Source organism: Nitratidesulfovibrio sp. (assembly GCF_040373385.1).
In the GTDB taxonomy this organism is placed as follows: Bacteria; Desulfobacterota; Desulfovibrionia; order Desulfovibrionales; family Desulfovibrionaceae; genus Cupidesulfovibrio.
Window position 1 is genome coordinate 115,147 of record NZ_JBDXXH010000003.1, and the last position, 449,905, is coordinate 565,051.

The 449,905-nt window shown below is 67.2% G+C and carries 351 protein-coding genes, 4 tRNA genes, 1 other RNA gene, 4 pseudogenes and 3 riboswitches (1 of these 363 cut by a window edge); of the genes and pseudogenes, 183 read left to right on the forward strand and 177 right to left on the reverse strand.

Annotated features, from left to right (window positions below; translation table 11 throughout):
• Positions 1-529: the final stretch of a selenocysteine-specific translation elongation factor gene (selB, locus tag ABWO17_RS06420; RefSeq protein ID WP_353116785.1), read on the forward strand. The gene continues 1,433 nt to the left of window position 1, outside the view; the window shows 529 of its 1,962 coding nt (coding positions 1,434-1,962); its start codon lies beyond the left edge, outside the window; it ends in the stop codon at positions 527-529.
• Positions 530-682: 153 nt separating this feature from the next.
• On the opposite strand, the gene ABWO17_RS06425 is transcribed toward selB, so the two are convergent.
• The 4 genes from ABWO17_RS06425 to ABWO17_RS06440 form a co-directional block, all read right to left on the reverse strand.
• Entirely contained in the window at positions 683-946 is a 264-nt protein-coding gene (locus ABWO17_RS06425; protein ID WP_353116787.1) for a hypothetical protein, read from the reverse strand.
• Positions 947-1,353: 407 nt separating this feature from the next.
• Positions 1,354-2,277, reverse strand: a complete 924-nt coding sequence (locus ABWO17_RS06430; RefSeq protein WP_353116789.1) for an ATP-binding protein — start codon at positions 2,275-2,277, stop codon at positions 1,354-1,356.
• Positions 2,265-3,464, reverse strand: coding sequence for a nucleotide-binding protein (locus ABWO17_RS06435; RefSeq protein ID WP_353116791.1), 1,200 nt, complete (start codon positions 3,462-3,464; stop codon positions 2,265-2,267). The genes ABWO17_RS06430 and ABWO17_RS06435 overlap by 13 nt, the downstream gene beginning before the upstream one ends.
• Positions 3,465-3,546: 82 nt before the next feature.
• Positions 3,547-3,912, reverse strand: coding sequence for a DUF5320 domain-containing protein (locus tag ABWO17_RS06440; RefSeq protein ID WP_353116793.1), 366 nt, complete (start codon positions 3,910-3,912; stop codon positions 3,547-3,549).
• Between the two features lie 270 nt (positions 3,913-4,182).
• Here ABWO17_RS06440 and ABWO17_RS06445 point away from each other — a divergent pair, with 270 nt between their 5' ends.
• From ABWO17_RS06445 to ABWO17_RS06460, 4 genes are all read left to right on the forward strand, one after another.
• Positions 4,183-5,661, forward strand: a complete 1,479-nt coding sequence (locus tag ABWO17_RS06445; RefSeq protein ID WP_353116795.1) for a sigma-54 interaction domain-containing protein — start codon at positions 4,183-4,185, stop codon at positions 5,659-5,661.
• A 294-nt stretch (positions 5,662-5,955) separates the two neighbouring features.
• On the forward strand, positions 5,956-6,387 hold the full coding sequence (locus ABWO17_RS06450; RefSeq protein WP_353116797.1) for a NifB/NifX family molybdenum-iron cluster-binding protein: 432 nt from the start codon (positions 5,956-5,958) through the stop codon (positions 6,385-6,387).
• A 4-nt stretch (positions 6,388-6,391) separates the two neighbouring features.
• Positions 6,392-6,790 (forward strand): NifB/NifX family molybdenum-iron cluster-binding protein, encoded by a 399-nt coding sequence (locus ABWO17_RS06455; protein WP_353116799.1) that lies wholly within the window; start codon positions 6,392-6,394, stop codon positions 6,788-6,790.
• Positions 6,791-6,792: 2 nt separating this feature from the next.
• Positions 6,793-8,226, forward strand: coding sequence for an iron-sulfur cluster carrier protein MrpORP (locus tag ABWO17_RS06460; RefSeq protein WP_353116801.1), 1,434 nt, complete (start codon positions 6,793-6,795; stop codon positions 8,224-8,226).
• Between the two features lie 120 nt (positions 8,227-8,346).
• Here ABWO17_RS06460 and pnp read toward each other — a convergent pair whose 3' ends face one another.
• From pnp to rimP, 9 genes are all read right to left on the reverse strand, one after another.
• Complete coding sequence (pnp, locus tag ABWO17_RS06465) at positions 8,347-10,620, reverse strand: polyribonucleotide nucleotidyltransferase (protein ID WP_353116803.1); 2,274 nt, start codon at positions 10,618-10,620, stop codon at positions 8,347-8,349.
• A 240-nt stretch (positions 10,621-10,860) separates the two neighbouring features.
• A complete protein-coding gene (gene rpsO / locus ABWO17_RS06470) occupies positions 10,861-11,130 on the reverse strand; it encodes a 30S ribosomal protein S15 (protein ID WP_353116805.1) in 270 nt (89 codons plus the stop codon).
• 22 nt (positions 11,131-11,152) lie between these two features.
• On the reverse strand, positions 11,153-12,079 hold the full coding sequence (gene truB / locus ABWO17_RS06475) for a tRNA pseudouridine(55) synthase TruB (RefSeq protein ID WP_353116807.1): 927 nt from the start codon (positions 12,077-12,079) through the stop codon (positions 11,153-11,155).
• Between the two features lie 5 nt (positions 12,080-12,084).
• Positions 12,085-13,077: a DHH family phosphoesterase gene (locus tag ABWO17_RS06480; RefSeq protein ID WP_353116809.1), complete on the reverse strand. Its 993-nt coding sequence runs from the start codon at positions 13,075-13,077 to the stop codon at positions 12,085-12,087.
• 321 nt (positions 13,078-13,398) lie between these two features.
• Complete coding sequence (locus ABWO17_RS06485) at positions 13,399-13,689, reverse strand: DUF503 domain-containing protein (protein ID WP_007526361.1); 291 nt, start codon at positions 13,687-13,689, stop codon at positions 13,399-13,401.
• A 123-nt stretch (positions 13,690-13,812) separates the two neighbouring features.
• Entirely contained in the window at positions 13,813-17,076 is a 3,264-nt protein-coding gene (infB, locus tag ABWO17_RS06490) for a translation initiation factor IF-2 (RefSeq protein WP_353116811.1), read from the reverse strand.
• Entirely contained in the window at positions 17,073-17,324 is a 252-nt protein-coding gene (locus ABWO17_RS06495; protein ID WP_353116813.1) for a YlxR family protein, read from the reverse strand. The genes infB and ABWO17_RS06495 overlap by 4 nt, the downstream gene beginning before the upstream one ends.
• Before the next feature lie 7 nt (positions 17,325-17,331).
• Positions 17,332-18,687: a transcription termination factor NusA gene (gene nusA, locus ABWO17_RS06500; protein WP_353116815.1), complete on the reverse strand. Its 1,356-nt coding sequence runs from the start codon at positions 18,685-18,687 to the stop codon at positions 17,332-17,334.
• Between the two features lie 23 nt (positions 18,688-18,710).
• Positions 18,711-19,379 carry a ribosome maturation factor RimP gene (gene rimP / locus ABWO17_RS06505; protein WP_353116817.1) on the reverse strand — a complete coding sequence of 223 codons (669 nt, stop codon included), beginning with the start codon at positions 19,377-19,379 and terminating at the stop codon, positions 18,711-18,713.
• A 443-nt stretch (positions 19,380-19,822) separates the two neighbouring features.
• Between rimP and flgF the strand changes: the two genes are divergently transcribed.
• The 11 genes from flgF (at position 19,823) to fliW (ending at position 32,448) form a co-directional block, all read left to right on the forward strand.
• Entirely contained in the window at positions 19,823-20,602 is a 780-nt protein-coding gene (flgF, locus tag ABWO17_RS06510) for a flagellar basal-body rod protein FlgF (protein ID WP_353116819.1), read from the forward strand.
• A 456-nt stretch (positions 20,603-21,058) separates the two neighbouring features.
• The gene (flgG, locus tag ABWO17_RS06515; RefSeq protein WP_353116821.1) at positions 21,059-21,841 is read left to right on the forward strand and encodes a flagellar basal-body rod protein FlgG; all 783 of its coding nucleotides are present in this window, start codon (positions 21,059-21,061) and stop codon (positions 21,839-21,841) included.
• Positions 21,842-22,042: 201 nt separating this feature from the next.
• Positions 22,043-23,083, forward strand: a complete 1,041-nt coding sequence (gene flgA, locus ABWO17_RS06520) for a flagellar basal body P-ring formation chaperone FlgA (protein WP_353116823.1) — start codon at positions 22,043-22,045, stop codon at positions 23,081-23,083.
• 54 nt (positions 23,084-23,137) lie between these two features.
• The gene (locus tag ABWO17_RS06525) at positions 23,138-23,854 is read left to right on the forward strand and encodes a flagellar basal body L-ring protein FlgH (RefSeq protein ID WP_353116825.1); all 717 of its coding nucleotides are present in this window, start codon (positions 23,138-23,140) and stop codon (positions 23,852-23,854) included.
• A gap of 650 nt (positions 23,855-24,504) precedes the next feature.
• Positions 24,505-25,629, forward strand: coding sequence for a flagellar basal body P-ring protein FlgI (locus tag ABWO17_RS06530; RefSeq protein WP_353116827.1), 1,125 nt, complete (start codon positions 24,505-24,507; stop codon positions 25,627-25,629).
• A gap of 207 nt (positions 25,630-25,836) precedes the next feature.
• On the forward strand, positions 25,837-27,564 hold the full coding sequence (locus tag ABWO17_RS06535; RefSeq protein WP_353116829.1) for a peptidoglycan DD-metalloendopeptidase family protein: 1,728 nt from the start codon (positions 25,837-25,839) through the stop codon (positions 27,562-27,564).
• Positions 27,565-27,568: 4 nt separating this feature from the next.
• Entirely contained in the window at positions 27,569-28,033 is a 465-nt protein-coding gene (gene flgN / locus ABWO17_RS06540; RefSeq protein ID WP_353116831.1) for a flagellar export chaperone FlgN, read from the forward strand.
• The gene (gene flgK / locus ABWO17_RS06545) at positions 28,034-30,142 is read left to right on the forward strand and encodes a flagellar hook-associated protein FlgK (RefSeq protein ID WP_353116833.1); all 2,109 of its coding nucleotides are present in this window, start codon (positions 28,034-28,036) and stop codon (positions 30,140-30,142) included.
• An 18-nt stretch (positions 30,143-30,160) separates the two neighbouring features.
• A complete protein-coding gene (flgL, locus tag ABWO17_RS06550) occupies positions 30,161-31,684 on the forward strand; it encodes a flagellar hook-associated protein FlgL (RefSeq protein WP_353116835.1) in 1,524 nt (507 codons plus the stop codon).
• Between the two features lie 12 nt (positions 31,685-31,696).
• On the forward strand, positions 31,697-31,936 hold the full coding sequence (gene csrA / locus ABWO17_RS06555; RefSeq protein ID WP_007526389.1) for a carbon storage regulator CsrA: 240 nt from the start codon (positions 31,697-31,699) through the stop codon (positions 31,934-31,936).
• Positions 31,912-32,448 carry a flagellar assembly protein FliW gene (gene fliW, locus ABWO17_RS06560; RefSeq protein WP_353116837.1) on the forward strand — a complete coding sequence of 179 codons (537 nt, stop codon included), beginning with the start codon at positions 31,912-31,914 and terminating at the stop codon, positions 32,446-32,448. Before csrA ends, fliW begins: the two co-directional genes overlap by 25 nt.
• Positions 32,449-32,604: 156 nt before the next feature.
• On the opposite strand, the gene ABWO17_RS06565 is transcribed toward fliW, so the two are convergent.
• Entirely contained in the window at positions 32,605-34,356 is a 1,752-nt protein-coding gene (locus tag ABWO17_RS06565; RefSeq protein ID WP_353116839.1) for a sigma 54-interacting transcriptional regulator, read from the reverse strand.
• Between the two features lie 324 nt (positions 34,357-34,680).
• Positions 34,681-37,290, reverse strand: a complete 2,610-nt coding sequence (locus tag ABWO17_RS06570; RefSeq protein WP_353116841.1) for a mechanosensitive ion channel domain-containing protein — start codon at positions 37,288-37,290, stop codon at positions 34,681-34,683.
• Positions 37,291-37,661: 371 nt separating this feature from the next.
• Here ABWO17_RS06570 and ABWO17_RS06575 point away from each other — a divergent pair, with 371 nt between their 5' ends.
• The 5 genes from ABWO17_RS06575 to ABWO17_RS06595 all read left to right on the forward strand — a co-directional run bounded on the left by ABWO17_RS06575 (position 37,662) and on the right by ABWO17_RS06595 (position 46,345).
• Positions 37,662-38,816 (forward strand): peptidase, encoded by a 1,155-nt coding sequence (locus ABWO17_RS06575; RefSeq protein WP_353116843.1) that lies wholly within the window; start codon positions 37,662-37,664, stop codon positions 38,814-38,816.
• 3 nt (positions 38,817-38,819) lie between these two features.
• Complete coding sequence (locus ABWO17_RS06580; RefSeq protein WP_353116845.1) at positions 38,820-40,127, forward strand: c-type cytochrome; 1,308 nt, start codon at positions 38,820-38,822, stop codon at positions 40,125-40,127.
• Between the two features lie 57 nt (positions 40,128-40,184).
• Positions 40,185-42,101, forward strand: coding sequence for a cytochrome c3 family protein (locus ABWO17_RS06585; RefSeq protein ID WP_353116847.1), 1,917 nt, complete (start codon positions 40,185-40,187; stop codon positions 42,099-42,101).
• 451 nt (positions 42,102-42,552) lie between these two features.
• Positions 42,553-45,585 carry a formate dehydrogenase-N subunit alpha gene (fdnG, locus tag ABWO17_RS06590; protein WP_353116849.1) on the forward strand — a complete coding sequence of 1,011 codons (3,033 nt, stop codon included), beginning with the start codon at positions 42,553-42,555 and terminating at the stop codon, positions 45,583-45,585.
• 7 nt (positions 45,586-45,592) lie between these two features.
• Positions 45,593-46,345, forward strand: a complete 753-nt coding sequence (locus tag ABWO17_RS06595; protein WP_353116851.1) for a 4Fe-4S dicluster domain-containing protein — start codon at positions 45,593-45,595, stop codon at positions 46,343-46,345.
• 144 nt (positions 46,346-46,489) lie between these two features.
• Here ABWO17_RS06595 and ABWO17_RS06600 read toward each other — a convergent pair whose 3' ends face one another.
• Positions 46,490-47,098 carry a TetR/AcrR family transcriptional regulator gene (locus ABWO17_RS06600; RefSeq protein WP_353116853.1) on the reverse strand — a complete coding sequence of 203 codons (609 nt, stop codon included), beginning with the start codon at positions 47,096-47,098 and terminating at the stop codon, positions 46,490-46,492.
• A gap of 414 nt (positions 47,099-47,512) precedes the next feature.
• Between ABWO17_RS06600 and ABWO17_RS06605 the strand changes: the two genes are divergently transcribed.
• The 4 genes from ABWO17_RS06605 to ABWO17_RS06620 are packed head-to-tail and all read left to right on the forward strand — an operon-like array spanning position 47,513 to position 54,215.
• Positions 47,513-48,199, forward strand: a complete 687-nt coding sequence (locus tag ABWO17_RS06605) for a TetR/AcrR family transcriptional regulator (protein WP_353116855.1) — start codon at positions 47,513-47,515, stop codon at positions 48,197-48,199.
• A 20-nt stretch (positions 48,200-48,219) separates the two neighbouring features.
• Positions 48,220-49,479 carry an efflux RND transporter periplasmic adaptor subunit gene (locus tag ABWO17_RS06610; protein WP_353116857.1) on the forward strand — a complete coding sequence of 420 codons (1,260 nt, stop codon included), beginning with the start codon at positions 48,220-48,222 and terminating at the stop codon, positions 49,477-49,479.
• Between the two features lie 18 nt (positions 49,480-49,497).
• On the forward strand, positions 49,498-52,698 hold the full coding sequence (locus ABWO17_RS06615; RefSeq protein WP_353116859.1) for an efflux RND transporter permease subunit: 3,201 nt from the start codon (positions 49,498-49,500) through the stop codon (positions 52,696-52,698).
• Positions 52,695-54,215 carry an efflux transporter outer membrane subunit gene (locus tag ABWO17_RS06620; protein WP_353116861.1) on the forward strand — a complete coding sequence of 507 codons (1,521 nt, stop codon included), beginning with the start codon at positions 52,695-52,697 and terminating at the stop codon, positions 54,213-54,215. The genes ABWO17_RS06615 and ABWO17_RS06620 overlap by 4 nt, the downstream gene beginning before the upstream one ends.
• 141 nt (positions 54,216-54,356) lie before the next feature.
• On the opposite strand, the gene ABWO17_RS06625 is transcribed toward ABWO17_RS06620, so the two are convergent.
• The 3 genes from ABWO17_RS06625 to ABWO17_RS06635 are packed head-to-tail and all read right to left on the reverse strand — an operon-like array spanning position 54,357 to position 60,045.
• Positions 54,357-55,031, reverse strand: a complete 675-nt coding sequence (locus tag ABWO17_RS06625; RefSeq protein ID WP_353116863.1) for a class I SAM-dependent methyltransferase — start codon at positions 55,029-55,031, stop codon at positions 54,357-54,359.
• Between the two features lie 27 nt (positions 55,032-55,058).
• Positions 55,059-56,483 (reverse strand): sigma-54-dependent transcriptional regulator, encoded by a 1,425-nt coding sequence (locus tag ABWO17_RS06630; RefSeq protein WP_353116865.1) that lies wholly within the window; start codon positions 56,481-56,483, stop codon positions 55,059-55,061.
• A gap of 10 nt (positions 56,484-56,493) precedes the next feature.
• Complete coding sequence (locus tag ABWO17_RS06635) at positions 56,494-60,045, reverse strand: ATP-binding protein (RefSeq protein ID WP_353116867.1); 3,552 nt, start codon at positions 60,043-60,045, stop codon at positions 56,494-56,496.
• Between the two features lie 571 nt (positions 60,046-60,616).
• Between ABWO17_RS06635 and ABWO17_RS06640 the strand changes: the two genes are divergently transcribed.
• The 12 genes from ABWO17_RS06640 (at position 60,617) to ABWO17_RS06695 (ending at position 77,629) form a co-directional block, all read left to right on the forward strand.
• A complete protein-coding gene (locus ABWO17_RS06640) occupies positions 60,617-60,904 on the forward strand; it encodes a phage regulatory CII family protein (protein WP_353116869.1) in 288 nt (95 codons plus the stop codon).
• A gap of 2 nt (positions 60,905-60,906) precedes the next feature.
• Complete coding sequence (locus ABWO17_RS06645; RefSeq protein WP_353116871.1) at positions 60,907-63,237, forward strand: ATP-binding protein; 2,331 nt, start codon at positions 60,907-60,909, stop codon at positions 63,235-63,237.
• A 58-nt stretch (positions 63,238-63,295) separates the two neighbouring features.
• Positions 63,296-63,748: a response regulator gene (locus ABWO17_RS06650; protein WP_353116873.1), complete on the forward strand. Its 453-nt coding sequence runs from the start codon at positions 63,296-63,298 to the stop codon at positions 63,746-63,748.
• A gap of 181 nt (positions 63,749-63,929) precedes the next feature.
• Positions 63,930-66,572 carry a PAS domain S-box protein gene (locus ABWO17_RS06655; protein ID WP_353116875.1) on the forward strand — a complete coding sequence of 881 codons (2,643 nt, stop codon included), beginning with the start codon at positions 63,930-63,932 and terminating at the stop codon, positions 66,570-66,572.
• 70 nt (positions 66,573-66,642) lie between these two features.
• Positions 66,643-68,442 carry a methyl-accepting chemotaxis protein gene (locus ABWO17_RS06660; RefSeq protein ID WP_353116877.1) on the forward strand — a complete coding sequence of 600 codons (1,800 nt, stop codon included), beginning with the start codon at positions 66,643-66,645 and terminating at the stop codon, positions 68,440-68,442.
• Between the two features lie 75 nt (positions 68,443-68,517).
• Positions 68,518-68,883, forward strand: coding sequence for a response regulator (locus tag ABWO17_RS06665; RefSeq protein ID WP_353116879.1), 366 nt, complete (start codon positions 68,518-68,520; stop codon positions 68,881-68,883).
• A gap of 158 nt (positions 68,884-69,041) precedes the next feature.
• Positions 69,042-70,418 carry an ATP-binding protein gene (locus ABWO17_RS06670; protein ID WP_353116880.1) on the forward strand — a complete coding sequence of 459 codons (1,377 nt, stop codon included), beginning with the start codon at positions 69,042-69,044 and terminating at the stop codon, positions 70,416-70,418.
• A 510-nt stretch (positions 70,419-70,928) separates the two neighbouring features.
• Complete coding sequence (locus ABWO17_RS06675) at positions 70,929-71,738, forward strand: HD-GYP domain-containing protein (protein WP_353116882.1); 810 nt, start codon at positions 70,929-70,931, stop codon at positions 71,736-71,738.
• Between the two features lie 269 nt (positions 71,739-72,007).
• Positions 72,008-72,466: an RrF2 family transcriptional regulator gene (locus tag ABWO17_RS06680; RefSeq protein WP_353116883.1), complete on the forward strand. Its 459-nt coding sequence runs from the start codon at positions 72,008-72,010 to the stop codon at positions 72,464-72,466.
• A 417-nt stretch (positions 72,467-72,883) separates the two neighbouring features.
• On the forward strand, positions 72,884-73,672 hold the full coding sequence (locus tag ABWO17_RS06685) for an RrF2 family transcriptional regulator (protein WP_353116885.1): 789 nt from the start codon (positions 72,884-72,886) through the stop codon (positions 73,670-73,672).
• 43 nt (positions 73,673-73,715) lie between these two features.
• On the forward strand, positions 73,716-76,253 hold the full coding sequence (locus tag ABWO17_RS06690; protein WP_353116887.1) for a PAS domain S-box protein: 2,538 nt from the start codon (positions 73,716-73,718) through the stop codon (positions 76,251-76,253).
• Complete coding sequence (locus ABWO17_RS06695) at positions 76,250-77,629, forward strand: response regulator (protein ID WP_353116889.1); 1,380 nt, start codon at positions 76,250-76,252, stop codon at positions 77,627-77,629. The genes ABWO17_RS06690 and ABWO17_RS06695 overlap by 4 nt, the downstream gene beginning before the upstream one ends.
• A 13-nt stretch (positions 77,630-77,642) precedes the next feature.
• On the opposite strand, the gene ABWO17_RS06700 is transcribed toward ABWO17_RS06695, so the two are convergent.
• The 11 genes and pseudogenes from ABWO17_RS06700 to tmcD form a co-directional block, all read right to left on the reverse strand.
• Positions 77,643-77,924 carry a type II toxin-antitoxin system RelE/ParE family toxin gene (locus tag ABWO17_RS06700; RefSeq protein WP_353116891.1) on the reverse strand — a complete coding sequence of 94 codons (282 nt, stop codon included), beginning with the start codon at positions 77,922-77,924 and terminating at the stop codon, positions 77,643-77,645.
• A complete protein-coding gene (locus tag ABWO17_RS06705; RefSeq protein WP_353116893.1) occupies positions 77,921-78,172 on the reverse strand; it encodes a CopG family ribbon-helix-helix protein in 252 nt (83 codons plus the stop codon). The genes ABWO17_RS06700 and ABWO17_RS06705 overlap by 4 nt, the downstream gene beginning before the upstream one ends.
• Positions 78,173-78,288: 116 nt before the next feature.
• Positions 78,289-80,358, reverse strand: a complete 2,070-nt coding sequence (locus ABWO17_RS06710; protein ID WP_353116894.1) for a hybrid sensor histidine kinase/response regulator — start codon at positions 80,356-80,358, stop codon at positions 78,289-78,291.
• A gap of 367 nt (positions 80,359-80,725) precedes the next feature.
• Complete coding sequence (divK, locus tag ABWO17_RS06715) at positions 80,726-81,121, reverse strand: DVU0259 family response regulator domain-containing protein (RefSeq protein WP_353117481.1); 396 nt, start codon at positions 81,119-81,121, stop codon at positions 80,726-80,728.
• A 300-nt stretch (positions 81,122-81,421) separates the two neighbouring features.
• Positions 81,422-81,670, reverse strand: a pseudogene (locus ABWO17_RS06720) (response regulator); the annotation flags it as partial.
• A gap of 37 nt (positions 81,671-81,707) precedes the next feature.
• Positions 81,708-82,625 (reverse strand): universal stress protein, encoded by a 918-nt coding sequence (locus ABWO17_RS06725; protein ID WP_353116896.1) that lies wholly within the window; start codon positions 82,623-82,625, stop codon positions 81,708-81,710.
• A gap of 5 nt (positions 82,626-82,630) precedes the next feature.
• Positions 82,631-83,197, reverse strand: coding sequence for a hypothetical protein (locus tag ABWO17_RS06730; protein WP_353116898.1), 567 nt, complete (start codon positions 83,195-83,197; stop codon positions 82,631-82,633).
• A gap of 85 nt (positions 83,198-83,282) precedes the next feature.
• Positions 83,283-83,729 (reverse strand): acidic tetraheme cytochrome c3 TmcA, encoded by a 447-nt coding sequence (gene tmcA / locus ABWO17_RS06735; protein ID WP_353116900.1) that lies wholly within the window; start codon positions 83,727-83,729, stop codon positions 83,283-83,285.
• Between the two features lie 20 nt (positions 83,730-83,749).
• Entirely contained in the window at positions 83,750-85,087 is a 1,338-nt protein-coding gene (gene tmcB / locus ABWO17_RS06740) for an electron transfer complex ferredoxin TmcB (protein ID WP_353116902.1), read from the reverse strand.
• A 126-nt stretch (positions 85,088-85,213) separates the two neighbouring features.
• A complete protein-coding gene (gene tmcC, locus ABWO17_RS06745; protein WP_353116904.1) occupies positions 85,214-85,873 on the reverse strand; it encodes a TmcC family electron transfer complex membrane anchor subunit in 660 nt (219 codons plus the stop codon).
• 21 nt (positions 85,874-85,894) lie between these two features.
• A complete protein-coding gene (gene tmcD / locus ABWO17_RS06750; RefSeq protein WP_353116906.1) occupies positions 85,895-87,250 on the reverse strand; it encodes an electron transfer complex subunit TmcD in 1,356 nt (451 codons plus the stop codon).
• A 633-nt stretch (positions 87,251-87,883) separates the two neighbouring features.
• Here tmcD and ABWO17_RS06755 point away from each other — a divergent pair.
• The 4 genes from ABWO17_RS06755 (at position 87,884) to ABWO17_RS06770 (ending at position 92,866) form a co-directional block, all read left to right on the forward strand.
• Complete coding sequence (locus ABWO17_RS06755; protein WP_353116908.1) at positions 87,884-89,290, forward strand: outer membrane homotrimeric porin; 1,407 nt, start codon at positions 87,884-87,886, stop codon at positions 89,288-89,290.
• Between the two features lie 527 nt (positions 89,291-89,817).
• A complete protein-coding gene (locus ABWO17_RS06760; protein ID WP_353116910.1) occupies positions 89,818-90,555 on the forward strand; it encodes a hypothetical protein in 738 nt (245 codons plus the stop codon).
• A gap of 220 nt (positions 90,556-90,775) precedes the next feature.
• Complete coding sequence (locus ABWO17_RS06765; protein WP_353116912.1) at positions 90,776-91,774, forward strand: GlxA family transcriptional regulator; 999 nt, start codon at positions 90,776-90,778, stop codon at positions 91,772-91,774.
• Between the two features lie 495 nt (positions 91,775-92,269).
• Entirely contained in the window at positions 92,270-92,866 is a 597-nt protein-coding gene (locus ABWO17_RS06770) for a DJ-1/PfpI family protein (protein ID WP_353116914.1), read from the forward strand.
• Positions 92,867-93,012: 146 nt separating this feature from the next.
• Here the strand turns inward: ABWO17_RS06770 and ABWO17_RS06775 are convergent.
• Together ABWO17_RS06775 and ABWO17_RS06780 are read right to left on the reverse strand one after the other, a co-directional pair.
• A tRNA-Glu gene (locus ABWO17_RS06775) sits at positions 93,013-93,089 on the reverse strand.
• A gap of 221 nt (positions 93,090-93,310) precedes the next feature.
• The gene (locus tag ABWO17_RS06780) at positions 93,311-93,874 is read right to left on the reverse strand and encodes a DciA family protein (protein WP_353116916.1); all 564 of its coding nucleotides are present in this window, start codon (positions 93,872-93,874) and stop codon (positions 93,311-93,313) included.
• A gap of 621 nt (positions 93,875-94,495) precedes the next feature.
• On the opposite strand from ABWO17_RS06780, the gene ABWO17_RS06785 reads away from it, so the two are divergent.
• From ABWO17_RS06785 to ABWO17_RS06815, 7 genes are all read left to right on the forward strand, one after another.
• Positions 94,496-97,036, forward strand: a complete 2,541-nt coding sequence (locus ABWO17_RS06785) for a methyl-accepting chemotaxis protein (RefSeq protein WP_353116918.1) — start codon at positions 94,496-94,498, stop codon at positions 97,034-97,036.
• A 165-nt stretch (positions 97,037-97,201) separates the two neighbouring features.
• The gene (locus ABWO17_RS06790) at positions 97,202-98,236 is read left to right on the forward strand and encodes a PstS family phosphate ABC transporter substrate-binding protein (protein ID WP_353116920.1); all 1,035 of its coding nucleotides are present in this window, start codon (positions 97,202-97,204) and stop codon (positions 98,234-98,236) included.
• Positions 98,237-98,327: 91 nt separating this feature from the next.
• Positions 98,328-99,572: a phosphate ABC transporter permease subunit PstC gene (gene pstC, locus ABWO17_RS06795; protein WP_353116922.1), complete on the forward strand. Its 1,245-nt coding sequence runs from the start codon at positions 98,328-98,330 to the stop codon at positions 99,570-99,572.
• 12 nt (positions 99,573-99,584) lie between these two features.
• Complete coding sequence (gene pstA, locus ABWO17_RS06800; protein WP_353116924.1) at positions 99,585-100,754, forward strand: phosphate ABC transporter permease PstA; 1,170 nt, start codon at positions 99,585-99,587, stop codon at positions 100,752-100,754.
• A 666-nt stretch (positions 100,755-101,420) separates the two neighbouring features.
• Positions 101,421-102,404, forward strand: a complete 984-nt coding sequence (locus tag ABWO17_RS06805; RefSeq protein WP_353116926.1) for an AAA family ATPase — start codon at positions 101,421-101,423, stop codon at positions 102,402-102,404.
• Positions 102,405-102,412: 8 nt separating this feature from the next.
• The gene (locus tag ABWO17_RS06810) at positions 102,413-103,945 is read left to right on the forward strand and encodes a DUF2201 family putative metallopeptidase (RefSeq protein WP_353116928.1); all 1,533 of its coding nucleotides are present in this window, start codon (positions 102,413-102,415) and stop codon (positions 103,943-103,945) included.
• 2 nt (positions 103,946-103,947) lie between these two features.
• Positions 103,948-104,406, forward strand: a complete 459-nt coding sequence (locus tag ABWO17_RS06815) for a hypothetical protein (protein ID WP_353116930.1) — start codon at positions 103,948-103,950, stop codon at positions 104,404-104,406.
• A 270-nt stretch (positions 104,407-104,676) separates the two neighbouring features.
• Here ABWO17_RS06815 and ABWO17_RS06820 read toward each other — a convergent pair whose 3' ends face one another.
• The 7 genes from ABWO17_RS06820 to kdpF all read right to left on the reverse strand — a co-directional run bounded on the left by ABWO17_RS06820 (position 104,677) and on the right by kdpF (position 114,287).
• Positions 104,677-106,185, reverse strand: coding sequence for a sigma-54-dependent transcriptional regulator (locus ABWO17_RS06820; RefSeq protein WP_353116932.1), 1,509 nt, complete (start codon positions 106,183-106,185; stop codon positions 104,677-104,679).
• A gap of 61 nt (positions 106,186-106,246) precedes the next feature.
• Complete coding sequence (locus ABWO17_RS06825; RefSeq protein ID WP_353116934.1) at positions 106,247-108,445, reverse strand: sensor histidine kinase; 2,199 nt, start codon at positions 108,443-108,445, stop codon at positions 106,247-106,249.
• The gene (locus ABWO17_RS06830) at positions 108,442-109,569 is read right to left on the reverse strand and encodes a universal stress protein (RefSeq protein ID WP_353116935.1); all 1,128 of its coding nucleotides are present in this window, start codon (positions 109,567-109,569) and stop codon (positions 108,442-108,444) included. Before ABWO17_RS06830 ends, ABWO17_RS06825 begins: the two co-directional genes overlap by 4 nt.
• A 26-nt stretch (positions 109,570-109,595) precedes the next feature.
• Positions 109,596-110,189 carry a potassium-transporting ATPase subunit KdpC gene (gene kdpC, locus ABWO17_RS06835; protein WP_353116937.1) on the reverse strand — a complete coding sequence of 198 codons (594 nt, stop codon included), beginning with the start codon at positions 110,187-110,189 and terminating at the stop codon, positions 109,596-109,598.
• Positions 110,190-110,202: 13 nt separating this feature from the next.
• Positions 110,203-112,260, reverse strand: coding sequence for a potassium-transporting ATPase subunit KdpB (gene kdpB, locus ABWO17_RS06840; RefSeq protein ID WP_353116939.1), 2,058 nt, complete (start codon positions 112,258-112,260; stop codon positions 110,203-110,205).
• 22 nt (positions 112,261-112,282) lie between these two features.
• Positions 112,283-114,031, reverse strand: a complete 1,749-nt coding sequence (gene kdpA, locus ABWO17_RS06845) for a potassium-transporting ATPase subunit KdpA (protein ID WP_353116941.1) — start codon at positions 114,029-114,031, stop codon at positions 112,283-112,285.
• A gap of 61 nt (positions 114,032-114,092) precedes the next feature.
• Positions 114,093-114,287 (reverse strand): K(+)-transporting ATPase subunit F, encoded by a 195-nt coding sequence (gene kdpF, locus ABWO17_RS06850; RefSeq protein WP_353116943.1) that lies wholly within the window; start codon positions 114,285-114,287, stop codon positions 114,093-114,095.
• Positions 114,288-114,609: 322 nt separating this feature from the next.
• Between kdpF and ABWO17_RS06855 the strand changes: the two genes are divergently transcribed.
• The 6 genes from ABWO17_RS06855 (at position 114,610) to ptsP (ending at position 124,789) form a co-directional block, all read left to right on the forward strand.
• Positions 114,610-115,551 (forward strand): ArsR/SmtB family transcription factor, encoded by a 942-nt coding sequence (locus tag ABWO17_RS06855; RefSeq protein WP_353116945.1) that lies wholly within the window; start codon positions 114,610-114,612, stop codon positions 115,549-115,551.
• A gap of 357 nt (positions 115,552-115,908) precedes the next feature.
• Positions 115,909-117,348: an adenosylhomocysteinase gene (gene ahcY, locus ABWO17_RS06860; protein ID WP_353116947.1), complete on the forward strand. Its 1,440-nt coding sequence runs from the start codon at positions 115,909-115,911 to the stop codon at positions 117,346-117,348.
• Positions 117,349-117,599: 251 nt separating this feature from the next.
• Entirely contained in the window at positions 117,600-119,849 is a 2,250-nt protein-coding gene (locus ABWO17_RS06865; RefSeq protein WP_353116949.1) for a methyl-accepting chemotaxis protein, read from the forward strand.
• A gap of 273 nt (positions 119,850-120,122) precedes the next feature.
• Complete coding sequence (dhaK, locus tag ABWO17_RS06870) at positions 120,123-121,187, forward strand: dihydroxyacetone kinase subunit DhaK (protein WP_353116951.1); 1,065 nt, start codon at positions 120,123-120,125, stop codon at positions 121,185-121,187.
• 419 nt (positions 121,188-121,606) lie between these two features.
• The gene (dhaL, locus tag ABWO17_RS06875) at positions 121,607-122,239 is read left to right on the forward strand and encodes a dihydroxyacetone kinase subunit DhaL (protein ID WP_353116952.1); all 633 of its coding nucleotides are present in this window, start codon (positions 121,607-121,609) and stop codon (positions 122,237-122,239) included.
• 3 nt (positions 122,240-122,242) lie between these two features.
• On the forward strand, positions 122,243-124,789 hold the full coding sequence (ptsP, locus tag ABWO17_RS06880) for a phosphoenolpyruvate--protein phosphotransferase (RefSeq protein ID WP_353116954.1): 2,547 nt from the start codon (positions 122,243-122,245) through the stop codon (positions 124,787-124,789).
• A 454-nt stretch (positions 124,790-125,243) separates the two neighbouring features.
• On the opposite strand, the gene flgM is transcribed toward ptsP, so the two are convergent.
• Positions 125,244-125,555, reverse strand: coding sequence for a flagellar biosynthesis anti-sigma factor FlgM (flgM, locus tag ABWO17_RS06885; RefSeq protein WP_353116956.1), 312 nt, complete (start codon positions 125,553-125,555; stop codon positions 125,244-125,246).
• Positions 125,556-125,601: 46 nt separating this feature from the next.
• The gene (locus tag ABWO17_RS06890) at positions 125,602-126,018 is read right to left on the reverse strand and encodes a DVU0524 family FlgM-associated protein (RefSeq protein WP_353116958.1); all 417 of its coding nucleotides are present in this window, start codon (positions 126,016-126,018) and stop codon (positions 125,602-125,604) included.
• Positions 126,019-126,491: 473 nt separating this feature from the next.
• Here ABWO17_RS06890 and ABWO17_RS06895 point away from each other — a divergent pair, with 473 nt between their 5' ends.
• A complete protein-coding gene (locus tag ABWO17_RS06895; RefSeq protein ID WP_353116960.1) occupies positions 126,492-127,157 on the forward strand; it encodes a Maf family nucleotide pyrophosphatase in 666 nt (221 codons plus the stop codon).
• Between the two features lie 78 nt (positions 127,158-127,235).
• Positions 127,236-127,760, forward strand: coding sequence for a phosphatidylglycerophosphatase A family protein (locus ABWO17_RS06900; RefSeq protein ID WP_353116962.1), 525 nt, complete (start codon positions 127,236-127,238; stop codon positions 127,758-127,760).
• Between the two features lie 354 nt (positions 127,761-128,114).
• Here ABWO17_RS06900 and ABWO17_RS06905 read toward each other — a convergent pair whose 3' ends face one another.
• From ABWO17_RS06905 to hmcA, 10 genes are all read right to left on the reverse strand, one after another.
• The gene (locus tag ABWO17_RS06905) at positions 128,115-128,843 is read right to left on the reverse strand and encodes a LysE family translocator (RefSeq protein ID WP_353116964.1); all 729 of its coding nucleotides are present in this window, start codon (positions 128,841-128,843) and stop codon (positions 128,115-128,117) included.
• Between the two features lie 471 nt (positions 128,844-129,314).
• Positions 129,315-129,710, reverse strand: a complete 396-nt coding sequence (locus tag ABWO17_RS06910) for a response regulator (RefSeq protein WP_353116966.1) — start codon at positions 129,708-129,710, stop codon at positions 129,315-129,317.
• A 166-nt stretch (positions 129,711-129,876) separates the two neighbouring features.
• On the reverse strand, positions 129,877-130,329 hold the full coding sequence (locus ABWO17_RS06915; protein WP_353116967.1) for an Rrf2 family transcriptional regulator: 453 nt from the start codon (positions 130,327-130,329) through the stop codon (positions 129,877-129,879).
• A 185-nt stretch (positions 130,330-130,514) separates the two neighbouring features.
• Positions 130,515-130,901 carry a response regulator gene (locus ABWO17_RS06920; protein ID WP_353116969.1) on the reverse strand — a complete coding sequence of 129 codons (387 nt, stop codon included), beginning with the start codon at positions 130,899-130,901 and terminating at the stop codon, positions 130,515-130,517.
• A gap of 179 nt (positions 130,902-131,080) precedes the next feature.
• A complete protein-coding gene (gene hmcF / locus ABWO17_RS06925) occupies positions 131,081-132,472 on the reverse strand; it encodes a sulfate respiration complex iron-sulfur protein HmcF (RefSeq protein ID WP_353116970.1) in 1,392 nt (463 codons plus the stop codon).
• A 52-nt stretch (positions 132,473-132,524) separates the two neighbouring features.
• A complete protein-coding gene (gene hmcE, locus ABWO17_RS06930; RefSeq protein ID WP_353116972.1) occupies positions 132,525-133,205 on the reverse strand; it encodes a sulfate respiration complex protein HmcE in 681 nt (226 codons plus the stop codon).
• A 223-nt stretch (positions 133,206-133,428) separates the two neighbouring features.
• Positions 133,429-133,566: a sulfate respiration complex protein HmcD gene (gene hmcD, locus ABWO17_RS06935; protein ID WP_015946222.1), complete on the reverse strand. Its 138-nt coding sequence runs from the start codon at positions 133,564-133,566 to the stop codon at positions 133,429-133,431.
• Positions 133,567-133,585: 19 nt separating this feature from the next.
• The gene (hmcC, locus tag ABWO17_RS06940; RefSeq protein WP_353116974.1) at positions 133,586-134,752 is read right to left on the reverse strand and encodes a sulfate respiration complex protein HmcC; all 1,167 of its coding nucleotides are present in this window, start codon (positions 134,750-134,752) and stop codon (positions 133,586-133,588) included.
• 1 nt (position 134,753) lies between these two features.
• Positions 134,754-135,872 (reverse strand): sulfate respiration complex iron-sulfur protein HmcB, encoded by a 1,119-nt coding sequence (gene hmcB / locus ABWO17_RS06945; protein ID WP_353116976.1) that lies wholly within the window; start codon positions 135,870-135,872, stop codon positions 134,754-134,756.
• Positions 135,873-135,893: 21 nt separating this feature from the next.
• The gene (gene hmcA / locus ABWO17_RS06950) at positions 135,894-137,564 is read right to left on the reverse strand and encodes a sulfate respiration complex hexadecaheme cytochrome HmcA (RefSeq protein ID WP_353116978.1); all 1,671 of its coding nucleotides are present in this window, start codon (positions 137,562-137,564) and stop codon (positions 135,894-135,896) included.
• Positions 137,565-138,351: 787 nt separating this feature from the next.
• Here hmcA and ABWO17_RS06955 point away from each other — a divergent pair.
• A complete protein-coding gene (locus ABWO17_RS06955; protein ID WP_502914883.1) occupies positions 138,352-139,200 on the forward strand; it encodes a sugar phosphate isomerase/epimerase family protein in 849 nt (282 codons plus the stop codon).
• Positions 139,201-139,325: 125 nt separating this feature from the next.
• Here the strand turns inward: ABWO17_RS06955 and ABWO17_RS06960 are convergent, their stop codons facing one another.
• The 3 genes from ABWO17_RS06960 to ABWO17_RS06970 form a co-directional block, all read right to left on the reverse strand.
• Positions 139,326-140,351 (reverse strand): MBL fold metallo-hydrolase, encoded by a 1,026-nt coding sequence (locus ABWO17_RS06960; protein ID WP_353116980.1) that lies wholly within the window; start codon positions 140,349-140,351, stop codon positions 139,326-139,328.
• Between the two features lie 266 nt (positions 140,352-140,617).
• Positions 140,618-142,018, reverse strand: coding sequence for a sigma-54-dependent transcriptional regulator (locus ABWO17_RS06965; protein ID WP_353116982.1), 1,401 nt, complete (start codon positions 142,016-142,018; stop codon positions 140,618-140,620).
• Positions 142,015-144,897: a c-type heme family protein gene (locus ABWO17_RS06970; protein ID WP_353116984.1), complete on the reverse strand. Its 2,883-nt coding sequence runs from the start codon at positions 144,895-144,897 to the stop codon at positions 142,015-142,017. The genes ABWO17_RS06965 and ABWO17_RS06970 overlap by 4 nt, the downstream gene beginning before the upstream one ends.
• Before the next feature lie 561 nt (positions 144,898-145,458).
• Here ABWO17_RS06970 and ABWO17_RS06975 point away from each other — a divergent pair.
• From ABWO17_RS06975 to ABWO17_RS07010, 8 genes are all read left to right on the forward strand, one after another.
• Positions 145,459-146,568, forward strand: a complete 1,110-nt coding sequence (locus ABWO17_RS06975) for a YeiH family protein (protein WP_353116986.1) — start codon at positions 145,459-145,461, stop codon at positions 146,566-146,568.
• Positions 146,569-146,593: 25 nt separating this feature from the next.
• Positions 146,594-146,989: a biotin/lipoyl attachment domain-containing protein gene (locus tag ABWO17_RS06980; RefSeq protein WP_353116987.1), complete on the forward strand. Its 396-nt coding sequence runs from the start codon at positions 146,594-146,596 to the stop codon at positions 146,987-146,989.
• 262 nt (positions 146,990-147,251) lie between these two features.
• Complete coding sequence (locus ABWO17_RS06985) at positions 147,252-147,731, forward strand: universal stress protein (RefSeq protein ID WP_353116989.1); 480 nt, start codon at positions 147,252-147,254, stop codon at positions 147,729-147,731.
• A gap of 824 nt (positions 147,732-148,555) precedes the next feature.
• Complete coding sequence (locus tag ABWO17_RS06990) at positions 148,556-149,674, forward strand: branched-chain amino acid ABC transporter substrate-binding protein (RefSeq protein ID WP_353116991.1); 1,119 nt, start codon at positions 148,556-148,558, stop codon at positions 149,672-149,674.
• 102 nt (positions 149,675-149,776) lie between these two features.
• A complete protein-coding gene (locus ABWO17_RS06995) occupies positions 149,777-150,685 on the forward strand; it encodes a branched-chain amino acid ABC transporter permease (protein WP_167122166.1) in 909 nt (302 codons plus the stop codon).
• A gap of 276 nt (positions 150,686-150,961) precedes the next feature.
• Positions 150,962-152,209, forward strand: a complete 1,248-nt coding sequence (locus ABWO17_RS07000; RefSeq protein ID WP_353116993.1) for an ABC transporter permease subunit — start codon at positions 150,962-150,964, stop codon at positions 152,207-152,209.
• On the forward strand, positions 152,209-153,021 hold the full coding sequence (locus ABWO17_RS07005) for an ABC transporter ATP-binding protein (RefSeq protein ID WP_353116995.1): 813 nt from the start codon (positions 152,209-152,211) through the stop codon (positions 153,019-153,021). Before ABWO17_RS07000 ends, ABWO17_RS07005 begins: the two co-directional genes overlap by 1 nt.
• On the forward strand, positions 153,014-153,718 hold the full coding sequence (locus tag ABWO17_RS07010) for an ABC transporter ATP-binding protein (RefSeq protein WP_353116997.1): 705 nt from the start codon (positions 153,014-153,016) through the stop codon (positions 153,716-153,718). The genes ABWO17_RS07005 and ABWO17_RS07010 overlap by 8 nt, the downstream gene beginning before the upstream one ends.
• 424 nt (positions 153,719-154,142) lie before the next feature.
• On the opposite strand, the gene ABWO17_RS07015 is transcribed toward ABWO17_RS07010, so the two are convergent.
• The gene (locus tag ABWO17_RS07015; RefSeq protein ID WP_353116999.1) at positions 154,143-155,453 is read right to left on the reverse strand and encodes a LeuA family protein; all 1,311 of its coding nucleotides are present in this window, start codon (positions 155,451-155,453) and stop codon (positions 154,143-154,145) included.
• Positions 155,454-156,100: 647 nt separating this feature from the next.
• On the opposite strand from ABWO17_RS07015, the gene nifH reads away from it, so the two are divergent.
• From nifH to nifB, 10 genes are all read left to right on the forward strand, one after another.
• Positions 156,101-156,931, forward strand: a complete 831-nt coding sequence (nifH, locus tag ABWO17_RS07020; RefSeq protein ID WP_007526558.1) for a nitrogenase iron protein — start codon at positions 156,101-156,103, stop codon at positions 156,929-156,931.
• Between the two features lie 57 nt (positions 156,932-156,988).
• A complete protein-coding gene (locus ABWO17_RS07025) occupies positions 156,989-157,339 on the forward strand; it encodes a P-II family nitrogen regulator (protein WP_353117001.1) in 351 nt (116 codons plus the stop codon).
• Entirely contained in the window at positions 157,336-157,710 is a 375-nt protein-coding gene (locus tag ABWO17_RS07030; protein ID WP_015946242.1) for a P-II family nitrogen regulator, read from the forward strand. The genes ABWO17_RS07025 and ABWO17_RS07030 overlap by 4 nt, the downstream gene beginning before the upstream one ends.
• Positions 157,711-157,872: 162 nt before the next feature.
• Positions 157,873-159,507, forward strand: coding sequence for a nitrogenase molybdenum-iron protein alpha chain (gene nifD, locus ABWO17_RS07035; protein WP_353117004.1), 1,635 nt, complete (start codon positions 157,873-157,875; stop codon positions 159,505-159,507).
• Positions 159,508-159,528: 21 nt separating this feature from the next.
• Positions 159,529-160,905 (forward strand): nitrogenase molybdenum-iron protein subunit beta, encoded by a 1,377-nt coding sequence (nifK, locus tag ABWO17_RS07040; protein ID WP_353117006.1) that lies wholly within the window; start codon positions 159,529-159,531, stop codon positions 160,903-160,905.
• Positions 160,906-161,186: 281 nt separating this feature from the next.
• Positions 161,187-162,425, forward strand: a complete 1,239-nt coding sequence (locus ABWO17_RS07045; protein ID WP_353117008.1) for a NifB/NifX family molybdenum-iron cluster-binding protein — start codon at positions 161,187-161,189, stop codon at positions 162,423-162,425.
• Positions 162,426-162,449: 24 nt separating this feature from the next.
• Entirely contained in the window at positions 162,450-162,752 is a 303-nt protein-coding gene (locus tag ABWO17_RS07050; RefSeq protein WP_035068239.1) for a (2Fe-2S) ferredoxin domain-containing protein, read from the forward strand.
• A gap of 249 nt (positions 162,753-163,001) precedes the next feature.
• The gene (nifE, locus tag ABWO17_RS07055; RefSeq protein ID WP_353117010.1) at positions 163,002-164,426 is read left to right on the forward strand and encodes a nitrogenase iron-molybdenum cofactor biosynthesis protein NifE; all 1,425 of its coding nucleotides are present in this window, start codon (positions 163,002-163,004) and stop codon (positions 164,424-164,426) included.
• 10 nt (positions 164,427-164,436) lie between these two features.
• Positions 164,437-166,071 carry a nitrogenase component 1 gene (locus ABWO17_RS07060; protein WP_353117012.1) on the forward strand — a complete coding sequence of 545 codons (1,635 nt, stop codon included), beginning with the start codon at positions 164,437-164,439 and terminating at the stop codon, positions 166,069-166,071.
• 157 nt (positions 166,072-166,228) lie between these two features.
• The gene (nifB, locus tag ABWO17_RS07065; protein WP_353117014.1) at positions 166,229-167,512 is read left to right on the forward strand and encodes a nitrogenase cofactor biosynthesis protein NifB; all 1,284 of its coding nucleotides are present in this window, start codon (positions 166,229-166,231) and stop codon (positions 167,510-167,512) included.
• A 271-nt stretch (positions 167,513-167,783) separates the two neighbouring features.
• Here the strand turns inward: nifB and ABWO17_RS07070 are convergent, their stop codons facing one another.
• The 9 genes from ABWO17_RS07070 to ABWO17_RS07110 all read right to left on the reverse strand — a co-directional run bounded on the left by ABWO17_RS07070 (position 167,784) and on the right by ABWO17_RS07110 (position 179,115).
• Complete coding sequence (locus ABWO17_RS07070) at positions 167,784-168,494, reverse strand: ABC transporter ATP-binding protein (RefSeq protein WP_353117016.1); 711 nt, start codon at positions 168,492-168,494, stop codon at positions 167,784-167,786.
• Positions 168,481-169,206, reverse strand: a complete 726-nt coding sequence (locus ABWO17_RS07075; protein ID WP_353117018.1) for an ABC transporter ATP-binding protein — start codon at positions 169,204-169,206, stop codon at positions 168,481-168,483. The genes ABWO17_RS07070 and ABWO17_RS07075 overlap by 14 nt, the downstream gene beginning before the upstream one ends.
• Positions 169,203-170,303 (reverse strand): branched-chain amino acid ABC transporter permease, encoded by a 1,101-nt coding sequence (locus ABWO17_RS07080; protein ID WP_353117020.1) that lies wholly within the window; start codon positions 170,301-170,303, stop codon positions 169,203-169,205. The genes ABWO17_RS07075 and ABWO17_RS07080 overlap by 4 nt, the downstream gene beginning before the upstream one ends.
• An 18-nt stretch (positions 170,304-170,321) precedes the next feature.
• Positions 170,322-171,215 (reverse strand): branched-chain amino acid ABC transporter permease, encoded by an 894-nt coding sequence (locus tag ABWO17_RS07085; protein WP_353117022.1) that lies wholly within the window; start codon positions 171,213-171,215, stop codon positions 170,322-170,324.
• A gap of 57 nt (positions 171,216-171,272) precedes the next feature.
• The gene (locus ABWO17_RS07090) at positions 171,273-172,502 is read right to left on the reverse strand and encodes an ABC transporter substrate-binding protein (RefSeq protein ID WP_353117024.1); all 1,230 of its coding nucleotides are present in this window, start codon (positions 172,500-172,502) and stop codon (positions 171,273-171,275) included.
• 225 nt (positions 172,503-172,727) lie between these two features.
• Positions 172,728-174,029 carry a 4-aminobutyrate--2-oxoglutarate transaminase gene (gene gabT / locus ABWO17_RS07095; protein ID WP_353117026.1) on the reverse strand — a complete coding sequence of 434 codons (1,302 nt, stop codon included), beginning with the start codon at positions 174,027-174,029 and terminating at the stop codon, positions 172,728-172,730.
• A 739-nt stretch (positions 174,030-174,768) separates the two neighbouring features.
• Complete coding sequence (locus ABWO17_RS07100) at positions 174,769-176,520, reverse strand: sigma 54-interacting transcriptional regulator (RefSeq protein ID WP_353117028.1); 1,752 nt, start codon at positions 176,518-176,520, stop codon at positions 174,769-174,771.
• Positions 176,521-176,641: 121 nt separating this feature from the next.
• Complete coding sequence (locus ABWO17_RS07105; RefSeq protein WP_353117030.1) at positions 176,642-178,006, reverse strand: NAD-dependent succinate-semialdehyde dehydrogenase; 1,365 nt, start codon at positions 178,004-178,006, stop codon at positions 176,642-176,644.
• Between the two features lie 569 nt (positions 178,007-178,575).
• On the reverse strand, positions 178,576-179,115 hold the full coding sequence (locus ABWO17_RS07110) for a rhodanese-like domain-containing protein (protein ID WP_353117031.1): 540 nt from the start codon (positions 179,113-179,115) through the stop codon (positions 178,576-178,578).
• Between the two features lie 264 nt (positions 179,116-179,379).
• Here ABWO17_RS07110 and ilvN point away from each other — a divergent pair, with 264 nt between their 5' ends.
• The 4 genes from ilvN to ABWO17_RS07130 all read left to right on the forward strand — a co-directional run bounded on the left by ilvN (position 179,380) and on the right by ABWO17_RS07130 (position 183,408).
• A complete protein-coding gene (gene ilvN, locus ABWO17_RS07115; protein ID WP_035068250.1) occupies positions 179,380-179,862 on the forward strand; it encodes an acetolactate synthase small subunit in 483 nt (160 codons plus the stop codon).
• Between the two features lie 390 nt (positions 179,863-180,252).
• Entirely contained in the window at positions 180,253-181,227 is a 975-nt protein-coding gene (locus ABWO17_RS07120; RefSeq protein ID WP_353117033.1) for a phosphate acyltransferase, read from the forward strand.
• A gap of 86 nt (positions 181,228-181,313) precedes the next feature.
• Complete coding sequence (gene buk / locus ABWO17_RS07125) at positions 181,314-182,546, forward strand: butyrate kinase (protein WP_353117485.1); 1,233 nt, start codon at positions 181,314-181,316, stop codon at positions 182,544-182,546.
• Positions 182,547-182,847: 301 nt separating this feature from the next.
• Positions 182,848-183,408, forward strand: coding sequence for a TetR/AcrR family transcriptional regulator (locus ABWO17_RS07130; RefSeq protein WP_353117035.1), 561 nt, complete (start codon positions 182,848-182,850; stop codon positions 183,406-183,408).
• A 208-nt stretch (positions 183,409-183,616) separates the two neighbouring features.
• On the opposite strand, the gene ABWO17_RS07135 is transcribed toward ABWO17_RS07130, so the two are convergent.
• The 6 genes from ABWO17_RS07135 to ABWO17_RS07160 all read right to left on the reverse strand — a co-directional run bounded on the left by ABWO17_RS07135 (position 183,617) and on the right by ABWO17_RS07160 (position 193,113).
• The gene (locus ABWO17_RS07135; RefSeq protein ID WP_353117037.1) at positions 183,617-185,290 is read right to left on the reverse strand and encodes a DUF4139 domain-containing protein; all 1,674 of its coding nucleotides are present in this window, start codon (positions 185,288-185,290) and stop codon (positions 183,617-183,619) included.
• 346 nt (positions 185,291-185,636) lie between these two features.
• The gene (locus ABWO17_RS07140) at positions 185,637-186,026 is read right to left on the reverse strand and encodes a cupin domain-containing protein (RefSeq protein WP_353117039.1); all 390 of its coding nucleotides are present in this window, start codon (positions 186,024-186,026) and stop codon (positions 185,637-185,639) included.
• Positions 186,027-186,187: 161 nt separating this feature from the next.
• Positions 186,188-188,611 carry a penicillin-binding protein 1A gene (locus ABWO17_RS07145; RefSeq protein ID WP_353117041.1) on the reverse strand — a complete coding sequence of 808 codons (2,424 nt, stop codon included), beginning with the start codon at positions 188,609-188,611 and terminating at the stop codon, positions 186,188-186,190.
• Positions 188,612-188,622: 11 nt separating this feature from the next.
• Positions 188,623-189,462, reverse strand: coding sequence for a YkgJ family cysteine cluster protein (locus ABWO17_RS07150; RefSeq protein WP_353117043.1), 840 nt, complete (start codon positions 189,460-189,462; stop codon positions 188,623-188,625).
• Between the two features lies 1 nt (position 189,463).
• A complete protein-coding gene (locus ABWO17_RS07155; protein ID WP_353117045.1) occupies positions 189,464-191,233 on the reverse strand; it encodes an ArnT family glycosyltransferase in 1,770 nt (589 codons plus the stop codon).
• Between the two features lie 359 nt (positions 191,234-191,592).
• Entirely contained in the window at positions 191,593-193,113 is a 1,521-nt protein-coding gene (locus tag ABWO17_RS07160; RefSeq protein WP_353117047.1) for an aldehyde dehydrogenase family protein, read from the reverse strand.
• Between the two features lie 466 nt (positions 193,114-193,579).
• Between ABWO17_RS07160 and ABWO17_RS07165 the strand changes: the two genes are divergently transcribed.
• Together ABWO17_RS07165 and ABWO17_RS07170 are read left to right on the forward strand one after the other, a co-directional pair.
• On the forward strand, positions 193,580-194,971 hold the full coding sequence (locus ABWO17_RS07165; protein ID WP_353117049.1) for an NAD(P)/FAD-dependent oxidoreductase: 1,392 nt from the start codon (positions 193,580-193,582) through the stop codon (positions 194,969-194,971).
• Between the two features lie 306 nt (positions 194,972-195,277).
• Positions 195,278-195,505: a hypothetical protein gene (locus ABWO17_RS07170; RefSeq protein ID WP_015946262.1), complete on the forward strand. Its 228-nt coding sequence runs from the start codon at positions 195,278-195,280 to the stop codon at positions 195,503-195,505.
• Positions 195,506-195,689: 184 nt separating this feature from the next.
• Here ABWO17_RS07170 and ABWO17_RS07175 read toward each other — a convergent pair whose 3' ends face one another.
• Complete coding sequence (locus ABWO17_RS07175; RefSeq protein ID WP_353117051.1) at positions 195,690-196,559, reverse strand: hypothetical protein; 870 nt, start codon at positions 196,557-196,559, stop codon at positions 195,690-195,692.
• A gap of 566 nt (positions 196,560-197,125) precedes the next feature.
• Here ABWO17_RS07175 and ABWO17_RS07180 point away from each other — a divergent pair.
• The 9 genes and pseudogenes from ABWO17_RS07180 (at position 197,126) to ABWO17_RS07220 (ending at position 209,270) form a co-directional block, all read left to right on the forward strand.
• A tRNA-Glu gene (locus ABWO17_RS07180) sits at positions 197,126-197,202 on the forward strand.
• A gap of 437 nt (positions 197,203-197,639) precedes the next feature.
• Entirely contained in the window at positions 197,640-199,403 is a 1,764-nt protein-coding gene (locus ABWO17_RS07185; RefSeq protein ID WP_353117053.1) for a methyl-accepting chemotaxis protein, read from the forward strand.
• A 267-nt stretch (positions 199,404-199,670) separates the two neighbouring features.
• Positions 199,671-201,587 (forward strand): transporter substrate-binding domain-containing protein, encoded by a 1,917-nt coding sequence (locus tag ABWO17_RS07190; RefSeq protein ID WP_353117055.1) that lies wholly within the window; start codon positions 199,671-199,673, stop codon positions 201,585-201,587.
• On the forward strand, positions 201,584-203,032 hold the full coding sequence (locus tag ABWO17_RS07195; protein ID WP_353117057.1) for a sigma-54-dependent transcriptional regulator: 1,449 nt from the start codon (positions 201,584-201,586) through the stop codon (positions 203,030-203,032). Before ABWO17_RS07190 ends, ABWO17_RS07195 begins: the two co-directional genes overlap by 4 nt.
• 392 nt (positions 203,033-203,424) lie before the next feature.
• A complete protein-coding gene (locus ABWO17_RS07200; RefSeq protein WP_353117059.1) occupies positions 203,425-204,261 on the forward strand; it encodes a substrate-binding domain-containing protein in 837 nt (278 codons plus the stop codon).
• Between the two features lie 125 nt (positions 204,262-204,386).
• Complete coding sequence (locus ABWO17_RS07205; RefSeq protein ID WP_353117061.1) at positions 204,387-205,604, forward strand: alpha-hydroxy-acid oxidizing protein; 1,218 nt, start codon at positions 204,387-204,389, stop codon at positions 205,602-205,604.
• Positions 205,601-207,559, forward strand: a complete 1,959-nt coding sequence (locus ABWO17_RS07210; protein ID WP_353117063.1) for a cytochrome b/b6 domain-containing protein — start codon at positions 205,601-205,603, stop codon at positions 207,557-207,559. Before ABWO17_RS07205 ends, ABWO17_RS07210 begins: the two co-directional genes overlap by 4 nt.
• Before the next feature lie 285 nt (positions 207,560-207,844).
• A pseudogene (locus ABWO17_RS07215) lies at positions 207,845-208,120 on the forward strand (diguanylate cyclase); the annotation flags it as partial.
• Positions 208,121-208,190: 70 nt separating this feature from the next.
• Positions 208,191-209,270, forward strand: a complete 1,080-nt coding sequence (locus ABWO17_RS07220) for a diguanylate cyclase (protein ID WP_353117065.1) — start codon at positions 208,191-208,193, stop codon at positions 209,268-209,270.
• 37 nt (positions 209,271-209,307) lie between these two features.
• Here the strand turns inward: ABWO17_RS07220 and ABWO17_RS07225 are convergent, their stop codons facing one another.
• Positions 209,308-210,693: a UDP-N-acetylglucosamine 2-epimerase gene (locus ABWO17_RS07225; protein WP_353117067.1), complete on the reverse strand. Its 1,386-nt coding sequence runs from the start codon at positions 210,691-210,693 to the stop codon at positions 209,308-209,310.
• Between the two features lie 455 nt (positions 210,694-211,148).
• Between ABWO17_RS07225 and ABWO17_RS07230 the strand changes: the two genes are divergently transcribed.
• The 3 genes from ABWO17_RS07230 to ABWO17_RS07240 all read left to right on the forward strand — a co-directional run bounded on the left by ABWO17_RS07230 (position 211,149) and on the right by ABWO17_RS07240 (position 215,682).
• Entirely contained in the window at positions 211,149-211,931 is a 783-nt protein-coding gene (locus ABWO17_RS07230; RefSeq protein WP_353117069.1) for a hypothetical protein, read from the forward strand.
• A gap of 388 nt (positions 211,932-212,319) precedes the next feature.
• Positions 212,320-215,199, forward strand: coding sequence for a PAS domain S-box protein (locus tag ABWO17_RS07235; RefSeq protein ID WP_353117071.1), 2,880 nt, complete (start codon positions 212,320-212,322; stop codon positions 215,197-215,199).
• 309 nt (positions 215,200-215,508) lie between these two features.
• Positions 215,509-215,682 (forward strand): twin-arginine translocase TatA/TatE family subunit, encoded by a 174-nt coding sequence (locus ABWO17_RS07240; protein ID WP_353117072.1) that lies wholly within the window; start codon positions 215,509-215,511, stop codon positions 215,680-215,682.
• A 128-nt stretch (positions 215,683-215,810) separates the two neighbouring features.
• Here ABWO17_RS07240 and ABWO17_RS07245 read toward each other — a convergent pair whose 3' ends face one another.
• On the reverse strand, positions 215,811-216,947 hold the full coding sequence (locus tag ABWO17_RS07245) for a nucleoside recognition domain-containing protein (protein WP_353117074.1): 1,137 nt from the start codon (positions 216,945-216,947) through the stop codon (positions 215,811-215,813).
• A 632-nt stretch (positions 216,948-217,579) separates the two neighbouring features.
• Between ABWO17_RS07245 and ABWO17_RS07250 the strand changes: the two genes are divergently transcribed.
• Positions 217,580-218,806: a chemotaxis protein gene (locus ABWO17_RS07250; RefSeq protein ID WP_353117076.1), complete on the forward strand. Its 1,227-nt coding sequence runs from the start codon at positions 217,580-217,582 to the stop codon at positions 218,804-218,806.
• A 695-nt stretch (positions 218,807-219,501) separates the two neighbouring features.
• Here ABWO17_RS07250 and ABWO17_RS07255 read toward each other — a convergent pair.
• The 3 genes from ABWO17_RS07255 to ABWO17_RS07265 form a co-directional block, all read right to left on the reverse strand.
• On the reverse strand, positions 219,502-221,424 hold the full coding sequence (locus ABWO17_RS07255; protein ID WP_353117078.1) for a sigma-54-dependent transcriptional regulator: 1,923 nt from the start codon (positions 221,422-221,424) through the stop codon (positions 219,502-219,504).
• A gap of 108 nt (positions 221,425-221,532) precedes the next feature.
• Positions 221,533-222,825 (reverse strand): peptidase U32 family protein, encoded by a 1,293-nt coding sequence (locus ABWO17_RS07260; protein ID WP_502914885.1) that lies wholly within the window; start codon positions 222,823-222,825, stop codon positions 221,533-221,535.
• Positions 222,826-222,923: 98 nt separating this feature from the next.
• Positions 222,924-223,820 carry a PHP domain-containing protein gene (locus tag ABWO17_RS07265; protein WP_353117080.1) on the reverse strand — a complete coding sequence of 299 codons (897 nt, stop codon included), beginning with the start codon at positions 223,818-223,820 and terminating at the stop codon, positions 222,924-222,926.
• Between the two features lie 221 nt (positions 223,821-224,041).
• Here ABWO17_RS07265 and ABWO17_RS07270 point away from each other — a divergent pair, with 221 nt between their 5' ends.
• The 9 genes from ABWO17_RS07270 (at position 224,042) to ABWO17_RS07310 (ending at position 229,238) form a co-directional block, all read left to right on the forward strand.
• Positions 224,042-224,242: a Trm112 family protein gene (locus tag ABWO17_RS07270; RefSeq protein WP_007526635.1), complete on the forward strand. Its 201-nt coding sequence runs from the start codon at positions 224,042-224,044 to the stop codon at positions 224,240-224,242.
• 284 nt (positions 224,243-224,526) lie between these two features.
• Positions 224,527-224,940 (forward strand): Hsp20/alpha crystallin family protein, encoded by a 414-nt coding sequence (locus ABWO17_RS07275; RefSeq protein WP_353117082.1) that lies wholly within the window; start codon positions 224,527-224,529, stop codon positions 224,938-224,940.
• Between the two features lie 9 nt (positions 224,941-224,949).
• Positions 224,950-225,489 carry an Hsp20/alpha crystallin family protein gene (locus tag ABWO17_RS07280; protein WP_353117084.1) on the forward strand — a complete coding sequence of 180 codons (540 nt, stop codon included), beginning with the start codon at positions 224,950-224,952 and terminating at the stop codon, positions 225,487-225,489.
• 152 nt (positions 225,490-225,641) lie between these two features.
• A complete protein-coding gene (gene yfcE, locus ABWO17_RS07285) occupies positions 225,642-226,190 on the forward strand; it encodes a phosphodiesterase (RefSeq protein ID WP_353117086.1) in 549 nt (182 codons plus the stop codon).
• 87 nt (positions 226,191-226,277) lie between these two features.
• Positions 226,278-227,417, forward strand: a complete 1,140-nt coding sequence (locus ABWO17_RS07290; RefSeq protein WP_353117088.1) for a tRNA dihydrouridine synthase — start codon at positions 226,278-226,280, stop codon at positions 227,415-227,417.
• A 143-nt stretch (positions 227,418-227,560) separates the two neighbouring features.
• Positions 227,561-227,821 (forward strand): hypothetical protein, encoded by a 261-nt coding sequence (locus tag ABWO17_RS07295; protein WP_353117089.1) that lies wholly within the window; start codon positions 227,561-227,563, stop codon positions 227,819-227,821.
• Positions 227,802-228,272, forward strand: coding sequence for a hypothetical protein (locus tag ABWO17_RS07300; RefSeq protein WP_353117090.1), 471 nt, complete (start codon positions 227,802-227,804; stop codon positions 228,270-228,272). The genes ABWO17_RS07295 and ABWO17_RS07300 overlap by 20 nt, the downstream gene beginning before the upstream one ends.
• A gap of 149 nt (positions 228,273-228,421) precedes the next feature.
• Positions 228,422-228,784, forward strand: a complete 363-nt coding sequence (locus ABWO17_RS07305; protein ID WP_353117092.1) for a MerR family transcriptional regulator — start codon at positions 228,422-228,424, stop codon at positions 228,782-228,784.
• Positions 228,777-229,238, forward strand: a complete 462-nt coding sequence (locus ABWO17_RS07310; protein ID WP_353117094.1) for a carboxymuconolactone decarboxylase family protein — start codon at positions 228,777-228,779, stop codon at positions 229,236-229,238. The genes ABWO17_RS07305 and ABWO17_RS07310 overlap by 8 nt, the downstream gene beginning before the upstream one ends.
• Positions 229,239-229,431: 193 nt before the next feature.
• Here ABWO17_RS07310 and ABWO17_RS07315 read toward each other — a convergent pair whose 3' ends face one another.
• The 9 genes from ABWO17_RS07315 to ABWO17_RS07355 all read right to left on the reverse strand — a co-directional run bounded on the left by ABWO17_RS07315 (position 229,432) and on the right by ABWO17_RS07355 (position 238,945).
• Positions 229,432-229,968, reverse strand: a complete 537-nt coding sequence (locus tag ABWO17_RS07315; RefSeq protein WP_353117096.1) for a hypothetical protein — start codon at positions 229,966-229,968, stop codon at positions 229,432-229,434.
• A gap of 275 nt (positions 229,969-230,243) precedes the next feature.
• The gene (locus ABWO17_RS07320; protein ID WP_353117097.1) at positions 230,244-230,666 is read right to left on the reverse strand and encodes a VOC family protein; all 423 of its coding nucleotides are present in this window, start codon (positions 230,664-230,666) and stop codon (positions 230,244-230,246) included.
• A gap of 180 nt (positions 230,667-230,846) precedes the next feature.
• Positions 230,847-231,800, reverse strand: coding sequence for a serine O-acetyltransferase EpsC (gene epsC / locus ABWO17_RS07325; protein ID WP_353117099.1), 954 nt, complete (start codon positions 231,798-231,800; stop codon positions 230,847-230,849).
• A 200-nt stretch (positions 231,801-232,000) separates the two neighbouring features.
• Complete coding sequence (cysK, locus tag ABWO17_RS07330) at positions 232,001-232,933, reverse strand: cysteine synthase A (RefSeq protein ID WP_353117101.1); 933 nt, start codon at positions 232,931-232,933, stop codon at positions 232,001-232,003.
• Positions 232,934-233,230: 297 nt separating this feature from the next.
• Complete coding sequence (nifS, locus tag ABWO17_RS07335) at positions 233,231-234,433, reverse strand: cysteine desulfurase NifS (RefSeq protein WP_353117103.1); 1,203 nt, start codon at positions 234,431-234,433, stop codon at positions 233,231-233,233.
• A complete protein-coding gene (gene nifU, locus ABWO17_RS07340) occupies positions 234,430-235,275 on the reverse strand; it encodes a Fe-S cluster assembly protein NifU (protein WP_353117105.1) in 846 nt (281 codons plus the stop codon). The genes nifS and nifU overlap by 4 nt, the downstream gene beginning before the upstream one ends.
• A 353-nt stretch (positions 235,276-235,628) precedes the next feature.
• Positions 235,629-236,471 carry a DUF4422 domain-containing protein gene (locus ABWO17_RS07345; protein WP_353117107.1) on the reverse strand — a complete coding sequence of 281 codons (843 nt, stop codon included), beginning with the start codon at positions 236,469-236,471 and terminating at the stop codon, positions 235,629-235,631.
• Positions 236,472-236,700: 229 nt separating this feature from the next.
• Entirely contained in the window at positions 236,701-237,684 is a 984-nt protein-coding gene (locus tag ABWO17_RS07350; protein ID WP_353117109.1) for an HD-GYP domain-containing protein, read from the reverse strand.
• Between the two features lie 244 nt (positions 237,685-237,928).
• Positions 237,929-238,945: an HD-GYP domain-containing protein gene (locus ABWO17_RS07355; protein WP_353117111.1), complete on the reverse strand. Its 1,017-nt coding sequence runs from the start codon at positions 238,943-238,945 to the stop codon at positions 237,929-237,931.
• Between the two features lie 315 nt (positions 238,946-239,260).
• Here ABWO17_RS07355 and ABWO17_RS07360 point away from each other — a divergent pair, with 315 nt between their 5' ends.
• Positions 239,261-240,844: a methyl-accepting chemotaxis protein gene (locus tag ABWO17_RS07360; RefSeq protein WP_353117113.1), complete on the forward strand. Its 1,584-nt coding sequence runs from the start codon at positions 239,261-239,263 to the stop codon at positions 240,842-240,844.
• A gap of 278 nt (positions 240,845-241,122) precedes the next feature.
• On the opposite strand, the gene ABWO17_RS07365 is transcribed toward ABWO17_RS07360, so the two are convergent.
• The 8 genes from ABWO17_RS07365 to ABWO17_RS07400 form a co-directional block, all read right to left on the reverse strand.
• Positions 241,123-241,605, reverse strand: a complete 483-nt coding sequence (locus tag ABWO17_RS07365; protein WP_353117115.1) for an amphi-Trp domain-containing protein — start codon at positions 241,603-241,605, stop codon at positions 241,123-241,125.
• Between the two features lie 65 nt (positions 241,606-241,670).
• Complete coding sequence (locus tag ABWO17_RS07370; RefSeq protein ID WP_353117117.1) at positions 241,671-242,888, reverse strand: GAK system CofD-like protein; 1,218 nt, start codon at positions 242,886-242,888, stop codon at positions 241,671-241,673.
• Between the two features lie 12 nt (positions 242,889-242,900).
• Complete coding sequence (locus ABWO17_RS07375) at positions 242,901-244,040, reverse strand: HprK-related kinase B (protein ID WP_353117119.1); 1,140 nt, start codon at positions 244,038-244,040, stop codon at positions 242,901-242,903.
• Positions 244,037-244,999 carry a GAK system ATP-grasp enzyme gene (locus tag ABWO17_RS07380; protein WP_353117121.1) on the reverse strand — a complete coding sequence of 321 codons (963 nt, stop codon included), beginning with the start codon at positions 244,997-244,999 and terminating at the stop codon, positions 244,037-244,039. Before ABWO17_RS07380 ends, ABWO17_RS07375 begins: the two co-directional genes overlap by 4 nt.
• The gene (locus ABWO17_RS07385) at positions 244,981-246,741 is read right to left on the reverse strand and encodes a PhoU domain-containing protein (protein WP_353117123.1); all 1,761 of its coding nucleotides are present in this window, start codon (positions 246,739-246,741) and stop codon (positions 244,981-244,983) included. The genes ABWO17_RS07380 and ABWO17_RS07385 overlap by 19 nt, the downstream gene beginning before the upstream one ends.
• A 188-nt stretch (positions 246,742-246,929) precedes the next feature.
• Positions 246,930-247,202: an amphi-Trp domain-containing protein gene (locus ABWO17_RS07390; protein WP_353117125.1), complete on the reverse strand. Its 273-nt coding sequence runs from the start codon at positions 247,200-247,202 to the stop codon at positions 246,930-246,932.
• Positions 247,203-247,556: 354 nt separating this feature from the next.
• The gene (locus tag ABWO17_RS07395; protein WP_353117127.1) at positions 247,557-248,918 is read right to left on the reverse strand and encodes a hypothetical protein; all 1,362 of its coding nucleotides are present in this window, start codon (positions 248,916-248,918) and stop codon (positions 247,557-247,559) included.
• Positions 248,902-249,621 carry a GAK system XXXCH domain-containing protein gene (locus ABWO17_RS07400; RefSeq protein ID WP_353117129.1) on the reverse strand — a complete coding sequence of 240 codons (720 nt, stop codon included), beginning with the start codon at positions 249,619-249,621 and terminating at the stop codon, positions 248,902-248,904. The genes ABWO17_RS07395 and ABWO17_RS07400 overlap by 17 nt, the downstream gene beginning before the upstream one ends.
• Positions 249,622-250,345: 724 nt before the next feature.
• Here ABWO17_RS07400 and ABWO17_RS07405 point away from each other — a divergent pair.
• Positions 250,346-251,530: a PDZ domain-containing protein gene (locus ABWO17_RS07405; RefSeq protein WP_353117131.1), complete on the forward strand. Its 1,185-nt coding sequence runs from the start codon at positions 250,346-250,348 to the stop codon at positions 251,528-251,530.
• A 148-nt stretch (positions 251,531-251,678) separates the two neighbouring features.
• Here the strand turns inward: ABWO17_RS07405 and ABWO17_RS07410 are convergent, their stop codons facing one another.
• The gene (locus ABWO17_RS07410; RefSeq protein ID WP_353117133.1) at positions 251,679-253,313 is read right to left on the reverse strand and encodes a glutamate synthase-related protein; all 1,635 of its coding nucleotides are present in this window, start codon (positions 253,311-253,313) and stop codon (positions 251,679-251,681) included.
• 567 nt (positions 253,314-253,880) lie between these two features.
• On the opposite strand from ABWO17_RS07410, the gene ABWO17_RS07415 reads away from it, so the two are divergent.
• On the forward strand, positions 253,881-254,297 hold the full coding sequence (locus tag ABWO17_RS07415) for a secondary thiamine-phosphate synthase enzyme YjbQ (protein ID WP_353117135.1): 417 nt from the start codon (positions 253,881-253,883) through the stop codon (positions 254,295-254,297).
• 52 nt (positions 254,298-254,349) lie between these two features.
• On the opposite strand, the gene ABWO17_RS07420 is transcribed toward ABWO17_RS07415, so the two are convergent.
• The 5 genes from ABWO17_RS07420 to ABWO17_RS07440 all read right to left on the reverse strand — a co-directional run bounded on the left by ABWO17_RS07420 (position 254,350) and on the right by ABWO17_RS07440 (position 258,953).
• Complete coding sequence (locus ABWO17_RS07420) at positions 254,350-255,333, reverse strand: hypothetical protein (protein ID WP_353117137.1); 984 nt, start codon at positions 255,331-255,333, stop codon at positions 254,350-254,352.
• Positions 255,334-255,536: 203 nt separating this feature from the next.
• Positions 255,537-256,247 carry a flagellar brake protein gene (locus tag ABWO17_RS07425; protein WP_353117139.1) on the reverse strand — a complete coding sequence of 237 codons (711 nt, stop codon included), beginning with the start codon at positions 256,245-256,247 and terminating at the stop codon, positions 255,537-255,539.
• Positions 256,248-256,353: 106 nt separating this feature from the next.
• Positions 256,354-256,824, reverse strand: a complete 471-nt coding sequence (gene rnhA / locus ABWO17_RS07430; RefSeq protein ID WP_353117141.1) for a ribonuclease HI — start codon at positions 256,822-256,824, stop codon at positions 256,354-256,356.
• 99 nt (positions 256,825-256,923) lie between these two features.
• Positions 256,924-257,445 (reverse strand): TPM domain-containing protein, encoded by a 522-nt coding sequence (locus tag ABWO17_RS07435; protein WP_353117143.1) that lies wholly within the window; start codon positions 257,443-257,445, stop codon positions 256,924-256,926.
• A gap of 113 nt (positions 257,446-257,558) precedes the next feature.
• On the reverse strand, positions 257,559-258,953 hold the full coding sequence (locus tag ABWO17_RS07440; RefSeq protein WP_353117145.1) for a phosphomannomutase/phosphoglucomutase: 1,395 nt from the start codon (positions 258,951-258,953) through the stop codon (positions 257,559-257,561).
• An 83-nt stretch (positions 258,954-259,036) separates the two neighbouring features.
• Here ABWO17_RS07440 and hflK point away from each other — a divergent pair, with 83 nt between their 5' ends.
• Both hflK and hflC read left to right on the forward strand, forming a co-directional pair.
• Positions 259,037-260,230, forward strand: coding sequence for an FtsH protease activity modulator HflK (gene hflK / locus ABWO17_RS07445; RefSeq protein ID WP_353117147.1), 1,194 nt, complete (start codon positions 259,037-259,039; stop codon positions 260,228-260,230).
• A 1-nt stretch (position 260,231) separates the two neighbouring features.
• Entirely contained in the window at positions 260,232-261,086 is an 855-nt protein-coding gene (hflC, locus tag ABWO17_RS07450; protein ID WP_353117148.1) for a protease modulator HflC, read from the forward strand.
• Positions 261,087-261,200: 114 nt separating this feature from the next.
• Here hflC and ABWO17_RS07455 read toward each other — a convergent pair whose 3' ends face one another.
• Positions 261,201-261,323: a hypothetical protein gene (locus ABWO17_RS07455; protein ID WP_353117150.1), complete on the reverse strand. Its 123-nt coding sequence runs from the start codon at positions 261,321-261,323 to the stop codon at positions 261,201-261,203.
• A gap of 148 nt (positions 261,324-261,471) precedes the next feature.
• Between ABWO17_RS07455 and ABWO17_RS07460 the strand changes: the two genes are divergently transcribed.
• The 5 genes from ABWO17_RS07460 to ribB all read left to right on the forward strand — a co-directional run bounded on the left by ABWO17_RS07460 (position 261,472) and on the right by ribB (position 270,278).
• Positions 261,472-262,167, forward strand: coding sequence for a LexA family transcriptional regulator (locus tag ABWO17_RS07460; RefSeq protein ID WP_353117152.1), 696 nt, complete (start codon positions 261,472-261,474; stop codon positions 262,165-262,167).
• A gap of 267 nt (positions 262,168-262,434) precedes the next feature.
• Positions 262,435-264,351, forward strand: coding sequence for a response regulator (locus tag ABWO17_RS07465; protein ID WP_353117154.1), 1,917 nt, complete (start codon positions 262,435-262,437; stop codon positions 264,349-264,351).
• 247 nt (positions 264,352-264,598) lie between these two features.
• The gene (locus tag ABWO17_RS07470; protein ID WP_353117156.1) at positions 264,599-266,884 is read left to right on the forward strand and encodes a PAS domain-containing sensor histidine kinase; all 2,286 of its coding nucleotides are present in this window, start codon (positions 264,599-264,601) and stop codon (positions 266,882-266,884) included.
• 258 nt (positions 266,885-267,142) lie between these two features.
• Entirely contained in the window at positions 267,143-268,609 is a 1,467-nt protein-coding gene (locus ABWO17_RS07475; protein ID WP_353117158.1) for a sigma-54-dependent transcriptional regulator, read from the forward strand.
• Positions 268,610-269,119: 510 nt separating this feature from the next.
• Positions 269,120-269,278: riboswitch (FMN riboswitch) on the forward strand.
• A 220-nt stretch (positions 269,279-269,498) separates the two neighbouring features.
• Positions 269,499-270,278, forward strand: coding sequence for a 3,4-dihydroxy-2-butanone-4-phosphate synthase (gene ribB, locus ABWO17_RS07480; RefSeq protein WP_353117160.1), 780 nt, complete (start codon positions 269,499-269,501; stop codon positions 270,276-270,278).
• A gap of 247 nt (positions 270,279-270,525) precedes the next feature.
• Here ribB and ABWO17_RS07485 read toward each other — a convergent pair whose 3' ends face one another.
• Positions 270,526-272,151, reverse strand: coding sequence for a YhjD/YihY/BrkB family envelope integrity protein (locus tag ABWO17_RS07485; RefSeq protein ID WP_353117162.1), 1,626 nt, complete (start codon positions 272,149-272,151; stop codon positions 270,526-270,528).
• Positions 272,152-272,289: 138 nt separating this feature from the next.
• Here ABWO17_RS07485 and ABWO17_RS07490 point away from each other — a divergent pair, with 138 nt between their 5' ends.
• Both ABWO17_RS07490 and ABWO17_RS07495 read left to right on the forward strand, forming a co-directional pair.
• A complete protein-coding gene (locus tag ABWO17_RS07490; RefSeq protein WP_353117164.1) occupies positions 272,290-273,555 on the forward strand; it encodes a lytic murein transglycosylase in 1,266 nt (421 codons plus the stop codon).
• Positions 273,556-274,028: 473 nt separating this feature from the next.
• The gene (locus ABWO17_RS07495) at positions 274,029-278,048 is read left to right on the forward strand and encodes a PAS domain S-box protein (RefSeq protein ID WP_353117166.1); all 4,020 of its coding nucleotides are present in this window, start codon (positions 274,029-274,031) and stop codon (positions 278,046-278,048) included.
• Between the two features lie 61 nt (positions 278,049-278,109).
• Here ABWO17_RS07495 and ABWO17_RS07500 read toward each other — a convergent pair whose 3' ends face one another.
• From ABWO17_RS07500 to rfbC, 9 genes are all read right to left on the reverse strand, one after another.
• Positions 278,110-279,195 carry an amino acid ABC transporter permease gene (locus ABWO17_RS07500; RefSeq protein ID WP_353117168.1) on the reverse strand — a complete coding sequence of 362 codons (1,086 nt, stop codon included), beginning with the start codon at positions 279,193-279,195 and terminating at the stop codon, positions 278,110-278,112.
• A 105-nt stretch (positions 279,196-279,300) separates the two neighbouring features.
• Entirely contained in the window at positions 279,301-280,167 is an 867-nt protein-coding gene (locus ABWO17_RS07505) for a transporter substrate-binding domain-containing protein (protein ID WP_353117170.1), read from the reverse strand.
• A 154-nt stretch (positions 280,168-280,321) separates the two neighbouring features.
• Positions 280,322-281,272, reverse strand: coding sequence for an amino acid ABC transporter permease (locus ABWO17_RS07510; RefSeq protein ID WP_353117172.1), 951 nt, complete (start codon positions 281,270-281,272; stop codon positions 280,322-280,324).
• A 130-nt stretch (positions 281,273-281,402) separates the two neighbouring features.
• Positions 281,403-282,656, reverse strand: coding sequence for a menaquinone reductase integral membrane subunit QrcD (gene qrcD / locus ABWO17_RS07515; protein WP_353117174.1), 1,254 nt, complete (start codon positions 282,654-282,656; stop codon positions 281,403-281,405).
• Between the two features lie 9 nt (positions 282,657-282,665).
• Positions 282,666-283,433 (reverse strand): menaquinone reductase iron-sulfur cluster-binding subunit QrcC, encoded by a 768-nt coding sequence (gene qrcC / locus ABWO17_RS07520; protein ID WP_353117176.1) that lies wholly within the window; start codon positions 283,431-283,433, stop codon positions 282,666-282,668.
• 12 nt (positions 283,434-283,445) lie between these two features.
• The gene (gene qrcB, locus ABWO17_RS07525) at positions 283,446-285,521 is read right to left on the reverse strand and encodes a menaquinone reductase molybdopterin-binding-like subunit QrcB (RefSeq protein WP_353117178.1); all 2,076 of its coding nucleotides are present in this window, start codon (positions 285,519-285,521) and stop codon (positions 283,446-283,448) included.
• A gap of 12 nt (positions 285,522-285,533) precedes the next feature.
• Entirely contained in the window at positions 285,534-286,169 is a 636-nt protein-coding gene (gene qrcA, locus ABWO17_RS07530) for a menaquinone reductase multiheme cytochrome c subunit QrcA (protein ID WP_035068301.1), read from the reverse strand.
• A gap of 165 nt (positions 286,170-286,334) precedes the next feature.
• Positions 286,335-287,828, reverse strand: a complete 1,494-nt coding sequence (locus ABWO17_RS07535) for a mannose-1-phosphate guanylyltransferase/mannose-6-phosphate isomerase (RefSeq protein WP_353117181.1) — start codon at positions 287,826-287,828, stop codon at positions 286,335-286,337.
• Entirely contained in the window at positions 287,825-288,415 is a 591-nt protein-coding gene (gene rfbC / locus ABWO17_RS07540) for a dTDP-4-dehydrorhamnose 3,5-epimerase (protein ID WP_353117183.1), read from the reverse strand. The genes ABWO17_RS07535 and rfbC overlap by 4 nt, the downstream gene beginning before the upstream one ends.
• Before the next feature lie 298 nt (positions 288,416-288,713).
• Here rfbC and ABWO17_RS07545 point away from each other — a divergent pair, with 298 nt between their 5' ends.
• The 3 genes from ABWO17_RS07545 (at position 288,714) to ABWO17_RS07555 (ending at position 291,019) form a co-directional block, all read left to right on the forward strand.
• Positions 288,714-290,363, forward strand: coding sequence for an ATP-binding protein (locus tag ABWO17_RS07545; protein WP_353117185.1), 1,650 nt, complete (start codon positions 288,714-288,716; stop codon positions 290,361-290,363).
• A gap of 94 nt (positions 290,364-290,457) precedes the next feature.
• Positions 290,458-290,802 carry a YnfA family protein gene (locus ABWO17_RS07550; protein WP_353117187.1) on the forward strand — a complete coding sequence of 115 codons (345 nt, stop codon included), beginning with the start codon at positions 290,458-290,460 and terminating at the stop codon, positions 290,800-290,802.
• A gap of 125 nt (positions 290,803-290,927) precedes the next feature.
• Positions 290,928-291,019 (forward strand) — tRNA-Ser (locus ABWO17_RS07555).
• 173 nt (positions 291,020-291,192) lie between these two features.
• Here ABWO17_RS07555 and ABWO17_RS07560 read toward each other — a convergent pair.
• Together ABWO17_RS07560 and ABWO17_RS07565 are read right to left on the reverse strand one after the other, a co-directional pair.
• The gene (locus ABWO17_RS07560; protein ID WP_353117189.1) at positions 291,193-292,311 is read right to left on the reverse strand and encodes a glycosyltransferase family protein; all 1,119 of its coding nucleotides are present in this window, start codon (positions 292,309-292,311) and stop codon (positions 291,193-291,195) included.
• A gap of 173 nt (positions 292,312-292,484) precedes the next feature.
• Positions 292,485-294,302 (reverse strand): PAS domain-containing protein, encoded by a 1,818-nt coding sequence (locus ABWO17_RS07565; protein WP_353117191.1) that lies wholly within the window; start codon positions 294,300-294,302, stop codon positions 292,485-292,487.
• A 151-nt stretch (positions 294,303-294,453) separates the two neighbouring features.
• Between ABWO17_RS07565 and ABWO17_RS07570 the strand changes: the two genes are divergently transcribed.
• On the forward strand, positions 294,454-295,695 hold the full coding sequence (locus ABWO17_RS07570) for an OmpP1/FadL family transporter (RefSeq protein ID WP_353117193.1): 1,242 nt from the start codon (positions 294,454-294,456) through the stop codon (positions 295,693-295,695).
• 301 nt (positions 295,696-295,996) lie between these two features.
• Here the strand turns inward: ABWO17_RS07570 and ABWO17_RS07575 are convergent, their stop codons facing one another.
• The gene (locus ABWO17_RS07575; RefSeq protein WP_353117195.1) at positions 295,997-296,761 is read right to left on the reverse strand and encodes a SagB/ThcOx family dehydrogenase; all 765 of its coding nucleotides are present in this window, start codon (positions 296,759-296,761) and stop codon (positions 295,997-295,999) included.
• 413 nt (positions 296,762-297,174) lie between these two features.
• Between ABWO17_RS07575 and ABWO17_RS07580 the strand changes: the two genes are divergently transcribed.
• From ABWO17_RS07580 to ABWO17_RS07590, 3 genes are all read left to right on the forward strand, one after another.
• Positions 297,175-298,920 (forward strand): methyl-accepting chemotaxis protein, encoded by a 1,746-nt coding sequence (locus tag ABWO17_RS07580; RefSeq protein WP_353117197.1) that lies wholly within the window; start codon positions 297,175-297,177, stop codon positions 298,918-298,920.
• 257 nt (positions 298,921-299,177) lie between these two features.
• Positions 299,178-299,612 carry a multiheme c-type cytochrome gene (locus tag ABWO17_RS07585; protein WP_502914894.1) on the forward strand — a complete coding sequence of 145 codons (435 nt, stop codon included), beginning with the start codon at positions 299,178-299,180 and terminating at the stop codon, positions 299,610-299,612.
• 223 nt (positions 299,613-299,835) lie between these two features.
• Positions 299,836-301,857 carry a methyl-accepting chemotaxis protein gene (locus ABWO17_RS07590; protein WP_353117199.1) on the forward strand — a complete coding sequence of 674 codons (2,022 nt, stop codon included), beginning with the start codon at positions 299,836-299,838 and terminating at the stop codon, positions 301,855-301,857.
• A gap of 458 nt (positions 301,858-302,315) precedes the next feature.
• Here ABWO17_RS07590 and ABWO17_RS07595 read toward each other — a convergent pair whose 3' ends face one another.
• From ABWO17_RS07595 to ABWO17_RS07610, 4 genes are all read right to left on the reverse strand, one after another.
• Complete coding sequence (locus ABWO17_RS07595; RefSeq protein WP_353117201.1) at positions 302,316-304,076, reverse strand: 4Fe-4S binding protein; 1,761 nt, start codon at positions 304,074-304,076, stop codon at positions 302,316-302,318.
• 16 nt (positions 304,077-304,092) lie between these two features.
• Positions 304,093-305,052 carry a DUF362 domain-containing protein gene (locus ABWO17_RS07600; RefSeq protein WP_353117202.1) on the reverse strand — a complete coding sequence of 320 codons (960 nt, stop codon included), beginning with the start codon at positions 305,050-305,052 and terminating at the stop codon, positions 304,093-304,095.
• A gap of 422 nt (positions 305,053-305,474) precedes the next feature.
• The gene (locus tag ABWO17_RS07605) at positions 305,475-305,804 is read right to left on the reverse strand and encodes a hypothetical protein (RefSeq protein WP_353117204.1); all 330 of its coding nucleotides are present in this window, start codon (positions 305,802-305,804) and stop codon (positions 305,475-305,477) included.
• A gap of 473 nt (positions 305,805-306,277) precedes the next feature.
• Positions 306,278-306,589, reverse strand: coding sequence for a hypothetical protein (locus ABWO17_RS07610; protein ID WP_353117206.1), 312 nt, complete (start codon positions 306,587-306,589; stop codon positions 306,278-306,280).
• A 620-nt stretch (positions 306,590-307,209) separates the two neighbouring features.
• Here ABWO17_RS07610 and lepA point away from each other — a divergent pair.
• The 4 genes from lepA to ABWO17_RS07630 all read left to right on the forward strand — a co-directional run bounded on the left by lepA (position 307,210) and on the right by ABWO17_RS07630 (position 312,970).
• Positions 307,210-309,015, forward strand: coding sequence for a translation elongation factor 4 (gene lepA, locus ABWO17_RS07615; RefSeq protein WP_353117208.1), 1,806 nt, complete (start codon positions 307,210-307,212; stop codon positions 309,013-309,015).
• A gap of 590 nt (positions 309,016-309,605) precedes the next feature.
• Entirely contained in the window at positions 309,606-310,202 is a 597-nt protein-coding gene (lepB, locus tag ABWO17_RS07620; RefSeq protein WP_353117210.1) for a signal peptidase I, read from the forward strand.
• Between the two features lie 334 nt (positions 310,203-310,536).
• Positions 310,537-312,252: a YifB family Mg chelatase-like AAA ATPase gene (locus ABWO17_RS07625; protein ID WP_353117212.1), complete on the forward strand. Its 1,716-nt coding sequence runs from the start codon at positions 310,537-310,539 to the stop codon at positions 312,250-312,252.
• 82 nt (positions 312,253-312,334) lie between these two features.
• Positions 312,335-312,970, forward strand: a complete 636-nt coding sequence (locus tag ABWO17_RS07630) for a hypothetical protein (protein ID WP_353117214.1) — start codon at positions 312,335-312,337, stop codon at positions 312,968-312,970.
• 25 nt (positions 312,971-312,995) lie between these two features.
• On the opposite strand, the gene ABWO17_RS07635 is transcribed toward ABWO17_RS07630, so the two are convergent.
• The 19 genes from ABWO17_RS07635 to ABWO17_RS07725 form a co-directional block, all read right to left on the reverse strand.
• The gene (locus tag ABWO17_RS07635) at positions 312,996-313,619 is read right to left on the reverse strand and encodes a hypothetical protein (RefSeq protein ID WP_353117216.1); all 624 of its coding nucleotides are present in this window, start codon (positions 313,617-313,619) and stop codon (positions 312,996-312,998) included.
• A gap of 89 nt (positions 313,620-313,708) precedes the next feature.
• Entirely contained in the window at positions 313,709-316,141 is a 2,433-nt protein-coding gene (locus tag ABWO17_RS07640) for an ATP-binding protein (protein WP_353117218.1), read from the reverse strand.
• A 596-nt stretch (positions 316,142-316,737) separates the two neighbouring features.
• Positions 316,738-317,226: a TadE/TadG family type IV pilus assembly protein gene (locus ABWO17_RS07645; RefSeq protein WP_353117220.1), complete on the reverse strand. Its 489-nt coding sequence runs from the start codon at positions 317,224-317,226 to the stop codon at positions 316,738-316,740.
• 18 nt (positions 317,227-317,244) lie between these two features.
• On the reverse strand, positions 317,245-318,579 hold the full coding sequence (locus ABWO17_RS07650; RefSeq protein ID WP_353117222.1) for a vWA domain-containing protein: 1,335 nt from the start codon (positions 318,577-318,579) through the stop codon (positions 317,245-317,247).
• The gene (locus tag ABWO17_RS07655; protein WP_353117224.1) at positions 318,530-318,988 is read right to left on the reverse strand and encodes a TadE/TadG family type IV pilus assembly protein; all 459 of its coding nucleotides are present in this window, start codon (positions 318,986-318,988) and stop codon (positions 318,530-318,532) included. Before ABWO17_RS07655 ends, ABWO17_RS07650 begins: the two co-directional genes overlap by 50 nt.
• A gap of 102 nt (positions 318,989-319,090) precedes the next feature.
• Positions 319,091-320,254 (reverse strand): tetratricopeptide repeat protein, encoded by a 1,164-nt coding sequence (locus ABWO17_RS07660; RefSeq protein WP_353117226.1) that lies wholly within the window; start codon positions 320,252-320,254, stop codon positions 319,091-319,093.
• A gap of 123 nt (positions 320,255-320,377) precedes the next feature.
• Entirely contained in the window at positions 320,378-321,358 is a 981-nt protein-coding gene (locus ABWO17_RS07665) for a type II secretion system F family protein (RefSeq protein ID WP_353117228.1), read from the reverse strand.
• Between the two features lie 11 nt (positions 321,359-321,369).
• On the reverse strand, positions 321,370-322,335 hold the full coding sequence (locus tag ABWO17_RS07670) for a type II secretion system F family protein (RefSeq protein ID WP_353117230.1): 966 nt from the start codon (positions 322,333-322,335) through the stop codon (positions 321,370-321,372).
• A gap of 31 nt (positions 322,336-322,366) precedes the next feature.
• A complete protein-coding gene (locus ABWO17_RS07675; protein WP_502914887.1) occupies positions 322,367-324,280 on the reverse strand; it encodes a TadA family conjugal transfer-associated ATPase in 1,914 nt (637 codons plus the stop codon).
• Between the two features lie 2 nt (positions 324,281-324,282).
• Positions 324,283-325,734 (reverse strand): response regulator, encoded by a 1,452-nt coding sequence (locus ABWO17_RS07680; protein WP_353117232.1) that lies wholly within the window; start codon positions 325,732-325,734, stop codon positions 324,283-324,285.
• A gap of 12 nt (positions 325,735-325,746) precedes the next feature.
• On the reverse strand, positions 325,747-326,067 hold the full coding sequence (locus tag ABWO17_RS07685) for a hypothetical protein (protein ID WP_353117234.1): 321 nt from the start codon (positions 326,065-326,067) through the stop codon (positions 325,747-325,749).
• Positions 326,064-327,551, reverse strand: coding sequence for a type II and III secretion system protein family protein (locus tag ABWO17_RS07690; RefSeq protein WP_502914888.1), 1,488 nt, complete (start codon positions 327,549-327,551; stop codon positions 326,064-326,066). The genes ABWO17_RS07685 and ABWO17_RS07690 overlap by 4 nt, the downstream gene beginning before the upstream one ends.
• Positions 327,548-328,372 carry a Flp pilus assembly protein CpaB gene (gene cpaB / locus ABWO17_RS07695; RefSeq protein WP_353117238.1) on the reverse strand — a complete coding sequence of 275 codons (825 nt, stop codon included), beginning with the start codon at positions 328,370-328,372 and terminating at the stop codon, positions 327,548-327,550. Before cpaB ends, ABWO17_RS07690 begins: the two co-directional genes overlap by 4 nt.
• Positions 328,373-328,384: 12 nt before the next feature.
• Positions 328,385-328,975, reverse strand: a complete 591-nt coding sequence (locus tag ABWO17_RS07700; protein ID WP_353117240.1) for an A24 family peptidase — start codon at positions 328,973-328,975, stop codon at positions 328,385-328,387.
• 213 nt (positions 328,976-329,188) lie between these two features.
• Positions 329,189-329,365: a Flp family type IVb pilin gene (locus ABWO17_RS07705; protein WP_353117493.1), complete on the reverse strand. Its 177-nt coding sequence runs from the start codon at positions 329,363-329,365 to the stop codon at positions 329,189-329,191.
• A 42-nt stretch (positions 329,366-329,407) separates the two neighbouring features.
• Entirely contained in the window at positions 329,408-329,584 is a 177-nt protein-coding gene (locus ABWO17_RS07710; RefSeq protein ID WP_353117242.1) for a Flp family type IVb pilin, read from the reverse strand.
• A gap of 52 nt (positions 329,585-329,636) precedes the next feature.
• Complete coding sequence (locus tag ABWO17_RS07715; protein ID WP_353117244.1) at positions 329,637-329,813, reverse strand: Flp family type IVb pilin; 177 nt, start codon at positions 329,811-329,813, stop codon at positions 329,637-329,639.
• Between the two features lie 472 nt (positions 329,814-330,285).
• Positions 330,286-331,881 (reverse strand): sigma-54-dependent transcriptional regulator, encoded by a 1,596-nt coding sequence (locus ABWO17_RS07720; protein ID WP_353117246.1) that lies wholly within the window; start codon positions 331,879-331,881, stop codon positions 330,286-330,288.
• A gap of 370 nt (positions 331,882-332,251) precedes the next feature.
• Positions 332,252-332,872, reverse strand: a complete 621-nt coding sequence (locus tag ABWO17_RS07725) for a tetratricopeptide repeat protein (protein ID WP_353117248.1) — start codon at positions 332,870-332,872, stop codon at positions 332,252-332,254.
• A gap of 223 nt (positions 332,873-333,095) precedes the next feature.
• Between ABWO17_RS07725 and ABWO17_RS07730 the strand changes: the two genes are divergently transcribed.
• The 6 genes from ABWO17_RS07730 to ABWO17_RS07755 all read left to right on the forward strand — a co-directional run bounded on the left by ABWO17_RS07730 (position 333,096) and on the right by ABWO17_RS07755 (position 339,253).
• On the forward strand, positions 333,096-333,692 hold the full coding sequence (locus ABWO17_RS07730) for a hypothetical protein (RefSeq protein ID WP_353117250.1): 597 nt from the start codon (positions 333,096-333,098) through the stop codon (positions 333,690-333,692).
• A gap of 486 nt (positions 333,693-334,178) precedes the next feature.
• Positions 334,179-335,306, forward strand: a complete 1,128-nt coding sequence (locus ABWO17_RS07735; protein ID WP_353117252.1) for a branched-chain amino acid ABC transporter substrate-binding protein — start codon at positions 334,179-334,181, stop codon at positions 335,304-335,306.
• 292 nt (positions 335,307-335,598) lie between these two features.
• Positions 335,599-336,504, forward strand: a complete 906-nt coding sequence (locus tag ABWO17_RS07740; protein ID WP_353117254.1) for a branched-chain amino acid ABC transporter permease — start codon at positions 335,599-335,601, stop codon at positions 336,502-336,504.
• Positions 336,501-337,496: a branched-chain amino acid ABC transporter permease gene (locus ABWO17_RS07745; RefSeq protein WP_353117256.1), complete on the forward strand. Its 996-nt coding sequence runs from the start codon at positions 336,501-336,503 to the stop codon at positions 337,494-337,496. The genes ABWO17_RS07740 and ABWO17_RS07745 overlap by 4 nt, the downstream gene beginning before the upstream one ends.
• Positions 337,493-338,260: an ABC transporter ATP-binding protein gene (locus ABWO17_RS07750; protein ID WP_353117258.1), complete on the forward strand. Its 768-nt coding sequence runs from the start codon at positions 337,493-337,495 to the stop codon at positions 338,258-338,260. The genes ABWO17_RS07745 and ABWO17_RS07750 overlap by 4 nt, the downstream gene beginning before the upstream one ends.
• A gap of 276 nt (positions 338,261-338,536) precedes the next feature.
• Positions 338,537-339,253 carry an ABC transporter ATP-binding protein gene (locus ABWO17_RS07755; RefSeq protein WP_353117260.1) on the forward strand — a complete coding sequence of 239 codons (717 nt, stop codon included), beginning with the start codon at positions 338,537-338,539 and terminating at the stop codon, positions 339,251-339,253.
• A 226-nt stretch (positions 339,254-339,479) separates the two neighbouring features.
• Here ABWO17_RS07755 and ABWO17_RS07760 read toward each other — a convergent pair whose 3' ends face one another.
• Positions 339,480-339,884: a response regulator gene (locus ABWO17_RS07760; protein ID WP_353117262.1), complete on the reverse strand. Its 405-nt coding sequence runs from the start codon at positions 339,882-339,884 to the stop codon at positions 339,480-339,482.
• A gap of 518 nt (positions 339,885-340,402) precedes the next feature.
• Here ABWO17_RS07760 and purT point away from each other — a divergent pair.
• Complete coding sequence (gene purT / locus ABWO17_RS07765) at positions 340,403-341,584, forward strand: formate-dependent phosphoribosylglycinamide formyltransferase (protein ID WP_353117264.1); 1,182 nt, start codon at positions 340,403-340,405, stop codon at positions 341,582-341,584.
• A 324-nt stretch (positions 341,585-341,908) separates the two neighbouring features.
• Positions 341,909-343,069, forward strand: coding sequence for a tRNA guanosine(34) transglycosylase Tgt (gene tgt, locus ABWO17_RS07770; protein ID WP_353117495.1), 1,161 nt, complete (start codon positions 341,909-341,911; stop codon positions 343,067-343,069).
• Positions 343,070-343,343: 274 nt separating this feature from the next.
• Here tgt and ABWO17_RS07775 read toward each other — a convergent pair whose 3' ends face one another.
• Positions 343,344-345,401: a sensor domain-containing diguanylate cyclase gene (locus ABWO17_RS07775; RefSeq protein ID WP_353117266.1), complete on the reverse strand. Its 2,058-nt coding sequence runs from the start codon at positions 345,399-345,401 to the stop codon at positions 343,344-343,346.
• A gap of 677 nt (positions 345,402-346,078) precedes the next feature.
• Between ABWO17_RS07775 and ABWO17_RS07780 the strand changes: the two genes are divergently transcribed.
• Positions 346,079-348,430: a thioredoxin domain-containing protein gene (locus ABWO17_RS07780; protein WP_353117268.1), complete on the forward strand. Its 2,352-nt coding sequence runs from the start codon at positions 346,079-346,081 to the stop codon at positions 348,428-348,430.
• Positions 348,431-348,691: 261 nt separating this feature from the next.
• Positions 348,692-348,782: riboswitch (glycine riboswitch) on the forward strand.
• A 3-nt stretch (positions 348,783-348,785) separates the two neighbouring features.
• A riboswitch (glycine riboswitch) is annotated at positions 348,786-348,882 on the forward strand.
• 663 nt (positions 348,883-349,545) lie between these two features.
• On the opposite strand, the gene ABWO17_RS07785 is transcribed toward ABWO17_RS07780, so the two are convergent.
• Entirely contained in the window at positions 349,546-350,559 is a 1,014-nt protein-coding gene (locus tag ABWO17_RS07785) for a TIGR02117 family protein (protein ID WP_353117270.1), read from the reverse strand.
• Positions 350,560-350,829: 270 nt separating this feature from the next.
• Here ABWO17_RS07785 and ABWO17_RS07790 point away from each other — a divergent pair, with 270 nt between their 5' ends.
• On the forward strand, positions 350,830-351,231 hold the full coding sequence (locus ABWO17_RS07790; RefSeq protein ID WP_353117272.1) for a hypothetical protein: 402 nt from the start codon (positions 350,830-350,832) through the stop codon (positions 351,229-351,231).
• A gap of 259 nt (positions 351,232-351,490) precedes the next feature.
• Here the strand turns inward: ABWO17_RS07790 and ABWO17_RS07795 are convergent, their stop codons facing one another.
• The 3 genes from ABWO17_RS07795 to ABWO17_RS07805 all read right to left on the reverse strand — a co-directional run bounded on the left by ABWO17_RS07795 (position 351,491) and on the right by ABWO17_RS07805 (position 355,808).
• Positions 351,491-353,389, reverse strand: coding sequence for a diguanylate cyclase (locus tag ABWO17_RS07795; RefSeq protein WP_353117274.1), 1,899 nt, complete (start codon positions 353,387-353,389; stop codon positions 351,491-351,493).
• 258 nt (positions 353,390-353,647) lie between these two features.
• Positions 353,648-354,340 (reverse strand): MgtC/SapB family protein, encoded by a 693-nt coding sequence (locus tag ABWO17_RS07800; RefSeq protein ID WP_353117276.1) that lies wholly within the window; start codon positions 354,338-354,340, stop codon positions 353,648-353,650.
• A gap of 199 nt (positions 354,341-354,539) precedes the next feature.
• Complete coding sequence (locus ABWO17_RS07805) at positions 354,540-355,808, reverse strand: BPL-N domain-containing protein (RefSeq protein WP_353117278.1); 1,269 nt, start codon at positions 355,806-355,808, stop codon at positions 354,540-354,542.
• Between the two features lie 179 nt (positions 355,809-355,987).
• Between ABWO17_RS07805 and ABWO17_RS07810 the strand changes: the two genes are divergently transcribed.
• A complete protein-coding gene (locus tag ABWO17_RS07810; RefSeq protein WP_353117280.1) occupies positions 355,988-358,639 on the forward strand; it encodes a valine--tRNA ligase in 2,652 nt (883 codons plus the stop codon).
• A gap of 128 nt (positions 358,640-358,767) precedes the next feature.
• Here the strand turns inward: ABWO17_RS07810 and ABWO17_RS07815 are convergent, their stop codons facing one another.
• A complete protein-coding gene (locus tag ABWO17_RS07815) occupies positions 358,768-358,965 on the reverse strand; it encodes a hypothetical protein (RefSeq protein ID WP_353117282.1) in 198 nt (65 codons plus the stop codon).
• 14 nt (positions 358,966-358,979) lie between these two features.
• Positions 358,980-360,443, reverse strand: coding sequence for a hypothetical protein (locus ABWO17_RS07820; RefSeq protein ID WP_353117284.1), 1,464 nt, complete (start codon positions 360,441-360,443; stop codon positions 358,980-358,982).
• 183 nt (positions 360,444-360,626) lie between these two features.
• Here ABWO17_RS07820 and ABWO17_RS07825 point away from each other — a divergent pair, with 183 nt between their 5' ends.
• The 5 genes from ABWO17_RS07825 (at position 360,627) to ABWO17_RS07845 (ending at position 365,394) form a co-directional block, all read left to right on the forward strand.
• A complete protein-coding gene (locus ABWO17_RS07825; RefSeq protein WP_353117286.1) occupies positions 360,627-361,079 on the forward strand; it encodes a DUF3795 domain-containing protein in 453 nt (150 codons plus the stop codon).
• A gap of 221 nt (positions 361,080-361,300) precedes the next feature.
• A complete protein-coding gene (gene cobA / locus ABWO17_RS07830; RefSeq protein ID WP_353117288.1) occupies positions 361,301-362,812 on the forward strand; it encodes a uroporphyrinogen-III C-methyltransferase in 1,512 nt (503 codons plus the stop codon).
• A gap of 457 nt (positions 362,813-363,269) precedes the next feature.
• Positions 363,270-363,704 (forward strand): MOSC domain-containing protein, encoded by a 435-nt coding sequence (locus ABWO17_RS07835; RefSeq protein WP_353117290.1) that lies wholly within the window; start codon positions 363,270-363,272, stop codon positions 363,702-363,704.
• A gap of 64 nt (positions 363,705-363,768) precedes the next feature.
• The gene (gene purN / locus ABWO17_RS07840) at positions 363,769-364,452 is read left to right on the forward strand and encodes a phosphoribosylglycinamide formyltransferase (protein WP_353117292.1); all 684 of its coding nucleotides are present in this window, start codon (positions 363,769-363,771) and stop codon (positions 364,450-364,452) included.
• Between the two features lie 330 nt (positions 364,453-364,782).
• Positions 364,783-365,394, forward strand: coding sequence for a LysE family translocator (locus ABWO17_RS07845; RefSeq protein WP_353117294.1), 612 nt, complete (start codon positions 364,783-364,785; stop codon positions 365,392-365,394).
• A 185-nt stretch (positions 365,395-365,579) separates the two neighbouring features.
• Here ABWO17_RS07845 and ABWO17_RS07850 read toward each other — a convergent pair whose 3' ends face one another.
• Complete coding sequence (locus ABWO17_RS07850) at positions 365,580-368,072, reverse strand: sensor histidine kinase (protein WP_353117296.1); 2,493 nt, start codon at positions 368,070-368,072, stop codon at positions 365,580-365,582.
• The gene (locus ABWO17_RS07855; protein ID WP_353117298.1) at positions 368,069-369,277 is read right to left on the reverse strand and encodes an ABC transporter substrate-binding protein; all 1,209 of its coding nucleotides are present in this window, start codon (positions 369,275-369,277) and stop codon (positions 368,069-368,071) included. Before ABWO17_RS07855 ends, ABWO17_RS07850 begins: the two co-directional genes overlap by 4 nt.
• Positions 369,278-369,496: 219 nt before the next feature.
• On the opposite strand from ABWO17_RS07855, the gene amrA reads away from it, so the two are divergent.
• The 9 genes from amrA to ABWO17_RS07900 all read left to right on the forward strand — a co-directional run bounded on the left by amrA (position 369,497) and on the right by ABWO17_RS07900 (position 380,856).
• A complete protein-coding gene (gene amrA, locus ABWO17_RS07860) occupies positions 369,497-370,252 on the forward strand; it encodes an AmmeMemoRadiSam system protein A (RefSeq protein WP_502914889.1) in 756 nt (251 codons plus the stop codon).
• 288 nt (positions 370,253-370,540) lie between these two features.
• The gene (locus ABWO17_RS07865; protein WP_353117299.1) at positions 370,541-371,707 is read left to right on the forward strand and encodes an MFS transporter; all 1,167 of its coding nucleotides are present in this window, start codon (positions 370,541-370,543) and stop codon (positions 371,705-371,707) included.
• 58 nt (positions 371,708-371,765) lie between these two features.
• Positions 371,766-372,308, forward strand: coding sequence for a hypothetical protein (locus ABWO17_RS07870; protein ID WP_353117301.1), 543 nt, complete (start codon positions 371,766-371,768; stop codon positions 372,306-372,308).
• Positions 372,309-372,315: 7 nt separating this feature from the next.
• The gene (locus ABWO17_RS07875) at positions 372,316-373,227 is read left to right on the forward strand and encodes a universal stress protein (RefSeq protein ID WP_353117303.1); all 912 of its coding nucleotides are present in this window, start codon (positions 372,316-372,318) and stop codon (positions 373,225-373,227) included.
• A 3-nt stretch (positions 373,228-373,230) separates the two neighbouring features.
• Complete coding sequence (locus ABWO17_RS07880; protein WP_353117305.1) at positions 373,231-375,762, forward strand: PAS domain-containing sensor histidine kinase; 2,532 nt, start codon at positions 373,231-373,233, stop codon at positions 375,760-375,762.
• Positions 375,740-377,914, forward strand: coding sequence for a sigma 54-interacting transcriptional regulator (locus tag ABWO17_RS07885; protein WP_353117307.1), 2,175 nt, complete (start codon positions 375,740-375,742; stop codon positions 377,912-377,914). The genes ABWO17_RS07880 and ABWO17_RS07885 overlap by 23 nt, the downstream gene beginning before the upstream one ends.
• A 449-nt stretch (positions 377,915-378,363) precedes the next feature.
• Positions 378,364-379,185: an ABC transporter substrate-binding protein gene (locus tag ABWO17_RS07890; protein WP_353117309.1), complete on the forward strand. Its 822-nt coding sequence runs from the start codon at positions 378,364-378,366 to the stop codon at positions 379,183-379,185.
• 175 nt (positions 379,186-379,360) lie between these two features.
• Positions 379,361-380,056, forward strand: a complete 696-nt coding sequence (locus tag ABWO17_RS07895; RefSeq protein WP_353117311.1) for an ABC transporter permease — start codon at positions 379,361-379,363, stop codon at positions 380,054-380,056.
• Positions 380,053-380,856: an ABC transporter ATP-binding protein gene (locus ABWO17_RS07900; RefSeq protein WP_353117313.1), complete on the forward strand. Its 804-nt coding sequence runs from the start codon at positions 380,053-380,055 to the stop codon at positions 380,854-380,856. The genes ABWO17_RS07895 and ABWO17_RS07900 overlap by 4 nt, the downstream gene beginning before the upstream one ends.
• Positions 380,857-381,302: 446 nt before the next feature.
• On the opposite strand, the gene acs is transcribed toward ABWO17_RS07900, so the two are convergent.
• The 7 genes and pseudogenes from acs to ABWO17_RS07935 all read right to left on the reverse strand — a co-directional run bounded on the left by acs (position 381,303) and on the right by ABWO17_RS07935 (position 390,955).
• Positions 381,303-383,468: an acetate--CoA ligase gene (acs, locus tag ABWO17_RS07905; protein ID WP_353117315.1), complete on the reverse strand. Its 2,166-nt coding sequence runs from the start codon at positions 383,466-383,468 to the stop codon at positions 381,303-381,305.
• Positions 383,469-383,470: 2 nt separating this feature from the next.
• Positions 383,471-383,902: pseudogene (locus ABWO17_RS07910) on the reverse strand (LytR/AlgR family response regulator transcription factor); the annotation flags it as partial.
• Between the two features lie 486 nt (positions 383,903-384,388).
• A pseudogene (locus tag ABWO17_RS07915) lies at positions 384,389-384,712 on the reverse strand (LytR/AlgR family response regulator transcription factor); the annotation flags it as partial.
• Positions 384,713-385,300: 588 nt separating this feature from the next.
• A complete protein-coding gene (locus ABWO17_RS07920) occupies positions 385,301-387,091 on the reverse strand; it encodes an amino acid ABC transporter permease (RefSeq protein WP_353117317.1) in 1,791 nt (596 codons plus the stop codon).
• Positions 387,092-387,282: 191 nt separating this feature from the next.
• The gene (locus ABWO17_RS07925; RefSeq protein ID WP_353117319.1) at positions 387,283-388,110 is read right to left on the reverse strand and encodes a transporter substrate-binding domain-containing protein; all 828 of its coding nucleotides are present in this window, start codon (positions 388,108-388,110) and stop codon (positions 387,283-387,285) included.
• 177 nt (positions 388,111-388,287) lie between these two features.
• Complete coding sequence (locus ABWO17_RS07930) at positions 388,288-389,019, reverse strand: amino acid ABC transporter ATP-binding protein (RefSeq protein ID WP_015946413.1); 732 nt, start codon at positions 389,017-389,019, stop codon at positions 388,288-388,290.
• Between the two features lie 547 nt (positions 389,020-389,566).
• On the reverse strand, positions 389,567-390,955 hold the full coding sequence (locus ABWO17_RS07935) for a sensor histidine kinase (RefSeq protein ID WP_353117321.1): 1,389 nt from the start codon (positions 390,953-390,955) through the stop codon (positions 389,567-389,569).
• A 703-nt stretch (positions 390,956-391,658) separates the two neighbouring features.
• Between ABWO17_RS07935 and ABWO17_RS07940 the strand changes: the two genes are divergently transcribed.
• Both ABWO17_RS07940 and ABWO17_RS07945 read left to right on the forward strand, forming a co-directional pair.
• Positions 391,659-392,672 carry a tetratricopeptide repeat protein gene (locus tag ABWO17_RS07940; RefSeq protein WP_353117322.1) on the forward strand — a complete coding sequence of 338 codons (1,014 nt, stop codon included), beginning with the start codon at positions 391,659-391,661 and terminating at the stop codon, positions 392,670-392,672.
• A gap of 226 nt (positions 392,673-392,898) precedes the next feature.
• The gene (locus tag ABWO17_RS07945; RefSeq protein ID WP_353117324.1) at positions 392,899-393,231 is read left to right on the forward strand and encodes a PilZ domain-containing protein; all 333 of its coding nucleotides are present in this window, start codon (positions 392,899-392,901) and stop codon (positions 393,229-393,231) included.
• Positions 393,232-393,434: 203 nt separating this feature from the next.
• Here ABWO17_RS07945 and ABWO17_RS07950 read toward each other — a convergent pair whose 3' ends face one another.
• From ABWO17_RS07950 to ABWO17_RS07980, 7 genes are all read right to left on the reverse strand, one after another.
• A complete protein-coding gene (locus tag ABWO17_RS07950) occupies positions 393,435-394,379 on the reverse strand; it encodes a YceI family protein (protein WP_353117326.1) in 945 nt (314 codons plus the stop codon).
• A gap of 137 nt (positions 394,380-394,516) precedes the next feature.
• On the reverse strand, positions 394,517-395,488 hold the full coding sequence (locus tag ABWO17_RS07955) for a pirin family protein (protein ID WP_353117328.1): 972 nt from the start codon (positions 395,486-395,488) through the stop codon (positions 394,517-394,519).
• A gap of 303 nt (positions 395,489-395,791) precedes the next feature.
• On the reverse strand, positions 395,792-396,115 hold the full coding sequence (locus ABWO17_RS07960; protein ID WP_353117330.1) for a hypothetical protein: 324 nt from the start codon (positions 396,113-396,115) through the stop codon (positions 395,792-395,794).
• A gap of 314 nt (positions 396,116-396,429) precedes the next feature.
• Positions 396,430-397,629, reverse strand: coding sequence for an aminopeptidase (locus ABWO17_RS07965; protein WP_353117332.1), 1,200 nt, complete (start codon positions 397,627-397,629; stop codon positions 396,430-396,432).
• 593 nt (positions 397,630-398,222) lie between these two features.
• Positions 398,223-399,977, reverse strand: coding sequence for a tetratricopeptide repeat protein (locus ABWO17_RS07970; protein WP_353117334.1), 1,755 nt, complete (start codon positions 399,975-399,977; stop codon positions 398,223-398,225).
• Entirely contained in the window at positions 399,978-400,568 is a 591-nt protein-coding gene (locus tag ABWO17_RS07975) for a hypothetical protein (protein ID WP_353117336.1), read from the reverse strand.
• Positions 400,569-400,632: 64 nt separating this feature from the next.
• Complete coding sequence (locus tag ABWO17_RS07980) at positions 400,633-401,103, reverse strand: AraC family transcriptional regulator (protein WP_353117338.1); 471 nt, start codon at positions 401,101-401,103, stop codon at positions 400,633-400,635.
• 315 nt (positions 401,104-401,418) lie between these two features.
• Here ABWO17_RS07980 and ABWO17_RS07985 point away from each other — a divergent pair, with 315 nt between their 5' ends.
• On the forward strand, positions 401,419-401,694 hold the full coding sequence (locus ABWO17_RS07985) for an HU family DNA-binding protein (protein ID WP_007526990.1): 276 nt from the start codon (positions 401,419-401,421) through the stop codon (positions 401,692-401,694).
• Between the two features lie 165 nt (positions 401,695-401,859).
• On the opposite strand, the gene ABWO17_RS07990 is transcribed toward ABWO17_RS07985, so the two are convergent.
• Complete coding sequence (locus ABWO17_RS07990) at positions 401,860-402,237, reverse strand: helix-hairpin-helix domain-containing protein (RefSeq protein ID WP_353117340.1); 378 nt, start codon at positions 402,235-402,237, stop codon at positions 401,860-401,862.
• An 84-nt stretch (positions 402,238-402,321) separates the two neighbouring features.
• Positions 402,322-403,680 carry a glycerate kinase type-2 family protein gene (locus ABWO17_RS07995; protein WP_353117342.1) on the reverse strand — a complete coding sequence of 453 codons (1,359 nt, stop codon included), beginning with the start codon at positions 403,678-403,680 and terminating at the stop codon, positions 402,322-402,324.
• Positions 403,681-404,097: 417 nt separating this feature from the next.
• On the opposite strand from ABWO17_RS07995, the gene ABWO17_RS08000 reads away from it, so the two are divergent.
• Together ABWO17_RS08000 and ABWO17_RS08005 are read left to right on the forward strand one after the other, a co-directional pair.
• Complete coding sequence (locus tag ABWO17_RS08000) at positions 404,098-404,652, forward strand: BON domain-containing protein (RefSeq protein WP_353117344.1); 555 nt, start codon at positions 404,098-404,100, stop codon at positions 404,650-404,652.
• A gap of 90 nt (positions 404,653-404,742) precedes the next feature.
• Positions 404,743-404,901: a rubredoxin gene (locus ABWO17_RS08005; protein WP_035068411.1), complete on the forward strand. Its 159-nt coding sequence runs from the start codon at positions 404,743-404,745 to the stop codon at positions 404,899-404,901.
• A 298-nt stretch (positions 404,902-405,199) separates the two neighbouring features.
• Here ABWO17_RS08005 and ABWO17_RS08010 read toward each other — a convergent pair whose 3' ends face one another.
• From ABWO17_RS08010 to ABWO17_RS08020, 3 genes are all read right to left on the reverse strand, one after another.
• Complete coding sequence (locus ABWO17_RS08010; RefSeq protein WP_353117347.1) at positions 405,200-406,303, reverse strand: pyridoxal-phosphate-dependent aminotransferase family protein; 1,104 nt, start codon at positions 406,301-406,303, stop codon at positions 405,200-405,202.
• A 337-nt stretch (positions 406,304-406,640) separates the two neighbouring features.
• Positions 406,641-407,597 carry a glutamate racemase gene (gene murI / locus ABWO17_RS08015; RefSeq protein ID WP_353117349.1) on the reverse strand — a complete coding sequence of 319 codons (957 nt, stop codon included), beginning with the start codon at positions 407,595-407,597 and terminating at the stop codon, positions 406,641-406,643.
• Positions 407,588-408,481: a pyridoxamine kinase gene (locus ABWO17_RS08020; RefSeq protein WP_353117351.1), complete on the reverse strand. Its 894-nt coding sequence runs from the start codon at positions 408,479-408,481 to the stop codon at positions 407,588-407,590. The genes murI and ABWO17_RS08020 overlap by 10 nt, the downstream gene beginning before the upstream one ends.
• Before the next feature lie 279 nt (positions 408,482-408,760).
• Between ABWO17_RS08020 and ABWO17_RS08025 the strand changes: the two genes are divergently transcribed.
• A complete protein-coding gene (locus ABWO17_RS08025) occupies positions 408,761-409,375 on the forward strand; it encodes a hypothetical protein (protein ID WP_353117353.1) in 615 nt (204 codons plus the stop codon).
• 113 nt (positions 409,376-409,488) lie between these two features.
• Here ABWO17_RS08025 and ABWO17_RS08030 read toward each other — a convergent pair whose 3' ends face one another.
• Positions 409,489-410,442, reverse strand: a complete 954-nt coding sequence (locus ABWO17_RS08030; protein ID WP_353117355.1) for a sulfite exporter TauE/SafE family protein — start codon at positions 410,440-410,442, stop codon at positions 409,489-409,491.
• Positions 410,443-410,773: 331 nt separating this feature from the next.
• Here ABWO17_RS08030 and ABWO17_RS08035 point away from each other — a divergent pair, with 331 nt between their 5' ends.
• The 6 genes from ABWO17_RS08035 (at position 410,774) to ffs (ending at position 416,613) form a co-directional block, all read left to right on the forward strand.
• Positions 410,774-411,862, forward strand: a complete 1,089-nt coding sequence (locus ABWO17_RS08035) for a TOBE domain-containing protein (protein WP_353117357.1) — start codon at positions 410,774-410,776, stop codon at positions 411,860-411,862.
• 279 nt (positions 411,863-412,141) lie between these two features.
• Positions 412,142-413,446: a histidinol dehydrogenase gene (gene hisD / locus ABWO17_RS08040; RefSeq protein ID WP_353117359.1), complete on the forward strand. Its 1,305-nt coding sequence runs from the start codon at positions 412,142-412,144 to the stop codon at positions 413,444-413,446.
• A 282-nt stretch (positions 413,447-413,728) separates the two neighbouring features.
• On the forward strand, positions 413,729-414,625 hold the full coding sequence (locus ABWO17_RS08045; RefSeq protein WP_353117361.1) for a phosphoribosylaminoimidazolesuccinocarboxamide synthase: 897 nt from the start codon (positions 413,729-413,731) through the stop codon (positions 414,623-414,625).
• Between the two features lie 130 nt (positions 414,626-414,755).
• A complete protein-coding gene (locus ABWO17_RS08050; RefSeq protein WP_353117363.1) occupies positions 414,756-415,520 on the forward strand; it encodes an enoyl-ACP reductase FabI in 765 nt (254 codons plus the stop codon).
• Between the two features lie 885 nt (positions 415,521-416,405).
• Positions 416,406-416,497: transfer RNA gene (locus tag ABWO17_RS08055), tRNA-Ser, on the forward strand.
• A 20-nt stretch (positions 416,498-416,517) separates the two neighbouring features.
• Positions 416,518-416,613, forward strand: an RNA gene (gene ffs, locus ABWO17_RS08060) — signal recognition particle sRNA small type.
• Positions 416,614-416,828: 215 nt separating this feature from the next.
• On the opposite strand, the gene ABWO17_RS08065 is transcribed toward ffs, so the two are convergent.
• From ABWO17_RS08065 to mnmL, 4 genes are all read right to left on the reverse strand, one after another.
• Positions 416,829-417,296 carry a DUF3010 family protein gene (locus tag ABWO17_RS08065; RefSeq protein WP_353117365.1) on the reverse strand — a complete coding sequence of 156 codons (468 nt, stop codon included), beginning with the start codon at positions 417,294-417,296 and terminating at the stop codon, positions 416,829-416,831.
• 81 nt (positions 417,297-417,377) lie between these two features.
• Positions 417,378-417,707, reverse strand: coding sequence for a hypothetical protein (locus ABWO17_RS08070; protein ID WP_353117367.1), 330 nt, complete (start codon positions 417,705-417,707; stop codon positions 417,378-417,380).
• A gap of 8 nt (positions 417,708-417,715) precedes the next feature.
• Positions 417,716-418,360: a methylated-DNA--[protein]-cysteine S-methyltransferase gene (locus ABWO17_RS08075; protein WP_353117369.1), complete on the reverse strand. Its 645-nt coding sequence runs from the start codon at positions 418,358-418,360 to the stop codon at positions 417,716-417,718.
• Positions 418,361-418,654: 294 nt separating this feature from the next.
• A complete protein-coding gene (mnmL, locus tag ABWO17_RS08080) occupies positions 418,655-419,764 on the reverse strand; it encodes a tRNA modification radical SAM protein MnmL/YtqA (RefSeq protein ID WP_353117371.1) in 1,110 nt (369 codons plus the stop codon).
• An 81-nt stretch (positions 419,765-419,845) separates the two neighbouring features.
• On the opposite strand from mnmL, the gene ABWO17_RS08085 reads away from it, so the two are divergent.
• The 13 genes from ABWO17_RS08085 (at position 419,846) to ABWO17_RS08145 (ending at position 432,388) form a co-directional block, all read left to right on the forward strand.
• A complete protein-coding gene (locus ABWO17_RS08085; RefSeq protein WP_007527040.1) occupies positions 419,846-420,886 on the forward strand; it encodes a rod shape-determining protein in 1,041 nt (346 codons plus the stop codon).
• A gap of 85 nt (positions 420,887-420,971) precedes the next feature.
• Complete coding sequence (mreC, locus tag ABWO17_RS08090) at positions 420,972-422,015, forward strand: rod shape-determining protein MreC (protein ID WP_353117373.1); 1,044 nt, start codon at positions 420,972-420,974, stop codon at positions 422,013-422,015.
• Between the two features lie 136 nt (positions 422,016-422,151).
• Positions 422,152-422,622, forward strand: coding sequence for a DEAD/DEAH box helicase family protein (locus tag ABWO17_RS08095; RefSeq protein WP_353117375.1), 471 nt, complete (start codon positions 422,152-422,154; stop codon positions 422,620-422,622).
• A complete protein-coding gene (mrdA, locus tag ABWO17_RS08100) occupies positions 422,606-424,861 on the forward strand; it encodes a penicillin-binding protein 2 (RefSeq protein WP_353117377.1) in 2,256 nt (751 codons plus the stop codon). Before ABWO17_RS08095 ends, mrdA begins: the two co-directional genes overlap by 17 nt.
• Positions 424,858-425,973 (forward strand): rod shape-determining protein RodA, encoded by a 1,116-nt coding sequence (gene rodA, locus ABWO17_RS08105; RefSeq protein WP_353117379.1) that lies wholly within the window; start codon positions 424,858-424,860, stop codon positions 425,971-425,973. The genes mrdA and rodA overlap by 4 nt, the downstream gene beginning before the upstream one ends.
• Before the next feature lie 59 nt (positions 425,974-426,032).
• On the forward strand, positions 426,033-426,374 hold the full coding sequence (locus tag ABWO17_RS08110; RefSeq protein WP_353117381.1) for a bactofilin family protein: 342 nt from the start codon (positions 426,033-426,035) through the stop codon (positions 426,372-426,374).
• Between the two features lie 186 nt (positions 426,375-426,560).
• Positions 426,561-426,977 (forward strand): F0F1 ATP synthase subunit B, encoded by a 417-nt coding sequence (locus tag ABWO17_RS08115; RefSeq protein ID WP_353117383.1) that lies wholly within the window; start codon positions 426,561-426,563, stop codon positions 426,975-426,977.
• A gap of 39 nt (positions 426,978-427,016) precedes the next feature.
• Complete coding sequence (locus ABWO17_RS08120; protein ID WP_353117499.1) at positions 427,017-427,586, forward strand: F0F1 ATP synthase subunit B; 570 nt, start codon at positions 427,017-427,019, stop codon at positions 427,584-427,586.
• On the forward strand, positions 427,583-428,134 hold the full coding sequence (gene atpH / locus ABWO17_RS08125; protein ID WP_353117385.1) for an ATP synthase F1 subunit delta: 552 nt from the start codon (positions 427,583-427,585) through the stop codon (positions 428,132-428,134). Before ABWO17_RS08120 ends, atpH begins: the two co-directional genes overlap by 4 nt.
• Positions 428,135-428,138: 4 nt before the next feature.
• The gene (gene atpA, locus ABWO17_RS08130) at positions 428,139-429,647 is read left to right on the forward strand and encodes a F0F1 ATP synthase subunit alpha (protein WP_353117387.1); all 1,509 of its coding nucleotides are present in this window, start codon (positions 428,139-428,141) and stop codon (positions 429,645-429,647) included.
• A gap of 14 nt (positions 429,648-429,661) precedes the next feature.
• Entirely contained in the window at positions 429,662-430,540 is an 879-nt protein-coding gene (locus ABWO17_RS08135) for a F0F1 ATP synthase subunit gamma (protein WP_353117388.1), read from the forward strand.
• A 17-nt stretch (positions 430,541-430,557) separates the two neighbouring features.
• On the forward strand, positions 430,558-431,973 hold the full coding sequence (gene atpD / locus ABWO17_RS08140; protein ID WP_353117390.1) for a F0F1 ATP synthase subunit beta: 1,416 nt from the start codon (positions 430,558-430,560) through the stop codon (positions 431,971-431,973).
• A 10-nt stretch (positions 431,974-431,983) separates the two neighbouring features.
• Entirely contained in the window at positions 431,984-432,388 is a 405-nt protein-coding gene (locus tag ABWO17_RS08145; protein WP_353117392.1) for a F0F1 ATP synthase subunit epsilon, read from the forward strand.
• 330 nt (positions 432,389-432,718) lie between these two features.
• Here ABWO17_RS08145 and ABWO17_RS08150 read toward each other — a convergent pair whose 3' ends face one another.
• Positions 432,719-432,955 carry a hypothetical protein gene (locus ABWO17_RS08150; protein WP_353117394.1) on the reverse strand — a complete coding sequence of 79 codons (237 nt, stop codon included), beginning with the start codon at positions 432,953-432,955 and terminating at the stop codon, positions 432,719-432,721.
• A gap of 591 nt (positions 432,956-433,546) precedes the next feature.
• On the opposite strand from ABWO17_RS08150, the gene ABWO17_RS08155 reads away from it, so the two are divergent.
• On the forward strand, positions 433,547-433,894 hold the full coding sequence (locus ABWO17_RS08155; protein WP_190244760.1) for a DVU0772 family protein: 348 nt from the start codon (positions 433,547-433,549) through the stop codon (positions 433,892-433,894).
• Positions 433,895-434,093: 199 nt separating this feature from the next.
• Here the strand turns inward: ABWO17_RS08155 and ABWO17_RS08160 are convergent, their stop codons facing one another.
• Positions 434,094-435,083, reverse strand: a complete 990-nt coding sequence (locus ABWO17_RS08160) for a DMT family transporter (protein WP_353117397.1) — start codon at positions 435,081-435,083, stop codon at positions 434,094-434,096.
• Positions 435,084-435,461: 378 nt separating this feature from the next.
• On the opposite strand from ABWO17_RS08160, the gene ABWO17_RS08165 reads away from it, so the two are divergent.
• The 6 genes from ABWO17_RS08165 to mnmA all read left to right on the forward strand — a co-directional run bounded on the left by ABWO17_RS08165 (position 435,462) and on the right by mnmA (position 444,396).
• Positions 435,462-436,406 (forward strand): LysR family transcriptional regulator, encoded by a 945-nt coding sequence (locus tag ABWO17_RS08165; protein ID WP_353117399.1) that lies wholly within the window; start codon positions 435,462-435,464, stop codon positions 436,404-436,406.
• A gap of 366 nt (positions 436,407-436,772) precedes the next feature.
• Positions 436,773-438,686 (forward strand): molecular chaperone DnaK, encoded by a 1,914-nt coding sequence (gene dnaK, locus ABWO17_RS08170; protein ID WP_353117401.1) that lies wholly within the window; start codon positions 436,773-436,775, stop codon positions 438,684-438,686.
• 410 nt (positions 438,687-439,096) lie between these two features.
• Positions 439,097-441,112 carry a type 1 periplasmic-binding domain-containing protein gene (locus tag ABWO17_RS08175; protein WP_353117403.1) on the forward strand — a complete coding sequence of 672 codons (2,016 nt, stop codon included), beginning with the start codon at positions 439,097-439,099 and terminating at the stop codon, positions 441,110-441,112.
• A gap of 24 nt (positions 441,113-441,136) precedes the next feature.
• Positions 441,137-441,424, forward strand: coding sequence for an Asp-tRNA(Asn)/Glu-tRNA(Gln) amidotransferase subunit GatC (gatC, locus tag ABWO17_RS08180; protein WP_353117405.1), 288 nt, complete (start codon positions 441,137-441,139; stop codon positions 441,422-441,424).
• A gap of 377 nt (positions 441,425-441,801) precedes the next feature.
• Positions 441,802-443,307, forward strand: a complete 1,506-nt coding sequence (gatA, locus tag ABWO17_RS08185; RefSeq protein ID WP_353117407.1) for an Asp-tRNA(Asn)/Glu-tRNA(Gln) amidotransferase subunit GatA — start codon at positions 441,802-441,804, stop codon at positions 443,305-443,307.
• A gap of 45 nt (positions 443,308-443,352) precedes the next feature.
• On the forward strand, positions 443,353-444,396 hold the full coding sequence (gene mnmA / locus ABWO17_RS08190) for a tRNA 2-thiouridine(34) synthase MnmA (protein WP_353117409.1): 1,044 nt from the start codon (positions 443,353-443,355) through the stop codon (positions 444,394-444,396).
• Between the two features lie 189 nt (positions 444,397-444,585).
• On the opposite strand, the gene ABWO17_RS08195 is transcribed toward mnmA, so the two are convergent.
• From ABWO17_RS08195 to ABWO17_RS08215, 5 genes are all read right to left on the reverse strand, one after another.
• On the reverse strand, positions 444,586-445,023 hold the full coding sequence (locus ABWO17_RS08195; RefSeq protein WP_353117411.1) for a response regulator: 438 nt from the start codon (positions 445,021-445,023) through the stop codon (positions 444,586-444,588).
• Positions 445,024-445,252: 229 nt separating this feature from the next.
• Positions 445,253-445,549 carry a phage regulatory CII family protein gene (locus ABWO17_RS08200; protein WP_353117413.1) on the reverse strand — a complete coding sequence of 99 codons (297 nt, stop codon included), beginning with the start codon at positions 445,547-445,549 and terminating at the stop codon, positions 445,253-445,255.
• A 176-nt stretch (positions 445,550-445,725) separates the two neighbouring features.
• Complete coding sequence (locus ABWO17_RS08205) at positions 445,726-447,321, reverse strand: sigma-54-dependent transcriptional regulator (RefSeq protein ID WP_353117415.1); 1,596 nt, start codon at positions 447,319-447,321, stop codon at positions 445,726-445,728.
• Between the two features lie 19 nt (positions 447,322-447,340).
• Positions 447,341-448,906 carry a sensor histidine kinase gene (locus ABWO17_RS08210; protein WP_353117417.1) on the reverse strand — a complete coding sequence of 522 codons (1,566 nt, stop codon included), beginning with the start codon at positions 448,904-448,906 and terminating at the stop codon, positions 447,341-447,343.
• A 210-nt stretch (positions 448,907-449,116) separates the two neighbouring features.
• Positions 449,117-449,905 (reverse strand): helix-hairpin-helix domain-containing protein (locus tag ABWO17_RS08215; RefSeq protein WP_353117419.1); only part of this gene is annotated, 789 nt, incomplete at its 5' end.

Below are 449,905 nucleotides of genomic sequence, written 5' to 3' on the forward strand. Positions count from 1 at the left end.
GCCGGGCATGGCGCGCGGGGCGCTGTCCGCCGGGTGGGGCCGGGGGCTGCACCCCAAGCTGGTGCACTTCATCATCGAGCGGCTGCTGAAGGCGGGTGAACTGGTGGCCGAGGGCGACGTGCTGCGCCTGCCGGGGCACAAGGTATCGCTGGCGTCGGACCAGGAGGGGTTGCGCGCCAAAATCCGCACCGCCTACGCGGAAGGGGGCAGCAGTCCGCCCAACGTGAAGGATGTGCTGGAACCGCTGGGGCTGGAATTCAAGGAAGCGGCGGCGGTGTTCAAGCTGTTGCAGGACGCCGGGGAACTGGTGAAGGTGAAGGACGGGCTGTACTTTCCCGGCCCGGTGGTGGCGGACCTGAAGGCCCGCGTGGCCGCGTGGTTCGACACCCACGACGACCTGGACCCGGCGGGCTTCAAGGAACTTTCGGGCGGCCTTTCGCGCAAGTACGTGATTCCGCTGCTGGAATACTTCGACAAGGAGCGCGTGACCATGCGCGTGGGGGACAAGCGGCAGTTGCGGGGGCGGTAGCCCCCACCCGCTTCTGGTGCATGTTTGAAAAACACGGTCTGCACCGCTTTGCAGCATGACGGGCATGCGGGTGGCAGCCTTCTGTGCGGTATGAAAAAACGCCGCCACCGGTTGATTCCGGTGGCGGCGTTTTGCCACTTTGATGGCGAAAACTCAGAACAGCAGCGCGCGCAGGCTGCCCAGCAGGCCACCAAGGGTGCCCTGCGAGGGACCGGCCATGCCGGGCGGTGGCGGCAGCACCACATCCCCGGCGTCGGGGTCGGGCTGGGCAGCAAGACGCTGGCGCAAGGCCGTGTAGGCCTGCTCCAGACGCTCTTCCTCGATGCGGCGTTTGCGTTCGGCTTCGCGCATGGTGCGCTCGTGGCGTTCCATGGCGTCCTGGTGCCGTTTCAGCAGATGTTCGACATGGTCATGCATCACGGACCTCGCTGTGCCCGGTTCCCGCTGGCAGGCCCCCCCGGCGATGACGTGCTGGGTCATTCTTCCTGTGCGCAGGTCGCGAATATCTTTAGAAAATTGTAGACAGTTATATAGCGCCGCCGCGCATTTTCTGTCAATCGCAACTACGGCGCGGGGAAAGAAAAAACCTGCCGCCAGATGCATGCGCCGTCGCTTTTCATGTCATGTCGAGGGGATTCGGCAAGATGGCACGACCGCCCCGTGACCGGCGCACGACGGGTGTCGCCACTGCCGGTCGCGGGCAAGGTATCGAGGTGTGCCATTTCGCACGATGGTGGTGTGCGCGGCGCAGCCGGGTGCGCGGTCCGGCGGTTTGCTGCCGGGTTCTGCCCGCCCGGCTGGCCTGGCCGGGCGGGCGAACGCGGTCAATCGCCGGGGGCGTCCGCAAGGGCGTGCAGCCTGCTCCACACCGCGCGGAACAGGGCGCCTTCGGCATGGGGCGCGAATTCCGGCACGGAAAGTCCGGCGAACTGCGCGGCCATGAATACCGGCGAATGGGGCAGGCTGCCGAGCAGCGGCAGCGCGTGGTCGGCGCAGAATGTTTCGATGTGGCGGGCCATGCCGGTGTGGATGTCCGCCTTGTTCAGCAGTACGGCTGCGCGCACGCCGAAATGGAGGGTCAGGGCGTGCACCCGTTCCAGGTCGTGCAGGGCCGATACCGTGGGTTCCGTCACCAGCAGGGCCGTATCCGCCCCGGCCAGCGAGGCGATGACCGGACAGCCCACCCCCGGCGAACCGTCGATGAGCACGGTGTCCGCGCCCAGCGATTCGGCGATTTCGCGGGCGCGGGTGCGCACCGTGCTGACCAGCTTGCCGGAATTTTCCTCGCCGATGCCGAGTGCCGCATGCACCATGGGGCCGAAGCGGGTGTCGGAAACGTACCATTCGCCGCAGTGCCGCTCGTCCAGCGCCACGGCCCCTTCGGGGCAGACATGGGCACAGGCGCCGCAGCCTTCGCACATCTCGCGCGTCACCCGTGGCGGCGCATCCAGGGCGCCATAGTGGCAGGCAGCGGTGCAGGTGCCGCAGCGGATGCAGAGGTCGGCGTTGATGCGGGCCAGCACGCCGCTGTGAAAATCGTGCCGCTCGCGCACCACGGGGGCCAGCAGCAGGTGCAGGTCCGATGCATCCACGTCGCAGTCGGCCAGCACCAGCGCGGGCGGGTGCGGCCCGTCTTTCCGCGCGACCATCGCCGGGGCGGCATCCGCGTGGGCCACGGCCGCCAACGCCGCCGTGACGCTGGTCTTGCCCGTGCCTCCCTTGCCGCTGATGACCACTATCTGCCGCATGTCCGCTCCTTCTCGCTCGTGATGTCTCCGGCCGCATCGGCCTTTCCTGTCGGATCGGCCATCTTGACCGGACTGCCTGTCTCTACCGGACTGGCCACTGCGGCAAGCCCCATGCCGTCCCATGGTCGGCGCGGTTCGTCCGCCCCCCTGGCCATGGCCTCCAGCGCATCCGCCAGCCCGGCATAGGCCGCGTGGACCTCCGGGGCGGCGTCGTGCATCAGGCTGCCCGTGGCCCCGCATTCCGCGGCGGCGCGGCTGAAGGGGATGACGCCCAGCAGGGGTACGCCTTCGCGCGCGGTCCAATCCCTGACGGGGTCCCGCACGGGGTCGCCCGCCGCCGGTGGGGCGCCGGGCAAGTCCATCGCACTCCCCATTCCGGCCCGGTTCAGCACAACGGCATGGGGCAGGCGCAGATGTCGCGCAAGGTTCACGGCCAGACGCAGGTCGTGCAGCCCGAAGGGCGATGGCTCGGCCACCAGCAGGAGCAGATCGGCGTCGTGCACGGCGTTGATGGCGGCGCAGGCGACGCCCGGCGGGCAGTCGCGGATGACGAAGACGCACGGCGCCTGCGCGGCCCCGTCCCGTGCGGCAGGCCCGCCTGGTGCCCCGACTGGTGCCCCGGAGGGTGGCACGACCGGGGGCGGCACGTCCTTCACCGCCTTGATCAGCGGGGTGGCCATGGCCTCGCCGATGCGCAGCACCCCGTCGCGAAAGCGCAGGACAGGCACTGCGCCGGGGTGCGCGGTGTCCCTTTTCACCGTGTCGGCGCCGTTGCCCATGGCTGGCCGGATGCTGGCGATGCCGCCGCGCACCTCGCCCACCAGGCGCGTGGTGGAGGTCATGGCGCCCGTGGGGCAGACCAGCGCGCACAGGCCGCAGCCATGGCACAGGTCCGGAAAGTCCAGAACCGCATCACCCATGAACGCCAGCGCCTTGAAGCGGCAGGCATCCACGCAGCGGCGGCATGCCCCGCCAAGGCACAGGGTTTCGTTCACCCTGGGCACGGGCAGGGTGCATTGTTCGCGCGTTTTCCATTCCACGGGCAGGAACAGGTGCGCGTTGGGCTCCTCCACGTCGCAGTCGGCAAGCGCCACGTGGTGGCCCCGCGCGGCAAGCAGCGCGGCAAGGTTCACGGCCACGGTGGTCTTGCCCGTGCCCCCCTTGCCGCTGGCAATGGCCAGTTTCATGCGGCCTCCGTCGCCGTGACGAGTACATGCAGGCCGCCGGGGACGGCGTTTCCCGGGCGGCCTGTCCGATTGCAGGGGGCGGTCACTGGTCGTTGCCGGTGGCTGGCGGATTGGCCGGGCCGCGCCCGCCACCGGATCCGGCACGCCGGCCTTGCCCTCTACCCAGCCCCCTACCCTGACCGGCGCCCCTGCCGAAGCCCCTGCCGTAGCCGGGACCGTAGCCGGGACCGTTACCCAGGCGCAGGGCGTCGATGGCGTCCCGCGCCGTGTCGAGCACGTTGCCGAGGTTTGCGGCAAGCTCGGCCAGGGCGGAATCTTCCGCCTTGTCGCCGTCGGCCATGGGCGGGCCTGCCTGCCCGCGCTGCGCCCGTGTCGCCCCGCAGCGGCCCATGCCGCGTCCGGTTCCGGGGCCGTGCCCCATGGGGCCTGTTCCGTTCATGCCTGGCATATGCGCCTCCTGGTTGCAGGTGAAACAGTGGCCACGCGGCCACACCAGCCTGTGAGCACGAACCGTTCCAGCCCGTGCCCGCCAATGATGCCGGGTAATTAGGAGGGCCCGGAATCGTGCGGAGAAAAAGCAGGCGCAAAACGCGCCCACATGATATGCGAGTGCTTGCTTACCTTGCGCGCCGCCATTCCGGCGTTGCCCCACCAGATGCCCCCCCAGCCCCCCCCAGACGCCGCCAAGACGCCACCCAGTCGGGAAAAGGAGCGGACCATGGCCCTGCCGCGTGACATATCCTGCGAGACCATCATGGAAAGCGTGGCCGACGGCGTGTTCACCGTGGACCTCGACTGGCGCATCACCTCGTTCAACCGGGCTGCGGCGGAGATCACCGGGGTGCCCCCGCACGAGGCCCTGGGCAGGCGCTGCCGCGACGTGTTCCATTCCAGCATCTGCGACGGGGCCTGCGTGCTGCGGGCCTGCATCGAACAGGATACGCAACTGGGCAACCGCTCGGTGTTCATCCTGCGTCCGGATGGCCGCAAGGTGCCCGTGAGCATCAGCGGCGCGCCCCTGCGTGACCGGCGCGGCAGGCTGATTGGCGGGGTGGAGACCTTTCGCGACCTTTCCGCGCTGCACCTGATGCGCAAGCAACTGGACGGCCAGCACACGGTGGAGGACATCGTCACCCGCAGCGCGGCCATGATCCGCCTGCTGGGCATCCTGCCGCAGGTGGCGGCCAGCGACGCGCCTGTGCTGGTGCTGGGCGAATCGGGCACCGGCAAGGAACTGTTCGCGCGCGCCATCCACAACCTCAGCCCCCGGCGGGGCAGGCCCTTCGTGGGGGTGAACTGCGGGGCGCTGCCGGAACACCTGCTGGAATCGGAACTGTTTGGCTACAAGGCCGGGGCGTTCACCGACGCGCGGCGCGACAAGCCGGGGCGCTTTGCCCTGGCGGACGACGGCACCATCTTTCTGGACGAAATAGGCGACATGCCCCTGCCATTGCAGGTGAAACTGCTGCGGGTGCTGCAGGAGAAGGTGTACGAGCCGCTGGGCGGGGTACGCCCCCAGGCTGCGCCTGCGCGGGTCATCGCCGCCACCAACCGCGACCTGGAACGCATGGCGGGCGAGGGGGGATTCCGCAGCGACCTGTTCTACCGGCTCAACGTGGTCATGGTGCGCCTGCCCGCCCTGCGCGAACGGCCGGAAGACATCCCCCTGCTGCTCGATCACTTCGTGGCGCAGCGCAACCTGCTGAGCGGCAAGGAGATCGAGGGCGTGTCCGAGGACGTGCTGCACCTGCTGCTGCGCTACCCCTTTCCCGGCAACGTGCGCGAGATGGAGAACATCGTCGAGTATGCGTTCATCCTGTGCCCGCGCGGGTTCATCCAACTGGAACACTTGCCGGAATACCTGCTGGGGGCGCAGACCCCGCCCGTTTGCCAGCCTGTAGGGCAGCCGGGCGGGACTGCGGGGACTGCGGGCCCTGCGGGGACTGCGGACCCTGCGGGGCTGGTGGCGGCGGTTGCGGCGGGGCCGGGATGGACCACGTCCGCCCAGACCGTGCCTGCCCGACCCACACCCGCCCAGGCCGTGACAAGCAGTCCGCGCACCATGGCCGCCGCCAAACTGAACGCGGCGCGCGAGGCCCTGCGGCGGCATGGCGGGCGGGTCATGGCTGCCTGTCGCGAGTTGGACATTTCCAAGGATACCCTGCGGCGCATCCTGAAGGGCGGCGGGGCGGACTGAGCAGCAGGCGGCGGAAGGAGCCGGGCCGGGGAAATGCCCGGACCCTGCTGCGGCACCATGTGGTGATATGCCGTGACGGGGCGGATGGCGGAATGCTGTCCTGCCGCCGCAGAAGGGCAACGGGCGTGTAATGCGCCCGTTTTTTCGTTGCGGGCGTGTTTTGCGCCTATGGCGTGGGTTGGTTGCGAAGGTTCCGAGATGCCCCTTTCTGGCAAAACGCTGTGATTGCAGCATATTCTTGAATGGCATCATGCATGCTTGATGGGGGCACGACCGCCGCGCCGTGGGGACACCATGAATGCCCATGTCTGCCTTGCCTGCTTCGAGGATCGCCTTGCCACGCTGCTGGAAACGGCCGCCGAACTGCGCTGCGTGCGCATGACCGGCGGCGTTCCGGCGGAACGGACCGTCCTCCCCGTGCCGGATGGCGGACCCGCGCCGCTCATCAACGTTCTGTCGCGCCATGGGGTTTCCCTGCTGGTGTGCGGGGGCATCCGCCCCTGCTGGCAGAGCGCCGTGGAGATGGCCGGGATCGCCGTCCTGCCGTGGCTATCGGGCAGCGAGGCGGACGTGCTGTCCGCCCTTGTCCGGGGCAGGCCGGACGCACTTGCCATGCCCGGATGCCGCCCGCTTCCGGGCTGGGGTAACGGGCCACGGCGCGGCGGTACGTGCAACACAACGGACGCGGTCTGCTTTCGGCGGCGGCGTCGCAACGCAGGAGAATGACAGCATGCAGGTTCTCATCACCGTGCAGGACGCAGCACCGGGCACTCCGCCCGGCGCGGCGGGGGGCGACGCCCTTCTCGATGCCCGTCTGGACCCGCGCTTCGGGCGCGCGCAGGGCTATCTGCTGTGCGATACGGTCACCGGGGTGGTGCGCAGGCTGGATGCGGCCTCCAACATGTCCCTGGCCCAGGGCGCGGGCATTCAGGCCGCGCAGGCCGCTGCCGATGCCGGGGCACAGGCCGTGATTACCGGTCATGTGGGACCCAAGGCCTTCACCGCACTGCGCCGGGGCGGCATCGCCATCTATCTTTCAACGCACGCCACCGCGCGCCAGGCCCTGCGGGCCATGGCGGACGGCAACCTGGCCCCGGCGGCGGAGCCGGACCGGGAAGGGCACTGGTAACCATGGATACGGACACCCACGAACAGGAGCAGCGTTGCGGCTGCGGCGGGGCCGGTTGCGGCGGCGAACAACACGTCGAGGCCACCGGCGGCTGCACCGGATCGGGCTGCGGCGGGCACGGCGACCATGGTGGTCGGGACGGGCATGCCGGGCATGATGCCACCGGGCTGGGCGACGGTACCGAAACCCCGGTACGCATGGCCGGGCGGGTAGGTGCCAAGCTGGTGGTGCTGAGCGGCAAGGGGGGCGTGGGCAAGAGCACCGTGGCCGTGAACCTTGCCGTGGGGCTTGCCCGCACCGGGCGCAAGGTGGGCCTGCTGGATGTGGACGTGCACGGTCCCAGCGTGCCGCGCATGCTGGGGCTTGGCCGGGCCAGGCCCGTGGCGGGCGAAGGCTGGATGGCCCCGGTGAGCGCGGGGCCGAACCTGCGGGTGATGTCGCTGGGGTTCTTTCTGCCCGACCCGGAAGTGCCGGTAATCTGGCGCGGCCCGGTGAAGATGGGCATGGTGCGCCAGTTTCTGGTGGACGTGCGCTGGGGCGATCTGGACGTGCTGGTTGTCGACTGCCCGCCCGGCACCGGGGACGAGCCGCTTTCGGTGCTGCAACTGCTGGGAGAGGACGCGCATGCGGTCATCGTCACCACGCCGCAGGGCGTGGCCGTGGACGACGTGCGGCGATCCGTGGGGTTCTGCCGTCAGATCGGCAACCCCATCCTGGGCATCGTCGAGAACATGGGCGGCTACGTGTGCCCGAAATGCGGCGAACTGACCCCGCTGTTTCCCCCTGGGGGCGGCGAGCAACTGGCGCGTGAGACCGGCGTGCCGTTCCTGGGCAGCATTCCCCTGCACCCCGACCTGACCAGTGCCGGTGATGCCGGACGCAGCCTGCTGGACGGGGAGCCGGTAGCCGGGCAGGAACCGGAGCATCCGGTGATCCGGGCCTTCGGTCCGGTGGTGCGAGCCGCCGTGGGGGTGTGCCCGCTTGTGCGGGCAACTGCGGCGGAAACAGCAGCGACTGCGAAAACTGTGGAAACTGTGGAAACTGCGGGAAATGGGGCCAACGACAACGGCGGCCATGCGCCGCAAGGGATATCGGACATGAAAATCGCCATTCCGCTGGCGGCAGGCAAGCTGTGCCAGCACTTCGGCCATTGCGAGCAGTTTGCCGTGCTGACCGTGGACCCCGGCAGCGGCACCGTGACGGGGCAGGAACTGCTGACGCCTCCGCCCCACGAGCCGGGTGTGCTGCCCGCATGGATCGCGGACACGGGAACCCGGCTGGTCATCGCCGGGGGCATGGGCGCACGGGCCCGCCAGTTGCTGGAGGAGCGCGGCGTACAGGTGCTGGTGGGCGCTTCCGCCGCAGATCCGGCAGACCTTGTGGCGGCGTGGTTCGGCAACAGTCTGGAGCTTGGCGCGAATACGTGCGACCACTGATGTCAGGCCGCCGGGCCGTGCGGGCGTTCCCCCTGCCAGGGCGGGCGGCACGGCAATGAAAACGGGCGCGGGGATATCCCCGCGCCCGTCTGTATTGCGCTCTGCTGTGTTGCGGCTCGCCTAGCGGCGGTCGCCACCACGGCCACCACGGTCGCCGCCACGGCCACCGCGATCGCCGCCACGGCGGTCGCCGCCACGGTCGCCACGGCCACCGCGATCGCCACGGTCACCGCGATCACGCGGCGGGCCGGAGGGGCGGGCGGTGTCTTCGGGGTTCCATTCGATGCCCTGTTCTTCCAGCAGCACGGCCTTGCGGCTGGCGCGGATGCGGTCGCCGTTGATCTCGATGACCTTCACGGTCATGTCTTCGCCAAGGCGCGCCACGTCGCCAGCCTGTTCCACGCGGTTGGTGTCCAGCTGCGAGATGTGCACCAGGGCTTCGAGGTTGGGCAGGATTTCGACGATGGCGCCGATTTCCAGCACCTTGCGCACCTTGCCCACGTAGTTCTTGCCCAGGTCCGCGCGCTGGTCGTAGTACTGCACCATTTCGCGGGCCATTTCCATGGCTTCGAAGGTGGGCGCGAAGATGGAGACCTTGCCGCTGTCCTCGATGTCGATGGACGCGCCGGTGGCAGCGGTGATGGCCTTGATGTTCTTGCCGCCGGGGCCGATGATGATGCGGATGACGTCGGGGTTGACGAACACCTCGGCATGCTGCGGCGCGTACTTGGACAGTTCCGTGCGGGGGGCTTCCAGCACCTTGGCCATTTCGGCCAGGATGTGCAGGCGCGCTTCGCGGGCCTGGGTCATGGCGCGGGCCATGACTTCGGTGGGCAGGCCGGTGATCTTGATGTCCATCTGGACGGCGGTGATGCCTTCGGCAGTGCCCGCGATCTTGAAGTCCATGTCGCCGAGGGCGTCTTCATCGCCAAGGATGTCGGTGAGCACCAGGTACTCGCCTTCTTCCTTGATCAGGCCCATGGCCACGCCGGCCACCGGGGCGGTGACGGGCACGCCCGCGTCCATCAGCGAAAGGCTGCCGCCGCACACTGCGGCCATGGACGAGGAGCCGTTGGATTCCATGGTTTCCGCCACCACGCGCAGGGTGAAGGGGAAGGAATCGTCAACGGGCAGCACCGGCTTCAGCGCCTTTTCGGCAAGGGCGCCGTGGCCGATTTCGCGGCGGGACACGCGCGACATCTTCACTTCGCCCACCGAGTAGGCGGGGAAGTTGTAGTGCAGCATGAATTTCTTGGTCACGTCGCCCACCAGCGAATCCATGCGCTGGCTGTCGGTGGAGCTGCCAAGGGTGGCCACCACCAGCGACTTGGTTTCGCCGCGCGCGAACAGGGCGGAACCGTGGGCGCGGGGCAGGAGGCCCGCTTCGATGAGGATGGGGCGCACGGTCTTGGTGTCGCGACCGTCGATGCGGGTGCCTTCCTTCAGGATGCGGCGGCGCACCAGCACCTTTTCCAGGGCGCTCAGCATGTCGCCCACTTCGCGGCCAAGGTTGGCGTTCTCGGCCAGGGCCGGATCGGCCAGCAGGGCTTCGAGCACTTTTTGCTTCACGGCCTTGCGGGCGTCCTTGCGGGCCATCTTTTCGGGGATGCGCAGGGCGGCGTCCAGTTCGGTGGTGGCCAGTTCGTCCACGCGGGCCTTCAGCTCGGTGTTTTCCACCGGGGGAGTCACGGCCATCTTGGCCTTGCCCACCAGTTCCACCAGCTTGAGCTGGGCGTCGATGAGGGGCTGGATTTCCTTGTGGGCCCATTCCAGGGCGGCCACGATGACGTCTTCGGGCACGAACTGGGCTTCGCCTTCCACCATCACCACGGAGTCGCGCGAGGCGGCGATGACGATGGCGAGATCGCTGCCTTCCATTTCCTTCAGGGTGGGGTTCAGCACGAATTCGCCGTTCACACGGCCGATGCGCGCGCCCGCCACCGGGCCTTCGAAGGGAATGGGCGAAATGGACAGCGCGGCGGAGGCACCGGTAAGGGCCAGCACGTCGCTGTCGTTTTCCTGGTCGGCGGAGATGACGTTGGCGAGAATCTGCACTTCATCGCGGAAGCCCTTGGTGAACAGCGGGCGCACCGGGCGGTCGATGAGGCGCGAGACCAGGGTTTCGCGTTCGCTGGGGCGGCCGATTTCGCGGCGGAAGAAGCTGCCGGGGATGCGGCCAGCGGCGTACATCTTTTCGGAATAGTCCACGGTCAGCGGGAAAAAGCCCATGTCGCGTTCCATGGGCTGGGTGCACGCGGTGACCAGCACCACGGTGCCGCCGCACTGCACCCAGACCGCGCCGTGCGCCTGATTGGCGAGACGGCCGGTCTCAAGGATGATTTCTTTTCCGCCGACCATGGCGGAGACGCGGGTAGCGTTGAAAACGCTCTGCATTGTTGCATTCCTCTTCGGTTCAGCGAAGGGGATTCCGGGGAGAAGACCATGGCGTGCGGACTTGACGTGCGGACCTGGCGTGACGGATTGCCGTCATGGCTTGTCCGGCGCCAGCGTATCGGCTGCCGCATGGCACTCTTCCCGGACCCCCCTTCACGCTGCGTGTTGGGGGCGACTCGGCGCCCATGCGCATCGCGCGGGGCCCGCCGTCACGCGACGGCGAACCCCGCCGATGGCGGATTACTTTCTGAGGCCCAGCTTTTCGATCAGCGCACGGTAGCGCTGAACGTCCTTGGCCTTCAGGTACTTGAGGAGCTTGCGACGCTGACCGACCATCTTCAGCAGGCCGGTGCGCGAGTGAAAGTCCTTCTTGTGAGCCTTGAAGTGCCCGGTGAGCTGTTCGATGCGGGCGGTGAGCAGCGCAACCTGCACTTCGGGCGAACCGGTGTCGCCTTCGTGCTTGGCGTGCACATCAATGATGCTCTTCTTCTGATCGACGTCCATGACCACAGCTGTATCCTCCAGGTGGATGTTACTGGCTCCACAGTCCCCGAAGCACGGTCCAGACCGGCTGCGCGTTCACGATGCGCGTCTCGGCCAGGGCCACGGGCGTGTCGTCCGGAGCGAGCATGATGGCCTTCAATCCTTCCGCGAATGGCAGTTCCGCCATGGCTTCGGGAATGTACGGCACGGTCATTCCGTTGCGCACCCCGGCTTCCTGCGCCGCGCTGATGCGCAGCTTGGGCCAGTGGGGCAGGGCACGCGTGACGGGTATGACCCGCTCCGGCAACCGCTCGGGCTCGGCGAGCACGGCATCAAGCTCGTGCGCCTCGTCAATACCGAACGGGTGACTGTACTCCCGGGTCAGTTCCGTAAGCATGGCGCCGCACCCTAAACGCATCCCCAAGCTGTGGGCCAGGGACCGTATGTAGGTGCCGGAACTGCACGTTACCCGGAAGGTCGCGGACGGCAGGTCGCACGATACGACCTGTGCCCGCGAAATTTCGACGGTCTTCGTCTTTACCGGCGTCTCGCGCCCGGCACGGGACAGCTTGTAAAGGGGCTGCCCCTGGTGCTTGGCGGCGGAGTAAGGCGGCACTTCCTGTTCGGTGCTGCCCAGCCAGTTTTCCACCTCGCGCCGGATGTCGTCCGGGGTCACGTGGTCGTACGGGGCGGTGGCCGTCACGCTGCCTTCCGCGTCCCACGTGTCGGTGGTGGTACCAAGGCGAAGGGTGCCAAGGTACACCTTTTCGCCGTCGGCCATCAGGTGGCCGGAAATCTTTGTGGCGTGCCCCAACAGCACAAGGAGCACCCCCCTCGCCATGGGGTCGAGGGTGCCCGCGTGTCCGATCTTTTTCTGGCCAAGCCGCTTCACCCTGGCGATGCACTGGGCCGAGGTGGGGCCCTGGGGCTTGTTCAGCACCAGAAGGCCATGCTGCTGCTCTGGCAGGACAGCCATATACCTTATGCCTCTTTGCCGCAGGGTGCAAGCTGCGCGGGAATGGCCGCCAGCACGGCCCGCGCGGCCTCGTGCGGCTGCATGTCCAGTTCCGCCCCGGCGGCATTGCGGTGGCCGCCGCCGCCGAAGGACGCCGCCACCACGCGCACATCATCGGTGCCACTGGAGCGCAGGCTGATCTTGCTGCGGCCCGCGCCGTCGCCGCGCACCATCAGCGATACCCGCACCCCGGCAAGGCGCCGCAATTGAGAGGCGTAGCCTTCCAGATCGTCCTTGTCGGCCCCGTGCAGCGCGAACATGTCGTCGGTGATCACTGACACCGCCACCGCGCCGCCGCAGTGCAGTTCTATGCCCTGCATCAACGCGCCCCACAGCCGCATGCGGCCGATGGACCAGTTGTTTTCCAGCCGGTCGTGGAACAGGCCGGGCGCAAGCCCCAGCCGCACGATTTCCGCCGCCAGTTCCAGCAGTTCGCCGCTGGTGCTGCCGTAGCAGAAGTTGCCGGTGTCCGTGCAGATGCCAAGGTACACCGCCTCGCCCAGCGGGCCGGAAAGCGGCACGCCCAGTTCGCGTGCCAGCATGCCCGCCATCTGGCAGGTGGCCGCCAGGTGCGGCTCCACCCAGTTGCCCACCGTGCCGAACATGGGATTGCCGAGGTGATGGTCGATGTTCACGCTGCGCAGTTCCGGCAACCTTCCCTGCAGGTCGCCGCCCACGCGGTGCGCGTCGCCGCAGTCCAGAATCACCGCCAGGCGCGGGGTGAAGCCTTCCAGTTCCGCCCAGGTGCGGGCAACCGGGCCGCCCATGTCCACCCAGCCATACTGCTGCGGCACCCCGCTGGTGTTGTACAGCCGGAACCGCTTGCCAAGCGCGCGCAACATGTGCGCCACCGCCGCCATGGACCCCACGGCGTCGCCGTCCGGGTTGGCGTGGCTGGCCACAAGGATGTCGTCCTCTGCACGGAGGATGGCTGCGATGCTTGCTGCGGTATCTGTCATGGTGGGGTTCCTGCGGGGGGCGTTTTCAGGGGAAGAGCCGGGGAGGGGACCTTTTGCGGCAGCCGTCATGTAAGCGCTTGCGCGAACATTACGGAGGGCGTCCGCAGAGCGTGAAAGGGTCTCCCTCCCCGGCCCCCTCCCCCCCAAACTTTTCAAAGGGGGGGCGACGTTGCCCCAGCGGGGGCACCTGTCTTTAGCGCGGCGGGATTTTCGTTTGCTGGCAAGGAAAACAAGACAGCCGGGAGGGAACGTACTCTTTGGTACGTGACCGATCCGGGTGGCGACGTTTGACGCAGCCAGCAGGCGAAGGGCCCGTCGCGCCTATTCGGCGGCGAAAAATTCTATGTCGCTATACACCATCTCTTCGGGGCACACCGCTTCCATCATGGCCAGGCACTTGTCGAGCCGACTTTGCAGGTGCCGCTCGCTGTTGCTTACCGAAACCACGGCCAGCGACAGCCGGGTCAGGGAATCCTGGTTGCGCACCTCGGCGATGGACACGTTGAAGGTGTTGCGGACCTTCGTCTTCAGGCTGCTGGCGATGCGCCGCTTCCCTTTCAGGGAATCGTTGCCGTGCAACTCGAATTCCACCGTGAGCACGCCGATGATCATGGGGGTGCCGCGCCGCGTGGCGCATCGTTGACAAATCCTGCGGGCAAATCCCGCGCCGGTAAATCGGCAGGGCAGGAGGCTTGCGCCCCCTGCCCGCCGAAGGCATTCGTGGTCTGTCTATCCTTACAGCGTGGCGGCTTCTTCGACCATCTCGAAGGCTTCGATGATGTCGCCTATCTTGATGTCGTTGAAGTTTTCAAGGCCAACACCGCATTCGTAGCCCTTCATGACTTCCTTCATGTCGTCCTTGAAGCGCTTGAGGGACGTGATCTTGCCGGTGTAGACCACCACGCCGTCGCGCAGCAGGCGAACCCCTGCGTTGCGGGTGATCTTGCCGTCGGCAACATGGCAGCCCGCGATGGTGCCCACCTTGGGCACGCTGAAGGTCTGCCGCACTTCCACCTGACCCAGGTACACTTCGCGCTGCACCGGGGCGAGCATGCCTTCCATGGCATTCTTCACTTCATCCACAAGCTTGTAGATGATGTCGTAGAAGCGGATGTCCACGTTCTCCTGCTCGGCGATGTCCTTGACCTTGGCGGTCGGACGGACGTTGAAGCCGATGATGATGGCGTCGGAGGCCGATGCCAGCAGGATGTCGGATTCGGAGATGGCCCCGGCACCGCCATGGATGATGTTGATGCGTACCTTTTCGGTGCTGAGCTTGCGCAGCGCTTCGGAAATGGCTTCCAGCGAGCCCTGCACGTCGGCCTTGACGACAAGGTTGAGCACCAAGGCTTCCTGGTCGTCGACGCGGCGGGACAGGAACGTTTCCAGGGTAACCTTGGATTCGCGGGCCAGTTCCTTTTCGCGCTGCTTCACGGCGCGGGTTTCCGCGATGCGGCGGGCGAGCTTTTCGTCCGTCACGCACACGAATTCCTCGCCCGCTTCGGGCACGCCCTCGAAGCCCTGCACTTCCACCGGCATGGCGGGGCCGGCTTCCTTTACCTTCTTGCCCTGGTCGTTGAACATGGCGCGCACGCGGCCGCTGAACACGCCGCACACGAAGGTGTCGCCCTGGCGCAGGGTGCCTTCCTGGATCAGTACGGTGGCCACGGGGCCACGGCCCTTGTCCAGCTTGGCTTCCACGATGTGGCCACGGGCGGGCTTGTCGGGGTTGGCCTTCAGCTCAAGGATTTCGGCCTGCAAGGCCAGCAGTTCCAGCAGTTCGTCAAGGCCCTGGCGGGTCTTGGCCGACACATGGCTGAACACGGTATCGCCGCCCCAGGCTTCGGACACCAGGCCCAGCTCCGACAGTTCGCGCTGCACGCGGTCGGGGTTGGCGCCTTCCTTGTCCATCTTGTTGACGGCGACCATGATGGGCACGCCAGCGGCCTTGGAGTGGTTCACCGCTTCGCGGGTCTGCTCCATGACGCCGTCGTCGGCGGCCACCACGAGCACGACGATGTCGGTCACCTGCGCGCCACGGGCACGCATGGCGGTGAACGCTTCGTGGCCGGGCGTGTCAAGGAACACGATCTCACCCTTCTTGGTGGTCACGTGGTACGCGCCGATGTGCTGGGTGATGCCGCCCGCTTCGCCCATGGTAACGTTGGTCTTGCGGATGGCGTCGAGCAGCGAGGTCTTGCCGTGGTCGACGTGGCCCATGATGGTGACCACGGGCGGCCGATGCTGCAAGGTTTCGGGCGCGTCTTCTTCCTTGGGGATCAGGTAGTCGTCTTCCGAGAAGCCCACCTTTTCCACTTCGTAGCCGAATTCCGAGGCCACCAGGGTGGCGGTTTCGATGTCCAGCGACTGGTTGATGGTCGCCATGACGCCGAGACCGAACAGCACCTTGATGATTTCGGTGGACTTCAGACCCATCTGGTGGGCCATGTCGGCCACGCGGATGGCTTCCTCGACCTTGATCTTGCGCTTGGCGGCCTTCAGCGGCTGGGTGGCGGTGGCGGGCTTCATGTCGCGGCCCTTGCGCCCCTTGCCGCGGCGGGAACCGCCACGCGGGAAATCGTCGTCCTCGCGGCCACGCGGAGCGCGGTCGGCACCGGCCTGGAAGTCCACCGTGCGGCGGCCCTTCAGGCGCTTCTTCTTGCTCTGGCCTTCGTCGCCGCCAGCCGGGGGCTGGCCGGCGCCGGGCGCACCCGGGCCACCGGGACCCGCCGGGCGGGGACCGTAGCCGGGGCCACCAGGCCCACCGGGACGAGGACCGCCGGGACCACCCGGACGGTAGCCGCCGGGGCCGCCGGGGCCGCCAGGACCACCGGGGCGGGGGCCATAGCCGGGCCGATCGCCACCGGGACCACCGGGGCGGGGCGCATAGCCGGGCCTGTCGCCGCCGGGACCACCGGGACGGGGAGCGTAACCGGGCCTGTCGCCACCGGGACCGCCGGGGCCACCAGGACGGGGGGCATACCCCTGCCGGTCACCACCGTAAGCGGGACGGTCGCCACCGGGGCCGCCGGGGCCGCCGGAGCGGGGCTGGTAGCCCTGCCGGTCGCCGTAGGCGGGGCGATCACCCTGGCCGCCTTCACGCGGCGGGTACGGGCGCGGCGCAGGGGCCGAAGGATCGGGACGGGAAATGACGCGGACCTGCGGCCCGGGCACGTCGGGCGTGCGCTTCTTTTTCCTGCGGCGGTTGCCGTCGGCGTCGTCCTCGTCGCCGTCCACGCCTTCACCGCGCGGGGCGGCGTCGGCTGCCACGGGGGGCAGGATGGACGGCTGGGGGGTGGCGTCGGGCATGGCCGAAGCATCGGGCCGGGCCGGGCGGATGATGCGCGCGTTGGGAGCGGCGGGCTTTTCGGCCTTGGGCTCGGCGGCCTTGTCTGCCCCGGTGGGCACGGAGGCTGCCGGGGCGGCTTCTGCCGTGGCTTCGGCGGGCTTGTCCGCTCCAACGGGTCCGGCGGCCACGGGCGCAGCCTGGGGTGCCGGGGCAGCCTGCACGGGCTCTGCCGGTGCCTCTGCGACCGGTGCGGGCTCGTCGTGGCGGCGAATGATGCGCGCGGCGGGCGCGGCAGCACGTGCCTCGGGCGCCGCGGGGGCTTCGGCGCGGGCGGCACGGGTGGGCCGTTCGTCAGTCGCGGGCGGCGCGGGCGGCACGGGCGCTTCGGCCCTGGCGGCCACGGGGGCACCGGCATCGGCGGTCTCGGCTTCGCGCTCATCGGCACCACGACGCGCGGGGGCTTCGCCCTCTTCGCCGTCGCGGCGTCTGCGGCGCACGATGACGCCGGGCTGCACCACCTTGCGGTCAACGCCCGCTTCGGCGGTCTGGCCCTGATGGCGTTCGCGTACGCGGGTGACCTCGTCGGCGGTGAGCGTGGTCATCACGCTCTTGGCCGGTATGTCGAGATCACGCAGCGTGTGGAGCAGATCTTTGGTGGACACGCCCAGCTCCGTGGACAGGTCCTTCACCCTGGTCTTGTCGTCGGTCATTCCTGAACCCCCTTGCGCTTCCTTCGCCAGCCTCCGAACTTCCGGAATCGCTCCCGGCATTCGGGGCTTTCGCATACGTAGAACCCGCGTCCAGGCAGTATCTGCCTTTCATCCGGAACGGGGCTTACCCCCGCCCCGGCGGTGTCCGTCGGGGGGACGTACCGCAGAAGCTCGCGCTTTGCAAAGCGGCGCCTGCATATGACGCAGGTGCGTAATGGTATGTGCTTCCCGCGGATGGCGTCATCCATCCGCGTACTATTCTTTCGCTTCGGCTTCGGTTCCTTCGCCCTGGTCCTGTGCGGATTCCTGCACGGTGTCCTGCGGGGTCTCGGGGGCGGCTTCCGCCTCCGGCCCGGCTTCCGCGTCGGCCTCGTCCTGCACCTGGGGCGCAAGGAAGTTGATGGCCGCGCGCAGGTCCGCGATCTTGCCGGGCGCAAGGCCCAGCGCCGAGGAAAGTTCCTCGTCGTCGGCCTCGCGCAGGCGTTCGATGGACTGGAACCCTGCCGCGATGAACTGTTCGATGGAGATTTCGGCGACGCTGGCGATCTGTTCGAGCCCGCGTCCGATGGCGTTGGCCTCGTTGTAGCGGGTTTCGGTGTAGATATCTATCTTCCAGCCCAGCAGCTTCGCGGCCAGCTTCACGTTCTGGCCCTTGCGGCCGATGGCGTTGGTAAGCTGGTCGTCCGGCACGATGACTTCGAGCAGGTTCTCTTCCTCGTCCACCACGATGCGAGAAATCACCGCGGGCGACAGGGCATTGCGGGCGTAGGTGGCGATGTCCGGGCTCCAGACCACGATGTCGATGCGCTCGCCGCGCATTTCCTGCACGATGTTCTGGATGCGCGAACCGCGAATGCCGACGCACGCGCCCACCGGATCCACGTCGCGGTCGCGCGACATGACGGCGGCCTTGGCGCGGCTGCCGGGGTCGCGGGAAACGCCCATGATCTGCACGGTGCCGTCGTCCACCTCGGGCACTTCACGGCGGAACAGGGCCGCCATGTAGTCGCGGTGCGCGCGGGAAACGATGACCTGCGGGCCGCGTCCTTCCTTGCGCACGTCGATGAGGATGGCCTGCACCCGGTCGCCGCGCTTGTAATGTTCGCGCGGGATCTGTTCTTCCTTGGGCAGCAGCGCTTCGGTGCGGCCAAGGTTGATGATCCACCCGGCCTTGTCGCGGCGCTGGATGATGCCGCTGACAATCTCGCCCCGGCGGTCCTTGTATTCCTCGTAGATGATCTCCTGCTCTGCGTCGCGCATGCGCTGGATGATCACCTGCTTGGCCGACTGGGCGGCGATGCGGCCAAGATCCTCGATCTTCACGCGAAAGCCCATTTCGTCGTCCAGCTGTACGCTGGGGTCGTGGGCGCGCGCGTCCTCGAGCGAAATTTCGCTGTTGGGGTTCTCGACCTTCGTCACGACGATCTTGAACTGATAGACGTCGATTTCGCCGGTCTCGTCATTGTAGCTGACTTCGGCGTCCATCTCGTCGCCGAACTTGCGGGCCACGGAGGTGCGGACGGCTTCCTCCAGGGTGTCGATCAGCATGTCGCGGTCAAGGCCCTTGTCCTTGCTGATCTGGTCGATGGCCTTCTTGAGTTCCAGGCTCATGGGTACTCCTCCGGATCGGTGGCCTAGTCCGTGGTGTCGTCGTGCGGCGCGCCGCCGCGTGCGGGCTTCTTGGGCTGCGCCTTCTTGCGCTGGCCGGTCTTGCCGCCGGGCTGGGGCCGGGTCGTGTCGGGAAAAATGTGAACGAGGTTCGCCTTCTTCACGTCGTCCCACGCCACGCTGAGGGGGGCGGGGTCTTCGTCGGGGCGGGGCGCGGTGTCGGGCAGAAAGGTAAGGGTGTCGTCTTCAACCCGCGTGATCACTCCCCGGAACTTGCGGCGGCCCGGCCATTCCGGGTGGGGCACCGCAAGGGTGAGTTCGATGGTGCGCCCCACGTAGGGGACCATCTGGGCGGCCTCGAAGAAGGGACGTTCCAGCCCAGGCGAGGACACTTCGAGCACGTAGGCGTCGCGGACCACGTCTTCCACGTCCAGGGCAAGGCCAAGCTGGCGCGAAAGGCGGGCGCACTGGTCTATCGTCACGTGTTCGGGGGTGGCGCCTTCGGCCGTTTCGGGGGCTTCGCCGTCGGCAGGCGTTGCTTCCGGGGCGGGCATGCCGGGCCTGGCGTCCACGTACACACGCAGCACCATGCGCCCCCCGTCAAGGATCTCGATGCCCCACAGGGCAATGCCCAGGGCGTCGGCCAGGGGCGTGGCGATGGCGGCGACGGCGTCGCGAAGGGGATGCGTGCTCATGATGCGGGGTAACGTCCGTTGTCGTGGGCGGCGGAGCCGCAGCAAAAAAAAAGGGGGCCGAAAGGCCACCCGGAATGGCCGCGTACGGCCCTCAGGATGTCGAAGCGGCGTTGCCGTGGAGCGGTAAGGCGTGGCGCTCCGTGAAGCGATTCCAGAGGAATATCGGCGGCCGCTTCTGTCAAGACGCGAATGTATAGTATGGACCCGGAGGTCTGTCAACAGGAGATGGCGCGGGGAGTGGCGCGGCTTGCGCGCGGTACGCGGTGCACACGGGAAAGCGGGCGGGGTGGATGACCGTCGTTGTTCCGTCGGTATGGCCCGTGCGTGGTGCGTGCAGGGCAGGGCGCATGCGTCGCCACGCACCGGAATGACGCATGTTTGCTGGTGTGGCCCATGCCTTGCAAAGCCACCGGCGCGGGCAGCATGCCCGCAAGGAGGCACGCATGCAAGAAGGCATGTTGTCGAGCCTGTTCGGCGCGCTCACCAACGAGCACCGCATGAACAACATCTCGAACAATCTCGCGAACGTGAACACCACGGGCTACAAGCGCGACGTCATATCCTTCAAGGATACCATGCAACTGTTCGCCCACGACCAGATCATGGAGCCCATAGCCAACGTGCGTTCGAAGAAGCTCTTTCCGGAGCCCATGCACGTGGCCAGGCCGCGCATAGCCGTGGCCCACACCGACTTCGAGCAGGGCAGCATGCGCTACACCGGCAACCCGCTGGACGTGGCCGTGTCCGGCAACGCCTTTTTCAAGGTGCGCACCCCTGAGGGCGAATTCTACACCCGCAACGGCAACTTCATCCAGACCGCCGACGGCCAGTTGGTGACCGCCATGGGCCACGCGGTGCAGGGCGACGGAGGCGACATAGCCCTGCCGCCCGGCGAGGAAGTGCAGATATCCGACGACGGGCAGATATTCGCGGGCGGCGCCCTGGTGGGCCAGTTGAACATGGTCACCGTGAACGACCTGACCGCCCTGGAAAAGCTGGGCGGCAACATGTACCGGCTGCGGCCCGGTTCCAACGCGGGCGAGGTGCCCGCAGAAGGGGCCTACGTGGCCCAGGGCTACCTGGAAGCGTCCAACGTCGAGGTGGTCTCCGAAATGGTGAACATGATCGAAGCCCAACGGCAGTTCGAAGCCTACCAGAAGGTGATGCAGACCACGGATTCCATAGACCGGGAGGCGACCCAGAAGGTGGGCAAGAAGGTCTAGGGCGTGGTTCCGAATTGTCCTTTCGCCCGTTGGCGTCCGACCCGAAGGGCGCGAAGCGTGGCCGTTGGACGAGTTCGCGAGTCCTACGGACATCGTGCGCAACGCGGTCAAACTTCGCCTGTCATGGCTTTGCTGTCCTTATCTGTAAGACTCGCGCTGTGCGCTCGCCTAACGGCTAAGGCTCGGTCGAATACAACAAGAGTACGCGCTGCGGTCCTCATCCGTAAAGTTCGCTTCGCTCACTTAACGGCTGAGGCACTCCCTCATGACAGGCTCGTTTTCCTCGCCAACGAACGAAAACCCTAATTCGGAACAAGAGCTTGATGCAGGCCGCCCTGTTGCCGCCCGCTGGAAAGCCCCGATTGCATCCGGCATCCGGTTTGCAAGCACCTGACCGGCGGGCAATCACCGCCGGACAACTGACGGAATCAACCTCCTTGCAAGGAGACAACGACCATGATGCGTTCACTCTGGACGGCCGCCACCGGCATGGTGGCCCAGCAGCTCAACATCGACGTGATTTCCAACAACCTCGCGAACGTGAATACCACGAGCTTCAAGAAAAGCCGCGCGGAGTTCGAGGACCTCATGTACCAGAACATGCGCATCGCCGGTGCCGCCACCGAGGGTGACAACCGCATTCCCACCGGCATTCAGGTGGGTATGGGCGTGCGTCCCACCACGGTGCACAAGTTCTTTACCCAGGGCGACTATTCCAACACCGGCAACTCGCTGGACCTCGCCATCGAAGGCGACGGCTTCTTTCTGGTGCAGGTGAACGGCGAAGACGCCTACACCCGCGCGGGCGCGTTCAAGCTGAACCAGGACGGGGTGGTGGTGACCGCCAACGGCTACACCCTGCAGCCGGAATTCACCGTGCCCGCCGAAACCAAGAACATCACGGTGACGGAAAACGGACACATCTCCGCCCTCGACACGAACGGTGACGCCCTGGCCGAGGCCGACATCCCCCTCTACACCTTCATCAACCCGGCGGGTCTCGATGCGCGGGGGCGCAACCTGTACGTCCCGTCCGAAGCATCGGGCGAGGCGGTGGAAGGGGTGCCCGGCGAAGACAACGTGGGCACCATTGCCCAGGGCTTTCTGGAAATGTCCAACGTCGAGGTGGTGGACGAGATGGTGAACATGATCGTGGGCCAGCGCGCCTACGAAATGAACTCCAAGGCCATCCAGACGTCGGACACCATGTTGCAGACTGCTGTCCAGCTGAAGCGCTAAGGGCTGCCTCCAAATGGTCCTTTCGCCCGTTGGCTGCGTCAAACTTCACCTGCCATTCCGGTCGAATACGATAAGAGTATACTCCCGTCATGGCAGGCTTGTTTTCCTTGCCAACGAACGAAAATCCTCATTTGGAGATCGCCCTAAGGGCGTGCGTTATCCCGCAGCGTGAACATTTCTGGAACTCCAGGGAGATATAGCATGATCCGCCGCCGCCATTCCGAATCCACCCGCCATTCCGCCGTCATGGTGTCCGCATTCGCCGGTCCCGTGGCCTGGCTGGCCGCGCTGGCCCTTGCCGTGGGGCTGCTGGCCTTCGGCCTTGCCCCGGCGCGGGCCGGTACCGCCGACGCGGGCTGGCGCATCCGGCTGCTGGACGCGGCCGTGGTGTCCGGCGCAACGGTGACCCTGGGTGAGATCGCGGAACCGGTGGGGCCCATCCCCCCGCAGACCTGGCGCGAACTGGCCGCCACCCCCCTGTGGCCGTCCCCCACCGAGCCGGGCCGCCCCATGAGCGTCAACCGTCCGCGTCTGCAACAGGCGCTGCGCGAGGCCCTGCGCGATACCGAATCCCTGTGCCTGTACCCCGGCACGCTGGTGCTCCAGCGCGGCGGCGCGGTACTGCGCGAAGGCGACCTGCGCGCCCTGGCCGTCAGAGCTCTGACGCCCGCCCTGGCCGCCATGCCCGGCGAGGCCTCCATGCAGGACTATCGCCTGCCGCCCTATGTCTTTCTGGCCCACCCGCAGCAGCAGGTGGTGGTGGAGAACACCCTGGCCGCCCCCGGTCGCAACACCCTGCGCTTTGCCGTGCGCGAGGTGGATGGCAGCACGGTGCGCAAGTTCACCGGTTCGGCCTTCGTGGATGTATGGGCCGATGTGCCCTGCGCCGCCCAGCCCGTGAACAAGGACGACGTGCTGACCCCCGACAGGATCACCCGCGTGCGCAAGAACCTGGCCTACCTGCGCGAGCCCGCGTGGGACGGGCTGGGCGGCCCGTGGCGCCTGACCCGCCCCGTGGGTGCCGACCAGGTGATCTACCAGAGTGATCTTTCCGGCGTGCCCACCGTGCGGCGCGGCAGCGTGGTGACCGTGTTGTACGATTCCGGATCCGTGCGACTTCAGGTGCAGGGCGAGGCCATGGCTGACGGCGGCCTTGGCGAGACCATTCCCGTGCGCAACATGCAAAGCAAGCGGCAGATCTATGCCGCCGTGAAGGATGGGGGGACGGTGGTGGTCCGCTAGGGCCCCCCTTAAGGGTAGAAGTTCGCCCCATCCGCAATTTCAAGGAGAACCGTCATGAAACGCAGACTGCTCGCCGCCGGGTGCGCCATGCTGCTGCTTTCCGGGTGCAATGCCGCCCGTCAGCAGCCTTCGCCGGTGCCGCCGGTCACCCAGCCGCAGGCCTATGCCGAGCCCGAGGACACGGCCGCCAACCCCGGATCGCTGTACAGCGAATCGGACTCGGAGTTCCTGTTCTCCGACAACCGCGCCCGCCGCGTGGGCGACATCGTGCTGGTCAAGGTGGTGGAAACCGACAAGGCCAAGAACAAGGCCGACACCACCGCCGACAAGACCTCCACCAACGAACTGGGTGTCAGCGCCTTTTTCGGCCAGTCCAGCGCGTCCATCAATCCCATGAATCCCGCTGGGGCCTTTGGCGGTGCGGTGGGGGCCAATCCCATCCTCGGCAGCAGTTCCACCTCCAAGCATTCCGCCACCGGCGAAACCAAGCGTGAAAGCACCGTCACCACCACCATCGCCGCCCGCGTGCTGCGCGTGCTGCCCGGCGGCCTGATGGAAGTGGAAGGCGCCCGCGAAACCCGCGTCAACGACGAGACGCAGTACATCGTGGTCAGCGGTCTGGTGCGCGCCCGCGACGTGGCCTCGGACAACTCCGTGACCTCATCGCAAATGGCCAACGCCCGCATCGAGTACTACGGAAAGGGCACCCTGGCGGACAAGCAGAAGCCGGGGTGGTTCACCCGTCTTATGGACAACGTCTGGCCTTTCTAGTGCGAACGCGGCGATTCCGCCCGCATGCATCGTCAAACATCGCCGCCGCCGGGGTCGAGTACCAAAGAGTACACTCCCCCGGCGGCGGCTCCGTTTTCCTTGCCTGCGAACGGACTTGCCGCGTTCGCGCTACGCGACGCGTGTGAGGACTGAAGACGCACACACCTTCGTCGTCGGCCCCACTTTCCTTGCCTGCGGGCCAGCCTGGCGCATTTCCTGTGCGTTGCCAGGCACGGCGATTCCGCCCGCATGCATCGTCAAACATCGCCGCCGCCGGGGTCGAGTACCAAAGAGTACACTCCCTGGGCGGCGGCTCCGTTTTCCTCGCCTGCGAACGGACTTGCCGCGTTCGCGCTATGCGACGCGTGTGAGGACTGAAGACGCACACACCTTCGTCGTCGGCCCCGCTTTCCTTGCCTGCGGGCGGAATCGCCGCCTTCGCACTGGCACGGTGTTGGCAATAGCCATGGGCAGCGCCGGAATACCGTCGGATACCCGTCGGTGCCGCGCCCTGCGGAATGCCTGTTTCTTGACCGTCAGCAATCCGCGCGCCCCATCCCTTCGCGCACGTCCGGCCCATGTCCGGCGCGCATTCGGGGGGGGGCCGCGTAACGGGCTGCCCCGTGCAGCCGGATTTTCGGAGAAATGCCATGTCGCCCAGTCTTCGTTTCCTCACTGCCCGTCTTCTGGTTGTTCCGCTGCTTGCGGCGCTGTGGCTGCTGGCCCTGCCGGGCGGCGCCGGAGCCGTGCGCATCAAGGACATCGCCAGCTTCGGCGGCGTGCGTGACAACCAACTCGTGGGCTACGGCCTGGTGGTGGGCCTGGGCGGCACGGGCGACAAGAAGGATTCCACCTTCACCATGAGTTCCATGGTCAACATGCTGGAACGCATGGGCGTGGCCGTGGACCAGACCAAGATGAAGCCCAAGAACGTGGCCGCCGTCATGGTCACCACCCGCATGCCCGTTTCCGCCAAGCCCGGCACCCGTCTGGACGTCACCGTGTCGTCCATGGGCGACGCCACCAGCCTTCAGGGCGGCGTGCTGCTGATCACCCCGCTGAAGGGCGTGGACGGCAAGGTGTACAGCCTGGCGCAGGGGCCGCTGGCCCTGGGCGGCTTTTCCGTCGAAGGGCAGGCCGCCCGTGCCCAGAAGAACGTGACCACCGTGGGCACCATTCCCGGCGGGGCCATCGTGGAGCGGGGCATTCCCTTCCAGTTCAACAGCCAGGATACGCTGACCCTGCACATGTCCAGCGCCGATTTTTCCACCACCATGCAGGTGGTGGAACGGCTGAACCGGGTCATGGGCGGCAGCTACGCCAAGGCCCAGGATGCCTCCACCGTGGCCCTGGACGTGCCGCCCGCCTACCGGGGCAACCTGGTGCCGCTGATGGCCTCCATCGAAAACATCGAGGTCACCCCCGATTCCCCGGCCAAGGTGGTGGTGGACGAGAAGACCGGCACCGTGGTGCTGGGGCGCGACGTGCGCATCTCTCGCGTGGCCGTGGCCCACGGCAGTTTGCAGGTCACCGTGCAGGAAGGCATGGACGTCTCGCAGCCCGGCCCGTTCAGCCAGGGACAGACCGTGGCCACCCCGCGCACCGACATCAACGTGCGTGAGGAAAACCGCCGTCTGATGCTCATGGAAGGCGCCACCTTGCAGGAACTGGTGGATGGCCTGAACGCCATCGGCGCTACCCCGCGCGATCTTGTTTCGATCCTGCGGGCCATGAAGACGGCGGGGGCTTTGCATGCCGACCTCGAAGTCATCTAGCTGCGGCACAAGGGCCTTTTTGCCTCTGCCGTCGTCAGAACGCTTTTTTGTTCCGGTCGGGTATCACAAAAGTACGCTCCCTCCACAAAAAGAGCGTTCTTCCTCGGCAGAGACAAAAAATCCTCTTGTGCCGGAGTCTCGCGTCGCCAATCGGATTGCCCGGTTGCAGAGGCATGAGGTTCCAGTTCAGCCGGAAGGACAGCAACCATGACCGCTCCCGTCGATCCCAAACTCGCCACCGCCGCCTCGGCCCAGCACGAGCTTACCCAGCGCAAGCTCGAGATGGATGCCCTGCGCAAGCGCCTGCGCACCGATCCGTCAAAGGAACAGAAGCTGCGCGAGGCGTGCGAGGGGTTCGAATCCATCTTCGTGCAGAAGATGTGGGAGCAGATGCGCGCCACCCTGCCCAAGGAAGGCTACCTGCACAGCAAGGAAGAAGAATTCTGGCAGTCCATGTTCGATCAGGAGCTTGCCAAAAAGATGACCTCCGCCGGGGGCATCGGGCTGGCCGACATGATCTACGAGCAGCTTTCCACCAAGCTTACCGACGCCAGCCGCACCACCGCGCCCAGTTCGGTACGTGAACCGGTGGCGGTGAAGCCGGTGTCGCTGGTGCCGCGCATGATCACGCCCGCGTCCGAAGGGGCGCACGGGGTCAGCGGGACAGGCGGGATAGGCGGGGCAGGCGGGGCCAGGGCCGATGCCGCGTCGTCCATGTACGAACCCGCCAGCCCCGAAGCACAGGTGGCGACGGATGCCCAGGCGCCGGGCGCGACCGGGACGGAAGCGAAGGCCGGTGCGGAAGGTCAGGCCGGGCATGCCATCGTGCGGCAGCATCTGGCCGAACTGGAACGTCAGGTCGCCGCCGCGCCCCCTGCCGGCGAGGCCAGCCAGGTGGTGGCAACCGTGGAGGTCGCACCGGCTGTGGCGGGCTCTGCGGGTGCCGCTGTCACAACCGGCGCAGCTGCCGCAACGGGCGCCGCCGCGGCCCCGTCCGCTGCGGTACCGGCTGCCGCCGCCGAATCCGGGCAGGCAGGCGCCGCTGCCTCCAAGGCCCAGCGGCGTGCCGCGCGCGGCCTGCCCGCCGCATCCGTGCCGGGCGAGAACACGCGCAAGGTGCGCAGTCCCATGCGTGATGCCCAGTTGGGTCCGCCCATCGTGCACCGCAGCGGTGCCATGAAGCGGGTGGCCTCGCCTGCGGCCACGCGCACGCTTGCCGTGCCCACGGGCGCGCCTTCGGCCGCCGAGTTGCAGGCGGGTGCCGCCGGGCAGGGTGCGCAGGGCGTGCAGACCCCCGTATCCGGCGATGGGGCAGTAGGCACGGCGTCCCCGGCATCCGGTGCGACGGCTCCGGCATCGGGCGCGGCCTCCCCGGCGGCCGCATCGTCAATTTTCCCGGCGACCCCGACCACGCCGACGACCGCGCCGACTACCGCGCCGACTACCGCGCCGATGTCCAAGGCGTCGCCCACGGGCGGCCCTGCGGTGGCCTCGGGCACGCCGGGTTCCATGGTCTGGCCGCATGAGGGGCGCATCGCCTCCGGCTTCGGCTGGCGCAACGACCCCATCACCGGCGAGCGGGCCTGGCATCCGGGCGTGGACATTGCCGTGACAGAGGGCGACCCGGTGCGCGCGGCATGGGACGGCAAGGTGGTCTTTGCCGGTGAGCGGGCCGACTACGGCAGGCTGGTGGTGCTGGAACACCCCGGCGGCTGGCGCAGTTTTTACGGCCATAACGGCAGCCTGGACGTGCGCGAGGGCGACGTGGTTCGGGCGGGCACGGAAATTGCCAAGGCAGGGGGGACGGGCCGCGTTGCCGGGCCGCATCTTCACTTCGAGGTGCGCCAGGGCGAGCTGGCGGTGAATCCGGAATACGCGGCGCGCAGCCTCGCTTCCGGGGGTGTCGCGGCACAACGGACCCGTACCGGAGGATAACCAGATGTACGATCAGATACGCGGCAATCTTGTCCGGCAGACCAAGGGGCTCGAGGTTCTGGCGCTGCTGCTCGAGGAAGAGTTTGCCCACCTGCGCGGGCGCTCGCCCGAGGCCGTGAGCGCCGTGGAGTTCTCCATCCACGAACTGATGCGCCAACTGGCCTGCGAACGCGTGGACCTGAAGGCGGTCATGCAGCGTACCCGGCTTTCGGAATACGCGGACATGCTGCCAGAGGAACAGGGCGAGGAAGTGCGCGCCCTCATCGCGCGCATCGACGCCCAGGAACAGCACTGCGCCCGCCAGGCGTCGCTGAACGCGGACCTGGCCCTGGCCCTGCTGGACCAGAGCCAGGAACTGCTGGACTTCCTGCATCGCCGCCTGGCTCCGCCCAGGCAGGAGACCTATGGCCGCAAGGGTGGCATGACCACCACGCGCTCAGAGGCCGCGCTTATCCGCGGGAGGCTGTAAATGGCCGGGATCACCTCGCTGCTCAACATGGGGCAGCTTTCGCTGCTGGCGAACCAGACTGCCATCCAGACCACGGGCAACAACATCGCCAACGTGAATACCGTAGGGTATTCGCGTCAGGCGGTGCGCTTCGAGGAATATCCCGCCCTCGACGGCTTTCCGGGGCAGATAGGCAATGGTGCGTACGCGGCAGAGGTGTACCGCTATTTCAATGGCTTCGTGGAAAAGTCGTACCTCGACAAGGCTTCGCAGCAGTCGCGCTGGGACGCGCAGTACGAAATGCTGCAAAGCGTGGAAAGCCTGTTCAACGAGTCGACCACCCCCGGCATCAACTCCGCCATGTCGCAGTTCTTTGCCGACTGGCAGGCCCTTTCGCAGCGGCCCGACGACAAGGCCAGCCGCGACGCGCTGCTTTCGCATTCCGACAACATGGTCAAGCTGCTCCAGAATGCCGAGTCCAACCTGCGCGTCATGCAGCAGCAGATGGACCAGTACCTGAAGCAGGAGGTTGACGAGGCCAACAGCCTGATCAAGCAGATCGCGGAGCTGAACCGGCAGATCGAAATGCACGACGAGCCGGGCAAGAACAACGCCAACACGCTCATCGACAACCGCAACCTGCTGGTGCGCGAACTGTCGCAGAAGCTCGACGTCGATGTCGTGGACAACGGCAGCGGCAGGTTCACGGTGGTCACCAAGGCCGGTCACACCCTGGTGGACGGGGTGAACGCCTTCTCGCTGGACTACCAGGGGCCGCAGTCGCAGCAGTCGCTGGTGCCCGGTTCGGATTTTGACGGCGAGATCCACTTCGACGGTTCGGACGAGTACGAATACACCCTCGACGTGGTGCAATCCGGCGCGGTGGCCAGCGGCGCGGGCGCGGCCATGTTCCGCGCCTCGCTGGACGGCGGCAAGACCTGGCTCAAGGACGAGAACGGCAATGACCGGTTGTTCGCCGCCCGTCCTGAAGACCAGAAGGTCAAGGTGCAGGGGCTGGACATCTATTTCAGCGGTGCCACCCAGGACCTTGAGGCGGGCGACCGCTTTACCGTCACCCCCAAAAGCGGCGTGTACTGGGTGACGCCCACCACCTCGCCCCTGAACATCTCGCCCCAGACCATGGCCGACGGTACCGACAATCCCCGGCGCATCACCGGCGGGACCATCGGCGGGTTCATGATCTTTCGCGATACGCAGGTGGGCCGCTACGTGGATCGCGTGAACGCCCTGTCGGAATCGCTGATCTGGGAAGTGAACCGCCTGCACAGCCAGGGCGCGGGGCTCGAGAACATGTCGGTCATGAGCGGCACCTACGGCGTGGCCGATCCGTCCATCGCCCTGGGGTCGGACAGTTCGGGGCTTGCCTGGTTGGACAAGCTGGAGGCGGGCAACTTCAGCATGTACGTCTATGATGCCGCCAGCGGCACGTATCTTTCCAACGCCTCCGGCCCGCTGGACTTCGACACCGCCACCCCGGGCATCCAGAACTTCGACCCTGCCGTGCATTCGCTGAACGACGTGCGCGATGCGCTGAACAACACCTTCGGCACCTACGTCACCGCAGACATCGTGGACAACAAGCTGGTCGTGCGCAGCAACGACGGCTACGAGTTCGGCGTGGGGGCGGATTCCGCCGGTCTGCTGGCGGGCCTTGGGCTGAACACCTATTTTCAGGGGTCGGACGCGTCCACCATCGCCGTGCGACCGGACGTGCGCAGCGACACCAATTTCATCAATGCCGGCAAGGTCAACGGCGGCAACGAGGCCAACGAGGGCGACAACGACACCGCCACGGCCATCGCCGGGCTGGCCACCAAGGAAGTGACAATCGCCACCACCTTCGAGCGGGCCAGCTCGCAGACCCTGTCGGAATACTACAGTGCCATCGTGGCCACCGTGGGCGCGGATACCGCCTCCACCAAGTTCAATGCGGCCTACACCGCAACCCTGGCCAAGGACCTGGACGAACGCCAGAGCGCATCGGCCGGGGTGAACCTGGACGAAGAGATGGCCAGTCTCGTCAAGTTCCAGCACGCCTACAAGGCGGCGGCCAAGCTGGTGACCACGGCGGACCAGATGATGCAGACGCTGCTGGGCCTCAAGCAGTAGCGACGGAAGGAGTCTCCCATGGCAGGACGTGTTTCGCAGCGGACCATGTTCGACAATTACATCTCGAACATGAACTATGCGCTGTCCAACCTCATGGAATCGAACATGCAGTCGGCCAGCCAGAAGCAGGTCAACCGCCCGTCCGACGATCCCGTGGGCATGGCCCGCATCCTGAACTACCGCGCCTCGCTGGCCACCAACGAGCAGTACCAGAAGAACGTGGGCCAGGCCGAAAGCTGGCTGAGCCTTGCGGACAAGACGCTGACCCAGGTCAGCACGGTGCTCACCCGCATCAAGGCGCTGGCGGAACAGGCGGCCACCGGTACGGTGAGCCCCGAGAACCGCAAGGAAATCAGCTACGAAATGCGCGAGCTGTACGGGCAGCTCATCAACCTTGCCAATACCGAGAACGAAGGCCGCCACATCTTCGCCGGGCACAAGATCGAGGACGCCGCCTACGTGGCGGGGCTTGCCGTCACCGCCAACGACCCGGCACTGTCGAACACCACGTTCACGGTGGAGGGCGGGGCCAGCAACACCATGGTGTTCCAGTTCCTGGAAAGCGGCACCATCGGTACCGACGCGCTGGACTACCGCTACTCCGAGGACGGCGGAACCACCTGGAAGACCGGCACCCTGGCCGCCAACGCCGCGCCGGTGATGCTGGGCGGGGCGCGCCTGACCATGTCGCCGGGGGCCACGGTGACTGCCGTGGATACCGCCAACGAGCACGAGACGGACAACGGCACCTGGCTGTACATTCGGCCGACAGCCATCTACAAGGGCGACGACATGAACTCTTCCGGCCTCACGGCCGAGAGGTACGGCGCCAACGACATCGCGGCCACGGCCGACGGTTCGTTCTCGCGCGACGTCATGGTGCGCATCGACCAGTCGGGCACGCTTTCCGGGGCCATCAGCTATTCGTACAGCATGGACGGCGGCTCCAGTTGGGTGCCCGCCACCGCTTCCGGCACGGGCGGCCCCGTGTCGCTGCTGGTGCCCGGCGGCTTCCTGACGCTGGCCTCCAACGGGGGCAACGCGCTGACGGCGGGCGACCAGTTCGTCATCAGGCCGCACCGCGCCTCTCTGGAGTACGAGATTTCGCCCGGCGAATACATGTCGGTGAACAACGTGGGCAAGGACATCTTCGGCGGCATGTTCCAGGCGCCGGGGCAGGCCAGTCCCACGGCGGTGTACGACGGCGACGGGCGCAACATGTTCGAGGTGGTGGGCAGGCTGATCGCCTACACCGAAACCAACAGCCAGACCGGCATCCAGGAGGCGCTGGACGAGTTGGGCACCGCCTCCAAGGTCATCCTGACGGCGGCGGCGCGCGTGGGCGGCAAGGAAAACCGGCTCGACGTGGTGCAGGGCATCCTGGAGTCGCAGGAAGACGACCAGACCATGCGCATGAGCAGCATAGAGGACGTGGACGTGGCCAAGCTGATGACGAAACTCGCGCAGCAGCAGTTGACCTACAACAGCGTGCTCAAGTCGTCCTCCATGATCATGCAGATGAATCTCACGAACTTCCTGTAAGGGCCGGGCCACATGCTCATACTTACACGCCGGCCGGGCGAAAGCCTGTACCTTGGCGACAACATTCGCATCACCATCCTTGGCATGCAGGGAAAGCAGGTCAAGATCGGGCTCGACGTACCCGGCGACATGGTCGTGTATCGAGAGGAAGTCTACCGGCGCGTCATGGAGGAAAACCGCATGGCGCTCGAAACCAGCAACGCTGACCTGCTCGCGGCGACACAGATATGGCACGACAGAACGAAAGAGTGATCCAGACCCGGCTTGGCCGCCAGAATGTGGCGCTGGACAAGGTGCTGTATTTTCCCCGGGGCCTCATGGGCTTCGAGGACAAGCACGAGTTCACGCTGCTGCAACTGCGCGAGGGTGCGCCCTTCCTGATCCTGCAAAGCATGGACGACCCGCGTCTGGGCTTGCTGGTGGGTGACCCGTACAGCTTCATCGAGGACTACCCCATCCGCATCGGCGATGCGGAGCAGAAACTCTTGCGGCTGCGCACCATCCGGCAGGTGGCGGTGCTGGTCACCGTGTCCATTCCGCCGGGGCGGCCCGAAAAGACGGCGCTGAACCTTACCGGCCCCATCCTGATCAACCACGAGGCCCGGCTGGGCCTGCAAGTGCCCCAGACCGACGGGCGCTTTCCCTCGCAGTACTACCTGCACGAGCAGGGCGGCTGCCCCACGGCGGGGCAGGCGCCGGAATCCGCCGGGACCGGGAACGGTGAGGAGCCGGAACCTGGCGGCGCGGCGGACGGCGGGGCGTAGGCCCGGCAGGTTCGAACCTCCGTACGGAAACAATGCATGCGAAAGGGCGGCCCCCATCAGGGGCCGCCCTTTCGCATGGCGACGAAAACACGGCAGGCACGAGTGGCACGGCAGGCTCCCGAAATGCCCGCGTGGCCGGTGGAGGAGGGGGTGCGTTCAGTCGCCCCGGCGGGCACGTTCCCCGGCCACCAGGCCGGAAAGCCCCATCTTGCGGATGCGGTAGCCCATCTGGCGGGGGGTGATGCCCAGTGCCGCGGCGGCGCGGTGCTGCACCCAGCCGTTGCGGCGCAGGGCGGCGATGATCTCGTTGCGCTCGATGTCGCGCAGGGTGGTGGGGTGCGCATCGTCGTGCGGGAGGGGGGCGCCGTGACCAGCGTGCGCATCATACGGTGCCGGACCGGCGTGGCCGGTGTCCGGATGGCCGTGGGCCATGGCGGGGCCGCCCGACATACCCCCCGACATACCCCCCGACAGGCCACCGGGCATGCCACCGGAGAGGGACGCATGCTGGGCCGGGTGTGCCGGTTGCGCGGGCTGCGCCGGGTAGGACCAGTCGGGCTGGGCGTTTTCCGAGGCGGAATGCTCCAGCAGCGGCTCCAGGAAGCGCCGGTCGATCTGGCCGGATTCGGACAGGATGGCCAGGCGTTCGATGAGGTTTTCCATCTCGCGCACGTTGCCGGGCCATTCGTGGCGGCGCAGCAGGTCCAGCGCGTCCGGGGCCAGGGTAATCACCCGGCGGTAGTCGCGCGCGGCCTTGGCCAGAAAATGGTTGAGCAGGCGTTCCACGTCGTCGGGCCGTTCGCGCAGGGCGGGCACCCGGATGGGGAACACGCACAATCGGTAGTACAGGTCCTGGCGAAAGCGCCCCTGTTCGGACAGCAGGGCCAGGTCGCGGTTGGTGGCAGCCACGATGCGCACGTCCACGCGGTGGGTCAGGTTGCTGCCCAGGCGCTCGAATTCGCGGTCCTGGATCACCCGCAGCAGCTTGGCCTGGATGGCGGGCGGCAGTTCGCCGATTTCGTCGAGAAAGATGGTGCCCCTGTGGGCTTCCTCGAAGCGCCCCGCGCGGACGTTGGCGGCCCCGGTAAACGCTCCCTTCTCGTGGCCGAACAGCTCCGCCTCCAGCAGCGTTTCCGGAATGGAGGCACAGTTCACCTTCACGAAGGGGTGCACCATGCGGTCGGAAAGGTTGTGCAACAGCCGCGCGATGAGCGTCTTGCCCACGCCCGATTCGCCCAGCAGCAGCACCGTGGCCTTGGTGGGGGCCACGCGCTCTATCTGGCGCTGCACGTCGAGCATGACCGCGCTGCGGCCCACGATGTAATCGCCCCGCTCGTCCAGTACCTGGGTGCGCAGCTTGACGTTTTCGCGGCGCAGGGTGGCCACCCGCTCGTTGAGCTGCTCGTTCAGGCTCAGGAACTGGGCCACCAGGGTGGCCACGATGCCCAGGAATTCCACGTCCTCGGAGGTGGAGACCTCGTCGCTGAACAGACGGTCCACGTTCAGCACGCCGATGGGGGTGCCCTGCTTCAGGATGGGCACGCCGAGGAAGGATATCTTGCCCTTTTCCACCTTGCGCGCGCCGGTGCGGTCGAGAAACAGCGGGTCGGTGCGCACGTCGCGCACGATGTACGGGCGGGCGGTCTGGAAGATGGTGCCCGTCACCCCTTCGTCCAGGCGGTATACGCCCCGTCCGCGTTCCGCCGGGGTAAGCCCGTGCGAGGCGGCAATGACCAGCTGCCCCGTTTCGCGGTCGGGCAGGGTGATGGTGGCGCGCTTCATGGAAAGGGTTTCCGAAAGCACGCGCAGAACCTCTTCGAGGGCCTGTTCGAGGTCCAGGGCCCGGTCGAAGACCTGGCTGATGGCGTAGAGGGCCTTGAGTTTCAGGCTTTGCAACGTGCACGGCATGCCGGATGCGTTGCAAGGATGGTTCCGCAGTGATCGTGCGCCCAAGGATGGAAAATCAGAAAACGATTTCAGATTGTTGCGTTGACCTTGCGGTGGGTGGAGCAGAATGTGTCGCAGGCTGTTTTGACAATTATCGAAAAAAACAAGCGCCGGGAATGACATTTTTGAAAAAGGACATTTCCGGCGCTTCATTGTGCGGGGTTCGGTGCTGTCGGTCGGTCAGGGGCGACACCGCAGGCGTCAGGCATGAGCCCCGCCGCCGGGGGCGTTGGCAATGCGTGGAGCCGCCGGGGGCGTCAGCAATGCGTGAAGCCGCCGCAGGCGTCAGGCCTCGAAGCGCGAGGCGTCGTCGTCAACACCGGGGCCGGTGGCTGCGGCCCCGGCGCGCGTGGCGTTCCGGTTATCCGCCATGCCTTGGGGGTTCGCCACGCCCCCTTCCGTCCACTGAGCGGGAGCGGCGGAGGCGGCGGGTGCCGGGGACGGGGAGAGCGCGGGCAGCCCTTCGATGCCGCGCACGTGCACGTCCATCTGCGGGAAGGATATCTCGATGGCGTTCTCGCGGAACAGGCGGTCGATGGTCCGGCGCAGGTCGGATGCCGTGGATACGCCGTGGTTCAGGTCGTCCACCCATACCCGCAGCACGAAGTCGAGGCTGCTGGGGCCGAAGTCCTGGAACAGCACGTTGGGCGCGGGGTCGCGCATCACGCGGGGGTGCTCGTCCGCCGCCAGCATGAGCAGTTCGGTCACCTTGTCGATGTCCGAGCCGTAGGCCACGCCGATGGTTATGTCGCGGCGCATGCGCATGCTGTTGCGGGTCCAGTTGGTGAGCCGGTTGGACACGAACTCCGCGTTGGGCACGAAGATCACGGCGTTGTCGAAGGTTTCGACGGTGGTCGAGCGGATGCTGATCTTGCGTACCGTGCCCCACGTCTCGCCGATCTGGATGATGTCACCCTCCAGCAGCGAGCGGCCGAAAATGAGGATGAGCCCGCTGAAGAAGTTGTTGAAGATGGTCTGCAACCCGAAGCCCAGCCCCACGCTGAGGCCACCGGCGATGACCGTGAGGCTGGTCAGGCTGACCCCCAGGGCATTCAGCACCACCAGGCCGAACAGTGCCCACAGGGCATAGGTCAGCCCGGTCTGCAACGGCGGGATCACCCCGCGCTCGACGCGGGGCAGGCGGGCGGGCAGGTTTTCCAGAAACGACGTACCCACGGCGATGGCCGAGCGGGTGAGGTAGAACAGCAGCACCAGGCCCAGCACCCGCAGCGAGTTGAACGACGCGGAGCCCACGTTGACGTTCAGTTCCAGCGCTTGGCGCATCATGTACGGCCCGCCGGGGAAGGCGGACATCCACGGCAGCAGGGTGGCGGCGGCCACCACCCACATGGCGGGCGCGCCAAGGCCCAGCACCAGGCCGCGCAACAGGGCGCGCATGCCCTTGTCCGGCAGGCGTTCCGCCAGCAGGGTCACGAAGGCAACCAGCACCGCGCCCAGTTGCAGGGCCACCGCCACGGCCAGCCCCACCAGAAAGAACGGAATGGCCAGCCGCGCCCAGCCGAAAACCGCCGCCAGCAGCGATACGACGCACAGGGCGGGCTCGCAGGCCAGCAACACCCTTTCCAGCAGGGGCAGCACGCGGGGCCTGCCGCGCCGGGCGCGCACGGCCAGCACCGCCACCATGCACAGGGCCCACGCCGGGGCCAGCAGTACGGCGGGCGGGTTCAGGAACAGCAGCAGCACCCCGGTGGCCGCCGGGGCGAACAACAGCGACAGGGGCGAGCGTTGCGGCAACCCGGCAAGGCCGGTGGCGCGCAGGCTCCAGACCAGGGTCAGTTCACCCCACAGCAGCATGAGGTGCGCGGGCACCACCACGGCCCGGTACACCTCGCCTCCGCGCGTCCACGAGGCAGAGTGCAGGGCGATGCCCACGGCGATCCACGGCCAACTGCGGGCGGCCACGTTGCGACAGCTTTCGGCCCAGCCGCCGGGCAGTTGGCAGCCGCGACGCAGGGTCAGCCGGCCCAGCAGGAACAGGGGCACGGCCAGGAAGGCGAAGCGCAGCAACAGCGCCCCCCAGTCACGGGGACTCTGCGGAAATTCCGTGGTCAGGCGGACTTCTGCCGTGTCCGACCAGGCGGACAGGTTGGCGGGCAGCGACTGCCACACCGAAAGATCCATCAGCGAACTGGAGGCCACCAGGTAGTAGGTGCGCCACAGCGCGGGCAGTTGCTCGTCGATCTGCTCCAGCGCCTGGGCCAGCTTGGCGCCCAACGCGTGCCCGGGGTCCAGGGCGCGGGCAAGGCGGGTGCGCAGGACCGTGAGGTTCTTGCGGCCCTCGGTGAGCTTGGCAAGGTATTCGGACAGATCCTTGGACAGCGCGCTGGACCGTTCCGTGGCCAGATGCTCGGACAATTCCTTGTCCAGCGCGTTGAAGTCGTCCAGACGCTGGCGCACGGCGGCATCGGTGGCCTCCATGGGGGCCAGTCGGCCTTGCAGGGTGCGCTGCACGCCCGCCAACTGGCGGCGGATGGCGGCCATTTCGCTGGGGTGGTTGCGGCTCAGCTGGTACAGCGCGAACAGGCGCTGGTAGTCGCGCTGCACGGCGGCTACCTGCGTATCAAGCGCCTTGGCCATGTCCGGCAGCGCCTTGCGCAGCCGGTCGGTTTCCTCCACCAGCGCGGTCAGTTCCTGGCCGCGCGTCTGCCAGATGAGGTCCATGGACTGTTGCCCGTCCGGTGCGTCGTCCTGTGCTTCTCGCGGCATGTCGCCCGCCAGAAGGGGCGCGGCGTCGGCGGCCAGCGCCGTGCCCGGGGCGATCAGGCCGGGGCACGCCGGGGCGAACCCGGCAAGCAGGGTCATGCCCAGTAGGGCCAGCAGGACGACCAGGCTGCGGGGGGAACGGAACGGAAGGCGTATGGAGGGGTGAAGCATGGTGGTCTGCATCCTGTGGAGTTGCTGTTCGCGGTGCCCGGTGCGGGGCAGGCATGAACCGGCATGAACCGGCGTGAACCGGCATGAACCGGACTTCACCCTATACGCCGCCCCGGCCCGTTGTTCAACGTGCGGATGGGGACCCGCCTCCGCGTGGGCTGATTTTTCGCCGGAACCGCTTGCCCGGTTAGGGAATTTGGGCAAGAATGCAAGCATTCACGTCTACCATCGTCCCTTTGGGCACGGGGCTGGCACGCCCTGCGCGCACCACGTGCCCGTCCCGAGCGGAAGGACCGCTTTGTTCCCGCCCGCCCGGCATGGCCGGAAGAATGGCGTGGGGCCATGGTTGGCGAACCCAGGAGGAAACCGGCATGACCCCGGCTTTGCCGCCCGCCGCGCTGGTGCCCGTGCCCGACCCCATACCGGGGCCGTGGGGGTGGTTTCAGGCGCTTCTGCTGCTCACCTTCGTGGTGCACCTGCTGTTCATGAACGTGGTGCTGGGCACGGCGGTGATCACCCTGTTCCGCTCGCTGCGCACGCCGTTTGCGCCCAATGACCAGATCAACACCGACATTCGCGAGACGGCGGCCTGGGTGCCGCGCGCCATGGCCCTGGCCGTGAACTTCGGGGTGCCGCCGCTGTTGTTCCTGCAGGTGCTGTACGGGCAGTTCGTCTATCCCAGCTCCATCCTGATGGCCACGTGGTGGCTGGGGATCGTGGGCTTCGTGATGATGGCCTACTACGGCTTCTACCTGTATGGCCTTGGGCACGCCGTGCTCGGCCCGCGCCGCACCCTGGTGGCGGGCATCAGCGTGGCGCTGCTGCTCGTCAACGCCTTCGTGCTCACCAACAACGCCACCCTCATGCTGGACCCGGCCCGCTGGACCGGGTACGCCGCCTCGCCGGGGGGCACCCTGCTGAACTGGGGCGAACCGTCGCTGGTGCCGCGCTACCTGCACATGGTTGTGGGCGCGGTGGCCGTGGGCGGGCTGTTCGTGGCCGGACGCGCGCAACTGCTGCTGCGGGCGGGCGGACCGGTGGCCTCCGGTCCGCAGGGGCCGCAGGACTGGGAACTGCGCATCACCGAGGGCCTCAAGTGGTTCACCCACGCCACCTACGCCCAGTTCGTGCTGGGCACGTGGTTTCTGCTCAGCCTGCCCGGCCCCATGACGCGCCTGTTCATGGGCGGGCACGGGCTGGCCACCGGCGCCTTCGTGCTGGGGCTGGCGGGCACGGTGCTGGCCCTTGTGGCCGCCCGGCAGCGCCGGGTATGGCTGGCCACCGGCGCCACCGTGGGCGTCATATTCCTGATGGCGGCCATGCGCGCCGTGCTGCGCGACGCCTGGCTGGCCCCGCACCTGGACGCGTCCATGGAAGCGGCGGCAGCAGCGGCGGCGATCCCTGTCGTGCCACCGATAGCCGGGCAGGACGGCGCGGCGGCATTGTTCGTGGTGTCGCTGGTGGCGGGCATCGCCGCCGTATGGTGGCTGGTGGTCATCGCCCGTCGCAGCGGGAAGGAGGCGTAGCCCATGCAGTACCCGGTCTGGCAACTGCCGGTGAACGGCGGCCTGCTCATCGCGCTGATTTCGGTCATCCACGTGTTCGTGGCCCAGTTCGCCGTGGGGGGCGGGTTCTTTCTGGTCATGGCCGAGCGCAAGGGCCACGCGGAAGGCAACAACGAGATATTGCAGTGGGTGAAGCGGCACAGCCGGTTCTTCGTGCTGCTCAGCATGGTTTTCGGCGGGGTGACCGGCGTGGGCATCTGGCTGATCATCTCGCTGGTCAGCCCGGCGGCCACCTCGCAACTGGTGCACCTGTTCCTGTACGGCTGGGCCACGGAATGGGTGTTCTTTCTGGGCGAGATAGTGGCGCTGCTGGTGTACTATTACACCTTCCAGCGCTGCCTGTCCGGCCGCATGAACAAGAAGGACCACATGACGGCGGGCTGGCTGTACGCGCTGTTCGCCTTCCTGTCGCTGTTCATGATCAACGGCATCATCGGGTTCATGCTCACCCCCGGCGAGTGGCTGCGCACCGGCAACTTCTGGGACGGGTTCTTCAACCCCACCTTCTGGCCCGCGCTGGTGTTCCGCTTTGCCTTGTGCCTGCTGCTGGCGGGGCTCTTCGCCATGGTCACGGCGCTGCGCATACCCCACCCGGCAACGCGCGAGGCCATGGTCCGCTGGTCGGCCAAATGGGTGTGCCTGCCGTTCATCGGGCTGCTGCTGGGCGCGGCATGGTATTTCACCGCGCTTCCCCCTGACCAGCAGGCCATGATCCTGCGCCGTACCGATGACATTCGCCCCTTCGCCCTGGCCTGGCCGGTGGTCACGCCGCTGCTGTTCCTGGGCGGGCTGGCCTTTTTCGTGAAGGCAAGCGGCAGGGCGCGGGCCGTGCTGGCGGGCGTGGTGCTGCTGCTGGGCCTTGCCCAGGTGGGGGCCTTCGAGTGGGTGCGCGAGACGGGGCGCCGTCCGTGGGTCATCCACGGGTACATGTATTCCAACGGGATACGCGCGGCGGACGTGGAGCGCATGCAGCGCGACGGTGCGCTGTCGCTTACCGCCTGGGCGGGCACGCGCGAGGTGACCGACGCCAACCGGTTGGACGTGGGCCGTTTCTTGTGGGCGCAACAGTGTTCCAGCTGCCACGGCATGGGCAACCCCATGCTGGACATGGTGCCGCGCGCGGCCAGACGCGGCGTGGCGGGCATGGAGGCGCAACTGGCCGGGCAGGGCAAACTGCTGCCCTACATGCCGCCCTTCTGCGGCACCCCGGCGGAGCGCAACGCGCTGGCTGTGTACATTGCCCATGAAGTGGATATTCGTTTGGCGCGCTAAGCCGCCCGGACCTGTATTTGTGAGCTTTCGGCAGCAACGACGCAGGGAGATGCGACGATGAACAAGACCGACAACCGCCTGACCGAAAACCTGTTCCGCGTGTGGCTGATCGTGGTGGCCGTGTTCGCGGTGGGCTTTCTGGGCGCGCAACTGTTCGCGCCGTCCATGCGGCCCGCCGTCAAGCAGGCAGGGACTGCCCAGACTGCTTCGGGCCAACCTGTTTCGGGCCAGACGGGCACGGCTTCACGCGTTGAGGGCGGCACCGGCTACGGGCAACTGGTCACCGACGTGCCCCCGTTCGACCCCGGCAAGGACGGGCACGTGCTGGTGGCGTGGAGCAGGCAGGGCATGCAGCACGTCACCGACGCGGAACCGGCATGGACCCTGCTGCCCCCCGGCTCCACCCTGCGGGCGCAACTGGTGCATCGCGGCCCCGGTCCGCAGGCCGTGACCGAGGGCGCCACCCTGACCTGGCGGCTGGATGGCGAGGCACCCCCCCCGGCAGCGCAGCCCGCCGCCGTGGCCGATTCCTCGCTCTCCCCTGCCGGGCAGGCCGCCACCACTCCGGTCACGAAACCGGCGGAAGGCACGCGGGGCAAGGCGCAGCAGCTTTCCGGCGAACTGAAGCTGGTGGAGGGCACCACCCTGTACGAGGCCACGGGCATTCCCGTGCTGCCGTACACGGGGACCGGCGGCGGGAACGGGTTCAACCCGTACCCCACGGTGACCGTGGAGGCGCGCGACGCCTCGGGCGCGTTGCTGGCCACCACCCGCTGCGTGTTGCCGGTGTCCACCGAGATGGGCTGCCGCAACTGTCACGGCGGCGAGTGGAAGGTGGGCGGCGTGGCGGGCATTTCTCCGGCCACCGCCGCCGACGTGCTGGAAGTGCACGACCGCATCAACGGCACGGACCTGGCCAAACGGGCCAAGTCCGGCACTACCGTGGTCTGTCGCGGTTGTCATGAACCGCCAGCCAAGGCCGACGCAGCCAAGGCCGACGCGGGCAAGCCCGTGCCCCCCGCCATGTCCGCCGCCATCCACGGCTGGCATGCCGCCTACATGGCCGGGCGCGGCGCCGACGCCTGCAATGCCTGCCATCCTTCCGCGCCCGACGGGGCCACCCGCTTCTGGCGCGACTACCACGTGACCAAGGGGCTGGACTGCACCCGCTGCCACGGGGCCATGGAAGACCATGCCCTGTCCCTGCTGCGCAAGGAGCAGGAGGCGGGCAACCCCGCCGCCGAACGGCTGATGGCGGCCATCACCCCCGTGGCGGTCAAGGATGCGAAAGACATCGCCCCGCGCACCCCGTGGGTGAACCTGCCGGATTGCGCGGGCTGCCACGACTTTGCCGAAAAGCCCAGGTCGTCCACCGCCAGCGCGTTCAACAAGTGGACCGCCGATGCCGCCGGGCTGTACGCCGAACGCACCGACGACACCACCATGCTGCGCTGCCCGGCCTGCCACGGGGCGCCGCACGCGGTGTACCCGGCGCGCAACCCGCTGGGGCGCGACCGCGACAACATTCCCCCCATGCAGTACCAGCAGTACGCCCGCGCCATGGGTGCCTCCGGCAACTGCTCCGTCTGCCACGGCGAGACGCCGGAATTCTCGGTGCACCACCCCCTGGTGGAGCGCAAGGCGGTCACTGTCACCGTGCCGCAAGGGGCGAAACTGGCCAAGCCCCGCGTGCCCTTCCCGCACGAGGCGCACACCCCCACTGTGGATTGCGGCACCTGCCACCACAAGGGCTACGTGGACGGCGGCCCCATGAAGTGCGCCAGCAAGGACTGCCATGACGTGGTGGTGGACGCCCAAACCGGCACCCCCAAGGATCGGGAGAACCCGCGCTACTTCCGCAACGCCTTCCACGGCGAAGGGCCCAGCTGCAACGCCTGCCACGCCAGGCTGCTGGCGGCGGGCAAGGCCGCGGGGCCGACGGAGTGCCGGGACTGCCACAAGCTGAAGTCGTAGGGCACTGCGGTCCTTTTGTCCCCTGCCTTCGTCAGAGCGCTTTTTTATTCCGGTCGAGTACCATCGAGGGCGCGCTGCGGTCGCCATCCGTAAGGCTCGTGAACTCGCCTAACGGCTGCCGCACACTCCCTTCATAAAAAAGCGCTCTTCCTTGGCAGGGAACAAAAATCCTCGCAGTGCCGACGAGGCCCACAGCCTGACCACATCATACCCACCGGGGCGCGCGGAACACATCGCGCGCCCCGTCTGTTTCGGGCGTCCGCCCGCCCCGTCATTCTGTCAAAAAAGACATATATGGCTGATAACGTGGAAGAAAGTGGCTTCCCATATCCGTGCGATGTGGTATGCAGGGAATGCTGGGCGCCAGCTTTCGCGGGGCGGCATGTCGTTTCCGCCCGCGCCCGGTGCGCATTTTCCGCGCGCAACCCGCATCCTTCGTCAGGAGGCACACATGAAAATGAACCGGCGGGGCTTCATCAAGCTCGCTGCCACGGGTGCCGTGGCCACTGCGTTCGGGGGGTTGGGCATCAGCCTTGCCCCGGTCGCGGTACACGCGGAAGGGTTGGCCATCGACAAGGCCACCCTGACCACCTCCGTATGCTGTTACTGTGCGGTGGGCTGCGGCCTGCTGGTCTGGACCGACCCCGCGACCGGGCGCACCATCAATATCGAAGGCAACCCGGACCACCCCACCAACGAAGGCACCCTGTGCCCCAAGGGCTCGTCCATCTGGCAGACCACGGAGCAGAGCCAGCGCATCACCAAGGTGCTGTACCGCGCCCCCGGCAGCGACAAGTGGGAGGAAAAGTCGTGGGACTGGGCGCTGCCGCGTATTGCCCGCAAGATCAAGGACACCCGCGATGCGTCGTTCGAGGACGTCAACGACAAGGGCCAGCCGGTCAACCGTACCCGCGCCATCGCCTCGGTAGGGTCCGCCGCCATCGACAACGAGGAGGGCTGGCTGTTGCAGGCCATGCACCGCTCCCTCGGCCTGGTGTACCTGGAGAGCCACGCCCGCATCTGACACAGTTCCACTGTGGGGGCTCTGGCAGAGTCCTACGGACGCGGCGCGATGACGAATCACTGGATCGACCTCAAGAACAGCGACGTGTTGCTGATCATGGGCAGCAACGCGGCGGAAAACCACCCCATCTCGTTCAAGTGGGTTACCCGTGCCCAGCAGCGCGGGGCAACGCTGATCCATGTGGACCCGCGTTTCACGCGCACCTCGGCCAAGGCCGACCTGTACGCGCCCATCCGCTCGGGCACGGACCTGGTGTTCTTTGGCGGGCTGATCAGGCACATCCTGGATAACGAGCTGTATTTCAAGCAGTACGTGGTGGATTACACCAACGCCTCGTACCTTGTGGGGCCGGACTACGACTTCAAGGACGGCCTGTTCTCCGGCTTCAACCCGCAAACGGCCAGCTACGACCGCAAGAAGTGGAATTTCGTCACCGACGACAAGGGCGTGACCCTGAAGGATCCCACCCTGAAGGATCCGCGCTGTGTCCTGCAAGTGATGCGCCGCCACTATGCCCGCTACGACCTGAAGACCGTGGTGAATGTCACCGGCATGCCGGAAGACAAGGTGCTTGCGGTATGGAATTCCTTTGCCGCCACGGGCAAGCCGGACAAGGCGGGCACCATCCTCTACGCCATGGGTCAGTGCCAGCACACCGTGGGCGTGCAGAACATCCGCGCCCTGTCCATGATCCAGATGCTGCTGGGCAACATCGGCATCGCGGGCGGCGGGGTGAACGCGCTGCGCGGCGAATCCAACGTGCAGGGCACCACGGACATCGCCCTTCTGTGCGACAACCTGCCCGGCTACCTGCCCATTCCCCGGGCCATCTGGGCCGACTACGACGCCTACGTGAAGGCGGGCACCCCGGTCACGGCGGATTCGCAAAGCGCCAACTGGTGGTCCAACCTGGACAAGTACGCGGCGTCCCTGCTGAAGGCCATGTACCCCACGGCGGACCACAAGGAAGCCTACACCTGGCTGCCCAAGATCGACGACACCAAGGTGGTGGAATACTCTTGGCTGTCGCTGTTCGAGCGCATGTACAACGGCGGCTTCAAGGGAGCGTTCGTGTGGGGGCAGAACCCCTGCGCGGGCGGGGCCAACGCGGGCAAGAACCGCAAGGGCCTGACCAACCTCGACTGGATGGTGGTGGTCAACCTGTTCGAGAACGAGACCTCGCTGTTCTGGAAAGGCCCCGGCGTGAACCCCAAGGACGTCAAGACCGAGGTGTTCTTTCTGCCTGCGTGCATGAGCGTGGAAAAGGACGGTTCGGTGGCCAACTCCGGCCGCTGGCTGCAATGGCGCGAAAAGAGCGCGAAGTTCATGGGCGATTCCATGAGCGACGGCGACATCGTCATCCGGCTGTTCGAGGAAGTGCGCAAGCTGTACAAGGCAGAGGGCGGCAAGTACCCGGAACCCATCCTGAACCTGGATACCGCCTACCTGAAGGACGGGGCGTACGACGCCAGTGCGCTGGCCAAACGGCTCAACGGCACCTTCATGAAGGACGTGACCATCGCGGGCAAGGAATGGAAGGCGGGCCAGCAGGTGCCCGGCTTTGCCGCGTTGCAGGCCGATGGCTCCACCGCGTGCGGCTGCTGGATATTCTCCGGCTGCTATACCGAACAGGGCAACATGATGGCCCGGCACGATCGCACCCAGACCCCGGAACAGGCGGCCATCGGCCTGTTCCCCAACTGGTCGTACGCCTGGCCCGCCAACCGGCGCATCCTGTACAACCGCGCCGGGGTGGACCAGACGGGCAAGCCCTTCGACCCCAAGCGCGCGGTCATTGCCTGGAACGGCGAAAAGTGGGTGGGCGACGTGCCCGACGGCGGGTGGAAGCCCGGCGAAAAGCTGCCGTTCATCATGGTGCGCGAAGGGCGCGGGCAGTTGTATGGTCCTGGCCGCGTGGACGGCCCCCTGCCGGAACACTACGAACCCTTCGAAAGCCCGCTGGCGGGCAACCCCCTGTCGTCGCAACGGGTAAACCCCACGGCCCTGCACTTCGCGCACGAGGAAAAGGCCGTGCGCGACCCGCGCTTCCCCTACGTGTGCACCACGTACCGGGTGACCGAGCAGTGGCAGTCCGGCACCATGACCCGCAAGACCGCGTGGCTGAAGGAAATGCAGCCCGACGGCTTCTGCGAGATGAGCCGCGAACTGGCGGCGCAACTGGGCGTGAAGAACGGTGACCAGGTGGTACTGGAATCGGTGCGTGGCAAGGTGCAGGTGGTGGCCATCGTCACCCCGCGCCTGAAGCCGTTCACCGTCATGGGCGAAACCGTGCATCAGGTGGGCATTCCCTGGCAGTTCGGCTGGGGCCAGAAGAAGAACGCCACGTTCGATTCGGCCAACCTGCTGTCACCTTCGGTGGGCGATCCGAACACGGGAATCCCGGAGACGAAAGTCTTTATGGTCAACGTCCGCAAGGCACAGCCCGGAAAGCAAGGGTAGGTGAGTCATGAGCGAGAACAAGGGCAAGACCTTCTTCATCGACCAGACCCGCTGCACCGCCTGCCGGGGCTGCCAGGCCGCGTGCAAGCAGTGGAAGAAGCTGGCCGCCGACGAAACCGTGAACACCGGCAGCTACCAGAACCCGCCGGACCTCAACGGGCACACCTTCAAGCTGGTGCGCTTCAACGAGGTGGAAGTGGACGGCAAGCTGAAGTGGGTGTTCTTTCCCGAGCAGTGCCGCCACTGCCTGGAGCCGCCGTGCAAGATGATGGCGGATGCCTTCATCCCGGACGCCATCATCCAGGACGAGGCAACCGGCGCGGTGATCTACACGGAAAAGACCAAGGACCTGGACTATCAGACCATTCGCGAGGCCTGCCCCTACGACATCCCCCGCAAGGAGGAATCCACGGGCCTGCTGACCAAGTGCAACATGTGCATCGACAGGGTGCGGGCGGGCATGCTGCCTGCCTGCGTCAAGACCTGCCCCACGTTCACCATGCACTTCGGCGACCGCGACGAGATGCTGGCCATTGCCCGCGCCCGGCTGGCCGAGGTGCAGAAGACATCCCCGGCGGCCCTGCTGGCCGATTCCGATCTTGTCCGGGTGCTGTACCTGTGCGAGGTGCACCCCAGCCATTACCACCATCACATGGTGGCGGACGCGGGAAGCGGAGCACAGGGGAAATTCGCGCAGGACCGCATCGGTCCGTTCAGCCGCAGGGCGCTGCTGGCCATGCGGCCGTTGCGCATGGGGTAGGGCCGTAGCCGGGGTGGCGGTGGCATCCGGTGCTCCCGGCGAATACGGGAAAAACAGACGGGCCGCCCGCATTGCGCGGGCGGCCCTTTGCATTGTCGTGCCGAAGGGCAGTTTCTGGTGACCGCCCGGAAAGCCTGCCGGTACCTACGCCGCGTAGGCGGCAAGAAAGGCGGTGACGGCGGCCTCCACGGCGTGCTCGGCCTCTTCGTCGCTCACTTCCGTCTTCACGCAGAGCATGACCGGCATCTGCACGGTGGACTGGCACAAGGCCAGAAAATGCTCGGCGGCCACCTCGGCGTCGGGAATGCGCAGTGCCCCCAGCGCATCCGCGCGGGTCAGGTATTCCGCCAGCAGACGCCTGCCACGCAGGATGCACGTTTCGTAGAAGATGCGCCCGATCTCCGGAAAACGCGGCGCTTCGTGGTACAGCAAGCGCAGCACGGCTTGCGGATCCTTGTCGGTGATCAGGTTGATGTACCGCTTGCCCAACAGGCGCAGTACTTCGCCCAGGTCGTCGGCATGGGGGGGCAGATCGAACACGGCGGCACCGCGTACCCGCACCCGGTCTTCCATGTAGGCTTCGAACAGAGCCTCCTTGCTGTCGAAATAGGCGTACAGGGTGCCCTTGGAGCCGCCAAGCGCGCTTGCGATGCGCGACATGGACGTTCCCTGGTAGCCATGTTCGAGAAACAGCGGCCCGGCGATTTCGAGAATTTCGGACCTTCGGTCTCGTGGGGGGCGGCCTAGCGCCATATGCGTCTCCTGCCTCGGTGAGGTTTTTCGCAACATAACCCGACATTGGGGGAGTTGACAGTCACGTTTTCTAACCGTACTGTACGGTCATTAAAGTATAGGCCACGAGGCGAAGAACGCAAGTCCGAATGCGCAAGATGCCGCACTTGCGTTACATCATGCTGAAACAAATGGTTTTTTTACGAAGTGCGCGCATCGCCAGGCTGCCAAAGCCGAAAGGATCCGGCGGCGGGCGGGCCTGATGCGGGCCTGATGCGGGCGTGATGCGGGCGTGATGCGCAACGGGTACCACGCAGGCCCGGCCATGACCGGGACCGGTTTCGATCACACTCCGTGGCGGGGTGTGATGATTTTTTGGATGGACATTCCCGGCACGGCGAGCCCGCGCGGTAGCGTCGTAAGGTGGGTCAAGTCATGTGCGACACGCAGGATACCGAAACGCGCACCCGGCTGCTGCACGCGGCCAGGGTGGTCTTTGCGTCCGACGGGTTGAAGCGGGCCACCATCCGCAAGATCAGCACGCTGGCGCGGGCCAACATCGCGGCGGTGAACTACCACTTCGGCAGCAAGGAAAATCTCTACGTGGCCGTGCTGCGCGACCATCTGGAGCAGAAGCTGCGGCGCAACCCGCGCGACGCGGGCGTCAGCAGCCTCACGTCTCCGCGCGGACGCCTGCGGGCCTACGTGCGCAGCATGCTGGCCCAGTTCGCCAGCGATGGCGATGCGGTGTCCGTGCGTCTTGGCAAGCTGCTGTCGCAGGAGTTCGTGCAGTCCTCGTCGCGGTATTTCCCTACGGTCATCGAGAACTGCTGCGCCCCCGCGCACGCCATGCTGCTGGACATCGTGCGGCAGCTTCTGCCCGGCTGCGACAGCCAGACGGTGTCGCGCTGCGCCGGGAGCATCGTGGGGCAATGCGTGCTGCATGCCCACGCCAGCGAAGTCATTCGTCTCATTTCACCCGACATGGTGCTGAAGCCCAGCAACGTCGAAGCCATGGCGGATTTCATCGTCGAGTTTTCCCTGGGCGGCATCGAGCGTCTTGCCCTTGGCCTGCCCGGTCACGCCCCCTCCCCCAAGTGGGAGCAACATCCAGAAGTTTGATGAAAGGTTCAGGAAAATCAATGAGCAACACAATGAGACACGCACTCATCGCCCTGTTTGCCGTGCTTGCGACGGCGCTTGCCGGTTGCGGCCAGGACAAGCCCGCCGCAGGCCCCGCCCCGGAACCGGAAGCCACGGTGATCACCATCCGCCCCCGCCCGGTGACGTTATCCACCATTCTGCCGGGGCGCACTGCGGCCCTGCTGGTTTCCGAAGTCCGCCCGCAGGTCGGCGGCATCATTCAGAAGCGCCTGTTCCGTGAAGGGGCGGACGTGAAGGAAGGCGAGGTGCTCTACCAGATCGACCCCGCCACCTATCAGGCCGCGTACGATAGCGCCAAGGCCGCGCTGGCCAAGGCCGAGGCCGCCGTGGAACCCGCCCGGCTCAAGGCCGAACGCTATGCGGACCTGGTGACGACCAACGGCGTGAGCCGCCAGGACAATGACGACGCCCAGGCCGCGTACAAGCAGTACGTGGCCGAGGTGGCATCGGCCAGGGCCGCGCTGGAAACCGCGCGCATCAACCTTGGCTACACCCGTGTTACCGCGCCCGTTTCCGGGCGCATCGGTCGCTCCTCCGTGACCCCCGGTGCCCTGGTCACCGCCAATCAGGCCGATGCCCTGGCCACGGTGCAGAAGACCGACCCGGTGTACGTGGACGTCACCCAGTCCACCGGCGAACTGCTGCGCCTGCGGCGTTCACTGGCCGACGGGCGGCTGCGCAAGGTCGGGACCGACGGCGCCAGGGTGAAGCTGCTGTTCGAGGACGGCAGCGCCTATCCGCTGGAAGGCGCGTTGCAGTTCTCGGACATCACCGTGGACCCGAACACCAGCGTGGTAACCCTGCGCGCCCTGTTCCCCAACCCGAAACGCGACCTGCTGCCCGGCCTGTATGTGCGCGCCGTGCTGGAAGAAGGCCAGGACGATAGCGCCATCCTGGTGCCGCAGGCCGCAGTGACCCGCGACTCCAAGGGCAATCCCGTGGTGCTGCTGGTCACCGCCGAAAACACGGTGGAGCGCCGCGCCATCACCGTGGACCGCGTGGTGGGCAGCGACTGGCTGGTGGGCGGCGGCCTTGCCGCAGGCGACCGGGTGATCGTGGAGGGCCTGCAAAAGGTGCGGCCCGGCGGCAAGGTGCGGGCCATCGAGGCTCCCACTGCCGACGCGCCTGACGCGTCTGCCGCGTCTGCCGCGTCTGCCGCATCTGGGCAGACGCCCGCGACCAGACAGGCCACCTCGCAGGCCGCAGGTACGGCGGCCACCCCCGCCGCGCGCCAGTAGGCGCGGGGAGCGAATACCATGTCCAGATTCTTCATCGACCGCCCGGTCTTCGCCTGGGTCATCGCCATCATCATCATGCTGGCGGGCGCCCTGTCGATACTGAGCCTGCCCATTTCGCAGTATCCGAAAATCGCGCCAACGTCGGTCACCATCAGCGCCTCGTACCCCGGCGCTTCCGCCAAGACCATGGAGGACACCGTCACCCAGGTCATCGAGCAGAAGATGAAGGGCGTCGACAGCCTGCGCTACATGGCATCCACCAGCGACTCCACCGGCCAGACCTCCATCACCCTGACCTTCGATGCGGATACCAACCCCGACATCGCCCAGGTGCAGGTGCAGAACAAGCTCTCGCTGGCCACGCCCCTGCTGCCGCAAGCCGTGCAGCGCCAGGGCATCACGGTGAACAAGAGCACCTCCAGCTTCCTGATGATCATCGCGCTGGCCTCGGACGATCCTTCCATGACCGGGCGCGACCTCAGCGACTACGCTGCCACCTACCTGCTGGACCCCATCAGCCGCGTGGACGGCGTGGGCGAAACCATGCTGTTCGGCGCCCAGTACGCCATGCGCGTGTGGCTCGACCCGCACAGGCTGCTGAACTACAAGATGACCCCGTCGGACGTCAGTTCCGCCATTACCGCCCAGAACGCCCAGTTGTCCGTGGGCCAGATCGGCGGCACCCCGGCGGTGCCGGGGCAGGGCATGAGCTTCACCATCCTGTCGCAGTCGCTGCTGCAAACCAGTGAGGAGTTCGAGAGGATCGTGCTGCGGGTGAACCAGGACGGTTCCACGGTGCGCTTGTCCGACGTGGCCCGCGTGGAACTGGGCAGCGAAAGCTACGATTCCGTTTCGCGCTTCAACGGCAAGCCGTCCACCGGCATAGCCCTCAAGCTGGCCACCGGGGCCAACGCCCTGGATACGGTGAAGCGCGTGCGCACCACCATGGAGGAACTGTCCAAGAACCTGCCCGAGGGCATCCACTGCGTCTTCCCCTACGACACCACCCCCTTCGTGCGGGTGAGCATCGAAGAGGTGGTCAAGACGCTGGCCGAGGCCATCGTGCTGGTGTTTCTGGTCATGTACCTGTTCCTGCAGGACATGCGGGCCACCATCATTCCCACCATCGCCGTGCCCGTGGTGTTGCTGGGCACCTTCGGCGCGCTGGCGGCCTTCGGGTTTTCCATCAACATGCTGACCATGTTCGGGGTGGTGCTGGCCATCGGCCTGCTGGTGGACGACGCCATCGTGGTGGTCGAGAACGTGGAACGCATCATGACCGAGGAGGGCCTGCCGCCCAAGGAGGCCACCCGCAAATCCATGGGCGAGATTACCGGGGCGCTGGTGGGCATTGCGCTGGTCCTTTCGGCGGTGTTCATTCCCATGGCGTTCATCAAGGGTTCCTCGGGGGTCATCTACCGCCAGTTCTCGCTCACCATCGTGTCGGCCATGACCCTGTCGGTCATCGTGGCCATCGTGCTCACCCCGGCCCTGTGCGCCACCTTCCTCAAGCCCATGCACAAGCACGAGCATCATGCACAGCGCGGGTTCTTCGGCTGGTTCAACCGCATGTTCGACCGCACCAGCCGGGGGTACCGCAACCAGGTTTCCGGGGTGGCCGGACGCGTGGGCCGGATGATGTGCATCTACCTCGTGCTGCTTGTCGGCGTGGGCTTCCTGTTCCTGCGCCTGCCCACATCCTTCCTGCCGGAAGAAGACCAGGGCACCATCTTCAGCCTGGTGCAACTGCCCACCGGGGCACCCCAGGAACGTACCCTGGAGGTGCTGCGCGAGGTGGAGCACCACTATCTGGTGGAGGAAAAGGAAACGGTGAATTCGTTGTTCACCGTGGCGGGCTTCAGCTTTGCCGGGCGTGGCCAGAACGCGGGCCTTGCCTTCGTGCAGTTGAAGCCGTGGGACGAGCGCAAGGGCGCGGGCATGAGCGCCGCCGCCGTGGCCGGGCGTGCCATGGGCGCCTTTTCGCGCGTCAAGAACGCCGTCATCTACGCCTTCACCCCCCCGGCGGTGACGGAACTGGGCAATGCCTCCGGCTTCAACCTGTTCCTGCAGGACCGGTCGGGCATCGGCCACGAGGCGCTGATGCAGGCCCGCAACCAGTTGCTGGGCATGGCCGCGCAGAATCCGGCCATCGCCGTGCTGCGCCCCAACGGCATGGAAGACACGCCGCAGTTCCAGATCGACATCGACCAGGCCAAGGCGGGCGCGCACGGCCTGTCCATGGCCGACGTGAACGACGCATTGTCCACGGCCCTTGGCGGCACGTACGTCAACGACTTCATCGACCGTGGCCGCGTGAAGAAGGTCTATTTGCAGGGTGATGCCCCGTTCCGCATGATGCCGGAAGACATCAACGACTGGCACGTACGTAACACCCAGGGCAACATGGTGCCGTTCTCGGCCTTTGCGTCCAGCCGTTGGACCTACGGTTCGCCGCGCCTGGAACGCTACAACGGCCTGCCCGCCGTGGAACTGCTGGGTTCTGCGGCACCGGGGCGCAGCACCGGCGACGCCATGCAGGCCATCGAGGAAATGGCTGCCAAGCTGCCTGCGGGCGTGGGCATAGAATGGACCGGCCTGTCCTACCAGGAGCGCATGAGCGGCTCGCAGGCCCCGGCGCTGTATGCCATCTCCATCCTGGTGGTGTTCCTGTGCCTGGCCGCGCTGTACGAGTCCTGGTCGGTGCCCACGGCAGTCATTCTGGTGGTGCCGCTCGGCATCATCGGGGCGCTTGCGGCCACCTACGGACGGGGGCTCAACAACGACGTGTTCTTCCAGGTGGGCCTGTTGACCACCATCGGCCTTGCGGCCAAGAACGCCATCCTCATCGTGGAGTTCGCCATGCACCTGGTGAAGGCGGGCAAGCCCCTGCTGGAGGCCACGGTGGAGGCGTCGCGGCTGCGGCTGCGGCCCATCCTGATGACCTCGCTGGCCTTCCTGCTGGGGGTGCTGCCCATGGCCATCAGCACGGGTGCGGGGTCCGGCAGCCAGCGGGCCATCGGCACCGGGGTCATCGGGGGCATGCTTTCGGCCACGGTGCTGGCGGTGTACTTCGTGCCGGTGTTCTTCGTGATGGTCTACAAGCTTGCCACACGCAGGCGAAAGGGCGCGAAACCGGGCAACCCGGATTCCGGAACGCCGGGCACCGCCCTGCCTTCCAACGACAATCCTGCCGGAACCCCCGGCGAGGTGACGCGATGATCCGCACCACATGCATGCGCAAGGCCGCCCGGCTGGCGGCAGCGGCGACGCTGGTCGCCCTGGCCGTCACGCCGCTGGTTGGCTGCTCGCTGATACCCGAATACCAACGGCCCGCGCCGGACATGCCCCCCGCCTGGAATGCGGGCGGGGCGGCGGGGCAAACCGCCCCTGCGGCCACCCTTTCCCCGGCCATTCCCCAGGACTGGCGGCAGGTGGTGGCGGATGCCCCCATGGCCCGACTGATCGACCTGGCGCTTGCCAACAACCGCGACCTGCGCGTGGCCGTGCTGCAAATCGAAAAGGCACGCGCCCAGCATGCCATCGCCCGGGCCGACCTGTTCCCGCACATCGACGCCACCGGCGGGGCGGACATGGGTCGCACCTCGGCGCCGCTGTCCTCCACGGGCGATGCGTACACCTCGCACACGTACAGCGTGGGCGTGGGCTTCAGTTCGTTCGAACTGGACCTTTTCGGCCGCGTGCGCAGCCTGAAGGAACAGGCTCTGGAACAGTACCTGTCCACCGATGCCTCTGCCCGCAGCGTGCAACTGACCCTGGTGGCCGAGGTGGGGCAGGCCTACCTGACCCTGGCCGCCGACCGCGAGAAACTGGACCTCGCCCGCGAGATACTGGAGACGGAACGTGCCTCGTTCGCGGTGGTGAAAAGCCGGTACGACAAGGGCATCGCCGGGGAACTGGACGTGGCGCAGGCCCAGACCACGGTGGATACCGCCCGCGTGAACGTGGCCACTGCCGAGGCCGCGGTGACGGCGGACGAGAACTCCCTGGCCCTGCTGGTGGGCGCGGCCCTGACGCCAGACCTGACCCCGGCCCGCAAACTGGCCGACGTGGCCCCGCTGACCGACCTGCCCGCCGGGCTGCCGTCGGAAGTGCTGGCCCGCAGGCCCGACGTGGTGGCGGCGGAGCACACCCTGAAGGCGGCCAATGCCAACATCGGCGCGGCGCGGGCGGAATACTTCCCGCGTATCGGACTGACCGCCAGTTACGGCAACGCCAGCACCGAAATGAACGACCTGTTCCGCGCGGGCTCGCGTACCTGGAGCTTCGTGCCCCAGGGCACCCTGCCCATCTTCCATGCCGGGGCCATTCGCGCCGGGGTGGAGTCGGCCGAGGCGGAGCGGGACATTCAGGTGGCCCAGTACGAGAAGACCGTGCAGACCGCGTTCAGGGAAGTTTCCGACGCGCTGGCGCAGGGCTCGTCGCTGACCACCCAGGCCGAGGCGCAGGCCTCGCTGGTGCGGGCTACGGCCAAGGCCTACGAACTGTCCACCCAGCGCTACGAGCGCGGCGTGGACGGTTACCTCACCAAGCTCGACGCGCAACGGTCCCACGCGAGCGCCCGGCAGAACCTGGTGTCCGTCCTGCTTTCGCGCCAGAGCAACCGCCTGACCCTGTTCAAGGCGCTGGGCGGCGGCTGGAATGGCGCACCCATGCCCGGTGCGGGCCATGCGCAGGTGAAGGAAACCGGCGCATCCGCATCCGCCGGGACCAACTGAGGGGTGACCGGCCGCCCCAGCCTGGTCACCCCCCGTCCGACCCCTCCTCCGGACGGTGCCCGGCGGTGCGTTACACGAAAGCCCCCGCGAATGTTCGCGGGGGCTTTCTCGTTTTTTACGGTTGCATGGGGTACGCCTTGCCTACCCCGCCTTGCGGACCACGAAGGCGCAGCGTCCCTTCTCCCTGCCGCCAGTGGGCAGGTTCATGAACTCGTGCAGCAGGATATGGCAGGAAAGCCCGCGCAGCATGTCGGCCACCTGCTCCGGCGGGTGCGAATCGTAAAAGAATTCCCGGTCGAACATGGTGTCAGTGAAGGCCGGGTGGGCGGACCCGCCCACGGTGAGCATCAGTCGTCCGCCGGGACACAGGGCCCGTACGGCCCCGGCCAGGATGTCCGCATGGCGCGCGCGGGGGATGTGGAACAGGCAGTCCCACAGGATGATGGCGTGGCAGGGTTCGTCGAAGGCGTAGGCTTCCAGGGCCGTGACCCGCCACCGGGCCTGAGGAAAGTGCTGGCGGGCCAGTTCGATCATGGCCGGGGACTGGTCGATACCCAGCACGTCGCAGCCACGGTGCAGCACGTATTCGGCCATGGGGCGCCCGGTGCCGCAACCGGCGTCCAGCACTAGCGGGCGTGTCGCCCGGTCATGGCCGGTGCCGGGGACGGCGGGGGCGATCCCTTCCAGCAGCAGGTCCAGGTAGACCTGCTCGCGGCCGTAGAAGGCATGACGCGTCGTGTTCCACTGCGGGGCCACGGCGTCGTACGAGGCCAAGTTCAGCGCGTCGGCGGGATGGGGTGTGGTGTCGTGCGGCATGTCGGGCAGGAGAGGGGGCGCCGGCGGCTAGCGCAGCTTGCGCAACAGCCGGTAGAACTGCGCGCGCGAAAGGCCCGAAAGCTGCTGGGCCTTGGTCATGTCGCCGCCCGCGTAGGCCAGCAGGTTCTGGAAATAGTCCACGGCGGCGCGTTCCAGCGCCACGTCGCGGTAGGTCATCCAGGTGGGGATGGACAGCCCGGCCAGGGGCAGGTCCGGCGAGTCGGGTTCGGCATGGCCCTCGCGTCCCGTGTGGGCGGGCCGCATGCCTTCGGCGGTGGCGCGCATGTGGCGCACCCGGATGTGCTCCGGCAGGTGTACCGGGTACAGGGTGCGTACGCCGCCCGCGAAGGCAATCATGGTTTCCACGGTATTGCGCAGTTCGCGCACGTTGCCCGGCCAGTGGTGGGCGCCAAGGGCCAGCAGCAGATCCTGGGTCAGGATGCGCGAGGGCAGGCTGTTGCGTTCGCAGTACTGGTGGACGAAATGCTCGGCCAGCGGGCGCAGGTCGCCCTCGCGTTGGCGCAGGGGGGGAAGGGCGATGTGCATGGCCCGTACCCGGTACAGCAGGTCCTCGCGGAATTCGCCCCGCCGGGCCATCAGCGCCAGGTCTCGATTGGTGGCGGCCAGCAGCCGGAAGTCGCACTCCACTTCCTTCCTGCCCCCCACGGGGCGAAAGCGCCGTTCCTGCAACACACGCAGGAAGGTTTTCTGCAGGATGGGGGGCAACTCGCCTATCTCGTCCAGAAACAGCGTGCCGCCCGAAGCCTGGCGGATCAGCCCTTCGGCATCGCGATCGGCCCCAGTGAAGGCCCCGCGCACATGGCCGAACAGCACGCTTTCGGCCAGGTTTTCCGGCAGGGCGGCGCAGTCCACCACCACGAAGGGACGCCCGGCCCGGTCGCTGTTCTCGTGGATGGCCCGCGAGGCAAGTTCCTTGCCGGTGCCTGTCTCGCCGGTGACCAGCACCGGCACATCGCTGTGCGCGGCCTTGGCCACCAGGTCCAGACATTCCATGAAGGCGGGGCTGGTGCCCACGAGACCGGCGGGGTTGAACTGCCGCCCCTGCTGGGCGGTGCGGGCCAGCTTTTCGTTGCGGAATTCCAGCGCCCGCAGGACTGCCAGGCGGATGGCGCTGACCGGGGCGCCTTTGGTGATGTAGTCCCACGCGCCGTTGCGCACGGCCATTTCGGCGGACTGCTCGGCGTCCGCGCCGGTGATGATGATCACCTCCGGCCGGGTGGGCGATGCCACGAAACGGGGCAGGGCCTCCAGCCCGTTGCCGTCGGGCATCATCACGTCCAGCAGCACCACGTCGCCGAAGCCCGCGTCCGCATGGGCCAGCCCGTCAGCCAGCGAGGCGGCCCGCAACGGGACGTGGCCCATGTCCTCGGCAAGGTCGGCCAGGGTTTCCGCCACCAGCGGATCGTCATCGATGATGAGGATTTCAGGCATCCCTGTAACGTTACGCCTTTTGCAGCGAAGAGAGCAAGTAATTCCGTAGTTCTTCTGTGGTGAATGGTTTCGAGATCAGGAGTAGTTCGCATTTTTCCAGTTCTTCTGCCGTGATGTCGTTCTGGTTGCCGGTGCACAGCACCAACGGCAGGGTGAACCCCCGTGCGCGGATGGCGCGCGCCAGTTCCGGGCCGGAACTGCCGGGCATGTGCAGGTCCAGCAGGGCCACGTCATAGTGGCCCGCCGCCAGCAGCCGCAAGGCGTCTTCCGCATCGCTGGTGCCCGTGGAACGATGGCCGAGGGCGTGCAGCATTTCTGCCACGGACTGGCGGAAATCGTGCTCGTCGTCCACCACCAGCACATGCAGTGGCGGTTGCCCGTGCCCGTCCGGAATATGGAAGGGAGCAGTCGGCGGGGAGGCATCGGCAGCGTCGGGCGGCGCGGCGGCCACCAGTTCCAGCAAGGGCAGCAGCACGTCGAAGCGCGCCCCCTGGCCCGGTTGGGAGTGGGCGCGCACCGTGCCCCCGTGCTTGCGGACGATGCCGTGCACCATGCTGAGGCCAAGGCCGGACCCCGTGCCCTGCGGCTTGGTGGTGAAGAACGGCTCGAAAACCCGTTCCAGTTGGGGGGCGGTCATGCCCAGCCCTGAATCGGCAACCGAAAGGCACGCGTACCGCCCGGGGGACAGTTCCGGGTAGCTGCGCAACACTTCGTCGCCGCCAAGGTTCAGCGTTTCCAGGGATACGTCCAGCAGGCCGCCGTCGGGCATGGCGTGCACGGCGTTGGTGCACAGGTTCAACAGGACCTGGTGGATCTGGGTGGCGTCGCCGTGCACCGGCAGCGCAGTGGCGGGCAGCAGGGTACGCAGGGTGACGCTGGCCGGAATGGACGGTTGGCCCAGGTGCAGGGCTTCGGCCACGGTGCGGCACAGGTCCATGGTTGCGTAGGGTTCGTCCGCAGGGCGGCCAAAGGCCAGCAACTGGCGCACCACTTCGCGCGCCCGCAGCGCGGCGCGCAGGATGCGGTCGGCGCGGGCGGCGGCCCTGCCGACCAGGCCCGTGTCGCGCAGCATCTCGATGTTGCTCATGATCACGCCAAGGATATTGTTGAAATCGTGGGCGATCCCCCCGGCCAGGGTGCCCACGGCCTCCATCTTCTGGGCCTGGCGCAGTTGCCGCTCCAGGGCCACCTCGTGGGCCACGTCCTCGGCCAGCCAGGCCACCCGGTGCACGCGGCCCGTATCGTCGGTGATGGGGTACAGGGAGTGGTCGAAAATGTAGATGCCCCGCGTATCGCGGAATGTGGCCGGGGTAGCCGTGGCCACCACGCTGGCCAGTACGTTGTCGCGTCTGCCGCGCAGGTCGTCGTCGGGAATGTAGTCCCGCAGCGAGTGCCCCAGCATGGCGTCGGGGGTGGTGCCCAGCCGCCCGGCGCCGGTGGCGTTGCAGGCCAGCACGCGGCCTGCGGCGTCGAGCAGGAAGGCGCTGAGGCGCGGTGCGTTGAGCAGGGCGCGCAGGTTGGCCTCGCTTTCGCGCAGCGACTGCTGCTGCATGATCCGGGCAAAGGCACTGCCGCCCTGGGCGGCCACGGCCTCCACATGGTGGCGGGCCGCCTTGTGTATGGCACCGGGCCCGCGCGTGCCCGCCAGCAGGCAGGCCACGGCCCGGCCCTCGTGCAGCACGGGCAGCAGGTGCGCGCAGCAGATGGACGAGGCGGAGGCCAGGGCGTCCAGTTCCGCGTCGCCGGTAAGCACGCAGCACGATTCCTGTTCCGGCGGGGTCTCCGGCACGGGTCGGCCCGCCGCCATCAGGCGCGCGGCGGGCGTGCCGGAGGGAAGGCGGCGCACCCTGTCCAGCACCGCCGGGGGGAACCCCTGCGCCGCCACCAGCCGCCATTCGTGCCGTGTTTCGCCGTTCGAAGCATCAGGCTTGGCGGGTACGCCGTGTTTACCGTGTGAGCTGGGCGAATCGGGCGAATCGGGAAGTTCCACTCGCAGCCAGGCCGCGCCCGCGTCCACGCTTTCGGCGCGCAGGGCGGTGCGCAGGCATAGCCCCAGACAGTCCTCCACCGTGGTGGTTATGCCGAGCGCCAGCAGCAGGTCCCGTTGCAGGCGCAGCAATTCATCGCGCTGGCGCTGGTCGGTGATGTCCTGAACCATGCCGTGCATCACCATCGGGGCCTTGTGGCCGGTGCGGGCCGGGGTGTCGAAGGTCACCTGCTGCCGGGCGTGGCGATATTGCCCCGCTCCCCCCCGGTAGCGGTACTCCACCAGCGTGTCGGCGCTGCGGGCCATGGCCCGGTGCAACTGTTCGGCGGTCCGCGACCTGTCTTCCGGGTGGATGTGCTCGAAGAACTGCGCGAACGAGGGCGCTTCCGCCACCACGGGAAAACCGAACATCCGGAACAGGTTGTCCGACCACTGGCCCTGCCCGGTTTCCAGATCGCGCCAGTAGCTGCCCAGCAGCCCGATGCGTTCGCCGTGTTCCAGCAGATCCCGGCTGCGGCGCAGGGCCTGTTCTGCCCGGCGGCGTTCGGCCACTTCGTGCCGCAGCAACTGGTTGGCGCGGCGCAACTGGGCGGTGCGCTTTCGGATGCGGTTGTCCAGGCCGCGCAGGGCCCGACGGGTGCCCTCGGCGTTGCGGGCCGCCTGCAATAGGTGCGCGGCGGTGTGGGCAAGCCCTTCCAGTTGCATGTCGGTTATGGGGTCCAGCGCGGGCAGGTGCACGCCCAGCACCCCGCCGGAAATCCCCTGGCCGATGCGGATGGCGTATGCGGTGAACATGCCGCAGTCGCAGGACAGGGGGGCGTCGGCCTCTGGCGTTGCGTGCAGCACCGGACGCCGGGTGCTGGCCGAGGCGGCGCGCCCCACCGGGCCGTGCCGGAAGGGGATGCGAAGGATGCGCGGGTCGGGCCGGACCTGATCCGCCGGGGTTGGCCGGCAGCAGGGCGAGGGAGGTTCCTCCACCACAAGGTGCAGGCAGATGGGGGGATTGCGTGGCGTAGTGGGGCATGGAGCCCCGGCATGGGGGCACTGGTCGCACCGGTCACCCTGCCGGGCCAGCCAGATGCGGCAGGACCCGGCACCGAAGATGGACAGGATTTCCCGCGCCAGCAGGCGCAGTTTTTCCTCTGGCGCACCGCCGTGGATGAGTGCGGCGCGCAGGTCGTTGAGCCGTTGCACCCGTTCCACGCGCTGCATGGAATCGTGCAGGGACGACACGTCGTGCACCACCGAATGCAGCAGGGCCCGGCCATGCAGCCATACCGGCCCGCTGTGCACCTCCACCTCGCGTGTCAGGCCCGACGCGACGCGATGGCGGAAGCGGAAGGCTGTGCGGTCGCGGCGAAAGGCCTCGGCCATGCACTCGGTCAGCTCGTGCTCGTCCTGGGTATTGATGGCGGAAATGGGCATGCCCGCCATGCGTTCGCGCGGGTGACCATAAAAGCGGCAGGCGGCGGGGTTGGCATCCACGATGGTGCCGTTTGCGGGGTCCACCAGCAGCATGGGGGCCACGCTGTGCTCGAAGAGCGGAATGGGGCCGCCCTGCTGGTCGGGGAGCACCCTGCGCGGTTGTTCGGCGGGCTGGGGGTTGGGGTCCGCACCTGCCTGTCCGCATTGCCCATCGTGCGTCTGTCCGGTCCGAAGGTCGGGGCCAGCCGGCTCTTCCGGTCTGGTCGCATTGCCCGGTCTGGTCGCATTGCCCGGTTCAGTTGAGTTGTCTTGTCCGGCCCGTTCGGGGGGCTCGCCGGGTGGAGTGTCGGGCGGGGGAGACTGGCGAGACTGGTGAGGCATGGGGGAAACCTCGCGGGGTGGCTGGAATTCCGTCCGGCGCCTTTTGGGCCGTGCCAGCCCGGTTTCCGCTGTCGCCGGGCATGGCTGGTGGATTCGGCAACGCGGTGGAGAATAGAGGTTGTCTCATCAGGCGATACGCAGTCTCGTTTCATGAGACACAAATCTCACCTCTGGATACAGGGTTAGAGATAGCCCTCCCCGTTGAAAAGGGCAACCCTAGTGGAAACAGCATGTTGCAAAAAATACAATCTGACGGAGTGTCCGCTTGCTCCGCCCCATGGTCCGGCATGGTTCTTGATATTCCCTTGGAACGAAGGCCAACGACGGCCAAGGAGGGAACATGTCCGAGAAGTGGATCACCAGAATGGTGCAGGGGGCGGTGCTCAGCAGCAGAAGCCAGGCGCGCGAAGTGGCGCGAACCATCGGCAAGCCCTATCCCACCCTGATGCGCGAACTGAACCCGTTCGACCTTGGGGCAAAGCTGGGTGTGGAAACGTTTTTTCAGATACTGCGCACCACCCGCGACGTGACGCCGCTGGAACAGATAGCGCAGGAACTGGGCTACCGGCTGGCCCCGGTGGATGGCGGCGAGGAGGACCCCGGACGCGGGGCGCACCTCGGACTGTAGGCATGCCATCCTTGGGGAACGACACGTCGGCTGGGTGGCGGCGACGAAGTACCCGGTCCGGCCCGGCCACCTTGGCGGGCATGGCGGGGGGGCTGGCGCGGTGCGCACTGGCCGCCGTGCCGGTGGTGCTGCTGTTGCTGCTGCCGCAGGGCCTCGGCACCCTCTGCGGCTGGCCGGGCCGGGCGGTCCTGCCCCTGGCCGGGACCGTATGGGCGGCCGAGGGCGGCGGGCGGCATGTCGGCGCGCAAACCCCGCCCGTACCAGAGCAACTCGCCGCTACCCAGGCATCACCGACGTTGCTCGACGCCGACGGATTGCCTGCCGATGCGCCGGAACTGCGCATCGGCCTGATCAGCACCTATCCGCCGCTCAGCTACATGGTCGAGGGGGTGCCCGCAGGGTTCGCGCGCGATCTGGCCGAAGCCGTGGCCCGGGCTGCCGGGCGGCGCGTGGCGATTCATGCCGACGATAGCGGCAAGGTGTTGCGGGCCGAGTTGAGCCAAGGCCAACTGGATGTGCTGGCCCTGGTGGCGGAAACGCCGGAGCGCCTGCAGCGGATGGAGTTCAGCGAGCCGGGCTTGGAGGTGGCCGAGCGCATTTATGTGCGGCGCGACGGCGCCGCGTACCCGCGTGGCGTGCCCGACCTTTCCGGGTTGCTGGTGGCCGTGGTGGAGAACCATTCCAGCCATCAGTACCTGCGGTCCATACCGGGGCAGCGTCTGCTGCCGGTAGCCACCCCGCTGGATGCAGTGATGGCCGTGGCCTGGGGCCGGGCCGATGCCCTGGTGGCCCCGGAACCCGTGGTGGAGCACATCATCCGCCGCCTGCCCACGGACGCTCCGTTGGCACCCTCCGGCCAGCCGTTGCGCACGCTGCGGTTTTCGTTCGGCATTGACAAGGGCAACACCGCCCTTGTGGTGGAGCTGAACGAGGCCCTCGGCAAGGTGCGCGCCTCGGGCGAGTACGACGTGCTGTACCGCCGCTGGTTCGGCGGCAACGTGCTGTCGCGCTACAGCGACCGCGAATTGCTGCTGGCCGGTGTGGCCTTCCTGCTGCTGGTGGTGTTCCTGGGGGCCTCGGTGCTCTTGCTGTGGCGTACGGCGCGTCTGCGCCGCGACGTGGAGGCGGGCACCGTGGCCACGCGCGAGGCGCGGGCGTCCATGCTGCGCGAGGCCATCAGCAGGCAGCGGGCCGAGCAGGAGGCGGAACGTTTCTTCGCCCTGTCGCTGGACCCGGTGGCCATCGTCACCCAGCAGGGCGCGCTGCGCCGGGTGAACCCTGCCTGGGTGCGGCTGTTCGGCTTTCTGGCGGACGAAGTGTCGGGCCATCCGTTTCTGGATTTCGTGCATCCGGATGACCGGGATGCAAGTCGCTCGTTGCTGATGGGGGGGGGCACCGGACCCGTGAGCGGGGCGGCCATCCCGGTGGAGAACCGCTTTCGCTGCAAGGACGGGGTGTACCGCTGGCTTGCCTGGACCTCGGTGGCCCTGCCCGAGGAAGGGCTGGCCTATGTGTCCGGCCGCGACGTGACCCAGCGCAAGGAGGCGGAACTGCATCTGGAGCGCCAGGCAGAGGAGTTGCGCCGTTCCAACGCGGAACTGGAGCAGTTCGCCTACATCGCCTCGCACGACTTGCAGGAACCGCTACGCAAGATCGCGAGTTTTCTCGACCTGCTGGCCAAGCGCTACGTGGGGCGGCTGGACAGCGACGCCGACGAGTTCATCGGTTTTGCCGTGGATGCCGCCCGCCGCATGAAGGACATGATTGAAGACCTGTTGGCCTATTCGCGGGTCAGCACGCAAGGGCGGGAGTTCGAGGACACGGACATGGAGACGGTGGTGGACACCGTGCTCTCGGACCTGGGTCTGCTGTTCGAAGAGGCCGGGGCCACGGTGGAGCGGGGGCCGCTGCCCATGATCCGGGCCGACCGGGTGCAGATGGAGCAGGTGCTGCGCAACCTGCTGGGCAATGCGGTGAAATACCGGTCGGAGGCGGCTCCGCACATTTCCATCGGGGCGGAGCGGGCCACGGGGGGCGGGCACCACGGAGGCGCGTGGAGCTTTCATGTGCGCGACAACGGCATCGGCATGAAGCCCGAGCATTTCGAGCGCGTCTTTCGCGTCTTCCAGCGGCTGCACGGGCCGGGTCGCTACCCGGGCACCGGCATCGGCCTTGCGGTGTGCAAGAAGATCGTGGAGCGGCACGGTGGCACCATCGAGGTGGAATCGGCACCGGGCAAGGGCAGCACGTTCCGGTTCGTGATACCGGACAGATTGGCCATGCCGGACATGCCTGGCACGCATGCCCGGCATGGCAGGCAGACCCCGCCGTAACAGCCGCCACCGCCAACGGGGTGGCATCAATTGAGCAAGACTGCACGGGAGGGAGTACATGAGCGGCATGTGTCAGGCAAGACTCATCGACATCCTGCTGGTCGAGGACGACCCCGGCGACGTGCGCCTGACGCGCGAGGCGCTGAAAGGCAATCGCGTATCCAACCGGCTGTTCGTGGTGGAGGACGGCGAGGAGGCCATGTCCTTCCTGCGGCGCGAGGACCAGTACGCCGACGCGCCCCGCCCCGATCTCGTGCTGCTGGACCTGAACCTGCCGCGCAAGAACGGGCGCGAGGTGCTGGAAGAGATCAAGAGATCGCCGGAACTGCGCTCCATTCCGGTGGTGGTGCTGACCACTTCGCGGCAGGAACGTGACATTCTGAGCGCCTACGATCTCAACGCCAACTGTTACATCACCAAGCCCGTGGGCTGGGAGCAGTTTCTGGAGGTGGTGGGGCAGATCGAGCATTTCTGGATGGGCATCGTGACCCTGCCCCAAAAGGGGGACTGAAGGGGGTTGAGGGGGCGGCAAGGCGGAGCGGACGCGAAGCCGCGCCATCATGGCCGCGTGAACTGCGGCCCCAGACCCGCCCAGACCCGTCCAGATCCGTCAGGCCCGCCCAGACCAACCCCCTGCGTGCCACGCACGCGGGGGGACAACCAAGTAACCCGGGAAGTCCCCCGGAGGCTTCATGGATCAGGGGATGGACCAGTGGCAGGTGCGCATACTGCTGTTCGAGGACGACCCCGGCGACGCCAGGCTGTTCAGCCTGCTGCTTGCCGGGTCGGGTCTGCGGCATGTCATCGAACGCGCGGAAACACTGGCCGAGGGGCTTGCCCGGTTGGATGGCGGCGCATTCGACGTGGCCCTGCTGGACCTCAGCCTGCCCGACAGCCAGGGCTGGGACACCCTGGCCAGCCTGGTCGCACATGCGCCTGAGCTGCCGGTCATCGTGCTGACCGGGCTTTCCAGCCCTTCCTTCGCCGAAGAGGCCGTGGCGCGCGGCGCCCAGGACTACCTGCGCAAGGGCGAGGTGGCCGAAGGCCTCATCGGCCGCACCATCCGCTACGCCATCGACCGCAAGCGGGCGGAGGGCGCGTTGCGCCAGCACCGTCAGCGGCTGGAAACCATCATCAGCGCCAACCCGGACGGCATGCTGGTGGTGGACGCCGACGCGCGGGTGCGCTTCGCCAATCCGGCGGCGCTTGCCATGCTGGGGCGCGACGCGCCCGACCTGCCCGACATGCTTGGCCATCCGTCGCCCGTGCCGGTGCGCGACGACGAACTGGACCTGTGCGGCGAGGGGGACACCCCCTGCCTGGTGGAGGTGCGCACCGCCCCGGTGACCTGGGATGACGGCCCGGCCACCCTGGTGGCCCTGCGCGACATCACCGCCCAGCGCCAGGCCGAACGCGCCCTGCGCGAGGCGGAGCTGCGGTACCGCACCATCTTCGAGCATTCGCAGGACGGCATATCCGTCTACGAACATCGCGACGACGGCAGTGCCCCCCGGTTGGTGGACTGCAACAGGGGCTACGAGCGCATGGCCGGGCGCACCCGCGACGACCTGCGCGCCATGGACGACGTACGCACGTTGCAGGTGTTGCTGGGCGGGCGCAAGGCACCCGATCCCTTCCGCGACGATGGCGGGCTGCGCGGTCCCCAGAGCGTCGTGTACTCGTGGCTGCGCCCTGACGGGCGCGAGAACTGGATAGAATCTGTGTCCGTGCCCGTGCGCGACGGCGACAAGGTGCTGGTTTTCGGCATCGGGCGCGACGTCAGCCGCCGCCGCAAGCAGGAAGAGGCGTTGCAGCAGAGCGAGGCGCGTTTTCGCGCCGTGTTCGAGCACGCCCCCCTGGGGGTGTTCATCACGGATCAGGACGGCAGCCTCGTCAAGACCAACCGGCTGTTCAACGTGCTGCACGGCTTTGCCGCTGCGGAACTGCCCCTGGGGCATTTTTCGGAACTGGTGCACGGTCACGAGGCGGGCGACGTGCGCGCACTGTTCGCGGAATTGCACCGGGGCGAACGCAACGGCTTCTTTCTGGAAACGCAGCATTCGCGGCGCGACGGCACGGTGTTTCCCGTGCGGCTGGCCGTGGCGGCCATCAGGGGGCGCAAGGGCGACCTGCAATACGCCGTGGGCATGCTGGAGGACATCAGCGAGCGCCGCGCCGCCGAGGCGGAACTGCAAGGCTACCGTGCCCGGCTCGAAAACATGGTGCTGGAGCGCACCCGCGACCTGGAACAGGCCCTGCGCACGGCGGAATCGCAGCGGGAGAAGATCGACCTTATCCTGCGTTCCGTGTCCGAGGGGCTGCTGGTGACCGACCCAGACCACCGGGTGACGTTGGCCAACCCGGCGGCGGAAGACATCCTGGGTCTTGCCGCCCCCGGTGACCTGGTGGGTGAAGGGGTGGCGGATCTCATCGAGGACGCCCCGCTGCGCAAGCGGCTGGTGCACTGCCTGGACGACACCATGGGCGGCGCGCCCTGCCAGTTCGGTTTTTCGCGTCCGACGGAAACGGGCGGCGTGCATCACTACACGGCCAGCACCTCCGAGGTGCGCGACGCGGGCGGCGTGCGCACCGGCGTGGTCACCGTACTGCACGACGTGACCAGCGAGCGCGAACTGGACCGCATGAAGAACGAATTCCTGACCACCGCCGCGCACGAACTGCGCACCCCGCTCACCACCATCCTGGGGTTTTCGGAACTGCTGGTCACCGGCGACGACATCCCCTCCGCAGAGCAGCGCCAGTACCTTGGCTACATCAACGAGCAGGCCGCGATGGTAACCGGCATCGTGGCGGACCTGCTGGACATTTCCCGCATCGAGATGGGCCAGGGCTTCAGCCTCAAGCGCAGGCCGTGCGACCTGGTGGCGTTGATCCGCCGCAAGGTGGCCGCGCACATCGTGGGCACGCGTCGGCATTCGTTCCGGCTGCTGCTGCCCGAAACGCCGGTTCCCGCCGTGGTGGACGCGGACAAGGTGGCCCAGGTGCTCGACAACGTGCTGAGCAACGCCGTCAAGTATTCCCCCGGCGGCGGCGTGGTCGAGGTGCGGCTGCGCCCGGGCCAGGGCGTGCACGAGGTCAGCGTGCGCGACAACGGCATGGGCATGAGTCCGGAACAGCTTTCGCGGGTGTTCGAGAAATTCTATCGGGGCGATGCTTCGAATACCGGCATACCCGGCACGGGCCTTGGCATGAGCATCGTGAAGTATCTCATCGAGGCCCATGGCGGAGAGGTGGCGGTGGAAAGCGCCAAGGACGTGGGTACCACGGTGCGCTTTACGCTACCGACCGGCCCGGTCGGCCCGACTGGTGCGTGAACGGGCATGGCTGCGGCTTGGGGTTCTGGAGAACTGGGGAATGGGGGCCGCGCGCCCCGAAGGAGATGCCATGACCGGTGAACGTGAACGGCGTGGAGCATTCGGCATCAAGGCCAAGATCATGGCCATCGCCATCCTGGGGCCGGTGTGCATCGCGGGCGTCATGGCCGTGCAACGCATCGCCGACATCCGCGAGGACGCGCACCAGGCCATCCTGCAACAGAGCCGGGCGGTGGTGCTCATGGCCGAGGCCGCGCGCGACGAGATGGCGCGCAAGCTTGAAGGGGGCCTGATTCGCCCGTTCGCGGAGCTGCCAGCCGACAAGGTGGTGGACGCGGTACCGGTGATTACCGCCATCAAGATGGCCAAGGCCAATGCGGAACAGTTGGGCTACGAATTCCGCGTGCCCAAGATGCATCCCCGCAATCAGGCCAACGAGCCCACGGAAATGGAACGGAAGGTACTGGAACAGCTTTCGTCCACGGGCCAGCAGGAACTGGTCCTGCGCGAGGCGGACCACATCCGGTATTTCCGGGCCATCCGCCTGACCCGCGAATGCCTGTTCTGCCACGGCGACCCCAAGGGCGAGCGCGACGTGGTGGGCGGCATCAAGGAAGGCTGGCGCGAGGGCGAGGTGCACGGCGCGTTCGAGATCGTTTCGTCGCTGGACGCGGTGAACGCCCATGTGCGGTCCGCCTCCCTGTCCGTGGCGGGCTGGGCGCTGGGCATCGTGATTGTGGTGGTGGCCTGCGCGTGGTTGCTGGCCAGCCGGTCCATCGCCCGCCCATTGCAGCGCATTCGCGACGTGGCAGGGCAGGTGGCTGCGGGCGACCTGACGACGGACGTGGAGGTGACCAGCCGGGACGAGGTGGGCAGCGTGGCCGAGGCCATCCGCATCATGACCGACAACCTGCGCCGGGTCATCGGCGAGGTGATGGAAACCACCCATGGCGTCACGGCGGGCAGCCGCGAACTGTCCGAGACGGCGGTGAACATGGCCCAGGGCGCCACGCAGCAGGCCAGCGCGGTGGAAGAGGTGTCCGCCTCGGTCGAGCAGATGACCTCGAACATCCAGCAGAACGCCGAGAACGCGGGCGAGACCGACCGCATCGCCCTGCGTTCGGCAGAGGACGCCCGCGAGGGCGGGCAGGCCGTGGCCCAGACCGTGCGGGCCATGAAGACCATCGCGGAAAAGATATCCATCGTGCAGGAAATCGCCCGGCAGACCAACCTGCTGGCGCTGAACGCCGCCATCGAGGCGGCCCGCGCGGGCGAGCACGGCAAGGGCTTTGCCGTGGTGGCCTCCGAGGTGCGCAAACTGGCCGAACGCAGCGGCACGGCGGCGGCGGAGATCAGCGAACTGTCCTCGTCCAGCGTGGCCCTGGCCGAGCGCGCGGGCAACATGCTGGGCACGCTGGTGCCCAGTATCCAGAAGACGGCGGAACTGGTGCAGGAGATCGCGGCGGGCAGCAAGGAGCAGAGCGTGGGCGCGGAGCAGATCAACAAGGCCGTGCAGCAGCTCGATTCGGTGATCCAGCAGAACGCCTCCGCCTCGGAAATGATGGCCGCCACGTCGGAGCAACTGGCCGGGCAGGCCACGCAACTGGCCCAGACCGTGGCGTTCTTCCGGCTGCCTTCGGGCGGTGGCGTGGCGCCCATGCCCCAGGCCAGGCCGGGCCAGTTTGGCCAGCCTGGCCAGCCGGTCCGCAAGGGAGGGCTGGAGAGACGCCGTTCGCAACGGGGGCACCCGCAGCCCGCCATCACCGAGGGTACGCTGCGTGGTGACCGCGCCGCCAGGGCGGGGAAGGCGGGCGTGACCCTGGACCTCGACGAGGCGGGCACGTCCGACGCCGACTTCGAACGGTACTGATGCCCATCGGCCCGGAACCGCATGCGTTCCTCCGGTCCGATACCCCGATTTTGCCGCATGCAAGGGGGAAGTGTCATGAAGCGGATACTCATCGCAGAGGACCAGTACGAGGTGCGCGAACTGGTGCAGGCCACGCTGCGAATTGGCAATTACCAGATATTGCAGGCTGAAAACGGCGTGCAGGCGGTGGAGATTGCCCGTCTGCATCGGCCCGACCTGATCCTGATGGACGTGATGATGCCCGGAGAGATCGATGGGTTGGAGGCCACCCGGCGCATCCGGGCCGACCCGGCCACGGCGGGCTGCCGGATCATCATGCTGACCGCCAAGGGTCAGACCCAGGACCGCGAGGAAGGCTTGCGCGCCGGGGCCGACGATTACTTTCCCAAGCCGTTCAGCCCGCTGGCGCTGATTCGCAAGATAGAGGAATTCCTGGGATGAACAGCGCGCAGGATGGCCCCCCCCGGGACACGCGGACCGGCGAGAGTCGCGGTGCCCTGCCCGGAGCCGGACCGGATGCCGGGCAAGGCGCCCTCTCCGGCAGCGCCCCCCCTGGCAGCGGCCACGAGGGGCAGGGTGCGGCACGGGGGCCGGACGGCGTGTCCGCCCATTCTCCTGCGCCTTCGGAACTGGCCGAGTGCGGCGAAGTGTCCATGCAGACGGTGCGTTACGCCGAAGACCTGGCGGCGCTGTACACCGTGGAGCGGGCTCAGCGCGCCGAATTGCAGGCCGTCAACGAACGGTTGCGCGCAGTCATCGATTCCATGGCCGACGGCATGCTTACGGTGGACGCGGCGGGCAGGGCGGTTACCGTGAATACGGCGGCCTGCGCCATGCTGGACCGATCCCCGGCAGAGGTGGAGGGCCGCCCGCTGGTGCAACTGCTGGGCGAGGCGGGCACGGCGGCGGTGCTGCCGGGGGGTGGGTACCGGGCCGACGCCTCCGGAAGCAGGGAACCGGACGGGGAGCCCGAGTCGAATGCGTACGGGCCGAACATGTACGGGCCGAACATGTACGGGCAGGACATGTACGGGGCACGGGTGGTGGAACTGGAATTGCCCTCGCCCGACGGCGTGGCCCGGCGGGTGGTGCGGGTGGCCACCTCGCCCATGCGCGACGGTGGTCGGGTGCTGGTGCTGCACGACATCAGCATGCAACGCCGGGTGCAACACCTGAAGCAGGATTTTCTGGCCATCATCTCGCACGAGATGCGCACCCCGCTCAATGGCATTCTGGGGCTTGGCGACGTGCTGCTGGACGAGGCGCGCCGCCGGGGCGATTCCGATGCCGAGGAATTGCTGGGCCATCTGTTGCAGGCCGCGCGGCGCATGCACGCCATGGTGCGCGAGGTGGTGCGCTTCGCCGAGGTGCAGGGTGGTCGGGTGGAAGCGTCGGACGCGCCCGTGGAAGTGGACCGGGTACTGGCCGGGGTGCTGGAGGAACTTTCCACCTTTGCCGCCGCGCAGGGGGTGGTGCTGGGGCCCATGCCGGTGGGGGCCGCGCAGGTGACGGTGCGCGGCAACGCGGGGCTGCTGCGCGAACTGTTCCTGCACGTGGTGCACAATGCCATCCGCTTCAACAGGCAGGGGGGCATGGTGACCCTGCGCTGCCGTCCACCGCGCGGCATGGCCGGAACGGGGGCTGGCGCGCAGGGCGGACCGAACGGGGCGGGCGGGGCGGACGGGTCGGGCTGCGCGTCCCGCGAGGTGCTGGTGGAAGTGGCGGACACCGGCATGGGCATTGGCGCCCAGGAACGCGAACGAGTGTTCGAAAGCTTTTACCAGGCGCAGGGGTACATGACGCGCAACCGCGAAGGGCTGGGCCTCGGGCTTACCCTGGCCCGGGCCATCGCCCGCCTGCACGGGGGAGATGTGACCCTGTCCAGCGAGGTGGGCCGGGGTACCACGGTGGCGGTGCGTCTGCCCGTCTGCGTGAGCATGCATGGCATGTCCGCACGGGATGCGGCCACAGGCTGATGTTTGGGGCGCGGCCCGAGTGCATGGGTGCCCCCCCGTGCGCGGGGCCGTTCGCCCACTCTGGGGCAGGACGGCGGACGGGGGTTTCGCCGTGCGGCCCACCCGCCCCGGAGCTGACCAACCCCCGCCCCAGGCCGCGCCGGGTCCCGCGCGAGCGCAAGCTCGAATCCCGGCGCGGCCACAGGGGAAGTGGGGGGAGTAGCCAAACGGATTGGCGGACCGGCGCGGCCGTCATGGTTCGTCACGCCGGGTCCCGCGCGAGCGCAAGCTCGAATCCCGGCGCGGCCACAGGGGAAGTGGGGGGAGTAGCCAAACGGATTGGCGGACCGGCGCGGCCGTCATGGTTCGTCACGCCGGGTCCCGCGCGAGCGCAAGCTCGAATCCCGGCGCGGCCACGGGGGAAGTGGCGGGAGTAGCCAACCGGACTGGCGGACCGGCGGCATGGAAGAGGCAAGAGACGCTCATCATCGCCCGGCCACGGGCAGCGGACACACAGCACGGGAGGACCGCATGACGCAGGATACCACGCACGACTCACGGCATCCCGAACGAAAACGCCTTGCCGAGGCGGCGGAAGACGCCTGTTCGGCCATGGAGGAAACGCGCGAGCAACTGCACCTGGCCCACGGCCAGTTGCGCGCCTTCGCGGACGACCTGAGCCGCACCGTGCTCGACCTGCGCACCTCGCGCGCCGAGTTGGAGCGCTCGTACATCGACACCCTGAACCGGCTCACCCTGGCAGCCGCCTACAAGGACGACGACACCGGCGACCACATCCAGCGCATGGCCTTCTACAGTGAGGGTATCGCCGCCGCGCTGGGCATGCACGCCGACGGGCTGCGCGACCTGCGCGTGGCCGCCCCCATGCACGACGTGGGAAAGATAGGCACGCCCGACGCCATCCTGCTGAAGCCGGGCAGGCTCACGCCGGAGGAATTCGCGGTCATGCGGCAGCATGCCCTCATCGGCGAAAAGATCCTGGCGGCCTCGTCGTCCCGGGTGGTGCGCATTGCCGCCGCCATCGCGGGCACCCACCACGAACGCTGGGACGGCAGCGGCTACCCGCGAGGTCTTTCGGGCGAGGGAATTCCGCTCGAAGGGCGCATCGTGGCCGTGGCCGACGTGTTCGACGCGCTGACCAGCAAGCGGCCCTACAAGCCCGCCTTCGGAATCGACAAGGCCCTCGGCATCATGCGCGAGGGGCGGGGCACCCAGTTCGATCCCCGGCCGCTGGACGCCTTCCTGGACATCGTGGGGGACCTGTGGGCCGCGCGGGATGGGGTAAGCTCCCACCTGCCTGCCGACAAGCATGCCGGATGAACGCCCTTCGGCGCGGATCGGGCCGCATTGCGCCGGGTGGCATGCGGGAAGCTGTTTCATGTGGTTTCTCTTGCGGGACATTGTTTCGGATTGGAAACATCCAGGATGAAAACAGTCCGATACAACAGTTCTCCGGCGTGCACGCCGCAATGCCGGAGTGTGCCGTTTCTTGCCAATGGTGTTGTATGCCGTGCAGGCATGGTGTAGGTGTACCGCAGTGGACGGGGCGCAACATCGCGCGCCGCCGCAACGGGAGACCCTGAAACGGCATGAAGCTTACCGCCAGAACGCGCTATGCGGCACGGGTGCTGGTGGCCCTTGCGGTGCATGGCACCGGAGGGCCGCTGACCACCACCGCGTTGTCGCGGTACACGGACATCAGCGTCCAGTTCCTGGAGCAGATTCTCAAGGATTTGCGGCGCGCCGGGCTTACAGCCAGCGCGCGGGGGGCCATGGGCGGCCACCGGCTTGCCCTGCCGCCCGGCAGGATCACCCTGGGTACGGTGGTGCGACTCATGGAGGGTGGCATCCGCATCGCGGAACATTGCGGCCTGGCCGACACCCCCGGCGACAGGCTGACCTGCCTTGGCTGGACGCGCGCCGCCGATGCCGTGGAATCCGCGCTGGATTCGATCACCCTGGATGATCTGGCCAACGGCCAGCCCGACCTGACGGAGCACGATCCATCCCACGATGGGCCCCCCCTCGCGGACAGGCCGGGTGTCTGACACCGCCCACTGACCACCGCATTTCGCCTGCATCCGCCACATTCGCATTTTTCCGATTCCTTCCAGAGACAATGGCGTCCCGTCCGTGCAGGCAGGGCGCCGTTTTTGTTGCATGCAGCAGGGTACCCCTGATGTGGCGTGCGGTGCTGCGTATGCGTACCTTGTCCGTAATGTGGATTTGCAGCGTGCCAATCCGTTCAATCCGGATTGCGGCAATGTGGAGTGAATACGTTAGTTGTATGGTGCTGTTGAATATACCATTGCGGTATGCTATGGTGCAAAAGTGCGCATGGAGTGTCCATTGCCGCCCTGCGTGCATGCGGGTGGCCGGATGCTGCGTGCGCGGGCGCGGCATGGCACGGGCGTGTGGGGCTTCGTGAAGGGTCGCGGCGTGATCGTCAACCGAGGGGGCAGGGCATGCGTTTGCTGACCAACAGTCGCTACGGCACGCGGATGATGCTGGATATCGCCCAGCACAGCCGTCAGGGGCCGGTGCTGATGCGCGACGTGGCGCGCCGACTGGATGTATCGCAGAAGTATCTGGAAAAGATCAGCCGTTCGCTGAAAGAGGCGGGCCTGCTGGTGAGCCAGCGTGGGCCCAACGGCGGGCACCGCCTGGGGCGCTCGCCCGACGACATTTCCGTGGGCGACGTGGTGCGCGTGCTGGAAGGCGGGGCGGAAATGGCGGGCTGCGGCCGCGACGAGGAACACTGTTCCCATGCCCCCGGCTGCCTGACGCGCATGGTCTGGAAGGAGTGCAGCCGGGCCATGTTCGACCGGCTGGACGCCATCACCTTTGGCGAACTGCTGCGCTACGTGGACCAGGGGGTGAAGTTCGGCGACTGGTGCCCCGGCACTGCGGCCGAGCATCGCCGGGAGGCGGAACAGGAACTGCGCGCGCTGGCCGGGCTTGCGGAGCCGTCCGGTCCTGCGGGGTCCATTGGATCGGCGGAATCCGCGGAACTGGCGGGACGGGCAGAACTGGTGCACTCGGCGGAATCCGATGGGCCGGAAAAATCCGTGCCCGCAAGGGGGGCCATATCGGGCGGCTGCCCCGCCCGCATGGTGCCCGCAACGCCCCGCGTGCCGATGTCCGTATCGGAACCGTGCGAACCGGAAGGGCCAGTTGGTCTGGACGGGCCGGACGATGCGGAGGGCCCCGGCTCCCCGCGCGCCCCACGCACCCGGCCGATCCGCGTGTCCTGACCGTGGGCCGGGGGCGTACGGTGCGGCAGCACAGGAGGCGGCCATGACCGTCGGCACGGGCGGCACACCCCACCCCGGAACGGGCACGGGCATCAACGCCGGTACAGGTTCTGGCGCCGGGATGGGCGCCGGGTCCGGCTCGGGTCCCGATCCTGCCGGGCGCCCCGGCAAGGAGGGACGGGGGCGGCGCTTGCGTGGCCTGCCGGGCACCAGCCTGGCCGCCAAGGTGGTGGCGGGCAGCGGCGTGGCGTTGTTCCTGGGGGTGCTGGTGCTGTCGCTGGGCAGCATTCGTTATCAGCGCGAACACCTGCACGACGAACTGGCCGCCGGTGGCGACCGCCTGGGCACCACCATCCGTCTTGGCGCGCGTTTCGCCATGATGCTGAACGCCCGCGACGAGATCAACCAGATCATCAGCGACGTGTCCCGCCAGAAGGACATCGTCTCCATCCGCATCTACAACAAGGAAGGCGTCATCAAGTTCTCGGGCAACCCGGACGAGGTGGAACGCCGCACCAACATCCGCGATGAGGCCTGCGCCGCCTGTCATCGCACGGCCCAGCCCCGCCAGTGGCTGGCCCTGCGCGAGCGTACCCGCGTGTTCACCGACACGGATGGTCGCCGCCTGCTGGGCAGCCTTACCCCCATCATGAACGAACCCGGCTGTTCGGGTGAACCCTGCCACTTCCACCCGGCGGACAAGCTGGTGCTGGGCGCGCTGGAGGTGGTGCTTTCGTTGCAGGACGCGGAAACCGAGGTGCTGTCCTTCCAGACCCGGGTGGTCACCCTGGCGGCGGCGGTGTTCTTGCTGGGCGCCACGGCGGTGCACCTGTTCATGCGCCGCTTTCTGACGCGGCCCGTGGCCCGGCTGATCGAGGGCACCCGTGCCGTGGCGCGCGGCGAGAAGGTGGACCTTTCCGACGTGCGCCAGCAGGACGAGATCGGCGAACTGGCCGGGGCCATCACCCGCATGGATCGGGACATTGCCCAGAAGCAGGCGGAGCTGAACCGCCAGCGCGACGAATACCAGCGACTGTTCGACCAGGTGCCCTGCTCCATCACCGTGCAGGACAAGAATCTGCGGCTGTTGCGCTACAACCGCATGTTCCGCGAGAACTTCACGCCCAAACCCGGCGACTTCTGCTTTCAGGCCTACAAGGGGCGCACCGGCAAGTGCCCCAACTGTGCCGTGGAAATGACCATGCAGACCGGCCTTGCCCATTGCAGCGAGGAAAGCGGGTTTCACACCGACGGCAGCCGGGCGCACTGGATTGTGCACACCTCGCCCGTGTTCGATGCCGAAGGGCGGGTGACCGCGGCCATGGAAATGACCCTGGACATCACCGACCGCAAGGAACTGGAAGAAAAGCTGCGCCGTTCCGAACTCAAGTATCACGCCATCTTCAACCATATCCCCAGCGCCGTGTTCGTGCTGGACCAGCAGAGCCTGGAGGTGGTGGACTGCAACTCCACGGCGGAGAAGGTCTACGGCTGGCCGCGCGACGAGATGAAGGGCCGCTCGTTCCTGGACCTGTTTCCCCCGGACGAGCGCGAACGCTATGCCTCGCAGTTGCGGGCCTTTACCGTGCTGAACCGCGCCCGCAACGTGGCGCGTGACGGCAGGCCCTTTCACGTGGACATCATGCTTTCCCCGGCGGAATACCTGGCCCGGCAGGTGCTGCTGGTGACCACCACCGACATCACCGAACGGCTGGAGGCCGAGCAGAAGGTGATCCAGGCGGGCAAGATGGCCACCCTGGGCGAAATGGCCACCGGGGTAGCCCACGAACTGAACCAGCCGCTGACGGTCATCAAGACCGCCGGGGGCTTTCTGCTGCGCAAGGTGACGCGGGGCGAACCCATCGACCCGGAAATCCTGGCCACCATGGCTCGCGAGATCGACGGCCATGTGGACCGGGCCAGTCGCATCATCGGGCACATGCGTGACTTTGGCCGCCGGTCGGACCTGGCGCTTGAGCGGGTGGACATCAACGCGGTGCTGCAAAGCGCCACGGAATTCTTCAGCCGCCAGTTGTCGCTGCGCGGCATCGACATCGACTGGCGGCTGGCCGAGTCGCTGCCCCCGGTCATGGCCGTGTCCAACCGGCTGGAGCAGGTGTTCATCAACCTGCTGCTCAATGCCCGCGACGCCATAGAGGACCGCAGCGAGAAGGAACCGGGCGCGCCGCGCCGCATCACCGTGGAGACGGTGGGCGACGACCGGCGGGTGACGGCGCGGGTGTGCGACACCGGCTGCGGCATACCCCCGGCGCTGTTGCCGCGCATCTTCGAGCCGTTCTTTACCACCAAGAAGGTGGGCAAGGGCACGGGGTTGGGGTTGTCCATCAGTTACGGGCTGGTCAAGGAGTTCGGCGGGTCCATCCAGGCGTCCAACCTGGCGGAGGGCGGGGCGTGCTTCACCCTGTATTTTCCGGTGACTTCGGGGGTTGCGGACTCGTCCGCGACAACGCCCGCGACAGCGACCACGACAGCGACCACGACAGCGACCACGACAACGCCCGCGACAGCGACCACGACAACTCCGGGGCCGGGTTTGCCCGGTGAAGGCGGCGCGGCATGAACGCACAGCCGCCCCTGCCGCACCAGCCACTTCTGCCACTCTTGTTGGTCGATGACGAGGAAGGCATCCGCACCGTGCTGGCGCTGCTGCTGGCCGACATGGGCTGCGCGGTGCGCACGGCGGCCTCCGGGGCGGAGGCGCTGGCCATGGTCCGGGCGAATCCGCCCGCCGTGGTGCTGACCGACGTGCGCATGCCCGGCATGGACGGCATAGACCTGCTGCGCGCGGTGAAGGCGGAATTTTCCGGGGTGGAGGTGCTGGTGCTGACCGGCCACGGCGACATGGAGCTTGCCGTGTCCAGCCTGCGCCATGGGGCGGGCGACTTTCTGACCAAGCCGGTGGCCCCGGAGGCGCTGGAAGTGGCGCTGGACCGCGCCCGCCAGCGCATGGCCCTGCGCGAGGCCCTGCGCCGTCATACCGAGGAACTGGAACAACTGGTGGCCCAACGCTCCCGCGAACTGCTGCACGCAGAACGGTTGGCCGCCGTTGGGGAAACGGCTGCGGGCCTGGCCCACGCCATCAAGAACATGGCGGGCGGGCTGGAAGGGGCCATGTTCGTGCTGGAAAAGGGGCTGGAACTCAACCGGCGCGACTATCTGGAGCAGGGCTGGCGCATGGTGCGCGACGACGTGGCGCGGGTGCGCGACCTGGCCATGCGCCTGCTGGACATGGGGCGGACAGCGGAACTTGCCCCGCGCCCGTGCGACCCGGATGGCCCCCTGCGCGATGTGGCCCGGTTGCTGGCCCCGCGCGCGGCGGCGGCCGGGGTGACGCTGGCGATGCAGGGCGGGGCCGGGCCGGACCCGGTCATGCTGGACCCGGACGCGGTGCACCGCTGCCTGATGGATCTGGTGGTCAACGCCATCGAGGCATTCGAGGAGGATGACGGGATGGGTGTCTCGGCCACTGGCGCATCTGGTGCCCCAGCGACGGTTGCGGACTGGATGGATGCCAGCGGCGGCGGGACGGCAGAAGCCTTCCCGGATGCGGCCCGCCGGGTGCTCCTGCGCAGCCGCCGGGTGGCGTTGCCTGACGCTGCGGGCGGGGATGCCGTGTCAGCAGAGGAGGCTGGGGCGGCCAGCGTGCCCGGCATCGAATACGTGGTGGAGGACAACGGTCCCGGTTTTCCGGAACAGGCCGGGCCAGCCGGGCAGGCCGGGTCAGCCAGGTCAGCCGGGCAGGCCGGGCAGGAGCAGGGGGGCAGTGCAGCCCCGAACGGCTTTGCCGCCTTCGTTTCCGCCAAGCCGGGCGGCAGCGGCGTGGGCCTCATGGCCACGCGCAAGCTGGCCCGCGAAATGGGCGGCGAACTGGAACTTGGCCCCGCCTCGCACGGGCGCGGCGTGCGGGCTGTGCTGCGGGTGCGGGCAGGGGAATAGCCTGTCGGGCGGCTTAGGCAGTGGGCCACGCCCTGCGGGTGTGCAGCACGCGGATGACCTCGATGTCGTTGGTTCCGGTGGCGGCGTACACGATGACATAGGGCAGGTCGGCAAGGCGCAGTTCGCGGGTGCCCGCCACGCGTCCGGGCTTGCCCCGCGCGGGCAGCGCGGCCAGCGACTCCACGGCGGCGACGATGCGCGCGGCCACGGAAGACGCGGCCTCCGGCGAATCCTGCCGGATGAAGCGTACCGCTTCCATCAGGTCGTCAGCGGCGGATTCCGCCCAGCGGATCACCGGACGGCCCGGTCAAGGTCAACGCCAAGCGCGGCAAGGCGGTCGCGGACGTCCCCGTGCGTAACGGCGCGCCCGGCGGCAAGGTCGGCCTGGCCCTTGCGGACTTCTTCATGGAACCACGTTTCGTGGGCCAGGTACTTGGCCAGCGCGTCCTGAATGATCCACGCCCGGCTGCGGCCCAGGGCTTGGGCCATGCCGTCGATGGAGGCAAGGGTAGCTTCGTCGAGCCGGATGGATGTGGGCTTCATGGCGTACTCCGTGTAGTCTTTGTGACTACATATGCCGCGCACGTCTGCCGCGCAAGCCCTCTTTGCACGCCATGACCTTTATGCCAGTGCGAAACGCCGCTTGTCCGCACTGGGAGTCATGCGTCGCTGGCGCGTTGTTCTTCCCCCTGTGCATCACCCCGCCGCACCGCTTCCGGCAGACGGCGCGGCAAGGAGACGGTGAAGGTGCTGCCCTCGCCGGGTTCCGAGGCCACGGCAATGTGCCCGCCATGCTGCCGTACCACCTGGCTGGCCACGAACAGGCCGATGCCCGTCCCGGCGCTGCCTTTGGACGAGAAGAACAGGGTAAACAGCTTTTCGCGGGTCTCGCGGTCCATGCCGGTGCCGTTGTCGATGATGGTGAAGGTCACCTCTTCCGGCGTGCCGCGCACCCGTAAGGTGACGACGTGGTCCTGCTTGCGGTTGTCCGCCGCGCAGGCTTCCACCCCGTTTTCCAGCAGGTTCACCAGTGCGGCTGACAGCGCCCCGGCGTCCGCCTCGAAGGTGCCGAGGTCCGCGATACCACCGCTTCCCGCTGATCCGGCCTGAGCCGTACCCGTGTTCTTGCCGACCTCCGCCCCCGTTTCCGCGTTCCCCGTGCTGTCTGCTTCCACCCCTGCTGCCGTAAAGTCCCGCACAAAGCGCACCCCGCGTTCCGTGGCCTTGGCTTCCACCAGGGTGGCGGTTTCCTCGGCAAAGGTGCGGGTGACCACCACTTCCCAGTTCAGCTCGCGGTTCTTGGCGTAGTACAAAAGGTCCAGCACCATTTTGCGCAGCCGGTCCACCAGGTGGCGGATGTCCTGGTGGCTGTCCTGCACCCGCGCCGCGTCGCCGCGCGCGATGCCGCTGCCAAGGCGGTACACCCCGCCGTCCAGCGCGGTGAGCAGCCCCTTGATGCCATGCGCCGTGGAACCCAGCAGCAGCCCCAGTTGCGAAAGCCGGTCCTGCAAACGGCGCAGTTCGGTAATGTCCGTGGACATTTCCATCACTTCGGTGATGGCGCCCTCCGCGTCGCGCAGGGGGGCTGTCCACACCAGCACGTTCACCTGCCGCCCGTCGCGTGCGGTGACCACGGTTTCCGCCTGATGGGGACGCCCGTCGTCAAAGGTGCGCCCGGCGGGGCAGCCGGAACAGGGGGCCAGGCGGTGGGCAAAGGCGTCGTGGCAGCGGCGGCCCGTGGGGTCGCCGAAATCCTCGCGGTATCTGCGGTTGGCTTCCACCACGCCGAAGTCGCGGTCCATCACCGCCACGTAGCAGGGCGATTCGTCGAACAACTGGCGGAACCGTTCGCGGGTCAGGCGCAGGTCTTCACGCAGGCGGCGCACCTCGGAGATGTCCACCGAAAGCTCCAGCACCAGTTCCACCTCGCCGTCGTTGCCGTAGATGGGCGCGGTGTTCACGATGACCGGGATTTCCTGCCCGTTCCTGCCCAGCAGCACCTCGTTCGAGCGAAAGCCCTCGCCCGTTTCCAGCACGCGCATCACCGGGCACAGCCGGTCGCCGGGGCCGCGCCCGGCGTAGGCCTCCCAACTGCGGCTGCCGATGCGGTGGCCCAGGCGTTCCTTGTACAACTGGTTGGTGGAGACGATTTCGAGGTCGGCATTGTGCACGGCCACGAAGCAGGGCAGTTCGTTGAACAGCCCGCCGTCGTCCAGCGCGCTGCACAAGGAACGGATGCCGCTGGCGATGCCGTCCATGACCTGCAACGCGGCCAACTGGCGTTCCGCCTCCACCAGCCGGGCCGACTGGTCGCGCACCATCTGTTCCAGGTTTTCGGTGTACCCGCGCAGGCGGCGGCGCATGGACATGCGTTCCTCGGCGCGGCGCAGGGCCACTTCCAGCATGTCGTCGTTGACGGGCTTGGTGAGAAAGTCGGTGGCGTCGCGCTTCAGGCTCTGGATGGCGAGATCCATGTCGCCGTGGCCCGTGAGCATGATGACCTCCACCTCCGGGTCGGCGGCCTTCAGGCGTTCCAGCAGGTCCAGCCCGGACAGGCCGGGCATCTTGATGTCGGTGAGCACGATGTCGGGCCTGTGCTCGGCAAACCGGGCAAGGGCCTCTTCGCCGCTGGCAGCGGTGGTCACGTCGTAGCCCGCGTCGGCAAGGGATATGCCGAGCACGGTGCGGATACCTTCCTCGTCGTCCACCAGCAGGATCGATGCGCCCATGCGCGGCTCCTCGGAATCCGGTTCACGGTCGGGGGCACGGTCCCTGTGTCATGTGTGCGTGCCCGGACGCGGCCATCGGGAAATGGAGGGGGAAGGCCCCGGACGTTGTCGCGCCGTGGGCGGGGTTGGGGCGGACGCCGCCCGTCCTGCATTGTTCCATGCTGTGCAAAAAAGAACAAGGGCGGGCCGCCGGGGAGGGCATTGCCCGCCCCGGCGGTACGTGGCGTGTGGCATGTGGCGCGACATGTCGGCAACAGGCGGTGTGCGTGGTCCGGCGGACGGCATGCGCTGCCGACGCAGACCGCGATGCCTGCCGCCAGCGACCTGCCGCCGCCCGATCCCCGCCGTGCGAGGGGCTACTGCCGCGCTACTGATGCGTTACTGGCACTTCCCCCGCCAGTTCCCCGCGCTTTTCCAGCGTTTCGCGGATGATTTCCAGCAGGCGGTTGGGGTCGAAGGGTTTCTTCAGCGACGCCACGGCGTTGCGGATGGCCAGATGGATGCCCGACAGCCCGCTGATGACGATGACCGGGGTGTCGCGGAAGGCGTCTTCCTTGGTCATCTTGCGGTAGAAGCGCGGCCCCCACTCGTTGGGCATTTCCAGGTCCAGCGTCACAAGGTCGGGCCGCTCGCGTTGCAGCACTTCCAGCGCCTCGCTGCCGTCCGAAGCGGAGCAGGTGGCGTACCCGTTGTCGGAAAGGATATCCACCATGTACTTCACGATGTAGGGGTCGTCGTCCACGACCAGTATCTTGTACGGCATGCGTTCATTCTCCTTGGCGTCGTGCGTGGCGGCGCGCGGTGACGCCGTTGCCTGCCCTGTCTTTCGGGATATTCCGTCCGGGGTCGACCCGGTTCCATCCTGTTCCGCCCGTTTTGCCCGTTCCGGTGGCCCTGCCGATCCGTTTCCCGTTCCGTCCAGCGCCCGGTGGGCCAGTTCCAGCAGCCTGTCGGGCCGGGGGGGCTTTTCCACATAGGCGAACGGCTCGTTCACCTCCGTGTTCCCGTCTCCGTCCGCAGCATGGCACATGGACAGTCCGTGGGCAAAGGTGGCCCCGCCCACGCCGGACAACATGATCACCGGGACGGAACGCAGGGCGGGGTCGGCCTGCATGGCGCGGTACATGGGCAGGCCCCCGCCGCCCGGCATCATCACGTCCAGCACCACCAGGTCAGGCCGCCGTCGCCGCGCCGTCTCCAGGCCTTCGGCGCCGTTGCGGGCGGCCACGGCCTCGTGCCCGTCGGTTTCGAACAGGGCCTTCAGGAAGAACCGGAACGACAGGTCGTCGTCCACCACCAGCACCAGCGCCATGGGCCTACCCGCTCGGTTGTTTTTTAGAGGGGCTGTCCTAGGCGACGCGTTCTTCGTGGGTCACGCTGGCCACCGGACAGGCGGAGCGCAGCACGACCTGCTCCACGGTGGAGCCGATTTCCGCGTCCTCGGCGGGAACGTCCCTGGCGTGGTGGGCCATGACGATAAGGTCCGCCTTGCGGTCACGGGCGTACTTCAGGATTTCCACATACGGCGTGCCTTCCCAGATTTCCACCTGGTAGTTGTCGTAGTCGGTCATCTTGCTCACGTACTTGTCCTGCATCTGCTTGCGCGCCCGTTCCAGCAGCCGTTCGATCTCGGCCTGGCTGGGGTACAGCCCCGAGCCGCCAAGGTCGCAGGCGTGGAACAGGTACAGCTTGGCACCCACCTCGCGCGCAGTCTTGTAGGCAAACTGGAAGGCTGCGTCGGCGGGCTTGGAGAAGTCGGTGCTGAACACGATGTTGGAGAACATGTGCCAGCAGGTGTTGCAGGGCCGGTTGACGATCAGCACCGGACAGCGCGCGGACTTGGACACCTTCTGCATGGTGTTGCCGATGATGGAGCGCACCCGTGATGCGGCGGCGTCTTCATCGCGCCCGTGCGCGCCCATGACGATCAGGTCCACCCCTTCCTGCCGGGCAAAGCGCAGGATTTCGGTGTGCGGCACGCCCACGGCCAGTTGCAGCGCGGCGTTGGGCGGGCCGAATTCCTTGAACTGGGCCTCGTAGACGTGCTTCAGTTCCTCGGTGACCCATTCGCGGTAGTCCGCGTCGGCCACTTCTTCCTCGCCCGACTTGAGGTCGCGCACATAATTTCCGAAACCGCGCGTGGGCACCCCCAGCACGTGGAAGACATACAGGCGCGCTTCGTTGCGCCTGGCCAGTTCGAAGGCCACCTTGGCCGCGTTGTCACATGCCGGCGAGGCCGACGTCGCAAAGAGGATCTTACCGAACATGGCGTTTACCTCCGTAGGCTACAGTGTCGGGCGCCACCCTGGAAGCCGAGCTCCCATGCGAGGCCCTCGATGACTTCGAACAGACTGAAGGTGGTCTCGCAGTCGAGCACCCGCGTCCTGTCCCCGAATACCACGTGTCGCAGGCCGCCCAGCGAGAGCGGCAGATCCAGAAGGGCATCGAGCGGGATGAACCTGATTTCGTGTTCCGTTTCGCCGTCGCGGCCGCAGGGGCTGTTGGCTCCCGGCGCCAGCGCCCGCAGCGAAAGGTAGATTTCCGCGCGCGGGCCGCCGGGGTAGCCGATAAGGTCCACCGTCTTGCGCAGTGCAAGGCCGGTCAGCCCGTCGGCACGGCAGCCTTCAGCGGGGCAGCGGTCGGCCTCGGCCACGGCGGCGGGCAGGAACGGGCCAAGGCGTTGCAGCTCGGCATGCCGGGTCAGCAGGGCGAAGAACGAGCGCAGCGTGCAGCCCGCGTCCAGCACCGCCGCCAGTCGCAGACAGGGCAGCGGGTCGGCGTGGGTGCTTCCGTCGGGCGCGCGGAGCGTTCCGTCGGGGGCAAGGTGCACGGTGTCCATGTCTTCTCCGGGGTGTTCTCCGTCCGGTGTGACGCGGGATGCCGCAGGGGGCCGGTTACCGTTGTTGCCGTTTCGCCAGGGCGCCTCAGGCTTTCGTGTGGCAGCCGCCGCAGGCCGTGGGGCCCTTGCCCTGCTCCCTGTGGCAGCCCATGCACTGGCGGTGATAGGCGCGCTCCAGCGGCGTGCCCTTGCCGGTCTTGCCGCCATGCGCGGAGTGACAGTCGGCGCAGGGGGTACCTTCGGACGTGGGGGCCGTGGCGTCGCGCCGTCCGTCCTCGGTGGTGCCGTGGTGGCAGGTGCCGCATTCGTCGATCTTGGCCTTTTCGTTGTGCGTGTCGTGCACGAACCGGGCGGCCGGGCGCGATTGCGGGGCCAGGGCCTCGGGCGCCAGATGCTTCATGTCTTCCTGGGCCGGGGCCATGGCCACGGGCGGCGACAGCAGGAACAGCAGCGCGGTGGCCAGGATCGCCGTCACGATCGCCAACTGGGTTGCCAGACGGGTCGCCTGCGGCAGGGAACGTGGTGCCTTCATGCGGGTGCTCCTTGCCGTGCCTACGCGGCGCCGGGCTTTTCCATGCAGTCGTAGATCAGGTCGCCCAGGAACTTGGTGTGCATGCCGAGCTTGTAGTGCTGGATGATGTCTTCAAGCCCGCCGTGGCAGTTGTGGCAGGGGGCCACCACCGTGTGCACGCCCGTGGCGGCAAGCTGGTCGGCCTTGGCCTTGTTGCCCGCCAGGCGCACGCCCTTGAAGGGCGGTCCGCAGTTGATCACCCCGCCGCCCGCGCAGCAGCACAGGTTGTGTTCTCGCGTGGGGGACATTTCCACCACGTTGGAGCACAGGGCGTGGGTAACCTCGCGCAGCTTGTCCATCAGGCCGCGCCCCCGGATGATGTTGCACGGGTCGTGGATGGTCACCGGCTCGTCGAACTTCTTGGCCAGCTTGATCTTGCCCTCGGTCAGCAGCTCCCAGAAGAATTCCACCGAATGCACGATGGGCACCGGGTGGTTCTTCCAGCCCAGCCAGCGGTTGCCCACGTCGTACACCGAGCGGAAGGCGTGCCCGCATTCACCCATGACGATGCGTTTCACCTTCAGCTTCTGGGCCATCTCGAAGTGGCAGCGCTTGAGCCGCCCCATCATTTCGTAGTCGCCGGTGAACATGCACATGTCGCTGTTGTCCCAGCCGGGGGACGAGGGCATGGTCCAGTCCACCCCGGCCTGGTCGAAGATCACCGCGGCCTGGTAAATGAGCTGGGTGCGGAACTTGGGCTCCGGCGCGATGACCGAGTACAGGAAGTCTGCCCCTTCCTTGTCGAAGGGGATGCGCAGCGCGGGAATTTCGCTGCGCGCCTCGTCTTCCTGCCACACCAGGCTGTCGATCCATTCGTCTTCCTTGACCCACATCTGGTTCATGGTGCCCGAATGGCTGTGCGCGGTGTCCTGGATGTACAGGGGCACCACGCCCAGGCGATGACAGATGCGCCGCACCAGGCTCATGACGTAGCCGGTGTCGATGCCCACGGGACAGTAATGCACGCAACGGCGGCACAGGTTGCATTCGGTGTAGGCGATCTGGGCCATGCCGTAGATGTCGTCCGGGTCCACCTTGCCGCCGGTGCGCAGCAGCTTCCACATGGTCTGTTCCATCTTGCCCACGGGCGAATAGGTGGGGTCGCCATCGTGCGAGATGCAGTAGTGGCAGGCGTCGGCGCACATGCCGCAGCGCATGCAGGTTTCATGGTAGACGGCCAGGCGCGCCCCGGCCTCGCCCTTGGTCACCGCCTTGACCACGCGTTCGATGCGTTCACGCGTCAGGGCGGCCACGCCCCGCACGAGGTTGGCGTCTTCTATGCGGCGTTCCGCTATGCCCGAGAATTCCGTTGCGCTCATGTGGTTGTCTCCCGTGGGATGGCGCCGCGCGCCCTTCCGATGAATCCGTCCGGTCCCTGTGCCCCTGCCCGTCCTGCATGTCCCGTGAGTCTGCCCGCAAGGTCGGCGTATCCGGCCTGCTTCGCCCTACCAGTCGGGGCAGTGGCGCACCCCGCCGAACTCCGAGCCCATGTAGGCCCTGGTGAAGGGCGAGAAGATGGCGTGCGACAGCCGGGTGAAGGGCAGGGCCATCAGCGTGGCCTCGCCCGACAGCACGTGCAGGGTGGACAGCAGCAGGTTGTCGCCGATCTGCTGCTTGGCCAGGAACGCGGTGATGCACGGCACGGCCACCAGCGCCAGTACCAGCCAGTCCATGGGCCGGGTGACGAAGCGGACAGTGGGAAGTTGCAGGCGTCTCCATGCAAAGAATCCGCACAGCAGGATGACCAGCACGGTCAGGGTGTCGGCCACGCCTTCCGGCAACGACCAGACGTTGACGCCGAATGCGTAATCCCACAGTACCGCGTGCCCCGGCGCGAAAAGCAGCAGCAGGCCGAGCGCGGTGTGGAAGGCGAAGGTGGCCACGGTGACGGCCGGGTTGGCCCGCCAGCCCAGGGTGGCGAACGGGGTTGCCCAGCGCGCCATGGAGCGCGCGGCAAAGCACACGTCCATGTAGGCCACGGCGTTCATGTCCTTCTTGCGGGCCAGTGCCCACATGGAGGCGATGCGCCAGGCCGACCCGCCCAGAAACACGGCCCAGGCAACCCAAGCCAGGGGACCCACGGCGAAATTGTAGAGTTGCTGCATTGCTGTGCCTCCGCTGGCCGATCAGGCCTTGAAATCGTCGGGAGTGGCCACCCACCGTTCGCACGCCCCGTCGCGGATGCCCCGCAACAGCACGCTGCCGGACGGGCAGCCGGAATCGGCGGGGCCGAACATCGGGTCCCACGCCGTGGTGAACGCATCGCGCCACGGGCGACCATCCAGCAGCACCGTTTCACGGCCCCGGTCCCGTACCCGCACCGCCACGTGCCGACCGCACGGGCTGAACACGGGCCGCCAGGCCATGTCCCACTTGCCGGGCCAGGCCACGCCGTCCACCACCACCTGCCAGGCGGTGTTGTCGTTGCTGGCCAGGGCCGCAGCGCGGGTGCCGTCGGGCGACAGGACAAGGTCGGTGACCACCGGGGCGCTGAACGGCCAGGGGGATGCGTCGCGGGCAACGGTGAAGCTGCCGTACCGGGGGGCCACTATGGCCCACAGATGCCGCCCGTCCGGGCTCCAGGCGGGCGCCCAACACTGGAAGAAGCGCGCTTCCCACAGCAGGGTGCCGTCCAGGGCCATGCCCCAGCGACCATCCTTGCGCACCGGGGCTGCCACGGCGCCGGTGGCCGGGTCGAAGCAGGGTTCCCACACGCAGGGGAAGGTGGCGGGCCACAGCGTGCCGTTGACGGCCACGGTGTATTCGGAATGGGAAAGGCGCACCTGCGCGGCCACCCGGTCGTTGCGGTTGTCGAACACGGGGGTCCACACGTTCATGAAGTTGCGGTCCCATGCCTCGCCGTCAACGGCCACACTGTAGACGCCCCTGGTAAAGGTCTCCAGGTCGGCCTGCCCCAGCGGCACGGTCTGCACCACGGCGGCGGTACGGCGACCATCGGGACTGAGGGCGAAGTTGTTGGCGTTCTCGTACAGCGTTTCCCACGGCTCGCCGTCCACGATCATGCCGTAGCGCATGTCCTGCTGCACGGCGGCGATCACCCTTCCGGCGGGCCCGTGCATGAGCGACCACACGAAACCGTATGTTTCCGGCCACGGTTCGCCGTCCACGGCCACGGTCCATTCCCCGTCCTGCTGCACGATGGCGGCAAGCCGGCCATCGGGCAGGAAGCGCGGCGACCAGACCTTGTCGAAGCCCGCATCCCAGACACCGTCGTCCACGCGCATGGTGAAGCTGTCATCCTCCTGCCGGACCACGGCTGCCACGTGCATGCCGTCGTGCGACATGAGCGGTTCTTCCTGCCATTGGTGGTCGGGCAGCGGCGCGAAGGACGACGCGATGACCCGCCTGCCCGGTTCCCAGTCGCCGGGGCCGGGCTGCGAAAGCCCCGTTGCGGCGTGCGCGTCGGGCGGCGCTTCCGGCTGGCCGGGGGCCGTTTGCGGGGTTGCGGTGGGTGTGGACATGCGAACCTCCTGTTCTGCGTTCGGCGTAGTTGCGTCGAAGGCAGGAGAATGATCGTTGCACTGTATTGTGGCGTCGCAAATGCGAATGTGTTTGAGGGGTATGTAGCACAGGAAAGACTACCGGGGAAGTGGTGTTGCAAAAAATAGTAGTCTACTGCTGAGGTAGATTTGATTGTATACCGCAATGGTAGAGTAGAAATGCAACCGATTTGGTAGAAAATGCATGCCGCTTTGCGTGTGTCATAATGCAACGTGCCAGTTGCTGGCGCAGTGCACGTGCGTGGCTGTGTGTCGGTATGAAACATAGTGTTTCGCAGGTGTGTCGAAATCGGAATGGCGCAGGGAAGGCCCGAACACGGCGGGGCGCACCGAAGCATGCCCGGTATGCTTTCCGTGGCGCCGGGCGGTGTGCCTGCTTGAGTGCTGCACGTGATGCCGGGCGTACAGGCGGAAGAGGGGGAGGCGGCGAGAGGCCGAAATGCTCCGGTAATGATGTTGACTATGAAAATCGTTTTCAGTATCTACGACGGAAACGTCCGTCGTACCCCCTGCGCGGCGCGACGTTGCACGGGGCCGCGCGCCATTACCGTCGCCCGGCCCGTACATATTCCTGTAAGGAAGGAAGGAGACGACATGAAACGTTTGATCACGTTGCTGCTGGGCGCGGCGCTGCTGTGCGGCGCCGTATCCCCGGCGGGCGCAGCCACCATCGAGGCCAAGGGCGAGTGGGCCTTCGATTTTTCGTGGACCGACGGCATGAACTACCGCTCCGCCGAAGACGGCGGGGACAGCGAAGATGATTTCGCGGCCCACCAGCGGCTGCGTACCCAGATCGACATCATCGCCAGCGAATCGCTGCGCGGCGTGGTGTTTCTGGAAATGGGCACCACCACCTGGGGTGCCGAAGACGGGGCGTTGGGTTCCGATGGCCGGTCGGTGAAGGTGCGCCGGTCGTATATCGACTGGGTGGTGCCCGATACCGAAGTGCAGGTGCGCATGGGCTTGCAGGGCATGGATATGCCCGGAGCCACCTTTGGCGCCAACCCGGTGCTGAGCGATGAAGACGTGGCTGCCCTGGTGCTGAGCTACGCCGTCAACGAAAACGTGGGCCTCACCGCCTTCTGGGCGCGCCCCTACGACACCAACTCCGGCAACTCCTCCGCCGACGGCAACGACTTCGACGAAGTGGACCTGTTCGGCCTGACCGCGCCGGTGACCCTGGACGGCGCCAGCGTGACCCCGTACGTCATGTACGCCTCGGTGGGCAAGGACGTGGACGGCACCGACACCACCTCGTGGGAGACGTTCCTGGACGGCATGCAGAGCCTGGGCGAGCGCACCGGCATGACCGGCGACGACACCACCATCCACAATGCGTGGTGGGGCGGCGTGGCCTTCGAACTGACCATGTTCGATCCCTTTGCCGTGAAGATGGACTTCACCTACGGCAACAAGGACGCCGACGAAGACTACGCCACCCGCGAAGGCTGGCTGGTTTCTGCCATGGTCGAATACAAGATGGAATCCGCCACCCCCGGCGTGTTCGCATGGTACGGCAGCGGTGAAGACGACGACATCGACAACGGCTCCGAGCGCATGCCTTCGGTTTCGCCCAACGCCTGGGCGCCCACCAGCTTCGGCTTCCCCGGTTCCGTCTTCAACCAGGACAGCCAGTTCGCCCTCAACGGCGCGGGCCTGTGGGGCATCGGCGTGCAGGTGGCGGACATCTCGTTTGTCGAAAACCTGTCTCACCTCGTCCGCGTCACCTACATGCGCGGTACCAACGATTCCGAACTGGTGAAGGATACTTCCGGTCTGGCCGATGAACTGGCCCCGGCACAGGGCGGCGTGTTCCTGACCGACGAGGACAGCGCCTGGGAAGTGAACTTCGACCACACCTACCAGATCTACGAGAACCTCACCTTCATCCTTGAAATGGGGTACATCCGCCTGGATCTGGATGAAGATGTCTGGGGCGCCGCAGGCGAAGACCTGAACGCCGCCAAGAAGCTGACCTTCAACCTGGTGTACGAGTTCTAGCCGTATCGTCCGGCGGCCGCGCGGCGTGACCGACGCAGGGAGCCGACCGCAAGGGCAATAGGGCCGCACCGGCAGTGCCGGGTGCGGAATGCAATGGGGGCATGACCTTTGGGTCATGCCCCCTTCATGTTTCGCCTCCCCCCTTTTTTTGAACAGGGATGATGGAACAATGGTGCGGCACGTCGCCGAAGGGTGGTGGGGCTGTACGGTGCTGACGTGCAGCGCATGTGCCGGGATATCGAAAACATGCGCCACTGGAGCGGCAATGCAGCGCAATTGCGGTGTACAATGCGGAAATCCGCGTGCTATGCCGAAGAGGATAGCCAAGGACAGGACGTGTCGTGCGCCGCAATGCGCGGTGCGCAATGCCCTGTCGGCGTGTTGCCTGATGCGTGGTGATGCGGGCGGAGGCATGCGGATGCGTGCCGATGTCTGCGGATGCGGTGATGGCGGTGCGTTTTCGGCACGCTTGCCGCGTTTTCCGGCGGGGTTGCACATGCCCCGCCTTTCGCAAAAGGTGCACCCCCATGCCCATCGACGGCTGGCTCGAGGCATTGCCCGGCCAGGCTGACGGCGTCGCGAATCGCGATGTGGCCCTTGACCTGGATATGTTCGCCATTCGCCCCCACCCGCTGCTGTCCACCCGCACGGTGCGTCATCAGGTAACCCGGCTCAGCACGCACCTGAATGCCATGGGTTCCGTGGATGATGGCCTGCGCCGCGCACTGATAGGCTATTCTCTGTATACCCGCCAGTTGGACATGGTGCAGCACCGCGCCACCAAGCCCATCTGCCGCGACGGCTGCGAACGCCCCCCGCTGGGCTGCTGCAACCGCAGTCACAACGTGGTGTTCAGCCTGTCGGACATCATGATGCAACACCCCACGGGGCTTGCCCTGCGCATGGGCGACGCGCTGGCCCGGTTGCAGGCAGAGGAGGGCGCCCACCACGCCCATGGCGCACCCATGGGCGAGCGGGGCTGCCCGTATCTGACGGCCACGGGGTGCACACTGTATCTCTTCAAGTCGCCGTTATGCGTGCACTACCTGTGCCCCACCGTGGCCGCCGCGCTGGAAGCGGCGCACGGGGCGGGGGCCGTGCCCTTCGTGGCGGGCATGCGCCGGGCAGCCAACCGGCAGTTGGAACGCAGCAGCGACTTCATGGAGCCCGGTCTGGTCGAGGCCGCGGTGGAGATGTTCGCGGCGGATGACGGGGAGGGACGCGGGGCGGAAAACTGGCCGGATGGCGGGGGGGACAACGCCTGAGGCGGGCTGACGTCTGAAAGGGGGGATGTGTCACCACGACCGGGCTTGCGCCGCGAGGAAGGCGTGGGGTCGTTTTGGCGGAAAATGCACGTTGCGTGACATTGCCGCCATGGCGGAGCACCGGTACACTGCACGGGTCAGGCCGAAGGCGTTGTCTTTCAGGCCCGTTGCCCTTCCGACCCGTTGTCGCTCCCTACGCAGCCATTCCCTGTGAGACCCCATGCCGCAGCCCGTACGCCACATCGTGTTCGTCCTCTATCCCGGTTTCGTGGGGTTGGACCTTGCCGGTCCGCTCGACGTGTTTTCCTGCGCCGCCCGGCTGGCCGAGCGGCAAGGTCGCCCCGTGCCGTACCGTTGCCATTTCGCGGCGCAGGCGGTGGGGCCGGTGGTTTCCGCGTCCGGTTTGTCCGTACTGGCGGATACGCCCCCCGATATGTGCGAAAAGGACCGTTCCGGGCCGGGCGGCTTTGCCCCGCATACCCTGGTGGTGCCCGGTGGCGTGACGCCGGGGCGGGAGGGGGACGCCCCGGACCTGTGCTGCATGGTGTCCGGACTGGCTGCCCGGTCCCGCCGCGTGGTTTCCGTGTGCACCGGCGCATTGCTGCTGGCCGCCTGCGGCCTGCTGGACGGGCGGCGGGCCACCACACACTGGCAGGCCTGCGCCCGGTTGGCCGCCTATCCGGCGGTGCGGGTGGAACCGGACGCCATCTTCGTGCGTGACGGCGGGGTGGTGACCAGCGCCGGGGTGACGGCGGGCATCGACCTGGCCCTGCATCTGGTGGAAGAGGACCTTGGCCCGGCCACGGCCATGGAGGTGGCCCGGCTGCTGGTGGTGTACCGGCGGCGGGTGGGCAACCAGAGCCAGTTCAGCGCGCCGCTGCGGGCACAGGCGCGGGCCGGGGCGCGTTTTGGCCCGCTGCACGCCTGGATGGAAGCGCGCCTTGGCGAAGATCTGGGCGTGGAGCGGTTGGCCGGGCAGGCCCACATGAGCCCGCGCCACTTCGCGCGGGTGTTCCCGCAGGAAACAGGCATGAGCCCTGCGCGGTACGTCGAGCAGTTGCGGCTGGACCGGGCGCGCGAACTGCTGGAATCGGGCGAGGCGCACATGCAGACCGTGGCCGTGGCGGCGGGATTCGGCAGCGAGGAGCGGCTGCGCCGGGCCTTCCAGCGGCGCATGGGGGTGACGCCCAGCCAGTACCTGGAGCATTTCAGCGGCTGACGCGGCGCGCCGGAGCCGTAAGTCCCGTTGAGGCTGTTGACAACCCCAAATTCTTGCGGGGGAGGGACCCTTTTGGAAAAGGGTCTCCTCCCCCGTACCCCTTCCTCCCAAAACTTTTATTTATGTTTTCAGTCTAGTACGAGGGCGTAAAAGATGGGGTTCCCAGGGGCGATAGCCGCCCTGCGATCGCCATCCGTAACACTCGAAGACTCGTATAACGGTTGCCGTCCTTGGCTGCCGGAGGCTTCCAAAAGCAGACCCTGTCAACAACCTGGTTCATTTTTCGGTGGCGCATGACGCCCCGCAGTTTCGCCCATGGCGTGAACTGCGGGGCGTGTGTCGTTGTGGCGGGCTGCTGCGCGTGTGCATTGTGGTGTGGTCCGCAACGCCATCCGGCGGCATGTGCCCTGTATGCACCCGGTGTGCAGCGGACGCCGGGGTTGCCCGGCACGTCGCCAACCGCATTAACCGCATCAATCACACCAAGGAGCACCCATGACCACGTACGGCCTGTACATTTACGAACAGGTGGCAGAGCAGGACTTCGTCGGCCCGCAGCAGGTGTTTGCGGCCTCGCGCCATATCGCGGGCGGCAGCGACACCATCGTGACCATTGCCGCGCGGGCCGAGCCGCTGCGGGGGGCCTGCGGCCTGCGCATGATTCCCGACCACACCTTTGCCGATGCGCCGCCTTTGGACGTGCTGGTGCTGCCCGGCACCGCCGACGTCGCCCGCCACGCCCTGTCCGACCCCGGCCTGCTGGACTGGGTGCGGGCGCAGGCCGCCACGGCGCGCTGGGTGACGGCAGTGTGCACCGGCACGCTGATCCTGCACGCGGCGGGCCTGCTGCGCGGACGCAAGGCCACCACCCACTGGGCCTATGCAGAGGAACTGGGCCGCGATCCGCAACTGACCCTGCTGCCCGACATGCGCTACGTGCGCGACGGCAACATCGTCACCTCGCAGGGGGTGTCGGCTGGCATCGACATGGCCCTGTGGCTGGTGGGACAGATGCATGACCCGGACCACGCCCGCGCCGTGCGCAGGCTGATCCAGTACGACCCGGCCCCGCCGTACACGGCGGAAGTGTAGGGGGGGATGCTGCGGCAGCCGCGCGAATTGCGCGGCTGCCGTGTCAAACGCCGCGCGCGAACAGTTGGCCACTGGCGGTCGATGCGCGCGGCAGGCACCCGAACGGAAAAAGGCGTACGCGGTTGCGTACGCCTTTTGGCTTGCGATGGCGTCCCCAAGGGGATTTGAACCCCTGTCGACGGCGTGAAAGGCCGTTGTCCTGGGCCAGCTAGACGATGGGGACACCCTAGTGCGCCTTGCGGCGCGGAAGAGACGGATACTCCGAAGGCGCGGGGTGCGTCAAGCGAAAAAGATGGCGGCGCGGCAAGAGAATGCGGAGAGGGCGGCGTATGGAGCCGAAACGCCGTTCCAGCCTGCACGGAAGTAGGAGCGACTGCCCCATGGGGGGGGCGGCAGTGCAGGCCATATCCGGCGTGCTCCGGCATATCCGGTGCTGTCGTCGCGTCAGCCCTGGCCGCCGCGTCCGTCTGGTCTGGCCGATCCGTCTGGTCTGGCCGATCCGTCTGGCTTCGCGGCGGCGTCGCCGATCTCGCGGAACATGCGCACGTAGCTGGCGTAGGCCCGGCCCACGGGCGATTCCGGGTCGAACGCGCCCAGCAATCCGCCCAGATTGTCGGGCCTGGGCGGCACGCGGGGCGGGGGGGCGCTGCGTGTCACGCGCACCTCGTCCAGCGGGGTGCGGCGTTGCAGCAGGTGCACCTCCACCCGTTCGAAGTACGGCCCGTCGGACACGTCGTCCATGAAGGCGTTGACCCGCTCCAGGATTTCCGGCGTCAGAAAGGTCAGGTCCTGCATGGCCATGTTGTCCTCTGCCCCCACCAGCAGGATGCGCTTGCGGTGGCCCAGCGGGTAGGCCAGCACGGCGATGTCCGTGCCCATGACCATGTCCCAGTTTTCCCACAGGCGCACAAGACGCATCCGTTCCGGTGCGCCGCGCCGTTCCAGAAAGCCGCGCAGGGCCTCGCCGATGGTCTTCACGATGACCTCCGGCGGGTGCGCACTGAGCATGCTGCGTCCGCTGCGCCCGTTGGGTGAGGCGCGCGGGCCGCGCGGGCCGCGTGGGGCGTGGCGGGGAAACGGGGAAAGCTGGTCGTCATGCGCGCGGTGTAGCACGTCCGGTCCGGAAACGCACCGGGCACGGGATGGGCGTTCCCGGCACGATGCGCTGGGGGGGGCGGTGCCGATGGGGTGCGCTTGGGTGTGGTCGGGCGGGCCGGATGGGCCGGTTGGCTCCGACAGGCCGGGCAGGCCGGGTGCCGTTGCGTCGTGCGCCACCGCAACGCAAATGCCACATGCGCCAATCCGTGGGGAACGCAGCGGAACAGCTCCATGTTACGGAAACGTGACGTCATCGTAACCTGATCTTCGTCCGCGTACCCCATGAATACGCCAGCCGCCGGGGAGGGTGGCGCGTCCCTGCCGCCAGACGGGCAGATGCCAGACAGGCAGATGCCGGACGGGCGGGCAGGGGGCAGCCGGGCAGACTGGCGCTTCGACGAGGCGGAGCGCAACCATGCGGATTCCGCGCCGACGCGCGTGCCCTGTGCATTTCCTTTCCCCCGTCCCTCCCCCCGGCCCGCATCCACGCCGCACAGGTTCATCCCACCGGCATACTTCAAGGACGGGCGCATGTTTTCCACCCTTTCGTTCCGCACCAAGCTCATCGCGGGCTCGCTGGCCATGGTTCTGGTGACCATGACGGCCATGCTGGTCACCAGCCTGGTGGATGCCCGGCGCGGCTACCTTGCGCAGGGGCGCGCATCGTTGCGCAACGTCTCGCAGATACTCATGGAATCCGTCAGATTTCAGGATACGTTGAATCGCAACAAGATCGGTTCGGACCTCAAGCTGATGCAGTTGCAGTTCGGCCTGGCGGGGTTTCCCATTCCCGAGATTTTCATGGAGGTGGAGGCCGAACTGCGCGATGCCGACACCGGCCAGCGGGTAAAGGCCACCCTGCCCGGCTTCAAGCTGGGTTCCGCCTACCTGCACGAAAACACGGACCTCGTGGATCGCATCCGCGACCTGGCCGGGGTGGGGGCCTCGGTACTGCAACTGCACGAAGGGCGGCTGGCCCGTGTCAGTTCCAGTGTGGCCGACCCTTCCGGCAGCGCCCGGTGGACATTCCTTGGCAAGGAACATCCCGTGACCAGGGCGGTGCTGTCCGGTAACGGCTTCACCGGCATCCTCAAGGTGGGCGGCGAATGGAACCTGGCTGCCTATGCCCCCATCAAGGGCATGGACGGCAGCGAGGTACTGGGCGCGGTGGAAGTGGCCCGCCCCCTGCTGACGCCGGAATTCGCCGCCGCCGTGGTGCGCCACAACGTGGGCGGCAAGGGACATTCGTTTGCCTTCGACGGGGCGGGCACCATCCTTATCCATCCCGACCCGGCCATGGTGGGCCGCAACGTTTTCGACCTGCCGTGGGGCGCGGCCCTGAAGCCGGGCGGCACGGCGCAGGCCCAGGCCGGCCCCGCCGCCAGTGCGGATAAGACCGGCCCCGCCGCCAGTGCGGACAAGGGCAGCTCCCGCGCCGTCATCTATACGGACAGCGGCGAGGAGTACGAAGCCTGCGCCGACCGCTACGCACCCTGGGACGTCACCGTCGTCACCACCGTCAGCCGCGCGGACCTGATGGAAGGCGTGGGCGAGCGGCTGTGGCGCGGTGCGGCCATTGCCGCCGCCGTGGCCCTGCCCGTGGCCGCGTTGGTCATCTGGTTGATGGTGCGCCAACTGATGGTGCCCATGCAGCGGCTGGCCACCCTGGCCCAGCAGGTGGCGCGCGGCAACTTCGACTACACCTTCGACTACGCGGCGGACGACACCATCGGGGCCACGGTGCGCGCCGTGCAGGCCATGGTGGGCGAATTGCGCATGCGCCTGGGCTTCAGCCAGGGGGTGCTGGACGGGGTGGTGGTGCCCTGCGTGGTGGTGGACCTTGCCAACAACATCACCCACGTCAACGCAGAGGCCCTGGCCGTGCTGCGACGCGGGGGCGCCCCGGCGGAATGGCTGGGCCGCCAACTGGGCGAGCTGGTGTACGGCAGCACCGCCGATGCCGCCCGGCCGGTGCTGACCCGGCGCAGCATGGAACGTCGCGACCGGGTGGCCGAGGACGTGGTGCTGGACCCGCAGGCCGACGGGCGAGAGGTGGTGCTGCACATGGTGGCCACGCCCATCTACGACCTGGACGGCGAACTGATGGGCGCCATCTCGCTGTGGGTGGACCTGACCCACGAGCGCGCCCAGCACGCCCGGCTGGATGCCCAGAACGCGGTCATCGCCGCCACCGCGCGCGAGGCGGAGAACATCGCCCGCCGGGTGGCCTCGTCGGCCCATGAACTGGCCGAGCAGGTGGCCCATTCCAGCGACGGGGCCGCCCGCCAGCTGGCCCGCGTGGACGAGGTAACCGCCGCCATGGACCGCATGAACCAGACCGTGGCCGAGGTGGGCCGCCGCGCTGCGCTGGCCGTGGACATGGCCGGGTCCACCATGAAAGTGGCCGAGGACGGCCGCGACGTGGTGCGCGCCTCCATGGATGTGATGCACAAGGTGCACGGCCAGGTGGAGCGGTTGCAGGAAAACGTGGCGGAACTCGGACGCGAGGCGGAATCCATCGGCCAGATCATGGGCGTCATCAGCGACATTGCCGACCAGACCAATCTGCTGGCGCTCAACGCGGCCATCGAGGCGGCCCGGGCCGGTGACGCCGGACGCGGTTTTGCCGTGGTGGCCGACGAGGTGCGCAAGCTGGCAGAAAAGACCATGAGCGCCACCGGTCAGGTGGGCGAGCGCGTCCGGGCCATCCAGCGGGCCACGCGCGGCTTTGTGGACAGTACCGCCACCGTGGCCGGGGCGGTGCGCGAAAGCGACGCGCTGGCCACCCGTTCCGGCGGGGCGCTGGACGACATCCTGGCCCGTATCGGCGATTCCGGTGGCGAGGTGCGGGCCATCGCGGCCATGGCAGAGGCGCAGACCCGTGGCGGCGAAGACGTGGTGCGCGCCGTGGCCGAAGTGGACGCCATCGCCCGCGAGACCGCCCAGGGCATGGCCGAATCGGCCGATGCCGTGGCCGGGCTTTCGCGGCTGGCCGGTGAACTGCAACACGTCATGGACGGCATGACCTGCGACGGCGATGGGGCAACCCACTGCGATGACGGGGAATCGTAAGCACTGCCTGCGCGCGGTGCCCTGTCCGGCACCGGGCGGTGTTCGCGACACAGGATTGTAACGGTTGTCACAACAGGTCGTAACCTGCGCTGGATAGTTTTATGGCGCGTTGACGCTGAATCGCACACAATTACCCCCAACAGGGAACCGTCAGGGAGGTTTGCAATGAAGTCGATCAAGAAAGTGGCGCTTGCCGCCGCGCTCGTACTGTCGCTGGCCGGTGTGGCCGAAGCGCGTGACCAGATCCGCATCGTGGGTTCCAGCACCGTGTATCCCTTCTCCAGCGCCGTGGCCGAAGAATTCGGCGCCACCAACAAGCAGTTCAAGTCGCCCGTGGTTGAATCCACCGGTTCCGGCGGCGGCCACAAGCTGTTCTACGCCGGTGTCGGCCCCGACACCCCCGACGTCACCAACTCTTCCCGCCGCATGAAGGTCGAGGAGCTGGAAACCAACGCCAAGAATGGCGTTACCGACGTCACCGAAGCCAAGATCGGCTTTGACGGCATCGTCATCGCGCAGAACATCGGCAACGCCGACATGGACCTTTCGCTGAAGGACCTGGCCCTGGCCGTGCTGGAAGAAGTGCCCGTGGACGGCAAGCTGGCGCCGAACCCCTACAAGACCTGGAAGCAGCTGAACCCGGCCCTGCCCGACCGCAAGATCGTCATCTACGGCCCGCCCGCCACCTCCGGCACCCGCGACGCCTTCATCGAAATGGTGGTCGAAAAGTTCACCGGCAAGGACGAGACCTTCAAGGCCGTGCTGGGCAAGGACGCCGCCTCGTACAAGAAGATCCGCCAGGACGGTCCCTACGTGCCCGCCGGTGAAAACGACAACCTCATCGTGCAGAAGCTGACCAAGGACACGGAAGCCGTGGGCATCTTCGGCTACAGCTTCCTGGCCGAGAACAAGGACCGCATCAAGGGTTGCACCGTGGGCGGCAACGCCCCCACCTTCGATGCCATCTCCTCGGGCAAGTACCCCATCTCCCGCGCGCTGTACTTCTACGTGAAGGACGCCCACATCGGGAAGATTCCCGGCCTGAAGGAATACGTGGATCTGTTCATGTCCGAAAAGATGATCGGCGACGCCGGTTACCTGAAGACCATCGGTCTCATCCCGCTGCCTGCCGCCGAACGCGAGAAGGTGCGCAAGGACGTGACCAGCCTCAAGAAGCTGACCGCCGAAGACCTGAAGTAGCAACAAGCCGCATGCGCCGGGGAAGGATGCCTCCTTCCCCGGCATTCACCATTTCCGGGGGGTGCGCGCCCCCCGGCCAACGGGAACGCACATGACCATGGGAAGCGCGTTGCAGATGGCCCTGATGGCCATATTGCCGCTTTCGGTGCTGGCGTACATGGCCGCACGCCGCAGGGCGGGGGCCGACAATGCGCGGGGCACGGAATTTCATTCGCCGCTCGTGTACTACGGGTGGTATTCGTTCCTGTGGGTGGCCCTGCCGTCCATGGGCCTGTTCGTGCTGGCGGGGCTGCTGCACCTGCTGCGCATCGCCACCGTGCCGGGGCCGGTGCTGGCGGGTGGGGGCGTGGCCCTGGCCGCATTCGGCCTGGTGTGGTCGCAACGGGCCATCGGGCGCGACTTCCGCGCCATCCATCAGGTGGAGGGCGTGGTGCGCTGGGCGCTCATCGGCGCCTCGTGCATTTCCATCCTCATCACCATCGGCATCGTGGTTTCGGTGGTGGTCGAGGCCATGCAGTTCTTTCGCATGGTCAACCTGTGGGACTTCCTGACCGGCACCAAGTGGAGCCCGGAGACGGCCTTCCTGATTTCCACGGGCAGGGCCGACGGCAGCGTGGCCACGCCGGAATTCGGCTCGCTGCCGCTGTTTGCGGGCACCTTCTACATCACCGTGGTGGCCATGCTGGTGGCCGTGCCCATGGGGCTGTTCGCGGCGGTGTACATGGCCGAATACGCCAGCCAGCGGGTTCGGCGGATCGCCAAGCCCGCGCTGGAAATCCTGGCGGGCATCCCCACCGTTGTCTACGGGTTCTTCGCGGCCATCACGGTCAGCCCGTTCATCGTGCACCTTGCCGAACTGGTGGGGCTGGAGGCGGAATACACCAACGCGCTGGCGCCGGGGCTGGTCATGGGGGTGATGATCATTCCCCTTGTCTCCTCGCTGTCGGACGACGTGATCAACGCCGTGCCGCAGGCCATGCGCGAAGGGTCGTACGCGCTGGGCGCCACCACGTCCGAAACCATCCGCAAGGTGGTGCTGCCCGCCGCGCTGCCGGGCGTGGTCTCCGCCGTGCTGCTGGCCGTGTCGCGCGCGGTGGGTGAAACCATGATCGTGGTCATGGCCGCCGGGCTCATGCCCAACCTGACGTGGAACCCGCTGAAGAGCATGACCACGGTCACCGTGAGCATCGTGGATTCGCTGACCGGCGACCAGGCCTTCGACAGCCCGCAGACCCTTTCGGCCTTCGGGCTGGGCTTTGTGCTGCTGGTGCTGACGCTGGTGCTCAACGTGGTGTCGCTGGTTGTCATCCGCAAGTTCCGCGAACAGTACGAGTAGGGGGGCACCGGCATGGCATCTTTGTTCGGCATCGATGAAAAGAAACTGCTGCACAGGCGGCGCGCGGCCGAAACGCGCTTTCGCCTGTGCGCCATCGCCGCGCTGTTTCTGGCCGGGGCGTTTCTGGTGTTCTTCCTGTTCGACATCGGACGCAAGGGGTACCCCGCCTTCCAGCAGGCGGAACTGCTGGTGACCGTGAACTACACGGCGGAGTCGCACGACAACCCCTATGCCGCCATGGACGCGGATACGGTGCAGATCGTCTCGCGCAGCTTCACCCGGCTCATTCCGTCCATGCTGGCCGAGAACAGCAGGCTTATCGGCACCTCGCAGCAACTGTGGGTGTTGGCCAGCGCGGACACCGACCAGTACATGAAGGGACGGCCCAACCGGCTGCGGCCCAAGCACCAGGCCCTGGTGGACACCATGCGCCAGGAGGGCAAGGCGCGCCTGGCCTTCAACTGGGGCTTCTTCGAAGCGGGCGATTCCAAGCTGCCGGAGCTTGCGGGCATCCGCGCGGCGACCATCGGCTCGCTGTACGTGCTGCTGATCACCCTGGCCATCAGCTTTCCCGTGGGGGTGATGTGCGCGGTGTACCTGGAGGAATTTGCGCCGGACAACCGGCTGACCCAGGTCATCGAGGTGAACATCAACAACCTTGCGGCCATCCCGTCCATTCTGTACGGGCTGCTGGGGCTGGCCATCTTCATCAACTTCATGGGGGTGGCCCGTTCATCGGCCATGGTGGGCGGCCTGACCCTGTCGCTGATGACCCTGCCCGCCATCATCATCAGCACGCGGGCGGCCATCCGCTCCATTCCCCCGTCCATCCGCGAGGCGGCACTGGCCCTTGGGGCCACGCCGTTGCAGGTGGTGTGGCACCATGTGCTGCCGCTGTCGCTGCCGGGCATCCTGACCGGCACCATCATCGGCCTGGCCCGCGCCATGGGCGAAACCGCGCCCCTGCTCATCGTGGGCATGATGGCCTACATTCCGGAGGCGCCGGAAAACTTCAGCAGCGCGGCCACGGTGCTGCCCGCCCAGATTTTCACCTGGGCCTCCGATTCGCAGCGGGCCTTTTCCGAGCGCACCGCCGCGGGCATCCTGGTGCTGCTGGTGCTGCTGCTGGGCATGAACGCCACGGCCATCTGGCTGCGCAACAAGTACGAGCGCAAGTGGTAGGGAACGGTGGCTGCGCCGCGTCGAAGCGTGGCGAGACGGAAAATGAAGCATGAAGACGGCGGCTCCGCGAGGGGCCGCCGTTTTTGTGCCCAGAGTGTTGGCTGGTTGGCAGGCTGGGCATTTGTTGTGTGAATCTGGTCGGGTGCAGGAAAGAAAATGTTTGGAGTGGCCGGTCCATTGCCGGTCCCTTGATCGTATCTGGGAGGGGTGGAGGGAGGTTCGTCCGCTTATGGATTGCCGGGATGGAGCCGGTAGCACATTTAGTTGACTTCGATTTTCAATTTCAATAAACAGGTTGGGTCGCCGACGAAGCCCACACCGTGTTGTTGACGCCGCCCCCCTGCGCCATGACCACGAGGTGACCTGATCGCGATCGGGCCGCAACCAGATCGCAAGTGGGTAGCAACCCCGTCGGCGGCACGCCTGCTCCGTGGCCGTTCCGCGTCTGCCTTCATCGGCGGAACGCGGCTGCGGCCCGGCAGGGCGGCGTGCCCGGCATGTGCCTTCCCCCACATGGTGTCCGTCCAATACGCCTCGCTGCGGGATTTGCCGGGTGCGCCGCGCCTTTCGGCGGGCCTGTGCCCGCCTTCCGTCAGGGTTCGCCGGGCCGCCAGCCCCGACCTGACCGGCCCGATCACACGCCATTCCTTCATCCCTGGAGCCTTCATGATTCCTTCCCAGATTGCCCGCGCCCTTGCCACGCTGGTGGCCATCCGCCGTCCCGTGTTCCTGTGGGGCGCGCCGGGCGTGGGCAAGAGCCGGGTAGTGGCGCAGGTTGCCCACGACCTTGGCATGGACCTGCGCGACATCCGCGCCGTGCTGCTGGACCCGGTGGATCTGCGCGGACTGCCCACCATCGACGCCGCAGGGCGTGCCCGGTGGTGTCCGCCTTCGTTCCTGCCCGACGATGGCCGGGGCATCCTGTTTCTGGACGAACTGAACGCCGCGCCGCCGCTGGTGCAGGCCGCCTGCTACCAGTTGATCCTGGACCGCCAGCTTGGCGAATACCGCCTGCCCGACGGCTGGGCCGTGGTGGCGGCGGGCAACCGCGAACAGGACCGGGCGGTAACCCACCGCATGCCCACCGCGCTGGCCAACCGCATGGTGCATCTGGACTTCGAGACGGACCTCGACGACTGGCTGGGCTGGGCGCAGTCCGCGAACATCCGCTCCGAGGTCACGGCCTTCCTGCGCTTTCGTCCGCGCCTGCTGCACGACTTCGACCCCGCCGTGGCCGACCGGGCCTTCCCTTCGCCGCGCACCTGGGAATACGTGTCCGACATGCTGGCCGCCGGACCGGACGAGGCCGTGGAATACGATCTGGTGCGCGGGGCCGTGGGTGAAGGTGCCGCCGCCGAATTCGCGGGCTTCCTGCGGGTGTGGCGCGACCTGCCCGAGCCGGGCGATGTGCTGGCCGCCCCGCACGACGCCCCGGTGCCCGACGAACCCGCCGCCGCCTATGCCATCTGCGAGGCGCTGGCCCGTCACGCCGCGCCCGACACCATGGAGGCGCTGGTCTGCTACGCTGATCGCCTGCCCGTGGAATTCGGCGTGCTGCTGATGCGCGATTCCGTGCGCGCCGACACCACGGTGGTGGAAACCCCGTCCTTCGCGCGGTGGGCGCAGGCCAACGCGCACGTGCTGCTGTGAGCGGGGCCGTGCACCCGGAGATTGCCGACTTCCGGCCCGGCAGGCGTGGCGTTGTGCCGTTGCCCGCAGACGTGTCGGGCGCATTGCCCGACGGGGGGGCGGGTGGTGTGGACGTCGTGCCCGTCGCCGCCGAGGACGTGGCCTCTTATCCGTCCGCTCCCGGCGCCCCCGAATCCCCTGTCCCTTCCGCCCCCGCCGAAAGGGCGCTGCAAACCGAGGCCCACGGGCGCATGCTGCGCGCCCGCGCCGCGCTGGTGCTGGACCATCCCTTCTTTGGCTCGTTGGCCCTGCGGTTGCACCTGAAGGCGGACCCGGCCTGCGACGGCCTGTGGACCGACGGCGTGACCCTGGGCTTCAACCCGCGCCGGGTGGCCGCCCTGCCGGACGCCATGGTCACGGCCATGCAGGCGCACGAGGTGCTGCATGTGGTCTGCGGCCATCACGTTCGCCGCCACGGACGCGACGAGGGCCTGTGGAACCGCGCCTGCGACTACGCGGTGAACGGCATATTGCTGGACGCGGGCTTCACCCTGCCCGCCGGGTTTCTGGATGCGCCGGAGCACCGGGGCCGCACGGCGGAAGACATCTACGCCGTGCTTTCGCGCATGCAGGAAGAAGAGAAGGGCGGCGGCACGGGCGACAAGGCCCAGGGCGAGGCCGAGGCCAGCGGGGCGCGCTCCGGCGCGTCCGGCGACCAGCCGGAAGACGCCCCGGCCACGCAGCGCCGCAGCGACCCGGAACAGGCCCCGCCGGAACTGCCGGAGGGCAACGACGCGGACGGGCGCGGCGGCGACCGCACGGGCGAGGGCGAAGGCCGCGACAATGTGGAAACGTCCTTTTCCGGCGAGGTGCGCGACCATCCCCAGTTGCAGGGGGGCGCGTCCGACGCGGCCCGCCGCCGGGCAGAGCGCGACCTGCGCATCGACCTCGGGCAGGCGGTGCAGGGGGCGCGTTTCATGGGCGACCTGCCCGCCGGGCTGGAACGGCTGGCCGGGCAGGCCCTGCACCCGCCGCTGGACTGGCGGACCCTGCTGCGCCGGTTCATCCGCCAGTGCACGGCCAACGACTATTCGTGGACACCGCCCAACCGGCGGTACGTGCACATGGGGCTGCACCTGCCGTCGCTGCGCTCGCAGGACCTGCCGGAGCTGGTGCTGGTCATCGACAGCTCCGGTTCGGTGGACGATGCCGCGCTGGCTCGCTTCTGCGGCGAGGTATCCGCCATATTGCAGGACTTCGACACCCGGCTCACGGTCATCTACTGCGATTGCGCCGTGCAGGAAGTGCTGCACCTGACCCGCTGGGACCTGCCCCTGCGCCTGACCCCGCGCGGGGGCGGCGGTACCGACTACCGCCCGGCCTTCGCCCGCGTGGATGCCGACGGCCTGCACCCGGCCTGCCTGATCTGCCTGACCGACCTTGAATGCAACCGTTTTCCCGCGCCGCCGCCGTACCCGGTGCTGTGGGCGTCCACCCGGTCCACCACGCCCGACGACGCCCCGCCCTTTGGCGAGGTGCTGACCCTGCATGAAGGAGCCTGACCATGCGCATCGAATGGCGCATCGACAAGCAGCGCGGCAACCTGCGCCCCGTGCTGCGCTACACCGTGTCCCTTGAACCGCACGAAAAGGCGCTGGCCGTGCCCCCGGTGCGGGTGCAGTCCACCATCCCCGAGCCGCCCGATTCGTGGCGGCCCCACTGCTACCCCGGCGAAAGCGAGCGCGCGGGCGAGGCCCCCAAGGGTGTGTACGTGCTGGATGCCCCCTCGCACGCGGGGCGCGAGGCGGAAACCACGCTGCGCCTGCCCTGGCGCGAGGACAACCACTACCCCGAGGTGGAGGCGTCGTTCGCCCTGCTGCGCGACGCCTGCGAGGCACAACTGACCAGCGCCCACGCCAGCGAACCCATGACCCTGCGCGGCGAACTGCGCGCCACGGAATCCATGCGCCGCCACGTGGCCCCGGCGGTGGTGGCGGAGCGGTTGTTGCGATTGGCCAGGTAGAGGCTGTTGAAAAGCCACACCGTTGCGGGGGAGGGACCCTTTTGGAAAAGGGTCTCCTCCCCCGGCCCCCTCCCCCCAAAACTTTTATTTGTATTGGCGGGTGCAATGCTCGAAGATTCGTATGGCAGTTGCCGTCGTTGACCGTAAGAGGCGCCCCGAAACAGGTTTTTCAGCAACCCTTGGTTCAGGTTGCCGTTTCGTCCGATGCAACCGGCGGGATCGGACGAAGCGAGCGAAAAGACGCCATTAGCTTCCAGAGCAGGGCCGCGCTTATTCCAGCCCCAGTTCCTTGCGCTTGCGCCACAGGGTCACGGTGGTGATGCCCAGAATGGCGGCGGCGCGCTCCATGTTGCGTTCCGTGGCCAGCACCCGGCGGATGTGCGCCTCTTCCAGTTCGCGCAGGGTGGGCAGGCGCGCGTCGTCCCCGTCGTCGCGCTGCGGCAGGCCGCCTGCGCCCAGCGGGGGTAGCCCTGCGGCGGCGCGCACTGCGTCGGGCAGGTCGGCCAGCCCCGGCTGCCGTCCGGCGGCCAGCAGGGCCATGCGTTCCATGGCGTTGCGCAGTTCGCGCACGTTGCCCGGCCAGCGGTGGGCCAGCAGGGCGTGCAGCACCGCCTGCGGCAGGGGGCCGGGACCTTCGCCCATGGCAGGTGTGCCGGGATGCCCTTCGGCATCTGGCCCCACGCCCGTCTCCACCCCCAGCCGCACCGACGCCGCGCGGAACAGCTTTGCCGCCAGCGGCGCAATGTCGTCGGGCCGGTCACGCAGGGGGGGCACCACACACTCGAACACGTTCAGCCGGTAGTACAGGTCTTCGCGGAACGCGCCTTCGCGGCACAGCCGGGCAAGCTCGCGGTTGGTGGCGGCGATGATGCGCACGTCCAGCCGTAGGGGACGGGTGCCGCCCACCCGTTCGATGACCCGGTCCTCCAGAAAGCGCAGCAGCTTGGCCTGCGATGCGGGCGACAGTTCGCCCACTTCGTCCAGGAACAGCGTGCCGCCCTCGGCCAGCTCGAACTTGCCTGCGTGGTCGCGCACCGCGCCGGTGAACGCCCCGCGCACGTGGCCGAACACCTCCGATTCGAACAGCGATTCCGCCAGCGCGGTGCAGGTCACCTCCACGAAGGGACGGCCAGACCGGGCGGAGCGGGTATGGATGGCCCGGGCCAGCGCGGTCTTGCCGGTGCCCGTCTCTCCGGTAAGCAGCACCGTGGCCTCGCTGGGGGCGATGCGCTCCACCAGCGCCTGCAAGGCCAGCGTGGCCGGGGCGGTAAGCCCCGCGAACCAGTCGCCGCCCGCGCCCGCCGCGCCCATTGCGCCCGCCGCCCGCAATCGGGCGTTTTCGCGGCGCAGGGCCACCACCGTGGCCACCTTGCCCACCAGATGCTCCAGTTGTTCCACCGAAAAGGGCTTGGGCAGGTAGTCAAAGGCCCCGGCCTTGATGGCGGCCACGGCGTTCTCGAACGAGGCGAAGGCGGTCATGACCACGCACAGGGCGTCCGGGACCAGTGCCCGGGCCTCGCGCACAAGGTCGATGCCGGAAGCCCCTTCCATGCGTACGTCGGTCAGCACGAGGTCGGCGGCCCGTTCGGACAGCAGGGTCAGTGCCTCTTCCGCGCCAGTGGCCGTGCGCACCGGGCATCCGGTGGCGGCCAGGGCCAGACGCAGGGTGGTCAGGATGCCGGGGTCGTCGTCCACCACCAGCACGTCCAGCGGGATGCGGGCGTGTTCGTTGATGGAGGCGGAGGCAGGCGCGGCATGTGGTTGCGGTGTGGAGGGCATGGCGTCCTTCATGGAATTGTGGGGTATGGCTGGCGGCTTGTGGTGGTCGGTGTTCCCGGCATCAGCCGATGTCCAGAGCGGAATCGTCCGCCGTTGCCGGGTCGCGGGACCGCTCGTCGGACGGCTTGCCGGGCGCGCTGTCCGTCTGGCCATCCGTCTGGCCGGGCATCCGATCATTTCGGGGTGGCAGGGGCAGGGTCACGGTGAAGCGCGAGCCGCGTTCCTCGCGCCGTTCATAGGCAATGTGCCCGCCGTGGGCATCCACGATGGAGCGGGTGATGGCAAGGCCAAGGCCATACAGGCCGCCGCGCGCGCCCGCAGCCGGGCCGTGCGCGAAGGGCTGGAACAGGCGCGCCTGCACGGCTTCCGGCAGGCCCGCGCCCTCGTCCTCCACCTCGATGACCGCGCGGCCCTGATGCTCGGTTACCCGTACCCGCACTTCGCCGTCCGTGGGGCTGGCGCGCAGGGCGTTGGCCACCAGGTTGGACACCACCCAGGCGAAGCGCTCCGCATCCAGCCGCACGTTCACGGGGGCCTCGCGGACATCCACGGCCAGGCGCACGCCGGTTTCGCGGGCCAGCAGCACGAAGGGCGTCAGCCAGCGGTCAAGCAGGGCGGGCAGGTCCGCCTCGTCCCGCGCCAGTTGCAGGGCGGATGGCGTCATGCGGGCGATGTCCATGAACTGCTGGGCCAGGGTGCGCAGGCGGGCGGCGTCCTCGCGCACCGTTTCCACCAGCAGCCGTCCCTCGGCGTCCAGATTGTCCTTGCGCCGGTCCAGCAGGTCCGCCGCAAGGCACAGCGACTGCATGGGGGTCTTCAGTTCGTGCGAGACCCAGTCCATCATTTCCGAGCGTAGCCCTTCGCGCCTGCGGGCTTCGGTGACGTCGCCCAGCAGGAACACCTGCCCGACGACTGAAGCGGGGGAAGAGGGGGACGCGGTCGGCGTGAACGAGGCGGATTGGGCGGATTGGGCGAATTGGGCGGATTGGGCTGACTGGGGGCGAGGGCCAGGCGTCCGCCCGTCCCCGCCAGCCTCTGCCGGCCCGTGGGCGTCGCCGCCCACCAGGTCCCGCCGCCGGGCCACGAACACCCGTTCCTCGCCGCCTTCGGTCAGGGTCACGTCGCGTTTGCCGTGCAGGCTGGCGTCCAGCGCCCCGCGCAGGGCCAGGTAGTTGGGCGCGGCGGTGGAAAGATCGGCCCAGGGCATGCCCAGCACCTGTTCGCGCGCAAGGCCGATGAGCGGCAGCATCCGTTCGCTGACGTGGGCCACCGTGCCTGTGCCGTCCAGCACCAGGATGGCGTCGTCCGCCGATTCCAGGATGACCTCCAGCTTGCGTTTCTCCGCTGTCAGGCTGCCCACGTTCAGGGCGTCCAGTTCGCTCAGGCGCCCCCACAGGCGTACCAGTTCGTCGAACAGCACGCGCACCTCCAGCGTCTGGGGCGGCGGCAGGTGCAGCGGCGCGCCAAGGCGGGGGCGTTCCTTGAACACTTCCGCCGCCCGGCGCAGCGGGTGCGAGACGCGGCCCGCAATACTGTCCGCCAGCAGCACCGCCCACAGCGTGCCCGCCAGAAACAGCGCCGCCGCGCCCAGCACGGTGGCGTCGCGCAGCAGGGCGTTGCGGTCCAGCCGCCGGAACATGCCGCGCTCGTTCACCTCCACCAGCGCGGCAAGGGCGGCGCGCAGCCGTGCATAGGCGGCGTCGATGGTATCGGGAGGGGGAACGACATTGGGCGCATCGGTGGCGAGGGATGGGGACGCCCCCCCCGTGGCCGCCCGGCGGAAGTCCACCCAGGCGGCGCGGATGTCCGCCAGCGCCTGCGGTTCATCGGGTTCGGTGATGTTGCGCTCCGCCTTGTCCAGCGCGGCCCCGAAGGCAGCGGCCCAGCCCGCGTCGTCCCGCTCCGGGTACTGGGCGGGAAAGCGCAGGCCGTTCATGGCCGTTTCCATTTCGCGCACCCAGGCGATGGAATCGTAGTTCATGCGTACCAGCAGGTTGGGCATGCGCCCGGCGGCGAAGACAGCGCCCACCAGCACGATGCCCAGCACCCCGAACAGCCCCACCAACCGCAGGAAGTCCCGCCGGATGCGCTTTTGCAGCGTGGGCAGGGTGGCGTGCGGCCCCGCGTGGGCGGCAGGGGGGGCCGGATCGTGCCCCGCGCCGGGGCTGTACCTGCCGGGAAGGTCCCCGCCGGAATCATCCGGATCATGCCCACTCGCAAGAGGCCCCTCCGTAAAGGACGCATACGGGCTGGCGCTCATGCAGCCTCCCTGGGGGTGGTGTTGACGATGTGCACGTCCACTCCCACCGCCTCGTGCAGAAAGTCGAGGATGAACGAGCCGCGCAGCCGCTCGCGCAGGGGCGACAGGCGCGATTTGCCGAACACCGCATGGCGCACGTTGCGCTCGCTGGCAAAGTTCACCAGCGCCTCGGGCACGTCGTGGCCTTCCAGTTGCACCACCTCCGCCCCCAGCAGTGCGGCCAGGCGCAGGTTGTTCTGCAGCACCCGTTGCAACCCCGCGTCGATGCGGACGGGGGTTTCGCTGGGGCGGCGCACGTACACCACATAGCACGGCGAACCGAACTGGCTGGCCATGCGCATGCCCCGGCGGATCAGGGTTTCCGCGTCGGTGGGGTCGGAACTCAGGGCCACCATGACCGCCTCCACGGCGTCTCCCGCCGCCTCGCGCGACAAGAGGCCCTGCTCGGTGATCTTGCGCACCTGGTCGCCCGACGCCTCGCGCAGGCACAGTTCGCGCAACAGCGAGAGGTTCTGGTAGGTGAAGAAGCCCACCAGCGCCCGTTCGGCCTGTTCCGGCCCGTATATCTTGCCCAGGCGCAGCCGTTCGCGCAGTTCCTCCTTGGTCACGTCCACGTTCACCACCTGGTCGGCGCGGTGCAGCACCGCGTCGGGCAGCCGTTCGCGCACCGGGATGCCGGTCACCGTCTCCACCCGTTCGGCCACCGATTCCAGGTGCTGCACGTTGAGCGTGGTGATGACGTTGATGCCTGCCTCCATGATGTCCAGCACGTCGCGGTAGCGCTTGGGGTTGGGCGAACCCGCCGCGTTGGTGTGGGCCAGTTCGTCCACCAGCGCCACCTGCGGGCGGCGGGCCAGCACGGCGGGCACGTCCACTTCGGGAAACTGGGCATCGCCCACCCGGCACATGCGGGGGGACACCATCTCCAGCCCGTCCATGAGGGTGGCGGTTTCCGGGCGGCGGTGAGGTTCGACGTAGCCAATGGCCACGTCGAACCCGGCCTGCCGCAGCCGGTGGCCTTCCTGGAGCATGGCGTAGGTCTTGCCCACGCCCGCCGCATAGCCAAGGTAGACCTTCAGCGATCCCTGACGTTTGCGGGCTAGCAGTTCCGCGAAACCTTCCATGTACCCTCCAACTGCCCGTACACGTCCTAGTTGCCTTCTGCGCGTCCACCCGCCAGAGCGTCCAGCGCCAGATTCAGGCGCAGCACGTTGACGCGCGGTTCGCCGAACAGGCCCAGTTCAGGCCCTTCCACGTGGGAGTTCACCAGTTCGGCCACCTTCTCCGTGGGCAGCCCGCGCGCGGCGGCCACCCGGGCCACCTGCATGCGCGCGCCCTCGGGGCTCACGTGCGGGTCAAGGCCGCTGCCCGAGGCGGTGACCATGTCGACCGGAATGGAAGCCTTCCACGCGGGGTTTTCCGCGCGCAGGGCGGTGGCGTCCGCCTGCATCCGGTCGGCCAGTTTCCGGCTGGTGGGGCCAAGGTTGGACCCGCTGGAGGCCGAGGCGTCATAGCCGTTTTCTCCGGCGGCGGAAAGGCGGGCATGGAAATACCCGGTCTCGGAGAACAGTTGGCCGATCAGTTCCGACCCCGTTACCCGCCCGTCGACCAGCACGGGCGATCCGTTGGCCTTGTGGGGCATGAGGGCCTGCGCCGCGCCGGTCACGAGCACAGGGTACGCGCCGCACAGCACGGCCGCAAGCAGCAGGGTGACGACCAGGGATTGTCTGGCGAGAGCGATCATAATGGACACTCCTTTACACCAGCCCAAGGGCGGTGATGAGCAGATCGATGCACTTGATGCCAATGAACGGGGCGATCAGCCCGCCAAGGCCGTACACCAGCAGGTTGGTGCGCAGGGCATGGGCCGTGGAGCGCGGGCGGTAGCGCACGCCGCGCAGGGCCAGGGGGATCAGCGCCACGATGATCAGCGCGTTGAAGATGACGGCGGAAAGCACCGCGCTTTCCGGGCTGGTCAGGCCCATCACGTCCAGCGCGCCGAGTTGGGGCAGCGAGGCCACGAAGATGGCGGGGATGATGGCGAAGTACTTGGCCACGTCGTTGGCCACGCTGAAGGTGGTCAGCGCCCCTCGGGTGATCAGCAGTTGCTTGCCGATCTCCACGATTTCGATGAGCTTGGTGGGGTCGGAGTCGAGGTCGATCATGTTGCCCGCCTCGCGCGCGGCCTGGGTGCCGGTATTCATCACCAGCCCCACGTCCGACTGGGCCAGCGCGGGGGCGTCGTTGGTGCCGTCGCCGGACATGGCCACCAGCCGCCCCCCCTTTTGCAGGTCCACGATGAGGTGCAGCTTGTCCTCGGGTTTGGCTTCGGCCAGAAAGTCGTCCACGCCCGCCTCGGCGGCGATGGCCTTGGCCGTCAGGCGGTTGTCGCCGGTGATCATCACCGTGCGGATGCCCATGGCCCGGATGCGCTCGAAGCGGTCGCGCATGCCCGGCTTCACCACGTCCTTCAGGTGGATGACGCCCAGCACGCCCATCTTGGTGGAGGCCACCACCAGCGGGGTGCCGCCATCGGTGGCGATGACGTCGGCCAGGCGCTGGGCCTCGGCGCGGCGTTCGGCAATGCCGGGCAACCCGAGACTGTCGGCCCAGGCCAGCACGGCGTCGGTGGCGCCCTTGCGCAGTTGTTCGCCCGGCAGGTCGATGCCGCTCATGCGGGTTTGCGCGGTGAAGGGGATGCGTTGCACTTCGCCGGGCGATGCGGGCAGGGTGGCCTCGCCGCCTTGCGCGCGGGCGAGGTCGACGATGGACCGGCCTTCCGGGGTTTCGTCGCCCGAGGATGCCTGCATCGCCGCGCGGACCATCGCCGCGCGCTCCACGCCCGGCAGGGGCATGAAGTCGGCGGCCATGCGGTTGCCCAAGGTGATGGTGCCGGTTTTGTCCAGCAGCAGCACATCCACGTCGCCCGCCGCCTCCACCGCGCGGCCCGACATGGCCAGCACGTTGCGGCGCAGCAGGCGGTCCATGCCCGCAATGCCGATGGCCGCCAGCAGCCCGCCGATGGTGGTGGGAATCAGGCAGACCAGCAAGGCTATCAGCACCACCACGCCTACGTTCACCCCGTGGAACAGCGCGAAGGGTTTCAGGGTGACCACCGCCAGCAGGAAGACGATGGTCAGCCCGGCCAGCAGGATGTTCAGGGCGATCTCGTTGGGGGTTTTCTGGCGTTCCGCGCCTTCCACCAGGGCGATCATCCGGTCCAGGAACGACTTGCCCGGCTCCTGCGTCACGCGGATCACCAGCCGGTCCGAGAGCACCGTGGTGCCGCCGGTGACCGCGCTGCGGTCGCCGCCGGACTCGCGCACCACCGGGGCCGATTCGCCGGTGATGGCCGATTCGTCCACGGCGGCGGCACCTTCCACCACGGTGCCGTCGGCGGGTATCACCTGCCCCGCTTCCACCACCACCAGGTCGGCGGGGACAAGGGCCGAGGCGGACACCTCTTCGGTGGTCCCGCCGTCGCGCAGGCGAAAGGCCGGGGTGTCACGCCGCGCGTTGCGCAGGGTGTCGGCCTGGGCCTTGCCGCGCCCTTCGGCCAGGGCTTCGGCGAAGTTGGCGAACAGCACCGTGGCCCACAGCCACAGGCTGATCTGGCCGCCGAAGGCCGCGCGGGCGGACCAGCCGTGCAGGACGAGATCGTGCAGGAAGGCAACGGTGGTCAGCAGGCTGCCCGCGCCCACCACGAACATGACGGGGTTTCTGGCGAGAAGGCGCGGGGCCAGCTTGCGGAAGGCGTCCGCCGTGGCGCGGCGGTACATGGAGGGGGCGTGCGATTGCGTGCGATTGCGTTTCATGACGGTGTACCTATGGGGTGGGCTAGAACAGCAGCCCTTCGAGCATTTGCAGGTGTTCCACGATGGGGCCCAGCGAGAGGGCAGGCAGGTAGGTCAGCGCGCCCACGATGAGGATGACGGAGGTCAGCAGCAGGGCGAAGGTGCCGCCCTCCACGGGAAACGAGGCGTCGGTGATGGGGCGCGGCCTGCGCGCGGCCAGCGAACCGGCCACCACCAGCATGGGCAGCATGACGCCAAAACGCCCGATGAGCATGGCCGCCGCTGTGGTCAGGTTGAATACCGGGCTGTTCACCGTCAGGCCGCCGAAGGCGCTGCCGTTGTTCTGCGAGGCGGACGTGTAGGCGTAGAGCAGTTCCGAGAAACCGTGCGCGCCCGCGTTGGCCAGGGCTTCCGGCCCCCAGCCCACGGCGGACAGGGCGGTGAAGCCCAGCAGGGGCATGGCGGGCAGCAGCAGCGCCGCCACGGACCAGGTGACCTCGCGCCCCTCGATGCGCTTGCCGAGGTAATCCGGCGTGCGGCCCACCATCAGCCCGGCCAGGAACACGGTAAGGATGATGAACAGCACCATGCCGTACAGCCCGGACCCCACACCGCCGAAGATGATTTCGCCAAGCTGCATGTTCACCAGGGTCACCAGCCCGCCGACGGGTGTCAGGCTGTCGTGCATGGCGTTCACCGCCCCGCACGAGGCGTCGGTGGTGATGGTGGCGAACAGGGAAGAGGCGAACACGCCGAAGCGCACTTCCTTGCCTTCCATGTTCGGGACAGGGGGCGCGGCGAGAGTCGGCGCGGAAACGGCGGGCGAACCGGTGGTCGCGGCTACGGCCTGCGCCATGGCCGGGGTGCCCCGGTATTCAAAGTGGGCGGTGAGCAGGGTGCCCGCCAGGAACACCCCGGCCATCACGCCCCACACCGTCCAGGCATGGCGGGGGCGGCGCACGGCGGTCCCCAGGGTGAACACCAGCGCGCTGGGCAGCAGGAAGATGGCCAGCATCTGGATGAAGTTCGAAACGGCCGTGGGGTTCTCGAAGGGATGTGCCGCGTTGGCGTTGAAGAACCCGCCGCCGTTGGTGCCCAGCATCTTGATGATCACCTGCGAGGCCACCGGCCCCACGGCAATGGTCTGGGTGGCGCCTTCCTGCGTGAGGGCAGTGAACGAGGCGGCGAAGGTCTGCACCATGCCCTGGCTCACCAGCACCAGCGCGCCCACCACGCAGAGCGGCAGCAGCACGTACAGGTTGGTGCGCACGAGATCCGTCCAGAAGTTGCCGAGCCCCTGAGCCTCGGCCCTGGCCACGCCGCGCACCACGGCCATGCATACGGCAATGCCCACGGCGGCGGAGATGAAGTTCTGGTAGGTCAGCGCCACCATCTGCGAAAGGTGGCTCATGGTCGCTTCACCGCCGTAGGCCTGCCAGTTGGTGTTGGTGACGAAGCTGACGGCGGTGTTCAGGGCGAGATCCCAGGACGGGGCCGGGAAGCCTTGCGGGTTCAGCGGCAGCACGTCCTGGAACAGCAGCACGCCGAAGGTCAGGCAGAAGCCTGCCACGGTGAAGCCCAGCACGCAGGCGGCGTAGCGCTGCCAGGTGTGGTCGCGGGTGGGGTCCACGCCCGCCGCCGCGTAGATCAGACGCTCCACGGGGCCGAGCAGGGGGTGCAGCCAGGTGCGGCCGCCTTCCAGCACGCGGTGGATGTAGCGGCCCAGCGGGGGCGAAACGGCGGCCAGTATGCCGAGGAACAGGGCCAGTTGCAGATAGTCGCGCGGGGTCATGATGGTCTCCGGTATGGGGCGGGGCCGACAGGGATGGGGAGCCGGTCCGGGGGGGATTCCGCTAAAATTTGTCGGGTCGAAACAACGCATAAACCAGATAGACGAACAGGCCCGCCGCAAAGGCGATGCCGATGGCGTCGTACAGTTCCATGGTGCGCTCCGGCGCGCCCGGCAGGGCGCGGGTGGAGGTGCGCGGGTGCCGCTTCTGCATGTGGCAGCGGTAGAAGGCGGACCCGGTCCGGCGGGTGCCGGACATCACCGGTAGAGCATGCGGCGTGCCAAGGGAGGTGAGGAGAGGGAAACGCAGCGGAAACAGTGGGCTGTGTAGCGGAGCACGAGTGGGGAAGGTGCGGAGGAAGGGGGTGCGGGATTACCTTTTGCAACGGAGATATTTCATTTTGTAATCCCGTGGTGATGCCCCGGCAATGAAAATGCGGGTGGGCGCGCGCTGTATGCGCCAGAGCGGATACTTGCAAATCAAGTTTTCTTGATGTATGGATATCAAGGCATCCGGAAACGGTGCCCGGCGCGTGAATAACCATGCGCCATGCTACAAGAAAACTTGCGCGGGAATCCCCATGTCGGCAGCTCTCGACTACTTCAAGGCCCTATCCGACGACACCCGAATGCGGCTCATGCACGTGCTGAACAAGCACGAGCTGAACGTGAACGAACTGGTTTCCATCCTCGAGATGGGGCAGTCGCGGGTGTCGCGCCATCTCAAGATACTGACCGGGGCGGGGCTGCTGGTTTCGCGCCGCGACGGGCTGTGGGTGTTCTACGCCGCCCCGGCGGAGGGCGAGGGCCGCGACTTTCTGGACGCGGTGGCCCCGTTCATCGCAGAGGACATGACCCTGCAGGGCGACATGGCCATGGCCGAGAAGATCATCGAGGAACGGGCGCTGAAGACCCGCCAGTTCTTCAACGCCATTGCCGAGGACTGGGACGAGCTGAACCGCGAGGTGCTGGGCGGCTTCGACCTGGCGGGCGCCGTGGCGGAGGCCATGCCTGCCCCCGGCGTGGATGGCGCGCCTGCCTGCCGCGTGGCCGTGGACCTGGGCTGCGGCACGGGCACCGTGCTGGAACGCATGTTGCCCCGCGCGCAAGATGTCATCGGCGTGGACGGTTCGCCGCGCATGCTGGAAATGGCCCGTCGCCGTCTGGCCGACGCCGGGGCGCGCGTATCCCTGCGCATCGGCGAACTGGACCATCTGCCCCTGCGCGACGGCGAGGCGGACTTTGCCTCCATCAACATGGTGCTGCATCACCTGTCGGAACCGGTTGCGGCCCTGCGCGAGATTGGCCGCACCCTGCGCACCGGCGGGCTGCTGTTCCTCAGCGATTTCGACCACCACGACAACGAACGCATGCGCACCGACTATGGTGACCGCTGGCTTGGTTTCGACCGGGCCGCGCTGACGGCCCGCCTTTCCGAGGCGGGCTTTGTCGTGCGCCGGGCCGACCTGCGCGAGGTGAGCAAGGGGTTGTCGCTGCACCTGATCGTGGCAGAGAAGGCGTAGCCGAGGGCGCTGGCCGCGCTTCGGCCCAGCAGGGCGGCAGGAATCGGCCATCGATCGACAACTATACTCCCGCAACACGCCGTCCACCGGTACAGTGGACAGGGCAGATTTCCGGGGCGTGCGCGCACCGTGCCGCCGCCCCGCGCATTACGGGCGTCACAAGGCTTTCATGTTTTGACGTTTTCCACGTGTCCCGGTGTACGGGCCGCGCAGGCGGCGTCCCGCGCTCCGCAGCGTACCGCCGCGACTCGGAAACCACCGGACCGCCGGGCGTTCCGGATGCACGCCGGGCCGCATCCGGCCTGCCGCACCCGGCACACCGCAACAGCAACCAAATCCTTCCCTACGGAGGCACAGATGACCGATGCCAAGCGGGCGCAAGCCCTGGACCTTTCCCTTGCCAACAAGGTGGCCGACATGGCCCTGGCCGACTTCGGCCACAAGGAAATGCAGCTTTCCGAGCGCGAAGTGCCGGGGCTGATGGAACTCATCCGCATGTACGGCGTCAGCAAGCCGCTGAAGGGCCTGCGGGTTACCGGTTCCCTGCACATGACCATCCAAACGGCCATGCTCATCAAGACGCTGTACGAGCTGGGCGCGGACATCCGCTGGGCCTCGTGCAACATCTTCTCCACCCAGGACCACGCGGCGGCGGCCATTGCCGATTCCGGCATGGCCAAGGTGTTCGCCTGGAAGGGCGAAACGCTGGAAGATTACTGGTGGTGCACCGAAATGGCGCTGACCTGGCCCGACGGCAGCGGCCCCGACCTGCTGGTTGACGACGGCGGCGACGCCACCCTGATGATCCACAAGGGCGTCGAGGTGGAAAACAACCCCGAACTGCTCAAGCAGGCCTACGACAACAAGGAATTCCAGATCATCATGGATCGCCTTGCCCTGGCCCATCAGAACGATCCGGGCCGCTGGCAGCGCGTGGCCGCCCGCGTGCGCGGCGTTTCGGAAGAAACCACCACGGGCGTACACCGCCTGTACCAGCTGGAGCAGGAAGGCAAGCTGCTGTTCCCGGCCATCAATGTGAATGATTCGGTGACCAAGTCGAAGTTCGACAACCTGTACGGCTGCCGCGAATCGCTGGCCGACGGCATCAAGCGCGCCACCGACGTGATGGTGGCGGGCAAGGTGGTGGTGGTGGCAGGCTACGGCGACGTGGGCAAGGGCTGCGCCCAGTCCATGCGCGGCTTTGGCGCGCGCGTGCTGGTGACCGAAATCGACCCCATCTGCGCCCTGCAGGCCGCCATGGAAGGCTACGAAGTGACCACCATGGAAAAGGCCGTGGAAGAAGGCGACATCTTCGTCACCGCCACCGGCAACTACAAGGTCATCACCGGTGCGCACATGGAGACCATGAAGGACGAGGCCATCGTCTGCAACATCGGCCACTTCGACAACGAAATCGACATGCACTACCTGGAAACCACCCCCGGCTGCACCTGCCTGAACATCAAGCCGCAGGTGGACAAGTGGACCCTGAAGTCGGGCCGCTCCATCATCGTGCTGGCCGAAGGGCGTCTGGTGAACCTGGGTTGCGCCACCGGCCACCCCAGCTTCGTCATGTCCAACAGCTTCACCAACCAGACCCTGGCCCAGATCGAACTGGCCACCAACCCCGACCTTGAACGCAAGGTGTACATCCTGCCCAAGAAGCTGGATGAACAGGTGGCCCGCCTGCACCTGGCCCGCCTTGGCGTTACCCTGACCACCCTGACCAAGGAACAGGCCGACTACATCGGCGTGCCCATGGACGGGCCGTACAAGCCGGGGCATTACCGCTACTAGGCCATTTTCCCGCAGTACATCTGAGCGCCCCCGGGTCTTGTACCCAGGGGCGCTTTTCGTGTTGCTGCCGCGCCTGCATGGTGTTGGGTCGGCAATCTTCTCGCCGGTGTGTCAGGCAGCGGCATACTGGCGCTGGCCGATGCCCAGCCATCCATGCCTGTTTGTTGCCGCTTATATAATGTCCGGCAAATTTCTCCTGTCGTAACGTAAGTGTACTGAAGTTCGCTTGCAATGCTGTGGAGGAATCTGTCATGCGCAGATCGGTCATCATCCGTCTCCTGTTCATCGTGGTCATTGGTCTGGTCGTGGAGGGTGGGGCGTTTCTCGGCTATGTCTCGTTCGATCTGACGCGTTTCGCCCGGAAACAGGCGGACCAGACGCGCGGAACAATCTATGAACATGAAAAGTATTCGCTGCGGGATATGGTGGATTCAGCATACAGCATCGTCGCAAAGTACCATGCGCAGTCGCAGGATGTCGAAGCGCTGAAGCAGCTGAAGGTACGTGAACTGAAACTGGTTGTGGATTCTGCTGTTTCCATGGCGCAGGCGCAGATTGCTGCCGCGCCTGCGGACCGCAGGGCGCAGGCGGCCAGGGAAATGCTGTCCGTGTTGCGGGGATTGCGCTTCGATGGGGGCAACTACGTTTGGGTCAACGATCTTGATACGGTGGTGCTCATGCATCCCGTGTCCCCGCAACTGGAAGGCAAGGGCCAGCACTCGTTGCGCGATGCCCACGGCAAGGCCATGTTCGACGAGTTCGTGGCAGTGGCGCGTGGCAAGGGTGAGGGCATGGTGGACTACATGTGGCCGAAACCCGGGCAGACCAACGCGCAGGTCAAGGTGTCATACGTCAAGCTGGTGCCCGAACTGGGTTGGGTCATCGGCGCTGGGGCCTACCTTGATGACATGACGGAGGAACTGAAGCGTGAGGCGTTGGAGCAGATCGGACGCATCCGGCTTTCGGACGGCAACTATTTTTGGGTCAACGACCTTGCTCCGCGCATGGTCATGCATCCTGTCAGGCCGGAGTTGGACGGTACAAACCTTGCCCAGACCGTGGATGCCGAGGGCAAGCATTTCTTTGTTGAAATGGCCGAAGTGGCGAAGACGCAAGGCGAAGGGACGGTCGCCTACCGGTTCGAAAAGCCCGGCAAGAGCGGCGTACATCCCAAATTGTCCTATGTGAAAGCGTTCAAGCCGTGGGGGTGGGTGATCGGCATGGGCGTCTACATGGACGAAGTGGACGCGCAGATAGTCGCCGAGCAATCCCGTTTCAATGCCGCCATACATGACCTCATGGGGCGTAGTGGCGTCATCGGGCTGTTCATTGCGGTCGGCATGGTCGGGCTTGTAGTGCTGTACATACAGCGGCGGCTCAGGCAGCCGCTGGGACAGGTGGTGGACTATGCCGGAAGAATCGCTTCCGGAGATCTTGATGCGTCCATAACCGGGCGTTTCCGAGGAGAAATGCTGCAACTTGCCGATGCCCTGCATGTCATGGTGACCAGCCTGAAGGAGCGCATGGAAGAGGCGCGACTGAAGGGCCAGCAGGCCGCAGAAGAAGCCGCCCGTGCCCGTGCGGCTACCGCCGAGGCAGAAGAGGCCCGGCGCAGGGCGGAACACGCCAAGGCCGAAGGCATGCTTGCGGCGGCGGGCATCCTTGACACCATCGTGTCTTCTCTGACGGAGGCATCCCGGCAGGTGGCGGATCTTTCGGCGGAAATAAGCACTGGGGCCGATGGGCAGCAGCACCGCATAACGGAAACCGCCACTGCCATGGAGGAAATGAACGCCACCATTCTGGAGGTTGCGGGCAATTCCGGCAGGGCCGCCGAAAACGCCGACCATGCGAAGGGCAGGGCGCAGGAAGGAGCGGACACAGCCAATGCTTCCGTGGCGGCCATAGAGGAAGTGCAGCACCTGGCTGTCACCCTCAAGGCCAACGTGGCGGAACTGGGGGCGAAGGCCGAGGCCATCGGCCAGATCATGAACGTGATCAACGATATTGCGGACCAGACGAATCTGTTGGCCTTGAACGCGGCCATAGAAGCGGCCCGCGCGGGAGAAGCCGGGCGCGGGTTTGCCGTGGTGGCGGACGAAGTGCGCAAGTTGGCAGAAAAGACCATGAGCGCCACGAAGGAAGTGGGTGACGCCATAGGGGCGATTCAGCAGGCCACGCGAGAGAATACCCGAAGCGTGGAGAATGCCGTGACTGCCGTGGACAAGGCGACGGATCTCGTGGTGCGGTCAGGAGAAGCCCTGCGCGAGATCGTGGTGCTCTCGGAGCAGTCGGCGGACAGGGTTCGTTCCATTGCCACGGCTGCGGAAGAGCAGTCCGCCGCCAGCGAGGAAATCACCCGTGCCCTCGACGAGATCCATGCCCTTTCGGGCCGGATTACCGGCGGCATCGGCCAGGCAGCGGACGCGCAGCAGGCGCTGAATCTGCAATGCGTGAAGCTTGCTGACCTTATCGAGAACATCAAGCGCGAGAACGGTTAACCGCAGGCTTGCCGACAGTGGACGGCGGGGGATTTCCCCCGCCGTCTTTCTGTTCGGGGCGGCTGCCCTTCCACATTTGACCGGAGCGGTGTGCTGCCGCGCGGGAAAGCACTGGCTGACTGGCTGGGACTGCCGCATCTGTGTGGCGAAGGTTGGCAAGGGGGGGCACAACCTGTCGCCACCTTCTTCCCTCTCCCCCGTTCCCACCGCCTCGGAAATCGCGTAGGGTCAGGCGTGACTGTCCCTAACGAGCAAAACCCACGAGGCATGACCATGAAGAAATTGATCAATGCAGTGGAAAACGTGGTTCGCGAACAGTTGCAGGGCATGGCGGCGGCGCATCCGGAACTGCGGGTGAACATCGACCCGCACTTCGTCTGCCGCAAGGAAATACCGCAAGGCAAGGTGGCCATCGTCTCTGGCGGCGGCAGCGGGCACGAACCCATGCACGGCGGCTTCGTCGGCCACGGCATGCTGGACGGCGCCTGCCCCGGCGAGGTGTTCACCTCGCCCACGCCCGACCAGATGTACGAGTGCGCAAAGGCCGTTGATCGCGGCGCGGGCGTGCTGTTCATCGTCAAGAACTACACCGGCGACGTGATGAACTTCGAAACCGCCGCCGAACTGTGCCACGCCGACGGGCTGAAGGTGCAGAACATCCTTATCGACGACGACGTGGCCGTAAAGGACAGCCTGTACACGGCCGGGCGGCGCGGCGTGGGCACCACCGTGCTGGCCGAAAAGATCGTGGGCGCGGCGGCGGAAGCCGGGTACGACCTCGACAAGTGCGCCGACCTGTGCCGCAAGGTGAACCAGTATGGCCGCTCCATGGGCATGGCGCTGACCCCCTGCACCGTGCCCGCCGCAGGCAAGCCCACCTTCGAACTGGCCGAGAACGAGATAGAGATCGGCATCGGCATCCACGGCGAACCGGGCACCCAGCGCGCCCCCATGAAGCCCGTGGACGAACTGGTGCAGATCATGACCACCACCATCATCGACGACCCGGCCTACACCCGCACCGTGCGCGAACTGGACCGCGCCAGCGGCCAGTGGGTGGACAAGACCCTGACCGATGCCCCCTTCGCCAAGGGCGACAAGGTCATCGCCTTCGTCAACAGCATGGGCGGCACCCCGGTCAGCGAACTGTACGCCGTGTACCGCAAGCTGGCCGACATCTGCGGGGCGCGCGGCATCTCCATCGTGCGCAACCTGATCGGCCCGTACATCACCTCTCTGGAAATGCAGGGCTTTTCCATCACCCTGCTGAAGGTGGACGACGAGATCCTGAAGTTCTGGGATGCCAAGGCTGTTACCCCCGGCCTGCGCATGGGCTAGGGGCGAGTGCGCTGCGGTCCTTTTGCCCTCTGCCTTCGTCGAAGTGCCATTTCATTCCGGTCACGTACGATAAGAGTACGCTCCCTTCATGAAAAGGCGCTTCTCCTCGGCAGAGAACAAAAATCCGCGCAGCGCGCGCGGAGTGCAGTGGCACAGCAAACGCCGATGGCCTTGGCGTAGCGCACGCAGAGAGTTGATGGACTCAGTGCAACGCATGTTGGAATGCTGCGAGCCCAAGCCAAACCAAAAGCTTACGCTACCGCAACCAGAACAGTTTCCTTACCGACCATGAATCCCGGTCCGGCGGATGGCATACCTGCCGTCCGCCGGACCGGAATCCGTACACGCGGACGGCGGTTCACGCCATTTCACTGGCGCGTCACGACCTTCGTCCACCATATTTCCACAAGGATGCCCCCATGCAGATCACCCGCGATCACATCCTCACATGGCTCGCCAAGCTGGGCGATATCATGCGCGACAACCGTACCTATCTCACCGATCTCGACGCCGCCATCGGCGATGCCGACCACGGCATCAACATGGACCGGGGCTTCAGCAAGGTGCAGGAAAAGCTGCCCACCTTCGCGGACAAGGACATCGGCGCGATTCTGAAGGATACCGGCATGGTGCTGCTGTCCACCGTGGGCGGGGCCAGCGGCCCCCTGTACGGCACCTTTTTCATGAAGGCGGGGCTCGCCGTGGCGGGCAAGGACGCCCTGGACGCCCCCGACGTGCAGGCTCTGCTGGACGCCGGGGTAGAGGGCGTGGTTTCGCGCGGGCGGCCCGTGCCGCACGACAAGACCATGTTCGATGCCTGGAAGCCCGCCATCGACGCCTACCGCGCTGCCGTGGCGGGCGGGGCCGACCTGCTGGCCGGGTTGGATGCCGCCGTGGCGGCGGCGGAAGACGGCATGCGCGCCACCATTCCGTTGCAGGCCCGCAAGGGGCGCGCCAGCTACCTTGGCGAGCGCAGCATCGGGCATCAGGACCCCGGCGCCACGTCCACGGTGCTGCTGCTGACCGCCCTGCGCGACGTGGTGCGGGGCTAACCCATGGTCGGCATTGTCGTCGTCACGCACAGCGCCGTGCTTGGGCAGGGCGTGAAGGAACTGGCGGAGCAGATGACGCAGGGCCGCGTGCCGCTGGCCGTGGCGGGCGGCATCGACGACCCGGAACACCCCATCGGCACCGACCCCATGCGGGTCATGGCCGCCATAGAAGCGGTGCAGCAGGGTGACGGCGTGGTGGTGCTGATGGACCTTGGCAGCGCGCTGATGAGCGCGGAAACGGCGCTGGACCTGCTGCCGCCCGAAGTGGCGGCGCAGGTGCGGCTGTGCCCGGCCCCGCTGGTGGAGGGCGTCATGGCCGCCGCCGTGCAGGCCTCCATCGGGGCGGACCTGGACACCGTGCTGCGCGAGGCGCTGGCGGCCCTGGCGGCAAAGGCGGAACTGCTGGGCATGCCCCTGCCGCAAGACGGCGGCGATGCTTCCGCCGGGGCGGCAGCCCCCGTGGCATCCCCGACGGCCCCCGCCCCGGATGACAGCCACGAGCTGACCCTGATGGTGCCCAACCGGCTGGGGCTGCATGCCCGCCCCGCCGCGCGCATCGTCACCGTGCTCGGCCCGTTCGGGGCCGATGTGCAACTGGTGCGCGGCGAGCGGGTGGTGTCCGCCCGCTCGGTAAACCGCATCGCCACGCTGGCCGTGCGCGGCGGCGATACGGTGACCTTCCGGGCCACCGGGGCGGATGCGGCCCAGGCCCTGAAGGCGCTGGCCGAGCTTGCGGCGGAAAACTTCGGCGATATCCCGGACGCAACCGGGTCGTCGGCCAGACCGGGCGGACAGGACGGACAGGGTACGCGGGGGAAAGCCGGTGCGGCGGGCGCGCCCGGCGCCAAGGGCGGGGTGCCTGCCTCGCCGGGCATTGCCGTGGGGCCGGCGGTCTGGCATCGCCCGGCATTCGACGCGCCGCCACAGGGACTGGTGGCCGGTGACCCCGCCAGCGAGGCCGCCCGGCTGGAAACCGCGCTGGATGCGGCCCGCCGCGAACTGGCCGCGCTGGAACGGCGCACCGCCGCCATGGCGGGCAAGCAGGAGGCGGAAATCTTCGTCATGCACCGCCTGCTGCTGGATGATGCCACCATCGCCGGGGATGCCCGGCAGCGCATAGCAGAGCGGCACGAACCCGCCGAAGCCGCATGGTACGCAGTGATCGACCAGGCGGCGGAAAGTTTCCGGCAACTGCCGGAAGGCTACATGCGCGAGCGCGCGGCGGATCTGGTGGACGTGGGCGCGCGCGTGCTGCGCCTGCTTACCGGTGCGCCGCCCTCCGGCCCGCGCCTTGACCGGCCTTCGGTGCTGCTGGCTGCGGACCTTGGTCCCTCGGACATGGCCCATCTGGACCCGGCGCTGGTGCTGGGCATCGTCACCATGCAGGGCGGGGCCACCTCGCACGCGGCCATTCTGGCCCGGTCCATGGGCATTCCGGCGGTGGCGGGCGCGGGCGCGCTGGCCGCCAACGTGGCCGATGGCATCACCGTGGCGCTGGACGGCACCACCGGAGAGGTCTGGATATCCCCCGCGCCCGACGTGCTGGCAACCATCGAATCCCGTCGGGCCGCGTGGCACGCCGCCCGGCAGGCAGCGCTGGCCGGGGCCTCCCGCCCAGCCGTGACGGTTGATGGCCGCCACGTGCACGTGCACGCCAACATCGGTTCTCCGGCAGACGCCGCCCCCGCCCTGCTGAACGGCGCGGAGGGCGTGGGGCTGTTCCGCACCGAGTTCCTGTTTCTGGACCGGGCCGCCGCCCCGGACGAGGAAGAGCAGCGCGCCGCCTACGTGGCCGCTGCCGCCGCCATGCCGGGCCTGCCGGTGGTGGTGCGCACCCTGGACATCGGCGGCGACAAGCCGGTGCCCTATCTGGCCGACCTTGCGGCGGGAGAGGACAACCCCTTCCTGGGGCTGCGCGGCATCCGCTTCTGCCTCGCCCGGCGCGAACTGTTCCTGACCCAATTGCGCGCCCTGCTGCGCGCCGCAGCCGAACATCCCCTGCGGATCATGTTCCCCATGGTGGCCCACCCCGGCGAACTGGCCGCCGCAAAGACCCTGCTGGAAGAAGCCCGCGCCGCGCTGGTGGCGCAAGGGCTACCCCATGGCCCGGTGGAGGTGGGCATCATGGTCGAGGTGCCCGCCGCCGTGGCCCTGGCGGATCAGTTGGCGCGCGAGGCCGCGTTCTTCAGCATCGGCACCAACGATCTTGCCCAGTATGTCATGGCCGCCGACCGGGGCAACGCCGCCGTGGCAGACCTGTCGGACGCGCTGCACCCTGCCGTGTTGCGCATGGTGCGCGACACCGTGGCGGCGGGCAATGCGGCAGGCATTCCCGTGGCCATGTGCGGCGAACTGGCGGGCAGCGCAGAGGCCATCCCGCTGCTGGTGGGGCTGGGGCTGGATGAATTGAGCATGAACGGACCGGCCATTCCGCGCGCCAAGGATGTGGTGCGCGGCTGCGACATGGCGGCCTGCGCCAGGCTTGCGGAACGGGCGCTGGATCTGCCCGATGCCGCTGCCGTGCGGCGGTTGCTGCGGGGCGGCGGGTAGCCACCTGGGCGGAACGTTGCGCCTTCGAATCGAAAGGTGCCGCACGGTGCATGCCGCGCGGCCCCTTGTGCGTGGCGTGCCAGGGGCGTGTCGAGCGCGTTCCCTGCGGCACCTTGCGCGTGCTTTCGGGCGGGGAACACAACGCGACAAGGCGGAACCGTCCGAAGACGACTCCGCCTCATCGTAGCATTCAAAGGCCGTGCGGCCTCGCACGGCCGGAAAGGCCGAACGACTGGTCCGTTGGATACCGTTGGATACCGTTGGACATCTTGGACAGCGCTGGACGGGGGCGGGCATGCATCCCTGCCCAGCTACCCTTCGCGGGTTTCCCCGATTGGGCGCAACTGGCGCAACTGGGGCAACTGGCGCAATCGACGCACAACCGGTCAGCGACTGCCGCACCCCGCGCAACGCAGGGCGGAAACAGGGGCTGGAGCAGGTCCGCCCGCTGCCGCTAGCCGAACAGGTCCTGCTCTTCCTTGAGCAGCTTTTCGGCCACGGTGCGCGAGTCCACCTGATACTCGCCGGATTCCACCTTGCTCTTCAGCGCGTCCACCTTTTCCTGACGCACGTCGGGTGCGGCAAGGGCGGCGGAATACGCTTCCGTGCGCAGCTTCGCCTCGTCGGAAAGGCTTACGCGGTCGCCCTGCGCAGAGGACGCTGCGTCGCTTTCCTTGCGGGCGGCGGTGCGCTTGGTCTGGAGCTCGGACTGTTCCAGCTTGGTCCTGTACGGATCCAGATTCTTGAGATAGTTCTTGATTTCCATGGTTACCTCCCCGGGGGAGCATACCGTTTACCGGAACGTGGACCGCCTAGAGCATGGTATCGTCCACCGTTTCGAGAGCAATGTGCCATAGCCGGTCCAGGATTCCCGCCTTCTCCGCTGGCGCTACCTCGACGGGGCCTTCCGGCCCGGCGCGGAACACCTGAATGTCCAGCTGCGTCGGAGGATACGTGAAGGTGAGCGTTTCTCCCAATTCCTGTTCCAGCTTCTGCCGAATCTCTCGTACGACGGGGTTGTCACTTCCCGCAAGCAGAAGATTTTCCATGATCTCTCGAGCCACCCGTTCCACCATGAATCTTCGCTTTACCTCGGGAGGAATGGCGCTTTCCTCCTCGCCCGACGCGAGACGCATGGCCTGCCGGTAGCGGGCCAGCCTGCGCGCGGTTACAAGCTGCTTGTCGTAATGAAGCAGCATGTTGCGAAGGTAAAACGAGTTCGTGGTCACGGTAGTCTCCCCTCGTATCGCCTATCGGCTACCCTGAGGGAAAACTTTAGGGGGCGGACGCATTTTTTCCGAAAAAAAATTCCGGCCAATGCGAAGAGGGAAGACCCGCCCATGCACTCACACCTCCTATCGGCGGCTGGCGCCGAAACATTAGGTGCTTTTGCGGTGTGACTGCATTCTTTCGGAGCAGGTAGGGAATACCCCCACCATGCATTGGGTGTCTTGCATGCATGTGGGGGGTCATGACTGCACTGTCGCATGGTAATGCGGGCACATGCATGCGGTACGGCTGTGAGTATGGCGTACTTGCGCCCGGCGTCGCCATGGGGCATGACACGCAAGGCGCGCCGCGCGCCACCCCCATTGGGGCCCCCATCGGGGTGCCTGGACCTTCCGGGTACGGCAGTTTTCCGGATTGGGGAATTTGCCGGGACAGGGCGTGGCCGTAACGTTCTTTTGGGAGCCGCAACCGCATGACCGATGTTTCCACGCAGGTGCCGCCGTGTCCGGCGGATTTCGCAGAACCGGCCGCGCCCGCAGGTCCCTTCCGGGCTGTGCTGCCCGTGGTGCTGGCCTCCGGCTCGCCCCGCCGCCGCGAGTTCCTGCATTCCCTCGGGCTGTCGTTCGAGGTGTACGGCAACGGCGCGGCCGAGCCCGATCCGCTGCCCGGTGAGCCACCGGCGGACTACGCATGTCGCGCGGCGGCGGCCAAGGCCGCCTCGGTGGCCGCGTTGCGCCCCGGCGGTGTGATTGTCGCGGCGGATACGGTGGTGGCCCTGCACGGCGAGATCATGGGCAAGCCGCGCGACCGCGCGGACGCCGTGCGCATGCTTTCCCGGCTGGCCGGGCATACCCACGAGGTGGTCAGCGCCTGTTGCGTGGCCCTGCCGGACGGCACCCGCGAAACCTTCCACGCCGCCACCCGCGTGACCATGTGGGATGCGCCCCCCGCCGCCCTTGCCGCCTATGCCGCCACGGGGGAACCCGACGACAAGGCCGGGGCCTACGGCATCCAGGGGGTGGGCGCGTTTCTTGTGGAATCCATCGACGGTTCATGGAGCAACGTGGTGGGGCTGCCGGTGGCGGAACTGGTCCGGTTGCTGCTGCGCCATGGGATCATCGAACCGGCAGGCAGCTGATGTGCGACAGGCGCTGCACCTGTGACGCGCACCGGCCATGTCCGGGAGCGCCTGACTGGAAGACTACGGAGTACACGCATGCACGCAACGCACGACAACGGGCCTGAACGCTGCACCCCCCCGCACGCACCGCAAGGTGTGGACAGACTGGCGCTGGAAGTGGCGAGGGTATGGTATGCGGGGCGCAGTCCCGTGGCCCCCGGTACCGTGGGCTCTGCCGTGGCCGCCCTGCTGGCACCCTGGCTGTTTCTGCCATTGCCGCCGGGGTGGCGCGTGGTGGTGCTGCTGGCGGTGTTTTGCGGCGGGGCCTGGGCTGCGGGCCGAGCGGCGCGGGTGCTGGGCCGGTGCGACCCCGGCAGCGTGGTCATCGACGAGGTGGTCGGGCAGTGGACGGCCATGCTGCCCTTTGCCACGCTGTCGCCGCTGGGTGTGCTGGCGGCCTTCGTGCTGTTCCGGGTGTTCGACATCCTGAAGCCCGGTCCGGTGGGGGCTTCCGAATCGTGGCTGGACGGCGGGCCGGGCATCATGATCGACGACGTGGTGGCCGGGGTCTGCGCGGCGGCGGTGCTGGCCGTGCTGCTGTGGCTGGGCCTGCCGGTCTGACGGCGAGGGGCGAAGCACAGCGAAGCCGGGCGGCATGGCCGGGTGGATCAGGAATGGTCTGGTGCCAGTGCCGGCGGGCTTGCCCGCCAAAGCACGGAAAATCTGACGGGCGTCACCGTGCGGTACGACGGCCCGCGCATCCGGAACCACCGGCTGCGCGGGCCGTTGTGCGTTGGTTGTGCCGTGTGCCGCGCGACCCGGTTTCATGCGACCTGGTTTCGCGCGGCCTGATCCGGGCGGCCCAGTTTTGCGCGATATGGTTCGCGCGGCATAGCCCAGGCGACATGGTTCGGGCGCTTTGATCCGGGCGGTCAGCCGCTCACAGGAGGCGCGCATGGCCGGTCTGCCAGCGGGTCAACCTCGTTCGGCCAGTGCCAGCCGTACGCCCAGGAACAGGAGCAGCGCGCCAAGACAGCGGTCGCCCCACCGGGCAAATCGGCCCCCCAGCGCCCCGGCTTGAAAGATGCTGCCCAGCCGGGCGGCGCCCCAGGCCACCAGCAGGTTCACCAGCGTGCCGTTGACGGTGAAGATGCACCCCAGCACCAGAAAGGCCAGGGGGGACGGGGGGGTACCCGCGCCGCCGCCATCCACGAACTGCGGCAGAAAGGCCAGAAAGAACAGCGCCACCTTCGGGTTCAGGGCGTTGGTCAGGAAGCCCTGCGCGAATACGGCGCGCAGGGGTGTCGGAGGGGGCTGGTCGGCGGAGGTTGCGTGCCGGGCACGCTCGCTCCGGGGCGCCGCGTTGCGGGCGGCGGTTTCCGCCGTACCCTTGCGGGCCAGCAGCATGGCGGCGCCCATGTACAGCAGGTAGGCCGCGCCCAGCAGCTTCACCACCGTGAAGGCCGTGGCCGATGTGGCCAGCACGGCGGACAGCCCGAAGGCCGCTGCCGCGATGTGCACGGAGCAGCCCGCACCGATGCCCAGGGCCGCCGCCACCCCGGCGCGCAGGCCGCTCGTGCCATACGCGCCACAGGTGCCACAGTTGGTAGACCGGGCGATGATGTACAGCATGTCCGGGCCGGGGGTGATGTTCAGCAACAGGCCCGAACCCACGAACAACCAGATGTCGTGTATGCCGTACATGGCGGTCCTCCGATGTTTTTGCCTTCATGCATCTCGGATGCGGCGTGCGTCAATCAGGGGGGCGTCAATCCGCCACCCGTCAATCCGTGGCGGGGCAACGCAGACGCATGGTGGTGCATTTTTGCCTTGTGGAAAATGTTACTTCTCAATGCAACATACTTGAATATAGAATAAAAGTAGCTTCATGAGGTGTGCGTTCAACGCGTGTGGGCGCAGTGCGAGCGATTCGAAATGCGCTTCAGGCAAAACGAAACGCACACAGTGTGCATAACCGTGTGCGCATCTTGTGTAACATCTCGAAATATGAACAATATCTGCGGGGATGCAGGGGCTCCGCCTTCGGACGCGGAAAAACCCGCGCGGCAGGGCCGGGCGGGGCATGTCGAGGTCGGTGTGGCGTGTTGCCGGGATGGGGGGGGCTGCGGGGCGGGAGGTTTGCCGGATGGTGGAACGGAAGGGCGGGCAGCCGGGCTATTCCGCCCGGATCAGCCCCAAGGTGCGCAGCTCAGCCAGCAGGCGGCCGAAGTCCAGCGGCTTTACCAGATAGGCGGAAATGTGCCCCTGCTCGAAGGCACGCAGGGCGATGGTGATGTCGGTGACGGCGGTGGTGACCAGCACGGGCACGCGGGGCAGACCGCGTTCGGTTTCCACGGTGCGGATGCGTTCCAGCACGGTCAGGCCGCTTTCGCCGGGCAGCATCAGGTCCAGCAGCACCACGTCGAAGGGGGCGTCGTCTTCCAGCGCCTGCAGGTAGGTCGAGAACGATGCTTCCGCGTCGTCCGCGCAGACGGTATCGAAGTGCGGGGTCAGCGTCAGGTGCAGCACGCGGGCGCTGAGGGCATCGTCTTCAACTATGAGAGCTCGCATGGGGCCTCCGGGCGGCGCGCAGTCTGCGCAACGCACGCCGTGCACGGGCGCGTTGCAGGATAACCCATGCAATGTAACGCGGAACGCCCCGGAAATGGAAGGATGATTTTGCGATGGCCCATGCGAGGGCGCACTGCAAACGGCGTCAGTGGAGACTGGGGGAGCCCTAATCCTGGGCGTGAGGCGAGATGTGGCAGGCGTTCTTGGGGCACAGGCTGGCGTCGCGCATCAGGTCGGCCAGGGTGAAGCTGTTGAGCTTCTTGTACATGGCGCGCGAGGCCTCGTCCCAGATGGTGCGCGTCAGGCACACGGCCATGCGCGGGCAGCAGGGGTTTTCTTCGTCGCAGGTGTAGGGGGCCAGCGATTCTTCCAGCGCGAACACCACGTCGCCCACGGGAATTTCCGTGGCGGGCTGGGTAAGCTGGTAGCCGCCGTGCGCACCCAGCGTGCTGCGGATGTAGCCCGCCTTGCGCAGTGCCCGGATAAGCTTTTCCAGGTACTTGACGGAAATGCCCTGCCGCTTGGCGATATCGCGGATGGACACGGGGGCTTCCGCTCCGTGCATGGCGATGTCGAGCAGCATGCGGGTGCCGTAGCGGCTGCGGGTGGTCAGTTTCATGCGTATGCCGTGTGGTTTGCGGCGGTGCCCGGTCGCCGGGTCGCTGCTCGTTTCATGCCGGGGCGTTGCCTGCCTGTCTGGCGATGAGCCTGTCTGCAATGTGTCTGTACGGTTGCCCGGCTACGGTCAGGCTCTCCCGCCGCGTGCCCGGTTGCCCGTTCGCCGGGAGCGTGGTTGTCCGCCCGCTATTCTCCCAAGGCGCGCCGCACGATGCCCAGCATCAGGTCGGGGTCGAACGGCTTGTCCACGGTGCCTACGGCGTTGGGCACCATCAGGTGCAACCCGCCAAGACCGGTCACCAGCACCACGGGTATGTGCGCGCCGCCGGGCAGGTCCATCAGTTCGCGGTACACGCGCGGCCCCCACTGGCGGGGCATTTCCAGGTCCAGCGTGACCAGGTCGGGCCGTCTGGCGCGCGCCATTTCCACGGCGTCGGGACCTTCGGTGGCGGCGTCGGCCCGGTAACCGCTGGTTCTGAACAACGATACGAGGTAGGCGGCGATGTCCGGGTCGTCTTCTACCACCAGAATGGCCTTGGCCGGGGTGTTCCGGGCCTGGGTGGCGTTGACCATGCGTCGCTCCGGGCCTCCGTTTGCGGGCCGCGCCGGGGCGCCTGTGCCATCGTGCGAGGGGGATGGGGGCGTTCCGGCGGCCGGGCGGGGGGTGGCTCTCCCCGCCCGGCGGCCATGCAGTGGCGTGCGCGGTGCGGGCCTTGCCGTAATGTCGTGCAAGGCCCGCGCCACGGCGCGTTCTATTCGTCTTCTTCCTGCGGCTTCAGGTGCTCGGGCACGATGACCATGCTGATGAGCAGCGGCTTCAGGAACGACCAGCGGATGCCGATCTCGTATTCTTCCTCAAGGTCGCGGATGGCGTCCCAGCAGTTGTGGCAGGGCGCCACCACCAGCTTGCAGCCGGTGGCCAGGATCTGGTCGCGCTTGGTTTTCAGCGCCACGTTGCGCTGGTGGCGGTAACGGCCAATGCCGTTGAACCCGCCCCCACCGCCGCAGCAGTAGTTGTGTTCGCGGTTGGGAGCCATTTCGTGGAAGTCTTCCGCGATGTAGCTCATGATGATGCGGGTGTGCTTGGCAAGGCCGTGGTTGCGCACGTAGTTGCAGGAATCCTGCAAGGTCACGGGTTCCTTGATGCGCTTTTCCGGGTCGATCTTCAGCTTGCCGGTGGTCAGCGCCTCGGACACCCATTCCACGTAGTGCAGGAAGGGCACCGGGGTCTGGCCGCTGGGCAGGCCGGCCCAGTAGGGGCCTTCGATGACCGTGGCGCGGTGCGCGTGGCCGCATTCGGTGCCGACGACGCGCTTGGGCCGCAGCTTTTCCACGGCGGCGTACACGCGCTCCACCTGCATCTTGCAGCCCGCCCAGTCACCGGCGAACATGGTCAGCGAGGTCTGTTCCCAGCCTTCGCTGGGCACGGTCCAGTTCTCGCCCGCCAGGTGGAACAGGATGGCGGCCTCGGCCAGGTCTTCAGGATAGTGCTTGGGTTCGCGGGCGTTCAGCACGTACATGGTATCCGCGTCTTCCTTGTCGACGGGGATTTCCAGGCCCGGCCATTCTTCCTGCTGTTCCTCGGCCATCCATTCGCAGGTTTCCACCCAGTCTTCGGTGGTCACGTCCATCTGCGCGCCGTACACGCGGTGCATGCCGGAGCCGATCTTCAGTTCCCACGGCACGAAGCCCTGGGAGAACAGCAGGCCGCGCAGGTAGCTGAACATGACGCCCATGTCGATGCCGTGGGGGCAGTACATGCCGCAACGGTTGCAGCAGGTGCACTGCGACCACGCCACTTCCATGGTGTGCATCATGAACGCGGTGTCCACCGCGCCCTTCTTGCGTACGATCTCGCCGAGGGTGGACTGGATCTTGTAGGCGGGCACCTGCTTGGGGTCGCGGTCGTTGACCCGGTACAGGAAGCAGCTGTCCGCACACATGCCGCAGTGGGCACAGATTTCCAGCCAGGTCTTGGTGCGCGACTGCAAGGTTTTCTGCAGGGTGGCCTTGAGGGCCTCCACATCAACCTCCAGCTCCGCCATTTCCTTGTAGTATTGTGCACCGCCCTTGTCGCCGAGCAGGGCCTTGAGGTCCGCTTCGGTGTTGACAGGGCGTCTGTTGCAGAACGTTCCTTCAGGCATGGGATGCTCCTTTCGTGTCCGTCACACGCAGATCATGGAACGGCCGGTGCCGCTACCAGGGGAAGGCCGCCCCGCGGCTGTAGCCGCCGCGCTTGATGGCGTAGTCCATGCCGATCTGGCCGCGCGACATGAAGAACAGCACGATGTGGGACAGCTTGGTGAACGGGGCCACGATGAGCAGCAGTTCGCCCGTGATGATGTGGGCGAGCAGCCACGTTTCGTAGTTGGCCACGTGCAGCCGGGCCACGAGGCCGGTGACGAACGGCGCCGCCGAAACGGCGAGGATGAACCAGTCGTAGGCGGTGGTGAGGATGCGCACCTCGGTGAGGGCGATGCGCCGCAGCGCTATCATCACTAGGCCGATGATGGCGGCCACGGTCAGCGCGTCGGCGATGCCCATGGGCAGTACCGGCAGGCTGAAGCCGAGCCGCTCGGCCAGGATGATGTTATGCCCGGCAAGGAACAGCGGCACCAGCACCGCGCCGATGTGGAACAGGAAGAAGGCCACTGCGAAGTAGGGCTGTTCGCGCCAGCTTTGCGTGCCGAACGGCAGCATCCACTTCAGGGCGGAATGGATGCCGCCCTTCAGGCCGTGCGCCAGGTGCGGGCCGTAGGCCACGCGGTCGAGCTGCCAGCTCAGGCCGCGCACATACCAGACCACGCGTGCCGCAAGGCCGCCGAAGAAGACCAGCAGCGCCACCCACAGCATGGGACCGGTGAGGAATGCGTACATGGTTTGCTCCTATGGCAGGCCATGTTTACAGGTGGATCTTTCGTCCGTTGGCGGCGTCAGGCTGCGCCTACCATCGCTTTGCTGTCATTATCCGTAAGGTTCGCTCAGCTCACCTAACGGCTAAGGCTCGGTCAAATACCATAAGAGTATACTCCCTCATGGCAGGCTTGCTTTCCTTGCCAACGAACGAAATCTCTCACTGTAAACACGCCCTGGTCACTGCTTAGTATTTGCGGATCTTCTTGTCGCGCCCGGTAAGGAACAGCCAGTAGCACACAAAGCCCACCAGTGTGGCACCCATCAGCAGATAGGTGATGTTCTTGGTGTGCAGCATGAATTCATGCAGGGTATGGATTTCCATAGCGTGCTCCTTGGCGGCCCTAGTGGGCGTCCTTGTAGTCGGGATGCTCGTACAGGACCGGCATGCGCGTGGCGATGAACCGGTAGACCGTGATGATGAGCGTCACGATGAACACCGAAACGCCGATCTCCATCCAGTGCGGGAAGTAGCGGTCGGCGGCGGGCAGGTTCCAGTTGAAGGCGACGAGCGAGACGTTGAAGCGGTTCATCACGATGCCGAGCACCGCGTTGATGGACGCGATGCGCACCAAGGTGACGTTCTTCTCGCGCACGCCAAGGGCGTACAGGAACGAGGGCAGCGCCACGAAACCGAACATCTCGACCAGGAACCAGGCCCCGTAGCCGGTGCCCAGGTAGGCCCAGTCGTTGTCCATGGCGATGTCCATGGTCTTGATGAAGAAGTACCCGGCAAGCACGAACGAGGCAGCCTTGCCGAAGCCAAAGATCACGCCTTCGGCCTCCTTCAGGTGGGTTTCGTCCATCTTGTGGTGCAGCCCGGCGTGGGCCAGGGTGCCTTCGAAGATGACCATGGAAAGGCCCGCCACCATGGACGAGATGAAGAAGAACACCGGCAGGAAGCTGGAGTACCACAGGGGGTGCAGCTTGCCGGGGGCGATCAGGAACAGCGCGCCCAGCGAGGACTGGTGCAGGGTGGACAGCACCACGCCGAAGATGGTCAGCATGATGGTCAGCTTGACGATGACGTTGCGCAGCTTGCGCAGGCCCAGCCATTCCAGCGCCGCCGGGGACCATTCCACGAACAGCACGGTAAGGTAGGTGGCCACGCACAGGCCCACTTCGAACAGCAGCGAGGTGGTGCCCTGCGAGAGCACCAGCGGGTAGGGCAGGCGCAGCGGATGCCCGAGGTCATAGTGCAGCGCCACGACCACGAAGAAGTAGCCGAGGAACGCGGTGGTGATGGCCGGGCGCACCGCAGAGTGGTAGCGCTTCATCCCGAACAGGTAGCACGAGGCCGAGGTGACGTAGCCGCCGGCGGCCAGGGCCACGCCGCACAGCAGGTCGAACCCGATCCAGATGCCCCACGGGTTGTTGTCGGACAGGTTGGTGACGGCCCCGATGCCCTGGGTGAAGCGGATGAAGGTGATCACCGCGCCCACGGCCAGGATGATGCCCGTGATGATGTTGCCGGGCGTGAACAGGCCGCTCTTGGTGTTGGCGTCATGCATGTTATGCATCCTCCTTGCCTTCGCCGTCGTCGCCACTTTCGGCGCTCTGGCCTTCGGCACGCAGGGCGGCGAACTTCTCTTCGAAGGCCTGCTCCGCCTGTTCGATGGCCTTCTTGACCTCGCGGGTCACGGCGGCGTCCTTCTCCTTGGCCGCCTTGGCCAGGGCGGTATCCATGGCCTTGGTCGCCTCGGTCTTGGCCTTGTCCAGCGCGGCCTGCACGGCTTCTTCGCGCTCTTCGGCCGCAACCTTTTCCTTGCGCTTGGAGATGGCGTAGGCCCCGGTCAGCAGCACTGGCCAGATGCCCACCACCATGGGCACGGAGCCCAAGGCCCCCGCCGTGTATTCCGGCGCGGACTTGGTGCCCATTTCCTGCTGGCCCACGGCCTCGAAGGGCACGCCAGCCAGATACATCCACGCGGTGCCGCCCATTTCCAGTTCACCGTAGACGTGGTCCTGGTAACGGCCGGGGTTGCTGCGGATGCGGTCGTGGGCGATGCGCACGAGGTCCTCGCGCTTGCCGAAGGTCAGGGCCTCCTTGGGGCAGGCCTCGACACAGCCGGGCAGCTTGCCTTCCTGGATGCGCGGGTGGCACATGGTGCACTTCTGGATCAGCGGGTCGAAGGCTTCGTCGTACTGGAAGGCGGGCACGTTGAACGGGCACGCGACCATGCAGTAGCGACAGCCCACGCACAGGCTGCCGTCGTAGGTGACGGAGCCGTCGGGGTTCTTGGTGAAGGCCTTGACGAAGCAGGCCGAGGCGCAGGCGGGTTCCAGGCAGTGGTTGCACTGCTGCTTGCGGAACACCGGATGGTCCAGGCCGGCCACGTTGTACTTGTTGACCACCGTCCAGTTGTTCGCGTCCGTGCGGCGCGATTTTTCAAGCACCGTCAGGTCGTCGAACTTCACCTTGGGCGCGGGCAGCTTGTTCACCTCGTTGCAGCCCTGCTCGCACTTGCGGCAGCCGATGCAGCGGGTGGTGTCGTGCAGCACCCCGTAACTGTCCTTGTATCCCTTGAAGCTCTGGTTGCCCGCCGCGACGGCCTTTTTCGCGCCTACAGCGCTCATGGCCGTGGAAACACCGGCGGTGCCCAGCAGGGTCAGGAATCTTCTCCTGTTCATGGATAACTCCTTACCGGTTTCCTATTTCGCGCGTTCCTTGTGACACTCGGCGCAGGCCGTATCCGCGGGCTTTTCCAGCTTCATGCGGTTGTGGCAGCCCATGCACTGCTGGTGGTAGGCAGCCTTCAGGCCGGGGCGGTCGCCCTTGGCGGCGTCGAAGGGCTGGCCATGGCAGCTGGCGCACTTAGGCGGCGTCTTGCTGAGGGGGCTGTTGTGATGGCAGCCCGCGCACACGGTGGCCTTGTCGGTGTGGAACGTGGCGGCCAGCTTGTCGTCGCCGATGGCGGCCATCAGGGTGTTGACGATCTTGCGGTGCGGCAGCTTCGAGGGTTCGTACTTGTCGGACAGCACGCCGATGGTCACGAACTCGGGGATGTCGTCGACGGACAGGGTGCCCTTGGTGGTGCGGCGGGCGGCCAGGGTGGCGGCGGCCACGTCGGCGCGCTGCTCCTTGGTTGCCTTCAGCAGGCCACCGTCGGCCACGGCCTTGGCGTCCATGCCCACCGGGTCGGCGTGGCACACCGCGCAGGCGGCTTCGGGCTGGGGCTTGGCACCGGTCTTCATGAAGCCGTGGCAGCCCGCGCAGGACGGAGCCTGCACCTTCTGGTTGTGGCAGCCCACGCAGCTCTTCATGGAATCGGGCTGGTGCATGGCCTTCTCGATCTGCACGAAGTTGCCGTCCTTCACGCCTTCCAGCGTGTGGCAGGTGGTGCAGTTGTCGATCTTCACGTGGTGGCAGGCGCGGCAGGTGTTGCTGGCCGCTTCGTGCACCTTGTGGTTGAAGGCCACGGGCTTCATGGAACCCTTCATGCCCTTGGGCGCATCCTTGGCACCGGGGCCCACTACGGGCAGGACCATGGCGGCATCGGGCTGGCCGCGTTCCAGGCGGGGCACGTCGCGCACCACCTTGAACTTGGCCTGCATGGCCGGGTCGTGGCAGCCCGCGCAGGAAACCGGGCCGCTATCGGCCTTGGCCGGGGCGGCGGCAACACTGCGGTGGCAGGTGATGCACTGGGTGTGCGCGGCTTCGCGCAGCGAAGGCTTCTTTTCCACGCGCGCATCGCCGTGGCAGGCGCGGCAGGAGTCTTCCTTGTTCTTGCCCCAGGAAAGCTTCTTGGCGGCTTCGTCGTACACGTGGTGACAGGCGCCGCAGTTCTTCTGCGGGTCGTTCACCGGCGCGATGGCCTTGGAGGCCACGTGGCGGTAGTGCAGCGACTTGTCGAGTCCGATCTGCTTCCACGAAGAGGCCATGGGCTTCGGGTTGTGGCACGAGCGGCATTCGCCGTCCTGCGGCCCGGTCTTCTTGCCCGCCTTGGCCTGCTCGGTGTGACAGCCGATACAGTTGGCGTGGTAGATATTCTTCAGGTCGGCGGCAGTGGTGTCCTCAAGGCGCATGAACTTGAGCGACATCTTGCCCTTGTCGTCATTCTTGTGGCAGGTGGCGCATTCCTTGCCGGGCGCGGCGGCCTTGGCCACGGCCTCGGAATGCCGATCGTGCGGGAAGGTGACCTTCGGCAACTCCAGGTCGCCGAATTTCGCCATGACGCCGATTTCCACCAGGTCGGCGCGCTGCTCGCCGGTGGAGCCGGGAAGGGGCTTCGTCGTGCCCCGCGCATCCAGTCCGAAGACCGTGACCGCAGCCACGGCGACCAGAGCTCCCGCCCATCGCAGCAGTGATTTCGCGTTCATCATAGTGGCAGTCCTTTGAAATGAGTGAAACGCTTCCTCTGACAACCCTCAGTCGGCGTGCCGCCAGCCGGTTCCCTGCGGCTTGCGCGGCGGCACGTTCGGACAGAGCCCTGCCACGAAACGGAACCGCGCCGATGCCCCCCATGCCGGGGCACCCGCGTGTGGTCCGAATCGTGGTTCCTCCCTGTGGCGTACGCGCTATCCTGGCGTGTGTCCTGTTATTCCGCATTGTTGCGGGCATCGTCAGAGGCACTCGCCGGGGTTTTTCCGGTCGTTGGCGTCGGCCGGAAGGCGCGCGAATACCCTACTTCTAGGGTATGGAATAATTCCTACCGGAGGGGTATGCGATTATCAAGGGTGCGTCAAGCACATTCTGCGGAAAATCGGGGTTGTCCGAAGGCTTTGAGGGTGCGTTGTTACTTGCTAAAATAACTGATTAAAATCGCGTCTGTAAGCGGTTGCAAACTGGCCTGTTTCAGTCCGGATTAAGGCGGTACGGGGCGTGAGGGGGACAGGGTGTTTTTGCGGATGCGCGGCGCAACAGGTCGACAGCGCGAAAAAAGAAGCAGGAGGTATGGAAACCGAGACAGGCCGCGCGAAAACGGGTTCCGGATGCCCAAAAAATGGGGTTCGGCTGCCCGGAACGGCAGATGGTGGGCGCAAAACAGGGCAGGGGCATTTTTTCGGCGGGCCGGTGGTGGCGTCCAGCGGCTTCCGCTCCGGCCCGGTCCCGCGATGCGTGGTTGGCCCCGTGCGGGCGCTGTGCTACACGCCCCCCATGCACACCTTCGTGAATCTTCCCCTCAGCTGGGTCGCGGGCGACCCCGCGTGGCTCAACCGTTTCGTGGCCGACGGGCTGGCCCCGGAACTGGGCATCGACACTTTCGCCGTACAGGAGTTGTCCGAGGACTGGCACCGCGACATCGCGCGCCGTCTGGCCGATGCCGGGCTGCCCTGCGCGGTGCACCTGCCGTTCTTCGACCTGCACCCCGGCAGCCTCAACAATTCCGTGCTGACCGCCAGCCGCGACACCCTGCGCCGCGCGGCGGAACTGGCCACCCTGTACGCCCCCCGCCACATGGTGGGGCATGCCGCCTTCGACCACAGCCAGCATGATGCGGCATTGGATGCGTGGCTGGAACGGGCCTGCGGCACCTGGGCGGCGGTGCTGGGCGCGTGCGACGCCCCCGTGCACATCGAAAATACCCACGAGCGCGACCCCGAGCCGGTGGCCGCGCTGGTCGATGCCCTGGTCCTCCAGTTCGGCGCCCGCGCGGGCATCTGCTTCGACGCCGGGCACTGGCACAGCTTCGCGCGGGGCGCGCAGCGGCGCGACATGCGGCGCTGGCTGGATGCCTTCGCCCCGCGCCTGGCGCACCTGCACCTACACGACAACGACGGCAGCGACGACCAGCACCTGGGCCTGGGCACCGGGACCATTCCGCTGGACGACCTGTTTGGCGGTCTCATCGCGCGCGGGCTGCACCCCACCGCCACCCTGGAGCCGCACGACGAGGCGTCCTTTGCCGTGTCCCGCGCCTGGCTGGCCGCGCGCAAGCACTACGCGGGCGTGCTGACGCCCCCGAACGCGCCCGTCGCAGCGCCCGCAGCCACTTCTGCGGACGCTTCGGGCGCGTGACGCGCGACGATCCTTCCGGTTCTCCACCCATTTCCAGCACCAACGCGCCGCCCGGTATCTGCCGGGCGGCGCGTTGCTCATTGCGGGCTCTGGGGATGAGGCAGGGCGGCTACCGCCCTCCTTGACTACAGCCCGTCGGCGTAATTCACGGGCAGCCAGGCGTAGCCGTCCTTGCCGCCATTCCTGGCCCGCACCCGACCAAGACCGGGGAAGGGCAGGTGCGACCCGGCCACCCAGCAGCCTTCGGCGGCCACCTGGGGCAGCAGGCGCAGGCGGGTGGCCACGGCGGCCTTCTGGTCCACGTCGAAGTCGATGGACACCTCCGGTCGGGCGAACTGCACCGGGGTGCTGTGGATGATGTCCGCCCAGAACAGCAGCGACGCTCCGCCCGAGGCCACGCGGAAGCCGCAGTGCCCCGGAGTGTGGCCGGGCAGGTCCACCGAGGTCACCTGCGGAACCTCGGGCAGGGGTGCGGTCCCTGGCACGAAGGTGTGCAGCCTGCCAGCATCCTTGTAGGGGGCCAGCGCCTTGCGCAGGGCCAGCAACCCGGCCTTGCGCCCCTCCGGTGCGGCGGCCAGGGTGGCGTCGCTGGTCCAGTAGTCCAGTTCCGGTGCGCTCACGTGCACGCTGGCATTGGGAAACACCCGTGCCCCGGCGGCGTCCACCAGGCCCAGCGCGTGGTCCGGGTGCAGATGCGAGAGCAGCACATGCTCGATGCGCTCCGGGGCGTACCCGGCCGCGCGCAGGTTGGTGGGCAGATGCCCGCCCCGTGCGCCGAAGAAGGCCCCCGCCCCGGTATCCATGAGCACCCGGCGCGTCCCGGCGTCCAGCAAAAAGCAGTTCACGTTGCTGGTGGCGGGCTGCCCGGCGGGGATGCCCGCATTCTCCAGCAGGGCGTCGATGTCCTTGCGGTCGGCCCCGTGCAGGATGGCTGGATCGAGTTTGCCGTGGGCGTCGAACAGCGCGAATACCGTCACGCCGCCCACGGGCAGGCGGAAGAAGCCGGGCACCTGCGTGCCGGGGGATGCGGGCGGCGAGGAGGATGCGCCGGTTCCAGTTCCACCCGTGGCGGCGTTGGCCGTGGTGGCGGGCAGGGTGGCCAGTGAGGCAACAGCCAGTATTGATTGCATGAAGCGTCTGCGGTCAAGCATGCGAGCCTCCGAATGGTTGGGGCGACGGATGGCGGGAACGCCTGCTGCTAACGGGATCGCCTGATGACAGGTGTGCCGGACGGCAGGGGATTTGGTGGCACGTCGCGGCAGGCGGGGTGGCAGGGGCGGGAGATGGGATACCCGTTGGTACAAGATAGCACTCGTAGGCGGGCAGGCAAGCAGGCACCGGCAGGATACCGGCCAGTGAAAGCAAGGGCGCATTGCGGGCTGCGGCGAAAGACGGCGGGCCGCGCCGCCCGCGCAATCTACTCCCTGCCTGCGCCGCCGATGCCGAGCCGCCGCAATATCTTCTGCAATGACACCCGCTCCAGCCCGGAAACCCGGGCCGCCTCCGAGATGTTGCCTTCGGTGCGCTCCAGCAGCCGCTCCACGTAGCGCCGGGTGAACTCGTCCACCACGTGGGCCTTGGCGTCCTTGTACGGGGTAAGCGCTGCCTCGGCCACGGGTGCGGCGCAGTCGGCGGGGCCGTCCACCAGCCGCAGGTGGGCCATTTCCACCGTGGGGCCGGGGCAGAACACCGCAAGCCGCCGGACGAAGTTCTGCAACTCGCGCACGTTGCCCGGCCATTCGCGCCCGCACAGGCAGGCCATGGCCTCTGGCGAAAGGCGCTTTGGGGCTATCTGCATTTCGCGGCAGGTCTGGGCCAGAAAGTGGTCGGCCAGCAGGGGGATGTCGTCGGCGCGGTCGCGCAGGGGCGGGGTGTGGATGGTCAGCACGTTGAGCCGGTAGAACAGGTCCTCCCGGAATTCCCCGCTCCTGATCCGCGCCTCGAGCGCCCGGTTGGTGGAGGCGATGATGCGCACGTCCACCTTCACCGTGCCGCTGGAACCCACGGGGCGGATCTCGTGTTCCTGCAATACCCGCAGCAGCTTGGTCTGGATGCCGGGCGAGATGTCGCCGATTTCGTCGAGCACGATGGTGCCCCCGGCGGCGGACATGAACAGCCCCTTGCGCGAACGCTCCGCCCCGGTGAACGCGCCCTTCACGTGGCCGAACAGTTCGCTTTCCAGCAGCTGGTCCGGAATGGCCGGGCAGTGCACGCTGACGATGGGCCGCTGCGTCCTGCCGGACAGGGCGTGGATGGATGCGGCCACCAGTTCCTTGCCGGTGCCCGATTCGCCCCGCACCAGCACCGTGTAGTCCGACGCGGCCACCGCCGCGATGGTTTCCTTCAGCCTGCGCATGGCCGGGGTTTCGCCTATCAGCGTGCGCTCCAGCCCCGTGCGCGACATTTCCTCGCGCAGTTGGCGGTTTTCGCGCAGCAAACGGCAGCGTTCCAGCCCCTTGGTCACGGCGCGGTACAGGTCTTCGCGCCGCACCGGCTTGGTCAGGAAGTCGTAGGCCCCGTTTTTGAGTGCCGTCACCGCCGTCTCGATGGTGCCGTGCGCGGTGAGCAGGATGACGCTGGGGGTGGCGTCCTGGGTCTGGGCGTGGGCCATCAGTTCCAGCCCGTCCATGTCGGGCATGCGCAGGTCGGTCAGCAACACGGCGGGGTCGCAACGGCCCAGCAGGTCCAGCCCGGCCCGGCCACTGGTGGCTACCAGTACCTCCGCGTCCGGAAAGCCCGCGCGCAGTTGGCGGGCCAGGCCGTTGGCGAAGTCCGCCTCGTCGTCCACCACCAGGATGGTCTCGTGGGGCGTGGTCATGCGTCGTGCTCCGTAAGCGGGGCCGGGTGCTCCCGGTCCGCCGCAGGCAGGTGAAGGGTGAATACCGCGCCGCGCGCCAATTCGGCCAATCCCGCCAGTTCCGTCAGTTCTGCCAGTTCCGCCAGTTCTGCCCGTTCCGCCAGTCCCGCCAGTCCCGTCAGTCCCGGCAGCCCTGCCAGTCCGGGGATGCGGCCCGGCGCATCGGGCGCATCAGGTGAATCAGGCGCGGACCCGACGGCGTGGCCGGATTGGTTGATCGGGGCATAATCGGTTTCGGCGGCCTCGGCGAAAAGGGCGGCCAGATCAACCCGGCAGGCCAGGCCGCCCATGGCGGCGGGCGCAAGGTCCGCCGGGGTCAGGTTGCGCGCCTCGATGCGCCCGCCCATGTCCCGCATGATGCCGAAGACCACGGCCAGGCCCAGCCCCGTGCCGCGTCCGGCGGCCTTGGTGGTGAAGAACGGGTCGAACAGTCGGGGCAGGTGCTCTTCCGGGATGCCGGGGCCGTTGTCGATGACGTGTACCACCACCTCGTCCTGTCCCGATGGGTCGGCCAGGCGGCGCGCGGACAGCACAACCACCCCGCGTCGCCGGGGGCGCCCCTCGTCCTCTGCGTCGCGCAGGGCCGGGGCGTCGCGCATGATCGGCCCGTCGGTTTCCACGGCATCCAGCGCATTGAGCAGCAGGTTGGTGAGAATCTGTTCCAGCCCGCTGCGATCGGCCAGCACCGGCGGCAGCGGGGCACAGCCGCCGCCTGCCGTTCCGTCCGGCGCATCGGGGGCGCCCGGCGCAACCGGCAGGTCGGGCACGATGCGCGCCCGCGCGGCCCGCGCCCTGGGCCGGAACACGTCCGCCAGGCCCGCCAGCACGTCGGCCACGTCGCAGGGGCCGCGTTCGGCTTGTTTGGGCCGGGCAAAGTCCAGCAGGTCGCGCACCACCTTCCGGGCCTGCTCGGTGTGGCGCATGATCACGTCGATGTCCGCCTGGGCCTGCCCGTCGGTGGCGGCGGCGCGCAGCAGGTCGGCGTAGCAGTGGATGACCCCCAGCGGGTTGTTGATTTCATGGGCCAGGCCTGCGGCCAGCTTGCCCACGGCCACCAGTTTTTCGTGCTGTTGGACGCGCTCCAGCATGCGGCGTTCGTCGGTGGTTTCGCGCAGGTAGGCCACGGTGCGCCCGCCCCGTTCCAGCCGCCCCCCCAGCGGGTAGGCGTTCACCGCGAAGGACCGCCCGTCGCGCAGGGTCACCGCGCGCGACACCGGGCCATCGCCCATGCGCGCGGCGATGTCCGCCGCGTCCAGCAGTTCGGCCAAGCCCGGCCCGCCGATGCCGGTGGCGCCCCCTTCTCCACCGTTCTCCCCGTCTCCCTTGTCTTCCTTGTTTGGGGCGGACGTCAGTGACCGGGTCAGCCGCCGGGCGGAACTGTTGGCCAGCACCACCCGGCCATCGCCGCCCAGCAGCAGCAGCGGGTCGGAAATGCCCTCGAAGATGGAATCCAGCAGGGCGTTCTGGCGCAGCAGGTTGTCCAGCGCGTCCAGGTTGTCCATGGCGATGCCAAGCTGCCGCCCCACGGCCTGGGCCAGGTCCGCCGTGCCGGGGCCGCTGGCGTGGTCCGCGTCCCAGAACAGGCACAGCAGGCCGCGCGTGGTGTCGCTGGTCTGCACCGGGATGAACCAGGCGCGCGCGGTCAGGCGCGGGGTGCCCTCCGCCGCCATGTCGTGCCAGTCGGGGGGCAGTTCCGGGCGCACCGCGCGGTCGGGCCAGGCGTGGAAGTCGCTGGCCGAGAGCACGCAGGCGTAGGCCGCCCGGTCCGCCCCGAAGCGCCGCGCAATGAGCGCCAGCGAGGCAGCCAGCAACTCGCCCTTGCCGCTGCTGCGGTTCAGGCGGTCCAGCAGACCCACGAACAGCTCCACGTCGGTTCGCCGGGCCGTGGCCTCGGTGGCAAGGTCCACGGTGCGTTCGTGCACCATGCCTTCCAGGTTGGCCGCGTAGTCGCGCAGCTTGGCCCGCGCCTCGCTCAGGTGCAGGGCCAGCGATTCCATGTCGCCCAGCAGGTCGTCGATGCCCACGTCCGGGTGGCCGCGCCGGGGCATGGTCATGTCCGCCTCGTCCGGGAAGTGGCGGCGCATCACCCCGCCCATGCGGCGCAGGTTGTGCACCACCAGCCGATTGAAGAACACGTGGATCACCGCGAACAGCACCAGCGCCCCGCCCGCGAACAGCACCCCGAACGACGTCACCGCATCGGTCATGCCGCTGACGGCCTGGTCCATGGGCAGGGCCACCATGGTCATGCCCGCAAGGTCGCCGGTCTTGCGCCAGAAGCCGCGCTCCGACCCGTACATGGCCAGCAGCACGGGCGGGGCCAGTTCCGGGTCGCCATGGCAGCGCAGGCACGAGGCTTCGAAACGCACCGGCTTTGCGGTGATGAACAGCCGTTCACCGTTTTCTTCGGTTACGTCCTCCACGCGGGTCAGTTCCGGGTCTTCGCGGAACCGTTCGATGAGGGCGCGTTCCAGGTCCGAGGCCTCGTAGGTGGGGTTGCGCGCGCCCACGGCCACACGCCGGTAGGTGAAGCGGTCGTGGGCCAGGTTGTTGTCGTTCATCACCGCGCGGGTGACGAACGAGGTGGACATGGCCTCGATGACGAAGGTGTCCTCGGAGAGGGTTCTATACATGGCAGGGCGCAGGGTGTTGCGCACGTAGCTCTGCACCGCCTCGGCCTGCGAGAGAATGAGCGCCGCGCGGTCGCGGGCCTCGTTTTCCACCAGCCGTTCGAGGTGCATGAACAACGACAGGGCAAAGAACCCGCCCAGACAGGCGAGGATGAGCAGAAGGCCCAGCAGGAAGCGGGCCTGCAACGAATGGGGCGTGAGTCGGATCACGTGGTTCCTTGCGCGGCGCATCAATACATGAAGGGGGCAGCGACAGGCCTGCTTCGCCAGTTCGGGCGGTTCCGTTCAGGTGGTTCGGCCAGGTGGTCCGGTGCAGGCGGGGCCTGTCCGGCGGTCGTTCAGGTTGGCATGCCCGCGCGGTTGGGCCGTCAGTGGCGCCGCATGGCCGATGTCTAGCACAGGCGGGGCAAAGGGCAACCTGCGTGCCGCAATCTGCGTTGCATCGGCTGCGGGTGCTGCCGCGAGTTAGCAGGCAGGCTCGTGCCAGACTTGCGCAACCTTCCGTAATTCATGATTCCGGATGCCTCCGGGCCAAATGGTCCGCGTCTTGCTGAAGGGGTGGGCACTATCCGGCGCCCGGCCACTGGTCGTGCACCGGCAAGGGACAAGGAAAAGGGACGATGCACCGGCGGGCCATGCCCGCGCCATGCCCACAGCATGCTCGCGTCATGCCCGCGTCATGCTCGCAGCATGTTCGCAAGATGGGCGCGGCGGGGTGACACGTCGGGGCATCCGTTCACAGGTCACGCAACCCCCAGGAGATGCAACGCAATGGAAGACAAGGGGCTTTTCGGTAAGATACTGGCCATCGTGCCCGGTCTCGCGGTGATGATCGGCACGCTGTACGTGCTGCGCGTGTACGTGGAGCCGTGGATGAAGGACGCCGTGGTGTTCGGCAGCAAGGGCTGGCTGGTGCAGGTGCTGAGCCTGAACTACATCCTGCTGTCCATCCTGACGGGCATGTTCTATCGCAACATCCTGTTCGGCGGAAAGATTCCCGCCTGGGCGGAGGAAGGCTTCCGCACCACCCGCCTGTTCATCAAGACCGGCGTCATCATGCTGGGTTCGCTGTACACCTTCGACAAGCTGCTGAAGGTCGGCGGCGTGGCCATCACGCTCATCGTGGCCTTCGTGTTCGGCACGGCCATCTTCGTGCTGTGGCTGGGCAAGCGCCTGGGCGCCGACCGTTCCGTCACCGCCACCATGGCCGCCGCCTGCGGCGTGTGCGGCGTTTCCGCCGCCGTGGCCACCGCGCCCGGCGTGCGCGCGAAGCCGGTGGACCTGGCCCTGTCCATCGCCACCATTCTCGGCTTCGGCATCATGACCATGTTCGTCAGCCCGTTCATCGGCAAGATGCTGTCCCTGTCGGACTACCAGTTCGGCGCCTGGGTGGGCACGGGCATCCTGAACTCCGGCCAGGTGCTGGCCACCTGCCTTGCCTTCAACCCCAACTTCGCCCCCGGCACCGCCGTGGCCTATGGCGAAATCTGGAACGTGGTGCGCGTGCTGTGCATTCCGTTCGTGGTGTTCTTCATCACCGCCTGGTACTGGAAGGGCGAGGCCGACGCCGAACACGTCAGCCTGGCTTCCATCCTTGCCTCCAAGTTCCCCATCTTCGTGCTGGGCTTCATCGGCATGACCGCGCTGTCCTCGCTGCACATCATCGGCGCCGAAGGCTCCGAGACGCTGCACCTGATGCGCGACGTCATGGCCTGGGTGTTCGGCATCGGCCTCGTGGGCCTTGGCGCGTACATCGACGTGCGCGAAATCAAGGCTGCGGGCGGCACGCCGCTGCGCATCGGGCTCATCGCGGGCGTCACCAAGTACGTCATCGCCATGATCATCATCCTGGCCTTCATTCCGAAGGAAGGCGCCTTCTAGGCCCGCCCGCACGAGGAGAACGCACATGTCCGACAAGAAGAAGTCCCTTACCGTATTCAAGAGCGATCGCCACGAGGACGTGGCCGCCATCTTCGCTTCCGCCCTCATCGTGGTGGTGGTGCTGACCTACATGGCCTTCATCGTGCCCTCGGTGGGCATCAAGGCCTCGCAGGACGGCAAGCTGGTGGAGATATTCGTGGCCGAAGGCGCCGACGTGAAGAAGGGCGACAAGCTCTATTCGCTGGAAGTGGTCAAGAAGAAGTGGGTCAACAACGTGATGGAAGAGAAGGTTGCCGTGGAAAGCTTCACCGCCAAGGCCAACGGCAAGGTGCTGAAGATTTCCGGCAAGCCCGGCGACGCCCTGAAGAAGGGCAAGCAGACCATCGTGGTGCTTGAGCACGAGAAGGGCACCCTTCCCTAGCCATCTTGGCGCTATGGGCCTTTTGCCCTCTGCCTGCGGTAGAAAGATTTTTTATTCCGGTCGAATACCAAAGAGTATACTCCCTTCATAAAAAATCTCTCTTCCTTGGCAGAGAACAAAAATCCTCATAGCGCCAGCAGTTCCAGAACTGCCCATAATAATGGTGGTCGCGGGGAATCCCCCGACCGCACCATCGCATACGCCAGACATCCGGCGGGCGGCTCAAGGCCGCCCGCCACCCCGCCTACGGAGAACATGCCTCATGAAGTCGCCCGTTAATTCGTCCGGTAACCCGCCCATGAAGCTGCTGCTTGCCCTTGACGACGGACCCGGCGCACGCCGTGCCGTGGACGAGGCCATCCGCATCGCCCGAGAGAAGGGCGCCACCCTGGACGCCCTGTTCGTCATCGACGCCACGTGGGACGTGTTCACCGGGCACGACTGGCTGTCGGGCTGCAATTCGCGCATCGGCTTTCTGGAATACATGCAGGGGCTGGAAGAGAAGGCGGCGGCGGAAAGCGCGCGCGCCTTCCTGGAACGCAGGGGCGACGTGCCCGGTGCATTGCTGACCGCTCCCGGCGACGTGGTGGACGTGATCCGCGAGCATGCGGCCAAGGGCTACGACCTGCTGGTGCTGTCCAGTCCGTTCACGCGGGGGCTTGAAGTGATGCGCGACGCCGTGGCCCGCCTGACCCGCGACGCCCCCTGCGACGTGCTGCTGGTGCGGGCCGCGCCGGAATAAGCTGCCGTAACCCTTAAGGCTTCCGGCAGCCCGAATGTTGCGAGCGCCCCGAGTGTTCCGTACTTGCCGGGCACGCGGGCGGCCCGGACGTGGGCCGGGCAACGCCGCCCCCCCCCCTCGCCCCACATCGGAATTTAGTCGTACGGCCGCTCCTGCCTGCCGCACCCCGTGTCGGGCGGCCGATGCGACTGGCCCACGGGCCCGCCGCCGCCGGAGCTGTCTCCGGCGGCGGTGTCGCTTTTTCGGGGCAACGCGTGCCCACGGCGCGGCAGGGGGGCAGGCGCGTGGGGCTGGGGCAACTTCCGTGAGCGGGTGAACCGGCGCGGCGGGTGAACCGGCGCGGCAGGGGAACCGGCGTGGGCAGGGGAACCGCTGAATCTGCCGTGATGCTCTTGACGGATGAAGCGATGCAGGGGTAGGGCAGTGCGCCCGGTTTGAAACGAGGGGCGGCGTGGCACCGCACCACGTAGCGCATGCGAGTATCCACCACAGGCAATGGAAATTGCCGCTTCGCCCCATGCGTGCGGACGCCCCGGATATCGCCAGGGAGGGCCGCACCTCCGGCGCGGGTTTTTCCGCCACGAAGTGGTGCCAAAAATGGCAACGTGCGGTGTGTCACCGAAATTTCGTCGAAACATCGGCTAGTTGTCGTAACCGGTAGTATTTGACAGCTTTCCGGATTCCGTGGCATCAAAAAACGTTGGTCGATGGTGGCATTCCTGCCCGACGCGCTGCATTGCCGTGCGTGCGCGGGGTGGTCGCCGTTGCGGCAATGTCTTTACAATATTGTTCACTCGTTTCGTCAACATTTCGGAGGATCGAGCATGCGTAAAGGATGGTTCAAGGGCCTTGTTGCGGGTCTTGCCGTGGCCGTTATGGCCTGCCCGGCGTTTGCGGCGGATACCATCAAGTTCGGCGTGGCCGGTGCCCACAGTGGCGACCTGGCCTCCTACGGGCTGCCCACGGTCAACGCCGCCAAGCTGGTGGCCAAGATGATCAACGCCAAGGGCGGCGTGCTCGGCAAGCAGGTGGAAGTCATTCCCCAGGACGACCAGTGCAAGCCCGAACTGGCCACCAACGCGGCCACCAAGCTGGTGTCCGACGGCGCCAACGTTGTGCTGGGCCACATCTGCTCCGGCGCCACCAAGGCCGCGCTTCCCATCTACAAGGAAGCCAACATCGTGCTGATGTCGCCCTCGGCCACCAACCCGGCCCTGACCCAGAGCGGCGACTACCCCAACTTCTTCCGCACCATCGCCTCTGACGATCAGCAGGCCAAGCTGGGCGTCGATTTCACCATCGACAAGCTGGGCAAGAAGAAGATCGCCGTGCTGCACGACAAGGGCGACTACGGCAAGGGCTACGCCGAATACGCCAAGCAGTTCATCGAGCAGGGCGGCAAGGGCACCGTGGTGCTCTTCGAAGGCGTGACCCCCGGCGCCGTGGACTACTCCGCCGTGGTGCAGAAGATCCGCAACTCCGGCGCCGAAGCCGTGATGTTCGGCGGCTACCATCCCGAAGCCTCGAAGATCGTGCAGCAGATGCGCAAGAAGCGCATGGACCTGCCCTTCGTGTCCGACGACGGCGTGAAGGACGACACCTTCATCAAGGTTGCTGGCAAGGACGCCGAAGGCGTGTACGCCTCCAGCTCCCGCGACGTGAGCACGCTGCCCCTGTACAAGGAAGCCATCGAAGCCCACGTGAAGGAATTCGGCGCCGAGCCCGGCGCGTTCTACAAGGAAGCCTACGCCGCGTCGCTGGCCCTGCTGAACGCCATCGAAAAGGCCGGTTCCACCGATTCCGCCAAGATCATGAACGCCCTGCGCACCGAATTCGTTGAAACCTCGGTGGGCAAGATCAAGTTCGACAAGCGCGGCGATGCCGAAGGCGTCGGCTTCTCCATGTACCAGGTGAAGAACGGCAAGTACGTGGAACTCAAGTAGTTCTACGGAAAGCATCCGATATGACAGGGGGGCGGGCCAGAGGCCCGTCCCCCGAGTTTTGACAAGGTGCGGCCAGGGCCGCGCACGTACGGGAAGGCACTAATGGATTGGCAGTATTTCTGGGAACTCTTCTTCGGTGGCCTGACGCGCGGCTCCATCTACGCGCTCATCGCGCTTGGCTACACCATGGTGTACGGCATCATCGAGCTGATCAACTTCGCCCACGGCGAGGTGTACATGATGGGGGCGTTCACGGCGCTGATAGTGGCCGGGGCGCTGGGCATCTACGGCTTTCCGGCCCTGGCCATCCTGATCATCGCGGCGGTGGTGGCGGTCATCTACTGTGCCGCCTACGGCCTGACGCTCGAAAAGATCGCCTACAAGCCCCTGCGCGATGCGCCGCGCCTCTCGCCGCTCATCTCGGCCATCGGGATGTCCATCTTTCTCCAGAACTACGTCATCCTGGCCCAGACCTCGGACTTCATGCCGTTTCCCAACCTGGTGCCGCAGCCCGAATTTCTTGAACCCATCGCGCACATCATGGGCGCCAGCGAGGTGCTGATCATCGTCACCTCCGCCGTGTCCATGGCCGCGCTGACGCTGTTCATCAAGTACACGCGCATGGGCAAGGCCATGCGTGCCACGGCCCAGAACCGCAAGATGGCCATGCTGCTCGGCATCGACGCCGACAAGGTGATCTCGCTCACCTTCGTCATCGGCTCGTCGCTGGCGGCCGTGGGCGGCGTGCTCATCGCCTCGCACGTGGGGCAGGTGAACTTCGCCATCGGTTTCATCGCGGGCATCAAGGCGTTCACCGCCGCCGTGCTCGGCGGCATCGGTTCCATTCCCGGCGCCATGCTGGGCGGCCTTGTGCTTGGCTGGTGCGAAAGCTTCGCCACCGGGTACATTTCGAGCGACTACGAGGATGCGCTGGCGTTCGCGCTGCTTGTGCTCATCCTCATCTTCCGGCCTTCGGGCATTTTGGGCAAGGCCAAGACCCAGAAGGTCTAGGCGGCGCCCCCACAAAGTGCCTTTTGTCCTCTGTCTTCGCCAGAACGCCTTTTTATTCCGGTCGGGTACGATAAGAGTACGCTCCCTGCATAAAACGTCGTTCTTCCCTGACAGAGAACAAGAATCCCGCTTGTGGCGGCACCGCCCTATCTGCGGTTACCCGCGTGTTTCAGGGCCTTCCCTGCCTTGCCTGTGGTAGCCCGCAGACATCGGCCCCTCCCCCCGCCGGATGCCGGAACACGCAGGACACAACGACGCATTCCGAGGAAAGTCTTCATGCAAGGTCTCAAGAAATCCATACTGGTCAGCCTGTGGTTCATGTTCCTGACCTTTCCGCTCATGGTCATCAGGGTCGACAGCCTGAAAGGGACCATCGAATGGCGGTGGGAGAACATGCTGGGCATGGGCGCGGGCATTTTCGTCCTTTCCTTCGTGTGGCGGTTCATGCTGGCCCGCAAGGAAGCAGGGCGCGCAGCTGCCGCCGGGGGCGCCATGACCGCGCGCGGCGCGTGGTTCGAACGCCTGCGCAGCGACCCCAAGGCCGCCGTGCCCGCCCTGGCCGTGCTGCTGGCCGCGTTCCTGGTGCTGCCGTGGGTGGTTTCCACCTACCAGACCAACATCATGATTTCCGCGCTGCTCTACGTGATGCTGGGCCTTGGCCTGAACATCGTGGTGGGCCTTTCGGGCCAGCTGGTGCTGGGCTACGTGGCCTTCTACGCCGTGGGCGCTTACTCCTACGCCATCCTGAACAGCAACTTCGGCCTCGGCTTCTGGACGGTGCTGCCCCTCGGCGGGGCCATGGCCGCGCTGTTCGGCATTTTGCTGGGCTTTCCGGTGCTGCGCCTGCGCGGCGACTACCTGGCCATCGTCACCCTGGGCTTTGGCGAAATCATCCGCCTGGTGCTGGAAAACTGGAGCAGCTTCTCGCAGGGGCCCAGCGGCATCGCCAACATCGAGCGGCCCGGCCTGCTGGGCATGCAGCTTTCGGTCAGCGACGCCACCACCTACATCTACTATCTCATCCTGGCGGCGGTCATCGTCACCATCCTTGCGGTGACGCGCCTGAAGAATTCGCGCATCGGCCGTGCGTGGCAGGCCCTGCGCGAGGATGAAATAGCCTGTCAGGCCATGGGCATCGACATCACCACCACCAAGCTCACCGCGTTCGCGCTGGGCGCGTGCTGGGCGGGCTTTGCGGGGGTCATCTTCGCGGCCAAGACCACCTTCATCAATCCGGCCAGCTTCACCTTCCTCGAATCGGCCATGGTGCTCGCCATGGTGGTGCTGGGGGGCATGGGCTCGGTCATCGGGGTCTCGTTGGGCGCTCTGGTGCTCATCCTGCTGCCCGAATACCTGCGCGCGTTTTCCGAGTACCGCATGCTCATCTTTGGCGCGACCATGGTGCTGATGATGGTCTTCCGCCCGCAGGGCCTCGTTTCGCCGGGGCGCACCAAGTACAACGTGCCCGACGCCGAAGGCGCCGGTGCTGACGCGGCGCGCCCCGCCGCCGGAGGCAACGCCTGATGACCGCAACCACCGCCAATGCGGCTGCCGCCGTGCTTGACGTCCGTTCCGTTTCCATGAACTTCGGGGGCCTGCGCGCCCTGAACGAGGTTGACCTGCAAGTGCGCCAGGGCGAGATCGTGGCGCTCATCGGCCCCAACGGGGCGGGCAAGACCACGTTCTTCAACTGCATCACCGGCATCTACGTGCCCACCGAAGGCACCGTGCACGTGACCCCGCGCGACGGCCGCACCATCACCGTCAACGGCCTGAAGGCCAGCCAGGTCACTGCGCTCGGCATGTCGCGCACCTTCCAGAACATCCGGCTGTTCCCCACCATGAGCGTGCTGGAAAACGTGATGATCGGGCGCCACTGCCGTACCCGTGCGGGCATTCTGGGCGCGCTGCTGCGCGACCCCAGGACCCGCGCCGAGGAACAGCGCATCGTGGAAGAAAGCTACGCGCTGCTGAAAAGCGTGAACCTGCACCAGCACTACAAGGACGAGGCGCGCAACCTGCCCTACGGCGCCCAGCGCAGGCTGGAGATTGCCCGCGCGCTGGCCACGGAACCCTTCCTGCTCTGCCTTGACGAACCCGCCGCCGGCATGAACCCGCAGGAAACCCACGAACTCAAGGAACTCGTCATCGAGATCCGCGAGCGCCACGAACTTTCCGTGCTGCTCATCGAGCACGACATGAGCATGGTCATGTCGCTGTCGGACCGCATCTACGTCATGGAGTACGGTTCGAAGATCGCCGAGGGCACCCCCGAGGAAGTGAGCAAGAATCCCAGGGTCATCAAGGCTTATCTGGGCGAGGAATCCCATGCTTGAGCTGCGTAACGTCAATGCCTTCTACGGCAATATCCAGGCCCTGCGCGACATCAACCTGACCATCGGCCAGGGCGAGATCGTCACCCTCATCGGCGCCAACGGCGCGGGCAAGACCACCACGCTGATGACCGTGTGCGGCGCGGTGCCCCCGCGCAGCGGCGAGGTGCTCTTCGAGGGCAAGCCCATCCAGGGCATGAAGCCCAACGAGATCGTGCGCCTGGGCATCAGCCAGGTGCCGGAAGGCCGGTTGATCTTCCCCGACCTGACGGTGCAGGAAAACCTGGACCTTGGCGCGTTCCTGCGCAACGACAAGGACGGCATCGCCCGCGACCTGGACTACATCTTCGGCCTGTTCCCCATCCTTGCGCAGCGCCGCAAGCAGGCGGGGGGCACCCTTTCCGGCGGCGAGCAGCAGATGCTGGCCATCTCGCGCGCCATCATGGGCAGGCCACGCCTGCTGCTGCTGGACGAACCCTCGCTGGGTCTCGCGCCCATCATCATCCAGCAGATCTTCGACATCATCCGCAAGATCAACGCCGACGGCACCACGGTGTTCCTGGTGGAGCAGAACGCCAACCAGGCCCTGAAGATCGCCCATCGCGCGTACGTCATGGAAACCGGGCGCATCACCCTGGAAGACACGGCAGCCAACCTGCTGGTGAACGAAGACGTGAAAAAGGCCTACCTCGGCATGTAGCCGGGGCGGCCAGACACATGCCCCGCACGCGGGGCACGAGCATTGCCTGGCGTGGGCGGTCCTTTCCGAAAGGGGAGGGCCGCTCTTTTTGTTTGGCGGTGCGGGGAAAGTGGCCAGACGCGGCCAGACGCGGCCAGATGCGGCCAGATGCGGCCAGACGCACCCGGATACGCGCAAGCTGCCGGGTTCTGCCCGGACTGGTGAACGTGAACAGGGGCTGCCGTTCTCCTCCGCGCGGGAAGGAACGGACAGCCCCCGTGTCAGAGCCCGTTGTTCGCGGGGCCGCCACGACGTTGTCGCGCTCCTGGTGGACGCGGCGCTGCCGTGTTCGGTCGCGGTCAGGCGGGCAGCGGGCCGAGGAGAAGCGCCGTCAGCATGGCGCAGGCCATGGTTACGGCCAAGGTGGTGCAGAACAGGCGCATGGTCATGCCTCCCGTATGCGTCCGCGACCCGCTTCGCCAGTGCGGGGCAGCCGGGGCGTGCCGTTGCCTGCGCTCGCGGTCGGGGACGTGGTGGAAAGAGGTGTGCCGGAGTCCCGGACAGCAAGGGCATCTCCATCGGGGCGGATGCCCGCCTGTACGGGGGAAGGACCGTTTTCGCTGCGGGTAATGCCCGCCAGTTCGCCAAGTTCCGCCGGGGTCAACGGGCGGCGCAGGGTGGCGGAAAGTTCGCGCACCGCCTCGACGATGGCGGGCAGTTGGTCCGGCGGCGGCAGGATGGAAAGTTCGGCCAGTGCTGCGGCAACGGCGGCGACGCCGCTTTTGCGGCCTACGCCCATCCGGCGGCTGCCGCCCACCAGTTCCGGCGGAAAGGGTTCGAACAGGCTGGGATCGCGCCGTACGCCGTGGGCGTGCAGTCCGCTTTCCACGGCAAAGATGTCGCGCCCGGCAACCGGCCAGTGACGCGGCACGGACAGCGAGGCGGCCTGGGCCACGTGACCGCATAGTCCCCGCAGGGGCGCAAGGTCGAATGCGGCCCTGCCGCGCACCACCAGGGCGGCGGCCAGTTCCTCCAGCCGGGCCACCCCGGCCCGTTCGCCAAGGCCCAGTACGGAAACGTCGGCGCAGTCCGCCCCGCACTCCAGGGCCGTAAGGGCATTGGCCGTGGCCATGCCGCAGTCGTTGTGGAAGTGGGTGCCGATGGACACCCGGCGGGCGCGGGGGGCGCTGCCGTCCAACCGGGCGACTTCCAGTTCCGCGCGCAGCGCGCGCACCATGTCCGCCACTTCCAGCGGGGTGTACAGCCCCACCGTGTCGCTCAGGCGCACCCGGTGCGCCCCGTGCGCGGCGGCATGGCGCGCCACGGCGAACACGAAGGAGCGGTCCGCGCGCGAGGCATCTTCCATGCCCACGGTGACGTGCTCTATGCCCAGCATGCGCGCCTCGGCCAGCGTGGCGGCCAGCTGGTCGAGCAGGGCGGGCCTGCCAAGGCCCAGCCGCCGGGCCAGGTGCGCATCGGAAACGGGCACCCCCACGCAGACCCGGCGCGCCCCGCAGGCCACGGCGGCGCGCAGGTCTTCGGGGCGGCAGCGGCACCATGCGGCGGCGGCAAGGCCGGGGGCCACGCGGGCCGCCAGGGCCAGCATGTCCGCAAGGTCGTCGCGCCCGGCCCAGCCCACCTCGGCCTCGGGCACGCCCACGGCGGCAAGGCCGCGCAGGATGCGTTCGCGGTCGGTCATGGACAGATAGGTGCCGAAGGACTGTTCCCCTTCGCGCAAGGTGGTATCGAGCAGCATGCGGCCTCCGAGAAGAATGGCGGAGCCGCCCCGGCCTCACAGGAACTGGCGCTGGAACCGCGCGGGTGACGGTGGAGGAGGAGGGGGGCGGACTCGCGTGAACCGGTTGCATCATCGCATGCATCGTCAGTGCCAAATTCATGCGTCGTAAGTGCCAAATGGGCACCCCATCGCAAGACGGCACGGATTACTCGCGCCGTGTGTCGGCCCCGTGCGCATGCTGGGCGATAGGGGGTTCGGGCCGCATGTCACTGCACCCCCTAGTGCCCCTGCGGATCGGCATGGCTGACACGGCGACGCATTCCTTCGTGCCGGTGTTTCCCGTCGCGCCGTACACGCACGTCGCAAATCCTGCCGTTTTGCCGCGCCACCCTGCCTGTCGTACTTCCCACGTCGTGTTCCGGACATGTCGGGTGCAACGGATTTGTCGCATGCGACAAATTGGTAGTTGCATACGTGTAGCGTACGACGTGTACGGCAGTAGTCGTTTGATCTGTAAAATGCAGGTATTTCAATGTGTTAATTTGTATTTCGCGAACTGGCACGGGGTTTGCCCTATGCGTGTCGTTGCATGGGCACGCCAGTTACGGCGAACACACCCCGGCCAATCCAACACCAGGCCGGGCGTGAATCTTCAGGAGGATATCATGAGAAAGGTGGCCATCTACGGTAAGGGCGGCATCGGCAAGTCCACGACCACGCAGAACACCGTCGCGGGTCTCGCGGAAGCTCTGGGGCGCAAGGTCATGGTCGTCGGCTGCGACCCCAAGGCCGACTCCACCCGTCTGCTGCTGGGCGGCCTGGCCCAGAAGTCGGTGCTCGACACCCTGCGTGACGAGGGCGAGGACGTGGAACTCGATGATATCCGCAAGCCCGGCTACTCCACCACCCTCTGCGTGGAATCGGGCGGTCCCGAACCGGGCGTGGGCTGTGCGGGGCGCGGCATCATCACCTCCATCAACATGCTGGAATCCCTCGGCGCCTACGAGGAAGACCAGAAGCTGGACTACGTGTTCTACGACGTGCTTGGCGACGTTGTGTGCGGCGGCTTCGCCATGCCCATCCGCGACGGCAAGGCCGAGGAAATCTACATCGTGTGTTCCGGCGAGATGATGGCCATGTACGCGGCCAACAACATCTGCAAGGGCATCATGAAGTACGCCGAATCGGGCACCGTGCGCCTTGGCGGCCTTATCTGCAACTCGCGTAACGTGGACAACGAAAAGGAAATGATCGAGGAGCTGGCCCGCAAGATCGGCACCCAGATGATCTACTTCGTCCCGCGCGACAACCAGGTGCAGCGCGCCGAAATCCACCGCCAGACCGTCATCGAGTTCTCGCCCGAACACGGTCAGGCCCAGCACTACCGCAATCTGGCGAAAGCCATCGACGAAAACAAGATGTTCGTGGTGCCGAAGCCCCTCCAGATCGCGGAACTGGAAAAGCTGCTGATGGATTACGGCCTGTTCGAAGCCTAGTCCGGGCCTGATGAGAACCCAACAGACGACTGCCACCCAAGCTGAAGGAGAACGGCGATGATGATCATGGTTCGTGCCATCGTGAGACCCGAAAAATCCGACGACGTGCTGGCCGCCCTCATGGCAGCAGGCTTCCCGGCCGTGACCAAGATGTCTGTGGCCGGGCGCGGCAAGCAGCGCGGCATCAAGATCGGCGAGATCACCTACGACGAAATTCCGAAGACCCTGCTGATCAGCGTGGTGAAGGCCAGCGAAAAGCAGTTCGTCATCGACACCATCATGGAAGCGGCCCGCACGGGCGCCAAGGGCGCCTTCGGCGACGGCAAGATCTTCGTCACCCCGGTTGAAGAGGTCTACACCATCAGCTCCGGCGTGAAGGAACCCGATGTCGAGGAGGCCGCGGCATGAAGGAGATCATGGCCGTAGTGCGCCTGAACAAGATGAACCAGACCAAGAAGGCGCTGACCGAGGCGGGCGTGAACGGCTTTTACGCGCACGAAGCCTTCGGTCGGGGCAAGGGGCTGGTCAGCAGCGATCTGCTGGAAGGCGCCAAGGAAGGGTTTGAAGAGGCCGTGGAACTGCTCGGTGAAAAGGGCAGGCTGTATTCAAAGCGCGTGGTCACCGTGGTGGTGCCCGACGACCAGGTCAGCGACGTGGTCGAGGCCCTGATCAAGGTGAACCAGACGGGCAAGCCCGGCGACGGCAAGATCTTCGTCACCGCTGTTCCGGAAGCCCACCGTGTGAGAACCGCCGAGCATGGCGACAAAGCCATCCTGTAGGCGCGTTGCAAGGGTTCTTTTGCCCGCTGACGGCGTCAAACTTCGGCCGCCGACTCGGTCAAATACAAGAAGAGTATGTTCCCTCGCGGCCGCCTCGTTTTCCTGGCCAGCGAACAAAACTACACCTTGCAACCACGCCTACTGCTAGCAACGAGGTACATCATGGCTTTGAAGCACAAGAGCATCCCCGACGTCGCGACCGTCAAGGAAGAACTGCTCAAGAAGTATCCCACCAAGGTCGCCCGCAAGCGCGCCAAGCAGATCGTCATCAACGACGTGAAGGACGGCGACGTGGTGCCCGAGGTGCAGGCCAACGTGCGCACCACCCCCGGCATCATCACCATGCGCGGCTGCACCTACGCAGGGTGCAAGGGCGTTATCCTGGGCCCCACCCGCGACATCGTGAACATCACGCACGGGCCCATCGGCTGCGGGTTCTATTCGTGGCTCACCCGGCGCAACCAGACCAAGGCGCCGCTGGAATCATCCGAAAACTTCATGCCCTACGCCTTTTCCACGGACATGCAGGATGAGGACATCATCTTCGGTGGTGAAAAGAAGCTGATCGCGGCCATCCAGGAGGCCTACGACACCTTCCACCCCAAGGCCATCGCCATCTTCGCCACCTGTCCCGTGGGCCTCATCGGCGACGACATTCACGCCGTGGCCCGCAAGATGAAGGAAAAGCTCGGCATCAACATCTTCGCCTTCAGCTGCGAAGGGTACAAGGGCGTCTCGCAGTCCGCGGGTCACCACATCGCCAACAACCAGATCTTCACCCACGTGGTGGGCGAGGACGATACCCCCAAGCTTGGCGAATACAAGATCAACATGCTGGGCGAGTACAACATTGGCGGTGATGCCTTTGAACTGGAACGCGTGCTGGAAAAGTGCGGCATCACCCTGGTGTCCACCTTCAGCGGCAACTCCACGTACGAGCACTTCGCCACCGCCCACCAGGCCGACCTGAACGCCGTCATGTGCCACCGGTCCATCAACTACGTGGCCGAAATGATGGAGACCAAGTACGGCATCCCGTGGATCAAGGTGAACTTCATCGGCGCGGAATCCTCTGCCAAGTCGCTGCGCAAGATCGCCCAGTACTTCGGCGACAAGAAGCTGATCGACCGGGTGGAAGAAGTCATCGCCGAAGAAATGCCCGCCGTGTACGCGGCCCTGGAAGAAGTGAAGCCCTTCACCGAAGGCAAGACGGCCATGCTGTTCGTGGGCGGCTCGCGCGCTCACCACTACCAGGACCTGTTCACCGAAATGGGCATGAAGACCATCGCCGCCGGGTACGAGTTCGCCCACCGCGACGACTACGAAGGCCGCAAGGTGATGCCCTCCATCAAGGTGGACGCCGACAGCCGCAACATCGAGGAAATCGAGGTCACGCCCGATTCCACCCGCTTCGCCCCGCGCAAGTCCGAAGAAGACCTGAAGCGCCTTGTCGCGGAAGGCTTCACCTTCAAGGATTACGAAGGGATGATGCCCCAGATGGAGTCCAACACCCTCGTCATCGACGACCTGAACCAGTACGAGGCCGACAAGCTGATCGAACTCCTGAAGCCCGACGTGTTCTGCGCCGGCATCAAGGAAAAGTTCTCGGTGCAGAAGATGGGCGTGCCCATGAAGCAGCTGCACAGCTACGACTACGGCGGACCCTACGCGGGCTTCAAGGGCGCGGTGAACTTCTACGTGGAGATCAAGCGCCTGGTCACCAGCAAGGTCTGGAGTGACCTCAAGGCCCCCTGGGAAGAAAACCCCGAGCTCTCGGCAACCTACGTCTGGGAATAACGGGCAAGGAAGGGAAACGACATGCTGCTCAGACATACCCCGACGGAAATCAAGGAGCGCTCGGCGCTCAACATCAACCCGGCCAAGACCTGCCAGCCCATCGGCGCCATGTACGCGGGCCTGGGCATCAAGGGCTGCCTGCCGCACAGCCACGGTTCGCAGGGCTGCTGCGCTTACCACCGCAGCACGCTGACCCGCCACTACAAGGAACCCGTGTCGGCTGCCACCAGCTCGTTCACGGAAGGCGCATCGGTGTTCGGCGGCCAGGCCAACCTGTTGCAGGCCATCGAGAACATCTTCTCGGTGTACGAGCCGGAAATCATCGCCGTGCACACCACCTGCCTGTCCGAAACCATTGGCGACGACCTGAAGCAGATCGTCGACAAGGCGGTGAAAGAAGGCAAGGTGCCCGAGGGCAAGCAGGTGATCTTTGCCTCCACGCCCAGCTACGTGGGTTCGCACGTCACCGGCTTCTCCAACATGGTCAAGGGCATGGTGAAGTGCCTGGCCGTTTCTTCCGGCAAGAAGAACGGCAAGGTCAACATCATCCCCGGCTGGGTGGAACCTGCGGACATGGAGGAGATCAAGCGCATCGCCGACATGATCGGCGTGTCCTTCACCATGTTCCCGGACACCTCGGGCGTGCTCAACGGCCCGCTGACCGGCGAGTACCACATGTTCCCCGACGCGGGCACCCCGGCCGAGGACATTCGCGCCGCAGGCGATGCCATCGGCACCCTGGCCCTTGGCGAATGGTGTTCCGCCGACGCGGCCCGCACCCTGGATTCGCAGTGCAAGGTGCCCTGCCGGGTGCTGGACCTGCCCATCGGGCTGAAGGCCACCGACCGCTTCATCGACGCCCTGCGCACCGTGGCCGGTACCTCCGTGCCCGATACGGTGAACTTCGAGCGCGGCCAGCTCATCGACGTCATCTCGGACTACCACCAGTACTTCTTCGGCAAGAAGGTGGCCCTGGTGGGCGACCCGGACCAGCTCATCGCGCTGACCGAGTTCCTGCTGACGCTCGACATGCAGCCCGTCCACGTGGTCACCGGCACGCCGGGCAAGAAGTTCGAGGCGCGCATCAAGGAATTGTGCGCGGGCAAGGGCTTTGACGTCAACGTGCGCGCCGCGGGCGACATGTTCCTGCTCCACCAGTGGATCAAGAACCAGCCGGTCGATCTCATCATGGGCAACACCTACTGCAAGTACATTGCCCGTGACGAGGACATCCCCTACGTGCGCTTCGGCTTCCCCATCATGGACCGGGTGGGCCACCAGTACTTCCCGGTGACGGGGTACAAGGGCGGCATCCGGCTGATGGAAAAGATCCTGGGCGTCCTGCTCGACCGCGCCGATCGTGACGCGCCCGAGGAGAAGTTCGAGCTCGTCTATTAGGGCGTGCCGTCACGAGCGTCCTTTTGTCCTCTGCTTTACCGACCCGAAGGGCGCGAAGCGTGCCCGTTGGGCGAGCTTGCGAGCCCTACGGACATCGAGCGCAACGAGGTCAGAACAAGTTTTATTCCGGTCACGTACGGGAAGAGTACGCTCCCTCCATAAAAAATTGTTCTTCCTTGGCAGAGCACAAAAATCCTGCTCGTGACGACACACCCAGCAACTGCATCCTTTCCGCCCGGCGCCACATCCCGGCGCCGGGCGGAGAACCCCACGGAGACACCATGAGCGGCGCACCCCACTGTACGCACACGAACGGACGTCCCGGCGGCTGGCTGCTGCTGCCGGTGGCGCCGCGTTCCAACGCCCGCAGCCGCCATGGCGATACGGGCGTGAGCACCCCGTGCGCCTGCGGAACGCAGCCCGCGTCCCCCGCGTTGCTGCCGCACGAGGCGCTGGAACACCTGCGCACGGTCATGGAATCGGGCGCGGTGGTGGATACGGTGGGCATTGCCGGTCCCGGCGACCCGTTCGCCGTGCCCGACCGCACCCTGGAAACCCTGCACCTGGTACACGCCGCCTACCCGCACATCACCCTGTGCGTGACCACCAACGGCCTTGGCGTGGCCAGCCATGCCGCTGCCCTGGCGGAGCTTGGCGTCAGCCACGTTACCCTGCTCATGGACGCCGTGGACCCGGAACTGGTGGACACCCTGTACGCCTGGATCCGCCCCGGCACCCGCACCCTGCGCCCCGGCGAGGGCGCCTCGCTGCTCGTGGACGAGCAGGCCGTGGCCCTTGCCGCGCTGGTCAAGGCGGGCATCGAGGTCGCGGTGTGCGTCACCGTGTACCCCGGCATCAACGATACCCACGTGGGTGACATTGCCGCCGCAGCCAAGGTGCTGGGAGCCTCGGGGATCTACGTGGTGCCCTTCGTTCCCGCCGAGGACGCGGCAGGCCCCGTGCCCGCTGCCGATGCGGTCACCATGGACGCCGCCCGCAACGCGGCAGCCGCCTACCTGCCCGTGCTTGACGCCTCTGCCCGCGACGGGCTGCCCGTCGCGCGGCGCACGGGTCCGGGATGCGGCGAACCCGTGGCCGTCTCCGCAGGCTCCGGCCTGCCGCTGCCCGGTGGCGACCGGCCCTATGTGGCCGTGGCCAGCAGTGACGGCTTTGACGTGGACGAACACCTTGGGCACGCCCGCCAGTTTCTGGTGTACGGGCCAAAGGATGGTCCTGCGTCCGGTCCCTCTGCCGATCTCATGACCGGTCCCGTGGAGTTGCTGGGCGTGCGCCCGGCACCGCCCGCCGGTTCCGGTGATGCCCGGTGGGAGGCGCTGGCCGCCGTCCTGTCCGACTGCGCCTACCTGCTGGTGTCCAGCGCGGGCCAGCGCCCCGTGGAATACCTGGCCACCAGAGGGCTGCGCGTGATCCAGACCGAAGACAACATCGAGGGCCTCGTGGACGTGCTCTACGGGGGTGGCAAGAAAGGCAAGAATCGCGGCAAGGGCCGCACAGTCTAGGTATTGCAAGGGAGAGGAAGGACCATGCCCAAGCCGACGCATCAAATTCTCGTATGCCAGAGCTTCCGTCACAAGGGCGAACCCAAGGGCGTCTGTTTCAAGCAGACCGACGGGTTCCTGCAGTACCTCGAAGAGGAAATCCTTGATCGCGGCCTCGACATCCTGGTCACTGCCACCGGGTGTCTGAAGGCCTGCGAGGAAGGCCCCGTCCTCGTGGTGCAGCCGCAGAACTGGTGGTTCAAGGGCGTGGACAGCCACGACGCCATCGATGCCATCCTCGACGGCATCGAAGACGGCGAACCCAATGCCGAATACCTGATGTACTAGATGGAGATTTTTCGGGGAGGGGACCTTTTGCGGCAGCCGTTGGCGAGCTTGCGAGCCTTACGGATGGCGACCGCAGAGCGTAAAAAGGTCTCCCTCCCCGAACCCCTCCCCCCAAAACTTTTCAATAGGGGGGTGCCCTCAAAAAGGGGTCAAGGGGGCGCGGCCCACTTGCGGGGCGCGGGGCGGAGCCCCGCAGTATTTGCCGGAAGGATACGAATTTTTGCGCAGCTACGACAAAGGGGAACGACCATGACCACCGCAACCGCACCCAACGCCACCGCCACGGCAGCATGCCGCGACGCGGATCTTCTGGACGAACGGAAGAAGCAGGTGCACCGCGCCGGGCAGGGTCCCATCGACATGGCCTGCAACCGCGAGAGCCTCGCGGGGGCCGTCAGCCAGCGCGCCTGCGTGTTCTGTGGCTCGCGCGTGGTGCTGTACCCCATCGCCGACGCGCTGCACCTGGTGCACGGCCCCATCGGCTGCGCCGCCTACACCTGGGACATCCGGGGGGCGCTTTCGTCCGGGCCGGAACTGCACCGCCTGAGCTTTTCCACCGACTTGCAGGAAAAGGACGTCATCTTCGGCGGCGAAAAGAAGCTGGCCGCCGCGCTGGACGAACTGATCGACCTGCACCAGCCCAAGGCCGCCTTCGTCTACTCCACCTGCATCGTGGGGCTCATCGGCGACGACCTTGGCGCCGTGTGCCGCAAGATGTCCGAGAAGAAGGGCATCCCGGTCATTCCCGTGCAGTCGGAAGGCTTCAAGGGCAACAAGCGCGAAGGGTACCTTGCCGCGTGCAAGGCCATGTTCCAACTGGTGGGCACCGCGTCCACGGACAGCGTTTCGCCCCTTTCCGTGAACATTCTCGGCGACTTCAACCTGGCGGGCGAAATCTGGATCGTGCGCGGGTACCTTGAGCGCATGGGCATCCAGGTGGTGGCCAACATCACCGGCGATGGCCGGGTGGACGACATCCGCCGCTGCCACGGCGCCGCCCTGAACCTGGTGCAGTGCAGCGGGTCCACCATGGATCTGGCCAAGATGATGAAGGAAAAATACGGCACCCCGCACCTGCGCGTGTCGTACCTGGGCATCGAGGACATGGCCGATTCGCTGTACGCCGTGGCCGAACATTTCGAATCCGTGGACCCCGGCATCGTGGACCGCACCCGCGATCTCGTGCGCGAGGAACTGGCCGCCCTCATGCCGCGCCTGCGCGACATCCGGCGCGACCTTTCCGGCAAACGCGCCGCCATCTACGTGGGCGGTTCGTTCAAGGCGTTCTCGCTGATCAAGGCCTTCCGGCACATTGGCATGAACGTGGTGCTGGTGGGTTCGCAGACCGGCACGCAGGAAGAATACCAGGAACTGGAAACCGTGTGCGACCCCGGCACCGTCATCATCGACGACGCCAACCCGCTGGAGCTTTCGCACTACGTGCGCGAACTGGACGTGGACGTGTTCGTGGGCGGCGTGAAGGAACGCCCCATCGCCCACAAGCTGGGCGTGGGCTTTTGCGACCACAACCACGAGCGCAAGATCGCGCTGGCCGGTTTCGAGGGCATGTACAACTTCGCCCGCGAGGTGCACGCCTCGGTCATGAGTCCCGTCTGGCGGTTCGTGCCCCGCCGGTCCAAGCGCGCCGCCGCCCCGTCTGGCGCGGACGCATAGGGGGTGTGCCATGACGCTTGATTACGTTGAACTCGACGGCACGTGCGCCGGTGACGATGCCGTGGCCGGTGACTGCGACTGCGGCGGAAGCTGCGCCGATGGTTGCGCTGACGGCTGCGCTGACGGTTGCGCTGACGGCTGCGACTGTTCCGAAGCGCCGGAAGCCGATGCTGACGACTGCGGCTCGGCCTCGGCGGCCATCTTGACGCCGGTTGCCCTGAAGGCCGCCCCGTCCACCGGCGGCGGCAAGCCCGGCAAGGCCCCGCGCCCCAAGCGCCCCGACTTCGTCTCCACCACCAACGCCTGCAAGCTGTGCACGCCGCTGGGGGCCATGCTGGCCTTCCGGGGCGTGGAGGGCGCCGTGCCCTTCCTGCACGGTTCGCAGGGCTGCGCCACCTACATGCGGCGCTACGTCATCAGCCATTACCGCGAGCCCATGGACATCGCCTCGTCCTCGCTGGGCGAAAAGCAGGCCGTGTACGGCGGGGGGCCCAACCTGAAGAAGGGCATCCTCAACGTCATGAAGAAGTACGACCCCGTGCTGGTGGGGGTTGCCACCACCTGTCTCACCGAAACCATCGGTGATGACGTGGGCGGCTACCTGCGCGAATTCCGCAACGAATTCGGCGACCTTGACCTGCCGGACATCGTGTATGTGCACACGCCCAGCTACAGCGGCACGCACATGGAAGGCTGGAACGCCGCCGTGCGCGCCCTGGTGGACCAGTTGGCCAAGGAGCGGGTGGAACCCCACGGCAAGGTGGCCCTGCTGCCCGGCTTCGTTTCCCCGGCGGACCTGCGCCACCTGCGCGACCTTGTCACCGACTTCGGCAGCGATGTGGTGATCCTGCCCGACCTGTCCGACCCGCTGGATGGCCCGGCGCTGGAAGACTACACCCCGCTGCCCGAAGGCGGCACCCCGCTGGCCGACATCCGCGCCCTGTCCGGTGCGGCGGCGGTCATCGAGTGCGGGCGCTCGCTGGCCATGACCCCGGTGGGGTCCACCGGTCCGGCCACGGCGGGGCGCGTGCTGCACGACCGCTTCGGCCTGCCGCTGCATGCCGTGGGCCTGCCCATTGGCCTGCGCGAAACCGACGCCCTTGTCGCCGCGCTGGAGGCCATCACCGGCAAGCCGCTGCCCCGCAAGCACGAACTGGAGCGCGGGCGGTTCGTCGACGCCCTGGTGGACGGCCACAAGTACGTGTCCGGCAAGCGCGCCGTGGTCTACGGCGAGACGGATCTGGTCATCGGCCTTGTTTCCCTGCTGACCGAGCTTGGCGTGCACACCGTGCTGGCCGCCACCGGCACGCGCGGGTCGCACCTGGCAGAAGGCATTGCCGCCGTCACCGAAGGCCTGCTGCCAGAAACGCCCATGGTCATCGAGGGCGCCGACTTCGAGGAAATCGCCGACACGGCGGAAGGCCTTTCGCCCGATCTGCTGGTGGGCAACAGCAAGGGCTACCGCTATGCCCGGCAGTGGAACATTCCGCTGGTGCGGGCGGGCTTTCCCATCCACGACCGCTTCGGCGGCCACCGCCTGCTGCACGTGGGCTACGCCGGTGCCCAGGCCCTCATGGACCGCATCGTCAACGCCGTCATCGAGAAGACCCAGACGGATAGCCCCGTCGGCTATTGCTATCTTTAGGCCCCGAATGGGTCTTTCGCCCGTGGGCGGCGTCAAACTTCGCCTGCCATATCGGTCGAATAGCGCAAGAGTATACTCCCTCATGCCAGGCTCGTTTTCCTGGCCGACGAACGAAATCCCTCATTCGGGGATACGCTTTAAAACGAAGGAGACCGCCATGAAGCCGCTGCGCACCACCCCCCCCGGACATCCGTGCTTTGATCGCAACAGCGCCTCGTCCTGCGGTCGCGTCCATGTTCCCGTGGCGCCCAAGTGCAACATCCAGTGTGGGTACTGCAACCGCAAGTACGACTGCGTCAACGAATCGCGCCCCGGCGTGACCAGTGCGGTGCTTTCGCCGCGCCAGTCCCTGGAGTACGTGGACAAGGTGCTGGCCGCTGACCCGCGCATCACCGTCATCGGCATCGCAGGCCCCGGCGACCCCATGGCCAACCCTGCGGAAACGCTGGAAACGCTGCGGCTGATCCATGAAAAGCATCCCGAACTGCTGTTCTGCCTTTCGTCCAACGGCCTGGGCCTGCCGCCGCATCTCGACCGGCTGAAGGAACTGGGCGTCACCCACGTCACCGTCACCATCAACGCGGTGGACCCGGCCATCGGCGAAAAGCTGTATTCCTGGGTGCGCGACGACAAGGTGGTCTGGCGTGGCCGCGAGGCGGCGGAACTGCTGCTTTCGCGCCAGTTGGAATCGGTGCGCGGTCTTGTGGAGCGCGGCATGATCGTCAAGGTGAACACCATCCTGGTGCCCGGCGTGAACGACCACCACGTGGAAGAGGTGGCGCGCGTTGTGGGCGAACTGGGGGCCACCATCCAGAACATCATTCCGCTCAAGCCCACGGCGGATACTCCGCTGGCCCACCTGCCCGAGCCGGACGCCGCCGCCGTCAACGCGGCCCGCAAGGTGGCGGGCGAGTACATTTCCCAGATGACCCACTGCAAGCGCTGTCGCGCCGACGCCGTGGGCCTGCTGCACGAGGACAAGTCCGCCGAGATGGCCGATACCCTGCGCGCCTGCGCCGCCAGCAAGACCGAAGACGCCGAACGCCCCTACGTGGCCGTGGCCACGCGCGAAGGCATGCTGGTCAACCAGCACCTGGGCGAGGCCGCCCGGTTCCAGATCTGGGGGCAGGGGGCCAACGGGTTCTTCCTGGTGGAAGAGCGCCTTGCGCCCAAGCCCGGCTGCGGCCCCGAACGCTGGAAGCAGGTGGCCGCCACCCTGCACGATTGCCGCGCCCTGCTGTGCGCTGCCTTTGGCGCGCATCCGGAAGGAATTCTGGTGGCCGCCGGGGTGCAGCCGGTGGAAGCTTCCGGCTTCATCGAGGACGCCCTGGAAGTGGTCTTCGGCAAAGGCAACACCGCTGCCTTGCGCGGCCGCAAGGGCGGCGTGGGCAAGACGTCGTGTGCTGGGGGCGGGTGTCGCGGAACTGGCGAAGGCTGTTAGTTTCCGCAAGTTCTCCGCGCGCTGGCTTCGTCGGATTCCGGTTTTACTCCGGTCACATACCAAAGAGTATGCTCCCTGCGTAAAATCCTCATCCTCCTTGCCAGCGCACGGACTGCTTGCGGAAACTGAAGGCATGTCGGTGCCGTATAGTGGCAGCTACGCCATCTGAAAGTTGAACAGTAAAACGGCGGTCCTCCCGAAGGAGGGCCGCCGTTCGTTTGCGTTGTGCGGGAAGGGGGGAGCCGTGCGCGGCAGGGGCCTCGGTCGCGGCCTAGATGCCCAGGTACGCCTCGCGGATGTACGGGCTGTCCAGCAGTTCGCTAGCCGGGCCTTCCATGGCCGCGCGGCCGTGTTCCAGCACGTAGCCCCGGTCGGACAGGCTCAGCGAGTGCTTCACGTCCTGTTCCACCAGCAGCACGGTCAGCCCCTTGTCGGCAATGACGCGGATGGTGCGGAAGATTTCCGCGATCAGGATGGGCGCAAGCCCCAGCGAGGGCTCGTCCAGCATCAGCATCTTGGGGCAGGCCATCAGGCCCCGGCCAATGGCCACCATTTGCTGCTCGCCGCCGGAAAGGGTCATGGCCGCCTGGTTCTGGCGTTCGCGCAGGCGGGGGAACATGGTGTACACTTCCTCCAGCGTCCGCTCGCGCACGGCATAGGCCTTGCTGTTGTGCGCACCGGCCAGCAGGTTGTCCTTCACGCTCATCAGCGAGAACAGCCGCCGGCCTTCCGGCACGTGCACCAGCCCGTGGTTTACCACCTCTTCGGGCGGCAGGGTGTGCATGGGCACGCCGTTGAAGGTGATGGCGCCGCTGTCTGGCCGCAGCAGCGACGATACCGTCTTCAGCATGGTGGTCTTGCCCGCGCCGTTGCCGCCAATGATGGAGACCACCTCGCCCTCGCGGACGGAGATGCTGAGGTCGTACAGAACCTGCACGTCGCCGTAGGCGACGTTGACCTTTTCCATGTCAAGCAGTGCCATAGTTCTCTCCCAGGTAGGCCTTGATGACGTTCTCGTCCCGGGCCACCTGTTCCGGTTTGCCGCGGCATATCTTCTGGCCGAAATGAATGACCACGATTTCGTCCGACAGGGCCATGATGGCCCGCATGATGTGCTCGATGACGAAGATGGTCATGCCGCGCTCGCGCAGGGCGCGGATGATGTCGATCATCTCGTCCACCTCGGTGGGGCGCAGGCCCGCCATGACCTCGTCGAGCAGCAGCAGCTTCGGGTCCGTGGCCAGGGCACGGGCGATCTCCAGCCGCTTGCGGTCGGCGATGGTCAGCGATCCGGGCATGGCGCGGCTCTTGCCGCCCATGCCCAGCAGGTGCAGCACCTCCATGGCCTTGTCGCGCGCCTCGTCGCGGCGGTCGGTGATGGCAAAGGCCCCCACGGTCACGTTGTCCAGCACGGTCATGGACTGGAAGGGCTTGACGATCTGGAAGGTGCGGGCAAGGCCCTTTTTGCACAAATCCCACGGCTTCTGGCCGGTCACGTCCTCTCCGTCGAACAGGATGCGCCCCTCGGTGGGTTTGTACAGCCCCGCCACGCAGTTGAAGGCGGTGGACTTGCCCGCGCCGTTGGGGCCGATGAGGCCGAGAATCTGCCCCCGGCCGATTTCCAGGCTCAGGTCGTTGACGGCGATAAGGCCGCCGAAGCGCATGGTCACATCCTGGACTTGCAGAAGGCTCATGGGCGTTCCTCCCGTGGCGATGCGGTGGCCGGGGCGCCGGGCGCAACTGGTATGCCCGGCAGGGCAGGCGTGTCGGGCGTGTCCGGTGAATCCGGCGGCGTGGTGGCGAACCGCGCGGCCAGCCTGTCGAATATCCGCAGCAGCGGCTCCGTAAGGCCGCGCGGCTGGTACAGCATGACGACGATCAGCACCACGCCGAGAATGATCAGGTGCAGCCCCGGCAAGGAGGATGAGAAGTAGATGCGGCTGAATTCCGTCACCGGGCGCAGCAGCAGGGCGCCGATGATGGGCCCGGCGATGGAGCCGCGCCCGCCGATCAGCGCGATGAACGCCAGCTCGAAGGAAAGGTCCAGCGTCAGCACGCTCTTGGGGTAGATGAACAGGGTCAGCTGGGCCAGAAAGGTGCCCGCCAGCGCCGTGAGAAACGACGAGATGGCCATGGCGGTGACCTTGTAGCGGGCCACGTTCACGCCCAGCGCCTGCGCGGCGTCCGGGTCTTCGCCGCCGCTCTTCAGGTAATAGCCCATCTTCGAGCGGGATATGGCCGAAGTCATGGCCAGCACCGCCACCAGCATGGTCAGGATGATGTAGTAGTACGGTTCCTTGCTGGCGAACTGAAAGGCCCAGAAGCTGCCCTCGCCCGCTTGCAGCGGGGGTATGTTCAGGCCGCGCGGGCCGTTCAGCTTCAGCGGGCCCAGCATGTCGATGTTCTCGACCATCACGCGGATGCCTTCCACGAAGGCCATGGTGGACAGAGCAAAGTACGCGCCGCGCATCTTCAGGGTGGGTTTGCCGATCAGATAGCCCACCCCGGCGGCCAGCACGGCCCCCACCAGCATGCCGATCCACGGGCTGATGCCGTATTGCAGCCAGAGGATGGTGGAGGTGTAGGCCCCTATGCCCACGAACACCGAATGGCCCAGCGGCAGTACCCCGGCAAAGCCGCCCACCAGGTTCCAGGTGGTGGTCATGTAGGCGTACAGGTACAGGATGATCAGGATGTGCAGGTAGGTTGCGCTGCGCACCGCCAGTGGCAGGGCAAAGGCGGCCAGCGTCACGGCGATGAGACAGTTCCGCTTGAATTTCTGTTGTGTCATGTGTCGCTCGCGGTGCGCTTACCAGTCCTGTTTCTGCCCGAACAGGCCGGAAGGTTTAACGAAAAGCACCAGCAGAAAAAGGGCGTACACGATGCCTTCCGTCCAGGTGGAGGTCATGAAGTTGGGCCCGATGGACTCGATGAGCCCGATGATGACCCCGCCGACCAGGGCGCCCCAGATGGAGCCCAACCCGCCCAGCACGACGATGACGAACGACTTGATGTCGAAGGGAATGCCCACGGTGGGGTAGACGTTGTAGAACGGCGTCAGCACCGCGCCGGAAATGCCGGCCACGGCGGTGCCGATGCCGAAGGCGATGTTGAAGATCTTCCACTGGCCGATGCCCATCAGGCTGGCGGCCTCGCGGTCCAGGCTGGTGGCGCGCACGGCGCGGCCAAGCCGGGTGTGTTGCAGGAAAAGGTGCAGCCCCCCGGCGGTGGCCAAGGTGGCCATGGCCCCGTACAGCTTGGGTACGGAGACGAAAATTTCGCCCATCTCCAGCATCTGCCCCTTCAGCGGGTTGGGGTGCAGGGCGCGGTAGTCGGGGCCGAACACCAGCAGGGCCAGGTTGTCCAGCACGTACCACAGGCCGGTGGTGACGATGATGACCGTGATGGGTTCGCGCACGTTCTTTTCGGCGATGAAGATGGGGCGGATCAGCAGGTGCTGGACCCAGTACCCGAACAGGAACATGGCCGGGATGATGATCACCAGGGCCGGGTAGGGTGACAGGCCGGAGAGCGTGACGGTCCAGTAGGCCACGTACATGCCCACCATGAGGAACGAGCCGTGGGCGAAGTTGATGACCTTGAGCACCCCGAAGATCAGGGTCAGCCCCAGGGCCACCAGGCCGTATATCAGGCCCATGAGCACGCCGTTGATGCAATCCTGTGCGAGAAAGACCGGATCCATGAAAGCTCCAGGCGGTTTGCGGGGCAGGGCCGGTGCCCTGCCCCGCGTCGGTCGCGGTTACTTCTTGGGCATGGGGAACACGGGGGTGTACCCCGTGCGGCGGGCGGCCTTGGGCCACACGGTGATGCGCTCGAGCCCCTTGCCCAGGTCGTTGATCTGCACGATGGCAAGGGCGGCGTTCCGGTTCTGGCCGGATTCGTCGAACTTGATGGCATCGTACGTCACGATCATGCCGGGGCCGGTCTTGTAGTCGGTTTCGGCCAGGGCCTTGCGGATGGCGGCCGGGTCGAGAGAACCGGCACGCTCCAGCGCGTCGGCCAGCACGTACATGGCCACGTAGGCGTCCACCGCTTCGCCGGTGAGGTTGGTGCCGTACCTGGCGCGGTACTTCTCGTTGGCTTCCTTGGCGCCGGGCTTGTTCACGTCCGCTTCCCATTCCACGATGTCGAAGACGTAGCGGGCGTTGGCGCCGCAGGCGGAAAGGAAGGTGGGGTCGGCATGGCCGCCGCCGGAACCCAGGATGACCTTGGGGCTTACCTTGTAGTCGGCCAGGGTGTTGGTGAGCAGGATGGCGTCTGCGGCGTTGGAGACCAGCAGCAGCACGTCGGGCTTGGCCCGGCGGATCTTGTTCACCAGCGGGGTCAGGTCGGTGGAGGAAGAGGAGTAAGGTTCGTCCAGCACCACCTGCATGCCGGAAGCCTTCACCAGTTCCTTCCACTGGGCGGCGAAGCCGGTGCCCCAGTCGCCGTTTTCGTACACGAAGGCCACGGTGGACAGGGTGCCGCCGAATTCCTTCTGCATGTCCTTCAGGAAGGTGAACTGGTCACGCGTCCACCACGAGTCCTTGGCGGCGATGCGGAACACGTTCTTGAAGCCGCGCTCGGTGATGGTGTCGCGCACCGAAACCGGCACGAGGTACGGCACGCCGTAGCGTTCGGCCACGGCGGTGGTGGGATAGGTGACGCCCGAGTTCCAGGCGCCGGTGATCAGGTGCACCTTTTCCGTGTTGATGAAGCGTTCGGCTTCGGTCACGCCCACGTTGGGGTCGGACTTGGAGTCGGCGTACAGGAGTTCGATCTTGGCCCCGCCAAGCGACTTGATGCCGCCTGCGGCGTTGATTTCCTCCACGGCCATCTCGCGGGCCTGTTTGCCCTGCTGCCCCACGGAGGCGGACGGGCCGGAAAGAGGCAGGATGTTGCCCACCTTCACGGAGGGGGCGGCGAAGGCCATGGCCGGAACGGTCAGGCACAGCGTCAGGACGGCGGCCAGCAAGTGTGAACGTTTCATTCCTTTCTCCTTTCGGGGCTGTTCCCAAATTGTCCTTCCGCCCGTTGGCTTCGTCAAACTTCACCTGCCATTGCTCTGCTGTCCTCATCCGTAAGACTCGCAAGCTCGCCTAACGGCTGAGGCTCGGCCAAATACAAGAAGAGTATGTGCCCTCATGGCGGACTCGTTTTCCTTGCCAACGAACGGAAATCCTGCTTTTGAAACAGCCCCTCGCGCGGTGGGGGGTTATGCAATGGCGGCGAAGCCCTCGTCGATGATGGCTATGGCCTTGTCCAACTGGGCATCGGTGATGGCCAGCGGCATCAGCGTGCGGATGACGTTGCCGTAGTTGCCGCACGACAGCAGGATGAGGCCCTTTTCGAAGCAGTGGGCGGTCAGGGCCTTGGCCTTGTCCGCCGCCGGGGTCTTGGCGGCGCGGTCGTGCACCAGTTCAAGGGCGATCATGGAACCCTTGCCGCGCACGTCGCCTATGAGGGGATACTTGTTCTGCATTTCGCCGAAGGCGGCGAGCAGCTTGTTACCCAACGCCTCGGACCGGGCCACCAGCCCGTCCGCCTCTATGGCTTCCAGCGCGGCCAGCGCGGCGGCGCAGCACACCGGGTTGCCGCCGTAGGTGCCGCCAAGGCCGCCCACCTGGGGCGAATCCATCAGCTCCGCCTTGCCCGCCACGGCGGAAATGGGCATGCCGCCGCCGATGGACTTGGCCATGCACACAAGGTCGGGCTCCACGCCCCAGTGCTCCATGGCGAACATCCTGCCGGTGCGGGCGGCGCCGGTCTGCACCTCGTCGGCGATGAACACGATGCCGAATTCTTCGCAGATGGCCTTCAGCCGGGCGAAATATTCCGGCGGCGGCGTGGCGAACCCGCCTTCACCCACGATGGGTTCCACGATGAGGCAGGCGATGTTCTCGGGCGCGAAGCTGTTGACGAAGGCCTTGCGCAAAAGGTCTGCGCAGGCCACGTCGCACGAGGGGTATTCCTTGCCCATGGGGCAGCGGTAACAGTAGGCGTAGGGAATGCGGTAGATTTCCGGCGCGTAGGGGCCGAAGCCGAACTTGTAGGGCTTGACCTTGCTGGTCAGGGACATGGCCAGCAGGGTGCGGCCATGGAAGCCGTTTTCGAACACCACCACGCCCTGCCTGCCGGTGGCGTGGCGCGCGATCTTGACGGCGTTTTCCACCGCCTCGGCCCCGCTGTTGAACAGGGCGGCCTTTTTGGGGAACGCCCCCGGCGTGAGCGCGGCCAGTTTTTCGCACAGGGCCACGTATTCTTCGTACATCACGATGTGGAAGCACGAATGCAGCAGCTTGTCCGCCTGCCGCTTGATGGCCTCCACCACCCGGGGGTGGTTGTGCCCCACGTTCATCACGCCAATGCCACCGGCAAAGTCGATGAACTGGCGGCCTTCCACGTCGGTGATCACGGCACCTTCCGCCTTGGCGGCGAACACCGGCGCAGCGTTGAACACGCCCTTGGCGACGGCCTTGGCCCTTCGTTCCATCAGGTCTTTGGTCTGCTGATTCATGAGAACCCTCTCTATGGGATGCTGTTGCCTGGGGTTCCCTCTATCAACCCGTGTGCCGTTGGTTCGATAGGTAGGTGTTTCGGTTGGTTATGCTGTATTTTTGCGAATTGGGCATGCTGCTGTGATGCGTTCGTGAATCGTTTTTGGCCGTTTAAGCCGACTTTTGTCTCTGAAATGATGCGAAATTGAATCTGCTCTGAAATAATTGCTTAAATTTTTCATTGAGCGACAAACCGGCGCCAGATTATTACAAAAATGGCCATTATTTATGCAATGAAATCAGGTTTCCGGGAATGGGGATGCGGGCAGGACCGCAAGGGATGCGGCACAGGGTGATTTGTTTTTGCATCGGGCAGGCAGCGGCACTGCCGGGGGCTGGCAGTGCCGCAAGGAGTTGTCAGGCGCGGGCAGGAACAGGCAGGCACGGGAAGGAATCGGGTGCCCGGCGCGGGGCACGTGGGCGCAAGGGCGTCATGCTCGCGCGGCGGCGGGATGGCGCGTGGACGGCGCGGATACGGGAGCGGTGCCGCAACGGGGCGGGACCGGTCGAGCCAGCCGAACCGGCCGAACCGGTCGAAGCGGTCGGCACCGGGCAAGACCGGGCGAAAATGGGGGCGTTGCAGAGGCCGGGGAACCGGAGCGCAACCGTGGGGAAACGGGAAAGGGGGGGATGAAAAGGCCGGGCAGCGTGGCTGTCCCGGTATCGCCCCCAGGTGGCGCGGTGCGATGTTGCGGGGGGTTATTCGGCGTTGCGGGGCGGGCGGATGCCGTGGCGGCGCAGCTTGCGCACCACCGTGGGCTGGCTGATGCCGAGGTAGGTGGCCATTTCGCGGGTGCCGTGGCAGACGGCGCGGGCCTTGATGAGCATTTCGCGTTCCACTGCGTCCACGGCGGCGGTGAGCGAGGTGGCCGCCTCCGCGTCCTGTTGTTCCGCCTTGCTGCCGATCTGGTCTTCCAGAAAGTCGTCCAGCACCACATCATCGCACATGACCACGCCCTGGCGGATCAGGCCCGTCAGTTCGCGCACGTTGCCGGGAAAGGGGTACTGCTGCAACGTGTCCAGAAAGCGGGGGGTGATGCGCTTGTGGGTGCCGTAGCGTTCGTTGTTCTGCTTCAGCAGCAGGGTGACCAGTTCGAACAGGTCTTCGCGCCGTTCGCGCAGCGGCGGGATGGACACGGTGAAGGTCTTCAGGCGGTACAGCAGGTCCTCGCGAAACTTCTTGGCCTCGGTCATGGCCTTCAGGTCGCGGTTGGTGGCGGCGATGATGTTGCATTCCAGCGGGCGGGGCTTGCTGCTGCCCAGCGGCAGAAACTCGCGTTCATCCAGGGCCTTCAGCAGCTTGGCCTGGCCCGAAGGCGAAACCTCGCCCACTTCGTCGAGGAACAGCGTGCCGTCGCCCGCCAGTTCCATCAACCCCACGCGGCCCGTTTCCAGCGCGCCGGTGAAGGCGCCCTTCTCGTACCCGAACAGTTCCGCCTCGAACAGGGAATCCGGCAGGGCCGCGCAGTTCACCGAAATGAAGGGCTTGGTCTGTCGCGGGCCGCTCTTGTGGATGAACTTGGCCAGCAGCCCCTTGCCGGTGCCCGATTCGCCAAGCAGCAGCAGGGTGGTGGCCTCCAGTTGGGCCAGCTTCAGGCAGGTCATCAGCACGCGGCGCATGGATTTCGATTCCGCCACCACGCCGCCGCGCTCGTACTCCAGCATGGTCAGGCCCTCCAGTTCGCGCTGCACCTTTTCCTGCGCGCGGCGGGCCTGTTCCAGGTTTTCCTGCAGGACGTTCAGGTCGGTGATGTCGCGTTCGTTGGCCACCACCAGATACAGTTCGCCCCGGTCGTTGAAGGCCGGGGTGCCGGTAACCAGCAACTGGCGCCCGGTCTTCTTGATGTTCTGGATGATGGTCTGCTGGCGTTTGGTCTGCAACACGCGCATGGTGACGGAATCGTCGATGAGCCCGCGTTCCAGCAGGGTGCGCACGTTCTGGCCGCGCAGGGTGGCGGCGTTGACGCCGTTGAGCTTTTCCGAGGCGTTGTTGATGTCCAGCACCACGCCGTTCTCGTCGGAGACCCAGATGCCGTCACTGGAGGAATCGAAGATGGTTTGCAGCCGCAGGGCCAGGTTCTGGTAGGTTTCCAGGTTGCAGGCCATCTGCTCGAAGCGTTCCGGGCGTTGCAGGCTGACCACGGCCCCCGCCAGCTTGCCGTCCTGCATCAGGGGGGTGATTTCGTAGAAGAGCTGGTTGCCCTTGTCCACGATGCGTCCCACGCCCGCCTTGAATTCCGCCGTGGACAGGGCCTTGCGCACCTTGGGGGTGGCCAGCGGCAGAATCTGGTCGCCGTCGCAGCCGATGCAGTCTTCCACGTAGCGGCCGCGCTTGTGCAGGAACAGCTTGGCGCTCTTGTTCAGGTAGAGCACGCGGCAGTTCAGGTCCAGCGCGACCACGGCGTAGCTGGCGGCATCCAGAATGGCGAGCAGGTCGGCGTGTGTCGTCATGGTCACCCTGTAGCAGACAACATGGTGTCCGGAAAGCGGATGCACCCCGGACGGCGGGGCGGGGAAGGATGCAGCCCCGTGCCCGGTATTTGCCGCCGGGCACGGGGAGGCGGAATTACGGTCAGCCGACGCAGACCGACTTGATGTTGACGAATTCGCGGATGCCGTAGGTGCCCAGTTCGCGCCCGTAGCCGGAATTGCCGATGCCGCCGAAGGGCAGGTGCACGTCGCTGCGCACCAGGCTGTTGATGAATACGCAGCCGGTGCGGATGCGCGCGGCAATCTGCAGGGCGCCTTCCTCGTCCCGCGACCAGATGGAGCCGCCAAGGCCGAAGGGGGTGTCGTTGGCCAGGGCCACGGCCTTGTCCACCGAGGACACGCGGAACACCAGCGCCACGGGGCCGAACAGTTCCTCGCGGCACACGGGGTCGTCGGTGGGCACGTCGGTGATGATGGTGGGCGGGTAGAACGCGCCCGGCCCTTCCGGAACGAGGCCGCCCATGCGCACGATGCCGCCCGCGCGCACGCAACGGTCCACCTGCTCCTGCAGTTCCTTGCGCAGGCCAGCCGAGGACATGGGGCCCATGTCCGTGGCCTTGTCCAGCGGGTTGCCCACCACCAGCGTGCCGAAGCTTTCGGTGAGCCGGGCCAGGAATTCGTCATACACCGCGTCCAGCACGATGAAGCGCTTGGCCGCGATGCAGGTCTGGCCGGTGTTGCCGCAGCGGGACTGGGTGGCCACCTTCACCGCTTCTTCCAGGTCGGCGTCGGGCAGCACGAGGAAGGGGTCGCTGCCGCCCAGTTCCATGACCGACTTCTTCAGGCGGGCACCGGCGGCAGAGGCCACCTTGCGGCCTGCGGGCTCGCTGCCCGTAAGGCTGACGGCGAAGACCGAGGGGTGGTCCAGCACCGCCTCCACCTGGCGCGCGCCGATGAGCAGGGTGCGGAAAATGTGCTCGGGAAAGCCCGCGTCCTTGAATATCTGCTCGATGGCCAGGGCGCACTGGGGCACGTTGGAGGCGTGCTTGAGCACCACGGCGTTGCCCGCCATCAGCGAGGGCGCGGCAATGCGGAACACCTGCCAGAACGGGAAGTTCCAGGGCATCACCGTCAGCACGGTGCCCAGCGGCTCGTAGGTGATGAAGGCCTTGCGCCCCGCGCCGGGCACAGGCACGGGGGCCAGCATGGCCTCGCCCTCCGTGGCGTAGTAGTCGCACACGGCGGCGCATTTCAGTGCCTCGCCCTCGCCCATGCGCACCGGCTTGCCCATTTCGCGGGCCATGATTTCCGCCAGCCAGGGGGCCTGGTGGCGCAGTTCGTCGGCGGCCTTTTTCAGGTATTCGGCACGGCGGGAGTAGCTGAGCAGGCGCCAGGTTTCCCAGGCGGCGGCGGTGGCGTCCAGTATCTGGCGGGTGTGCTCGGGGGTATAGGCGTCGAACGAGGCGAGCACTTCTCCGGTGGCCGGGTTGAGACTCTGGATGGCCATGTATCGGACTCCTTGCGGGTAGTGGGATCAGGGTGCGGGAAACCGGGCGATTCCGTGGGGATCGGGCGGTCGGATGCCGGGGAAACCTGCCGTGGCGATGCGGACTTCGGAAAACCTTGCGCCGCGCGGGTGCAGGACGGCAGATGCGTCACACATGTACAGCAGGGACCGTGCCCCGCGACGAGATGCGCGTGAATTCTGCTGGTTGCGGGGTTTGCAGGGGCGGTTGCGCGACGGGAGTGATGCGATATTGAATCGAATGGGTTCGCGATTGCCCGCAATTGCAGGGGGTGCCCGATGCGATTCTGCATCGGATCGGATGCCGATAACCGGACTGTGAGGGGGCGAAGGCGGCCGCATGAGCGATGTTTTCTGAGAAGGCACGGAAGCTGTTGAAAAAACATGCGCAAGCAGGCGCCGGGCCGTGTGGCAAGGACGGTACATCGTCGGATTGGCGGAGAGGCGGCGGGAATGTCGGCGATTCATGCATGAATCGAAGGGCAGGTCAGGGTCGTTGGAGCGGCGCATGGCGGCTTGCGCCGGACAGTCCCGTCGCGCGTCCGCGCCATTCACGGCGTGTCCAGTGGCAGGCCCGCCGCGTTCCAGGCCAGCGTGCCGCCGTCCATGTGCAGGACCGATGTGAAGCCGAGTTCGCGGAATGTCTCCAGCGCCTTGCTGCTGCGATTGCCCGAGCGGCAGTAGACGAGATAGGTGCGGTTGCGGTTCAGCGAGCGTACCCTGTCGCGGAATTCCGGCGAGGCAAGGTCGATGTTCCGCGCACCCGCAAGGTGCCCCCCGGCGAATTCTCCGGGGGTGCGCACGTCCAGCACCATGAAGGCGTCGTCGTTCCGGCGCTGTTCGATGACGGCGGCGGCTTCCTGCGGCGTCACGTCGCGCCAGCCGGTAGCCTGCCCGGCGTTCTGTTGGCCAGCCCTGACGATGTCGGGCGCAACCCGCGGCAGCATGGCCTGCAACGAGTACGCCCCCACGCACAGGGCGGCCAGCCACAGCAGCATGGTGCGCAGCGTGGTGCGCTTGCGGGCGTAGGGGATGCGGGCGTGTTCCGCGCGCGGGCTGAATTCTTCGTCGGGTTCGGGACGGTAGGTCATCGGCGGTTCCTGTTGCGGGCGTTGCGGGCGGGCGCGATCCAGCGCCCCGGGCCATGGAGCGGCCCGGTCCCCGGGACCCCCCGGCCCCGGGCACCCATAGATAGGCCCCGGCAGACCGGCTGGCAACCGTGACGACCTGCGGCCTCCGTCCCGGCCGTGCCCCCTCGTGCCGTCGGTCACGCGTTGCCAATATCCGGTCAAGCCGTTGCGTGAAGCGCCACGGCCGCGCTATGCTCCTCTCCATCGACACACGGGAGTGCCGCCATGAAACATACATTGTCCGTGCTGGTGAAAAACAGGGCCGGGGCCGTGGCAGAAGCCACCGACGTCTTCCGGCGCCGGGGCATCAGCTTTCGTTCCATATCCTGCGCCGAGACCGAGGATTTCGACGTTTCCCGCCTCGTGCTGACCGTGGAGGACCACGAGGCCGAGCTGGAATCCATCGCCGATGAACTGCGCGCCCAGGACGTGGTGGCCACGGTCGAGGACCTTTCGCGCCGCGACTTCGTGGACCGCGAGCTGGTGCTGGTGAAGGTGGACGTGACCCGCGAGACCACCACCCAGATCATGCAGGTGTGCGAGGTGTTCCGCGCCAGCGTCATCGGCATGGGGCAGGAAACCATGACCGTGGAAATGACCGGCGACACCCAGAAGGTGGACGGCTTCATCCGCATGCTGCGCCCGTTCGGCATCCGCAGTTTGGCGAGGACGGGCGTGGTTGCCATGAAGCGCGGCGACGACGACTGATGCCCTTGGCCTTTTGCCCGTGGGCGGCGTCAAACCGCCGCCTCGCTTCGGTCACGTACCAAAGAGTACGCTCCCATCGCGGAAACGCCGCCTTCCTTGTGCTCCGGCAAACTTGCCACCCCTGCATGAAGAGACTTTCGATGCGTACGCTCCCTTGCGCGGCAGCGTTTTTTCTTGCCTGCGGGGCAAAATTCCTGCGGGCATCGCGCAGAGGCGGCGATTTTGTCGGATCACTGCGTCAGCCGTCGTTTCCGCTCCGGTCACGCACCAAAGAGTACGCTTCGGCAAACGTGCACCCCTGCATGATGAAATGTTCCAACCGTCACCTCACTCGCGGCCTCGGTTTCCCTTTCCCGTTCACGATGTCCATCTCCAGCGGAGCATGCCGGTTTGACCACTGAAGCAAAGATTTGCCAAGGCCCGCACACGGGCGGACAGGGGCCGCGCGGTCTCGACGAACTGGTGGCGCGCGTGGCTGCCTGCGGGGCGCGTCCGCGCATCGCGCTGGCCGCCTGTGCCGAGGCCCACGCCCTGGGCGCGTTGCTGGACGCCATGGAACGGGGTATCGCCCAGCCCCTGCTGGTGGGCGACATGGACCAGACCATGCGCATCGCGGCGGAGCTCTCGCGCGACATTTCCGGCATCGCCGCCGTGCACGCCCCCGACCCGCGCGATGCCGTGCAGTGCGCCGTGGACATGGTGCGGCGCGGCGAGGCCGAGGTGCTCATGAAGGGCCTTGTGAACACCGACGTGCTGCTGCGCCGGGTGCTCAACCGCGCCACCGGCCTGCCGCCCAAGGGCGTGCTGAGCCACGTGGCCGTGTTCGAGCTGCCCGCGCCGGGCGGCACCACGCGTCTGGCCATGATGACCGACGCCGCCGTGAACATCCGCCCCAATTTGCAGCGCAAGCTGGAAATCGTGCACAACGCCGTGGCCGTGGCCCGCGCGCTGGGCATTGCCCGGCCCCGCGTGGCCATGCTGGCCGCCACCGAAAAGGTCATCCTGCCCGCCATGCCCGCCACGCTGGATGCCCAGATCGTGGCCCGCATGGCCGATCAGGGCGAATTCGGCGAGGCGGACGTGGCCGGTCCCATGGCGCTGGACATCGCCATCTCGCCCGACGCCGCAGCCCGCAAGGGCGTGGACCATCCCGTGGCCGGGTGCGCCGACATCCTCGTGGCGCCGGACATCGAGAGCGGCAACATCCTGTACAAGTCGCTGACCACCCTGGCCCACGCGGACATGGCCAGCACCATGGCGGGCAGTTCCGCGCCGCTGGTGGTCACCTCGCGCGGGGACAGCGAACGGTCCAAGTTCTGTTCCATCGCGCTGGCGGGGTACCTGGCCCTGTCCGCCAGAAACTAGGCAACCGTCCCGTTTCGGTTTTTTCCGGCGGCCCTGCTTTCGGGCTGCCGCATCCGCATGCCACAGCCTTTCGAGAGGATACCCATCTGAGTTCCCCGTCTTCACCCACCGCCAGCCAGCCCGGCGAACGCATTCTGGCCATCAACCCCGGTTCCACCTCCACCAAGGTGGCCCTGTACGAGGGCGAGACCGAGGTATTTTCCGAAACCGTGGAACACCCGCGCGACGAGCTTGCTGCGTTTCCCACGGTAATTGCCCAGTACGCCTACCGCCGCGCCGCCGTGGACGCGCTGCTGGCCGAGCACGGCATGGCCGACATGCCCCTGGCCGCCGTGGCTGGTCGCGGCGGGCTGCTGCCGCCCATGCCCGGCGGCGCGTGGCGCATTACCCCGGCCATGCTGGAAACGCTGGCGCAGGCCCGCCATGGCGAGCACCCCTGCAATCTGGGCGCACCGCTGGCCCACGACTACGCCGCCCGCTGGGGCGTGGCCGCGTTCATCGTGGACCCGCCCGTTACCGACGAGATGGACGAGGTGGCCCGCATTTCCGGCCTGCCCGCCCTGCCGCGCCGCAGCGTGTTCCATGCCCTCAGCCAGCGCTCCGCCGCGCGGCGGGCCGCCACGTTGCTGGGCGTTGATTATGCGGCCAACCGCTGGCTGGTGGCGCACATGGGGGGCGGCATTTCCGTGGCGGCGCACCGCTGCGGGCGCATCGTGGATGTCATCAACGCCCTGGACGGCGACGGCCCCATCGCGCCGGAGCGCACGGGGCGCCTGCCCTCGCTGGGCGTGCTGTCGCTGGTGCAGGACGGCACCTACACCTTCGAGCAACTGCGGCGCATCATTCTGCGCGAAGGCGGCATGTGGGCCCACTGCGGCACCAACGACCTGCGCGTGCTGGAGCGGCGCATGGACGGTACGTCCTGCTGCGATAAGGACGGGACGTCCTGCTGCGATCAGGACGGTACGCCCGATGCTGGCGGCACCCCGCCCGACGCCCACGCCGCGCTGGTGTTCGAGGCCGTGGCCTACACCATCGCCAAGGAGGTCGTCTCGCTGGCGCCCGCCTTGCTGGATGGCGGCAGCGGCACCGGTTGCGGCGAACCCATAACGGGTGACGCAGCCTGCCCGCCCCGCATCGCCGGGGTGGTGCTGACCGGCGGCATGGCCCGCAGCGTTCGGCTGACGGAACGGCTGCGCCAGCGGCTGGAATGGCTGGCCCCGGTGGTGGTGCTGCCCGAGGTGGAAGAAATGCACGCCCTGGCATCGGGCGTGCTGCGGGTGCTGCGCGGCCAGGAGTTGCCCGGCGAATACGCCTGACGCGGCAGACAGGCCAGACAGGCCAGACAGGGCCGGAACAGGGGGCAGCCTGCGGCCTGCTGCGTCGTGCGCCGACGGGCACGGCGGACCTTGTCATGCCGTACCCGCGCACCATGGCGACACCCGGCCTGATGCATTGCGGACCGGTCGCCACGGGCGGGTCTCTGGCATGCGAATCCGACGCCGCGCAAATTCCCGTGCTTGACGCCACCTGCGGGAACGTGTCTATGGTGTGCTGCGCAACGCGCGTTCCGCCCCTTTCGCTTCCCTTGCGGCGGACGCATCCAGAAAAGAGGCACGCATGGCATCCTCCAAGGACCTGATACTGGAAAACGCACGCACCCTGTTTGCCGCCAACGGCTTCAAGGGTACCACCATCGCGCAGATCGCCAAGACGTCCAACGTCACGGACGCGGCCATCTACCGGCACTACCGTTCCAAGCAGGAAGTGTTCGACGTCATCGTCGATACCTATCTGGAAGAGTACCGCAAGCTGATGGCGGCCATCAAGGAACGGCAGAAGAGCGGCTATTGCCTGCTGGAAACGCTGATCCTCGACCACTGCGAATTCGTCGAAACGCGCCTGACCGACACCCGGGTGCTGCTGAATACCTACACCACCATTCCCAGCGCCCGCGCGGTGATGGATGCGTTGTCCACCAGCCTGTTCCAGACCGTGGAGGCATGCCTGATACGGGGCATCCGCGACGGTACGGTGCGCGACGACATCGACGTGCCGGAAACGGCGCGCATCGTGGGCATCCTGCTGCTGGGGCTGAACCGCCGCCGCATCTTCTGGCCGGAAACGCCCGACCTTGCGCGCGGGGTGGTGGCCTTCTGCCAGCGCAGCATCAAGAGCTGACCGGATAGTGTGCGGTCGGGCTGCGGCCCGTGGCCGTACACACCGCGCATGCCGCGTTGGTCCCCATCTCCCTCCGATTCCTGCTTGCGACAAACGAAACGGCCCGTCCATCCGGACGGGCCGTTGTCATTTTTCGGGCTGCCAGTGCCGGTGGCTGGTGCCGACGGGGCGATCAGCCCCGGCGAAACGGCGGAGTTGGAAGCCGTGCCTACCTGCCGTCATCCAGCCGCATGTCTGCGGGGGCCGTGGCCCGCACCGAGTGTCGGATGGTGGCGGTGGTGCGCGGGGCAACGTCCAGATTCCACACCAGACGGTGGTTTTCCGTGGCGGGCTTGGGGTCGGATTCCACGTTCAGCGAGATGCCCGTGTCGCGCGGCTGGGGTTCCGGATCTTCTACGCGCACGGACACCGCAGTGGCGCGCCGGTTGGCCACCTCGATGGTCCAGGCCCAGGTGCGGGTCTGCTGCTTGTTTACCAGCCCTTCGCGCCCGCTCTTGCGTTCGTCCAGCCGCATGGTGGCGGACACCATGGGATCGCTGCCGAAAAAGATGTCGGCCTTGTCCTCGGCCAGGCTGAACGAGGCGCTGCCCACGCTGGCCCCGTCGGCCACGTACAGCGCTTCTCCCATGGGGTAGTGGCGGGGTTCGGGCAGGGTGACGGAAGCGGTAAGGAAGGCGCGCGGGTCCGCCGCCGGACGCACCGTATGCCGGAAGGTGGCGGGCCACTGTTCGCTGCGCAGGGCCACTCGGGCGGTGCCGCCTGCGGGCAGGGTGCGCGGGCCAAGGTCCCACACCTCGTAGGTGGCCTTTTCGTCCACCGGTGGGGAGGGGGGCGCAGCATCGGCGCGCAGGGCCACGGCTTCGGCGGCCACGGGTGCGGCCTTCATGGCCATGGGCATGGGCGTCACGCCCAGAACGGGCCGCAATTGCCAGTCGCGCAGGGGCGGCGGTTGCAGGGCCGTGCCCGGTTCCACCGTGGCCACGGACAGGCGCACGCCGTTCCAGTCCACGGAGCCGCCCTGACGCAGTTCCGCCTCGAAGGTGAAGCCCACGCTGCCCTTGTCCGGAAAGGCCTCCAGCCGGTAGGCGGGGTGCCAGCCGGCGTCGCGCAGGGTGTAGGCATAGGACACCGCCAGGGGGCCGCGCGCCGGGCTTGCCAGCAGTACCGTGGCCACCGGTGCCGTGCGCGCCGCGCCGCCCGCGTCGTTCAATTCCTGTTGCAGCCTGTCGATGCGCGCGGCCAGCGCGGCGTCCTTGTCGCGCAGGTCGGGCAGGGTGGCGTTCAGTTCCGCCAGCCGCCGGGCCATCTGGGCGTCCAGCCGTTCCAGGTCGGCGGTGGGGGCGTTGGTGACCGGGGGCTTGGACCACAGGGCCATGCGTGCCTCGGTGGCGGCGATGGACCCGGCCACGGACGCGGCCTCGCGGCGCAGCCCGGCCAGTTCCGTGCGCAGGCGCGCCACGCGTGGGGACTCGGATGCGTCGGCTTCACGAACGCTTACCGATGCCACCCCGTTGCCGGGTATGGTCACGGACAGGGTGGCCGGGTCCGCCCCGGCGGGCAGGGCAAGCCGGAATGCCTGGCCGCCGCCGGGGGCGGCCTCCACGGACACGCGCTCCTCCACCATGACCCGCGCGGAACGGGGGTAGAGCACCACGGACGTGGGCGCGGCGGGAAGCGGGTCGGCTGTGTTGGCCGAGGGAGCGGACACCGAGGATTGCGCGGGCAAGGCCGGAGTGCTCTGGGGCTGCGGGGCGGCCTGCACGCCAAGCGGGGCCAGCAGCAGCGTGGCGGCCAGGGTGGCCGACGCAATGCCGCATGCGGGGAACGAAAGGAAGGGCACGGATGGTCGGCGCAGGGCGCCGTTGGTGGTGAAGATACGCATGCCTGCCCTATAGCATGGTTCGTTTGGCAGGGCGAGTGGGCAGGGCGGTATGTGCTGCCGGGATGCGGCGTGGCCGGTGCCGCACAGTGCGGCCGATCCACCTGATTCGCCCGATTCGGCCAATCCGCCCGATCCGCCCGATCCGCATGATCCGCCTGATTCGCCTGATCCGCCTGAGCCGGGAGGTAGCACCGGGGATGCGAACTGGCCTGCGGCAAGTGTCCGATCGCCTGCCGGAAGGGTGGGGGTGACAGGACGCGAACCCGCCGGGAATCGCCTTCGCCTGCGGCAAGTTGTCGATGCGCGCCGTGCCGTTGCCGTCTGCGGCAGGCATGGCGCCTGCGCGTTACCCGGCGGCGGGGTCCAGCAGGTCGGTGTCGTCGTGGGCGTAGGGCGGGGCGCAGCAGCACAGCACCAGCAGCGGCGCATCCCCCGTGTTGGCGATGCGGTGCGGAGTGCCGGGGGCGATATGCACGGTGTCGCCCGGCCCCACGGCAAAGGTGGCATCGCCAAGCGTCATCAGTCCCTGCCCGGCGGTGACGTGGTACAGTTCCTCGCTGCGGGGATGGCGGTGCAGCAGGGTGACGCAGCCGGGGGGCACTTCCGCCTCGGCCAGCGACTGGTTGCGGTTGCCATGCACGGCGGGGTGCATCAGCTCGCGGATGATGGACCCGTCGCGGGTGACGTAGGGGGCGGCATCCGCGCGGGCGGTGACGGTGGGGACGGGCTTGGTCATGGTGGCTCCGGGCAATGTCCGTGTCGGGTTGATGCGTCCTTGCGCACTGCGTCATGGCGCGCGCGTTGGCCTTGCGCAGCATAAGCAAAGCGCCCCGGCCCACGGTCCTCGAAAGTCCTCATGGAGCCGGGGCGCATGCATCCGGTCGTGTTCCTGTCTGCCTAGTAGAGCTGCTTCAGCAGGTCTTCCGCGCTCTTGGTGTCGTCGTCACCCCGGTGCACCGGGTCGCCCGCCGTGGAGGTGGGCTGGGTGCCCAACTGGAACGGCAGCAGGTAGCTGGTCTCGGAACCCGGACCGGCGATCTGCCCGGTCTTGCCGTCCACGCGCACCATGACGATGCCGGGCGGCATGGGGAAGTCGTCCGGCGGGTACTGCGGCTCCACCACCTTGCGGTAGTCCACGAACACGGGCAGCGCGGCGCGCCCGCCGGTTTCGAACTTGCCCATGGGCGCCACCTGGTCGAAGCCCACGTACACCACGCTGACCAGGTGCGGGGTGTAGCCGATGAACCAGGCATCGCGTTCGTCGTTGGAGGTGCCGGTCTTGCCCGCCAGGGGCTTGCCCAGCACCTTGGCCTTGGTGGCCGTGCCGTCCTGCACCACTTCCTTCATCAGGGTGGCCATGATGAAGGCGTTTTGCGGGCTCAGCACCTCGCGGACATCGGGTCTGGATTCGAACAGCGTCTCGCCCCAGGCGTCCTTGATGGAATGGATGAACCTGCGCTTGGCCACGCGCCCTTCGGCGGCAAAGGCGGTGTACGCCTCGGCCATGTTGATGGGCGAAACCGCCACTGCCCCAAGGCTGACGGAAAGCTCGTTGGGGAACGGCCCTTCCAGCCCCAGCGCCGTGGCCCGCTCGATGACGGCGGGGATGCCGATCTTCTGGGCCACGCGGATGGTGCACAGGTTGCGCGACTTGGCCAGCGCGGTGCGCAGCAGGGTGGGGCCGTAGAACACGCCCTCGAAGTTCTCCGGCCGCCAGATCTTGTCGGTGTACTCGTTCAGGTACACGAAGGGCGCGTCCAGCACCACCGACCCGGCAGTGAAGCCGTGGTCCATGGCGGCGGAGTACACGATGGGCTTGAACGACGAGCCGGGCTGGCGCCTGGCCTGGATGGCCCGGTTGAACTGGCTGTCGCTGAAGCTGTAGCCGCCCACCAGGGCCAGCACGTCGCCGGTGTCCGGCTCTATGGACACCACGGCGCCCTGCACGTCGGGGTACTGTTCCAGCGAAAGCTGGATCACCCCGGCCTGCGAGACCAGCGAAGGGTTGTAGCTGGCGGACTTGCCGTCGGCCCCCAGGGCGGAAACCCACACCACGTCGCCCACTTCCAGCACCTTCTTGGCGTCCTTGACGGCGGGCACGTGTTCGGGGGCGTAGCGGATATCCGGGGTGCGGCACCAGGCCATGGACTTCACGTCGATGAAGCCCCGGTAGCCGCCCAGGCGCACTTCCGCGCCCTGCGGCACCACCTTGGTCACCAGCGCCCGAACCCACGCGCCGTCGGCCAGCGCGGCGGGGGTGAAGTTTTCGTGCTTCAGGAAGGCGTCGTATTCGGCGGGCTTCAGCCGTTGCAGCGGGCCGCGCCAGCCGTGGCGGTGCGAGGCGTCGTCCAGCCCGGTGCGCAGGGCCTTTTCCGCCGCGGCCTGGTGCACCGGCTCCATGCTGGTGCGCACGTGCAGGCCCAGTTCGTAGATGGCGTCCTCGCCGTAGCGGTCCACCTTCAGGCCCAGGCGCTTTACGTTGGCCTCGCTGAAGAAATCGATGAGCTGGCGGCGCACCTCTTCAAGGTACCACGCGCCCTCGCGCCAGCCGCTGTCGTCCATGGACCGGTACACCAGGGGCTGGGCCACGGCCTCGTCGTATTCGGCGCGGTTGATCCAGCCGAGCTCCAGCATGCGGTGCAGCACGTACATCTGGCGCTGCCTGGTGGCGTCCGGGTCGCGGAAGGGGTTGTACTTCGAGGGGGCCTGCGGCAGGCCGCCGATCACCGCCGCCTCGGCCAGCGACAGTTCGTTGACGTGCTTGCCGAAGTAGGTGCGCGCAGCCGCCTCCACCCCGTAGGCACCGCCGCCAAGGTAGATCTGGTTCAGGTAGATGGTGAGGATTTCGTCCTTGCTCAGGTATTTTTCCAGCCTGTAGGCAAGGATGGCTTCCTTTATCTTGCGCTCGTAGCTTTTTTCCGAGGTCAGCAGCAGGCGCTTGACGATCTGCTGGGTGATGGTGCTGCCGCCCTGCTTGATGGACCCCGCCTGCATGTTCTTGATGAACGCGCGAAAGATGGCGATGGGGTCGATGCCCTCGTGCCGGTAGAAGCCGTCGTCCTCGGCGGCCAGAAAGGCCTGGGGCACGCGGGGCGACATCTTTTCCAGCGGCGCGAGAAAGCGCTTTTCACGGTAGAAATATCCCATCACGCTGCCGTCGCGGGCATACACGGTGGTGACGAGGGGAGGACGGTAGTCGGCAATGCGGGTGAAGCTGGGCAGGTCGTGCGAGGCCCAGATGACCAGCATGGCGGCAAGCCCGGCCGCGGCGGCAATGCCAAGCGCGCCGACGATGCCGAGGGTGAGCAGCAGTTTTTTCATGGGGGTGCGCGTTACAACGTTTCCGGCCCGTCGTCCAGAGCGCCCGGTTTGCCGGGCCGGGGTGGCCTGCGGCGACCGCGCGGCGCGGTGCGGGGATCGGGAATGGGCTGGGGTTTGGGCAGGGGGGCCGCGTCACGCGTTCCGTGGGGTGGCGGGGCGGCGGGGGCATCGGTGTCATTGGATGGGGGGGCTGCCGGGTCTGCCGGGGCCGCGAAGGGCAACCCGGCCTCGAAGGGGTCCAGCGGGGCCAGCCCCCAGGCCAGGCGCATGCGCCCGAACAGCAGGCGGACATCCTTTTCCGTCAGGTGCACGGCGGCCAGCACGCTGGCCAGGGTGCGCCCTTCACGCACGACCACGCAGTGGTCCGGGGTGAACAGGGTGATGCGCTCGCCGCGCATCCACAGGGGGAACAGGCGACAGTACCAGGGCCGCACCTCGCGCGGGAGGCGGCAGCCTTCCGCGCCCAGAAAGGCGCAGTCGCCCCGCCGGTCCACGGCCAGGCGCAGGTGTTCGCCGTGCAGGGGGAACAGGGCTTCCACGGCGGCTTCCTCGCCGGGGAACAGGCGCTTCATGCCGTCCACGAAGGGGCGGGTGTTGCGCTCGGTGGCAAATCCGCCCACATGGTCGCACCATTCCACGATGCGCTCCCATTCCGAGCGGGACAGGGGGAAGCAGAATTCTTCCTCGCCGGGGGTGGTGGAGCAGCACGTGGGCCCTTGCGCCGCACAGCGGGCGCAGGCCGAGGGATCGGGCGCGGGCGCGTCGCGTTTGGCATGGGGACGGGCATGGGGCCGCGCGCAGGGCGTGCCCGATGTCTTGTGGGTGCGGGGGGTGCGGGGTGCGCGTGCCATGTCAGTAGGCTCCGGAGCCGGAGTTGGGCCATGTGCCGTTGAAGCCGCGCAGCACCACCACCCAGAACGGGCGACCCGGCTTGCCCCGGTGGGTGGACTGGTAGTGGGTGACCTGCACGGAGTCGAACATGTCCTCGAGCTGACGGGGCATGTTCGGCCCGTCGCGGCGCACGAACACGGCATCCCAGCCCACCTTGTCGGCGGGCGACGGCCAGATGTCGTACTGGCTCATGCGGCGACCGAAGTCGGCGCAGTAGGTCACCGGCTGACCGGGGGCGTAGAACGCCAGCGAGGCGGTCATGTCGTAGGCGTCGGAAAAGAAGAACACCCGGTCCGGGTCGGGCAGTTGCCGACGCACCTCGTCGAGGTGTTCGCCAAGGTCGGCCCAGCCCTTCAGGCGGGTGGCGGGGTTGTACTGCGGCGGCAGGGGCAGCGCGTCCTGCGCGTGCACCAGGCCGAAGGTCAGCACCCCCAGCACCGCCCATACGGGCACCAGCCTGCGCCATACGGTGGTGCGCGTGCCCCCCGGGGACAGGGCGGCATCGCGGCGGCGGGCGGCCACAAGGTCTGCAAGGGCGCACGCGGCCAGCATGATGCCCGCAACATAGCTCATGGCGGGCCAGTTGGGATAGATGCGGGTGTGCAGGCTCCACAGGGTCATGCCGCCCCACAGGGGCCAGAATCCGGCGGCCAGCAGGATGTCGCGGCGCAGCCGGTCCGGACCGCAGCAGGCGCCGGAGGGCGCGCCGGGGCCAGAGGGCATGTTGCGGCCCCGCGTCTGTCCGGAACAGGCGGTGCGCAGGGCGCGCCAGCCACCCGCCAGCATCAGGCCCAGCCACCACGGGGTGATGATGCCCGCCTGCGCGCCCAGATGTTCGGGCATCCGTTCCGGCGTCAGGAAGGTTCTGGCGGCCTTGCCCGCCACCCCGGCCAGGGTGGCCACGTGGCGGAAGCTGACCCAGTCGTTGGCGATGTTCCAGGCCAGGATGGGCAGCATGCCCACGGCGGAACCGGCCAGCATCACCAGCAGCACCCGCGCGGCCACGCCGCGCGCCAGCAGGGCGTGGCGGGACAGCCCCCACAGCCACAGCACGGCCACGCCCGCCATGGCCAGCATCATGTACTTGGCCAGCACGCCAAGGGCCATGCAGGCGAACAGCAGCGCGTAGGGCATGCGGCGGCGCGGTTCCTGCGATATCCAGTGCAGGCAGAACAGCGCGCCTGCCCAGCACAGCAGCAGGGGGCTGTCGGTGGTCATCAGTATGCCGGATGCCATGAACAGCGGGGTGGCGTTGGCCACGAACAGGGTCAGCACGCCCAGCGCGGGTGCGCGGAACAGCCGGGCAACGCCGAGGTACAGCAGGGTCTGGGCCAGCGCGGCATTGACCACCGCGCCCATGCGCACGCCGGTTTCCGTGTCGCCCAGCAGGGCCGTCCAGCCGTGGATGAGCCAGGCGATGAGCGGCCCCTTGGAATAGTAGGACAGCTGCAACCTGCGCGACCAGTCCCAGTACTGCGATTCGTCCTGCACCAGGTCGAGCTGGCCGGACATCACGAACCACAGGCGCACCAGCGTGGTGACGGCGATGATCACGCCCGCGCACAGGGCGGGGTTGCGTTCCCAGATGGGGGCCGGGGGCAGGCCGGGCAGCGTGGTCATGCCGGACGGCGTGGGGGCGGCACTGGCGCGCGGGGCATGCGCGCCGTGGCTGCCGGTGCCGGTGGCACTGGCGGAAGGGCGGAATTCGGGCCGGTGTATGGATGCGGACATGCGCGCGAAAATGACCTGTGGGGATAATGATGATGAAAGGCGGCAGAAGCGGGTGGTGCCGCGTGCCGGGGAGCGTGGCCGGTGCACGCCTACTGGGGTGCACCGCATCTTGGCGCGGGCCTTTCGGGCACCAACAGCTCCGGATCGGTGCCGCTGGGAATGTAGCCTCTCGGAGTGGGGGTGTCCAGAAGGGCGGCATGCGACGGTGGCGGCCAGCACGGGGGAAAGGCCGGACGGAGTGCCCGGCTGGTGACCCCTTGGGGGGTATTCACCGTGAGTGCCCGGCATGCGGACGGGCAGGGCAAAACCATGGGGCGGCGGACCGTGTGTTGCGGAAATCCGCCGCCCCAAGGGGGGAGTTACTTGTACAGCCGCTTGAGCAGCTTCAGCTTCAGGTCCGAGCCGGGGGCGAAGCGCAGGGGGATATCGAAGAAATTGGATCCCACGGCTGCCGCGCGCGGGGCCGAGAAGGTTGCCAGCCCGGCGGGGCCGGCCATGGCGCCGTGCCCGGTTTCGCCAACGCCACCCTGCGGCAGGCGCGGGTTGGCCAGGTGGGTGGCCGCGTCGTTGATCAGCACGGCCCCGGCGCGGGTGGATTCCATCAGCCGTTCGCCGCGCGCGTGGGCGGTGGTGAAGGCGTACAGCGCGGTGAGCGCGGGCAGCCCGGCCAGGAAGGTCGTGGCCTCGTCCAGCCGGGTGTAGGGGCGTACCACCAGCACGGGGCCGAAGCCTTCCTCGCGCAGTGCCGGGCTGTCGTCGGGCACGTCGGTAATCAGGGTGGGCGGCACGTACAGGGATGCCCTGTCAGGTTGATTGGAGGCATCGCCGGGGCCGAAGGGCAGGGCGCGCCCGGCGGCCAGCCGTTCCGCCTGGCGCACGAACCCGGCGGCGGAAACCATGCGGCCAAAGTCCGCGCTGGTGCGCGGCTGCGGGCCGAAGGCGCGTTCCAGTTCGGCGCGCAGCGCGTCCAGGACGCGGTCCAGCACGGTGCGTTGCACCAGCAGCATGTCGGGCGCGGCGCGCACCTGACCGGCGTGCAGGAACTTGGCCCACACGATGCGCCGGGCGGCCATGGCCATGTCCGCATCGCCGTGCACCAGCGCGGCGGACGGGCCGCCGGTGATAGCGGCATACGGGGTAAGCGTGGGGGCTGCCAGCGCGGCGATGGTCCGCGCGCCGCGCGTGTCGCCGTCGTACCACACGAAGTCGGGCGCGGTGGCCAGCAGGGCCTCGTCCGTTTCCGCGCCGCCGCTGACCACGGCCACATGCTCCGGCTCGAAGTACTGGCGCACCAGCCGGGTCATTATTTCCGCCGTGGCCGGGGCTTCCGCCGAGGGGCGCAGCACCACGGCGTTGCCCGCGCCGAGGGCGTCGGCCAGGGGCACCAGCAGGCTGCGGAACGGATCGGCCCAGTGGGCGTAGGCCACCACCCGGCCCAGTGGCTGGTGACGCACGTAGCTGCGCGCCTTGAACTGACCCAGCGACGATAGCACCCGCCGCCCGCCGCAGAAGCCGGGCACGGCCTTGATCAGCCAGTCGATCTCGTGCAGCACGGGCACCACCTCGCGCACCAGAAAGGGGTGCTCCGGGCGGCCATAGTCGGCGCGGATGGCATCGGCCAGGCGATCGCGGTAGCCCTGCACGCCTTCGCGCAGGCGGCGCAGGGCGTCCACCCGCGCACCGGAGGGCAGCGCCGCGCCAGAGGCGATGAACGCCTTCTGGCGGGCGGCCAGCGCGGCCATGTCCTCACCGATGACGGAAGGACCGGTGGACGAAGTTGTGGGGGCGGCATCGGCTGGGGTGGATGAACCGAATGCGGAGGAAGACGCGGCGGATGGAATGGAGCCGTGGGCGGCGGGCTGGGCGGAGAATTGGGTCATGGCGCACTCCTTGGCGGACGTTCCGGCGCGGGGCAATGCGCCCCGCCCGATACGCAGGGTTCGGGGGACGGCTGGCGGCTGGCCGGGGCGCGGGGCGCGCGATGGGGCATGAAGCGCCGGAAATGCCCGCCTGTCTGGTCTGGTGCAGGCCGAAAAAGTGGCGCGCTCCCGGTATGGTCCGCCATTGTGTACTGATAACGCATCGCGCGTCGCCGCGCCAGTGGGGGCGGCGGGGAAACACGGTCCACGACACACCTCCGTCTTGACAGCTTGCCTCTTGCGGTGCAGGGTAAACTGGCCTTCGTGCGGCCCGGCGTCTGGAAACAGTGCTGACGGGGCCGGTCACCGCGGGCGCACGCGACATCGCTTGCGCCCCTTCGGCGTGCCCGTGGCACGGCGCGACGCAGGTGCCCCTTTCCCCATGCCGTGCGGATGCCGCAATGATCCGTCAGGGAGAGTTCTCACCATGTCAAAGGGTTCCAATCAGTTCGACGTCATCGTCGTGGGCGGCGGCCCGGCAGGGCTGTTCGCCGCGTACCACCTTGCCGAGCATTCCGGCCTGCGTACCTGCCTCATCGAACGCGGGCAGGACGTGCGCAAGCGCAGCTGCCCCATCAACAAGACGCAGAAGTGTCTGAAGTGCAAGCCGTGCCACATCCTGTCCGGCATGGGCGGCGGCGGCCTGTTCTCGGACGGCAAGCTCAACTTCATCCACAAGCTGGGCAAGACCGACCTTACCCAATTCATGCCCCGTTCCGAGGCAGAGGTGCTGATCAACGAAACGGAGACCATCTTCAACCGTTTCGGCATGGACGGCCCGGTCTACCCCTCGGACATGGAGGCGGCCAAGGCCATCCGCAAGCAGGCCAAGAAGCACGGCATCGACCTTTTGCTCATCAAGCAGAAACACCTTGGCAGCGATTGCCTGCCCGACCATATCGACGCCATGTGCGCGCACATTCGCGACAAGGGCGTGGATATCCGCACCGGTGAAGAAGTGCGCACCCTTACCGTGGAAAACGGCACGGTGCGCGGCCTTGTCACCGACAAGGGCGAATATGCGTGCAAGGCGGTCATCATCGCCCCCGGCCGCGTGGGCGCGGACTGGGTGGGCGAACTGGCGCGCGGGCACGGCCTGGCCGTGAGCCAGCGCGGCATAGAGGTGGGCGTGCGCGTGGAAGTGCACAAGGACATCATGTCGGACATCACCAACGTGATCTACGACCCCACCTTCTTCGTGCAGACCGACAAGTACGACGACCAGACCCGCACCTTCTGCACCAACCCGGAAGGGTTCATCGCGCTGGAGAACTACCAGGACTTCGTGTGCGTGAACGGCCACGCCTACCGCCACCGCAAGTCGGAGAACACCAACTTCGCCTTCCTGTCCAAGGTGGTGCTGACCGACCCGGTGTCCGACAACCAGGGCTACGGCACCGCCATCGGGCGGCTGGCCACCATCATCGGCGGCGGCAAGCCCATCCTGCAACGCTTCGGCGATCTGCGGCGGGGCCGCCGGTCCACGTGGAACCGCATCAACAAGGGCTACATAGAACCCACCATGACCAACGTGGTGCCCGGCGACATCGCCATGGCCCTGCCGGAGCGCATCGTGACCAACCTGGTGGAGGGGCTGGAGCAGCTGAACAACGTCATGCCCGGCATCGCCAACGAGGAAACGCTGCTCTACGCGCCGGAGATCAAGTTCTTCGCCACCCAGGTGGAGACGGACAACCATCTGGAAACCTCGCTCAAGGGGCTGTTCGTGGCGGGCGACGGGCCGGGGGTTGCGGGCAACATCGTGTCCGCCGCGGCCACCGGGCTGATCCCGGCCAAGGCCATCATCGAACGGCTGTAGCCGGGCCGCGTGCCGTTTTTCCCGGATATCGGGGGGCGGCGACGACAGGTATGCAATGAACGGGGCGCCTTGCGGGGTGCCCCGTTTTTTTGTGTGCGTGGGGGGGGGATCCGGGTCGGTTGGGTGACGGGTTGCGCCCGCCTTCGGCGGGCGATGGCAGGGTGCCGTGGGGCAGGACGACAGGCGGCAGGAGGGCAGGCGGCAGGGCGGGAAGAAGGGCACCCCGCCTGCCTTGAACATCGCCGTTCCGGTCTTATGGTATGGGACGAGACGCCAACCGCGCCCAGCGCGAGGGAGGTGATACGCATGTTCACCGGCATAGCACGCGTGCCACGGCACGTATGGGACAGCGACCCGGTCGTTCGGGATGACTTCGAACGGTTGATCGAACGGCTGGAAGGGCTGGCCCTGGATGTGGGCCTGGACCCTGACCGCAACATCTGCCTTACCGACAACAAGGAGGATGTGCGGGTGGGGATAAGCGAGGAAATGGACATGTATCTGCGCGAGGAACCCGGCACCTGGCGCATGTAGCAGGCACGGCGCGTCGGCCTGAAGGGGCCGGAGGGGATGCATCCCGGCGGTTTTTGGCCGGGCAGCAGCCGGAAGCGACGCGTGAACGGAATACTGAAGGGGCGCTCCGCCTGTGGCGGAACGCCCCTTTTTCATGGTGTGCGTGATGTGGCTGGTGCGCGGTGTCCGCCCGGTGCGTGCCCGGCTACGAGCAGGACGAGGAAACCGAGCTTGGCGGAAACACCCGGATGGCCCAGGTCAGCGCCAGCGCGAACAGGGCCGAGACGATGCCCACGGCGGCATCCCAGAACGGCGGCGCGCCAAGGGCAATGCGCATGAGCAGGGTGGCGATGACGTAGCCGGAGTTGCGGAACACCGCGTGGAACGAGGGCATGAAGGTCTGTGCCACCAGCACCATCAGGATGTCGGCAAAGATGAGCACCGTGTAGATGGTCTCGAAGAAGTCGAACGACTGGCCGGTGGTGGCGAACATCCAGCCGTCCCACAGGGCGATGCCGATGAATGCCAGAAACAGGCCGAGCGCCAGGATCTTCTTGGCCATGACGTAATGCATGCGGTCCATGGCCGAAGTGATGTACCCCTGCGGCCGCTGCACCTTGTAGTACAGGCCCAGGCACAAAAAGATCACCAGCGCGGCGCTGGCCGATACGATGATGTGCAGCACGGGCTGAAAGTCGAGCGAAAGGGTGATGGGCTCGTGCATGTGCGAAAGCTCTTTGAAGGAGTTTCGCAGCAGGATCAGCGCGAGAATCTCGAACTGTTTGCCCACCGAGCGAGACAGCGAACAGGACAGCACGAGGATCAGGCTCATCACTTCCAGCACCAGCAGCATGGTGAAGGCGAAGTTGACGGCCTGGAAATGGTTGGAGGGAACGAAGCGGGTCAGCTCTATCGGCAGCCCGGCCAGCAGGCCGTGCCGGTTCAGTTCAATGGCGATGATGCCGCCGATGAACGCGAAGATGAGCGCAAGCGCCACCCGGCGCTGGGTGCGCGGGTGTTCCCAGTAATGGTCCAGCAGGTCGAAAAGATTGGTGAGTGGTTCGAGGCGGAACATGGTCGTGCCCGGGCGCTGGGGCCTGATGGATGGTTTGGGGTCTTGCGCGGCCACGCGGAGTGCGAGCCGCGTGCGCATGTGACCAGTAGCATCCGCCTATAACAGAGAATAATGACAAACAGAAAGGGATTTGCCTGAATTTTCCGAACCGTCGGTTGGTCCGCCCCGGCATTGCCGTATGGGCTAGGGACCAGGTTCACCGGCAAATCCCTTTCATCGGGAAGTGTTCCGTCGGCATTATTCCGTTGCATCCTCCGCCGGGGTTTTTCTGCGGCTGCCAGGGGAGCACCCGCGAGCCCTTGCCATGTATGTCTGGGAAGCGGGGGCCTTCCCTGACGTGTACCTGACATGCATGACCTTTCCCTTGCCCTAGAAATAAGGCCGCGTGGGGGGCCGTCAAGCGCGGCGGGCGGGGGCTGACGTTATTTTGTGAGGGGGAAGGGGGGGAGTGGAAGGCGGCTGAACGGATTGCGGCGCGAGGTGCCCGGAGCGCCGCCGAAAAAACAGTTGACGCGCGGCCTTCCCGTTGGCTATTGAATCGCTCCGCGCCATTGGCGCGCCAGCGCGTCCCCATCGTCTAGCTGGCCCAGGACAACGGCCTTTCACGCCGTCGACAGGGGTTCAAATCCCCTTGGGGACGCCAAATTTCATCCGGATCAGGCCGGAACGGATGGTTTTTTCAGAGCCTTCGGGGTGTTTCTCCGAAGGCTCGTTTTGTTTACACGACGTATTCACGCCACCCTGCGCGCGCGGGGTGGCGTTTTTGTTTTGCGCGGGGGGCGCGCGCAACGTTCCGGACTGCATAATAATGCGATGCAGGAAGCCTGACGATAAGGGGGGTGCGTGTCTGAAGGAACAGGCATAGCAATGCTACAAAAATGTAGGATGCCTGCACCGCAGGCTGCGCCCGGGGGGCGTTCCGGACGTGATGTCGTGCCGCAAGAATCGTGGAAGATCGCGTACTCCTTGCGGCAGTAACATTGCAAGGCGCAGTTGACGTTGCTTGCTGGCGCGGATACGGCAATACGTGATGGCGCACAGGTCCGGAATATGGATATGTGTTTTGCAAGGAGCTCGTCCATGCGTACACTTTCGCTGCCAGAACGCCTCTGGGGGACCGCTATCGTTGCATTCATGGGTTCGCTGGCGCTTCTCCTGGTCTCGTACAGGACCATAGAGGAGATCAAGATTCGCGGGCCGCTGTATCAGAGCATCGTTTCGTACAAGGATCTCGTGGCGGACATCCTGCCGCCGCCAGAGTATCTCATCGAATCCTACCTTATCTGTTTCGAGCTGCTGAAAGCCGACGGACAGGAACGTGATGCGTATGTCCGCAAGCTGGAGCAGTTGGAAAAGGACTACCTGAACAGGCACCAGTTCTGGACAGGGGAGCTGACCCATGCGGGTCTGCGCAGGGCCTTGCTGGAAGAGTCCACACCGCCTGCGCTGGAGTTTTTCCGGGTCATGCGTGAGTCCTATCTGCCGCAGGTGCGTCAGGGCAATGCAGGCGAGGCGGAAGCGGTGCTTTATGGCCCCTTGACCGCAAACTACAGAAAGCATCGTGCGGGCATCGACACAACCGTCGAACTGTCCGGCGCGGAGATCATCAAGGTCGAGGGAAAGGCCGACGAGTGCCTGGCGTCCGACATGTGGTTTCTCTATCTTGCGGCTGGCGCCATCAATGCCGTTGTGCTGCTGCTTACTTTTCTGGCCGTCAGGTCCATCCTCACGCCCATGCGGCAGCTTTCCGCCTACGCGTCGAACGTTGCGAAGGGGGATTACGATGCCGTTTGCCACGCAACGACCAACGACGAATTGGGCAAGCTTGCCGAGGTGTTCAAGGGCACCGTGGTCGCGGTGAAGGACAGCATCGAGCAGGCGCATCGATCGGAGGAATTGGCCCAGGCAGAGGCCCGCAATGCCCGCAACGCCGTTGCCGAGGCCCAGGCCGCCAGAACCCAGGCCGAATGTGCCAGGGCCGAGGGCATGGTGCAGGCGGCGGAACAACTGGTGAAGATCGTCGAGGTCGTCAGCAGCGCCAGCGGGCAGCTTGCGGCACAGGTCGAGGAATCCAGCCGTGGGGCCGGAGTGCAGTCGCAACGGGCCACGGAGACGGCAGCCGCCATGGATGAAATGAATTCCACGGTTCTCGAGGTGGCCCGCAACGCCACAAGGGCCGCCGAATCGACCGAGGCCGCCCGCCAGCGCGCCTCGGAGGGGGCGCGCATCGTGGGCGAGGTGATGACGGGCATCGACGAGGTGCGGCGCGTATCTGCGGAACTCAAGGGCGACATGGTGGTTCTGGGCAGGCAGGCCGAGGGTATCGGGCAGATCATGGGCGTCATCAACGACATCGCCGATCAGACCAACTTGCTGGCGCTGAACGCCGCCATCGAGGCCGCCCGGGCGGGTGACGCCGGGCGCGGTTTCGCTGTGGTGGCCGACGAGGTGCGCAAGCTGGCGGAAAAGACCATGAACGCCACACGGGAGGTCGGCGAGGCCATCGTCGGCATTCAGGCTGCGGCGCGCAAGAACATGGAGAATGTGGAGCGTTCGGCCATGGCCGTGGAACATTCCACGGTGCTGGCGGGCCGAAGCGGTGAGGCCCTGGAGGACATCGTCCGCATGGTGCAAACGGCAACCGACCAGGTGCGCGGCATAGCGACTTCCAGCGAGCAGCAGTCCGCCGTCAGCGAAGAGATCAACCACAGCATCCTGGACATCAACCGCATTTCCGGCGAGACAGCCGACGCCATGCGCCAGTCCGCCCATGCGGTGGGCGATCTGTCGAAACAGGCGCAGACGCTGCTGGGGCTCATAGAAAAGATGAAATGCGGGGGGTAGCCGCAGCAGGGGCGCACGAAACGGCAGGGCCACCGGACTCTTCCGATTGCCAAGCCGTTCTTTCCTCCATTTTCATCCGATTGCGGGCGTGTCCGGGGGGACGCCCCTCCCACCACCGCTCGCCAAGGCTCCCTCCATCACGTTGACGCCACTCCGCCGAGTTCCTATGACTGGCGGGTGCGCACCCCCAGCAGCAAACCGGCATTCCGGCCAGATATGAAAGGCATCGGACCCGCCACCCGCAGCATCCTGCCGGGAGCGGTCCGTGTGCTTGCCCTTGCTATCACGGTATGTCTTGCCAGCATCGCCGCCTTCGTCGGTCCGGCGTACGCGGTCACCCCCACGGGTTCTCCTGTCCGCGCCGTTCCCTCCGTCCCTACAGATTCCCCGGCTCCTGCTGTTCCCCCGGCTCGCGGCGTTACCCCGGCCCACGTCGTCCAATCGCTGGAAGCAGCCCCCGCCCAGCGAGCGCTGACCATCGGCGGCGACAGGAATTACCCGCCCTACGAATATCTGGACGACAAGGGCCAGCCCACCGGCTTCAACGTGGATCTTTCACGCGCCGTGGGAGAGGCCATGGGCGTGCCCGTGCGGTTCGTGCTCATGGACTGGTCGCGCCTGCACACCGCCCTTGCCGACGGCGCGGTGGATGCCCTGCAACGCACCCCGTATTCCAACCTGTGGCTGCGCGAGGCGGAAATGACCCCGCCGCACACCACCATCAACCACGCCATCTTCGCCCGCAAGGGCACGCCCGCCGTCTCGTCGCTGGAGGAACTGGCCGGAAGGAAGGTCATCGTCCACCCCGGCGGCAGCATCAACGACATCCTCGACGGCATGGGTTACGAGAAGGACCTGATTTTTTCCAAGACCCCCGTGGGCGGGCTGCGCCGCCTTGCCGGTGGCGAGGCCGACTACGCGGTGGTGGCCATGCTGCCCGGCATGTTCACCTTGCAGCAGGACGGCATCGACAACGTGCGCGTGGTGGCCAAAAGCGTCACCAGCCAGCCCTACGGCTTTGCCGTGCGCCACGGCGACGAGGCCACCCTGGCCCTGCTGGGCGAGGGGCTGGCGCTGGTCAAACAGTCTGGCCGCTATCAGGAACTGCGCCGCAAGTGGTTCGGCGTCATGGATACGGAGGGCATCTCTGCCCAGGTGGTGGCGCGCTACGCCGCCGTGGTGCTGGGGCCGCTGCTGCTTTTGCTGTGCGCTGCGGCGCTATGGACGCGTTCGCTCAAGCGGCAGGTGGACCAGCGCACCCGCTCGCTGTCCGACGCCCTTTTGCAACTGCGCGAGAATCAGCAGCAACTGGTGCAGGCCGACAAGATGGCCGCGCTTGGGGTGCTGGTTTCCGGCGTTGCGCACGAGATCAACAACCCCAACGGGCTGATCCTGGTCAACGTGCCCATCCTCAAGAAGCTGAATGCAGAGGCCATGCGCGTGCTGGACGAGGTGTACAGCGAAAAGGGCGACTTTGCGCTGGGCGGCAGCAGCTATTCGCGTATTCGCGACAAGCTGCCCCGCATCGTCGAGGTGGTGGAGGAAAGCGCCCAGCGCATCCGGCGCATCGTGGACGACCTGCGCGACTTCTCGCGCGTGGCCCCCGCCAGCGACCACCAGTCCTTTGATCTGGGCGAGGTGACGCAAAAGGCCATCCGCCTGGTGGGCAGTTCCATCAACAAGGCCACGTCGCGGTTCGACACGGATTTCGCCCCCGGCCTGCCGTCGGTATGGGGCAACCCCTCGCGCATGGAGCAGGTGGTGGTGAACGTGCTGCTGAACGCCTGCCAGGCCCTGCCCGCGCCAGAGGATGGCGGCCCGCATGACCCGCATGACCCGCGTGATCTGGGTGCCCCGCGTGATCAGCGTGACAGGGGAGACAGGGGCGACAGGGGCGACAGGCATGTCAGGGGCATTACCGTATCCACCACCGCCGCACCGGACGGCAGGTCGGTGGTGCTCACCGTGACGGACGAGGGCGTGGGCATCGCACCGCAGGACATCCCCCGCCTGACCGACCCCTTCTACACCACCAAGCGCGCCAGCGGCGGCACGGGGCTTGGGCTTTCCGTCTCGGCAGGCATCGTGCAGGAGCACGGCGGCAGCCTGGACTTCATCTCCGAACCGGGCCGGGGCACCACCGTGCGCCTTGTGCTGCCCGTGTCAGGCGGCGGCGCGTCATGAGCGGATACTGCCCGAACACCCCGGAAAGCCTTGCGGCCCCCGGCATCCTGCTGGTGGACGACGAGGCGGACTGGCTGGCCTCCATGACCCTGCTGCTGGAATTTTCCGCCGGGCTGTCCGACGTGCGCGCCTGCCAGGACAGCAGGCAGGTCATGGACATCCTGGATGCGGGGGGCATCGGCCTCGTGCTGCTGGACCTGACCATGCCGCATGTTTCCGGCACCGAACTGTTGGCCGCCATTGCCGAACGCCACCCCGACGTGTGCTGCATCGTGCTTTCGGGCATGAACCAACTGGCCACCGCCGTGGAGTGCATGCGCCTTGGCGCGTACGACTACTACGTCAAGACCGACGACGAATCGCGCATCGTGGGCGGCATTGCGCGGGCCATGCACATGCTGGAGCTGCGCGCCGAAAACCGCGAGGTGGCCAGCCGCCTTGTCTCGGGCCAACTGCGCCAGCCAGAGGCCTTTGCGGCAATCCACACCCGCAGCGCGGCCATGCACGCCATCTTCGCCTACATCGAGGCCGTGGCCAGAAGCCCCCGGCCCCTGCTGGTCACCGGCGAATCGGGCGTGGGCAAGGAAAGTCTGGTGCGCGCCGCCCATGAACTGAGCGGCAGGCGCGGCCCGCTGGTGGCCCTGAACGTGGCCGGGCTGGACGACGCGGTGTTCGCCGACACGCTGTTCGGTCACGTGCGCGGCGCCTTTACCGGGGCGGACGCGCCGCGCCGGGGGCTGGTGGAAGAGGCGGCAGAGGGTACGCTGTTCCTCGACGAGATCGGCGACCTGTCCATTGCCTCGCAGGTCAAGTTGCTGCGCCTGCTGCAAGAGGGCGAATACTACCCGCTGGGCAGCGACCAGCCGCGCAGGCTGTGCGCCCGCGTCATCGCCGCCACCCACGCGGACCTTGCCGTCAGCGAACGGGAAGGGCGCTTCCGGCGCGACCTGTTCTTTCGCCTGCGCACCCACCACGTGGCCGTGCCGCCCCTGCGCGAGCGGCCCGAAGACATCGCCCCGCTGTTGGACCACTTTCTGGGCGAGGCGGCAGCGGCCATGGCCAAGCGCAAGCCCACCCCGCCCCCGGAACTGGCCGCGCTGCTGGGCACGTATCCCTTCCCCGGCAACGTGCGCGAACTGGCGGCCATGGTCTACGACGCGGTCAGCCTGCACACCGGGCGCATGCTGTCCATGGACGCCTTCAAGCGGCATATAGGTACGCCTGAAGCGGCAACCGCAGTTGCCGCCGCCGTGGCGGACGGCGACAACCCCTTCGCGAATCTGGCCACGCTGCCCAGCTTCGCCCAGGCCGAACGGCTGCTGCTGGACGAGGCCATGGCTCGTTCCGGCGGTCGGCAGACCCTGGCCGCGCGCATGCTGGGGGTCACCCAGTCCGCCCTGTCCAAGCGCCTGAAGGCACAACGCCGCGACGACGACGCCAGCTGACGCATTCCCCCGCCATCCTTCCCTTTCATTCACGCCATCGGATTTCCCCGCCGCCGTGCTTCGGCGATGGGGTATGCCGAATGGCATGGCATGCCGTTGGGCAAATCGCGCCAATGCGGCGTGAACGCTTGTCTTCGCCGTTTTCAGCAGGATTCCATTCCCTGCGGCATACCCCTTCGCGCTTTTCCCCCTTCTGATTTGTTCAAATAATCACATTGATTCTGCACTGTTGCCGGAACGCTTCGGGCTGGCATCGTACCTGCTTTTGCGCTTGTGACCACGGGTGGGCCGGGCGGGCCTGATGATTCGGATGGGCTGGACCGTCACGGGCGACCCGCCGTGGCGCGCGCGGCATGGGGCCGCGCGCCGCAACGAACGAAGCAGGAGTATGTATGCAACAGGTTGGCGCAGTCAGATCCGCCGTGCGGCGGGCATTGTTGGGCGCTTTTGCGCTGGCGGCATGGGTTGCCGTGTGCGGCGCACCCGCCATGGCGGCGGACACCACCCCCCTTACCTACGAAGGGGCCAGCACCATCGGCGGGGTGATCCTGCCGGAGGCCACCAAACTGTTCACGGCCAAGTCGGGCGTGCAATTCGGCGCCATCGGTACCGCCGGTGCGGGTGCGGGCTTCAAGGCGGTGGTGGCGGGCAAGGTGTCGTTCGGCGGCCTGGCCAGCGAACCCACCGCGCAGGAAAAGGCCCAGCTCACCGACATCGTGGTCATCGGCTATGACGTCATGGGCGTGTTCGTGCACGGCGCGAACCCCATCAAGGGCCTGACCATGTCCCAGCTCAAGGACATCTTTTCCGGCAAGGCTACCAATTGGAAGGACGTGGGCGGGGCCGACGCGCCCATCACCGTGTACAGCGAAAAGCTGGACGGTGGCCGGGCCACGGTGAAGGCCTTCAAGTCCATGGTGCTGGGCGATACCGCCTACGGCCCGGTGAAGGAACTGGACGACGCCACCGACTGCGTGGCCGATGTGGTCAAGGATGCCGGGGGCATTACCGCCGCCTCCATGTCCTTTGCCCTGCCCGGCGCGGTGGCCGTGCCCGTGAACGGCGCCCTGCCCGACGCCGCTGGCGTGCGTTCCGGGGCCTACCCGCTGAAGCGCCCCCTGTCGCTCATCGCCGTCAATCCGTCCGCCGACGTCAAGGCGTTCTTCGAATTCATGCTCACGCCCCCGGCGCAGGCCGTGGTGGGCAAGTCGTTCGTTCCCGCGAAGTAGGGCCAAATCGTCTTTCTGCTAGTTGGCGTCTTCAAGCCCAACAAATAAAAATCTCGATTTGGCCATCGCCGCATGACCGACGACACATCTCCCGTGCAACCGACAACTCAAGGAAGGCGTTTTCGATGACCAAGGACATGAACGATACCGACGCGACCCGCCGCAACTTCATCAAGGCGGGCATGGTGGCTGGCGCCGCCGCGCTGCTCACCCCCGTGCTGGCCAAGACCGCGCAGGCCGCTGCTCCCGTTGACGCCGCACCCGCTGCTGCCGCCGCGCCTGCTGCCCCCGCCGCGCCCGGTGCCAAACTGAAGATGGGCGACGTGCTGCGCGTGGCCCGCGAAAAGCTGTACCCCATCTGCCGCGTGTGTCCGGAATGCGACGGCGTGGCCTGCGCGGGCGAAGTGCCCGGCATGGGCGGCATCGGTTCCGGCCAGGCCTTCAAGAACAACTACAATGCGCTGGCCCGCATCGAACTGGTCATGCGCACCTTCCACGACGTCAAGAAGCCCGACCTCACCACCACCCTGTTCGGGCAGAAGCTGTCCATGCCCGTGACCTCTGCCGTCACCGGCGGCGTCACCTACAACATGGGCAACAAGATGACCGAAGAGGAGTACATCAACTCCATCCTCGGCGGCTGCCTTGACGCGGGCACCCTGGGCTGGGTGGCCGACGGCATTGGTGACAAGATGGAAGTCTTCGAGCGCCGCATTTCGGTGCTCAAGACGCAGTTCGGCGGCAAGGGCATCGTCACCATCAAACCCAAGACCAACGAAGAGATCATCAAGCGCATCCGCATGGTGGAAGAGGCGGGCGGCGTGGCCGTGGCCATCGACATCGACTCGGCGGGCCGCGCCGCCCGCGCCGTGCCCGGCCAGACCGTGGAGCCCAAGACGCCGGAGCAACTGGCCGAACTGGTCAAGTCCACCAGCCTGCCGTTCATCATCAAGGGCATCATGACCGTGGAAGAAGCCCGCATCGCCGTGGAAGTGGGCGCCAAGGGCATCTGCGTGTCCAACCACGGTGGCCGCGTGCTGGACTACACCCCCGCCACCGCCACGGTGCTGCCCGCCATTGCCGCCGCCGTGAAGGGCAAGACCACCATCCTGGTGGACGGTGCCGTGCGGCGTGGGCAGGACGTGCTGAAGTTCCTGGCCCTGGGGGCCGACGCCTGCCTGTGCGGCCGCCCGCTGGTGCGCGGCGCCCACGGCGCGGGCCGCGACGGCGTGGCCCTGATCATGAACACCATCAAGGACGAACTGACCGTGGCCATGACCCTGACCGGCGTGGCCGACGTGCGCAAGGCCACCTCCAACATCATCGCGAAGGTGCAGGCATGAAACGAGCCTGGAGTCTCCTGCTCCTGGCTCTGCTGACCGCCTGGCCGGGGCTAGCCCTGGCAACCAGCGAGGGGAAGGCCCTGCGCTACGGCGGCGGAGGCCAGGGGACCGTCATGTTCGACGGCAGGCTTCACGCGTCCAAGGGCTTCCGGTGCGACGACTGCCACTCGAAGCTCTTCGACACCAAGAAGACGGCCCATATCACCATGGCCGACCACTTCACCGACAAGGCCTGCTTCAAGTGCCACAACAACACCAACCAGACGGACGGGACTAACGGAGCGGTCGGAGCGGGCGGCACGAACGCCACGGCGTTTCCGCCCACCGCCTCGCGCGATTGCGCCACCTGTCACCGCAAGGTGGCGTCCAACGCGGTCACCTCCACCGATGCCATGGGCGGGGTCATCGCCACGCCCTTTGCCGGTGACGAGGCGCAAAAGGCCCTGCTGCTGTCCGGCAAGCGGGGCGTGACGGCCCAGAGCACGGCCTGCCTGTCGTGCCACGGCGCGGACACGCCGCCCACCCCGGTGACCGAGCGCGGCAAGACGCTGAACCTGCACATCGACAGGGCGGGCTACATGCACGGCACGCACGCCAACCTGCCGTGCGCCACCTGCCACATCGGGCAGAAGGGCGAGGACAGCTTCCTGCTGCAACCCCACGCGGTGGCCAGGCCGGACAATGCAACCTGCCTGTCCTGCCACAACGTGGGCCTGGCGCATCAGGTAAAGGCCTTCGGGCAGAGCACCCACGCCCAGAAATTGGGCGACAAGGTGTCCTGCGACAGCTGCCACAACCCGCACGCCCAGCCGAAGAACCCGGCCAAGGTGGCCTACGCGCCGCTGACGGCCATGTACAACGCCCAGTGCCTGACCTGCCATGGCAACGCAGGCAAGCTGCGCGAACTGTCGGGCCGTTCCGTGCCCGACGCAAGGTCGGCGCACTCGTTCCTGGCCAACTGGGACGCCCACAGCCGTTCGGTGATGTGCGTGGAATGCCACACGCCCAACGACGCCAACGGCTCCATGACCAAGCCTGACGCGCACCTCATCGGCGAGAAGAAGACCGCCCTGCGCAACTGCGCCACCTGCCACACCTCGGGCCAATCGCTCATCGTGGTGCGGGCCAGCGTGCACGTGGAGGGCGCGGGCCCGGTGACCTCCGGCTACTTCCCGCCCAAGCGGGTGATGCCCGAACTGGACCGCCCGGCGGCCACCGGCCTTGCCGCAGTGGTTGCCCTGGTGGTGCTGCACGGGCTGGGCCGCATGGTAACGGGCAGAAAGGGGCACGGCCCGCAGGGCCCGCATGGTATGTTGGCCTCGGAGTTCGTGTATCCCGGCTTCGTGCGGGTTACCCACTGGATCAACGCCGCGCTGTTCGTGGTGCTGGCCTGCACCGGCCTTTCGGTGCGCTTCACGGAAAGCCCGTGGGCACTGGGGCTGGAGGCGGCAACGCGCATCCACAACGCGGGCGGCGTGCTGCTGGCCCTGAACTTCCTGGCGTACGTGGCCAGGGCGTTCCTGACCGGCGACATCCGCCAGTACCTGCCGGGACCGGGAGAGGGCCTGCGCGCCCTGTTCACGCAGGCGCGCTACTACTGCTGCGGCATCTTCCGGGGCGAGGCGCATCCCTTCCCGGTGACGGCGCAGCGGCGGTTCAACCCGTTGCAACGCGTGGCGTACCTTGCAGTGTTCTTGCTGGGCATGCCGGTGCTCATCGCCTCCGGCCTGCTGCTCCTGCTGCCGGAATCGGTTTCGGCGGGCATCGGCCCCCGCCAGTTCCTGGTGGCGGCGCACTTCGTCATTGTCATCTGCTTCGCGCTGTTCTGCGTGGGCCACCTGTACCTTGCCACCACCGGGGCGACCCCGCTCAGCTTGGTGCGAGGCATGATCAACGGGCGGCACGAGCATGAAGAGGACGTCCACCGTCCCCACGGGAAGGACGGCAACACGTAACCCGGTACGCCATGGGCCGTAACGGCCACTGGCGTGCACCTCCAGCCAGCGACGGGAACGGGCACCGGAGATTTCTCCGGTGCCCGTCACGTTTCGGGGCGTTGCCTGTCGTCCTTTTTGTAGCACCCTGCCTCCGGCGAATGCCGCTACGACTGTGAGGGCGGTGCCGGACCGGGGCAGGCGGGATGATACTTCTTGCCATGGTGGTGAGTACCGGTAGAGAATGACTGATGAAGGGCTCTCCCTTACGCCCCGCCGCATTCCGTCCCGCCACGAGGATTCTTGATGTTCCGCCGGTTCTCCCCGCCATTTTCCTGTATTGTCCTGCTCGCAGTGCTGCTTGCCGGGGCACTTCCCGCCATCTGCCGGGCCGATTCCGACCCCGCCGCCGTTCGGTTCACCCCGGCGGAACAGCGCTTCATCCGCGAGTCCGGCCCCGTCACCCTGTGCGTGGACCCGGACTGGCCCCCTTTCGAGCAGGTGGCGACGCATGACGGCCAGCCGCGCCACGTGGGCATTGCCGCCGACATCATCGCGCTGGTGGCGCGGCGCACCGGCCTGTCCTTCGAACTGGTGCCCACGGCCACGTGGGAAGAAAGCATCGCCGCCGCGCGGGCGGGGCCGTTGCCGGGTGCTCAGTTTCCTGAACCAGACCCCGCAGCGCGAGGCATGGCTGGGCTTTACCGATCCCCTGCTGACCGACCACAACGTGTTCATCACCCGCACGGAGCATCCGGCCATCACCGATCCGGCTGCGCTGGAGGGCGCGACCATCGTGTTCCCCAAGGGAACGGCCATGGAGGAACTGATCCGCAAGGATTACCCCAACCTGAAGGTGCTGGTGACGGAATCGGAGGCCGAGGCCATCCGCATGGTCGAGGAACGCAAGGCCGACATGACCATGCGTTCGCTCATCGTGGCGGCATACACCATTCGCCAGTTGGGGCTGTTCAATCTGAAGATCGCGGGAAAGTTGCCGGAATACCAGAACAAGCTGCGTATGGGCGTGGTGCGGGACGATCCCCTGCTGCGCACCGTGCTGAACCGGGGCATTCGCTCGCTGACCGACGAGGACCGCCAGCAGATCGTCAACCGGCACGTACCCATCACCGCCCAGACCTCCGTGGATTACTGGCTGGTGGCCCGCGTGGCCGGGGTGTTCGCGCTGCTGGCCGGGGTGGTGCTGTGGTACAACCGCAGGCTTCAGCGCATGAACGCGGTGCTGGAGCGCCTGGCCCGCACCGATCCGCTCACCGATCTGCCCAACCGCAGCCGCCTGAACGCCCTGTTCCGGCGCGAGGTGGAACGGGCGCAACGCTACCGGCGGCCGTTCTCCATCGCCATTCTGGACATCGACCACTTCAAGCGCGTCAATGACGAGCACGGGCACCTCGCCGGCGACAGGACCTTGCAGGTCTTTGCCTCGGTGGTGCGCGACAGCGTGCGCGCGGCGGATACCGTGGGCCGTTGGGGTGGTGAGGAGTTTCTGGTGCTCTGTCCGGAGACCACGGCGGAAGAGGCCGAGCAACTGGCCGAGCGGCTGCGCGGTGCCCTGCGCGCCACACCGTTCGAAGCCGGGCGCATCCACACCCTCAGCGCCGGTGTGGCGGCCTTCCGCGAAGGGGACAGTGTGGACACCCTGCTGCACCGGGCCGATATCGCCCTGTACCGCGCCAAGAACGGCGGACGCGATCGGGTGGAAGTGGAGTAGCCGCCTCGCGTTCGGGTATGGGCGCGAGGCGGCGGCGTTACGCCCGAAACTCCGCGTGCGGGGGGAGCAGCGGGGCAAGTCCGGTCATGAACCGGTCCAGTGCCAGGGTGATGCGCTCAGAGGCATGGCCGTCGCCGGGGGCGGCGCAGGCCGCCGCCATGGCCGCATGGTGCGCGCCATCATCCAGAAGGGCCGCCGTCTCGCGCAGGATGGCGGCCTTGTCCGTTCCCACCAGTCTGGCGCGCCCGGCGCGTACCGCGTCGGGCAGGTGCGGGGTGGCGCGCAGGGCCAGCACCGGCACGCCCAGCGCGGCGGCCTGCTCCAGCACGTCGGCGGCATCGGTCAGCACCAGGCGGGCGGCGCGCAGGCAGGTCACGAATTCCGGCAGCGGAGGCACCGGCATCAGGTGCACGTTGGGTACCGCGCCCAGCAGGGGGATGGCCGCATCGCGCAAGGGACGGTGGCTGCCCACCGGCACCAGAAATCCGATGTCGCGGCGGGCCAGGGCCAGTTCGCGCACGGCAGTGCAGATGTCCTTCAGGGCTGCCGGGTTGGCATGCATGCCGTGCAGGCTGACCAGCACGGTGTGCCCTTCGGGAAGGGGGCGGGCGGCGCGGGGCGTGGCCGGTGCGGGTGCGGCGGGAACCTGCGTGGCCGCAGCGTCTGCCGTACCGGAGGCGTTTTTCGGAACGTTCCGCAGGGATGCCCGGCGGATGTCCGGCACCCTCGGGGCATGCGCGGCGGCGGGCATGGTCTGTTCCGTATCGGGCGAACCCGTGGTGTTGTCGGGCATCCCGTCGTCCGGGGCCGACCTGTGCGCGTGTCCGGCTTCCGCGAACCGGTGCAGGCTTTCCGCCACCGTGGCTCCGGTGACGGCAATGCGCGCGCCGTCCACGCCTTCGTGCAGCAGGGCTTCGCGCGCCTCTGCCGTGGCCGTGAAATGCAGCGATGCCAGGGCCGCGATGCAGCGGCGGTTGCCTTCCTCGGGTGAAGGGGTGCCCGTCTGTTCGCCGTGCGGGCCCGCGTCGATGTGGGCCACCGGCACATTGTTGTGGAAGGCGGTCAGCGCCACGGCCAGGGCCGTGGTGGAAGCCCCCTGCACCAGCACGATGTCCGGCCGCAGGCGCGAGACCACCAGCCCGAAGCGCAACACCGCGTTGCCCGCCAGCAGATGGAACTGGCCATCGTCGATGTCGCCGGGCAGGCTGAGGTCGATATCGCACTCCATGTCCAGGTCGTGCAGGGTGGGCACGAACCGGTCGCGGTGCAGGCCCGCGCTGACCACGATGGCCTGGAATCTGGCGGCCCCCTCGCGCAGGGCGCGCACCACGGGGGCGCAGGCGATGGCCTGGGCGCGCGTGCCCACCACAACCATCACCTTGGCCCGGCGCTGGGCGGGAATGCGAACGACGTTGTCTGCCATGGCGGCCTCCGTTGCGGTGGGCAGGCGCGGCGGCGCACGGGCTGGGTATTCCGGCCCGTGCCGCGTTGGTGCGGCACCTGCGTCGCGCAATACTTTGCCACTTCATAGCAGATGTGCGCGGCCCTGTTCGGGCTGGCGCGGCATATTTACATCGGTTGACAGTATTTAACGTTGTCGTCCCGTATGGGCTTGCCCTTGCGGCAAGGAGCGGTTAGCCAGAAAAGGCGGGATCGCATGGCAGGGGCGGGGCGCAGGTTCCGGTGTGCCTGCCTTGGTATCGAAATCGGTGAATTGGCGAACGGCTAACCGGTGCACGGGCGCTCGGGCCTGTCGTCACATGCGTGCCCCGTCCGGTTCATGCCGGTCCATGCCAGTTCATGCCAGTTCATGCCTGTTCATGCCGGTTCAGCTCCGCTTCACGCCCAATGCATCCCCTTCATGCCATGAACATGCCCATGCCAACGCCCACGTCCCGCAGCGCCGCAGGGCGCAGTGACGGAACCGCGCCGCCCGGCCATGTTCCGCGCCCCGCCGCGCCGGACAGAACACGCACGCAGGGCGTCTGCCCCCGTTGCGGGGGCCGGGTGTGCCCGCCTGTTCATCAGGGGCATCAGGGGCATCAGGGGCATCAGGGCCAGCAGGGCCATCAGGGCCAGTCGGGCCATCAGGGCCAGTCGGGCCAGTCGGGCCATGCCCGGCAAATGGAACGGGTGGAGCGCGCCTCGGGCAGTGGGGCGGGTGGCCTCGGCATGCTGTTGCGGCGGGGGGTGACCGCGCCCGTGCGCTACCTGCGGGCAGCGCCCCTGCCTCATGCCACCGGGGGAGTATCCGCGCTCATCGGCGCGGGCTTGGCCCGCGTGGCGCTGGAAGCGCTGGCGGAAGAGGCGCTGGCCATGGGGCTGCTGCTGTTCATGCCCGCTTCCGGCTGGTTCGGCCTAGCCCTGTTGTGCGGGGCCGACGGCCTGAGCCGCTACCGCGAATACCTGCGGATGCGCCGCATGCTGGACCGCTGGGGCTTTGCCCCCCGGCTGCTGCGCCCGCTGGCTTCGTCGCGCTGCCAGCGCGATGCCGCCATGCAGGCCGCGCGCGAGGCGGGCTGCGCCGACAGGACCCGCGCCTACTACCGCAAGTTGGGATACCGCTGGTACCACCTGCTGCCCGACAGGGTGGTGGCCAACCCGCTGGCGTTTCTCGATATGCGGTTTCTGCGGGCTACCTTTTTGCCCGGCAAGCGCTAGGGCCGATTATGGATTGTCCTTTCACCCGCTGGCCACGTCAAACTTCGCCCGCCCTTCGGTCAAATACCGCACGAGTATATTCCGTCATGGCGGGCTTGTTTTCCTCGCCAGCGAACGAAAATCCTGATCCACAAAAGGCCCCTCGGGGCCGTTTGCGGATTGTCCTTTCGCCCGCCAGCCATACGGCAAAGAGCGCGGAGTGGCCCGGATGCGGCAAGTTCCTGTCGCGCCGGGGCGCGGTCTGATGTAAGCTGGAACGACGCAACGATCGACTTCGGCAAGCTCCGTGCTCCGCCTCGGTATGGCAAGGCAGGCTGGGCAGGCAGGGCAGGCCGAACGGAACTGGCGACGGAACGAGCGCGGCGCGCGCCGCAGGGGAGCGACACGCATGGCAGCCGACGACGGCCACCACGACCACGACATCGCCGGAACCGGGCAGCCCCCCGCACATCCCGGACGCCGGGAAGGCTCCGGCAATGCTCCCGCTGGCGCTTCACCGGGTTCCTCGCCTGGTGGCGCGGGGAATGTGACGTCCCATGCCCTGCCGGACGCGGAACCTTTTGACGCGGCAGAGAATCTTCGTCTGCTGCTCGAACACCTGCCCAGCGCGTATTCCCTGCACGAAATGCTCTGGGACGAGCACGGCCAGCCGTGCGACTACAGGTTCCTCGACGTCAATCCCGCCTTCGAGGCCATGACCGGCCTTGCCCGCGACAGGATGATAGGCCGTACGTTGTTTGAGGTTTTGCCCGGCATCGAACGCAAGTGGCTGGATATCTACGGCAGGGTGGTCTCCACCGGCGAAAGCACGGCCTTCGAACACCGGGACGCGCTGCTGGGCAGGCACTGGAATGTGCGGGCCTGGCGCGCGGGGCCGAACCGGTTCGCGGTGGTCTTTACGGACGCCACCCGCTGCCGGGTCATGGAGGACGAACTGCGTCGCTCCTCGGCCATGCAGCGGGCCATGATCCGCAACATTCCCTTCGACTTCTGGGCGCGCGATGCCAGCGGCCGCGTGGTCATGCAAAGCGACATTTCCGTGGCCCTGTGGGGCGACCTGACGGTATCGCCCGACAGCGAGCGGGACGTGCCCGAGGCTACCCGCAGCGGGTGGACGGCCATCAACGCCCGTGCCATGGCGGGCGAGACGGTGCGCCACGAGCACGAGGCGCAACTGCCGGACGGCACCCGGCGCGTCTTCTCCAGCATGGTCACCCCCATCCGTCCCATCCGTGAAGACACGGCCGACGGGCTGCTCGGCATTCTCGGCATCAACATCGACGTCACGGAACAGCGCGCCGCCGAACAGGCCGCGCGCCACAGCGAGGCGCGGTTCCGTTCGCTGATAGAGAACGCCCTGAACCTGCCGGTGCAGGGCTACGACCGCGAGCGGCGGGTGTTCTTCTGGAACGCCGCCAGCGAACGCCTGTATGGCTTCACTCGTGACGAGGCCGTGGGCAGGCGGCTGGAGGAACTCATCATCCCGGACTACATGGTCGACGTGGTGCTGCGCGACGTTGCCCACTGGGTGGAAACCGGCATCGCCCCCCGCGCGGGCGAATTGCGCCTGCGCCACAAGGACGGCAGCCCGGTGGCGGTGTATTCTTCGCACGTGGCGATGCAGGGGCAGGGCGGCGAGCCCGAGATGTACTGCATCGACGTGGACCTCAACGACCTGCGCCGTGCCGAACTGGCCCTGCGCGAGAGCGAGCAGCGCTTCCGCTCGCTGGTGGCCAACCTGCCGGGCGTGGTCTACCGTTGCGAGACCGCGCCGCCGTGGCGGGCGTTGTTCGTGTCCGACCAGGTGGAACAACTGACCGGGCATCCGGCGGCGGAATATCAACAGGGTACCCTACCCCTTGAACACATCGTGCATCCCGATGACCGCGCCAGGATCATCGCGGAGATGGCGGCGGTCACCGATCCGGACGGGCATTATTCGCTGGAATACCGGGTACAGCACGAAGACGGCACCCAGCGCGCGGTCATGGAGCAGGGGCGGCGGGTGCACGACGAGGCAGGCAGGGAGTTTCTGGATGGGGTGATCCTGGATGTAACCCCCCTGCGGCAGGCCCTGGGCGATCTTGCCGACGCGCGCGACTTCCTGGATGCGGTGATGGAGGCCATGCCATCGGCCCTGGCCGGGGTGGGGCCGGACGGTCTGGTCATTCACTGGAACCGCGCGGCGGAAGAGGTGTCCGGCCTTTCGCGCGGGGCGGCGCGCGGGCGCCCCGCGGCCGAGGTGTTGCCCCGGCTGGTGGGCGCCGCCCCGGACGTGCACGAAGCCGTGGCCCGGCGCCAGGCCGCCCGGTTCGAGGGACTGCCCCGCGTGACGGACGGGCGGCTGCGCTACCTGGATGTGATGCTGTTCCCCCTTGCGGGGCAGGATGCCGCGCCCGGCGTGCAGGGGGCCGTCATCGTGCGGGTGGACGACGTCACCGAGCGCACCCGGCTGGCCGACATGCTGGTGCAGACCGAAAAGATGCTGTCGGTGGGGGGGCTTGCGGGCGGCATGGCGCACGAACTGAACAATCCGCTGGGGGCGGTGTTGCAGGGCGTGCAGAACATCATGCGCCGACTGGACCCGGACCTTGCCGCCAACGCCCAGGCAGCGCGCGAAACCGGGGTGTCGCTGGCGGCCATGCGCGCCTACATGGAGACCCGGCGCATTTCCGAAATGCTGGAAGGCATCCGTGATGCGGGCACCCGCGCGGCAGACATCATCGCCACCATGCTGGATTTCACGCGGCCCGGACAGGGGCGGCGCACCACGGCGCGGGCGCACGCCCTGGCCGAGCGGGCGCTGGCCCTGGCGGGCAGCGACTACGATCTGCGCCGCCAGTACGACTTCCGCAAGCTGCACGTGGTGCGCGATTACGCAGAGAACGAGGATACCCTGACCTGCGTGCCCACCGAGATCGAGCAGGTGTTGCTGAACCTGTTCAAGAACGCGGCTCATGCCATGGCGGAAAAACGCTACCCGGTCGGGCAGGCCCCCGCCCTGCGTGTGGCCACCCGGCGCGAGGGCGACGAGGTGGTCATCGTGGTGGAGGACAATGGGGCGGGCATGGAGCCGGAAGTGCGGCGGCGGGTATTCGAGCCGTTCTTTACCACCAAGCCGCCGGGCGTGGGCACCGGGCTGGGGCTTGCGGTCAGCTATTTCATCGTGGTGCGCACCCATGGCGGCAGCATTGCCTGCGACGGAGTGCCCGGCGAGGGGACCCGGTTCACCGTGCGGTTGCCGGCCAGGCAGGCGGTGGACGACTAGGGGTTGTTTCCGGATTGGCGTTGGAAGCAGCCTGCGGGGCAGCTTGTCGTCCTAGTGGCCGGGAAGCGTTTTTCCTTGCGGTTGCAGCACATTGCCTGTCGGACTTCACGGCCCGGAGCCCTGCTTCGGGCCGTATTGCTTGTGCAGGTTGCCCGCACAATCCCCGGCGTGATTGCACAAGTTGGCGCATCATGACAATCAGGCGTATGCAATGCCGGGGGCGTGCGGCGTCGGAAAGGTGTTCCGACATGCACCGCGCGCTGTGGACAGCATTCTTGCGCGCATCATGCGCCTTCACGGGGTGGAATCATGATCGGAGAGCTTTTTCAGCCGATGCACCTGCTGGTTGTGGGTATCGTGGCCTTGTTCGTTTTCGGGCCGGACAAGCTGCCCCAGTTGGGCAAGACATTGGGCAGGGCCGTGCGCGAACTGCGCGGAGCCATGAACGAACCCGACGATGCCCCCAAGGATGGCCCCAGATAGGCAGGGAGTCCGGATGACCCACGCCTGAACGACTGGGCCGGAACGATGGAACACAGACGGTCAGGATGCGAACGGGACGGATGCGGCAAGTGCCGCGTCCGTCCCGTTCGCGTGCGTTGGGGCGAGGGCTAGTGCGCGGTCATCCACCATGTGGCGGTAACGGCGGTCAGGCTGGCCACGCGGAACAGCTGGCTCTGCACCAGCAGCACCAGTCCCAGGCGGGGGGTGAAGATGCCGGTGTGCGACGGCAACTGGTGGCGCAGTGCCCGGATGGGGGTGGCCACGATGGTGCCCAGCACCAGCGCCAGCGCGGTCTGGGCCGTGTCCAGCGAACCCGCGTCCAACAGGGCTGCTGCGGCGGCCACGCCGGACGAGAATTCGGCGGCGGCGGAAAATATCACCACCCCGGCGGCCTGCACCGGCAGGATGCCCATGCCGAGTCCCCCGGCGGCGCCGCCTGCCGCAAGCTCGCGCAGGGTGTCGAACACCCCGGCCTGATGCAGGGCGTACATGGCAAGATAGGTTGGCGCGGTGAACAGGGCCATGCGGCCGATGCGGCGGCGGAATCGCGCGCCCACCAGCGTCACTGCCGCCCGCAGGCGGTCAGCCGGGGTGGCGGGCGCGTCCGCGTGGATTTCATCTGCCGTATCCGCATGCATGGGGCCGGAATGGGGCGAGTCCTGTCCGGCAGGCAGCCGCCCGTGTCCGTCCAGTCCCCCGGTCACGTCCCCGTCCCCGCGCGTGTCAGGTGGCTCTGCCCGGCGGGTGAGCAGCAGCACCAGCGCCGTACGCAGCAGCGCGGCCACGCCGTTCAGCGTCAGGTAGATGATGCCCGCCGTGCGCGCCAGCGGCCCCACCACGAAGAACGTGGTGGGCAGGTGCAGCAGGAAGACCGGCAAGCCGGAATTGAGCAGGTATGACAGGCGCAGTTCGCGCGCGGACAACCGCCCGGCGGTGTGCGCCTCCATGAGCAGCGAGTTGGATGCGGCAGCGGACAGGAACGCCGTGGCAAAGGCGGCGCCGCTGGCGTCGGGCAGGCGACCCCAGCGGGTTACCGGGCGGGCCAGCCGGGCCAGAAGCGGCGTCCAGCCAAAGGCTTCCACAGCCAGTCCCACGGCCAGTCCCACACCCATGGTCACCAGCATGTGCAGCAGGGGGCGTACCAGCCCCGGCCACGCGGCATGCCAGGCCAGCAACCGGGGGTCGCGGGCCAGGATGGCTCCCAGGGCCACGGCACAGGCCAGCAGCGGCAGTGCCAGTCCCATGCGCGACACACGGCGGCCCCCGATCCTGCCGGTTTTGTCGATCCTGCCGGTTCTGTCGTGACGTGCATGTGCGCTGCGGCCCTGGGGCTGCGTGGCGGGGTTCACGGACGAGGACGAGGGAGTGCCCGGTACACCGGGCTGCTGGGGCGGAGTGGAGGCACCGTGTTGTCGGGTGTGCGGCGTGGGCATGCGGTGGCGGCCTGGTGGGACGATGATTCGGACGACGGTTCGGTTCCGGGAGGGGGCTGCCGCCGGTCGGCAGCGTGCGGGAACACTGCGGGTTGTAGGCCCGGCTGCGGCGTGGCGCAAGGGAAAACCGCGTGTCGCCCCAGGGGGGCGGCACGGCGCGATCCCGCCGCGAAAGGGTGCGGGTGCCCGGTGGCCCTTTGTCCGGAAAGGCGCTATGTTGCAGATCGAACGATGTCGCACGGCGCGACGGCGCGTTGCCGCCGGGCCGACACGCGGACGCCATCATTCTGGGGCGGATTCGGCATACCCTGCGCTCTTGCAACGGGCATGCGCCCTTGCAACGGGCCTTCGCAAGCGCGGTCGACATTGGCATCGGCACGGCATCGGCTTACTCTCGGATTCTCATCGGGGCATGGCGCGCCAGCGCCCTGTCGGGAGGCATCATGGGGCAGACCGGCATTCTGCTGGAATCCGGCACCAACGAACTCGAGATCGTCGAGTTTTTCGTAGATGAGGCCGCGCCCGCCAGCGCGACGCCAGGCATGTCCGATCCGTTTGGCGCGGGCGATCCGTTTGGCCCGGTTGACGCTGATGCCGGGCATGGCGGACCGGTCGTCACGCCTGGGGGCCGGAACGGCGATGGAGCCTGCGGGGCGGAAGTGTCCGCCGGGGGCTCTTTCGGCGCGGCACCCCCGCCCGGGTGCGGTACGCTACGGCGGCGGTATGGCGTCAATGTGGCCAAGGTGGTGGAAATCATCCGCATGCAGCCCGTCACTGCGCTGCCGCAGATGCCTCATCCGGCGGTGCTGGGAGCCTTTCCGCACCGCGACGGGCGGGTCATCCCGCTGGTGGACCTGGCCAAATATCTGGGTATCCCGCGCGATACCAGCGGCGAGCCCAAGATCATCGTCACCGAATTCAACACCGTGGTCACCGGGTTCCTGGTGTCCGGGGTGAACCGCATCCACCGCATCAGCTGGACCGATGTGGAGGCCCCGGGCCGCTTCCTGCAGGAGGCCAGCCGCAACTCCATCACCGGCATGGTCCGGCTGGATGCGTTGGTGGTGTTTCTGCTGGACATGGAAAGCATCGTGGCCGAGATGCATCCGGATCTGTCCATCCGCATGGAACGACCCCTTGCCCCGATGTCTGCCGGAAGGGGGCGGCAGGTTGCGGAAGTTGCGCCTGACGGGACCGATGCGTCTGGCGAGACCATGGACGTCATGGTCCCTGACGCCGAGCCGGATCTGCCGCCGCGCCGCTACCGCATCCTGCATGCCGACGATTCCGGCAGCGTGCGCCGTCTGGTGCGCAGCCTGATGGAGGCCAGCGGGCGGTTCGAGCTGTTGCAGGCCAACGACGGACAGGAAGCATGGGAAATGCTGGAAAGCCTGCGCCGCGAGGCGGAAGGCAAGGGCGTTCCCCTGTCCGATCTGGTGCAGGCCGTGGTTTCCGACATCGAGATGCCGCGCATGGACGGGCTGACCCTGTGCCGCCGGATCAAGGAAGACTCCGCGTTGCGTGCCCTGCCGGTGGCGCTGTTTTCGTCGCTGGTTTCGGAGCGGCTGGGGCACAAGGGCGAATCGGTGGGCGCGGATGCGCAGTTCGCCAAGCCCGATTTGCAGCTGCTCAGTCAGAAGGTGCTGGAACTGTTGGGCGAATCCGCCTGACGCGCCTTGCTCGACCCGCCGTGCCCCGCGTTACGCCGCGTGGCGCGTCTTGTCGCGCGCATGCACGGTGCCCGCATGACGGGTGCCGTCGCGTATCCTGCCCCGCCGTTTCGCGTGGTTCCCACGCCCTCCTGCGTGCCCCCTGATGCCCTGACGCGCCGTGTGCCGGGCGGCCCTGACGCGCCGTGTGTCGGGCGGCCCTGACGCGCCGTGTGTCGGGCGCGCACTCTCCGTATTTCCAGAAACGTGCGGGGCGCGACGTTCACATGGAACGGCGCGCCCCGATTTCGCCCGCGACGCACCGACTGCGCCACGGACCCCTGCGGCTGGAATGCGTCCAACGCATTCCCCCGTACCGGCTGGCCTTGTCCAACCGCCTTCCGGCACGGATCGGGCATCGACCGACATGCCCGGTGTCTGTTGCCATATACTTACCAAGAAGCGTGCCACTCGTGTTGCGATGGTGTTCTATTGTGAATGTCTTTTTATTCGGTAGTGTTGCGCGTTGTCCCAGCTGGGCGGTCAACCAGTGAAAGGTCGCGCGGGGCGTCCGTCCGCGATGGCGGACGCGCGCGAGTCGTAAAAATCCGCGATAGCGGACAGCGAGGGGCAGGGAGTCGTCCGCGATGGCGGACAAGGCGTCCGTTGCCGCGTGCCCGTTGTCGAGTGCCCTTGGCGAGGCACCTTGCGCGGGGTCAGCGGGGCGGTACGCCGTGCTTGCGCAGCAGATCGTACAGGTGCGAACGGGATAGCCCGGACAGGGCACAGGCAGCGCGGATGTCACCCCCGGCCCGGCGCATCAGTTCGTGCAGGTAGGTGGTGAACTGGGCATCGCGAAAATCGAAGAAGCGAGGCAGGCCACCGGCAAAGGGAGCGGTTGCGACGGAAGGCGTCCGCACGATTGCAGCCTGTGACCGATGGGGGGCGTCGCCCACCGGGGTGCCGTGGGGCGGCAGCCCCGCATGAGCTGCCAGGCCCAAGGGAATAGCGTCCGCGCCGATGCCGTGCCCTGCCCGCGATGGGCCGCCACCGCCGTTGCCGTCGGGCATGTCGCCGTGCTTCAGGCTGTCCGTGAACGCCGGGTGATTCGGGGGCACTGGCCGTTCCGGAGGAGGGGCATAGTGGGGCGAGGTGTAGATGGCATAGGGCGCGCGGGGTCCCCAGCCGGGCGAGACAGGCGATACGGGGGGGGCCTGCCCCGGCGTGACGGTCTGGCTGGCCAGGCCGCTGTCGCCTTCACGCACGGGAGACGGACCGTCCCCGGCCTGCACTTCCGTGGTGGGCCGCGTTGCTTCCGCGGGGTCGTTCGCGGGGCGGGGGCTGGCCGGTCCGTCAGTGTCCTGCGTTTCCCTGGCGGCATGCGGTGCAAGGGCGGCGCGCTCCCCGGCCCCGTACAGGCAGGATGGCCCGCCAAGGCCGCCGTAGCCGGCAGGGGCGGCGGCACCGTTGCGCGCGGCGGCGCGGGCCAGACAGATGCGCAGGTAGTCGGGCAGGTGGCGGGCGAACAACTTGGGTGCGTCCTGAGAGGCCAGCACCGCCCGTTCAAGGGTATGGATGAGTTCGCGCACGTTGCCCGGCCAGTGGTAGGCCAGCAGCGTTTCGTGAAAGTCGGGCGAGATGTCCTTTTCCGGCAGGGCAAAGCGCGCCCAGATGCGCGGCAGGTAATGCCCGGCCAGCGCGGTGACGTCCTCGCACCGTTCGCGCAGCGGCGGAATGTTCACCACCACCGTACGCATGCGGTACAACAGGTCGCTGCGAAAGGTGTTGCGCTCGGCCATGTCTTCCAGATCGCGGTTGGTTGCCGCGATAAGCCTGAAATCGCTGGTGATTTCCGTGCGCCCGCCCACCGGGCGAAAGCGGTGTTCCTGCAACACGCGCAGAAACATCTTCTGCATGGACAGGGGCAGTTCGCCCACCTCGTCCAGGAACAGGGTGCCCCTGTCTGCCTGCAACACCAGGCCGTCGCGGTTGGAATCGGCCCCGGTGAAGGCGCCCTTGCGATGGCCGAACAGGATGGACCCGGCCAGCGAACGCGGCAGCGAGGCGCAGTCCACGGCCACGAAGGGCGCGGCGGCGCGGGGGCTGTTGTCGTGGATGGCCCGGGCGAAAAGTTCCTTGCCCACGCCCGTTTCGCCGGTAACCAGCGCGGCGGCGTCGCTGCCTGCCGCTTCGGCCACCACGTCCAGGCAGCGGCGGATGGCCGTGCTGACCCCCACGATGGAATGCTTCAGGCGCGACGATGGCCGCTGTGCGGGCAGGCGGGCGCGGTAGTCCAGCGCGCGCAAGAGGGGCAGCACCACCCGGTCGGCGGGCAGGGGCTTGCGCAGCCATTCCCACGCCCCGTGGCGGATGGCCCGCTCCGCGCCGTCCGGGTCGCCCCCTTCTGCGGTGACGATGATTTCCGGCTGGCCGGGCAGGGCGCGCAGGCCGGGCATGGCCTCCACTCCGTTGCCGTCGGGCAGGGTGGCGGCCAGAAAGATCACGTCGGCGTCGTCGGCCAGCAGGCGGCCCTCCACCAGGCCCAGCGCGCGTGATGCCCGGTGCCCCAGCCCCTCGGCAATGCCGGCGACCAGGTGGGCGAAGGCGGCGTCTGCGTCGATGATCAGCACGTGGGCCATGGATGTTCCGTAAGGTTCCGTGGGGGTTGCGGAGCGGTGTGCGCCAGTGCGCGCCAGTGTGTTACGGACGCCGGGGCTACGGATGCCGAGGGGGCCGGGCGGGCTTGCTCAGGCCCGCACGAACAGTCCGGGCGCAAGGCCCTGATGGTCGCAGTGCAGTACCCCCGTCATGCCGGGGTGCAGCCGGTCCACGGTTTCGCCCTTGTGATTTTCCAGCCGGAAATCGCCGGGTTGCAGTTCCGGCCTGTGCAGGCCGGGCAGCAGCAGTTCCAGGGGCTTTTGGGCGCGCCACGGGGCGCGCACGGAAACGTGCCACGCGCCGTCACCGGCGGGCTGTTCGATGCGCGCCACCACCGGGCGGCGCATGGTGTCGTGCGGCAGGCCCCGGTTCAGCCGTTTGCCGCCGGGGAGGAAAAAGCCGGTGGACAGCGGTCTGCTTGCGGTGTTCAGCAATTCGTACAGGTAGTCCTCGTGCCGGAAGGTGCGCCGGGTCAGGTCGTCCAGGGCGGTGCGGTAGGCGTCGGTCACCTGGGCCACGTAGCCCGCGCTCTTCACCCGGCCTTCGATCTTCAGCGCGGCCACACCCACGGCGGCGAACCAGCGCACGTACTTCACCAGGCACAGATCGTTGGGCGCCCAGAAGCTGGAATGGAACGGACCGTCCTGCACCGCCTCCCACGCTATTTCGCCGGGCCGGGTCTTTTCCTCCACGGCCAGGGCCATGCCCTGGTATTCGAAACGGCAGGGGTGGGTGCACTGGCCGAGGTTGGCCGGACGGTTGTTCATCCAGGCCGAAAGCAGGCAGTGACCGGACACGGCCAGGCACACGGCCCCGTGCACGAAGGCTTCGAATTCCACGCCGGGACAGGCCCGCACCAGGTCGCGGATTCCGGACATGTCCAGTTCGCGCGCCATGTTCACGCGGGTGGCGCCCATGTCCTGCCAGAACATGGCTGCTTCGGCGTTGGCGGTGTTGGCCTGGGTGGAAACGTGCAGCGGCAGGCGCGGCACGCGGCGGCGGGCCATGCGGGCAACGCCGGGGTCGGCCACGATCAGGGCGTCCACGCCCGCCGCGTGGGCCTCGTCCATGGCGGCTTCCACGTCGCGCAGGTGGCGCTGGTGGGGCAGGCTGTTCAGGCAGTAGTAGACGCGCGCGTCCACCGCATGGGCGCGCCGCACCGCCTGGGGCAGTTCGTCGGGCGAAAAGCCCTGGGCGCCCGCGCGCAGGTTGGGGCCGCGTCCGCCGAGGTACACGGCGTTGGCGCCGTAGCGCAGGGCCGCGTCCAGCTTTTCCATGTCGCCCGCCGGGGCCAGCAGTTCGGGCAGGGCGGGGCGCATGGCGGGGGAAGCGTCGTGCACGGACGCGAAGAAGGGGAAATTGGGGCCGGTGCCTGTGGTCATGATGTCTGTGGATGTTTGAGGCTGTTGGGGCGGTGGCAGGCGGCGGGCGGCCCGCCATCGGTTGGCGAAACGGGCGGCGCGGCCGTGGGGCGTTGGCCCTATACCGGCAGCCCCTGGCGGCGTCTGTGTTCCTTCAGGTCGTCCAGTACGGCGGTGGTCACGCGCAGGCCGCCGCGCCCGCGCCCCAGTGATATGCCGGGCTTGCCCGCGCCGTGATAGTCCGAGCCGCCGGTCAGGGCCAGCCCGTGCCGGGCGGCCAGATCCACGCAGCGGCGGGTATCGGCCTGGGAATGTTCGCTGTGGTAGGCTTCGATGGCGTCCAGGCCGTGGGGCTTGAGGTCGGCCACCGTGTCGTCCAGCCATTCGGCAAAGCCGTTGCCGGGGTAGCGGAACAGCATGGGGTGGGCCAGGGCCACGGTGGCACCCACGGAACGCAGCAGGCTCACGCCGTCTGCGGGGGACAGGGTTTCCTTGGCCACGTACGCCCGGCCTCCGGGGCCGAGGTAGCGGGCAAAGGCCTCTTGCGGCGAGGAGACGTAGCCCTTTTCGTGCAGGATGCGCGCGAAGTGCAGGCGGCTGACTGATTCGCCGCCGGAGATGGCCTCTACCTCGGCATATTCGATGTCCACGCCGCATTCGCGCAATTGCGCGGCGATGCGGTGGTTGCGGGTGGCGCGGTGGCGGCGCAGTTCGGCCAGGGTGGCGTCCAGCGGGGCGCCACCCGGAGTGGAGCCGTCGCCGCCGGGCAGCCACAGGCCCAGGATGTGCAGTTCGCCGTGTTCGCAGCGCACGCCCAGTTCGCACCCCCGGATGACCTCGATGCCGCGCTGGCGGCCTTCGCGCATGGCCTCGTCCAGGCCGGACGTGGTGTCGTGGTCGGTAAGGGCTATGGCCGCCAGCTTGGCGGCGGCGGCCTTGCGCACCAGTTCCGCCGGGGTGTCGCTGCCGTCCGATGCGGTGGAATGGGAATGCAGGTCTATGAAACGTATGGACATGTCTGCTCCGGGTGCCTGATGCCGCGCAACTGTGCGACCGGGTACGCGGTGATGCTACGTGCCGCCCCGGCGGGTGTCAACAAAGGTGTCCGGCATCCCGGACGGGCTGCCGGTGCCCGTGGGAAGTTGCGAAAGCCGGGCGGGCTACCGGGCCTGGCCCTGCTTGAGCAGGCGGCGGCTTCGGGCTATGGTGCGCCCACAATGCAACCAAGGAGCATGCCGTGTCGCTGAACAAGGAACTGCTGGAAATCCTCGCCTGCCCCAAGTGCCGCCAGCCCGTGGAACCCGTGGACAACGAGCGCGGCCTGAAGTGCGCCCAGTGCAAGGTGGTCTACCCCGTGCGCGACGAAATTCCCGTGATGCTGGTGGAAGAGGCCGTACCCGCCGAGCTGTGGGAGCAGGGGCAGCGTTCGGTGAAGTAGCGCCCGGCGGGGTCTTCGTGCCTGGTGGGCGGTGTGCTCCGGTTCGGTCCGTGCGCCCGGATTGCCCGATTCGCCCCGGGCGTACCGGAATGGTCGGCCTGACCCGCCGTGCGCGCCGGGCCCCTTGTGTTCCGTGCCGCCCACGGGCACATTGACAGCGCCGCCGGGGATGTTAGCTATGCCTGTGCCGCCCCTGTCTGCCGGTACGGCTGGTCCGGTCTCCCGGTCCTTTGAACCGCCGGTGTGCAGCACCGTCCGCAATCCGCCCATCCGAAGAGGTGCGCATGGTCATCGACTTCAGCGCGTTCTATGAATTTCCCAACCTGCTCGACCGCCTGGCGGGCGATGCGGGCCGCAATCTGGCGGCCACGCGCGGCAGGGCGCTGTTCCCGCCGCTGAACATCGGCGAGGACGACGCAGCCATCCGCGTGCGTGCGCTGGTGCCCGGCGTGGACATGGACGGGCTGGACATTGCCCTTACCGACAAGACGCTGGTGCTCAAGGGTGAACTGCCCGTTGTGCGTGGGCGGTACTATCGGCAGGAGCGGCCCACCGGCCCCTTCCAGCGGGTGGTGACCCTGAACGTGCCCATCGACCGCGACCGGGCCACGGCCACCCTGAAGGACGGCGTGCTGGAAATCGTGCTGCCCAAGGCGCAGGCGGTGAAGCCGCGTACCGTCCATATAGCGGTCAGATAGGAGACAGCCGTGACGCCCCCAGACCGCCGCCCCCGTTTTCCGCACCCCGCAGCGCGCCCTGCCCGTCAGAACGAACGTGGCGACCGGGGTGGTTCCGCCCGGCAGGGCCGGTTCGCCCAGTCGCCCCAGCCGCCGCGCATGCGCCCCCAGGCAGACCTGGTGGAGCGCGAGGACGGCTTTCACCTGTTTCTGGACATGCCCGGCGTGGCCCACGACGACCTGGTGCTGGACGTGGAGGGTGACGAACTGACCGTGCGCGGCGTGACCCGCTTCGGCGATTGCCGCGACATGGGCAAGGACGGGGGACGCGACAAGGACGCGGAGCCCGGTGCCACCGAAAATCCCGCGCCCTGCGGCTGCGGCCCGGCGGGCGGTCCGCGCGTGCACGCCATGGAGTTCGGTGACGTGGAATACCATGCCGTGTTCACTCTTTCGGACATGGTGGACGCCGCGCGCATTTCGGCCCAACTGGTCAACGGCGTGCTGACCATCCGCATGCCCAAGCGCGAGGCCGCCGCGCCGCGCAGGATCAGCGTCGAGCATTTGTAGTCGCCGCGTCATCTTGCTGTCCGCATCCAGAACCACTTTTCCGCATGCATCCCTTTCCGCGACCATGTTCCGGGCCACCGCCCCAGGCGGCGGCCCGTTTCCTTCCCGGCGCGCTGTGCAGCGCCAGCCATACCATCAGGAATCATTCGACCATGAAACTGCTCATCGCCTCCGACCTGCACGGCTCGTTGCCGCGTACCGAACTGGTGCTGGAACTGGCCCGCACCCATCACCCCGACGCCCTGGTGCTGCTGGGCGACCTGCTGTACCACGGCCCGCGCAACCCGGTGCCCGAAGGGTATGCCCCGCGTGAAGTGGCGGCCCTGCTGAACGACTGGGCCCCGCGCATCATCGCCGTGCGCGGCAATTGCGACGCGGAGGTGGACACCATGGTCCTGCGCTTTCCCCTGCCGGAAGCGGCGTGGATATTCGCCGACGGGCTGCGCATCTGGGCCAACCATGGTCACCATCACCAACTGCCCGACCGCTTCCCGAACCTTGCCCCCGGCGATGTGTTCCTGTGCGGGCACACCCACATTCCCCGCGCGGAAACCGTGGACGGCCTGCACATCTGGAACGTGGGTTCCACCACCCTGCCCAAGGATGGCTACGTGGCCTCGTACGGCCTGTTTGATGCCGGAACCCTGTCCATCCGCGACCTGGACGGCAACGAAGTGCTGCGCCACACCCCCGGCGCATAGCCCGCGCCCGTGCCGTTTCCCGTGCCGTCACCTGTCCCGCCCACCGTGCCGAACACATCCCTTGCGGACATGCCCCGGCCCGACTCCATGACCGACGCAGCCACCCATGCCGCGCAGATCGTCGTCCCGCCGTCCCCGTCCCTTTCATGGGGCGATGCGGCCCTTGCCGCGCGCCTGCGTGCGCCGTTGACCGTGGGGGGGCGCACCGTGCCGGGGCGGCTGTGGCTGGCCCCCATGGCCGGGCTGGGCCACGCCGCCTTTCGCGAGGTGGTGGAGGGCTACGGCGGTTGCGGGCTGCTGTTCACCGGCATGTGCAATGCCCGCGCCGTGCCCACGGAACGACCGGACAAGTCCGAGGCGTTCTCGTGGCGCGCGGGCGAGCCGCCCCGGCTGGTCTGCCAGCTGTTCGGGGCGGAGCCGGAACACATGGCCGAGGGCGCGCGCCGGGTGCAGGCTGAAGGTTTTTTCGGCGTGGACCTGAACATGGGCTGCTCGGTGTCCGCCATCGTCAAGCGCGGCTGCGGTGCGGACCTGCTGCGCGATCCGGAGCGCGCCGTGCGCATGGTGGCAGAGGTGCGCCGCGCGGTGGACATTCCGGTGTTCGTCAAGTTCCGCACTGGCTGGTCGCCGGACCCGCAACCCGCTGTGGACCTGGCCCGCCGCTTCGAGGATGCCGGGGCCGACTGCCTGGTCTTCCACCCCCGCGTGGCCCCGGACCGGCGCACCCAACCGCCCCGGCGCACCCACATCGGGCTGGTCAAGGCGGCGGTGTCCATCCCGGTCATGGGCAACGGCGACGTGTTCACGCCGGAGGACTGCGCCAGCCTGCTGGACGACACCGGCTGCGACGGCGTGTCGCTGGGGCGCATTGCCGTGGCCCGTCCGTGGGTGTTTGCGGCGTGGACCGGCGCGCTTGATGACGACCCGGACCGCAACCCCGCCCCGTGGCGCGAGGCACCGCTGGCACTGCTGGACGCACTGGCCCGCAGGCACGGCCCGGCCCGCGCCGTGCGCATGTTCGGCAAGTTCCTGGTCTACCTCACCGGCAACTACACGTTTGGCAACGGGCTGCGCGGGCGGTTGCTGCGGGTGACGGGCCAGACGCCTGCCTCTTTTGGGGCGGACGATCCCGGAGGCCTGCGCGCGTTGCAGGAGACCCTGCGGGCCGAACTGAACCCGCTGCCCGAGGTGCTGCGCCGCCCCAGCGCGCTGCTGTTCGGCATGTAGGGCTGCCCGCCGCCCCCCCCCCGATTCCCCTGATCCCCGGCACAAACTTTCGTGCGACATGGGCAATTGTGGCCGATGCCGCCGTCCGCTCGGTGGCACCGTGCCATCTTGACGCTATCGTGCTACCTTGGTACATACGCACCATGAATATCGAACGTGTCCAAACCGGCGTACGCATGGAAAAGCGGTTGATCAAGGTGCTCAAGGCCCTGGCTGAGTTGCGGGACATGAGCCTGGGCGACCTTCTGGAGGGCATCGTGCTGCACGCCTTTGACGGCAGCCAGCCGTTTTCCGCGGATACACTGGAGAAGATCCGGGAACTGCGGAAAATCTACGGGCTGGATATCACCGCGGCCCACAGTCACAACCTGCACGAGGGGGGGGATGCCCATGTGCCGGATTGAGCGGCAGCACACCATCTGGCTGCGCGGAGCCGTGGACCGGGTATTTCCCATGTTCACCCCATTGGGCGAGCTTGGTTGGGTGGACGGATGGTGTCCTGCATTCATCCACCCGGCGGATGGCCGCATTGAGCAGGGCATGGTGTTTCGTACCGGCAGCGGGGCGGAGGACACCCTGTGGATGTGCACCCGGTGGGACCCGGAGGCGCAGCAGGTGGCCTATGCCCGCGTTACCCCCGCGTCTCGGATGGGGTTGGTGGAGGTGGCATGCCGGGCTGTGTCTGCTGGCGAGACGGAAGCCGTGGTCCGCTATACCCTTACCGCTTTGGGCGATGCCGGGCGGGACTATTTGGCCGCCTTCACCGAGCCGGAGTACCGTGCCATGATCGAGGAGTGGCAGATGCTCATCGACGCATGGCTTGCGGCACACCCCGGCGAGGTCATCGACCACTGAGGCGTTTCGTGCCTCTGCAAGGGGTTTGCGGTGGCTATCTCCCGCCCGGTCGTGGATACGGCCGGGCGTGTTTTTTTGGTGCCCACCGCGAAACCGCTTGACTTCGAGCGTACTCCAACTTGTAGGCTCCGGAAAAAGGAGGAAGGCCCATGCGCATCCGTGAAGTGGCGGCGGCCACCGGACTGAGTGCCCACACCCTGCGCTGGTACGAGAAGATCGGCCTGTTGCGCTCGGTGGAGCGCGACCGGGGCGGGCGCAGGCTGTTCACGCAGGGCGACCTGCGCTGGCTGGAATTCATCGGCAGGCTGCGCGAGATGGACATGCCCGTGCGCGAAATGGTGCGCTATGCGGAACTGCGAGAGCAGGGTGATGTCACCCTGGCCGCGCGGCGTGAACTGCTGGAAACACATCGTCAGCGCGTGCGCCAGCGCATGGACCGGTTGGCGGCGTGCCTGACCCATCTGGATGACAAGATTGCCTGGTATCGCGGGCAGGAGGATGACCATGCATGACGGCGTGAAGACGGCCCAAACGGAAGGGGCGGGACAGGTGGACGGGGCGCAAGGGGCGGAAGGGACGGAAACCCGCTATCAGCGGGGGCTGCGGGTGCTGTCGCAGGTGGACGGCACGGCGGGCGAACAGGTGGTGGCGAAACTGGCGGAATTTGCGCCGGATTTCGCGCGGCTGCTGGTGGAGTTTCCCTTTGGCGACGTGTACGCCCGGCCCCAGCTTGGCCTGCGCGAGCGCGAGATTGCCACCATTGCCGCGCTGACGGCCATGGGCACGGCGCGCCCCCAACTGGAGGTGCATATTGCCGCCGGATTGCACGTGGGCCTGACCCGCGAGGAAATCCTGGAGGTGATCATGCAGATGGCGGTGTACGCAGGCTTTCCCGCCGCGCTCAACGGCATTGCCGCCGCGCGCGAGGTGTTCAGACGGCAGGACGCGGCACAGGGGGGGGCGTAGCATGGATCGGGGCGCAGCAAGGGCGACGGTGCAATGCGTCCGGACAGGCCGGGATGGGCGCGCGTCCGCGCCAGCATCCCGCGACGGAACCTCGTCGCGGGATGCAAGGGGAAAAGCCAATCATGTCGGAAGGTAGGGAATCCGGAATGGACTCGTGCCAACCTCTTCAGGCCAGCGCATGCAATGCCCGTTGCTAGCGTGGCCAGGCCAGCAGCACGTCCTCGCGGCGCAGGGGCAGGGCCAGCGCATCTTCCAGAGCACCGGAAATGGCCGCGTCGGCCAGCCCGGCCACGTAGCCGGGCGGCAGCACCCACACTCCGATGGCCGGTCCGCCGTCCATGCGGATGGCCAGCGCCACGGCGTCTTCGTTCAGGCCCAGGATCCGCGCGGGCCTGCGGCACCACGGCAACCGCGCCACGGCGGGCAGTGGAGGCGCGCCCTTTGGCCGCTTGGGCATGCACGGCTCACCGCGCAGGCGAAAGGACAGCAGCACGCTGGTCCAGTCGCCCTCGTTGCCGTCGGCGCGGGCAGGCGTCAGCGCGTCGTCCTGCCGGGCGAACAGCCGGAACACTTCCACCCGTGCCCGGTGGTAGGTGTCCGTGCGGCGGCAGCGCACCCCGCTGCGGTGGATGGCGAAACAGGTTTGGTTGATGGCAAGCAGACGGCGGGTTCCCGTGCAGGTGACGCCGGGAATGGTGACCATGGAATCGGCAAGTAGCTGGAACGGCATGTCGGTTCCTCCTGCTGATAACCTACTTTTCCGGTAGGTTATTCGGCAGCGGAAGGCAAGAAAAATCGGACGAAAATAATTTTAGTATGCTTAGTTCCAATACGCGCTGTTCCAACATGTTTTGGTATGGAATGCGTATCCGGTTGCATGGAAAGAATGAAAGAAAACGGGCTCCGCGCAGTGCGTGCGCGGAACCCGTGGCATTTCTGGGCAGGGCAAGGGGGGAGGGGAAGTCGGACGCGGTATTCAGGCGAGATCGGCGGCACGCGGCTTACTCAGCCGAGTACGATCCGCCCCGCCTCATCCAGCTTCAGTGAAGGCACGTGGGCCACTTCCCACGGATGGCCGTCCGGGTCGGCGAAGTAGCCGGTATAGCCCCACGGCTTGTCGCGGGGGGCGTCCAGCACCGTGCCGCCCGCGGCAACGGCCTCGGCCATCAGCGCATCCACCATGCTCCGCGCGGTCACGTTGTGGGCCAGGGTGATGCCCCCCGGCGCGGGGGTGGCCCCGGCCATGCCGCAGTCTTCCAGCAATTCCTGGCGCGGGTACAGGGCCACGACCAGTTCGCCCACCTGAAAGAACACGATCTTGTCGCAGTCCGGGTAGGCGGGCTTCCAGCCCAGGGCCTCGTAAAAGGCCCGGCTGCGGGCAAGGTCCGCCACGCCAAGGGTCAGCAGGCAGATGCGGGGAATGGGCATGGGGGCTCCTTTGGCGGTTGGCGCCGGATGGGGGAAGGTGTGCGGGACAGCCTAACCCCCTGCGCTGCCGGGGTATAGCGGGGTGCGCATGACGGGACACCGTCTGGCCGGAATGAATGAGGCCGGAACACGTCTGGCCTGACGCGCGTCTGGTCTGGGCGTGTTTGGTCTGTCCGTCGCCTACTTCCGCCCCACCATATCCTCGTCGGGCTTGGGCTTGGCCGAGCGCTGCTGCACGATCTTGGAGCCGGACGGCACGTCGTGGGTCACCCACACGTTGCCGCCGATCATGGACCCGGTGCCGATGGTCACCCGGCCAAGAATGGTGGCCCCGGCGTACACCGTGACGTTGTCTTCCAGGATGGGGTGGCGGGGGTTGCCCTTGATCAGCACGCCGTCGCCGTCCTTGGGGAAGGACAGCGCGCCCAGGGTCACCCCCTGGTAGATGCGGCAGCCGCGCCCGATGATGCACGTTTCGCCGATGACCACGCCGGTGCCGTGGTCGATGAAGAATTCCTCGCCGATGCGCGCGCCGGGGTGAATGTCGATGCCGGTGCGCGAGTGGGCCATTTCGCTGATGATGCGCGGGATCAGCGGCACCTCCATGCGGTACAGCTCGTGCGCGATGCGGTGGTTGATCATGGCCGCGATGGACGGGTAGCAGAACACCGTTTCGCCGGGGCTTTTGGCGGCGGGGTCGCCTTCGTAGGCGGCCTTCACGTCGCTGGCCAGCATGCGGCGGATTTCCGGCAGTCGTTGCAGGAACTGGATGGCCTTGTCGCGCGAGTGCAGTTCGCAGCTGCCGCATTCGCGGGCAAAGTCGGCACAGGTGAAACACGCCCCACGACGGATCTGCTCGGACAGGATGCGGAAGATGGAATCGAGGTTGGCGGCCAGGTGGTAGCGCATCGATTCCAGATGCACGGTGGCGGTGCCGAAAAAGCCGGGCAGCAGCGCGGCGCGCAGGCGGCTGACCATTTCGGCCAGCGCCTCCAGCGAGGGCATGGGCGCGTCGTGCAGCGAGCGGTGGTAGACCGCTTCGTACGATTCCGGCGCGCACAGATCGGCCACGATGCGTTCCAGTTCGGGCATGCCTTGCAGCGAGCGGGCGTCGAGGTCGTCGAGTTTCTTCATGCGCGTGCGATCCGTCGGGGTTGGGGTTATGGGGGAAATTGAGGAGAGAATGCTGTGACCAGGGCATTGCGCCTGATGTGAATTTCGTTCTCCGGCGAGGAAGATGAAGTGTGGCAAGGGGAGCGTACTTCGGTTGTACGTGACCCGATGCCGCAGCTTCATCTGACGAAGCCGGAGGGCGAAAGGCGCATCAGGCGGGGCTAGTCGGGCATTTCGGTAAAGAGCGGGGTCGAAAGATACCGCTCGCCGGTGTCGCACACCACGAACACCACGCGCTTGCCCGCCATTTCCGGGCGGCGCGCCACGGCCATGGCGGCAAAGGCGTTGGCCCCGGACGAAACGCCGCACAGGATGCCTTCCTCGCGCAGCAGGCGCCGGGCCGTGGCCAGCGCGTCCTTGCCGGGCACGCGGATGATCTCGTCGTAGACCTTGGTGTCCAGCACCGGGGGCACGAAGCCCGCGCCAATGCCCTGGATGGCGTGCGGGCCGGGCGCGCCGCCCGACAGCACGGGCGATTCGTCCGGTTCCACGGCAAATACCCTGATGGACGGGTTCAGTTCGCGCAGCCGCCTGCCGGTGCCGGTCACGGTGCCGCCGGTGCCCACGCCCGCCACGAAGGCATCCACCTTGCCGTCGGTATCGGCCCAGATTTCCTCTGCCGTGGTCTTGCGGTGCACCATGGGGTTGTCCGGGTTCACGAACTGGCCCAGCATCACCGCGCCGGGCGTTTCGGCCACGATGCGCTCGGCTTCTTCGATGGCCCCGCGCATGCCCTTTGAGGCCGGGGTAAGCACCAGCCGCGCGCCAAAGCCGCGCAGCAGCGCCTTGCGTTCGTTGCTCATGCTTTCGGGCATGGTCAGCACAAGGGTAAGCCCGCGCACCGCCGCCACAAAGGCCAGGCCCACGCCGGTATTGCCGCTGGTGGGTTCCACCAGCAGGCCGCCGGGGGCCAGTTCGCCCCGTTCCATGGCCCCGTCGATCATGGCCAGGGCAATGCGGTCCTTCACCGAGGCGCAGGGGTTGTTGAATTCCAGCTTCGCCACCACCTCGGCCGCGCAGCCTTCGCTGACGCGGTTCAGGCGTACCAGCGGGGTACGGCCTACCAGTTCCGTCATGTCGCGGGCGATCTTCATGCGAGCCTCCTGTGGGTGTCCGGCGTGGATGCCGGGGCGCGTGGTGCGCGCGGGGGCGGTGTGTGCGCCGCCTGTCGCCTGTGTGCGAAAAAAGGGGGAGGGAAGCGCCCCCTCCCCCGAATGTGCGGTAACGTATGCGTGGATGCAGCCGAAACTGCTGGCGATGCTCAGGGATGCCACAAACGGTGCGGCGCGTACAGGGGCAGGCCGATCCCGCAGGCACGGGGCAGGTTGCCCCGGCTGCGGGGGCACGTCACCGCGCAGGGGCACGCCGCACGGTGCGCGACGTTGCGCGCCCTAGCAACTGCACGCAGGCTTCTTGCCCAGCGCCGCCTCTGCCTCGCTCCCGGCGCGGAAGGGCGACATCTCGCGCAGGCGGGCGATGACGCGCGGCAGTTCGCGCACCACGTGGTCCACTTCTTCCTGCGTGTTGAAGCGCGAAAGGCTGAAGCGGATGGAGCCGTGCGCGTAGGTGAACGGCACGCCCATGGCCCGCAGCACGTGCGAGGGTTCCAGACTGCCGGACGTGCAGGCCGAGCCGGAACTGGCGCACACCCCCAACTGGTCGAGCAGCAGCAGGATGGCCTCGCCCTCCACGTACTTGAACGAGATGTTGGTGGTGTTGGGCAGGCGGTTTGCCTCGTCGCCGTTGACGATGGCGTCGGGGATGGCGGCCAGCAGGCCCTGTTCCAGCCTGTCGCGCAGGGCGCGCACGCGGGTGTTCTCTTCCGCCATGTTGGCGGCGGCAAGGTCGCAGGCCATGCCCAGACCGATGATGGCGGGCACGTTCTCGGTGCCGCCCCGGCGTCCGCGTTCCTGGTGGCCGCCGCGCAGGAAGGGCCGATAGGCCGCCCCGCGCCGCACGTACAGCGCGCCGATGCCCTTGGGGGCATGCAGCTTGTGGCCGGACAGCACCAGATAGTCCACGGGCAGTTCGCGCACGTCGATGGCCAGCTTGCCCACGGCCTGCACCGCGTCGGTGTGGAAGGGCACGCCGCGTTCCTTGCAGATGGCGGCGGCTTCCGCCACGGGGAAGATGGTGCCCGTCTCGTTGTTGGCGAACATGATGGACACGATGGCAGTGTCCTTGCGGATGGCCTCGCGCAGTTCGTCCAAGTCCATGCGGCCTTTGTCGTCCACGCCCAGCAGGGTCAGTTCGTAGCCGTTCTTTTCCAGGTGCTGCGACAGGCTGAGCACGGCGGGGTGCTCTACCCTTGTGGTGATGATGTGCTTCTTGTCGGGCTGGGCGGCCAGCGCGGCGCGGATGGCGGTGTTGTCGCCCTCGGTCCCGCACGAGGTAAACACGATTTCTTCCGGCGTGGCCCCGATGAGCCGGGCCACCTGTTCGCGCGCCTCGCGCACGGCGCGGCCCACCTGCCCGCCAAAGGTGTGCATGGACGAGGGGTTGCCGTACAGTTCGCCGAAATAGGGCAGCATGGCCGCAAGCACGGCCGGGTCCACGCGGGTGGTGGCGTTGTTGTCGAAGTAGACCGTGTTCACGCTGCCGCCTCCTTGACCACGATGTTTTCGTCCACATGATCGCGCAGGGTCTTTTCCACAAAGCCTTCCAGCGTCAGGCGGCTGGAGGGACAGCTGGTGCACATGCCGCGCAGGGCCACGTAGACGGTGGTGCCGTCCATGTCCACGAGTTCGATGTCGCCGCCGTCCTGTTGCAGGCGGGGGCGGATTTCGCCCTCCAGCACCTTCAGGACCAGTTGCATGCGCTGCACGTTGGAAAGCTTTCTGGGTGCTGCGGCCAGCGGCGTTTCACACACCGGGGTCTTGCCCAGTTCCGCGTCCAGCAGCTTTTGCAGTTCGCCCACGCATTCGCCGCAGCCGCCGCCGGCCTTGGTGTAGTGGGTGATTTCCTCCACGGTCTTCAGGCCGTTTTCGCGGATGGCGCGCACGATCTGCTCGTCGGTCACGCCAAAGCACTTGCAGACCAGTTGGCCCTCGTGGCTGTGTTCCACGGCGGGTTCGCCGCGCCAGTTACGGATGGCGGCCTCCAGCGCTTCCTGCCCCATGACCGAGCAGTGCATCTTTTCCTTGGGCAGGCCGCCCAGAAATTCGGCGATGTCGCGGTTGGTCAGCTTCAGGGCTTCTTCCACCGTCATGCCCTTGATCAGTTCGGTGAGGGCCGAACTGGAGGCGATGGCGCTGGCGCAGCCGAAGGTCTGGAATTTGGCGTCCACGATGCGGTCGCCGTCGATCCTGAGATAAAGCTTGAGGGCGTCGCCGCAGGCAAGGCTGCCGACCTCGCCGATGGCGTTGGCGTCTTCAAGGGAGCCCACGTTGCGCGGGTTCAGAAAGTGCTCTCGCACCTTGTCGGTATACTCCCACATGTTGCTGTTCCTCCGGGGGGCGTTAGCGCGTTCGGCTGAGCACTGGCAGAGCATTGGGCTGAGCACTTGGCGGGGCACGGCGCGTCATTATTGGGCATATAACAACGCGCGTCCGACCGGGGAAGGGGCGGAGCGGATTTTTTTGGTCGGGATTGCGTGGTGGAGCAGGGGGAGACAGGCAAGAACAGGGGGGAGAGACCGTGCGGAGCGGAGGCGGAGCGGGGGCCGGAGCGGGGGCGGACCTGGGGCTGGGCGGGGAAAGACGCGCCGGAACCATTCCGGCGCAAGAGGGCAGGAGCAGGGCCGAATGGACGCAACGGGCCACCACGGGGAAGTCGTAACGGCGCGGGCTGCTACATCTGCCGTTGCCAGCGTTTCTTGCCAAGGCCAAGTGCGCCCAGCAGCCTGTGCCCGAAGAAATGGAATCTGTAGCGGTTCCATTTCCGTTCGTCTTCTTCTACGTGCAAGACGGGAAAGGTCATGAACTTCAGTCCGTCCGCCTGCTGCTTGTATCTGATGAACACGGCCATCAGCCGTTCTGAGAGAAAGCCGTATATCCGCTTCTGGTAGTCATTCCTGTCGTGAACGTTGTCATGCACGCGCCGTTCGACTTCGAAAAGAATGTCGAACAGCCAGCGTGCATATTCGTCGAACAGGGGCTTGGGGGCAACGAACATGTTGGTGCCGTACATGCGCGAGCTTTTGCGTATGACGGTGTCGGCAGCATGGGACATGTGCGGATACTTTTCGTCGATGACGGCAAGTGCGGTGTCGATGTCGGACGCAAAATGCGCCTTGCGATACTGTTCGTGGATGGTTTCGTCAAAGCTGCACTCGTGCGGCAGAAGCACGTCGTACCGGCAGAGCAGCGAATGGATGTTTTCCCTCGTCAGTCCATGGGCGGAAAGGGACGCGGCATCTGTCTTGTGGGTCTTGGTGCGCGCATTGGCAAGGTTCAGCAGCCGCCTGTAGTGGAACAGGCCCACGACGTCGGCGTGTACGTTTTTCCATATCCAGTAGGTGGCTGTCAGCTCGCAATAGTGTGTATTTTTTGTGGATATGCAGTCGCCGGTGTCGTCGCCGGGAAAACCGAGATCGGCGGCGGAAAGGGCCTTGCCGACATGGATGGGCTGGATGATGTCGCTGCGGATGGTCTGGGCTGCCTTGTGGTAGCAGGCAAAGATCTTGATATCCATCGAAGGAACTCGCTTCGGTGTCGTGATGGGAGCGGCAGGCCTGACGAAGCGCCAGCGGGGTTCCCGGCCGTCGCGTTACGACCGTCCACGGCTACGGCTTGTACTGGAAGCGCATTCGGTTGTCATCGCACGAAGGGAGCAAGCCTGAGGCACGGCCTGCGGTGGCCCTGGCCGAGCGGATGCGCAACCCCGCGTACGGGGGAAGAATCATGGGCAGGGGGCAGGCGCGCTACACCACGTTGGCGCCGGAAAGGATCATCACGAAACGCTTGAAGATGTCGAGGTCGATCTGCTCGCGCATCTCGTTCATCATCAGGCGCAGCACCTGAAAGGCGTTCATGGCTGGGGCGTAGGGGCGGTTTGATGTCAGCGCGTCGTAAATGTCGGCGATGGTGATGGCCCGCACCGGCAGGGGGATTTCGCCGCCCGCGAGGCCGCAGGGGTAGCCGGTGCCGTCGAGTTTCTCGTGGTGGAACAGGATGCAGTTGATGGCGTCCTGCGACAGGGGCATCAGCGTGCACGCGCCCACGCCGAACACCGGGTGGCGGTTGACCTCGATGCGTTCGTCCAGCGTCAGCGCGCCGGGCTTGGCCAGGATGTCCGGGTTGACGAAGGTCTTGCCGATGTCGTGCAACATGGCCCCCAGGCCGAACTGCACCAGGCTTTCCTCGTCAAAGCCGTAGCTTTGCAGGATGGCCTGCGAATACACGAAGACGTGCAGCGAGTGGGAATAGGTGTGGTAGTCGTGCGCGACCAGCGATGCCACGGTCTTCAGCGAATTTTCCAGCGTCAGGAAGCTGATGCCTTCGCTGACCAGGGCCAGGATGCGGTCGAAGGTGGCGCGCTTCAGGCTGCGGGGCAGCTTGCGTTCGAACACCTCCTGCACGATTTCGGTGGAGGTGGCGTAGAACAGGCGGGCTCGTTCCGGCAGGGGGATGGTTTCGTCGGAAAGGATGCGCCCCAGGTACAGTTCGCGGTGTTCGCGGTACAGGGGGTGCTGCGCCCGATGCACGTAGATGTGCTCCACCCCGTGCGCACGCAGTTGCAGGCGATGGCGCGGCGTGAACTGTTCGCCTTCGTGGGCGTAGAGGACAAACCCCTTCTCCTGCCTGATGTACACGCCGAAAGAACCCGACATGTCAGGCAGAAGCATCGTGGTGGGCACCGCGAAGAATTCCGAGGGGTCCTGTTGCGCAGCCGATGCCTGTGTCATTTCCAAGAATTTCCTGGATGTTGCAGTGGTGCTGGGCCGTTATGGACGCACCTCTCCCCTCGCAAAGGCATGACGGAAAGCACAGGCATTGTCAACTTTTTCTAGACTTTCTCTTCAACGTGTGGCGGGCGTAGGGCTGGCGGGGCATCGTGCCGGTCGGTGGGGGCACGGAATGTGCGCTAACGCGCGTATGCGGGCGGCCCTGTCCGGTTTGTCCGGCCCCGACTGCCTTCGCGGGCTGGAATCAGCCCATTTCGGCGCCAAAGCCGCCGTCCAGCATGGCCCCGGACAGCACCAGCACGAAGCGCCGGAACATTTCCATGTCCAGGGTCGCTGCCATTTCCGCGCGCATGCGGTTCAGCACCTCGAAGGCGGATGTTGCCGTGGGGTGCCCGCTGCGCGTGGAGGTAAGCGTGTCGAAGGTGTCGGCCACGGCCAGCGCACGCACGACGGGCGGAATCTGCTCGCCCGAAAGGCCCGTGGGGTAGCCGGAACCGTCCATGCGCTCGTGGTGGAACAGGATGCAGTTGATGGCCTCTTGCGTCAGGGGCACCTGGGCGATGGTGGCCACCCCCTGCGCGGGGTGGGTGCGGTACACGGCCTCTTCATCCGGCAGCAGGCGGCCGACCCGCTCGATGATGGCCTTCGGCACGCGGGTCATGCCCACGTCGTGCAGCAGGACGCCTATGCCCACGCGGATCAGCGCCGCATCGTCCAGCCCCAGGGTTTGCGCCAGGGGCATGGTGTAGATGAGCACGTTGATGGAGTGGGTGTAGGTCTTGTAGTCGTGCGCGATGAATTCGCCGAGGGCCCGTAGCGAATCGGCGCTGGTCAGGAAACGGATGGACTGGGTGACGAAGTAGTGCAGCCTGCGGAAGGTGTCGCTGTCCAGGGGCACGGGCATGCGCGCCTCGAAGGCGTCGCGCAGTATTTCGGTGGAGGCCCGGTAGAAGGTGCCTGCCCGTTCCGGCAGCGGAATGGATTCGTCCTGCAATATGGCGCCCAGGTTCTCTTCCACGTAGCGGGTGTAGTTTTCGCGCTGTTCAAGGCGCACGTACACTTCACGCACGCCGTTCTCGAACAGGTTGGTGCGATGCCGTTCGGTGAAGGCCTCGCCCGCTGCGGCATACAATACCAGGGTGTTGCCCTGCCGCAGATACACGCTGAACGAACCAACGGCCTTGGGAAAGATCATCAGGGGCGATACGGGGAAGAATCGCGGGTCGCCCGCCGGAGTATGTGAAGGGATGGTTTCTTTCATGGGATGTTACGCAACGGACATCGAAGTTGTCCGGAAGGAAGTGTGTTGTCGCGCGGCGAGCATACCGTTGTCGCGCGGCGAAGGAAAGCGCCTTGTGCATGCGGTCGGACAGGGCTGGAAACTTCGGGGATTTCCTTGAAAGGCACCGCCCGCTCGGCTAACGTTTATTCCGGTTGCGCCGATAGGCAGTAACGTGGTGCATGCCGCCAAATGCATCCGTTGCGGGCGCACGCAGCAAATGTTCCCGGCGCGGGGCGGCGCCGCCAGACGTGAACCGCCATTTTGCCGTGTCCCGTGACATAAGGAGTTGCCTCGATGATGCAAGGGTTGCGCATCCGGACGCTTATCTTCCTGCTCGCACTCGTTCCCCTGGTCTGTCTGGGCGGTTTCGCCTGGCTCGGTTCCATCGGCGCGGGCTCCATCACCCCCGGCACCATCTGGCTGGCCGGGGGCATCACCGTGGGGTGTGCGGTGATACTGGCCATTGCCCTGGCTTTTCTGCTGCATGCCAAGGTGGTCAAGCCCCTGGGCGAGATCACCTGGCGGCTCGACCGGCTGAAGGCCGGTGACCATTCCGTCTGTTTCGCCTGCGACGGCGGCGATGAACTGGTCGAGATGCGCATCTCCCTTGATGGGCTTATCGGCCAGTTGCGCAGAAACCTTTCATTTGCGCAGGGTGTGCTGAAGGGGATCGATACCCCCTTCGTGGTGGTGGACCCCAAGGAGGTGCTTACCTACACCAACGCCAACCTGCTGCACATTCTGGAACACGACGGCAAGCCGGAAAGTTTCTACGGCCAGAACGTGGCCCAGTTCTTCTACGGCGACGCCACCCGCCGCACCGTGCTGCGCGACTGTATCGAAAACGGCACCATCGCCCGGCGCGAGGTGGACCTGATGGGCCGCAAGGGCGGCAAACGGCGCATCTTCATCAATGCCTCGCCCCTGTACGACATAGAGGGCAAGCTGATGGGCGCATTGTGCATCTATCAGGACCTTACCGACCTGCGCGCCCGCGAGGCCGAACTGGAAGCCACCAACAAGCGCATTGCCGATGCGGCCCGCCAGTCGGAGGAAATATCCGGCGAGGTGGCCCGCACCTCGACCACCCTGGCCGGGCAGATGCGCAATGCGGGCACCCTGACCGACAGGCAGGCCAGCCGCATCGGCGAGACGGCAGCTGCCATGGACGAGATGAACGGCGCGGTGCTGGCAGTGGCCCGCAACGCCTCGGACGCCGCCCGCCAGGCCACCGATGCCCGCGCCAAGGCGGAAGCCGGGGCGGGCGTGGTGGAGAAGGCCATGGCCGCCATCGACGAGGTGAGCACCATGGCCGCCCGGCTGAAAGCCGACCTTGGCACGCTGGGCACCCGGGCCGAGGGCATTGGCCGGGTCATGGAGGTCATCAGCGACATTGCCGACCAGACCAACCTGCTGGCGCTGAATGCGGCCATCGAGGCGGCCCGCGCCGGTGACGCCGGTCGCGGTTTCGCGGTGGTGGCCGACGAGGTGCGCAAGCTGGCCGAAAAGACCATGAACGCCACCCGGGAAGTGGGCGAGGCCATCCGGGCCATCCAGGAAGGCACCCGCGATTCGGTGGCGGGCATGGAAGCGGCGGTGCATGCCGTGGAACGCTCGCGCGGGTTGTCCGCGGAATCGGGCGCGGCCCTGGCGGAAATCGTCACCCTGGTGGTGGCCACCAACGATCAGGTGCACGCCATCGCCACGGCGGCGGAGCAGCAGTCGTCCACCAGCGAGCACATCAGCAGTTCCGTGGCCGAGGTGCGCGACATCTCGGGCAAGGTCACCTCCGAGGTGGAGCAGGCCGGGCGGGCGGTGGGCGCGCTGGCCGACATGGCCGCGCAGTTGCGGGGGATCATTCATAACATGACCGCATAGGCGCAAGCCGTCCTTTTGCCTGCTGGCTTCGTCAAACAACGCCTGCCATATCGGTCGAATACGTAAGAGCGCGCTGCGGTCCTCATCCGTAAGGCTCGCAAGCTCGCCTAACGGCTGAGGCATACTCCCTCATGGCAGGCTTGTTTTCCTTGCCAACGGACGAAAATCCTCATTTGGGCAAAGCCCTTGAAACGTCGCAGGTCAACGCTTTGGGATGAAAAGGCCGCCCGTCGGAATGTTCCGGCGGGCGGCCTTCTTGTCTGTCCTGTCTGGCTCGGCTACTTGCCGCCGGGCTTGGGAGCGTCCTTGGGAGCGGGCTTGGCGGGGTCGGCGGGCTTGGCGGGTTCGGCCTTGCCGTAGTTCACCGTGGACGCCGGGGCCGAAGGAGCGGGCTTGGCCGGGGCCGGGGTGGGCTTTGCGTCGGCGGGCTTGGCCGCTTCCGCCGGGGTGGCGGTGGGGCAGCCAGAAGCGCAGGGGGCGTCGGCCTTGGGCAGGTCGGCGGAGATGGTCAGCGGGTCTTCCACCACGGCGGGGACCGCGCTCCACTCCAGTTCCAGCGAGAACTTCTGCTTGTCGCCCTTGCGGCGCGCCTCGATTTCCACGTTCACGTTCTGGGGCGGGGTAAGCACCACGGCCTCTCCACCGCGTTCCACCACGATGCGCCCTTCCTTGAAGCCCTTGAGCAGCGCTTCCAGGTAGGCCACCGCGTCGGCGTATGCCATCTGCTGTTCAATGCTCACCTTTTGCTTTTCACCGTCCATGGGAATCCTCCATTCGGTTGGTAGCGGTTGTCCGCCGGTGTGCACGGTGCGCGCCCCGTCCGGGGTCAGCACAACGAGAGCAGCACCGGATTGAGCAGGCGTTCGTCGATGTACGGGGCCGACTGGCGGCTTACCAGCGGGCAGTCCAGCACGCGGATGCCCCGTTCGGCCAGGTTCTGCAACATGCCCTTGGGCACGCCGCCGGGGTAGCGGCCCCCCTTGCTGTCCACCAGCACGAAGTCCAGCACGTCACGCGGGGTTATGGCATCCGGCGCGTCGTTGCGCAGGTGGCGCAGCAGCCGCTCCACCTGCAATTCCAGCGAATGCCCCAGCAACTCCGGATCGTTGCCGGTGTTGGGCACGAAGACCTTGGGGCAGCGGGTGGCGGCCAGGGCCGCACCCACGCCGGTGGGCAACAGGTTGGCGATGATGCTGGAGTAGAAACTGCCCACAGGGTAGCACACCAGTTCCGCGGTACCGATGAGTTCGCGTACCTTGGCCCGCAGGCGCAGGTCTGCCGGGGTGGTGTCGTCGGGCGATTTGCACAGCCAGATATCGTCGATGCGGGCGGTAAGCGGCGGCGCGCCGTTCTTGCCGGTAAAGCGGTGCTGCCCCCCGATGATCCGGCCATCCGCCAGTTTCACGGCCAGGTGCAGGTCTGCGTTGGCGATGGGACGCACCACCCCGCGTACCTGCACCAGCTTCGAAAAGATGAAGATCACCGGGTCCAGGTGGCGGCGGTTCTGCAAGTAGCCAGATGCCAGCACGATGTTGCCAAGGCTCGCCCCGCGTGGGTCGAAGCCGCCGTCCTTTTCCAGCCCCGCGTGGTCGATGAACGTGCCGATGTGCGAACGCACGATCTTGCGCAACGGGTCGGGTATGGCCCGGACAAGCGGGTGCCTGCCCTGGGCCAGTGCCGAAAGGGTGTCGGCCAGTTCGCTCCGTTCGCCCTCTGCGGGCAGGCGGAAGGCGAACAGCCGGAATACGGCGGGGTTGCCGTGCAGGCTGCGGTCCGCAAGGGCCATCAGCCGGTTGCGCAGGTCTCCCACGGCGGGCATGGCGAAGGTCTGGCGCAGCCGGGCGGAACTGCCGCCCGAGTCGAACGGGGTGATCAGGTGCACCGAGTTGTGGGTGTACCGCGCAAGGTCGGTGGAGGCGTCGCGCAGGGCCGTTCCCCCGCTGAAGAACAGGATGCGCGGCCCAAGGTCGGGCGCACGGGTGAAGCGTTCCACCTTCACCGGGTCTGGCAGGGTGACCTGCCGGGTCAGCAGCAGCCGGGCCATGCGTGACTGCTCCTACAACGTGCCGACAGACAGGAAGTGCATGCAGGCATCCGCCGCCGCGTCAAAGTCCACCCCGCCGGACAGCTCGATGACCGGCACACCGGCCAGCCCGCGCGCGTACTCCGCGTGGCCGGGGTCCTGGTCCCAGCCGCCGGGGGCGGGCAGGTAGAACACCCCGGTGGATTTCATGAATGCGGGCAAGAGGTCGGGCCGCTCGTCCGCGCTGCTCATGCTCACCCGCAGCGGTTCGCCGGTGTTGCGCCGCCAGTTCAGGATCACCAGCGCGTCCAGCGGGGCCTGCGGTATGAACCGCCCCGGCCCGAAGCAGTCGGCGATGATGGCGTCGTACTTGCGTTCCAGATGCCACAGGTCGTCGGGGGGCAGGGCGGAAAGGGTGGTGCGTTCCTCTTCGGTCAGCACCGGGGAAAGGTCGGGGTTGGCCAGGATGGTGCCGGGGTTGATGCGCGGCTGCTTGGGAATGCCCAGGCAGCGCGGGGCGCCGGTGCCGTTTCGCTCCACCAGCACCCGGTCGTTGCTGACGAAGGTGGCCCCACGGCTCATCAGCCGCAGCGACAGCGTGGATTTGCCCATGCCGGAGAACCCAGCCACGGCAAGGCCGCGCCCGGCATGGGACACGGCGGCGGCGTGCCCCAGCAGGCAGCCCCGGTTCAGCATCAGTTCCAGGTAGCGGTTGTTGATGAAGTTGACCACCTGGTTGTCGTTGGCGGTACAGGGGCCAACGGCCACGTTGTCGCCCCCGCCGAAGGCAAAGAGCATGCCCGTCAGCCGCTTGTGCACCATGCGCCCGTCCGGCAGGTCCAGGTATTCTTCCTTGATCTTGCGCTTGCCCGCGTCGGGCTGCTTGGCCATGAAGGGCAGGCCCCAGTCGCGGCGCGGGGCCTCGTGCGCGGTGACGCGGATGACGTCCGCCCCGGCGGGTACGCCGTGGTCCGCCACGTCCGGGGCCAGGAATTCGCCGAAGTAGCGGGTCAGCTTGGCGTGCAGTTCCGGTGCGTTGGTGGCCACGCGCACGAACACGTCGTTGATGCGCAGGGCCAGTTCGTGCGTGGCGGGGTACCAGCCGCGTACGTCGGCGGCCAGCGCGGCGCGGGTCAGGTGCGGGGAAAGGGTGCGGGCGGCGGTGGCGCTCATGCGGCTGGCTCCATGCAGTTGGACACGAGGGGGGCCGTGATGGTGGGGGCCGATCCGCAGCCGCCGGATTGGGCGCTGCCAGTCAGGCAGCACTGCACGTGCTCCAGCAGCAGTTGCGCGGCGTCCAGCCCACTGGTTTCCAGAATGCCCCGGAACCCGCCAAAGGCCGACACCTCGAACACATAGGGGCCGGATGCGGTCAGGGCCACGTCCACGCAGGTGAAGTCCAGCCCGAACAGGGCCTGTGCCCGTCGGGCCAGGTCGATGATTTCTGCCGGGGGCTCGAAGGCGGCGTACTTGCCGCCGTTGACCGTGGTGGTGTTCCAACTGCCGTTGGTGCGGCAGCGGGCGTAGGTGGTCAGGTACCTGCCGCCCAGAAAGACCACGCCAAGGTCCTGTCCGCCTTCCAGTTCTATGGTCTTCTGGATGTACAGGATGGAATGCTCGGCCTTGTAGGCCGCCACCCTGTCACGCAGGTCGGGGAGATCAGGGCCGTCCTCCATGATGGTCATGCCCCGCGCCTTGGTGGAGTACAGCGGCTTGAACACGGCCCGGCCGTAGTCGCGCACGGCCTGCACGGCGTGGTCCACGTCTTCGGTGATGGTGGTGGGCGGCATGGGGATGTCGCCGGACTGCAAGGTGATGGTGCAGCTCAGCCGGTCCAGCACCCGCAGCACCCGCAGCGGGGCCGAGAACACGGGCAGGCCCCGCTCGTTGAGCAGGCGCAGCATTTCCAGCCGGTCCAGCAGGTCTGGCGAGTACCACGCGCCGATCTTCTTGATGATCAGCGCATCCAGCGTGGAAAGGTCGGTGCCTTCGTACAGGCAGCGGCCCGACGGCAGGTCCAGCCGCACCTTGTCCATTTCGATGAGCAGGCGGTGCCCGGTGGCCCTGCCCACGGTGTCGGCCAAGAGTTCCGACGACCAGCCGCCCTTTGTTCCTACGACGCCAATGCGCACGGCGTATCCTCCCTCATGATGGCGTTGCCGCCGCAGTCCAGCACCTCCACCGGCAGGCGGAAGCTGTCCCACGTGCCGCGATGGGCCACGATGCGCTCCATCAGGTAGTGCGAGCGCAGGTACATGTCCTTGGCGAAATGATGGTTCAGTTCGAACCGGGTCGATGTGTACAGCGAGCGGGCCAGCGCAAGGGCCAGCCGCGCTTGGAAGGTGGCGTCGCCGCGTGCGGTGGCCACCCCGGTGGCGAACACCAGGAATTCGCGCATCACCCAGCGGATGCGTTCGCGCAGGGCGGGCTCGAACACCGGCAACCGGAAGTTCGAGACCAGGAAGACCGAGATGTCCTGCACGTAGTCGCAGTCGCGCGAGCGGTACAGGTCGATGAACCGCACCGCCTGCCGTGTGTGGTCGTAGACCAGGTTGTTCACGTTGAAGTCACCGTGGATGAACACGGTGAACGGTGCGGGCAGGGTCTTTTCGATGGCCTCGCAACGGTCGATGAGCTGTTCGGTGGACAGGGCCGAGGCGCCGCACATGTCCACCCCTTCGCGCCGCAGGCCCGGATGCACCTGCAACACCGCCTCCATGCGCGAACGCATCTGGCGCATGAAGTCGGTGGGCACCGGGCCGGGCGTGGCCGTCCGTTCCCAGATTTCGTGCAGGGTTTGCAGCAGCACGAACATGGCGTTCTGCAGGATTTCGACATCGCCGGTCAGGACGATCTCGTCCAGGGTACACCCTTGCAGAAACTCCACCAGCAGCGCGGCAGAGTCGTCGTCCTCGTGGTAGCCGAAGATTTCCGGCACCAGGTTGGGGAACAGGGTGGACCAGCGGGTGATGTTGTCCCGCTCCTTGATGATCTTTTTCTTGTTGCCCTGCTTGTAGATGGAGCCAAGCCCGCCGGGCGCGGGCCGGGGCTGGCCGTCCGGCCCCGTCTGCGCCGGGCCGCCCCCGCCTTCCGCGTCGCCGGTGGAGCTGCGCGCGCCCCGCACCCGTTCCACCCGGCCGATGCGGCAGCCGGAACGGGTGCCCCAGATGGAGCGGAAGTCGATGTCCGACAGCGAATCGCCAAAGCCGGACGTGGACAGCGTTTTCTGCAACGCTTCGAATTGCTTGATCTTGATCTTTTCGCCCAGCACGCTGAAGATCAGCGCCTCTCCCACGTTCAGCAGGCTGTCGCCGATGCGCTCCAGGTACCGGAAGATGAAGATGGTGGTGATGCGGTCATGCACGCTGCGGCCATCGGACATTTCGGCCAGGATGCGGTGGAACACCGCCTCGTACAGCCGGTCCAGCTCGTACTCGCTACGACAGATGGCCAGGGCGCCGGGCAGGTCTTCCTTTTCCAGCGCGGGGATGATGCGGTTCAGGCTGTCCTCTATTTCCGCGAAGATGGGGTCGTACTCGTCGGCCCGCAGCCTGGCGGGGTCGGACAGGTGGCCCATCTGCCCCAGGATGTTCACGCAGAAGTCGGCGATGCGCTCCAGGTTCACGGCAATGGTGTGGATGGCCCGGATGCGGTGTATCTCGCGCCGGTCCAGCGAATTGTCCGTGTGGATGCGCGAGAAGCACTTGTTCTCGATGATGGTTTTCAGGTTGTCGATGTAGTCGTCGCGCCCGGTGATGCGGTCGAACAGCTCGCGCGTTGGGGCACGCATGAACTCGTGCGTGGCACGCATCTGGCCCGAAACCTCGAGCACCAGGAACCTGAAGTTTTCGCTCAGCCCTTCGAAGGTGATCATGTGCGCTGCATCTCGCCTTTGGAACTGTCCGTTGATGAAAGCGGGGATGACTTCTCGCAAGGGTCGCAAGGGTCGCAAGGGGGGCGCGAGGAACGCGAGGCCGACGAGGCCCGGCAGGGCCGTTGCGCCGCGTGCCGGTATGCCCCCTGCGCGCGCAGGGGGTGTCGGCACGTCCCCATCCCTGGGCGTCAGTTGCTGTTGACGGACAGCGTCCTGTCGGTGGTTTCCACGCGCGGGGCGTCCTTCCACTCCAGTTTCAGGCTGACCTTGCTCGACCCGCCCTTGCGCCGGGCCTTCACTTCCACCTGCAAGAGCCCTTGCGGGTACAGTTCGATGCGCTCTCCGCCGGAGGACAGCACCAGATGCTTGCTGCCCACGCCCTCGGTGAGGGCTTCCAGAAAGGCCCGGATGGATTCGCAGTCCTGCAACGATTCGAAGACGAACTTTTCTTCCGAACTCATGGGTGTCTCCTGTCTGCGTTGTGTATGCCGTCCGCCAGGGGCGGGGACGTGCCGCACGGGTGAAGGTCGGGTGACGTCGGGTGACGTCAGGTGATGTCGGGTGACGCAGGGGGCTGGGACGGGGGATGCTGCGTCCTGTGCCTCCCGTGGTCCGCTCCCAACGCAGGATTTTCGTTCGTTGGCGTGGAAAACAAGTCAGCCATGAGGGAATAGACTCTTGTTGTATTTGACCGAGATGGCAGACGAAGTTTGACCGCGTTGCGCACGATGTCCGTAGGACTCGCAAGCTCGCCCAACGGCCACGCTTCGCGCCCTTCGGGTCGGAAGCCAACGGGCGAAAAGACAAGTTGGGGCCTAGCCCGCCAGCCTGGCCCGATAGTCCCTGATGACGCTGGCGCGGCTGACTCCGGTCAGCGAAAGGCGCTTGCGCACGGCGGGGTCGTCCCAGGCCGGTTGCAGGCCCACCTCGCGGGCGGCCTTTTCCGTGTCCTGCTGCTGGCGTGGGCGGGTCTTTTCGCCCAGGTGGCAGTCGTCGCCCATGAACACCAGGATCTCGCGGCGCGAAAGGCCCGGCCCCCGGTTCTTGCGGTTGACCACGGAAATGAGGAATTCGGTGTACCGGCTGGACTGCGGGTTCCACACCTCGTAGCCGTCCACGTCATATTCCGCGAGCAGGATGGGCCAGAACTGTTCCGGGTGGGGAATGACCACGCATCCGCCAAGGCCGTGCGCTTCCTCGATGAATTCCGTGGCCCGGTAGAAGTAGTCGAGCGGAAAGCGTCGCTTCACCTGTTCCTTCACCGCCTTCAGGTAGGCCTGCACCCGGTCGATGAAGGTGTCTTCCCAGTCGCCGCGCAGCCCGTCGATGAAGTTGCGCAGCAGCTTGTTCTTGATCATGTCCTCGGGCAGGCGTGCGCCGTGCGTTTCCAGAAGGCGCGCGAACTTGCCGGTCATCAGCCGGGCGAAGGCCAGCACGTCGTCGTCGGCCCCGGTTTCGCGCACGGCGGGACCGGCCACGTTGTCGTCGGGCCGCACCACGGCGCGCACGTAGTCGTACAGTTGCGAGGCACGGTACTTGCGGGTGTGGGCCAGCATGGACCGCAGGGTGTGCGCCCTGTCGCCGGAGAGCAGCGAAAACGCGGGCTGCGGCACCCTGGCAGCCGTGGGACCGGCGAGGGCGGCGGGGTCGGTCGCTTCCGGCAGGGTCAGGGACGCGTGCGCGCCCGGTGGGATGGCCTGCGCGAGAGGCGGGATGCCGGACGCCTGCACATGCGGCGCAGCCGGAGCCACGCGGCTGTTTTCGAAATGCAGCAGCAGTTGCACCTTCTGGTTGAAGCCGCTGGAATAGCAGTCCACCTCCACGCCCGTGTAGCCGTCCCAACTGGTCAGTTCGTTGTGCTGGGTGGGGATGATCAACTGGTCCTCTCGGCCGGGAAACATGGCCTCGATGCGCTGGCGGATGAGCCCCATGGGCACGAATTCCGGGTGCCAGTGGGTGGCCAGCACCTCGCGCTGGGACTCGTGCACGGACGGAGGCGTGGTTACCTGCTCGGTCTGCCAGGGGGCCAGTTCGGTGACGATCAGCGAGCGGAACAGGGCGTCCTCCTGCTCGGTGACGTCTTCCGGAAGGTCCCGCAACCTGGCTTCCAGGTCGGCGCAGCGGTGCGCCGCGTGCTTGACGATCTTCATGGCGGGCGGCCTATTTGTAGCGGTCATGGCACAGCACCATGAGCCGGTAGAGTTCTTCCACGGCGTGGCGGATTTCCGGTGTGACGGTGCGCGCGGCGGGGGCGGCCTCGGCGGGTCCGTCCATGGAAGCGGGGGAAACGGGGGAAGCGGGGGGAGCGAGGAGGGCAGGGTCGCCGTGTGGCTGCGCCTGCGGCGCGGCTTCCAGCGCCACGCGCAGGGCCTCTGTGGCCGTGCGGTATGCCGCATAGTGCTCGTCGCCGTATCCGGGGTATTCCACCATCAGCAGCGAATCGGACAGGAACGAGGCGGATGCCTGCGGCGGGGGCATCACCCCGGCCTGCACGGCCTGGCGCAACGCCCTGAACGACGAGCGCATCCGCTTTTTGAGCGACTTGTACGAGGGGCGGCCCCCGGTTCGGGCTGGCCGGGCGGAGTGGTGCGCCCCTGCCGCCGCGCTGGTGGTCGCCGATCCGTTGGCATCGGCGATGGCGGCGTCGGGCGTCTTGACCTTGAGCACCACTTCCATCTGGCCGAAGGCGTGCTTGGCGTTGAGCTTGAACTTGCGGAAATCTTCCAGCCCTGCGGCCAGCAGGGGGTCCGTTTCGCCGTCGGGCGCGGCACCGGTCGGGTGTGCGTCCGTGCCGGTCCGCTCCAGGGCGTCGGCGATGCGCCGCAGGACGGAGGGCAATTCCTGCCGGGTGATGGAAAACGTGGTCTTTCTGCTGCCCATGATGCGTACCCCGATGGCGTGCGTTGCGTGCCGCCCTTTGTCCCTGTGGCTGCCGGTGGCCGCCTTGTTCGCCTTGTTGTCGCCGTCAATCTCCGCCCGTGCGTGGCGGAATGGATTGCGTTGTTTTTGCCCCGTGTGACGGTTGCGGAACGTCGCTTTCCGGTCATGTACACAGCGCTGCGCCTGCCCTTGATGGCTGAACGGTGGCAAAAGTGTTACAATGATACTCCAAAGGTTACGTTTGCATGACGGGCGTTCCGTGCGCCGTTCTGGCGCGCGTGCGGGTCGTTTTCGCCCTTTTGCCGGGGGCCTTGGGGCCGCCTGCCCCCGTTGCGGCACGGTGCGGACATTGTCGAAACACGCGGCAGTCTGTGTTCATTGCACAACCGTCATGCGGCGGCACACCGGAGCGGGTACGTGCACCTGTTGCGGCGCGAACTTGCAGGGCACGGTGTTTGCTACGCATTTCAGGGTGCACGGGAACGGCATGATCTGCCGTATTACGATGTGATGTCGCGACATGCAGAGGGCATGCGATCCGGCATTCAATAGAAAACTTGCATGAACTGCCGTGACACGGTATGCGGCGACAGCAGGACATTTGTCTCGCGCAAGGGAATGACCGCGACGGGCGAGGGGCAAGAGACGCTCGCGCGGGGCAATGCACCGGAATGGAGGTGACATGGCGATATTTCGGGGAAGGATGCAGTGGAGACGGGGCGGCATGCTGCCGGTTCCGGCGGCCTTCGCGGCCCCCCTGCCGGACTTTGCGCTGTCCCTGGCGCTGTCCCTGGCGCTGTCCCTGGCGCTGTCCCTGGCGTTGGTCGGCTGTGGCCGCAAGGTCGTGGCACCGACCCCTGTTGTCGAGGCAAGAAAGGAACATTGTCCCCAGCCGGTCGCCTCCGTGGAGCGGCGGATGTGCCAGCGCGAGCGCTTGTGGAACGTGGGCTATGCCCTGCGCGAATCCAACGCCCCGCTGTGCGGTGGCCGCACCGTGCTGGACGACGGCGTGGTGGTGGTCAGCACCGATACGCTGGACGACATGCTGTCGCCGGTGCGCTGGGGTGACCTTGGCGCCTTCGTCGAAATGCGCCGCTGGCGCGATGCCTATGTGCGCGAGTACGGGCTGGACGGGCGCCACCGGGTCATCAGCGTGCTGCGCGGCAGCGGCGGCGAGGCGGCGGGCATCCGCCCCGGCGACGTGCTGGTGGCGGTGAACGGGCAGCCCTTGCCCACCGGCAAGCTGGCCGCGCGCACCCTGCGCTGGCAGGTCACCAAGGCCCTGGGCGCGGGCGATAGCGTATCCTACGCCGTGGAGCGCGACGGGCTGCGCCTGGACGTGCCGGTGCGCTTTCATCGGGTATGCGACACCGCCATGGACGTGGAGGTGCGCGATACCGTGGATGCCTTTTCTTCCGGCCAGTCCATCCACGTGACCATCGGCCTGCTGGAGCGTTTTTCCGACGATAACGAGCTGGCAGCCGTGCTGGGGCGGGAAATGGCCAAGCATGTCCGACAAGGCGGGCAAGGTGGGCAAGGCGGGCAGTCCAAAACCGGGGCGGTGTCGTCCGCGTCCGACAAGCCCGGCGTGCGCGGCTATTACGGCATGCCCCCGGCGGGCGGACTGGTGAAGCCCGAAGCCGCCGAGGCGGATCGCCAGATCGGCAGCCACGACGTGGAGCGCCTGGCCCTGTTCTGCATGGCCCGCGCGGGCTACGACCACCGCCGTGCCGCGCCCATGTTCGAGGCGCTGGCGCAACTGCCGCCGTCGCGTCGGGCGGTGTTGCAAGGCGAAGCCGCACCGGGGCAGGATGCCCGGGCCGACGCCCAGGCGCGCGCCGCCCGGCTGGCCATGGCCGTGGCCGAGATCGACGGCAGGTTGGCCCAGGGGCAGCCCCTCGTGCCGTAGCGCGGACGAAGCCGGGGCCGCGTCGGCTGGCGCTGCGCCGATTGCAAAATGAAACGGGGCGGAAACCTGCATGGTTTCCGCCCCGTTATCATTCAGGATGCGCGGGAGTGCGCCGGGGGGCAAGCCTCCTCCAGCAGCGGCGAACCCCCTATGCCTTCAGGATGGCCCTGGCAAACTCGTCCTGCACGTCGGTGATGAACGGAATGCCGGTCTCGCGCTCGGTCTCGCGGTTGCCCGAGGCGATGTCCTCGCGGCGGATCTGGTCCAGCGAGAAGCGGCGGGCACCTGCCATCAGCTGCTGCACGCCCGCGCCCAGCTTGTCCAGCAGGGTCCACATGGCGATGGCGCCGTACGGCAGGTCCTTCATGGCATCGCGGCCTATCCTGGCCTGCACGTCATGGTACCCGGCGAAGATTTCTTCCGCCGTCGCGCCGTGCTCGGCCACGGTCTTGGGCAGGGTGTCCCAGTTGCCGTTGACGCGGGCGCGGTTTTCCGGTTTCAGCACGCCTTCGATGTTGGACCCGAGGAAGCCGGGGATCATCATGGCCCGGCCCATGCAGATCATCTTCACGTAGGGCGCGCCAAGGGCCAACCCCTTGAATATCTGGCTGGGCCTGGCGAAACCGCCCGCGAAGGACATGTCCACCACCTTGCGACCGCCTGCGGCCAGCAGTGCCGCGTATTCGGCGGCCTTGGCGTGCAGCAGGATGGACGGCACGCCCCAGGTTTCCATCATGTCCCACGGACTCATGCCGGTGCCGCCGCCAGCGCCGTCGATGGTCAGCAGGTCCAGTTCGCACTCCGAGGCCAGGCGGATGGACATGGCCAGCGCCTCCATGCCGTAGGCGCCGGTCTTCAGCGAGATGCGGCCAAAGCCCAGCGAGCGCAGGTAGGCCACCTGGGTCATGAAGTTCTCGCGCACCTGCTCGTAGCCGGAAAGGTCGGTGTAGCCCAAGCGGCTGTGCCGGGCGAAGCCCTTCACTGCGCCGGTGCGGTAGCCTTCCTGCACCTCGGGCCGGGTGGGGTCGGGGTCCACCAGGTAGCCGCGCTGCTTCAGGAACTGGGCATACTCCAGGCTCTTCACCTCGATCTCGCCGCCGATGTCCTTGGCGCCCTGGCCCCACTTCAGCTCGATGATCACCTTGTCGCCGTATTTGCCCGCCACGTATTCGGCCACGCCGTTGCGGGTGTCCTCCACGTTCAGCTGCACGATGATGGCGCCGTGCCCGTCGTAGTAGCGCAGGTAGTTGTCGATGCGGCGTTCCAGTTCGGGGGCCCTGGTGATGCGCCCGTTTTCCAGCACCGCCTGACGGTCGATGCCCACCACGTTTTCGCCCACCACGATGGGTACGCCACAGATGGCGCAGCCGGTGGCAAAGGCGTCCCAGTACTTGGCGGCCACGAAGGTGGAGCCGAGGGCGCCGGTCATCAGCGGGTAGCGGCAAGTGGTCTTGTGTTGCGCCCCGAAGGAGGCGGCAAGGGAAACGTCGGTGAACAGGGCATCGCCGGTGGCGGCCTTTTCGCCTGCGCCGCAAGCCCCGTAGTTGTAGCCCTGGATGCGCAGCGAGTTGTACGATACGCCCACATGGGTGGTGTTGCCGCTGCCTGCGGTGACGATGCCGAAGTCGCGCGGGTACAGGGTTTCGCGCCCTTTCATGCACGACAGCCAGGTTTCGCACTTGCCCATGCAGTCGGCGCGGCACAGGGTGCACAGGCCGGATTCCGCCGTGTTGCCGCGGTTGGTGGTGCCAAGGACGTCATTGCTCTTGAGCCACTGGGACATGCTGCCTTCCTCCGGGATGGTCCGTGATTGTCCAGATGATGGAAAACGGGCCATACCGCCCGGCACCGGGCAAGGCAACGCGGGCATGCATGTCTGCACGCATGTGATGCAGGGGGTGTTTCCGGCGGGTGTACGACGGAAGGCGGATGCCCTGACGGCATGCCCATGCAAAGCCCGCGCAAGGGTATGGCAGGTGCGGCGGCATGGGCCGTACCTTGCCTGCACGAGCATGGTGTGGCGGGTGCGGCAGGCGCCGCCGGTGTTTCCGGCATGCGGGCAGCAATGGGCATGGAGGGGTGTTGCAGTGGTGTGCACGCCGGTATGTCCGAGAGCGCGCACGTGAGTGCATGTTTTTCACAATTTCAGCACGCGACATTTTTGTCGCAAAAAAGTGTAAAATATGACAAATTTGTTTCAATAGTTTGATGCGCTGCACAGTCTGGCGCAAGATACGCCGGTTTGCTGGGGAGTCTGCGCCGGTTCTCGTGCGTGGTTGTCTTCTGACGATAATGTGTAAAACTGGAAAAATGAAAAGCCCGGCAGGCGGGCATCCTGAGGAGGGGCGGCATGAAATCGTGGCGCAAGGAATTGTGGTTCAACGTGCCCACCCGGCGGGCGTTCCTCAACATCACCCCGCAAGTGGACGCGGAACTGGCGGCAAGCTCCATCCGCGAGGGGTTGTGTCTGGTCAACGCCATGCACATCACGGCCAGCGTGTTCATCAACGACGACGAAAGCGGACTGCACCACGACTACGAGCAGTGGCTGGAGCGGCTGGCACCGCACGAGCCGGTGCGCCAGTACCGCCACAACGTGGGCGAGGACAACGCCGACGCGCACATGAAGCGCCAGATCATGGGGCGCGAAGTGGTGGTGGCCGTGACCGAGGGCAAGCTGGACCTGGGGCCGTGGGAGCAGGTGTTCTACGGAGAGTTCGACGGGGGGCGGCGCAAGCGGGTGCTGGTGAAGATCATTGGCGAATGACGCGGCAGGACGCTGGAGCAGCGGGGAAGGCTTTGCGCTGGGGGGGGGTGTATCAGGGAAGGGTCAGCCAGTAGTACCCCACCCCCACCAGCGTGATGGACGCGGCGCGCAGGGCTTGGTTGACCACGATCAGTTCCAACGCCAGGGCGGGCTTGAAGTACCCGGCATAGGACGGAAACTGGTGGCGGAAGGCCCGCATGGGCGTGGACAGTACGTTGCCCGCCAACAGGGCCAGCACGATTTCGCGCTCGCTCAGCCCGCCGCCGCCCAGCACGGCCCCGGCGGCGGACACCGCCGCGCCGAATTCAGCCGCCAGGTGCAGCAGCACGATGCCCAGCGCCTCTGGCCGCAGAAAGGACAGGGCGCTCATGTGCCGGGACATCCAGGCCTCTGCCAGGGTGAACCAGCCCGCCTGCTGCATGAAGTACATGGCTGCGTAGGTGGGCACGGTGAAAAAGATCACCTTTGGCATGCGCTTGCGAAAGCGTACCCACGCCGTGCGCAGCCCGGCCCGCCAGCCCTTGGACCCATGCCCGGCCTGCTGCTCGTCAAGGCGGCAGGTAACGCAGCCCTCGGGCAGCGGGGGCAGCAGCACCCGGCCGAAGGCCACCGTCAGCGCGGTGCGCAGAAAGGCGGCCAGCAGGGTCAGCCCCACGTAGACCACGGCGGGAAACCCCAGCACGGGCCAGGTGATGAAGAACAGCGTGGGCAGGTGCACGAAGTAGCTGGGCATGCTGTTGAACAGGTTGGCGAAGCGCAGTTCGCGCCGGGACAGTTCTCCCTTCTCGTAGCTTTCGGCCAGCAGCGAGTTGGACGCCACGGACGAGAAGAACGCCAGCGAAAACGAGGCCCCTGCCACGTCGCGCAGGTGCCCAAGGTGCACCAGTGGCGCTGCCAGACGGGCCACCCCGCGCGTCCAGTTCAGCGATTCTATGCAGTTGGCCACGAACAGCCCGAGGGACATGGACAGCACCAGGCGCAGCAGGGGGCGGCCAAGGCCGTCCCAGAGATGCCATGTGGTCTGCGCGTCGGTCATGCGGGGCTCCGTGCGGATACATGCGCGCCGGGCGGCGCGGGGCGCGTGCTGGTGCCGCGCGGGTGTCGCGGCATCAGGTAGTGGCGGGGCGGGGGGGCGTCAAGCGTGCCCGGGGCCGGTTTCTGTGCGCGGCGCCGGACCGTACGCGCGAAAGCCTTGCGGGGGCAAGCTGGCGTGACGTGGGGACGGATGCGGGGGGCGGATCACACCAGGTTGGACACGTTGTCGAGATAGCTGGAAAGTTCCAGTTGGGTGTCGGTACTGAGGTCCGCGAACTTCAGCCCCAGCTGCATGCGGTTGCCGTCCATGGAAATGCTTTTCACCAGGCTCGAAAGGGTGGTCTGGGCCGCCCCCTCTGCGGCGAAGAAACCGCACTGCAACATCAGCATGTCATCCACGGCGGTTTCGCGGAAGGGGTCTTCGCGCTGCAATTCCAGCGAAACCTTGCAGCCGCCCTCGCTGAGGTCCAGCAGGATGCACTTGTACACGCCATGGCGGCCGTGCACGGCTGCGGGAAGCAGGCAGTTGATCCGGCGGTGCTGGCGCAGGTCCACCTGTTCCATGGAATCGGGGTAGTCCACGAACAGCAGAAAGCCCGGCTTGACGATGTGGTTCAGCACCTGGCTCTTGAACCCGAAGATGGTGCCCCCGGAGATGTAGCGCAGGGTCACCATCTCGCCGTTCAGCAGGCGCGCCCGGATGCCAGGTACCAGCGGCATTTTCAGGATCAGGTACTCGTAGTGCTGCAACCCCACCAGTTCGCTGGACAGGTTTTCCTTGGTGCCCGCCATGTTCAGCAACATGCGCGTGCCAAGGGGCAGGTCGAGGGCCTGGCCGTTGCGGGTACGGGTAACCATTGCGCGCTCCGTGGCCCGTCCGGCGGGGTGTTCGGTGATGGCGGTGTGGGGGGGCATGCGCGCTTCTAGCTGGCTTTACGGAAAAAAAGAATGGGGGCGAGCCCTACCGGGAACGCCCCGCCATCGAAAATTCCGATGCACGCGTGCGGTGTGCGCCCCAGGCCTAATCCGGATACCCCGTGTCGGGCGGCAGCCCGCGCGACGATGCCTGCTTGCGGGCCAGCACGTCGCACCGTTCGTTTTCGGGGTGGCCGGAATGGCCGCGCACCCAGTGAAAGCGCACCTGGTGCAGGTCCAGCAGGGGTTGCAGCCGTTCCCACAGGTCGCGGTTCTTCACCGGCTTCTTGTCGCTGGTCTTCCAGCCGTTGCGGCGCCAGCCCGCCAGCCACTTCTTTTCCACCGCATCGCGCACGTACTGCGAGTCCGTGTACAGGTCCACGCCGCATGGCTCGTTGAGCAGGGCCAGCGCCTCGATGACTGCCAGGATTTCCATGCGGTTGTTGGTGGTAAGGGCAAAGCCCCCCGAAAGCTCGCGTTCGGAGCCGTTGCAGCGCAGTACGGCGGCCCAGCCGCCGGGGCCGGGGTTGCCAAGGCACGAGCCGTCGGTGAAGGCCTGGACGTTCTTCATGGTCATGGAATGGTCCGGTGATGGGGTTGCAGGTGATGCCGAAACGGGCCGGGGTGAAGGCGCACGGGCCGACTGCGTGGCCGGGCCGGATGGGGTTGGTGCCGGTCAGTTCTCGCCCAGGTGGTCCCACAGGTGTTTCAGGGCGCGCACCAGCCCCTCGGCCCACTGGCCGGAAGCCATGGCGGGGCGCAGCCAGTCGTTTTCAAGGGTCTGGGCCAGGGTATCGCCGTAGGCCTTGCGCAGCAGCGGGGGCAGTTCCACGATGACCTGCCCCTTGGCCGGGCACAGTCCCACGAACAGGGTCTGGGCGTCCAGCCGGGGCAGTTCCGGCGTGTCGCGCCGGATGTGGATGAGCAGCTTTACCCCGTGCACTTCGCGGAAGGCGTCCACCAGTTCGCGCAGGGCCTTTTCCTGCGCATCGGCCAGCAGGTCCGCCTCGTCCCACACGGCGGATGCCGCGCGCACGTCGGCCATGCGGCGTTCGGTGTTCGCCCAGAAGGCCCACGCCGTCAATGCGAACACGGCGATGAGCAGCATGGTGCGCAGAAAGAACTGGCCCGGCGTGTCGGCGTTGACCAGCGGCAGGCGCGGCTCGCCTCGTTCGCGCTTGGGAAAGCGGAGGAACATGGATCAGGCTCCTCTGAGCCGGCCCGTCTGGCTACGGGCCCGGCTGCCTGACTGGTGAGCCCGCCTGGCTGACCGGCAAGTCGGGCTGGCAGGGGCGAGCGGATGGACCCGGATCACGCGGTGGCGTTGGTGGCCGCGCGGGCCTCGGCTATCCAGGCGGTGAGCGGCGTTTCCACCAGCGCGCGGATTTCGGCCAGGCGCTCCGGCGTTTCCGCCTCGAAGCGCAACACCAGCACCGGCTGGGTGTTCGAGGCGCGCACCAGGGCCCAGCCGTCTGGCCAGGTGATGCGCGCGCCGTCGATCTCGTTGACCTCGTACAGCGCGCGGAAGTGTTCCTGCGCACGGCGCACCACGGCAAATTTCAGTTCGTCCGGGCAGGGCATGTGCAGTTCGGGCGTGGCGTGCGAGGGCGGCCAGCCGGGCAGCGCCGTCAGCGGCACGTCGGATGCGGACAGGATGCGCAGCAGCAGGGCGGCGGCGTAGATGGCGTCGTCGAAGCCGTACCACCCTTCGTTGAAGAACATGTGTCCGCTCATCTCGCCCGCCAGCGGCGCGTTCACTTCCAGCATGCGGGCCTTCATCACCGAATGGCCGGTGATCCACATGGTGGGCTTGCCGCCGTGGGCCTCGATGTCGCGGAACAGGCGGTGCGAGCACTTCACGTCGCCCATCACCTCGCCCCCCGGCGTACGGGCCAGCAGGTCGCGCGCGAAGAGCGAGAGCAACTCGTCGCCGAACAGCAGGCGGCCTGCCGCGTCCACCGCGCCCAGACGGTCGGCGTCACCGTCAAGGCCAATGCCCAGGTCCGCGCCTTCGCTGGCCACGCGGGCCATCAGGTCGCGCATGTTGGCTTCCACCACCGGGTCGGGGTGGTGGTTGGGAAAGGCGCCGTCCGGGTCGCAGTACTGCTTGATGACGTCCGCGCCCAGGCGGCGCAGCAGTTCGGCGCACAGCTCGCCGCCCGCGCCGTTGCCGCCGTCCACCACCACCTTCAACGGGCCCTGGGCGCGCGGGGCCAGTTGCACCCGCTGCGTCACCGCCTCCATGTAGGCGGGCACGATATCCATGGAACAGCCCACGCCCTTGCCGGAGGCGAAGCGCCCGGCGGCGAAGATTTCGAAGATGCGCCGGATTTCGGTGGTATGGATGGTCGTCTGCCCGGCCCACACCTTGAAGCCGTTGTATTCCGGCGGGTTGTGGCTGGCGGTGATCATGATGCCGCCCTGGCGGTCCAGGTGGCGCACGGCGAAGTACAAGAGGGGGGTGGGCACCATGCCCACGCTGACGACATCGATGCCGCAGGCGATGAGCCCGGCAGTGAGCGCGTCATGGTAGGCGGGGGAGCTGTGGCGGCAGTCGTGGCCCACCACGGCGGCGTTGATGCCGCGTTCCAGCAGGTAGGTGCCGCAGGCGCGCCCCAGGCGCTCCACCCATTCGGCGTCGAAGTCGGCATCGACGATGCCGCGGATGTCATACGCCCGGAATGGGCGGTCGGAAATCGGTTTCATGGCTGCTCCGGCAGATGGGGTAAGGCCGTAAATTGGCGTCATGCCTTGACCGCACACCACATCTGCCCTATTTTTGAGGTATTATGAACTGGGATTGGGAAAAACTGCAAGAAAAACGGCAGCGGCACTCCGGGTGGCGCGGAGGCTCCGGTGGTTCCGGCGGCTCCGGCGACGGGGACGACGGTGGTTCCGGCGGCTCGGGTGGTTCCGGTGGCTCTGGTGGCCCCGGAGGCCCCGGCGGTTGGGACGATCCCTCGGGACCGGACTTCGAGAAGCTCGGCGAAACCTTCCGCAAGTTCCGCGAATACCCCTTCCCTGCGGGGAAGGTGGTGGCGCTCGTGTTCGTCCTTTTATGGGCGGCATCGGGCGTGTACATCGTCGAGCCGGACGAACTGGGGGTTGTGCTGCGCTTTGGCCGCTACGACCGCACCGTGGAATCCGGCCCGCACTATCACCTGCCGTTTCCCGTTGAATCGGTGTACACCCCCAAGGTGACCCAGGTGCAGCGTGCCGAGGTGGGCTTTCGCTCGGTGGCGCAAGGCTCCTCGTTCCAGCAGGGGGGCGGGCGCATCGTGCCCGAGGAAGCTGCCATGCTTACGGGTGACGAAAACATCGTCAACGTGCAGTTCAGCATCCAGTACCAGATCAAGGACCCCGTCCAGTACCTGTTCAACGTCACCAACCCCACGGCGGTGGTGCGCAGCGCGGGCGAGGCCGCCATGCGCGAGGTCATCGGCAACAGCCGTATCGACGCCGCGCTTACCGACGGCAAGCAGCTGATCCAGAACGAGACGCTGACGCTGCTGCAGGATATCCTGGACATCTACCAGGTGGGCGTGCGCGTGCTGGCCGTTCAGATGCAGGACGTGCATCCGCCGAAAGAGGTCATCGACGCCTTCAAGGACGTGGCCAGTGCCCGAGAGGACAAGAGCCGCATCATCAACGAGGCCGAAGCCTACCAGAACGAAATTATCCCCCGCACCAGAGGCCTTGCCGCCGAGGTGATCAACCAGGCCGAGGCGTACCGTCAGGCACGCGTGCGCGAGGCGGAAGGCCAGGCCAGCCGCTTTCTGGCCGTGCTGAAGGAATACAACAAGGCCAAGGACGTGACCCGCAAGCGCCTGTACCTGGAGGCCATGGAAGAGGTGCTTTCCGCGCCCGGCATGGAAAAGATCGTCATTCCCGGCGAGGCGGGGGCGCGCATGCTGCCCTACCTGCCGCTGGACGGGGCACGGCCCCGTGGCGATGCGGGCGCGGCCCGCAAGGGGAGCGAATAGCATGGACCGTCGTACCATAACCGTGCTCATCGCCCTTGCCGCGCTGCTGGTCATGGGCAGCCAGTGCATGTACAGCGTGCACCAGACCCAGAAGGCCATCGTGCTGCAACTGGGCGAACCCGTGGGCGGCGTGGTGGCCCCGGGCCTGCACTTCAAGCTGCCGTTCGTCCAGAACGTGGTGTACTTCGACTCGCGCATCCTGGACTACGATGCCCGCTCGGCAGAGGCCCTGACCAGCGACAAGAAGGCCATCGTGCTGGACAACTACGCCCGCTGGCGCATCACCGACCCGCTGACCTTCTACCGCACCGTGCGCACCATTCCCGGCGCCCAGGCCCGCCTGGACGATACCGTGTATTCGCAGTTGCGCGTCTTTGTGGGGCGCAACACCCTGACCGAGGTGGTTTCGTCCAAGCGCGCCGAGATCATGGGCGCGGTGACGGCCCGCACCTCTGAACTGCTGCGCGAGTACGGCATGGAGATCATCGACGTGCGCATCAAGCGCACCGACCTGCCCACGGAGAACCAGCGCGCCATCTTCGGCCGCATGCGCGCCGAACGCGAGCGCCAGGCCAAGCAGTACCGCTCGGAAGGCCAGGAGGAATCGACCAAGATTCGCTCTACCGCCGACCGCGAGCGTACCGTGCTGATGGCCGAGGCCACCCGCAAGTCCGAGATACTGCGGGGCGAAGGCGATGCCGACGCCGCCCGGATATTCTCCGAGGCGCTTTCGCAGTCGCCGGAGTTCTACGACTTCCAGCGCAGTCTGGATGCCTACCGCAAGGTGTTCCGCGACAACACGCGCATCATTCTCACCCCCACGGATCCGTTCCTGAAACAATTCCAGGGCAGATAGCGTAACATTGTTACACTTCCTGCGTAAGCGCGGTGTAACATGTTACGCACTGTCGACCGGATACCGGAAAGCGCGTTGCGCTATACAGGGTGCTACCCCAAGGAATCATGGGGCCTATTCATTGATGGCACCGTTCTTGTACTGCTCTGGGCCGTAACGACCCGGAACGCGGGCGGCAATGAGCGACGCAACGTTGCCGATGCGGTGCAGCCATTTGGTGGCGAGCGCCTGCATCATGGCATTGACGTGTCGCTCGTTCCGTGCGAGGCAACACTGCAACGACGCGCCGCAATCGTCAGGAATGCGGGGTGCGTACGCACCGGGGGCCGGTTTCCGTCGCGCCGGTCGCGGCCGTGAGGCCGTAATTCTTGAATGGGAGAACACCGTGTCCACCTTTGAAGAAGTCTTTGAACGTATCAAACTGGCCACCAATACGCGTACGCAGGTGGAGCTTGCCGAGGTACTCGACATCCGGCAATCCAGCATTTCCGACGCCAAACGCCGCAATTCGGTGCCCTCCGACTGGTACATGAAGCTGTTCGAGAAGTTCGGCCTGAACCCCGACTGGCTCAAGAAGGCCTCTGGTCCCATGTACCTGCGTACCGAGCAGGGCTACCAGCCCCTGGACGCCCCGGCAGCGGGCATGGTGCTGGAGGATCCGGCCCGCTACGGCGACCCGGATGCCAAGAGCAGCGTGGTTACCGTGCATTCCATGCATTGCGAGGTCACGGACCAGGGCGGTGGCCCATTGAAGGGCATCGGCAAGCTGTCCGTGCCGCAGTCGTATTCCGGCCCCTCCGTGCAGGTGGTGCGCATGGATGCTTCGAGCATGGAGCCGCTGGTGCGCAAGGGTGCCTACGTGGGCATGGATACGGCACAGAAGAATGTGGTCTCTGGCGAACTGTACGGCGTGTACGTTCCTTACGAGGGCGTGGCGCTGAAACGCATCTTCCTTGATGCGGAAAAGGCCCGCTTCGTGCTGCGTTCCGAAAATCCCGCCCACCCCGAACAATACCTGCCCGTGGACAAGCATGCGGAACGCATCGTTGGTCGCGTGGCCTGGGTGCTGCAACGTTTCTGATCGCGTTCGCGCAGCCGCGTGAGACTCGCGGAGCGCGAAACATGATAGGACCACTCCGAAAGGGCCGTGCCGCGAAAGCGGCGCGGCCCCGTTTTTTGTGCCGAAATGGGGGAAAACCGGTAGGGGCAGGGGGTATCACGCACTCGATACCTTGCGCTGAATGTCGAAACGGGGCATAGGCTGTCATAAGTAGGCAAGGCGCGCGCGTTATCGCAGTGCCCGTGCCAAGGCCCCGTCGCAAACCCACCATCGCTGCGGAAAGTGCCCATGACCCAACAGCCGCCTTTTCCGGAATCGTCCCGCCCATCGATCGTCATCGTCGATGACGAGCAGATCGTGGCACTGGACATCCGGCGCACTCTGGAGCGGCTGGGGTATGCCGTGCCTGCCATGGCCGCCGACGGGGAAGAGGCCGTGCGCATGGCGGGCGAACTGCGCCCCGACCTCGTGCTGATGGATATCCGCCTGCGCGGCCCCATGGACGGCATAGAGGCGGCGGGGCGCATCGCCGCGCAATACGGGGTGCCGGTGGTGTTTCTGACGGCCTTTTCCGATGCGGCCACCCTGGAGCGGGCCAAGGCGTGCGGGCCGTTCGGCTTTCTGGTGAAGCCCTTCGAAGAGCGCGAACTGCATTCCACCATCGAGGTGGCCCTGCTGAAACACCGCGCCGTGCGCGACCTGGACGAGGCCCGGCGCACCGCCGAGAACGCCAGCATCGCCAAAAGTGCCTTTCTGGCAGGCATGAGCCACGAGATACGCAATTCGCTCAACGGCATCCTGGGCATGACCGACCTTGCGCTGGAGTCTGCCGAGGACGAGGAACAGCGTGACCACCTGGTCACCGTGCTGGAATCTGCAGAGACGCTGCTGGCCCTGCTCAATGATGTCTTGGATTTTTCACGGCTGGAGGCGCGGCAGATACGCCTTGTGGAACGCCCCTTCGAGCCCGCCTCCGTGGTGCGCAAGGTAATGCGTTCCGTGCAGTCGGAAGCGGCGCGGCGCGGCCTTGCCCTGTCGTGGCGGGTGGCGCCGGAGATTCCCCCCGTGCTGGCGGGCGACCAGGTGCGGCTGACCCAGGTACTGGCCAACCTTGTGGGCAACGCGGTGAAGTTCACCCATGCGGGCGTGGTCTCGGTGGAGGTCGCGCCGGTGCCCTCGCCGCCGAGCCTGTTCGAATCGTTGTTTCCCCCCGGCGAGCCAGGCGGCGCCACGCTGCTGTTCACGGTGCGCGACACCGGCATCGGCATCGCCGAGGACCGGCTGGAATCCATTTTCGAGCTATACACCCAAGCCTCCGACGACACCGGGGCCACCTATGGCGGTTCGGGCCTTGGCCTGTCCATCTGTCGCCAGTTGGTGAGCATGATGGGCGGCAGCATCTGGGCCCGCAGCCTGCCGGGGGTCGGCAGTTCGTTCCATTTCACCTGCCGACTGCGGCCCGCTCCCGCCCCCCAGGCCGAAGTGGAGACGGCATTGCAGGAGCGCGAGCCAACTGCGCCCCGAACCTTCAGTGACGCCAATGCCTCCGCTCCCGGTGCGCCCGGTGGTTCCAGTGCTCCGGTGACGCCCGGCGGGTCCGGTGGCCCTGCATCGGGCGGGACCGATCCGCGCCTTCTGGCGGGCAGGGGGGCGTCCGCCATGCCCGGTGCGTTGGCCCGGCTGCTCGACCCGGCTCCGGCGGCACCGCCTTTGCCGCCCCTGGGGGCACCGCCTGCCCACCCTGCCGCGCGGCCCGCGCCGCAGCACACCCATCAGACCGTACCCCAATCCGACGAACCGGCGGGCCGTTCGCTGCACGTGCTGGTGGCCGACGACAGCGAGGTGGCCCGCACCATCGCCGCGCGCCTGCTGCAACGGCGCGGACATACCTGCGCCACGGCTCAGGATGGCGTGGAAGCCCTGACCCGGCTTGCGGCGGAACGCTTCGACCTGGTGCTGCTGAACATGGAGATGCCGCGCATGAACGGTTTCGAGACGCTGCGCCGCATCCGCAATTCCATGCATCCCGGCGTCAGTCCGGCCCTGCCCGTGGTGGCCATGACGGCGCATGCCCTGGCGGGCGACCGCGACCGCATGCTGGCCGCAGGCATGGACGGCTACGTGGCCAAGCCCATCCAGCCCGTGGCCTTTCACGAGGAGATCGAGCGGGTGGCGCGTCTGGCCGGGCTGGTGCGACACGGTTGAGCCAGCGCCTGTTTCGCCGCGCCCTCGCCCCGTGTCCTCCGGGTCCGGAGGTCCTCATGCCTCCCACCCGTTCCGTATTCCCCCCCCTCCCGCTCCTGGCAGCACCCCTGTCGGACTGCCGCCCCAACGGGTTTTTCGCTGCGCCGGGCCTGTTGCAGGCAGTCGGCATGTGCGAATGCGCACGGTTTTGCCCTTCGGAATTAGGTTTTGACGCTGTGTGCGAAAAGGAACACTATGCGGCATCATCATGCACGCATCGGACGACCACGCGGCACAGCCCGTCCCATCCGAGGGGGATGACGCCTCCCCTGCGCCGGACGCGCCCCGTTTCGCATCGGCACCCGCCGGGGATGGCTTTCCCGGTGGGCTGACGGTAGCGGGCCGGGTGATGCGCCTGCCGCGTCGCCTGCCCTTGCCGGTGGGCGCGCTGCTGGCCCAGATCGCCGATGTCCCCGGCGGCCCCCCCACCATCCCGAAGAAGTCACCCGATCCGACAGCCTCGTCCGGCTCATCCGGCCCGTCCGGCGCATCTGGTGCATCCGGCATGTCTGGCCACCAGACGCCGCATGAGGCCACGAGCATGGGGGGCTTCAGCTATGCGGCCTCGGTCATCCTGCCCCAGACCGGCTGGTCCGCAAGGGAATTCCTGCCGCGCCTGGTGGGCGAGCTTTCCTCTCCCGGCAACCTTTCCGTGCTCGAACGCGAGATGCACCGCCAGGCGGCTGGTGCGCCCACGCCGTATTCCCTATCCTTGCGCGGCGAAACCGGCACCCCGGTGGAACTGCTGGTCACCCCGCGCCCCCTGCGCGGCGTTGCGTTCGGTGCATCGGCGGGTTCCGGTGCAGCGGGAGGTTCCGAGCCAGGGGGCGAAGGCACGGTGCTGTGCGCCACCCTGACCGCAACCCCCCTGCCCAACCTGTCCAGCGAGGGGCCTGCCCCGGCCTGGAGCGAACGAACCCGGCTGCTCAACCTGCTGGATCGGCTGCCCGCCTACGTGGTGCTGCTGGGGCCGGACTATTCCATCCGCTATGAGAACCGGGGTTTCCGCCAGTTGTTCGGCCCCGGCGTGGGCCGTCCCTGCTACGAGGTGATCCGGGGCCAGAACCGCCCCTGCGCACTGTGCCCGCCCTTCGATGTCTTCGATTCGCGCACCTTGTGCGTGTGCGAGTGGGCCTGCCCGGAGCGCCGGTCCGCCTTCCGCATCTATTCCTACCCCTTCGAGGACGTGGACGGTTCGCCCCTGGTGCTCAAGCTGGGCATCGACATCACCTCCGGGGTGCGCGCGCAGGAGGCCCTGTCCATCAGCGAGGAGCGGTACCGGTCCATTACCGACAACCTTACCCTGGGTATCGCCGTGCTGGACAGGGCGCTGGGCATCACCGCGTCCAATCCGCGCCTGCGTGAATGGTTCGGCGAAACGGCGGCGCCCGGCGGGCTGCTGTGCCGCATGCTGACCGAGCACTGCGGCGAGGACAACAGTCGCTGTCCCGGCTGTGCCTGCCTGGCCACCTTCCGCGACGGACGGACCCATGAATGGCGGCTGGAGACCACGGCCCACACCGGCGGGCGCCGGTCGTACCGCCTGACCTCGTGCCCCATCCTGGCGGGCGACGGGGGGGTGGATTCGGTCATCGTCATGCTGGAGGACGAAACCGACCGCCTGCGCGTGGAAGAACGGTTGCAGCGCGCCCGCAAGCTGGAAGCCATGGGCACCCTGGCCACGGGCATCGCGCACGAGATCAACCAGCCCCTGTCGGCCCTGCAATTGTATGCGGGCAGCCTGGAGATGCTGGCCGAAAAGGACCGGGCGCCGGACCGCGAAACCCTGCTGGCCCGCCTTTCGCTGATCCTTGGCGAGGCGACGCGCATCCGCGACATCATCGACCATATGCGGGCACTGGTGGCCCACGGCGATGCGGCCCTTTCGCCCACCCAGGTCGAGGCGGCGGTGGACCGGGCGCTGGGGCTGGTGGGAGCGCAACTGCGCGCCCACCAGGTAACCGTGGAACGCGTGCTGCCCCCGGATCTGCCCACCGTGCGCGCCAACCCCGTGCAACTGGAGCAGGTGGTCATCAACCTGGTGGTCAACGCCATGCACGCGCTGGACGCAAGGGAACCGGCGGACGGGCAGGACCGGCGCATCCGCATCGAGGCCGCGTACCGGCCCGTGCGGCGTGGCGGCGCCGATCCGTCCGATCGAACAGACAGGCCGGACCGAACAGACCGGCCGGATTCCGGTGACGGGCAGGGGGCACACCCGCCGGACGGCGAGGCCCCGGCGGGGCGCGTGCTGCTGACCGTGGCGGACAACGGGCCGGGATTGCAGGGGCTGGAGGACCGGGTATTCGACCCCTTCTTCACCACCAAGGACCCGCACAAGGGGCTGGGCCTTGGCCTCGCCATCGTGCACAGCTTCGTGGAATCTTGGGGCGGGGAGATTTCCGTGTCCGGCGGCGAGCCGCCCATGACCGGTGCCGCGTTCACCCTGGCCCTGCGCCAGGCCACGCCATCGGAACCCCCTGCCGAGAAGTAGGGGTGCCCACAGGGGCGACTCGTGCCCCCGGTCAGCGAAGGGAACCCGGACGATATGCCGGACGATATGCCGGGTGATATGCCGGTTGAAATGTAGGGTGAAATGCCGGACGAAAGGGCGGACGCAACACCGGAAGGACAGCGACAGACCGACTGACAGGGGGGGATGGCCCCCGCGCCACGGCGAACGCGCCGGGGGCGGCATGCCGCACAAGGGATGCCACCCAGACGCCCATCACGATGCCTAAAGGACATCCACATGCGCATACTCATCGTTGACGACAACCTGCCCAGCCTCCAGAGCCTCAGCCTCGTCCTGCACGACCTGGGGTACGAACCGACCCCCTTCGAGGACCCCGTGGCCGCGCTGGCAGAGGCCCGCACCACCTGGTTTCCCCTGATCATCACCGATATCCGCATGCCCGGCATGGACGGCCTGACGCTGCTTTCGCATCTGAAGGAAGACCCCTCCACTGCCGAGGCCGACGTGGTGCTGATCACCGGGCACGGCGACATGGAAACCGCCGTCGAGGCATTGCGGCGCGGAGCCTACGACTACCTGAACAAACCCATCAACGCCCGCGAACTGGCGGCGGTGGTGGAGCGTTGCGCCGAGCACCAGGCGCTGATCATGGAAAACCGCGAACTGCGCGAGCACCTCGACGAGGCCGTGGAGCAGCGGGCCGACGCCCTGCGCCGTGAACTGGAATCGGCCCGCACCCGGCTGCGCCAGGTGGCCGGGATCGGCGAGGTGGTGGCGGCTTCGCCCGCCATGTCGGCGTTGCTGGACGAGACGCGGGTGTTCCATGCCGAGCCGTCCGTGCCCGTGCTCATCGAGGGCGAAACGGGCACCGGCAAGGAAGTGGTGGCCCGGCTCATCCATTACGGGGAATCGGGCAACGATACCCCGTTCATCGCCCTGAACTGCGCGGCCATCCCGCACGAACTGTTCGAGGCGGAACTGTTCGGGCACGAGGCGGGGGCCTATACCGGCAGCCGCGCGGGGGGCGCCCCCGGCAAGCTGGAACTGGCGGGCGGGGGCACCCTGTTTCTGGACGAAGTGGCGGAAATGCCCCTTTCCCTGCAGCCCAAGCTGCTGCGGGTGCTGGAAGAGCGCTGCTTCTACCGCCTGGGCGGGGTGAAGCGCCGTGAATTCAAGGCCAGGGTGGTCTGCGCGGGCAACCGCGATCTTTCGGCCATGGTAGAGGCCGGGCAGTTCCGGCGCGACCTGTATCACCGGCTGCGGGTGGGGCACCTGCGCATTCCGCCCCTGCGCGAACGGCCAGAGGACATCCCCGTGCTGGCCGGGCTGTTCCTGCAACGCGAGGCCGTGCGCAAGAAGAAGCGTTTCACCGCGCTTTCGCCCGACGCCCTGCGCCTGCTGGGCCGTCACCCGTGGACGGGCAACGTGCGCGAACTGGAAAATTCCGTGGAGCGTGCCGTGCTGCTGCACGATGGTCCCGCCCTCACCGCCCGGCACCTGGGCTTTCTGGACGACCACGGCCCGACCGAGGTGCCTTCTCCCGCGCCCGGTGCCAACGCCACCCCCGGGGTATGGCGGCTGGACCCGGACAACCTGACGCTCCCCGAGGCCCCCTTTGACGTGGAAGCGCTGGTGGACGGCCTGGTGCGCAAGGCGGTGGAACGGTTCGGCGGGAACAAGAGCCGGGCGGCGGCGCATTTGGGCATTTCGCGGTTTGCCCTGCACCGACGGCTGGCCAAGTAGCCGGGCCGGTTGTGTTGGGGTGCGGGTATTCCCTACCTGTATGATGGGTGCAGCATGCAAATGTGCGGGATCGCCCTACCGTGCGGAATCGCACGTGCGATTCCGCACGGTAGGGCGCGCCATCATGGTCGCCATATTGGGATTATTTTTTTGAAGCACTCCATAGGGGTGTTTTTATTGAAGAATAATTCCGGCTAGTGGTTGCTCACATTGTGGCACGCGGCTTGCTAAGTAGAGAGGCGACTGCGGGACACAAGCCATACCGGCGGTCCCCCCCGACCCCCGTAGTCGACACTGGCTCTGATGTACCGGACCTCGGCGGATATCCCCCCCCCATCTGCCAAGGTCCCGGAGTGTTACTTCAGATCCCCCCTTTCGGAAGCCTTCTGTACGGACACCCCCCCCGTCCCGCAGAAGGCTTTCGACTTTTGCGCACTCGGGCGGCGTCCATTCCGTCTGGTGTTCCTCCCCGCCTCTTGCATCATGTGCGCGGCGGATGTAGCATCCGGCCCGAATCCTCAGGGCGGGGTGAAAGTCCCCACCGGCGGTATTCCGCGCGGCACGCCGCGCCGGAGAGCCCGCGAGCGCCCGCTCCGTCGTGGAGCGGGGTCAGCAGACCCGGTGAGATGCCGGGGCCGACGGTAACAGTCCGGATGAAAGAGGACGCGGCGCAACGCCAGCCAACCCCGTGGGCCTCCCGCGTGCGGTTATGGCGTGGTGTTGCGCGTGACGGCATGGCCGCCGCTGCGGCGTGCCGGTGCGTGGCCTTCCGGCGGGCGCGACTGCGACGCGTGCCCCGGAGTCCGCCCGGCATGTTGTCTGTGGGCTGTTCCGCCGCGCCGCGTTTCCACACGCCCTGATTCTGGACCTCCAGCCAAGGAGATGCGCCATGAATCAGCCGTCCCCCACTCCCGTTCAGGCCGGAACCACCGGCCCCCCCCTGCATCATGTCACGCCCGTGCCACAGGCCGGGACTGCTCCGCAGCCGTGCCTGGCCCCCCTGGCAACAGTCGAGCAGGCCCTGGATGCCCTGCGCGCGGGACGCGGCATTCTTGTCGTGGATGACGAGGACCGCGAAAACGAAGGTGACATGATCTTTGCCGCGCAAACCCTGACCGAAGCACAAATGGCCCTGCTGATCCGCGAGGGAAGCGGCATCGTCTGCCTGTGCCTTACCGATGCCCATGCCGACGCGCTGGACCTGCCGCCCATGGTGGCGTGCAACACCAGCCGCGCCGGTACGGCCTTCACCGTGACCATCGAGGCGGCGGAGGGCGTCACCACCGGTGTTTCCGCCGCCGACAGGGTGGCCACGGTGAAGGCGGCGGCAGCGCCCGGCGCACGGCCGGAACACCTGCACCGCCCCGGCCATGTCTTTCCGTTGCGGGCCCGCCCCGGCGGCGTGCTGGAACGGCGCGGCCACACCGAGGCCACCGTGGACCTGATGCGCCTTGCGGGCCTTTCGCCGTGCGGGGTGCTGTGCGAACTGACCAACCCCGACGGCACCATGGCCCGACTGCCGGACGTGCGGGCCTTTGGCGCGCGGCAGGACATGCCCGTGCTTACCGTGCAGGCCCTTGCCCGGTGGCGCGCCCTCCACGATGCCGACGGAACGGTCCGTGGCGTGCACGACGGCGGGGCCATCCGCAAGGGGGCAGGCATGGTGTAACGGTACGGCGCGCTCCGGTTCCACGTCCTTCTCCCGCTCCATCGGGCCATGGCGACTGCGATGCCAGCCCCGGCCTGCGGAAAGCGAAGACGATCCGGCTGCCGAAATCCGGTCCGCCCGGCGACTGCGACGCCGGGCGGAAAGGCACGGTGGCGGAAATGGCCGGAGCGCCGCGTGACGGACAGAATGATCCGACGGCGCGGCGGGAACATCCCGTCGCGCCGTCATCGTTGCTGTCGTGCCCGTTTCAGACCCTGCCGCTGCCGGGGGGATCGCCCTTGCGAGCATTGCCGGTACCTCCGGTACCGCCGCCATCGGCCCCATTGGCCCCATTGGTCCCATTGGCCTCGGACACGTCATCGGCGGCGGATGTGCCGCCGTCCACGGCTGCGTGCAGCAGCTCGGGCAGGGTAGGGCCATGCGTTTCGTCTGCTGCCGCATCTTCATCCGCGCCGTTTCCGGCACCGCCCCATGCCGCAGCGGGCGCGTTCTCCGGCGTTTCCGGCGCGCCTGGCGGGGCCGCATCGAACCAGTCGGGCAGGGTGGTGTCGTGGTAGGCGCGCAGAGTGGTGTTGGCCGGACTGGCGGCCATGTCCCCGGCCAGCCGGGCCAGGGTGTCGTTGATGAATTCGAAGGCCGTGGCCACCCGTTCCTCGCCCTCGCCCCGGGTGCGACCGGCCAGGGCCAGCAGCACGTCGGCGATGCGCAGTTCGTCGGGCGGCATGCCCAGCACCCAGGCCGGGGCATCGTCGCACACCCGCACCACCATGCCCTCGCGGGCCAGGCGGTCCAGCACGTCGTCCAGCACATGGTCCGGGGCGTCCAGCAGGGCGGCCATGCGGTGGCCGGGCACCGCGCCCGTGCCGCGCACGAAGGCGCGGGTAAGCAGCAGCATGGCCAGCACGGCCAGCCGGTCGCGTTCAAGGCGGCTTACCCTTCCGGCGCGCAGGTGCTTTTCGAAGGTGGGCGCGTTCTGCACCGCGTGGCATACCTCCACCCCGAACAGCACCACCGCCCACGAAACATACAGCCACATCAGGAACAGCGGCACCTGCGCGAAGCTGCCGTAGATCAGCCCGTAGCTGGCGAAGCGGGCCTGCCAGGCCATGTAGGCGTATTCCGCGCCCTGCCAGGCCATGGCCGCCAGCAATGCCCCGGCCATGGCCGCGCGCGGGCGCACCCTGGTGTTGGGAATGTACGAGTACAGGAACAGCAGCACCACGAAGACCATGAACAGCGGCACCAGCTTGAGCAGCAGCAGATAGGCGGCACCCACCGGGGCCACCTCCAGCAACCTGCCCAGCACCCTGCCGCTGCGCAGGCTGGCGCCCAGGGTAACGGCGGTACCCATCAGCAGGGGGCAGACCAGCATCACCGAAAAGAAATCGGTGAACTTGCGCCACGGGCTGCGTCCCTGCCGCACTTTCCAGATGGCGTTGAACGAGCGCTCGATGTTGGCCATGAGCATGCCCGCCGTCACCAGCAGAAAGGCCGCGCTCACCGCGCCCATGCGGCCCGCGCTGGTGCGCTCCACGTATTCCAGGATGCGCGCCACCGTGTCCGGGTTGCCCGCCGCAAGGCGCAACAGCAGCATCTGGGTGACCTCTGCGTTGTGCACCCCAAGGCCCTTGGTGATGGAGAACACCACGGCCAGAAAGGGCACCATGGACAGCACGAAGGTCATGGTCAGGGCGGATGCGCGCAGCAGGCACTGGTCGTCCACGAAGCCCAGCGCCGCCAGAAAGGCGCGCCGCAACAGCCAGATCAGGCCGCGCCGGGCGGGCGGGCCGGTTTCGGCGCGTTCAAGCCAGACGTCGCTGGTCACGTAGCGGCGCACGCGCCGGGCGCGGTCGCGCAGGGTGGTTCCGTGCATCCGGCCTCCGTGGGATTTGCGGGGCGGGTGGAAAGGCAGTGCGGACGGGGGCGCGGCAGCCCCTTGCCATGGACCGGGTCTGTTCGTACCATGCGTCCCATGCAAGCGTACCAGACCGGGACCGATGCAGGCAATCACATGCCGCTAGCGCAGGGCGTGCGTCACGCACCCCAGGCATCCCAGACCCCCCAATCGCCCCAGGCCCACCAAGCCCTGCAAGCATCAGATACGCCGGGCGGCACGGGCGGGTGGGCTGGCCGTGCCGCCTTGTGGCGCGCGCTGGCGTCCGCCGCGCTGTGCGCCCTGCTGCTTGCGGGGTGTAGCGGTACCCGGCAGGCGGCCGCGCCGGAAAGCGTGGTCACGCCTCCGGCCCCCGGCGAGGTGCGGGTGGAATCCGCGCAGCCCACCCCAGAAGCCCCCCCCGCCTCCGGCAGGCCCGCCCCCTGCTGGAATCCCCTGCTGGGCCGCCTGGCTGCCGACGGCGTGTCCGGCGGGCGCATTGACGCGCTGTTCGTCCAACTGGGCGATGCGGTCTCGCCAGACCCCATGGGCCGCAAGGTCAAGGAACTGTACACCACCAAGTTCCTGCGACCGGAGCCGCAACCCGTGCCGCCCGGCCAGAAGCCCAAACCCGTGCGCCCGCCCATGTACCCCGGCGTGGTCACCGACGAGAACGCGGCCAGGTGCCGCGCCTTCCTGGCGGAAAACGCCCGCTGGTTCTCGCTGGCGGAATCGCGTTACGGCGTGCCGCGCGAGGTGGCCGTATCGCTGCTGTTCGTCGAAACGCGCCTGGGCACGGCCCTGGGCAAGGGCAACGCCTTCCGCAACCTGGCCGCCATGGCCGCCGCAGACACCCCGGACATGGTGTCCGGCTACATCGCCGCGCTGCCCGGTGCGGGCGACAACCTGGACTGGATTTCGCAGCGCATGCGCCAGAAGTCGGACTGGGCCTACCAGGAACTGAAGGCCCTCATCCGCCATGCCGACGCGCTGGGGCAAGACCCGCTGACCATGCCCGGCTCCATCTACGGGGCCGTGGGCATCTGCCAGTTCATGCCTACCAATATCCCGGCCTACGGCGTGGACGGCGACGGTGATGGCCGTGTGGACCTGTTCGCGGTGGGCGATGCGGTGTTCAGCCTGTCCAGTTACCTCAACAGGCACGGCTGGCAACCGGGCATGCGGCGCGACGCGCGGTACAACGTGCTGAAGCGCTACAACAACAGCGCGGCCTACGCCAATACCATCCTGGCCCTGGCGGAAAAGGTGGCGGGCCAGCCCGCGAAGCCCGGCCAGCCCGCGAAGCCCGGCCAGGCTGGCAAGGCCGCGACTGCACAACCCAAGGCACAGGCCACACCCGCACAGCCCGCCAAGGCGTCAGCCACCGCTTCGGTCGTGCAGTAGCCTGCCAGGCGGCGCTGTCCGCCCTCGTTTTCGCCGTTCTTTCCCGGCGCATTGCCGCTGTCCGGCGCCGTGGCGCGGCCAGCGGTCGATCTTGCGTCTTCTCCCGCGCGGTTCCGTTTTCGGTCGCGCGGGTGGCGTTTCCGGCATGCAGCATCACCCGCGTGGAACTTGCGCAGGCCCGGCATTGTCGTTTCCTTCGGTGCACTACACATCCGCCAGCGGCAGAGTAATAATGGTGGGGCGATGTTCCTGGAGGTAGCTTCTGCCATCGCCGCCCCCAAGGAGGCCCGATGTCCGTCGACCCAAGCCCCCAATCTCCGCAATCCGGGCCGTCGCCGTCACCTGCGCCCGTGGCACCCGACGAACCGCCGGGTTCCGCGCCCGCTGTGCCCGCTAGGCTCGATGACACCATGTCCGGCGCCTTTCCTTCCGCCCCCTCCGTTCTCTTTGCACCCCTCACGTCGGTGCGCGGCATGCTGTTCGCCCTTATGCTGCCCCTGGCTGCGTTGGTGCTGCAATGGGTGTTGTGGGACTACATCCGGCCCTATGTGTGGTTTCTGTTCTATCCCGCCGTATTCTTCGCCTCGTGGGCTGGCGGGCTGGCAGGCGGCATTGTCGCCACCTTGTTATCGGCACTGCTGGTGCTGTTCTTCTTCATTCCTCCCATCCTGTCCTTCATGGTGGCGGAACCGGTGGGCGTGGTCTCCGTGGCCATGTTCCTGGGCATGGGGCTGCTGTTCAGCCTGGGGAACCAGCGGCTGCACGACGCCGTCCGCCGGGCCACCCAGGCGCTGGAGCGGCAGCAGGCCGAGCGTGCCGAGGCGGACGAGACCGGCGCGCGGCTGCGCGCGGCCAATGCGGAACTTGCCGCCCGGTGTGCGCGTGCCGATGAGCAGGACGCCCTGAAGACCCGCTTTTTCGCCAACATCAGCCACGAGTTGCGCACCCCGCTCACCCTGCTGCTGGGCCCGCTGGAACAACTGCTGGCCGAAACGGAGGAGGGCGATGCGCGCCGCCACGCGCTGGGCACCATGTTGCGCAACGCGCAGCTGCTGCACCAGCATGTGGACGACATGCTGGACCTTTCGCGGGTGGACGCCGGGGCCATGCAGTTGCGGTATGCAGAGGCGGACCTGTCCGCGCTGACCCGCATCATCTGCGCCTATTTCGACACGTTGGCCGCACAGCGCGGCATGCGCTACGGGGTGCAGGCGCCCCTGCGTCTCGACGCGCAGGTGGATGCGGACAAGTACCGCCGCATCCTGCTCAACCTGCTGTCCAACGCCTTCAAGTTCACGCCGGACGGAGGCAGTGTTTCCGTGACGTTGGAACGTCAGGGTGGCGAGGCGCTGCTTTCGGTGAGCGACGACGGGCCCGGCGTGCCCGCGCACCTGCGCGGTGCGGTGTTCGAACGCTATCGCCAGAGCGGCGAAGGTGCACGGGGGCTGCACGGCGGCAGCGGTCTTGGCCTGGCCATCGTCAAGGAATTCGCAGAATTGCACGGCGGCTTCGCCAGCGCGGAGCAAGGGGCCGAGGGCGGGGCGCTGTTCCTGGTGCAGCTGCCCCTGGCCGCCCCCCCCGGCGTGGAGGTGGCCGCGGCGGAACCCCTTGCCGGACCGGGCAGCCATGCGGACGGCCATGGCTGGCTGGCCTCCGGTCCCTTGCCGCAACAGGCCACGGCACAGGACAGGGACGGCGGGCTGGTGCTGGTGGTGGAAGACAACCGCGACATGATCGCCTACATCGTGGACATCCTGCGGCCGCATCACAAGGTGGCCGTTGCCTTCGACGGCGAAGAGGGGCTGCGCAAGGCGCTGGACCTGCGGCCAGACCTCATCGTGTGCGACGTGATGATGCCCCGCGTGGACGGTCAGCGCATGGTGGAACAGCTGCGCCGCTACCCCGGCATGGCCGACGTGCCGGTGCTGATGCTGACCGCCAAGGCCGACGACGACCTGCGCGTGCACCTGCTGCACGGCGCGGTGCAGGGGTACATCCAGAAGCCCTTCACGGCGGCGGGGCTGCTGGCCAGCGTGCACGCGGAACTGCGCGACAGGGCACGGCACAAGGCAGAACTTGACGAAAGCGAAACGCGCTTTCGCGCCACCTTCGAGCAGGCGGCCATGGGCCTTGCCCTGGTGGCCCCGGACGGAAGCTGGCTGCGCGTCAACGGCAAGCTGTGCGCCATCGTGGGCTACTCGCCAGAGGAACTGGCGGGACTGCGCTTTCAGGACATCACCCACCCCGAACACCTCGACAGCGACCTTATCCAGATGCGCCGGGTACTGGCCGGAACCATCGACAGCTACAGCCTGGAAAAGCGGTACCTGCGCAAGGGCGGCGAACCGGTTTGGGTGAACCTGACCGTGGCCCTGGTGCGCAAGCCGGACGGCACGCCCGACTACTTCATATCCGTGGTGGAGGACATCCAGCAGCGCAAGACCTTTGAACGGCGTCTTGCCGAAAGCGAGGAACGCTTCCGGCAGGTGGTGGAGCACGCCCCGGAAGCCATCTTTCTGCAGAAGGAAGGCAGGTTCGCCTACGCCAACCCGGCGGCGCGAGCGCTGTTCGGGGTCGATGACCCCAAGGAGATCATGGGGAGGGGCGTGCTGGATTTCATCCACCCTGACGACCGCGAGGTGGTGACCCAGCGCATCCGCGCGTTGAACGAGAAACTCCGCGCGGTGGGCCAGGGGCATGTACGCATCCTGCGCCGGGATGGCACTGTCGTGGAAGCGGAAACGTCGGCCGTGCCCTTTCGGCAGGGGCTGCGCGATGGCGCTTTGGTCTTCGCGCGCGACATCAGTGAGCAACTGCGGGCGGAACGCGAGATACGCGACCTCGCGCGCTTTCCCGGCGAAAACCCCAACCCGGTCATGCGGGTTGGCCAGGATATGGTGCTGCTGCACGCCAATAGGTCCAGCGGCGTCTTCCTCGACTGTTTCGGTGCGCGGCTGGGCAGCCCCTTCCCCGCGCCGTTCGCCCAGGTGGTGGCCGAGGCCCTGCGCACCTGGACCGTGCAGAGCTTCGAGGCCGAATGCTGCGACCGCATCTACGCCATGACCGTGAACCCCATCGCCGATGGTGGCTACGCCAACATCTACGGCATGGACATCACCGAACGGAAGAACGCCGAGCGTGAACTGATCAACGCGCGCGAGACGGCGGAAACCGCCACCAGGGCCAAGAGCGCCTTTCTGGCCAACATGAGCCACGAACTGCGTACCCCCATGAATGGCGTGCTGGGCATGCTGCAACTGCTGGACGCCACCCCTCTGGACCCGGAGCAGCGCGGCTACGTGCAGGTGGCCCACGCGGCGGGCAGCAACCTGACGCGCCTTCTGGGCGACCTGCTGGATCTGGCCAGGGTGGAGTCGGGGCGGCTTACCATCCACGAGGAGCCGTTCGATTTCGCCGGGCTGGCGCAAGAAGTGCTGGCCGTGCTGCGGCCCGAGGCAGACCGCAAGGACATCGTGCTGGAGGCGGCGGTGGACGGCGTGCCGCAGGCCCTGCTGGGCGATCCGCTGCGCATCCGCCAGATGCTGCTGAACATCGTGGGTAATGCGGTGAAATTCACCGACCAGGGAAACGTGCGGTTGCTGGCCCGGTTCAAACCGCCAGCCGCAGGCCCGTCAGGCCCGTCAGGCCCGTCAGGATCGTCGAAATCGGCGGGGCCAGGCGAGCGAGGCGGGCGGGGCACGCTGTGCATCGACGTGGAGGACACCGGCATCGGCATCCCCGGCGGCATGCTGGACACCATCTTCGAGCCGTTCACCCAGGTGGAGGACGCCGTGACGCGCAGGCACGGCGGGGCCGGTCTGGGGCTGTCCATCGTGCGGCGCATGGTGGACCTGATGGAGGGCGAGGTTTCCATGGCGAGTGTGGAGGGGCGCGGCACCACCGTTGCGTTGCGCCTGCCCGTGGCCGAGACGGACCGGGTGCCCGAGATGGAGCAGCCGCGCAACGGGCTGTCCGATGTGTCCGTGCATCAGGGTCGCCTGCTGCTGGCGGAAGACGACCACGTGAACCGACTGACGGTGCTCTGGATGCTGGAGAAGCTGGGCTACGAGGCCGAAGCCGTGGGCGATGGCGCGGCGGCGCTGAAGGCGTTGCGGGAAGGGCGCTTCGACGCGGTGCTCATGGACGTGCAGATGCCGGTCATGGATGGCTTGCAGGCCACGGCGGCCATCCGCAACGCCACGGACCTGCCGGGCGGGCCGAAGGTTCCGGTCATTGCCCTGACCGCCTATGCCATGGAGGGGGATCGCGAACGCCTGCTGGCGGCGGGCATGGACGACTACATCGAAAAGCCGGTGGACGTGCAGGCATTGCGCCGGGTGCTGTCCAGGTTCGTGGGCGTGTTTACGGAGCCCACGGAGCCCCACGACAGGCCCCACGACATGCCCCACGACAGGCCCCACGACAGGCCCAATGACGCGCGCAACGGCCCGCCCGATGCGCCCGAGGGGACAGACGCGCCGGGCAAGCCGTGAATACGGCCACCAGCATCGTCCGAACCGGTGCAAAGGAGTTGGTGCGGCGCCTGCGTCCGGCCTACATGGCCCGGCGCAGGCGCCGTTCCACATGGCGCGCCGCCAGCGAACAGGAAAAGGTCAGCACCAGATACAGGGCCGCCACCGTGAGCCAGATTTCGAAGGTCAGGTAGGTGGCTGCCATCAGCTCCATGCCCTGAAAGGTCAGCTCGCGGATGGAGATCACCGACAGGATGGCCGAATCCTTGATGGTGGAGATGAATTGCCCGGCCAGTGGCGGCACGATGAGCCGGAAGGCCTGCGGCAGGATGACGTGGCGCAGTTGCTGCCGCCGGGTCAGCCCCGTGGAGGCCGATGCCTCCCACTGGCCGCGTCCCACGCCTTCCAGCCCGGCGCGGACGATTTCGGTGATGTAGGCGCCCTCGTACAACCCAAGGACGATGACCCCGGAAAGGAACACCGGCAATTGGCCGGGTGGTGCCAGCAGCAGGGCGGACGCCCGCGCCAGCCAGCCCCATGCGTCCGGGTGCGCAAGGGAGGGCAGCAGGGCCGTGGCGGCGTTTGCCACGGGGGTGAACAGCCCGGCCAGAAGCGGGGCGAATTGCGAACTGACGAAGAAGTGGAAGATGAACACCAGCACCAGCGGCGGCAGGTTGCGCACCCCTTCCACGTAGGTGCGTGCCACCATGCGCCGGAACAGGCGCGGGCTGGCCCGCAGCAGCCCCATGCCCGTGCCGATGCACAGGGCCAGCAGAGTGGACCACAACCCCAGGCGCAGCGTGACCAGCAGCCCCTGGGTCAGCGTGCCCGGTACCCAGCCTCCTGCCGCCCCCTGCTGCGTGTCGTGACGCAGCAGGAACTGCCACACCACCCCCCAGTTCCAGTGATAGTCCAGGCGGTCGGCCGCGTTCCAGAACAGCCATGCCCCGGCGCCCAGCAGCAGGGCCAGCAGGGCCGCGTCCAGCCTTCGGGCCGCCGGGGGGGCCAGAAAGTCCTCCACTGCGGTTGGCGCTTCGAGCGCGGGACCACGCCGCGCGCCATCGTCCTCGCGCCCCCGGTGAGGCGGGTGGGGAGGGAGGGGTGCGCGCGGCGGAAAGGCCGGAACGTTGTGCTCCGGCGGCAGGGCGGGAAACGGGCGAGGCAGCATGGCACTCCGGATCGGCGCAGGTGGCGGGATGCTGTGGGAGAAAACCCGCACGGCGCGCCGGGCCTCATGCGCAGGCCCGGTGCGTCGCGTGGCGGAGGCGGCAGGCTATTTCAGCTGCGTTTCCCATTCGTTGGTTTCGAACCAGTAGTGCTTGCGCTCCTTCAGCCAGCCCTCGGCATCCATCAGGCGGATCCAGTTGTCGAACACGTTCAGGGTGTCCACGTCGCCCTTGCGCACGGCAAAGGCCACCGGCTCGCTGGTGAAGGTGCCGGGCACGGGCAGGAACAGCTTGTCCGGGTTCTTCAGCACCTCGAATGCGGGCAGCGGCGCGCTGGAAACCATGGCATGGGCACGGCCGGACAACACTTCCTGGATGGCCGGGGCCTCGTCGTCGAACAGGCGCAGGGTGGCCCTTGGCAGGCGCTTTTTGGCTGCCGCCGCCGCAGTGCTGCCGGTGCGCGCGGCTATGGTCACCTCGGGCTTGTCGAAGTCGTCCAGGGAGGTGAACCCCTTGGCGGTGGCGCGGTTGGCCATCAGGGCCATGCCGGCGTAATCGTAGGGAATGGTGAAGTTGACCTTCAGGTTCCGGTCAGGCTTCACGCTCATGCCGCCGATGATCACGTCGAACTTGCCGGTGAGCAGGGCGGGGATGATGCCCGACCATTTGGTGGGCACGAATTCCACCTTCACCCCCAGGTCCTCGGCCAGTCGGTTGGCCACGTCCACCTCGAAGCCGATGAACTTGCCGGTGATGTCCTGCATGGCCCAGGGCACGAAGGTGGAAAAGCCCACCCGCAGCACGCCGCGCTCCAGCACATTGGCGATGACGCTTTCCTCGGACAGTTTCTGGCGCACGGATGCGTCTGCCGCATGGGCAGGAGCGTGCGGTACCAGCAGCGCCGCAAGCACCAGCAGGGTGGCCAGCAGCAGTGCCGGGGCGTGGAGACGGGCAGGTGATGTTGTCGTATGCATGGAGGTGCCTCCGTTGCGTGACGCGCGGTTGCGGCGCGCGGGCTGCGCCCCGGCGGCATGGCGATGCCGCCGGTCGGCGGTGTGGCCGCGTCCGGCATCACCGGCTACCGCTGGGCAGTCCTGTCCGGCAGGTGCCGGGGGTGATGCGGGCGCGTCAGAATTCGTAGCGCAGGCGCCGTTCCAGCAACTGCGCCAGGGCCGAAAGGGACAGTGTGAGGGCAAGGTACATGCCCGCCACGAGAAACCAGACCTCGAACACCAGGAACGTGTCGGCGGCCACCGCCTGGGCCTGCATGGCCAGGTCGTGCAGGGCGATGGTGCTGACCAGGGACGAATCCTTGACCAGGGAGACCAGTTGCCCGGTCAGGGGGGGCAGGGCGGTGCGGGTCGCCTGGGGCAGCACCACCTCCATATAGGTTCCGGGGACGTCCATGCCAAGGCTGCGCGCGGCTTCCCATTGCCCCGTGGGTACGGAAAGGATGCCCGCCCGCAGGATTTCGGCGATGTATGCCCCCTCGAACAGCGAAAGGGCCAGCACTCCGGCCGCAAAGCGGCCCAGGCCCAGCACCGGCGCCAATACGAAATAGACCACGAACAGCTGGATGAGCAGCGGGGTGTTGCGCACCGTTTCCACATAGACCACGGCCAGCCCACGCCCCACGCGCGAGCCGGACTGGCGCAGCAGCGCGGCCAGCAGCCCGGCCAGTACCGCCAGGGCAAGACTGGCCGCCACCACCTGCAACGTCACGCCAAGCCCGTCCAGCAGCGGTCCGGCGTGCACTCCGCCGTCTTCTGCCGTCGCGAACAGATGCCGCCACAACCGGTGCCATTGCCAATCATACCCCGATGCGGCCGTGCCGCGCAGGGTTATCCACACCAGCGCCCCCATCAGGGCGCAGTACCGGGCCACATCCCCAAGCACGGCCCGCAGGGCGTGGCCCCCAGGGACCGGCAGGGATTGCGGGGCAGGAGGGATCGGTGGAGGGACCGTTGGGGCCTGCGGCGTGGTGCCGGGCACATCGCAGGAAGGGCGGCGCCCCGTTGCATGTGGTGGGGCCGAGCGGTCCCGGCCATGTCGGGAATTTTCCATTCTGAGGTGCAGCATACGCCGCAACACGGCCCCTGCCAAGGTGCCCGGCGTGGTCGGGACGGTGGCAGGCATGAAAAAGAAGGGCGGGACAGGTTGCCCTGTCCCGCCCGGCAAGGCGGTGGCGTACGGCCTTGCGGCCGCAAGCCTACTTGTTCAGCTTCACTTCCTGCGGGAACACCGGCAGGTAGCGGTACGACAGGCTGAGGATCAGGGCCGCGTAGGCCATGATCATGGCGCTGGCGCCCCACTCCGCCCAGTTGGGGGCGTAGGTTTCCCAGCCGTCGAAGGGCATCACCGGCGCGGCCAGGGCCTGCACGGTCATGACGTAGCGGTTGATGGTCACCCCAATGCAGTCAAGGATCGCCGCCGTGTAGAACAGCGTGCGGTTGTTGCGCGTGGACGGGATGATCAGGATGATGGCGGGCAGTACGCCGCAGGCGAACAGTTCCGCCCACAGCAGCCACTTGCCGTAGATCCAGCCGTAGAAGACCTGGTCGAAGGTCAGGCCGGAGCGGGGCAGGATGTCGTTGGCCCACGCCCAGGTGTCCGCCAGCTTGAAGACCATGTACACGGTCAGCATGGTGCCGGCGATCTTGCCCATCAGGCTCTTGATTTCCCAGGTGACCAACTGCTTGCCGCTCATCTTTTCCATGATGGTGCACACGAGCACGGTGAACACCGGCCCGGAGCCCACGGCGGAAAGGACATACAGGAAGAAGGTCCAGGGCCAGATGAAGAAGCCGTCGCGCGCCACGTACGGGCGGGCAAAGAGCACGCCGTACATGCCGCCCAGCGACCCCTGGTGGAACGTGGACAGGAAGGCGCCGATACCGGCGAAGAGCGGCATCATCAGGTGGAAGTTGTGGGCGATGGCATGCACCAGCTTGTTGCTGTTCAGCTGCTTCTGCTCAAGGATCAGCGGTACGTACTCGATGACCAGCACGAGGCAGTAGCAGGTGATGCAGAAGATCACTTCCGTCAGCATGGAGTGCACGTTGGCGTGCCAGTAGCCGAACCATGCGCGCAGCGGCTGGCCGACGTCGAGCACCAGGACCAGCATGGCGCCCGAGTAGCACAGGAAGCCCACGATGACCGTGAGGTTGATGATGTTCTTCAGCGGATCGATGTTCAGGATGTAGCGCAAGAGGCCCGTGAAGAACGCACCGGCGCCAAGGGCGATGACCGCAAGGTCGAAGGTGATCCACAGCCCGAACCCGAAGTAGTCGTCCAGCCCGGTCACGCCAAGGCCTTCGGCCAGCACCCGGTACGCGGCGTACAGGCCCCACCCGAACACGGCCATGACGGCCGTGATCCAGACCAGGAACTTGGACAGCGAGCAGCGCGTGCAGCCTTCGGGGAACAGCGCGGCGTCGATGGGAAGGTCGTAGTTCTTATCCATGGCCGCCCCCTACCCTTTGACCTTTTCGTTTTCGAGATAGTTGTCGCCAAGACGCCGCACCCACTCGCGGCGGCTGAGGTAGTAAACCTGGGGCTCGGTGCCCAGGCGCTCCAGCAGCCGGAAGGCGTACTTGCTCTTCACGAGTTCGTGCACCTTGTGCGCGGGGTTGTTCACGTCGCCGAACACGATGGCCCCGTTGGGGCAGGCCTCGGTGCACGAGGTGATGTAGTCGCCGTCATTGAGGGCGTTGGGGTCACGACCTTCCACGCGGGCCTTGTCCTTGGCCTGCATGAAGCGGTGGTGGCAGAACGAGCACTTTTCCACCACGCCGCGCGGACGCACCGACACGTCGGGGGTCAGGGTCTTGTCCATGCCTTCGGGCCAGGTCGGGTCGAACCAGTTGAAGTACCGGGCATGGTAGGGACACGAGGCCATGCAGTACCGGCACCCGATGCACCGGGGGTAGACCTGGCTGACGATGCCGCCTTCCTCGTTCTTGTCGGTGGCGATGACGGGGCACACCGACACGCACGAGGGCTTGCCGCACTGCATGCAGGGACGGGGCAGGTAGGCCACTTCATGCTCGGGGAAGGGCTTGCCGTTGGTCAGTTCGTATACGACCAGCCAGTTAAGCGACTTCAGCTTGTTGCTGGCGTCCGGCTGGGGGGCGATGTTGTTCTCGGCCTGGCAGGCGACCATGCACGCGCCGCAACCCGTACATTTGTCCAGGTCGATGGCCATTCCCCACTTGATCTTGAATTCCTTGAATGAGGACATGACGTACGTTCCTTATGCTTTGGCGATGTTTACGCCGGCGCTGTTCCAGACCGAAAGGCCCGTGCCGGGTTCCGCACCAGCTGCGAGCAGGCGCATGACGTTTTCGCCCTTGCCCTTGCTGAACTCGTCGAAGGCGGTGTGCCCGTGCCCGGCGGGCACGGCCACGGTGTCATTGATGACGCCTTCGAACAGGTTCACCCGCGCCGTGAACTTGCCGGCGGGGTTCGAGAGCTCGATGCGGTCGTGCATCCGCAGGCCCAGCTTGGCGGCCGTGGCCCCGTTCATCATCACGTAGAGTTCCGTGCCCTGGATTTCCCAGCGCCGTACGGTCTTTGTGTTGAAGGGCGGGGTGGCGGTCTTGCTGGTGCCAACGTTCAGCTTGGCGACCGGGGCGAGGGCGACGGGGAAGGCCGGGGCCTTCACGTCAAGGGCCTTGGAAAGTACGTCGGCGCGCAGTGCGATGCCGTTGACCGGCAGCACCGCGTTGCTGACGTGCGCATTGGTGGCCGAAGGTTCGGTGAAGCTCGCGCCGCGGGCTTCCGCCTTGGCCTTCAGGGCGTCGGCAAAGGCGGCAACGCCAAGGTCGGCGCCCAGCTTCTTCGCCACGCCGATGACCACGTCGCCAGCCGGACGGGCGTCCACCAGGGGCGCCAGCGCGGGCACGGCAAGGGCGTAGACCACCTGGCCGCAGCCGTAGGGCGTGTCCACATCATCGAAGCGTTCAAGACCCATGGGCACCGGCAGCACGAGGTCGCAGGCCATGGCGGTTTCATCGAGGAAGCTGGTGAAGGCCACCTTGAAGGGCACCTTGGCTAGCGTGGCCTTGATGGTGTCGGCCTGGGGCAGCGCGTAGACGGGGTTGGCTTCGTAGAAGACCACCGCCTGCGGGGCGGCGGACTTGCCGGAAGCCACCTTGCCGAGCCACGCCACCAGGTCGTTCTGCAACAGGGCCTTGCGGTCCATGGCGGCAGAGACCACCTTGCGGGCGTAAGGCAGGGCGCGGATGCCACCTTCGCGGTTCATGGAGCCCAGCAGCGCGTTCAGGGCAAGGCCGGCCAGCACGGGGGCCGCGCCGCCGCCCTGACCGAACTCGGACCCGGCGATGACCAGCGGGCGCTTGGCCTTGGCCAGTTCCTGGGCCACGGCGGCAAGACGCTTGGCGTCCACGCCGGTCTGCGCCGCCACCTGTTCGGGGGTGAACCTGGCGGCCAGGGCCTTGAAGTCGCCGAAGTCGGCGGCGGGGCTGGTGGCCCCCGCCTTGATCAGCAGGTTGGCCAGGCCCAGCGCCAGCACCGCTTCGGTGCCGGGGCGGATGGCCAGCCAGGTGTCTGCGGCGGCGGCGGTGTTGTTCTGCACCGGGCCAGCGTAGGCAAAGCGCACGGACGGCGCTTCACCATGGGGACGGCCAGCCCTGAAGGCGTGGCGATTGCGGATCACCGTGCCCCAGGTTTCAAGCACGTTGGCCCCGATGGCGAGCACGTAGTCGCTCTTTTCGATGTCGTAACCCACCTGGCCGTCGCCGCCCATCAGTTCCCATGCCTTGGCGGCGGACTGGGCCTCGCCGGGCATCAGGAAGCAGGACTTCGAACCCATCTCGGCGGCAAGCGCCGTGAACAGTTCGTTGATGGTGCCGGTTTCGTCGCCGGAGATGACGGCAAGCTTGTCGCCGCCCTTGGCCTTTTTCAGGCCTTCCACCAGCATGGCTTCGGCCTCTTCCCAGGTGATGCCCACATACGCGCCGTCGGCAGTCCGCTTCAGCGGGCGCTTCATGCGCGAGGGGCTGTACAGCAGTTGCACTTCCGCCGCGGCGATGGACGAAAGCCCGCCGCCGAGGGGATGATCGTTGTTGGTCAGCACGCGCACCGGGCGGCCGTCCACCAGCCGCACCCGTACGCCCACACTGGACGGACACAGCTTGCTGACGGTGGGCACGTACGAATTGGCGCCGTCGATGTTACGGGGAATCCACGACCAGTTCTGCGTCCAGATGGATACGTCGTCCAGGCTTTTCCAGACGACGGGGGTGGCGAGAATGCCCGCGGTGGCGCCGCCGATGAACTTCAGGAAACCTCTTCTGTCCAGAGCCATAGCACCACCCCTTTACTTGTGGCAGACGAAGCAGGCATTGTTTGCACTCGTCACGCCGTAGTGGTTCTCATTGGCGTGACAGCGTTCGCATTGCCACATCTTCATGGTTTGCTTGCTGTAACCGGTCAGCTTGTTCTCGAAGTGGGTCGGTGCGCTGTCGGAGTTGGCCACGTCGGGGTGGCACTGGGCGCACAGTTCCGACTCCTTGAAGTCATGACACTGGTTGCAGCCGTCAAGGGAATGGGCGGCATGGCTGAAGAAGACGTTGTCGGGCTGGATCTGGTAGACCAGCCACTTAACTTCCTTGCCGGTTTTCACGTATTCGTTGACGAAGCGGGCTTCCTCGGGGTCGGAACCCATGACGTCGGAATGGCAGTCGGCACAGCTTGCCGTGGAGGGCAGACCCGCGAAGGTCCCGTCCTCACGCAGCACGTGACACTGCTTGCATTCCATGCCCGCGCTTTCCATGTGCACCTTGTGGCTGAAGCGTATCGGTTGTTCCTTCTTGCTGTAGATCATGTCCGGAAACACCCACCAGCCGAAGATGAGCGACACGACCAAGCCCACGAGGAACGGTGTGATGCCGCCGCCGCAGCACTTCCCGCCATCCTTCGCGCAGCCTGAACTGTTTAACTGCCTGTCCTCCATACCCTTCGCCTCATTAGCTGATTTGAGAGATGAATAACGAATGCCCACACTTGCCACGACAACCTTACTAGGCGACAGTTTGAAAGGCTGTCAAGGTGAAATATTTCACGAATCCGCTTCCATTTCGCGCAACTAGGTGAAATTGCACGGCGCCTGAGTGGCCGCTCAGCCCTCCTTGCGGCGTCCGTACACGTCATCGAAGCGAACGATGTCGTCTTCGCCAAGATACGGACCACTTTGGATTTCAATGAGTTCGAGAGGAATGCGTCCCGGATTGGTTAACCGATGAAGCGTCGCTTTCGGGATGTCCACCCATTCATTCTCGGTCAGGGTGCGTTCCTCGTTGCCAACCTGCACAAGCGCGGCACCTTTTGCCACCACCCAGTGCTCGCTGCGATGATGGTGCATTTGCAGCGACAGGCGCGCCCCGGGGTTCACCTCTATGCGCTTGACCTTGCGCCCTGGCCCCTCGTCGAGCACCGTGTAGTTGCCCCAGGGGCGGCGCACGGTAAGGTGCACGTCCACCAGCGGGCTCTTTTCGGCCTTCAGCTTTTCCACCACGTCCTTCACCCGCTGCACCTGGTCCTTGGCGCAGATGAGGGTGGCGTCGCGGGTCTGCACGGCGATGACGTTGGAAAGCCCGATGGCCACCAGTTTGCCCCCGCGCGAGAGCAGCAGGCAGTCGTCGCAGTCCAGCGCCATGGTGTCGCCCTGGATCACGCAGCCGTGCTCGTCCTTGGCGCCAAGGCGGTACAGCGCTTCCCAACTGCCCAGGTCGTCCCAGCCGAAGTCGGCCTCGACCACGGCGATGCGCTCCACGTGCTCCATGATGCCGTAGTCTATCGATATGGACGGCAGGGTGGAGTAGCCGTGGGTCAGCGGGATGCCGGGGGACAGGGTGGTGTCCGCGCGGGTGGTCCACCAGGCGGCAAGTGTCGGCTGAAAGCGTTCCACGGCGGACAGCAGCACGCCGCCGTTGAACACGAACATGCCGCTGTTCCAGAAATGCATGCCTTCGCGCAGAAAGCCGCGCGCGGTTTCCAGGTCCGGCTTTTCCACAAAGCCGTCCACGGCGAAGGCCGCGCCTTGCGCAGTGTCTCCGGCGACCGGCAGGGGCGTTCCCCGGCGAATGTAGCCATAGCCCGTCTCGGGCGTGGTGGGTGGCACCCCGAAGGTGACGGACCACCCTTCGGCGGCAAGGCCGGCCCCGCGCGTGACGGCGGCACCCCAGCGGGCCTCGTCGTGCAGCTGGTGATCAGAGGGGAACACCGCCAGCAGGGGGGGCTGGGTGTTGCCGCCGGTATCCGCACCGCCCATGGCCGCGTCCAGCCCCAGCAGGATGGCGGGCAGGGTGTTGCGGCCCACGGGTTCGGCCAGCACCTGGGTGTCCAGCCGTTCGTCCAGGGCGCGGGCCTGCGCCCGCACCTCGAACACGTGCTCCTCGTTGGTCACGATGTGCACCCGCTCGGGCGGGAACAGCGAGAGCACGCGGCGCACGGTCTGCTGGAGCAGCGAAAGGTCGCCGTTCAGGGCTAGCAGTTGCTTGGGAAACAGCGCGCGCGAAAGGGGCCACAGCCGGGTGCCGGAGCCGCCCGCCAGGATGATGGCGTGGCAGCGCTCGAGCGGGGCGTGGGCTGCGGTGACGGGGGATATGGTCATGCATCGGCCTTTGCCGGGGGGGCGGGTTCGAAGGTGAACGGCGACTGGAAATCGCGCAGCCGGGGCAGGCGGCGGTCCTTGTCCGAGAGGATGGGGAGAGCGGGAGCGATGTCCGGCCAGGCAATGCCCAGGTCCGGGTCGTCCCAGGCGATGCCCGCGTCGTGCTCCGGCGCGTAGTAGGCATCGACCTTGTACTGGAACTCGGTGCCCGGCTCCAGGGTCATGTACCCGTGGGCGAAACCGCGCGGCATGAACAGCCGCAGGAAATTGCGCTCGCTCAGTTCGCAGCCGTACCACTGGCCGTAGGTGGGCGAGCCGACCCGCAGGTCCACGGCCACGTCGTATACGGAACCGCGGCTGACCCAAACCAGTTTGGCCTGGGTGGCGGGGGGGAGTTGGAAATGCAGGCCGCGCAGCACGCCGGGCTGTTCCGACCGGGCGTGGTTGTCCTGCACGAATCCGGCGGACACGCCCAGTGTCTCGAACAGTTCGCGGCGGTAGGTTTCGAGAAAGAAGCCGCGCTCGTCGCGGAATACGCGCGGCTCAAGAAGGAGCAGGCCGGGAATGCCGGTTTCGATGGTCTGCACGGGGCCTCCGGTGCCTGTGAATGTGGAATCCCCAAAGCGCTTACCTGATCGGGGACCTTTTTTGAAGCCCCCGGCATGCCCCCGACACGCCCGTCCGACTCGTTGCCCGCCGGTACGGAGTGGTCCGGAGCCCGTCAATCCCGCGTCGGGCGCGGATTGCCAAAACCGTTGCTCATGCCCGTGGATTTGGGATACAGAAACGCAATTGTGGTGAACTTCGCGGTCCGTGTTTTTTATCTATGGATATGCCATGAGTGAGCAAGAGACGGCGTGGAAGGCGCCCGCACAGGGGATGGGAATGGTGTTCGAAGATGCCGGAACGGCACGCGAGGCCGCGCTGGAAGCGGAAATTGCGCGGTTGCGGGCCGAACGTGACGCCGCGCGTGCGGCCGAGCGCACCCTGCGCGACATCCTGACTTCGATTCCCGATCTGCTGACCGTGCACGACCGGGCGGAACAGGTGGTGTTCAGCAACTGGCAGGGCGATAACGTGCGCTGGGAAACGCAAGGCGGCGACCAGCACGGCAGAAGCTGCTTCGGTTGCTACTTCCGTGGCGAAAAATCTTGCGATGCCTGTCAGATAGCGGAAGTTTTCGATACCGGGCGCCAGAAGGTCATCGAACTGTACAATCCCGATTTGCGCACCTTTCGGTCCATCACCGTGTTTCCGGTGCGCAACGCCACCGGGCAGGTGGCCATGGTTGCGGAATACGTGCGCGACGTGACCGAAACCCGCCGCATGGAGCGCGAACTGCGCGTGGCCAAGGAGGCCGCCGAGGCGGCGGACAAGGCCAAGAGCGAGTTTCTGGCCTCCATGAGCCACGAGATACGCACCCCCATGAACGGCGTGCTCGGCATGCTGGACCTTGCGCTGGACACCCCGCTGGACGAGGAACAGCGCGAATACCTGGAGGCGGCGCAGAATTCCGCCGAATCGCTGCTGGCGCTGATCAACGACATCCTCGACTTTTCCAAGATCGAGGCGGGCATGGTGGAACTGGACAGCCAGGTTTTCCGCCTGCGCAAGCGCCTGTCCACCCTGCACACCATGTTCGTGCACCGGGCCGAGGAAAAGGGGCTGGGCTTTGCCTTCCTGGTGCCGGAAGACGTGCCCGACGGCCTGGTGGGCGACCCCATGCGGCTGCGCCAGGTGCTGGTGAACCTGCTGGACAACGCCCTGAAGTTTACCGAGCAGGGGCGCGTTTCGCTTGCCTTGCGCGTCGTGGAAACCACGCCGGAATCGACGCTGCTGGAATTCTCCGTCACCGATTCCGGCCCCGGCATTCTGGACAAGCACCGCGAACATATCTTCGAGCGGTTCGTGCAGGCGGATGGATCGTTGTCGCGCCGCCATAAGGGCACGGGCCTGGGGCTGGCCATCTGCAAGCGCCTGGCGCTGCTGATGGGCGGGGACATCCGCGTGGACAGCACGCCGGGGCAGGGCAGCACCTTCCACTTCACGGCCCGCTTCGATGCGGCGCGCCTGGAAGGTGAAGAAGCCGCCCGCGCGCCGGTGCAGACGCCGGAGCCGGAGTGCCGGGCGCGCATCCTGGTGGCGGAAGATCACCCCATGAACCTGATGTTCATCGAGAAGTTTCTGCAAAAGCAGGGCTACGAGGTGCAGTCCGTGACGGACGGCAGCGAAGTGGTGCCCGCATTGCGCAAGCAGGAATTCGACCTGGTGCTGATGGACATCGCCATGCCGGTCATGGACGGCATGGAGGCCACGCGCATGGTGCGCAAGGCCCAGGGCATGGCCACCAGCAGCGGCGTGCCCATCATCGCCATGACTGCCCATGCCATGAAGGGCGACCGCGAGCAGTTTCTGGCGGCGGGCATGGACGACTACATCGGCAAGCCCATCAATTCCGACAACCTGCGCAGCCTGTTGCTGAAGCACATCCAGAAGTGTCGCCGGGGCGGGGCCGCAGGCACCGGGGCCGGGTAGTCGTGCTCAGGCGTGTCATGCTTCTGCCGTCGTCGTGCGGGCGGCGTCCCGTGCGTGGTGTGAACCGGACCGGGGATTTTCCGGTGTATGCGCAATGCCCCCGGACGCAGCGGGTGGCCGGGTGAAGACCTTTCTTCTGTATTTCGCCACGGCCATCGCGGAGATTGCAGGGTGCTACCTTGGGTACCTGTGGCTGAAGGGCGGCAAGACGGCGTGGCTGCTGGCCCCCGCCGCCGCCAGCCTTGTTGTGTTCGCATGGCTGCTGACCATGCACGAGACGGCGGCGGGGCGCGTGTACGCGGCGTACGGCGGCGTGTACATCTGCGTGGCCATCGGCTGGCTGTGGCTGGTGGACGGCGTGCGTCCCACGCAATGGGACATGGCCGGGGTCCTGGTGGCTCTGGCGGGCATGGGCATCATCATGTTTCAGCCGCGCTGAGGGCACTGGGTGCGTCCGCGTGGTGGGGCTCCATCTTGACCGCCACGGGCGGTCAGGGCATAACCGCCCGGCAAGGCAGGGCAGCGGCGCATCGGTTCTGGTACGGCATGCCCTGCTCCACCTGCGGAAGGGTGGCAGAGTCCGGTTTATTGCGGCGGTCTTGAAAACCGTTGTGGGGGGAACCCCACCGGGGGTTCGAATCCCTCCCCTTCCGCCATACTGCACACACGCATCTGGCAATGCCGTCCGGTGTGGCTGTTTTTGCCCCGGGGCGCCCCGTAGCCGTGCCGCACCCGCAATGCTTCCGCCGCGTTCACGTTGTGAACGCGGTTTTCTGTTTCGTGTGTTTCGAACGGAAATTGCGTCCGGGGCCGGGCACTGCGGGCAGTGCTACCCCTGGCACAATGTGGTTCGCAAGCCGCGCAACACTTCGGCCGCGCCCTGGACGTCCACTTCTGCCCAGCGAATGGCTTCCCGGCAGGCGGGCATCTGTCCCGCAGGCACGGGCACCAGGGTGTAGGGCAGGGGGTGCGCCAACGGCCCCTTCATGAATTCCATGTTGGCGGACCAGCCCGTGGCCGCCACGTGCAGTCCGCGCAACATCGCTTCGTGGATGGTCAGGCCGTATCCCTCGGACCGATGCGTCGAAAGATACACGTCGTGGCTCAGGTACAAGTCATCCAGTGCGCTTGCCGAAAGGTCGTCGGTCAGCAGGGTCACGCCTGGTGTCGCCTCGGCCAGGGCCAGCAGGCGCTGGTATGTCTGCGGCGCGGCTTGCCGCTGGCTGGCCTTGAGCGTGAGAGCGGCGTCCCTTCCGTCGGGGAAGGCCGTGGCAAAGGCGGCAATGGCCGCCCAGGGGTTCTTGCGTTCGCACGATGAGGCCATGTCGAAGACGTACAGGCAGCGCATCACGCCGTCCGTGCAAAAGTCCGTCTTGCGGCGCACGGGTTCGGGAAGTTTGTGCGGCACGACGCGCACGTCCTTGTCCGTCACGCGGCGGAAGGCATTGGCCGTGAATTCGCTGGGTACCTCCACGGCATCCACGTAGGGCAGGGCGTCGAGGTAGATTTCGGGCAGGCATTCCAGTTCCCAGGCCCAGTAGGCCACAAGGCGTTTGCCGCGCAGGAAGTTTCTGTTCATGCGCAGCAGAACCATCTGGAAAAGCGGAGGGTTGGCGTGCAGAATCACGGTTCCGCCGCCGGTGCGGGAAGGAAGGTTTGACAGCGCAAGCCCGTCGTCGGCGTTCGGGGGCAACACCGCCTGCTGGAGCATGGCGGAGGTGGCATCCACTCCGCAAGCCTGAATGCCTTGGCCGCGCAGGTTCCCAAGGTAGAGCCTGGCGCCTTCGCCAATGCCCGTGGCGCTGCACAGGCTGCCTACCACGTACACGGGGCCGTCGCCGCGCGTGTGCCCGTCGCGTCTGGTCGAGAGCAGGGTGCAGCATGCCTTCAGGATGGCTTGCTGAACCTGTGACGGCAGGCGTTTCCATATTTTTTTGATGCCATGCATGGGCGGTCCGTCGTGCCTCAGGCGCTTGCCGGGAGCGCGGTCATCTGCTGAAAGTTGGGCGATCACTGAGGGATACGTTTTCGTGCCGGACATGTCCATTCCCCCCTGATGCCGGGGATTGGCGGGCTAGCTGCACCCGGGCGGCATCCGGGCTGCGCCATTGCCGCGCCGCCCTATCCCACACCCCTCACCAGCCAATCAATCGACTTCCCCGTCCGCAGTCCCGCATCGATGAGCCAGTCCGGCGGGATGCGTCCGTTCTTGCGGGCATTGGAAATGGACGCCGCCGACACGTTCAGGAAGGTGGCCAACTCGCGGTCGGTGCGCGCCCCCGCCGCCTCCTTCAGCCGTTCCAGCACCATGGGTGCCCGGCGCAGCCCCACCTCGCCCGAAATATCGCGCGCCACCACGTACACGCGCGGTTCGCCGTAGATGGTGTCGTTGTAAACCAGCCGCGAGTGAACGGTGGAATAACTGCCCGACAGGTTGCGGATGCGGCATTCGAAGTGCTGTTCGCGGTGTTCGCGCATGGCCCGCAGCAGGGCCTGGCGCACGGCTGGCAGGTCGCCTTCGTGCAGCAGGTCCAGCACCGGCCCCATGTCCAGGGTGTAGGCGTCGTACGGTTCCTGCCGCCCGAAGATGGCGGGGGTCAGCGTTTGGCGTGACCGGCGCAATATTCGCCCCTGGTCGTCGGTCACCACCACCACGTCGCCCTGGTGGGTGTGCAGTTGTTCGATGAAGGCGTTTTCCTGCACCACCTTGGCGGAAATGTCCTGCGCAATGCCCAGCAGCCCGATGACCTCCTGCCGGTTGTCGTCGAAGATGGGCCGCCGGATCACCCGGTACCATACTGCCGGGTCCAGCAGGTGGGGCACCGCCGGGTGCTCCAGTTCCCGTTTGTCCTCAAAGACCTTCAGTGCCGCCTCCACGGGGTAGCGGGCCAGTCCTGGCGGCAGGAAGTCGTATTCGGTGCGGCCCATCACCTCGTCACGGGTGCGGGCATAGGCGGCCAGGTAGGCGTCGTTGACGGCCACGATGCGCAGGTCGCGCCCGCACACCCAGGCAAGGCCGGGCAGGGCATCCACCACGCGCGAAAAGTCGCTGGCCAGCTTGGACGAAAAGGCGAACGGGCGTTCCTGAAAGTAGCCGCTGTAGGCCACCATGCGGCCCGCCGCATCGCGAATGGATTCCGCCGTGTACCACAGGGTCAGGGGCGATCCGTCCTTGCGGCGCAGGGTAACCTCGCCGTTTTCCACTTCTGCCCGCTTGATCAGCTGGCTGACGATGCGCTTGCGTGCGGCGGATGTGAAATAGAACTCCCGCGCGGACCGGCCCACCAGTTCGTCCCGCGTGTAGCCGCAGATGGCGCACAGCGCCGGGCTGACCGCCTGGATGACCCCGCTCGGCAGAATGGTGAAGCCCATCTCCTGCCCGCCCTCGGTGGTGCGCAGCCTGCCCCAGGCCAGATGAACCGTGCGGGGCGGGTGGGGGGCGAACCGGGCGCTGCCGTCCGTTTTCTTCCCCCCGTCCCTTGCCATGGCTTTCCCCACGTCCTTGCCCGCGTCCTTGCTCGCGTCCTTGCCCGTACCCGTGTCCACGGTCTTGCCCGCGCCTGTTTCCCCGTCCGTATCCCCGCCAGTGCCGGGTACCGGCACGGCCACGCAGGTCCAGCTTATCTGCCGGATGCCCGCACCGTCTGGCAGGGTGATGCGCGTGCGGCTTTCGCGCACTGGCTCTCCTGCTTCGGGCACGGGGGGCACCTCGTCGTGCAGCCAGCCGTGGGGGGCCTTCCCTTCCGGTGCCACGGCTGCCTTGCCACCTTCCCCGCCACCTTCGTCGGGTCTGTCCCCGTGTCCGTCCCCGCGTCCGTGCAGCCGACGGGCGGGGCCGTTGGCGTACAGCACCGCGCCATCTTCATCCAGCAGCAAGGCGGGGCCATCCAGGGCATCCAGGCGGGCGGCATAGAACGCGACAAGGTCATTACGGGTCATGGGTTCACCACGGTTGAACGGCACGGCGGTGCGTTCACGAGATATGAATGGAAAGTTTGGTGATGTTCATTGACGCTGTACTTCTGCCTGCTACACTCCCGTGGTCCTGTCAACATTCGGCGGGCATATTCTGCAAGTACGGGAAGTTGTCATGCAAAAGCCGTTGTTCCTGCTGTGCCTTGTCCTTGTTGCGCTGCTGCTGCCGCAGCACGCGCACGCCTCTGGCTATGCCGTCTACGAATGGAGCGCGCGTGGTACCGCGCTGGGTGGCGCCATGGTGGCCCGCGACGCCGATCCTTCGTCCGTCGCCTACAACCCGGCCAACATCACCGATCTGTCGGGGGCGCAGGTGCAGGTGGGCGCCACGGCCATCAAGCCCGCCGCCACCATGGACTTCAAAAGCGCGTCCCAGACCGATCGTGATTTTTCGGATGCCATCTGGGGCCTGCCCACCGCCTACTACACGCAGCAGTTGAACGACCACTACTGGTTCGGCTTCGGCATCTTCTCGCGCGTGGGGCTGGGCACCGAATACGCGGGCGGCGACAATTGGGCCGGGCGCTACAACTGTTCGTACGCGGGCATCCAGTCGCTTACCTTCAACCCCAACCTGGCCATGAAGTTTTCCGACAAGTTCACCATGGCCGTGGGGGTGGAAGCCACCTACCTGCGCTTCTTGTACGATTCCACCATTCCCGGCGCCGAGATCAAGCAGGAAATCGACGCCGACGGCTGGGCGTACGGGCTTAACGCCGGGGCACGCTACAAGCCGTACGACTGGCTGGCCTTCGGCCTGGCCTGGCGCAGCCAGATCGACCTGAAGGTGGATGGCAACGTGGACTACACCCGGATGAGCTCGTCCTCACCGGCGACAATCGGCCAGGGCGGCATTTCCGGCACCGAACCCCTGCCCGAGTCGATCACCTTCGGCGTGATGGTCAAGCCGGTGGACCGCCTGAGCCTTGAGGCCGACGTGGTCTGGACCCGCTGGAGCGCCTACGAGGCCTTGACCATGGATTACAACCCGTCCCTGCTGGGCGTGTACCCCTCGGTCAGCAAGAAGAAGGACTGGAACGACACCTGGCGCTTCCAGTTCGGTGCGGAATACGCCCTGACCGACAGCGTGGACCTGCGCGCGGGTTACGTCTACGACCAGAGCCCCGTCAACGGCACCTACGAGGACTTCGCCGTGCCCTGTTCCGACCGCCAGATCGTCACCGTGGGCGCAGGGTGGAAGGTGGACCAGAACTGGGTGCTGGACGTGTTCTACGGCTACCTGTGGATGACCGACCGCCACTACGACGCCCGCCCGGCGGACTACATCTACGGCGAAGTGGACCGCGAGGATGCCCATGCCCACATGGCGGGGTTGAGCGTTACCTATAAGTTCTAGGGGTTGCTTCGAAATTGCCTTTTCGTCCGTTGGCGTCGTCAAACTTCGTCTGCCATCTCGGTCAAATACGATAAGAGTACGCTTTGCGGTCGCTATCCGTAAGACTCGCGCTACGCGCTCGCCTAACGGCTACCGCATTCCCTCATGGCAGACTCGTTTTTCTTGCCAACGAACGAAAATCCTAATTTGGAAACAACCCCAAAAGCCCGAATCAGTTCCGGAGGTTGCTCCGGCTTCTCACGAATCCGCGAACAGCTTCTGGTTCTCCCCAGCCGCCCGCCGTTCCCTCCGGCGGGCGGTTTCAGTTCCTGGGCCAGCCCACGGTCTGGCTGATGACGATGCGCCGGTCGGCGGGCAGGCGCAAGGCGGCATGCAGGGCCGCCTCGTCGTAGCTGGCGCGCACCACGTTGCCGAGCCCGGCGGACGCGCAGTACAGCCCCGCGCCCTGGTACATCGAACCCGCATGCATGGCCGCGTACACCGGGTCTTCCGACGCGGATGCCGTGTAGACCAGGGTGAGCGGGGCCGTGGCCACGAACGACTGGCGGGCCAGCAGGGGGCGCAGGTCACCTTCGGCGGCGGGTTCCAGGGCATGCGCCGTGCCGTCGTAACGCCAGGCCCCGTCGGCGCGCACCACGTACACGTCCATGCCCTGGCGGTTTCTGGCCGTGGGCACGGTGCGCCGTCCATCGGGCCGGTTGACGCCCCACGCGGCCCACAAAAGGTCTCCCAGAACCTGGTCGGGGATGGCGTCCTCGCGGAACGAGCGGGTTGAGGCGCGCGCCGCCAGGGCCTGCATCAGCGGCTTGTTTCCCGTCCCGCCCGTCGCGCCGGAGATGTCCGGTGGCGGCAGGGCCACCGTGCCCCGTGCGGCGCGGGCCTCTCTGGGGTGCAGGGCGTGCAGGGTCCGGTGCGCCAGCCCCGACATTCCTTTCGCATCGGCGTTGCGGCTTCGCCCCACCGGGAAGGGCAGCCCGGTCACGGCCAGCGTGCCGCCCAGCAGGGCCAGCGCGGCCAGTGCGGCGCGCCGCGTCATGCGGGCGCCCGTGGTGATCATGAGCGGCATGGTGAACCTCCGTGTGTGTCTTGCGGCGGGCCGGGAGCATGCCCACCGCCATTGGTGCAGGGTGGCGCGGCGCGTTGCCCGCGTCAAGCAACGGGTCTGGGGCGGTGTACCTTTGCCGTCCTGACATGCAGTGCCTTGGCAGCGACCAGGCAGGGCATGCTTCGGAACGGACAGGCGGCATTCGTCCGTGGCAGCGGGTATTCTCTTTTTGCGGTGGTCACGTGTCATGCAGTACGTGGCCACTGCATGCCGTCAAGAATCTAATGTCAAATAATTATGCTTCTTGCGACTATGCGAGCCAGAAATGTCCCCCCTGAGAACAAGGGATGCTTTCAGGCGGGCTGGGCCGCCGCGTGGCCATGCCGACGCGGAACCTTCGAAACATATCGCACGCTGCGCAAGGAGCACTGTTCATGAAGCTGTCTGTCAAACTTTCCGGTGCGTTCGGCACGCTTCTGGTGCTGATGCTCATGCTTGGGGTGTACGGCAATTACATGTTCGGGGATATCCTGGTGGCTGTCCACGACGTGACCCGTAACTGGCTGCCCAGCATCAAGTCCTTGGGCGAGATGCAGGCATCGCTGAACGCGGTGCGCCGGGCAGAGTCGCAGCATATCATTTCGGACACCACCGCCGCCATGGATGAAGAGGAGCGGGCCATGGAAAAGGCGCGCACCGCCTTTCTCGACGGCGCGCGCAAGTACGAACTGCTCATTTCCAGTGATGAAGAACGGCGCATGTTCACGAAGATGAAGGCGGACGCTGACGCCTATCTTGCCGTGTTGCCGCAGATCATTCCCGTGTCGCGGGCCATGAAGACGGATGAGGCCCGCGCGCTGTCCGTGGGCAAGGCCCGGCCCGCGTTCCGCTCGGCCATGCAAGGGATGATGGAACTGGTGGAACTGAACGACAAGGGGTCCCAGACGTCCGGCCAACAGGCCGAAGACGAGGCGGGCCAGGCCCGCATGGTCAGCCTGGTGCTGATGCTGGTGGCGCTGGGCATCGGCATTGGCGCCGCGCTGTACCTTATCCGTTCCACCCTGTCCCAGTTGGGCGAAGACCCAGGCTACCTGTACGATGTGTCGCGCCAGATCGCGGCGGGCAATCTTGCCGTGCCGTTCCGGTCCAGCAAGTACAAGGGCGTGTACGACGCCATGCAGCAGATGGTGGCCACCCTGAAGGCCAAGATCGCCGAGGCTGATGATAAGAGCCGTCAGGCCGCCGCCAAGGAGCAGGAAGCCCTGACCGCCATGCGCGAGGCTGACGAGGCCCGCCGCCAGGCCGAAAGCGCCAAGCGCGAGGGCATGTTGCAGGCCGCGCAGAAGCTGGAGGGCGTGGTGGAGGTGGTGTCTTCCGCGTCGGAAGAACTGTCCGCCCAGATCGAACAGTCCGACCGGGGTACCGAGGAGCAGGCGCGCCGGGTGGCGGAAACCGCCACAGCCATGGAAGAGATGAACGCCAGCGTGCTCGAGGTGGCCCGCAACGCGGGCGGGGCAGCGGACGTTTCGGAAAACGCCCGCCGCATGGCCGACGAAGGGTCGACCATCGTCGGCAAGGTGGTGGACGGCATCGGGCAGGTGCAGAAGCAGTCGCTGGCGCTGAAGCGCGATATGGAGGAACTGGGGCGGCAGGCGGAATCCATCGGGCAGATCATGAACGTGATCAGCGACATCGCCGACCAGACCAACCTGCTGGCGTTGAACGCCGCCATCGAGGCGGCCCGCGCCGGTGACGCCGGACGCGGTTTTGCCGTGGTGGCCGACGAGGTGCGCAAGCTGGCGGAAAAGACCATGCACGCCACCCAGGAGGTGGGCGCGGCGGTGCGGGGCATCCAGCAGGGCACGCGCACCAACATGGAGCACGTGGACCGTTCCGTGGGCACCATCGAGGAGGCCACCGACCTTGCCCGCCGTTCTGGCGAATCGCTGCGCGAGATCGTGCGCTTTGTCGATGCGGCGGCCGACCAGGTGCGGGGCATCGCCACCGCATCGGAGCAGCAGTCCGCCGCCAGCGAGGAAATCAACCGTGCCGTGGAACAGGTAAGCGCCATTTCGACAGAAACGGCCCAGGCCATGCGCGAGGCGGCAACCGCCGTGAACGAACTGGCCAACCAGTCGCAGGTGCTCAAGCGCCTGGTGGAGGAACTGAAGCAGGGCTAGCCACCCCCTTCCGAACGCGCCGAAGCGCGCGGTCCGCCCTGTGGGCGCGCCGCGCGCTTTTTTTGTCTGGTGCTGATGTCGGCGCCATTATAAAGGAAAGCCGCACGGCAACATTGACGTGTGTCAGTAATTCCCCTACTACGGGTCCACATCGCCTGTGCTATTTTTCACAAACGAGTGGGGTTGCGCAAGAGGGGACCCGCCCGTTTCCGGAGAGATTCATGATCCGCGTCCGATCAATCTGTATCCTGTGTTGCATGGCTGCCCTGGCAGGGGTGATGGCGGTCGCGGCGGTCACCCCCGCGCGGGCGGCTTCGCCCTATGTGGGCAGCACCGCATGCCAGCCCTGTCACGCCGGGGAATACGAGAAATTCCAGAAGCATTCCAAGAAGGCCAAATCGTGGAAGAGCGTGGCCACCATGGCACCCAAGCTGACACCGGAAGAACTGCGCGGCTGCTATGAATGCCACGTGACCGGGTACGGCAAGGGCGGCTTTGTGGACTACGCCGCCACCCCGCAGTTTGCCGACGTGGGCTGCGAGACCTGCCACGGCCCCGGCGCGGCCCACGCCGACGCGGGTGATCCCTCGCTTATCGGCAAGCCCACCATGGCCACCTGCGAAGGCTGTCACAACGCAAGCCGGGTGCGCTCGTTCGGTTTCAAACCGTTGCTCCACAGCGGCGCGCACTAGGGGCGTTTCTAACTTATCCTTTCGTCCGCGGGCGTCCGACCCGAAGGGCGCGGAGCGTGCCCGTTAAGCGAGTCTGCGAGCTTTACGGGCATCGTGCGCAACGAGGTTAAACTTCGCCTGCCATGTCGGTCGAATACGATAAGAGTATACTCCCTCATGGCAGGCTCGTTTTCCTTGCCAACGAACGAAAATCTTGCGTTATAAACAGCCCCTAGGAGGCACCATGGGGGGAACTCTCGCGCGGTCGCTCAGCCTGCGCACGTCGCTTCTGGTGACGGTCATCGCCGTCAGCGTGTTCGCGGTCATCATCGGCACCGGGGCGTGGCGCCAGCGTTACGCGGCCCTGGAGGAACTGGAGGCGGTGGTCAGCCGCGAGTCGGCCATGATCAAGACGGCCATCGACCGGCCCATGCTGCTGGGCAACGACGCGGGCACCCGCGCCGAATTCGCCGACCTTGCGCGCCACTACGCGGACACCACCGTGCATCTGGCCAGCTTCAACGGCAACATCACCTACTCCACCCGGCCAGAGGCAGAGCGGCGCGACCTGTCCGAGGTGCTGCCGGACCCCGGCCTGCGCGACCTGACGGGCCGCGCCCGGCGCGAGGCGCTGGAGGCGTCGCTGCTGTTCGAGCGGGACGGGCGGTCGGTGTTCGCGCATGTTGTCGGCATCCGCAACGAACCGTCGTGCCACCACTGCCACGGCGCCTCGCAACCGTTGCTGGGGCAGTTGGTGGTGATGCAGGACGTCACGCCCATCCTGGCCGGGGTGAACGGCCGCATTCTGGAAAGCGCGGGCATCTCGGCGGCGGGGCTGGTGGCGCTGCTGGCCGGGGTCATCCTGTTCATCCGGCGGGCCATCGTGGATCGGGTGCAGCGCATCACCGATGCCAGCACGGCCATTGCCGGGGGCGACCTGAACGCGGACCTGGCCGTGGGCGGGCATGACGAACTGGCCCGCCTGGCCGCAAACCTGCACGGCATGGTGGGCGGCCTGAAAAAGGAACTGGGCTTTTCCAAGGGCATCCTGAGCGGCATGACCCTGCCCTTTCTGGTGGCAGGCACGGATGGCCGCGTCAGCTACTGCAACGCGGCGCTGCTGCGCATGCTGGGGCTGGACGGCGAACCGGAGGCGCAGGCGGGCAAGACCGTGGGCGACCTGATGTTCGGCGATCCGCGCCGCGACACCGTGACCGATCGCGTGCTGCGCGAACGCAGCGCGCACACCGGCCAGCGGGTCACCCTGGACAGCCGCAAGGGCGGGCAGGTGCACGTGGTGGTGGATTCGGCGCCGCTGCTGGATCTGGACGGCAACCTCATCGGTGCGTTCAGCGTGTACACCGACATTACCGAAATGCAGCGCCAGCAGGCCCGCACGGAAGAACAGCACGCCCGCATCGCCCGCGCGGCAGAGGCGGCGCGGCAGGTTTCCGCGCGGGTGTCCTCCGCATCGGGCGAACTGTCGGAACAGGTGGAAGAAGCCAGCAGCGGTGCGGACGAACAGCGCGGGCTGGCCGTGGAAAGCGCATCGGCCATGGAGCAGATGAACGCCTCCGTCATGGAGGTGGCCAGCAATGCCGGTACCGCCGCCGACCTGGCCGGTTCCGCCCACGAGCAGGCCCGGCAGGGCTCTGCCGTGGTGGAAGAGGCCGTGGCCTGCATCAACCGCGTGGCCGAGCAGGCCCGCGTGCTGGAACAGGACATGGGCGAACTGGGCACCCAGGCCGAGGGCGTGGGGCGGATCATCGGGGTCATCGAGGACATCGCGGACCAGACAAACCTGCTGGCCCTGAATGCGGCCATCGAAGCGGCCCGCGCCGGAGACGCCGGGCGCGGATTTGCCGTGGTGGCCGACGAGGTGCGCAAGCTGGCCGAAAAGACCATGCAGGCCACGCGAGAGGTGGTGGGCTTCGTGGGGGCCATCCGCGCCAGTGTTGCCCGCAGCCGTGCCGCCACCGACGAGGCCGTGCGGCTGGTGGAGCAGTCCACCGGGCTGGCCGGGCGCAGCGGCGAGGCATTGCTGGCCATCGTGCACACCGTGGACCGCACGGCGGACCAGGTGCGGGCCATCGCCACGGCGGCGGAGCAGCAATCCGCCGCCAGCGAGCAGATTACCCGCGCGGTGGACCGCATCAGCACCATTTCCGGCCATACGGCCGATTCCATGCGTCATTCTGCAGGGGCCGTAAGCGACCTTGCCCGGCTGGCGCAGGAGTTGGATGGGATTATCGACGACATGCGTTAGGGGGCACTTCCAAATGGTCTTTTGGGCCGTTGGCGACCGACCCGAAGGGCGCGTAGCGTGCCCGTTAGGCGAGTTCGCGAGCCTTACGGGCATTGTGCGCAACGCGGTCAAACTTCGCTGCCATGTCGTTGCTGTCCTTATCGTAAGGTTCGCTTCGCTCGCCTAACGGCTAAGGCTCGGTCGAATACGATAAGAGTACGCGCTGCGGTCCCTATCCGTAAGGTTCGCTTCGCTCACCTAACGGCTAGGGCACTCCCTCATGGCAGGCTCGTTTTCCTAGCCAACGGCTCAAAATCCTGCTTTGGAAGCACCCCCTGTAAGATAGCGTGTCGGGTTGTTGTGCAAGGGGTAGTGAACGTACTTGAGCGTGAAACAACCTGCGGGGCCGCCGGAGCAATCCGGCGGCCCCGTCGTTTGGGCGCACGGAAGGAAGAAGCGCGAGGCGGTGGGGCTGGAGGCTATTCGGTGAAGCCGGGCGGCAGGCCGCCGGATGGCGGCGCACCGTCCGTGCCGGGCAACGGCGGCCGGGTGCCGTCGGTGTGCGGGTACGGCACGGCGCCCGTGAGGTCTGGGGCGTAGGTCTCGCCGGGCTTTCTGGGGGTGAACACCAGGCGCAGGCCGCGTGCTTCCGCCGCCGTGCGCATGCTGCCGGTGGCGATGCGCAGGGCATCGCGCGGGTGAATGACGATGGCCTTCTGGCCGGTGGCAGGTACCGTTTCCGGGCAGTGCTTTTCGCAGAAGCCGCACCCGGCGCAGCGGGCCGGGTCCACGTGGGGCACGCCCACGGTGTAGCCGGGTTCCGGCTTCAGGGCGATGGCGTCGTAGGGGCACACCTCGTCGCAGACCAAGCAGCGCTTTTTCTTGGCCCAGGCCAGGCAGTGGTCGCGCAGTACCTCTGCCGTGCCGATCTTGGCGAAGGTGCGCTCGTCGGCCAACCGCCGGATGGCCGTGGTGGGGCAGGCGCGGGCGCAGGCGTGGCAGGGCGGGTCGCAGAAGCCGCGCGCCGGGGTGACCACCGGGCTGAACATGCCCAATGCCCCGCTGGCCAGCCATGCGGGTTGCAGGGTGTTGGTGGGGCAGGCAGCGGCGCACAGCCCGCAGCGCACGCAGCGGGCCAGAAAGTCCGGCTCCGGCAGGGCGCCCGGCGGGCGCAGTACCCCTTCCGGCCTGCCCAGCGCCGGGGCGGCGTGCCCCAGCGCGGCGGCACAGGTGCCCACGGCCAGACCCCCCAGCAGCGCGCGGCGTTGGGACCGGGCATGGGGCGGCAGTTCCGCCGATGCATCGGGTACACGTGGTGGGCATCTGTCGGGAACGTCCCGGAAGGTGAAGCGCACCGCGTCCACGGGGCAGACATCGGCGCAGCGCAGGCATTTCAGGCATTCGGCGTGGTCCGTGGCGCGCGGGGTAGTGGCCGGGATGGCCCCTGCCGGGCACTGCCGCGCGCAGGCGCCGCAGGCGGTGCAGGCGTGTTCCACCCGCCGCCGCCACGGGGCCGCGCGTCCCGCAAGGCCCATGGCCGCACCGGCAGGGCAGAGCATGCGGCACCACAGGCGCGGGGCCAGCAGCCCGCCAGCCAGCACCAGTGCGAAGAACCCGACGATGTAGCCGGTGGCCGCGTAGCCGGGCACGGCCACTTCGGCGAAGGCCAGGCCGGTGGCGCCCATGCTGTGGGCCAGCGGCGCGGCCAGTGAAAGGCCTGCCTCGGCCAGCCGGGCCACCGGGGGCCAGGCCGCCAGCGTCCAGAAGCGTGCGGCCAGCGGCAGCGGCGCGGCCCAGAATACCAGGTCCAGCCCGGCCAGCGCCGCCGTCAGCATGGCGGCCAGCACGGCGTACTTGGGCAGGCGCGGCACGGCGGAGCGGGGTATGGCGTCGTTCCGGCCGGATTGCCGCCGCCCGGAAGTGCGCCGTCGGGCCTTCGTCAGGCGTTTCCACAGGGCGTCGCCAGCGTCCACCATGGCCCCGAACGGGCACACCCAGCCGCAGAACGCCCGGCCCAGCAGCAGGGACAGGGTCAGCACCGCCAGCCCCGGCACCGCCGCGCCGATGAATGCGCGCCCTGCGATACTGGCGGCCAGGGCCACGGACGGGTCCAGCCGCAGCATCACGTCGCGGGGCAGGACAGCGTTGCCGGGCAGGGCCTGCCCTGCGCCCCACGCCAGCAGCACGAAGGCCGCGAAGCACAGCCAGCGGCTGGCCAGCCGCGCCCGTTGACGGTTCATGCCATGCGGCCCCGGCCTACAGGGTGACCCGCGTGACGGCGCGCGAAGCGAGGTCCATGGAACCCAGCCCCCGTTCATGGGCCAGCCGGATGTGGCTGACCTGCCGCGCGGCAAAGCGCCGTCCGTACCATTCGAATGATTCCACGGCGCAGGCGTCGGCGGCCACCGGGTCGGCGGAGGCGATCACCGTGTTCTCCTGCACGACCTTGCCGGGCCCGCCGGGTCCGCCTGTGGTCAGCACGTAGGTGCCGTCGATGACCGTGAGCGCGGCGCGCAGCCTGGTGTTCAGGTCCACGATGGAGGTGTCGAGATCGTAGCGCGAATGCATCACCCCGCGCTGGCGGATCAGGCCCATCATGCCCTTGAGCCCCAGCGAGACGCCCGTGGAACTGTGCGACTTGGCCGTGGGCGCGGCAATGAGCACGTCGGCGTCCAGCGCGTCGCGCAAAAAGGTGTTGGTGGTCATCTGTTGCGCGCCGTCGATGTCCAGTTCGCGGTAGAACCGCTCTGCCGTGGGGGCCTGCACGATGTCGCCGAACTCGGCGCAGGCGGTCCGTATGCCCGAACGCTCGATGCACTGCTCCGCCGGGGCCAGCGGGTTGTCCAGCACCAGCACGGATGCGGCGCCCGCGTCGCGGCACATGCGCACCAGCGCGGCCACCACTTCCGGGTGGGTGTTGGTGCCCAGGCTGGCGGCGGAGGCAAAGGACATGTTGGGCTTGATGACCACCTTCTGCCCGGTCTTCACGAAGCGGCCCATGCCGCCCAGCATGCCCACGCAGGCATGGGTGGCGGCGGCGGGGGCGCCCTTGACCACGGCAATGTCCGGCTCCGCGCTGGCGGCCAGCGCCTCGCCCGGCCCCGGCGACAGAAAGGAACGAGGCGAAAGCGCGGACGGCATGGCGGGCAGGCCTGCCCCGGCGGCCAGCCACAATGCGCCGGACAACTGCCATTTCAGAAAGTCCCTGCGACGCATGATGCCTCCTTGCGCCGGGCGGCGCGCTGCGGGCGGGGTGGGGGGATGCCTCGGGCGTAAGGCCGGGCACGGGAGCGCGAAGATGGACAACGGGTGCGAGACTGTTCGGAACGGGCGGAAGGTCAAGAGGCGGAACGCGGATGGTCCGAAAGGGCTGCAAGGTCCGGAAGGCCGCACACCTTGCGTTGCATGTACCACCCTTGGCTGACCGGGGGCAATGGCTGACGGCGGACTGGTGCATGACGGTTGTGCGTCGGGCGGGGGGGCGCCGGGGGACGGCAGGCGGTGCCCGCACAGGTACTGCCTGCGCCATAACGCAACACGCCCCCGGTGAAGGGGGCGCGTACGGGAGGAAGTCGGCGTTACGGCGGTGGGCGGTGCGCTTGCGAATCGCATCGCGGGTCGCAGAGCTCGAAGACTGGCTATCTGCCCGGAGTCAGGCCGGGCATGGCGTCGGAGGTCAGGCCCGGCGCACGGGATTGGCCGGTGGCGGGCGCGGACATGGTACCGTACATCATGTGCTGGCCGCCGTTCTGCGTCATGTGCTGGCCGTTGCCCATCATGTGGCCGCCGTTCTGCATCATCTGACCCATGCTGGCGGTCATGGCCGAGTGGCGGCCCTGCATGGTCGCGGAGCCGGAGCAGGACTGCATGCCCATGGAGGTGGCGGAAACGTTCTGCGCGGCCAGTGCGGCTCCGGCGGTAATGGCCACCAGGGCCAGTGCGGCGGGAAGGATGCGGGTAATCTTCATGATGAACTCCTGTGGATGATTTCCGTTGCCGGATGATGCTTTCTTTAAGGCAAACGGCGTGCCAATGGAGTAATCATGTAGAATTGATGGTGTTATGCTGTTGCGGTGTGCGGGTGTGCTGTTTCGGCGGATAATTTTTGGGCAGTCCGTTGTTGTTTGCCTGTCCAGCATTGGGACGGCTGTATGGATTTTGGACAGTCGCCGAAGAAGGGACGTGACGGAGCCATTGTGCGGGGCCATTGCAATGGCAGGGGCATTGAGGAAGCAACGGCTGCGGGGCATGCAGGCGCACACGGCGTGGCCACACAACGCAACGCGCCCCCGGTGAAGGGGGCGCGTACGCTGCGAGGCGGAACCGTGGGGCCGGCGAGGAGGAGGTGTCGGCCCCACGGGGGAATCCTTGTGTCTGCCGTGGGAAGGCTGGCGGCCCCATAAGCCCGGTTGCATTGTCCGGGGGGCCGCGTCTTGTTGCCCTAGCTGTGGCGGACCGGCGCCTTGCCATCCATGCCCGGCATCATGTGCCCGGCACCGCCCGGCTTGGCGTCCATGTTGCCCATGTTGCCCATGTCGCCGTGACCGTCCTTCATCATCTGGCAGCAGCCGCAGCCCTGCATGGGGGCGGGCTGGGCGTCGCCGGGGGCCTTGTCTGCCGGAGCGGAGGCCGCCGGGGGCGTGGCGTGGGTATCGTGGGCGCCAGTGCTGCCCGCCGCCAGGGCCGAGCCTGCGGTGATGGTCAGGACGGCAAGGGCGGCAAGCGCGGCGGGGAGAATGCGGGTGATCTTCATGAACTGCTCCTGCATGTGGTTTCCGTTTCCGGGTGTGTAGTGCACATAAGGCAAGGGGCGTGCCATGGCGCGCACGGCAGGGGCATGGGACCGCAATGCGTTGCGGCGCAAGGCGCGGCGCCTGTTGCGTCCGCCATGGCGCGGTCAACGGTCACCAACACGGTGTATGATTATTGGACGGTTTCTTGTGCAGGATGTGCAAACCGGATCATGACTGTCCGATTTTTGGACAGTGTGGCGGACAGTGCGCTGGACAACCGCGCGGCGTGGTGATCGGCAATCCGAAACCGTATTGCGGGCCTGCCCCCCCCTGTGTACGTCCATCGTTGCGACCGCCTGTTCCTGCGCTTGCCCGCCTATTCCCTCGTTCGATTCCCCTCCATCGGCGCAGTCCGGTGGGCCCCTTCCATCCGCAATGCCGCCCGCACCGTGCGCTGCGGGGCGGTTGGACTTCCGCCCCCGAATGCAGTATGAAAACCGATTCGAATGGTACGGCGACGCGCGCCGGGCCGAGACGCCACCCCGTGGCCGGTCGGTGCGCACGGCTCCATCGGCGCCCGTACCCACCCCATGCCGCATACATTTCAGGAGGCGCGCCGCCGCACGGTGGCACCCACGCTATGCCCAGACAGGAACACATCCGCAATTTCAGCATCATCGCGCACATCGACCATGGCAAATCCACCCTGGCCGACCGTATCCTTGAGGTTACCGGACTGGTCAGCGACCGCGAAAAACGCGACCAGTACCTGGACCGCATGGACCTTGAGCGCGAGCGCGGCATTACCATCAAGGCCCAGTCGGTGCGCATTCCGTACACGGCCAAGGATGGCCGCAAGTACGTGCTGAACCTCATCGACACGCCCGGCCACGTGGACTTCAACTACGAGGTCTCGCGCTCGCTCGCCGCGTGCGAAGGGGCGCTGCTGGTGGTGGACGCCTCGCAGGGCGTGGAGGCCCAGACCCTGGCCAACGTGTACCTTGCGCTGGACCACAACCTGGAAGTCATCCCGGTCCTGAACAAGGTGGACCTGCCCAGCGCCGACGCCGAGCGCGTGAAGCACGAGATCGAGGAAAGCATCGGCCTCGACTGCACCGACGCCGTGGCCGTCAGCGCCAAGACCGGCCTGAACGTGGACAAGGTGCTGGAAGCCATCGTCGAGCGCCTGCCCGCGCCCGAAGGCAACCTGAACGCCCCGCTGAAGGCCCTGATTTTCGACTCCTGGTACGATTCGTACCAGGGTGTGGTGGTGCTGTTCCGCGTTGTGGACGGCGTGCTGCGCAAGGGCGACCGCATCAAGCTGTTCGCCACCGAACGCAGCTACGAAGTGATCCGCCTTGGCGTGTTCTCGCCCGAAATCGTGGACATGACCGAGCTTGGCGCGGGCGAAGTGGGCTTTCTGTGCGCCAACATCAAGGAACTGGGCGACGCCAAGGTGGGTGACACCATCACCCATGTGGACCGCCCCGCCGAGATACCCGTGGAAGGCTTCAAGGAAGTGCAGCCCATGGTGTTCTGCGGGCTGTACCCCACCGATTCCGCCGACTACGAACAGCTCAAGTACGCGCTGGAAAAGTTGCAGCTCAACGACGCCGCCTTCTCGTACGAGCCGGAAACCTCGCAGGCGCTCGGCTTCGGCTACCGCTGCGGGTTCCTGGGCCTGTTGCACATGGAAATCATCCAGGAGCGGCTGGAGCGCGAATTTCAGGTGGAGCTCATCGCCACCGCCCCCTCGGTGATCTACAAGATCGACACCGTGGACGGGAAGAAGAACGACATCGACAACCCCTCCAAGCTCCCCGACCCCACCAAGATTGCCGCGCTGTACGAACCTTACGTGCGCATGGACATTCACGTGCCCAACGACTACGTGGGCAACGTGCTGAAGCTGTGCGAGGAAAAGCGCGGCATCCAGAAGAACATGGGCTACATCGCCTCCAACCGTGTGGTCATCACCTACGAACTGCCGTTCGCCGAAATCGTGTTCGATTTCTTCGACCGGCTGAAGTCGGGCACCAAGGGCTACGCGTCCATGGACTACGAGTTCATCGACTACCGCGAGTCGGCCCTGGTGAAGCTGGACATCCTGATCAACGCCGAAGCCGTGGATGCGCTGGCCGTCATCGTGCACCGCGACAAGGCCTATCACTATGGCCGCGCGCTGGCGCTGAAGCTGAAGCGCACCATCCCGCGCCAGATGTTCGAGGTGGCCATCCAGGCGGCCATCGGGCAGAAGATCATCGCCCGCGAATCCATTTCCGCGCTGCGCAAGAACGTGACCGCCAAGTGCTACGGCGGCGACATTACCCGCAAGCGCAAGCTTTTGGAAAAGCAGAAGGAAGGCAAGAAGCGCATGAAGCGCATGGGCAACGTGGAGTTGCCGCAGGAGGCGTTTCTTGCCGCCCTTCAGGTGGGCGACGAGTAATTTCGCGTCAGGAGTGGCAATGGCGGCGTCATGCGCCGTTGCCGCTCGGGTCACGTACCAAAGAGTACGCTCCCCTCGCGGACCCCGACGCTTTCCTTGCCCTTGCCACTCCTGACGCGAAATTGCGGTGGGTGGTCAGGGTGGACTACCTGTGGAAGACGTACGCTCTCCTCGCGGACGCCGACGTTTTCCTTGTTCTTGCCGACCGTGCGCACCGCTACGGGCGCGTGCGTTGCGTGAAGAAGTGAGCGAAACCCTTGCCGTCCCTGACGCGAAATTGCGGTGGTGCAGGCCGGGGGTATGAATGAGCCCCGCGTGGCGCAAGGCGTGTGCGGGGGGCGTTTGAAAAGAGAATGACGTGAACAATGCCGGGTGGCAGGTGCAGCATGCGCCGCAGCCCGGCTGTTTCAAAGCGCCGTCCCCGACATTCCCCACCATGCGGGGCGCGGCGCAGGGCATGTCCATGCGGCCTCCGCACCAGCGGGGGCGCGCACCGGCCCCGCCTTGGGCGTCAGCCCCTGGCGGGTTTTCGATGAACCGCAAATCCCCGTCCCCGCGCGGCCGCGCGAACGGATGGCGGAGGCACCCGCATGCAACAGAAAAGCCTGCTGTTGGAATACGTGGAGGCGCTTGTCGTCGCCTTTGCGCTGGCCATGCTCATCCGCACCTTCGTGGTGCAGGCGTACAAGATTCCTTCCGGTTCCATGCTTGAAACCTTGCAGATCGGCGACCACCTGCTGGTCAACAAGTTCAGCTACGGGGTCAAGCTGCCCTTCACCCACAAGGTGGTGCTGCCCGTGGGCGATCCGCAGCGCGGCGACATCATCGTGTTCGAGTACCCCGGCGATCCTTCCATCGACTACATCAAGCGCATCGTGGGGCAGCCCGGCGACGTGATAGAGGTGCGCAACAAGCAGCTGTACCGCAACGGCGAAGCAGTGCAGGAAGCGTACATCCGTCATTCGCAGCCCGGCATCGTCATGCCCGTGCGTGACAGCTTCGGCCCGGTCACCGTGCCGGAAGGTCACTACTTCGCCATGGGCGACAACAGGGACGACTCGCAGGATTCCCGCTTCTGGGGCTTTGTCCCGCGCGGGGCCATCCGGGGCAAGGCGTGGGTCATCTACTGGTCGTGGGAAGGGCTTGGCAACGTGCGCTGGGATCGCATCGGCACGGTCCTGCACTGATCCCGCACGGCAACCGCGTACCAGCGCGGTGAATGGCCCTGGCGCCGTTTCCGCAGCCTGACCATTCCGCCGGTACCGCATTCGCTTCATATCCGTCCCGTCCCGCGCGTCATTGCGGGGCGGGACGTTTTGCTTTAGTTGTTGTGCGGTATCGCAGGACGCATGCAGTGGCCTTGCGGCGCAGCCCGGCTGATGCTCCGGGCGCGTGCGCCAAACGGGGCCGGATTGGTGCCTGCCGCACCCGTTGCACTGGCTGTACTGGTGTGCCTGACGTGCCCGACTGCCTGTCGCTTCCGCTTCGCCCGCTCCTCACTCTTTCCGCGCAGGGGGCTAGATGATCGTTCGCGTGGCCTGTGCCGCCCTGCACGGGGTGGACGCCTTCCGGGTGGACCTGGAAGTGGACCTTGCCCGGCAGGGCATGCCCGCCTTCGTCATGGTGGGCCTGGCCGAAGGGGCGCTGCGCGAATCGCGCGAGCGCGTCTTTGCCGCCATGCGTGCCTGCAACCTGCGCCTGCCGCCCGCCCGCATCACCGTCAATCTCGCCCCCGCCGACCGTCGCAAGAGCGGCAGCGGCTTCGACCTTCCCCTTGCCATCGGCCTGCTGGCCGCCGCCGAGATACTGCCCCAGGGCAGCACGGACGGGTGGTTTCTGCTGGGCGAGCTTTCGCTTACCGGCGAACTGAAGCCCGTGCCGGGCGTGCTGCCCGTGGCCGTGCGCGCCCGCGCCGAAGGGGCGCGCGGCATGCTGGTGGCGGCGGACAACGCCGCCGAGGCCGCCGTGGTGGAAGGGCTGCCGGTGTACCCCGTGCGTTCGCTGGGCGAGGCCGCCGCCTTTCTGGCCGGGCAGGCGGACATATCCGCCGTGCCTTCGGGCGGGCGCGCCGTGTGGGAACGCGGCGCTGACTGGCCCGTGGATTTCGCCGAGGTGAAGGGGCAGGAGCACGCCAAGCGGGCCATCGAAATCGCGGCGGCGGGCGCGCACAACCTGCTGTTCATCGGCCCACCGGGCAGCGGCAAGACCATGCTGGCCCAGCGCATTCCCACGGTGCTGCCGCCGCTCTCCTTCGAGGAAGCGCTGGAGGTGACCACCATCTACAGCGTGGCGGGCCAACTGGACGGGCAGGGGCTGATCACCCGCCGCCCGTTTCGCGCGCCGCACCACACCGTGTCGGACTACGGGCTGGTGGGCGGCGGGGCCAACCCGCGCCCCGGCGAGATTTCGCTGGCGCATCGCGGGGTGCTGTTTCTGGACGAATTGCCCGAATTCCGCAAGACAGCGCTGGAAGTGATGCGCCAGCCGCTGGAAGACGGCGTGGTGACCATCGCCCGCGCCGCCGTCTCGCTGACCTACCCGGCGGACAGCATGCTGGTGGCGGCCATGAACCCCTGCCCCTGCGGCTACCGCACCGACGACAGGCACACCTGCACCTGTCTTGGCCCGGCAGTGCAGCGGTATCGGGCACGTCTGTCCGGTCCGCTGCTGGACCGCATCGACCTGCATGTGGAGGTGCCCGCCGTGCCTTACGAGGATTTGCGCGGCGGCATGACGGGCAGCACATCCGCAGAAATGCGGGGCCGCATCGCGACGGCGCGGGCCGTGCAATCAGCGCGGTACGCGGGCACTCCGTGCCGCACCAACGCGGACCTTACCGGCAAGTTGCTGGAAGAACACTGCGCCCTTGGCCCTGACGAGCACGCCTTTCTGGAGGGTGCGGTGCGGGCCCTGGCCCTGTCGGCACGGGCGTACACGCGTATTCTGCGCATTGCGCGGACCATCGCGGATCTGGAGTGGGCAGAACAGGCAGAACAGGCGGGACGGGTGGAACTGGCGGAGCAGGCTCTGGCCGCCGGTCTGGATGCGGTGCCCGGAGGCGCGGCGGGAACTGCGGTCCCGGATGCCGTGCTTCCGGATGACGCGGTGGCGCGGGGAACGGACCCGGCGGGCGGTGATGCCCCCAGCGCCCGCCCCATGGGACCCGCTGGTCCCATCCGCGTGCAGCACCTGGCGGAAGCCATCAACTGCCGCGCGCTGGACCGCGAACGGTTGTAGGCCGGGAATGCGAGGCCGCGCGGCGGCGCGGAGGAACGAGACACACACCATCCACGGCACCGGTCCGTATCCTGGGGGATACATGGACGAGAAACGGTATTGCGTGCATGCCGCGCTGGGTACGCGCGGCGAACGGTTGCGGCTGGTACGGATCAGGCCCGAGCCGTGTCAGCACGGCGGGCAGGAAGGAAAGAATCGGCAGCAGGACGATGCCCCGCCGTTGGACGAGCCTGCGCCGGGCATTCCTGCGCGTGACGATCCGCCCTCCTTGCCGCTGTCCGGTGCGCGCCCGGTGGTGCTGGCCGAAGGGCTGACCGCCCGCCAGGCCGAGCGCCTGGCCGCCCTGTTGTCCGGTCTGGTGGACGCGGATGTAGCGCGGGCTGCCGGAACCATGGATGCACATGCAGGCTCAGGCAGCGGCGAGCTGTCGTGCATTGCCCCCGCGCAGACCGCAGGCAAGGGGATTGCCGTGCCCGAAGGGACGCCGCGCAAGGCCCAGGCCGGGCTGAATCTGCTGCGCGAGGCGCTGCTTTCCGTCATGGCCTGCAACCCCAGGGGGCTTACCGGCCCGGAACTGCTTTTCGCGTTGGGCCTTGATGGGGGTTCGGGGGAGCCGGGGATACAAGACGGGCGCCCGCACGGCGCGGACCTGCTGGTGCGCGGCCTGCTGGAACTGCTGCGCGAAGCGGGTGCGGTGCGCGGCGGGGACGGGCGCTGAACTTCACCCGCAGGTATGGGTGACGCTACAACCTGCTGCAATATATACAGAGCACGCTTTCGATATCTCGGGCATCGAGGGTGTTGAGCGGGGCAGGGAAAGCACTGACGGGCAGTTTGTCCCCTTGGAATTGTTCCATGAGGTTCTTCTTAACAAGTACGTTGGCACCTTCCAGCGCTCCACAGTGCAAATGTACCATCTGCGGGTGTGCCATGTAGTAATGGCCAAATCGCTCGGAAAAATCGTAGTAGAATAGCGTGCCTACACCTGCGAATTTGGAAAGAATCTCCTGCACTGTCATGTGAAGTCTGTCGAATCCTGTCTGCGCGGCTTCGTCTAAGCGCATGGCAGCTGGAATCAGGCATTGTTCAATGGCAGTCTCTAGCTTTAGCATTCCTATTCTGCGTTGATGACCACACATTTTCCCTTCGTGTCCGATGGAGCGGGCAGCCTTTCGTATGCGCTTTTCAAGCGTGTCATCTGCTGTGTAATGAGCCCTCTCCCTGTCATGGTACGGCTTGTCGCAATGAATAAAGGTGGCAACTATGCCCGCAAGGGTTCCGTCAAGGTACCATTGCTGGCATTTTTCGTAATCATCTTCAGGTGGCTTGCATCTGCTAATGTGTTTTTTAGGCCGGCATGACGTCACGTGTTGTCCTGTGCGATGGCTTGGGGTTCGTGCCGTATCCCAAGACTACGATATTGAGTTGATGGTGAATGCCAATCCGTGGCGCGGGGCTACCCCTTCCCGTTCTCCAGCCCAAGCTCGGACAGGGCGGCGGCAAGGTCGGCGCGCAGCAGGGGCTTGGCCAGCATCAAGCTGACCCCCGCCTCCGTGGCCGCGTCGTGCCCCAGCCCCTCGCTGAAGCCGGAACACAGCACCACCGGCAGGTCGGGCCGCAGGGCGCGCACCTGGCGGGTCAGTTCCGTGCCGGTCATGCCGGGCATGGTCTGGTCGGTGACCACCAGCCGCCAGCTTGCCGGGTCTGCCCGGAAGCGTTCCAGCGCGTCCAGCGGATTTGCGGTGACCACGGCGCGGTAGCCCAGCTTTTCCAGCATGGCCCCCATGATGGCCGCCAGCGGAGCCTCGTCGTCCACCACCAGCGCCGCGCCGCTGCCGCTGTGCGCGGAATCCGGCCCCGAGGCGGCCTCTTCGCCCGCCTGCGGAGCCAGGGGCAGCAGCACCTCGAATTCGGTGCCCACACCCACGGTGGATTGCGCCGCAACGGCCCCGCCGTGCGCGGTGACGATGCCGTGCACCAGCGCAAGGCCCATGCCCGTGCCCTCGTCCGGCTTCTTGGTGGTGAAGAACGGGTCAAAGATGTTCTCGAGGATATCCGCAGGAATGCCGTGCCCCGTGTCGCGCACGCGCAGCCGGGCATAGCCGCCGGGGGCGGGCAGCGAGCGGACCGTGGCCTCGTCCTCGTCCAGTTCCACGGCGTCCAGGGTCAGTTCCAGCACGCCGCCCCGTTCACGCATGGCATGGGCCGCGTTGCCACACAGGTTCATGATCACCTGCTGCAACTGGCTCAGGTTGGCCAGCAGCGGGCCGGTGTCGGCCAGGTTCAGCCGGATGTCCACATTGGCGGGCAGGGTGGCGCGCAAGAGGCGCACCGTTTCCTTGATGGGCGCCAGCGGCGGCAACGGCAGGCGGGACGGTTCCTCCTGCCGGCTGAAGGTCAGGATCTGGCGGATCAGGTCGCGCGCCCGGCGTCCGGCGGCCAGCACCTCGGTCAGGCGGCGGTGCTGGGCGTCGCCGTCTTCGGTCTGGTCCAGGCTCATTTCCGTGTAGCCCATCATCACGCCAAGGATATTGTTGAAATCGTGGGCGATGCCCCCGGCCAGCGTGCCGATGGCCTCCATCTTCTGGGCCTGGCGCAGCCGGGCTTCCAGTTGCTTGCGGCTGCTGATGTCGTGCGCCACCAGCACCGTGCCGGGCGCGTCCCCCTCCCGGATCGGTTCGCCGTCGTACTGGCTGTCGGCAAGGAAGGGCGACAGGGTGACCAGAAAGTGCCCGCCAAGGCTGGGCAGGTACAGCTCCTCGGTGCGGCTTTCGCCCCAGGGCATGGCCCGGATGGCCGTGCACACGTCGTCCGCCATGACGGAGGCCCCAAGCACATCGTTGCAGTGGCGGCCCACCAGATCCTTGGGGTGCAGGCCCAACAGCCTGCCCAGGGCCATGTTGCTGCGCCGCACGCGCTGGCCCGCGTCCATGATCATGATGATGTCGGGCACGCTGTCGAACGTTTTCTCCCATTCCTGCTTGGCGCGGATGATCATGTTTTCCACGGCCTTGCGGCGGTCGATGTCTTCCACCGTGCCTTCGATGCCGGAAATTTCTCCGGTGGTGCCGCGCTGCACGCGGGCGTTCACCGAAATCCAGAAGGTGGAGCCGTCTGCCCGGCGGGCCGTGGTTTCGAAGTCGCGCACCTCGCCTTCGTCACGCAGGGTGTTCAGCATGCGGTCCAGGGTGGCCCGGTCCAGAAAACCGCCGGGCAGCCAGCCGTCGGGCAGGGGGCCGCCGGGGGCGACACCGGCTGCGCCGCCGGTCCGGATGGCCGCGAACAGCGCATCGGGCGAAGGGTAGCCGAACATGTCGGCAAAGGCGGGGTTGGCGCTTATCAGGTCGCCCCAGGGGCGGCAGCGAAAGATGCCGAGCACGGTACCTTCCACCATGCCGCGCCACTGGCGGGCGTCGCGGTTTATCTCGCGCCAGTGCACGGAAAGGGTGCGCCGTCGTTCCGCCTCGCGCACCAGACGCAGGAAGGCGGGGCCAAGGTGCCAGTCGTCGGCGCAGAGCACCTCGTCTGCGCCTTCGCGCATGGCCTCCAGGGCCATCCCTTCGTCGGGGGTGGGGCTTACCAGCACGAAGGGCACGTCTTCGCGCACCCCGCGCACCAGCATCAGCACTTCCTGCCAGGTCATGCCGGGAGCCTCGGCTTCCGCCACCACCATGTCCCACGGTTCTTCGGTGATCAGGCGCGAAAGCTCGGACGGCGTTTCGGCCAGCATGTACGAAGGCTCCAGCCCGCAGGCCGCAAGCCGCGCCACCAGTCCGCGTGCGAATTCCTCGAACTCGGAGACGATGAGCAGGCTGAGCCGCGCCGCGCGTGCCGCCGCGACGTCCTGGTCGGGCGTGCTGGTGGATGGAGGTGGCGGGGATGCGGGCATGGCTTCCCTGTAAGTGGCGGGTCGGTGAGTGGCGGGCCGGGGGGTGGCAGGCCCATGGGTGGCAGGCCCATGGGTGTCAGGAAGGACGCCGAGGGCGGTTTCCGCAAGCAACGCAAGGACGGCAGGCCGTCGGGTAGCGGTCCGGTGTGGCTGCGGCTGCACGTAACCGGCCGCACCTTTCGCCGCGCGGGCGGCCACCGGCCATTCCGGGGGCATCATGCCCGGCATGTCCGCCAGGCAGTCCGCCGCAATGTCGTTTGCAATGTCGTTTGCAATGTCTGGCGCAATGTCCGGAGCGACGTCAACCGGCCAGTCGGGGGCCGACGTGCTCCGCATGATAGCAGAACGGGCCACGCCCGCAAACCGGGGTGGCCCGCCATGTACCGGGGGGAGCTGCTCCGGCGGGGAAGGCTCGGCGGGGCGGGCACCCGGTGCGCCCGGTGAGCACGGCGCGTCCGGTTCCGGCGGGGCCACGGGCCGCAGCCCGCCCGCCCCGCCGGGATCACCGGCCCAGCCACTGTCACCCGGCCAGCCGGAACCGGCGACGATGTCGTGTGCCTCGGGCACGCAGTGCAGCGAAAGCCCCAGGCGGCGCATCATTTGCAGATCGCCCAGGGTTCGTTGACCATGCGTTCGCGCCCGCTGACGGTTATCTGCGGCGGTAGCAGGGAGCCTACCAGCGGCGTCAGCGGCGCGTAACTGTAGTCCACCTGTACCTCCACCGTCTGGCAGGGGTCGCCGCCGTTGTTTTCGACAGCGGCGGCCCCGGTGCCGTTGGGATAGCTGCGTACCAGGATGGTCACGCCCGTGCCCGTGGAGCCGGACAGCACCTCGGTGAGCGGCCGGGCCGCGTCCTTGATGAGTGTCACCCGGTTGCCCGTGTCGAAGCCTTCGCCGGTGACGGCAAAGCGTGCCCCCACCTGTGCGGCCTTTTCCACGGTGGAGCGGGCAAAGAGGTTGTAGCCGAATTCCACAAGCCCGAAGAGCATGGCCAGCAGCACGGGCAGCATGAACGCCACCTCCAGCGAACTGGCGCCGTCTTCTTTGCGCCACAGACGGAACGGCGATATGCGGCATGCACGCATGGTGTCCTCCCCGCCGCGCTAGCGCAGCAGCCGCCAGCCGAGCTGCCGACCGATCTTCTTGAAGATTTCTTCAAGGTCGTAGGCAGAGGGCGCGTTGTAGTAGTGGTCGGTGGTGCCCGCCTTGCTGGAGGCAATGGCCTTCATCAGGCTGATGTCCGTGGAATCGGAGTCGCCGTAGCGGATGGCGAAGATCTCTATGCCCTTGTCCTTGGCGAGCTGTGCCTCGCTCAGCATGGCCGCGTTCAGCTTGCCGCCGTTCTCGCAGTGGGTGTTCATGTCGAACATGCCGTAGTAGGCGTTGGTCCAGTAGGCGTTGGGCGTGTAGCTGAGGGCGTAGTTGCCGCCGCACTTGGCGTCTTCGGTGTCGCCGTCGGTCAGCACGATCATGACCTTGCGCATGTCCTTGTTGGACGAGCCCTGGGTGAACGGTGCCTCGGGGGTGAGCACGTGGCGTCCCCACTTGATGCCTTCGGAGATGACGGTGCCAGAGGCGTCGCCCAGGGCGTCCTGCTCGGCGATGGCGTTGACGATGGTGGAACGGTTGCCGGTCAGGGCCTGCACGCGCGGAATGCTGTCGCAGGTGCCCTTGGGCACGTTGAGCGAAGAACCCGTGGGAGTGCGGTACTTGGCCTGCTTGTACTCCTCCAGTATCCACGAGGGCGCCAGGGTTCCGTCGGCATTGCGGCAGCCGTCGGCCAGGCCGTCAACGTTGGCGGGAATGTGCACCTTGCCCCGGAAGGGCACCAGCCCCACCTTGACCGAGGTTTCCATGCCTTCGGGCATGATCAGTTCGGCAAGCTGGGTGGCGGCCGCGTTGGCCTGCTGGATGGCCGTGCCCTTCATGGAGCCGGTGTTGTCGATGACGAAGACCACTTCCAGGTTGTTGTACCCGGCGGTGGCCTGGGCGCGCACCGTGGAGGAACCGATGCCCAGGGCGCCCATGAAGATGGTGGCCACGGTGGCCTCTGCCTTCACGGTGACGCTGCGTTCCTCCGTGCCGGGGGCAACGCCCTTCAGCACGGCGGTGGGGTAGTTGGCGGCCATGTATTCGTTCACGGCGCCCTTCACCAGCCCCTTGTCCAGTTGCGGGTCGTAGGGAAGTTGCAGGCTGCCCGCCAGGGCCGCCGCGTCCACGGCGCCCTGCAGGCGATTGTGCGCGAGGTAGAGCATGCCAGAATCGATGCCAAGGCCGGCAAGGCCCAGCACCACGGGCAGCAGCACGGCCATCAGCATGGCCATGGAACCCCGCGTGCCACGCCACAGGCCGCGCAGCAGGGCGCGAAAACCGGCAGGCCGGGCCGCGTTACGGCGTGGGCATGCTGGTGCTTGCGGAAAACGTGTAGAGCGCGTCATGGGGGTCTCCGTTGTAGGGATTGCTCGTGAATACCGACTTGTAGGCATACTGCACGGTTACCGTGACCATCTGCTTGCCCGTGTCCTTGACGGCGGTGGCCGTCAGGGCGTTGGGGTCCAGCGTGGTGGCCAGCGAGCGGACGAGAGCCTGCACGCCCGCCGCGTCGTCGTTCATGACAACGTGGCGCGCACCCGCGCGGCTGGCCTCGGTCAGGGCGGAGTAGGCGCGGATGGTGTTGCCTCCCTCCACCAGTACGTAGAGCAGCGCGGCGATGACCGGCAGCATCAGGGCCACTTCCAGCGCGGCCAGGCCGCGCTGGGCCAGCGCCCGCGACGACGGAAGGTGGCGCAGTCCCCTGCGCGTTCCGCCGGGCGGGGCCGGTGGCATGGTGTTGCGTGTTTCGAACATGGTTTCACTCCTTGCGATGGTCCGCCCCCCGGCGAGATCCATCAGCGGTGCCCCCAACGGACAATGGTGGACGCGCGTGGCGCGCCCGAAATTTCTGCGTGCCTAGTTGCCGTCGCGCAATTCGCCTTCGCGCACGGCAGCCGGGGTGGCGCGCGCCTTCAGGGGCGTTGCCGAAGGCGGCAGCGTCACCGGCGTGGCTACACCGGGCGCGCCCGGTACGGGGCCGATTCCCATGGCCCCCGAAGGCCCCGTGGGCACCGTGTCGGGCCCGGCCATGGGCAGCGGCGCGGCGGTGGACGATGCCGGGCCCTGCCCCTGCGCGATGCGCGCGGCCAGGCGGGCTCGCTTCAGGTTTTCCGCAGCGCGGGCGTAGTAGCGCGGTTCCACTTCCAGGGCGCGTTGCAGATGGTACAGGGCCAAGGCATGCTCGCCCTGCTGCGAAAGGTACACGCCCAGGTTGTTGTGCGCGGCGGCTTCGCCCCCGGCGTTGCGGAAGGCCTCGAAGGCTTCGTCGTAACGGCCCAGGCGGCACAGCGACAGGCCCATGTTGTTCCACACCCGGTTGCCGGGCGCCCCGTAGGTGATGGCCGCGCGGAAATGGTCCACGGCGGCGGCGTCGCTACCCAGCATGGCCTGCGCGATGCCCGCGTTGTTGTGCAGTTCGCCCGAGCGGGGCATCTGCTCCAGCGCCCGCACGAACAGGGCCAGGGCCTTGTCCGGCTGCCCCTGGTAATTGTGGATGGCGCCAAGGTGGCTGGCAGCCCCGGCAAGGCGCGGGTCCAGCGCCAGCGCCCGTTCGAAGCGGCTCCCGGCCTCGGTCAGGTTGCCTTCGGCAAAGCTGAGCATGCCCGCCGTTTCCCAGGCCCGGGCATTGTCCGGGGCCAGCGACAGGGCGGCGTCGATGTCGGGCCGGGCCTCGGCAGTGACGCCGCGCGCCACCAGCAGCGCGCCGCGCTGGTATCTGGCCTCGGCCAGCTTGGGATCGAGCTGGCAGGCCCGGCTGAACTGCTCGAAGGCCAGTTCCTGCCGGTTCTGCGCAAGGAAGTTCAGGCCGCGCTGCAAATGTTCCTGGGCGTTCATGGCATCACCCTGGGGGGTGGGTTGCACCCCTTCGCCGTCGTGCAGCAGATCCTTGTTGCTGTGGTAGCGTTCCATCAGCGAAAGGTTGGAGCCGCGCGTGGGCTGCTGCGCGCCGCAACCGGCAAGCAGCAGGGCGCACAGCGCCAGCAGGGCAAGGGCGGGACGGGTGGCGGTGCGGGCGGTCATGGCGTTTTCCTTCATTGTTGCAAACCGGGCGATTTTCTCTCTTCGCCCCGGCTGGGGATTTCGTTCGCTGGCAAGGAGAACACGCCAGCCAGCGGGCGCCGGAGGAATGAAATCCCGCCGGGGCTATTGGCCCATCTGGGCGAAGACCTGCATCAACTTGATGAACGCGGGGCCCATGATGGTCACGAACAGGGCCGGAAGAATGCAGAACACCAGCGGGAACAGCAGCTTTACCGGCATCTTGGCGGCGATTTCCTCGGCCCGCTGGAAGCGCGTGGTGCGCATGGTGTCGGAGTAGACGCGCAGCGTGCTGGAAATGCTGGTGCCGAAGGCATCCGCCTGCACGATGAGCGTGACCAGGCTGTTCACGTCTTCCAGCGCCACGCGCGAGGCCAGGTTCTTCAGGGCTTCGGAGCGCGACTTGCCCGCGCGCAGTTCCAGGATGACCAGGTTCAGTTCCTCGGCCAGCACCGGGTTGGTGCCCATCATTTCGCGGGCCACGCGGGAGAAGGCCTGGTCCAGGCCCATGCCCGCCTCCACGCAGACCACCAGCAGGTCCAGGGCGTCGGGCAGCGAGTTGATGATGTCCAGCCTGCGTGCCTTGATGCGCCGCGACAGCCACACGTTGGGCGCGTACAGGCCCACCACCGCCGGACAGATGAACAGCAGCGCCACCATGCCCACGGGAATGTCGTTGCCCGCCAGCAGGCGGACCGTCAGCCCCAGCAGCAGGCCGCACAGGGTCAGCCCGGCCTTCACGCCCCAGAATACCAGCGGGGCGCGGCGGTTGCGGAAGCCCGCGCGCACCAGCGCCAGACCCGCCTCGTTCACTTCCTCGCCGTCGTCCTTGACCACCTTCTGCCCCACCCGCTCGGCCACGGCGTTCAGGGCGGCCTTCAGGGACGAAAAGGGGGATTCGGGCAGGGTCGGGGCGGCCACGGCCACGGCGCGGGCGCCTGTGGCGTGCCGGGTGAGGCGACCATGCATGCGCTCTACCCGCTGGCGATTGCCGAACATGCCGCGCAGAGCCTGCGCCACCAGCAATACCGCGCCGGAGGCCAGCAGGGCTGCCAGGAAGGGGATCATGGTTTCGTCGAACGGCATGGCGGATATCCTCAGACTCTGATGGTGGTCATGCGCTTGAGCACGATACCGCCGATGGCCATCTGGAACAGCGATCCGGTAAGCAGCATGTTCCCCTCGGGCGTGGCGTACAGGGCGCTCATGAAGTCGGCGTTCAGCAGGTTGATGATGAACCCGATGCCGAAGGGCAGGGCGAACAGGATCCAGGCGGTCAGGCGGCCTTCCGCCGAAAGCACGCGCACCCGGCCCGCCAGCTTGAACCGTTCGCGGATCAGCCGGGCGATGTTGGTGACGATTTCCGCCAGGTTGCCGCCGGTTTCACGCTGGATGTTCACCGACACCACGAAGAACTTCAGGTCCGGGCAGTCCACGCGGCGGGTAAGGTTGTACAGGGCCGCGTTCGCCGGGATGCCGAAGTTGATTTCGTCCAGGGTCTTCTGGATTTCCGGGCCGATGGGATCGGCGAATTCGTCGGCCACCATGCGCATGCCCTGATTGAAGGCATGCCCCGCCTTGAGCGCGCGGGCGATGAGGTCCAGCGCATCGGGCAGCTGACGCTGAAAGCGGCCCATGCGGGCGTTGCGCTTGCGCTGCACCCACAGGAAGGGCGCGTAGCCGAGCGCCAGCGGCGGCGCCACCAGCAGGAACAGGTTGTCCACCAGCAGGTGCATGACCAGAAAGCTCGAGGCCGCGCCCAGCACCGAGGCCAGCAGCAGCACGCCCAGGGTGGCCCGTACCTGCGCCTGTTCCAGTGCCAGGTCCATCTTCTTGGTCCACGACTGGGCGGCCAGCATCCGGTGCAGCCAGTCCACGTCGGACAGGGAGCGGCGGCGTTCCAGGTCCACCCGGTCCTGCTCGTCTTTCGCCCGCAGCAGGTTTTCCATGCGCTGCCCCACGCGCTGCGCCGTGGCGCGGCGGCGACCGTAGGCCAGGTCCAGCACGCCCATGACGAACACGAACATGGCGATGACCGAGAGTACGGCGATGACGAGCATCATGGCGAAACCCCTTTGCGTTCAGGCTGCCGCGCTACTGCGACAGGTCGGGGTCGAACAGCGCGCCGCCGAGCTCGATGCCCATGGCGGCCAGGCGCGGGGCGAAGCGGGGCCGGATGCCGCCGGAGCGGAAGCGCCCCTGCACCTTGCCGTTTTCGTCCACGCCGGTCTGTTCGAAGGTGAAGATGTCCTGCATGGTGATGGCGTCGCCTTCCATGCCGGTGATTTCCGAAAGGCTGGTCATCTTGCGCGAGCCGTCGGACAGGCGCGAAACCTGGATGATCACGTCCACGGCGGACGAAATGTACCGCTTCAGCGACAGGGTGCCGATGTTCAGCCCGGCCATGGCCACCATGGTTTCCAGGCGCATCAGGCAGTCGCGCGGGGTGTTGGCGTGGATGGTGGTCAGCGAGCCGTCGTGGCCGGTGTTCATGGCTTGCAGCATGTCCAGCACTTCGCCGCTGCGCACTTCGCCCACGATGATGCGATCGGGCCGCATGCGCAGGCAGTTCTTGACCAGGTCGCGCGCGGTGACCTGACCCTGCCCCTCGATGTTGGCGGGGCGGGTTTCCAGCCGCACCACGTGGTCCTGCTTCAGTTGCAGTTCCGCCGCGTCTTCGATGGTCACGATGCGCTCGTCGTGCGGCACGAAGCGTGACAGGCAGTTGAGCATGGTGGTCTTGCCCGAGCCGGTGCCGCCGGAAACGATGATGTTCAGCCGCGCCTTGACGATGCCGCGCAGCACCTCGCCCATATCCGGGCTCAGCGCGCCGAAGCGGATCAGGTCTTCCAGTTCCAGCGGGTCCTTGGAAAAGCGGCGGATGGACAGGCTGGGGCCGTCCAGGGCCAGCGGCGGGATGATGGCGTTGACGCGCGACCCGTCGGCCAGGCGCGCGTCCACCATGGGCGATGCCTCGTCCACGCGGCGGCCGATGCGGGCCACGATGCGGTCGATGATCTTGCGCAGGTGGTCGTCGTCCAGGAAACGGGTGTTGACCCGGATCAGCTTGCCGCGCCGTTCCACGTAGACCATGCGGTAGTTGTTGACGAGGATGTCGTTGACCGTGGGGTCGCGCAGCAGCGGTTCCAGCGGGCCAAGGCCCATGACCTCGTCGCGGATGTCCTCGACCAGTTGGCGTTGCTCCTGCGCGTTGAGGGGGGCCTGACGGAATTCCTCGCGCAGCAGCTTTTCGACCAGGCGCGAAATTTCTGCGGCCAGCCTGTCGGGCGGCAGCGATTCGGCGGCGGCCAGGTCCATCATCTCCAGCAGGCGGTCTTGCAGGCGGGCGCGAATTTCGTAGTAGTGGTCGCCGTGCAGGGTCAGGGTGGACACGTCGCACACCTGCTCCGCGCTGGCGGGGCGGGCAGCGGGGCGTGACAGCGGACGGGATTTGGCGGCCTGGGGGCCTTGCGCGTCGGTGGTCTGGGGGTTTGCGGCCTGCGCGTCAGGGGATTGCGCGCAAGGGGCCTGCGTTTTCGGGGTGTCGGCGCGGGGCACCGCGTGAGGCGCGGAGGCCGCCGCAGGTTCGGACACCGGCGCGGATTCCGGACGCGGCGCGCGGAACAGGGTGGCGTCGTTGACCGGTACGCGCGGGATGGGCGCGTTGTCGGTTTCGTCCGTGTGATCCGTCCCGTTTGCATCACCTGCCCCGTTCAGGAAGGTGACGGGTGCGGAAGATGTGGGGGCCTCGCGCAGGTCCTGCGGGGTGGGCATGGCGGTTCCGTTGCCGGAAAGATGGCTGCGGGCGTTGAGGCCGGACGCACCCAGGCGGGGCACCTGCCGCGACGGTGCGGACTCCGGGCCGCGCTCCAGGCTGTCCAGTTCGTGCTGGAGATGCCCGTAGACGTCGGCATCCGCGTGCACGAATGGCGGGGTCTCGGATTCCGGCGTCAGCGCGGGGGCGGGTTGCCGCCGCGTGGTGCGCATCAGTCGTTCGGCCAGTCTCATGGCTATCCCCTTGCGCCCTGCAACAGGACGCCGTGCGGCAGCAGGCCGCCCCGTTCGCGTTCGGGGTCGCGTTCCATGCCGCGCCGATTGGGTTCATGCGTGTCGTCGCCCTTGCGGTGCAGCAGGCGGGCGAAGATGCCCCCCGCCTTCATGCCGGGCGCGGTGCCGCCGTTGCCGGGCGCGGCGGCGGCGGGGGCCAGCCGTTCGGCCAGCTTGGCCAACGAGCGCGCGGCCACCGAGCGGGGCGCCGCCTCGCACAGGGGCACGCCCTGGTTGATGGCCGACACGGCAGCGCCGTAGTCGTCGCCCACGGTGGCGAATACCTTGCGTTCCAGCAGCCGTTCGGCCTCGGTCAGGTCCACCCCGGCCTGGGGCGACATGCGGTTGACCACCAACTGGATGCGCGCGGCCACGGAGGGCGCAGCGGCGGCCACGTCGTCCAGCAGGCGGCGGGCACCCGCCAGGGCGGGCAGGGCCAGGTCGGTGACCAGCAGGATGGTTTCCGCCTCCTGCATGGAAACAAGGGCCAGTTCGTCGGCATAGGGGCCGCCGTCCACCACGGTGACGGCGTACAGGGCGCGGGCCAGGTCCAGTACGGCCTTCACCGCGCGGGGGCTGATGGCGTCCAGGTCGTCGCCCGTGTCGGGCGAGGCGTATACTTCGAGGCCGCTGGCGTGCCGTTCGGCCAGGCTGCGCAGGAAGGTGGCGTCCAGGCGGCCAAGGTTGCGCGCGCCGTCGGCCCAGGTGCGGGAATATTCCATGTCCAGGAACAGCGGCACGTCGCCCTGGGGCAGGCGCATGTCCATCAGCGCCGCCAGCGGCAGCGCGGCGGGGTTGGCGGCCGGGCCGCCCGTGGCCAGGGCCATGTCGCCCATGGCCTGCACGTCGCGCGCGGCATTGGTGCCGCGTCCGTTCGTTCCGGTCAGGCCCCTGCCCGTCTTCTTCGCATCGGACGCGGGAGCGGTGCCGACCAGGGAACGCGCGGCCAGCACGGCAAGGTTCACGGCCACGGTGGTGGCGCCCACGCCGCCCTTGGCCCCCATGATGTGGATGATCCGGCCACCGGCGGCGGGCGCGGCAGCCGACGGGCTTGCGGCTCGCGCGGTACGGCGGCGGCGCGCGTAGCCTTCCAGCGCGGCCAGCACCTCGTCCGAGCGGAACGGCTGGGACAGGAATTCGCTGATCCCGGCGCGCATGGCGCGGATGATCAGGTCCGGGTCCTTCTGGCGCGAGGCCACGAACACCTCGCCCACGCGGGGGTCGGACACCAGCGAGGCGATGGACTCGAAATCGTCCTCCAGGTCTTCCCCCAATTCCAGGACAACCAGTCCGAGGTCGTCGGCTTCACCGGGGGTGACCAGGCGGAAGCCATCCTGCCGGGCGAGGACGCGGGTGAGTTCCTCGCGCGTGGCGAGGCGCTTGGTGAGCAGGCAGACGGGATGGGTGATGTTCATGGCGGATTCTCGCTACTTGCCGATCTTGAAGCGGAGGGTGTTGCCTTCATCGGGCTTCTTCTCGCCTTCGCGCATGGTTTTCATGACGCGCTCGCCCACCCGGCCATCCAGGCCGATGACGGGGTCGTCGTCCGCCGGGCCGGGGTTCAGCCGCTGGGCGTCGCGCTGGGCGCGGAAGGCCTCGCCCTGGGTGAAGGTCCATTCGGAAATGGGCGAGTCCTTGGACGGCCCGGCGCAGCCCGTCAGGACGGCAAGGACGAAGATGGCCGCAAACAGGGGCAGCAGGGCCAACAGGGCAGGGCGGGGCTGGGGGACGATCCGGTTGGCGTTCATTTCGTGCCTCCTTGGGCATGGCCGGGCAGCACGTGTCCGAACTCGCCTTCCATGCCCGAGGGGGCATCGGCCGTGTTGCGGGGTGCGGCGTAGGCGGCGGGGGCGGTGATGGCCGGGGCTGCGCCCTCCATCTTGCCCTGAAGGAAGAATTCGAACTCCGATGGCTCGCGAAAGCCGTCGGTGGGCAGCTTGGCCGTGGCGCCGTCCAGCGGCTTGGCCAGGCGCGGGGTGACGATGATGACCAGTTCGGTCTCGTTCTTCTGCCAGTTGCTGGAGCGGAACAGCGTGCCCAGCAGGGGCACGTCGCCCAGCACGGGGTATTTCTTGATGTTCTCGCGCACTTCGTCGCGCAGCAGGCCCGCCACGGCAAAGCTCTGGCCGTCGGCCAGTTCCACGGTGGTGGCGGCGCGCCGGGAGGAGATGGCCGGAATGGTGAACCCGTTGATTTCGATGACGTTGGTATAGTCCAGTTCCGATACTTCGGGGTTTACCCGCATGCTGATCAGCTTGTCCGAGACCACCGTGGGGGTGAAGCCCAGGGTCACGCCGTACTTCTTGAATTCGATGGCCACGGTGCCCAGGCCCTGCGGCACGGGGATGGGTATTTCGCCCCCGGCGAGGAAGTCGGCGGTTTCGCCGCTGCGGCAGATCAGGGTGGGTTCGGCCAGCACCTTGACCAGGCCGTTCTGCTTCAGCACGTCCAGAAAGCCCATCAGGCTCGCCTGGCCCGCAGTGGCGCGGAACATGCCGGTGACGTTGGGGCTGATCACGGCCCCTGTACCGCCCACGCCCACCACGCCTTTCTGGCTGTCCAGGGTGAACAGCTGGTTCAGCATGCCGAAGGCGAAATCGTTGTTCCAGGCGTAGGTCAGGTCGATGCCCAGGCGTTCCAGCACCGACTTGCGCATCTCGGCCACCTTCACTTCCAGCATCACCTGATGCACGCCGCCCACCTGCATGAGGTTGGTCACCTTGTCCGGGGCGTACAGCTTGGCCACGTCCAGGGCGGTGGTCATGCCCGCGCTGCTGCGCACGGTGCCTGCCAGGGTGATGGATTCGCCCACGGCCATGACCATGATGTCCTTTTCGTCGGGCAGCACGCGGTGCAGCATTTCCTTCAGTTGGGCAAGGTCCGGGGTGACCTGGATGTCGTAGACCTGGGTGATGGCCCCGGCCCCGTTCCACAGGGTAAGCGTGGTGCCGCCCGGCTTCTTGCCGGTGATGTAGACCTGCTGGGGCGACAGTACGACCACCCCCGCGATGCCTTCGTCGGCCACGGAAACCCGGGCTGCGGGCTGTGCGGTGCGCACCACCATGGACTTGCCCATGGCCAGCGGCACGGACTGCGGGGTTGCGTCGGCCAGGGCCTGTGTGGCGACGGCCAGAACCAGCACGGCTGCCAACATGGCGCATGCGGCGCGAACGATCGACAGGGAACCGACGGGCTGAACCGCCGCGCGGGTGAGGTGGGCGGGGCGGCTCATTGCGGGAACCTCAGTGTTGAACGTTCGGTGCCGGAGATCATCTCCACCTTGGTTTCACGCACCTTGGGAACCGGCTTGCCCTCCGGGGTGCTGGTCAGCAGGGCCAGCGTGCCGGGCACGTCCGTGCCGGGGGTCAGCACCGTGCCGTCGTCGGCGGGGTTGCGCAGGGCGAAGTGCAGTTCGCCGCGCGAGGCGGCCAGGGACAGCGGTTCGGCCTGCTGGGGCGAGATTTCCAGGGTATACACGTCCACCGAAGAGGTGGAGGTGTCGTCGCCTTCCTGCTTCAGTTCGGTGCCGGTGGCCAGCACGCGCACGTTTTCGAGCACCAGCTTGGTGCGCGACTTGGACTTCTCGCGGCTTTCGTCGTCCAGGGTCGCCAGCACGTCCACGCGGTTGCCGGGGCGGATGAACCCGGAAAGGCCCAGCACCTTGTTGCCCTTGACGGCCACGGCGCGCATGCCGGGGGCGATCAGCGTGCTGACGCCGCCGTGCGCCTGGCCGTCCTGCAACAGGCGGGCTTCGGTGATGGGTTCACCGGCGGTCACGTCGGAGGAAAGCACCCGGCCCACGGGCATGGCGTCCTTGTTGAACGCGCCGGATGGCGCGCTGGACTTCAGGAAGGGGGCCATCTTGATCTGTTCGGCCGTCAGCTTGGCGCCGCGCGGCACGTCGGCGGCGGCCACCGCCAGCTCGACCTGCTCGGGGGCGGCCATCTGGGGGGCGGCGGCGCGGTTCACCTGCATGAACCGGAACACCAGCACCCCGGCCACCAGGGCCAGCACCAGCGCGAGGGAAATCTGGATCAGTGAGGAGGCGCGCATGACCGTGCCCCCCTACAGGATGACGGCCCAGGCGGGCAGCAGCGCGGACATGGCCGAGGGGAAGGCGGCTTGCGCCATGGCAAGGCCGGTACCCAGCGCGATGGCCACGCCGTAGCACAGCCGGGGCAGGCGGGCGCTGGCGGTGGCGGGGACGTAGTCGAAGCGACCGGTGACGGCCAGCAGTTCGACGGATACCCGCAGCGAGCGCAACACCGCGCGCAACTGCGGCAGGTGGAAGGCCAGCACGCCCAGGGCGTAGACGCCGCCGGCAAGGCTGGTCCAGATGAAGGCGCGGAACACGGTTTCGGCACCCAGGAAGGCACCGGCGGCGGCCAGCAGCTTCACGTCGCCCGCGCCCATGACCCGCAGCAGGAAGGGGATCAGCATCAGGCCGAGGCCCAGGCCGAAACCGGACAGGGAAAAGAGCAGGCCGTCCCAGGCGCCGGAAAGGCCGCCGGTCCAGGCGCCCAGCACCGTGTTGACCACGACGCCCGCCAGCATGGCGGGAAAGGTGAGCCAGTTGGGAATGCGCATGGCGCGCAGGTCGGTGGTCACGGCCACCAGCAGTACGGCGGCGAGGGGGGCGGCAAGGATGGGGTTCATGGGTGCTCTCCTCTTGTAACCGGGGTGACCGGGGAAACGGGGTGTCGCCGTTTCCGGGCGGACTGCCCTGTCGGCGGGTGCCATTTGGGGGGTGCCGATTCGGGCGGGTTCTCCATCGCAAGGTCCGCGCTTTCGATGGCGAAGGGGCCGGGGGTTCGCCCCGGCCCCTCCGAGTGCAGCGGTGGCGGGAAGCCGGTACGCCGTCGCGGGGTGCTACGAGCCGGGGGTGGGCATCTTGGAATCGATGTACGAGAAGGTGGAGCTGACCTTGGTGCCGAGGGCGGTGACGGCGGCAACGATGACGGCGGCGATGAGGGCGGCGATGAGACCGTATTCGAGGGCGGTGGCGCCTTCTTCGTCACGGATCAGGGTGGTGAGGGACTTCAACATCATCTTACTCCTTTCGGGTTTTTGCGCGATTATAAACGGGGCCTACGAACCGGGGGTGGGCATCTTGGAGTCGATGTACGAGAAGGTGGAGCTGACCTTGGTGCCGAGGGCGGTGACCGCGGCGACGATGACGGCGGCGATGAGGGCGGCGATGAGGCCGTATTCGAGGGCGGTGGCGCCTTCTTCGTCACGGATCAGGCGGGCGATGATCTTCGACATGGCTGTTCTCCTCTTATTCCTTCGTTGCTGTGCTGTGCGGTTGTGCCGTGGGCTACGAACCGGGGGTGGGCATCTTGGAGTCGATGTACGAGAAGGTTGCGCTGACCTTGGTGCCGAGGGCGGTGACGGCGGCGACGATGACGGCGGCGATGAGGGCGGCGATGAGGCCGTATTCGAGAGCGGTAGCGCCTTCTTCGTCACGAATCAGGGTGGTGAAGCGTTCAAACATGATGTCTCTCCTGCGTTAGGGGCTGTTGGCTGGCCGGGGGGCCGTTGTTGACTCCCATTCAGCAACCCGCGTGCCAAGGAACGTCATGCAGAACGTAATACGCGTTAACATTCTGAAACAGTACGGAATGTTTTTTTACACGGGCCAAAAGGGGCTGTTAGCGCGGATGATATCCGGGCGGATGGACCGGCGCGCGGGGAACTGCGGCGGCATGGAATCCACGAATCTTGGAGTGGGGATGGCAAAAGGGCGGGCGCGGAGGGCGCCGGGCAGGGGAAACGGGGCGGGAAGTCCAATGGGGCGAGCGGCCTGCGCGAGAATCTAGGATTCTTGGAGCGGCTCGAAGCCGCGCGCAGTTGGCGGTGTCGGGGCGTCACCGTCCAGAGGGGATACGGGCGTGTCGCGAAACGTGGCGGGGGGATGGAAAGCGTGGACGAGGGGGGGGGCGCTGCGGGGCGCGGCGGAAGAAAATCTAGGATTCCTGGATCAGGGGCAGTCCGTTGCGCGGCTTGATGCCGTGCTTCTGCAGCTTGGCCCACAGGTTCTTTGGGGTCAGGCCCAGCAGCACGGCGGCTTCGGTCTGGCGGCCCTCGGCGCGGCGCAGCGCGTCCAGTAGCAGGTTGCGTTCGACCATGCGCATGGTTTCGCGCAGGTCGATGGGGCCGGTAAGGGCCGCCGCCGCGAAGGCGTGGGTGGAGGACGCGCCCGCCGAAGCGCTGGCTGAGTGCGTGCCAACCGGGGATGCGCCGGTGGGCGGCGGGGTGGGAAGGGTGGACGGGGCGGGCTGGCCGGTGGCGTCGGTTCCCTCGCGGTCCGGTCGGCCTGCGGCGTCGTCCGGCCCGGACATGTGCCCGGAGACCATCCCTTCGGGCGCGGACCTTTCGAACGTTGCACCGGGGGCGCGGCCCAGGGCGCGGTCCACGTCGGGGGCGTCGATGGGGCCTTCGGCGGCGATGGCGGCACGCTCGATGACGTTGGCCAGTTGGCGCACGTTGCCCGGCCAGTCGTAGGAACACAGGGCGGCAACGGCCGCCGGGGTCAGCCCGTGCACGGGCAGGCCCAGGGTGCCTTGCAGCCGCCGCACCACGTGCTGGGCCAGCAGGGGGATGTCTTCCCTGCGGCTGCGCAGCGGGGGCAGATGCACCACGGCCACGCCCAGGCGGTAGTACAGGTCTTCACGAAAGGCCTTTTCGCGCACCCGGTCGGCAAGGTTCTGGTTGGTGGCGGCGATGAGCCGCACGTCCAGCGTAACGGGTCTGCGCCCGCCCAGGCGTTCCACCTGTTTCTGCTCCACCACCCGCAACAGCTTGGGCTGGATGGCCAGGGGCATGTCGCCGATTTCGTCCAGCATCAGGGTGCCGCCCTGGGCCAGCTCGAACTTGCCGGGCTGCGCCGTGGCCGCGCCGGTAAAGGCGCCCTTCTCGTGGCCGAAGAGTTCGTTTTCGAAAAGATGCTCGGGAATGGCCGCGCAGTTCACCTTCACGAAGGGCGCGGACGCGCGCGGCGACAGCGCCCGGATGGTATCCGAGGCCAGCTCCTTGCCGGTGCCCGATTCGCCCATGATCAGCACGGTGGTGTCCAGCGGGGCCACCTTTTCGATGAGCGCCTTCACCTCCATGATGGCCCGGCTTTCGCCGATGATGCGGCTGGCCGGGCCGTCGCGGCGCAGCGAATCGCGCAGGGCGGCGATTTCCGCCTGCAACCTGCGTTTTTCCATGGCCCGGCGGATGACGATGTCCATTTCCTTCAGGCTGAAGGGCTTGGAGAACACGTCGTAGGCGCCCAGCTTCACCGCCTCCAGCGCCAGCTCGCGCGTGGAGTAGGCGGTCATGACGATGATGTCGGTGCCCGGCGCGGCGGAAAGCAGGTGGGGGATGGCTTCCACCCCGGACATGCCGGGCAGCATGACGTCGGACAGCACCAGGTCGAAGCCGCCGCCACGCAACAGGGCGATGCCGTCCTCGGCGCGCCCGGCGGCGGTGACGCGATGGCCGCGTTCCTCCAGTGCCTCGCGCAGCATGGACTGGAAGGCGGTGTCGTCTTCGATCAGCAGGATGTGGCCGCTCATGCGTTGCCGTTCGTCCGGATGGCGGTGGATGGGGCGGGGCACGCGCCGTGGCGCGGTGTCCGGGACTGGTGTCCGGAGGGATGCCGGATGGGCGCGCGGCGACACGGCGGCGAGGCCGGACGTCGCGCGGACCATGCAAAGGTACAACGGACGGGTGTGAAGGGCAAACGGTTAGATTTGCACACCTGTGCGTTCATTCGGACTTTGGCGCGAGGATATGTCCTTGTGCATTGGGGGGTTGCATGCAGTGGCCGTGCGGGTTGGGGCAGCGGACAGGGCGCGGCATGCGTGACCGCCTCGGGCCGGTTCGGGCAGGCCGTGGGCATGGGCCGGGCCTGCCCGGCTGCTGGCGGGGCAGAGTCCCCAGCGGCTAACTTCCGGCCTGCGTCACGCGGGGCGGCAGGTCCTTCATGGCCCGCGCCTCGCCCAGGACGTCGGCACAAGCCAGCCAGTAGGCCGCCTGGGGCCAGTCCTTGCGGGTGCCCCTGCCTTCGCGCAGCATCAGGCCCAGGTTATAGGCGGCCAAACCGTTGCCCTTTTCGGCGGCCTTGCGGAACAGGCGCACCGCCTCGCCACGGTCGCTGCTGCTGGACCTGCCGCTGTCGATGAGGACGGCCAGCTGGTTCATGGCGTTGGCGTCCCCCTTGGCGATGGCCTGCCGGTACAGGGCTTCGGCACGGCGCAGATCCTGCGGCACGCCGCGCCCCTCTTCATGCAGCATGCCGAGTTGCAGTTGCGCGCGCGGGTCGCCCGATTTCGCCCGGGCGGTGAGCCCCGCCAACGGTTCGTTGGTCGGGGGGAGCGGAGGAGAGGTTTGCCCCGCCCCGGCGGACGACATTGCGTTTTCCTGGCTGGCCATGGGGCCGGCCATGCCGCAAGGGGGCGAAAGCAGCGGCAGGGCGACCACGAACGCCATGACCCACAGGGCACGGCACGACAGGGCGGCGGTGAATGCGCGGCGGAGCAGGGCGAGTGGGCGGAGAAAGGGCATGCGGGCCTCCGGGGCGTTTGATGGGGCATGGCATATCGGTCCGTCGCAGCGCAAGGGGTTGCCGCGCCTCGGGACGGTGAGGTAGGTGTGTGGTCTGGTCCGGTCTGGCCCGATGCGGCCCGATCCGGCCTGTTTCGGCCAGTCTCTCGCCTTTTTTCGGGCAGTGCCGTCAGCCGTCCGTCAGCAATCGCACGGTGTACAACCGTTTTCGCAGGAGTTTCGCATGCAGCTTGGCCGCATGGCGCAGAGCGCCCTTCGTCCCATGATCGTCGGCACCGACATCGAGGCCTTTCGCCAGCACTGCGGCGGCAGCCTGGGCGGGCTGTTCCACTGCATGCGCTATCCGGGGCCACATCTGTTATGGGATGGCGGCACGCAGGAATTCGTGGACGAGGCGGGTGCAGCTGTGCCGGGGCTGGACGCATTGGCCGGGGAGCTGGCCGTGCTGCGCGACGCCGTGGGTGCGGCGCTGGCGGGAAGCGCATCCGCCGCCCTTCCCGTGTCCATGGACGGCACCCTGTTGCGCGGGCAGGACGGTTCCGCCCATTATCGCATCTACGACCTGATCCACCCGGAGATTCCGGTATGGCGGCAAGTGAACCTGCTGGCCGACCTGTTCTGCCAACTGGAACAGCGGGTGCCCCACGTGCGCCCGGTGACCCACGAACATACCCCGGCCATGAAGACGGACACCCGCGTGGCCCGCTGGCTGGCCACCTGGAAGCGCCCCGGCTGCGGCGGCGTGCTGCTGAAACGTCCCGAACTGGTCTACGCACCGGGACGGGAGACGCCAGACGCTTGTTGCGTCGTCATGCGTTGATCGCCTGTTGCGTCGTCATGCGTTGATCGTCCGCAGCGCCGTCATGCGTTGATGGCCTGCTGCGTCGACATACGGTAACCGAGCACCGCGTCGTCATGCGTTGGCCGCCTGCGTGCCATGTCGTCGTCGCTTCGTGCCGCGTGGCCAGGCAAATCCGGCGCCTTCCGGTCACCTCCGCATGGCGCCCGCCGTATCCCGGACAGGCCCCGCCCCTCTCTTGCCCGTCCCGATCATTGGCATGACGCACAGTTATCGTGTCAGAGGGATTGCTTTTCTTCGGCTTTTTCCGCAAAATGTCGTTTAGCGGCCCGCATCAGACGCGGGCCGTCCGCTCGCGTTAACAATTACGTTGATAAGTATGTCCACCCACGGGACGGTACCACGGCGGGCCAGTCGTCCGTCGTGTCGCACCATGCGAAGAGGCGAGGATAAGGTATCGGGGAAACAGTCTAGCGAGGAATCCGCGGGTTCCCGGGAGGTTTCGACATGAAACACGTGATCAAGGCGCTGACGCTCGCACTTGCCGCTTCGCTGCTCATGGCCGCCACGGCCTTTGCGGCACCGGTGAAGATCGGCCTCATGTGCCCCCTGACCGGCAAGTGGGCCAGCGAAGGGCAGGACATGCGCAACATCGTCACCCTGCTCGCCGATGAACTGAACAAGGCTGGCGGCATCAACGGCAACAAGGTCGACCTGGTCGTCGAAGACGACGGCGGCGACCCGCGCACCGCAGCCCTGGCCGCGCAGAAGCTGACCACCTCGGGCGTCATCGCCGCCATCGGCACCTATGGCTCGGCGGTCACCGAAGCCTCCCAGAGCATCTACGACGAAGCGGGCGTGGTGCAGATCGCCACCGGCTCCACCGCCGTGCGCCTGACCGAAAAGGGCCTGAAGCGCTTCCTGCGCACCGCCCCCCGTGACGACGAACAGGGCATGGTGGCCGCGAAACTGATCAAGGCCAAGGGCTACAAGGCCGTGGCGCTGCTGCACGACAACTCGTCCTACGCCAAGGGCCTGGCCGACGAGACCAAGACGTTGCTGGACAAGGCCGGTACCAAGATCGTGTTCTACGACGCCCTTACCCCGGGCGAGCGCGACTACACCGCCATCCTCACCAAGCTGAAGGCCGCGAGCCCCGACATCATCTTCTGCACCGGCTACTACCCCGAAGTGGGCATGCTGCTGCGCCAGAAGATGGAAATGAAGTGGAACGTGCCCATGATGGGCGGCGATGCCGCCAACCATGCGGACCTGGTGAAGATTTCCGGCAAGGAAGCGGCCAAGGGCTATTTCTTCCTCAGCCCCCCCGGACCGCAGGACCTGGACGCCCCGGCCGCCAAGGCCATGCTGACCGCCTACAAGGCCAAGTACAACGGCGTGCCCGGCTCCGTGTGGTCCGTGCTGGCCGGTGACGCGTTCAACGTCATCGTCGAGGCCGTGAAGGCCACCGGCAAGGCCGATTCCGCCGCCATCGCCGAGTACCTGAAGACCAAGCTGAAGAACTACCCCGGCTTCACCGGCCAGATCTCGTTCAACGAGAAGGGTGACCGCGTGGGCGACCTGTACCGGGTGTACGAAGTGAACGCCAACGGCGAATTCATTCTGCAGCCCTAGCAGCGCGCACGACCGGACATGAGCCGGACATGACTGCACGACGGGGCGGGCGCTGCCGCCCGCCCCGTTTCGCCGCTCCGCCATCGACCGCAGGTGGCACGGGCGGCGGGATGACCAGAATCCGGCCCCAGGGCCGAACCGGGGCGCGCACCGCCCCATCCGCAGGCGGACCCTTTCCGGGGTCCGCGTTTCGCGCCGCAGCGTTCGGGCATCCGGCAAGGCATCTGCCAGGGCATTTGCCGGGGTACCCGCCGGACCGGGCGGCGCGGGGGGAAGAAGCACAGGAACGTCTATGGAAGAATTCTTTCAGCAGTTGACCAACGGTCTTGCGGTGGGGGGCATCTACGCGCTCATCGCGCTGGGTTACACCATGGTCTATGGTGTGCTCAAACTCATAAATTTCGCGCATGGCGACCTGTTCACCATCGGGGCCTACCTTGGCTTCACGCTGTTCACCGCCTTCGGTCTTGCGGGCTGGGTGTCCGGGCCGGGCGGCGTGCTGCTGGTGCTGGTCATGGTCATGGGGCTTGTGGCGCTGATCGGCTTTCTGCTCGAACGCGTGGCCTACCGCCCCCTGCGCTCTTCCAGCCGCCTTTCCGCCGTGGTTTCGGCGCTGGGCGCCTCCATCTTTTTCCAGAACGCGGTCATGCTCATCTACGGGGCCAAGTTCCAAGTCTACCCCAACGACATCCGGCCCAGCTACGTGCTGTCCATCATGGGCATCGACGTGCCGCTGGTGCGCCTGATGATGATCGCCGCCTCGCTGGCCCTGATGCTGGCGCTGTACTGGTTCACCCAGCGCACCCGCATCGGCGCGGCCATTCGGGCCACGGCCATTGATCAGGGCGCGGCCAAGCTCATGGGTATCGACGTCAACCGCGTGATCTCGCTGGTGTTCATGATCGGCCCCGCCCTTGGCGGCGTGGCCGGGGTGATGGTGGGCCTGTACTACGGCCAGGTGGACTTCACCATGGGCTGGGTTTACGGGCTGAAGGCCTTCACCGCCGCCATCCTGGGCGGCATCGGCAACATTCCCGGCGCCATGGTGGGCGGCCTTCTGCTGGGCGTCATCGAGGCGCTGGGCGCGGCCTACATCTCCATCGCGTGGAAGGACGCCATCGCGTTCCTGGTGCTCATCCTCATCCTGATCATCCGGCCCACGGGCCTGCTCGGCGAAAGGGTGGCCGACAAGATATGACGGTGTCGCGCACCACGAGCTACGCGGGCCTCGCGGTGGTGGTGGCAGTGCTGCCCCTGCTGCTGGACCCCTACTGGACCGACGTGTTCGTCAGCATCGGCCTGTATTCCGTGCTGGCCCTTTCGCTGAACATCATCCTGGGCCAGGCCGGGCTGTTCCACATGGGCCATGCGGCGTTCTACGCCGTGGGCGCCTACGTGACGGCCATCGCCAACACGATGTGGGGCGTGCCGGTGCTGTGGGCCATGCCCTTTGCAGGCTTGGCCGCCGCGCTGTTCGCCATGGTGGTGGCGCGGCCCATCATCCACCTGCGTGGCGACTACCTGCTCATCGTGACCATCGGCATCGTCGAGATCGTGCGCATCGCGCTGATCAACAACGTGTTCGGGCTTACCGGCGGGGCCAACGGCATCTTCGGCATATCGCGGCCCACCGTGTTCGGGTTCAAGATCGCAAAGCCCATGCATTTCTACTATCTGGTCTGGGCGTACGTGGCCTGTTCCATCCTGCTGTTCCGCAGGCTGGAGAATTCGCGCTTCGGCCGCGCGCTCAACTACATCAAGGAAGACGACACCGCCGCCGAGGGCAGCGGGGTGCACACCGCCTCGTACAAGTTGTGGGCCTTCGTGCTGGGCGCCTTCTGGGCGGGCATGACTGGTACCATCTACGCGGCCAAGATGACCATCATCTCTCCGGAATCGTTCTCGTTCTGGGAGTCTGTGGTGCTTTTCGCCATCGTCATCCTGGGCGGCGGGTCCAACCGGGGCGTGCTGCTGGGGGCGTTCCTGCTCATCGGGTTGCCGGAATTCTTCCGTGAATTCGCCAGCGCCCGCATGCTGGCCTTTGGCCTGGCCATGGTGGTGATGATGATCTTCCGGCCGCAGGGCATGCTGCCGCCCATGCCGCGCTTCTACAAGCTGCCGGAGCGCATCCGCTGCATAACCGGCAAGGGCGGGGACGCGGCCACCGCGCAGGCGGGGGGTGGGGCATGAGCCTGCTTGCGCTGCGCAACCTGACCAAGACCTTCGGCGGCCTGGTTGCCGTGAACAACGTGACGTTCGACGTGGCCGAAGGGTCCATCGTCGGGCTCATCGGTCCCAACGGGGCGGGCAAGACCACGGTGTTCAACCTGATCACCGGTAACTACAAGCCCGATTCCGGCGACATATTCTTCGATGGCCGCACCATCAAGGGGTTGCCCACCCACCGCATCGTGCAGCAGGGCATTGCCCGCACCTTTCAGACCATCCGGCTGTTCCAGAACATGTCGGTCATCGAGAACGTGCTGGCGGGTTGCCACTGCCGCATGCAGTCGGGCATGCTGGCGGCCATGCTGCGCACCCCGGCCCAGCGGGCGGAAGAGCAACGCGCCCTTTTGCGGGCCACGCGCGAACTGGAGTTCGTGGGGCTGGCCGACGAACACGCCAACCTGGCCAAGAACCTGTCGTACGGCAACCAGCGCCTGCTGGAGATTGCCCGTGCCCTCGCCACCGACCCGCGCTTCATCATTCTGGATGAACCCGCCGGGGGCATGAACGACCAGGAAACGGCTGCGCTCATCGACACCATTCGCGCCATCCGCGACCGGGGCATCACCGTGCTGCTCATCGAGCACGACATGAGCCTGGTCATGAAGGTGTGCGAGAAGCTGGTGGTGCTGGAATACGGGGCGCTGCTGGCCGAGGGCGTGCCTGCGGCCATCAAGGACGATCCGCGCGTGATCGAGGCGTATCTTGGTGTTGATACAGATGATTAGAATCCGCCCCCGAAAGGTCCTTTTGCCCTCTGGCTGCGTCAGGCTCGTCCCGTGCGAAGGTCGAATATGAAAGAATATGCGCCCTCCGCCCGGAACTCGCCTTCCTTGCCAGAGAACAAAAATACTCTTTCGGGAACGGATTCCATGTCGCGCAAGCGACACGGCCACCAGCCCGGAAACGGCATTTGCAGCCGCACCGGGCAGATGATCGACAACAGTATTGCCGGAACATGCCACCCCTGCGGGCCTTGGCTTTAACGGGTACCGGGAGAGACGATGTTTCTGGAATTGCGCGACCTGCATGTGAAATACGGCAACGTCGAGGCCCTGCACGGCATCAACGTGCATGTGGACGAAGGCGAGATCGTGACCATTCTTGGCGCCAACGGCGCGGGCAAGACCACCACGCTGATGTCCATCAGCGGGCTGGTGCAGCCCAGTCAGGGCGGCATCTACTTCAAGGGCAAGGCCCTGCACGAGATGCCCAGCCATGCCGTGGTGCGCGAGGGCATTACCCAGTCGCCCGAGGGGCGGCGGGTGTTCGGCACCCTGACCGTGCTGGAAAACCTGAACCTTGGCGCCTTCACCAGCAACGACAAGGCCCGTATCCGCACGACGCGGGACTGGATATTCGAGCTGTTTCCCCGCCTGCTGGAGCGCAAGGACCAGCTTGCGGGCACCCTGTCCGGCGGCGAGCAGCAGATGCTGGCCATCGGCCGCGCCCTCATGGGCGACCCCAAGGTGCTGCTGCTGGATGAACCCTCGCTGGGGCTGGCCCCCATCCTGGTGAAGTCCATCTTCGAGACCGTGCGCGCCATCAACAAGACCGGCATGACCGTGGTGCTGGTGGAGCAGAACGCCCGCGCCGCGCTGAAGCTGGCCACGCGCGGCTACGTGCTGGAAGTGGGCCGGGTGGTCATGGAGGATTCGGCGGCGAACCTGCTGGCCAATACGGATGTGCAGGATGCGTACCTTGGTGGCTCCGGCCATTAGGGGCAGTGCCACGCTGCGGTCTTTCGCCCTCTGGCTGCGTCAGATTTCGCTTTTTACTCCGGTCACGTACGGCAAAAGTACGCTCCCTTCGTAAAAAGCTCATCTTCCTTGCCAGAGAACGAAATCCTCGCAGCGTGCCGAATGGAACCGCGAGACATGAAGCAAACAAAAAGGCGCTCCGGAAACGGGGCGCCTTTCACGTTTGGGGTGGCCGGGCGGGGAAGGTTCACCCCGCCAGATGGGCGGCGATGGTGTCCATGAGGTCCTGGCGGGTGATGGGCTTGGTGAGCAGGCCGTTGCAGCCCGCGTCGGTGCAGCGGAGCAGGTCCTCGTGCCTGTCGTGGGCGGTCAGGGCCACGATGGGCACCGGGGCGCGGCCCAGCAGGCGTTCTTCCTCGCGCATGGCGCGCACGGTATCCGTGCCGTCCATGTCGGGCATCACCACGTCCATCAGCACGAGGTCCACGGGGTGTTCCCGAAAGATGCGCAGTGCCGCGTGGCCGGAATCGGCCTCCATGCAGCGCAGCGGCGTGTCGCGCAGCAGAAGCAGCAGCAGGGCACGGTTGGGGGCGGCGTCATCGACGATGAGCACCGTGGCGGACGGCAGCGGGGTGGCAGTGGCGGTGGTCATCCAGGACTCCGAAGCGGCCGGTGCTCGGCGCGCTGGTGAGGGGTGCCGGACGGTGTGCGGCGGACGGTGTGCGGCGGACGGGTGTTGCCGTGGCGGAGGGTGTCCCTCCGTCTGTTCTGCTTAGCCCAATGAGGCCCGTAGCCGCAAGGTGGGGTACAGTGGCACCCCATGCACCGGCAGGGTACGGGGGCATGCATCTGGGTGGCCCTGTCGCGCAGGGGAGTGCATGGGGAGTGGCGGCTTGTGCGCGGCCCGGTTGCGCCCTTGCCGGCGTCTGGCCGCAGTCCTGTCGCAATCCGGTTGCGACCCGGATGGGGTGGCGGACGGTTTGGGAGTGCCCTGCCCGGTGGGGGGCGCGGCCCTTGTGCCGGTGGAGGAACTAGTCACGCGTGCGGCTGCCCTGCCGGGCGTCCCGCGTGCGCGCCCCTTGCACAGCGGGGGCGGGCATGGCACATCCGTGCAGTCGGCCCGGCCCTTCCCTTCATCATCAGCATGCCCACGCGGCGCAGGAGCAGCACATGGTCACCATCGGCACCCCCAACACCCCCTCCGCAACCCGCATCCTGCTGCTCGGCTCCGGCGAACTGGGCCGCGAAGTGGCCCTGGAGGCCATGCGGCTTGGCGTGGAGGTGATTGCCGTTGACCGCTACCCCAATGCGCCCGCCATGCAGGTGGCTCACCGCAGCCACGTGGTGTCCATGCTGGACGGTGCGGCCCTGCGCAAGATCATCGAGTCGGAACGTCCCCACTGCATCGTGCCGGAAATCGAGGCCATCGCCACCGAAACCCTGCTGGAACTGGAGAAGGAGGGCTTTCGCGTGGTGCCCACGGCCCGCGCCGCCCGCCTGACCATGGACCGCGAGGGCATCCGCCGTCTGGCGGCGGAGGAACTGGGCCTGCCCACTTCTCCCTACCGCTTTGCCGAAACGGAAGTGGAATACCGCGATGCCGTGGCCGCCGTGGGCCTGCCCTGCGTGGTCAAGCCGGTGATGAGTTCGTCCGGCAAGGGGCAGAGCACCGTGCGCACCGAGGCAGACGTCATGAAGGCCTGGGAATACGCCCAGACCGGAGGGCGCGCGGGCGGCGGCAAGGTCATCGTGGAAGGCTTCGTGGACTTCGACTACGAGATCACCCAGCTTACCGTGCGCCACGCGGGCGGCACCACCTTCTGCGACCCCATCGGGCACTTGCAGAAGGACGGCGACTACCGCGAATCGTGGCAGCCCCAGCCCATGAGCCAGGCCGCCTTGGCCGAGGCCCGGTGCATGGCCGAGGCGGTTACCGGCGCCCTTGGCGGGTGGGGCATCTTTGGGGTGGAACTGTTCATCAAGGGTGACAAGGTATACTTCAGCGAGGTGTCGCCCCGCCCGCACGACACCGGGCTGGTGACGCTGATTTCGCAGAACCTCAGCGAATTCGCCCTGCATGCGCGGGCCATTCTGGGGCTGCCGGTGCCCGCGTTGCGCCAGAACGGCCCCGCGGCCTCGTGCGTGGTGCTGGCCGAAGGCGACAGCACCTCGCCCAGCTTCCATGGGATTGAGGCGGCACTGGCCGAGCCGGATACCGGGCTGTGCCTGTTCGGCAAGCCGGAGGTGCATGGCAAGCGCCGCATGGGCGTAGCCTTGGCCCTTGGCGCCAGCATAGAGGATGCCCGCGCAAAGGCCCGCCGCGCTGCCGCTGCCGTGCAGGTGGAACTGTAGCCGCTGGCGAACGCCGCATCCTGACGCATCGCATGCGCCCGTTCCGGGGAACCGGGGCGGGCGTTGTGCGTTGGCGGCGGAGGGGGGAGCGGAAGCGGCGCGGGCAGTGCGGGGGGTGAAGGAGAAACAGGTGAAGCAGGCGGACCTGTTGAACTGGCGGGACTGGCGGGACTGGCGAAACTGGCGAGGCCGGGGCCGCTTCGGGGCGTTGCGGGGCGGGGCTGCATGGCGTCACCATAATCGGTGCGGCGCCCCCCCTTTTCAAACGTGCAGCGCGCCGCTATGGTGCGCGCCATGCCGAACCAGACCGAAATTTCCACCGCCATGGCCCCTGCCGACGCCCCGGCCTCCATCCCCGCCGAGGCCCCCGGCACCTTCCGCATCCACGCCACCGACGGCGCGGCCCGCACCGGCGTGCTGCACACCGCGCACGGCCCGGTGCGCACGCCCATCTTCATGCCCGTGGGCACCGTGGGCAGCGTGAAGGCCGTGGCCCCGGACGACCTGGACGCCATCGGGGCCGAGATCATTCTCGGCAACACCTACCACCTGTATCTGCGCCCCGGCGACGAACTGGTGGCCCGGCGCGGCGGTCTGCACGGCTTCAACGCCTGGAAGAAGCCCATCCTGACAGACAGCGGCGGCTTTCAGGTGTTCAGCCTGTCGGCCCTGCGCAAGATCACCGAGCAGGGGGTGGAGTTCCGTTCGCACCTCGACGGGTCCAAGCACCTGTTCACGCCGGAGAAGGTGGTGTCCATCCAGCGCAACCTGAATTCGGACATCATGATGGTGCTGGACGAGTGCGTGCCCTACGGCGCGGACAAGCCCTACACCGAAAAGTCACTGGGTCTCACCACCCGCTGGGCGCAACGCTGCCGCGACGCCTACCCCAGGGGCACGGCGGGCAACCTGCTGTTCGGCATCACCCAGGGGGGCTTTTTCAAGGATCTGCGCGAGCGCTCCATCGGCGAACTGACGCAGATCGACTTCGACGGCTTTGCGCTGGGCGGGCTTTCGGTGGGCGAATCCAAGCCGGAGATGATGGACATCCTGTACCACAGCGCGCCCCTGCTGCCTGCGGACAAGCCGCGCTACCTGATGGGCGTGGGCACCCCGCTGGACATCATCAACGGCATCGCCGCCGGGGTGGACATGTTCGACTGCGTGCTGCCCACCCGCAACGCGCGCAACGGCACGCTGTACACGTCGCTCGGCAAGATCAACATCAAGCGCAAGGAATTCGCCGAGGACGACGGCCCGCTGGACCCGGCGTGCAACTGCTACGCCTGCCGCACCTTTTCGCGCGCCTACCTGCGCCATCTGTACGTGGCCAAGGAGCTGCTGGCCTTCCGCCTGAACTCGGTGCACAACCTGACCCATTTTCTGGACGTGGTGCGCGGCGCGCGCGCGGCCATCGCCGAGGGACGCTTTGCTGCGTACAAGGCGGGGTTCGAGGCGATCTATCCGGAAGAGGTGGTGGCGTAGGCGCCGACCCGAGGCGGTGGCGCCGGTTGCTCGCGGCGGCTGGTGCTGGCTTGGCCAATCCACCCGCTCCGCCAGATACGGTATATCCGGTAGACCTTCTTGATCCGGCAGACCTGGCCGACCCGAAATGACCTGGGGCCGTCACGACAGCGTGGCGGCCCCTTTCGTTTTCGCGTGCACTGGCGCTTTCGCGTGATCAGGTGCACTGGCGCTTTCGCGCGGTCAGGTGCACTGGCGCTTTCGCGCGATCAGGTGCACTGGCGCTTTCGCGTGATCAGGCCGCGTCCTGTCCGCCCCCGGCAGAGCCTGCACCGCCCGTGCCTTCCGCACAGGTGGGCGTGGCCTGCTGGGCGCATACCCGGTTGCGGCCCCCTTCCTTGGCGCGCATCAGCATCTGGTCGGCACGGCGGATCAGGTCGTCCAGCGAATCGTTGGCCCCCCGGTATTCCGCCGCGCCCACGCTGACGGTGCAGCCCACCCACACGTCGCGCACGGCCACGGGGGCGTCCTCCACGGCAGAGCGGATGCGTTCCGCCGTGCGCAGGGCGCGCTCCAGCGCCGTTTCCGGCAGCAGCACGCCGAATTCCTCGCCCCCCAGGCGGCCGATAAGGTCGTTTTCCCGCAGGGACAGACCCATCACGTCGGTGATGTGGCGCAGCACCATGTCGCCTGCCTCGTGCCCCCAGGTATCGTTGACGGCCTTGAAGTGGTCGGCATCCAGCAGCAGCACCGAAAGCGGGCGACCATAGCGTTGCGAGCGCGCCGCCTCGTCCTCCAGCCGGGCCATGAAGTGGCGGCGGTTGGCCACGCCGGTCAGCTCGTCGGTGGTGGCCAACTGCTCCAGGCGCAGGGTGTCCTCCACCTGGTCGGTCACGTCCAGGAAGAAGCTTTCCACCTCCGGCGCTTCCGGCGTGCCGGTGCGCCGTGCGTACAACGATATCCAGATGGCCTCGCCACCGCGCCGGTACCAGCGCAGCCGTTGGCCGGTCACCACCTCTCCGGCGGTCAGGTCGTCCAGCATGGCCAGGCGGTCCATGGGCTCGGCGTACAGGGGGATGACGGAATCATCCAGCACGGCACGGGCGTGGGGCACGTCGCGAAAGCCCAGCAGGGCCGCGCCGTGCTGGTTCAGTACGGTGATGGTGCCATCCCACGTGGTGCGAAAGATGCCGATGGGCGCGTTTTCCACCAGTTCACGGTGCTGGCGCTCGGCATGGCGCAGGGCGGCTTCCGCATCGCGGCGGGTTGTGACCAGTTCGTTCAGGTGGCGGTTCAGCGCGCCGAATTCGTCGCGGCCGGTAAACAGGTTGCGCACGGTGAAGTCGCCGCGCGCAACGCTGCGCATGTACTCGGCAAGCTGGCTCACCCGGCCGGAGGCTCCCGCAGTCGCTACCGTGAACAGCAGTGCGAACAGGATGAGCATGCCGCCGATGGCAAGGATGGTGCCGTAGCGGATGGGGGCCAGGGCACGCAGCAGTTCTTCCTGCGGCACCAGCAGCACCAGCCGCCAGCCGGGGCCCGGCACGGCGCGCACGGCGGTCAGCACCCGTTCGCCGTCCACGTTCAGATACGTGGCGCCGTTGCCCGCATTGTCGCCAAGGGTGCCGCCGATGGCCTTGTCCGTGCCGTGGGCCGCATAGGTGCCGCGCGCCAGATTGCGCAGGGGGGTGGTGTCCACGCGGTCGGCCAGCACCGTCCCCAACCCGGTGGCGGTGACGGGGTGTCCATCGGCGGTAAGCACCAGCAGCCCGCTGCCCGAGGGCAGGGCCACGCCGGAAAGGATGTTCCGTAGGCCGTCGGTGGTGATGTCCAGGCATATCACGCCCAGCGGCTTGCCGCCCGCCGGGTCGTCCACGGTGGCCACGGTGCTGACCACGGTCTTGCCGGTGATGATTTCCGCGTACGGCTCGGACCAGCCCACCACGCCGGGGTTGCGCATGGCCCGGACGAACCATGGCCGCGTGCTGCCGTTGAAGTCGTGGGGCAGGTCGCGCGGGGGGTAAAGGGCCCGGATGTGTCCGGACAGGTCGGAAAAGTAGACGAAAAATGCTTCGGGGCGCTGCCGCAGGAAGCTGGACCAACTGGCCGTCAGCCCCTGATGGTCGCAGGGCCGTCCGGAAAGGCAGGCCACCACGCGCGGGTCCTGGCGCAGGCTGGCCACGGCGCGGGCGTATTCACCGGCGTACTGGCTGACGATGGTGTTGGCCAGGGTGTCGGCCTGCAGGGCCATGGCCGATTCGGCCCCGTGCAGCATGACGTCCTTGGCGCGTACGTAGGAGAACGTCCCGAGTGCGACCAGCGCCAGGGACGAAAGGGTGGCAAGTAGCAGCAACAGACGTTGCCGTAGGGGAATGACCCGCATCTCGGTCCTCGCGCCGGGGGAAGGGGCGCATGGTCAGTGGGCGCATGGTCAGTGGGCGCATGGTCTGAAGCACACTGTCTGGGGCACACTGTCTGGGGCACATGGTCTGGGGCGCATGGTCGGGGCACACTGTCTGGGGCACAGGGTCCGGGCGCACTGTCAGGGGGGCATGCCCAAACGTTGCGGAAACCTACAGGATGCCGCGCCGTGCCGCAAGCATTCCTCAAGGGCGGGCGCCAGTTGGTGGGCGGGCCGCACCGGGGCCGGGAGTGCGGGGCCTTTGCCTGGGGCGCCATCTTGCCCCGCGGCCTTGTTCCCCCTCCCTTCAGTTCCGCCATCGCGGCGTACTCGGGTTCCGCTCATCCTGTCCGTTCGCCCCGCCCGCCTGCCCTCTTGACGCGTCGCGTTACGAGCCTTTTCTTTTCTTGCAGCCACGTTGCCCGCATGGCGCGAGTCTGATAGGGCATGCATAAGGTCGGGTACATCCATTTGCCTGCTGCCGCGAGCCATGGACCCCTGGCCAGTGCGCGCCTTCGGGAGGGGAGCGGGGCGTCCGCGTGGCGGACGGTCCGGTGCCGGGGCCGTGCACCGTCACGGCCGTTCACCGCCCGCGACACCACAGGGCAAAGGGGCAAGGGGGATATGCCATGTCCAACCTCTCCGGAAAGTCCACCACACCGACCGGGCTGCACGACACCTCCAAAAAGGGTGCCGCCAGTCAGGCGGCCTTGATCCCGGCAGGCAACCGCCTGTCCGCGTCCAAGAGTCCGTACCTGCTCCAGCACGCGGACAACCCCGTGCACTGGCACCCGTGGGGCGACGAGGCCCTGCAACGCGCCCGCGACGAGGACAGGCCGCTGTTCGTCAGCATCGGGTATTCCACCTGCCACTGGTGCCACGTCATGGCCCACGAATCGTTCGAGGACGACGAGGTGGCCCGCCTGCTCAACGACGCCTTCGTGTGCGTCAAGGTGGACCGCGAGGAGCGCCCGGACATCGATGCCGCCTACATGGTTGCCTGTCAGATGCTGACCGGCACCGGGGGCTGGCCGCTGACCATCATCGCCCTGCCCGACGGGCGGCCCTTCTTTGCCGCCACGTACCTGCCCAAGCATTCGCAGCCTGGCCGCATCGGGCTGATGGACCTGGTGCCGCGCGTGCTGGATGTGTGGCGCTACAAGCGCGACGAGGTGCTGGATTCCGCCGACAGCATCGTGGAGCACGTGCGCCGCCATGCCGAAGCCATGCTGCGCCCGCCCGCCGATGGCCGTTTGCCCGGCGCGGGCACCCTGCACGCCGCCTGCGAGGCCATGGCCTCGGAATTCGATGCGGTGAACGGCGGCTTCGGCGCGGCACCCAAGTTTCCTTCGCCGCACAACCTGCTGTTTCTGTTGCGCTGGGCGCGGCGCAATGGTTACGCCGTCGGGCAGCCGGGGCTGGCGCAGGCAGGTTCCGTGCCGACGGGAGAACAATCCGGCGGGGCCAAGGCGTTGCACATGGCCGCGCAGACCCTGGGGGCCATCCGGAGCGGCGGCATCCACGACCACGTGGGCTACGGTTTTCACCGCTACTCCACCGATGCCCGCTGGCTGCTGCCCCACTTCGAGAAGATGCTCTACGACCAGGCCATGCTGATGCTGGCCTACGCCGAGGCGTGGCTGGCCACCGGCGACGGTGCGTTCCGCCGCACGGCGGAAGAGACCGCCGCCTACGTCCTGCGCGACCTGACCTCGTCCGAGGGGGCCTTCTACAGCGCGGAGGACGCCGACAGCGAACTGGGCGGCACGCGCGGCGAGGGGCTGTTCTATACCTTCACCCTGGCGGACATCGAAGCGGCCTGCGCCCCGCTGGATGCGAGGCCGGGGGCGGGTGGTGGCGGCGGGGGCGGCGTCCCCATCTCCGAAGCGGACCCGACCTACATTCCCGACGCGGACCTGACGGCCCGGGCCTTCGGCTGCACGGCGTACGGCAATTACGAGGACGAGGCCACCCGCAGCCGCACCGGCCGCAACATCCTGCACTTGCCGCGCGCGCCGGGGGAACTGGCGCACGAACTCGGCCTGCCCCCGCGCGAGGTGGAAGAACGGCTGGAGGCGGCCCGTGCCGCCCTGTTCGACCTGCGCGCACGACGCCCGCGCCCCCATCTGGACGACAAGGTGCTGGCCGACTGGAACGGCCTGGCCATCGCCGCCATGTCACGCTGCGCCCAGGCCTTCGACGCGCCGCATCTGGCGGAAGCCGCAGCCACGGCGGCGGACTTCGTGCTTACGCGCATGGCCACCCCCGAAGGACGGCTGCTGCACCGCTGGCGCGATGGCGAGGCCGCCGTGCCCGGCCTGCTGGACGACTACGCCTTCATGATCTGGGGGCTCATCGAACTGTACGGCGCCACCGGAGAGGTCCGCTGGCTGCGCCGCGCCCTGCGCTTGCAAGAGGTGCAGGACACCTTTTTTCACGACCCGGAGGGCGGCGGGTACTGGATGACCCCGGCGGACGGCGACGCCCTGCTGGTGCGCCGCAAGGAAGGGCACGACGGCGCGCTGCCCTCGGGCAACGCCGCCGCGCTGTTCAACCTGCTGCGGCTGGCGCTGCTGCTGGGGCGGCCCGAATACGGCGAACGGGCGCGGGGCGTGCTGCGCGCCTTTGCCACGCAGGTGCGCCATCATCCCATCGGGTCCACCATGTTCCTGTGCGGCGTGGATTTCGCGCTCAGCGGCGGGCGCTCGGTGATCGTGGCGGGCGAGCCGGACCAGCCGGATACCGAAGCCATGCTGGCCGCCGTGCGGGGTACCTATGCGCCCACCACGGTGCTGCACCTGCGCACCACCGACAACGCGCGCGACCTTGCGGCACTGGTGCCGTTCACCGCGCACCTGGCCCCGGTGGAGGACCGCGCCACGGCCTGGCTGTGCGAGAACTACGCCTGTTCCCCGCCCATCACCGACCCGGCGGAGCTGAAGGCCCGCCTGCTGGCCGTACGCCCACTGGCGCAGGGGTAGGGGGCGCCGTCCGGTACGCTGGCGGGCCGGATTCGAACCGGATCGAACCGAGTTGGGGCGGGCCGGATCGGGCTGGCCGGACTGGCCGGACTGGCGGGAATGGCAGGAATGGCAGGGCTGGCAGGGCTGGGGCATGCCCCGGCGCACGGGGCGGAGACTGTTTGCGTGAACGGTATATTTATCCTGCAATATAAGTGCATTGCAACGGCGCTTGCGTTTCCCCCGGCAACCGGATACACCCCCATTCACGCTTGGTTTCGGATGACGACAGCAGGAGAGACCCCAGCCGGCGGCAAACGGCATGGGGCGCCGACGAAGTGAATCTTTCAGGCGAAAGGACTGCTGCCCGACGAACCTCTGGAGAGCCTCCATCCGTGGAGCACCGAAGGAGCAAACCGCCCGTGTCCTCGCAGGGAACCGGGGCGGCGAAACTCTCAGGTAAAAGGACAGAGTGCCACGCGTGACTCCGGTCGGCATGCGACCGCCCGCGCCCCGTGCGCAGGCGGCTCCCGCCCGCGACCCGGCTGACGGGCCGATCCTGTGTGATCGTGCCGATGCCGGGGTGCCACCGGACACCCACCGTGTCCCAGGCAGACCCGCCCCGTGCGGGCTGCCGTCCTCCGCTTCCACACTGGCTTTCCCGGCAGGCGAATCCGCCATGCTTTCCGACACCCTGGTGCCCGTACACCCGTGCCGGAAACGTGCGCATTCGATCCGCCGCATGGGGTCGTCACGAATGCGTGCCGAAACCTTGCGTGGCGGAACGTGCGCGCGGCGGCTGTATTGCCGCCGCGCGGCACGGCCGCAACGCGAAGTTGGCAACGCCCTGTCTCCTGGGCGAGTCATGTGGTCGCAGGCCGAAGGGGCGGTCCCTTCGGCCTGTCGCCGTTTCAGGACCTGTCAGACTATGGTCTTTTGTTCTCTGTCTTCGCCATAATAGTCTTTTATTCCGGTAAAATACGATAAGAGCGCGCTGCGGTTCTCATCCACATGTTCGCGCTGCGGCTTACCGACGACGGCGACATATTCCCTTCATGAAAAACCATTCTTCCTTGGCGGAGAACAAAAATCCTCATAGCCTGCACAGGCCAAGGGGAACTGGCTGCGCCAGTGGGTCAGCGCGGTGCGGCTGGCAGGTGGTACAGCACGAAGTGGGGCAGGGGCGTCCACACCGGGGTGCGTACCCCGGCTGCGGCCAGTGCGTCTGCCGCCCAGGTGTTGCAGGTGTGCAAGGGGCTGAAGCGTCCGGTGGCTTCAAAAAAACGGCTGCCCGGCCCGTAGCCCGTGTTGCCGTTTTCCTGCGTGACCGGGATGCGCACGGGCCGCCCCTCGGCATCGCGGTTCAGGCTGGCCGCCACGAAGGCCACGAGGTTCCGGTAGCCCTGCCGCGACAGGTGCAGGGTGCGGGTGTCCGCATCTGGCAGCGGCGGGCCGGGCATCACCTCCACGTGCAGGGCGGCGGGTGCCAGGACCAGTGCCCGCAGGGCCACGCCGGGGCGCATCTGACCCCAGGTGGGGGTGGCCAGGTAGAATTCCCGCGCGCCCCAGCCCACGGCCAGATGGGCGTTGCCCGTCAGGGGAGTCTGGGGAGTCTGGGGAACCTGGATAACCTGGGTACTCCGGGTAGCCGGGGCTGGCGGGACGTCCGTTTCGCTGACCGGCTTGTTGCCCGATTCGTTGCCTGTCCCACGGTTTGACCCGCCGTTCAGGCCCAGCACCTCCGCCAGTCCCGGTTCCCCTTCCACCCGCGCGGGCAGTACGATGTCCGCATGCACCCCGTTGCTGATCACCTGGATGGTCACCAGCGGGGCTTTCTGCATTGCGGCGTCCGCCATTTTCGCGTTTTCGCCGCCCGCCGGGGCTGGTTGGCCCGGTGCATCCGACGGGGCCATGCCCTGCCGCTGTTCCGTGGCAGTGCGCGCGGTCCCCGTGGCCGGGCAGCAAGCGGGCAAAGGCAGTCCACCCGCAGGGCGCGGCATTGCGCCCAGCACGGCCACGGCCAGCACGTATCCCAGCGCCGCCAGCGCCAGCCCCCGCAGCGCCCATGGCAGCACGTGACGCGGGGCGCGGCGCAGGACGCCGTGTGGCTGGTTCGGCGACTGGTGGGGGTGCGGCTGGCGGGGCGGCATGGCGTTTCCTGCTGCGGCAAGGGGTGCGGGGCGGCCAAGGGTGACCATGGACAGGATATTCCGTAACCCGGCGGATTGCCAGGGCGTCGGGTACCGGTGCGTGATATCGATGATAATACGCGACGGTCTTTCGGAAAATCATTTCACACTGGCGTCCATTTCAGTGTACGCTGGCGGCAGGATTCTCTTCTCCCGTTCACGCACCGGCCTTTTTCGGCGGAGCGACGGGCTTGCGGTCACCCCTTTCACCCTCACCTCGGGAGTGGCACCATGTACGAAATCAGGCTGCACCGTAACGGGCGCGAAGACCTCGTCTTTACCGGCGAACACCTGGCCACGGTGGATGACCGCGAATGGATGGGCATCGCCCCCAACTGGTGGGAACTGGCCCTGTACCGGTCCGAAGCCGGGGGCTTCGTGCTCTCCTCCGTGTTCTACCTGAACTTTCCCCGGTACCGCGTACTGCGCGGAGCCGTGGTGTTCCAGAACATCGCCGACGTGCGCGACTACGTGGTCAACGCGTGCAACGGCCCGTCCATGATCGCCGACGGGCTGCTTGGCCGGGCGCGCAGGCGCATCCGCCAACTGGACGACCCCATTCCGCCGCTGCCCCGGTTTGCGCCGGTATCGGACTACGAATCGTTCGGAGAGCGCGAGATTCCCTATGCATGACGACACACGGCGCGTGCCGTACCGTCGGTTCCCCCGGAGGGGCACGGTGCGGTGTTCCGCGAAACGGCGGCCTTGGCCGCCGTTTTTCGTTGTCGGGGGCAGGATGCGTTGGGGCTGGCGATCAGCTGACGGGGCCTGATGCGGTGATGACGGGCGAATGCGGCGAGTAAGGGAAACGGGGGGTGCGTCGGGCGACAGGGAGCCGTAACAGCGGCGGCATCGCTGGATCGGGCCGCCTGCGGGACAGGCTGCCCGCAGGTCAGGCGGCGCGCGGCTCGGACGTTGCCTGCACGTACGGGTGGAACTTGGTGTCGTCGTCCAGCATGTGGCGCGCCACCACCTCGTGGGCAATGACCGCCAGCGCCGCGTCCAGGGGAAGGTTTGCGTGTTCGTAGCGCCTGGCCAGGTCGCCCGCCGCCTCCAGCAGGGTGGCGTGCAGTTCCGCGTGGTGTTCGGCGTCGGGGTAGCCCCGGCTGCGCAGTACGGCTTCCTCGTCGCGGAAATGTTCGGCAAGGGCAGTGAGCAGTTCGTGGATGAGGGCCAGGCAGGCCGCGCGGGGGGCGTTGTCCAGAAAGGCGGTCAGCAGCCGGTTGACCATCTCGAACAGTTGGCGGTGCTGGGTGTCGATGCGCTCCTCGCCGCATTCGTACGACCTGCTCCACGCAAGGCGCAGCAGTGCCCCCGGCACGCGCAGTCCGCCGTGCGGGCAGGCCAGCGGTGGCAGGGATTGCGGCGCCGCGAACACCCTGTTCCGCCCTTCGTCCTTTGCGCGGTACAGGGCCCTGTCGGCCATGTCGACGAGTTGGTCCGGCGTGGCGTTGTGACCGCCGCGCACCGTGGCCACGCCCACGCTGACGGTGACGTGCCCCGCCGGGGTGTTGCCGGGGTGGACGATGCACAGTTCGGCCACGGCCCGGCGGATGTGTTCGGCCACCTGGGCCGCCCCGGCTTCCGCCGTGCCGGGCAGCACGCAGACGAATTCCTCGCCGCCGTAGCGGGCCACAATATCCTGCGCGCGGTGGGCCACCGTGCGCAGGGTGTGCGCCACGGTCCGCAGGCAGGCGTCGCCCGCCAGGTGCCCGTGGATGTCGTTGTAGGCCTTGAAGTTGTCCACATCGACCATGAGCAGCGACAGCACGTCCTCCGAGCGCTGGGCGCGACGCAGTTCCGATTCCAGGGCGCAGTCCAGGCGGCTTCTGTTGAACAGCCCGGTCAGCGGGTCGCACATGGCCTTCTGTTCCCACATTTCGCGGGTGCTGTCGGCGTTCAGCAACTGGCGGTTGTGCAGGGCCACCCCCAGCGTCACCATGGTGGTGCTGCACAGGAAGGTGGCCAGCAGAAAGGCCGCCTCGTTCGTGGTGGGCATCTGGAATGGTCCGAAGCCCATGGTGGCGCCGTAGGCCACGGCCATCATGGAGGGCGCCAGGGCCAGCATCAGCCCGTGCAGGCGGGCGTGGTAGGCCAGCAGCACCAGCAGGGGCATGATGAAATAGATGCACCCGGCATACCCGTTGAAGGACAGCAGGAGGAATGCCAGGTTGCCCCCCAGCACGCCGCCCACCCAACGGCATTCTCGGCTGGTGAGGTGGCGTTGCGCGGCGCAGGCCCGGTACAGCGGGTAGACCAGCAGCAACCCCAGGCAGATCGCCATGGCCAGCGTGGCGAACATGTGCCCGGCCTGAGTCCACGGCACGTACCCCCCGACGGCCTGTTGCAGCGCGATGACCCCGGATCCGGCCACGGCGGCGGGCAGGCAGACCGTGCCCACGGCGCGGAACAGGTCGGGCACGCTGGCGGGGGGCGCGGCGAACACGTGTTGCAGGAGCATGGCGGCCATGCCCCCGGCAAGGGCATCGGACACGGCGGCGGACAGGGCGCAGGACAGGGGCAGCGCGTCGTGCCGGGCGGGTCCGGCAAGCAGGGACACGGTCAGCGAAAGGACCGCGATGAGCGGCATGGCCTGCCACCTGGTGCGCAGGCATACCACCATGGCCACCCCGGCGCCGAGGCGCAGCGGGGTCAGGTTGTGCGAACCCAGGGCAAAGACGTTGGCGTCCAGCCAGGTGGCGGCACAGTAGGCGGCAAGGGCGGCGAAAAGCCAGGCGGAACCGGCAACGGGCCGGGGCGCGGTGGCTTCAACGGATGCGGGACGGTCCATGATGTAAGGCTATACGCGATATCAGGGCTTGGGCAAGGTGGTGGAATGCCCACCCAGGGGCCGGGCCGGACTGTTGCGGGGCGCACCGGGCACCGTGCTGCGGGGGTGGGCACGCGCGGTATCTGGCGGGAGTGACTTCGGCGGGTGCGGGGAACGCCCGTCAGCCTGGAAAATGAACTGCTATGGTAGTCGGTTGGACGCACACGCAAGAATATGGGGGGAAACCCCCATGCGGCTGGCGCAGCCCTCCGTGCGGTCCTAGGGAACGCCCGATTCGCCAAGGTATACCGACGACACGTCGGGGATGGCCCGCACCATCTGTACCAGGGCGTGCCAGTCCAGGTCCTCGTCGGTGGCGATGCGCACCACCAGGCGGCAGCGGTTGGTGGCGGCGTCGCACTCGTAGACCGAGACCTGCACGTCCTCGCAACCGAAGCCGTGCAGGGCGGCCACCACCGCGTCGAAGGGGGCGGCCCCGCCGGGCGAGGACACGGTGAGGGTGTAGTAGCGCTGTGCATGGGCCGACATGCGGTGCATCTGCGGCGACAGGTAGACGATGGCCGTCACCACCAACGCCGTGCACAGGGCAGGCACGTACATGCCGACGCCCACCGAAAGCCCCACCCCGGTGACCACCCACAGCATGGTGGCCGTGGTCAGCCCGCGCACCCGGCTCTTGCCCTTGAGGATGGCCCCCCCGCCGATGAACCCGATGCCCGACACGGCGTACGAGGCCACGCGCGCGGCGTCTGCCTGGGCGATGGTGGCGATGTACAGCGAAAGCTGGCCCAGCAGGCAGGCGGCCACGGCCACCAGCATGTTGGTACGGAAACCTGCGGCCTGGCCCTTGCGTTCCCGCTCGTAGCCCACCAGCGCGCCGAAGAGGGCGGACGCCGCAAGCCGGGCGAGGTCGGGCAGCAGGTCATGGAATTGGACGATGAATGCGTTCATGGCGCGGGCCTTGCGAAGGTGCCCCCGGAGAGTGATGGCGCATGGGGCGCAACCCGGTGAAAACGCGTGCGCTGGCTGGCGGTTGGGGGATGTCCGCCCATGCAACCTACGCCCGGCTGGGGGCGCTGTCCAGCCGGGGCGGGGCGTCGGGCAAAGGGGGCTGGCGGGGGCCGACGGGACAGGCGGGTGAGGGTGCCGGTTATCCGTGCAGTTGCAGGAACACCAGTTGGTCCAGCACGTCCAGCAGTTCCGCGTACAGGCCGCCGCTGGCCATGGGCGGGCCGAACAGGGCGGCGCGCTGTTCCTTCAGGCTCTGGCGCGAGACGGTTTCCGGAAAGGTCTTGGACAGGGTCATGGCCAGCCGTTCGGCCAGCAGGTAGCCGGTGACGCCCTTGTGGAACAGGGCCAGCCGGTCGAGGAAGTCCGCCTTGCGGGCGTTCCAGTAGGCTTCGGCGGGGGCGGTGGGCGGGGTGGACACGGCGGTGCACACCGCCGCGTGCAGGTTGTTCAGGTTGGCGCCGGGTATGCCCGCGCGCCAGCCGATGAGCCACGAATTGCGCCGGAAGAACAGGCAGTGGTTGATGCCAATGGTCACGATGTCGTCGAACAGCGCGCGGGCGCGCAGCAGGCCGTCGTCGTGCCAGCGGGCGGGCAGGGCGTCCAGTTCCCACGCGGGCACCAGCGGGTTTGCGGCGCGCAGGCCGCCGGGGGTGGCCGGGGCTGTCGGGCCATCGGTCAGGCGCTCCACCAGGTGCGCCAGCCACAGGTTGGCCTGGGGCGATTCCGGCGTTTCGAGGTGGGTGTAGCTGAGGGTGTAGCTGCCCGCGCCGTACCTGCCGTGCAGGATGCACGGCTGCCCGGCCAGAAAGGTGGGCCGCAGGCGGATGCCGTACAGGTCTTCCCACTCGGCGAAGGTGCCGGGGGGCAGGGTGTCCAGCGGCAGGTCGGCCACCCAGAAATCGTTGCCCGGCTCGGTGTAGCGGGCCAGTATTTCCACGTCGTGGCCGTCTTCCGGCGCGAAGCGGCCGGGCCACCACACCGGCAGGGCCGGTTCCGGCGGCAGGGTGCCGGGGGTCAGGGGGTGCCCCGCGCTGACCGTGGCGTGCACGTGGCCGGACACGAAATGCTGCATGCGGTCGGTGAACGACGCGCGCGACCACGGGCACAGCCCAAGGCCGTGTTCGCCGGTAAGGCCAAGGCCCGCGCCGCCGCAAAAGCCAAGGTAGCTGCCGCCCCCGGCCACGTAGTCGCGCACGGCCCGCATGCCCGCCTCGCCAAGGGCGTCGGCCTTGAGGCGGGCGGTGCCGCCGGGCACCAGCAGCAGGGCGGGGGGATTGCGGGAAAGCAGGCCGTCGGCTATCTCTTGCGCCCGCACCAGCCGGTACGGCAGGCCCATGCTCTCGGCCGCGCGCCAGGCCAGCAGCCCCCAGACGTGGGATTCGTCCCAAAGTATGTGAAGGGTTGACATCTCTCTGCCGCTCATTAGGGTGGGGAAGCCGTTTTACCGGGGGCATCGCCGGGCCTTGCCGCCAGGACGATCCGTCCGCGCGGCATGCCCGGCGCGGCGTTTCGCCAGCGCCCGGGTAACCGCCGCGCGCATCGCCCGCCGGTGCGGCACCCTACATCATCTTTTCCGGAGATTACAACATGTCGGATAACGCGCTGCCCAAGGGCTACGAGCCTCGGGACGTTGAATCCCGCTGGCGTGCCCACTGGGAGGGGAACAATACCTTCACCCCCGACCTGGACGCCCCCGGCGAACCCTTCTCCATCGTCATACCGCCGCCCAACGTCACCGGGGCCCTGCACATGGGCCACGCCCTCAACCTGACCATCCAGGACATCCTGTGCCGCCATGCCCGCCAGAAGGGCAAGAAGGTGTTGTGGGTGCCCGGCACCGACCACGCGGGCATCGCCACCCAGAACGTGGTGGAACGCGGGCTGGCCAAGGAAGGCAAGGGCCGCCACGATCTGGGCCGCGAGAAGTTCATCGAGCGGGTATGGGAATGGCGTGAGGAGTACGGCACGCGCATCCTGAACCAGATCCGCGCCATGGGCGCCTCCGTGGACTGGACGCGCGAGCGCTTCACCATGGACGAGGGCCTTTCGCGCGCGGTGCGTCAGGTGTTCGTGAAACTGTACGACGACGGCCTGATCTACAAGGGCGACTACATCATCAACTGGTGCAATCGCTGTCACACCGCCCTGGCCGACGACGAGGTGGATCACCTGCCGCGCAAGGACCACCTGTGGCAGTTGCGCTACCCGCTGGCTGACGGCAGCGGCGAGCTGGTCATCGCCACCACCCGCCCGGAAACCATGTTCGGCGACACCGCCGTGTGCGTGCACCCCGAGGACGAGCGCTACACCGCCTTCATCGGCAAGATGGTGAAGCTGCCCCTGACGGACCGCGAGATTCCGGTCATCGCCGACAACTACGTGGACCGCGAATTCGGCACCGGCGCGCTGAAGGTCACCCCCTCGCACGACCATAACGACTGGGAACTGGGGCACCGCCACAAGCTGGAATTCCTTCAGGTCATCGACGAGAACGGCGTGATGAACGAACACGCCGGGATCTACGCGGGCCTGACCAAGGAAGAATGCCGCAAGCGCGTGGTGGCCGACCTTGCCGCACAGGGCGTGCTGGTCAAGGAAGAGGAACTGGACCACAGCGTGGGCCATTGCTACCGCTGCAAGTCGGTCATCGAGCCGCACGTGTCCACCCAGTGGTTCGTGGCGGCCAGCAAGATGGCCCCCCGCGCCCGCGCCGCCGTGCCCGCCGCAACGCAGATATTTCCCGACAACTGGGAAAAGACCTACTACAACTGGCTGGACAACATCCGCGACTGGTGCATCAGCCGCCAGATATGGTGGGGCCACCGCATTCCCGCCTGGACCTGCGGCGACTGCGGCAAGCTCATCGTGGCCGTGGAGGCGCCGGAACGCTGCACCTGCGGTTCCGCCAGCCTTGCGCAGGACGAGGACGTGCTGGACACGTGGTTCTCGTCCGCGCTGTGGCCGTTCTCGACCATGGGGTGGCCGGATGACACCCGCGAACTGAAGACCTTCTACCCCACCTCGGTGCTGGTCACCGGCTTCGACATCCTGTTCTTCTGGGTGGCCCGCATGATGATGATGGGGCTGCACTTCATGGACGAGGTGCCGTTCCGCCACGTGTACATCCACGCCCTGGTGCGCGATGCCGAAGGCCGCAAGATGTCCAAGTCCACGGGCAACGTCATCGACCCGCTGGAAATGATCGACAAGTACGGCACCGACTCGCTGCGTTTCACTCTGGCGGCCTTCGCGGCCATGGGGCGCGACATCAAACTGAGCGAGGAACGCATCGAGGGCTACCGCCACTTCGTCAACAAGCTGTGGAACGCCGCGCGCTTCGCGCTGATGAACCTGCCCGACGACGAAGTGCCCGCCCCGGTGGACCTGGACACCGTGCAGGGGCTGCACCACCGCTGGATTCTGCACCGGTTGGAAGAGATGAAGGAATCCACCGACGCCGCCATCGTTGGCTACCGCTTCAACGATGCGGCGCAGGGGCTGTACCGGTTCATCTGGAACGAGTTCTGCGACTGGTACCTGGAACTCATAAAGCCAGATATGCAGGCCGGGGGCGAACGCAAGGCCGCGGCGCAGCACGTGCTGCTTACCGTGCTGCGCGAAACGCTGACCCTGCTGCACCCCATCATGCCGTTCATCACGTGCGAAATCTGGGCGGCCCTGCCCGGCAACGCGGGCACCGACCTTGCCGTGCAGCCCTTCCCCGCCGCGCGCCCCGGCTGCGTGAAAGCCGAAGACGCCGCGCGCATGGAACTGGTGCAGGGCGTCATCGGCGCGGTGCGCACCATCCGGGCGGAATTGAACATCGCCCCCTCGCTGCGCCTGACCGCGCTGGTGCGCACGGCCAACGAGCACGACCGGCAGGTGCTGGAAGAAAACCGCCAGATGCTGCTGGTGCTGGCCCGGCTGGAAAACGCCGAGTTCGGCCCGGCCATCGAGGCACCACGGGCTTCGGCCAGCAACGTGGTGTGCGGCAACGAGGTCATCGTGCCGCTGACCGGCGCCGTGGACTTCGAGGCGGAGCTTGCCCGCCTGGACAAGGAGCTGGGCAAGATCGAGAAGGATCTGGTGCAGGTGAACAAGAAGCTGGCCAACGAGAGCTTCGTGGACAAGGCCCCCGCCGAGGTGGTGGCCAAGGAACGCGCCCGCGCCAGTGAACTGGCCGACGCCAAGGCCAAGCTGGAGGCGTTGCAGCAACGGTTCCGCGAGGCCATCGCGTAAGGGGCCGTCGTGCTGCCCGCACTGTCCGGTCGGGCCGTGCGGGAGATGGATATGCAGACGCCGCGCCGGGTAACCGGCGCGGCGTTTTCGCGTGCATGGGGGGACAGCGGGGCGGAGGCGATGGGCAGCTAGTTTTCCGCGAGGGCGCCCGGAATTTCCGCGCAGGGGCAACCTTCACCGTACAGGAATTCCATCAGCAACCTGCCGTTGCGTTGCACGATGCGGATGCAGGAAAGGTTGGCGTCGGTGCTGCGGATGAGCACCAGCTTGCCGATCTGCTCGTTGGAAAGATCCGTGATATCGCGGTACTTGCAGGTGCACTGCATGGTTACCTCCGGGGCTATCTCGTGGTTGCCGTGCTCATGGTGTACCGGCAGGCAGCGTCGAGAATCGCCATGTTCGTGTTGTCCGGATCGTTGAGGAAAAAGTCTGTCTCCACAGATACATAACGGTCAATGAATGCGTTTAGATGCCCCTGTGCGCGGGCCTGTTCATACTGGGCCGGGGAGAACTGGCCGAACAGTGCTTCAGGCAGGTGCTCGGCCATGCGCGAGATGAATTGCGCTCGGGTATCCGTTGTCAGCTTCATGTACCGGTCGCGACAGGCGGTGTAGTTGCGCTGTGCTGGCGGAACCGCCTCCTGGGCATCGACGGGCTTGGCGATGCCGTTGGCCAGCGCTTCGCGGGTCAGGCTGGGGGGGCCGATCCGCCCGTCGGACAGCACGGGCACATCGAAGGCGATGTACCCGATGACCAGGGGGCGCTCGAAGGTTTCGCGCAGGGCCACGCTACGCGATGTCGCCAACTGGAACGCTACCGCCCCGCGCGGCATTGCGGCGGACTTTGCCAGGGCCGCGTTGACCTTGTCCGTCAGGGCCGTGAATTGCCCGTCCCCGGTGCTGCCTGCGGCCTGGGGAGCCGCACTGGCATCGGCATCCTGTGTCTTTCCTGCCGCCAGCGCGCCGCCGAAGCTGCCATCGCTCTGGATGCCCACGTCCACGGCACCCGTCAGGTAGACCCGGTTCACCACGCGCAGATATATCGGAGTGGGGAGATGGGCCTGCACAAGGTAGCGTAAGCTTGCCTGCACGTCGCGGCGGCTTGCCCAGTTACGCAGGATGTCGTCCATGGATTGCAGTTGCAGACCGTAGGTGAAGGCGTCCTTGATGATGACCTGTCCGCTGGCCTTGCTGCCCGCGAGAAGGCCGAGCGCTACGGGCAACCCGCTGATGGGCACTGCAAGGTCCAGCTTGCCGCCCGCATCCACCGAGAAGCTGTAGGCAGGAAAGAAGGCCAAGGGCAGGGTGGCATTGGCGAACCCTTCGGCCAGCGCGTCGGCCCGCGCGGACAGCGTGTCGGGCGGTATTGCGCCGCTACCGCCGGAATCTGCGGGTTGCGTTGCGGTGGAGGCAGGTTTGACGGCAGGTATGGCTTCCGCGCCGCCCCTGCGTGGCACGGGGTGAGGCACATTGGCGAATGGATGGGCGAGGAATGTGGGTACATATCCCATGGAGTAGTGCAGGCGGATGAGATAAGGATTAAGGCGCTGGTACGACTGGTCCAGCGGCAGGTAGCCTTTGGTTTTGTACTCCCTGGCCTGTTGGGGCAGGGGCTGGGTGACCAGGAACACGTCTCCCGGTTCCAGGTCCTCACGCGGCGGGTAGACCGGTATGACCTGGCTTGCGCGGATGGTCATGCACCAGTCGCTGGCCACCGATTCCATCTGCCTGTACCGCGCGTGGTTGCACCCGGCCGTCAGCAGGGCCAACCCGAGCAACAACCCGCACCATAATCTGTGCCGCATGGTGTCCTCCTTGGTCAGAAAGGGGGACGCCGGTCCTTTTCCGGCATCTACGTGTTGATTCGCATGGCGAATATCGTCTTGCAATTAGAAAGTGGGCGTGGGGAAAGATCCCTTGGCCATCTGCCTGCCACCCCGGACTTTTCCGCAATATCTCGCACTACCGAAGGATTTCGAGGCCCCCCTATGACCGACACCGCTCCCCTGCATCTCGTTGCCCCGTGCGGGCTGGACTGTTCGCGTTGCGTGAACTGTAGCGAAGGCCAGGTGGCTGCCCATGCCAGGACCATCCGCGACATCCTTGGCCCCAACTTCGGTCCGTTTGCCGAACGGCTTGCGGCCATGAACCCGGCCCTGGCCGAGTACCCGGCCTTTGCCCGCGTGCTGGACGCGCTGGCGGAAGGCACCTGTCCCGGCTGCAAGACCGAGCGCCGCACCTGTCTGCCCACCTGCAAGGTGGCCGGGTGCGCCGCCGCGCGCGGGCTGGACTTTTGCGCCGACTGTGCGGATTACCCCTGCGCCGACACCGGCCTGCCGCCCCGGCTGGAGCAGAAGTGGCGCGCCAGCAACGACCACATCCGCGAGGCGGGGCGCGACGCCTTTCTGCACGCCCTTGCCGAAACGCCCCGCTACCTGTAGGCTGCGGCGGTCGAAAAAGCCCGGCACACGCCCTGCGTTACGTTCGGTCTGAACGGGCGGCAGGGCTGGCTGCGACCAATGGCCAACGCGGCGTCCATTCGGGCGGTCGGTGCGCCATGCCAGCGTTCGTGCCCCGTATTGTCCAAATACACAGACGCAATTCCGTGCAGGTTCGCGCCCCATGCGCGCCCACGCGCGGCGCGACACATACCGGAGGAAGGATGAAGGTCTATCTCATCGGCGCGGGACCCGGCGACCCCGGCCTGCTCACGCTCAAGGGCAAGCGCATCCTCGAATCGGCGGACGTCATCGTCTACGACTACCTCGCCAACGACGCGTTTCTCGCCTACGCCAAGCCCGGCGCGGAAATCATCTACGTGGGCAAGAAGGGCGGCGACCACACCCTGACGCAGGACGGCATCAACCGCCTGATCGTGGACAAGGCCAAGGAAGGCAAGACCGTGGCCCGCCTGAAGGGCGGCGACCCGTACATGTTCGGGCGCGGCGGCGAAGAGGCCGAAGAACTTCTGGACGCGGGTGTTCCCTTCGAGGAAGTGCCCGGCGTCACCAGCGCCGTGGCCGGCCCCGCCTACGCGGGCATTCCGCTGACGCACCGCGCCTATTCCTCGTCCGTGTCGTTCATCACCGGGCACGAAGACCCCACCAAGCCCGGCTCGGTGCACAACTGGAAGGCCCTGGCCGACAGCGCCAGCACCCTGGTCTTCTTCATGGGCATGAAGAACCTGCCCGAAATTTCGCGCAAGCTCATCGAGGCGGGCATGTCGCCGGAAACCCCGGCGGCCCTGGTGCACTGGGGCACCACCGCCCGCCACCGCAGCCTTGTGGCCACCATCGCCACCCTGCCGGTAGAAGGGCCGAAGCACGGCTTCACCAATCCGTCGCTCATCGTGGTGGGCGGCGTGGTCAACCTGCACGACCGGCTGAACTGGTTCGAGCAGAAGCCCCTGCTGGGCAAGGGCGTGGTGGTCACCCGCGCCCGCGAGCAGGCCAGCGGCCTGGCCGAAGCCCTGCGCGAACTGGGCGCCGACGTGGTGCAGTTTCCCACCATCGAGATCATTCCCCTTGCCGACTACGCCCCGGTGGACGCGGCCATCCGCGATCTGCCCGGCTATGACTGGGTGGTGTTCACCTCGGTCAACGGCGTGAAGCACTTCTGGAACCGCCTTGCCGCGTGCGGGCAGGATTCGCGCGCGCTGGCCGGTCGCAAGGTGGCCGCCATCGGCCCCGCAACCGCCGACGTGCTGCGGACAAAGGGCATCGAGCCGGACTTCATCCCCGAAAAGTACGTGGCCGAAGGCGTGGTGGACGGTATGCTGGCGCGCGGCATGGGCGGCCAGCGCGTGCTGTTGCCCCGCGCCCGCGAGGCGCGCGAGGTGCTGCCCGACGAACTGCGCAAGGCCGGGGCCGTGGTAGACGTGCTGCCAGTGTACGAAACCGTGCCCAGCACCGCCCGCAAGGACGACGTGCTGGCCCGCATGCAGGAAGGGCGCATCCATTGCGTCACCTTCGGCTCGTCGTCCACGGTGGACAACTTCTTCTCGCTGGTGCCCGTGGACATGGTGAAGGCCCACCCCGAGGTGAAGCTGGCCTGCATCGGTCCCGTTACCCGCAAGACGCTGGAAGGCTACGGCCTGACCTGCCACATCCAGCCGGAGGACTTCACCATCCCCGCGCTGGTTGACGAGTTGGTCAGGCGTCTGCCCGAGATGTAGGGCTGTCCCTAAATTGTCCTTTCGCCCGTTGGCGTCGTCAAACTTCGCCTGCCATGGCTCTGCTGTCCTTATCCGTAAGACTCGCGCTACGCGCTTGCCTAACGGCTAAGGCTCGGTCGAATACGAGAAGAGCGCGCTGCGGTCCTCATCCGTAAGATTCGCTTTGCTCACCTAACGGCTGAGGCATACTCCCTCATGGCAGGCTTGTTTTCCTTGCCAACGAACGAAAATCCTAATTTAGAGACAGCCCTTGGCCGCGCCAGGCGTCACGGCGTGGAATTATGGCTCAGCAGTTAGCTTTGGTCCGGTGCCGGACCGTGCGCCAGTGCGACGGTATTTGACAGGCGGAACGTCCCGTGTTGTGAGGAATGCGTGACCGGAGTGATCCGGTCCGCAATCCCGCCCGGCCCCGTGCCGGGCGCGGCATCCTTACGGACATTCAAGGAAGGGACACCGCATGGGCACCGTACGAGCCGTCTGTATCAGCGAGCGGAAAGGTGAACGCAAGCGGGTGGTGGATGCCATCACCCTGCGCGAGGACTACGGCGTGGAAGAAGACGTCCACGCGGGCAGCGGCAGGCAGGTCAGTCTGCTGGCCGTGGAAAGCGTGGACATCATGCGCCCGCGCATGCCGGAACTGGCGGCGGGCGATTTTGCGGAAAACATCCTGGTGGAAGGATTGCCCCTGACCCGCTGCACGGTGGGCGACCGGCTGACCGCCGGGCCGGACATCCTTCTGGAAATCACCCAGATCGGCAAGACCTGTCATTCCAAGTGCAACATCCACAAGACCGTGGGCTTCTGCATCATGCCCACCGAAGGGGTGTTTGCCAGGGTGCTGCGCGGCGGTGTGCTGCGGGCCGGGGATGCCATCGACATGACGGAAGGGTAGCCCTTCTGCGGGCGCGCCCATCCCGCCCGACGACAACCCCCGACAACCCCGTGTAGGGAGTTCCATGACGCTGCAACTGGCCGTGCTGGCCTCCGGCAACGGGTCGAACCTTCAGGCCATTCTGGACCGCATCGCCAGCGGCGCGCTGGACGCCAGGGTGTGCCTTGTGCTGTGCAACAAGCCGGAGGCCCGCGCCCTGGAACGTGCCCGCGCGGCGGGGGTTGCGCATCTGGCCCTTTCTCCGGCGGATCATCCGGACCGGGAGGCCTTTGATGCGGCCATGGTGGCGGCCATCCGCGCCCACGGGGCGGACGCCGTGGCGCTGGCCGGGTACATGCGGCTGCTCACGCCGGGGTTTCTGGCGGCGTTTCCGGGCCGGGTCATGAATATCCACCCCGCGTTGCTGCCCAGCTTTCCGGGGTTGCGCGGCGCTGCGGACGCACAGGCGTATGGCGTGACGCTGGCCGGGTGCACCGTGCATTTCGTGGACGAGCAGATGGACCATGGCTCGGTCATCGTGCAGGCGGCGGTGCCGGTGAACCCCGGCGAACCGCTGGATGCGCTGAAGGCACGGATTCACGCCATGGAGCATCGCGTCTACCCGCAGGCCTTGCAGTGGCTGGCCGAGGGCCGGTTGCGGCAGGAGGGCCGGGTGGTGCGGGTGCTGCCGCGCCCCGACGGCAAGGTGGCAGCAGGCATCCCTGATGGGCCGTGGTTGGTGTGGCCGGCGCTTGAGCCCGGATTTTAGGCATCCACACTCCGTCTTTTCGCCCTCCGGCTGACCGACCAGAAGGGCGCGGAGCGTGGCCGTTGGGCGAGCTTGCGAGCCTTACGGCCATCGAGAGCAACGCGTCAGATTTCGTCTTTTACTCCGGTCACGTACGAACAGAGCGCGTTGCGGCTGCCATTCGTAATGCTCGCAGACTCGCATAACGACTGCCGCACGCTTCCTCCGTAAAAGACGCATCTTCCTTGCCGGAGAACGAAAATCCTGTCGTGTAACCGGCGCGCAAACACGCGGGTTTCGTTTCTCACCATCTATTCAAGATAGATGGCAAATCACTAGCCCTCCCCCGTCATGCTGTACAATCTCGTTGCCCTGTTCGGCCTGTGCATGGTGGGCCGCATGAGTCCCGGCCCGGACATGATGCTGCTGGTGCGCCACGGCGCGGGCGGTCCCACGCGCGCGGCCTATGCCTGCGTGCTGGGCATCTGTCTGGGGCTGACCTTTCACGTGACCTGGGCGGTGCTGGGCACCGGCCTGTTGCAGGGCAGCCCCCGCGCGTTTCAGGCGGTGCAGTTGGCCGGGGCCGCGTATCTGGCGTGGGTGGGGTGGAAGGCCCTGCGGGCGCGGGCCGACGGCGGTGGCGAGGGCGCCGCGCCGCCCACCCTGCGAGAGGGCTTTCGCGACGGGCTGTTCTGCAACCTGCTGAACCCCAAGGTGACGCTGTTCATCCTTTCGGTGTTCACGCAGTTCGTGGCCCCAGGCACGCCGACGGGCGAACGGGTTGCCTACGGCGCGGTCATCGTGCTGGAGGCGCTGGTGGGCTGGACCATCTTCGTGCGTTTTCTGGACACCGCGCCCATGCGCCGCTTCTACGAGCGGCACGGCCTGCATCTGGTGCGGCTGACCGGGATACTGCTGCTGCTTCTTGCGGGGGCAAGCGTGGTGTCCTTCCTGCGCGGGTAGGGCTGGCCCGTTCGGAAAGGGGGGCTGGCCGGGCCGCGTGACGGACATGCTGATGGGCGGCTGGCCACCGCAGGGATTTCGTGCATGTGGCCAGCATTCCGCTACATGCCGTCGGCCCGCCACTGGGCGCGTGTGGGCAAGGGCAGCGCCCCCCTTGGCCGGAAGTCTTGCCCGGATTCGGGTCGTTACACGGGGCAGCCGGGATGATCGCGCGGTACTTCGGGTGCCTGCTCGCTGCCGGGCAGCGGCAGGCGCAGCGTGAAGGTGGTGCCCCGGCCCGGTTCCGAGGTCACGCCAAAGGTGCCCGCGTGGTTGCGGGTAACGATGAAGTAGGACACCGACAGGCCAAGCCCGGTGCCCACGCCCACCTCCTTGGTGGTGAAGAACGGCTCGAACACCCGCCGCCGCACGTCTTCCGGCATGCCGGTGCCGTTGTCCTGCACGTCGATGCGCATCCACGTTCCTTCACGCCGCGTGCGCAGCACGATGCGCGGCTCGTCCCTTCCGGTTCCGCCCGCCGGGGCGAGTGGAGAGGACGGGGCGGGTGCGCCAGACGGGCCGGGTGCGCCGGACGGGGCCGCACCATCCGTCACCTCTCCTTCCGCGCGCGCGCCATCCGGCAGCGTGTGTTCCTGGCGCGTGTTCTCGGGCCGTGCCGCGATGGCCTGGGCCGCGTTGCGCAGCAGGTTCAGCAGCACCTGGGTGATTTCCTGTTCGGAGCAGACCACAGGCGGCAGGTTGGCCGCGTAGTCGCGCACGATGGCGATGTTGCGGAAGTCGTAGCGTTTCTTCAGGTCGTAGTCGCTGGCGGCAATGTCCACCGTACGGTCCAGCAGGGCGTGCAGGTCCACCGTGGTGCGGCGCGTCCCGCTGTTGCGGCTGAATTCCAGCATGTTGGTGATGATGTTGGCGGCTCGGCAACCCGCCTCGCGGATGCTGTCCAGAAATTCCAGCACCCGCCGTTCGGCGAGGTAGGCGCGGATCACCGGCAACGGGCAACCCAGGCGTTGCGCCACCTGTTCGTTGGCGGGCAGCCCGTCGGCCAGGCGCCGCTGGATGTTCTGTGCCCCTTGCAGGATGGCCCCCAGGGGGTTGTTGATCTCGTGGGCCATGCCCGCCGCCAGCCCGCCCACGGACAGCATCTTTTCCGATTGCACCATGACCTCTTCCATGCGCACCCGGTCGGTCACGTCGTCGATGCGCAGCACGCCCCCGTCCCCTTCCGGGGCGTCGGTCATTCCGCTGCCCATGGGGTACAGCGAAACGTCTTCGTAGCGGTAGTGGCCCCCTGTCAGGGTGACCACCCGCTCGCGGTCCACCGGGGTGCGGCGCGCCATGGCCGCCGCCAGCCGCACGGCAATGTCGGCGTGGTCGGGCAGCAGGTCGGCCAGGGGGGTGCCCGCCGGGGTCACGGCATGCCCGGTGCGGCGCAGGGCTGCCGGGTTCATGCGCACCACCCGGCAATGTCCGTCCAGGGCGATGATGGCGGAAGGCATGGCGTCCATCATTTGTTGCACGTAGGCGCGGGTACGGCGCAACGCGGCCTCGCGCTGGCGCACCGTGGCTGCCATGTCGCGGAATTCGCGGTCCACGGTGGCCAGTTCGGCCAGCTGCTCCCCGCCGGAAGGCGGCAGGTCGTAGCTGCCGCCCGAAACCAGCCGGATGGACTGGCAGAACCCGGTCAGGGGCCGGGCAATGGTCCACTCCAGTTCGGCCAGCAGCGACACGGCGAATACGGTCAGCAGAACCGTGAGCAGCAGCAGGAAGATGATCATCTCGCCCGCCACCTCGGACAGCACGGCCCTCTGGCGCTTCAGGGTGACGATGGTCCAGTCCGGCCCGGTCACCATGGCAGTGCAGGCAAACCAGGTTTCGCCGTCATAGCGCACGCGTTGCATGGCTGGTCCGGCCTTGGGCAGTCCCCCCCCGGCGGGCCTGAAGAAGGGCAGGTGGCCGATGTTTTCCTGGCGCTGCACGCGGGTCAGGTCGGGGTGGGCAATGAGGTTGCCATACGCGTCGGCCAGCAGCACCGCGCTGTCGTTGCCCGGCAGCAGTTCCAGTGCGTGTTCCTGCAGCGCGTTCAGCCGTAGCGCCCCCACCAATTGTCCGCCACCCTCAAGGGGTTCGCTGATGTAGACCACCACCTCGCCGGTGTCCGGCAGGGGCGCGGGGCTGCCCAGCCGATAGCCGCGCCCGTTCGGCCTGTTGCCCTGCCGGTCGCGCAGTACGGGAAAATCCACCATCACCGGCCCGTCAGGCAGTGAAAAGACCACCCGTTGCGCATCGTCCAGCAGCATGATGCGCGCGAAGTGCTGGCGCAACGCGCGTCGGCGTCCCAGTTCCTCGGCCACGCGCGCGGGCGAGGGCGAGGCGGGCAGGCCCGAGGCCAGCCGGGCCAGCGACAGGGCGGCGTTGTCCACGTGCTCTTCGAGGTAGTGGGCCAGGGTGGCCGTCAGCAGCGCGCTTTGCCGTTCGAAGTCGGCTTTGCGGCCAAGGTAGGTGAAGGTGCCCGCGAAGGCCAGGATGCACAGGCCCAGCAGCACCAGCCACACCAGCAGCCGGGTATGCAGCAGGCGGCGCAACGAGCGTGGCGTACGGCGGGGAGCGGGGCCGCCCTCCGGGCTGTTCGGGGTGGCGGTGCGGGGTTGGTCGCCGGGGGGCGTTGGGAGTGCGTTCATTGCAGTGTCGCGAATTCGCCGTCGCGAATGGTCAGGATGAAAGAACGGCGGTGCACGTCGCCGTACCGGTCGAGGCTGATGGGGCCGAGCACGCCGGTAAGGTTGCGGACTTCCGGAAGGGTTGCGCGGAGTCGGGCCGGGTCGCCTCCGGCACGGGCCAGGGCATCGCCCAGGACCATGACCGCCTCGTAGGCGAAGGCCGCCGCGAAGTTGGGCACCCAGCCGAAGCGTGCCGCATACGCGGCGTGAAAGTTGCGGAAGGAATCGTCGTCAAGGTCGGCGGCGTAGGCGTGGGCAAAGATGATGCCCTCCACGTCGCGGCCACCCGCCAGCACCAGTTCGCGGGTATACCCCCACGGTGAGCTGTACAGCGCGGGAAAGAATCCGGTGCGGTGAAAGGTCTGGGCGGCCATGGCCACATCGCGTGCCGGGCACACCAGCAGCATGCCCGATGAGGCCGATTGCCGGGCATGGCGGAGCGCTTCGGCGAATTCCCCCCGGTCGGAGGTGGCATAGGGCAGGTCGGCGGCCACGGTGCCTCCCAGTTCGCGGAACCGGGCCACGAAGGCTTGCGCGAAGGGGGTGGAGAAGGGGGCGTTGGCGGTCTCGCGGACCACGGCCATCTCGCGCAGACCGGCGGACCGGGCGTACGCGGCCAGCGTCTCGGCCCAGGCCGTGTTGGCCGGAATGACGCGAAAAAAGCCGTCCTCCTTGCCTTCCAGCTCGGGGGCGCTGGCGGTGGGAGAGATCAACGGCACCCCGGCGGTTTCCCACAGGGGCAGGGTCGCCACGGTCTGGCCGCTGGTCATGTGTCCCACCCCTACCTGCACCTTGCGGGCAAGCAGCCGGGTGACCGCCGCGCGGGCCTCGTCGGGGGTGGTGCCGTCGTGCTCGGCCACCAGTTCAAGGCGGCGTCCGGCCACGCCCCCGGCGGCGTTCAGGTGATCGACGGCCAACTGCGCGCCATTGCGCCCCTGCACGCCCAGGTCGGACGTGAGGCCTTCGAGCTGCCCGGCAAAGCCGATGCGCACGGTGTCCGGCTCGCGCCGCAGGATCAGCAGGACGGCCAGGGCCGCAAGGGTCATGACGGCAACGGCCATGGCCACGGCAGCCATCAGGGCGCGGCGCTGGCGGCGGCCCGGTTCGACGCCCTGCTGGAGGGCATGCTTCTGGCCCGGGGTATCCCCGTGATCTGCGTGCGCCATGTGACCCCTCGCGGTGGCGATATGGCCGAATCTTATAGTGGCCATGGGCTAAAGTCCATCGGGCGGCATGCGGGGGGCTGGTGAGGCCACCCGTGACGTGGCGGGCCGCGCTCCCTCCGCCGTTACTGTGGACGCGCCGGGCAGGCTCTGGCACCATGGGGCTGCGCGGTCAGCGCTGGGCGGCATGGTGTCGCCACCATGCCGCGCAAGGGAGTCCCCATGTCCGCGCCCCATGCCCCCGAGGATTCGCCCCCCGTGACGGACGCGACTAACGCCAATGGCGCCAATGGAGCCAATGGCACCCATGGCGCCGCTGGCGCGGATTCCGGCGCGTTCCGGCTGGAACTGTCCGCCGACGAGCGGGCGTGGCTGCTCGACCTGGCCCGTTGGGCCGTGCTGCACCGATTGGCCGAAGCCGGGGCCTTGCCGGATGAAACCGGTGGTCTGGCCGACAGTGCTGGTCAGGCCGATAGTGGTGATCCGGCCAGTCCGGATGTCTCCGGGGTGCCCACGCCGCCCCCCGGTGTGCTGCACCGTTCCCTTGGTGCCTTCGTCACCTTCAAGAAGGACGGCCACCTGCGCGGTTGCATCGGTTCCATGGTCGGCGACGGGCCGTTGTACCTCACCGTGGCGCGCATGGCCCGCGCGGCGGCCTTCGAGGACCCGCGCTTTCCGCCGGTGACCGCCGCCGAGGCATCCGCGCTGGAACTGGACATTTCCGTGCTCGGCCCGCTCACCCGCTGTCCCGATCCGTCGCTGGTGCGGGTGGGGCGGCACGGACTGCTGGTGCGCCAGGGGTATCGCTCTGGCGTGCTGTTGCCGCAGGTGCCGGTGGAATGGGGCTGGGACCGCGAAACCTTCCTGGCCCAGACCTGCCGCAAGGCGGGGTTGCCGCCCGATGCATGGCGAGAAGCCTGGAAGGACGGGCGTACCGAGCTGTACTGGTTCGAGGCCGAAGTATTCGGCGACCTGTGAACACGGCCTGCCGTCCGGCGCATCCATTCTGCCTTTCCGCTCCCTGCCGGGGGCTTCCCGCCTCGACAGCTTGTTCCGCCGCTACCGGCATGCCGCCGTGCTTGTGCATGCGCGGCATCCGTACGCTGGCCGCTGGTGAGCGCTCGCCGCGTTGACAGTGTCTACGCGCGGGCGTAGGGCACACCTTCCGGATCCAACCCGTGCACGGGCCTTCAGCCCGCATGCAGCCCCGTTTCCGTCCCCCTCATCCGGCGCGGCGTTTTCCGCTTGCGTCCGCAGGAGTATTGCGTGCAGCGCATTCCCGACCTGCCCACCATTCCCAACAGGCCCATGTACATCTTCCTGCTGGTGCTCACCGTGGCCAACGCCATCGGGTACCAGGGGTGGAGCACGCTCTACACCAACTTCGCCGTGCACGAGGCGGGGCTTACCGGCGCCCAGAACGGCCTTGTGCAGTCGCTGCGCGAGGTGCCGGGCCTCTTGTCCCTCGGGGTCATTCTGCTGCTGCTGGTGCTGCGCGAACACCGCCTGGCGGCGCTTTCGGTGGTCATGCTGGGCGCGGGTGTGCTGGCGGCCGGGTTCTTTCCGTCGTTCGGGGGCATCGTGTTCACCACCATGCTCATGTCCTTCGGGTTTCACTACTTCGAGACCACCAACCAGTCGCTGATCCTGCAATACTTCGACGTGCGCACTGCGCCGCTGGTCATCGGGCGGCTGCGCGGGCTCAACGCCGGGGGCAACCTGGCCATCGGCGCGGTGATCCTTGTTGCCGCCGGGGCGCTGCCCTTTTCCGGCCTGTTCGCCATCTCGGGCGGGCTGGCCATACTGGCCGGCCTGTGGGCCCTGACGCAGGATCCGCGCGCCCAGGGGCTGCCGGTGCAGCGGCGGGGCATGGTCATGCGCAAACGCTACTGGCTGTTCTATTTGCTTACCCTGCTGGGCGGGGCGCGGCGGCAGATATTCATCGTGTTCTCGGCCTTTCTGCTGGTGGAACGGTTCGAATTCGGCGTGCGCGAGATGACCCTGTTCTTCATGCTGAACAACGCGGTGAACTGGTTCCTGAACCCGCTCATCGGCAAGGCCATCAACGCCGTGGGCGAACGCAGGCTGCTGGTGATGGAATGCCTGTCCCTGGGGTGCATCTGCCTGGCCTACACCGTGGTCGAGGACCGCTGGCTGGTGGGCCTGCTGTATGTGCTGGACCAGATATTCTTCAATTTCATCGTGGCCGTGCGTACCTATTTCCAGAAGATAGCCGACCCGGCGGACATCGCCCCCAGCATGGCCGTGAGCGTGGCGGTGAACCACGTGGCGGCGGTGGTGGTGCCCGTGGTGGGCGGCATGTTGTGGATGATGGACTTTCGCATTCCGTTTTATCTGGGGGCCGTGCTGGCGGGGTGTTCGCTGGTGGCGACACTGTTCATGCGGCAGCCCGCGCGGGGCGCGTCTTGCTAAATGGTCCGGCAGCGACTACCCTTGTGGTACGATCCGTGAACCGCAAGGAGGTTGTGTCATGTCGCGCCCGTTCCCGCTCCGCACGCCCGCATCGAAGTCGCGCCCATGGGCGCCCCTGCTGCTGTCCGTTTCGCTGTTCCTGATCGCCGCCGCACTGTTCCTTCCGCTTTCCGGCGTTTTCGGCGCCTCCACCGCGCTGGCGGCGGAGGCAGCGCCCAAGGCCGTGGCCGACAAGCCCGCCCCCAATGTGGACCGGGCCGTGCAAGTGGCCGTGGAACTGGAAGGCACCGACAGTCTGGGCGCGCGCCTGGCCTTTCGTCTGAAGGATACCTTCAACTCCAGTTCACTGTTCGTGCTGTCCGAAAAGGATGCCCCCAAGATACGCGTGCTGCTTTCCACCACGCCGGAATTCCCGTCGCGGCCTTCTGTGGGTTCGGCCTACTCCGTGGTCTGGGTGTTCTCGCAGAGCGAAGGCACCTTGCGCCACTACCTGGCCCGCGAGGTGGGCGTGGTGACGGCGGAGACGGTGGAAGACCTTGTGGCGCACATCGTCGAGCGCACCGACGGCATTTCCGTCCGCTACGGCTACCTGTTCCAGTAGGCCCATCATGGAGCGCCACCTGCTGCTGACCATGGGGGGAGACGGCGGCGAATCGTGGAACCTGCGCTTCGTGGCCGGTTTCTTTCGCCGCAAGTCGGCCTTGCGGCTGACGCTGTTCTACGTGGTGCCCGATGCCTACGCCTCGGGCCCCGGCGAGGTGGTCCTGTCCGATGCGCAGATGCGCCAGGGGCTGGAACAACTGGCCAGGGCGCGCCGCTGGGCCGTGGAGCACGGCTTTGCGTCGGAATACGTGGAGACGCGCGCGGTGCCCCGCCAGTTCGGCGTGGTGCGCGACATCGTCGAGGAAGCCCACAAGGGCCTGTACGATGCCGTGGTATCCGGCCGCCGCTATCTGGGCTGGCTGGAGCAGACCTACACCACCAGCGTCTCGCGCGGGCTGCTGGGCGAAGAAATCGCCTTTCCCCTGTGGGTGTGCCACCAGCCGGAACCGGACCTGTCCAACGTGCTGCTGTGCGTTGACGGGTCTGGCGAGAACCTGCGCATGGCCGACCACGTGGGGTTCATGCTGGCCACCCCCGGCGCCGAGGACCACACCGTGACCCTGCTGCATTGCAGGGAACCGGACACCGCCACGGGACATCACGGGGCGGGGAAGGGCGGTGGTGACGCGCAGCCCTTGGGCGAAGACGCCATCGCCGCCGCGCGAGAGGCCGTGCTGGCCAACGGCGTGGACGAGTCGCGGGTGCGCGTGCTGATGCTGGACACCCGTGCCTGCCCCGACAGGGCGGAAAAGGCCGAAGCCATCCTGCGCGTGGCCGAGCAGGACAGGTTTGCCGTGGTGGCGGTGGGCCGTCGCACGGCCCTGCCCGATACCCTGATGCGCCGCATGTTCGGGCGCAGCGTCAGCGAACGGCTGCACGACCGGGTGAACCGTTTTTCCCTGTGGGTGAGCAAGTAGACCATGCCCAAGCGCGCCGTTTCCCGTACCGGCAAGGCCTCCGGCACCGGGGGAGTGTCGCCGGAATTGCCCGGCGCAGCGGCATCGCCTGCGTCCGTCAATCCTGCTCCCTCGCCCTGCCCTGCCAGTCCTGGCAGTCCTGGCAGTTCTGGCAGTCCTGCCAGCTCTGGCAGTCCCCACTGTCCCGCCCGCTCCGCCCACGCCGCATTGCCCGGGGGGGGCGATTCTTTCGCTGGAGGGGCCGAGCCCCGGCCGGAGCTGTTCCCCCCGTCCGCCACGCACTCCTCCGCCCGGACACCGGACGAGGAACTGCAACGCCTGCGCGCCGAGGTGGCCGTGCTGCGCCACCGGCTGCGCAAGGCTGAGGCGCGCCTGCTGCCCCTGAATGCCGACCCGGAAACACCGGACATGCTGCTGGACGCGGTGCCCCTGCTGGCGCTGTGCATCGACGCCGACGGGCGGATGCGCATGGTCAACCGGGGCTTCGAATCGCTGTTCGGCGTCTGGCGCATGGAGGCACGCGGCCGGGGGCTGGCGGAACTGGTCCCCCCGGAGGTGGCCGCGCAATTGTCCCCCATGCTGGCCCGCGCCTTTGCCGGTGAAGCGCGCGTGACCGGAGAACTGGCCGTCACCAACCGCACGGGCCAGCGCTGGTTCAACATTACCCTGGTCGGGCGCGGCCTGCCGGGCAGCGGCATCATGTGCCGGGTGTTGCTGGTGGGGGTGGAAATAACCGAGGCGGTCACCGCCCGCCATGCCCTGCGCGAGATAGGCGAAACCCGTCGTGCCCTGCTGGACGCGGCGCCGGGGGCGGCCTTTCTGATGGAGCCGAACGGTACCATCGTGGCCCACAACAGCGCTGCCTCGCGCCATGCCTGGCGCGACGGGCAGGACATGGCTGGCGAGAGCGTGTTCGCCCACATGCCGCCGGACATGGCCGCCAGGCGCCGGGCAGAGCTTGCGCGTTGCGTGGCCACCGGGCGCGGCGGCTACTTCGAGGACCACGACGGCGGCCGCGTGCTGCGCCACAACCTGGTGCCCGTGTACGACGCGCAAGGCCGGGTAGCCCAGATCGCCGCGTACGTGCACGACGTGACCACCCAGCGCCGGGCCGAGGAGGAACTGCAAGCCACCCTGGAGCGCAAGGACCGCATGGTCCATGCCCACGAGGCGGCTCTGGGCCGACACGAACGGCTGCTGCGGCGCATCTACGACGACGTGCCCGTGGGGCTTCTGCATACCAGCGCGGCGGGCAACGTCATCGAGGCCAACCGGGCGCTGTGCGCCATTACCGGGCTGACCCTCGGCGAGATGCGCGGCACCCACGTGCTCGACCTGGTGTTGCCCGAATACCGCGAAGCCCTGACCTACGAGATGCAGCGCAACCGGGCGGAACGTGACCGGGTGGCCCGGTTCGAGGTGCGGGTGCGCAGGCCCGACGGCGAGATACGGTTGTGCCGCGTCACCTCCACGGTGATCTGGGGCACCGATGACCTGCCCCTGTTCGGGCTGGGCGTGGTGGAGGACCAGACCGAACTGTACCGCCTGCGCGCCGAGGCCGTGCGGGCCGGACAACTGGCCGCCCTGGGCGAACTGGCCGCCGGGGTGGCGCACGAGATCAACAACCCCATCAACGGCATCATCAACTGCGCCCAGCTGATGCTGGACGATGCCGACGTGGCCGCGCAGGGCGGCATGCGGCACGAGCCGCAGCCCGAGCTGGCCGGGCGCATCCTGCGCGAAGGGCAGCGCATCGCGGGCATCGTGCGCAACCTGCTGTTCTTCGGGCGCGACCGGCGCGACGCCGACGTGCGGGTGGACCTGCGCGAGGTGCTGCACGATGCCCTGGCCCTGACCCGCACCCACATGGAGGGCGACGGGGTGGTCATCGAACTCGACCTGCCGGATGTGCCGCTGATGGTGGTGGGCCGCCCCGGCGAATTGCAGCAGGTCTTCATGAATCTTCTGGCCAATGCCCACCATGCCCTGAACGCGGCGGCGACCGGTGAACCCGGGGAACCCGGCGCTGGCCCGCGTTCCCGGCGCCTGATCCTGACGGCGGCGCGGTCCTCGCTGGGGCCGCAACGCGAGGTGGCCCGCAAGGGTGTGACGCTTGACGGGGGGGGCGATGGCTGCCGGGGGGTATGCATTCCCGAACGCCGCGCCGCGCGGCGAAGAGGCGGGCGCCTGACGGTGAGCGGCCCGTGCGTGTGCGTCACCGTGGCCGACACCGGCTCGGGCATTGCCCCGGCGGTGCTGGAACGGGTGTTCGAGCCGTTTTTCACCACCAAGCCGGAGGGCAAGGGCACCGGGCTCGGCCTGTCCATCAGTTACGGCATCATCAAGAGCCACGGCGGCACGCTGATGCTGGACAGCGACGGCGTTTCGGGCAGCCGCGCCGTGGTGGTGCTGCCCGAGGCCCCGCCCGAGACAAGCCCCGAGGCTGGCGCGGCGGCGCCCGGCAGTCCGGATGCGCCCGGTCACACCACAGGCACGCACGGGGAGGTCGCCCATGGCGAAGATACTGCTCGTTGACGACGAGGAGAGCATCCGCTTCACCCTTTCGGCCTTTTTGCGCCGTGACGGCCACGTGGTGGTGACGGCGGCCAGCCTGGAAGAAGCGTTGCATGCGCTGGAACCGGCCAACGGCGGCCCGCCGGACCTCGTCATCACCGATATCGTGCTGCGCGGCGAAAACGGACTGGATTTCGCCCGTACCGTGCGCGAACGCTGCCCCTTCGTGCCGGTCATCCTGCTGACGGGGCGGCCCAGTGTGGAATCCGCCGTGCGGGCGGTGTCGGAAGGGGCGGAACAGTACCTGACCAAGCCGGTGGACAAGGAACAGATGCTTCAGGCTGCCCGGACGGCCCTGCGCCACAAGGCCCTGGACGACGAGCGCCGCGCCCTGGTGATCGAACGCGAAAACCTGCGGGTGCACCTGGAGGCGGTGTTCCAGGCCGTGCCCGACGTGCTGGTGACCGTGACCCCTGATTTGCGGATACAGCGCATGAACCGTGCCGCGCGCGAACTTCCGGGCGGTGCGCGCGATGCGCGCCAGGCGGCGGGGCGGCGCTTTGACGAGGCGCTGGGGTTGTTCGCCCCATTGTTCCGCCCGGTGCTGGACGAAACCCTGGGGGCGCGCCGGGCCTCGCGGCGGCGCCGGGTTTCCGCCCAACTGGCCGACGGACGCGAGCAGGTGTTCGAGATCGAGGCCGCGCCGCTGGTTGGTGGCGGCGGCGAATTCCTGGGAGCGCTGCTGGTGGCGCGCGATGTCACCCGTCTGGCCGGGCTGGAAGAAGCCCTGGGGCACCGGGCGGGCATGAACCAGATCATCGGGCGCAGCGCGCCCATGTCCGAGCTGTTCCATCTGCTGGACGAACTGGCCCAGACCGACACCACCGTGCTCATCACCGGCGAATCGGGCACCGGCAAGGAACTGGTGGCCGAGGCGCTGCACCGGGGCGGGCCGCGCGCGCTGGGGCCGCTGGTCAAGGTGAACTGCTCGGCGCTGTCCGAACACCTGCTGGAAAGCGAACTGTTCGGCCATGTGCGCGGGGCGTTTACCGGAGCCGTGCGCGACAGGGTGGGCCGGTTCCAGCTGGCGCACGGGGGCACCATCTTTCTGGACGAAATCGGCGATGTTTCGTCCGCCGTGCAGCTCAAGCTGCTGCGGGTGTTGCAGGAGCGCGAGTTCGAGCGGGTGGGCGACACCCGCACCGTCAAGGTGGACGTGCGGGTCATCGCCGCCACCAACCGGCCACTGGCCGAACTGGTGCGTTCCGGCAGGCTGCGCGAGGACCTGTACTACCGGTTGCGGGTGGTGGAACTGCACCTGCCCGCCCTGCGCGACCGGCGTTCGGACATCCCCCTGCTGGTGGACCACTTTGTGGAGCAGTTCAACATCCACTTCCACCGCCGCATGGCCGGGGTGACCCCCGCCGCCCTGCAAGCGCTGATGGCGCATTCCTGGCCCGGCAACGTGCGCGAACTGCGCCACGCGCTGGAGCACGGCTTCATCCTGTCGCGCGGCGACGTCATCGACGTGGACGCCCTGCCGCCCGAGGTGCGCACCGCAACGGGGATGTCGGCCACCGTCGCGCCCATGCCGCGCAGCATCGCCTGCGATACCGACCTGCCGCCAAGGGCGGTGGGCGGCGGGTGGGCCGGGGAATGGGCCAGGGATCGGGAGATGGACCGGAGTACGGACGCCATGGCCCGGTTCCCCCATGGAGCATGGTCATCCGGTGCCCCGGTCCACGGCCCTGCCGCCGGTGCACCCGCCGAGCGTGCCGAGGTTGACCATTCCGGCATCTATCCGGACGGGACGCCCGTGAGCCTGGTCGGCGCCGGACGGGGAAGGGGAAAGGCATCCCCCGCATCGCCGGGATTGGGCGGATCGGCCTTGCCGGTCATGCCGACAGGCCTGGCGAGTGGTGCGTACGGCGGCCAGGTTGCCGAGGGGCACGCCCCCTACGGTGGGGATGCGGGCCGCCGCCTGCGGCTGACCCCCGAACTGCTGGCCGATGCCCTGCGCAGGGCCGGGAACAACAAGGCCCGCGCGGCGCGACTGCTGGGTGTTTCGCGCCAGACGGTATACCGCAAGCTGGTAGAGTTCGGCATGCCCGAAGGCGATCCGGACGGAGAGCCGGGCGGGGGCGCAAGCGAGGGAGACGCATCGGGCCCGTAACCGCAGCCTTGCCGGAACGCCCGGTCCGCAGCGGCGAATCCGTCGCACCATGTCGCCACCCCGGCCATGCCGTCACGGGTGGCCCATCGCCCTGTTCCGGGACATCCGGGGCGGGGCGTTGTCGTTGCGGCGTGGCTGGTGCACATCGTGCGCCAGGCGCCTGGTTGCATGACAGCGCAGGAGGGCTGGACAGGATGTTTCCTGCCCCCGCCACCCGGTCGGTATTCCTTTCTGTTTTTTTCAACATGTTTGTTTTAGTTGGCAAAGGTGTTTTTAGGTCGTGTCAGGTTTGTTTAGGTTTGTCCGGGTCGTCGTTCCGGATTGATGGTGTCAATCCTTGTGCACGTTTTCTACTTGTTTCGTGACTGTTTGGACTGCTAACATTCATGCCCATTGGAGAGTAACCGGACACCCGAAGACAACGACCAACGACCAACCCGGAGGATGCCATGCGTCGTCTGCTTCTCGTTCTTTGCCTGTTCACCGTAATGCTGCCTGCGCAGTCCATGGCGGCGGACAAGGTGCTGATGATGGCCACCACCACCAGCACCGCCGATACCGGCCTGCTCGACGATCTTGCCCCCGCCTTCCAGAAGGAGACGGGCATCGAGCTCAAGTTCACGGCCACCGGCACCGGCAAGGCGCTGGAAATGGGCCGCAGCTGCAACGTGGATGTGCTGCTGGTGCACGACCCTGAGGCCGAGGCCAAGTTCGTGGGTGACGGCTTCGGCATCAATCGCGTCCAACTGATGTACAACGATTTCGTCATGGTGGGCCCCAAGGCCGACCCGGCGGGCGTGAAGGGCAAGTCCGTGGCCGAGGCCATGAAGGCCCTGTCTGCGGGCAAGGCCCCGTTCATCAGCCGTGGCGACAAGTCCGGCACCCATGCGCTGGAACTGCGCCTGTGGAAGGATACCGGCGCGGGCGTGCCCGAAGGCAAGGAATGGTACGTGGAAGCGGGCCAGGGCATGATGCGCACCATCGCCATGTGCGCGGAAAAGGGCGGCTACACCCTTACCGACCGGGGCACCTGGATCAAGTACGAGGCGGGCCTGAAGGAAGCCGGGCCGCTGTCCATCGTGGTGGAGAAGGATCAGAAGCTGTTCAACCAGTACAGCTCCATCACCGTGAACCCGGCCAAGTGCCCGTCTGCCAAGGCCGACCTGGCCGACGCCTTCACCAAATGGATGGCCAGCCCCTCTACCCAGAAGCGCATCGCCGACTTCAAGCTGATGGAAAAGCCGCTGTTTACGCCCAACGCGGGCAAGTAAGCCAGCGTCGTTGACGGATACCCGGCGGCGGGGCGGCAGTGCCGTTCCGCCGTCTTTTCGCGGGCGGCAGTGGAATAGGCATGTCCGCGTGCCAGACGATCGGCGCCTTTCGTCCCCTGTCGTTGCCCGCATGGGGGATGGCGTTTAGAGTCCCCTGCAAGGAGACCGCAGCCCAATGGACTATCTGATCGACGGCCTTGCCACCGCCCTGCGCCTGCTGGCCGCTGGCGACGCCGAAACCTTTTCCGCCGTATGGATCACCCTTGCGGCGTCGGGAATGTCCATTGCCGCGTGTCTGGCCATCGGCGCGCCGCTGGGGTTCCTGATCGGCTACCATGACTTTCCGGGCCGCCGGGCCGTGCGCATTGCCGTGGATACGGCGCTGTGCTTTCCCACCGTGGTCATCGGCCTGCTGGTGTACCTGCTGCTGTCGCGGCAGGGGCCATTGGGCGATCTGGGGCTGCTGTTCACCATTCCCGGCATGTCCGTGGGCCTGACGCTGCTGGGAATACCCATCGTCATGGCCATGACCGCGTTGGCCGTGGAGCAGGCCGACGCGCGCCTGCGCCTGACCCTGCTCACCCTGGGGGCCAACGGGCGCCAGGTGCTCTTCGCCACCCTGTGGGAAACCCGCTACCACCTGATGTTGGCGGGGGTGGCGGCCTTCGGGCGCATCGTGTCCGAGGTGGGGATTTCCATGATGGTGGGGGGCAACATCAAGTGGCATACCCGTACCATCACCACGGCCATTGCGCTGGAAACGGGCAAGGGCGACTACGCCCTGGGCATTGCCCTGGGACTGGTGTTGCTGGCCATTGCCCTGTTGCTGAACCTGGTTCTGGCGGGGTTGCGCAGGAGGGCGGGAAGATGAGCGGACACGAGACGCGATCCGGGCACCCGTTGCCTCCCGATACCCCGGTTGCTCACGTATGCGGCGATCCTGCCGAGGCTGGCACCGGCGTGCCGTGCACGCGCGGTAACGCGCCGCTCTATCAACTGGAGGGCGTGGTGCGCCGCCACGGCGACCGGACGGTGCTTGACGTGCCCCGGTTGGACATCGCCGCCGGGGGGATCACCGGGGTGGTGGGACCCAATGGCGGCGGCAAGTCCACCCTGCTGCGCCTGCTGGCCCTGCTGGACGCCCCCTGCCGGGGCCAACTGCGCTTTGCGGGAGAGGCGGTGGGACCGCTGTCTTCCGGGCGCACGGCGGACCTGCGCCGCTCGGTGACCCTGCTGTTGCAGGAACCCTACCTGCTGCGCCGCAGCGTGTACGAGAACGTGGCCTTCGGCCTGTCCGTGCGGTCTGGGCGGTCTGTGCGGTTCTGGCGGTCCGGGCACGGCGTGCGCGAAACGGCGGATGCCGTGCGGGGCGCGCTGGAACTGGTGGCCCTGGACCCGGACGTGTTCCTGCGCCGTCGCTGGTTCGAACTTTCCGGCGGCGAGGCCCAGCGCGTGGCCCTGGCCGCCCGGCTGGCCTTTTCGCCGCGCGTGCTGCTGATGGACGAACCCACGGCCAGCCTGGACGAGGACAGCGCCGCGCGCATCGCCGACGCCGCCCGCGCCGTGGCCGAGCGCGGCACCACGGTCATCGTGGTCTCGCACGACCGCGATTGGCTGGAGCCGTTGGCTGGCCGCATCCTGAAGGTACGGCGGGGGCAGGTGGAAGGATAGCCCCGGCGCGGGCAGGCCCCCTGGGCCCCCTGTCCGCCGCAGCATCCGTTCTTCGAGCGCGCCCGCATTGCCGCCCGGCGCCTCCCCTTGCCCACGGAATCCGGGCAATGCCGCGAACGCCGCCCCCACCATGGCGTGGGGGCGGCGTTCGTATTTCAGGCCTTCGGGGCGTCGGATGTCCGATGTCCAGAAACTGTAGACTGGTTTTTCAGACCGGGAAAGCCTGTTCGAAAAACTTTAGACTTTGGCGTGATTTTTCTAGAGATGGCGGTTGATGCAGGTTTGCCCTGTTGCGCGATTTTCTCGGCCCCCGGCGGTGGCAAAGGCCGGGTATAGGCTGGGGGATTGCGTGGCAAGGGGGAGCCAGGTCGAAACAGTAGGGGTACCGGGAGCAGATGCAGCCTGCGCGCGCCGGGGCACATCCCCCCCCCCCGCGCTGTCGTCGGCTATACGTACCCATCTTCGAGCGTGGACAAATCCCCCGTATCCCGGCCCAGTTCCTCGCTGCGCAGCACCCGGCGCATGATCTTGCCGCTGCGGTTGCGGGGCAGCCCCTCGCGGAAGGACACCTCGCGGATGACCGCCACCGGCCCCAGTTCGCGACGCACGTGCTCCACCAGTTCGGTGGCCAGGTCGTCGGCGCTGACCATGGTGCCCAGCGGTGGGTGGTCATCCACCAGCACCACGAAGGCCTTGGCCACCTCGCCGCGCAAGTCGTCGGGCACGCCGATGACCGCGCATTCCGCCACCGTGGGGTGCGAGGCCAGTGCCGCCTCCATCTCTGCCGTACCGATGCGGTGCCCGGCGATGAGCAGCACGTCGTCGGCCCGGCCCTGAATCCAGAAGTAGCCATCCTCGTCGCGCCGGGCCACGTCGCCGGTGCAGTACCAGCCGGGAAAGCGTTCCCAGTACAGGCGGCGGTAGCTTTCGTCGTCGTTGTACACCCCGCAGGACATGGCGGGCCACGGGCGTTGCAGCACCAGCAGGCCGCCGCGCCCCGGCCCCACGGGCTTGCCGTGTTCGTCCACCACGTCGGCCTCGATGCCGGGCAGCGGGCGGGTGACCGAACCGGGCTTCAGCAGCGACACGGGCAGGGGGCTGAGCATGATCATGCCCGTCTCCGTCTGCCACCAGGTGTCCAGCACCGGGCAGCGCCCGCGCCCCACGTGGCGGTGAAACCACAGCCACGCTTCCGGGCTGATGGGCTCACCCACCGTGGCCAGCAGGCGCAGGGTGGTCAGGTCGTGTCGGGCCACGTGTTGCGCGCCGTGACGCATCAGCATGCGTACCAGGGTGGGCGCGGTGTACAGGATGGTGATGCCAAGGCGTTCCACCATGGACCACACCCGTCCCGGTTCCGGGTACAGGGGGTGCCCTTCATAGAGGACCGTGGTCGTGCCCGCCATGAGCGGCCCGTACACCACGTAGCTGTGCCCGGTGATCCAGCCCGGCTCCGCCGTGCACCAGAAAATGTCCGTGGGCTTCACGTCGAACACCCAGCGCATGGTGCGGTGCACCCCCACCATGTAGCCGCCGTGGGCGTGCACGTGCCCCTTGGGCTTGCCCGTGGTGCCGGAGGTGTACAGCAGGAACAGCGGGTCCGTGCTGTCCATGATCTCGGTAAGCGCTTCGTGGTGCTGGCCGCGCACGGCGTCGTGGTACCAGATGTCGCGCCCTTCGGTCATGGGCGTTTCCACGTGGGCGCGGTGCACCACCACCATGTGGCGCACCCCGGCGGCAAGGTCGGGCGGCAGGGTGGCTACTGCCTCGTCGGCGATGGGTTTGAGCGGGATGACCCGGCCATTGCGGTAGAAGCCGTCCACCGTGACGATGACGGCGGGGCGGGCGTCCTCCATGCGGTCGCGCAGCGAGCGGGCGGAAAAGCCGCCGAACACCGTGGAATGCACGGCCCCGATCTTGGCGGCGGCCAGCATGGCGAACACCGTTTCAGGCAGGGGCGGCATGTAGATGATGACCCGGTCGCCCTTGCCCACGCCCAGGCCGCGCAACGCGTTGGCCAGGCGGTTCACCTCGCGGTACAACTGGTAGTAGGTGAAGCTGCGCGTGTCGCCCGATTCGCCTTCCCAGATAAGGGCCAGGCGGTTCTTGGTGCCGGTTTCGATGTGCCGGTCCAGCGCGTTGTGCACGATGTTGCAGCGCGCGCCGGTGAACCAGCGGTGGAAGGGTGCGTTGCTGCCGTCGTGCACCTCGTCCCAGCGGCGGAACCATTCCAGTTCTTCCGCCGCCTCTTCCCAGTAGCCGTCGGGGTCGGCGGCGGCCTTGGCGCGGGCGCGGGCCAGATCCTGCGGGTTGACCACGGCCCCGGCCACCACCTGCGGCAGGGGTCGGAACACGCGTTCCTCGCGCAGCAGGGCGTCTATGGTGCCCCCGGTAAAGGGCAGGTCGCGCAAGGGCGGCACGGCGCCCGCAGGCGGGGTGCCGTCGTCATGCGCGTCGGGGACGATGGGCGCGGTGCGCCCCGCATGCTCTCCGGTTGCGCCGGACGTGTCGGGGGCAATATCGGGCTGCACGTCGGGGCCGATGCCGGGCGCGGCGTGGGCCGGGGTGTCCGGCGCTGCGGATGGCTGTGCGGGATGTTTGCGGCGCGGCATGGCTAAAGCCCCAGTATATCTTTCAGTTCGCCCAGTCGCCTGCGGCTGATGGGCAGTTCGATGCGGGTGCGGCCCATGGTGCGCAGCATGCAATTGCCGCCCGGCACCGAGGCGATTTCCGTCACCATGTCCAGGTTCACCAGATACTTGCGGTGCACGCGGAAGAACCGGTGCGGGCGCAGTCTGCCTTCCAGCACCTTCAGCCGGTATGAGGTCAGGTACTTGTCGGTGGAGGTGTGCACGTAACTGTAGTCCTCGTAGGCCTCTACGAAGACGATTTCGTTGTACGGCACCAGAATGGTGGTGCCGTCCTGGGTGATGGCCAGCTTGCCGATTTCCACCGGGCGGAAGCGGCTGGTGTAGTCCCAGGCGGAGCCCAGGGCCGAGAGGAAGCTGTCCTGCTCCTCGTCGCCCAGCGCCAGTTGCAGGGTCTGCACGGGGGGGCCGTCGTACGCGTCGAAGGTGCTGCTGGGACCGTGGGCATCATGCGCGCCATGTGCGTCATGCGCATCATGTGCGTCATGAGCATCATGTGTGCCGGGGCGCCATTCCTCGTGCCAGCCGTCCCGGCTCCCGCTGGGCCATCCGTCCTGCCAGCCACCAAGGGGTTCGATGTCGCCGGAGGCGATGGCCGCCCGCACGGCGGAAGGGGGGGCGGCGGCGCTGGCCGGAATTCCCGGCTGGGTGGGTGCTGGGGCATTGGCGCTGGCTGGTTGTGGTCGGGAAGGGGTGCCCGAGCCCTGCCGTGCAGCCGTGGGGGGCTGGTCCGGCTGTGACTGCGGGCTCGGCTGTGACTGCTGGTTCGGCTGCGGCTGCGGGGCGTGATGCGGTTCGCGCCAGCGGGCTGCCGGTTCCGGGGCCAGCCGGAAGTTGGCGCGGAACTGGTCCAGCCGCCCAACGGTGCGCTGGAAGCGTTCGTCGGGGCAGGGAAAGATGAGGTAGTCGGTGGCGTCCAGGTCGAAGGCCTCGAAGGCCAGTTTCTCGTCCTCGGCGATGAACACCAGCGCCGGGCGGTCGCGTTGCCCAAGCAGGCGGCGTGCCAGTTCCAGGCCCGAGGTTTCACCGCCAAGGTCCACGCCGGTAAAGAATACCCCGTAAGGCAGGGCGTCGAGCAGCGCCCAGGCCTCGTCGCCGTCCACGGCCTCGCCCAGCACGCGCAGGAAAGGCACGGGCGCCAGCAGGCGGCGCAGGCGTTGCCGCACTTCCGGGTCTGGGTGGGCGAGCAGGGTGTTCAGACGTGTCATTGAGGTCCGTGGGGTCCGTGGGGGTCCGTGGATGATCGTGAGTGACCGTGGAGGGGCCGCGCGCGCAGGAGCAGCCGCTGCGGCGGGACCAGAGCGACGGGACCGGGGCGACCGAATGTGGAAAGGCCCGCCGGAACCCGTCAGCCGGATCCGTCAATCATGTTCGTCCGGCATAGCCTTTCGGCATATCAGCTCGGCATATCCGTCCGGCATGGCCGCGCCCATGCGCTCGGGGCACTGTCCTTCACCCCGCACTGTACATGCGCCACGGGAATCTGAAAAGGGGCGGCAGGTTGCGCGTGGTAAGGTTGTGCGAACAACCATGCCGCCGGGTGAACCTGCCTTTGTCCTTGCGGCGCGGGCGCAAACAGAAGCCGATCCCACGTCGCACGGTTCCTTGCAGGGGGGGCCATGGGGTGCCGGGCTGCCCCTGTTTCGGCTGCCGCGCTGTGAATCCCGATGGTGAACCGGGTGATCTGTCCGCTGGGGGGACGGTCCCATGCATATCTGCAAGAAGGCCCCCGCGTCGCTTCCGGGGAAGGACGGCGGGGGCCTTTTGAACATCAAGGTTGCGGTGCGCCGGGCGCATCACATGCGCAGGCTGATCTTTTCGGGCGACAGCCTGCGTTCCAGCCGCGCCGCGAACACCGACATGGTGTAGCAGCAGATGAAGTAGAGAAAGGCCACCGTGCCGTAGATTTCCATGGGGTGGACCATCAGGCGGTTGTTGATGCCCTGGGCCACGAAGGTCAGTTCCAGCACGCCCAGCACGAAAGCCAGCGAGGTGTCCTTGAAGATGGCGATGAACTGGCCCACGATGGCGGGAATCATCTGCTTCAGCGCCTGGGGCAGCACGATCTTGCGCATGGCTTGCAGGTAGGTGAGGCCCGTGGAGTAGGCCGCCTCCACCTGCCCGGCGGGAATGTTCTGGATGCCGGTGCGCACGATTTCGGCAATGTAGGCCCCGGTAAAGGCCGTCAGCGCCCACGTGGCCGACCAGAACACGTTCATCGTGGTGCCGAACATGACCGGAATGAAGAAGTACACCCAGAAGATGACGATGATCAGCGGGTTGCCGCGAATCAACTCGATGTACAGCAGGCAGGGGATGCGGAACACCCGGTTGGACGACGAGCGCCCCACGCCCACGGCAAGGCCGATGAAGAAGCTGACCGAAATGGCGATGACGGCCATCAGCAGCGAATAGGCCAGGCCGCCAAGGCCCAGGAACATCTCGTCCGAGCGCCCGTTGGGAAAGTGCCAGATGAGCAGGGAGCGCAGGTTTTCGAACACCACGTGCCACTGAAAGCCCAGCAGCCCCTTGCCCACCGAATAGAGCAGCCCGGCCAGCAGCGCCACGAACAGCCCCTTGCCCGCCAGTACCGCGGCGCGGGCGGCGTGCCTGCCCAACTGGTGCAGCATGGCCGCCAGCGGGGTGTAGGTGGTCTGGGCGGCGGAGCGGCGGCGGGCCCGCAGGGCGCGGGTGACGGGCCGGATGAACAGGCGGCGGATGAGCCCGAACGGGGCCAGCAGCGCGCCCACCACCAGCACCGGCACCGAGCGGCCGGGGGCGGTATCCAGGCGCATGCGGCCGTTCACCCCGTTGAGAATGAACGAGATGATCAGCGACAGCGAAAGGTACAGCACCGTGGCGGCGCTGGTGGCCTCGAAGCCCTTGAAGGTCAGCGATTCCACCTGCTGGGCATGCCAGGTAAGTTCCGCCACGCCCACCACCATGGCCAGCGACGAGTTCTTCATGTTGTTCAGAAACTCGCTGCCCAGGGGAGGAATGATGGCCCGGAACGCCAGTGGCAGGATGATGGTGCGCAGCACCTGGAAATAGGACAGGCCGGAGGAGTAGGCCGCTTCCAGCAGCCCCTTGGGGATGGACTGGAGCCCCGCGCGGATGACTTCGGCCATGAACGAGGCGGTGTAGATGGACAGGCCGATGGTGGCGCACCAGAACTCGAACGGGATGGAGAACAGTGCCTCGCGCGCGTTGTCGGGCAGGATGGCCGGGAAGGCGAAGTACCAGAAGAACAGCTGGATGAGCAGCGGCGTGTTGCGAAAGAATTCGATGATGCTGGTGGCCGTGGCCCGCAACGGGCGGAACAGCGACAACCGGGCAAGGCCCAGCATGGTGCCGAGCAGCAGCGCCAGGGCGGAACTGATCAGCGAGATGCGCACCGTGTTGGCGAGGCCCTTCAGGATTTCCGCGCCCATGACCACGCCGTAGGTCTCGTTGCGCGTGAAGAGCATGCTCCACTTGAATTCGTAGCCGAAGTCGAAGACCCAGCCGCAGTAGTAGATGGCGAACGCCGCCAGCGAGATGAGGACTGCGTTCTGGACCCAGGTCTTTTCCAGCCAGTATCGGATCATGTGCCGTTCCGGAGAGGGGCGCGCCGTATGTCCCGGCGGATGCGGGGCGGTGGCGCGTGCGTGGTCTTGGTGCATGTGCGGGCGTGCGGCCGCAGGGTTGCCGCGCGCCCGCGCGCTGGTGCGCGGGTCTTCAACAATACGCAAGCCCGGACGGGCCGGGCTTGCGCGCAATGTTCAGCAGAGGTTGACCGTTAGGGCCACATTTCGATCTGGCCGGCCAGCGGCATTTCGAACGGGGTGCCCGGGCCGTACCACTTGTTGTAGATGCTCTTGTAGGTGCCGTCCTTCCACATGTCCTGGATGGCGGCGTTCACGGCGTCACGCAGGGCGGAATCGTCCTGGGGCATGGCCATGCCGTAGGGTTCGTCGGACAGGAAGTCGCCCACCAGTTCGAACTGGCCGGGGGTCTTGGCGGCGTAGCCGACCAGGATCGAGGCGTCGGTGGACCAGCCGGCCACGCGGCCGTTCTGCAGCGCCTGGAAGCACTCGGATTCCTTCTGGTAGGAAATCACGTTGGTTTCGGCGTTGGGGTCACCCGCTTCCTTCAGGGCGCGGCGCACGTTCACTTCGGACGTGGTGCCCTGCATGGTGGCGATCTTCTTGCCCACCATGTCCTTCACGGACTTGAACTGGCCCTTCTTGGACAGGATCTTCTGGCCGTCGAAGAAGTAGGTCAGCGAAAAGTCGACAGACTTGTCGCGCTCGCGGGTGTGGGTCATGTTCGACACGGAAAGGTCGATCTGGCCCGACTGCACCAGGGCGATGCGGGTCTTGTTGTTCACCTGGACGCGTTCGATCTCGACGCCCATGCGCTTGGCCACTTCGGTGGCCATGTCGTAGTCGAAGCCGCCCCATTCGCCCTTTTCATTGTAGAAGGCGCCGGGGATGGAGTCGGTCATGATGCCGACGCGGATCTTCTTTTCCTTCTGGATGCGGTCGAAGACCGGACCGGCCATGGCCACGGAGGCCATCAGCACGGTCAGGGCCGAAGCCATTGCAAGCAGTTTGACCAAGCGCATATCCTTCTCCCTGTTTTGGGTTGCCCACGGCCCCCGCACATGCGGGCAGGCCCCAGCGGGGCTGCGGTCCCTTCGGCAAAAGGGACGTCGGGCCGACAGCGGCAAGAAAGGCTCAACAGTCAAAACGGAACGTTATTATGCGGCTGTCCGGGGGGCGCTTTCCGATGGATGCGTCCCCTAGTGCGTCAGGATCTTGCTGAGAAATTCCTTGGTGCGGTCGTGAACGGGATTGCTGAAGAACGCCTCGGGGGTGTTTTCTTCCACCATGACGCCCTGGTCCATGAAGATGACCCGGTCGGCCACTTCGCGCGCAAAGCCCATTTCGTGCGTCACGCAGACCATGGTCATGCCCTCGCGGGCAAGCTGGCGCATGACGTCGAGCACCTCGTTGATCATTTCCGGGTCCAGCGCGCTGGTGGGTTCGTCGAACAGCATGATGCGCGGCTTCATGGCCAGCCCGCGCGCGATGGCCACGCGCTGCTGCTGCCCGCCCGAAAGCTGGCCGGGGTAGGCGCCCGCCTTGTCGGGAATGTTCACCTTTTCCAGCAGTTCCATGGCCGTCTTTTCTGCCTCGGCGCGGGGGGTGTTGCGCACCAGCAGGGGGGCCAGGGTGATGTTTTCCAGCACGGTCATGTGCGGATACAGGTTGAACTGCTGAAAGACGAAGCCCACCTCGGCGCGCAGCATGGTGAGGTTGGTGCGCGGGTCGTTGATGTCCACGCCATCCACCACGATGTGGCCCTTCTGGATGGGCTCCAGCTTGTTGATGCAGCGGATCAGCGTGCTCTTGCCGGACCCGCTGGGCCCGCAGATGACGACAACCTCGCCTTGCTTGATTTCAAGGGTGATATCCTGCAGCACATGCAGTCCGCTGGCGTACCACTTGTGCACATGGTCGAATTTGATCACGCGGTGCTCCACGGTTCGGTCTGGGCGGGCTGGGGCGGTCTTGCGAACGGCTTCGGGCACTGTTTCGCGCGTTGCCGTGCGCGGTGGGTGACCGGGCCACTGCGGCCATGGCGGCAGCCGACGCGCCCCGCGCCTGCGAAGTAGCAGAATACGGTGATACGGGCAACCCGTGGGGTTACGCTTTTGACATTAATGTTTCAATTCACGGCGTTGCGTCGCAAGGTCGCGACATGCCCACGTCGGATATCGCCCTTGATGGCGGGTGGTTGGCACGTGTGAAGGGGCATGCGGCCCGCGCGCGGGGGCGCTGTTTTGCGAAATTGTCAGCATTTGGCGGGGGCGGTCCTGTCATTTTCGTGCGTGCTGCCCCATGTTCGCGCACGCCGACGCAAGGCCGGGAGGGATGCGGCCACTGGGGCCACCCCCGGTCAGTCGGGCCGCCCCCAGTCAGGCGCGGGCCGGTCGGGACCAGTCGGGGCCAGTCGGGACCAGTCAGGACCAGTCGGGACCGGTCAGGACCAGCCGGGGCCGGTCGCCGCCACTGCGATCAGTCGCGGGCCGGGGTGTCGCAGGGCAACAGGAAGTAGAAGGCATTGCCGCCTTCCTGCGCCTCGTAGCCCACGCGCCCCCCATGCAGGTCCACGATTTCGCGCACGAAATGCAGGCCGTGCCCGGTGCCGTATTCGCCATGGGTGTTGGACCCCCGAAAGTCCGGTTCGAACAGGTGGGGGCTGTCGGCGTCGGACACGGCGGGCCCGGTGGTGAATACCTCCACCCGTGCACCGGGGTGGCCGGGTCCGAAGGCATCGGCCACCCGGCAGATGCGGCAGTGCACGGCCTGGCGCCGGGCACCCGGCGTGGGGCGGGTGTACTTGACCGCGTTGGACAAGAGGTTGGCCAGCACCTGGCTGATCAGCCCCACATCGGCGGAAACACGCACGTGCTCGCAGTCCGGGCGCATGTCCATGCGCACCTTGATGCCCTTTTCCTCCAGCCGTGACCGAAAGCGTTCCAGTTGCGGCAGCACCACGCGCTGGGCGATGTCGATTTCCGTCTTCTGGAGCACGTAGTGTCCCTGGTCGAAGTGGCTCTGGCGCAGCAGCGTTTCCAGAAACAGGCTGGATTGCAGGAAGTGGCGGTAGATTTCGCGGTACTGCTCGTCCAGCCGCTCGTGCAGGTAGCCCAACTGGCGGATGGCCTCGGCCTCCGGCCCGCTGGGCATGCGCCCGCCCGCGCTGAGGGTTTCGCGCAGTTCACCCATGGCCTGTATCTTGCCCTCCAGTTGCCGAAACAGCAGCTTGAAGTACATGTTGGGCACGATGACGTTGTGGCCGATGTCATGCACCAGGCTGCGGATGAACCGGATGTGTTCGCGGTTCTTCATGTGCAGCAACCTGTTGTGCAGTTGGAAACCCACGCGGTTGGCGTATTTTTCGTAGTAGAAGCGGTCGTGCTCTGTCAGCGGCGTTGCGGGGTGCAGCACCATCATGCCCAGCACGTCGCCCACGGGGGTGAAGGGCAGGCTTTCGCGGTCGGCATGGCGGCCCCGCACGGGGATGCGGTACTGGCCGTCCTGCATGTGCGGCCCTTCTGCCAGGTGGTCGCGCTGGGGCGGGTTGTTCGCGAAGGGGGGCATGTCCGGGTTGCGTCGCACCAGGGTGCCCGAGGCGTCGAGCACGTACAGCTCGGCCTGCATGTCGAACAGGATGCGCGGCACCAGCACGGCCAGCGCGTACAGGTCGGGCAGGGCGTCGAATTCCTGGGCCAGGTCGAAGAACACGTTGAAGGCGCAAATCTGCCGTGCGCTGAAGTTGTAGCGCGTGTAGTCGGCCAGCTTGGCCCGGATGCGCCCGGAAACGTGGTCTGCGCCCAGCACGGGCGGCGGTGCGGGAGGGGTGGTGTTGGACGGGGGGGCGGGGGGCTGCTCGGACGTCATGACAACCTGCTGGGCTACCCGCGGCCTGCGGGGCTTTCGGGGGCCGTGCGGGCGCCCGGAACTGGGCTTTCCGGAATCGGGACGCCCCGGTTTGGCGGTCCGCTCGTGACAGATGACGGGGAGCGTCGCATGCCAAGCGTTGACCGGTGAAGTGCGGGGCATCCGATGGCTGCTGGTCCACCGCCATCATGCATCATTTCATGCGCCGCGCCAAGGGTTCGGGCCATGCTTGCGGAGAGTTTGCCGGGCTTGCGGAGAGTTTTGCGGACGTGCGGAGAGTTTGCGGAGATACGGATGCCTGTCGGGTTCGTGGAAAGCGTGGCGGACGTGCGGATGTCTGCCGGGCTGGCGCGGCCCGGATTCGTGGGTGCCGCGTCGGCCCGGAAGCCTGTTCGGAAACCGGCTGGCAGGGGGCGCAGGGCCCCGGCGGCATTGGGCGTACCGGACATGGCACGGCTGCTGCCGGGCGTTGCGCAAGTTTCATTGACGCGGTGGGGCGCACCATGCAATCTGCCCGTGAAGGAACGGGAGCGCGTGGTGGCGCTGACAGCCCCGGCACGCCGCCGGGGACGATGGAACGCGTTGGCCTGGTTGAACTGGCGGGTCCGGTTGAACCAGTTGAGCCCCTTGGGCCGGTCGAGCCAAGTGAGTTGGCGGGGCAGTCCGGGCAACCGGCCAGACCCGCGCGGGAAGGGAGGGGCACATGGTGCCGCAGGTGTTGGGAGTGTACGTTTCCATGCGCACGGAGCGCACGGGCATGGGCACCACGAGCAGGGAAGTTTCGCAGAAGATCTACTGGCTGGCGGCCTGCCAGGCTGACGGCGCGGAAGGTTCCGCCGGGCCAGTCCGTGCAGATGGACCAGTCCGCGCAGATGGACCAAGCCGGGCAGATGGACCAAGCCGGGCAGATGGACCAAGCCGGGCAGACCGTGCGGGCCGGGCAGGTCGTGCAGAGCAGGCAGACCGGACAGAGGGCGGGCGCTACATCCTGCAACCGCTGACCGACGCGTACCTGCCCTCGGGGCTGGTGAAGGACCTGCCGGAGGCCGATTTCATCGAACACTTCCTGCCCGACCCGGACTGCTACGACAAGTTCATTCGTCCGGCAGCCGAGGCCCTGGCCGTCTACATCGACGAACTGCCGACGGACCTGCCCTTTTCGGTGGAGCAGTTCAGCCCGCTGGCCCTGCCCTTTGACCAGTTGCGCGTGCTGGACGGCCTGCTGGCCGTGCTGCGGGGCAGGCCGGGACTGGTGCCCCGTGCGCACGACGTGCCCGACCTGCGGGCCATGCTGGCGGGCATGTGCCAGTTGCGCATGGTGCCCGACTTCCAGAACCGCGTGGCCGGGGTGGCCATTGGCCTGCGCAAGCGCGGCGACTACGCGGCGGCGGAATACTACTACGAACGCGCTCTGGTGGTGAGCGGCCAGGAAGACCGCATCCTGTTCAACCTGGCGCGGGTGTACTACGAGACGGGGCGGCCCCAGAAGGCCGCCGACTGCCTGCGCCGTGCGCTGGCAGCCAATCCGGGGCTGGCGGTGGCCGAGCAGTTCCTGCGATTTGTCCTGACCGGCATGCGCGCTGGCGTGCCGGACGGGGGCGAGGTGCCGCATGAGCCCGCCCCGAACGATTCCGGAAAGGACGCTTCGGCGCGGACCGGAGCGGAGTCCACGGGGACGGAACCGGCTACCCCGGAGCCGGACGCGTCCGGCGCGTGACGCACCCCCCGGTACAGTCCGGTACAGTCCGGTGCGGTCCGGTGCGGTCCGGTGCGGTCTGGGATGCCCTTCCGGCGGCCTGTCCCGCGCCCGTTGTGCGCCCTCTCCGCGTCAGACTTTCCCTGTTCCGTAAGCCCGTACACGTCTGTCCGCACGGCGGCACACTGCCGCAGCACCCAGCCCCGGCGGCATGGCCCCGGTGCCAGCCATCCGGCAAGGAGAATTCATGAGCGACGAACGCCGCGTCTTTCCCCGGCTGCAACTGGACTGCCCCTGCTTCATCACCCTGCGCCGCGACGCCGGAGACCTGCCGTGCATGCTCGGCAACATCAGCTCGGGCGGGGTGATGCTGCAACTGCCCCCCTTCTGCGCGGCAGAGGGACTGCCCTTTGGCGAAGTGGTGAGCCTGGTCGATGTGCCCAAGGCCCTGGCTGGCGCGCTGGAAGGGGCGCAGGGCCGGGTGGCCTGGTGCAGCGGCGTGCAGGCGGGTATCTGTTTCGCAGACGTGCTGCCCTTCAACGTGGACGACATCATGGACATGCTGGACGAGGTCTGCTGAACCGGCCTGCTTCCCTCGGCTTCGGGGTGCCGGGCCGGGCAGTACCGGCAGGCCGTCGTTTTTGCTCCGTACGGTCAGGCGTTCGACATTTCCTGCCCGCCCGTCCATCTTCGCTTTCTTTCTCCCTGACGAACGCATACGGCCGGGCCGTTTTCCGCCCGGCCGTTGCTGTTGTGTCGTTGCAATCCGTAGCGTCCGCTTCGTCATCGGCCCCTGGCGGGCGTGTACACCAGCCGGAAATCCAGCGAGATGGCGTCATCCACCCGATGGTAGCCCAGGTGCCTGAAGAAGCGCGCCGATCCGTACAGCACGCCCCAGCGGGTGCGGTCCAGGTCGCAGTGCCCGGACAGGCTCAGTCCATCCGCATCACCGCTGCGCCGCACCGCCACATTGAGCGCCAGTTTCCTGTGTACGCTCCGCAGGGTGAACAGCCCTGTCAGCCGGTAGTTGGGGGTGGTGGCCGTGGCCGAGGGCAGCGGTGTGAGGGCCATGTCCTCCAGCGCGGCCTGCGGGAACAGGGCGGTGAAGAAGAAGTCGTCCGAGGCCAGATGCGCTTCCAGTACCGGGCGCAGCGCGTCGTCGGTGATGTCCTGATCGTGGATGGTGCGCATGTCGATGCGCAGGTTGCCCGTGCCGTGCCCGCGCGAGAAGATCAGCGATCCTCCGGCGCAGTCCACGGTGCCGGTGTGCGCGCCGTTGTCGTTGCGGCCTGTCCAGCGGATGGCGGATGTCGCCGCGTCCAGCGCGTAGGCGCCGTCAGGCATGACCACGGGCGGGTGTGCGTCCGGCCGGGCATGGGGGGCGCTGCCCTCCAGCGGCAATCCGGCGTCACACCATGCCTCCAGCCCGCCCGCGAACCAGCGCACGTCGGCGTGCCCCTGACGCAGCAGCTTTTCCGCCGCCATGCGCCCGTCCAGCGAGCCCGCGCCCGCGCCGTAGACCAGCACTGGCGCCGTGCGGTCCGGGGCCAGCGCGGCCACGGCATCGCAGAACACCACCTCGTGCACGCAGGCCTGCACCGCGCCGGGAATGTGCCGCAACTCGAAATACTCCGGCACCATCACGTCCAGCACGATGCCCGTGCGCCTTTCCACGAAGGCCCGCGCCGCCGCGAGCCCGATTTTGCGAACCTTGTGCCCTGTGGGCATGTGGCCTCCTTGTGCCTGTCGCCGCGCGTTCACCGTCCGTTCCCGTCTGGCTCCGTCTGGTTCAGTCGGCCCTTGCCCTTCGTCTGGCGGGCATGGCCGACGGGGCGTGTTGGCCGGGCCGGACGGCATGAAGCCTTCTACCGGTCCAGTCCGCCAGGTGTCGGATGGCGGATGAAGGTGCCCGTCCGCACCTCGTGGAACGCCGTTTCCAGTTCCGCGTCGGTGTTCATGACGATGGGGCCGCGCCAGGCCACGGGCTCGCCCAGCGGGCGCCCCGTGAACAGCAGAAGACGCAGACCGCCTTCGCCAGCGCGAAAGGCCACGCTGTCGTCGCCCGCTCCCGGATTGTCGCCGCCTTCCCCCGGATTATTGCCTGCGGGCCGCCGGAACAGCACCAGGGTGCGGTTGGCCACGGCGGTTTCCCCGGCGCCGCCCCCTGCCGTTGCTTCCGCCTTCTCCCCACCCGTTCCGATGCTCACCCCCGCCCCGTCAATGACATAGGCGATGGCGGTATGCCCGTGCGGCACGGGGTGCTCGTGCGTCACCCCCGCCGGAATGGTCAGGTCCAGGTAGCCGGGGTCGGTGACGATGTCCGCCGCCGGTCCCGTCACCGGGCCCCCCGCGCCGTGCACCGTCCCGGCGATGACCTTGGCCGCCACCCCATGCGGCAGTTGCGCCACGGGGATTTCCGCCGCCGTGATGCTGCGGTAGCGCGGCTCCATCATCTTGTGGCTGGCGGGCAGGTTGGCCCACAGCTGGAACCCGTGCATGGCGCCGTGTGCGTCGCCCTTGGGCATTTCCTGATGGATGATGCCGCTGCCCGCCGTCATCCACTGCACGTCGCCGGAGGAAATGACCCCCTTGTTGCCCATGCTGTCGCCGTGTTCCACATCGCCGCGCAGGATGTAGGTGATGGTTTCGATGCCCCGGTGCGGGTGCCACGGAAAGCCCTTGATGAAGTCTTCCGGCCTGTCGGAGCGAAAGTCGTCCAGCAGCAGGAACGGGTCGAACATGGGGGCCTCGTAGTAGCCGAACATGCGGCGCAGCCGTACGCCCGCGCCCTCGGTGACCGGTTCTCCGTGCAGGACGAGTTCGATGTCTCTCGGCATGGCGTGCCTCCCTTCTTGGCATGATGGCGGTGTGTCTCGGGTCGTGGTCGCCCCGGACCGTTGCCAAACGGCTGCGGACGCCACGGACTCTGCGCCACCTTGGCATACCGTGCAGGCGGCGGCAAGGCGCGGGGGAAATTTTGGCGGGTGGCGAAAAGGGGACGCCCCGGTGGGCGTGCCAGGGGGGCGGAGTGCGCGAAAGGAAGGGAGCAGGAGCGAGTCTGGCCGGAAGGGGGCGGATGATGGCAGGCGGTGCGGAACGGCGGACAGGCCGGGCGGGGCCGTCATGCCCCGTCCGTTGCGCTAGTGCCCGGAATAGGCCAGCACGTGGTTCAGCCCGGCGCTGGATTTCTTCATCTCCGTGCCGGTGATCACGAAGCGGGTCAGCCGCCAGGCGTCCATGTCGATGTGGTCGATGCGCCCCTGACAATCCGGGGCAAGGTGGGGGGCGATGGCGTCGGCCAGTTCCTGCGCGTCGCAATACGGGCCTTCGTAGGCAATGCGCAAAAGGTCGCCCTCCAGTTCCACCCATTCCTCGCCGATGGCCGTGGCCGCCGCTCGCAGCATGTCCTGCCCGGCGGGCCACACCGAGCCGTACACCTTTTCCTGAATCATGTCGCGGGCCATGCGGGTTCCTTTGCGTGTATCCGGGGGGTGCCGACAGGCGGTGTTGCGTGTCTGGCGGGCAGGAGGCGCGTGTTTTTTATGCTCCCGGCGGGCAGGGGGGAAACCCCCTGCACCCCCATCGTGGGTATGCCAGAAATCCAATTTCACCGTTATTATTGCGTTTGTTTTTGTGAATTCGCCAGAGATGGTCCCGGAGTGGGGTGCAGGGGACGGAGTCCGCGCTGCGATCGCCATCCGTAACACTCGGAGACTCGTGTAACGGCTGCCGTCCTGCCCGCCGGAGGCGTATAAAAAAGAACGCGCCTGAGGACGGCCTACAACCGGAACTCCCCGTCCTCGTAGATAACCACGCGTTTGCCCTCCGACGAAACGGCGGTAACCCTGCGCGGGGTGGTGGCCACCAGATCCCAGTGCAGGCTGGAACTGTTGAAGCCCAGGTCGCGCCGGGCGTCTGCGGTAAGCTCGTCGGACGGGCCGGAAAAGGTGTTGGCGTACGACTGGCCCAGCGCCACGTGCATGGAACCGTGCGGGCCACCGTGGTTCTCGTCGTACAGGGTGTTGGCCATGAACCGGCTGATGCGCGAGAAGCGTCGGTCCACCAGGGCGAATTCACCCAGCATGGCCGCGCCGGGATCGCTGTTCAACTGCCCGGTGGCAAAGCCCTCGCCCTGCTCGGCATCCAGCCGCACCACGCGGCCCTGCCGGAATTCCAGCCTTACCCCCTGCACGATGTTGCCGGAACGGAACGACGGCAGGTCGGCGGTGTACACCCCTTCCACGCTGCGCCAGTCGGGCGAGACGTACAGCTCGAAGCTGGGAATGTTGCGCCCGGTCACCCCGGCCCAGCGGCGCATGCGCCCCACGCGCAGGCGCAGGTCGGTGCCGTCGGCCTCCACGTGCAGGGTGGCGTCGCCCAGTTCGTCCAGCCTGGCGCGGATGGCCTCGGCCTGTTTTGCCACGCGGGCCCAGGTGGCGGCGGGGTCTGCCTCGCCCAGCAGGCAGGCCCGGCGCACCTCGTCGGCGTAGTCGGCCAGCGAAAGCCCGGCCTGCCCGGCCAGGGCCGCCGTGGGCCAGATGCACAGGGTCCAGCCGTAGGCGCCCATGTCCTCGCGCAGGTGGGCGATGTCCTGCAACGGGCGGCGAGCGGCCTGGGCCATGGCGATGCGCTCCGGCTCGATGGAGGCGAGATGGGTGAGCGATTCCGGCGCGATGATGGTGATGCACCCGCCAAGGTGGCTGTACAGGTCGCGTTCGCCGGGGATCAGCGTGGTCAGGCGCTTGTTGTTGGCGCGGGCGTAGAAATCATGCTCCATGCGCGGGGTGGGCTGCATGCGCGGCACGGGAATCATGCCCATGTCGTGCAGCCTGCCGCACAGTTCCTCGGCCAGGGGCAGGCCCGGCAGGTCGAAGCGCACCAGCACGAAGTCGCTCTTGCGCAGGGGCGCGCGGCGCCCGCGCGCAAGCCCCCACAGCATGACGTCGGCATATTTCCCCAGGGTTTCGGCATCGTACATGGCATGCTCCAATGGGTGCGCGGTGTGCAAAGGTGTTGCCGTGGCGGCGAAGTTATCATTGCCGGGGCATCGCGCCGTGCTAGGGTGGACGCGTGGTGCCCCGGAAACCCGTTTACGGTTTCCACGCCGCTTCCGCCCCGTACCCGCGTGCGGGACCCAAACCCGGGAGATACGTACGGCAGCATGCGTATCGCCGAAGGGACGCGGCACGGGCAACCCGGCCACTCATCCTCCCCCTTGCAGCGTCGGCCGCGTTCCAGCCCCTCGGAGCGCGGCCGACCTCTTTTGTCGCGCGCGGCGGCGGACCGGGGAGAGGCGCATGACGGACGATGCCCGGAAGGCCGGGCATTGGCGTGGTCATGCTCGCACCGTCACGCCTGCACCGCCCTGTCCGGCTCACCCTGTCCGGCTCACCCTGCTCGGCCCATCCTGTCCGGCCCATCCTGTTCGGCTTGTCGCCTGCGGGCCATCATCTGCGGGCCATCATCTGCGGGCCATCATCTGCGGGCCATCATATCCGTATCGGCAGCACCTTGCCAGCCGGGCAACAGCATGCCGTCAGCACCATGCGGATGGTGTCTCCAGGCCACGCCTCAGGGCAGTGTGCGCGGGGCCGGGCTGTCGTCCGGCAGTTCGTACAGGCTGGCATCCCGTCCGGCATCACGCCGGACTCCTGTTTGGACATCGGGCGCCGTGCCGTTGGGGCCGCCCGGCGTGCGGGGGGCAGGCGTGGCCGGAATGTCGCCCGCCGGGACGTGTTCGTTGAACATGGCGGCGTCCTGCGGGACATTCTGCGGGACGTTTTGCGGGGCATCGGGCACGGCCTTTTCGGGGATGGCGGGGGTGCCACCCGAAACGACGGCAGGCACCGCCGTGGCCGGGTCGGCGCTGGTGCCGTTCTGCCCGGTTTGCCCGGCCTGCCCTGTCGGCTGGTCCTGCCCTGTCGGCTGGTCTTGCCCGTTTGTTCCGCCGTTCGCGCGCGGCGTGGCCGTCCCGTTCGGTGTCGGGCGGCATTGCCCGCGCCCGCGCGCCAGGCTCAACCCCTCGCAGTCGCCCAGGGCACATGCCCGGTAGAAATCGTCGCACATGGGGCCGGGTTCACCGCGCACCTGCCACGCCGCCCCGCGTACCCGCCAGTGGGCGGCCACGTCGGGGCGCAGGCGGATGGCGGCGGCGGCGTCGGCCACGGCCAAGGCGGGCATCTGCAACCGCAGGTGGCACACGGCGCGCGCGTGCAGGGCACGGGCAAAGCCGGGCGACAGCTTCAGGGCGCGGTCCTGTGCCTCCATGGCGTCCTGCGGGCGATCGAGCAGCAGCAGGGCTTCGCCCAGCGCGTTCCACAGCAGCGGGTTGCGCGTGTCCAGCGAGACAGCACGGCGCATGTGGCGCAACATGGCCTCTGGCGCAAGGCCCCAGCCGCCCACGGTGGCGCCCATGGTGCTGACGGCGGGCGGGGCCGGGGCGTCCGTTGCCTGCCCGGCTGCCGGTTCCTTGCCCGACGCCTGTCCGCCTGCGGCGTCCTTGTTCGATGTCTGTCCGCCTGCGGCGTCCGTGCCCACGGGGATGCCGGACAGGCAGGCGCGGTACAGGTCCAGCGCCTCCAGCGAGCGGGCCAGCGCGCCCAGCCGCTGGGCAAAGGGGCTTTCGTCCTCGCCGCCGTGGCGGGCCACGTGGCGGGCGGTGGCCTGGGCCGCATCCAATGCCTCTTCGGTCAGGGCGGCCTCGCGGCGCAGCACCTCTTCGTGCAGTTCCAACAGCGGGTCGTTGCGCAGCACGGCGCGGACGGGGTCTGCGCTGCCCGGCAAGGGGGGTGACGCTGCCGCGTTTGGCGGGATGTTTGACGCTGCCGCGTCTGGCGGGATGTTTGACGCTGCCGCGTTTGGCAACGGCGCATCAGGCGTCAGGGAATTTTGGGTGGTGTCCGGGATGGTGTCCGGGGGGGCGTCGGCCTGCACGGTTACGGCCACGCGGACCTCGGGGGGGTATCCCTGCACGGTGACATCGGTAACGCGGGTGACCAGCACGGCGGATGCCACGGCCAGACGGCGCTGCGGATCATGCGCGGCCAGAGCGGCGAAGGACCCGGCGGAGCCTTCCAGCAGGGCGGGCATCCCTTCGCGCAGCGCGGCCAGACGCGCGGCGGAGCGGGCGATGACGGTGGCGGATTCCTTGCGCAGGCCGCCGCCGAAGGGCACCGCGACGGTGCTGGCGGCGTGCGTGGTGGCGGCTGTCGCCAGCAGGATGGCGATGCCGCAGAGCAGCGGGGCAAGCCCGGCGCGGGGGCGGGCGGAAGGGGGCGGTACCGGGCCTGCATGCAGGCCCGGCGCCGCCCGTCCGGAATGGTGCATCTACTTCTTCACGGTGCTCTGTATCTTGCGGGCCGCGGGTTGCAGCACGTCGCGCAGGGTTTCGGCCAGCAGCTTTTCGACCACGTCGGAAGCCGGAATGACCTGCTTGGACTGACCGCCGGAAAGATGCTCGGTGTACAGCACCTTGGTGTAGTCGGACACGGAGACGGCCAGCTTCATGGAGGTGCTGAATTCGGTGGTCTTCAGTTCCTTCAGCCACACCTCGTTGACCACGCCGGTGACGATGTAGTCGGGGCCGCCAGCGCGGGCCTGTTCCGGGGTCAGGGCGAAGGACACCTGCAAGCCCTGGCGGGCCAGTTCGTCGGCCAGCGAGCGGCTGACCCAGTCGGACACGGTGGACGAGGCCACGAAGGAGGTGCCGTCCTTGCGTTCACCCACCTGCACCACCGGGCGCTTGTCCTCGAACATGACCACGGTCACGCGGGGGGCGGAAGGATCGGGCAGCACCGCGGCATCGGGCGGCGAGTAGAGCAGGCGGACGGAATTGCCGGGGGCGCAGGCCGAAAGGGCCAGCGCGGCAAGAACCAGCAGCAGCGCAGCGAGCGTGCGCGAGACGTTGTGGCGAAGCATTGTTCCTCCTGTGCGCGGTGCGCGGTGCGCGGCGCATGCATGTTCGCCGCCGGGGCGGCGGGTGTTACAGCGGGGCCAGTGGCAGGTAGAGGCGGGTCAGCAGGTCGTCTTCCGGTGTGGCGTCCGGGGCGTTGAGGTAGGCCTCCATGCGGGGCGCGCCCAGGGGGGTGCGCCCGCTGGCGGGCAGCCATTCCCAGAACAGCGCCGACCACGACCACGGCAGGGTGGCGTAGGGGCCCTTGTGCACGGCCACGGCGTATTCCCGAGAGCGGATGACCCGCACGATGACGTAGTCGTCCGGCTCGAAGTCTTCGGGCACGGTGACCATGGCGTCGTAGCGGATGCGCTCCGGCGGGGTGATTTCCGGGTCGTCGTGGCACAGGCCCAGGAACATGGTGGAGGCGCCGGTCACCTGCCGCCGTGCGATCCACGGCGTAAGCAGCTTCCACGCCTTCGGCCCCGATTCGGCATAGGGGCCGAGCACGCGGATGCCGGCCACGCGAAGTTCCGGCAGGCGTTCGATGCGCACTTCCATGGTTGGCTTGCGTCTCCCTGTTCCTTCTCTCTGTGGGGCCGTTATAGCGCAAGCGGGGCCGAAATCAAAGGGTTGCGGAGTGCGTTTTGCCGTCGTTACGGCTTGTTCCGGCCCCGAGGGAGCGGCGGAGCGCTTGCGCGAACCATGCACGGAGCGGGGCATTTTGGTGACGAATCAAGCAACGACGCGCCTTCGTGGGCACAAACTGTTGACAAGGGGGCCAACCTCTGTAAAAGCTGCGCCCTTGCACCATGTGCATGCAATACCGCGCCGCCGGAGCGCGCGCGGACCGAAACCCCCCATATGGAGATACCGATGACCAAAGCTGAACTGGTTGAAAAGATCCGCGCCAAGGCCGGTCTTGCCTCCAAGGTCCAGGCCGAAGGCGCCCTTGACGCCACCATCGCCGTGCTCGCCGACGCCCTGGCCGCTGGCGAATCCGTGACCTTCACCGGCTTCGGCAGCTTCAAGGTGACCGAACGCGCCGCGCGCAAGGGTCGCAATCCCCGCACCGGCGAAGAAATCACCATTCCTTCCGGCAAGGTGGTGAAGTTCACCCCCGGCAAGCTGCTGAAGGATTCCGTGAAGTAGGCAGCCCACGGGCCGCAGATTTCCGCGCCCCGCGTCTCCGGCAAGGAGATGCGGGGCGTTTCGCGTTTTCGGGGGTGGGTGGGGGAAGGAACGCACCGACCTGCGCGGGGAAAAGGGGGCGGGATATTCAGGGGGTCTGCCCCCGCCCGCCTTCTCTCCAGCCTTCTATCTCGTGCACCCGTCGGGGCGAGGGGGCAGGGCCGCGTGCAAGGTTCCGGCCTTGCGGTGGGGCGTCCAGGCGAACCAGTCGCGCAGGGCGTCAGGCAGGTGCGGGGCGCGGGCCTGGGCAACGGCGCAGGCGAACACGTCGAGCACGCACGGATCGTGGCGTTGCCCGGTGAGTGTGCACAGCCGGTCGTACAGTTCCTGCGGATCCGCCGCCGCAAGTCCGGCCAAGGTGCGCACCCCCAGCAGATCGAGGTCGCGCTGGGTGGCCGGACCCATCGAGCGCAGCCCGGCCAAGGGGTGCGCGGGACGGGATGCGGGTCGACCACCGGTGTTCTTCGACCCCGTCGCGGTCGCGGTTGCGTGCGTGTTCTTCATGTGTCCTTCCGTAGCCGTGCGCGGTGGCCTGTCCGGCCAGGGCATTCGGTCAGGGCGTCCGGTCGGGTTGTCCGGCGAGCCGGCTCAGGCGGCGGGTTTGCCCTTGGGCGCGTCAACCAGCAGCACGGCCAGGTCCATGACGTTGGTCAGGGTAGGGCCGGTGCGCAGCAGATGTCCCGTGCGGTCCAGGAAGTTGTAGGCGTCGTTGGCCGCAAGGTGGCCATGGGCATCCACGCCGCAGTCGCGCGCCACGCACAGGGTGTTGCCCGATGCGTAACCCCCTGCGGCGTCCGTGGGGCCGTCGGTGCCGTCGGTGCCCGCGCAGAGCATGGCGATGTGCGGGCAGTCGGCCAGTTCGTCCATGTGGATGGCGGCGGCCAGGGCCATTTCCTGGTTGCGCCCGCCAAGCCCGCCGCCGGTGATGGTGACGGTGGTCTCGCCGCCCGCCAGCAGGCAGAACGGCCCTTCGGGGTGGGACAGTCCAACGGCTGCGCGGGTGGCTTCTTCCACCAGTTCGCGGGCGCGCACGCGGGCCTCGCCGGTCATGGTGTCGGTAAGGATGCGGGGGCGGTAGCCGTGCGCGGCGGCTGCTTCCGCCGCCGCTTCCAGCGCCAGCCGGTTGCTGGCCACGATGCAGTTCTGCACCGCGCCGAATACCGGGTCGCCGGGTTTGGGCGTTTCCGCCGCCATGCCGCGCAGGCCCGCTGTCAGCCGTTCGATGACCGGCGCGGGCAGCCTGTCGAGAATGCCGAACCTGTCGGCGATGGATGTGCAGTCGGCGTAGGTGGATGCATCGGGCGAGGTGGGGCCGGAGGCGATGACGTCCAGGTCGTCGCCCACCACGTCGGAGATGATCAGCGAAACCACCTGCGCCGGGGCCGCCGCGCGGGCCAGGTTGCCGCCGCCGAAGGCGGACAGGTGTTTGCGCAGGGCGTTGATCTCGTGGATGGTGGCCCCGCATTCCAGCAGCAGGGTGGTGGCGGCGCGCATGTCGTCCAGGGTGATGCCCGGTTGCAGCGCGGGGGTCAGCGCGCTGGCCCCGCCGGTAAGGGCGCACAGCACGAGGTCGCGCGGGCCTGCGGTGCGCACCAGGTCCAGTATCTCGTTGGCGGCGCGTTCACCGGCGGCGTCGGGCACGGGGTGGGCGGCCTCGCGCAGGGCGATGCGCTTCAGCGGGGCGGTGTGCCCGTACTTCACCACCACCACGCCGTCGTGCACCCGGTCGCCCAGGATGTCCTCCAGCGCGGCGGCCATGGGGGCCGCGCCCTTGCCCGCGCCCACCACGTACACCCTATCGTGGGCGGAAAGATCGTAGTCGCGCCCGGCAATGTGCAGGGTGTTGCCGTCGCGGCGCACATGCCGGTGCACGGCACGGTCGGGGGCCACGGCATCAAGGGCGCGGGACAGGATATGGTCGAGGACGGCGCGCTGTTCGGGGGTCATGCGGCGATCTCCTTGGCGTCGTTAGGGGCGTCGTTTCGGGGGATGTGTTGTGGTTGTGGTGTGCGGGGTGGGCGGCTTCCGATCCATGGCGCGTTTTGGCCGTGGCGTTTCCCATCCCGCGCGTTTGCGTATGGAATCGGCATGGGCGGCGGGTACCGCGTGGCGCATGGTAGGTGGGCGCGATGCCCATGGTCAAGAGGGGCAAGCGTCCTGCGCGCGGCACGACGTTTCGGGAACAGTGGCACGCGGCGTTGGTGCCGGGGTACGTCGCACGAAGGGCGTCCGAATGCCACCCGGCCCCGGTGACAGCGCGCCCGACGCGTGCTATATTTTACCCTGAATCCTCGCGCCCGTGCCGCTCCTGTGGCAGCAGGGGACGGGGCAACCAACCGCAAGCACACTACGCAGGAGACAGCCATGAAACGCCGCATCCTTTCCGCCGTCATGTCGGCCCTACTGCTGGCGGCATCGGCGCTCGCGCTTTCCGGCCTTGGCGGCTGTGCCGTCTATTCCGTGCCGCAGGACGAACGCACCGTGGGCACCATGGTGGATGACAGCACCATCCGCACCGCCATCAAGAGCGACCTCATGCAGCGCGACGCCTCCGACGGCTACGCCGTGAAGGTGTACAGCTACGCCGGGCGGGTCTTTCTGGTGGGCGAGGTGCCGTCGGCGTTCCGCGACCCGGCGGTGACCATTGCCCGCAAGGCCAAGGGCGTGCGCTCCGTGACCACCCACTGGTTCGACCCGGGCACCGGCCACACCGCCGACGATCTGGCCGTGGCCACCAAGGTGCGCACCAACCTCATCGCGGAAAAGGCCCTCAGCTCCACCCAGATCGACCTTGAAGTGTACGGCGGCCAGGTGGTGCTGCTGGGCATGGTGCGCGCGCAGGCCGATGTGGACCGCGCCGTCATGGTGGCGCGCGCCGTGGGCGGCGTGCGTTCGGTGAAGTCGTTCCTGATTCCGTAGCCGTCACCTCATTCCTTCATCCGCGCGCGGGCCGTGCGCGGCCATGCGGGGAAGGCCAAAAAGGCGCCGACATGGCGCAAGGAGACACCGATGCAGAAATACAAGTGCCCCTGCGGCTATGTGTACGACCCCGCCGAGGGCGATCCCGAGCACGGCGTGGGCCCCGACACCCCCTTCGCCGACCTGCCCGAGGACTGGGTGTGCCCGTGGTGCGACGCCGAGAAGGAATACTTCGAACCCGTGCAGTAGCCGCGCGGACCGTTTCCGCGACAGCAGATGAACAGCGCCCCCGGTACGTCCCTGTGAGTCAGGACGTGCCGGGGGCCTTTTCCGTAAGTGGAATATCTTGCAACGGCGGCAGGTTGCGGAATCGGCAAGCCGCCGATGGGTGCCTGTCGGTGCCTGTCGGTGCCTGTTGGTGCCTGTCGGTGCCTGTTGGTGCCTGTTGGTGCCTGTTGGTGCCTGTCGGTTCCTGTTGAGACCGGAGGGGCCGGTGCGCCTGTCCGGCAAGTTGCCGGTGGTTTCCGCGCCCCTGTCGCGTGACGGCCTAGTCCTGCATCACGGTTTCGATGACATCCAGCGCCGCGTCCACCAGCGCTTCGGTGGCCTGCGTGCCCATGTGCCCAAGGCGGAACACCTTGCCCGCCATGGGGCCGAAGCTGCCGGACACGATCAGCCCGCGTTCGCGCAGGCGCTGCCGCCATTCCGGCCAGTCGAAGCCTTCCGGCACAAGGGCCGCCGTCACCGTGGGCGAGTTCACCGCGCCCTCCGCCGTCCACAGGTCGATGCCCAGCTTGGCGAGGCCCGCGCGGCAGCGTTCGGCAACTTCCTGATGCCGGTCGAAGCAACCCTGCATGCCGCCCGCCTCGTTCAGGATGGCCAGTGCGCCCGCGTTGAGCGCGGCGGTGCCGTGCCAGTACGGGGTGTACGGGCAGCGGCCATCCTGCTGCACGGTGCGGAAGGGGCCGATGGCGTCGTAGCCCTGATAGCCCACGGTCTCCACGACCTCCCACGCCGCCGGGCTGACGGACAGAAAGCTCATGGACGGCGGGGCGGAAAGGCACTTCTGCGAGCCGCCCAGCACGAGGTCCGCGTGCCATGCGTCGGCCTGCACGGGTGCGCCGCCCACGCTGGCCACCGCGTCCACGTAGAACAGCGGCACGCCGCAGGTTTGCTTCAGCGCGCCAAGGTCGCCCAGCGGGTTCAGCGTGCCGGACGGCGTTTCGCAGTGTACGGCGGTGAGCATCTTGGGCTTGAAGCTGCGGATGGCGTCTTCGATGCCGGTCAGGTCGTCGATGGTTTCGTTGTACGGCAGCGAGACCTTCAGCACCTCGCAGCCGATGGACGCGGCCATGTCGCCGATGCCGTCGCCGAACACGCCGGTGCCCACGGACAGCACCTTGTCGCCGGGCACGAGGCAGCTTTTCAGCGCGGCCCACAGGGCCAGCATGCCTTCGCCGGTCATCAGCACCACGTCATGCTGCGTGCCCATGAGCTGCGCGAGGTTGCGGCCCGTTTCCGCGTACAGTTTCAGGTAGTCCGGCTCGATCTGGCCGGAGCCGTAGTCGCGGGTCATGGCCGCCAGCACGGCGGGGTGCAGGGTGACCGGGCCGGGCACCATGGGGATGGGGGCGTATGGCTTGTGCGCCATGGGGGTGACCTCCGGAAAGTGCGTGATGTTTGCCGTGCGGCGTAAGCTGGGGGCGTGCCTTACGGTACGCTGCCTTGCGTTTTCATGCCACAGCCGCGCGGCGGCTGCGTGTCGCGCGCGTCAGGGGCTGTCTCCAACGTAGGATTTTTGCCCGTTGGCAAGGAAAACGAGCCTGCCATGAGGGAGTATACTCTTGTTGTATTCGACCGATATGGCAGGCGAAGTTTGACCGCTCTGCGCTCAATGCCCGTAAAGCTCGCGGGCTCGCTTAACGGGCACGCTACGCGCCCTTCGGGTCGGTCAGCCAACGGGCAAAAAGACAAGTCGGAGATAGCCCCTACAAGTCCACCAACTCCACCTCGTTCGGCGCAATGGCCGTGCCCAGAAACAGCCCGCCGGTGCGGGCGAAGCGGGGCACGTCGTCGGTGGTCAGAAAGCGGGCCTCGCCGCATTCGTTGCCGCCTGGCCCCGTGCGCAGGGGGCGCACCAGTCCGGCGGCCTGCAATTCCGCCTGCACGGCAAGGGCGGTGGTGGCGGCGGAATCGACGATGACCGGTTCCGGCCCGATGACGTTGCGGATGGCCCGCGCCAGCAGCGGAAAGTGGGTGCAGCCCAGCACCAGGCAGTCGGGCGTTTCCGGCGTGTCGCTGCCGGACGCAGGGCGAAAGATGGGGTCCAGGTAGCGCGCGGCGATGTCTTCCACGATCTTGCCGTCCACCCAGCCTTCCTCGGCCAGCGGCACGAACAGCGGGCAGGGCTGCCCGATGATCTGCGCGTCGGGCCGCAGGCTGTGGATGGCCTTGTGGTAGGCGCGGCCCCGGATGGTAGATTCCGTGGCGATGACGGCAATGTTGCCCCGGCGGGTGGCGCGGCAGGCCGCCTGCGCGCCCGGCTGCACCACCCCCACCACCGGCAGGCCGGGGTTGGCGGCGCGCAGGGCGTCCAGCGCCACGGACGTTGCCGTGTTGCAGGCCACCACCAGCAGCTTGATGCGCCGCTGCACCAGCTTGGACGCGGCCTGCACGGCGTAGCGGGTGATGGTTTCCGCGCTCTTGGTGCCGTAGGGCAGGCGGGCGGTGTCGCCCAGGTACAATATGTCCTCGCAGGGCATGCGGGTGCGCAGGGCCTTCAGCACCGTAAGGCCGCCCACGCCCGAATCGAACATGCCGATGGGCAGGTTGGCGGCGTCGGGGGCGGATGTGCCGGAGGCGAAAGTGCCGGGGGCGGAAGTCCCCGTGTTGTCTTGGTCGTAGCCCGTGGCGGCGGTGCCGCACGCGGGGCCGTCTACTTGCATCGGTCCTCGTCCTCCAGAAGTTCGTAACTGCTCACGGTTACCGGCGCGCGCAGGGTGTCCAGCACCCGTTCCAGCAGGATGCCCTCGCGGCTGGGCGAATTGTGCCCGAAGGTGGCGCGGATGCCCAGCGTGACGAAGTGCACGGCGCGGTCCATGGCAATGGGCAGGCTGTCGCCCTGCAACAGGCTGCCGGTAAGCACGCTGGCAAAGGTGTCGCCCGTGCCGGGGTAGTGGGCGGGTATGTACTGGCAGTCCACCTTCCAGAATCTGTCGTGGGTGCTGTGGTAGGCCGCCACGGAGCTGACGCCCGCATGCCCGGCCACCGGCACGCTGGTTATCACCGCCACGCGCGGCCCCATGGCCGTCAGGCGGCGCAGCCAGACCATCAGGTCTGCCGTGGAGATGGATTCGCGGTAGGGCTCGTCCAGCAGCAGGGCGGCTTCTGTGAAATTGGGGGTGATGATGTCTGCCTTGCGCACCAGCCAGCGCATGCGTTGCACCATCTCCATGTCCATGGTGGGTTCCAGCTGGCCGTTGTCGCCCAGAACAGGGTCCACCACGGCAAGGCCGCCCTCTACCCGGCACATGTCGATGCACCGGGCCACGATGTCCACCTGCGCCGGGGAACCCAGAAAGCCGCTGTACACCGCGTCGAACTTCAGGTTCAGGGCCTGCCAGTGGTCCAGGAACAGGCGCATCTGGTCGGTAAGGTCCAGAAAGCTGTAGCCGGTGAAGCCCGCCGTGTGGGTGGACAGCACGGCGGTGGGCATGGGGCACACCTGCGCACCCATGGCGGACAACACGGGTATGGCCACGGTGAGCGAGGTGCGGCCGAAGCCGGAAAGATCGTGGATGGCCGCCACGCGCGGCACGGGATTGCGCATTGCAGGGCTCCTTGCGCGGAGTTCCGGACTGGCCGGGCGGCGTCTGGTGGTGTTGGCTGGGCGATGCAGGCCCGGATGTGCATGGTGCGCCCGGCGGGCACACAATCACCACGGAGCGGGGCAAAAGGCAAGGGGGAGGCCGGGGTGTATCGTGCAGGGGCGCATGCAGGGGGGAATCAGTGCATGACTATCCTGTATCGAGTGGGGTATGGGTGGCGCTAGCACAAGATGCAGGGCGTCTGTGCGGGGGAAACCTGGGGGCGCGGCACGGAGGTGTCTATGGTTTCGGTTGTGTTGGCGATAGTGTTGTGCGCCGCTTATGGGATATTTCTGGAAATATGGACAAGGCGAAAGGCGCTGGCCGTTCAGAATAGAATGCCGGACTTCGTGGGTTTCGGAGTCAAGGATGTGGGAAGCGTGCGCAAGATTGAGAAGAGGTATAGGTGCGGCGTATTTTTTGTTGTATCATTTCTGGTAATTGCGTGCTTTCCGATGGCGCTTATGATAGATGTTTGCAGAAAATTTCCTGATGAATTTGTTGTAGGTGTGGTGATGTTGCCGATAGTATGCATCACGTTTTATATGGCGTATTCATTTATGAATTACATGAGGCTTTCTGGTGTGTATTGCGATGATGAAATGATGATATGGAGAAACTGGAAAACTGGACAATGGGATGCGTTTGCATATGTGGATATCGAAGGTGTAAAATTTTCAAGAGAAAGCGTAGTCTGCTATGTGCGTTTGAAGAACGGGAGGGAAGTCAAATTGATCTTGTTGAGCGACAGTTCGATGCTGCGCAAGGTGGCTGTGGAACTTATGGAAAGAAAGTATGAGAAGACGGCAGGAGTAGTCACCCGTATATATGACAAGATTTCGAACAGGTTCAAATGATTGGGTAGCCAAATCGAGAGCTTTGCTCCGCCGCAGAGACCGCTTCTGGGGCCATGCTCCATGGATCCATTGATTGAGGCGAGGAATTTTCGCGTGTGTGGGCGCCACTGTTTCTACCTGAAAAACTCCACCACGTACTTGCCCGCCGTGAACAGCAGGATGACGCACAGCATCCACTTGATCAGGTTTGCGGGCACGTGCTTCTGGCAGCGCGCGCCCAGGTACATGCCCGCCATGCCGCCAATGCCCAGCAAGAGGCCCAGCGTCCAGTCCGGGGCCACGGACATGTGCGGGTACAGCGGCGCGATGGCCATGTAAAAGGCGACGCCCGCCACGGAAGTGACAAAGGTGCCCATCAGGGCCGCGCCCGCCACGGTGTACACCGGCAGCCCGAAGAAAGAGACGAAGAACGGCGCGATGATGGCCCCGCCGCCAATGCCGTACACCCCGCCCACGATCCCCACGATGAAGCTCAGGGTAAAGATGCCCACGGTACGGAAGCTGTAGGTTTCGCCGTAGAAGCTGTACGAGATGCGCGACAGGCAGCACTCGTTCAGGCACACGGCGGGCAGGTCGTCGGGGTTCCTGCCTTCCGCCGCCGCCTTTTCGCGGTGGGTGCGCACCAGCGTGCGGAACTTTTCCTCCGCCGTGGCCTTGCCGTTGCCCGCCTTCTTCTTGGTCAGGTCGCGCACCATGCGCAGGGCGATGTAGGCCAGCACGCACGAGGCAAACAGCTTGAAGTCGCGTGCGTTGGGCAGGTACGTCACCCGTACGAAGGCCCCTATCAGCACCCCCGGCAGCGTGCCGATGATCACCACCCACGTCAGCGGCCAGACCATGCGCCCTTCGCGGATGTAGCGGTACACCCCGCTGGGGATGGCCACCACGTTGTAGAACTGGTTGGTGGCGCTGACGGAGGGGTTCACGTAGCCCAGAAAGGACATCTGGAAGGGCAGCAGCAGGAACGCGCCCGACACGCCCCCCATGGACATGAAGAACGACACCACAAAGGCCACCAGCGGCGGTAGCCACGGTTCCGCGTGTATGCCTGCGACGGGGAAGTACATGGTGTCCTCCTGTGTCGGGATGCCGGGGTGGGTAGGGCGATGGGAGCGCTTGGCTGACGGGGCCGGTTGGGGATGCCGGGCGGGCTTGCTGGCCGGTGCGGTTGCCTTGTCCGGCTGTTTTTTTGACTCTTGCTGACACGTTTTTTATAATCTTCGTGTCAATGAAAAGATAGCGCACCGATGGTCCGTTGTCACGGATTATTTTATTTCCATGTCTGTGCGTGAAATGAATCTCGGCTTTGATTTTCGCGCGGCTGCGCCTATATGATGGAAATTCGGGCACCGGATGGGCCGCATCCGGCACCACGCGTACGCAACCAACGGGACACCCATGCGACAGGACGACAGCCTTGAACGAATCTGGGAAGCGCTGGCCGAAAACGTGGCGGAACGCCGCCACAACCCGGCGGGCATGCTCTCCATTCCCGATGACGTGAAGTATCTGGACACGGTGGAACTGGCCCGGCTTGAAGAAGCCTTCCGCCTGTGGGCCGCCCGTCCGGCGCGGGGCGACGTGCGCCGCTCGCGCCTGCGCATGCTGCTGGTGTTCCTGCTCATTCGCCATACCGGGGCGCGCCTGGGCGAGGTGCTGGCCCTTGCCCCCACCCGCGACATCGACGTGGCGCGCGGCGTGGCCCGGCTGGGCGAACCCGTGCGCGAACTGCAACTGCCGCCAGACCTGGTCACCCAGCTTGGCGACCTGCTGGACGAGGCCGTGGCGGGCGAGGGCGAACACCCCTTCGCCGTGGACCAGGCCCATGTGCGCCGCAAGTTCTACGAACGCGCCCACGAATGCGACCTTGCCCCGGACCTTGCCAACCCCAGCGCCCTGCGCCGCTCGCGGGCCATCGAGCTGTTGCGTTCCGGCCTGCCGCTGCCGGTGGTGCAGCGCCTGCTGGGCCATTCCACGGCCAGCCTGACGGCGGCGTACATCGACGTTTCGAGCGAGGACATGCAGCGCATGGTGGGGCACGCGCTGGACCGCGAACAGCGCCGCCGCACCAGCGCGCGCAATGCCTTTTACGGGCGCATCGCGGCGGTGGTGCGCGGCGACGTGCAGTCCGTCGTTTCGGTGCAGACGCCGTCGGGCATCCGGGTGGCATCGGTCATCACCAACGACAGTCTGGACAATCTGGGGCTGCGCCCCGGCGTGTTCGCGGCGGCAGAGGTGAAGGCCCCGTGGGTGGTGCTGACCGTGGGCAGCGAGGCCCCGTCGTCCACGGCGGGCAACGTGTACCCGGCCACCATCGTCAAGGTGGTGGTGGGCGCGGCCACGGCAGAAGCGGTGGCGCGCCTTGCGGACGGCACCGAGATATGTTCGGTGCTCACATCCGACAGGGTGCGCGCGCTGGACCTGGCCGTGGGCACCCCGGTGTGGGTGCTGATCAATGTGTTTTCGGTCATCCTGAACGTAAGCTGACGGGCGGCGTAACGCCTGCGGAGTGGCCCCTGCGCGCACTGCGCCCGCTGTTTCCCCCGTTCCCCCGGTCTTCCTCCCCGGTCCGTCGCCAGCCCACCACCGCAGCGGGGCCGGACCGTGCGTCAGTGCGGCACTCTCGACTTTTGCCCGGCGCTCCGGTATGTGGCGCGGACACACCCATTGCCGCCTGTGCGCGCAGGCAGCCACCGCTGGCCCGCCCGCCGCGCGGCACTCCGAAGCACACCGCCGCATACAGGTCGCACTCTCAAGGAGGCCGCCATGCCCTGCCGTACGCTCTTCCTCCGGTCGGTGGATGACTGGAAGGAACTGCAGGCCCTGCTCGCGGGACGCGACAACCCCGGCGACACCGTGGAACCCGCCGTCCGCGAGATTCTGGATACCGTCCGCACCGGGGGCGATGCCGCCCTGGCCGACTACACCAGCCGTTTCGACTGTCCCGGCTTCGACGCCGCGCGCATCCGCGTGGATGAAGACGAAATCGCCGCCGCCCTCGCAGAGGTCGGCCCCGACGACCGGGCCATCATTGCCGAAGCCGCCGCCAACATCCGCGCCTTTCACGAGGCGCAGAAGGAGCGGTCGTGGTTCACCACCCGGCCCGATGGTTCGGTGCTGGGGCAGATGGTCACCCCCGTGGACCGCGCCGGGCTGTACGTGCCCGGCGGGCAGGGCGGCAACACCCCGCTCATTTCCAGCCTGCTGATGAACGCCATTCCGGCCCAGGTGGCCGGGGTGCCGGAAATCGCCGTCATTTCGCCGCCCCGCAAGGACGGCACGCTGAACCCGTTCATTCTTGCCGCCGCGCACCACCTGGGCATTACCGAGGTGCACCGCGCGGGCAGCGCCTGGGCCATCGCCGCCCTGGCCTTCGGCACTGAAACGGTGCGCCCCGTGGATGTCATCGCCGGGCCGGGCAACATCTGGGTGACCACGGCCAAGCGGCTGCTTATCGGCAGGGTGGGCATAGACATGATCGCCGGGCCCAGCGAAATCCTGATCCTGGCCGACCACACCGCCCGCGCGGACTGGGTGGCTGCCGACATGCTGTCGCAGGCCGAGCACGACCCGCTGGCCTCGTCCATCTGCATTACCGATTCGCCCGCGCTGGTGGACGCGCTGAAGCTGGAACTGGTCGCCCAGTGCGACACGCTGCCCCGCGCGGACATTGCCCGCAAGGCGCTGGCCGACTGGGGCGCCATAGTGGTGGTGCCCGACATGGCCACCGGGGTCGCCATCAGCAATATGATCGCGCCGGAGCATCTGGAAGTGCTGACCAAGGACCCGTGGGCGCTGCTGGGCACCATCCGTCATGCCGGGGCCGTGTTTCTGGGCGGCTGGTCGCCGGAACCGGTGGGCGACTACTACGCCGGTCCCAACCACGTGCTGCCCACCATGGGCACGGCGCGCTTTTCGTCCGCGCTTTCGGTGCAGACCTTCTGCAAGCGCACCAGCGTCATTTCGGCCACCGCCGCGTTCACGCGCGGGCATGCCGCCTCCATCGCGCGGCTGGCACGGCTGGAAGGGCTGGAGGCGCACGCCCGCTCGGCGGAATCGCGCAACAAGTAGCGGTGGGCAGGGGGCGTTTTGCCGCCACGGCGTGGCGGGTGATACGGCCATCCTGCCCCGCTGGCATTTTTTGGCGCGCATCCGGTAGGGTGCGCGCTGGTCGGGCCGCCCGTCTTGTACGGTGCGCCCGTCCCGCGTTATCGTATCCAAGGGCCCGGCGGCCCGGCCCGCGCACGCGCGGCAGGGCGCCCGGGCTTGTCGGCATCCGCCATCGTGGCGCCGCAAGGCATCGCGCAGCATCGGCCCCGCAGCCGAAGACAACCGAAAGACAAGGGAAGATACATGCAGGTCGTCACGCAAACCGACATCAAGGAATACCCGCTGCTTTCGCGGGGCAAGGTCCGCGACATCTATGAGATCGACGCGCAGACCCTGCTCATCGTCACCACCGACCGCATGTCGGCCTTTGACGTGATCATGGGCGAGCCCATCCCCTACAAGGGCGTGATCCTGAACAGCATCACCCTGTTCTGGATGAACCGCTTCGCCGGGCTGGTGAAGAACCACCTGATCGAGCACGACGTGAACCGCTTTCCCGCGCCGCTCGCCCCTTACCGCGACATGCTGGAAGGCCGCGCCGTCATCGTGAAGAAGGCCAAGCCCCTGCCGGTGGAATGCATCGTGCGCGGGCACATCACCGGCTCCGGCTGGAAGGACTACAAGGCCACCGGCGCGGTGTGCGGCCACAAGCTGCCCGCCGGGCTGCTGGAATCGGCCAAGCTGGAAACCCCGCTGTTCACCCCCTCGACCAAGGCGGAACTGGGCGAGCACGACGAGAACATCAGCATCGAGCAGGCCGCGAAGCTGCTGGGCGACGACCTGGCCGCCAAGGTGCAGGAACTTGCCATCGCCATTTTCTCGCAGGGGCGCGAATACGCCGAGGGGCGCGGCATCATCATTGCCGACACCAAGTTCGAGTTCGGGCTGGTGGATGGCGAGGTGATCCTGATCGACGAGGTGCTGACCCCCGATTCGTCGCGCTTCTGGCCCGCCGCGGGGTACGCGCCCGGCAAGGGCCAGCCCAGCTTCGACAAGCAGTACCTGCGCGACTGGCTGGCCTCGCAGCCGTGGGACAAGACCCCGCCGCCCCCGGCCTTGCCGGAGCACGTCATTGCCGAGACGGGGAAGAAGTACCGCGAGGCGTATGAGATTTTGACCGGCCAGAAGCTGGCCGTCTAGTTACCGCACGTTTCATCACGGCACGCGGCGTTTTCGAGGGAAGAACGCCGCGTCGCCGCACGCCGGGATGCCGCGCCGCGCGCCGCATTCCCGTTTTTTGCAATCTACCCAGAACAACAGGGAGAACCGCATGCTGCTCGCAGGAAAGAAGGCTCTGATCTTCGGCGTGGCCAACAACAAGAGCATTGCCTATGGCATTTCCAAGGAATTCAAGGACCAGGGCGCCCAGTTGGCCTTCAGCTACGTGGGCGAGGCCATCCAGAAGCGCGTGGAGCCCATCTGCCAGGAACTGGGCGGCGACTTCACCTTCCCCTGTGACGTCACCGACGACGCGCAGGTGGCTGCCGCCGCCGAAATGGTGCGCGAGAAGTGGGGCACCGTGGACGTCATCGTCCATTCCGTGGCCTTTGCCCACCGCGACGACCTGCATGGCCGCTACATCGACACCACCCGCGACGGCTTCAAGCTGGCGCTGGACGTTTCCGCCTACTCGCTGGTGGCGCTGTGCAAGGCCTTCGAGCCGCTGCTGAACCCCGGCGCCTCGGTGCTGACCATGACCTACTACGGCGCGCAGAAGGTCATCACCAACTACAACGTCATGGGCGTGGCCAAGGCCGCGCTGGAAGCCTCCGTCCGCTACCTGGCCGTGGACCTGGGCGCCAAGGGCGTGCGCATTAACGGTCTGAGCGCCGGTCCCATCAAGACCCTGGCCGCCTCGGGCATTTCGGGCTTCAAGCAGATCCTGGACCACATCGAGGAACATTCGCCCATGCGCCGCAACGTGACTACCGAGGACGTGGGCCGCGCCGCCGTGTTCCTGGCTTCCGACCTGTCGTCCGCCATGACGGGCGAGGTGATGTTTGTGGATTCCGGCTACAACGTCATGGGCATCTAGGCGGGACTGTACACACTGCGTTCTTTCGCCCTCCGGCGGACCGACCCGGAGGGCGCGAAGCGTGGCCGTTAGGCGAGCTTGCGAGCCTTACGGCCATCGAGAGCAAAGCGTCAGACGTCGCCTTTTGCTCCGGTCACGTACGGAAGAGTACGCTCCCTTCGCAAAAGGGCTCGTCTTCCTTGCCGGAGAACGAAATTTCCGCAGTGTGAACAGTCCCTTGCGAACCGCCACGGTTTCGTTTTCTCAAAGGCTCACTCGCAAGGGTGGGCCTTTTGTTTGGGGTGTACAGGGGAATTGCGTGTTGCCGCGCGGGTGTGAGTGGAGAAGGGGGCGTCCGCTTGCCGGGCGCCATGCAGGGGGGCCTTCTCACGCTGTTGCCGTCCGGAAGGGGCGGGCGTAGGGATGCGGATGCGCCGGAGATGGCGGGCAGGTCGCCTGCGCTCCGGCAGTCGTACGCAAGGAGCCGTTCCCCATGTGGGAGATTCTGATACTGGTGGCCGTTCTGGTGGTGTGGCTGGTGGTGGCCGGGCGGTTTCTGCCTTCGGGCGGCGGGTGCTGAGGCCCGCCACGGGCACGCCGGGAGCGTGCCGGGATGGAAGATGACGCGCGGCACCGCGCGCGACAGGACAAGGACAGGACGTAGGCGGGCTGGCGGGCTGATTCAGGCATGTCAGATAGCCGGACAGCCGGGCAGGGCAGCCACCGTACGGCCAGGCAGCCGAGTTGGCCGGACCGCACGTTGCCGGGCAGGCGCACGGCGGCACGAACCCATCCGGATTCCGGCGGAATGCACCCTGCGGAACGGCGCGAGAAGGTTTGGCGCGCAACCCGCACTTTTCGCTTGCCATGCTGCCCCGGCGTCTGCTAGAGACTGCCTTCTCGCACGGAGAGGTGTCCGAGTTGGTCTAAGGAGCACGATTGGAAATCGTGTGTACGTTAATAGCGTACCGAGAGTTCGAATCTCTCCCTCTCCGCCAGTTTTTTTCGCTTGATCGCAGATCGGGAGCCGGACGGCGGCAACGCCGCCAACCCCGTCAGGTCCGAAAGGAAGCAGCGGTAACGGTTGTGGCCGGGTGTCCGGCTCCCTGAAGGCACAAGGAAACTTGTGCCTTCATCTGTTGTGTGTCGTGTTCATACCGCACGAGCACATCGGCGGCACCGTAAGCGCCCGCGTTGCGAGCGTTTCCGGACGGGGCAGCCCCTCTTGAGGGGAAGTCTCGGCATACCTCCGCCTCCTCCAAACAAGACGGCCAGCGCAATCGGGAGCGCTGGCCGTCTCGTTTTTGGCAAGGCTGCTTCCAGGGACTGTTACTCTTTTGCCCCTTTAAGCGCGATAAGAGCGGCAAGGCGTTTCGGCTTTGACGAAAACCTTTCACCTAGTTCTTGGTCAACGGTGGGGGCGTCGCCTTTTGCCTGTTTCTTTTCGTGTGCAGCTATGGTCTGCGGGGCAACAAGTTCGTCATTCGTGCCAGCGTGTTTTGCTGCCAGTTGCGCGGCTGCTTCTACCTTAACACGTTCTGGCGATACCGCACCCTTTCGTGGTGTCATTGCTTTTAAGATGTGTACATCAGTAACGCCGTTATCTTTGATCAAGCTTGCGATGATCTCATAGGCTACTGAGATGTTATCTGTTTGCTGTGCTCGATCTTGGAATTTGTGTACTTCTTTGCCCGTCTGGATAAATTTGGGGTTTTCTCCGTCGAATTCAACCACGGCAGTGTGCATGTCGTCCGGGCTGGGGACGATAGCCAAAACGACTTTCTTTTCTTTCGTCATGTAAGCCTCCGTTTGCGATGTTCCAAGTGGAGTGTTTCGCTGAGGCTATTTTAAAAATAGAAAAAAGTATATGGTGTGGTGTTAATCTTCCCCAAACCTCCCCGCGCCGTGGCCCATGCGGTTCACGTTGGCGGCCTCGCGGCTGGGCAGGGTGTACAGGCGTACCTTGTGGCTGCGTGGAAATTCCCGTTTCAGCAGGGTCTTCAGCAGGCGGCGCACCGCGTCGGCGGTCAGTCCGGTCCAGTTTTCCTCGTGGAATCCCGCCTCGAACACGTCATAGCTGTCCGGCCCGGTGCGCACGATGGCCACGGAGCGGTTGCGTTTGTACGTGCGCAGGTCCAGGCAGTGGCCCGCTTCCAGCCGGGGCAGCCGCTCGCACACCGTGGCGATAAGGGTGGTCTTGTCCAGCATGGGCCGGGTCAGTCCTTCATGGTGTCGTCGATGGCCCCTTCCAGCAGCAGCAACCAGCGCTTCATGGGCAGGCCGGACGCGCCGAAGCCGTGTAGCCGGATATTGCGGCCAGAGCCGCCCAGCACCCGGTGGCAGGGAATCACCAGCGGCCACGGGTTGCGCGCCATGATCTGCCCCACCCCGCGCGCCGCGCCGGGGCGGCCCGCCAGTGCGGCCAACCCGCCATAGGTGGTGATCTGCCCGTGCGGTACCTTGTCGCGCAGGGCCAGCAACACGTCGCGGGTGAAAGGGGTCAGCCCGTCCAGCAGCAAGGGCAGGTTGGGCCAACGGACTGGCTTTCCGGCCACGTAGTCGGCCAGTGCGGCCTGCACGGCGCGGCCATGCGCGGTGACCGGCCCTGCGGGCAGGTCGGGCCAGGCGTCCGGGCGCGGGTTGGCCCAGCCGTCGCGCGTAGCGGGCGCGGAAGCCAGCGCCGCGCCGTCCCAACTCATGGAAATTTCGCGCAGCCTGTCCTGCCCGTTGTGTGCGCGCCAGTGCAGGATCAGCGAAAGCGGCCCGGCCACCAGCCGTTCGCGCACCTCGTCGAACAGTGCGGTGTCGGGGATGTCGAGCGCGGCGCGGCGGCGGGGAGTGGCGGAACGGGGGTGCGACATGGGGTCTCCGAAGGTGAAAGGCGAATGTGTTCCGGGCGTGGGGTGTGCTCTGCCGGATTGAGGGGCGCGGCAAGGCGCGGCAGGCCGGGCAATGCAGTCCAGCGAGGCGGCCTCGAAAAAACAGCCTGCCGTTTCCATAGCCGGAAAGTCCGGCGACGGAAAAGGGGTGCCCGCGAGATGGGCCGCGCGAGGCACATCGGTTGGACGAGGCGCACCGGTTGGGCAAGGCCGAAGGCTGGGCAGATGGTTGTCGGCTGCGAGCCGGACGCGTTCAGCAGTGCAGGGCGGTCAGCGTCATTCGCCGTCCGCCACGGGGCGCAGATGCGGGAAAGCCACGCAGGCCGCCGCATATTCGGCCTCCCACGCGCGGGCCTGCTCCGTGTCCCGCAGACGCGGCGCGGCCCCCGGCAGGCGATGGGCAGGCACGGCGAACCAGGCGGGGGGTGCAGCCAGGGCAGGCGATGCGCCGAGGCCGTCCATGGCGTTCCCCTCGATCTCCTTCCCCTGCCATGTGTCCCGCTGGGCCAGCAGTTCGTGGATGCGCGCGGTGGTGGCGCGCTTGTCACCCGCCCAGTCCGGGGCCAGCAGCTCATTCCCCGCCGGGTCGCCGGTCAGGCGCTGGATGACGATTTCCGGACGCAGCCGGGGCAGGGCGCGGGCAATGAGGTCCGCGTACGCCTCGCGCGTCATGGGAACATACGCGCCTTCACGCCACTGCCGGGCCAGCGCGGTGCCTTCGCACACGTACAGGCCGTGAAACTTCACCCCGTGCACCGGCAGCCGGTTCACCCAGTCCACCGTGGCCAGAAAGTCGTCGCCGCTCTCGCCCGGCAGCCCGGCCATGAGGTGTGCGCATACCCGCAAGCCCCGCGCGGTGGCATCCCGCACGGCCCGTTCGGACGCGGCAGAGTCGTGCCCCCGGTTGATGCGGGCCAGCGTGGCGTCGTGGGCGGACTGCAACCCCAGCTCCAGCCAGACTTCCGGAAGGGGGAGCGCCGCTACCAAATCCAGTCGTTCATTGTCCACACAATCAGGACGAGTGCCCACAGCCGTTCCCACGATGCCCGGCAGAGCAGGCAACACGCCGAGAACACGGCGTAATTTGTCAATGGGACCATATGTGTTGGAAAACGATTGCAAATAGGCTATGAACAGACCGGCGTTGCGCGTGCGGGCGTAACGTCCCGTCCAGACCGTCCACTGTTCTTCCAGCGTCAGTCCATCTTCGCCAAGCCCGGAACCGGAACCGCGCGGGTTGCAGAACACGCAGCCCCCGCGCGACAACGTGCCGTCGCGATTGGGGCAGGAGAAGCCCGCATCAAGCGGCACCTTCTGGACGCGCGCACCGAAGCGCAACCGCAAATACGTCGCCAGCAGATGCAGCCGGGCCGTGGTGTTTTCCATTGACAATGGCTGTCCTTTTGGAAGAATGCCCTGTTTTCAACGTTGATACGCATTCCCCCTCAGAGAGGCAAGTAAGATAAAATGGCAAAGATACTGGATTTCGTTCTTGGAATGTTTTCCAACGACCTGGCCATAGACCTGGGTACGGCCAATACCTGCGTCTACGTCAAGGGCCAGGGCATCGTGCTGCGCGAGCCTTCGGTGGTGGCGGTGAAAAAAGACACGCGCGGCAATAACGTGGTGCTGGCCGTGGGCCACGACGCCAAGCGCATGCTGGGCCGCACCCCTGGAAACATCCAGGCCATCCGGCCCATGAAGGACGGCGTCATCGCCGACTTCGAGATTACCGAGGCCATGCTGCGCCACTTCATCTCGAAGGTGCACAATTCCCGCCGCCTGGTGCGGCCGCGCATCATGATCTGCGTGCCCACCGGCATCACCCAGGTGGAAAAGCGCGCGGTGAAGGAATCGGCCCAGAGCGCGGGCGCGCGTGAAGTGTACCTGATCGAGGAACCCATGGCTGCGGCCATCGGCGCCAACCTGCCCATTCAGGAACCCACCTCGAACATGGTCGTGGACATCGGCGGCGGCACCACCGAAGTTGCGGTCATCTCGCTGTCGGGCATCGTCTATTCGCGCTCGGTGCGCGTGGGCGGTGACAAGATGGACGAGGCGATCATGACCCACGTCAAGCGCAAGTACAACATGCTCATCGGTGAATCGTCGGCCGAAGAGATCAAGATCAAGATCGCCTCGGCCTACCCCATGGACCCCGAGCAGCAGCTCGAGGTGAAGGGCCGCGACCTCGTCACCGGCATTCCGCAGAATATCATCATCACCTCCGAAGAGGTGCGCAAGGCCATTTCCGAGCAGGTCGAAAGCATCGTCCAGGCGGTGCGCATCGCGCTGGAGCAGACCCCGCCGGAACTGGCGGCCGACATCGTGGACCGGGGCATCGTGCTCACGGGCGGCGGCGGCCTTCTGAAGGGGCTCGACCAGCTGCTGCGCGAAGAAACCTCGCTGCCCATCACCGTGGTGGACGATCCGCTCTCCACCGTGGTCATCGGCACCGGCAAGGCGCTGGACAATCTGCACATCCTGAAGGAGGTGTGCATAGATTAACGCCTCGCTCAAGCGCATCATCCTGCTTCTGGTACTGGCGCTGTTCCTGTACCTTGGCCTGTATACCTGGAACCAGAGAACCGGCGTGCTCGACAGGCTGGCGGAACACGCCGGTCTGGAATTCGTGGGCGCCATCCTGAAACCGGGGGTGTGGGCGAGGGACCAGGTCGTTTCGTCGTGGAACAATTACCTCGACCTGGTCGGGGTGCGCGAAGAAAACGAAGCGCTGCACGAACAGGTGCGCACTCTTTCGCAACAGGTGCAGGTTGCCTCCGAAGAGCGGGCCGAGCTGGCCCGTCTGCGCGCGTTGCTGGAACTGGAACCCCCCGAAGGGTGGCGGCCCTTGGGCGCGCGCGTGGTTGCCAACAGGCTTGGCCCGCAGGCGGCGCTGGAATCGGCCATCATCAGTCGGGGGTACTATTCCGGCGCGGGGCCGGGCACGCCCGTGGTCACCCACGAAGGCGTGGTGGGCCGCGTGTACCGTGCGGGGCCATACACCTCCACCGTGCTGCTGCTGACCGATCCGGGCAGCCGCATGGCCGTGCTCAGTGCGGTCAACCGTACGGCGGGCATTCTGGTAGGCACCGGGCCGCGCGGCCTGCTGGAGATGAAGTACGTGCCCCAGAACGCCCGCGTGGAAGTGGGTGAACTGGTGCTGACGTCCGGCCTTGAGGGCGCCTTTCCCAAGGGGGTGCCGGTGGCCCGTGTGGAAAGCGTGTCCCAGTCGGACCTTTCGCTGTTCCAGACCGTGTACGCCAGCCCCCTGGTCGACCTGGAGGCACTGGAAGAGGTGCTGCTGCTGGAACGGCCACCCGTGCAGCCCGGCGCGCACACGCCGCCCCTGCCCACGGTCAATGCCACGCAGGGCGTGGGACCGGGCACCGGCCACGGCCAGGGCAACGCCACCTCCGGACACGGCGGCCAGCGCGTGCAGCCCGTCCAACCCGTCCAGCCCGTCCAGTCCGGCCAGCAGGGAACGCGTGCACCGCGCCCGCAGCCGTCTGTTCAGCCGTCCACACAGCAGTCGGGCCAAGCTGGCCAGTCGGGCCAGTCGGGACAGTCGGGCCAGTCGGGGCAGGCTGCCCAGGCACCGCCCGCGCAGCCGCCCGTGCAGGCTCCCCGGCAATAGGCAGTATTCGCAGATTTGCGCCGCACCGCAGGGTTCGGCGTACGCGCGGTCGTCCCCGTTCGCGCGCGGCATCCAAACCCAGGCCCGCCAACCCACGCCCGTCCGGGCACAACCACCCAGCCATGCCGGAACCTTCATGAATTTCAGCAATCTTGCATGGTGGACCTGCTTCATCTTTGCGGGCGTGTGGCTCCAGCAGGTGCTGCCGGGCATCGACGTGCTGGTGGCCGGCCTGCTGGTGTCGCTGCAGGAGCGGCGCCACTACCAGACCTTCTGGCTGCTGCTGGTGCTGTTGCTGGTGCAGGAAGGGGCGGGCACGCTGGCCTTCGGTTCCACCGCCCTGTGGTACGGCACGCTGGTGGTCTTCTTCAACGTGGGGCGCTGGCTGTTCGAGGCGGAAAACCTGGCCTTCGTGGTATTGCTCAGCCTTGGGCTTGGGGCATGCCACTTCCTGTACACGCTGATGATGGCCTCTTTGCAGCAACTGGACATTCCGCAGGACAGGCTGTTTCTGGAAAGCGTGTGGCAGGCCTGTGTCATTCCCCCGGCCTGGTGGCTGACCCATTTCGTGCGCCGGAGATGCATGGGCGATGCGCATTCAGTTTGAGCCGGAAGGCTTTCAGCCGCCCCGCGCGGGCCTGATACTGCTCCAGTGCATTGTCGCGGGGCTGTTTTTTCTGTTCGTGGTGCGCTTCTGGTACCTGCAAATCCACCGGGGCGAGGAATTTGCCCGCCTTGCGCGCGAAAACAGGCTGCGCCAGGAGCGCATCTATGCCTCGCGCGGGCTGCTGCGCGACCGTGAGGGACGCCTGCTGGCCGAAAACCGGCCCGCCTTCGGCCTCGCCCTGGTGCGCGAAGATTGCCGCGACATTCCCTCCACCCTGGCCCAGGTCAGCGAGTGGACGGGCATCCCCCTCGAACAGCTTACCGCCAAGTTCAACCAGGACCGCCAGCGGGTGAAGCCCTTCGAGCATCTGCTGCTCATCTCCGACATGCCCTTCGACCTGCTGGCGCGCATCGAGAACCGGGTGCTGCAATGGCCGGGGCTCGAGATCGTCACCCGCTCCAAGCGCAACTACCCCCAGGGCGAGCTGATGGCCCATATCCTGGGGTACGTGGCCGAAGCCAACGAAAAGGAACTGGAAGACGACAAGGACCTGAACCTTGGCGACTTCGTGGGCAAGCAGGGGCTGGAACTGGTGCTGGAGCGCCGCCTGCGCGGCCAGAAGGGCCTGCACCAGTTGGAAGTGGACGTGCTGGGCCGCCAGTTGAACAAGAAGCTGGTGCAGGAGCCGGTGAGCGGCGAGAACATCGACCTTGCCATCGACCTTGCGTTGCAGCAGGTGGCCTGGGACGCGCTGGAAGACGAAACCGGGTGCGTGGTGGCCATGGACCCCGACACCGGCAAGCTGCTGGCCCTGGTCACCAAGCCGTCGTTCGACAACAACGCCTTTGCCGCCGGACTTTCGCTGAAGGAATGGACGGCCCTGCGCGACAACCCCCGCCACCCCTTGCAGAACCGCGTCATCCAGAGCGTGTACCCGCCTGGCTCGGTGTGGAAGCTGATGATGGCGGGCATGCTGCTGAACGAGGGCGTGAACCCCACCGACTCGGTGTGGTGCACGGGCGAGGTGGCCCTGGGCAAGCAGGTGTTCCGCTGCTGGAAGAAGGGCGGGCATGGCCGCGTGGACATGATGCGCTCGCTCATCGAATCGTGCGACGTGTACTATTACCAGATGAGCGACCGCTTCGGCATCGACAAGATCGAGGCCTTCGCCAAGGCCTGCGGCTTCGGCGCGCCCACGGGCATCGACCTGCCGCACGAAAAGTCCGGCCTTGTGCCCTCCAAGGCGTGGAAGCGCCGCCGCTTCGGCGAGCCGTGGCACCGGGGCGAGACGCTGAACGTTTCCATCGGCCAGGGCTTCACCCTGGTCACGCCGGTGCAGGTGGCGGCCTTCGTTTCCGCCCTGATGAACGGGGGCAAGCTGCTGAAGCCCAGCCTGCTGGTGGACGAGGACCCGGTGGTGCGGTCTTCGCTGCCGTTCACCGCCGCCGGGCGCAAGATGATTCTCGACGGCATGCGCCTGACCGTCAATGACGACCGGGGCACCGCCAAGGTGCTGCGCCGCGCCGATGCCGTCATGGGCGGCAAGACCGGCACCGCGCAGGTCACCAAGCTGAAGATGGTGGGTGAAGAACGCGTGCGCACCGAAAACCTAGCCTACGAGCACCGCGACCACGCCTGGATCGCCACCTGGGGTGAAAAGGCGGGCAAGCGGCTGGTCGTCGTGGTCATGCTGGAGCATGGCGGCCATGGCGGCTCGGACGCCGGTCCGGTTGCGCGCCGGGTGTACGACAAGTTTTTCGGCCTGCCGCCGGGCTCTGTGCCGCAGGTGCCCGCCGTGCAGGCTGTTCCCGCCAATCCCGCCAGTTCGGTCAGTCCGGCCAGTCCGGCCAATTCCGCCAGCCCCGCCAGTCCGGCCAGCCCGGCGAGCACGGGCGTGGCTGCCCCCGTGCAGCAGGTGCCCCCCGCCCCGGTCACTCGCCCGGCCACACCGTCCGCCCGCCAGGGCGAGCCAGACACGCCAGACACGCCAGACACGCAGGACAGTGTGGAAGAAGGCCTGCGCACGGTGCCCACGGGGCGCCCGGCCCGGTCTGCGGGACACGGCGCATCCCGGTCGTCCGGGTCTTCCGAAGTCGAGGACGCGCGCGAAGGGCAGCACCGCTACGATCCAGACACCTTCGATCCCGACGCCGCCACGCCGGACGGGCGGGGCAGCGACGACGGCGTGGTGCCGCCGCTGCGGCGCTTCCAGAACGTGGCCCCGGAGGACGGACAATGAGCCCCATCGACCGACGCTTGATCACCCACATGAACTGGGGCCTGGTGGGCTTCACGGGGCTGCTGTTCCTGTTCGGGGTGGCCAACCTGTACTCGGCCAGCGGCGTGCGCATGGAAGACGGCATCGTGGTTTCCACGTTCTACCAGAAGCAGTTGCTGTGGGGGCTGATGGGGCTTGGCGGCATGGTTTTCTTCATGCTGTTCGACTACCGGCACATGAAAAGCCTGGCCCTGCCGCTGTTCATCGTCACCATGATCCTGCTGGCCGCCATTCCCGTGTTCGGCAAGGTGGTCTACGGCGCGCGGCGGTGGCTGCCGCTGGGGTTCATGAACCTGCAACCCAGCGAGGTGGCCAAGATCGCCATCCTGATCATGGGGGCGCGCTTTCTGTCGCGCAGCCGCGAGCCGCTGGGGTGGAAGGGGGTGTTCGAGGTGCTGGCGCTGGGCGGACTGCCCGCCGGGTTCATCGTCATGCAGCCGGACCTTGGCACCACGCTGCTGCTGCTCATGCTGCTGGGCGGCATCACCCTGTTCCACGGGGTACAGCCGGGCGTGCTGAAAACCTGCCTGGTGGTGGTTCCCTCCATGCTGCCGCTGGCGTGGTTTCGCCTGCACGATTATCAGAAGCAGCGCATCATGACCTTTCTCGATCCCGGCAACGACCCGCTGGGGGCGGGGTACCACATCATCCAGTCGCAGATAGCCATCGGTTCCGGCCAGTTGTGGGGCAAGGGATTTCTGGGGGGCACGCAAAGCCAGCTGCGCTTTCTGCCGGAAAAGCATACCGACTTCGCCCTCGCCGTGTTCGGCGAGGAATGGGGGTTCATCGGGTGCGTGCTGCTGGTGGTGCTGTTCTGCCTGTTCCTGCTCAGCATCTTCAACACCGCGCGTGATGCCAAGGACCGCTTCGGCAGCTACCTGACGGTGGGGGTGTTCTTCTATTTCTTCTGGCAGATACTGATCAATATGGGCATGGTCATGGGGCTCATGCCGGTGGTGGGGGTGCCCCTGCCGTTCATCAGCTACGGCGGCAGCGCAACCCTGGTCAATTTCTGCCTGATTGGGATCGTGCTCAATGTCTCCATGCGGAGATTCATGTTCAAAACCTCGTGATTGCTGAAACTACGAAGCGCGACAGCGTTGCACTTTCGCTCACAAAGGAGGCGACACACATGGCAAGGGACGAGATAAACGCCTTCCTCGGCGCGGGCACCGTATACCAGGGCCAGCTGAGTTTTCAGGGCGCGGTGCGCATTGACGGCAACTTCGTGGGTGAGGTGCATTCCGAGGGCACCCTTATCGTGGGCAAGGACGCCAACGTGGAAGGGCAGCTGCGCGTGGGCCAGCTCATCCTGTCCGGCAGGGTCACCGGCGAGGTGGCAGCCCAGCGCAAGGTCATCCTGCACCGTACGGGCAATCTGAACGGCAATCTGGCCACCCCCGTGCTGGTGATGGAGGAAGGCGCCGTCATCGAAGGGCGCATCACCATGCAGCCCGTGGAAAAGACGGAATAAACCCCCTTCGTTCACATGCCTTTTCCGGCCGCCTTTGGGCGGCTTTTTCATTTGTATCGGAATGACGGCGGGTTGGCTTGCAGAAGACTGTTTGGAAAGGAAAAAAGACTTTGACACCCCCGTGGTAATCAGCTAAATCCTACCCGACTTTGAGCTTAAATTCACAACCTCACCAAGGGAGCAGGCATGATCGATCTGAACATCACCTTCTTCTTCCAGTTGGTGAACTTCCTTGTGACGCTGGTTGTCCTGAATGCCATCCTCATCCGGCCGGTGCGGGATATCATCAGACAGCGGCGTGACAAGATGTCCGGTCTTCTCGGCGAGTCGGAGCAGTTCGCCGGTCAGGCCGACACCAAGCTGAAGAATTACGAGGCCACCCTTGTCAAGGCCCGCGCCGAAGCCACGGCCGAGCGTGACAAGGCCCGCGCCGAGGGCGTGGCCCGGGAGCAGGTGATCCTGGCCAGCGCCGGCAGGCAGGCCCAGGATTACCTCGAAAAGTCCCGTCAGGAGGTGGCCGTGCAGGTGAAGACCGCCATGGACACCCTGAAGGGGCAGGTCGACGCGCTGGCCGCCAAGGCTACCGCCAAGGTGCTGGGCTAAGACTCCACGTCAGTGCGCAACAGCAAGGAGGGATCGGCGTTGAAAGGGCTGAAACACAGTGCAGCGGCGCTCGGACTGGTGCTTGCCACCGCCGGCGTGGCGCTGGCCTCCGAAGGCGGGGGCGAGCATCATGCCGACTGGGGCAACTTCGCCTTCCGTGTCGCCAACTTCGTCATCTTCATCGGCATCATCTACTGGGCCGCGGGCAAGAAGATTGTGGGCTTCTTCTCCGGCCGCAGGAAGGGAATCGAGCAGGAACTGAACGACCTTGAAAGCCGCAAGGCCGAGGCCGCGAAGAACCTGGCCGATGTTGAACGCCGCATTGCGAACCTTGAGCAGGAGCGGCAGGCCATTCTTGCCGAATACCGCGCCCAGGGCGAAGCCATGCAGGCCGCCATCATCGAGAAGGCGGAAAAGACCGCCGTCCAGATCACCGAGCAGGCCGGGCGCACGGCCGAGAACGAGATCAAGCAGGCCATGGAGACCATGCGCGCCGAGATGGCCGACCACATCATTGCCGCCGCCGAGAAGATGCTTCAGGAAAAGCTCACTGGTGAGGAGCACGAGAAGCTCATCGACAAATACTTAACGAAGGTGGTGCTCAATTGACCGGCAACATCGTAGCTCGCAGATACGCCCGTGCGCTTTTCGCGCTGGGCGCGAAATCGGGCGTCGGTGAGCTCGAGAAGTACGGCAATGACCTTGCCGCGCTTGCCGGGGCTCTCGACATGGCACCCGAACTTGGCCGCATCTTCCGCAATCCCATCATCACCGGCGATGAGAAGCGGAGCGTCATCCTCAAACTGGTCGAGAAGTACGGCGTCAGCGCCACCGTCCGCAATTTCTGTCTGCTGCTGACGGACAAGGGGCGCCTTGACTGCCTTTCCGACATCCAGGCCTTCTACGGCGTTCTCCTCGACGCTGAAAAGGGTGTCATCCGCGGCGAGCTGATGACGGCCGTTGAACTTGCGGAAGCAAAGCGCGTACAGGTCAAGGCAGCTCTTGAACAGCAGGCCGGACGCAAGCTGGAACTCACCTTCAGCGTGAACAAGGACATCCTTGGCGGCGTCGTGCTGAAGGTCGGCGACCGGGTGCTGGATGCCAGTCTGCGCGCGCAGTTAGGTATCCTCAAAGACAACATCAAGAGGGGTGAGTAGGGCTATGCAGATCAAAGCCGAAGAAATCAGCAAGATCATCGAAGAGCAGATCCAAAGCTATGAGCAGCGGGTCGAGATGAGCGAAACCGGCACCGTCCTTTCGGTCGGTGACGGCATTGCGCGCGTCTACGGCGTCCGCAACGCCATGGCCATGGAACTGCTTGAGTTCCCCGGCGGGCTCATGGGCATGGTGCTGAACCTTGAAGAGGACAACGTGGGTGTTGCTCTTCTGGGCGAAGACACCGGCATCAAGGAAGGCGACCCGGTCAAGCGTACCGGCAAGATCTTCTCGGTCCCCGTGGGTGACGAGGTCATGGGCCGCGTGCTCAACCCCCTCGGCCAGCCCATCGACGGCCTGGGCCCGCTGGAAGCCAAGGAGTTCCGCCCCGTGGAACTCAAGGCGCCCGGCATCATCGCCCGTAAGTCGGTGCATCAACCCATGCCCACCGGCATCAAGGCCATCGACGCCATGACGCCCATCGGCCGTGGCCAGCGCGAACTGATCATCGGTGACCGTCAGACCGGCAAGACCGCCGTGTGCATCGACGCCATCCTGGCCCAGCGCGACACCGGCATCCGCTGCTTCTACGTGGCCATCGGCCAGAAGAAGGCGACGGTTGCCCTGGTGGCCGACACCCTGCGCAAGCACGGTGCCATGGAATACACCACCATCATCTCCGCCACCGCTTCCGAGCCCGCGCCGCTGCAGTTCATCTCGGCGTACTCCGGCTGCACCATGGCCGAGTTCTACCGCGACAAGGGCGACCACGCCCTGATCATCTACGACGACCTTTCCAAGCAGGCCGTGGCCTACCGCCAGATGTCGCTGCTGCTCCGCCGTCCTCCGGGGCGCGAAGCCTACCCCGGCGACGTGTTCTACCTGCACTCGCGCCTGCTGGAACGCGCGGCCAAGGTCAACGATTCGCTGGGCGCCGGTTCGCTGACCGCCCTGCCGATCATCGAAACCCAGGCCGGTGACGTGTCCGCGTACATCCCGACCAACGTTATCTCCATCACCGACGGTCAGGTGTACCTGGAACCCAACCTGTTCAACGCGGGCATCCGCCCCGCCATCAACGTCGGTCTGTCGGTCTCCCGAGTGGGTGGCGCCGCGCAGATCAAGGCGATGAAGCAGGTTGCCGGTACCATGCGTCTCGACCTTGCCCAGTATCGCGAACTGGCTGCCTTCGCGCAGTTCGGTTCCGACCTCGACAAGGCCACCAAGCAGAAGCTCGACCGCGGCGCGCGCCTGGTGGAACTGCTGAAGCAGCCCCAGTACCAGCCCATGCCGGTGGAACAGCAGGTCGCCTCCATGTACGCCGCCACCCGCGGCCTGATGGATGAAGTGGCCGTTGCCGACATTCGCAAGTTCGAAGCCGAGATGATCGACTTCCTCAAGAACTCGAAGGCCGACATCCTGAACGACATCAAGACCAAGATGGCTCTCGACGCGGACATCGAAGACCGCCTGAAGGCAGCTGTTGCCGAGTTCAAAAAGGGCTTCCAAGCCTAGGCGGGAGGTAACCGATGCCTTCTTTGAAAGACGTCAAGGTCAAGATCGCCGGGGTCAAGAAGACCAAGCAGATCACCAAGGCCATGAACATGGTGGCCTCGGCGAAGCTGCGCGGTGCCCAGCAGCGCATAGAACGCTTCCGCCCCTACGCGGCCAAGTTCTATGACATGCTGGGAGACCTGGCGAGCAAGGCGGACAGCACCGCCCACCCGCTTCTGGAAGTGCGCGAGGAAATCAAGACGTGTGGGATCGTCCTCGCCACCTCGGACCGCGGGCTGTGCGGCAGCTTCAACTCCAACCTCATCTCCACCGCCCTGAAGCTGGCCGTCCAGAAGGCCGCGGAAGGCAAGAAGGTCAAGTTCTACTGCGTGGGCAAGAAAGGCCGCGACGCGGCCCGCAAGACCGACCACGAGGTCGCCATGGCGCTTGCCGACCAGATGGGCAGTTTCGACTTCCAGCTCGCCAACCGGATCGGGCTCGATGTCATCAATGCCTACCTGACGCGTGAACTGGACGAAGTGATCATGGTCTACGGCGAGTTCGTGAGCATGGCCAAGCAGGTGCCCGTTGCCCTGCCCATCCTGCCCATTGCTCCCAAGCTGGAGGAGGCCACCCCGGTTGCCGCCACCAACAAGGAGTACATCTACGAACCCGCCGTGGAGGGCCTGCTGGCCGAACTGCTGCCCCGCTTCATCAAGGTGCAGCTGTATCGTGGCCTGCTCGACACCTCCGCCAGCGAGCACGCGGCGCGCATGGCCGCCATGGATAACGCCACGCGCAGCTGCGACGACATGATCGGTTCCCTGACGCTGCTCTTCAACAAGACGCGGCAGGCTTCGATCACGCGCGACCTCATGGACATCGTCGGTGGCGCCGAGGCGCTGAAAGGCTAATAAGGGAGCGTACACACATGAGTGCTAACATTGGCAAGATCGTTCAGGTCATCGGCGCCGTCGTGGACGTCGAGTTCCCGGGCGGCAACCTGCCGAACATCTTGAGCGCGTTGGACATCAAGAACCCCAACAACAGCGACGCGCCCCAGCTGGTCTGCGAAGTTGCCCAGCACCTCGGCGACAACGTCGTCCGCACCATCGCCATGGACGCGACCGAAGGTCTCGTGCGCGGCATGGAAGCGGTGGACACCGGCAAGCCCATCATGGTGCCTGTCGGCAAGGCGTCGCTTGGTCGCATCATGAACGTCGTGGGCCGTCCCGTTGACGAAATGGGCCCCATCGATACCGACAAATACCTGCCCATCCACCGTGCGGCCCCCGAGTTCACCGACCAGAACACCACGGTCGAACTGCTCGAAACCGGCATCAAGGTCGTCGACCTGCTCATCCCGTTCCCCAAGGGCGGCAAGATGGGCCTGTTCGGCGGCGCGGGCGTGGGCAAGACCGTTATCCTCATGGAAATGATCAACAACATCGCCAAGCAGCACGGCGGCATCTCCGTGTTCGCGGGTGTTGGCGAGCGTACCCGTGAAGGGAACGACCTGTACCACGAAATGAAGGACGCGGGCGTTCTGGAGAAGGCCGCGCTCATCTACGGCCAGATGAACGAACCGCCAGGAGCCCGTGCCCGCGTGGCCCTGACCGCCCTCGCCTGCGCGGAATACTTCCGCGACATCGAGAACCAGGACGTGCTGCTGTTCATCGACAACATCTTCCGCTTCACCCAGGCGGGTTCGGAAGTGTCGGCGCTGCTCGGCCGCATGCCCTCGGCGGTGGGTTACCAGCCCACCCTGGGTACCGACCTTGGTGGCCTGCAGGAACGCATCACCTCCACGGTCAAGGGCTCGATCACCTCGGTCCAGGCCGTGTACGTGCCCGCGGATGACCTTACCGACCCCGCGCCTGCCACCACCTTCTCGCACCTTGACGGTACGCTGGTGCTTTCGCGTCAGATCGCGGAACTCGGCATCTACCCCGCGGTGGACCCGCTCGACTCCACGTCGCGCATCCTCGACCCCAACGTGGTCGGCGCCGAACACTACTCGGTGGCCCGCGCGGTGCAGCAGGTTCTGCAGAAGTACAAGGACTTGCAGGACATCATCGCCATTCTCGGCATGGATGAACTGTCGGACGAAGACAAGCTGACCGTCGCGCGCGCGCGGCGCATCCAGCGCTTCCTGTCGCAGCCGTTCCACGTGGCCGAAACCTTCACCGGCACGCCCGGCGTGTACGTGAAGCTGGAAGACACCATCAAGGCGTTCCGGGGCATCCTGAACGGTGACTACGACCACCTGGCGGAAGGCGACTTCTACATGGTGGGCGGCATCGAGACGGCCCTCGAAAAGTACAAGAAGCGCCAGGAGCAGCAATAAGGAGTGACCCATGGAAAAGTCGCTCCATCTCGAAATCGTCACGCCTGACAGGCTCGTGCTCAGCGAGAAGGTCGACTATGTGGGCGCCCCCGGTTACGAGGGCGAATTCGGCATCCTGCCGAACCACATTCCCTTCCTCTCCGCGTTGAACATCGGCAGCCTGTATTACAAGGCTGGCGGCAAGACGCACTGGATCTTCGTATCCGGCGGTTTTGCCGAGGTTTCGGACAACAAGGTGACCGTGCTGGCCGAATCGGCGGAACGCGCAGAGGACATCGACCTCGAACGCGCCCGCAAGGCCAAGGAACGTGCCGAGCAGCGCCTGGCCCAGGCCAAGGAAAAGCTTGATAGCGCACGGGCCCAGGCCGCCCTGCAACGCGCCCTGGCGCGCATGAGGGTTCGCGGCGTCGCCTAGCGCACCGCAAGCCCGGTCAACGACGACAAGCGACGGCCCGGAGGGAAACCTCCGGGCCGTTTGCATTGTGGGACGGCGCGCGTTTCATGTCGGTTGTGCTGACCGCTGGCGGGGCTTTGCACGGGCAGGGCATCTGCCTCAGCCGCATCCGCAACGGGCGTCTGCATCGGTGTGCCCACGGCGCGGGGCAGCGGGGCGCGTTTCGAACAAAAGCCGGGCCGGAATCTCCGGCCCGGCATGCAGGCAGATGCGGCGCCGGGTTTCGGACGCCGCTGCTGTTCGTGGCCTGTCGGTGGGGAATGGTGCGGAGCGGCAGGCTTGCCGCCGGGACTAGCCCAGGGCCTTGGCGGCAATGGAGCGGAACAGCTTCAGGCTGTTCGGCTCGTTGGGGAATTCCGCCGAAGGCACCTTTTCGACAGCGTCGCCATGGCGCTTGTACACGGCGGCGGCCTTTCCGGCCGAGATGTTCTTGCCGCCGGGGCAGACAACGTTGCCCGACGGGCTCAGGGTGCAGCCCATGGCGGTGGCGGCTTGCATGAACTTGTGGGCGAATTCTTCCGGTTTCATGTATCCTCCCAGGTCGCGGTGTTGCGAGAAGGGCCCGCCGCCAGGCCCGCGCTCCGGCTGGCAGCAGGGCGGGCGGCAACGGGCGGAACCATGTCCGTACGCGTGGAAAGTGCCGGGCAAACCCGGGGCTTTCCCAACGTCACCATAAAGACACACCGGCCTCCAATCGTCAAGTTGGCGATAACTGGCACTGATGCCGTGGTGTTGCGCCAATCCCTGCGCCACGGGGGGCGAGTGGCACCCGGCACGCAGGGCGGAGCGCCGCGAGTCGTATATTTTCGCAAAAAGATGTTGACTCGCTAATGGTAATTGTTACTGTGTAGTCGAGTGGTGCTTCCTCAGCCACGCTCTCTCCTTCACATTGGCGACGGTTCACCTGCGGGCCGGGAGTGGCAGCCCGGCCCGCTCAGGTGACCGGATGCCCGCAGCACCGAGGAAGCCGACCGCACGATGTTTCGAGCCATGGGCGATGCTGATCGCCAGCGAGAAATTTCAGGCCCCGGGCGACGCGTACGTCGCCAGAAAGACGTTTCTAGCGATGGGCGGCATGCAGGCTGCCCGGTGCGCGCAACCTTACGGCAGGAGTGACCCATGCAAGACCTGAAGACGCTCGGCCACATGGATATCGACTGGAATCTCAGCCCCGAGCACGCCGTTACCATGTACCTTGAGTGGGGCAACAACAACTGGCACGCGGAATACCCTCCGGTGCGCTCCAAGGACGACTACTCCACCTACTTCGTGGTGGATACCTGGGGGCCACGACCGGTAGTGCGGCTGGTGCGCCGCAATTCCGAGGCGGCGGAAGACATCTACAGCGCGCCCCTGCCCGAGCGGCTGGCCAATCTCTTCCTGGCCGAGTTCGGCGACCTGCGCGGCATCTACGAACCCACCCCGGAAATCAAGGAGTGGCTGCGGAACGAGATGGGCCTCGCCTAAGGTGGAGACGGTTGCAGCGGAGCAGGCCGCTGGCCCTCCGCACGGCACGCTTGGCGTAACCGACCGTGTACTGACCTGACCTCAAGAATTACCCTTCCTCCAGCTGCGACAGCGATGGCAAGGATCCCCCTTCGGCCCCGGCATTGTGTCGGGGCCGTCGGTGTTTACGGGCCAGAGGGTGCGACCGCGTCAGCGCGCGTCATGCGGATTGGCCCGGTGTGCGGCGGGATTCGCCAAGGGCCATGCCTGCCAGTACCAGGGCCATGCCCATCCATTCGCGCGGCTGTACCGTTTCGCCCAGCACCATCCAGCCAAGCAGCGTGGCGAACACCGGATTCAGAAAGTGGCTGGATGCGGCGGTAGCCGCGCTGCTGGTGCGCACGATGCGAAACCACAGCGCCGTGGCACCCACGGACACCGCCAGGACAAGGTAGGCGAAGGCACCCAGGAATTCCGGCGTGCCGGATAGGGCCGCCGGGTCTTCCGTCGCCAGGGCCACGGGCAACAGCAGCATACCCCCGGCCAGCGACTGGTGACCCACCACCGAGAACAGGCCAAGCCCGCCAAGGCGCGCCGAAGCGCGCTTGAACAGCACGGTGCCCAGGGCCAGGGCCAGTGCAGCGGCCAGTGAGAGCAGCGTGCCGAGGCCTGGCAGCAGGGTGGCCGCGCCTCCGGCCAGTCCGGCCAGTCCGGCCAGACCGGGCAGTCCGGGCAGTCCGGGCAGTCCGGGTAGTCCGGGCAGTCTGGGCAGACCGGGCAGACCGGGGGGCAGGGTGGCCAGCCATATCCCGGCCATGCAGGCGAGCATGGCGGGCAGGGTTGCGGGGTGCACCCGTTCGCCCAGCAGCGGCGCGGCCAGCAGGGTGGTGAGCAGCGGCGAGAACGACAGGACGGCCACGACGAGGCCGGCTTTGACCAAGGGCAGGGCGGTGAAGGCGCAGCCAAGGTACAGGGCATTGTTGCACAGCCCCAGCGCGGCCAGCCAGGCGGCCTGGGCGCGGTCGGGGCGTATCCGCTGGCCGGTGGCGGCGGCCATGGCGTAGAGTACCGGTGCCGCCGCCAGAAAGCGCAAGGCAAGCAGCAGCAGGGGCGGGCAATGGGCAAGGGCGGCCTTGCCCGCGATGAACGCGGAACTCCAGACGCAGCAGAACAGCAGGACCAGGGGGGACGGCAGGCGCAGGGCGGGCATGCGGGCTCCGGGGTGAAGGTGGAATCCTGTCCCGTTAGCATGCCGGATGTGCGCCGGGGAAATCGCCGTTTCTTCGTGGGGTATTTCCGTCCGTGATGTTGCCCGGTCTGTCCTGACCAGATGTGTCCTGACCAGGCACGTCATTCCGGCATTGACGGGCATTGACGGGCATTGACGGGCGGAGGCGGCGCACGGCACAAGCACTGGCGGCGCACTGCCCGTAAAAGGGGCAGGGGGCGCTGCATGGCAAAAGGGGGCGGGCGTGATGCCCCGTACCGCGCGGGCCGCGTGTGCGCGCCACCAGGGCTTCTGGCCGTGCAACCGTCTGTCCGCCGGTCCGGCTGGCGGTCGATCTGCCGCACCGGAACAGGAGCGCACATGGCAACCGATCTCGACATGGAATTGCTGCGGGTATTCGTGGCCTTGGTCGACGCTGGGGGCTTCAGCCGGGCGGGCGAGCGGCTGTTTCTCAGCCAGCCCGCCGTCAGCGGGCGGTTGCGCAGGCTGGAGGCGCGCTGCGGGGTGCGGCTGGTGGAACGCGCGCAGGGGCGCATGGCCGGGCTTACCGAGGCGGGAGCCCAGTTGCTGGAACCCGCCCGCGAGATACTGCGCCTGAACGATGCCGCCCTGCGCGGGCTTGCGCCGTGGGCCGGGCGTGGGGCGTCCACTCCGCAGGGCGGTACGGTGCGGCTGGGGTTTCCGGACGACGTCATTGTCGGCGACCTGCCGGAACTGTTCCGCCGCCTTGGCGCCGCGCATTCCGAAATCCGCCTGGAATTGCGGGGCGGCCTTTCGCGCGACCTGCGCGAGGCGGTGGCCAGCGGCGCGCTGGATGCCGCGCTGGTGCAGCAGGCGGCGGGAGCCGGGGGGCTGGTGCTGCGGCGCGAACCCCTGGGCTGGCTGACTCCGCCCGGCGGCGTGGCGGCGGACAGTGATGGCGTGCTGCCGCTGGTGCTGTTTCCGGAAGGGTGCGCCTACCGCGACCTGGCCGTGGCCGCGCTGGCCTCGGCAGGCCGCCCGTGGCGGGTGGCCGTGGTGTCCGCCACGCTGCCAGCGTTGACGGCGGCGGTGCTGGGGGGTGCGGGCGTGGCCCCGTTGCCCGCATCGGCGGTGGCTTCTGCCCTTTCCGACCATCCCTCGCTGGCCCCGTGTCCTTCCCCGCCCCTTCTTCCGTCCCTTCCCCCCCTTCCGCCCCTGCCTGATGTCGAACTGGTGCTGCTGTCCGGATCATCTTCCGTGCCGGGGGGCGCAACGCCACCGCCAGCGGTGCTGGCCCAACTGGCCCGCCTGCTGCGGGCCACCCTGTCCGGCGACGGGGGGTAGTCCGCATTCGGCCCGTCTGGCACGTCTGGCACGTCTGGCTCGTCTGGCTCGTCTGGCTCGTCTGGCTCAACTGGCTCATCTGGCTCATCTGGCTCATTTGGCATACCCGGCATACCCGGCATACCCGGCGCATTCGCGTACCCGGGCCTTCCGCCTGCGCGGTTCTTGCGCTTTTTCCGCCCCGCAACCCCGCGCCGGAGCATGCCGGTGCACATCCTTGCACGAAAAATTGGCCTCCCCCTCTTTACGACGGGCAACCCCGCCTTACTATTCACACCAGCCAACGCCGGAACGGCTCGCACCGGAACGGCGGCCAGCGCAAGATCACTTCGCGACATGCTCGCGTACCCTTTGAGGAGGAAGACAATGGGCAAGATCATCGGCATCGACCTCGGGACCACCAACTCCTGCGTCTACGTGATGGAGGGCAAGGATCCCAAGTGCATCACCAACCCCGAAGGCGGGCGCACCACGCCCTCCATCGTGGCCTTCACCGACAAGGAGCGCCTTGTCGGCGACATCGCCAAGCGCCAGGCCGTCACCAACCCCGAGCGCACGGTGTTCGCCGTAAAGCGCCTGATGGGCCGCAAGGGCGACGCCCCCGAAGTGAACAACTGGAAGACCCACAGCCCCTACCGCATCGTGGCGGGCGCCAACGGCGATGCCGCCGTTGAAGTGCAGGGCCGCCAGTACTCCGCCGCCGAAGTTTCGGCCATGATCCTCGGCAAGCTGAAGGCCGACGCGGAAGCGTACCTTGGCGAAACCGTGACCGACGCGGTCATCACCGTGCCCGCCTACTTCAACGACGCCCAGCGCCAGGCCACCAAGGACGCGGGCCGCATCGCGGGCCTTGAGGTCAAGCGCATCATCAACGAACCCACCGCCGCCTCGCTGGCCTATGGCTTCGACAAGAAGGCCAACGAGAAGATCGCGGTGTTCGACCTTGGCGGCGGCACGTTCGACATTTCCATCCTTGAAGTGGGCGACAACGTCGTGGAAGTGCGCGCCACCAACGGCGATACCTTCCTTGGCGGCGAAGACTTCGACCAGCGGATCATCAACTACCTTGTGGAAGAGTTCCGCCGCGAGAACGGCGTCGACCTCTCCAAGGACCGCATGGCGTTGCAGCGCCTGAAGGAAGCGGCGGAAAAGGCCAAGAAGGACCTTTCCACCTCCATGGAAACGGAAATCAACCTGCCCTTCATCACCGCCGACCAGAACGGTCCCAAGCACCTGATGATGAAGCTTTCGCGCGCCAAGCTCGAAAAGCTGGTGGAAGACCTGGTGGACCGCACCATCGAGCCGTGTCGCAAGGCCCTGGCCGACGCCGGTCTTTCCGCCGCGCAGATCGACGAAGTGGTGCTGGTGGGCGGCATGACCCGCATGCCCCTGGTGCAGAAGAAGGTGGGCGAGTTCTTCGGCAAGGAACCCAACCGCTCGGTGAACCCCGACGAAGTGGTGGCCATGGGCGCCGCCATCCAGGGCGGCATCCTGGCGGGCGACGTGAAGGACGTGCTGCTGCTGGACGTGACCCCGCTTTCGCTGGGCATCGAGACCCTGGGCGGCGTGTTCACCCGGCTCATCGACCGCAACACCACCATTCCCACCCGCAAGAGCCAGACCTTCACCACGGCGGCGGACAACCAGCCCTCGGTGTCCATCCACGTGTTGCAGGGTGAACGCCCCATGGCCGGTGACAACATGACCCTGGGCCGCTTCGAGCTGTCCGGCATTCCCCCGGCCATGCGCGGCACCCCGCAGGTAGAGGTCACCTTCGACATCGACGCCAACGGCATCGTCAACGTGTCGGCCAAGGATCTCGGCACCGGCAAGGAACAGTCCATCCGCATCACTGCCTCTTCCGGCCTGTCGGAAAGCGAAATCCAGCGCCTGATCAAGGAAGCGGAGTCGCACGCCGATGAGGACAAGAAGAAGCAGGAACTCATCGAGGCCCGCAACCAGGCCGATGGCCTGATCTACGGCACCGAAAAGTCCATTGCCGACCTTGGCGACAAGTTGGACGCCGCCACCAAGACCGACATCGAGGGCAAGATCGAAGCCCTGAAAAAGGTCATGGACGGCAGCGACCTGGATGCCATCAAGGCCGCGTCCGAAGAACTGTCGCGCGCTTCGCACAAGCTGGCCGAACAGCTGTACCAGCAGAGCCAGCAGGGCCAGCCCGGCGCCGGGCCGGACGCGGGTGATGCCGGTCAGGCAGGCGGCTCGGCCAAGGGCGACGACGACGTGGTGGACGCCGACTACACCGAAGTGAAGAAGTAGGCTGCCGCTTCCTGCCCTGCATGGGGCAAGGATGGAATGCTCCGGGGCGCGTCCGTGCCCGGCCATGCCCCCTTGGGGTGTCGGTCGGGACGCAGGGCGCGCCCTGCTTGCATTCCGGGGCCACAATGTATAGCCTGATACGATTCGCCGCCGGGCCTGCCGGTGCAGTCCCCCCGTTTCGCGGCCCAGGTTTCGCCCTTGCGCCGGTTGCAGCCTTCGGCGCGTTTTTCGCGTGGCGAACCTCTTGCCGCACGTCAGCGGCGCGTAGGGCGCACGTCAGCGGCGCGTAGGGCGCACGTCAGGCGCATGCCGGGCGCACGTCGGGCGCAGGCCGGGCCGCGCGGAGCCCGTGCGGGCTCATTCGGAACGCAACGGTCCATCTCGTGATGGTCCACACCACGGTACCCACGATGCAGCACGTTCTTTCGCGCGCCACGGTCCTTGCCCTGCTCGCGCTCATGGTGCTTTCCGCCGCCGGGTGCGGCGGCAAGCGGTCCATCATCATCCCGCAGGAACCCGTTACCCCGCAGGTGCAGCCGGTGCGGCGCTCGGTGCTGGACGAAGGCACCGAGGCGCTGAAACGCGGTGACGCGGCCACGGCGGAACGCATCTTCGGCATGATGACCGCGCGTACCGACATCACGCCAGAGGAACGCCTGGGCGCGTGGCGCGGCTACAGCATGGCCGCCGAGGCCAACGCCCACCCCAACCTGGCCCTGGACGGCCTGGATGCGTGGCGCAGGCTGGACCCGGCCGCCGATGCCGGGCAGGACTGGCAGGACACCTGGTACCGCGCCATGTCCCGCATTTCCAAGACCGAAAGCCGCCAGCGCGCCAGCGCCGTGTTTGCGGATACCGCGCGCCCATGGGGCCTGCGTGCGCAGGCCGGGCTTATCGTGGCCACCCGGCAGTGGGAGGGGGGCGACATTTCCGGTTCGCTCCAGACCCTGTCCAGTCTGTGGGCGCAGGCGGGCACGCAGTCCGGGGGCGGCGCTGGCAGCCAGTCCTTCCGCGCCGCGTTGGAAAACCGTCTGTTCGACGAACTGAAGCGTTCCGACAACGCCACGGTGGAGCAGCTTGCCGCCACCGTTACCCCGGAAAACGAGGGGCGCTACCCCTACAACATCATCGAACTGGAGTCGGCCCGGCGCATGGCCGCCGCCAACGCCGGTTCGCTGCGCGCGCTGGAAACCCTTACCCGCTTGCAGCGCAGCGGCAACTTCAACGACCCCAATCTGCTCGGCACCGTGCTGACCCCGCTGGAGCAGAGCGGCATGCGCGCCTCGCGCACCGTGGCCCTGGCCCTGCCCATGACCGGCGCCTTCGGCAACATCGGGTGGAAGATCTCGCGCGGGGCGGGCGCCGCCCAGTGGGAACTTTCGCGCACCGGCGTGGAAGTCGAGGTGGTGGTGCTGAACACCGAATCGCCCGACTGGCTGGACAAGCTGGCCGCCCTGCCGCCCCAGTGCGTGGTGGTGGGTGGGCCGCTGCGCACCAACAGCTTCGGCGCCGCCAAGGAACGCGGCCTGACCGGCCAGCGCGCCTTCTTCACCTTTCTGCCGCAGCTTGACGGCGGCGAAGAAGGCCGCGTGGCGTGGCGCTTCTTCACCAGCCCCGACGACCAGGTCAACGCGTTGCTGGGCTTCACCCAGGACAGTCTGGGCGTGACCAGCTACGGCGTGCTGCACCCCGACGATGCCTTCGGCGGCAAGATGGCCTCGCTCTTCGCCGAGCGGGCCCGGGCGCGCGGCGGCAACGTGGCCTCCACCATGTCCTACCCCGCGAGCAAACATCAGGAATGGAACCGTATCGCGGGCAGCTTCGTGAAGGTGCACACCGTCAACAGCTACCCGGTGCCGGGCGCCACCTTTGAAGCCACCTTCCTGCCCGATAGCTGGAAGAACACCGAAATGCTGGTGCCCAACCTGTTCTTTCACGGCGAGGACCGGCAGGTGCTGCTGGGTACCACCCTGTGGGAGCAGGGGCTGGCAGGGCAGAAGAGCGTGGACGTGCGCAACTTCGGCCTCGCCGTGTTTCCCGGTGCGTGGAACGGAGCGCAGGCCTCGCCGGCGGGCGATGCGCTGGCGCGTACCCTGCGCGAGGCGGGCAACCCCGACGCCCCCGATTTCTGGGTGGGGCTTGGCTACGATTTCGTGCGCTTTGCCACCACCCTGAGCCTGCCGGAAAAAGGCTGGACCCCGGCAGAGGTCAACCGCCGCCTGGCCGACGCCCAGCGCATGCAATGGGCCATGGGCGCCCTGCACTGGAGCGCAGACGGTCATGCCGCGCAGGACCTGTTCCTGTTCTCGCCCACGTCCGATGGCTTCAAGCCCGTGGAACCCACCGAGTTCCGCCAGAAGCTGGAACGCACCCGCGAGCGCCACGAGGCCCGCGCCAAGGCCGCGGCCACCGCAACCCCGCAATAATCCGTACGCCATACAGGATCGATCATGACCACCATCAGCACCGATCAGGTGGCCGCCATCGCGCGGCTGGCCCGGCTGGCCCCGGACGAGGCGCAGCTTGCAACCTTTGCCCGGCAGTTCGGCGACATCCTGGGCTACATGGAGATGCTGAACGGCCTCGACACCACTGGCGTCGAACCGCTGTACAGTCCCGTGCAGCATGCCACGGCCCTGCGGCCCGACGAGGTCGCCCCGCGCTGCACGCGCGAGGATGTGCTGCGGAACGCGCCGGAGGCCGATTCCGAATTCTTCATTGTCCCCCGGATCGTTTAGTCGGTGCGGGGATTCCGCGCCGTGGCGGCGTCAGGCTTCCTTTCCGGGGCTTGAAATACGGAAAGAGTATTCCTGCGCCCCGGAAAGATCGCCTTCCTTGCCACAGCACGGACTTCCCGCACCTGACGCGCGGAGGCGCGGCGGGGGAAAGGCAGGAAGAAGGGGTGCCTGCCTGACGCGCAAAAGCGTGTGATGCGGTTGCCGATGCCTGTCCGGCCCGGTGGCAGGCAATGCAGGGGGACCGGGGGAACATGTTCCCCCGGCGGGGTACGGGGCGGCGCCCCGATTCCTTACCCCTCTCTCTCGCAAATATTTTTCTGAAAGTTCACAGACAAGCCCCCGCGCAGGCGGCGGCATGCACAGCCAAGGATAGTGAGATGTCCGATACGTCCACCGCAATCGTTTCCCTGTCGCTGGCCGAAGTGCGCGACAGGCTGGCCCGACGCGAACTGACGGCGGAGCAGGTCACCGCCGCGTGTCTTGACCGCATCACGGCCACCGAGCCCGCCATTGCCGCGTTGCTGACCAACCGGGCGCAGGCCGCGCTGGACGAAGCCCGCGCGCTGGACGGGGCCGGGCCGGACCCGGCAAAGCCCCTGTGGGGCGTGCCGCTGACGGTCAAGGACGCCCTGACCACGGCGGGCACCCGCACCACCTGCGGCTCGCGCATCCTGGGCGACTTCACCCCGCATTACGACGCCTTTGCCGTGGCCCGGCTGCGCGAGGCGGGTGCGGTGATCCTCGGCAAGACCAACATGGACGAGTTCGCCATGGGGTCGTCCACCGAAAATTCCGCCTTCGGTCCCACCCGCAACCCGTGGAACGTGGCGCGCGTGCCGGGCGGCTCCAGCGGCGGTTCCGCCGCCAGCGTGGCCGCCGGGCAGTGCTTCGGGTCCCTGGGTACCGACACCGGCGGTTCCATCCGCCAGCCCGCATCCCTGTGCGGTTGCGTGGGGCTGAAGCCGACCTACGGGCGCGTCTCGCGCTTCGGTCTGGTGGCCTACGGTTCGTCGCTGGACCAGATCGGCCCGCTGACCCGCACCGTGGAGGACGCGGCCCTGCTGCTGTCGGTCATCGCCGGGCACGACCCGCGCGACGCCACCAGCGCCGCCCTGCCCGTGGACGACTACATGGGGGCGCTGGCCGCCCGCAGGGACATGTCCGGGGTGCGCATCGGCGTGCCGCGCGAATTCCGGGGCGAGGGGATCGACCCCGAGGTGTCCGCCGCCTGCGAGGCCGCGCTGGATACGGCCAAAAGCCTCGGCGCCACCATCGTGGACGTGGAACTGCCGCACACCCCGTACAGCATCGCGGCGTACTACATCATCGCCCCGGCAGAGGCGAGTTCCAATCTGGCCCGTTTCGACGGGGTGCGCTACGGGCGCCGGGCGGAAAGCCCCCGCGACCTCGCCGACCTGTACGTGCGCTCACGTGCGGAAGGGTTCGGCGACGAGGTGCAGCGGCGCATCATGCTGGGCACCTACGTGCTGTCGTCCGGCTACTACGACGCCTACTACCGCAAGGCCGCGCAGGTACGCCGCCTGATCCGCGAGGACTACGAGAAGGCCCTTGCGCAGTGCGACGTGCTGTGCGGCCCGGCATCGCCAGTGACGGCGTGGGGCCTTGGGGAGCTGACCAGCGACCCGCTGAAGATGTACATGATGGATGTGTTCACCCTGTCGCTGAACCTGGCGGGTCTGCCGGGCCTGTGCATTCCCGTGGGCATGGGCAGCCGTTCCGGCATGCCCGTGGGCTTGCAGATGCTGGGCCGGGCCTTTGGCGAAGGCGATCTGCTGGCGGCGGCCAACGTGCTGTCCGGTGCGCTGGGCGTGCCGGGGGTGGCACCCGCCGTTTCTGCCGCCGCAGCCGGGGTAGGCGCGTAAGCGCGTCCGGATGACCGCACCCCCTACCATGGCAGCGCACCCGGCATGAGGATCGCCGTCGCACTCAGCGGAGGCACCGACAGCCTGTTCGCGCTCCTGCTCCTGCTGGAGCAGGGGCAGGACGTGTTCGGTCTGCATGCGCGCTTCATGCCCCCGCAAGTCGGCAAGCCGGACCCCGCGGAGGCCATCGGCGCCCTGTGCGCCCGCCTTGGCGTGGACTTTCACGCCGTGGACCTGGCCGATGCCTTCGAAGAGGCGGTGGTGGCCCCGTTCATCGAGGAATATGTGGTGGGCCGCACTCCCAACCCTTGCGCCCGGTGCAACGCCACCATGAAGTTCGGCCTGCTGCTGGACGCCGCGCATACCCTTGGGGCGGCGCGCCTGGCCACCGGCCATTACGTGCGCCAGCTGCGTCACCCGCAATGGGGCATGACCCTGCAACGCGGGACAGACCCGGCCAAGGACCAGAGTTACTTCCTGTCACTGGTGGAGCGCACCCGGCTGGAGCAGGCCGTGTTTCCGCTGGGCAACTGGCGCAAGGAACAGGTGAAGGCCGAGTTGGTGAAACGCAACATCGTGCCGCCGCTGCCGTCGGAAAGCCAGGAAATCTGCTTCGTGCCCGGCGACGACTATCGCGCCTTCCTGCGCGACCGGCAGGTGCGCCTGCCTGGTCCCGGCCCCATCGTGACCATGCGGGGTCGCAAGATCGGCAGCCACAAGGGGCTGTGGCAGTATACCGAAGGCCAGCGGCGCGGCCTTGGCATCGCCTGGGAAGAACCGCTGTACGTGGTGGCCAAGGACATGGAGAACAACGTGCTGCTGGTGGGCGCGCGCGAGCACCTGGCCGCGCGCGGCTGCCTGACCGAGGACGTGAACCTGCTGGTGGACCCGGCCGACTGGCCCGCCGAGATCAGCGTGCGCACCCGCTACCGTCAGGCACCCCAGCCCGCCCGGGTGACCGTGGGCGACACCGGCATGGCCGTGCGCTTCCGCGAGCCGCAAACCCCGCCCGCGCGGGGGCAGGTGGCGGCGGTGTATGATGCCGAAGGGCATGTGCTGGCGGGGGGCGTCATCCTGGGGCCGGTGTAGGGGCAGCCGCGTCGCCGCATGGCGGTTGTGACGCAGGGGGCATCAGCCCGCATTTCGCATCGCCGCGTTCTTCCGGACGCGGCGGTTTCGCGTTTGCGGCAAGGGCGGGTGGCCGCCCCAACGCACCGCGCCGCCGGTCTCCCGGTTGCGGAGAGACAGGCGGCGCGACACGGAGAAAAGTGATCCGGTTCAGCAGAGCTTGGGCAGGGGCATGGCCAGGGTGTGGGCATCCGGGTGGCTGGCGGTGGCGGCCAGCACGCGCGGTGTCGATACGGCGCTGAGTGCCCCGCGCAGTATGTCGGTATCCAGCGGTTTGGGCAGCACGGCGTCCGCGCCCATGAGGTGGGCGGTGCGGATGGCCGATTCCATGTCCATGACCGGGGTGCCGCCGGACATGGCGATGACCTTCACCCCCGGAAACTCGCGCCGCAATTGCGCGATGGTGGCCAGACCATCCTGTTCGGGCATGATGATGTCGGTGATCACCACGTCGGCGGGGGTCGTGCGCTGGCAGGTCATGCACGTGCGACCGTTGTCCGCCGTGGCCACCTCGTGCCCCCAACTGCACAGCAGGGCTTCGAGAAAGCACAGCGTCACGGCATCGTCGTCCACGACCAGAATCCGCACCTTGACCTCCAGTGAGACTGCGGGAAGCCCCGCAGGGTGATCGCGCGCCGTGAGGCCGCGCGGGGTGGCCTGTCTGCCGTCGGCCCGCTTCGTCCCGTTACCCCATGTCCGCACGCCATCCGGTGCCCGTGTCCGGTCAGAACTTGGTCAGGACCTGGTCAGTACCCGGTCAGTACCCGAACGGGGCCTGAACGGGGTGCGGTCGGGCTGCATCCCCGTGGGGGCCGGACTAGCGCTCGGCGGACATGCGCAGGGGCAGCAGGGTGCGGTGGATTTCCGCGCCGCCCGCATCCGGCTCCAGGCGGTAGCCCAGTTGCCGCGCCATGTATTCCAGCGGCCTGATGTTGCCGGTGTGCTTCATGATTTCAAGCAGCGTTTCAACGCCCAGCTTGGCCCCGGTATCGTACGGATTGATCTCGCGCAGCAGGGTGGAGTAGGGCTTGCCGATTTCCTTGGCCAGCGCCTTGGCCGGAGTGGGGCTGTCCAGCACGATGCCATGGACGATCTTGGTCAGTTCCGAAAGCATGAGCGGTCTCCTGGTTGGTGATCTGGAGCTACACACTCACGCCTTATCAAAAGTCGTACCACGGTGTTATTTTGGTGATTAATCAATAAAAAATGATGGTTGCGTTGTGAACACGGCTGGGCTTCGAGACGCCGTGTAACCTTAAATATTACTTTGTCTTGAAAAAGATTACAGTGTCATGCTTTTCTTGACGTATCGTCGCCCACCCATTGGCGCATTGCCCCGTGCTTGCGCAGCAGTGCGTACAGCCGCTGGCGCGACAGCCCGGCCATGCGGGCGGCCTTGGTGATGTTGCCGCCGCTGTCCAGCAGCAGTTGGTGCAGGTAGCCTTTCTCCACGTTGCCGAGGGCGGCGTTGCGGTAGTCCTTCCAGGCCAGAGGCGTGCCGCGCGTGGGTTGGAGCGCCGGGGCAGCTTCGCCGGGACAGGGAGAGCCGGGGGGAGCGGCGGTGCCTGCGCAGATGCCGGGCAGCAGGCCGCCATCCGGTGCCGTTGATGGTGCCATGCAGGGCCTGCCTGCCAGCGGACCGGCCTGCCCCGCCTCGCCAGTCGGGCCGGTCGTTCCCCCCCCTCCGGACACACTGGCCCCGGTACCGGGCGCCAGCCGGTGGCGCGCCATGCGGGCGCGCAGCGGCACGGGCAGGTGCTCCAGATGCACCAACGGTTCCTCGCGGGCCAGCAGCAATGCGCCCTCCACCACGTTGACCAGTTCGCGCACGTTGCCGGGCCAGTCGTGCGCGGCCAGGGCCTCGAACACCTCCGGCTCGAAGCCCTTGGCGCCGATGCCGTCGCGGCGGCAGATGCGCGCGGCGTGGGTGGTGGTCAGTTCGCGGATGTCCTCCTTGCGTTCGCGCAGGGGGGGCAGTTGCAGTTCCACGGCTTGCAGGCGGAACAGCAGATCCTTGCGGAAGGTGCCGCGCTCGGCCATGTCCGGCAGGTTGCGGTTGGTGGCGGCCACCAGGCGGAAGTCGCTTTCCACTTCCTCCTTGCTGCCGATGGGGCGGAACCGGCGCTCCTGAAGCACGCGCAGAAAGGCCTTTTGCTGGGCCAACGGCAACTCCCCCACCTCGTCCAGGAACAGGGTGCCGCCGTGCGCCTGGCGGATGAGCCCGGCGCGCGATTCCATGGCGCCGGTGAACGCCCCGCGCTGGTAGCCGAACAGTTCGCTGTGCAGCAGCGAGCGCGAAAGGGCCGCGCAGTCCAGGGTGATGAACGGGCCGGAGGCGCGGCGGCTGTTGCGGTGCAAGGCCCGCGCGAACAGTTCCTTGCCGGTGCCCGTTTCTCCGGTGACGAGCACGGCGGCGTCACCCATGGCTGCCTCGGCCAGTCGTTCCAGGCAGGCGGCCAGACGCTGGCTGTCGCCCACGATGCCCCCCGTGTCCAGCGGGCGGCGCTGCTGGCGGGCCTGCCGGTTGCGGTGGCGCAGGGCGCGTTCGAGCGAGAAGCGCATCTGTTCCAGCGAGGCGGGCTTTTCCACATAGTCCCACGCCCCGTCGGTGATGGCCAGTTCCGCGCCGTCCGGGTCGCCCGCCGCAGTGACGATGATGATCTCGGGCGGGCTGGTCATGTGGCGCAGCCGGGGCAGCATGTCCAGTCCGTTGCCGTCGGGCAGGCGCACGTCCAGGAAGACGGCGTCGAACACGTCGCGTTCCAGCAGGCGCGCGCCTGCCGCCAGCGAATGGGCGGCGGACGAGGCGTGTCCCTCCATCTCCATGGCCGAGCGCAGCATTTCGCAGAACAACTCGTCGTCGTCGATGATCAGCACATTGGCCATGCGTCAGGCTCCGTAAGGGTCAGGCACCATCGGCCAGGGGCAGCAGGATGTCCACCATGCAGCCAAGGCCCGGCCCCGCCGCGATGTCCAGCCGCCCGCCGTGGGCCCGGACGATGCCAGCCGCGCGGGCCAGGCCGCGCCCCTTGCCCTCGTGCCGGGCCTTGGTGGAAAAATAGGGGTCGCGCATGCGGCACAGGGTGTCCGCATCCATGCCCCGGCCAGTGTCGCGCACGCGCACCCGCACCCAACGTCCGGGAAGGCGGGGCGAGGCCGGGACCAGGGCGGTTTCCACCACAATGCGTCCGGTGGCGCTGTCGTCATCAGAGGCCGTGTGGGCCGGGCAAACGGGATGGCCCGTTGCGGCCGGGGCGTCCGGCGAGGCAGTGCCCGCGCCGTCCCCCGCAGCGTCCGGAGCCGTGCCCTGCACTGCCCAGGCGGCGTTGCGCCATATCTCGGCAAAGGCTTCGCGCAGGCGGGCCGCATCCACGCGCACTGGTGGCAGCCGGTCGGGGGGGGGAGGCTGGCCGGGAGTGCCGGGCTGGCCGGTGCCGATCGGGGAGGGCGGGGGGTGCCGCTCCGGGGGCAGGCCGCAGGATACCGCCCACCGGGCGTCGGCGGGCAGTTCACCCGCCAGTTCGGCACACCATGCGGTGACCAGGGCGTGCAGGTCGGCCGGTTCGGCGTTCAGGTCCACCCGACCGGCAATGGACTGGGCAAAGGCGATGACCTCGCGGGCGCGCTGGCAGCCCCGCACGATGTTGTCCAGGCTGCGGAGCACCATGGGGTCGGCGGCGTGCGGGGTGGTGGGTGCGGCGTGCAGCCGCGAGATGGCGATTTCCGCAAAGCCGAGAACGGAGGCCACCACGTTGCCGAAATCGTGCGCCAGCCCAACGGACAACGCGTCCAGCGCCTGGCGCAGATGGGCGTCCGGCACGGCGGGGGCAGCGGCAGGGGCGAGGGGGGCGTCAGGGTGAGCCGGGCAGGCCTGAGCGGGATGCCCAGGCAGGCTTGCCCCGTTCGCCGCGCTCGGCATGTCCGGCATGTCTGGGGTGTCCGGCATGTCAGGCATGTCTGGCATGTCCGGCGTGTCCGGCAAATCCGGCAGGTCTGGGGCATGCAGTTGCAGCAGCACGCCGGTGCGGCCAGGGGATGTCGGCCTGGCGCCGGTGTCGTCATGCAGATCGCACGGCTCGCGCAGTTCCGGGCAACCGGGGATGGCGCGGGCCTCGGCGGGGAGCAGGGTGCGTATCAGTACGCCGCCCCGCACGCTGGCGGGCCGTGGTATCCCGGCAGGCGTGCGCCCGTTGCCTGCCGTGTCATGCAGAGCTGGCAGAGCTGGCGGAGCGGGCGGAATGGGCGGAGCGGGCGGATAGGGCACATCGGGGGGAAGGTCCAGCAGCCAGTGCCACCCCGCGCAGGGGGGGCAGGCGCCGGACAGGGGCAGCAGGTCGTGCAGCATGGCGTCTGGTGGGGCCGCCGCAAGTCCCAGCGCGCGCAGGAACAGCCCGCTCACGCCGAGCACGCGGCCCGAGGGGGCCACCGCGCAAAGGCCGGTTCCGGCATGGTCGTGCAGCAGGCGTGTCATGTGCTTCCCGCGTCCATAAGGGTACGGCGGGGAATCCGCCGGAGTCTCCATGGTGGCCCCATACTGCGCAAAGTTGCGCTGCAAGGCAATGGGCCGGAGCACGGAACCTGCGGGACACACGGGGAAACAGCCCGGCCGGCACTGCCCCGAAGGGTACCCGGTCAGCCGTGCCCGATCAGCCGTGCCCGTCAGCAGGGGGAGGCAGCCCGGTCAGCGGCGGCGGGAGGTGTCCATCTCCTTCAGTCGCTGGTGTATCTGACGTGCCCGGCGGGGGCCGATGCCCGGCACCTCCGCCAGTTCCTTCTCGCTGGCGGCGCGCATGGCTGCCAGCGTGTCGAAGCGGTCCCACAGCAGGCGCGCGGTCTTGGGACCCACCCCTTCCACGCGCTGCAATTCGCCGGTCAGGGCCGCCCCGGCGCGGGCGCGGCGGTGCCGCCCGATGGCGAAGTCGTGCACCGCGTCGCGCACGTGCTGGAGAAACAGCAACTCCGGCGCACCGTCGCGCAGGGGCAGCGGGTTGGCCCGGCCCGGCAGGAAGATGCGGTCGGCCACGTTGCCCGCGCGGCGGTCGGCCCGGCCATCCTCGGTGCGGGCCTTGGCGATGGAAGCCAGCGCGAACAGCCCTTCGCCGCCTGCCTCGCGGACTGCCCGGTGCACGGCGGAAAGCTGGCCCCGCCCGCCATCCACCAGTACCAGGTCCGCCCACGGAGGGCCGGAGGCAATGCGACGCCGGGCCCACTCGGCCAGGGCGGCGTAGTCGTCACCCGCCGTGAAGGTGGGGAACTGGTCGGTGTGTTCGAGGGGAGTGTCAGGTGCCCCGTCTGTCTGTCCGTCCGCCTGTCCACCCGCCATTTGCTTTGCCGTTCCCTCTGCCGGGCTGTCGGCGGGAAGCTCGGCGGGACTGTCGGCAGGACTGTCGGCAGGACGGTCCGCGGGACGGTCCACGGGACGGTCCACGGGACGGTCCACGGGACGGTCCACGGGACGGTCCACGGGACG

What these genes read in the sequence shown, in the direction of transcription:
- ABWO17_RS07265 (WP_353117080.1), bottom strand. Translation starts at nt 223,820, where the DNA reads ATGTCCATACGTTTCATAGACCTGCATTCCCATTCCACCGCATCGGAC.
- ABWO17_RS06790 (WP_353116920.1), top strand. Translation starts at nt 97,202, where the DNA reads ATGAAGTCGATCAAGAAAGTGGCGCTTGCCGCCGCGCTCGTACTGTCG.
- ABWO17_RS07490 (WP_353117164.1), top strand. Translation starts at nt 272,290, where the DNA reads ATGCCGCTAGCGCAGGGCGTGCGTCACGCACCCCAGGCATCCCAGACC.
- rnhA (WP_353117141.1), bottom strand. Translation starts at nt 256,824, where the DNA reads ATGACCATGAAGAACGTCCAGGCCTTCACCGACGGCTCGTGCCTTGGC.
- ABWO17_RS06900 (WP_353116962.1), top strand. Translation starts at nt 127,236, where the DNA reads ATGCACGCAACGCACGACAACGGGCCTGAACGCTGCACCCCCCCGCAC.
- atpD (WP_353117390.1), top strand. Translation starts at nt 430,558, where the DNA reads ATGAGTGCTAACATTGGCAAGATCGTTCAGGTCATCGGCGCCGTCGTG.
- ABWO17_RS07760 (WP_353117262.1), bottom strand. Translation starts at nt 339,884, where the DNA reads ATGACCACCGCCACTGCCACCCCGCTGCCGTCCGCCACGGTGCTCATC.
- ahcY (WP_353116947.1), top strand. Translation starts at nt 115,909, where the DNA reads ATGACCGATGCCAAGCGGGCGCAAGCCCTGGACCTTTCCCTTGCCAAC.
- ABWO17_RS07085 (WP_353117022.1), bottom strand. Translation starts at nt 171,215, where the DNA reads ATGGATCCGGTCTTTCTCGCACAGGATTGCATCAACGGCGTGCTCATG.
- ABWO17_RS07820 (WP_353117284.1), bottom strand. Translation starts at nt 360,443, where the DNA reads ATGCGGCACAGATTATGGTGCGGGTTGTTGCTCGGGTTGGCCCTGCTG.
- ABWO17_RS06660 (WP_353116877.1), top strand. Translation starts at nt 66,643, where the DNA reads ATGACCGGTGAACGTGAACGGCGTGGAGCATTCGGCATCAAGGCCAAG.
- ABWO17_RS07295 (WP_353117089.1), top strand. Translation starts at nt 227,561, where the DNA reads ATGAATATCGAACGTGTCCAAACCGGCGTACGCATGGAAAAGCGGTTG.
- ABWO17_RS06625 (WP_353116863.1), bottom strand. Translation starts at nt 55,031, where the DNA reads ATGCCGCACGACACCACACCCCATCCCGCCGACGCGCTGAACTTGGCC.
- ABWO17_RS07090 (WP_353117024.1), bottom strand. Translation starts at nt 172,502, where the DNA reads ATGAAACGTTCACACTTGCTGGCCGCCGTCCTGACGCTGTGCCTGACC.
- ABWO17_RS06455 (WP_353116799.1), top strand. Translation starts at nt 6,392, where the DNA reads ATGCAGGTTCTCATCACCGTGCAGGACGCAGCACCGGGCACTCCGCCC.
- ABWO17_RS07045 (WP_353117008.1), top strand. Translation starts at nt 161,187, where the DNA reads ATGAGCGGCGCACCCCACTGTACGCACACGAACGGACGTCCCGGCGGC.
- mnmL (WP_353117371.1), bottom strand. Translation starts at nt 419,764, where the DNA reads ATGGAAAACACCACGGCCCGGCTGCATCTGCTGGCGACGTATTTGCGG.
- pstC (WP_353116922.1), top strand. Translation starts at nt 98,328, where the DNA reads ATGACCATGGGAAGCGCGTTGCAGATGGCCCTGATGGCCATATTGCCG.
- ABWO17_RS07675 (WP_502914887.1), bottom strand. Translation starts at nt 324,280, where the DNA reads ATGAGACTGGCCGAACGACTGATGCGCACCACGCGGCGGCAACCCGCC.
- ABWO17_RS06920 (WP_353116969.1), bottom strand. Translation starts at nt 130,901, where the DNA reads ATGGTCAACGCCACCCAGGCCCGGAACACCCCGGCCAAGGCCATTCTG.
- ABWO17_RS08005 (WP_035068411.1), top strand. Translation starts at nt 404,743, where the DNA reads ATGCAGAAATACAAGTGCCCCTGCGGCTATGTGTACGACCCCGCCGAG.
- kdpB (WP_353116939.1), bottom strand. Translation starts at nt 112,260, where the DNA reads ATGAAACGCAATCGCACGCAATCGCACGCCCCCTCCATGTACCGCCGC.
- ABWO17_RS07250 (WP_353117076.1), top strand. Translation starts at nt 217,580, where the DNA reads ATGGGGCAGACCGGCATTCTGCTGGAATCCGGCACCAACGAACTCGAG.
- gatA (WP_353117407.1), top strand. Translation starts at nt 441,802, where the DNA reads ATGTCCGATACGTCCACCGCAATCGTTTCCCTGTCGCTGGCCGAAGTG.
- ABWO17_RS07940 (WP_353117322.1), top strand. Translation starts at nt 391,659, where the DNA reads ATGGTGCCGCAGGTGTTGGGAGTGTACGTTTCCATGCGCACGGAGCGC.
- ABWO17_RS06815 (WP_353116930.1), top strand. Translation starts at nt 103,948, where the DNA reads ATGCGCATCGAATGGCGCATCGACAAGCAGCGCGGCAACCTGCGCCCC.
- ABWO17_RS06460 (WP_353116801.1), top strand. Translation starts at nt 6,793, where the DNA reads ATGGATACGGACACCCACGAACAGGAGCAGCGTTGCGGCTGCGGCGGG.
- ABWO17_RS07370 (WP_353117117.1), bottom strand. Translation starts at nt 242,888, where the DNA reads ATGGCCCGGCTGCTGCTGACCCGGCAGGTCACCCTGCCAGACCCGGTG.
- ABWO17_RS07970 (WP_353117334.1), bottom strand. Translation starts at nt 399,977, where the DNA reads ATGCACCATTCCGGACGGGCGGCGCCGGGCCTGCATGCAGGCCCGGTA.
- ABWO17_RS06760 (WP_353116910.1), top strand. Translation starts at nt 89,818, where the DNA reads ATGCCCATCGACGGCTGGCTCGAGGCATTGCCCGGCCAGGCTGACGGC.
- amrA (WP_502914889.1), top strand. Translation starts at nt 369,497, where the DNA reads ATGTCCGCGCCCCATGCCCCCGAGGATTCGCCCCCCGTGACGGACGCG.
- hflK (WP_353117147.1), top strand. Translation starts at nt 259,037, where the DNA reads ATGAACTGGGATTGGGAAAAACTGCAAGAAAAACGGCAGCGGCACTCC.
- ABWO17_RS07390 (WP_353117125.1), bottom strand. Translation starts at nt 247,202, where the DNA reads ATGAGTTCGGAAGAAAAGTTCGTCTTCGAATCGTTGCAGGACTGCGAA.
- ABWO17_RS06905 (WP_353116964.1), bottom strand. Translation starts at nt 128,843, where the DNA reads ATGTACGGCATACACGACATCTGGTTGTTCGTGGGTTCGGGCCTGTTG.
- ABWO17_RS07585 (WP_502914894.1), top strand. Translation starts at nt 299,178, where the DNA reads ATGGCTGCCCTGGCAGGGGTGATGGCGGTCGCGGCGGTCACCCCCGCG.
- ABWO17_RS08065 (WP_353117365.1), bottom strand. Translation starts at nt 417,296, where the DNA reads ATGACGAAAGAAAAGAAAGTCGTTTTGGCTATCGTCCCCAGCCCGGAC.
- ABWO17_RS06910 (WP_353116966.1), bottom strand. Translation starts at nt 129,710, where the DNA reads ATGCGAGCTCTCATAGTTGAAGACGATGCCCTCAGCGCCCGCGTGCTG.
- cpaB (WP_353117238.1), bottom strand. Translation starts at nt 328,372, where the DNA reads ATGCGCGCCTCCTCACTGATCCAGATTTCCCTCGCGCTGGTGCTGGCC.
- ABWO17_RS07010 (WP_353116997.1), top strand. Translation starts at nt 153,014, where the DNA reads ATGCTTGAGCTGCGTAACGTCAATGCCTTCTACGGCAATATCCAGGCC.
- ABWO17_RS06895 (WP_353116960.1), top strand. Translation starts at nt 126,492, where the DNA reads ATGACCGATGTTTCCACGCAGGTGCCGCCGTGTCCGGCGGATTTCGCA.
- ABWO17_RS06485 (WP_007526361.1), bottom strand. Translation starts at nt 13,689, where the DNA reads ATGATCATCGGCGTGCTCACGGTGGAATTCGAGTTGCACGGCAACGAT.
- lepA (WP_353117208.1), top strand. Translation starts at nt 307,210, where the DNA reads ATGCCCAGACAGGAACACATCCGCAATTTCAGCATCATCGCGCACATC.
- ABWO17_RS07670 (WP_353117230.1), bottom strand. Translation starts at nt 322,335, where the DNA reads ATGATGCTCGTCATCGCCGTACTCTCGGTCATCGCCATGTTCGTGTTC.
- ABWO17_RS08165 (WP_353117399.1), top strand. Translation starts at nt 435,462, where the DNA reads ATGGCAACCGATCTCGACATGGAATTGCTGCGGGTATTCGTGGCCTTG.
- ilvN (WP_035068250.1), top strand. Translation starts at nt 179,380, where the DNA reads ATGAAACATACATTGTCCGTGCTGGTGAAAAACAGGGCCGGGGCCGTG.
- ABWO17_RS07110 (WP_353117031.1), bottom strand. Translation starts at nt 179,115, where the DNA reads ATGACCTACCGTCCCGAACCCGACGAAGAATTCAGCCCGCGCGCGGAA.
- ABWO17_RS07050 (WP_035068239.1), top strand. Translation starts at nt 162,450, where the DNA reads ATGCCCAAGCCGACGCATCAAATTCTCGTATGCCAGAGCTTCCGTCAC.
- qrcB (WP_353117178.1), bottom strand. Translation starts at nt 285,521, where the DNA reads ATGGCTCTGGACAGAAGAGGTTTCCTGAAGTTCATCGGCGGCGCCACC.
- ABWO17_RS07990 (WP_353117340.1), bottom strand. Translation starts at nt 402,237, where the DNA reads ATGAAGAACACGCACGCAACCGCGACCGCGACGGGGTCGAAGAACACC.
- ABWO17_RS07755 (WP_353117260.1), top strand. Translation starts at nt 338,537, where the DNA reads ATGTTTCTGGAATTGCGCGACCTGCATGTGAAATACGGCAACGTCGAG.
- ABWO17_RS06780 (WP_353116916.1), bottom strand. Translation starts at nt 93,874, where the DNA reads ATGCTCAGTGCGCACCCGCCGGAGGTCATCGTGAAGACCATCGGCGAG.
- flgG (WP_353116821.1), top strand. Translation starts at nt 21,059, where the DNA reads ATGATGCGTTCACTCTGGACGGCCGCCACCGGCATGGTGGCCCAGCAG.
- hmcA (WP_353116978.1), bottom strand. Translation starts at nt 137,564, where the DNA reads ATGATGAACGCGAAATCACTGCTGCGATGGGCGGGAGCTCTGGTCGCC.
- ABWO17_RS08085 (WP_007527040.1), top strand. Translation starts at nt 419,846, where the DNA reads ATGGCAAAGATACTGGATTTCGTTCTTGGAATGTTTTCCAACGACCTG.
- hmcD (WP_015946222.1), bottom strand. Translation starts at nt 133,566, where the DNA reads ATGGAAATCCATACCCTGCATGAATTCATGCTGCACACCAAGAACATC.
- ABWO17_RS07855 (WP_353117298.1), bottom strand. Translation starts at nt 369,277, where the DNA reads ATGGCGCACGCAGATCACGGGGATACCCCGGGCCAGAAGCATGCCCTC.
- ABWO17_RS07195 (WP_353117057.1), top strand. Translation starts at nt 201,584, where the DNA reads ATGAGCGGATACTGCCCGAACACCCCGGAAAGCCTTGCGGCCCCCGGC.
- mnmA (WP_353117409.1), top strand. Translation starts at nt 443,353, where the DNA reads ATGAGGATCGCCGTCGCACTCAGCGGAGGCACCGACAGCCTGTTCGCG.
- ABWO17_RS07255 (WP_353117078.1), bottom strand. Translation starts at nt 221,424, where the DNA reads ATGGCCCACGTGCTGATCATCGACGCAGACGCCGCCTTCGCCCACCTG.
- flgA (WP_353116823.1), top strand. Translation starts at nt 22,043, where the DNA reads ATGATCCGCCGCCGCCATTCCGAATCCACCCGCCATTCCGCCGTCATG.
- ABWO17_RS06865 (WP_353116949.1), top strand. Translation starts at nt 117,600, where the DNA reads ATGCGCAGATCGGTCATCATCCGTCTCCTGTTCATCGTGGTCATTGGT.
- ABWO17_RS07600 (WP_353117202.1), bottom strand. Translation starts at nt 305,052, where the DNA reads ATGCGTCGCAGGGACTTTCTGAAATGGCAGTTGTCCGGCGCATTGTGG.
- ABWO17_RS07565 (WP_353117191.1), bottom strand. Translation starts at nt 294,302, where the DNA reads ATGACCCGTAATGACCTTGTCGCGTTCTATGCCGCCCGCCTGGATGCC.
- ABWO17_RS06990 (WP_353116991.1), top strand. Translation starts at nt 148,556, where the DNA reads ATGCGTAAAGGATGGTTCAAGGGCCTTGTTGCGGGTCTTGCCGTGGCC.
- ribB (WP_353117160.1), top strand. Translation starts at nt 269,499, where the DNA reads ATGAATCAGCCGTCCCCCACTCCCGTTCAGGCCGGAACCACCGGCCCC.
- ABWO17_RS08160 (WP_353117397.1), bottom strand. Translation starts at nt 435,083, where the DNA reads ATGCCCGCCCTGCGCCTGCCGTCCCCCCTGGTCCTGCTGTTCTGCTGC.
- tmcB (WP_353116902.1), bottom strand. Translation starts at nt 85,087, where the DNA reads ATGAGCGCAACGGAATTCTCGGGCATAGCGGAACGCCGCATAGAAGAC.
- flgL (WP_353116835.1), top strand. Translation starts at nt 30,161, where the DNA reads ATGGCAGGACGTGTTTCGCAGCGGACCATGTTCGACAATTACATCTCG.
- ABWO17_RS06690 (WP_353116887.1), top strand. Translation starts at nt 73,716, where the DNA reads ATGACCGTCGGCACGGGCGGCACACCCCACCCCGGAACGGGCACGGGC.
- ABWO17_RS07385 (WP_353117123.1), bottom strand. Translation starts at nt 246,741, where the DNA reads ATGATCACCTTCGAAGGGCTGAGCGAAAACTTCAGGTTCCTGGTGCTC.
- ABWO17_RS08075 (WP_353117369.1), bottom strand. Translation starts at nt 418,360, where the DNA reads ATGTCGCACCCCCGTTCCGCCACTCCCCGCCGCCGCGCCGCGCTCGAC.
- ABWO17_RS06530 (WP_353116827.1), top strand. Translation starts at nt 24,505, where the DNA reads ATGTCGCCCAGTCTTCGTTTCCTCACTGCCCGTCTTCTGGTTGTTCCG.
- ABWO17_RS07155 (WP_353117045.1), bottom strand. Translation starts at nt 191,233, where the DNA reads ATGTCCGCATCCATACACCGGCCCGAATTCCGCCCTTCCGCCAGTGCC.
- yfcE (WP_353117086.1), top strand. Translation starts at nt 225,642, where the DNA reads ATGAAACTGCTCATCGCCTCCGACCTGCACGGCTCGTTGCCGCGTACC.
- ABWO17_RS07415 (WP_353117135.1), top strand. Translation starts at nt 253,881, where the DNA reads ATGAAATCGTGGCGCAAGGAATTGTGGTTCAACGTGCCCACCCGGCGG.
- ABWO17_RS06440 (WP_353116793.1), bottom strand. Translation starts at nt 3,912, where the DNA reads ATGCCAGGCATGAACGGAACAGGCCCCATGGGGCACGGCCCCGGAACC.
- ABWO17_RS07400 (WP_353117129.1), bottom strand. Translation starts at nt 249,621, where the DNA reads ATGGGCAGCAGAAAGACCACGTTTTCCATCACCCGGCAGGAATTGCCC.
- ABWO17_RS07985 (WP_007526990.1), top strand. Translation starts at nt 401,419, where the DNA reads ATGACCAAAGCTGAACTGGTTGAAAAGATCCGCGCCAAGGCCGGTCTT.
- ABWO17_RS07485 (WP_353117162.1), bottom strand. Translation starts at nt 272,151, where the DNA reads ATGCACGGAACCACCCTGCGCGACCGCGCCCGGCGCGTGCGCCGCTAC.
- ABWO17_RS06645 (WP_353116871.1), top strand. Translation starts at nt 60,907, where the DNA reads ATGCCATCCTTGGGGAACGACACGTCGGCTGGGTGGCGGCGACGAAGT.
- ABWO17_RS06655 (WP_353116875.1), top strand. Translation starts at nt 63,930, where the DNA reads ATGGATCAGGGGATGGACCAGTGGCAGGTGCGCATACTGCTGTTCGAG.
- ABWO17_RS06575 (WP_353116843.1), top strand. Translation starts at nt 37,662, where the DNA reads ATGACCCCGGCTTTGCCGCCCGCCGCGCTGGTGCCCGTGCCCGACCCC.
- qrcA (WP_035068301.1), bottom strand. Translation starts at nt 286,169, where the DNA reads ATGGAGGACAGGCAGTTAAACAGTTCAGGCTGCGCGAAGGATGGCGGG.
- cobA (WP_353117288.1), top strand. Translation starts at nt 361,301, where the DNA reads ATGAAGGTCTATCTCATCGGCGCGGGACCCGGCGACCCCGGCCTGCTC.
- hmcE (WP_353116972.1), bottom strand. Translation starts at nt 133,205, where the DNA reads ATGTACGCATTCCTCACCGGTCCCATGCTGTGGGTGGCGCTGCTGGTC.
- ABWO17_RS07355 (WP_353117111.1), bottom strand. Translation starts at nt 238,945, where the DNA reads ATGAAAGAAACCATCCCTTCACATACTCCGGCGGGCGACCCGCGATTC.
- ABWO17_RS07850 (WP_353117296.1), bottom strand. Translation starts at nt 368,072, where the DNA reads ATGAACGCACTCCCAACGCCCCCCGGCGACCAACCCCGCACCGCCACC.
- ABWO17_RS06975 (WP_353116986.1), top strand. Translation starts at nt 145,459, where the DNA reads ATGGAAGACAAGGGGCTTTTCGGTAAGATACTGGCCATCGTGCCCGGT.
- ABWO17_RS07630 (WP_353117214.1), top strand. Translation starts at nt 312,335, where the DNA reads ATGGACGAGAAACGGTATTGCGTGCATGCCGCGCTGGGTACGCGCGGC.
- ABWO17_RS07800 (WP_353117276.1), bottom strand. Translation starts at nt 354,340, where the DNA reads ATGAACGCATTCATCGTCCAATTCCATGACCTGCTGCCCGACCTCGCC.
- ABWO17_RS07235 (WP_353117071.1), top strand. Translation starts at nt 212,320, where the DNA reads ATGGCAGCCGACGACGGCCACCACGACCACGACATCGCCGGAACCGGG.
- ABWO17_RS06685 (WP_353116885.1), top strand. Translation starts at nt 72,884, where the DNA reads ATGCGTTTGCTGACCAACAGTCGCTACGGCACGCGGATGATGCTGGAT.
- ABWO17_RS07935 (WP_353117321.1), bottom strand. Translation starts at nt 390,955, where the DNA reads ATGACGTCCGAGCAGCCCCCCGCCCCCCCGTCCAACACCACCCCTCCC.
- ABWO17_RS07975 (WP_353117336.1), bottom strand. Translation starts at nt 400,568, where the DNA reads ATGCTTCGCCACAACGTCTCGCGCACGCTCGCTGCGCTGCTGCTGGTT.
- ABWO17_RS07510 (WP_353117172.1), bottom strand. Translation starts at nt 281,272, where the DNA reads ATGCTGCACCTCAGAATGGAAAATTCCCGACATGGCCGGGACCGCTCG.
- ABWO17_RS07720 (WP_353117246.1), bottom strand. Translation starts at nt 331,881, where the DNA reads ATGAGCGGCCACATCCTGCTGATCGAAGACGACACCGCCTTCCAGTCC.
- ABWO17_RS07995 (WP_353117342.1), bottom strand. Translation starts at nt 403,680, where the DNA reads ATGACCCCCGAACAGCGCGCCGTCCTCGACCATATCCTGTCCCGCGCC.
- ABWO17_RS07305 (WP_353117092.1), top strand. Translation starts at nt 228,422, where the DNA reads ATGCGCATCCGTGAAGTGGCGGCGGCCACCGGACTGAGTGCCCACACC.
- ABWO17_RS08200 (WP_353117413.1), bottom strand. Translation starts at nt 445,549, where the DNA reads ATGCTTTCGGAACTGACCAAGATCGTCCATGGCATCGTGCTGGACAGC.
- ABWO17_RS07225 (WP_353117067.1), bottom strand. Translation starts at nt 210,693, where the DNA reads ATGGCAGACAACGTCGTTCGCATTCCCGCCCAGCGCCGGGCCAAGGTG.
- pnp (WP_353116803.1), bottom strand. Translation starts at nt 10,620, where the DNA reads ATGCAGAGCGTTTTCAACGCTACCCGCGTCTCCGCCATGGTCGGCGGA.
- rimP (WP_353116817.1), bottom strand. Translation starts at nt 19,379, where the DNA reads ATGAGCACGCATCCCCTTCGCGACGCCGTCGCCGCCATCGCCACGCCC.
- infB (WP_353116811.1), bottom strand. Translation starts at nt 17,076, where the DNA reads ATGACCGACGACAAGACCAGGGTGAAGGACCTGTCCACGGAGCTGGGC.
- ABWO17_RS06600 (WP_353116853.1), bottom strand. Translation starts at nt 47,098, where the DNA reads ATGGCGCTAGGCCGCCCCCCACGAGACCGAAGGTCCGAAATTCTCGAA.
- purT (WP_353117264.1), top strand. Translation starts at nt 340,403, where the DNA reads ATGGTCACCATCGGCACCCCCAACACCCCCTCCGCAACCCGCATCCTG.
- epsC (WP_353117099.1), bottom strand. Translation starts at nt 231,800, where the DNA reads ATGAAGAAACTCGACGACCTCGACGCCCGCTCGCTGCAAGGCATGCCC.
- ABWO17_RS07275 (WP_353117082.1), top strand. Translation starts at nt 224,527, where the DNA reads ATGGTCATCGACTTCAGCGCGTTCTATGAATTTCCCAACCTGCTCGAC.
- ABWO17_RS07070 (WP_353117016.1), bottom strand. Translation starts at nt 168,494, where the DNA reads ATGGCACTGCTTGACATGGAAAAGGTCAACGTCGCCTACGGCGACGTG.
- ABWO17_RS06675 (WP_353116882.1), top strand. Translation starts at nt 70,929, where the DNA reads ATGACGCAGGATACCACGCACGACTCACGGCATCCCGAACGAAAACGC.
- ABWO17_RS06965 (WP_353116982.1), bottom strand. Translation starts at nt 142,018, where the DNA reads ATGACCACGCCCCACGAGACCATCCTGGTGGTGGACGACGAGGCGGAC.
- ABWO17_RS07395 (WP_353117127.1), bottom strand. Translation starts at nt 248,918, where the DNA reads ATGACCGCTACAAATAGGCCGCCCGCCATGAAGATCGTCAAGCACGCG.
- ABWO17_RS07735 (WP_353117252.1), top strand. Translation starts at nt 334,179, where the DNA reads ATGAAACACGTGATCAAGGCGCTGACGCTCGCACTTGCCGCTTCGCTG.
- dnaK (WP_353117401.1), top strand. Translation starts at nt 436,773, where the DNA reads ATGGGCAAGATCATCGGCATCGACCTCGGGACCACCAACTCCTGCGTC.
- ABWO17_RS07740 (WP_353117254.1), top strand. Translation starts at nt 335,599, where the DNA reads ATGGAAGAATTCTTTCAGCAGTTGACCAACGGTCTTGCGGTGGGGGGC.
- ABWO17_RS07650 (WP_353117222.1), bottom strand. Translation starts at nt 318,579, where the DNA reads ATGACGCGCTCTACACGTTTTCCGCAAGCACCAGCATGCCCACGCCGT.
- ABWO17_RS06640 (WP_353116869.1), top strand. Translation starts at nt 60,617, where the DNA reads ATGTCCGAGAAGTGGATCACCAGAATGGTGCAGGGGGCGGTGCTCAGC.
- ABWO17_RS07205 (WP_353117061.1), top strand. Translation starts at nt 204,387, where the DNA reads ATGACCAAGGACATGAACGATACCGACGCGACCCGCCGCAACTTCATC.
- ABWO17_RS08010 (WP_353117347.1), bottom strand. Translation starts at nt 406,303, where the DNA reads ATGGCGCACAAGCCATACGCCCCCATCCCCATGGTGCCCGGCCCGGTC.
- ABWO17_RS07685 (WP_353117234.1), bottom strand. Translation starts at nt 326,067, where the DNA reads ATGAACGCCAACCGGATCGTCCCCCAGCCCCGCCCTGCCCTGTTGGCC.
- ABWO17_RS06830 (WP_353116935.1), bottom strand. Translation starts at nt 109,569, where the DNA reads ATGGAAGGTTTCGCGGAACTGCTAGCCCGCAAACGTCAGGGATCGCTG.
- ABWO17_RS07920 (WP_353117317.1), bottom strand. Translation starts at nt 387,091, where the DNA reads ATGATCCGATACTGGCTGGAAAAGACCTGGGTCCAGAACGCAGTCCTC.
- ABWO17_RS08175 (WP_353117403.1), top strand. Translation starts at nt 439,097, where the DNA reads ATGCAGCACGTTCTTTCGCGCGCCACGGTCCTTGCCCTGCTCGCGCTC.
- gatC (WP_353117405.1), top strand. Translation starts at nt 441,137, where the DNA reads ATGACCACCATCAGCACCGATCAGGTGGCCGCCATCGCGCGGCTGGCC.
- ABWO17_RS07405 (WP_353117131.1), top strand. Translation starts at nt 250,346, where the DNA reads ATGCTGCCGGTTCCGGCGGCCTTCGCGGCCCCCCTGCCGGACTTTGCG.
- ABWO17_RS07700 (WP_353117240.1), bottom strand. Translation starts at nt 328,975, where the DNA reads ATGAACCCCATCCTTGCCGCCCCCCTCGCCGCCGTACTGCTGGTGGCC.
- ABWO17_RS06565 (WP_353116839.1), bottom strand. Translation starts at nt 34,356, where the DNA reads ATGCCGTGCACGTTGCAAAGCCTGAAACTCAAGGCCCTCTACGCCATC.
- ABWO17_RS07300 (WP_353117090.1), top strand. Translation starts at nt 227,802, where the DNA reads ATGCCCATGTGCCGGATTGAGCGGCAGCACACCATCTGGCTGCGCGGA.
- ABWO17_RS07420 (WP_353117137.1), bottom strand. Translation starts at nt 255,333, where the DNA reads ATGACCGACGCGCAGACCACATGGCATCTCTGGGACGGCCTTGGCCGC.
- ABWO17_RS06480 (WP_353116809.1), bottom strand. Translation starts at nt 13,077, where the DNA reads ATGACAGATACCGCAGCAAGCATCGCAGCCATCCTCCGTGCAGAGGAC.
- ABWO17_RS07495 (WP_353117166.1), top strand. Translation starts at nt 274,029, where the DNA reads ATGCTGTTCGCCCTTATGCTGCCCCTGGCTGCGTTGGTGCTGCAATGG.
- dhaL (WP_353116952.1), top strand. Translation starts at nt 121,607, where the DNA reads ATGCAGATCACCCGCGATCACATCCTCACATGGCTCGCCAAGCTGGGC.
- ABWO17_RS06785 (WP_353116918.1), top strand. Translation starts at nt 94,496, where the DNA reads ATGTTTTCCACCCTTTCGTTCCGCACCAAGCTCATCGCGGGCTCGCTG.
- ABWO17_RS07470 (WP_353117156.1), top strand. Translation starts at nt 264,599, where the DNA reads ATGCACGCATCGGACGACCACGCGGCACAGCCCGTCCCATCCGAGGGG.
- ABWO17_RS07240 (WP_353117072.1), top strand. Translation starts at nt 215,509, where the DNA reads ATGATCGGAGAGCTTTTTCAGCCGATGCACCTGCTGGTTGTGGGTATC.
- ABWO17_RS07925 (WP_353117319.1), bottom strand. Translation starts at nt 388,110, where the DNA reads ATGCGCTTGGTCAAACTGCTTGCAATGGCTTCGGCCCTGACCGTGCTG.
- ABWO17_RS07435 (WP_353117143.1), bottom strand. Translation starts at nt 257,445, where the DNA reads ATGTTCCTCCGCTTTCCCAAGCGCGAACGAGGCGAGCCGCGCCTGCCG.
- ABWO17_RS06985 (WP_353116989.1), top strand. Translation starts at nt 147,252, where the DNA reads ATGAAGTCGCCCGTTAATTCGTCCGGTAACCCGCCCATGAAGCTGCTG.
- ABWO17_RS08070 (WP_353117367.1), bottom strand. Translation starts at nt 417,707, where the DNA reads ATGCTGGACAAGACCACCCTTATCGCCACGGTGTGCGAGCGGCTGCCC.
- tmcC (WP_353116904.1), bottom strand. Translation starts at nt 85,873, where the DNA reads ATGCAGCAACTCTACAATTTCGCCGTGGGTCCCCTGGCTTGGGTTGCC.
- ABWO17_RS07185 (WP_353117053.1), top strand. Translation starts at nt 197,640, where the DNA reads ATGCGTACACTTTCGCTGCCAGAACGCCTCTGGGGGACCGCTATCGTT.
- ABWO17_RS07535 (WP_353117181.1), bottom strand. Translation starts at nt 287,828, where the DNA reads ATGACCATATCCCCCGTCACCGCAGCCCACGCCCCGCTCGAGCGCTGC.
- ABWO17_RS07230 (WP_353117069.1), top strand. Translation starts at nt 211,149, where the DNA reads ATGCCAACGCCCACGTCCCGCAGCGCCGCAGGGCGCAGTGACGGAACC.
- tmcD (WP_353116906.1), bottom strand. Translation starts at nt 87,250, where the DNA reads ATGTCCACACCCACCGCAACCCCGCAAACGGCCCCCGGCCAGCCGGAA.
- ABWO17_RS07955 (WP_353117328.1), bottom strand. Translation starts at nt 395,488, where the DNA reads ATGCCGAGAGACATCGAACTCGTCCTGCACGGAGAACCGGTCACCGAG.
- ABWO17_RS08115 (WP_353117383.1), top strand. Translation starts at nt 426,561, where the DNA reads ATGATCGATCTGAACATCACCTTCTTCTTCCAGTTGGTGAACTTCCTT.
- ABWO17_RS07290 (WP_353117088.1), top strand. Translation starts at nt 226,278, where the DNA reads ATGACCGACGCAGCCACCCATGCCGCGCAGATCGTCGTCCCGCCGTCC.
- ABWO17_RS07105 (WP_353117030.1), bottom strand. Translation starts at nt 178,006, where the DNA reads ATGGCCATCCAGAGTCTCAACCCGGCCACCGGAGAAGTGCTCGCCTCG.
- ABWO17_RS07170 (WP_015946262.1), top strand. Translation starts at nt 195,278, where the DNA reads ATGTTCACCGGCATAGCACGCGTGCCACGGCACGTATGGGACAGCGAC.
- ABWO17_RS08150 (WP_353117394.1), bottom strand. Translation starts at nt 432,955, where the DNA reads ATGAAACCGGAAGAATTCGCCCACAAGTTCATGCAAGCCGCCACCGCC.
- ABWO17_RS06570 (WP_353116841.1), bottom strand. Translation starts at nt 37,290, where the DNA reads ATGCTTCACCCCTCCATACGCCTTCCGTTCCGTTCCCCCCGCAGCCTG.
- ABWO17_RS07595 (WP_353117201.1), bottom strand. Translation starts at nt 304,076, where the DNA reads ATGAACCGTCAACGGGCGCGGCTGGCCAGCCGCTGGCTGTGCTTCGCG.
- ABWO17_RS07150 (WP_353117043.1), bottom strand. Translation starts at nt 189,462, where the DNA reads ATGGCACGCGCACCCCGCACCCCCCGCACCCACAAGACATCGGGCACG.
- pstA (WP_353116924.1), top strand. Translation starts at nt 99,585, where the DNA reads ATGGCATCTTTGTTCGGCATCGATGAAAAGAAACTGCTGCACAGGCGG.
- mrdA (WP_353117377.1), top strand. Translation starts at nt 422,606, where the DNA reads ATGCGCATTCAGTTTGAGCCGGAAGGCTTTCAGCCGCCCCGCGCGGGC.
- tgt (WP_353117495.1), top strand. Translation starts at nt 341,909, where the DNA reads ATGGCCCCTGCCGACGCCCCGGCCTCCATCCCCGCCGAGGCCCCCGGC.
- ABWO17_RS07145 (WP_353117041.1), bottom strand. Translation starts at nt 188,611, where the DNA reads ATGAAAAAACTGCTGCTCACCCTCGGCATCGTCGGCGCGCTTGGCATT.
- ABWO17_RS07505 (WP_353117170.1), bottom strand. Translation starts at nt 280,167, where the DNA reads ATGCATACGACAACATCACCTGCCCGTCTCCACGCCCCGGCACTGCTG.
- nifU (WP_353117105.1), bottom strand. Translation starts at nt 235,275, where the DNA reads ATGTGGGAGTATACCGACAAGGTGCGAGAGCACTTTCTGAACCCGCGC.
- purN (WP_353117292.1), top strand. Translation starts at nt 363,769, where the DNA reads ATGACGCTGCAACTGGCCGTGCTGGCCTCCGGCAACGGGTCGAACCTT.
- ABWO17_RS07060 (WP_353117012.1), top strand. Translation starts at nt 164,437, where the DNA reads ATGACGCTTGATTACGTTGAACTCGACGGCACGTGCGCCGGTGACGAT.
- ABWO17_RS07660 (WP_353117226.1), bottom strand. Translation starts at nt 320,254, where the DNA reads ATGACCGCCCGCACCGCCACCCGTCCCGCCCTTGCCCTGCTGGCGCTG.
- ABWO17_RS07885 (WP_353117307.1), top strand. Translation starts at nt 375,740, where the DNA reads ATGGCGAAGATACTGCTCGTTGACGACGAGGAGAGCATCCGCTTCACC.
- ABWO17_RS06665 (WP_353116879.1), top strand. Translation starts at nt 68,518, where the DNA reads ATGAAGCGGATACTCATCGCAGAGGACCAGTACGAGGTGCGCGAACTG.
- hmcF (WP_353116970.1), bottom strand. Translation starts at nt 132,472, where the DNA reads ATGCCTGAAGGAACGTTCTGCAACAGACGCCCTGTCAACACCGAAGCG.
- ABWO17_RS08205 (WP_353117415.1), bottom strand. Translation starts at nt 447,321, where the DNA reads ATGGCCAATGTGCTGATCATCGACGACGACGAGTTGTTCTGCGAAATG.
- ABWO17_RS07550 (WP_353117187.1), top strand. Translation starts at nt 290,458, where the DNA reads ATGCCCCCGGACGCAGCGGGTGGCCGGGTGAAGACCTTTCTTCTGTAT.
- ABWO17_RS07545 (WP_353117185.1), top strand. Translation starts at nt 288,714, where the DNA reads ATGGTGTTCGAAGATGCCGGAACGGCACGCGAGGCCGCGCTGGAAGCG.
- ABWO17_RS06765 (WP_353116912.1), top strand. Translation starts at nt 90,776, where the DNA reads ATGCCGCAGCCCGTACGCCACATCGTGTTCGTCCTCTATCCCGGTTTC.
- ABWO17_RS07805 (WP_353117278.1), bottom strand. Translation starts at nt 355,808, where the DNA reads ATGTCAACCCTTCACATACTTTGGGACGAATCCCACGTCTGGGGGCTG.
- ABWO17_RS07425 (WP_353117139.1), bottom strand. Translation starts at nt 256,247, where the DNA reads ATGCCCCCCCACACCGCCATCACCGAACACCCCGCCGGACGGGCCACG.
- ABWO17_RS06630 (WP_353116865.1), bottom strand. Translation starts at nt 56,483, where the DNA reads ATGCCTGAAATCCTCATCATCGATGACGATCCGCTGGTGGCGGAAACC.
- ABWO17_RS07610 (WP_353117206.1), bottom strand. Translation starts at nt 306,589, where the DNA reads ATGAAGATCACCCGCATTCTCCCCGCCGCGCTTGCCGCCCTTGCCGTC.
- ABWO17_RS07025 (WP_353117001.1), top strand. Translation starts at nt 156,989, where the DNA reads ATGATGATCATGGTTCGTGCCATCGTGAGACCCGAAAAATCCGACGAC.
- nifK (WP_353117006.1), top strand. Translation starts at nt 159,529, where the DNA reads ATGCTGCTCAGACATACCCCGACGGAAATCAAGGAGCGCTCGGCGCTC.
- nifH (WP_007526558.1), top strand. Translation starts at nt 156,101, where the DNA reads ATGAGAAAGGTGGCCATCTACGGTAAGGGCGGCATCGGCAAGTCCACG.
- ptsP (WP_353116954.1), top strand. Translation starts at nt 122,243, where the DNA reads ATGGTCGGCATTGTCGTCGTCACGCACAGCGCCGTGCTTGGGCAGGGC.
- ABWO17_RS06615 (WP_353116859.1), top strand. Translation starts at nt 49,498, where the DNA reads ATGTCCAGATTCTTCATCGACCGCCCGGTCTTCGCCTGGGTCATCGCC.
- cysK (WP_353117101.1), bottom strand. Translation starts at nt 232,933, where the DNA reads ATGAAGATCGCCCGCGACATGACGGAACTGGTAGGCCGTACCCCGCTG.
- ABWO17_RS06595 (WP_353116851.1), top strand. Translation starts at nt 45,593, where the DNA reads ATGAGCGAGAACAAGGGCAAGACCTTCTTCATCGACCAGACCCGCTGC.
- ABWO17_RS08025 (WP_353117353.1), top strand. Translation starts at nt 408,761, where the DNA reads ATGGTTTCGGTTGTGTTGGCGATAGTGTTGTGCGCCGCTTATGGGATA.
- ABWO17_RS07210 (WP_353117063.1), top strand. Translation starts at nt 205,601, where the DNA reads ATGAAACGAGCCTGGAGTCTCCTGCTCCTGGCTCTGCTGACCGCCTGG.
- ABWO17_RS07875 (WP_353117303.1), top strand. Translation starts at nt 372,316, where the DNA reads ATGGAGCGCCACCTGCTGCTGACCATGGGGGGAGACGGCGGCGAATCG.
- ABWO17_RS07310 (WP_353117094.1), top strand. Translation starts at nt 228,777, where the DNA reads ATGCATGACGGCGTGAAGACGGCCCAAACGGAAGGGGCGGGACAGGTG.
- ABWO17_RS07365 (WP_353117115.1), bottom strand. Translation starts at nt 241,605, where the DNA reads ATGGACGGTGAAAAGCAAAAGGTGAGCATTGAACAGCAGATGGCATAC.
- hflC (WP_353117148.1), top strand. Translation starts at nt 260,232, where the DNA reads ATGGACCGTCGTACCATAACCGTGCTCATCGCCCTTGCCGCGCTGCTG.
- ABWO17_RS06755 (WP_353116908.1), top strand. Translation starts at nt 87,884, where the DNA reads ATGAAACGTTTGATCACGTTGCTGCTGGGCGCGGCGCTGCTGTGCGGC.
- ABWO17_RS06525 (WP_353116825.1), top strand. Translation starts at nt 23,138, where the DNA reads ATGAAACGCAGACTGCTCGCCGCCGGGTGCGCCATGCTGCTGCTTTCC.
- ABWO17_RS06960 (WP_353116980.1), bottom strand. Translation starts at nt 140,351, where the DNA reads ATGCTTGACCGCAGACGCTTCATGCAATCAATACTGGCTGTTGCCTCA.
- nifB (WP_353117014.1), top strand. Translation starts at nt 166,229, where the DNA reads ATGAAGCCGCTGCGCACCACCCCCCCCGGACATCCGTGCTTTGATCGC.
- ABWO17_RS07590 (WP_353117199.1), top strand. Translation starts at nt 299,836, where the DNA reads ATGGGGGGAACTCTCGCGCGGTCGCTCAGCCTGCGCACGTCGCTTCTG.
- ABWO17_RS07580 (WP_353117197.1), top strand. Translation starts at nt 297,175, where the DNA reads ATGAAGCTGTCTGTCAAACTTTCCGGTGCGTTCGGCACGCTTCTGGTG.
- divK (WP_353117481.1), bottom strand. Translation starts at nt 81,121, where the DNA reads ATGCCGTACAAGATACTGGTCGTGGACGACGACCCCTACATCGTGAAG.
- lepB (WP_353117210.1), top strand. Translation starts at nt 309,606, where the DNA reads ATGCAACAGAAAAGCCTGCTGTTGGAATACGTGGAGGCGCTTGTCGTC.
- ABWO17_RS06705 (WP_353116893.1), bottom strand. Translation starts at nt 78,172, where the DNA reads ATGAAGCCCACATCCATCCGGCTCGACGAAGCTACCCTTGCCTCCATC.
- ABWO17_RS07750 (WP_353117258.1), top strand. Translation starts at nt 337,493, where the DNA reads ATGAGCCTGCTTGCGCTGCGCAACCTGACCAAGACCTTCGGCGGCCTG.
- ABWO17_RS07680 (WP_353117232.1), bottom strand. Translation starts at nt 325,734, where the DNA reads ATGAACATCACCCATCCCGTCTGCCTGCTCACCAAGCGCCTCGCCACG.
- flgK (WP_353116833.1), top strand. Translation starts at nt 28,034, where the DNA reads ATGGCCGGGATCACCTCGCTGCTCAACATGGGGCAGCTTTCGCTGCTG.
- ABWO17_RS07795 (WP_353117274.1), bottom strand. Translation starts at nt 353,389, where the DNA reads ATGGACCGTCCCGCATCCGTTGAAGCCACCGCGCCCCGGCCCGTTGCC.
- ABWO17_RS07950 (WP_353117326.1), bottom strand. Translation starts at nt 394,379, where the DNA reads ATGCCCACAGGGCACAAGGTTCGCAAAATCGGGCTCGCGGCGGCGCGG.
- ABWO17_RS06450 (WP_353116797.1), top strand. Translation starts at nt 5,956, where the DNA reads ATGAATGCCCATGTCTGCCTTGCCTGCTTCGAGGATCGCCTTGCCACG.
- kdpC (WP_353116937.1), bottom strand. Translation starts at nt 110,189, where the DNA reads ATGATCGCTCTCGCCAGACAATCCCTGGTCGTCACCCTGCTGCTTGCG.
- ABWO17_RS07200 (WP_353117059.1), top strand. Translation starts at nt 203,425, where the DNA reads ATGCAACAGGTTGGCGCAGTCAGATCCGCCGTGCGGCGGGCATTGTTG.
- ABWO17_RS07640 (WP_353117218.1), bottom strand. Translation starts at nt 316,141, where the DNA reads ATGCCCGCATCCCCGCCACCTCCATCCACCAGCACGCCCGACCAGGAC.
- ABWO17_RS07715 (WP_353117244.1), bottom strand. Translation starts at nt 329,813, where the DNA reads ATGTTTGAACGCTTCACCACCCTGATTCGTGACGAAGAAGGCGCTACC.
- ABWO17_RS07360 (WP_353117113.1), top strand. Translation starts at nt 239,261, where the DNA reads ATGATGCAAGGGTTGCGCATCCGGACGCTTATCTTCCTGCTCGCACTC.
- ABWO17_RS07645 (WP_353117220.1), bottom strand. Translation starts at nt 317,226, where the DNA reads ATGCGTGCATGCCGCATATCGCCGTTCCGTCTGTGGCGCAAAGAAGAC.
- ABWO17_RS08030 (WP_353117355.1), bottom strand. Translation starts at nt 410,442, where the DNA reads ATGTACTTCCCCGTCGCAGGCATACACGCGGAACCGTGGCTACCGCCG.
- ABWO17_RS07175 (WP_353117051.1), bottom strand. Translation starts at nt 196,559, where the DNA reads ATGTTCCGCCTCGAACCACTCACCAATCTTTTCGACCTGCTGGACCAT.
- nifE (WP_353117010.1), top strand. Translation starts at nt 163,002, where the DNA reads ATGACCACCGCAACCGCACCCAACGCCACCGCCACGGCAGCATGCCGC.
- ABWO17_RS08135 (WP_353117388.1), top strand. Translation starts at nt 429,662, where the DNA reads ATGCCTTCTTTGAAAGACGTCAAGGTCAAGATCGCCGGGGTCAAGAAG.
- ABWO17_RS07000 (WP_353116993.1), top strand. Translation starts at nt 150,962, where the DNA reads ATGCAAGGTCTCAAGAAATCCATACTGGTCAGCCTGTGGTTCATGTTC.
- ABWO17_RS07140 (WP_353117039.1), bottom strand. Translation starts at nt 186,026, where the DNA reads ATGACCAAGCCCGTCCCCACCGTCACCGCCCGCGCGGATGCCGCCCCC.
- ABWO17_RS07980 (WP_353117338.1), bottom strand. Translation starts at nt 401,103, where the DNA reads ATGGAAGTGCGCATCGAACGCCTGCCGGAACTTCGCGTGGCCGGCATC.
- qrcC (WP_353117176.1), bottom strand. Translation starts at nt 283,433, where the DNA reads ATGTCCTCATTCAAGGAATTCAAGATCAAGTGGGGAATGGCCATCGAC.
- acs (WP_353117315.1), bottom strand. Translation starts at nt 383,468, where the DNA reads ATGCCGCGCCGCAAACATCCCGCACAGCCATCCGCAGCGCCGGACACC.
- ABWO17_RS06710 (WP_353116894.1), bottom strand. Translation starts at nt 80,358, where the DNA reads ATGGGCGCATCGATCCTGCTGGTGGACGACGAGGAAGGTATCCGCACC.
- ABWO17_RS06680 (WP_353116883.1), top strand. Translation starts at nt 72,008, where the DNA reads ATGAAGCTTACCGCCAGAACGCGCTATGCGGCACGGGTGCTGGTGGCC.
- ABWO17_RS06805 (WP_353116926.1), top strand. Translation starts at nt 101,421, where the DNA reads ATGATTCCTTCCCAGATTGCCCGCGCCCTTGCCACGCTGGTGGCCATC.
- ABWO17_RS07260 (WP_502914885.1), bottom strand. Translation starts at nt 222,825, where the DNA reads ATGACCACAGGCACCGGCCCCAATTTCCCCTTCTTCGCGTCCGTGCAC.
- ABWO17_RS07690 (WP_502914888.1), bottom strand. Translation starts at nt 327,551, where the DNA reads ATGAGCCGCCCCGCCCACCTCACCCGCGCGGCGGTTCAGCCCGTCGGT.
- dhaK (WP_353116951.1), top strand. Translation starts at nt 120,123, where the DNA reads ATGAAGAAATTGATCAATGCAGTGGAAAACGTGGTTCGCGAACAGTTG.
- ABWO17_RS06430 (WP_353116789.1), bottom strand. Translation starts at nt 2,277, where the DNA reads ATGCGGCAGATAGTGGTCATCAGCGGCAAGGGAGGCACGGGCAAGACC.
- ABWO17_RS06605 (WP_353116855.1), top strand. Translation starts at nt 47,513, where the DNA reads ATGTGCGACACGCAGGATACCGAAACGCGCACCCGGCTGCTGCACGCG.
- ABWO17_RS07465 (WP_353117154.1), top strand. Translation starts at nt 262,435, where the DNA reads ATGACCCAACAGCCGCCTTTTCCGGAATCGTCCCGCCCATCGATCGTC.
- ABWO17_RS07810 (WP_353117280.1), top strand. Translation starts at nt 355,988, where the DNA reads ATGTCGGATAACGCGCTGCCCAAGGGCTACGAGCCTCGGGACGTTGAA.
- fliW (WP_353116837.1), top strand. Translation starts at nt 31,912, where the DNA reads ATGGCACGACAGAACGAAAGAGTGATCCAGACCCGGCTTGGCCGCCAG.
- ABWO17_RS07945 (WP_353117324.1), top strand. Translation starts at nt 392,899, where the DNA reads ATGAGCGACGAACGCCGCGTCTTTCCCCGGCTGCAACTGGACTGCCCC.
- ABWO17_RS07005 (WP_353116995.1), top strand. Translation starts at nt 152,209, where the DNA reads ATGACCGCAACCACCGCCAATGCGGCTGCCGCCGTGCTTGACGTCCGT.
- ABWO17_RS07780 (WP_353117268.1), top strand. Translation starts at nt 346,079, where the DNA reads ATGTCCAACCTCTCCGGAAAGTCCACCACACCGACCGGGCTGCACGAC.
- ABWO17_RS06435 (WP_353116791.1), bottom strand. Translation starts at nt 3,464, where the DNA reads ATGAAACTGGCCATTGCCAGCGGCAAGGGGGGCACGGGCAAGACCACC.
- ABWO17_RS07835 (WP_353117290.1), top strand. Translation starts at nt 363,270, where the DNA reads ATGGGCACCGTACGAGCCGTCTGTATCAGCGAGCGGAAAGGTGAACGC.
- ABWO17_RS07315 (WP_353117096.1), bottom strand. Translation starts at nt 229,968, where the DNA reads ATGCCGTTCCAGCTACTTGCCGATTCCATGGTCACCATTCCCGGCGTC.
- ABWO17_RS07560 (WP_353117189.1), bottom strand. Translation starts at nt 292,311, where the DNA reads ATGCATGGCATCAAAAAAATATGGAAACGCCTGCCGTCACAGGTTCAG.
- ABWO17_RS08045 (WP_353117361.1), top strand. Translation starts at nt 413,729, where the DNA reads ATGCAGGTCGTCACGCAAACCGACATCAAGGAATACCCGCTGCTTTCG.
- ABWO17_RS07960 (WP_353117330.1), bottom strand. Translation starts at nt 396,115, where the DNA reads ATGGCCCGCGACATGATTCAGGAAAAGGTGTACGGCTCGGTGTGGCCC.
- ABWO17_RS07710 (WP_353117242.1), bottom strand. Translation starts at nt 329,584, where the DNA reads ATGTCGAAGATCATCGCCCGCCTGATCCGTGACGAAGAAGGCGCCACC.
- ABWO17_RS07475 (WP_353117158.1), top strand. Translation starts at nt 267,143, where the DNA reads ATGCGCATACTCATCGTTGACGACAACCTGCCCAGCCTCCAGAGCCTC.
- flgM (WP_353116956.1), bottom strand. Translation starts at nt 125,555, where the DNA reads ATGGAAATCAAGAACTATCTCAAGAATCTGGATCCGTACAGGACCAAG.
- ABWO17_RS06995 (WP_167122166.1), top strand. Translation starts at nt 149,777, where the DNA reads ATGGATTGGCAGTATTTCTGGGAACTCTTCTTCGGTGGCCTGACGCGC.
- ABWO17_RS07785 (WP_353117270.1), bottom strand. Translation starts at nt 350,559, where the DNA reads ATGCCGCCCCGCCAGCCGCACCCCCACCAGTCGCCGAACCAGCCACAC.
- ABWO17_RS07815 (WP_353117282.1), bottom strand. Translation starts at nt 358,965, where the DNA reads ATGCAGTGCACCTGCAAGTACCGCGATATCACGGATCTTTCCAACGAG.
- ABWO17_RS08050 (WP_353117363.1), top strand. Translation starts at nt 414,756, where the DNA reads ATGCTGCTCGCAGGAAAGAAGGCTCTGATCTTCGGCGTGGCCAACAAC.
- ABWO17_RS07705 (WP_353117493.1), bottom strand. Translation starts at nt 329,365, where the DNA reads ATGTTGAAGTCCCTCACCACCCTGATCCGTGACGAAGAAGGCGCCACC.
- atpA (WP_353117387.1), top strand. Translation starts at nt 428,139, where the DNA reads ATGCAGATCAAAGCCGAAGAAATCAGCAAGATCATCGAAGAGCAGATC.
- ABWO17_RS07345 (WP_353117107.1), bottom strand. Translation starts at nt 236,471, where the DNA reads ATGGATATCAAGATCTTTGCCTGCTACCACAAGGCAGCCCAGACCATC.
- rodA (WP_353117379.1), top strand. Translation starts at nt 424,858, where the DNA reads ATGAGCCCCATCGACCGACGCTTGATCACCCACATGAACTGGGGCCTG.
- ABWO17_RS08210 (WP_353117417.1), bottom strand. Translation starts at nt 448,906, where the DNA reads ATGACACGCCTGCTGCACGACCATGCCGGAACCGGCCTTTGCGCGGTG.
- ABWO17_RS07245 (WP_353117074.1), bottom strand. Translation starts at nt 216,947, where the DNA reads ATGGGACTGGCACTGCCGCTGCTGGCCTGTGCCGTGGCCCTGGGAGCC.
- hmcC (WP_353116974.1), bottom strand. Translation starts at nt 134,752, where the DNA reads ATGCATGACGCCAACACCAAGAGCGGCCTGTTCACGCCCGGCAACATC.
- ABWO17_RS06980 (WP_353116987.1), top strand. Translation starts at nt 146,594, where the DNA reads ATGTCCGACAAGAAGAAGTCCCTTACCGTATTCAAGAGCGATCGCCAC.
- ABWO17_RS07790 (WP_353117272.1), top strand. Translation starts at nt 350,830, where the DNA reads ATGTACGAAATCAGGCTGCACCGTAACGGGCGCGAAGACCTCGTCTTT.
- ABWO17_RS07845 (WP_353117294.1), top strand. Translation starts at nt 364,783, where the DNA reads ATGCTGTACAATCTCGTTGCCCTGTTCGGCCTGTGCATGGTGGGCCGC.
- ABWO17_RS07440 (WP_353117145.1), bottom strand. Translation starts at nt 258,953, where the DNA reads ATGAAACCGATTTCCGACCGCCCATTCCGGGCGTATGACATCCGCGGC.
- ABWO17_RS06580 (WP_353116845.1), top strand. Translation starts at nt 38,820, where the DNA reads ATGCAGTACCCGGTCTGGCAACTGCCGGTGAACGGCGGCCTGCTCATC.
- ABWO17_RS06770 (WP_353116914.1), top strand. Translation starts at nt 92,270, where the DNA reads ATGACCACGTACGGCCTGTACATTTACGAACAGGTGGCAGAGCAGGAC.
- ABWO17_RS06725 (WP_353116896.1), bottom strand. Translation starts at nt 82,625, where the DNA reads ATGTTCGGTAAGATCCTCTTTGCGACGTCGGCCTCGCCGGCATGTGAC.
- ABWO17_RS08095 (WP_353117375.1), top strand. Translation starts at nt 422,152, where the DNA reads ATGAATTTCAGCAATCTTGCATGGTGGACCTGCTTCATCTTTGCGGGC.
- ABWO17_RS06495 (WP_353116813.1), bottom strand. Translation starts at nt 17,324, where the DNA reads ATGGATGACGCCATCCGCGGGAAGCACATACCATTACGCACCTGCGTC.
- tmcA (WP_353116900.1), bottom strand. Translation starts at nt 83,729, where the DNA reads ATGAAGGCACCACGTTCCCTGCCGCAGGCGACCCGTCTGGCAACCCAG.
- ABWO17_RS07135 (WP_353117037.1), bottom strand. Translation starts at nt 185,290, where the DNA reads ATGCGTATCTTCACCACCAACGGCGCCCTGCGCCGACCATCCGTGCCC.
- ABWO17_RS07745 (WP_353117256.1), top strand. Translation starts at nt 336,501, where the DNA reads ATGACGGTGTCGCGCACCACGAGCTACGCGGGCCTCGCGGTGGTGGTG.
- ABWO17_RS07965 (WP_353117332.1), bottom strand. Translation starts at nt 397,629, where the DNA reads ATGTACGATGCCGAAACCCTGGGGAAATATGCCGACGTCATGCTGTGG.
- ABWO17_RS06695 (WP_353116889.1), top strand. Translation starts at nt 76,250, where the DNA reads ATGAACGCACAGCCGCCCCTGCCGCACCAGCCACTTCTGCCACTCTTG.
- ABWO17_RS07015 (WP_353116999.1), bottom strand. Translation starts at nt 155,453, where the DNA reads ATGCTGCTCGATACCACCTTGCGCGAAGGGGAACAGTCCTTCGGCACC.
- ABWO17_RS07665 (WP_353117228.1), bottom strand. Translation starts at nt 321,358, where the DNA reads ATGCCGTTCGACGAAACCATGATCCCCTTCCTGGCAGCCCTGCTGGCC.
- gabT (WP_353117026.1), bottom strand. Translation starts at nt 174,029, where the DNA reads ATGAATCAGCAGACCAAAGACCTGATGGAACGAAGGGCCAAGGCCGTC.
- ABWO17_RS07375 (WP_353117119.1), bottom strand. Translation starts at nt 244,040, where the DNA reads ATGAGCGCCACCGCCGCCCGCACCCTTTCCCCGCACCTGACCCGCGCC.
- ABWO17_RS07570 (WP_353117193.1), top strand. Translation starts at nt 294,454, where the DNA reads ATGCAAAAGCCGTTGTTCCTGCTGTGCCTTGTCCTTGTTGCGCTGCTG.
- ABWO17_RS08155 (WP_190244760.1), top strand. Translation starts at nt 433,547, where the DNA reads ATGCAAGACCTGAAGACGCTCGGCCACATGGATATCGACTGGAATCTC.
- ABWO17_RS06650 (WP_353116873.1), top strand. Translation starts at nt 63,296, where the DNA reads ATGAGCGGCATGTGTCAGGCAAGACTCATCGACATCCTGCTGGTCGAG.
- ABWO17_RS07890 (WP_353117309.1), top strand. Translation starts at nt 378,364, where the DNA reads ATGCGTCGTCTGCTTCTCGTTCTTTGCCTGTTCACCGTAATGCTGCCT.
- ABWO17_RS07605 (WP_353117204.1), bottom strand. Translation starts at nt 305,804, where the DNA reads ATGAAGATTACCCGCATCCTTCCCGCCGCACTGGCCCTGGTGGCCATT.
- csrA (WP_007526389.1), top strand. Translation starts at nt 31,697, where the DNA reads ATGCTCATACTTACACGCCGGCCGGGCGAAAGCCTGTACCTTGGCGAC.
- ABWO17_RS07870 (WP_353117301.1), top strand. Translation starts at nt 371,766, where the DNA reads ATGTCGCGCCCGTTCCCGCTCCGCACGCCCGCATCGAAGTCGCGCCCA.
- ABWO17_RS07455 (WP_353117150.1), bottom strand. Translation starts at nt 261,323, where the DNA reads ATGATGCAGGCGCTCGCCACCAAATGGCTGCACCGCATCGGCAACGTT.
- kdpF (WP_353116943.1), bottom strand. Translation starts at nt 114,287, where the DNA reads ATGTCCGGCACCCGCCGGACCGGGTCCGCCTTCTACCGCTGCCACATG.
- ABWO17_RS08020 (WP_353117351.1), bottom strand. Translation starts at nt 408,481, where the DNA reads ATGCGCAATCCCGTGCCGCGCGTGGCGGCCATCCACGATCTTTCCGGC.
- ABWO17_RS07730 (WP_353117250.1), top strand. Translation starts at nt 333,096, where the DNA reads ATGCAGCTTGGCCGCATGGCGCAGAGCGCCCTTCGTCCCATGATCGTC.
- ABWO17_RS07895 (WP_353117311.1), top strand. Translation starts at nt 379,361, where the DNA reads ATGGACTATCTGATCGACGGCCTTGCCACCGCCCTGCGCCTGCTGGCC.
- ABWO17_RS06620 (WP_353116861.1), top strand. Translation starts at nt 52,695, where the DNA reads ATGATCCGCACCACATGCATGCGCAAGGCCGCCCGGCTGGCGGCAGCG.
- ABWO17_RS06855 (WP_353116945.1), top strand. Translation starts at nt 114,610, where the DNA reads ATGTCGGCAGCTCTCGACTACTTCAAGGCCCTATCCGACGACACCCGA.
- ABWO17_RS06610 (WP_353116857.1), top strand. Translation starts at nt 48,220, where the DNA reads ATGAGCAACACAATGAGACACGCACTCATCGCCCTGTTTGCCGTGCTT.
- ABWO17_RS07900 (WP_353117313.1), top strand. Translation starts at nt 380,053, where the DNA reads ATGAGCGGACACGAGACGCGATCCGGGCACCCGTTGCCTCCCGATACC.
- flgN (WP_353116831.1), top strand. Translation starts at nt 27,569, where the DNA reads ATGTACGATCAGATACGCGGCAATCTTGTCCGGCAGACCAAGGGGCTC.
- ABWO17_RS07130 (WP_353117035.1), top strand. Translation starts at nt 182,848, where the DNA reads ATGGCATCCTCCAAGGACCTGATACTGGAAAACGCACGCACCCTGTTT.
- murI (WP_353117349.1), bottom strand. Translation starts at nt 407,597, where the DNA reads ATGCAAGTAGACGGCCCCGCGTGCGGCACCGCCGCCACGGGCTACGAC.
- flgF (WP_353116819.1), top strand. Translation starts at nt 19,823, where the DNA reads ATGCAAGAAGGCATGTTGTCGAGCCTGTTCGGCGCGCTCACCAACGAG.
- ABWO17_RS07350 (WP_353117109.1), bottom strand. Translation starts at nt 237,684, where the DNA reads ATGACACAGGCATCGGCTGCGCAACAGGACCCCTCGGAATTCTTCGCG.
- ABWO17_RS07410 (WP_353117133.1), bottom strand. Translation starts at nt 253,313, where the DNA reads ATGTCCCAGTGGCTCAAGAGCAATGACGTCCTTGGCACCACCAACCGC.
- ABWO17_RS07075 (WP_353117018.1), bottom strand. Translation starts at nt 169,206, where the DNA reads ATGAGCCTTCTGCAAGTCCAGGATGTGACCATGCGCTTCGGCGGCCTT.
- ABWO17_RS07160 (WP_353117047.1), bottom strand. Translation starts at nt 193,113, where the DNA reads ATGACCCAATTCTCCGCCCAGCCCGCCGCCCACGGCTCCATTCCATCC.
- ABWO17_RS06915 (WP_353116967.1), bottom strand. Translation starts at nt 130,329, where the DNA reads ATGAAACTGACCACCCGCAGCCGCTACGGCACCCGCATGCTGCTCGAC.
- ABWO17_RS06825 (WP_353116934.1), bottom strand. Translation starts at nt 108,445, where the DNA reads ATGAGCGCCAGCCCGTATGCGTCCTTTACGGAGGGGCCTCTTGCGAGT.
- truB (WP_353116807.1), bottom strand. Translation starts at nt 12,079, where the DNA reads ATGGCTGTCCTGCCAGAGCAGCAGCATGGCCTTCTGGTGCTGAACAAG.
- ABWO17_RS07100 (WP_353117028.1), bottom strand. Translation starts at nt 176,520, where the DNA reads ATGACGACACACGCCGACCTGCTCGCCATTCTGGATGCCGCCAGCTAC.
- hisD (WP_353117359.1), top strand. Translation starts at nt 412,142, where the DNA reads ATGCCCTGCCGTACGCTCTTCCTCCGGTCGGTGGATGACTGGAAGGAA.
- ABWO17_RS06820 (WP_353116932.1), bottom strand. Translation starts at nt 106,185, where the DNA reads ATGCCCTCCACACCGCAACCACATGCCGCGCCTGCCTCCGCCTCCATC.
- nifD (WP_353117004.1), top strand. Translation starts at nt 157,873, where the DNA reads ATGGCTTTGAAGCACAAGAGCATCCCCGACGTCGCGACCGTCAAGGAA.
- ABWO17_RS08110 (WP_353117381.1), top strand. Translation starts at nt 426,033, where the DNA reads ATGGCAAGGGACGAGATAAACGCCTTCCTCGGCGCGGGCACCGTATAC.
- ABWO17_RS06425 (WP_353116787.1), bottom strand. Translation starts at nt 946, where the DNA reads ATGCATGACCATGTCGAACATCTGCTGAAACGGCACCAGGACGCCATG.
- ABWO17_RS07165 (WP_353117049.1), top strand. Translation starts at nt 193,580, where the DNA reads ATGTCAAAGGGTTCCAATCAGTTCGACGTCATCGTCGTGGGCGGCGGC.
- ABWO17_RS07655 (WP_353117224.1), bottom strand. Translation starts at nt 318,988, where the DNA reads ATGTTCGAAACACGCAACACCATGCCACCGGCCCCGCCCGGCGGAACG.
- hmcB (WP_353116976.1), bottom strand. Translation starts at nt 135,872, where the DNA reads ATGAACAGGAGAAGATTCCTGACCCTGCTGGGCACCGCCGGTGTTTCC.
- ABWO17_RS08145 (WP_353117392.1), top strand. Translation starts at nt 431,984, where the DNA reads ATGGAAAAGTCGCTCCATCTCGAAATCGTCACGCCTGACAGGCTCGTG.
- ABWO17_RS07320 (WP_353117097.1), bottom strand. Translation starts at nt 230,666, where the DNA reads ATGCCCATTCCCCGCATCTGCCTGCTGACCCTTGGCGTGGCGGACCTT.
- ABWO17_RS07575 (WP_353117195.1), bottom strand. Translation starts at nt 296,761, where the DNA reads ATGCCGCTCATGATCACCACGGGCGCCCGCATGACGCGGCGCGCCGCA.
- ABWO17_RS06535 (WP_353116829.1), top strand. Translation starts at nt 25,837, where the DNA reads ATGACCGCTCCCGTCGATCCCAAACTCGCCACCGCCGCCTCGGCCCAG.
- ABWO17_RS06730 (WP_353116898.1), bottom strand. Translation starts at nt 83,197, where the DNA reads ATGGACACCGTGCACCTTGCCCCCGACGGAACGCTCCGCGCGCCCGAC.
- ABWO17_RS07880 (WP_353117305.1), top strand. Translation starts at nt 373,231, where the DNA reads ATGCCCAAGCGCGCCGTTTCCCGTACCGGCAAGGCCTCCGGCACCGGG.
- ABWO17_RS07725 (WP_353117248.1), bottom strand. Translation starts at nt 332,872, where the DNA reads ATGCCCTTTCTCCGCCCACTCGCCCTGCTCCGCCGCGCATTCACCGCC.
- kdpA (WP_353116941.1), bottom strand. Translation starts at nt 114,031, where the DNA reads ATGACCCCGCGCGACTATCTGCAACTGGCCCTGTTCCTCGGCATACTG.
- ABWO17_RS06585 (WP_353116847.1), top strand. Translation starts at nt 40,185, where the DNA reads ATGAACAAGACCGACAACCGCCTGACCGAAAACCTGTTCCGCGTGTGG.
- ABWO17_RS07080 (WP_353117020.1), bottom strand. Translation starts at nt 170,303, where the DNA reads ATGACACAACAGAAATTCAAGCGGAACTGTCTCATCGCCGTGACGCTG.
- qrcD (WP_353117174.1), bottom strand. Translation starts at nt 282,656, where the DNA reads ATGGATAAGAACTACGACCTTCCCATCGACGCCGCGCTGTTCCCCGAA.
- ABWO17_RS07825 (WP_353117286.1), top strand. Translation starts at nt 360,627, where the DNA reads ATGACCGACACCGCTCCCCTGCATCTCGTTGCCCCGTGCGGGCTGGAC.
- ABWO17_RS07030 (WP_015946242.1), top strand. Translation starts at nt 157,336, where the DNA reads ATGAAGGAGATCATGGCCGTAGTGCGCCTGAACAAGATGAACCAGACC.
- ABWO17_RS08000 (WP_353117344.1), top strand. Translation starts at nt 404,098, where the DNA reads ATGAAACGCCGCATCCTTTCCGCCGTCATGTCGGCCCTACTGCTGGCG.
- ABWO17_RS08035 (WP_353117357.1), top strand. Translation starts at nt 410,774, where the DNA reads ATGCGACAGGACGACAGCCTTGAACGAATCTGGGAAGCGCTGGCCGAA.
- ABWO17_RS07500 (WP_353117168.1), bottom strand. Translation starts at nt 279,195, where the DNA reads ATGCTGCCTCGCCCGTTTCCCGCCCTGCCGCCGGAGCACAACGTTCCG.
- nusA (WP_353116815.1), bottom strand. Translation starts at nt 18,687, where the DNA reads ATGAGCCTGGAACTCAAGAAGGCCATCGACCAGATCAGCAAGGACAAG.
- ABWO17_RS06445 (WP_353116795.1), top strand. Translation starts at nt 4,183, where the DNA reads ATGGCCCTGCCGCGTGACATATCCTGCGAGACCATCATGGAAAGCGTG.
- ABWO17_RS07625 (WP_353117212.1), top strand. Translation starts at nt 310,537, where the DNA reads ATGATCGTTCGCGTGGCCTGTGCCGCCCTGCACGGGGTGGACGCCTTC.